The following is a 461,373-nucleotide window of genomic DNA, read 5'->3' on the forward strand; positions in this document are numbered from 1 at the left end:
ACCCTTGCCTTTGGCTAATGATAGGTAGCTATAAACCCCCATAACGGACTTGCACCGTCAAGTGATATGCCATGCACGGCACACCATAAAAAAAAGCGGCCCTAAAGCCGCTTTTTTTGTATTTAACAGGAAACTTAATTACTACTTAAGTTTCTTTTTCACTTCTACTTCACGGAAAGACTCTATAACATCCCCTTCTTTAATATCGTTGTAATTCTTTACCTGGATACCACAATCGTAACCTTTGGCAACTTCTTTCACATCGTCTTTAAAACGTTTCAGTGAAGCAAGTTCGCCGGTATAAACCACAACGCCTTCGCGGATTAAACGTATTCCAGAACTTCTATAGATCTTACCAGAAGTAACCATACAACCTGCAATGGTTCCAACTTTAGAAATCTTAAAGGTTTCTCTTATCTCTGCAGTACCAGTGATTTCTTCTTTAAGCTCCGGTGAAAGCATTCCTTCCATCGCATCTTTAAGATCGTTGATCGCATCATAGATAATAGAATAAGTTCTGATATCAATTTCTTCTTTATCGGCTACCTGTCTTGCATTTCCTGCAGGACGAACGTTAAATCCAATAATTACCGCATCTGAAGCCGAAGCTAGTAACACATCACTTTCTGTAATGGCTCCCACTCCTTTGTGAATTATATTCACCTGAATTTCTTCAGTAGATAATTTAAGGAAACTATCGGTTAATGCTTCTACCGAACCATCAACATCACCTTTAAGAATAATATTAAGTTCTTTAAAGTCACCTAAAGCAATTCTACGTCCAATTTCATCCAGGGTAATGTGGCGTTGAGTTCTAACACTCTGCTCACGTTGTAACTGAGTTCGTTTAGCCGCAATATCCTTGGCTTCACGCTCATCTGTCATTACCTTAAATTTATCACCCGCTTGTGGCGCACCGTCAAGACCAAGAATTGAAACCGGAGTTGCCGGTCCTGCTTCTTTAACCTCGTGCCCTCTTTCGTCGTGCATTGCCTTTACCTTACCACTATGGCGTCCCGCTAATACGTAATCTCCAATTTTAAGAGTTCCGGTTTGCACAAGGATAGTCGCGATATAACCTCTACCTTTATCAAGGAAGGCTTCCACAACTGTTCCCGTAGCTACTTTAGAAGGATTGGCTTTTAATTCAAGAATTTCAGATTCCAGTAAAACTTTCTCCAGAAGTTCTTCAACTCCTAATCCTGTTTTAGCTGAAATATCGTGCGACTGAACTTTACCACCCCAGTCTTCTACCAACAGGTTCATTCCTGCAAGTTTCTCTTTAATCTTTTCTGGATTTGCGGTTGGCAAATCAGATTTATTAATCGCAAATACAATTGGTACACCGGCAGCCTGGGCGTGAGAAATAGCCTCTTTGGTTTGTGGCATCACATCATCATCTGCAGCGATTACAATAATCGCGATATCTGTTACCTGAGCTCCACGAGCACGCATCGCCGTAAAGGCTTCGTGACCAGGAGTATCAAGGAAGGTCATTTTTTCACCATTCTTAAGCTTTACGCTATAAGCTCCAATATGCTGGGTAATACCACCACTCTCACCGGCAATTACATTCTCTTTACGAATATAATCCAGTAAAGATGTTTTACCGTGGTCTACGTGACCCATTACCGTTACAATTGGCGCTCTGTCTTCAAGATCTTCAGGATTTTCAGGAACTTCTTCTACTGTTTCTTCAATGTCTGCAGTTACAAAATCTACTTCGTAACCAAATTCATCTGCAACAATAGAAAGTGTTTCAGCATCTAAACGCTGATTCATCGTCACCATCATTCCCAGAGACATACAGGCAGAAATTACTTTCGTTACCGGCACATCCATCATTGTAGCAACCTCACTTACAGTTACAAATTCTGTAACCTTAAGGATTTTACTATCAGTTTCCTGCTGCGCAAGATCATCTTCTGATCGTTGACGGTGTTGATCTCTCTTATCTCTTCTATATTTAGCTCCTTTACCTTTACCAGATTTACCCTGAAGTTTTTCAAGGGTCTCTCTAACCTGCTTTTGAACTTCTTCTTCGCTAGGCTCTTCTTTAGTAATAGGTTTAGCTCTTTTTCTCGCAGCTCCTCCTTTTTTAGGACCCTGATTTGAAGCACCCGGCTTCACATCTTTACTAATTCTACGACGACGCTTCTTACGTTTCTCTTTCTCCTTCTTCTCGTCGGCAGCTTTCTTCTCGTCTTTCTTCTTTTCCGGCTTTTTAAATTGAGAAAGGTCAATTTTCTTTCCAGTAAAGTTAGGGCCGTTAAGCTTGGTATAATTAGTTTTATGAGTCATTGACTCAGGATCTTTGGGCTCCTCTTCTTTTTCTGAAGGAGTTTCCTCTTTCTTAGAAACTTCTTCAGGCTCTTTCTCTTCTTTAGAAGGTGCTTCTTCTGCAGGTTTTTGAGATTCAGGCTTTTCTTTTTCGGCTTCAGGCTTTTTAGCTTCTTCTGGCTGCTTAGATTCGGCTGGCGCTGGTTGCTCCTCTTCTTTTTCGGCTTTTTTCTCTGGCTTTTTATCCAGATCTATTTTACCTACTTTTTTAGGACCGGCTAATTTAGCTCTGGCAGTAACTGCCTCTTCCTTGCGCTTCTCATCCTCTTTCTTCTCCTCGACTTTGCGCTTTTCTTCAAGCTCTCTTTCCCTTGCTAAACGCAATTCTTCCTTCTCCTTTCTTTTTTCTTCACCAACCTCTTTAGACTCGACTTTTTTAGACTTGTCGGTCTCAAATTCATCAGAAAGCACCTGATAAACTTCGGATGAGATTTTGGTAGTAGGACGCGCCTCAATATCGTGACCCTTAGAATTTAAAAATTCTACAGCCCGATCTAACGAAATATTGAATTCACGTAATACTTTGTTTAGTCGCATTGTTTTTGCTTCAGCCATAAATTGCCCTCTAAATTAACCTCTTTTAATTATTATATATTCAATGAGTCTTTTACTACTCTTCAAATTCTTCTCTTAAAACCTTCACTACTTCGCGAATGGTTTCTTCTTCTAAATCGGTAAGCCTAATAAGGTCTTCCAATTCCTGTTCCAAAACACTTTTTGCAGTGTCCAGTCCAACTCTTGAAAATTCCTTAATCACCCAATCTTCAATTTCATCAGAGAATTCTTTTAATTCTACATCTTCTTCAACACCTTCTCTGAAAACATCAATTTCGTAACCGGTTAATTGCCCGGCAAGCCTAATATTATGACCTCCACGGCCAATTGCTTTAGAAACTTCTTCCGGCTTCAGCATAACCTCGGCCGTTTTATTTTCTTCATCTAATTTAATAGATGTAATTTTTGCAGGACTCAACGCCCTGGTAATATATAACTGGTCGTTATTGGTGAAATTAATCACATCTATATTCTCATTCCCCAATTCACGAACAATACTATGAATTCTTGAACCTTTCATACCTACACAGGCACCAACAGGATCAATTCTATCATCATAAGTATCTACCGCTACTTTAGCTTTCTCACCAGGAACACGAACCACTTTTTGAATAGTAATTAAACCATCAAAAACTTCAGGAATCTCCTGTTCAAACAGTTTTTCAAGAAAAACCGGAGCGGTACGTGAAAGAATAATCGTAGGCTTATTTCCTTTAAGCTCTACACTCTCAATTATTCCTTTTACGTTATCTCCTTTTCTGAAAAAATCTGAAGGAATCTGGCGGTCCTTTGGTAAAACGATCTCGTTGCCTTCGTCGTCTAACAAAATAATTGCCCTGTGCCTAATATGATGAACTTCTGCGGTATAAATTTCGCCTTCAAGCTCCTTAAAGTGCTTGAAAATATTGGTGTTATCATGTTCGTGAATTTTTGATATAAGATTTTGTCTTAAAGCCAAAATAGCACGACGCCCCAAATCTACAAGTTTTACTTCTTCTGATACATCTTCACCAACTTCAAAATCAGGTTCAATTTTTCTGGCTTCAGTAAGAGAAATTTCCTGGTTAGGATCTTCTACCTCACCATCGGCCACAACAACCCGGTTTCTCCAAATTTCTAAATCTCCCTTATCTGGGTTTACAATAATATCAAAATTATCGTCTTCACCATATTTCTTCTTTAACGCACTTCTAAACACATCCTCAAGGATGGCCATAAGCGTTACACGATCTATCAATTTGTCATCTTTAAACTCTGAAAATGACTCAATCAAGGCGATATTTTCCATATCAATTTGAGGTTAAAATGTTATCATAACTTTAGCGTCTGTAATCTCAGAATATGGCAATACCGCTTCTTTTTCTACAGTATGCTTTCCTTTTCCTACCGGTTTTGGCTCCCTGGCTTTCCAGTTTAGCTTAATCCCGTCCTGATCTACTTCGGTTAAAGTTGCTTCAATTTTTTCGTTATTAGTAGTCACCTGTAGTTTTCTACCCAGGTTTTTCCTGTATTGCCGCTCCAGGCGTAAAGGCTCAGAAACTCCAGCCGAACTAACCTCCAAAGAAAAATCTTCTTCTTCCCTGTCTAGATTGTGTTCAATTTTGCGACTTACCGCAATACAATCGTTAACAGAAACCCCGCTATCACCATCTATCACAACAGAAATCTTGTTGTCGTTGGTAATGTTTAGGTCTATTAAAAATAGTGAATTATTTTCCTGGAAAGCTTCCTTCAACAAATTTTCTACTTTATCCTGCAACATAGCTTATAAAAAGAGGGGACTTTATGTCCCCTCGCTGTACTTTTTTAGTTTCAACGCTGCAAATATAATAATAATTTCAGAGAAAGAAAACCAGACTTTAAATGAAATTTTATTCTTAACTTTAATAAAGCAATCATTTTTAATCTTTTAGAGGAATTAATGAAAAAGATACTCGTTCCAACCGACTTTTCTGATACCGCTGAATACGCACTCAAAATTGCTGCGCAATTAGCTAAAAAACATAATAGTGAGATCTATCTTCTACATATGCTGGAGCTACCTTTGCAGCTTATAGATCCTGTAGCCGGGGGCAATAGCCAAAATTTACCTGAATCTATTTTCTTTATGAAACTGGCTCACCAGCGGTTTGCCAAACTTATGGAAAGACCTTTTTTAAAAGATATTAAAGTTCATGAAACTGTAATGTTCCACCAGGCCTTTGACGGAATTATGGAAGTAAGCGAAGAATATAATTGCGATATAATTATCATGGGCTCTCACGGCGCCAGTGGTTTTAAAGAAATGTTTATTGGCAGTAATACCGAAAAAGTGGTGCGTTCATCCCATATTCCCGTCCTTGTAATTAAAAATGAACATGAGAATTTTGAAGTGGAGAATTTTATTTTCGCCACAGATGCCGATGCCAGCAATAAACACACCCTGGAGAAAGCTTACAATTTTGCGAAATTATTAGATGCAAAATTTCACATACTTTTTATAAACACCCCTAATAACTTTATTACCAGCACCGAAGTACGAGAGCGTATAGAGAATTTTGTTTCAGGTTTTAATATACACGATTACAAAATGCATATTTATAATGATGTTAGTGTAGAAAAGGGAATTTTAAATTTCGCTATGAAACAGAAAAAAGCTTTGATTGGTATTAGCACCCATGGACGCAAAGGTCTGGCTCATTTTTTTAACGGTAGTATTAGTGAAGATTTAGTAAATCACGCCAACATGCCGGTTGTGACTTTCAAAATTTAAAGAAAGGATTTTAGAGCGCCATTTCTTACATTTTTCCAAAGGTAATTCCAGAAAGATTTATTTTGAGTGCGTTCGGTTTGTATATCTTTCTGTTCTTTTTCTGCAGAAGTAGCATCGTTATTTATAAAAAGGTTTGCTATGGCAGAAAACAACTTATTCTCCTCTTCTCCGTCACTCTGAAGCACTTCTACTTTAAAATCTTTATAAACCAGTTTCATATCACCGGAAGAATTCTGATTGTTTCCTGTAAAATTAAATCGCATATCTCTAATTCCACCTTCAGCTTTCACGTTTAAAGCCGGCTCCATAAACTGGTTAATTCCTTCGCTGGAAATCTTATCCATTTGCCCGGAAATTGAGAATACATCAGCTTTATTTGAAATATCAAAATTCCAGTTTACATTAAGACTTGCTTCCCCCATAAACTGGGTTTGCACATCAATATCTGTTCTGGGGAAATCTTCAGCGTCCATGTTCACATTACTAATATTATAAATACTGGCGTTAAGATTCTTAAAAGTTACTTTCCCAGGGCCTCTTTTTGGCTTAACCAGCTCTTCATATTGTATTGCAAGATTATCAACCTTGAGCGTATCCACTTTTAGCTTAAAAGGCAATTCCCTTATCATTTTACTGTACATAGGTTTTTGCCGCGGATCGTCCTTCACTTGTTTATCGCGATATATTTTAATATCGCCATTGGTAATTTCCGTATTTTCACTTTCAATGCTAAGCGAATCGTTTTTGAAACTCCAGTTAAAAGATTGGAGAGTCAATTCTCCCAGACTTAAATCAAACCTGTCTTTTTCATAAGGAATATGTTTTTGAAATTCCTGCTTATCGTAAAGTGGTTTCATTTTAATGTTGCTGAAGACAAGAGAGCTCCCTTTCATTTCCATCTTTTCAACATACATATCATGCAAATCGTTGAGATTGAAAAACAAACTGTCTGAAGTCATCTGTAAATCCTTATAATTAAACGGAAGTCCGTTTTTTAAAGATTTCTGGTCTACACTAACGTCTTTTAAATTAAGGGATGGAATGTTGACTAAAAGCTGCTCTTTAACCGAATCGCTTTTAGCCATTTTAAAATCCCCATCAACTACCTCAACCGATTTAATCAAAAGGTCTATTTCAGTAGAATTTTCTCCTTCTGAAGTATCTTTTTCTTTTTCAGCTTCAGTATAAATTGCCACTTCAGGTTTAGTGAGTTTTAAGGTGCGAATCTCAATATTATTATTACTTAAATATTCAAAAATATCAATCCCGTCGAGTTTAATTTCTTCCGCATTAATTTGCATTCCGTTCTTTTTATAAACGGGATTACTAATTGATACACTTCTGCCCAACAGGCTCGCATTAAGGTCTTCATATTTAAATTCGGCCTTTTTAAGATTTTCTTCCAGCGCGGTTTCCATTTTGCTTTCAATAAACATATTGCCGCCAATAATAGCGATAGCTAAAACAATAAGAATAACAATAAAACTCAGGAATAATTTGGATTTTTTCTTCAAATTCGCATTTTTTATGACCGAAATTTACAATTTCAAAACACTTAGCCTCACTGTTTAAGAGTTTTTAACTTAAAAAATTAACCCCAAAGTTTTCTTTGCGTTAAATTTTAGCAAAAGCCTATAAGTATCAAATTTTCAATGGTTTTTGATTGTATATTTGCCTCATAATCTAATAGAAATTATGATTCTTAAGCTTAGTATAAAAATAGTATTTATTACCGTAGAAATTTTTCTTGCGGTATACAGTTTTGCGCTAAGTGACAGTCTTCTTATTAAATTTCTATTTTTTGCAGTTACTGCCGTAATTGTTGCATTTTCTGTAACTAAAATAACCAATAAATTACTACCAATAGATAAGGACTTTATTTCTTCGGAGGAAGAAGAAGCTGAAGAAAAATAAAGGTCAAAGTTTTGAAAGCGTAAAATCCGAAGAATTCGTTCTTTCGGATTTTTTTATATTTTGCCGTTACATATGAAGCTAATTTGCATTTCAGACACTCACAATAAGCACCAACAAATTCCTATTCCCGGGGGAGATGTTTTAATTCACGCGGGAGATATTACCGAAGGGGGCACTAAAAGGGAAGTGGTAGATTTTCTAAACTGGTTTGCCGCGCAACCCCATGAGTACAAAATTTTTATCGCCGGAAATCACGATTTCTATTTTGAGAAATTTAGCGAAGAAGAAATTCAGGAAATTATTCCAGAGAATATTCATTATTTAAAGGAAAGCGAAATTACGATTAACGGAATTAAATTTTGGGGGTCACCGGTAACTCCAGGCGATGGCACCTGGGCTTTTAACCAGAAACCGCCCCAGGAAATAGATGCGCACTGGGAAAAAATTCCCGAAGATACTAAAGTGCTTATCTCACACACACCTCCCTACAAGATTAAGGATGTTTTGAATAATGGAAGGCATATTGGCTGCGCTTCGCTTTTTAAAACCATAGAAAATCGTGAAATCGAATTCCATATTTTTGGTCACGTCCACGATTCTTATGGAATTACTAGAGTAGGCGGAACAAAATTTATAAATGCTTCCTGTTTAGATAATAAATACCGATACCTTCATCCCCCCCTGGAATTAGAGATTAATTAGATACGGAAATCTTGTTTTCATCGGTATAAGGGAATACCCTCAAACTAGCTGTAGTAATTTTCTCTCGTGAAAATGTCTTATAAGTTTAAAAAAAATACAAAAAGATTATTTAGTCGTTAAATATTTGCTAATCATAGGATTATTAGAACTTTTTTAACAAAGAAAAGGAAATCATAGTGTAATTTAGCGAGCGCTAACACCTATAAATACCAACACCTATGAATAATAATACTAACCCAAACACTACATTAGATGAGGTAAAGAACCTGATTTCTTACAGTATTTATAATTTTGATTCTGAAGAGAATTCAAATTATAACCTTATGCATCGAGCTATTATCAAGAAATATTTTGATGCAAAAAATGTAAAAATAAATTATAAGGAACAAACGGTAGATTTAAAAATACCGGTTGGTAAACGTAAATACACAGGAATTACCTTTGAATGCCAGGACTTAGAACGTTTTCTAAAATCCTGTCTAAAAAAAGACGAAAAAAGCATGGATTTCTACCAGGAAATCCTGAACCACTACAACATCTACCACGCTGCTTAAAATTTTAAGCCGTTAAAGATTAAAGCCATACGCCCTACCGTATGGCTTTTTTATTATTTTATTTTTAATTATTTCCATACTACTGTTTCGACTTAAATTAGTTAATTTTGAACCTTTAACCTGGAAATTAAAATACACGCTTTACACTTTATCGCTTACTATGAGTAAAAAACAGCAACCCACAGATCATAAAAAATACTTCATTTTTGAAAAGAAGAATTACCAGTTTATGTTTATTGGGCTGGCGGTAATAGCTTTAGGTTTTATTCTAATGGCCGGTGGTGGCAGTGACGATCCCAATACTTTTAATCCAGATATTTATAATTTTCAGCGTATTCGCCTGGCTCCAACTTTAGTACTTCTTGGTTTCGCAATAGAAGTTTATGCCATTTTATTAAATCCCAAAAAGTAACCTACATTGAACGAATTAGATGCTGCCATTCTGGGGATAATCCAGGGGCTAACCGAATTTCTACCTGTTTCTTCCAGTGGCCACCTGGAACTTGGTAAAGCCCTGCTGGGAGATAATAGCATTCCCAGTGAATCCCTACTTTTTACAGTTATTCTCCACGCTGCAACGGCCTTGAGTACCATTGTGGTTTTTAGAAAAGATGTAGCAGAAATTTTTAATGGCTTATTTCAATTTAAATGGAACGATGAATTTAAATTTTCATTGAAAATTATTCTTTCCATGATTCCCGCTGCTATTATTGGGGTTTTCTTCGAAGAACAATTGGAAGGTCTCTTTGGCGGAAATATTATTTTTGTAGGTTTTATGCTTATCGTCACAGCCCTACTATTATGGCTGGCTGATAAAGCCAAAAATACCGATAAACCTGTAAGTTACAGCAATGCTTTTGTTATTGGAGTAGCCCAGGCTATCGCAATTTTACCCGGAATTTCCCGTAGCGGAGCTACAATTTCTACTTCAGTATTATTAGGAAACGATAAAACCAAAGCGGCAAGATTTTCATTTTTAATGGTTGTTCCTTTAATTTTAGGAAAAATAGCCAAAGATCTTTTAGATGGCAATTTAATGGAAAGCACAACTTCTTTCTCTATCTTAGCCATTGGTTTTATTGCCTCTTTCCTTGCCGGACTTGCTGCCTGTACCTGGATGATTAGTATTGTAAAAAAGAGTAAGCTCTCTTATTTTGCTATTTACTGCTTTATCGCTGGAATAGTTTCCATAGCGGTTGCTTATTATAATTAAATTTTCCTTGAAATTACTTTTCTAGGGAGAAACCAAATAAACTTTTATGACCACAGAAATTAAAAAATTCACTCCTGAAGATTTTAAAACCGGCCAGATCCTGGTTTTTGATAAGCCATTGGAGTGGACATCCTTTCAGTTGGTTAACAAGGTGCGTTGGTTAATTAGAAAAAGCTGCGGAATAAAAAAAATAAAAGTAGGACACGCCGGTACTTTAGACCCATTGGCGACCGGAGTTTTGGTAATATGCACGGGGAAATTCACTAAAAAGATTGCCGAGCTGCAAGGAACCGAAAAAGAATATACAGGGACTTTCACCCTGGGCGCCACTACCCCATCTTACGATATGGAAACTGAAGTAGATAAAACCTACGACACAGCGCATATTGCTGATGAAGATTTAGATGGCGCCGCGCTTCAGCTTACTGGAGAAATTGAACAAACCCCGCCGGTATTTTCTGCATTAAAAAAAGATGGAAAACGGCTATATGAATACGCCAGGAAAGGAGAAGACGTAAAATTAGAGAGCAGACCTGTTACCATCCACGAATTCGAAGTTGAAGCTCCCAGGTTTCCTGAAGTAGATTTTAGAATAGTTTGCAGCAAAGGCACCTATATAAGAAGTGTGGCCAACGATTTTGGAATCGCACTGGGTTCCGGTGCCTACCTTTCTTCTCTTAAAAGAACGCGCGTTGGCGAATTTACTATAGACGAAGCTTTAGACCTCCAATCTTTTGAAAAATTGCTACCTTCAGCATAAAATAGAACATTATACGTTTTATTTTAAAGCATGGATTTTTTCGATAAACATAAAGCCCTCATAATTACCGTACTTTTTTGTTCGGTTTTAATTCTTGGTCTTTATAATTTTAGCCTTTCCCAGAAACAAAAGTACCAGCAGGAAATGTTGGTAGATTTAGAGGAATATACCCAAACGGAGGAGGAGGAAGAAGAAATTTCGGAAGAACCTGAAACGCAAACCAACGAAAATTCTCCCGAAACGCATAGGGCATTTAATGAAAATCAGGAAGCGCGGGAAGAAAATTTTAATAGGGAGTTAGATGAAATTTTAGAACAGAATAGTGCACAACAGGAAGAAAGTTCAGAAAGTGAAAGTGCTACACAAGGCACTGTTCCTACCGCTAATAAATCTGAAACCAAAAAGCAATCTGATGGCGATAATTCTTCTGAAAATATCTCCACTCAATCGGGAAGTTTAAGAAACAGTTCTATTTCATTTTCACTGCGCGGAAGAAATGCCATCTCCATTCCGAATCCTATTTATACCTGCGACAGGGCCGGAAAAATTGTAGTGAATATCACTGTAAACGCTGAAGGCCGTGTAATTGAAACCGGAATTAATAAAGCAAGTTCAACTTCAGATAACGAATGTCTAATTGAAAATGCATTAGAATATTCCTCTGATGCCGTATTTTCACAGCTGGCAGGCCGAAACGAACAACCCGGCACCATTACTTACAATTTTAAACCTTAAAATAATGGCAAAATTACAACGTTGCGGCTGGTGTGAAGGCGATGCACTTTACGAAGCATATCACGATAACGAATGGGGCGTTCCTGTTTATGATGAGGAAACTATCTTTGAATTTCTAATCCTGGAAACGTTTCAGGCGGGGCTAAGCTGGATTACGGTGTTGCGAAAACGAGAAAATTTCAAAAAAGCTTTTGATGATTTTGACTACAAAAAAATCGCTAAATATTCCGAAGAAAAAATTCAGGAATTACTTGAAAACCCGGGAATAATTCGTAATAAATTAAAAGTAAGAGCTACAGTAACCAACGCTCAAAATTTTATAAAAATTCAGGAAGAATATGGGACTTTTAGCAAGTATATCTGGAGTTTTGTAGACGGTGAGCCAATTCAAAACGAGGTAAAAAACTACAAAAAATCTCCTGCGACAACTGCTATTAGTGATAAACTAAGCAAAGATTTAAAGAAAAAGGGATTTAAGTTTGTAGGTTCTACCGTAATGTATGCTCATATGCAGGCAACAGGAATGGTAAATGATCACGAAGTAACTTGTTTCAGGTATAAAGAAGTTAAAAAACTCTCTTAATTTTAATCTTCAAAAGGAACTTCTAAATACTTTAGAAATCTGGCTCTCGAAATTTCTTCAGCCCCGAGGCTTTCTAAATGTTTGGTATACACCTGGCAATCTATAAGCTTGACACCTTCATCTTTTAACTGATCAACAAGGGTAATAAAGCCGTATTTAGATGCATTGCTAACCGTGGTAAACATACTTTCCCCGCAAAACACCTGTTGTTCTTTCAGATAAATTCCGTAAAGTCCGCCCACCAATTTATCCTCCTGCCAAACCTCTACAGACCGAGCAATATTAAATTCGTGTAATTCTCTGTAACTTTTAATTATCTCTGGAGTTATCCAGGTTCCATGTTGGCCTTCCCTACGAATTTCTGCGCAAGCTTCTATAACTCCTTCAAAATCTTCATCAAAAGTTACTGTAAAAGCTTCTTTTTTAAATAATTGCTTCATACTCTTGGAAACTTTTAATTTCTCAGGAAAGAGCACCATCCTGGGATCCGGACTCCACCAAAGTACGGGCTGAGAATCGTCATACCAGGGAAAAATACCGTGGTTATAAGCATAAATTAAACGTGGAATACTCAAATCTCCCCCAATAGCCAATAGTCCCTGATCATCGGCTTCAGAAATGGGTGGGAATTTTTCGTTATGTTGTAAATAATGCAATTGTAGGGATTTTGGATAAATAAGAAAAGTACAAAAAGAAAAAGCTTAGCCCTCTTAATAGGATGCTAAGCTTTTTATAATATGAAACGAAATTATTTCTAAATCCGGTAAGGATTCTCTAGAATGGAAGATCGTCGTAATCTTCTTCGTTTAAGTTGTTTGCAGGCTCAAAATTATCTGGCGGCGGTACATTTTCCCCACCTGCCGACGGGTCTGCTTGTAAATTTTCTATTCTCCAACCCTGGATAGAGTTAAAATATTTAGTTTCACCTTGCGGACTTACCCACTCTCTACCTCTAAGATTAATTCCAACTTTTACCGGCTGTCCTACCTGAAAGTTATTAAGCAAATCTGTTTTATCCTGAACAAATTCTATCATAATATGTTGCGGATATTGCTCCTCTGTAGTTACCACTACTTCTCTCTTTCTAAAACCATTATTTCCAAAGGTCTTGGTTTCTCCTATTAACTTAATCTTACCTTGTACTTCCATCTTAATCTGTTTTTGCTAATAATAATTTCCAGGCAGCATCGGTATTATTTTTCTCCAAAAACAATTGTGCCCGGGTATGAATATCTCTTTTGTTATTTAATTTTACTAATTCGCTTAAATCTTTATTTTCATCAATAAAGCTTGCAACTTCCTCATCTTTTGGCAGCGCTTCAACATTCCCCAATTTACCAAGATCATTTCCGGTTAAGGTTTTACTTTCCCTAATTTCCGCAGGAATGGCATCTATACCGATCCCTAAATTGGAAAGCGGCTTTGGCACCTCGAACATTCCCATATTCGCCCGCGTATACCAGTTACCGCCCATTCTGGCCACCTGATCTATTTTATGCTGATCTATAAATCCGTCTTCATCTAAAATGCTTTCATTAATATGCATTTTAAGAACTTCACAAATTACAAGGTTTCCGGCTCCACCTTCCTGGCCCGTTTCAATTACTTGTTTCACTTTACATTCAAACTGTACCGGCGATTCAGCCACCCGAAATGGTTTTATTAGATCAGATTTTAGCATTGTAAAACCTGCTTTTTCAAACTCATTTACACCTTCGGCATATTCGGTACTGGAAAGTGACATTTGCTGAACAATATCGTAATTTACAATATTGATCACTACCTCATCAACATTTTTAACATTGGTGTAGGTATGCTTAACCGTATTATCCCGACCTCTTCTCGACGGGGAGAAAATTAAGGTAGGCGGATTAGATCCAAAAACATTAAAAAAGCTGAAAGGCGATAAATTTGGACGGCCTTCAGTATCTACTGTACTAGCAAAAGCGATAGGCCTGGGCCCAATGGCACCAAGCAAATAACGATGAAGCTTGCCGGTGCTCACCTCTTTAGGATCTATTGTAAGCATACTTAATTTTTAGCAAAGGTAACGAAACCAATAGGGAATGAAAAGCCGGGGCACGCAATAAAATTAGTTTAAAAACGCTTATCTTTAAATCCTTTAAAGCTCAAAGGCCTGTATGAACTTCACAGACGAACGCACTTTTAATCGCTGGTTTATTATTATTTCGTGTTTTATAGTAGTAGGCCTTGTTTTATGGAATACCAGCATCTTTTTTCAGCGTTTAAAACAAGATGAACGGGCTAAGATGAACATTTGGGCCAAGGCACAGGAAGCTTTAGACCGCGATCCGCCACCTGCAGATGCCGATCTTGATCTTATTCTTGAAATTTTAAATAATAATACCACCATCCCAATAATCCATACCGATACCGATGGAGATATTGCCTACACCACTAATATTGATCCCGATAAATTAGAAAACGAAAAGCAAGCTGAACAACTTCTTGAAAGTTTAAAAGAAGAAAATGCTCCCATAATTATAAATCTGGGAAATGGAGAGCAACAATATATTTATTACGGAAATTCGCCGGTTTTAAATAGTCTTAAGTATTATCCCGTTGGGCTGGTACTTATAGGTTTTCTGTTTATTGGGGTTGTTTATTTCTTCTACACCACCACCAAAAACAGCGAACAAAATAAACTCTGGGCCGGAATGGCGAAAGAAACAGCGCACCAAATTGGCACGCCCTTATCGTCACTTATAGGCTGGACTGAGATTTTAAAACAGGAGAATGTAAAGGAGTCTTATCTCGTGGAAATGGAAAAAGACATTAACCGTCTTGAAACCATCACCGAGCGTTTTTCTAAAATAGGTTCGTCTCCAATTCTGGAAAAAACAAATATTATTGAAGCAACTCAAAACAGTTTCGATTATTTAAAAACTAGAAGCTCACGACTTATTGAATTTTCTATTGATGTTCCTAAAGGGTATATCCCGGTAATGTTAAATTCACAACTTTACAGCTGGACCATAGAAAACCTGGTGAAAAATGCCATAGATGCAATGCGCGGAAAGGGAAAATTACATATTCAAATAAAAGAGGAACAAAAATGGGCACATATCTTTATAAAAGACACGGGAAAAGGGCTTGATAAAAGTAAATTTAAGCTCGTTTTTGAGCCTGGGCATACCACCAAAAGACGAGGCTGGGGCCTGGGCTTGTCCTTAGCAAAACGAATTATTGAAGGTTACCACCACGGAAGAATAAAAGTAGCCGAAAGCGAAATAAAAAAGGGAACAACTTTTAAAATTTCCCTACGGAAAGTTTAGAACTTAGAAAGCTGCTCCCTTAAATCTTCAGGTATTCTGAAGGTTTTATCTTTTTCAAAATCATAACAAACCACTACATCTTTACCTTCAGCGCAAACCTCATTCGCCTCATTTAAAATAAGATGTTTTAATCCGAAACTGGAATTTTTAATAAAATCTATTTTGGTTTTTACTATTGCCTTCCCGGGATAATACAACGACTTTTTAAAATCGCAATGTGTAGAAACCAACATTGTTCCCATATTGGTATTTTCATACATCTTGTAAATACCTGAAGCTTCCCAGAAATTCACACGACCCGACTGCATATAGCGCATAAACGAAATATTGTTTACATGCTTATACATATCTAAATCGCTCCAGTCTATTCTAAGCTTGAGCTGCAGTTTATAAGCTTCGGTTCCCATTAAAGGTTAACGTGAATAGATTCTGCCAGTTTCTTCAATTCTTCATCTTTCATTTTTACACTTTTAGAGAAATCCATATCACTCATAGAATTCAGCGGAATAAGATGTACGTGAACGTGCGGAACTTCAAGACCTACTACGGCCATTCCCACCCTCTTACAGTCAACCGTCTTTTCTAAAGCGATTGCTACTTTTCGGGAAAAACGCATTAGTTCCTGGTACATTTCTTCCTCCAAATCGAAGATTTTATCCACTTCTTTCTTCGGAATACATAAGGTATGTCCTTTCGAATTTGGGTTAACATCTAAAAAAGCTAAAAACTGGCTATCTTCTGCGATTTTGTAAGCAGGCACTTCTCCCTGAACTATTTTAGTAAATAAACTGGCCATAATATTTTTGAATTGGTTAGTATATAAATATAAAATCCTTTTCACAGAACCTTAGTTAAAGGTATTGGAAAAGGATTTTACAAACTGTTAAATACCGGAAACTTACTCTCTCCAGATCTCTAAAATTTCAAATTTCATCTTACCGCTGGGCACATCAATTTCTGCGGTATCTCCCACTTCTTTTCCCAGTAATCCTTTACCTATAGGAGAATCTACCGAGATTTTACCCGTTTTTAAATCGGCTTCACTTTGGGCTACCAGCTTATATTTTACTTCGGCACCACTAGTTTGGTTTTTTATCCTCACGTGGGAATGTACAAGAACTTTAGAAGTATCTAATTGAGATTCGTCTATAACTCTGGCATTCGCAACTACTTCTTCTAATTTTGAGATCTTCATTTCGAGGAGACCCTGAGCTTCCTTGGCAGCATCATATTCTGCATTTTCACTTAAATCTCCTTTATCACGGGCTTCGGCAATAGCTTCTGAAGCCTTTGGCCGTTCTACATCACGTAGCTGATTAAGTTCATCCCTCAACTTTTTTAATCCCTCTTCAGTATAATAAGATACTTTGCTCATAACTTCATCGTTTATATAAATAGAAAAAATCCCATAGCACGACGGGATTTGTTTAACAAATATAATAAATTTACGCCTTGAAAACAATAATAATATTTAGCGAAAAAATTGCCGATATCATGAAAAAAACTCTTTTTTTGCTTCTATTTTCAGTAATTATTAGCGCTTGCTCCACCAATGATGACAATGACCTTAATAACCCGAATCTAATAGATTTGAATTTTAGACTTCAACTAAACCTGGATTTCCCTGAATATAATGATCTTCAATTTCCCGGAAATAGTTTTGTTACTTACAATGAAGGTATAAGAGGAGTTGTTGTTTACAACATTAATAACTCGCAATACACGGCCTTTGAACTAAGTGATCCCAATCACCCGCCGAGTAATTGTTCTGCGATGACGGTAGAAGGTGTTACCGCTACCTGTAACTGCGAAGATGCAAATTCTTATAATATTATTACCGGCGAATTGCTTGAAGGGGAGGGCGAATATGCAATGAAACCTTACCGAATTGAACGCCGCGGCAATATGATAGAAGTTTATAATTAAAAAAACCTCCCCCTTCCTATTAAAAAGGAAGAGAGAGGCGACAAACAAATTAAAACTTCAAGGTAATTCCGGCTAAAAAGTTTGTGGTGGCTTGCGGATAATATCCTGCGCCATCCAGGGTTTGTAAACCTGTAGTGTTATCAGGGTTTTCTACATTAAAAGTATAGTAATATCCGTTGGACACATATTCTTCTCCCAGGATATTATTTACCAAACCTGTGAAAACAACTTCTTTAAATAAAGGTGCATTTCTCCAGGTATACTGAATATTAAAATCGTTCACAAAATAGGCGTCCAGCTTAGAGTTTTCAGTTTCAATATTGCTCATATACTGTTCTCCTACATATTTTGAAAGCAAACTTAATTCTAATCCTTCTACAGGAAGGTAGGTAATTCGGTTTCCTCCTACTATAGATGGTGAAAAAGAGATATCGGTATCCCCAAAATCGACCAGTTCGCCATCCCAGGTAGAGACAAAATCTACATTTTTATTTCGGCTTAAAGCCAGGTTTGGTCTCACAAATACTTTTTCTGAAAGTCTAATTACCGCATCTATTTCCAGACCTAAACGATAGCTATTTCCACTATTTTCACGAATAAACGCACCTACATCATCTATTCCACCGGTTAGCACCAACTGGTTTTGATAACCCATATAATAAAGGTTGGTGTTTAATTGAACTGATGGTGTATTATGGCGCCATCCTAATTCAAAATCGTTTAATTCTTCGTGTTCCGGCTCTCCGTTTTCGTAATCGCTACGTCGTGGTTCCCTATTAGCACGGGCGTAGGAAAAATAGAATTGATTTTGATCATTTAAAGCATAGGTTAATCCGGCTTTAGGATTAAAGAAAGTAAATGAATCATCTACCAGAAATTCAGTTCCTTCAGATAACATTCCTACGGTTTCATAATCTATGGTTCTTACCTGAAGGTCTAAATAAGCCGCCAGTTTTTCTGAAACTGCATAAGTTGCTTTTCCGTAGAAATTAAAATCGGTTTTAGCACCTGTATTCTCGTAATAAGGCTCATAGGGATCGTTATTCCTGGCAAATCGTGTGTAAATCACATCTCCAAAATGATCTCCAATATATCGGTTCCAGCCACCTCCAACAATCACATCCCAATCCTGATCCTGATAATTCAAGCTGAAAACGCTTCCGTAGAAATGATTATCCAGCCATTTGGTTCCAACAAGATCTGAAGTGGTTACTTCTTCACCTTCGGCCTGAAAATTCTCCAGCCCAAATTCATTTAAAGTAGCATCCTCTTCATATTCTTCGTAATAACCGCGTCCGTAAGTATAATGAAATGCAATGTTTGAAGACCAGTTCTTGTTATACTCCTGGTTCCACAATAATTGATAATGGTCCTGTTTGTAATTATCGGTTTGATTATCGTAGAATTTAGTATTCCCTTCTTCATCGGTATAAACTCCGGCGGGATTATAAGTCCTGTCATTGGCTAGGGTTGTAGAATCAATTCCATACCATGCCTGGTAAGTTCTTTCACTTCCGCCAAACGTAATGGCTTTCACTAAAGTGTTTTCGTCTACATAAGTTCCTTGTAGAAAATAAGACTTTAAATCACTACTGGCCCGATCTATATACCCGTCGCTTTTTATCTGGGAAGCACGGCCGGCAAATTCCCAATGATCGTCTATAAGGCCTGTACTAAATTTAACCGTATGCTTATGGGTATTAAAAGAACCATAACTATTGGCTACTTCGGCATTGGCTTCTTCGCTGTAACCATCGGTTAAAATGTTTAAACTGGCACCAAAAGCTCCTCCCCCATTTGTTGAAGTTCCTACACCACGTTGCAATTGCAGGTTTTCTACCGAAGAGGCAAAATCTCCAAGATTAACCCAAAAAGTTCCAAGACTTTCTGCATCGTTATAAGGAATTCCGTTTATAGTAACATTTGTACTGGTGGGGCCGCTACCTCTTACCCTAATCCCGGTATAACCAACTCCTGCTCCCGCATCACTAGTAGTAACCACGTTTGGCATATAATTCATTAACACCGGAATATCCTGACCTAGGTTTCTATCTTCAATTTCTTCGTTAGTAAGATTACTGTAGGTAATTGGCGATTTTGCACTTACCCTTACCGAAGAAAGAAAAACCTCGTCCAGAACTTCCTGTACATCACTAAGATCTACATCCAGGGTTTTATCCTGATCAAGGTTTACTTGTATGGTTTTTTGATTCCCGTAAGAAAACACCAGGTTATAATCGCCTTCTTCAAGTTGAAGACTGTACCTACCATTCTCGTCGGTAGTAGTGCCATCGGCAGGTTCTACGGCGTAAACGGCAACTCCTTCTACCGGGGTTTCACCACGGGTTACTGTGCCCTGTAAAGTGTGGGTTTGTGCAACGGCTTGCAAAGAAATTAGGCAGAGGCCGGTAAAAAATAATAAAGATTTCATTCGTAATAAATTATTTACGAATAAAAGGGGCTATTATTCTTTGGTTAAAATTAGATAAAAAAAATCCTGAAATTGCCCACCGATGTCTTGGCATTTTCAGGAGTAACATACGTTTGCGCTATTTGCGCGTGTCCCTTGGCAGCATTACCTGCCCAGGTTCTTTGGGTATGATCTCAGCCACACTTAAGTGGCACCCCTTTGAGATTTGCGGCAAATGTATAACGCTTTTATGGAAATCCCATAATTTTATTTCATTTCGTTTAAATGGTGTAATTTTGGTTGCAACAATTTTATGCAAAATACAAAGCAGTCAATAACTTATAAAGTGATTGGCGGATATCTCCTGATAGCCGCTCTGGCTGCTATTGCCGTGTGGTTTGTATGGAAACAGGTGGTTGCTTTTAGTGAAGTTTCAGAAAATAACAGCAGTAATAACGAGCAGTTATTTCTGCTAAGTGATATTACCACCAGCCTTTATGAAACCGAAAATTTAAGCAGGCAGCTTATACAAACCGGAAATGAAGCCGATTTGGATAAATATCAACTTCAGATTGATAGTATTCAACTTGATATACAAAATTTAAAAAGTAGTTATGCTGATAATTCTATGAAAAATGAATTAGACAGTATTGCTGAATTACTTTCTGATAAAACTACTAACCTCCAGGAACTTTATGAATTAAGGGAACAACAACGTAACCAAAATTATTATTCACAGGTTTTAAATGAACTTAGAAAAATAGACCCTTCTTTTAACGATTATAATTACCAGCAACGTTTCTCTAACCTGGAACCGCACCAGCGCAGATTATTAATTAGTTTGCTGGAATATTCCCGTGAAGATAATGCCGAACAACTCACCAACCGCACCGCCGATTCTATAATTGGTTCGGTAAGAAATGTTTTAAGCCAGTTGGAAGTTGCTAATAGAAGATTTCAAAATACAGTAGACGAAAAGGAACAGAAATTTCTTGAAAACGATATGATTATTAACCAGCAACTAAGGCGTTTGTTGGGAAAAATTGAGCATGAAGAACGCGAAGCATCTATACAGCGCGCTAAAGTCTCTCAAAATATGATTGAAGAAAGTTCGCAAATCTTTCTTATAGCGGGAATTGTGAGTTTCTTAATTATCTTACTTTCCCTTATTTTTATAATTCAGGATATTACTAAAAGTCAGCAATACAGAAGAGAATTAGAAGAAGCCAAGGATTTTGCTGAAAGCTTACTGAAGAAACGAGAGCAATTTATGGCTGCAATTACTCACGATTTACGGTCTCCTCTAAACACGCTTATTGGCTATACAGATCTTATTGAAAAATCTTCACTAAATACCAAGCAGTCGCATTATATGGATCAGGTGAAGAAATCCTCTAATTTTATACTTCATTTAGTGAACGATTTACTGGATCTTTCTAAGTTGGAAGCAGGTAAAATGACTATTGAAAAACTACCATTTAACCCCGCGAAACTTATAAAAGACACAGTTTACAACTCTTTACCGGCTACAAAGAATGAAAATGTTGAGGTGATTTTTGAAGCTTCAGAAGAAACCGACACCCAGGTACTTAGTGACCCCTTCAGGATAAAACAAATTATCACCAACCTCATCACCAATGCCTGTAAATTTACTCACCAAGGACAAATAAGAGTGGGAATTCATCTTAAAAAAGAAATTGAAGATAGTTGTTGCCTAATTATTTCGGTTAAAGATACCGGGATTGGAATTTCAAAAGAAAAACAAGAGGAGATTTTTGAAGAATTCTCCCAGGAAAATACAAAAATTGAAAAGGCATATGGCGGCACCGGATTGGGACTTACTATTACAAAAAGCCTCACCGAATTGCTAAAAGGTGATTTGAAACTGGAAAGTGAACCGGGAGAAGGTAGCGAGTTTACAGTTTTTCTTCCGGTTAGAAAACTGCCTGTTGAAGCAGCAAAAGCCCCCGAAGTATCCGGGATCGCAGAATTGCCAGATCTCACGGGAAAGACAGCACTTATTGTAGACGATGAACCATCGCAACTTTCTTTAACCCGGGAATTGCTTAAGTCTATAGGAATGCAATGTGACACTGCATTAAATGGAATGGAAGCGCTTAAAAAATTGGGGAACACCAATTATTCATTGGTTTTAACCGATATTCAAATGCCAGAAATGGATGGTTTTGACCTTATAAAAAATATCAGAAAAAAGTATAAAGTAAGTCAATTACCGGTTATAGCTTTATCAGGCAGAACTGATATTGATGCTGAAACTTATAAACTCGCGGGATTTAATAAAAGCCTTTTAAAACCGTATAAACCCGGAAAATTACAACAAAGTATTGCCGAAATATTTAAACTTAACCTGAAGCAAAAAGTAAATAATAACCTCCAGAATTCTACCAACAATACTTATGATTTGCAGGATATTTATGATTTTTCTGCAGGAGATCAAAAAGCAGTGCAAACTATTTTAGAAGCTTTTATAGAAAGTTCAAGATCACAAATTGAACTTATTGCCATTGCCAGAGAAGATAATGATGCTAAAGAGGTAGCTCGCCTGGCTCACAAAATGGTACCTATGTTGAAGCAAATAAATGCACTGCACCAGGCAAAACAATTTGAAAGACTGGAACAGCACGAAGTTTTTTCTAAAGAAGAATTTAAGCAGCTTAAAGCAGATATTTTAAACTTAATGGAAGAACTGGAGCAGGAAATTAAAGTTTAATATCGTATTGTTTGAGCTTATTGTAAAGCGTTTTACGATCTATAGAAAGCAATCTTGCCGCCTTACTTTTATTTCCGCCGGCTTTCTCCAGAGCGTCTAAAATAAGCTGTTCTTCGTTCTTATTTTTAAACAAACCGTATTCGGTTTCCGTATTAGATTGTGTAGCGGTCGCTATTTCGTGAGGCAGTACTTTTAGAGGAATCATATCCTCTTGCGTAAGCAATACCGCACGTTTAACCATATTCTTCAACTCCCGAAGATTCCCCGGCCAGTTATAGTTTTTAAAAGCTTCAATGGCACTTTCAGTAAAACCAATCACATTTTTTTCCAATTCGGCATTGGCTTCTTCCAGAAAATACTCTGCAAAAAGCATCAAATCTTCTTTTCGCTCTTTTAAAGCAGGAACTTTTATGGAAAATTCATTCAATCTGTGATAAAGATCCTCTCTGAATTCCCCATCTTTTACCGCTTGCGCAAGATCTTCGTTAGTAGCTGTAATTACCCGAATATCCACGTGAATTTCATTATTACTTCCTACGGGTTTTATTTTTCTCTCCTGCAAAGCACGTAATAATTGTACTTGAAGTTCATAACTTAGGTTCCCAATTTCATCAAGAAAAAGAGTACCACCATTTGCAGCTTCAAAATGCCCTGTTTTATCATTTATAGCACCGGTGAAAGATCCTTTTAAATGACCAAAAAATTCACTGGAGGCCAGTTCTCTTGGGATAGCACCGCAATCTACCGCGATAAATGGAGCATCAGTACGTTTACTTTGTTTATGAATACTTTTGGCAACCTGTTCTTTTCCGGTTCCACTTTCGCCCATAATTAAAACCGACATGTTGGTGGGCGCAACTAACTCTATATAATCACTTAATTTTAGCGCAGCTTCACTAACACCTTTCACAAAACTCGCACCTTGTGAGGAAACAGATTTTTGTGTTTTTTCAGGTCTTTTTTCAGCAACGGGCTGAACCTGTGTATGGGTTAAAGCATTTTTAATTGTTTGTAAAATAGATTCCGGTCTAAAAGGTTTCGAAACATAATCGAAAGCACCATTTTTCATAGCCTCTACCGCCATACTAATTTCAGCATAACTGGTCATAATAATAACCTGCGTACCGGCATTTTCTAATTTTACTTGTTTTAGAATATCCAGACCACTGGTATCTGGTAATCTTACATCAGAAAGAATAAGGTTAAAGAAATTAGCTTTAAGTTTCTTAAAAGCTTCTAAGCCAGAAAAAACCAATTCAACCTCATAGTCGCGCTTGATTAAAAATGTTTTCAACATAGTCCCAAACGGGACATCATCTTCAACTATAAGAATTTTTGTCATTGATCTTAATTTAAATCGTCTTGCAAATTTAACAATCTTAAATTCATTGGGTTTAAAATAAGCATAAAAAAAGAGACCTCGTTAAAGGTCTCTATCAATGACAATCTAAATTTTTATTAAAAAGTGTCATTGGGTGGTATCCATTTTCCAGATTGCTTAAAGTAAAATCATCATAAATCTTTCGACTTAACTCAAACGGTTAAAAGTGTTAGTTAGCAGACCCATTGGTCTTAAACCGTTCAAGTTTCGCATCCTATCCTAAATATACAGAATTTTCTGCTTACTTTTTGCTATTTTCTGGTGCCGAAGGAGTTGGTTTCTCTTAAATTCCGGCTTAAATTTCTTAAAAAAAATTTCCGTTGGAAGTTTGTAGGGTAAATTTATCCAACGGAAATCTAAGGTTAGTTAGTAGTTAGTCAATCTATTTGTCTTCTTTCTCGATCCAGTTTCCTTCAGCATCGATGTAAGCTTTCTTCTTTTCACCATCTACATTAAGTGATAGTTTATATACTTTCTTACCCTCTTTTTCTTTTACCCAGGCTTCTTCAGCAACAGCTCCGTTCATATCGGTCATTACTGCATCTTTAATTGCTTGCGGAAGTGCAAGGACATCTACTTCTTTATAATCGTCTTTAGTTTCCTGAGCTTCTTCTACACCTTCAATTTGCTCCATTTCTTCCGGCTCTTCAACCTGAGCTTGTGCATTTTGACTGAATAAAAACATTCCGGCCACAGCCATTAAGGTTAATCCTAACTTTTTCATAATTATAAGGTTTTAAGTTTGTGGTTTAAATATGATAGGTACAAAGGAATAATTATACCAAAGTCTCACAAAATAAACTAACCAATTGATTATAAGGTGTTTGATAAATTCATAAGGATTAAATTGGGAATTTGTTATGTAGAAAAATGTGGTTTTTAAGAGAACATTATGTAGAAATGTAGAATTACTGCTTTTTTGAAACAAAAAAAAGAGACCCTAAGGTCTCTTTTTCTCCGAAAATCTAAATTATACAACAGTATCTTAAGCTGCTATATTTAATATTAATTTAGCAATAGGTGTATATAAAAAATTATACCAGTTAAACTCCGAGTTTTTAATCTATTGGAAATTAACATTTTAATTATTAAGCATTTTAGATATTCCCCAAAAGCAGGTAAATTAATGTAGAATTTTTCTACACTTCTGTAGAAAAACATCCCGCTTATTTTAAAGGATCATTTCTTCTGGCTTTCTTTTCGGCATTGATCTTTTTCGCTTTTAGGCGTTTTAGTTTTGCCGCTTTACTAGGTTTTGTTTTCTTTCTTGGTTTTGGTTTCTTAATATTTTCGCGAAGTAAGTCAAAGAATTTAGAAATCACCAGTTCTTTATTTTTATGCTGACTTCTACTTTCTTCACTATGCAGAATTAATAGGTTCTCTTTAGTTAAACGGGAATCCAGTTTTTTAATTAACCGCTGTTTTTCTTCTTCTGAAACTCCTTCTGAAGCTTCTAAATCAAAATAAAGTTCAACTTTAGAGGAAGTTTTATTCACGTGTTGGCCGCCGGCACCGGAGCTACGCACGGCTTTAAAACTAAGTTCCCGTGTTATTTGTTGCTCGTCCAAAACTAAATTATTTGGTCTGGTGAGAAGGTTTTAGAAGATCTGCAACGGTTTTTACCGGGTTAAAGGTTTCTACCGGAACTTCTACAAAAACCGTATTCCAGTAAGCCATCCCACCATTCCATAAGCCCGGCCGTTCCAGGGCTTTTAAAGGTTTTCCGTCTTTGGTTTTATCAGCGATAAAACTCATATTTTTATCTACGTAATTATGAAGATCAAAACTTTCTCCTTTGTGGTTCTTGAGACTGCACACAATATCTACCGGATTAAAATGTGTGGAATTATTCAAAATCTCTAATTGTTCTGAATTATTTTTATCTATTTGTGCACCTTCAATAATTTGAAGCGAGATTTCGCCATCTTCATTTTTAATCAGGAACGGTCCACCACCGGGCTCACCTTCGTTCATCACCATTCCGCAAACCCTTAAGGGGCGGTCTAATTTTTTACACAAATATTGGGTTTTTTCTTCCCCGGTGAATTTGTTGAAAGAAGAAGTTACTTTTACAAAAAGTTCATTCTCCAAAAATTCAGCAATTTCATCTAATTTAGCTTCCGAATTATTCCCGCCATCCAGGTTTTGCATATATTCAAATACCTGGTTTTGTAATGCTATTAATTTGCCGCCCAGCATTTTTTTCATCTCTACCACTTTAGGCAAATTGGTATTGACCACTACGTTGTCTATATTCTTCACAAATATAAGATCGGATTCCTGCTTATTCAGGTTTTCTATTAATGCACCATGCCCGCCGGGTCTAAAGAAAATCCTGTTATCTTCATCTCTAAAGGGATCATTTTCTTTATCTACCGCAATCGTATCGGTTTTTGGATCCTGGTAAGAATAAGAAATATCAAATTTAGTGTCATGAGCCTCTTCTACCCTTTCCTTAATATTTTCAAATTCTTTTTCAAATTTTTCTTTATCACCTTCAGCAACGGTAAAATGTAGTTTTGTTACACCGTTTACCGAAAGATATTTTGCCGCACTATGTAAATGCTCTTCAAATGCGGTAGCAGTATAATCGCTATATCGGTGGAAAGGAACCAAACCTTTTGGCAAATCGCTTAATCCAAGTCCGTTTTCATATAACATGGTTTTAACCAAAATTAGTTGTCTCTCGTCGTTAGATTTTTCTGAAAAATCAGGATGGTTCTCGTTCGCTTTTTTAAATGCTGTTTCGTAAAATGGAAGTTTATCCATTTTTTCAAAAAACAACTGCAGGCTCTTATCTTCTTTCCTGTCTAAATAATCACGTAAGCCTTCATTTCCAGGATCAAATTCATTGGCGAAGTTGTGAAACGCCTTAAACATTCGTGTTGCCGCACCGGAAGCGGGTACGAATTTTAGAAGGTCTAAATGTTCTTTTTGATCTTCAAATGTTTGAATATACTTTTTTTGATCTTCAACAGAATAGGCGAAAATTCCATTACCCACGGTTGCCGCCTTTTGAATATCTACTTTTATATTTCCTCTTTCAAATATTTGGATTTGTCTTTCAACCTCCTGGGTTGATAATCCTTTTTCCTCAATTTGCAAAATGTCTATTTCGCTAAACTCCACGTCTATTTGTTTTTTAAAAGTTCGTCTATTTTCTTTACCGCAGTTTTAAAACGATCATCTAAATCTCCTTTTAGAATTACGTAAGGTTTTTTACTGTTTTTAAGTGCAGTTTCAAACCTTTTAAACATCCCAATACGGTCTTCTGGTTTATCCCGAAGGTCATCGGGCGTCCACGGTACGTCAATATACGTTAAAAAGTACAAATCGTAAAGGTTGTTTAACGCATGTTTAAGAAGTTGAGGATCGCAAAAACCATCGTAATACGCTTCAGAATAGACCTTTAACTCTAAAAGATCGGTATCACTAATTAGTAGTTTATTAGCTTTTTGGATGAGTTCATTTTCACGTTTCATTTGGCCTTCAGCAATGGGAATCATATCTTTTGGTTCGCAAACCTTTTGCTCTTTATCCCATTTTTCCTGAAGATAATCACGCATAAATTCTGCTACCCAAAGTGTATTATAATGCTTTGCCAGCATTTCTGTCAGGGTTGTTTTTCCGGTAGATTCTGGTCCAAAAAGAACCACTTTTAAGACGGACGAAGGTCGTTGCGCAAGTTTTTCTGCCATGCTTTATAGCCGTAAATAGCGATTATAGTAAAAACAAAATATTGAATAGCCGTTAAAGTAAAACCTTTATAAAAATAGAGCGGCACCGAAATAACATCACCAATAATCCAGAAAATCCAGTTTTCAATTTTTCTATTGGCCATTTGCCACATTCCCACGAAAAAAATGGCGGTGGTAAACGTGTCTACATAAGCGGTCCAGGTGTTCCATTTGTCAAAAAATTCATACACCGCGAATACAAAAATGAGGGTGGCAATAAAAATAAATAAACTTTGCCAGTTCTCCTTTCGGGTAGTGTTGGTAATGGGCGTGTAATGTTCCTCATCTACTTTTCGCGTCCAAATATACCAACCATAAATACTCATTGAAAAATAATAGATATTAATCATCATATCGCCCAGCAATTCCCATTGCCAGAGCAAATAAACAAAGATGGTGGTGCTTATAATGCCGGTAGGGTAAACCAGAATGTTGTTTTGCTTGGAATAAATAACCGAAAGAAAACCGAAAATCACCGCAATGACTTCCAGGATAATAAATAAAGTAGAATACCCGTAATACTGATCAAAGAAAAAATCAAAAATCGGCTGCATAGTCGCTAAGATCAGATTTTACAATTTTCATATAGACAAGTCCGCGGTCTATAGCTTCAAATACCTCTTTTATTTCTGAATTCAGTATGCTCATAACCTCATCATAATCTCCATAAACCTGTGTGCTTAGTGGATTTTCCTTGACGATTAATCCGGAAGCCCTTAACTTTTTAATGAAATCAATGATTTTAGGTTCAAAATCGTCCTGCAACGGACTCAATGTAAGTTCTACTGAAATTTTCATTTTAATTTGATTTAGGACACGAATGCACGAATAATAATTCAACCCACCGGGAAGCCAAATTTAAAGTTTTGAATTTACTATTATGGAACTTGACATTACAATTTAGCCTTTGTGTTTTATTTTTCTCACTAAACCATACCCGATTTAAAACAAATTAGATTCTGAAATAAATTCAGAATGACGCTTAATTAGTTTCAAAATGAGTTCCCATCACTATCATATCGGCGCCGGCTTTGTAGGCTTTATTTTGTTGCTCCAAACTACGAATTCCGCCACCTACAATTAAAGGAATTGTGAGCGCTTTTTTAGCCTCGGCAATAATTTCTTCTGAAACCGGGAAATCGGCTCCACTTCCTGCTTCTAAATAAATAAGCTTTTTTCCCGAAAACTCTCCCGCCAAAGCTGTATTCACAATGGTTTCAACCTGGGATTGCGGAATTGGTTTTGTACCACTTACCCGTTGCACCGCACATTCTTTCCCGCCATCTATTAATATATAGGCTGTGGGAATAATTTCTAATTTACTATTCTTTAATTTTTCTACAGATTTCACCTGCTGCTCGATTAAATATTCAGGGTTTCTTCCGGAAATAAGGCTTAGAAAAAGCAAAGCGTCTGCTATTTCTGTAATTTGGGAATAATCTCCCGGGAACAGGATTACCGGTAAATCGGTTTCAACTTTAATCGCATGTACAGTTTTTTCGGTTTTAGATTTATCAACGGTGCTACCTCCAACGAAAATATGTGTAGTTTCTTTTGGTAATTTTTTTAGATAAAATCCTGTTTCAGCTTCAATAAATTTATCGGGGTCAACTAGGATGGCCAGTTGCTTTTTTCCATTGGTGGCAGCCAGGGAAATTTCAGTATAAAATTTCCGCATTAATTTTCGGATTTTCGAGATTCTTCCCAGCCATAAACGCAGGTAAAACCTTCAAATTCCAGGAATTTCATTTCATAAAAAGATTCTTTCCCCTTAAAGTTAACTTTAGCCGTAGTTTCAGCATCGTCAAAATCAAAATCCGTTACATTAATATGCTGCAAAAAACCAAGTCCGGGTTCAGCATACATTTTATAAATAGATTCTTTGGCGCCCCACACAATGGTGAGTTTTCTTATTAAAGCTTCTTCATTTGCCACGGTATGATATTCGCTAAGCGGCGTAAATTTATTGGCAATTTTGAGGATTTTATCACGGCGCTTCTCAATATCTATCCCCACTTTTTCATCGCTTAAAACAATAGCGGTAAAATTGAAAGAATGAGTGATTGAAATGTTTTTTCCGTTTTTTAAATGCGGTTTTCCTAAATCGTCATAAAACAAATCCTGGTCTACATAACCGGCTTCGGCCATTAAATGGCGAATACTCATAAATCCGCGACGGTGAATTTCAGATTTCATTCCGTTTACGCGGTTTTTACAATGTTCGGTTAATTCTATCCCTTCGCTTAGTTTTTTAAACGGCTCTTCTACCTTCCAAATGAAGACTTTAGTATGCGGGTTTACTGTTATTGTTTTGTAAAGTGGCATGTAGGTTTGTTATAGATTCCTTATTTTTGTGAGACAAAAAATTGCTAATATTCAAATATAATAATATGTCGACTAAAACAGTGCCGTATACCGCTTATAAAGTTAAGGATATTTCCCTGGCCGATTGGGGAAGAAAAGAGATTGAACTCGCCGAAGCTGAAATGCCGGGATTAATGTCCCTGCGTGAAGAATATAAAAATGAACAACCATTAAAAGGAGCCAGAATTGCCGGATGTCTTCACATGACCGTGCAAACTGCAGTACTTATTGAAACGCTTATTTCTTTAGGGGCCGATGTAACCTGGAGCTCTTGTAATATTTTTTCTACACAAGATCACGCTGCAGCTGCAATTGCTGCCGCTGGAATTCCCGTTTACGCCTGGAAAGGAATGACCGAGGAAGAATTTAACTGGTGTATAGAACAAACCCTGTTTTTTGGTGAAGAGCGCGAGCCGTTGAATATGATCCTTGACGATGGTGGCGATCTTACCAATATGGTTTTTGATAAGTACCCGGAGCTTGCCGAGGGAATCCGCGGACTTTCAGAAGAAACCACTACCGGAGTTCACAGACTTTACGAAAGAATGAAAAACGGAACTTTGGTAATGCCGGCTATTAACGTGAACGATTCCGTTACCAAGTCTAAGTTTGACAATAAATATGGATGTCGTGAAAGTGCAGTTGATGCTATTCGTCGCGCTACTGATGTTATGCTTGCTGGAAAACGTGTTGTGGTTTGTGGTTATGGAGATGTTGGAAAAGGAACTGCCGCTTCATTCAAAGGCGCCGGATCTATTGTGACCGTTACAGAAATCGATCCAATTTGTGCTTTACAAGCTGCAATGGACGGGTTCGAAGTGAAAAAACTTGAAACTGTACTTCCAAAAGCTGATATTGTAATTACTACTACAGGAAATAAAGACATAGTTCGAGGAGAGCATTTTGAAGCGATGAAAGACAAAACCATTGTTTGTAATATTGGGCATTTTGATAATGAAATTGATGTTGCCTGGTTGAATAACAATCACGGTAATTCTAAAGATGAAATCAAACCCCAGGTTGATAAATATACTATTGACGGAAAAGATATTATTCTATTAGCTGAAGGTCGTTTGGTGAATCTTGGTTGTGCAACAGGCCACCCAAGCTTTGTAATGAGTAATTCTTTTACCAACCAAACTTTGGCACAAATTGAACTTTGGAAGTATTCTGAGAAATACGAAAATGAAGTTTATATGCTCCCTAAGCATTTAGATGAAAAGGTTGCTAAACTTCACCTGGAAAAAATCGGGGTAGAATTAACCGAACTTAAAGATTACCAGGCTAAATATATTGGAGTTGAAGTACAAGGCCCATATAAGCCTGAATATTACAGATATTAATAAGGTTATTTCCGTGAAGGCGGAAATCTCTTTTTAAAAATTTAGACCTCATAGGTTTCCAAAACCTGTGAGGTCTTTTTATTTAGTAAACTACCTCGGAGCAAACTCACGAGGCATTCCTTAGGAACATTGAATAATTTTGGAGGCAAGCGCCCGGAGCATTTAAATCTCGATTATCGAGTAAACGTCATCCTTGTTTCAGAATCTAAGCAAGTTTTAACCAATATCTTCTCTAATTCCCGCTCATAAACCAGACAAAGAAAATAATAGCAATAAGTACTACCAGCGCGGCGAGCAAGACAAATACCCATTTACCTACTTGAGGTTTTGTTCTTTTGGGATTTGATATATTATGACTTTGGCCCAGAAAACCACTTCTTCTAATAATTTCAGTTGCTTTTTCCCTGTCGCTTTCCGCTACTTCAATTCTAAGTCCGTCGTTACCGAGGGCTCCAATATTGGTGGCATTATCTGTAGCCTCACCGTAAGACCTGTAATCTAATTTTTCATCATCAAAAAGATTTTTAATGATAGAATGTTCATTGCGGTCTGAGGTGCGAAAAACGTCTATATATTTCATAACATAAAACTTAGAGTCTACATTAAAGATACAAAAAAACCCCTTCCGAATTTCGGAAGGGGTTTTAGTATAATTCTAAGAATAATTCTTTGTCTCAATAAAGAGTTTAAGAATTATGCTTCAAACGGTTCTATAGAAACGTAAGATTTATTATTCTTTGTCTTAGAAAATTTCACAAGACCGTCAACTTTAGCGTGTAAAGTATGATCTTTCCCGGCATACACATTATCACCTGGATTATGTGCAGTACCTCTTTGTCTAACAATGATGTTTCCGGCTACGGCTGCCTGACCGCCAAAAATTTTCACGCCTAAGCGTTTGGATTCTGACTCTCTACCGTTCTTGGAACTACCGACTCCTTTTTTGTGTGCCATTTTACTTTAGTTTTAAGTAGATTAATATTTAACTTAAAGCTTCAATTAATTCAGCTTTCTTCATAGAAGAGTAGCCTTCAAGACCTTTCTCCTTAGCCATCTCTTTTAATTCAGCTACGGTGTATTGATTTAAATCTTCCGATTTACTATCAGTTTTGGCTTCTTTCTTAGGTGCTTCTTCTTTTTTAGTTGAAGCAGCTTTCTTTCCACCTTTTACATCGATGCTTTCAATTACGATTTCGGTTAAAGATTGACGGTGACCGTTTTTCTTTTTGTAACCTTTACGTCTTTTCTTTTTGAAAACAATTACTTTGTCTCCTTTAAGGTGACGGGTGATTTTTGCTCCTACAAGAGCACCATCTATAGCCGGGGCGCCAAGGTTTATGCTGTCACCATCTCCGGTAAGAAGAACTTTGTCAAAAGAAACGCTGTCTCCTTCTTCTCCGCTTAGACGGTTAACAAACACCTTCTGGTCTTTTGCAACTTTAAATTGCTGCCCTGCTATCTCTACAATTGCATACATAGTGTTGTGATTAATTAATTTATGCTAAAAATTTACGCTTACTTTTTTCGCAAGCGGGTGCAAATATACTTCTAATTAATTAATTCACAAAGCCTAAAAAACTTTAATAGGTATGTTCCTGTCCTTCTTTGGTATTCCAGGATTTTTTAAACAATTGCATGTAAGCTAAAGTAAGCACCAGGCTGGTAGCAAATCCCATAATCGCCACAACAAAAAGTACGATTCCAATATCGGTTCCGTAATCCGTACGCCACATATTTATAAGATTATTTAAAAAATCTGGGTTTAACTCTGTAGCATATAAAGCAAAAAAAATGGTAAATAAAATAGTGGCATTAAAGCCGGTAAGCAAGCTCGCCATAAAGCCCTTCTGATATTTAAATTTTGCACCTTTGGAACTTCTATATGCTTTTAAAGCCAGCCACATTCCTATAGCCATAATCACCCCGTTAAATAAACTGAACAACGGATAAATATGTAAATTAAAGAGTGATAGAATTAAAAAATACACAATAAGCCCTACTGCGATTATAAGACTGTATTTAATTGGAACACTAAAATTCTTCATAGCTTTTGGTTGGTGTTTATTTATTAAACGATTTGTAGGTTAAAGAACTTTCCTCACATTTACCAGTTATAAAATTGATAAATGCCAGTCCCGGTCCCTCAAACCGTATTACTTCAAAAGTAAATTTCTAAAAAAAGTGCCGGTTTTTAGCTTAATAGCTTGTTAATTTTGACACTATTCGCACAAATACTGTAATTTCTTTATTATTATCAATTTATCCGTAACAAAATACGATATTCAAATACTAATACAATGCATTAATGAAAAATCTATTAAAAAATGATTAAAAACTTAAAGATGGCTGCCTTTGCATTAGTTTGTAGCGCAGCAGGAATTGCCCAGGAGGTAGAATTTACCGAATACGACCTGGACAACGGATTACACGTAATTTTACATCAGGATAACACGGCGCCTGTAGCTACTGTGGGAGTGATGTATCACGTAGGAGCTAAAGACGAAGAAGATGGTCGTTCTGGCTTTGCTCACTTTTTTGAACACCTTTTATTTGAAGGTACCGAGAACATTGAGCGTGGAAAATGGTTTGATATTGTGGCCGCAAATGGTGGCAGCAATAATGCCAACACCACTCAAGACCGTACTTATTACTACGAAACCTTCCCTTCTAACAACCTAGAATTGGGTTTATGGATGGAATCGGAAAGGATGTTACACCCAGTTATTAATGATATCGGGGTAGAAACTCAAAACGAAGTAGTAAAAGAAGAGAAACGTTCTCGTATAGATAACGCTCCTTACGGAAAGATTATTTATTCTACAGGCATCAATAAATACGTTTTTGATAAACATCCTTACAAAAATTCAGTTATTGGTACAATGGAAGACCTTGATGCTGCCGAGTTGGACGAATTTAAAGCTTTCTTTGATAAATATTACGGCCCAAACAACGCTACTTTAGTTGTGGCTGGTGATATTGAAATTGATGAAACCAAAGAAATGATTGAAAAGTATTTTGCTGAAATTCCTGAAGGAAACGAGGTGGAAAGAGTTTCAGTCGAAGAGGATCCAATTACCGAAACCATTACCGCAACTGAATATGATAGCAATATTCAAATTCCGGCAAAATTATTTGTTTACCGTACTCCTTCTATGAAAGAAAAAGATGCTTATATTCTTGATATGATCTCTTCTATTCTTACAGATGGAAGAAGTTCCAGAATGTACAAAAAGATGGTAGATGAAGAAAAAACAGCGCTTCAGGTATTGGCATTCCCAAGATCCCAGGAAGATTACGGAACTTATGTAATGGGTGCGCTTGCTTTAGGCGAAACTCCTTTAGATACTCTTGCAGTTTCAATGGATGAAGAAATCGACAAACTTCAAAACGAATTAATTTCTGAAAAAGAATATCAAAAACTTCAAAACAAATTTGAAAACCGTTTTGTAAATTCTAACAGTAGTATTCAGGGAATCGCTGCTTCACTTGCTACATACAATGTACTTTACGGGGATACAGATCTTATTAACGAAGAGATTGAAATCTACCGAGACATTACAAGAGAAGATATTAAAAGGGTAGCCAATGAATATCTTAACGAAAACCAACGTTTAGAGTTAGATTACCTTCCAGAAAGCGAAAAGGAATAATATAAAAAACATATAGAATGAAATTTAATATACTCACATTATTTATAGCCTGCTTTTTGACCACAGCGGCACTTGCGCAGGTAGACCGTTCTAAACAACCGGAAGCGGGACCGGCGCCAAAGATTAACCTGGGGCAGCCAGATGAATTTACGCTAGATAACGGCTTAAAAGTTTTGGTAGTAGAAAACCATAAATTACCAAGAGTTTCTGCTTCTTTAATTATAGACAACAAACCTCACGCTGAAGAAAAACCGGCTACCGCAGACCTGGTTTCTTCCCTAATGGGAACGGGTTCAGAGAATATGTCTAAAGATGATTTTAACGAGGAAATAGACTTCTTAGGAGCCAATATTAATTTTGGAGCCGAAAGAGTGTATGCAAGTTCGCTTTCAAAGTTTTTTCCAAGAGTTATGGAGCTTATGGCCGAAGGTGCTCTAAGACCAAAATTCACGCAGGAAGAATTTGACGCAGAAAAGAATAAACAAATTGAAAGTTTAAAATCTATCAATAAAGATGTAGGCTCTATCGCAAACCGCGTAAGTTCGGCTTTAGCTTACGGAGCTAATCATCCGTATGGTGAGTTTGCCACTGTAGAAAATACTGAAAAAGTTGGCCTTGAAGATATTGAGAAATTCTACAACAGTTACTTTAAGCCCGCTAATGCTTACCTTGTTGTTGTGGGAGATGTTGAAACTTCTGAAGTAAAAGACTTAGTTGAAAAAAACTTTGGAAGTTGGGAAGCCGGTTCACCGAATGAACAGGATTTGCCAGAAGTTACCAATGTTGATGAAACTCAAATCAACCTGGTAGATATGCCAAATGCGGTACAGAGCGAATTAATACTTCAAAACACGATAGATCTGGAAATGTCAGATGAAGATTATTTCCCTGTTTTAGTAGCAAACCAAATTCTTGGAGGTAGCTTTGGAAGTTACCTTAATATGAACCTACGTGAGGACAAAGGTTATACCTATGGAGCAAGAACAAGCACAGGAGCAGATAAATACGCTTCGAGATTTGTGGCTCAGGCAAGTGTAAGAAATGCAGTAACTGACAGTGCCATTGTAGAATCTTTAAAAGAGATAAAAAGAATTAAAACAGAGCCTGTAGATGCTGAAATGCTTGAAAATGCAAAAAGTAAATTTGCTGGAGATTTCGTATTAAGATTAGAACAACCATCTACTATCGCAAACTATGCACTTAACATAAAGACGAACGATTTAGATGATAATTTTTATGAAACTTTCCTTGAAAAAATAAACGCAGTAGCTGCAGAAGATATTCAACGTGTAGCCAACAAATATTATCGAACCGATAATATGAGAATTGTTGTTGCAGGAAAAGCTTCTGAAATTGCTGAAAACCTGGAAAAAATAGAATTTGACGGGAAAACAATTCCGGTTAAATATTATAATAAACTAGGCGAAGAAGTTGAAAAACATCAAGCAAAAGAAGTTGACGCTTCTGTAACTGTAGAAAAAGTTTATTCAGACTATATTGAAGCTATTGGAGGCCGCGATGCAGTTGAAAAGGTAGAAAGTGTGGTTATGAAAGCTAAAGCCAGCGTACAGGGAATGGCTTTAAACCTTACTTTAAAAAGAACGACGGACAGCAAGTTAAACCAAGAAGTATCTGTAGGCGGAAATGTAATGAGCAAGCAGGTATTTGATGGTGAATCAGGATTTGTAATGGCACAGGGGCAAAAAATCCCTTATACCGAAGATCAAATTAAAACTGCAAGAATAGACGCCAATCCATTTCCGGAATTAGAAGTTGGTGATGCCACTTTAGAAGGAATTGAAAGCGTTGAAGGCACTGATGCTTATGTTGTTGCTCTTAGTAATAATTACAAAGCTTACTACAATGTAGACAGCGGTCTAAAAATGCAAACTGTTCAAACTATATCCCAGGCTGGACAAACAATGTCTATCCCAACAGGATATAGCGACTACCAGGAAGTAGAAGGAGTAAAATTTCCTTTTAAAATGACCCAGGCCGCGGGCCCACAAACGTTTGAATTTGATATTACTGAAATCCTTGTTAACGAAGGTGTTTCAGCTGAAGATTTTCAAGAGTAGATTTTTTATTAATGTTAGAAAGAACCGGCCAGCGACGGTCGGTTCTTTTATTTTATAAAAGTTCTTACTTAATTTAAGTAGCCTGTTTTCTGAACTTAGAAAACACTTTTTTAGAACGATTTACAATAAACACGCCTATTAAAATAACAAAGGCTGAGAGCAACTGCCAGGCACTAAATACTTCCCCATCCAAAATTCCCCAACCTAAAGCTACAACCGGAATGGTATAAGTCACCGAAGTAGTAAAAACCGGATCTGAAATCTGCACCAGTTTATTAAAAATTATCATTGCCACTCCTGTTCCAATCACTCCCAAAATAGCAACATAGCCTATAGAATGATGAAGCACGATATTGGAAAGATCTTTTTCAAAAAATCCTGAAAATAATAAAATCATCAACGTTGGAATTAGAAGGACGGTAAAACTACCCGCCGCAATACCCAGCGGACTAATACCACTCATATGGGTTTTGAGTATATTCACATTCATTGCATAACAGGAAGCCGCTATGATCACTAAAAGCGAATAAAGGTAATTCTGGTCTGGGTTTATACTGGCACCGCTTAAAATAAGTCCGGCAGTTCCCAATAAACCAACAGCCACCCCAATTATTTTATTCTGATTAAACACTGCCTTAAAGAACATTGCTCCAAAAATAAGTGTCATTAAAGGAGTCGTTGCATTCAGGATGGAAGCTACTGCGCTGTCAATTTCGGTTTCAGCGAAAGAAAAGAGATAAACCGGAAAGAAATTCCCCAAAAAACCTACTAACAACATCCACTTCCACTGGGATTTCTTAATCTTCATTATAGATTTAAAACCAATAAGTATTAGAAAAACAGCGGCAAATATTATTCTAAAAGAACCTACTTCTATGGCAGACAAACCTACCAGGCCCTTTTTTATAAGAATAAAGGAACTTCCCCAAACAATGGATAGCAAAATGAGGTAGACCCATTTTAATTTCTCTAATGGCATATTCTATCGATTTTAAGCTGCAAAAATCGTTATTCCTTTAGAGTAGAAAAGAAAAGTAGAGATTAATTTTAATTGATTTTTTTAACCACCCGGTTTCGCATAGATTAATTTTCCCAGCGGAAGCTTTCAATCATATGTTTCATATCCTTTTTAAGATAATCGGCAGCAGGAATAATAGAATCGTAATTGGGTTTCGTCCTGAAGTAAGCTGAAGCCGTTACAAAGTGATTTACGCTATCGGTAAGATAAAATTGCGCCTGGGAAGCCGCATCACCCGAAACTTGATAAAACATCCCGTAGACGTTCTGAATTTCATTGGTATAGACATCCCCTTCAATCGCATCAGCTTTTATGGTATGTTGTAGCGGTAATTTCTGTGCATCAGCCAGCAACGAATCCAGGTTATTATTAACCTCCTGATACGTGATAAAAATGGTCCCGTTTAAATCTTTATACTCTAAATCTATCCAACACGGAATATTATTTCGTGAAGCTTTAACTTCGGCCAGGCTATTAATTTCAAAATTATAAGGGCAATTAAAATTGGTAGCTTCATATTTAGCTTCTGGATAATTAAGCGAAAGAAAGGCACGGGGCTTGGGAGTGGAATCTTCCTCACCGCAACTTACGAGCATTAAAACCAATATAATTACCAGAAATCCCTTCATATCACATTTTACTTCAACTAACCGGAGAAATATTCATTTTAATCTGTTTAAGACGTTTATTGTCTAAAACTTCTACCGTAAAACTATAATTCAAAAAGTAAATCACATCATTTTTCTTTGGAAAACCGCCTGAAATTTCCAATAAAAATCCTGCAAGGGTATCGGCTTCGCCTTTTCGCTCTTCAAAAGCAAGAGGATCTTCAATTTTAACAATTCTATAGAAATCTTTTAACGGAGTTTTTCCTTCAAAAACATAGGTGTTTTCATCAAGTTTGGAGTAGACCAAATCTTCATCATCAAATTCATCGCTAATGTCACCCACTATTTCTTCAATAATATCTTCCAAAGAGATAAGTCCGCTGGTACCTCCATATTCGTCTACTACGATCGCCAAATGATTCTTTTTGGTTTTAAAATCGTTCAGCAAATCGTCCAGCTTTTTATTTTCGGGAACAAAATAAGGCTCGCGTAACAAACTGATCCATTCAAAAGAATTTTCATCTATATAGGGCAACAAATCTTTTACGTATAAAATGCCAATTACATTATCTATATTTTCACGATAAACCGGAATCCTAGAATATCCCCGGTCTATAATTTCGGGAATAATTTCTTTATAAGTCTGGTTTTCATTTAAAGCAAAAATATCCATCCTTGGGCGCATCACCTGTTTGGTATCGGTATTTCCAAAAGACACAATTCCCTGCAGGATTTTTTGCTCTTCCTGCGTGGTATCTTCTTCACTGGTAAGCTCCAGAGCCTGCGATAATTGATCTATACTTATAAAAGATCTTTGCTTACCAAGACGGCTATGCATAAAAATGGTAACCGCTCGCATTGGCCCGCTTAATGGCGTAAAAATAGTATCCAGAAAGTTCAATGGCCGCGCCATAAAGTTTGAAAAAAGCACGTTATTTCTGCTGGCATAAACTTTAGGAAGAATTTCACCAAATAGGAGAATAATAAAAGTGATTACCCCAACTTCAATTAAAAATTTGAAGTTAATGCCATAAAGTACGGTATTCATCTCACCAAAAAGCCTGTCGGCCAGACTGTCAAACAACAATACAATGGCTATGTTTATAAAATTATTTGCAACCAGGATAGTAGCCAGCAACTTTTTTGGTTTATCTAAAAGATTAACCACAATTTGTTGAGATTTGCTACGCTTCCCGTCTTCGGTGATTACATCGGCGGGAGTTAATGAAAAGAAAGCAACTTCGGCGCCAGAAATTAAGGCAGAACAAAGCAAAAGCAGCAATAAAACTAAATAGCTAATTAGCTGCGTAAAATCAAAAGTGGCCCAAAACAAAAGTAAACTGGGAGGTTCTGAATCCAAATGACAGGGTTTTAATTAAACTTAAAAAGGCAAATCGTCTTCCTCTTCTTCTTTTGCCATAGACTGATCGGCAAAATTATTATTTTTAGACGTGTTTTGTTGATTTTGAACAGGGGAATTTTGCTGTTGCATATTTCCACCGCCTTCGCTCTCTCCTTTTGGAGTTAAAAATGTAAACTCCGTACACTGGATTTCTGTGGTGTAACGGTCATTTCCCTGGTCATCCTGCCATTTACGGGTTTTAATTCTACCTTCTATAAAAACCTTGTCGCCTTTTTTAAGGTATTTCTCGCAAATTTCGGCTGCTTTATTACGCACCACAATATTGTGCCATTCGGTATTGGTAACGCGCTCGTTGGTTGTGCGGTTTGTATAAGTCTCGTTGGTAGCCAGTGGAAATCGCCCAATAGCGCCACCGCCTTCAAAATAATGCATTTTCACGTCGTCTCCCGTATGCCCAATTAGCATTACTTTGTTTAATGTACCTGTCATCTCTATTAATTATTTTTGAGCCCAAAATGGCTATTAATTTACACCCTAAAATACTGAAAAATTTATTGCTAAATAAAGCTAAACTCTATAAAACTTTAAACAATTTATAAGGAATAGGTTTCCAGCGCCGTTTCTTCAAGGAAATTAGCAATTAAAACCGGCACCGGATAATCTTTTACATTTTTTACAGGAATTCCCTCTTTCCCAACTTTTTCAGCCTTAACCCACCAAAAATGAGTATAAATATGTTGATGGGAAAGTTTATGAACCACCGGTTTTTTGTTGTGAAGTTCTAATGACAATTCCTGCTCACCAAGAATTTCATTAATTTTTTCTACGGAAGGAAAAGCGCCTTCGCTTACCGGTTCTTCAGTTTCTATTAAAGGAAATTCATATAAACCATTCCAAATTCCCTTTCCTGTTCTTTGCTGAAGTAGCGTTTTATTTTCTTCAGAAAAAACTACTAAATAATTAAAGTAGCGCTTCTTTACTTTGGCTTTTTTCAGTTTAACCGGTAATTCCTGAATTTTATTTTTCTGCAACGCCAAACAACCCAAACTTAAAGGGCATGTTTCACAAAGCGGGTTTCTGGGTTTACATTGAAGCGCCCCGAATTCCATTGAAGCCTGGTTAAAACTGGATGGATCTTTTTCATCCAACAATTCAGAAGCCAGGGCTTTAAATTCCTTAATTCCTGCAGAGGAATTTATAGGGGTTTCAATATCAAAAAAACGAGCTAAAACCCTGTAAACATTGCCATCTACCACCGCAACAGGTTCATTATAGCAAATTGAAGCAATGGCCGCCGCGGTATAATCGCCAATACCTTTTAGTTTTTTGAGCTCTTTGTATGAGTCTGGGAAAATGCCATTTAAATCTTCCGCAACATATTTAGCGGTTTCGTGAAGATTACGGGCGCGGGAATAATATCCCAGACCCTGCCATAGTTTTAGCACCTTTTCCTGCGAAGCTTCAGCTAAATCGAAAACGCTGGGAAACGCGCTTGTAAAATGCATATAATAAGGCAAACCCTGTTCTATTCTAGTTTGCTGTAACATAATTTCACTCAGCCAAATATGATAAGGATCGCTGGTTTTGCGCCATGGTAATTCGCGCTTATTTTTTAAATACCAATCAATCAACACTTTAGAGAATACCATATATAAAATAGACTTGGTGCAATATTAAAAGTTTATTCCGTTATTATTTAATGAATTAGGCTTGAAATATTGTAGATTTAATTCTTATATTTGCGCCCTTGAAAAAACAGAAATCCCAATTTATAATATTAAATAGCACGAAAATGACGAAAGCAGATATTGTAGCGAACATCTCAGAAAAATTAGGAATGGAAAAAGGTGATGTTCAAGCTACTATTGAAACCTTCATGGATGAGGTTAAAACTTCATTAGAAAGTGGAGACAACGTATATTTAAGAGGCTTCGGAAGCTTTGTTGTAAAAACAAGAGCCGAAAAAACCGGAAGAAATATCTCTAAAAACACTACCATTAAGATTCCAGCCCACAACATCCCGGCTTTTAAACCTGCCAAGATTTTTGTTGAAGGAGTTAAAACTAACGTTGAAGTTAAGTAATTTGAAACTGAAGCCCAGTTTCTTCATAAAATAAATTATTAATTAAAAAGTAACACTATGCCAAGTGGTAAAAAAAGAAAAAGACATAAGGTAGCTACGCACAAGCGTAAAAAAAGAAACAGAGCTAACCGCCACAAGAAAAAGTAGTTTCATACTACTTTTTTTATTTAAAACGTTCATTGAAATTGAAACCCTGCTTATTACCTAACAAGTTTTAGGGTTTCTTCAGGATTAAAAAACCTGTGATAAAATAATGTTTAATCCATCCCGACTTATTCGGGACAAAAATCTAATAGAGTGGACAAAGAATTAATTATACGGTCCGGAACCTCTGCTGTAGATTTTGCCTTACAAAAAGATGGAAAACTTATTGAACTCAACAAGGAAGAAGACAGCAACAAATTTAATGTTGGCGATATTTTTATTGCTAAAATTAGAAAAGCTGTACCAGGGTTAAATGCAGCATTTGTAAATGTTGGTTACGAGAAAGATGGTTTTTTACACTATCACGATCTTGGCCCCCAGGTATCTTCTATGCTTAAGTTCATAAAACGTGTAAGCACAGGTAAATTAAAAGATTATTCCTTAAAGAATTTTACATTCGAAAAGGATATTGACAAGGACGGCGTTATAACAGATGTCTTAAAGTCAAATCAGTCGCTATTGGTTCAGGTTGTAAAAGAACCTATTTCTACCAAAGGCCCCAGGATAAGCTCAGAGCTTTCTATTGCGGGTCGTTATATTGTACTGGTGCCTTTTTCTAATAGAATTTCAGTTTCACAAAAAATTGAAAGCAAAGAAGAAAAAGACCGGTTAAAAAGATTGGTAAAAAGCATTAAACCCAAAGGTTTTGGGATTATTGTAAGAACCGTAGCCGAAGGCAAAAAAGTAGCAGAACTAGACAGAGATCTTCAAAATTTGATGGATCGCTGGACAGGAATGTGCAAAAAGATGTATAAGCCACATCATCCCTCTAAAGTTCTGGGAGAATTAAACAGGGCATCTTCCCTGTTGAGAGACATTTTTAATGACTCTTTTACTTCTATTACTGTAGACGACGAAACGCTTTATACACAAATTAAAGACTATGTGGGCGAAATCGCCCCGAGTAAAGAATCGATTGTTAAGTTATATCAATCTAATGTTCCAATTTTTGAAAAATACGGTATCGAAAGACAAATAAAAACTTCATTTGGGCGCACCGTCTCTATGAGCAAAGGCGCCTACCTGGTAATAGAACACACAGAGGCTATGCACGTTATAGACGTAAATAGTGGTAACCGTTCTAACAAATCCAGAAACCAGGAAGATACTGCATTAGAGGTGAACATGATTAGCGCCACAGAAATAGCCCGGCAATTAAGATTGCGTGATATGGGCGGCATAATCGTGGTAGACTTCATAGACATGGGTAAAGCCGAAAACCGCAAAACCCTGTTTGATCACCTTAGAAACGAAATGAGTGACGACCGTGCAAAACATAAAATTTTGCCACCGAGTAAATTCGGGTTGATACAAATTACAAGACAACGCGTAAGGCCGGAAATGAATATTAAAACCCGGGAGGACAATCCTAACGGAACTGGTGAAATTGAAGCACCAATACTTTTAATAAACAAAATAAAAACCGACCTCGAAAAACTCATAAAGAAAGATCATAAAAAGATCACTTTGAGTGCGCACCCATTTATTGCAGCCTTTTTAACTAAAGGCTTTCCATCTCCCCGCTCCCAATGGTTTTTAGACCATAAGCGCTGGGTTAAAATTTTACCAAGAGACGCTTACACGTACATGGAATATCATTTTCACGATAAAGAAGGAAATGAAATCCTTTAAAATAAACGCCTTTCGTTAATTCGGAAGGCGTTTTTTTATGCCCTATTCTGAAATTTTACTCCTTACTCTTCTAGCAAAATTCCTGATTTTTAAGTTATTTTTGAACCTCAAACTGTGAACTATAGATCTTGAAAGAATCTCAACAATCTTATACCGTAAAAGAAGCAACCATAAAACTGATGCAGTTTTGCGCGTACCGTGATCGTTGCCATAAAGAAGTAGAAGAAAAACTGAGAGAAATGAATATGATCCCCGCTGCCCAGGAGCAAATTATTATGGAATTGATGCAGGAAAATTTTTTAAATGAAGAACGGTTCGCGCGTAGTTTTGTTCGGGGGAAATTCAGGATAAAAAAATGGGGAAAGATCAAGATCAAACAGGAACTGAAATTTAAAGAAATTTCCGCCCCCATTATCAAAATCGCGCTTACCGAAATAGATCAGCAAAAATACACCGCAACTTTATACGAACAGGCTGAAAAGAAACTCAGGCTCATCACAGAAACCGAAAAATTCAAAAAGAAACGCAAATTAGCCGATTTCCTGCTTCGAAAAGGCTATGAAAGTAATTTGGTGTATGAAACAACAAACGAGTTATTAGAGTAGCTCAGGTAGATTATTCGAATACATACCTATAGAAACGTAAGCGCGCGTGAAGGAACGAAGCGCTGCGATCTATTGTTTTAAATAAATTGATTGCATTACTAAAAAAGATTGCCCCGTGGGTTGCCATCTTCTCGCAACGAAGAAAAATCAAGAAATTTTTTTAATCAAACCTTATTCCTTTTATGCGTTCGTTTAACAGCCTCTTCATTTTTATAATCTATCCACTTCTGCCCTTTTAATTTCCGCATATAATTATCAAAATTACGCATTACCACCAAGTTATAAACCGCTTTAGAGAAATTGGTAATTGTGCGTGGAGTAGCCCTTAAACTCATAGAAAAACCGGGCGTCAGGTAAGTCATTTGGTGCCAGTAACCTTCGGGCATGTATAAAGCTTCGCCGTGGTTTAATTCGGTTACATAACCTTTTGCTTTTTTAAGCACGGGAAATTTATCAAAATCGGGTTTATTAAAATCTATATCTTCCCGGGAAATTAAAGCATGCGGAACTTTATAAAGATATTTGGTCTGGGTAGGCGGATAAATTATACAGCGCTTTTTTCCGTGGAAATGAAAATGAAGAATATTGGCAAAATCAATATCGTAGTGCATAAACACTTTAGAATTCTCTCCACCAAAAAATAAGGTTGGCAGCTGCTTGAGAAAGCGAATTCCAAGATCTGGAAACTTAAAATCTTTTTGTAAAGAGGGCACTTCTTTCAACAAATGATAGAGAAAAATACGGTAATTGGTAGGCCGGGATTTGAGCAGATCTATATAATCTGCCATCTTCATTTCGGTATGGGGCTCGTTAAATTTCTGTTTTGAATTTATTGGGCGATCGTCATAAAGCGGCACCACTTTTTCCCCCGCCACTTCTTTAATATAATCTAAATTCCATCTTTGTTTAGCCGGCCAGTCGTCTGTCAAATTCTCTATTACCACAGGTTTTTGTGGCCTAACATAATTTTCTAAAAATTCTTTCTTAGAAATATTCTTGAGCCTTGGTATAGGTTCTAAATGTAAGCTTTCTTCGTTCTTCATCATTCAATTCCGGCACTTCTGTGCGTGTTTTCAATCGCTTTTCTATTTTTATAATCTATCCAATCCTGACCTTTAATCTTACGCATTAAATTGTCATAATTTCGGGTAATAATTAAATTTTTAAGCACTTGGGCAATACGGCCAGGCTTTTGAGGTAAAGACCTTAAGGTCATTGATAAACTGGCAGTTTCATATTTTATATAATGCCACCATTTACTGGGAATATAAAGTGCTTCCCCGTGTTTTAACTGGGCTTCCAAGCCTTTTGCCCCGGCGAGTGCAGGATACTTTTCAAAATCTGGATTGTCCATATTAATTATTTCCATACTAACTATGGAATGCGGTACATGATACAAAAATTTCGATTCAGACGGTGGGTATAAAATCACTCTTTTTTCACCTATAAAATTAAAATGAAAATTATTAGCGAGATCCATATCATAATGCATCACCACGCTACTGCCTTCACCACCTACAAATAACACTGGCAGTTTTTTAAAGAATTTCACACCAAGGTCAGGATATTGGAAATCTTCGATAAACTCGGGACAATTTTGCAGCAGATTAAAGAAGAACATCCTAAGATCTGTAGGACCATTTTCAAGAATATCTATGTATTCCCGCATAGGAATCTTCTTTGCAGGACCGTGAGAACTTTGCCTGCCTTTTGCAGGTGTTCCATCATAAAGCGGCACTACAACATCCCCGGCTTTTTCACGAAAATAATCAAAATCCCATTTCTTGGTTGCCGGCCAGTCGGCTGAAAGTTCTTCAAAAACAACCGGTTTTTCGGGAATAAAATAATCTTTCAAAAAATCTTCTTTTGAAAGTGCTTTAACCCGCGGTATGTCTTGCAGATTCAGTTTCAATATTATGAATTTTTACGCCTTGGCTTTTCGCTTTTGCTGTGCCTCTAAATTACGCTCAATTTTATGTCCCGGTCTTGACCATTTTGGTTTTTCGCCTAAATTCTGATACTGAGATTCTTCAGCTGAAACACTTTTTGGCTGTTCTTTTTTCTCAAATGCTTTTTGCGGATTCAAACCTAAAGATTTAAACAATTCCATATCCTCACTTACATCAGGATTTGGAGTGGTAAGCAATTTATCGCCGGCAAAGATCGAATTTGCCCCGGCAAAGAAACACATAGCCTGTCCTTCCCTGCTCATTTGCGTTCTTCCGGCAGAAAGTCTTACCTGCGTTTCAGGCATTACAATTCTGGCGGTTGCTACCATTCTTACCATTTCCCAGATAGAAACCGGCTCCTGCTCTTCCATTGGAGTTCCTTCAACAGGAACTAAAGCATTAATCGGCACAGATTCCGGCTGCGGACTTAAAGTAGATAAAGCAACCAACATTCCGGCGCGATCGTCTGCACTTTCGCCCATTCCTATAATTCCGCCGCTACAAACTGTTACGTTGGTTTTTCTAACGTTTCCGATGGTATCTAATCTATCCTGGTATCCGCGTGTAGAAATCACTTCTTTATAATATTCTTCTGAAGAATCCAAATTATGATTGTAAGCATACAAACCTGCTTCTGCAAGTCGCTGCGCCTGGTTTTCAGTAATCATTCCCAAGGTGCAACATACTTCCATATCAAGTTTATTAATGGTTCTCACCATTTCTAAAACCGAATCAAATTCTTCCCCATCTTTTACATTTCTCCAGGCCGCGCCCATACAAACACGTGAACTTCCAGAGGCTTTTGCGCGCAAAGCCTGGGCTTTCACCTGGTTTACGCTCATAAGGTCGTTACCTTCTACATTGGTATGGTATCTCGCTGCCTGTGGGCAATAGCCACAATCTTCGGGGCAACCCCCGGTTTTTATAGAAAGTAAAGTTGAAACCTGTACCGTGTTAGGGTCGTGATGTTCACGGTGAATTGTAGCCGCTTCGTAAAGCAGCTCCATTAAAGGTTTGTTATATATTTCGAGGATTTCTTCTTTTGTCCAGTTATGTCTTGTAGCCATAAAATAAGATTTGAATTCAAAAATAAATAAAACTGCGCTTTAATAGGCCTTCAGCGCAGAAAGTTTTCAAAGCTTTGTAAAAAGCTTTATTTCCTGCTTACCAGTATAGAAACAGCGTTGCCGCCGAAACCTACCGCATTCACCAAAATATTCTCAAGTTTTGAAGGTAATTTACTAATTTCTGAAAAAGGAACTTCAATAAATTCCTGATACTGAAACATTAATATTGCCAGCTCCAAATTAAGTATTCCCGAAGCGGCAAACGTATGGCCAAGTTTCCATTTATTGCTTGTCATTGCCGGTGTGTGTTCACCAAAAACAGCTTTTATCGCATTAACTTCTGAAAGATCTCCTTTTAGAGTTCCTGGGGCGTGCATCACCACTGTATCAATTTCCGAAAGCTCTTTTTCACCAATAGCCATTTTCATTGCTTTTTGCAAGGATTCTCCTTTTTCTGAAATTGAAACGCTGTGTTTTAAAGTTTCGGTCGCGTAACCAATTCCGGTAATTTTAGCGATTGTTTTTTCTGAATCTTTATTCTGAAGTGCCAATATTCCTGAAGCTTCTCCCAAAATCATAGAATTTCGCTTTTTAACCATATCTAAAGCACGACATGGAAAGTCAAGTTCTTCTGAAGCATAGATTTTCATAGCTTTCATTTGGGCGATAGTAAAAGGTGTAAGTGCTGCTTCGCTCCCCCCGGCAAGGAATTTATCGGTAAAACCGGCCTGCATCCAGGCAATCGCGTTCACAACGGCGTGCAATCCCGTAGAACAGGTGACACTATGCGAAAATTCAGGGCCTTCAGTTTGAAGATCTTGTGAAACCCAGGAAGAGATATTTCCCAAAGTAGTTGAAGGCGAAGCTTGTGTAACAGCCTTCCCGGTTTCTATAAATTCTTTATGATACTTTTCAAATAAGCCCGTGGCGCCACGTGAACTTCCGATATTGATCCCGATATTATTTTCATTTTCCCAACCTGCATCTTTAATAGCCTTTCTTGCGGAAAAGATGGCGAACAAAACCGAATCGTCTAATTTTCTGTAATTGGTATTTTCATTTCTAAGAGATTCAATTTCAGCTTTCAGATTATCGGGTAAAAAAGCGGCAAAAGCTTCGGCTTTACCGAATATTTTTTTGGTAATAAAATGTTTCTGATTTTTATAATTGCTCCATATTTCTGCCGGGGATTGCCCCAGGGCAGATATAGAACCAAGTGAAGAAATAAATATCGGTGATTTCAAAAGCGATTATTTTTCAGCAAAAATACGGTCTGTTGAATCAACCGCTAAATATTCAGCTTAAAAATATTCATTGAAATTAGATAAGATTACGGGAAACTTAACGCTGATAATAAAGATTCAAAATAGAATCCATCTCTTTTTCCCCTAAAAGGATCTTTTGCAGCTCTAACTGAATTCCTTCAGGAACAAGATCTATAAGGGGCTGATAAACTTTTTCTACTTTTTGAATAGATTTTTGCAAAATCCCATCCCACTCCTGGTGATAATTAACCAGATCGTCTGGATAAACCTTTGTTCTGGAACTGTTCTCTGCGTGAGCTTCAAAAGCTTCATCAAGATTGAGATATCCATAATCGTCGGTTAGCTCTTCCCCAACGGCAATATCTCTAACCGCAATTTCAAATCCGTAGGCAGTTGAAAAGCAGTTTGAATTAAAACTATGGTTTACGTATTTCGCCAAATCCCAGCAGAGCACCAAATCGCCAAATCGATTGCGAAAAGCATATTTTTCCAGCATTTGTAAACTTTTAGGATGAAGTCTTTCTATCTGGGCACTATAAAAAACGTGATCTAGATCGTCTTGAACCCAGGTAATAGTACCTTCAGGAATAATTTTGGTAGCCACCACGCCATATCCCACTTTTTCATTTATAAAACGCAGCTCTGTATCCGGATGCATCATAATCGCAAAATTTTAATTCTAATGTAACTAATTAAAGCTTTGCTTTTAAGCCACTTATAAATTTTATTACTAAAATTTTTCCAGCAGATCTTCGATAACCGAATAGATTATATTCAATTGAGTTTGCGAAATGGTGAATGGTGCCAAAATATATATAGTATTGCCCAGCGGTCTTAGAAACACGCCGTTATCCATAAAGTGCTTAAAAAGTTGATTCCTAAGATTGCCGTAACGCTCCATTTTCACATTGAGATCAAAAGCATAGATAACACCCAGCTGCCTGCAATTGGTAACTTTTGGATGATCCCTGATTTTTTTATCAAAAATCTGGTGCGATTTTATTATTGCTTTTATTTTCTGCTGAATTTCTTTGGAAACCAGCAATTCTATCCCTGCAATCGCTGCAACACAAGCAGGCGGGTTCGCAGAATAGGTATGACCGTGAAACAATCCTTTTGAAATATCTTCATCATAAAAGGCATCGTAGATTTTTTGCGAGCAGGTGGTCAAACCCATTGGTAACAATCCGGCTGTTAGTGCTTTAGAAAGGCACATTACATCGGGTTTGGTTTCCATATAATCTGAAGCGAAATAACTTCCGGTTTTACCAAATCCGGTCATCACTTCATCGGCTATACAAACTATGTCATTTTCCTTGCAAACTTTCAGAATTTCATTTAATCCTTCCACGTCGTGCATTTTCATTGCCGCCGCACCTTGCACTAAAGGTTCGTAGATAAATCCGGCGATATTATTTTCTAAAATAAGCTTTTTTAACTGCGATATAACTTCTGAATTATTCTCTCCCAGCGGAACCGGAATTCGCAATACCTCAATAAAATGTTCTTCAAAAGCACCGTTATAAACCGAAAGTCCGGAAACCGACATCGCGCCAAATGTATCTCCGTGAAAACCCTCTTCGAACGCCAGCATCACATTTCGATTGTTCCCCCTGTTATGGTGGTACTGCAAAGCCATTTTTATTCCGATCTCGGTAGCCGTGGAACCATTATCATTGAAAAACAATTTTTGTTGATTCCCCGGTAAAATCTTTATCAATTCTTCTGAAAGTTTTACCGCAGGTTCGTGGGTAAACCCGCTAAAAACTACCTGATCTAGGTTTTGCATTTGTGCTGCGACTTTCCCGGTAATAAATTCGTTACAATGCCCGTACATCGCGGTGTACCAGGAAGCGATACCATCTATATATTCCCTGCCGTCTTCGGCGTAAAGAATGCTGCCTTTTGCTTTTACAATGGGTAAAGCTTCAGGAGAAATTTTATGTTGGGTTAGCGGGTGCCAAAGGTGTTTTTGGTCGCGGATGGTTAGGTTCATTATTTTTATTATGAGGTGTTAAGCATCATTGCGATTCCGATTATGATGGAGAGAAGCAATCTGCCAAATGGTGAAATTCGACTTAGAGATTACTCACTCCGTTCGTAATGACGAGCTATTTTTACTTCAATTTCTCTCTAAAAATTTCAGCGTATTCTTTGACTACATTTTGGTCAAAATAAGGTTCTTGTTCTATTCTTCCAAGAATGGGAAGGCCGCTCATTTTTTCGATAATCGATTCAGTAGATTTATTTTCTTCGCCGGAAAAAATTATTCCGAAGCAATTCAATCCGCGGGATTTTAGCGCTTCTACCGTGAGCAAAGTATGATTTATACTGCCCAGATAATGTCGGGACACTAGGATAATTCGATCTTCTTTCAGCATTAAATCGGCTATGGTTTCTTTATCACTGATGGGCACCAGTAAACCTCCGGCGCCTTCAATCACCAAATTATTTTTTGTTTTAGGACGTTTTACTTTTTTTGAAGTGATCTTAACTTCATCAATTTCAGCCGCTGCGTGCGGACTCATTGGCATATTCAGTGCAAAACTATTCTTATGAAAAACGGTATTTTTATTCGATACCAATTTTTGCACTTTATGCCTATCGGAATTATCAAGATCTCCAGCTTGTATAGGCTTCCAGTAATCGGCTTCGATGGCTTCGGTTACGATTGCTGAAACGATGGTTTTTCCTACTTCGGTGCCTATTCCGGTAATAAAATAGTTATGCTTCATATTTTATAAATTCTTTTATTGGGCTCATTTTAAAGTAAATTTCTCTTCACAATTTTCGCAGTGATAATCGTACTTGTAGTGAATTGGAAGAGCGAAGGTGAGAAATGAAAATAAAAAAGCAAAGAAAGAACGCACATCTTTAATATGCGTGTAAACTTCTACGTGCGTGCTGTCACAGTTAGGACAAACCACCCGGTTTCCATCATCGTCCAGAGAATAATTATGAATTTCGTTTAAAATTGCACGGGCCCGTTCCTCATCATCTGCACGAACATTAAGTTTTATGCCTCCAATTGCCTGACTCACCATAGGATCGGTATCAATAAGCACCTGATCTACCAGAAATACCTCGATACCTTCAGATTGTAATTTTCCTTTTACAATTTGCGCTTCCGATGAATATTGAAACCTGGCAATGTTTACAAACGTGTTCATTTGATTGTTTTTTTTATTCCAAAACCGGAAATAGGCATTGCCTTATATCTGATCCTGTTACTGCTAATTTTCAACTCTAGCATCATGCAGATTGATTGGCAGTAATTTAGCGAGATTTTTTAAAACCTCGCTGATATCATTTTCAGAATTAAAAGAATGCAGGCAAAACCTGAGTCGTTCACTGCCTTTTGGAACGGTTGGCGAAAGAATTGGTTTTACTTCAAAACCTTCTTTTCTCAAACTTTCTGCAATATTCTTCACTTGCTGATTTCCGGGAATTATACAGCTTTGAATTGCTGAATTACTTTCCAGAAAACTTTTTTGTAGATCATTTTTTATAATCTCTTCTTTAAAAAATCGGATATTACTTTTTAACTGCTGAGTTTCCGGAATTTCGGTTTTAAATTGTTGGTAAACCGCTAAAATTGTGGCTACCGAATGTGGCGGTAAAGCCGTGGTATAAATAAGACTTCGGGAAAAATTTACCAGGTAATTTTTTAAATCCTTGTTCCCTAAAATTACCGCGCCATGGCATCCAGGAGCTTTTCCGAAGGTATTTAAACGGGCAAAAACTTTCTCCTGAATTCCCAATTCCTGAACCAGACCTTCTCCTTTTTCTCCAAAAATTCCGGTAGCGTGAGCTTCATCTATAATTAAAAAAGCGCCGAATTCCTCTAAAATTTTCGCTAATTCTTTTAGCGCCGCCATATCACCATCCATTGAAAAGACAGATTCGGTTACGAGATAAATTTCTGAATTTTCAGCTTTTGGAAGTCTATTCAGCCTGGATTTAAGATCTTCAATATTATTATGACTGAATTTATAAGCCTTGGCGTTGCTCATTGAAATTCCATCTCTTATGGAAGCGTGAACGAGTTCATCATAGAAAATAAAATCTCCACGTTTCGGCACTGAACTGAAAAATCCAATATTAGCATCGTAGCCGGAATTAAAAATAAGTGCAGCTTCAGTTTGATGAAATTCGGCAAGGAAATTTTCTGCTAAATCATAAAGTTTATGGTTTCCGGAAAGTAACCTGGACCCGGTGGCACCATTTTTAAAAAGATTATTCTCCTTTACTATTTGATGTGCTCCCTGGTAAATTTCTTCAGATGAAGCCAAGCCTAAATAATCGTTTGACGAAAAATCTATTAATTGAGCATTCTGCTTTAAACTACGTAGAGCATTCTCCTCTTTTCTCTTCTCTAAACTTTTCGCTAATTTTAAAGGTAATTGCATACCTCAAAATTACAACTTTAAGCAAGCAAAATATATGGAACTGGCAGAATTTAGTCTTAGCATAGGTTTAGCGGCCATGGCCGGACTTTTTATTGGGATAGAAAGGGAATTCACCGGCAAAAGTGCGGGTTTAAAAACTAATGCTCTCGTTGCCCTGGGAGCTTGTGTTTTTATACTACTTTCAATGCAATTTCGGGGAGAAGAATTTGTAGATATTACCAGGGTTTTAGGGCAGGTTGTTACCGGGATTGGCTTTATTGGCGCGGGAACAATTCTTCAACACGGAAAAAATGTAAAAGGTTTAACTACGGCTGCGACCATTTGGTGTAGTGCCGGGGCCGGCTGCCTTGCTGCATTGCAGATGTATGCCGAGCTCCTTATAATTTGTGTAATAATCGTTGTTATAAATATCTTTTTCGGGATGCTGGAAAAGAAACTGATAAGAGGAAATAGAAAAAAGGATGATAAAAAAGAATGAAAATTACTTTACAATATCGTCCTCACTTCTTGAATGGTCTACATTATTACGCGGAGTATCATCTATTTCACTTTTTAGTACGTGGGAATTTTTTTGATACTTCCCTCTAAGATCGTCCATAACAGAACCTTTCCAGAGTTTAACTCCCATAAAATAAGATGCTCTTCCTATTAAATGCGCACTTACCGGGGCGGTTAGAAAAACAAAAAGAATAATTACGAGCGCGCGTGAAGTTGTAGAAAGATCGTTAAAGAAAACTGCAGTTCCCACTAGGATAAGACCAACCCCCAGCGTTGCCGCCTTGGTGTTTACCGAAATCCTCATATAAGTATCTGGCATTCTTACAAGACCGATGGCTGAAAGCAGCACGAATAAGGTTCCTAAAGTGACTAATATTACTATAATTACTGAACTCATTTCTTTCTGTTTCTTTTTTCAAGGTAATATGAGAAAGCTACGGTACTTAAAAATGCAATTAAAGCCAGGATCATTGCGGTATCTAAAAATGTAGACCTTCCGTGGATAATACTGTAAACTCCAATAATTCCAATACCGGTTGTGATAAGCACATCTAGTGCAATAATTTTATCGGCAATACTGGGTCCCTTTATAAATCGGTAAACTATTAGAAGTACCGAAAAGGCCAGGATTGGCAGAATAATATAATATAAATAATCTGTTAGCGTCATCTCAATATTTCCAAAATACGTTTTTCAAATCCGTTTTTAATACTATTGATAAATTCTTCTTTATCGGTTACATACATCGCATGAACATATAGCACTTTCTTATCATTAGAGACATCCAGGCTAAGGGTTCCCGGGGTAAGGGAGATCATATTGGCCAAAAATGTAATCCCAAGGTTGCTTTTTATGGTAAGCGGTACTTTTACTATTCCCGGTTTCATTCCAAAGTTTGGGGTAACAACCTCGTAGGCTACCTGCAGGTTCGCTTTAAAAAGTTCCCAGAGAAAGAAGAAGAAAAAAGCGATTAATTTAGGAATAATAGTAAAATAGCGGGCATCACTATTTCCTCTTGTTATCACCCACAGAATAAAGAAATTAACGATGAATCCAAAGATATAGTTCTGGAAACTAAAATCTCCGGTAAGGGCTACCCATACAAAGGTGAGTAATAAGTTGGATACAAACCTGCTCTTCATTATTCGGGTGTTTGTGTATTAAGTACTGCGTCTATATATTGTTGGTTATCCATTAATTCTGATGCAATTCTGGCTGAAAGCGTTTGAATATGTTCTGCGCCAAAACCTATATATAAGGATACCAGACTTAAAAAAACTATAGGTACTATTATCTGAACTCTCTTTATATTTTTGATTGCATGAAAATACCTGAATTTTGGTCTTACAGGAATTTCAGTAGCATCTTTCCAGAAAACTTCGGCCCAAAGCTTTGCGATTACTACCAAGGTAATAAAACTTGCAAAGATAATTGCGGCCAGGCTCCAATAACTTCCGGATTCAAAACTGGCGGTAATTAAAGATATTTTAGGCCAGAATCCAGATAAAGGCGGGATTCCAACCAATGAAAATAACGGGATAAACATCAACAAACTCAACTTAGGATAATTGGCATAAAATCCACCTAAAGCCCGCATGCTATTAGAACCCTTTATTCTGTAAATAAGTCCGCTAATCATAAATAGATTCGTCTTCACAATAATATCGTGTACCAGGTAGAAAATTGTCCCAGCAATAGCTACTTCAGTAAACATTCCCAAACCAATAATCATATAACCAATGTGACAAATGATTAAATAGGAAAATACTTTTTTAATATTATTCTGAACCAGAGCACCTAATGCCCCGCTAAACAGGGTGAAAATAGCCAGCACCAACAGAATTTGATCCAAGAAAACATCATCTACAAAAATTAAAGTAAAGACCCTAACTAAGGCATAGACCCCAACTTTAGTAAGCAAGCCTCCAAAAATAGCCGATACTGCTGAAGGCGGTGTATGATATGAAGCCGGTAACCAAAAATATAAAGGAAAAATAGCCGATTTAATCCCGAAACCAATTAGAAATAAAATGGCGGTAATTTCTACCAGAGCCCGGTTCTCTACCGCCGCTACTTTATTCGCAAGATCGGCCATATTTAGACTTCCGGTTAAACCGTAAAGCACTGCAATTGCCGTTAAAAAGATCATGGACGCGAGAAAATTCAGCGTAAAATATTTTACCGCACCTTCTAACTGCGCTTTTTCGCCACCAATAGTAATTAAAACAAAAGAACTTATAATAATAATTTCAAACCAAACATAGAGATTAAAGATATCCCCGGTTAAAAAGGCTCCTGTAAGTCCTAAAAGTAGGAAATGAAAAATGGGAAAATACCCAAATCTCAGCCTATCACCAATCACTGAGCCCGACGAAAATATGGAAACAGCTAAACCGGCAATAGAAGTTAGCAGAACCATAGTTGCAGAAAAAGTATCGGCAATAAAGGTGATCCCAAAAGGAGCTTCCCAACTCCCGGCCTGTACCGTTTGAGTTCCATTATTCCAGATAAAAGCAAAAACAGTAATACTAACTGCGAGATGCGCAAGGCTTCCAAACATACTTATTATGCGTTGTGCATTTATCTTCCTCCAAAAAAACATTAGGATGATAGCCAAAAGCATTTGCAGCAATAAAGGATATAATATTAATTGTTGTGTCATGAATCTTCGTCTGTTGCGTTCATTTCGTCCAGATCATCGGTTTTCACTACTTTGTGGGCTCTTTTTACAAGAATAATTGCAAAAGATTGTAAACCGAAACTAATTACGATAGCGGTTAATATTAATGCCTGCGGAACAGGATCTGCATAGGCTTCTAAAAAAACCTCGGAATCTTCAGGAATAATTGGTGGTGCACCTTCTGTAATTCTACCAAGTAGAAAAATAAGCAGGTTGGCCCCGTTACCTAAAAGAATAATTCCAATAATGAGTTTCACCAAACTCCTGCGCAGAATCATATAAATACCTGCGGCATACAGAACCCCAATAATTATCGCTAAAAGAATTTCCATAAATTAAGCTGATTCTGAAATTGTAAATATTATTGTAAGTGTGACCCCAATTACCACCAGGTAAACCCCAATATCAAAAAATAAGGCCGAGCCCACATTTCCAATAACCGGAAAGGGTTCCGGAAACCAAAGACCCGTCATAAAAGGATCGTCTAAACCAATTACCGGCGCTAAACCGCTAACAAAAGCAAGTCCCAAACCAACAGGCATTAAAAAGCCAGGGTGGAATCTTAGAAGACCTTTGGTGTTATCCAGTCCATTGGCAAAAGCATGCAAAACAAAAGCAATTGCAGCTATTAGTCCTCCAACAAACCCACCACCGGGCAAATAATGCCCGCGCAATAAGATAAAAACAGAAAACACCAGTAATAACGGCAAAAGGTAATTAGAAGCTGTTTTTAATATTAAGGTTTTCATTTATATAAATTTTTCAGAAGCCGGGAAACACCGACTTGTTTATTCTTTTATTGCGACCTGTCTGTACTTTTTAATCTCAATTTTAGCAATCCAAAAACTCCAATGGCTGAGATAGACAATACTGCAATTTCCATAAGCGTATCAGTACCCCTGAAATCTACCAGGATTACATTTACAACATTCTTTCCGTGCGCCAGGATATAGGCATTTTTGGCGTAAAAATCACCAATTTCACTATTTGTAGGTTCCGCAAGCACCTGTAAGGCCAACAAACATATTACCGTTCCAAGAGCCACGGATAAAACTCCGTCCCTAATTCGCATTTTATAATCTGAAAGGGTAAGATATTTTGGCAATCTATAAAGTACCAATACAAACAGAATAACTGTCAAAGTATCAATTGAAAATTGCGTCATCGCTAAATCGGGTGCACTGTAGAAAACAAAGATCAAACAGATAGCCAAGCCAACAACTCCCATTGCGGCAACTGCAGCAAGCCTGGATTTTGTGAATACAGTGTAGAAAACTCCGGCAATTAATATAATTACTACCGCCAGTTCATAAGCTGTAACTTCAGAAAGTTGACGATAGTCTATTAACACGGTTGGATTTCCAAACATAACATATCCCACTAATACCACGAGGAACAAAACGATTGTGGTGACATAGTTTCGTAAATATCCATTCTGAAAAACGTTAGTCCAGAATGCTGAGAAAACGCTGAAATAATGTGTTCCCTTTTCCGTTAGGCTTTTTGGAGAAATAAATTCCAGCTTTCCTATCCTGTTTTCCAGTTTTACTGAAGGCTTCAGGAAGAAATATAACAGAATTCCAACTGCGATTGTAATTCCACTTAATAGCAAAACAGTATTGAAACCGTGCCATAAAGCCAGGTGATATTCTGAAGCATCTGCGCCTAAAGAAGAAACCACCGGTTTGACCAGGGCCGATTCAATAAGCATTGGGAATATCCCGAAAACAATTCCCAAAACAGCAAGGATAATTGCCGGTCCCCACATTAAAAAGTCGGGCGCCTTTACCTCTTTATGCGCTTCGGGAAGTTTACCTACAAAAGGTTTAATTCCGGCTACAAAACCGGCCCAAAGCAATAATATTTTTGTCAAAACAATCGCAATTACAATTATAATCGTAAAGGTTTCAGCGTGTGAACTGGCTTCATACGTAAGTTCTTTTCCGAGGAAACCTACCGATGGCGGAATACCTGCACTGGAAATTGCTGCCAGAATACCGGCAATCGCTACCGGCATCATGATTTTTCGTAATCCGCTTAATTTTGTAACATCCCGTGTACCGGTTTGGTGATCTATAATTCCCGTTACAAGGAATAAGGTGGCTTTATAAAGCGCGTGAACTATGATAAACACAGCTGCCGCAAGAAAAGCCGATTTTGTTCCTAAACCGATTAAAAAAACCAGTATTCCAAGTGCTGAAATAGTAGAATACGCCAGAACACCTTTAAGATCGGTTCTAAAAAGAGCGTGAATTGCGGAGTAAACCATTGTGATTCCCCCCACAATTATCAATGTCGTATTCCAGAATTGCGAATCTCCCAAAACCGGAGTAAAACGCATAAGCAGGTAAATTCCCGCTTTTACCATCGTGGCCGAGTGCAAATAAGTCGAAACCGGAGTTGGCGCTTTCATCGCCCCTGGCAACCAGAAATGAAATGGAAATTGTGCAGATTTTGTAAATGCAGCCACAAAAATAAAGATAACCGCCAGGATGTAATATTCACTTCCGGCAATAGTGTCTTTAATACTTAGCATTTCAGAAATGCTGTAAGTACCGGTGATACTACCTAGCAATAAAGCCCCTGCCAACAGGAAAAACCCTCCAAAACCGGTAATTCCCAAAGCTGTTAGAGCCGATTTTCTTGAAGCCGGATTCGTATTATTAAAACCAATTAAGAAAAACGAACTTATACTGGTCAATTCCCAAAAAACAAAAAGTGAAATAAGATTGTCTGAAAGCACCAAACCAAGCATCGCAGCCATGAATAGACTGAGATATCCGTAGAAACGGTCAAGGTATTTGTGGCCTTTTAAATAAGATGCGGTATATGCGAAAACCAGGAAACCAATTCCTGTGATCATTAAGGTGAAAAGTAAGGAGAGCCCGTCTAATTTAAAACTTAGATCTACTCCAAATGCCGGGACCCATTGATAGGTTTTATGGATTATATCCCCGGAACTTATCTGCGGAATAAAACTTGCAAAATATGCAAAAAGGCCACCCGGAACAAGTGCGGAAAGAACGGCTAATTTCCCCCTGAAGAACTTTCCTGCAAAAACCAGGAATATTGCGAATAAAAAACCTAAAAGTATTGCTGCTAGCATATATTTTCTCTCAAAAAGTCCGTTCCCCGCAAATATAAGAGATATTATTTAAGTTTTACAGCTAAAGCAAGGTTTAACCCCCTAAAGCAATCCGATTTAATAGCTTCTTATTTTTAATCATTTTAAAAACCTTGTTTCTTAGCAAACTTCTTAAAATGCTGAAAATAATTTATCAATTTAATCTTATAAATTTATTGTTTATCGATAATTTATTATAAGTTTGTTATCGTAAAACGATAATTAAATAGGAATGAAATCCTCAGAATGGCTAAAGAACATTTTCAGTATTGCTTATTATTTAATGATTATAGGTTGGATAATTTTATTTGGTTTTTTACTCTATGCAATCTTTATTAGTCCAGGCGATATCCTGGAAATATTACGAGATGCGGAAGAATTTAAAATCAAATCTAAAAATGCCCTATACACCTCTTTAGCGTATGAATTATCATCAAGTGGAGTTTGGATCTATATCCTGTATTTATTCAAGAATTTAATGAAAGATCTAATTTTTAGACCATTATTTACGAGCCTTCAGATTGCAAGTTTCAAATTAATTGGTCAGTTAATCATCTTAATAACTATTGTTGATGCCCTTTCCATATTTGTTTTCAAAACTATATTTCAGGGTCGTTTGGAGTTAAGTTTTGAACTTTTTGATTTTTGGTTTGTAATAGCTATAGGCTTATTTCTAATATTCCTTTCCCAAATTTTTGATCAAGCCAGAATTATAAAAGAAGAAAACGAATTAACCGTTTAGTTATGCCCATCATTATAAATCTGGATAAAATACTGGCAGAACGCGGAATGAAGAGCAATGAACTGGCGGATAAAATTGGTATTACTGCCGCCAATCTTTCTATTTTAAAAACCGGGAAGGCAAAAGCAATACGGTTTTCTACTTTAGAGGCTATTTGCGAAGTTTTAGACTGTCAACCGGGAGATATTCTGGAATACACGCAAAACTAAATAGCCGGACAATTGCCCGGCTATTTCTATATTAAATATCCTGAATGTTAATCGGCCAGAATAATGGCTTTGTTGTCTTTCATTTCTAACACCCCACCTTTAATGGTATAATAAAGAATATTGCTGTTTGCAGAATCCTTTCTGAATTCTTCAGAAAGTTCATCGTCTAATTCTTTATTAGAGGCAGCAAGTTGGATTTTAACTTCACCTTCAACCAATGTAGAAACTATAGGCGCGTGATTGTTCAGCATTTGAAATTCCCCATCGTGACCGGGAACTTTTACTGCATCAACATCAGCTTTAAAAACTACCGCTTCAGGAGTTACTATTTCTAAGTACATATTTTTTAGTTTGTGTTTACAGTTTTCAGCAACAACACAGAAATTTGTGTATAATGATTACTTAGAACTGTATACTAAATAAATTAGTCTTCTTCAGCCAACATTTTCTCACCGGCCTCGATCGCTTCTTCAATGGTTCCTTTAAGGTTAAAGGCAGATTCCGGAAGGTGATCTAATTCCCCGTCCATAATCATATTAAATCCTTTAATGGTTTCTTTAATATCAACCAAAACTCCTTTTAAACCGGTAAACTGCTCGGCTACGTGGAAAGGTTGAGAAAGGAAGCGTTGTACACGTCTTGCACGAGATACCGCAAGCTTATCTTCTTCAGAAAGCTCTTCCATGCCGAGAATAGCAATAATATCCTGCAATTCTTTATAACGCTGTAAAAGCTCTTTTACACGTTGTGCACATTTATAATGATCGTCACCTAAAATATCGGCAGTAAGAATTCTTGAAGTAGATTCCAAAGGATCTACCGCAGGATAAATACCAAGTTCGGCAATTTTACGTGAAAGTACTGTTGTAGCATCCAGGTGGGCAAAAGTTGTTGCCGGCGCGGGATCTGTCAAATCATCTGCAGGTACGTAAACCGCCTGTACAGAAGTAATAGATCCGTTTTTAGTTGAAGTAATACGCTCCTGCATCGCACCCATCTCTGTGGCCAAAGTTGGTTGGTAACCTACCGCTGAAGGCATACGCCCTAGAAGTGCAGACACCTCTGAACCGGCCTGTGTAAAACGGAAAATATTATCTACGAAGAAAAGTACGTCTTTCCCCTGGCCTTCCCCGGCCCCATCACGGAAATACTCAGCAATGGTTAATCCAGAAAGTGCTACCCGAGCACGTGCTCCAGGTGGCTCGTTCATTTGTCCAAATACGAAAGTTGCTTTAGAATCAAGCATAGCAGTTTTATCTACCTTCTTAAGATCCCATCCGCCTTCTTCCATAGATTCAGAAAAAGCATCACCGTATTTTATAATACCAGATTCAAGCATTTCTCTAAGAAGGTCGTTCCCTTCACGAGTACGCTCTCCTACTCCGGCAAATACCGAAAGACCACCGTGACCTTTGGCAATATTATTAATTAACTCCTGTATAAGTACTGTTTTACCAACACCGGCACCACCAAAAAGACCAATTTTACCACCTTTTGCATAAGGCTCAATAAGGTCAATTACTTTAATCCCGGTAAATAAAACTTCTGTAGAAACAGATAAGTCTTCAAATTTTGGCGCTTCCCTGTGAATAGACATACCAGCTTTTCCGGCTTTAGGCAAATTCCCGAGTCCGTCAATAGCATCACCTACCACGTTAAACAAACGGCCATAAACTTCTTTACCAACCGGCATTTGAATAGGCGCTCCTGTTGCTACTACTTCAACCCCGCGGCTTAAACCATCGGTAGAATCCATAGATACTGTTCTCACTGTTTCTTCACCAATGTGAGATTGCACTTCTAAAATTAGAAGGGAACCATCTTTTCTGGTGATTTCCAAAGAATCGTAGATTTTTGGCAATTCAGCATTCTCTGAGTCGAACACAACATCAACTACAGGGCCAATAATTTGGGCAACTTTACCTGTTACTTTAGACATTATTTAATTCTTTAATGTTTTCGTATTTAAAATATCTGAAATACTCAATGTAATAATTCACAATGTGTTAAAATAGTACAAGGGTATTTTCAGGCTGCAAAGATAGTTTTTTCTTAATAAAATCATACCTCTCTTAAAATAACTTTTTTGCTCATTCTCAAAGCCGGTAAAAATAAGTTTTAAAGCATCATTCTGAAGCAAAAAATCCCTTCTGAAAAAATTCAAAAGGGATCTTTTTATTTATTTAATCGGAAAAATTATTCCACCGTAACCGATTTTGCCAAATTCCTTGGCTGGTCTACATTCTTCCCAAGCATAACCGCAATATGATACGACAATAACTGAAGCGGAATTGTTGTAAGAAGTGGCGTTAATGGTTCTAAAGTTTCAGGTACTTCAATTACGTGATCGGCAAGGTCGCGTACTTCAGTATCACCTTCAGTAACGATTGCGATAATTTTACCGCTTCTTGATTTTATTTCCTGAATATTACTTACCACTTTTTCGTAATGTCCTTTTTTGGTTGCAATAACCACCACCGGCATTTCTTCATCTATAAGTGCAATTGGGCCGTGTTTCATTTCGGCGGCAGGATAACCTTCAGCGTGTATATAAGAAATCTCTTTCAATTTAAGCGCGCCTTCTAAAGCAACCGGGAAGTTAAATCCTCTCCCCAGGTACAAACAGTTTCTGGCGTCTTTATAAATATCGGCAATCATTCTTATATGCTCATCACCTTCCAATGCTTTTTGAATTTTGGAGGGAATACGCTCCATTTCCTGCAAATAGGTCATGAAATCCGTATTAGAGATCGTACCATTATGTTTTGCAAGTTTTAGAGCCATTAAAGTAAGGACAGTAATTTGCGTAGTAAAAGCCTTTGTTGAAGCCACCCCTATTTCAGGCCCAGCATGAGTGTAAGCACCCGCGTGGGTTTCCCTGGAAATAGAAGAACCTACCACGTTACAAACTCCAAAAGCAAAAGCACCTTTTTCTTTGGCGAGTTTTATAGCCGCCATAGTATCGGCAGTTTCCCCACTTTGAGAGATTGCTATAATTACATCTTTTTCTGAAATAATAGGATTACGGTACCTGAATTCTGAAGCATATTCTACTTCTACAGGAATTCTCGCAAGTTCTTCAAAAATATATTCGGCTACCAAACCGGCGTGCCAGCTGGTTCCGCAGGCTACGATAAGAATTCGTTTTGCATTGGCAATACGTTCAAGGTTATCATCTACCCCGGCCATTCTTATTAAGCCTTCATCGGGTAACATTCTACCACGATAAGTATCTTTAATCGCTGTGGGTTGTTCGTGAATTTCCTTGAGCATAAAGTGTTCGTAACCACCTTTTTCAATCTGTTCAAGATTAAGTTGAAGTTCCTGAACATATGGATCTACCAGAGTATCATCCTTAATCTTTCTAACCTTAACTTCTTTTCCTCTTCTTACCACAGCCATTTCCCCGTCTTCCAGGTAAATTGCATTATTGGTATATTCAATAAATGGAGACGCATCTGAAGCGATAAAGAACTCATCTTCTCCAACTCCAATCGCTAGCGGGCTCCCTAAACGGGCTACCACGATCTCATCGGGCTTGGTTTTGTTATAGACGGCAATTGCATACGCACCAACAGTTTGATTTAATGCAATTTGAACTGCCTTCCCAAGTTTAACGTCTTCATTAATAATTACGTCTTCTATAAGATTAACCAAAACTTCGGTATCGGTATCACTTTTAAAAGTATAACCCCGAGTTTTTAATTCCTTCTTAAGCGCATCGTAATTTTCTATAATTCCGTTGTGGATAATTACAATATCTCCTGAATTTGAGTAATGCGGGTGAGAATTTACATCGTTTGGAACCCCGTGGGTTGCCCAACGTGTATGCCCAATAGCCACATTTCCATTTGTAGTAATGGTATTTTCAAGTTTTTCCTTTAGATCGGCAACTTTCCCTTTGGTTTTACAAAGTTTAAGTTCCTTTCCATCATAAAGCGCAATCCCTGCACTGTCGTATCCACGATATTCCAATCTCTGGAGTCCTTTTAAGACAACGGGATAAGCATCCCTATGCCCAATATATCCTACAATTCCGCACATAGTATATTGGTATTATTTAATTATTGATTTCGGTATAGTAAATTCTGAGTTTTAATCTTTTTTCTTCGTCACTGGAAAGGTTACCGTGTAAAACAGTCCCCTTAGGACTTATAATGCCCATCGCAGGATAGAACTTTACATTTTCAGTATTTCTAACCGCTGAGTTATTAGTGATATTGATATTTTGGGTGATAGCTATTCCTAATCTTACATTGTCTGCATCGTCTTCAATAATATTAGTTACATGCTGAGTAAGATTGAGTTTATAACGTACTCCGTTTTCATCTTCATCAATTTCCAAAGGTGTAGAGAAAGAAGTAAGCGAAGTAGATGGATTATTTTCATTACCGTCTTGCACAAAGTTCATGGCAAAACTGTAATCGGCTATAATTCTATTATTATCTAAATCGTATACATACAAACGAGCTGGTTCATCAATACCGGCAACATAATCCCGGTCTACGTAAAACGTAAGATTTGCTTCGTTAATTAACCAGTCATTTTCTCTAAAAGCTGCTATTTGCTCTTCATTTTCAAATAGCTCGATAACAGCCATACTTCCTTCTCCTCCATTAAGAAAAAGTTTTTCGGCTCCTGAATCTTCATCACTTTCTTCTATAGCCTGCAACACATCTGTGGGGTATTCGCCTAAAAATGTATTTACAATAGTGCTTCCAAAATTAAGGTCGTAGCTTCTGGGCTCCCTTACCGTTTCAGTATCACCATCGTCATTGGTAGTTTCAACTTCAGTAGTATAAAAAAGTTCAATCCCGGCCTCACCGCCCTGCAGATTAAATAATATCATAGTGCCATCTTCAGCAGTTGCTTCGGCTTTAATAAACATTCCGCGTAAATAGTTCTTGAAATTGTTATTATTACTAAGCACACTGGAACCTTCCTTATCGATAATTTTCTTTTTAAAATACTCTACCGGTAGTTTTATTCTTAAACCTGGACCAGAAGCGATAGTATCCTGTTCACCTTCATCATTTTCTTCATAAGAAACGATGGCTTGGGGAGAGGGTATAAAATTTTCATTTTCATAGATAATATCTCCAATAAGGTTCTCCTCAAATAATTCCTGCTGATCTGAATAATACTTTTGGCTATCCTGGAAATCGGCTTCAGGATCTAAAGTATTCAGAAAATAATTAGATTCCTGAAGTGAAATTTTTATTGGCGTATTCCCGTAAACGGAATCTAAGGCATATTCAACATTACCTTCCTCGTCTGAATCTCCTTCTGTACTAAAATAGGGGATAGTTAGAACCACACTATCAAGCTCCGGTTCTACTCCAAAAGTTGGATTATTGGTAGGCAAGGAAATCTGGCTAAGGATACTGGCCGTGGTTTGACCATAGATCGGGTGATTATAAACGCCAAGTAAATGATTTCCCAGGTTGTTGGTTTGCACTGAATTTAGTTTCTTACTGTAAGCGGTTACTTCAACTTCTTCCCGCTCAAGGTTACTTGGGTTTTCTATAATTTCACCGCCAACGGTGCTATATTCATCATCACAGGCCACAAAAGCAAAAACAACAACAAATATAGTTGCTGTTTTGTACATCATTCTCATTAAATTCATTCGATAAAAATTTCTATTCAGATAAAACTTCGTTAGTGTAAAAATCCTGATAAGCCTGGCTAAATTCTTCCCTGTTTTTATAGGGAAGTATCGGCTTATTAAGCTTGCCAAGATATATTGATAGATCTTCAGGGAGGTCTTCTCCTGCAGTAATAATAGCATCTGAATGATCTGCCGCAAGCTTCATTAAATTAACGTAGTTTGGGGTTTTTAAATGTTTTATGTCTTCTTTTTCCATCCCGTCATACAAAACTTTCTCCTGCATATTCTCATCTAACGTTCCTTCGAAGTCTTGATTGTATATGGAGGTAACTATTTTTGCACCACTAAATAATGGCTCATTTCCATAATAACGTCTAAGGTATAGCGGAAGCAAAGATGCCAGCCAGCCGTGAACATGAATAATATCGGGAGACCAGTTTAATTTCTTAACGGTTTCTATTACTCCTTTAGCAAAAAAGATGGCTCGTTCGTCGTTATCGTCAAACATATTACCTTCTTCATCGGTAAGAGTAGCTTTTCTTTTAAAATAATCTTCGTTGTCTATAAAATAGACCTGCATTCTCTCCTTTGGGATTGAAGCCACTTTAATTATCAACGGCATATCCAGGTCATTAATCACCAAATTCATCCCCGACAGCCTAATCACTTCGTGTAGCTGGTGGCGACGTTCGTTGATGTTACCAAACCGGGGCATAAAAATTCTAATTTGCCCTCCAATATTATTTACCATTTTTGCGGCTTCAAAAGACGTGGATGATATTTCGGTTTCAGGCAGGTAAGGAATAACTTCAGATGATACGTACAATATCCTCTTATCTTTCATAAATAGATTGCTTTAATTGCGATTGCGAACAAAAAACACGCAAAATTACAAAAATTTATGCAGATTGCTGGTAATATATTAAGTTTGCACGCTGTTAATTTTATAATAAAATGCAGGTTTTCAAAGAAAAAACCCCTTTAAAAGTGGCCATAAAAGCCGAAAAATCTAAAGCTAAAACCATTGGCTTAGTTCCTACAATGGGTGCTTTACACCACGGCCATTTATCTTTGGTAAAACAGGCTTTACAAACTTGTGACCGGGTGATTATCAGCATCTTTGTTAATCCAACACAATTTGACAATCCTGCAGATCTAGAGAAATATCCACGTACTTTAGAACAAGACATTAAGCTCCTGGAAGAAGCCAGTGACAACCTCTGGGTTTTTACGCCCACAGCTAACGAATTATACGGTGAAAATATAAGTTCTGAGCAGTTTAATTTTGACGGTTTGGATCAGGTAATGGAAGGAAAATACCGAAACGGACATTTTGACGGGGTAGGAACTATTGTAAAAAGATTTTTTACAATAGTAGAGCCACATAAAGCTTTTTTTGGCGAAAAAGACTTTCAGCAATTACAGATTGTAAGAAAATTAACCGAAAAAGCCGGGCTTCCAGTAGAAATCATAGGCTGTCCCATTTTACGAGAAGACAACGGTTTGGCTAGGAGTTCACGTAATGAAAGATTAAATTTAGAACAACGAGAAAAAGCTTCGTTTATTTACCAGACCCTCCTAAAAACAAGGGAACTATTTGGCACAAAAAGTGCAGATTATATAGAAAATTGGGTAAAAGAACAATTTAAAAATCATCCAGTTTTAAAATTGGAATATTTTGAGATTGCAAATACCCAGACTTTAAAAAAAATTAACCGAAAAAGAAAAGGCCATAATTACCGCGCTTTTATAGCGGCCTATGCCGGCGATATTAGGCTTATAGATAATATTGCCTTAAACAACGAAGAATAATCTATGCAAGTTCACGTAGTAAAATCAAAAATTCATAGAGTAAAAGTTACTGGCGCCGATCTAAATTATATTGGAAGCATTACCATAGATGAAGATCTTATGGAAGCTGCGAATATTATTGAAGGCGAAAAAATTCAAATTGTAAACAACAACAATGGTGAGCGTTTAGAAACTTACGTAATTCCGGGACCAAGAAATTCTGGTGAGATTACCTTAAATGGTGCTGCAGCAAGAAAAGTTGCTAAAGGCGATATTTTAATTCTTATCGCATACGCAATTATGGATTTTGAAGAAGCAAAAGCTTTTAAACCTTCCCTGGTTTTCCCTAACGAACAAACCAATCTCTTGAGTTAATCAGTTGAAAAAAAAGATAATTAAAATACTTAAAATCGTACTCCCATTATTATTGGGAGTTTTTTTAATCTGGTATTCTCTTAAAAGTGCTACTCCCCAGGAACGAAAGGAATTATGGCAAAATATTTCAACGGCTAATCCGTGGTTTTTGCTACTTTCTATGTTTTTCGGAGGTCTTTCTCACCTTTCCCGTGCATACCGCTGGAAATTTATGCTGGAGCCCCTGGGTTACAAACCCAAATTGGCCAATAGTTTCATGGCGGTGATGGCTGGCTACCTAGCTAACTTCGGAATTCCACGATCTGGCGAGGTACTTAGAGCTGCCAGTCTTTCTACTTATGAGGAAATCCCTTTTGAAAAAGCTTTCGGAACCATTATTTCTGAAAGAATAGCCGATGTTATTGTGATGCTTAGTATAACAGCCATTACTTTATTTCTTCAAACCGAACACCTTCTCGCTTATTTTAAAGCCAATGAAATTAATCCATTATTTAGCGTGGGAATTCTTTTAGTGCTGATATTATTAGGGGTTTTAGGACTTCAGATTATCAAGAGATCTCAACTTTCTTTCCTGGTACGTATAAAAAAAATGGCCCAGGGCCTTTTAGAAGGAATGCGCAGTATTCTAAAAATGAAACAAAAATGGGCTTTCATCTTTCATACCCTTTTCATTTGGTTGATGTATATTTTAATGTTTTATGTTATTGTATTTTCAATACCAGGATTAGAAAATACTGAGTTTTCAATAATCATGGCTGCTTTTGTAGTAGGTTCTTTTGCCATTTCTGCCACAAATGGCGGAATTGGAGTTTATCCTGTAGCAATTGGCGCAATTTTGATGCTTTTTGGGATTTCAAAACAAAGCGGTGAAGCATTTGGATGGCTCACATGGGGAACTCAAACTGTAATGGTGCTCATTTTAGGCGGATTATCTTTTATATTTCTTCCCATTTTCAACCGTCAGAAATAATATATATATTGTGTAGGTTAAACAAAGCCTAACACCTATGGTAAAAAAATTACTAATTTTTGTGCTGCTAGTGGCACCGCTACTGAGCTCAGCACAAACTCTTTACGAAACGATTTCTTCCGAAAAGCTCGGTGAAAAAAGAGAAATCAAGATTCAACTCCCACGAAACTACGAGGAAAATACCGAAAAAACATATCCTGTAATTCTTGTGTTAGATGGTGACTACCTGTTTGAGCCTATGGCGGGTAACGTAGATTATGCTTCCTATTGGGAAGATGCACCCGAAATGATTGTAGTTGGTGTCAACCAAAGCAAAACCCGTATGGACGATGCTTATTACGACGAGAGAAATTTTCTTCCGGCAGATAAAGGCGCAGCCTTTTTTGAATTCCTGGGAATGGAACTTATGCAGCATTTAGATACTAAATATCGAACTGCTGATTTTAGGGTAATTGCGGGCCACGATTATACCGCGAATTTTATTAATTATTATTTATTAAAACCCGATCCTATTTTTGACGGCTATATTAATCTTAGCCCAGATCTAGCACCACCAATGGCAGATCGCATCAGCAGTAATTTAGCCAAATCTGAAACTAAAAAATGGATTTATCTGGCTACGGGAACTTCTGATATTCCACAGTTAAAAAAGGGAATTGAAGATCTAAACTCACAACTTGCAGCTATAGAAAACGATTTGGTGACTTATAAGTTTGATAATTTTGAAAATGCCACGCATTATTCCCTTGTTGGAAAAGCAATACCTTCTGCATTAGAAAGTATGTTTAGCGTTTACCGGCCTATTAGTCAAAAAGATTATAACGAACTTCTATTGCAAACATCGGTATCTTCAGTTGAATTTCTAACCGATAAATATGCCAGTATCAATGAGCTTTTCAATATTCAGAAGAAAATAAGATTAGAAGATTTTATGGCTGTTCATAACGCGATAGAAAAAACCCGAAGATGGGATGATTATAAGGAATTAAGCAAATTGGCTTACGATAATTATCCGGGTACTATGCTGGGAACTTTTTTTGAAGCCCGCTACGAGGAAGAAACCGGAAATCCCAAGAAAGCGATGCGCACCTATCAAAACGCTTACGGACAGGAAAAAATAGCATTTCTAGATACCGATTTTATGCTTGCAAAAGCTGATGCAATTAAAAAAGATTTCGGTTATTAGCGGGAAAAATTAAAGCTAAATGGCCAAAGTTAAATCAACTTTTTACTGCCAGAACTGTGGTAGCCAATATGCCAAATGGCAGGGCAAGTGCAGCTCTTGTGGCGAATGGAATACTATTGCTGAAGAAATTGTAGAAAAACCCGATGCAAAAGACTGGAAATCGCCGAGTGAACGGGAAGCAAAACGCACTGCCAAACCATTAAAAATAGCTGAAATTGAAAACAGCCCTCAAAACCGATGGAAAACCGGCAATAATGAGCTGGATCGGGTTTTAGGTGGCGGACTTGTTCCGGGATCGCTCACCCTGCTGGGCGGTGAACCGGGCATAGGAAAAAGCACGCTTCTTCTTCAAATTTCGCTTCAGTTAAATTATAAGGTTTTATATGTTTCCGGGGAAGAAAGTCAGCAGCAAATTAAAATGCGTGCAGAGCGTATCAATCCCGTTGCTGCAAATTGTTATATTCTTACCGAAACAAAAACCCAAAATATCTTCAGGCAAATTGAAGCCATCGAGCCTGAAGTAATTATTATAGATTCCATTCAAACCCTGCACAGTGACTATATTGAAAGTGCTCCTGGAAGTATTTCCCAAATCAGGGAGTGCACCGCAGAACTTATAAAATTCGCCAAAGAAACTAACACACCTGTTATTTTAATCGGTCATATTACCAAAGAAGGCAGCATTGCAGGACCAAAAGTACTGGAGCATATGGTAGATACCGTTTTGCAATTTGAAGGCGATAGAAATCACGTATATCGAATTTTACGCGCCCATAAAAATCGTTTCGGTTCAACCCACGAACTCGGCATTTATGAAATGCAGGGCAGCGGACTTCGGGAAGTAAGTAATCCATCTGAAATCCTCATTTCCAAAAATGATGAAGACCTCAGCGGAACTGCAATTTCCGCCACGCTGGAAGGAATGCGGCCGCTTATGATAGAAATTCAGGCATTGGTTAGCACTGCTGTTTATGGAACTCCGCAACGTTCAGCTACCGGTTATAATGTAAAAAGATTGAATATGTTACTGGCCGTTTTAGAAAAACGGGCCGGTTTCAGACTTGGCGCAAAGGATGTTTTCCTCAATATTACCGGCGGAATTACCGTAGATGATCCCGCAATAGACCTTGCCGTGATTGCTGCTATTTTATCTTCGAATGAAGATATTTCTATTCCAAAAGATATTTGTTTTGCAGCTGAAGTTGGGCTTGCAGGAGAAATCAGGCCCGTCACCCGGGTAGAACAGCGCATTATTGAAGCCGAAAAACTCGGTTTCGCCTCCATCCTAGTTTCTAAACAAAGCAAAATCCCAAAATCAAACTTCAGCATTACTATTATAAAAGTTGCAAAAATTGAAGATGTGGTAAGCCATTTGTTTGGGTAGATTCTGCAGTATTTCTAAAATTGCAAAGCTAAAAGAGTGAGGAAAATATCCTATCAATCTGGCACAATTACTGCTTAACAATACCCGGAAACGATAGATTATGAAGCAGATAAAAATTTTAGGTATATTCTTAATTTTAATTGTTGCGGGATGTTCGCAAATCAATAAAGCATCCGATTTTATTACTAATCCAACCGCAAAAGAACAGTATAAACGTGATTTTAATGTTTCAGATGAATTATTCCAGATTTGGGAAAATTCAGCAGAAACGGCATTTCAGGATAGTGTGGAAGTCAGTTTGCCGTATGCTGAATCCGGTAAATTCTATCCGAAAAGTTTTTCAGTCTATTCTTATGAAATCGAGCTCCAACCCGGCGAAGTTTTGAATTTAGAGGTAGAAACCGATTCTACAAAGCAATTGGTTTTTATTGAACTTTTTGAAAAAACCGCTGATTCCATCACTAAATTTGAAAAAGTAGAATCAAACGATTTTCAGAAGAAAAAATTAAATTTTGAAGCTGAAAAAACCGCGACTTACAAAGTGGTAATCCAGCCGGAAATTGAAGCACATACTCCTTTCAAATTTAAAATGGAGAAAAATCCTGCGTATTTATTTCCCGTAAGCGCCGGGCTTAATGCCAATGTCCAAAGCTATTGGGGAGATAATCGCGATGGTGGATCCAGGAGCCACGAAGGCATTGATATTTTCGACAAAAGAGGTACGCCAGTAGTCGCCGCAACTGACGGGAGTATAGGTTATACCGGTGAAAAAGGATTGGGTGGTAAACAGGTTTGGTTAAGGGATCGCAAACGCAACCAATCTCTTTATTATGCCCATTTAGATAGTATTGCAAATGTTTCAGGAAATGTAAAAAGGGGAGACACCTTAGGTTTTGTTGGCAATACCGGGAATGCCAGGACCACGCCGCCACACCTTCATTTTGGAATTTACAAAGGTTATCGAGGCGCTATAAATCCATTGCCTTTTGTATATCAAATCAATCCCTTGCAAGCTGATCCAGAGATACTGGACAGTATTCCGAAAAAATTAATTATTAAAAGCAGAACGGCTAATCTTAGGAATAAACCCACAACTTCAAATTCCAAGATTTTAAGCACCTTAAAAGCCCAGGACACGCTCCAGTTTTTAGGAAAAACAAATGAATGGTTTCATATTAGAACCTCAGCAAATAGAGCTTCCTTTATTCACCAAAGTTTAGTGAGTCCTATTTAATTGACGTCATCCTGATTTTATATCAGGATCTAATTTTATTAAATTAAGGCGCTGGATTGGGATAGGTTTCGTGAATTTTATTGATCTCTTCCAAAACTTCTTGAGAAAGTTCTAAATCTATACTTCCAATATTTTCTTTTAACTGTTTTATAGACGTTGCACCAATAATATTACTGGTTACAAATGGCCTGGTATTTATAAAAGCCAGCGACATTTGCGCAAAATTCAAATGATGCTTTTTAGCAATTTCAGCATAAGCTTTGGTGGCCTTTACCGCCTGATCATTAGAATATCTCTTATACTGCGGAAATAAACCTAATCTGGAATTTCCCTGAATTCCATCTAAATGTTTCCCGCTTAAAGTTCCCATTCCTAATGGGGAATATGGAAATAAACCTACATTTTCACGATGAAGAATTTCAGTTAGTCCTATTTCATCTTTTCGGTTAAGTAAATTATACGGGTTTTGTACCGTAATCATTTTGGGTAAATTATGCTTTCTGCTTTCTTCAAGAAAACGCGAAAGTCCGTAAGGCGTTTCATTAGATAAACCAACCTCCCTTATTTTTCCTTCCTTTACAAAGCCATCTAAGGTTTCCAGTACTTCTTTAAAATTATCTTCCCATTGATCATTTTCATCATGCTCATAGCCTAATTTTCCGAAAAAATTAGTGTAGCGTTCCGGCCAGTGCAGCTGATAAAGATCTATATAATCGGTTTGTAATCTTTTCAGGCTTTTATGCAGAGCATCGGTTATCGCTGCTTTTGAAAACCCAAGATTATCCCGAATATGTTCCATAGAATTCCCGGGACCAACCACTTTAGAAGTAAGTACCACATCTTCCCTTTTTCCCGATTTTTTAAACCAGGAACCAATAATTTTTTCGGTACTTCCCTGAGTTTCGGCTTTTCCGGGTATGGAATACATTTCGGCAGTATCCAGAAAATTCACTCCATTTTCAAGTGCGAATTCAATTTGTTCGTGACCTTCAGCTTCAGTGTTCTGTTCGCCCCAGGTCATGGTGCCCAGGCAAATTTTACTAACTTTTATATCCGTGTTCGGGAGTGTGGTATATTTCATCAATTGTTCTTCAGAAATTCAATTTATTCTTCATTCAGCAATTTAGTAACCTCATCTAATTTTGGTGTTAAAATCACTTCAATTCTTCGATTTTTTGCTTTCCCTTCAGCGGTTTCGTTAGTAGCTATAGGCGCATATTCCCCTCGGCCCGCTGCGGTTAAATTCTGCGGATCTATATTATTGTTTTCCTTTAAAATCTGAACTATAGAAGTCGCTCGCTTGGTAGAAAGATCCCAGTTATCGTTTAACGGGCCGCTTCCACCGTAAGGCACATTATCGGTATGGCCTTCAATTAAAACCGCGATATCGGGATTCTCTGCCAGTACCTGACCTAATTGCTGCACGGCTTGTCTTCCTTCATTATTAACAGCCCAGCTTCCTGAGCTAAATAGCAACTTGTTTTCCATTGAAACGTATACTTTCCCATCACGTTGCTCTACGGTTAACCCTTTGCCTTCAAAATTGGTTAAAGCCTTTGAAATGGCGTCTTTTAAAGCGTTCATTTTGGCATCTTTGGCAGCGATTAATTCTTCCAGCTCATTTACCCTTCTGGAACGAGCATCTAGATCACGTTGCAATTTATCGAGACGCGTTTGCTCTGCAACCAGTGCTTGCTCTTTCTCCTCAAGTTCAGCCAGAAGCTGACGGTTTTGCCGGGAATTTTCTGCAATCGCAGCCGAACTATTTTCCTCTAAAGCATCGTAAGAATTTTTAAGGGTCGCATAATTTTTTCGTGCACTTTCAAGCTCATCTTTTAAACGATCCCTTTCAGCCGTAGCTTCAGCATAATCTTTTTTTAATGCTGAAAATTCTTCATCTAAATTTTGATATTTTTCGAGTTCAGATTGTGTATTTCGGTTTTCACGTTTTAAATCGGCGTGCCTGCCTACGAGTTCCTGATATTTTTTAGAGGATACACAGGAAGTCAGCATAAAAACCGCTGTGAATGCTAAAACAAGTATTTTTTTCATTTTTATAATTTTTAATATCTTCTAATTTACCGTCATCCGAGCCCAATAAATTATCGGTAGAAGCAATCTGCAAATTGGTTAGAGATTACTTCACTCCGTTCGTAATGACATTCTTTCTAAAAATCTGATTCCAATTCCACCAGAACAGGACAGTGATCGCTGTGCTTGGCTTCGGGTAATATAACGGCTCTTTTTAGTTTTTCTTGTAAAGGCTCGGCCACCAAATTATAATCTATACGCCAACCCTTGTTGTTGGCGCGGGCATTGGCGCGATAACTCCACCACGAATAATTATCACCTTCCTCATTAAAATGCCTGAAGGAATCTATAAAACCGCTTTTCATAAAATTATCAATCCACTCTCGCTCTACCGGCAAAAATCCGGAAACATTTTTTAGTCTAACAGGATCGTGAATATCTATGGCTTCGTGGCAAATATTATAATCTCCACAAATTATTAAATTCGGAAAATCCTTTTTTACTTCATCTACATATTTCTGAAAATCGTCCATAAACTGTAGTTTGTGTTCCAGCCGGGCAATATTAGTCCCGGAAGGCAAATACAAACTTACAATGGAAAAATCTTCAAAATCGGCACGGATAGTTCGGCCTTCAAAGTCCATATAATCTATTCCAGTGCCATATTCTATATGCAAAGGTTTGTGTTTACTTAAAATAGCAACCCCGCTGTAACCTTTCTTTTGCGCGGGATACCAGTAATGATAAGGATAACCGGCTTCTTTAAAATCATCGAGATTTAATTGATCAGGAGTCGCTTTTATTTCCTGAAGACAAACCACATCTGGATTTGCCTGTTGCACCCAATCTAAAAAGCCTTTTCTAACGGCAGCTCTAATTCCGTTTACATTATAGGAAATAATCTTCATTTAAGTCAATTTTCCTCAAAAATAAGGCTAAATGCAAGATTTACAAGTTGGATTGTTGAATTTCCAATAGCTTTTTAGCCTGCAGAAAATGTCGTTCTTCGTGAGCAAGAATAATTTTAATGCCAGCATCAAGTTTATACACAATTTTAGGGTTTGCAGGCGAAGAAATAACCGCATTTTATTTCAGTAAATCTTCAGACTCTAAAATTTTCTTTTTTAATTTTTCCTGATGTTCAATAAATTTTTCCAGAATATCTTCTGAGGCATTATCTTCAGAAGGTTTCCAGATCGAGAAAGTTTTAGTTTTTTTAGAGGTTTCAGGTTGTACCGATTTTAAGATTACTTTTCCGAAGAAATTTACCAAAAAACCAAGATTCGCCGTAAATGGTTTTCTATGATCTTTATTCCTCAACCTATCAATCATCGGGAAATACGACTCATTAATTAAAATCAGATGCTTTAAATTTTGAGCAACACTCCAGGTTTCGACATCGGGTTTCCAGTGAATTTCACGTTCACTGAGCTCGCCAAATGTCTTTCTAAACTTTTTTGTAAGTTCATCAAGCCTGTGTGTAAATTCTTGAGTATACACCTTTAAAATTTTGAATTAAGAAAGCCTATTCTACTATAAAACGTTTTACTTTTCCTACTTCCCGCGTTCCCATTCTTACCAAATAAACCCCTCGAGCGGCGTAAGACATATCAAGCTCATAAACATAGCCTGTACCGTTATTTTCTACCTGATTTTCTAACATTTTTTGACCTAGAATATTATGGACCGTAATTCTTAAAGTTTCTTCATAATCTGTTTCCATAATTACTCTAAACTGCTTATTTTCTTCTGAAACCACCACCAATTCGGCTTCGTTCAAAATAAAATCTTCAATATCTAAAGCAGAATCGGTAATATTTACCGAGTAATCATGCGTAGTACCATAAGCCATAACCTCACAGGGATTATTTAGATCCCCGTCAAAATCTACATCTCCTGCTCTAATTCTTAATAAATGCTGACCCAAAGGCGCATCTTCGGAAATACTAAAATTGTAGGAGTGCCATTCGCCAGAGGTAGGTATAACTTCTGAAGTTATGAGACGTTCCTCGTCACCAAATACAGCATCATCATTAAAATCTATCCAAAGGGAAAACTGCTCCGCATTTGCATCAGTTAAGTCTCCAAACAAGGATTGCACCGAAACGGTAAATTCCCCCTGGGAACGATCTAAAGTAGCCGAAAGCCCAATAAAATCGGCATATCCATTTCCGCAGGGAATACGCTCGTTAAGAACATCTTCTAATTCAAAAAACGAAATCCCGTCTCCAAAACTACAATCAGAGCCTTCGGGAATACAATCTAAATTAGCTACAGATCTAACGCTGGTATCATTACTGGCATCAAAATCATTTTCCAACCGAGTACCTGCGGTAATTCTATAACTTCCGGAAGGTGAAATATCTGCAGTTTGATTAAATGTATAAACTTCAAGACCTCCAACTTCCAGCGTACCGTTAAAAACTTCCCTTACCGGGGTGTTATTCCCAACCTGGTAAAAAACCGGTATATCTTCTTGAGGTTCGCCCCCAAAGTTTTCTATACTAACGGTTATTTCTTCTGAATTCCCTAAACTCTCACCGGTTTGCGGAGCATCAATTGAAGTTACCCCAACATCGTTTGGTGGTAAATGTCTAACTGAAGCAATCAATGTATCATTTTCTATATTTTCATCTCCTTCCAAATTTGTACTGAAAAGAAAATCGTAGGTTTCTCCAACTTCAGAAAGATCGGCGGTTTCAGAAAAAGTGAATTCTGCAGAACTTGTTGCAGCAAGACTTTCTTCAAAAGTTTCAGTCACTTCGGGACCACCATTTATGCTATAACTAACATCAAAATTAGCATGTCCGTTTCGGCCATAATTCCTGATTTTCACGGTTATTTCTTCATTTGTACCTAAACTGGCATCTTGTGGACTAACCAAAGAAACTACACCAAGATCGTTATCAAAATCTGGTGCGATTTTAAAAACACCCACGTGATTTTTCCTTTCCTGGCCTACAAAATACTCGCCATTATGCCAAAAGGTGAGCCCGTCTGCCGCGTCTACACTTAAATGCGCATAATCCCCGTATCGGGAATTGGGATTTGGACTTTCGCCTTCAATAATATTTTGCTCTTCAATAGTCATAATCCCCGGTTCATCATTAAGGTATCTCCCCGTATATCGCAGCGAGGGAAAAACCGGATTTTGCGGATTATCATTTAAAACCGTGTAACCCAGAGCAATATTCCCTTCCGCATCAAGGCCTATACTTCCGCTAAATCGGTCGCTATTATCAGGGGCGTAAGTTCCTTCCTGGTAAACACTCCAGGGACCGCCATCGGTTTGCTGGCGTAATTCATACCAACGTATTCCGGCGTGCTCGGCCGCACTGGGATCTACATCTACCACAAAATTCATAACCACAGCATTATAATTTTGAAACCGTCTATAAGTTGTCATATACATCATTGTAGCCTGTAATACGTCCATTTCGGGAGTATCTTCGCCGGGTTGTGAAAGATTCGAAAAAGAGCCTCCGTCAAATGTGGCTATAAAAGGCGAAACTCCCTCTGCAGCTCCTAATTCTTGTGATTCTGAAATAGTTGAAGCCAAAGGATTATTCCAGTCTACATTAATAAGCCAGAGCTTTAGATGATCTTCATTCACCCCTGCCCACGAATCGTCTTGTAGAAAGACTATAGGCGAATTTCCCCGAGGAGGTATTTCGTTTCCAATTCCCGAAAAACCGGCCGGACTGTAAAACCCGTTAGTTCTAATGCCGGGCAAGGGAAAAGACATAATTTGGGCAGTTTCCCCGGCCAGCATTTGGTCTCTTTCCAGGGCATACACCACCTGGCTTGTGGCGGCGGTTCTGGTGTTTTTATTAGTGGTGATATAATAACCGTCTCCCCAAACTGAAATCTTCGGGTAATCTGGCAAAACCCCGTTTGTAGTAAAGCGATAAGTGTACCAACCGTCATTCATTGGGTCCGGACCTTGTGAGACTGCGATTAAAAAACTTTCGGGGGTATCGCTAAACTGTGAAATTATAAACCTGTCAGCAAATTCATCGTATAAAATAATGGGGTCTCCCAGGGTTTCGTTGGTAAATTCTCCTCCAATACTGGCGAGAGATGCAGGTTCCATAATTCTGTTCCCCGATTTATCGAAAATTGAAAAAGCCGAATTCCATCCGTTAACATAATGGTTTGGCCCCGCAGCCCCGGTAGGATCTGTAGGAGTGGCTTGTGTAGAAGCAGCTTCAAAAGTAAAATTGGGAGCCTTTACAGGGATTTCACCCATTTTTTGCTGAAGCGCTTCATCTCTGGTTTTTGGTAAACCTTTTCCCGGAACAATTTTGTTGATTCCCCGATTCCGGGGATTGTAAATCTTGAATTCTTTTGCCGGCGGAATTAGTTTCCTTTTAGACATTGCAGAAGAAGTTACTGCTTTGGCAGAGTCTATATAAACCGGGCCTGCAGTTTCTCTATCCTGACCCAGAAATATGGAATGAAAACCAAAAATTAAAATTAAAAGGAATAAAATTTTCTTCATTGTGACGAGACTTCTTCTTTTACTTTCTAAAAATAATGATTCTATACGTATCTAAAACAAAAGGAGCGATTAAGTTGATTAACCGCTCCTTTTAATAGTTTAAATAAACACTTCAAAGTTATTTCTTCATCCAGGTCTTAAAATCTATCTCCTGTTCAATAAGTGTCTTAAGCTCTGTAATATCTACGCGTTTTTGGTCCATAGTATCACGGTAACGCACTGTAACTTTTTTATCTTCCAGCGAATCGTGGTCTACGGTAATACAAAGAGGTGTTCCCGCTGCATCCTGGCGACGATATCTACGACCAATCGCATCTTTTTCGTCATACTGAACGCGAAAATCCCATTTTAATTCTTCTATAATTTCGTGAGCAAGTTCCGGTAAGCCGTCTTTTTTAACTAATGGAAGTACTGCAGCTTTGGTGGGCGCCAGTACTGCCGGTAATTTCAAAACCGTCCTTGTTGTTCCGCCTTCCAGTTCTTCTTCTTTTAATGAAGCTGAAAAAACTGCTAAAAACATTCGGTCTAAACCAATAGAAGTTTCAATCACGTAAGGCACGTAATTTTCTTTCATTTCAGGATCGTAAAAACGAAGTTTTTTCCCTGAATGTTCTTCGTGTGCTTTAAGATCAAAATCTGTTCTGGAGTGAATCCCTTCCAATTCTTTAAATCCGAAAGGGAAATTAAATTCTATATCGGTAGCGGCATTGGCATAATGCGCCATTTTTTCGTGATCGTGGAAACGGTAATTTTCTTCACCTAAACCTAAAGAAGCGTGCCATTTCTGGCGGGTTTCTTTCCAGCGCTCAAACCATTTTAATTCTTCGCCGGGGCGCACAAAAAATTGCATCTCCATCTGCTCAAATTCCCTTTGGCGGAAGATAAACTGTCTCGCTACAATTTCGTTTCTAAAAGCTTTTCCTATTTGTGCAATTCCAAAAGGAATTTTCATTCTACCGGTCTTTTGCACGTTAGAGAAGTTTACAAAAATCCCCTGGGCAGTTTCAGGACGCAAATATAAATCTGTAGCAGAATCCGCTGAAGCTCCCAGCTTGGTTCCAAACATTAAATTAAACTGTTTTACATCAGTCCAGTTCCTGGATCCGGTTTCAGGGCAGGCAATTTCCAACTCTTCAATTAGCGCTTTTACATCGGCTAAATTTTCATCGGTAAGTGATTTCGCAAGGCGTTCAAGAATCTCTTTTTCTTCCTTTTTATAACGAATTACCCGCGGATTGGTGCTTACAAATTCTTCCTCATCAAACTTATCCCCAAAGCGTTTCTTTGCTTTGGCAATTTCCTTTTGTGCTTTTTGATTGATTTTCTCGGCATAATCTTCCACCAAAACATCGGCTCGATAACGCTTTTTAGAATCTTTATTATCAATTAAAGGATCGTTAAACGCATCTACGTGGCCCGAAGCTTTCCATGTGGTTGGGTGCATTAAAATCGCGGCATCTAAACCTACGATGTTCTGGTGTAGCTGCACCATACTTTTCCACCAGTATTCTTTAATATTTTTTTTTAATTCTGCCCCGTTTTGTCCGTAATCGTAAACAGCACTAAGTCCGTCGTATATTTCACTCGACGCAAAAATATACCCATACTCTTTAGCATGGGATATTACATTTTTAAAAAAGTCTTCTTGTTTTGCCATAGCACAAAAATAAAAAAACCGCCCTGATAAACAGCAGGGCGGCCTTTGAATTTTAAGTTTTAATTATCTTAGGTTAAAAGATGCTGTTCCCAGTAAAGTTGCATCGGCATAAACGTAAACTTTATACGTACCCTCCTGCAATCTATTTTCGCTGGTATTGGCTAACAAACATACATCTAACTCGTTGTTTTCGTAATAAACTTTTGAAGCTGCGCTATAAACCATAGGCCCGCCCTCGTGCTCTACCACAATTTCATCTCCTACCAGTTCGTTTTCCGGGTTGTACACCTGCACATACATATTTCTTTCTCCGGGGCCGGCAAGATCATTGGCAGTTATGGTGAAACAAGTTCTAATTTGATCTATTCTTCGGGTTCTATCATTTTCTACCAGTTTACCACTGTTTCTTACAATAACTCCTTCCCCACGTAAATTGGTGACTTTAAGCTGCGCTGCCCGATCTACTTTATTAGAAAGATCCTGGTTTGTAGTTTGCAAAGAATCAGAAACTCTCGTTCTTTGCTCCAGGATTACATTAGTGCTGTCTAAAGTTTGAGACATCATTTGGTTTTGGCGATTTAAACTATCTACCACCCTAAATAAACGATCTTTTTCAGATTTTAAATTGCTAATTTCTCTACGATAGCGAGAAATTAAAACCAGGTTGGCTTCATTATCTTCTACTGAATCCAGCAAACGCTCAATTCTGTTCCTGGCATCTACCAGGTTTTGGTCCATCACCTGATTTTCATCTATGGCTTCATCATATTTTATAATTAAATCATTAAGCTCATCTTCTATTACCTCCTTTTCTTTGGTAAGAATTGCCTTATTTTCCTTCTCTTCGTTATAGAATTTAATTGTATAGATCCCTAAGGCCAGTAAGGCCACAGCTAACACTCCGGTTAAAATTTTAAGCGCGGTGTTGTTTTTCTTTTCGGTCATCATATTAATAAATTTTGTTTGTAAATTTAGGAGTTTATTAAGGTAAACCGCAAGCACTTAACAAATGTTTCACGATTTAACAAACCTGTTCTACCCTGCAATATGTAACTGTTGTGACAGCCCTTTATTAAGGCAGAAAAAGTAATTTGCACTTCCTGTTTGCATAAACTTCCAACCACCAGTTACCACCTTGATAACGAAAACCTTAGCAAAAAAGTATTTGATGCACGTTTACCTCTTAAAAATGCTACTTCCCTACTTTACTTTAAAAAGAAAGGAATGGTGCAAAACCTTATCCACAATCTTATGTATAAAAAGCAGGAAGATGTAGGGACTTTTTTGGGAACCTGGCTTGGGGAAGAGCTGAAATCCTATCCCGGGTTCAAAGAAATTGAATGTGTGGTTCCTGTTCTACTTTATCGTAGAAAATTAAACCAAAGAGGATTTGGACAGGAGCTCGCCAAAAAATTAGGCGCCAAATTCATTGAAAAGTTACTGATAAAAAAATCGAGTTCCCGCACCCAAACATTTAAAAACGGCGTGGACGGTGGGACACTATTGATGCCAATTTTATGATAGAAAACCCTAAATATTAGAAAACAAACATATCCTGTTGGTAGACGATTTAGTAACCAAAGAAGCAACGGTGGAAGCCTGCGGCAATAAGTTACTGAAAATTAAAAACACTAAATAAAGTATCGCAACTATGGCAATTACCGATTGATACACGCGTTAAAACCTAAAATAATTGTTTCTTTGCTTTTAGATTTCATTTTTAAATTATGCTGAAACGAATTCCAGGAATTTTACTTGTTGCTGCCCTACTTTTGCTTTGTGTGCAATGCGCAAAAAAAGGAATGCCTGAAGGTGGCCCTGAAGATGAAGAACCACCACAATTTATAAGGGCTAATCCTGAAAATTACAACACTAATTTCTCTGCAGAAGAAATCAGGATTATCTTCAACGAATATGTAAAATTAGAAGATGCACGTCAGCAAATTGTAATTTCACCCCCAATAGAACCACGCCCAACAATTATACCTATGGGTACGGCGCGCAAAGATGTACGCGTCCAAAACATGGATTCCCTTCAGGAAAATACTACTTACACCATAAATTTCGGAAAAAGTATTGTAGACAACAACGAAGGCAACCCTTTACCGTATTTTAAATATGTTTTCTCTACCGGCGATTATCTGGATTCTTTGAAAATTTCTGGAACTATAAAAGACGCTAATTTGAAAGCCCCAAACGAATTCATTTCCATTTTTTTATATGAAGTAGATTCAACTTTTTCAGATTCTTTGGTTTATAAAGAAACTCCCCGTTATATCACATACACTTTAGACAGCAGCGTAAATTTTGAACTCGAAAATCTTAAGGAAGGCACTTACCAGATACTTGCTGTTGAAGACAATAACGATAATTATAATTTTAATCCTAAAAACGAAAAAATAGGTTTTGTTGAAAATTATATCACACTACCTACAGATTCTACTTACCAAATCACCATCTTTAAAGAAGAACTGGAATTTGAACCAGAAAGACCTAAACTCCTAAAAGGAAATCAAATTCTGTTCGGTTATGAAGGAAATAAGGGAGTAGATAGTGTAGAAATTAATCTCTTAACCCCGGAACCAGAAGGTTTTCAATCCAGAATTGTAAAAGATAGAAAAACCGATACGCTTTATTACTGGTATAATATTCGGCCTGAATATGACAGTCTTTCTTTTGAAGTGGTTAGCCCTACCCGCCGTGATACTTTATTTACAAAAATTGCAGAAGCCGACCGTGATTCGCTAAATATCACAACAGAACCTTCTGGTGGTATTGAATTTGAACAGGATTTCAGGCTGAAAGCCAATACGCCAATTACAGGTTTCAATCAGGATCTAATTAGCATTCGAGATGGGGATTCTGTTATAGTCCCTTTTAATGCTGAAATGCGCAGGCTGGAAAATGAAATTGTTATTTCTTTTGAAAAAGAAGAAAGCACCGATTATCGCGTAACTGCTTTACCGGGAGCCATTACCGATCTTTTTGAAGAAACCAACGATACCATTCAGCAAAGTTTAAATACCAAATCTTATGCAGATTATGGCAGTATTATTCTAACGCTTCAGAATGTTAATAGGTTTCCGTTACTGGTTCAACTCACTGACGAAAAAGGAGAAATACAGGCAGAAAAATATTCTGATGGGAACACCAATTTACATTTTCGGTATTTAAAACCCGGAAAATACCTTATTCGGGTAATTTTCGACGATAATGAAAACCAAAAATGGGACACCGGAAATTACCTGAAAAGAGTTCAGCCGGAAGAAATTCAATATTATCGCGATACCATAGATGTTCGGTCTAACTGGGATATGCCGGAGACTTTTACTTTAGAGTAAATTCATCTCTATCCTGAAGAAATTTTAACTTTCCACGGGTTTCTTCAAGATGTTTTTTATCCAAGGTAATTTCCTCTACAAATGGTTCTTCGCGATCCAATTCTGTAAGATTTTTTCCCAAACAATCGTAAGCCGCCGTATGGCCATTATATTCGTAACCATCGCCGTCATTACCCGTTCGGTTAACACCAATGCAATAACTCATATTTTCTATTGCGCGGGCTTTTAAAAGTGTATCCCAGGCAAAAACGCGCTTGCTTGGCCAATTGGCTACATAAATCAACAGGTCATAATCTTCAGTATTTCTTGCAAAAACAGGAAATCGAAGATCATAACAAACCAACGGACAAATTTTCCAGCCTTTATAATCAACAATTAATCTTTCTTTTCCGGCGGTATAAGTTTGATCTTCCTTGGCAAGTGTAAAAGTGTGACGTTTATCGTAGATTTTATAACTTCCGTCAGGAAAAACAAAGAATAGTCGGTTAAAATAATTATCATTTTCAGTTATAATCACGCTGCCTGTAACCGCAGCGTTTTTCAATTTAGCCATTTCGCGTATCCAGTTCAGCGTCAAACCATCGGTTTTTTCAGCTAATTTACTTGCATTCATACTGAATCCGGTTGTAAACATTTCCGGAAGAATTATAAGATCAATTTCTTCTGAAAGCGCCTTAATTTCTTTTGAAAAAAAACTGCGATTAGCCTGGGGATTTTCCCATTTTAAATTTGCCTGAATTAGTGCGGTGTTTAGTTTCTGTGCCATATTCAAAATTACCAAAATTTAAATATCTGCTGCTAAATCCTTGTTAAACAATTGTAGATAAATCTTATAATAGATAGTTTTAATCTGTAAAATAGTTTATTATGAAAGTACAAGCTTTACTCAATAAAGATTCATATTCTAAAGCCACGGGCCGCGGACTTCTTGCCGGTGTAATTGGCGGACTCGCCGGCACGGCTGTAAAAAGCCTGGTTGAGCATTTTCTCCCGGTTAGAAAAATAGAACAACGTTCTGCCCAAATTAAAATCGTAGACGATCTTTCTACCAAAATCACCGGTTCGCCAATAAGTGTTCAAAATGAAGAATTGGCAGAGCAATTAGTGAATTTCCCTATTGGCGCAAGCGTAGGCGCAGCTTACGGGTTTGGAAAAAAGGATAACGACGAATTAAATATTAAAGACGGAATTATTCTTGGAAGTTCTACCTGGATCACTACTCACGAAACTTCCCTGCCATTAATGGGCCTTGAACCAAAACCTACCGATGTACCAATTAGAATGCAAATGAACGAACTTTTTGCACACGTTCTGTTTGGGATCACTACTGAAGTGGTTCGCAGTACCGTTCTTCAAAGACTGAACGAAAGAAATTAATTTTCAAGGCTCTTCAGCATTTTTCTAATTCTGTCTTCCAGTTTTTCTGAAGACAATTTTTCCCGTAGCCTGTCGGTAATAATCGGGAAAGAAAACGGTGTGGGTTTTTCACAGTTTTTCCAGACGATATTTTGAAGATGAATGCGCTCTAAAGCCAATCTTAATCGGCCTTCTTCCAGTTGGTGCTCAAAAGTTTCTTTGAAGGATTGTAAATACAATAAATTATCATCTTCATAATCTTTAAAAACACCAAACAGCAGTTGTGAACTGCTTTGTAAATGTTTGCTTTTAATCAATTTATTTGGGTAGCCGGTAAAAACCATTCCGGCAATCACCGCAATATCACGGAATTTCCGCCGGGCCATTTCCGTAGCATTTAAACTTTTATAAAGATCGTCCATTAGAAATTCTGCGGAAAACAAATCGTTATCCAAAACCTGTTGCATATCTATTTCCTGGTCTGAAAGCAACTCAAAACCATAATCATTAAAAGCTATGCTGAAGGAAATAGGTGAAAGTAAACTGATGCGATAAGCCAGCAAACTTCCCAAAGCTTCGTGTACAAACCGACCTTCAAACGGATAAAAAATTGCGTGATAACCTTCGCGAGTTTTAAAAGTTTCAATTAAAAATTCATTTTTATTCGGAATAATAGATTCTTTTTGTTGCCTTTCCAGAATTGGCCGTAAAGCTTTTAATTCTGGCGATTTTTCAGCTGCACCGGAAGAAACAGATGCTGAAGCAGCGTACATTTCTTCCCGGAGCAATTCACTCATTTGGGCTGAGAAAGACATCCTACCACCCTGCCAACTGGGGACTTTAGAGGATTTTTTCTTCGATTTTCGCACTAAAACCTGCATACTTTTAATCCTAACCAGTTCTAGGTTTCTACCTGCAAAAGTAAACACATCCCCCGGCGTAAGTTTAGAAATAAACCATTCTTCAATTGTGCCAATATAACCGCCTTTCAGGTATTTTACACTCAGCATAGCATCACTTACAATCGTTCCAATTTGCAGTCGGTGGCGCATGGCAATTCCACGGTTGTTCACCTTAAATCGGCCGTCTTCTTCAATTTCAATTTTCTTGTATTCATCGTAAGCCTGCAAACTCTGGCTCCCTTTGGTCACAAAGTTTAAGATCCAAATCCACTCGTCTTCGGTCATCGTACTAAAACAAAAAGTGGAATTAATTTCTGGCCAGATTTCCTTGGGGAAAAATCCGTTGGAAACCGCCAACGTGGTTAGATATTGCACCAAAACATCAAAACTCAGCAAATACGGAATTCTATCTTCCACGGCGGTTTTCTTAACCGCTTTTTGCAAAGCCGAAGCTTCAATAAGCTCTATAGCGTGCGTAGGCAGAAAATGAATTACACTTTCTTTTCCCGGCTGGTGACCACTTCTTCCTGCCCGCTGTAAAAACCGTGCCACCCCCTTTGGTCCACCAATTTGAATAATGGTTTCTACCGGCGCAAAATCTACTCCCAAATCCAGGCTGGAAGTGCAAACCACCGCTTTTAAAGATTCATTTCTAATGGCCTGTTCTACCCACAGTCGGGTATCTTTATTAATGCTGCCGTGGTGCATCGCTACCTCCCCGGCAAATTCCGGATATTTATTAATTAATTTCTGAAACCAAATTTCGCATTGCGATCGGGTATTTGTAAAAAGTAGGGTGGTTCTGGAATTGTTGATAATGGGTACCACCTCATCAATAAGATGCAAACCTAAATGCCCGCGCCAGGGAAACTTCTCCATTCTCTCCGGAATAACGGATTTCACAGTTATTTTTTTCTTCAAATTCGCCCTTATCAAAATTGAATTTTGAAAAGCTTCGGAACCTGGACCCAATAGAACTTCCCGGGCCTGTTCTAAATTTCCAATAGTTGCCGAAATTCCCCAAATACGTAAATCTTTTGAAACGGTTTTTAAACGAGACAAACCTAGTTCCATTTGCACGCCACGTTTGGTCCCTAGCAATTCGTGCCATTCATCAACCACCACAGCGCTCAGGTTTTTAAAAGTTTTTTCGTAATTTTTTGAAGAAAGCAGTAATTGCAAACTTTCAGGCGTAGTAATCAACAAATCTGGCATCGATTTTTTTTGCGCAGCACGCACTTTCTGCGGCGTATCTCCAGTACGAATTCCTACTGTTAATCCAGTTTCAATTTCATCGGCAAAACGTTGTGCGGCTTGTTCGATTTCTACCGAAAGAGCCCGTAAAGGTGTAATCCATATCGCTTTTAAACCTTTTTTTTGTGTCGTTTTATAATCAGGATTTTTCTTTAAATAATCCAAAACAATCGGCACCCAAAGCGCGTAGGTTTTTCCACTTCCTGTGGGCGCATTTAAAAGTCCGTTTTTACCCTGGAAAAAAGCCGTCCAGGTTTGTCTCTGAAAAGCAAAAGGTTTCCAATCCTGATTGGAGAACCAGGTTTCGGCGATTTGGGTGAGTTTTTTTTTGTTCATTTTCAAAGAGACCTCACAGGTTTTGAAAACCTGTGAGGTCTGGTTTTTATTAGTTAATCAGGAATCAAATCCCGCAATTCCCCCAGCGTATTTGCTTCATGGATATTTTTATCGGTTCGCCAGCGTACCATCCTGGGAAATCTGGTTGCCACCCCGCTTTTATGACGTTTTGATTCTGCAATTCCTTCAAAAGCGATTTCAAAAACGTGGTGGGGCGTTACGCTTCGCACAGGGCCGAAACGCTCTAGAGTGTTTTTCTTGATCCAGTTGTCCAGTTTTCTAAATTCAGCATCGGTTAGGCCCGAATATGCTTTGGCGAAAGTCACTAATTCTTTTTTCTCATCATCCCACAAACCGAAAGTATAATCGGTAAACAAATTACTTCGTCTTCCGTGACCGCGCATCGCATAAGTAAGTACTGCATCTACCGTAAGCGGATCTACTTTCCATTTCCACCAGTCACCTTTTTTTCGTCCGACTAAATAAGGCGAATCCAATCTCTTCAACATTAATCCTTCTGATTTCTCTTCTCGGGCACCTTCACGTTCTTCGGCAACTTCAGTCCAGCTTTTAAAGGAAATCCGTTCCGATAAATGTAAGTGGATTTCTTCCGAAGAAACTTCAGCATAAAGCTTTTCGAGGATTTTTCTACGTTCTTCAAATGGATGGATGCGAATATCTTCTCCTTTCCATTCTAATACATCATAAGCCTTTAAAATTACCGGCGTTTTTTCAAGCAATTTTTTACTGATGTTTTTTCTTCCAATCCGGGTTTGCAGGTCTTTAAAAGTTCCAATTTTTCCTTCCGGAAATGGTAATATTTCTCCGTCGATTACCGTTCCATTGGGAATATTACCTATAAATTTTTCGAATTCAGGATATTTATCGGTTACCAGTTCTTCCCCACGGCTCCACACAAAAAGTTCATCGTTCCTTACAATTACCTGCGAGCGGATACCATCCCATTTATGCTCGGCGCTCCACTCTTCTACATCGCCCAGTTCTTCCACTTTGCCATCTAGCGCGTAAGCCAGGTAAAACGGGTATGGTTTCGACAAATAATCTTCTTCATTTTCCTCTAAAATCAGTTTTTTAAAAGTGGTTTTTTCGGGTTTCCAGTTACCCATCATTTTATAGGCAAGAATATCTTCATCGATATCAGTGGCTTTTGCTAGGGCACGGGTCATTAATTTTTGACTAACCCCAATTCGAAAACTTCCGGTAATGAGTTTGGTAAAAACAAAGCGTTCGTAATAATTCAGTGAAAGCCAGTTTTGGTGCAGATATTCTTTTTTTTCAGCTTCGGTCTTAGCTTTTAAATCAATAATTTCCTGAAGGAACTGATTTAAACTTTTTTCCGAAGGTTCCTCGGCTGGCGGGATTACCAAAGCAATGGTTTCCGCTAAATCACCTACAATATGATAAGATTCTTCAAATAACCACAGCGGAATATTTGCAAGCTCTGAAGCCCATTCTCTCATTAGCGTAGTATTTACCGGACGCGGCGGACGGCGATGCGATAAAATAGCAATGGTCCAAACCTTGTCTTTCTCTTCGGCGTTTTTAAAATAATGGGTTAAAGCCGCTACTTTTAGGGTGGTTTTATTGGTGCTATCCAAAGTTTTTATAAGTTCTGCAAAGTCTTTCATTAGGGTTTTCTAAAGTTACTTCTCGACTGCGCTTGAAGTGACAAAACGTTCATTTTTCTACTTCTTTTTTTGATTCTTCCTCCCCCATTTCGCCTTCGTATTGGGTTTCCTCGGTTCGGGCATCGTAGCCGATTTCCCTTAAATAGCGGGAGAAAATATCGGTATAACCGTGGGTACAAATTACTTTTTCTGCTCCCGTGGCTTTTATCGATTTTAACAATCCCTGCCAGTCGCAATGATCGGAAAGTACGAAACCGCGGTCTATGGCCCTTCTTCGGCGTGCACCGCGAAAGGTCATCCAGCCGCTGGCCGAAGCCGTAACATACGGTACCATTTTCTTGATCCACGGACTACCATGGGCGCTTGGTGGCGCTACCACTATATTTCCTTTAATTTCATCTTTTTTGGTCTCTCGGGTTATCAAAGTGCTTTCAGGCATTTCAGATAAAGGCCGGATTACTTCTGTCATATTTTCTATGGCGCCGTGAGTGTAAATTTTCCCGATGGAAGTGTCGAGATGCTTTAGCAGGCGTTGTGCTTTGCCCAGGGAATAACCAAAAATCACAGAAGTCTGCCCATTTTCTTTATTCTGTTGCCACCAGTTATTGATTTCAGCAAAAACTTCCGCTTGCGGTTGCCATTTAAAAGCGGGTAATCCAAATGTACATTCGGTAATAAAAGTGTGACATTTTACCGGTTCATAAGGCACCGCCACACCATCATTTTCATCTTTATAATCGCCGGTAAAAACCCAAACTTCACCTTTATACTCTACGCGAATTTGGGAAGATCCAATAATATGCCCGGCCGGGTGTAATGAAAATTTCACCCCGTTTATAGTAAAAGTTTCGTTCCATTCCTTGCCTGCAACTTCAATATCACCTAACCGATGTTTTATAATAGGAACATTGCTGTGATGGGTGATATATTTTTTGTTTCCCCACCGAGAATGATCGGCGTGGCCATGGGAAATAATAGCTTTGTCTACCGGTTTCCACGGGTCCAGATACACATCTGCAGCTTCGCAGTAAATTCCTTTTTTATTAAAAGCGAGTAATGGTGGTTTCATTTTTTGACTACTTAAAATGAAATTACCGAAAATGAAAGGCTTAAAAAAGGGATTAAGAAAAGATTAGCGATTGATGAAATCCTAAACTTTTAGAAGCTTTTTGATGAATTTTATTTTTAGCTTTAAGTATATTTGCACTACCAAAATATTAAAAATGTCATTTTCAGATTTATTTGATTCGGGGGAGCATCTTCGCAACATTAACCATTTTGCATCTATTGTAAATCTTGCAAGTTCAGATGGTGCGATTAACGATAAGGAGCGTGTTCTTTTAGAGCGTTTTGCCCGTAAACTTGATATTAGCGAACAGGAATACAAAATGGTTATTAAACGCCCAGCTGACTTTCCTATCAACTCCTATAATAGCGCAGAAAAACGTTTAGAACGTTTACACGACCTTTTTAAAATTATTTTTGCCGATAACGAAATAGATGAGAATGAGGAAAACCTTATTAAGCGTTATGCTATTGGACTAGGGTTTTCTAGCGAAAATGCAGAAAAGATTATAAAAAGATCTATCCAGATTTTTAGCGGACAACTAAATTTTGAAGATTACCAGTATTTATTGGATAAATAAATTTTAAGTAATAGTTTCAAGAGTTGGAAAGTCCTGTTCTCTCCAACTCTTCCAAAAATTTTTTCAGAATTTATCTCAAGTTTATTTCAGTATTCTTGCATCTTAAATCGTGAAACAATCCCGAAGCTTCGGGACAGGATGATGAGATACTATTCTTATCATCCATATTTCTGCATAAATTCTTCAGCTTTTTCTACCATATTTTTACTCCCGCAAAAAAATGGTGCTCGTTGGTGTAATTCTGTAGGCTGAATATCCATAATTCGGTTAAAGCCATCGGTAGCCTTACCACCCGCCTGTTCCACGATAAATGCCATTGGATTACACTCGTATAACAATCTCAGTTTTCCGTTGCTGGCTTTAGAACTTTTAGGATAAATAAAAATTCCGCCTTTAATCATATTCCGGTGAATATCTGAAACCATAGAACCAATATACCTTGAAGTATAGGGACGGTCTTCTTTTTCTTCCTGGCAGTACTTTATGTATTTCTTTACACCATCGGGAAAATGCACATAATTACCCTCGTTCATAGAATAAATCTTCCCGTCTTCCGGAAATTTCATCTCGGGATGTGATAAATACCAGGATCCCAGCGCAGGATTTAGGGTGAAACCATTCACTCCGCAGCCCGTTGTGTAAACCAGCATTGTAGAAGTCCCATAAATAATATAACCGGCCGCCACCTGTTTATTACCGGGTTGCAAAAAATCTTCTTTTGTAACCGGGGTTCCAATTGGAGTCACACGACGATAAATAGAAAAAATAGTCCCGACAGAAACATTTACATCAATATTAGAGCTTCCGTCAAGCGGATCCATAAGCACCACATATTTATTTCTATTGTCGTTATTTTTTCCGGAAATAGTTATAAAATCGTCGTTCTCTTCTGAAGCAATTCCGCAGACAATTTCACGGTTTATCAGGGTTTGAATAAAAGTCTCATTGGCATAAACATCCAGTTTTTGCTGATCTTCTCCCTGAATATTGGTATCTCCATGTAATCCTAAAATATCTACTAATCCTGCTTTATTTACCTCGTGATTTACCACTTTGGCCGCCAATCTTAGGGACCTGATTAATCGGGAAAGTTCTCCCGAGGAATAAGGAAATGCTTCCTGATTTTCAATTATAAACTCTCCTAAAGTCTGATTTTTCTTAACCATTATGTACTAATATCGTTAGTTGCGTCAAAATTATTCATTTTATTCAGTTACTAAAACGTTTTCGTAAATATTATTTTGAATTTCACGAAATTTTAATACAACTCCCTTTTTCAGTTTCAATATGCATTTTTCAGCTGCTATTCTAAGAAATCCCTATTTTGAAAATTCATTCTTTACTTTTGTATTGAGCAAATCAAAAAAATGGAATTTACAATTAGAAAAGCAAGTCAGGAGGATATGACTGCGGTTTTAGAACTTATACAAGAACTGGCCGAATTCGAAAAAGAGCCTGATGCGGTAATTATTTCCGCTGAAGACCTAAAAAGGGATGGTTTTGGGGAAAATCCTTCGTTCACATGTTTTGTTGCTGAAGCAGCAGGAAAAATTGAAGGAATGGCGCTATGTTATTTTAGATATTCTACCTGGAAAGGAAAAACCGTGCACCTGGAAGACCTTGTAGTTAGGGAAAATATGCGCGGTAAAGGTTTGGGAAATGCGCTTTATAAGCGGGTTATTCAATTTGCAAAAGAAGAAGGCGTAAAACGCACCGAATGGGTAGTTTTAGAATGGAATACGCACGCACGGGATTTTTACAACCGCAGTGGTGCGACCGTTTTTACAGATTGGTGTACCGTACAAATGGAAGAGGAAGCAATGGACAAATTTCTCGCGAAATCACGTTAATAATACGCTAAGCCTTTATAAATAGCCCTTTTTATTAAAATCTATTCCTACTTTTGTAGAAACACCAAACTTATGGAATACGTTATACGCGAAGCTAAGCGGAAAGATATGCCCGCGGTTTTGGAACTTATTAAAGAACTTGCTTCTTACGAGGGTGCAACAGATGAGGTTGAAATTCACGTGAGTGATCTTGAACACGAGGGTTTTGATGAAGCCAACTTTAAATGTTTTGTCGCAGATGTTAAAGGTAAGATTGAAGGAATGGCGCTGGTTTACTTTAGGTTTTCTACCTGGAAAGGCCGTACCGTTCACCTGGAAGATCTTATTGTTAGAGAAAGTATGCGCGGAACCGGGCTTGGCGGCGCATTATATAAGAGAGTGGTAAAATATGGCCACGAAAACAGCGTTAGAAGGGTAGAATGGGTAGTTTCTGAAGGTAATAAAAACGCCCAGGAATTCTATGAAAACACCGGAGCCGATATCAAGAAAAACTGGTACACCGTGCATATGGATGAAACCGGAATTCAGAAAAACATCGATTAAAATTTATGAAGGTTTTTAAGTTTGGAGGTGCATCGGTAAAAGATGCAGCAGGGGTAAAGAATGTTCGAAATGTTTTAGAAAAAACCGGAAACGGGCCAAAGGTGATCGTTATTTCGGCTATGGGGAAAACTACCAATGCGCTGGAAATTGTTATTAAAGATTATCTTTTTGGAAAGCAAATTCCCGAAAGCCTGCAAGCTGTAGAAGACGCACATTTTACAATAATAAATGAACTTTTTCCGGAAACCCAGTCTCCTGTTTTCATTAAAATAAATACTCTTTTTACCGAACTTAGAAATTTTCTTCAGCATAATAAATCTGAGCAATACGACTTTGTATACGACCAGGTAATTTGCTACGGTGAACTGGTTTCTACTACCATAGTGAGCGAATATCTTAATTCCCAAGATATTAAAAATAACTGGCTTGATGCCCGGCAATTTGTAAAAACCGATAGCGTATACCGGGATGCCGGCGTCAACTGGGAAGACACCCAGGAAGCCATTCAGCAGAATTTAAACACAAACGAGGTAAATATTACCCAAGGATTTATTGGCTCAGATCCTAATAATTTCACCACTTCCCTGGGAAGGGAAGGAAGTGATTACACCGCGGCGATTTTTGCTTATTGTTTAAATGCTGAAAATGTAACTATTTGGAAAGATGTTCCCGGCGTTTTAAATGCCGATCCGCGAGAATTTCAAAACCCGGAATTACTTCAGCAAATTTCTTATGAAGAAGCTATTGAATTGGCTTTTTACGGTGCTTCGGTAATTCACCCAAAAACATTGCAGCCCCTTCAGCAAAAGGAAATTCCACTCTTTGTAAAACCGTTTCTAAAGCCCGAAAGTGAGGGGACCAAAGTTGGGAAAGGGCAGCTTATTTTTCCTGAAATTCCCTGTTTTATCGTTAAAAAAGACCTTGTTTTAATTTCGCTTTCCACGTTGGATTTTTCGTTTATGGTAGAAGAAAATATCAGCGAGGTTTTCAGGCTTTTTCATCAGTATCAAATGAAGGTAGATTTAATTCAGAATTCTGCGATTAGTTTTTCGGTTTGTGTAGATAATAAATTTAACCAGTTAGAGAAATTAATTCAGCATTTAAAAGCCCGATTTAAAGTTAGTTTTGTGCCCGGCGTTTCGCTTTTTACCATTCGGCATTTTAATGATGAAGCGATTAAAAGTTTAGAAAAAGATAAAGAAATTCTGCTAAAACAACTTACCCACAACACCCTCCAAATTGTAACCCGAAACTAATTTATAAAAAATGGGAATTGTAAGCTCAAGGGAAGTAGCCAAAGTGATGAACCTACAAAAAATTGGTCTTTTGGGAACATCATTAGGATGGTTGATTCTGCGAACTACCAAACTTTCCAGGCTAAACAAAGAATACCAGAAAAGAAAAAACTTAAACGGAATTGATTTTATAGATTCAATTTTAGATGGTTTTGAGATCGATTTTGAGATTCCAGAAAAAGATTTAAAACGTATTCCAAAATCTGGTCCATTTATCACAATTTCCAATCATCCTCTGGGCGGAATTGACGGAATGATTTTGATGAAAGTATTACTACATCAGCGTCCCGATTATAAAGTAATTGCTAATTTTCTCTTACATCGTTTAGATCCGTTAATACCGTATATTATGCCGGTAAACCCGTTTGAAGATCATAAAGATGCGAAATCGAGTTTAGGGGGAATTAAAGAAGCGATTTATCATTTAAAGGATGGCCACGCTTTGGGAATGTTCCCCGCGGGAGAAGTTTCCACCTATAAAGACGAAAAACTTATTGTAGATAAACCCTGGGAACCGGCGGCAATGAAGCTTATTCAAAAGGCAAAAGTTCCTGTAGTACCTATTTATTTTCACGCTAAAAATTCTACTTTTTTCTATAGGCTGGCTTCAATGAGCGATATTTTGCGTACCGCCAAACTGCCTAGCGAGATGCTTACGCAGAAAAGAAGAAAAATTAAGGTAAGGATTGGAAATCCCATTTCGGTTGAAGATCAGATAGCACATCCAAATTTAGAAGCTTTTACCGCATTTTTACGCCGAAAAACATATATGCTGGCCAATGTTTTTGAAAAGAAAAAGCTTTTTGATATCCCGAAGCACCTCAAACTTCCAAAATCTCCAAAAAAAATTGCTGCAGAAACGGCTGAAGCGTTAATGGAAATTGAAGTCGAAAATTGCCGAAAAATGGACAAACGGTTACTGTCCAGCAAAAATTACGAAGTTTTCTTAGCAAAAAAGGAAGTGATTCCGCATATCGTTGCCGAACTGGGAAGGCTACGGGAAATCACTTTTAGGGCCATTGGAGAAGGCACCAACAATGCCACCGATCTTGATAAATTTGACGAGTATTATTATCACTTGTTCTTATGGGATAATGAAGCCAAAAAAATAGCGGGAGCATACCGTATGGGAATGGGAAATGAAATTTATGCCAAGTACGGAATTGATGGATTTTACCTTCAGGAATTATTTAGATTTGAACCCGAATTGCACAAAATGATGAGCCAGTCTATAGAAATGGGACGGGCGTTTATCATTAAAGACTATCAGCAAAAACCTATGCCGCTGTTTTTACTCTGGAAAGGAATTGTGCATTGTACCCTGCGTTTTCCCGAGCATAAATATTTAATTGGCGGAGTGAGTATTAGCAATAAATTTTCAAATTTTTCAAAATCGCTGATGATTGAGTTTATGAAATCGCATTATTACGATCCAGACGTCGCGCGATTTATTAAGCCGAAAAAAGAGTTTAAAGTAAAACTAAAAGACGCCGATAAAGATTTTGTTTTTGACGCCAGTAAAGCCGATCTCAATAAATTCGATAAGATTATTGATGAAATTGAGCCAGAAAATATGCGCTTACCGGTTTTAATTAAAAAATACATTAAGCAAAATGCAAAAGTGGTAGCTTTTAATGTAGACCCCCTTTTTAATAATGCGGTAGATGGTTTAATGTATATAAAAATTGAAGATCTACCTGAAAGCACCGTACAACCGGTGATGGAAGAATTTCAGAAAGAACTGGAAGAAAAGTTTAATTCAGCACATTAAGCTGTTAATTTCATGTTATTCTGAAGCATTCATTATGAAGGTTTTTAATTCATCCTTATCTTCAAACTGATTAAAATTTAAAGCAAAAATGGAAAAGATATTAATAGCCGGTTCAACCGGACAAACTGGAAAAAGGGTAATTGAAATTTTAAACAATACCGAACATTTCAAGCCAATCGCGATGATTCGTAAAGAGGAGCAGAAGCAAATCTTTGACGATATGGAGGTAGAGAGCGTGATGGCAGATCTTGAAGGCGATATAGAACACGCTTTTAAAGGAATTGACCGTGTGATTTTTGCAGCAGGTTCTGGTGGTAGCACCGGCCCCGATAAAACTACGGCGGTAGACCAGGAAGGAGCTAAAAAAATGGTTGACGCTGCTAAGAAATTCAATGTAAAGAAATTTATTATGCTTAGCGCAATGGGAACCGATAAACCGGAAGAAGGCGGAGATCTTGAACATTACCTGAGAGCGAAAAAAGAAGCCGATGATTATTTAGTAGACAGCGGAATTGTTTATACTATCGTTCGGCCGGGTGCATTGACGGACGATATGGGTCTTGCCAAGGTAAAATTAGACCTTAAACTAAATGAACGCGGAGAAATTTCTCGCGATGATGTAGCCTTTTTACTGGTTATGTGCCTTGCCGATCCTTTAGGAAAAAACATGGCGTTCGAGGCGTTGGAAGGAGAAGAATCTATTAAATCCGCGCTTATTGAACTGAGCCAGAATAATTAGGAGAAAGTTCCCCAATAACCTTTTATTTAAATGCTGTTTGATAATGTTCACATTATCAAACAGCATTTTTTAATTTATAAATTATCATTTACAAACTTTTCACACCAGGCTTTAATTTCATTTCTGGTGGTTTTAAATGCTTTCTTAATTTCTTCTTCAGAACCTTCAACTTTTGACGGATCTTTGAAATTCTGATGTAGCCTCACCGCATTTTTCGATGGAATAAAAGGACAATTCTCGTTCGCGTGATCACAAACCGTAATTATAAAATCGAATTCTACCTCCTTATATTCATCAACATGATTACTGGTGTGATGAGAAATATCCAACCTATCTTCTTTCATTATAGCAACCGCTTTTTTATTTAGGCCGTGAGTTTCTATCCCTGCACTGTAAATATTAGCCCTTTCTTTGGCAAAATGCTCTAAATATCCCTGCGCCATCTGGCTCCTGCAGGAATTTCCGGTACAAAGTACAAGTACGTTTTTCATAAAAGATTTTTTTAACAACATCCGCCACCGGGTGCGCACTCGCTAGAACTCGCCATAGAAGGTTCTGCTACGCCACAGGTTTCTTTAGCTTTACAGTCGGTTGGGTTTACGTCTAATTGTATCAGTAAATTTCCATTTTTAATGCTAAAGCCGGTTACGAATAAGTGAGCGGTATGGAAGTTTGCATTACTGTATTCAAACTTAACCTCAGCTTCCAAATCGTAAGCTTTCATATGCCCGACTTTATCTAAAATAGATAAAGCTTTGGAAACTTGCATAAATTCAGTTTTTCCAATTTCTTCCGGACTTTCCCAAAGTTGAATAATGGTTTCGCTCCAGGCATCGGTTCCCGCCCCACAGTCTACGGAGTCGATTTTCAGATGCTTTACTTCGGTTATATGATAATTTGCCCCAATTAGTAAGTTAGGCGCGTATTCAAACAACAGTGGTTTTTCCTGATGTTGTTTCAGCAAATCGAATAATTCTGATGTTTTCATAATTTAAATATTTATATATCGCAATATTACGATTAATAAGAATTAGATAAAAGAAGAATTAAATATTTTTTCTGTTTATACTACAAAAAGAATGTTTTAGCTTAGAGAAATGCCTTATCGTTCGGTTCCCAAAGTTCTATTTTATTTCCTTCCAAATCCATTATCCAACCAAATTTTCCTTCTTCAACCTTTTGAATTTCGTCCATTACCTCAACACCTTCACCTTTTAAGGTTTCCAGTAATTCATTTAGATTTTCCACCCGGTAATTCATCATAAAGTCCTTTCTGAAGGCTTAAAATGATCGGTATCTTCCTTGAACGGACTCCCTTGAGTAGAGCATTTATTACTTTGCTATGCATTCTTTTACCGCTTTTAGATCCTTAGACTTAAAGAAAACCCCACCACTTCCCGTGACTCTTTTATTCATCTTCTTTGAATATGTTTTTCTGAAAATACGATAAATCAGTGAAAATTTTAAACTATAAAAGTCAATCCTGCTAATTATCAGGACCGAAATGACTCAGCTTATTATTTTAAAGGAAAATTTTTAAGGATGTTAAATTCTGAAATAAATTCTGAATGAAGAAAAAACCCTCACAGGTTTTGGATACCTGTGAGGGTTACATATTTAAATTATGCAAAATTACTTCTCTTCCCCTCTTCCAAATTTATCAATGATCTTGCCGGCGATAACACTAGCAAGGCGTTCGTGAGATTCTTTGGTCCACCCGGCTACGTGCGGACTCAAAATCACATTATTCAAAAACATAAGTTCCCGCATAGCATCTGGAATCTGGTTTTCTATACTTAGGGAAACGTTCTTTTTATTGGAAAAAAGACTTTCAAAAGAAGCTTTTTCATATTCCAGAACATCTAGGCCGGCGCCAAGTACACGACCGTCTTTTAGCGCATCTACAAGATCTGCAGTAACTACATTTTTTCCGCGGGCGGTATTTATAAACCAAAAGGGGTTTTTATAAGCATCTATAAACTCTTTATTAACCATTTGATCGGTTTGAGGCGTCCAGGGTGTGTGCAAGCTCACCACATCACATTTCTCCCGGAATTCTTCTAGTGAGACCTGCCGTGCATTTTCATCGCCTACACCCTCTTTAATATCGTAACAGATCACATCAACCTCAAATCCGCGAAGTTTTTTAGCAAAGGCTTTTCCCATATTTCCGTAGCCGACTATTCCCACGGTTTTCCCGTCTAATTCCAAACCACGATTTTCTTCCCGATGCCAAAGTCCGTCGCGAACTTCCCTATCGGCCTTATTCAACCTGTTAAAAAGGGAAAGCAGCATTCCTAAAGTGTGTTCGCCTACCGCATTTCGGTTTCCTTCAGGAGCAGAAAATAAAGTGATTCCGTGTGCTTCGGCATATTCAACATCAATATTTTCAAGTCCTGCGCCTACTCTGGCAATAAATTTCAAATTTGGTGCAGCGTCAATAAATTCTTTGTCTATAGTATATCGACTTCTAATAACGATCCCATCGTATAAATGCTGATTTTCCAGCGTTTCTTCCCGGGATTGGGTAAAGCCTTCAATATTTTGATGCCCGGCATCTTGTAATTGCTTGATTAAAGTTGGATGATTGGTATCTGAATGTAAGATAATCATTGCTCTAAATTGAGTTTTTAATTTTTATATATAACGCCCGCCGGGATTAAGCTCAAAACTGGCTTATCCGCATTATAAATAAAATTAAGTTAGAAAAAATGGATTTAGAAATGAAGGCGGTTTCATTTGTTTACTCACTGAGTGAGGTTTTATGAGGCTGTTTGAAAAATATTTACGTCACGCTGTCCCGACATTTCGGGATATTTCAGCTTCTAACCTGTGTAACGACTAGATCCTGAAACAAGTTTAGGATGACGATTTGAACAACCTAATTTAGTTTTCAATTTAATTCCCCGATTTATTCGGAAGAATTTCAATTTCGAAAACCAAAGTTAAAGAATGATTTTTAAAACATAAAGCCTGAAGCCTTTTTGTTAAAAACCAAGTACTAATTTAGAAATATAGAAAAAGAGAAAAATTCCGAAGATATCGTTACTGGTGGTTATAAAAGGACCGGTAGCAATCGCAGGGTCAATACCTTGTTTATTTAAGATGATTGGAACGAAAGTACCCACCAATGCCGCTACAATAATTACTGAAAGTAAAGATGCGGCAATGGTAATGCTCACCAATTGATCCTGACCAACAATATAGCCGAATAAAATAACCAGAATTCCCAGAGCCAGTCCGTTGATTAAACTCAGGCTCACTTCTTTTATTAAACGCTGTAAAAGACTACCCCGCAGATTATCGTTTGCAAGTCCCTGTACAATAATCGCACTGGATTGTACACCAACATTGCCAGCCATCGCCGCGATTAAAGGGGTGAAAAAGAATAGAATTGGAAATTGTTCCAGGGCTTCTTCAAAACCTTTCATAATGTAAACACTGCCCAAACCTCCAAAAAGTCCAAGAACCAACCAGGGTAATCGTGCCCTGGTAAGGCGCCATAAACTATCATCGGCCTCTACAGATTCTGAAATACCGGAAGCCATCTGGTAATCTTTTTCAGCTTCTTCTTTTATAAAATCTACGATATCATCAATAGTAATCCTACCCACCAAACGACCCATTTCATCTACCACTGGGATTGCTTCCAGGTCATACTTCTGCATTACCCGGGCAACTTCTTCCCCCTCGGTATGCACATTTACATAATCTACCTGCGGAATATAAACATCCTGGATATTTGCGTGGCTGGGCGCAGTAAGTAAATCTTTAAGGGAAAGCCGGCCTTTAAGCTTATTTTTATCGTCTACTACATAAATAGAATGAACACGAGTTACATTTTCGGCCTGTTCGCGCATCTCTGTCATACAACCGGTCACACTCCAGTTCTCGTTAACTTTCACGAGCTCCTTTGCCATAAGTCCACCGGCAGAATCTTCGTCGTAACGAAGGAGTTCTACAATATTATCAGCGTGTTCCTCGTCTACGAGTTCGGCAATCACATTTTGCTGGCGCTCGGGAGAAAGTTCAGAAATGATATCGGCGGCATCATCGGTATCCATTTCTTCCAGCTCTTCGGCAATTTCTTTTGCCGAAAGGGTATCCAAAATACGTTCCCGAACGCCTTCTTCCAATTCCATTAGAGCCTCGGCCGTTTTCTGGCTATCCAGAAGCTTTACGATATAAGTGGCTTCTTCTAAGGAAAGTTCAGTTAGAATTTCAGCAATATCAGCGTGGTGCACGTCTTCAAGGTGCAATAGCAACTCCTCATTATTTTCCTGCTCAACGAGGAATTGTAATTTTTCTATTAATTCACTACTGATTTGAAACTGCATACGGCTGAATTTTAAGGGTCAAATCTATAAATTCCTGATAACCGAGTTGCTCAGGACGTTTGTCAAATATAGGATCTTCCCTTAAATTATCGGGTAAATCGAAAGTTTTTAAACTGTTGCGCAGGGTCTTTCTACGCTGTTGAAATGCGGTTTTAACTACCCTGAAAAATAATTTTTCGTCGCAAGGCAGGCTGAAATCCTCTTTTCGGATTAATCGCAACACACCGCTCTCCACTTTTGGCGGCGGGTTAAATACTGAAGGCGGCACCGTAAACAAATATTCAGCTTCGAAAAAAGCCTGTACTAAAACCGAGAGAATTCCATAGGTTTTGTTGCCTTCTTTTCCACAAATTCGCTCCGCCACTTCCTTTTGAAACATTCCCGAAAACTCCGGAATTTGGTGCTTTAACTCTAAAACTTTAAAAACAATTTGTGTGGAAATATTGTATGGAAAATTACCAATAATCGCAAAAGCTTCATCACGAAAAGTAGTCCCCACATCGTATTTCAAAAAATCGAATTGATGAATTCTGTCTTCTAGTTGCGGATAATGCTCCTGCAGGTAAGCAACACTTTCGGTATCAATTTCTATTACGTGAACCTCTGCATCCTGCTTCAGTAAATATTTGGTTAATACGCCCATCCCGGGACCAATTTCCAAAACCTTGTTATACCCTTTATAGCTTAGCGTATCTGCTATTTGTTCGGCTACACTTTCATCTGTTAAAAAATGCTGCCCAAGATGTTTTTTTGCTCTTACTTCGCCATCTTCTGACTGAGAAGGCTTTCCTCTTTTCTTATATTTTCCCATAAACTACTGCTCGCTAATTACCTGCATTTCGGTTCTGAAAGCCACGAATTTTCCTTCAAAAACTTTACTTTTTCCTCTCAACCTTTCAGCATCTTCTTCGTAATATTTTTCAAGTTCAGCTTTATTTTCGGCAGTGTATTGAACCGAATACGTAATGCCACCCATTGCTTCGGTTACCATCACGCGGGTCATTAAAGCTTTCTTGAATTTTCCGGTATCCAGCATTTCAGGGATATGTTCTTCTTTCATCCACTTCACCCATTGGTCGTGAATAGCTTCTTCAATATTTATGGTAACGTTGTATATGTACATTTGACTTTTTATGGGTTTTCTTCGTAATCTCCTCTTAGTGCGCGGTATTTTTTGCGGGCTTCCACAAAATAAATACTATCGGCAAAATTAAAAATTATTTGTTCGTAATATTCTTTAGCTTTTTCAGGTTTCTGCAGCTCATTTGCATATAATTCGGCTAAATAATAATGGGCGTTATCGGCAAGAATATCAGCATTAAAATTTTCAATTATTGCGAGATAATTATTTTCGGCTTTTTCAGGCTGATCGGTTTCTTCGAATAGCCGCGCTTGTTTTAATAGCGCTTCATCTTCAATTTTTTCTCCTTTGTGAAGGTTTAAAAGCTCACCTAAAAGCTCAATTGATTCGGAATTTTTCTCCTGGAAATCGAGCAAATCGGCTCGGGCATATTTTTTAAGTGCGGTTTGGGTTGAATCTTCTATAGAATTGTCTTCAATCAACAAACTCAATTCCATTGCATCGTTGGCGATAAGCTGGGAAGTTGAAGATTTTAAAACATCCAACTGCTGTTTTGCCCATTTAAAGTCTCCTTTAAAATAACTGGTTTTCGCAACTTTAAATCGGGCGTTTTGCGAAATTTGATCGTTCTTTACCAAATTTTGAACTTGCGAATAATAGATAAGCGCTTCATTAAATTTCTCCTGGAGTACCAAAATATCGGCCAGCGCAAGTTTTATCATCGCTTTGTCAAAATCCCGATTTGCCTTCTCTGAGAGCTTTTTCAGTAAAGCAATCGCTTCCTCTTTTTTCTCCTGTTTGAATGCTAGGAAATTTGCCAAATCAAGCTGTAAATTCAGCGTGTTAAGACCGGTTCCAAACTCTTCCAGTAATTCAGAATACCTTTTTTCTATATCTGAATATTTTTTTTCATCTTCATTTTCCAGTTGCATTTTCAGCAAAAACTGGTTTCCCTGCAGCACAATATTTTCTGAAGGAGCTTCTTCTATCACGTAATTTACAATTTCAATAGCTGCATCAAAATCTTCGGCTTCCCGGGCCATTACGGCAAGGTTTAAAATGCTTTGTAAACTTTTATCGCTTCGCCTGTAAATAGCTTTCTCCTGCGAAAACGCTTTTAAATATTCCTGCTCCTGGATAAAAAGCCAGCTAAGCATCTCGTTATAGAGCAAACTGGGATTTTGCTGAAGTTTAGTAAGCAGCAATCTTCTAAATGCCGTATTGGCTTCGGTTGAAGGGTCTGCTGAAATATACTTGCCAAATTCCCGATTTGCAATAGAGAAAAAATCGGGGTTTGCTTCAATTAACTCCAGGTAATTCTTGAACATTTTTTCAGTCTCTCCCTGTTCGCCGTAAATTCTTGCGAGTTGTAAATTGTAATTCAGCTCATTATTAAGCTCCATCGCCTTTTCATAAGTTTTGGCTGCATTTTCCAGCAAACTATATTTATGAAAAGTTCTTGCAATGGAATAAGCGTAATTAGGGCGGGCATCTACGGCGCTTAAAGCCTCGGCGTAAAACTGATCTGCCTTCTCGTCATTTTGCTGAAGCTCATAATTATGACCCAATTCAATTAAAAGCGTTGGGTTATTAGCCGAATTGTTCAATTTCTCCCGAAGCAATTCTTCAGCTTTCGTGAAATTTTCCAATTGCTGATGACTTTCCACCAAACCGAAAAAATAAGAAGTATTCTGCGGATTTTCTTCAACTAATTTTTCGTAGGTTTTTAAGGCTTTTTCAAATTCCCCCTGATCGAAAAAATTACGTGCCAAAACCTCAGACTGCCCCCGGACACCTGAAATGGAGCAAAATAAAATTAAGAATATGAAGGTCACGCGCATCCCGTAAAGATAAGGATTTGCCCTGTGAATCAATATTTTTAGGCGTTTAATCTATAAGGTTGAAACCGGTATATGGCACCAAAACATCTGGAACTTTAATTCCTTCTTCAGTTTGGTAATTTTCTAGGATTCCGGCTAATACACGCGGTAGGGCTAAAGCACTTCCGTTTAGGGTATGTACCAATTCCTTTTTCCCTGCTTTATTTTTGTAACGAAGTTTAAGCCTGTTAGCCTGGAAAGTCTCAAAATTTGAAACTGAGCTAATTTCCAACCAGCGATCTTGAGCGGTAGAAAAAACCTCAAAATCGTAAGTAAGCGCAGCAGTAAAACCAAGGTCACCACCGCAAAGCCTTAAGATTCGATAAGGTAATTTAAGATCGGCCAGGATATCTTTAATATGATCAACCATATTATCTAAAGCCGCATAGGAATCTTCAGGCTTTTCTATCCTTACCAGTTCTACTTTATCAAATTGATGCAAACGGTTAAGTCCGCGTACGTGGGCACCATAAGAGCCAGCTTCGCGTCTAAAACAAGGTGTATAACCGGTACAGGCAATTGGAAAATCCTTATCGGTTAACAACCTGTCGCGGTACATATTCGTCATTGGCACCTCGGCCGTTGGAATCATATAAAGATCGTCTGCCGTGATATGATACATCTGGCCTTCTTTGTCTGGTAGCTGTCCTGTTCCTAATCCAGAAGCTTCGTTGATCATTAAAGGCAACTGGTATTCGGTATAACCGGCATCAATTGCTTTATCAAGAAAGTAAGTGATTAAAGCGCGTTGCAACCTGGCTCCTTTTCCTTTATAAACAGGAAATCCGGCGCCGGTTACTTTATTTCCCAGCTCAAAATCTATGATATCGTATTTCTTGGCTAATTCCCAATGGGGAAGAGAACCTTCGGCAAGGACCGGAACATCGCCCTCTTTGAAAATTTCTTCGTTATCTTCTTCTGAAGTTCCCGCCGGCACAGAATCGTGAGGAAGGTTAGGAATGGTATAAAGCAAGGTTTCCAGCTTCAAAACTATTTCTGAAAGTTCTTCAGAAAGCGCTTTAGAATCTTCTTTTAGTTTCCCGGTTTTTTCTTTAATCAGGTTAGCTTTTTGATGCTCGCCATTTTTAAACATCATTCCAATTTCTTTGGAAAGCCGGTTAGATTCAGCTAAAATATCATCGAGTTTCACCTGGGTTGCACGACGATTTTCGTCTAACTGCAACACCTCTTCAAGAATATTTTCAGCCTCAAAATTTCGTTTTTTGAGTCCCTTGATGAAATCTTCTTTATTTTCCCTGATATGGTTAACCTGTAACATAGCTTTATTTTACTCGATAATCGAGAGTTAAATGCTTCGAGGCAGGCCTCGAAATTATAAATTATTTTCTCTTAATTCTTCGTGAACTTGCCCCGAAGTAACTTACCTAATTTGAAGCAGCAAATGTAACAAAAGCACTCTAAAAATCTAGTCTAATTTTGAAGGTAAAATCCAATCGTGATGTTTAAAATGCTGCCATTTTTCTGCAGCAAGATCTACTTTTGGATCAATAAACGGTTCATAGGGACGGCCGTTGATGCTTATTTTAGATTTTACAAAAACCTGAACCTCTTTATTTTTTTCAGCATATTCTTTTTCCAGGCGTTGGGCAAACTGCCACATCATATCGGGTTTAGCACTTACCGATCGCATTTGTTTTCGGCTTAAATAGCGTGCTTTATTTATGTAAATAGTATCTCTTTTCCCTTTTTCAACAACTTTAAATGTGGTTTTTCCAGACCGGGAGCGTAGCATCATTCGCCAGCTTAAGCGATGGCCTTCTTCTGTCCACAACACATTATCCTGAAAAAACCAGTGCCGCAGCGGCAAGGCAATTTGAATCACAAACCAAATTGAAAGCACTGTAATTAGTGGTTTTTTGTAAGATGGAATTATTATTTCTCCTTTATCGTAATACGGCTTTTTATTCCGAAGAATGTACTTATTGATCTTCTCTGAAGGAAAAAAGAACAGGCAAAAAGCCAGGGATAAATATGGAAAAATCCCAATATGAAAAATAAAACTATTAAAAAGATGAAAGAAAATAGCGAGGATAAAAGCCGGTAAGCGGGTTCGTTTCCATAAAAGCGCGGGAATTATTAATAAATCGAATAAAATTCCAAAGTAAGCGATTGCATATCTCACCCAATCTTGCTGAAGAAATTCGCCTACCAGCCAGTAATCGGCTTTTCCGCGCATAAGCATCGCCGGGAGCGTTCCATCTAACCAACCTGGATATAATTTTGCGATTGATGCGTAGGTGTAAACTATCCATAATTGCAGCACAATAAAAAGCCAAACCCAATTGGGCATGGAGATTTTTTTTAATGAGGGCTTTTTCCAAGTATCTATAGAGAAATAACGATGTGCGGGAAGAAAAAACATAATTCCGCAAAGCAGCATCAGTAAATAATAATGATTATTGTAAGAAGATTTCTGCATCAGGTAGACTCCCGCCCACATAAGGGTATAGCAAAAAATGCTGAAACGGTATTTAAAGCCCAGCATAACAAAAATGCCAAACAGACCCAGTATTCCGTAGTAATACAACATCCCGTTACCCGGAAGTGGTTGCAGGAATTCAAAACCGATAAAATTAAAAGTAAAATCGGGCTCAATGAGGGTTCTGCGAATCCATCCCGTGAAAATAGCACCAACGGCTTCAATGGTTATAAGCAAGCCAAAAATAATTCGGAAAGCAATAAGCGCCGAATTATCCACTTGCTTAAAAAGCCATTTATTGAGCATAATTATCTCTAATATATTGTCTTGAGAAAGCTTCGTCCTGTTTCATTGCGATTTTTAAAGCATTTACAGAATCGAATTTTTTCTCATCGCGAATCCTTACTAGCATTTCAATTTTTAATTCGGTGCCATAAAGGTCCCGGTCCAGATTAAAGAAATAAGTTTCTATGGTTTGGTCTTTTCCTCCAACAGTGGGATTGGTGCCAATATTCATCATCCCAAAGTAGTGTTCTCCATCAATTTTAGAACTAACTACATAAACCCCGCTTTTCGGAATTAATTTATAGTCTTCCTCAATACTTAAATTGGCAGTAGGATAATTGAATTCCTTTCCCAAGCCGCGGCCTTTTACCACGTTTCCGGTTAAGCAAAAAGGAGATTGCATATAACTATTGGCCTTTCCTACCCGGCCTTCTAAAAGTGCATTTCTAATTTTCGTAGAACTCACTGCTACTTGATCTACCTCCTGTTTTGTGATTTCTTCTACATCAAAACCATATTCCTCACCAAACTGTTTCAGCGTATGGATATCTGCGGTGCGATTTCTTCCAAAACGATGATCGTAACCAATAATTACTTTTTTTGCTTTTAAGCGATTTACAAGAATATCACGAACAAATTCCTGGGCGGTAAGTCTTGAAAATTGTTGGGTAAAAGGATGAACTACCAAATGATCTATCCCGGTTTTTTCCAGGATTTCGGTACGTTCTTCTATAGTATTTATAAGTTTTAACCCGCTTTCTTTTTGCAGCACCATTCTTGGATGCGGAAAAAAAGTGAAGATTACAGATTCGAGATTCTCGATCTTAGCGGCATCTACAAGCCGTTTTATAATTTTTTGGTGCCCGGCGTGAACCCCATCAAAAGTACCGATGGTGACTACGGTTTGTTTTTCACCTTTAAAAGCATTTGCTCCCTTATGTATTTTCAAGGCCAACTTATTTTCCGTTAAATGAATTCATAGTATTTGAAACTCCTGCCGTCCCGAAAGATTTTACCAACTCGGCTGATTTTTGAAAGCGTTCCGGCAATTCTTTTTTCTCCTCTTCTCCCCATTCTCCTAAAACATAATCTACCTGTTGACCTTTCGAAAACTCGTCACTAATCCCAAATCTAAACCTATTGTATCTGGTAGTGTTTAAGGTATTCTGAATATCTTTTAACCCGTTGTGCCCACCATCACTGCCTTTGGTTTTTAATCTAATAGTTCCAAAAGCTAAATTAAGATCGTCTGTAATTACCAGAAGGTTTTCTAAGGCAATTTTTTCTTTTTGAAGCCAGTAATTAATCGCTTTTCCGCTTAAATTCATATAAGTTGAAGGCTTCAGCAGTATAAAGGTTCTCCCTTTAAATTTAAACTGAGCAACATCTCCTAATTTTTCTGTAGAAAAACTTACCTCTTCTTTTTCGGCTATATAATCAAGAATTTTAAATCCAACATTATGGCGGGTATTTTCATATTTAGGCCCGGGATTTCCCAACCCGGCGATCAAAAATTTCTTCATGGGATCTTGTTCTTCTTCCTGGGGCTTTTTCTTACTGAGTATTCTTCCGAAGAAAGACAGCATAGCATTTGTTTTGGTAAAGATAAAATTATTAAAATATCTAACTAAAAGTTTTTACTCGATAATCGAGATTTAAAGGGTTTACCCCAAAAGTTATAATTTATTCTCTATAAAATTACGTTCAAAAAGTTTGATAAGGATTAATTTAAAAACCTCTGGAAACAAAAAAAGCACCCCGTTTGGGATGCTTTTAAGTTTTTGTTCAAAAAAGAAAAGATTAATTATCTTCTCCCTCTTTAACTGCAGCAACATCATCTGTTTCAGTAGATGGTACTTCATCTGCTGGTACTTCGTCTTCATCTTCGTCGTCCTCAAGGGCAACAATATTACGTGAAGTTCTAACCTGGCAAATTACAGTGTTATCTGGATGCTGAATCTCGTAAGACTCGTCTGCAACTGCAGTAACATAAAGTTTTTGACCAATTTTAAGTTTGGTTACATCTGCAGTAATATAATCTGGCAATTCATTAGCCAAACCTCTTACTTTTAATCGACGTAGGTTGTAACGTAAAACACCACCATTTTTAACACCTCTCGCAACACCTTCGGTATGGATAGGAATTTCCATAGTGATTGGTTTATCATCACTAATCTGGTAGAAATCTACGTGCAAAATAGCATCGGTAACCGGGTGGAATTGAATGTCCTGAAGAATAGCGTTAAACTTCTCGCCATCTCCAAACTTAATTTCCACTGTATGCACATCTGGGGTGTACACAAGGTCGTTAAACGAAATTTCTTCTGTTGCAAAGTGCAACGGCTTGGCATCTCCCCCGTATAATACGCAAGGAACCTGTCCAGCATTACGTAGGGCCTTCGTGGCTTTCTTTCCTACGCTTTCTCTTTTAGATCCGTTGATCGTAATTGATTTCATTGTTGAAAAATTTTAGGCTGCAAAAGTAGCGCTTTTTTCCTTTCTATAAAACCCTGACTTAAAATTCTTTAAAAAGAAGATTCTAATTGAAATATCCGGCTAAAAAACTGAAAATAAATTAACTATGAATGGCCGGTTTGCCTACATAACGAATTTAGAACTGATAGATTTATTATTATGTACCCTATTCATAACATCGGCAAAAAGGTTTGCACAACTCACTACCTTAATTTTTTTACTTTCTTGTTTTAACGGAATAGAATCAGTCACAATCAACTCCATGAGTTTAGATTTTTCAATCTTATCATAAGCTCCACCAGAAAGTACCGGGTGGGTACAAATAGCGCGTACACTTTTTGCGCCGCGCTCCATCATTAAATCGGCAGCTTTAGTAAGTGTCCCCGCAGTGTCTACCATATCGTCTACCAAAACCACATTTTTACCCTCTACATTTCCGATAAGCTCCATATGCGAAATTATATTGGCTTTTGCCCGTTGCTTGTAGCAAATTACAACGTCACTTTCTAATGCCTTTGAGTAAGCATAAGCACGTTTGGAACCTCCCATATCAGGGGATGCAACTGTTAAGTTATCTAATCCCAATTCTTTTAAATGCGGAAGAAAAACTGTGGAAGCGTAAAGATGATCTACAGGTTTTTCGAAAAATCCCTGAATTTGATCGGCGTGCAAATCCATAGTAATGATCCTGGTGGCACCTGCGGTTTCCAGGATACTTGCTATCATTTTGGCCGCAATTGGCACCCTGGGTTTATCTTTTCTATCCTGGCGTGCCCAACCAAAATACGGAAGCACCGCTGTAATGTGTCTTGCAGAAGCTCTTTTTGCAGCATCAAGCATTAAAAGCATCTCCATTAAATGATCTGCACCCGGGTGGGTAGAACCGATAATAAAAACTCGTGAACCGCGAACCGATTCTTCAAAAGAAGGTTGAAATTCGCCATCACTGTAAGTTGAGGTAATTACGTTTCCTAATTTAGTGCCGTAAGCGGCCGCTATTTTTTCGGCTAAAGCTTTACTTTGGGTACAGGAAAAAATCTTGGCCTCGGGAATTACGTTGGGCATGTTGTGTTGTTTTTGTATGAATGTTGTTTGTTGTGCTGCAAATTTAGAAATTAATTCCTTTCACACCTCACGAATAAGTTTTGAGTCACACTTTTAAAATTGGAAAAAAACATTTGGGGATGGGAAAAATTTTTTACTTTTGCCGTCCACTTGCTCGAGTGGCGGAACTGGTAGACGCGCTGGATTCAAAATCCAGTAACTTCGGTTGTGCGGGTTCGATTCCCGCCTCGAGTACTAAAAAACCCTTGTAAACCCTGTGTTTATAAGGGTTTTCTCTTTTTTGGATAACAAAATAGTAACAGGGAATTGAAAATATAGGAATATAATCTTCTCTTCCAAATTATACTCTAGCGAACAAGAAGGTTATTAATTGATAAAATTTGGTCACAATTAGAGCTTTCAATTTTCGCAATTCTAGGATTATTTTTTCCACGGCGCTGCTTCCTTCCAGTTATCAGGAAATCCCATGAAATAGGTATTTACTACTGGAAAATCTTCTACTAGTTCTTCGATTTTGGCCGTGAATCTATTTGTGCTATTGGTATTATGGAGCAGTCGGTCGATTAAACTAATAACACCATATATTGATCTATTAAAATTTTCAGGTACTTCACCTTTAAACTGATGCTTTTTTCTGCTAGGTATTGTTGGCCGATCAGCTGTTAAACCCCTATTCCATAACCTCCCATGGTGAGCACATATATTTCTAACATTGTTCAGAAAAATAAACCAACTGGACAAAATAGTGCTAGGTAAACCAAAATCTTTAGCAATCTGTAATTTCTCTTCATCGTTTTTCAAACCTTTATAAAGACGTGAAAGACGGCCTAAAGAAAGTATTTCCATTGCCATGTTAGAAGGAGGTATTTCATTATCATAATTAGCTTTAAATGCCTTCAAGAATCTTTCTTGAGGATCACGAAAGCTATCTACTATTTCTTCATTAATTTTAGTAAATATTGCATAATCTTCAAAGAGGTCTTTTTCAGTATACCAGAAGAAACCATGATTTAGACTCATATAGTCCGTTAGTCTGGCACGTAATGAAACTTCTATTCTTTCAAGATATTCTAAAATTAATGATCTAAGCTTTTTGTCAAAGTGATAATGTTGGATGATATCATTAAAAGTGGTAGGTTCTTTAAATCTGTGGGAGCCATCCGATTCTTGTAGATGATACATGTAACCAGTAATCCTGAAATAGCCAATATTAGTTAAATATTTTATTGCTCTCTCAGGATTTTCAATACTCAACCCTCTATCTTCTAAGAGTTCAAGATGCTCTTTTATTGTTCTGGGGGGTTTAGAGTATTTCATGAATTTTAAACAAAAAAAAGCCTCGCAAATTGCGCTTGAATCAGAGGCGTGCGAGGGATTGATGCTGCAAATATACAAAAGAGAAATCGGTGAAATGCATTGAACATCTAACTATTCGATGAAATACACTTTTTTTTAACAATTTGTAAACAATGGTAAATGTTAAAATAACTCCTGCTTTCCAGTTTAATGAGCCGCGAATTAAAACTTTTCCTCCTACCCTGGTAGGCAAAGTATCGTAATTTGTCATTACAAATACACAACTTGCAGACCAAAACGCGAAAATTAACGTTTGAAAATTTCGGAAAGCTGCAAGCCGTTTAACATTTATATTATTTTTGAGAATGGAATTCTACAACTCACCACTTAGAAAAAGAAACTGTCAGGATTTATTTTCTTCAGAAAAAGTATATAACGATCTAGCTGAATTTACATTTGATTATCGGTTTTCAGGAACTCGCCGGGGTGAAGTGATAGAATTATTTGCATTCACCTGGATCATAGATGCCGATGGAAACATATTTATTCGTTAATGCAGTTATATGGGAAACCCAGAAAACTGGAAAGAGGTTATTCGGGATCAGATCAAAACACTCATGGTAGATATAAGTATAGGATCTACTTTTATTAAAAGTTCCTTGCGATTTTTTAAGGTAGAAAATGACCATCACAGGGAAACTGCAGCTTTTGAAAAAGAATTTTTGGAGTTGAAAGCGAAAGCCTAAGAAAAAATCTTTTCGAATTTAAAATTATTTACAAATAAATATGGAGAGTGACTGCAAATGATATTGATAAAAATAATCATTTTGGGCGTTAATGACATTCTATTTTACAGTCCAGGACTGTATAACTATGCAAAATATTTTTCTGTTTTTTATTAAAAATATTTTTATATGTCATATATTTGTTACAGATAAAAAATTAAGGGGCTTAAGTCTGCCAACCTAAACCCCTGATTAAACAATTAATTCAGTGTTTATCTATCTTAGTTTTCGATGATAAACTTGATAATATCCCAGACCAAGTAAATGACGGGTATTATCTGACGATTATGAAACCCTTTCCTCCTAGAGGACTTGGGTTTCTTTTTTGGAAAAATCTCCATAAAAGTTTACTCCCATATCTCATATTTTTTAATGTTGAATGTAAATATAGTAAGGCTTTTCGGTTAAATAAATTCTTGTTAAGAAAAGTTATCAAACCAAATATGTTAATATATTGATAATCAATTAAATGCATTTTTTTGAACCTTGAAAAGTTGAACTTAATATAATAATCTTATACAAAGATATGGCTACTTCCCTGTTTCGTCAAAAATGTAAAATATCAGTCTACCTCACTATAACACTACAAAGGTCGATAATACTTATCAATATCTAAAATTTCTTAACTCTCCCTTGATTTTGCTCATATTTTATAAATCTTAATTTCGTAATTTGGAGGGACAATTGTTCATCCAGTGCTCTGCGAAACTAGCATTACTAACAAATTATGAATGAAGAAATTTTAAGAAAAGAATCTTGGAATAAAGCTTTACAGTCCTTCGGGAAGGCATATATCTTTAGTCAGCGAGCTGAATTTTATAAAAAATGGATTCGGAGTTTAACATGGTTGGGTATAATAATACCCTTAATGATTGGGGGAATTGCGATGGGTTACGGATACAATTCCAGCATTCTTGATATTGCTTTATCTATTACCATCCCAGTGATCACCCTTCAACTAGGTATATCGGCTTTTGCTTTAGTTAACAACTGGAGTGACTATTTATCTTATTCTCTTGAAGCTACTAATGATTATAATTCGTTGTCTGAAAGTTTTAAAAAAATAGCAATAAACCCTCCGAAAGATTCATATGAGCATCAAAAGCTTTATGACATCCTTGAAACTAAATATTCCTTAAGGATGCAGCAAGATAGTAAATATGGACTTAAAGATAGAGAGTTAAGAAGAGGTATGAGAAGTGGGTTGAGGGAATTTCAAAGAGAATGTGTTGCTTGTAGAGAAACTCCCTTATCAATGCAGTCTACGAGTTGTCAGATATGTGGTAATTTTACAAGAAATTTAATACAAAGAATATTTTATCATGGATGACCAATTAGCTAATGTTTTTAGAGGATATATAGAACTAGGAATACAAGAGAGAAAAGAATTTAGAGAAATGATATCAGAATTTGAAGGTGCGGATTATTCTAAAAAAAAGGAAGCCAGAGAAATTTTCAACAAAAGTCTAGGTCCCCTTATGAACGATGTTTGTAAATGCTGCGGTAAATAAGTATTAATAACACTTACTTTATACTTTTAACTTCTACTCTAAAAATCTAAGATACCACTCCTAAAACCTTTGAGCCATCTTTAGAAAGCACAAAGGTTTCAGTTCGTTCCTGCCTGGTATTTAATTTGGGATTACAAAAAGAAAATGTAGTCACTACCTTTTTAACCAGAACGACATTGTCATCCTGATTTTCATATTTTCCTAATGCTACTGCTTTTTGATCTTGGGTTTTTTCCAGTGATAGTAGAGCTTTTTCTAAGCCATTTTTATAAAGTTTTATTACCGAATTATTAGCTGATATTTTTGCCAGGTTGTCAATATTTGAAAGATCCAATGATTTATTTTCCGCTTTAGCCGATTGTATGTTTGGTATAGCTTTTTTCTCCTTTTCTTCTCTTCCATCTTTTAAAATAATTACGAGTTGTGAGTAAATTTTCTCCGGCCTTGCCGGCAAGTCTGCAATCGATCGTAAAATTTTTCAAAATTTGTACGGACGAATACACATCTTGCAGAGTAAAATCCGTAAATTAACATTTGAATTCTAAGGAAATAGAAAACAATTTTAACTGAAATTTAATTTAGTTAAAAAGTGAAAAGTAAACTCGTAGGATCTATTTGTTTTTAAAATCTTCAACCTCTTTTATAAAAAATATATTTTAAATTATATATTCTAGTTAATCAAAAATATAATTCTGTTTTCTCCAAAATATAGAATTTATCTGTACAAATGCCAAAGAGGGAAATCATACTTGGCCAATGAAAATAAAAAGCTTTGCGGAGTTAAATTGCGTGAAGAATAATTCGGATAGATGTACACTAAATATGATCAGCCACCTGAAGAAGAAATTCAGAACCCGCACCACGGAGTAACTTTCGATTATTACTTTATGGGTAGAAGGCAAGGGAATCAACCAGGATCTACCTATGTAGACCTTATTCTGTGCTCCGCTGTATATGATTCCCAGAATAATAAATACACCAGGAAAGAACATATGGGTATGGATCGTTCACAAGTCAAATCTCATATTGAAAACAGGATCCGGCAGCACCTGGCAGATTTAGGAGTTGACCCGGTTATGGTAAAAGGATTAATGCGAGATTTTGAAGTTGATCTAAGCAAGTGCCGGGAATATGATTCGGACGAATTCCGACCGCCACTTTAAAAATAATGAGTTTAGAATTACACAATTTCGACTACCACTGTATTAGGTTCAAATGATGTGTATTTAAACTAAGTTATCTCCTTGAAATAATAATCTCGAAGTATTTCTTTGAATTTTTCAGAATTCAATTTATTGGCTTTCTCTTTTATATCGTTTTGGTCTAAGTAATCAAAATCAAACTTTCGAACCTTTTTTTTAGTTGCTTCTAATAGAACTATTGCCTCTTTTGTAAATCCGCCGGTGCTCCATATCTCAAACCGATGCCTTTGCTCAGGATGAGCAATAGCTAACCAACCTCTAATCTCCTTTATTTTCTCTGACAAATAAATTTCTACAAAGCCTATATCTACTGGGTAATTATACCCCTTACACTCAATTATACAAATTTCGTTTTCACTCTTTGCTAATACATCTATTTCTCTTGTTCTATTGGAGTCTGTTACAGGAATTCTTTTGCCTATATCAAGAGATTGGGAGTATTTACTAAAGTAAAAACCTACAGCTAATTCAAATAAATCACCCCTTAGGTTATTAGTCTTACCGTCAATAAGTTTTGTTAGTTTCTTCATCAACTGCAAATACTTTTCTGGCTCTGTTTTTAGAATTGCTCCAGCATTAGTCACAGTATTGATCAAATTTTTCAATAAATCGCTATAATCTTTACCAAATAATTCTTTTATGGAAGCAACTAAGACTCCTCTGCTCTTTAAGCTATTTAGACCCTCTGCTGTTATACCGTCAACCAATAAAACGGGTAATAGTTTTAAAGTGGGATTAGAAGCCTTTATAGAGGCTATTTTTTTTAAAAAAAAACTTACAGTATCTTCATTTGTAATATTACCTATAAGAATGTCAGCTACAAGAAATCCAGGTTTTTTTGTTTTACCAATGTAACCAACTAATCCATCAATATAAGTGGGCGCTGTAAATGCAAATTGGAAATTTCCCACCACATTATTGTTCTTACTCTTTTTAAATGAAACTAGTCCTATATTTTTACTCCATGTTTCAAATTGCTGTATTACTAAACTTTTAGATAACTGTACACCTTTTATGTATCTAATGTTTGGACTTAGATGTTCCGCTATTGAAATATTTAGGCCAAATTCTCCGTTTCTTGTTTCATGAATTAAGTTATGCTTTTTCATCAATTCAATAACTGATGAAAATTTCATATGCCCCTTTACTAAGTTCACTGGGCTCATAGAATAATTCGCCAATTCATCAACGGGAACTAATCCGTGATGATATTTTAGTCCGTTTATAATTGAGTAGCAGCGTTTTCCATCTGTTTTAAACGCTTTAACTAAATCGTCGAAATAGTCTCGAGTTTGGTAATTATCTGAGTGATAAATAAAAACTTTATTATCTGAAAACAACCCACTTATTTTATGAATAGGACTCTTAAGCCTTTGCACACGTTTACGAGCAGCATCGTTGGATATTCCTTGTTTCTTCTCTATATATCGAGCTAGCTCTCCTGATAGAATACCGCCTCTTTCCTTAACGTATTTCTCTAAATATGTCACACCACACTATTTATATAATCTAACTTATTGCTTCCTCTGTTTTTTAATTTGAATGACATCCCAGTCATTTTCATTTATTTCTTTTAAGAATAGTTCAGCCCGGGAATTATCAATAGCAAAACATAGAAGGTGAGTAGGTCTTGAAAAACCCACGTAAGCCATTCTTGCAGATTGAATTATTTTCTCAACGCTTCCTCCTTTATAATTATTTAGATACTCTCTTATAGGTGTTCCTAATATTTGATTTCGTAAACGTTCTGATTCATAGCTTCCAGCTCCTCTGCTAAAAAAGGTTTCTAAATATAACGTTGCAGTATGGGTTTGACCTTTTACAGAATGAATAGAACTTACATTAACACGAAAACCATTTTTTTCAAAGAACTGTGTATCTTCATCAGGAATTTCAACGTCAATATTTGTTGATGATTCATTAATAAATTCTTCCGAGAACTTAAGTTGCCTATCGAAGCTGTTAAGAAATTCTGGTACATATGCCCTTATTTCTTTTAGTACTAGACTTATTTCGCCCGTTTTAAGTCCAAGACACCAATTATATAATTTAAGTTTTAGAGAGTCATACTCTTCATTATCTAAATCTTTAAAATACTTAATTAATTTAGAAATTGTAAAAACTCTGGAGTACTCGTCTCTTATACCTTCTAAGTATAATATCTTATTGAGTGCATTAAGTATAGACTTACGGTACGGACCTAGTGTATAACTCCTATTTTCAATAAACTTTAAATAATCTTCTAAAGTGTCGTAGTCAATTTTTTTTGACTTACCGTTTGTTTTGAAATTTTCCCAGTAATCAGATATACAAATCTTATTGACATCATTGTGATGTTTTCTCCACCCTATTGCCTCATATTTATTATCCTCGTTGGCTATGATTAGACCATCATCTATTAATTCTTTAATTAGATCAGAAAATACTGGAATCACATCGGTTTTTCTTTCAATATCGTAACAGATTAATTTAGGCTTTATGGTTAATTGGTTACCATTAGTATCTGTCATTCTACCTTCAACTTGAGTTGAAGTCAGTGAAAACTTTTCAACGATTTTAGCAATAGGAGCACTTAGTCTATGACTTCCATTGATAAATACTTTTTCTGAGCGCTGATTCCATATTTCATTTACATCTAAAGATTTTGAGTATATAGATTGGTTTACATCACCTAACCTCTGATAAAAAGAAATACTATTTTCGCTAGCAAAGATTCTTTCTAACAAATCAAACTGATGCTTCTCCATATCTTGCATTTCGTCTACAAAAACATACTTAAACCTATTTTGGATAAGATTTTTGTATGAAGGTATTTCAGTTAAGATTAGATCAGCAAGTAAGTAGGCATCATCATAGCATAAAACCCCTGCTTCTAAAACTTTTAATTTTGTTTTATATAACCAATCGGCTATTCTATCAAGTTCATTTTTATTGAATTTTTCTTTTCTTGGTGTAGGTGTTTTTATTACTAGAGGATCCCCAGATATGGACTTAGCAAGTCGAAATAAACCATCTTCAAGTACAAATCTTATAGAGAAAAGTACATTGAAATTTGTATTATAATAAATAGCATTTTTCTTTTCTTGAGTGTCAAAACCTGTTTTATTATAATAAAAAATTCGACCTATTGTCTCGTTATATATTTCATCATCTATTCGTACTGGCCTTTGTTTATACTTGGTTACATATGCAGGTATTGCTAAAAAAACATCGGTAAAACTTTGTATTGTTCCAACAAAATTAGGGTGAGAAAATAGCATAGGGCAATGATGTCCTATTTTATTTTTAATTTCATCAATGGCAGCATTTGTATGAGACAAGATTAGAATTCCTCTATTTTTTTCAAGAGGTAAATGTCTTTCTAAAATCAACAATTTTGCTAGTAAAGCAGTTGTTTTTCCGCTGCCTGGAACTGCTTGTAAATCTAAAGTTTTAAAATTTTTTATAAAATTTAAACGCTCTTGATCAAAAGTCTGCCCTGATTTTAACAATAAGGATTCTGTATATGCTATGTCATCTGGAGTTACTTCAATCATTGCAGACATACTTTATAGCATCTACTAAATATTTTATACCAGCATCGTCTTCTGCAATCGCACATACCGTTTGTTTCTCAATTTTTGATGCCACTTTATATGCTAACTCAGTTTTGTATAGTGTTTTATTTATTAGTTTTTTCCCTAATTCTGCTTCAATATTATTAGGCTCTATTTTTTGGTGTACTTCCATAAGTGCTTCTATAAATATAGTTTTGAGCGATGGTGATTTTAATAAGGCATATTCTAATGTCCAATGTCTAGCTATAAAAGATTTCACATTGTCTTTATCAAACTTAGCTTTCAACTTAGTAATTTCTGCAATTGATTCTGTTTCTACACTGCTCATATCCTTTTTTGTATATACCTTATGAGGCTTACCATCTTCACCAGTCATTATTGTTTCCTGGAAAGCTCTAATGTCAACATCTGTAATAACAGCGACAGGAATTTCAATTTTATTTCGGAGGTTTTTCTTCCTTAAATAAACTTTAGCATAACGCTGAAATGCAGTACTCGCCACATTTACTATAGAGACTCCCGCCTCTGTTAAATTCTTTTGAATTATATTTTGCTCTTTTAATCTTTGCGCTATTGCTGGTAATAATATTTCTTCAGACCATCCTTCGACCATAATTACACCTTTAGCAAAAAATAGATTAGCTTTGGTAGCATCTAGAAATCGTTCCAAGAATTCATAATCTCCATTATCTAATTGGGTATACTCTTTACCCATAGGAAAGGCATAATTATTACTACATAAAATAAGGTTTTCTAACTTTATCTTAGAACCAAGATTAGGACTGTGCGTTGTTAGTACCAGTTGAATCTCTGTGTCTTCCTGTAGCGCTTCAATAATTTGCATTTGCGCCTGTGGATGGAGGTGAGCCTCTAATTCTTCTATCAAACCAAGTCTTATGCCTGTCCAGTTTTTCTTACGTAAGTGTAATAATTCTGAGGCCATAAATAACCGATTTAGAGTTCCAAGACCTGGATTAATCTCGTCCTTTATAGACAGTTCTAGTTTCTCCAAAATATTTTTAAGATTATTACCTTTAACCCCAAATAACGACTCCTTTTTTTCATCGTAAAAAGATCTAATATAGCCGTCTATCTCTTTCTTCAATTCCTTTCCCTTTTGCTCGACAGACGGCAATGGCACACCGTTGTTTGCAAAACCTAAAAAATATTTTTCGACCGAGATGTTGAAATCATTAAAGAGGCCTACTAACAGGTGATCATTGTTTCTTCCTCTAAACGCTTCGTGTTCTTGAAGAATTTGAGTAAGTCTTGAGTTTATTCGAGGTACAAGTTCTGATTGGGCATTTCTAAGAGGTTTTAAATATGTTGTTTTTATAAACTCTCTTGCTTCCGCAGTTAGTTGATAACCAACTGGATCAACTCCTGCTTTTACGTCGGATGGGAATATTCTGTTATCCGCTATATTTCTTCTTACATCATAAATCAAACGTAAAAAGCACTTTGCTTCTTCACCTACCTTTTTGTCCCAGCCCAGCCATTCAGTAAAATGTTTAGCTTCCTCTGGATCTAAATCTACAAGAATAAGCTCTATCCTTAGCCTATCAGATTCCATATAAAAATCGTCATTTGCAATTTTTAACCAATCGTAGCTATGAGTTTTAAGAACCAATTTGATAGCATCTATAATTGCTGTTTTTCCAGAATCATTTTGACCAATGAGCACATTTACTCCCTTAGAAAAATCTAAATCAAGGTTTGGTTCTGCCAAATTAAATGGAGCTAAATTTCCATATTTTCTAAAATTCCAAAGTTTTAAGTTTTTTAAATACATATCTTAGATTACCTATGATGCTTCAACAATTTTAATTTCCTCTTCCGTCAACCCATACAAACCATAAACCATCTGGTCAATCTCATGTTCAGTGTTGTAAATGTGAGCTTGCAGGTCTTGCGCTTTTTTCTTATTCTCTTCAAAGAGTTCCATCCATTCAAACTCATCTTTTTTAGTAAGTGTAGTTATAGGATCAAGGTTTTCCTTGGTTCTAATTTTATTGGCCGATTTTATTGCTTTGTTCAGTTCTTTAATGAATGTTGAAAAATCTAAATCATTCCAATTTTCAAGTTTTCTCTGAAGCCTGTTGAGATGCAATACACTTTTAAAATAGTTTTGAAACCTATTTTTTAATATTTGAAGGTCATTGACATTACTCATAATCTTATCAGTAGCTTCAGTAAAATATTCTTCATTTTTAAATTCAGGAATTGGAATTTGCTCAAAATATTGAGGTTTCACTTCAATATACCCACCGCTTCTTACGACACATATAGATTTCAGAAACTCCCACACTACTTTGGAGTTAAGAACACATAAAAGCGTGCGGTTATCAGAAGGGAGGAATACAGCAGGTGCATTTACATAAGTGCCTTTTGTATCTAAACAGAACTTATTAGAATTTTGAAGATTTGGAAAGATAATTTTAGGCATTTCAAACAAATCATAATAAGCACAATTTCTCAATTCCCACCAGTAATCCCCTTTGTCATACCTTTTTTTTGCAGGTTCAATAAAAGGTGTTAAGTTTTTGAAGATTTTGGGATAATCATTTTTTAAAGACTTTAATTTATCATCTTCAGTTTCCAAATTTGGATATACTTCATTAGTCCATTTACTCTCGAACAGTATAAGATTTTGGGTTGCCTCTTGAGTACTCCATTTTTTTATTTCTTTACCTTCAAATATTGGTTTTATATGATTTTTATTACAAATATCTTCTTGAATTATAAATGCCTCATTAAGGCCGGTTATAAGGCCTCTATAAGACTTCCCAAATATTTCTTTTACGGTTTTAAGAGAAGCTAATTTTCTAAATAATTTACCCTTCTCAGCAGATAGAAAAGACCATGAGCTTACATTAAGGCTCTCCTGTAATACATCGATACTTTGGTGAACTTCAATATTTACTACGCTGTTTTGAGATGATTTTGGGATTTTAATATATTTAAACTTGTTGCTTTTTGAATCTTTTTTATCGAGTATTATAATTACGGGATAGGTAGTTGCTCCATCAAATATTTGCACTTCTGTAAAATCAATATATTCCTGGAATCGTGTTTCTGTATTCAAATAATTTCTTAGAACATTACCAGCTGTAGTTTTATCAAATGTATTTGATATGTAACCCATTAAACCATTTTCATTAATAAGGTTTGAACCTAACTCGTAGAAGTAAGCGAATAAATCACTAGCTGGATGAAATACCTTATAATTCTTTTCAAAATAGGGGATAAAATCAGACAACAGCTCTGCTCTTACATATGGAGGGTTACCAATCACGACATCAAAACCACCCTTTTCAAATATATCAGTAAACTCTTGATCCCACGTAAACGCTTTATTACCGGCCAAGGCCTTATTTTCTATAAGGCTATTACCGCATTTGATATTGCTGCTTAAATCGTTAAGTTTTCTACGTGGTTGAGCAGTTCGCAGCCACAAGGATAGCTTTGCAATTTCAACACTTTCCTCGTTCAGATCTACTCCGTAAATGTTGTTTTCCAATATAGTATTCTCAATGTCCGGAAACTGTAAACCCCCTCCCAGAACTTTTGCTTTTAGTTCATCAATGTATTTATGTTCCTTTATTAAAAAGTCAAGTGCTTGGTTTAAGAATGCTCCAGAACCACAGGCAGGATCACAAATAGTTATTTGTAATAACCAATCACGATAGTTGTCAAGAATTTGAACCAGCTTTTCGATGGTTGATTTGTTACGGTTTTTACGTCCTTTGAAATATTGCTCTTCATCAAACCCTAACTCCTTTTTCTTCTCGTTACAGAGCTTACCTATTGTATTTTCTACAATGTATTTAGTTATATATTTGGGAGTATAGAATACACCGTCTTTTTTACGTTTGGTGGATTGCTTATCAAAATCGCCACCTTCAATCTCTGCATTTATACTTTCTATCTCATTCAGCGAATTCTCGAATATGTGACCTAATATGTTGACATCCACCTGACTTTCAAAATCATAATTTGATAGATTGAGAGTGTGTTTATAGAGCAAATCATTATCTATCTCTAAAGCATCAAGAATATAGTCTGTCTTGAATAAACCACCATTGTAGGCATAGATTTCTGCACGTTTCTCCGTCCCCTTGCGCCCTCCATCCAAAAAATTGAAATACTGCTTAAAAAGGTCATATAAAGGTCGCTCATCACCAAAATCCCAGTCGTCCTTCCATTTATTTAAAATTTGGCGAGTAGAATTTGAAGGTAATAGCATTCTGTCTTCAGCGAAAAAGATGAATAAGAATCGATCAATTAATTTCTGAGATTTTTTAAATAAAGTTTTCCTTACATTTTTTTCAAGTCGGAGGACATCTTCGTGGTCTTCTATATTCTCAATTTGGGAAAGTTTATTCTTTACAGTTTTTGAGTTGTTTTTGATAAGATCTCGATATAACTCACGCTTGAATAGTGAATAATCTTTATAGAATTTTTTAGTGATTTCCTCTTCTTCAGCAATAGAAGCTTCTTTGACTTTTAAAGGAATATTATTTAGAACCTTATCCTTTTGTAAACATAGATATAGGAGATTGAATTTTTCTTTGGTAAGAGAAAATAGATCGAACTCTTCAAATTCAGTAGCATCCTTAATGTAAAAGCGAAGCTTTTCAAAATTTGAGGTGACCACATACACACATTCGTTATTGTTAGCTTTATAATCAAAAGCCTGCTTTCTTATACTTTCGAGATCTTTAGTATTAGTTCCCTTCAACTCAATTACACCAATTGCTGAATCTTCTTTTAGGATTGCACCATCTGCCTTACGAGCATTTTTTTCATTTTTAAATTCAGTCGTAAGATTCGAATCTGGATTAGGGAATAGGGTATAACCTAAAATATTGACAAACAATTCATTTAAGAAAGTTGCCTGGTATTGTTCTTCTTTTGCCTTTTTAATATTTTCCTGAATAGAAGTATTCCAGAAGTATTTTTGATACTTTTTAAATGCTTTTTCTACAGCTGAATCATCAAGTTGTGCGAGGTATGATTTAAGTACCGAAGTTTGAAATAATGCCATTAATTATGTAGTAGTATATTTATAATTTGAATTTCTTAGCTGTTGGTTAGTGTGTAAAAAGTAGCTCTTCCCTTACCTTTACGTTCAATTAGTTCCTTATCCAGTAAGTCTTTAAATACCTCTTTAATTTTTGTTTCTCCCAATTTTAATAAGTGAACAGCTTCTTTCCTGACTATTTGCTGATGGTCCAGTAGGTATAGTAGTAATTGTTTTTCTTCTTCCGATAATCGGTCGTAATCGGTCGCAATCGGTCGTAATCGGTCGTAATCGGTCGCAATCGGTTGAACTTCGGCTTTTATCGTTTGCAAATTATCCTGCGAACGAATGATTTCAATATCCATAAAATCATTCTTTTCATTTATTTTAGGAGCAGGTAAACCATACTCTTTGCAGGAATTAATAATACGGTTAATGCCGCTTCCCCATTGTTCGATAAGCCCCAGCTCTTTAAAAATGTTGGCTATAACCCGGTTTCGGCTTTCACTACGCCCATTGAAGATATCCTCAATGGTAATATTACTAGGTAAACTTCCTGGAGAAACAATATTAACCACATCATCATATACACCAACTTTAATATCGCGCCCACGATTTATATAATCGCGGTGGATTATTGCATTAACCAAAGCTTCACGAATAGCAACTTCTGGAATTTCATAAGCTTCTTTACGATAAAGTCCGTTTATTTCTGCTCCGAGATTGATATGGTTCAGAATAAAATGCTGCGTGTTTTCCAGGATAGAAAAAATATCTCCGGTGTATTCTTTTTTATCAATGAATACATCCATTGTTTTTCCTTTAAACCGGGCACATTTTACCATACAATGAGGAAATTTGCCCAGTAAAATCATTAGGGAATTAGTGGGGTAAAGGATGTTATTTTCAGACTTAACTAGTTTAAGATTTTGTAGCTTTTCCGGGTTTAGAGGCCTACCGATTTTATCAAATTGATCAAACAAAGGGGAAGTATCTAAATCTTCAAAAGTAGTTTCATAACAAATTTCTTCATCAAAACTGATATGCCGTTTCTGACGTTCCAATTCATTTATATTCTCCAGGTCTGCCAACCTGTTAGTAGCACCAATCCTTATATATGTTCCATTGGCTTTTCCCTGGTTTTTCAGGAAATATGGTTTTAGATTTCCCCGAACCACTTCAATAACCAGAACAAGTTTATTTTCAATGTTTACGCTGTAAATTTCCGGTATAATATTGGGGGAACATTGATCTGAGATTATGGAAGCAATTTTATCCTGTATTTCAAAAAGAGCAATATCTTCTATACCCACAATTTCACGTTTATCATTTACCCCAATAATCAGTTTACCACCTGCTGTATTGGAGAACGCAAGTACTGTTTTAGCAATGTTGGTATTTTTAGGAAGCTTTTCTTTAAGCTCCAGTGTTTTACTCTCTCCTTTTTGTATCTGTTTCGCTAAATTCATTAATTCTCCAGGGGACTTGTTTTTGTACTGACTATTAATTCTTTAATATCAACATCCAGGATTTTTGATATATCAGCAAGAACTTCCAACCTGGGTTGTTGCCGGTTTTGGGCATAGCTATTTACCATATTATAACTTTTACCCAATTTTTCGGCTAGCAAGGTTTGTGTAATTCCTTTCTCTTCCAGGACTTCTTTTATACGGTTCATTGTAGGGATATAAAACTAAAGTAGTTAAAAAATGTTAATATCTCATTTTTTGATATAAAAAAAACCCATCAATGATTTGAGGGTTTAATTTGAATCTAGGGGCATTCCGGTAAATCATTCCTTAAAATGCTGACTTCCTGAGGGAAAGTCATAGGTGAAAACATCGCAGGGGCTCTCCTGCGAGTGTCTGGATTTTAAATTAGAATAATATTGTGGTTACATATATTGTTCATCTGCAAAATATAACCAATCAAAATAATGAGTTTTAATGATATCATTATTGATGGAAATTTCTTTTGTGTCAATTAACTCTCCATTTTTATATATTTTAAAAGTAACATCAAGGGAAAGTTCTTCTTCCAGGTCAAAAGGAATAGCTTGATATATAACGCGGATATTAGTGGTAGGGTCTTCAGTGCTATATGAAAATGAGCTGGAAAAATGTTGACCTTCTGAATTTGATAGTTCTGGATCAACTTCGGCACCGGTTTCAGTATTTTCCCACCCTACAGGAGATCCGGCAAAAGAAATTTCTTGTTCGAATTTATCTGTATCGCCTGATTGTAGAAATTCAACGGTAAATTTACTGGTTTTAGCTTCTTCTTCTCCTGGAAGATCATCTGAAGAATCACTGCTACATGAAAAGAAGAATAGCAAGGCAGGTAAAAAATAAATAATTTTTTTCATAATAAAATTAGTTAAGGTTAAAATTGAGAAACAGCATCTTTTTTCAAAAGTGCGCTGATATAATTAATCTCGAAAAGGTTAAGATTTGAACAGGGTAGTTTTTCAAGAATAGAATTCGTGTCTATTCCGGATCTTATATTTTCAGGAATTGGGTTAGGATAGTTGAGAATATAATCGTGAAAATCAATTTTAAAATCGGAATGCATCTTTCCCTCTTCAGTTTCCTCAAAATCCCATATCCCGTCTTTGATGAATTGAATAAGAATATTCTGGATTCTGGGAATTTCATATTCATTGAGTCCGGCCAATATCAGCTCATAAGCCTTTTGGGCATCCTCTGGGAATTTTGCAAGGATTTTTAAAATTTCTAATTTCTCATAACTGTAATTGAATGTTTGTAAGTGATTCATAGGCTTAATTTTAAAGGTTAAATTCAGCCTTTGATCTTGAAGTCCAAGCATAAAAAAGCGTGGAACTGCCACAAGTCGGTCTTAAAGGTATCGCCAAACACCCGCACACCAAACAAGAGCAGCCCACGCAGAACGTGGGCGCCTTGCCTTGATATTGGTGTGCATAAAAACTTGGCGATTTTTTAAGACCAAAATCAAAAGCTAAACGCTTAAGAATATTTTATTTTAAATATTTTTTATTCTATAGTTTTTATTTTAAAGAATTATATTATTTAGTTTTTATTTTTACTTCTTAGTTTACAGAGAAACCAAGAATATTTCCTTGGGTTATTGACCAAAGATAAGAATTGTTTTTAATTTTGTTTTTGAGATCAGAATAATGCGTATTATAAAGCACCGTAAAGTTCTTCCCCTTGTGTTGGTCATAAGTGTTTCCCAAAGTGATTAGTAGTCCAATTAAAATTTTTGAGTCTCGCATTGATTGATATTTATAAAACCAAGATGAACTTATCCTTTTAACTCAAAATAAGTTTTATGTAATCTGTTTGTTTTATTTCTTTTATATTGGCTAATTAAAATTGCTGTTCTCATGTCTTTAATTTTTGGTGGTTCGTTTTAAGAGTGCAGGTTCGACTCCCAACCTAGAAAAAGGGGGTTGGATTCCTACACTGAGAATGTACTACCTCTGTTTTCACTGGCTTCTTATGGATAATAGTAACATGTCGGTCACGCTCTCCTATTTTTCTTATTTATTTTGCAGTTAAACATTCCCTCTTCATTCTCTATTTTCTCCAGCAAAGCTGGCAAGGCCGTATTTGACAATTGGCAAATTGTCATTACAAATACACATCTTGCAGACCATTTTCCGTAAATTAACATTTAGCCATTTTACCCGCGCGAACAGATAGTGGAATATTCCTTTCATGTACGCGCGTAGTGACTTGCGGAAAGTCTTACATTTCGTTACCATCTTGAAAATATTCTTTAAGGTTTATGATCCTATACTTGTGCCGGTATTTGACCAAAATTTCTATTTCAAATCCCAGCTGGGTTAATAGGTTAAAGTACCGGTGAACGCTTTTCCTATGGATATCAACATGATTTGCACACTCTGCAATAGTCCTATAATCATTCAGGAACTTAATAAGCTTCAGAGTTCCTTCCACTCTTCCTTTATTGCGGATCTTCTCTTTTGATTTTTCCATGATCCGGGTCTCTGTTTGTGGTGTTATACCGAAATTTGATTTCATTTCTTGCTGTTTTTAGCGCTCTTTAGCCTCATTTTGCAAGTCTTGAACCCTTATCCTAGTCTTATCCTTGTTGTTGAAATTTCATTCTCTCGATTGACCGTTACAAAACCTTAAAAGAACCGGCTGTTATGTTCCTGCAGGAAGTCCTTCGCTTCTTTTTTCCATTGGCTTTTTTTCTTTTTGCCCTGGATATTATTTTCCTTTTTAGGATTGTAACCTGAAAGTTTTGTTCTTTTCCATTTTCCCATAATCAATTCATCAGGTGTTTAGCGGTTATACTTCTCCGGTAAACATGATCCAATATTATTTCCCATTCTCCCAGGTTCTTAGGATCATAGTAATAGAACCAGTACGATTCAAGCTCCTGGAAGGATTCAAAGGATAGCAGGTAATTAATTAACCTCAGCGCGGCTTCATCTGGCACCTCTTCAGCATTTGCCCTTCTCAGAAACTTATCCGAAATCTTAGCCAGGGAAAGAACAGCATCGCCTAAAACTTGCAATCTTTCTTCGCAGTTCACTCGGTTTGATATGTACTGAATGCTTCTCATAGTAGGTCCTGCATTTCTTTTTCCTGGGCAATAAGCTTTCTGAAAAAGGTTTCAACGGTCATATAAATACACAAGTAGCTGTCTAACTTTTCTCCTATCTGGATACCTTTAAGCTTGTAAATTCTTCTTCGCTTTGCAAAAACACCCATTTCTTCAGCTGCTTTGTACATTCTTTTTACCACTTTTCTTCTATACTTTTCCTTGAAAAGTTCGGTATGAGAGGGAAGAAATCCTCTTGAGTACATGTACCAATAAGCTTCATAAATCTGTGATTTTGTCCAGCTCCTGAAAAGTTTTCCTGTTTCTCGATATTCTTTAAAGCACTTATTAACAAGAACCTTCTTTGCCTGGTGCTTATCTTCAAAGCGAGTAGGAGGACAACTTCTGAGGGTTGTACGCTTCCATTTTTCGTATTTTATCAGAACCGTAGTAACAAATTCAGCATTGAACAGCTGATAATGCTTTGTAGGCTCTCCATGGTAACCGTATCGATCAATCCTGAAGGCATAATCAATTTCTTCAAGAGATAGCGTTTTATAAAGCGTGACAATCATTTGAGCAATATCCCTTTTGTTAATCGGGTGGATTGGATCCTTAAGTCCCGTGAGATTTGCCACTTTAGTTAAAATTACTGCTAATCCATCTTGAAATTTTTTCTTTTCATGCGCATCAGATAAATTCATATCTCTGATTTTAAGAAGGTTTCTGGACCTTCTTAAAAATTCGATTTCAGTTAAAGTCGTATCCTGAGCTATCGAGATTTTCTCCGACAACTGCTGGTGTCTGACGGTTAATTCTTGAGGTGTTTCCATTTTGTTGTGATTTTTGTGGTGAGTTATTAAAATTCTGCATTCTGGTAAGCCATCCGCTTGCTGCAGCTTCCCATTTTTTCATCTTTGATTTTCCTACTTTCCAGCCTTTGGATTCATAGTGGTTAATAAACTTTTCTGATTCTTTGTCAGCTTGTTGATCTTTTAAACCTTTTTCAGACATATAATTATAAACCTCATCAACTGACGGGGGCGAGAAACCTCTAGTTGTTTTTTGGTCTTTTTGTTTATCTGTCTGTTGTATTATTATACTATCAGTGATCTGTTCAGTGCTACTACAGTGTTCTGTACTGTGATTCATCAGTGATTTATCAAGTGATTCGTTTAGTGATCTGTCAAATTTTGATAGACCAATAATGTTTGCCTGATACTGATTTTCACTTTTTTTATAAAGGATAAAGAATTTCCACTGTAGAATTTCCCTGAAAGCTTTGATGTAGGTATTGTAAGATTTAATACCGGCCCCTTCCATCGCTAAAGAAGATGGAAAGCCAAACTTATCTTTCCAGCCTAATCTATTATTATGCTCTAAGGCGAAATAATAAATAGCATGGTGAACAGGTTTTACCTTATCTGGATTATCAAACGCATGATTGAACCATGCTCTGTTGTAGTCGAAAATTGAATGGCTCATACGGGCGAGATTTGAAGATTATTCTCAGCCGTTAAGTCAAATTTAGGTATATTTGTCATGCCGTTATTGTTTTGTGGTGAGACAATATTTTAAAACCCGTCATAGGTCTGAGGAACCTTATTGACGGGTTTTTTTTATGCCAATGAGTGAATAGCGGCTTTGCTTTTTATCTCCGCATTGGAAGAAACCTTATTGCGCAATAGCCAGTTTTCAATCTCTGTAGTTTTAAAATAGATCTTTTTCCCGTCTGGTTTATAGTGCGGGATATCTCCTCTGTGAGTGAGTTTATACATCCAAGATTTTGAAAGTCCTGTGTACTCACAAGCTTCTTCAAAACTTAGAACAGGTTTTAAAAAGTAGAGATCCTTAGCGAGTTTTTTAGATTCTTTATTCATGTCGAACTGTTTACAAATAGTCAATGACTTTGCGAAAAGCCGCTATTAATGATTAATAACAGTTCGAAATTAGGCAGGGAAAAGAAAAGAAAAACAACGTGGGTAACCCGTGGGTAGTTACCGTATTTTGAGGAAAGGTGAAATAATTGATTAATACAGTTCTTGCTGCATTACTTGAAGCTCTTGCTCAGCTTCCTGAAGCGATCTTTGGTAATTGGGAAAGTGGGCTTTTAGGTAAGAAATGACCTTTTTTATCTTTGCGATTCTGGACGGCTTAAGTCTATTAACTGGCTTAAGATTCTCACTGTAGTATTTACGTATATTGGTTGAGCTTGCGCCGCTGGTAATGTTCGAGAAATGCTCCCAGTCTCCTTTTCCAGGAGTACCATTTATAAATTTATATTCCTTTGATTCTACGAAATAATGAGCAAGATAAGCAGTCTCCAATGCTGAGAGGTTTATATTATTCGACTTCCGGCTGTTAACGTTTTCATCTTGGATGGATTCATCATCTGTTTTTGGTCGCTTAGGTAGGAAGTTCCAGAAAGCGGTCTCTTTTAACTCGTCTGCAGTGTCGGGTAAAAGATAAATTTCATAATATTTTTCCCCAAGCTCTAAGCTGCCTCCTAAGTCCTTAAGTACTTTTGAAAATAAAAATTCCCTCGTTAGTTCACTGGACAAACGAAAGTTGTATTTATAAGGTTTTCTGTATAAATCATTAAAGAAATTATAATATTCTTCGTGAAAACCTATTCTTTTGATGATCGTCAGTTCCTTTCTAATAAAATCAAACTCATCAGCATAAGGGTAGTTTTCCTCGAATGTTTTCAATCGAGAATTATAGAGACCCTTATAAGTTTTTAGCGCGCATCCGGCAAAATATTCTTTATTCTTTAAGTAGTAAGAATATTCATCTTGGAAAGAAAGATTTATGAAATCGGTAACATCGATTATGTTATATCTTAATCTAAAATACTCTTCCCCTCTCTCAAGTATTTCCTTCTTGAACATTGATGTCTTGGGAAAATATGTGTCATTGTATTTCATATCTCAATTTCTGGAAGGTTATTAATAGCCTCATCTTTAAGCCGCTCCACATGATTTAAATACTTTAAAGTGGTCTTTGTTGAAGCATGGCCCATCGCATCCGCTACGCTCTTTAAATTAGCTCCATTCATCAGCAACAAACAAGCGAAGCTGTGCCGGGCACAATAGAAAGTAATTTTCTTATCGATATCAGCCCGCTTCAGCCAGTGTTTCAGATTTTTATTAACAGCATTATGACTGATCTTGTTAATATCGAAAACATTCTCCTCCTTTTCCCCTGGCTCCCCTAAAAGACGAAGGGTTGCGGGGCTCAACTGATTGTTTATTGTGGATCCTGTTTTCTTCCTTTTTGTTACCAGTCGATCCTTTTTAATTTCACCCCACTTTAAATCATTGACCTCTGCTAATCCTAATCCAGTATAGCAACAAAACAAGAATGCTTTCTTTACTTCCGGGTTCCCGCAATGGGTTTTGGATAGTATGCGCAATTCATCAATTTCAAGAATCTCTTTTCTCAGGTTGTCTTCCTTATTTGGATTCTTGAAAATAATGTCAATCGTCGGCATTTCAGAAAGCAAACCTTTAATCTTAGCGCTTCTCAGTAGCTTTTTAAATCGAGTGAAGTAATTGTGCGGTGTTTCTCCTGATAGATCCTCAGAAGCAAGAAGAAAGTCTCTGTAACGCTCCATGAGTTCCGGTGTGATATCAGAAACGTATAAGCTTCTAGCATCAATCATTTTCTTAAACATCTTGACGGCCGCCTGTACTATCCTATGGTCGCGTTTGGTGTATTTATCTAGAAAATCATTTGAGAAATCCTCAAAACTGACCTCTCTCAAATATTCCGGGGTATAACTGGTACCCTTGCTGATCAGTTTTATTTGTTCCTGGGCAGCTCTCTCTTCAGCAATGCGGGTTTTTTCCCTTCGATTTAATGGGGTATCTTTCTTCGGACCTTTGGTAATAACTTTAATCCCAAGAAATTTATAGGTTCGTTTCCCGTTCTGGTAAATATCCAGATAGAAACTTTTACCATTCTTTATTTTCTTCTCTCTGAGTTGGACTGACATTGCTTATAGTAACAAACGAGTAACAAAGATAATACAAAAAAAGGAAAGTAAGAGAAAACAACCTAATCTAATTAAGCCCTAAACCGTTGATATACTTACTCTTTAATTACATTTTGTTTTCCTTTGTTTTCTTGGTTCAGTTCCCGCCTCGAGTACTTTTTAAGTACTTCAAATAACACCAAAACTCCGTAAAACTCACTGTTTACGGGGTTTTTCTTTCTACAATATCAAATAATATCATTTAATTACATCTAAAAGGTGTCTAATTCGGTAACACTTAAAGAATGAAAATAAGTGCGCCCGAATTACATACAAAGGCCTATTAAATAAGTGTTTACGGCTTTGGTAATATATTTATTTCAGCTAAATTTATTTCAATTTAAAAGCTAAAAAGGATGCAAGATTTAATGTCAGTATTGTTTTATGTAAGAAAGAGTAAGGATAAAAATGCTACTCACACCACAGTTACCTTAGAATCACTTACGAAGGAAAACGAGCTGAAGCCCGTACAATGCGAAAAGTTTTTCTTTCAAAATGGAATGCGAAAGCTAACAAAATAAATGGTTCTTCAGCTGAGGCTAAGCAAGTAAATAGAAATCTTGATATTATAAAGAATAAGGTGTATGAGGTTTATCAGAGATTAAGAGAAAATGATAACGAGATAACAGCAGTAAAAATTAAAGACGAGTTTTTTGGGAAAAACATAGATGACCATAAAATTCTAAAAATTTTGAAGATCATAATTCAAGAATGCAAAAACTGGCTGGAAAAGATTATTCCTTTAGAACACTGCAGCGCTACAATACAACCAAAAAGCACCTAAATGATATTATTTCATCGAATTATAAATCAGATGATTTTCGGGTAAAAGATATTGACTCTAAGTTCATTAATAGTTTTATTTACTATCTCAAAACTGAACTCAACCTCGCTCACAATTCAGCTTTAAAATATTTAGCCTATTAAAAAAAATTGATAGGATTGCTGTAGCCAATGGTTGGCTGGAGAAGGATCCATTTTATAATTTAAAACTAAAACGCAAGGTAATTGACCGGGAATTTTTGTCTAAAGAAGAAATCATTAGAATAATGGGAAAAAGCTTCACTATCCCCAGAATGGAACAAGTGAGAGATGCTTTTCTATTCTCGTATTATACTGGATGTGCTTATTCTGATATTGCCAAGCTCACTTCTCAGAATATTATTAAAGGAATTGAGGGCTCACAATGGTTAAAGTATAAGAGAACAAAAACCTAATCACTTAGTAGCATTCCTGTTGACAATTCTGGAAGAGCTTATTAAAAAGTATAAAAACTTCGAAAACCCTAAAAGCACCTTGTTACCGGTGTTATCAAATCAAAAAACCATAGTTATTTTAAAGAAATTGCCGATGTATGCGAGATTAGAAAGAAACTAACATTGCATGTTGCCAGACATACATTTGCCACCACTGTTACCCTTTTAAATGGTGTTCCTATTGAAAGTGTTAGTAAAATGCTTGGGCATAGATCAATAAAAATCACTCAACATTACTCAAAAATTTTAGATGAAAATTGAGCGAGGATATGAATAATTTGAGAAGCAGTATGGCTGCTGACGGCAACAAATAAAACTTATTGAAAATCGAGAAATGCGGGAAAAAATTTATTTCTGAGATTCTATGCGACTGCAGAATAAGGTCGTATTTAAAATCATTTACTTTTTTCATCTGGAGCATTTTTCTTTTATTTTTCAGTATTAAGACGACTGTAGCTCAGGATAAATAAGAAGTCATGTCATTTTCATTTACTTCTTCCAGCGCCATTACCTTTTGATGATCTTAATCTTCAGGCTTTGAAATTAAAGAGGAGTTATAAATAGCGCAGCGGTTTATGCACTCCGGTTAATTTAAAAGCTTGTTCCTTGGCAGCAAAAGGTAAGATGTGGTAAGAAGCATTTAAAGAAGTTCTGAAATCCTGATCGGTGAGTTTAGTGACTATCAAGCGGACTTGAGGCAAAAAGCTTATCCTATCATTTTATCTACCACTTGTACTTCATAGCTTTTGGGCTCGTGTCCAAGACAATTGTAATGAACCTCTTTTTCTGCAATGGAACTTTTGTGAAGTGGAAGGAAGTGGTGAAAGGTTTGCAGAATTATTCTCCAATACAGAAACATTATTAATATGTAGACTCAAAATTATCTAATTGTCACCGCTCTATTATGAGAGTTAATGCAAGTATTCAAGTTTTCATTCGGTTTGTCGTGAAACTCTTTAAACTTTCTTTAAGGCGAAATGAAAAGGATTCTGTTCAGCAATCCGGGAAATGAAAAATCTTTCAGTATTTGCCCTTTAAAATTTCCTTTTCCGGAGCTACGCCATATCATTTTATGACGCAATAACATCCGTACATATAAGATAATTCAAAATTGATTAATCAACTTAATTGACCTTTTAAACAAAGAAGATTAGGTCTTTTAAACAAAGTTATGCGATTAGATGCGGATTAGATTTGTATTAAACAAAAAATCAGTAAAATGAAAAAAGACAATTATCGAGGCGCAATACAAAAACCAGTTGGATCTGGTTTTAATAAATCATCAAGAGCAAGTGATGTCATTAAGGATATCGACCTTACAGGAAAAATTGCTATCGTAACTGGCGGTAACACCGGTATCGGATTGGAAACTACAAAAATACTGGCATCTGCAGGGACAAAGGTGATTGTTCCTGCCAGAGACGTTGACAAAGCAAAGAAAAACCTGGCAGGAGTTTTAAATGTGGAAATAGAAAAAATGGATTTGATGGAACCTGACTCTATCGACGCATTTGCTGAAAAGTTTCTCGCAACTGGCAGATCTCTTCATTTGCTCGTTAATAATGCCGGCATTATGTGGGTGCCTTTACGCAGAGACAACCGGGGATTTGAGTCTCAATTGGCTACAAACTATCTAGCACAGTTCCATCTCACCGCGAAATTATGGCCTGCACTCAAAAAAGCCCATGGAGCAAGAGTTATCAATTTATCTTCTCAGGGACATCAATTTGCTCCCTTCTGTTTCGAGGATCCTAATTTTACGCAACGCGAATATGAAACATTACAGGCATATGGACAGTCAAAAACTGCCACTAACCTGTTTTCAGTTGAATTGGACAAGCGAGGAAAAAAAACTAATGTTAGGAGTTTTTCGGTACATCCTGGATCTATTGCGGGAACCGAACTAGGCCGGGAAGCTTCTTTAGAATTATTTCAGAAAATGGGTTTTTGTGATGATCAGGGCAATATCCTGCCAGAAGTTGCGGCAAATTTAAAAACCATAGCTCAGGGCGCCGCCACTACTGTTTGGTGTGCCACTAGTCCAATGCTTGAGTTTTTGGGTGGAGTTTATTGTGAAGACGTGGACATAGCTAACCTGGCTGTTGATTCCTCCCCTTCAGGTGGTGTAAAGCCGTATTCATTAGACAAAGCTAATGCAAGACAATTATGGACCTTAAGTGAGAAAATGACCGGAATTTCTTTTGATGCGAATTGAATGTTTAAGGGTCAATAACCAGTTGAGGACATTATTCGCTTATTCGCATAGAGATGTTTTTGCGGTGCTATTTTTTTCGATGGTGTGCCGGGGATTATAATTACATTCCCTGGTATTAATAAATCCTCTCCTCCTACCACTATTATAGAAGGAGAGGGATACTTTAAAAGTATAGCAGGAATGTTATTATGAAATTTGTTTGCAGGTTATCCCTTTTGAAATAACTATATTTAGAATGGTCAAAGCATAAGTTCTTAAAAATATCTCGTCAATTTTATATTTCTTCAATCGTATTGAAAAATGGAACACACATCAAAATATCTGACGCCTGAGATAAAGCTTTCGTGCTATGAGGATAGTTTTTTTAAATCTGATATAGTCTTTGATCAGCATATGCTCATATGGTTTATTTCGGGAGAGACAAAAATCATTCAGGCCGATGCAACCCATCATTTCAAAACCGGAGATATTTTTCTGATTCCAAGAAATATTCCGGCCACCATAATTAACTACCCCAAAGATGGTTTACCTCATAAAACAGTGGTTATGCTTCTTACCACTAAGATATTGAGAAGTTTTTATGCCGGCACAACATCTAAGCACCACGCGATATCTGATCCAAAAATCCGAAGCTTCTCCAATCATCCTTTACTGGAAAGCTGCCTTGCTTCCTTAATACCCTACTTTGAAATGAAAGAGCCGTTTCCTGTGAATTTGGCATCTCTCAAAATTGTGGAAGCTATTAGCATTCTTCGTGCTATTGATAATAAAATTGACCGTGTATTAGATAATTTTGATGATCCCCATAAAGTAGAGTTAATCAGTTTTATGGAAAAAAATTACATGTTTAATATGCCTATACATAAATATGCGTATTTAACCGGAAGAAGTTTAACCACCTTCAAAAGGGACTTTAAGAAAACATTTGATACTACACCGCGACGCTGGCTTACCCGAAAGCGATTGGAATTAGCACATTACCAGCTTACACAAAAAAAGAGAAAACCGGTAGAGGTATGTTATGAAAGTGGTTTTGAGAACCTTTCACACTTTTCCTTCGCCTTTAAAAAACATTTTGGATATTCTCCTAAAAATCTGATGCAGGAAAACCTTTTACCATCTAATGCTCCTGCAAATAGTTTGATGACCGGGAATAAAAATGCACCGTAAAGTTACCGTCCATATCATCAGGATTGACAAGATATTTTTCCGAAAAATGCCAAAATTCGAATATACCACATTAGCCCAGCGCTACACCGCAAGATTTCCACTATTAACTTATGTGGGTACTCAGGTTAATTTTTGGATCATGGCTAATGTACTTTTGGTCATAATCTTGAACTTACAGCAGCGAATTATTGACCAGTCGCTCAATACATCTATTGCTGTAAAATTCGAATCGATCCTGCTTATAGCTATAATCTCTGGAATTTTTTATGGGATAAGTCTGGGGTTGAGTGGTTATTATCTAGATAGAAGCTCTTTCGGGAAGTTACCGCTGGGTGAAATAATAGTATTTAAAGCAGGTGGATCATTGATACTACTTACAATACTTTTATGGCTCTTACAAATTCTACTTTTCAATTCATCTACGGCTTCCTTATTTTACATACCGGGCCTTATATTCAATGAAGGATCATGGAGATACTTAATATATCTACTGCTTATCTATTATTTTTTTATGACTCTAATTATCAGTTTCATTAATCAGGTAAACAGGAAATATGGCCCGGGGGTACTTGTTCCATTGCTCTTAGGAAGGTATAGAAATCCAAGGGAGGAAGAGCGGATTTTTATGTTTATGGATTTAAAATCATCAACCACCACGGCGGAAAGATTAGGTCATCTAAGATATAGCGCATTCATCAGAGATTGTTATGGAGATATTAATGAAATTTTATTCCCCTTTCGTGCACAGGTTTACCAGTACGTCGGTGATGAAATTGTAGTGATGTGGCCAGCCAGTGAAGGTTTAAAAAACCACTTCTGTATCAGGTTTTACTTTGCCTGTCAAGATAAGTTTCGGGATAGGAGAACATATTACACGAAAACCTATGGATTTATTCCCGAGTTTAAAGCTGGCTTGCATATGGGAAAAGTAACAGCAGTGGAAATAGGAGAAATAAAAAAGGACATTGCTTACCATGGAGACACCTTAAATACCGCTGCCCGAATACAGGGTGTATGTAATGAATACAACAAAGATTTCATTGTTTCCGATTGCCTAATAGAAAGAGTTGGAGAAAATAGGAGAATGACGACTGAGGATCTTGGAATGATTTTACTCAGAGGTAAGACAGAAAAGGTGAGAATTCTAAGTGTTGGTTGGTGTGTTTCCTAGTGAAGAAATTTAAATGGTTTCTTTACGTAGGGGAGTGTTAGCTCAACTCTGTCTAGACTTGAGATTACACTCTCTTACGTAGTGCGCTAAGGGACTCTATGGGTTTATTATTCTGATTTTGGTTATTTCGAGGGTTCCTTCTCAGACTTTAATTTATTACTATATACCCATTTACAGTATTCAAACGCATAGAATTTTGAGCGTTTTCATTTTTTAATGATATCTCCTGCCCTATAAACTTCTCTTTACGAACAACTGCTAATTCTGGTGTAGTTTGAATTTTACCAACTACAGTTTTAGCAACCATAGAAGAGTCATTTCCTGGCAATTCAATCCTGCCATTCACAGTGTCTAAATTTAAATTACCATCAAACTCTTCAATTTGAATATTTCCGCTTACTAAATCTACACTGATTTCCCCGTTTACATAATCAGAACTAATATCACCGGTAATACTGGATATGTTAAGTTTTACATCTTTTGGAACCATTAATTGATAATTGAATTGGTGATCTAAACCCTGGGAGTAGATAACTCCTATATCCGGTAAATCATGATCATCCTGGTATGCTTTAAAAACATCTTTAGAATTAGAAGTTATGAATAACGTATGATTATCATCTTTAAATTTAATATCAAAGAGCTCGGTGTATTTGGGATCCTGGGTTTTAATAACAGCTTTAACCTGAATTGTAGGTTGATCCCATGTTGTAATTTCAATAGAAGATGCGAAATCTAAATCAACATCTATAATCTGATTACTAAATGGCGCTTCTTTTTCAATATTTTTCTGTGCCTGCATATTAAAAGAAGTAAAAGCGATGAGGATAATAAATAGTACCTTTTTCATTGTTGTAAATTTTGATTGACTTTATTGCAGGTGTTTTACCTGTTTACTTAAAGGACGACAACGAAATTTTAAAGTTGCAAAAAACATATTTTAAATAGCCCATATAAGTATTACAACGCAAAAGGGAAAAGAAATTTCCGTGAAAAAAACACCGGTATTACTGGGCTGAAAAAATTTTTCCGTAAAAAAAAATTAAAAAAATTCTCAAAGGTTTTATAATTATCACTCATTTAAACGCAATTAGCTTTAAAGTTTATGAGAATGACTAACCAACACAGCGCAGGGTGTCATCCTATCGCTTTCCATACTCCTTTATAATTTAATAGTAATTTCCTTTTTCTTGGATCCAAGCTCTATCTGGTATGCACCTCTAATCTTTTTGAATTCCAGTTCCAGTTCTTTATTTGATCGCAAATATGCTATAGGTGTGAATTTATCTTTTTCCCTAAGTTGTAATTTAACTTCTTTATTCTTTTCGTTATAAGTAACCTTCTCAATTTTTCCTGCATCCAATGTTAACCATAGATTTTCTGAAGCTATAAAAACTTTATTTTTAGCGGCCGTAGTTAACTCAACTTCAACTTCATTATTTTTATTTCGCAAATTACCTCCAAAAGCTAACCATCCATAATTCTCCTCCTTTGTAATATAAGTAGCAGAATTTATAGCATAGCCGAAAAACCCTGAGCCATAATCCCCTGAATGGTAGTCTATCCTTAACGTAGAGGGGTAGGAATGAAAAGCAGCCGGGCCAAATCCATCCTGGGTTATATTGGCAATTGCACCCAAGGTCCCCGCATAACCCACTTTTAGTAAATAGAAATCAGGATTATCGCGGTAAGCCTTTAAAACTGGAATAGCATTTAGTCCGGAACCATAATGATGAATTTGCCTTTCTACACGGGATAATTTACCCCCATAAAGAAAATCCCAGTAGCGCCTTGCATTTCCATTATAGGCCCAGTGAGGCATAGTGGGCATGTAAGCCAGGATTGCATTCAAAGTAATATCGGCTTTTTGATCGTATCCAAAATAATCACTCCACATATACACTTCTTCCTGACCTGTAGAATCCCAGGGCATTTCAGAGCCAAAAGGATAATTTAATGATTTCCATACATCAGCTCTTTTTTTCATTTCGGCTTCAAGATCTCTGGCTAAGTCTGTTAATCCTTCTTCTTGAAGATCTTTAAGAATCATTAGAAACACAGTGCCTTCCATTTGGCCATATTGGGCATAGTGGGGCGCCAGTCGGTTCATTGCTACTGCTGTATGATAAGCGTTTTCCAGGTACCATTTCCAATTATGATTATCTACCAGGTTTTTTTGATATCTAGCCAACCTGTACATTACCCAATGTGCCGCTGCCACATGAGGATAATTATAAGATCTTCCGGGATCATCGGCTCCCTTTTTATTCCAGGCCGCCCAGGTATTATAATTTATGGTATCGCTATAAGTACCTTCCGGCATTTTCTCGGGTTCATAATAGAAAATACTTTTCTTAACACCATATTTTAGTTCCCCTTCTGAATATTGGATACCACCCCACATGGTTTCATCGATAAACTTCTGAAGCTTCTTGATTTCTTCTTTTTCTGGCTGAATCAATTGCTTCATAATTGCGCCAAGCCAACTCCCAGCTCCTCCTTCATCACTTAAACCAGCTACCCATGCACGACTATCCTGGGTTAATTGCTTTTTTGTTTCATAATCATAAGAAATTACGGAGTTGGTCCTCCCAAAAAGAGTATCAGGTTGATCAAACCATTGTTGTGTCATTAAAAAATTGCCAAAATCATCTACAACTTCGCTTTCAGGTTTTATAACTTTATAATTGATACTCTGCTTTAGACCATCTTTATAAGTAATAATTGCGCGGGCGCTTCCCCACTTTTTTCCCTGCACATTATATGCTGTAAACCCACCGGGTTTCCTTTCGGCTTCTACTATTTCTATAGCACCTTCCGGTTCAATTTTTATATCTTCAACTGCTTCTGGGTAATTGAGAAATAACTTTGCTTCTACATCCATTGGCAACACATAGCCTGGGATACCCACAGCGACCGGACGCCCCTCTTCGATAAGCTTATCCTGAATTTGTTCAATTCCTGGTGCCAAAACAAACTTCAAAGAGAAATCCTGGGTTTCCCCCGCTTTTAAAGTCAAGGAAGTTGGCTGGTTCCATTGCTCCACGCCCTTCCATTCATTTTCCGCATAGGCTTTGGATAATGCCATCCATTCGTGTACCCCTTCAAATACAATACTCCTGTTACTTGGATCATCCAAAAGCGGGCGATAAGCTTCAAATGGCATATTCTCTCCTGGCAATACCAATAGGGCCTCGTCTTCCCCGGTAAGGTGCTTTACTTCCAGGTACCCCGCATCCATTCCGATATAAGGATCAAAAAACACATTATCTGCATGGGTTTCATCAAGGTTTTTTCCTTCTAAAATATTATTAAATGCCATAGGTACTCCCAGGGCCCCTATTTCTATTGGAGTACTGGCAGGATTTGTTATTTCAAACCTCATTAATAAGCTACCATCTTTTTCTTCGTAATACCTTTTAATTTCCAAAGGATTATCCTCAGGCAGGGTATTGCTTAGGTCTGAAGCTGCAAGGACGGTTCCTGAGGCCGGCAATGCCTTCACCTTCTTACGATTATATGCCGTAGAAAAAGATGTATATTTTCCATCTTTATCTTTTATTCTGAAGTTTAAATCCCCTATATAATAAATACTGTCTTTGTCCCTGGTTTCAATTCGCTCCCCCGGGGTGAAATCGAAATCAGGATCGGAATTTGGAGAAAGCTTTGCTATGGTTTGGGATGCTTTTACCAACTTTAGTGTAAATTCCTCGGTTTTCAATTCAATGAAACCATCTTCCAAGCCTAAAGTTGATTCCCTATCTTTAATATTATCCCAATAGGTTGATTTTTCCTGTGCTATACCCGTTGCCCCTATAAATAATAGGAATAATAAAATCTTTGCTTTCTTAATTTTCATAACTGTTTTCAATTAGGCTAAATTTATAAATGCCTGCACTTTCACGGGGAATGTCAAGCTTATTCTCTGAAATTTGAATTTCAGCTTCAGTAATTTTAATTCTTTCTGGATTATCATCATCATTGTACACCATATCATTTTCTCCTGAAATAATATAGGATGTTCCTGTGTTACGTAGGGTATTAGCAGCTTCCTCTATTTCCAGGACCTGATCTTTGTGGGTTGCATTGACAACTGAAATTGTTAGGAATTCACCATTTTCAGTGATTGTTGCAGCAACGTCCAGCGGTTGAGGATTTCCGGATAACTCAACAGGCTGTGTACCGAATTCCTTTCGGTATAATTTTAAGACCAGTCCTGTTCCTTCAAGCCAGGCTTCGGTCTTGGTGGTTTTAATAGCCCCAATAACATTGACGGTTTGAGCATAATTTGCCATATAATAAATATCTGATTGCCTGGAAAACTCGTTCAATCCGGCGGCAATCCCCAGGGCATCGCGAAGAAAATAACGGGTACCTAAAAGTCCATAAACGTGGGGGCCATACCAGTAATTCCACTCATCCATAGCAATTTTAATATTCTTTTCTTTAATACTTGGAATTTCCCTTCTTGCCCTGCGATGTTCCTCGGCAACCTCTTTAATTATTTCCGGCATTTGGTTTACATGGGTTAACAAACCTCCAGCATGCCAATCTTGTTTGTAAAAATGTTCACTGATGTAGGTCATGTTCTCGCTACAATTCTCATACATCATATCATTCCACATCCCGGGATATCCTACGGCTATTAATTCAATGTCAGGATCAATATCCCACATTGCCTTAACTACTTTATTGTGTTTTTCAACGTATTCTTCAATAGGCATATGTCCCAACTGCCAATCCCCGAACATTTCATTTCCAACTGCCCAAAGTTTCACATTGTAGGGATCTGGACGCCCATTCCTTGCTCTCCATTTTCCCATTTCGGTATGCCTGGCACCATTAATGTATTCAACCTCGTTTGCTGCAAGTTGGGCAGTACCTAAGCCGGTATTCACTGCAATATTGGCTTCAGCTTCAAGAATTTCGCATAACTGCATAAATTCATGAATCCCCACATCATTATATTCCAGGCCATTCCAGGCACGTTCAAATCTGGTTGGGCGTTTATCAGGATCGCCTATACCGTCCTTCCAGTCATAACCTGAAACGAAATTTCCTCCGGGCCATCGGTAAATTGATGAATTCAATTCTTTCATCAAATTGATTACCTCAGGACGGTATCCCTTAATATTAGTTGCAGGCATTAATGAAACAGCAGCTAATGTAAGTTCACCAGTGCCTATAAAATTAAATTCCAATGATCCGGTTTTGGTATCAGATTCCGCAGAAAATTCAAAAGGAATTTTCTGAAACCCTATTTCTTGGTCAATTACAAATGATTTCTTATTTCCATTGAGGGAAATGATAACTTCATTAATTCCCTCACCTTTAAAAACTACTCGCCCCACATAATTTTCACCTGATTCCAGGCTTAAATTATCCTGGTTTAAGTTTATCTTCTTTTCAACTTGAATAACCGGTAGTTTTCCCTGCGAGTAGGAATAGGAACTATCAATACCCACTTCGCTTGGATCCAGGGAGGCATACCAGGGGGACTTTGGGGTACCCGGGATGTAATAAAACTTACGATCCTCTAACATTTCCGCCCACATTCCGCCATAAATGGACTTACCCATATGTTCTATAAACTGCCCGTAGATATAGGGGGACATTGGCTCTAATTTCTTCTCCGGTTCAATTTTCACGGTGGGATTTAAATCATCTGCAGATAATTCTTCTAACCTCAGGTTATCAAAATAAACTTTACCTTTAGCTTTACCACCTTTGCCCAGGATAAGCTCCAAAATAAAACTATCATCCATTTCGGTTGAAAATTCCATCTCTACCTTGGTCCAATTGGTAGAACCTTTAAAAATAGTGTCACCTTTAAAATCAAATTTTCCCAGGCGAAAACCCGCACCAGCTTCCTTACTTTCTCCGGCAACATTTACCGTTTTTATATATCCTGAAACTTTATATTCTGCAAAGGGCTTTACCCCTATTGTTTTGAACCAACGCTCCGTAATGAGACTATCTGAATGTAAAATCAAGATCTGGGTGTTATAGTTTTCCGAAAGCGTATCAGAAAATAATTCCGTAGGACTCCATTCTTCGTACTGCCAGTCTTTCTCTTTTATATTTTCCCCTTCACGTGGAGAAAGAAGGCTATTGTTTTCTTTCTCACTACAGGCCGAAAAAAAGCAAGCAAGGACAATAAGAAGCTTGAAGGTAATTTTCATTTTGGATGAATCTACTAATTATTTAAAGTCAGTTGAGAATTTCCAGCTCGCTTTATAATCTTCAGGTATTTCTTTATTTTCCAAAAGGAACCGAAGCACTGAAACCGGCATCATATTCTCCTGCATAACCCGATCATGGAATTGCTTTTCAGTCCAACCTTTTTCGAGTAATTCATTGCGTAGGGCATAAAATTGAAGTCCCCCAACCATATATGCCAGCTGGTATAATGGTGGTGTATAAGAAGTTGCAAAAGACCTGCGTACCTCGGCTTTGGCATTGGCATTCTCGTGTCCTACTTCATCGACTAACATATCTATACATTCTTGCGGGGTCCATTCTCCCAATTGATATTTAAGGGAAAATATAATTCTTGCACACCTGTGAATTCTCCAAAACAACATTCCCATTTTTTCTTCTGGTGTTCTTGGAAAATCCTTATTCCAAAGGTTAATTTCCCAATAAAGTGCCCAACCCTCCATCCAGAACGGGGTACCAAAAACACTCCTGTAAGGTTTATGACGGGCATTCATATAAAACTGGAGGTTATGACCAGGCAGAAGTTCATGTTGCACGGTTGGAAATGAAAAGTTAGGATTGTTTCCCTTCATGCTCATTAGCTTATCTTCGTGGGACATCCCTTGTGTAGGGTAAGAAATACTAATTTCCCAACCACCTGTAAAGAAAGGGTTCACTTTTTGGCGTTCAGGGGTCATCATGATCATTCCCCATGTCTCTTTCGCCATCTCGGGAAAAGTTATAAGGTCGCGCTTTTCTATAAAATCTACCGAATGATCATACAAATCTTTAATTGCTTCCGGTTGCTTACCAGGTTGAACATATGTGTTTTTCACATGTTCCAAAGCTGCCTTCCAGTCATTGCCGTAACCCATTTCCTGGGAAGCCTTGATCATTTCCTGTTTACACCACTCAAACTGTTTTTCAGCAGTTTCAATGAGTTCTTCCGGGGTATATGGAATAAATTCATATTCCAGGTTTCGAATAAGAGTTTTTCTACCCACCGGTTTCCCAATTATACCACTGCCGTCATCCTTTATACTTTCTTTAGAATAATTTTCTTTTAAAAAATCTGAATACTTGGTGAGGTCTTCATCTAGAGATTTGTAAGGGGATTCCATCCACCACGTAAAATCAGGGTCATATGCATAATAAAAATTATAAGCTTCTTTTAAACCTTGCTGAAATGAAGTAACAATCCCAGCTGCTTTTTCGGCCTTAAGCCAATCCTGGAATTTATCGTTTTCAAGTTGTTTTATTTTCGTTTGAATAATTTCTTCAGCCTTTTTAAACTGCTGGGCCAACACATTGGCATCTGGCTGTTTTCCCCGCCTCCGCTCCTGGATAAACGGAAATAAAATTTCAGTAAAATCCGCTACGGAAGCTACCTCTTCAAAAGCTTTATAATCCTGGTTCAATAAATAGCCTTCTTTTTCAATCAGGTTTTTCAGCAAAACATAATCTACCTTTTCAGTTGGTGTAAGGTCCTTAAATTTAATTTCTTTAATCCTGTTTTCCCAATTATCATAAAACCGGAAAAAGCGTTGATAATATTCTTCAGATTCCTTAATGGTATAAGTTCCTCTTAGGGCATTTTTATCTGCTTTAAAAGTGTTAATAATATCTACCATTTCATTAGCAGAGCTAACACTACATACTGTGAGAAAAATTATAAATGTGCAAATGAGTCTTTTCATGATATGATCATATAATTTTGACCTATTCCAAGCTTTTTAACTGTCAAGGCGCTATACTGGCTTTATTATTTATTTCAATTCAACATCCAGGTAAACGGAATGACGCCCATAGGTTTCATAGAAAGGTTTGAAAACAACTCCGTCAATAGTGAAATGCAATTTGCCCGGGTCGCCCTCAATGGAACTGCTTAAATCCTTAGCATTTAAAACTACTTTTCGCCATTCTTCCCTTGGTTCACTTTCCTGGGCAGCCAACAATACAGGACCATAAAATAAGCTGGCAATATTTGGCTGATCCATAACAGGATCTAAATGAAATGCGAATGGCATTTGTAATTCTACCGTATCACCATCCTTCCACTCACGACTAAGTTTTAGGTAGCTTCCTGGGACGGCAGCAATATTTTCCTTCTTACCATTAATCTTTACAAAAAATCCTTTAGTGGCCCATTGGGGCACTCTTATATTAAGACCAAACTTCCCATGTCCCCTTATTCTTAGTTGGGTATGATCTTCTTTTGGAAATGCTGTAGTTTGTTCCACCTGTATATCCCGTTCTGTCCAATTTAAAGTGGAAGGAACGAAAAGGTTCACATAGAGGGCCTGGTTATCCTTATTCTTAAAATAAATGGAGTTTTGTAATTTGGTGCTGCTTTCAATAGCTGTCCCGTTACAACATGTAAAACCCTTCATATCCGGATTTCCAAAATGTTTAATGGAGCCGGGGCGGAGTGGGACATGGTATGTATTAGCCGGGCTATCCTCTGCTACAGAGGCAAGGATATGATTATACAGTCCTCGCTCATAATAATCCATTAACTCTGTGCGCTGATCATATAGGAATAGGTCCCTACTTAATTTAAGCATATTATAGGTAGCACATGTTTCATTTTGCCCTCCCTCGGAAAAACCATTTTCATAGAGTGTAGCCGGCTGGCTAACAAAACACTCAGCATTTACCGGGTTTCTAGCACCAGCAACCCCTCCAATGCTGTACATGTAATCATTTTTCGCCTTGAACCAAAAATTATCGGCTACTTGAAAATATTCAGGTGAACCAGAACCGCGGTAAGTTTCAAGGGCTCCTACGATTTGTGGTATATGCTGGTTGGCATGCAGTCCTCGGAAGGAATCAACATTTTCAGCCAACCCGTGTGAATGCTGCGCATCACCAAAGAATACTTTAATATTATCGAATAATTGGGCCCCTTCAAGGTAACTCGATTCATTGGTGATCCTATACAAACGGGCCATTGCCTCGTTCATTCCACCGTATTCCCCGGCAATATAGGTGTTCCACATATTGATAAGAGTCTCGATAGGGAGCTCACTTAATCGAACGTTTACCCAATCACTCATCCCCCTGGCTATCGCAAGGGCTTTCTCATTTCCACTTACTTCATAAATATCCATCAAACCTGCTAAAATTTTATGCAGGGTGTAGTAAGGAGCCCAAACCTGATCCTCCTGCCCCCCATAAGAGGCTCCGTTCTCCAACATAATAAACTGGTCTGGTGGATAAGCACTAATATAACCTTTTCCCCAGTTCCAGTAATCAGTACGAATTCCATCTTCACTAAGATCGGAGTTGTATTCTGATTTACCCGGACCGGTTGGTACAGCGGTTGGGTCAGAAACAAATTCTTCACTCGTTTTCGTTTTACGTCCAGAAAGCTGAGATAATTCATACAAGGTATTGACCATATACTCCATCTTCTCCGCAAAATTATCCTTAAGTGATTCATCGTAACCAGTGCTCGCATAGGCCTGGGCAATAGCTGTTAAATAATGGCCCGTAGCATGCCCTCGCAACTTAGTTTCCTGGCTATCCCATACTCCCAATGGCTCTGCACCTTCCGGCTGTTCCTGGCCAAAAGCATTACGGAACATATATAAGAAAGAATCAGGATTGGTTTCCGCTAAGGTTAATACAAATTTGTCACGGTTCTCAATAAACTTGGAATCATCTCCATTAACATCAGGGTCCAAAGAAACCTGGTTTAACCCGAATGCCTCCAGCCTGCGGTTTGGTGCAGCCGCAGCCTCTACTTTAGCTGCATTAACAGTAACCGTGGCTTTTGGTCGTAGATTTGTACCAGGGATTCGACCTTCCACTACATACTTCCCCGGTTTCAGAACTGAACTATTGTCTTTTGGTGCCGGCCAAAGTACCCGTACCGCAGGTCCCTCTATACCATCCTGATAAACCCCATCCACATAACGGGGTAACCTTGGTAGCTGGCCAACCTCTGTCTCAACCTTTAGGTCGGGTACACTTTTGAGGTACTTATTATAAAGTTGTGGAGCGGTTTGGGAAAACCTTGGGAGGTTATCTTCCTTTTCTTCTCCTTCATTGACAAGACTACTGCCTTCTCCTGTTGAATTATTATATATTCTCGAAACCTGTCCATCTCTCAAAGGAATTCGGTATAACCTGATATCATGCAAACTCGCATTAAGATACGGATGCCCGGGCACCAGGGATTTACCGATCAAGAGTGAATTTTTTATTGATTTACTATCGAATAATTCCTGGAGATCTATTGTTGTATTTTCTTTCTTGCCTATGGGTTTACCATCTAAATAAGCTGTAAGGGTTTGTGAGGGAAAATCAACCACCACCGCCAAATGAACCCATTTATTAGTATTCACTACAGGGGCAGCCGTACTCTGTTTCTTTTTATCTCCTATAATTACATGAGCCTGGAATCCTTCCTGCTTTTTCGACCCGGTAGGTGAGGCAGAAAAATGGTTCTTCCTACTTTTACCAAAATCAAAGAATTGCTGATTAGGTTCTGAAGACCGTAAAAACACCCATCCGGTTATACTGAAGGATTCCTCTCCAGTTAAAGCCTCCCCGGGAATAGCCATATAAGCTTTTCCTTCACCAGACAGGGAAAGAACTTTACCAAACTTTTCATCATTGACAAACTCATACTGGCCATTTAATTCAGCGTGAAGGTTGTTCCGGGACCAATCCCTGACATCTCCGTCCAGCACGTAACGTGCTATTAATCCCGTTTCGCCTATTCCATCCAGGATTTGATCACCAGATTGGGCCTGGGTAGGAAATATAATTCCAGAACAGGCAACTAAAATTAGGCTTAAATAAATTGGTATTCTATTGGCTACTTTCATTATCAAATAAATTTTCAACTATATTATTCCTGGTTAAGCGAAGTTAATCCTCGTAAATTTTGTCCCACGAAGGTGGCTTAACGTTTAATAAGTGTTCAACAAAAAAATCTCTCCGTTTACGTTCACCAAACTCTCCCCCGGAGGTATGGGATTCTCCCGGCAGAACAACCAGTTCAAAGTCCTTTTTAGCTTTGATTAATGCATCTGCAAACTGCATAGTGGATGTCGGGTCTACATTATCATCAACTTCCCCTACAATTAACATCAAATTCCCTTTTAATTTTTCAGCATGTTCAATATTTGAAGAGGCTGCATAATGAGGACCAATTGGATATCCCATCCATTGTTCATTCCACCAAATCTTATCCATACGGTTGTCGTGACATCCACAAGAGGCAACCGCAACATCATAAAAATCTGAATTAAATACCAGAGCTGCACCCGCACTTTGCCCCCCGGCAGAAGTACCCCTAATCCCGACTCTTTCGTCATCCATATAAGGATATTTTTCAGCAGCTGCTTTTATCCATAGTTTACGATCAGGGAAACCAGAGTCCTTTAAATTTTGCCAGCAAACGTCGTGAAAAGCTTTAGACCGGTTCGATGTCCCCATCCCATCAATTTGCACCACTATGAAACCTAACTCGGCTAATGGTTGTAATGTGCTGTATTGGGAGTGAAATTCCTTCGGAACAAAGGAACTATGAGGCCCTGCATAAATATATTCAATAATGGGGTAGGTTTTATTAGGATCAAAATTTGTGGGTCTGACAATCACGCCCCAAATATCTGTCTTGCCATCCCGACCTTTGGCTGTAAAAACCTCGGGCATTTTCCAGTTGTTCTTTTCTAAAGCAGAAATATCCGCCATTTGAAGTTCCATTATCGGCTTCTTCTTTCCGGTTTGCTTAAGTACACTAACCGGGGGTAAATCTACCCGGGAATACTGATCTACATAATATTTATAATCTGGTGAAAAAGTAACTTTATGATTTCCGTTCTCGGAGGTAAACCGGGTGAGGTTACGGCCATCAAAATCAATTCGAAAATAATGGATTAAGTATGGATCCTGGTCCTTGTCCAAACCGCTGGCAGTAAAATAAATTTGCCGTTTTTCATCATCAACTTCAAGCACATCCCTTACGGGCCAATCCCCTGAAGTTATCTGGTTTTTTAATTTCCCGGTGTCATCATCATACAGATATAAATGGTTATAACCGTCCCGTTCTGATGCCCAAATAATTTCATCTTTCCCCTCCACATCGTAGCGATATCTTTTCCCGCTATAATCGAAAAATGTCGGGCTGGTTTCGTCAATAATTACCTGAACCTTCCCGGTTTCAGCATTTACTTTTAAAATTCGGTATACCTGGTGACCTCGTTGATTATATTCAAAAGTAAAAGCTGAACTATCATCAAACCATTTATAATTAAAGAGGTTATATTGAGAAGCAAAAAGATCACTAGGAACCGGGATATGTTTCTTTTCACTAACATGGAAGAGCTGGGGACTATTAAAATCCAACTCATCCCCCGGTTTTAAATAATCCCTGGACTGTAATTTCGGTTGAAGTTGGTCTTCAGGACTCGATTCTACAAAATAGATTTTATGTTCCTGTCCAGGTTTTACTTTATAAGCCAAGATTTTTTTACTGTCGGGTGACCAAATAATATTAGGAGAATAGTAAAACCCTTTGGATCCATCAAAACTTAATTGTGCTTCCTCACCACTGTTTTTATCGACTAAAAACAGGTTAAAATTTTTAATAAATGCTTTATATCGTCCATTTGGCGAAGGAACTGGCTCCTTTTTCTCCTCTTTACGACGATCTCCCCAATATCTTTTTTCCTGCTCTTTCTTACTTACAGAACCGGTAACGGCAAGATGGTAATCGGATAAATTTAAACGAAATTTCAGAGAATCATTTTGAAACTCAAGGTACTGATCATCCTCTATAAAATTCAATTCTGAAATTTTTATAGAGGTAGGTTTCACCTCCTTTTCTAACACCTCGCTTAGAGCTCCGGCAAGCCGGGTATGATCGAAAGCCTGTCTTTGAGATTTCAATTTCGCATCTACGAGGAAATATTTATCGCCATTTGTAGCATTGTTTTTATACCAGAATTCATTCTCATTCACCCAGTGAAATGAGTCAGGGGTATTACGCACTTTATCTTTGAATAAAGTATCCACTGCATTTGCTCTTTTATAATCTTCAACCTCACCCTGGGCTAGCAAAGGTTTAAATGAAAAAAGACTATAAAAAACTAATAATAAAACATAAAACTTCTTGATTATTCGCATAGACTAAAAATAAGCTTGCAAAAGTGAACTAACACACCAAATGTTATCAACATATAATACAATATTAACTTACCCGATACACACCTTAAGGTATTAAGCCACTTATAATACAGATCATTAAAAAATCAACGAAGTGCATATAGCACTCCGTTGACCTGACATTAACTCAAACTATAAAAACACACTTAACTAACTAACGAACTAATATCCAGGATTTTGTTGAAGGTTAGTATTTGTATTCAATTCCTCCAAGCCAATTGGAAACAGGGTGGTATGATCCCCCTGGGGAACATGGTTAAACCAGTTTTTCGTCTGGTAGACTCCAAACCTTATTAGGTCCGTCCTCCTCCTGGATTCTGCAGCAAATTCCCATCCAAGCTCATCTAAAAACCTACCATACTCTACCGGGCTTTGATCTCCAGGATCTTCGATATTACCATTCTCATCCAAGGTGCCATATTCCCAAGTTGTATCACCTTCGAGTTCTTCCCCAGTAACCGTAGCTTCCTCTGGATTATCAAATGATCTTCCACGAACTTCAGAAACTATTTCCGCGGCTTCCGCACTGTTACCCGTCCTTAGTAAGGCTTCCGCTTTCATCATTAAGACATCGGTGTACCTGAAATATGGAAAATCATTGCTTAGACTACCTGTTGCTCCTGCCTCTATATTATACTTTTTACATCTAAAACCATCAGTAGCATCACTCTCATAAATACTAGGGATTTCATTGATTAGTGTGAACAATACTTCACCAGTGTCTGCATCTAATTGATCTCCCATTAGCCAGGTGTTCTCCAGCCTAAGGTCGCCTTCTTCATAACTGTCAATAAACTGCGGATTAGCACTGGAACCACCCCAGGGTTGTGCCTGCATATTAAAAACATCTCTATGACTAGGTAATAACATCTTCATATGTTGGCTCCATTCTGTAGCATAGATATAATCATAAGGCACAGCGAATACAATTTCCGGGGAATTCTGATTCTCGGTTGTAAAAATATTACTGTAATTAGGGTCCAGAGAATATTTGCCAGAATTAATGATTTGGTTACTGGCTTCTAAACTTTTCTCCCACTGCGCTGTACCTGTATACACCTCTGCATTTAGGTAAACTCTCGCCAGCAATTGATAAGCCCCCCATTTGGTAAGTCTACCATAAGTACTCTGATCAACGGTTTCAGTTAATTCGGGTATAACTGAATTTAGCTCCGATACTACGAAATCATAAACTTCCTGCCTTGACCTTTGCTGCGGTATTTCATCACTAAAGTCCTCTAGAATTGGCACATTGCCGTGTGTATCTAAAAGGATAGAATAATATAATGCCCTTACTCCGCGCATTTCAGCAATCACAGCATTTGCCTGTTCGGCACTCACCGGTAAGTCACCGGATTCCAATTGTGAAATGACCCGGTTGATATTATTTATTCCATTAAAACAAGTGATCCAGGTATTACGCGGCTGCCATTGTGTTTCATTCCACGTATGAAAATGCATACGCTTATATACACCTCCATCATCCCAGCCATTAGGCCTAGTTGGTGTGACGAAAATATCTGCTGATTCTTCTTGCAGGTCAAATAATCCTTGCCACCCCATAATATATCTTAAAGGGGTATATGCCGAGGCAGATAGCGCTACAATGTCCTCTTCTGCCGGTACAAAAGAATCCTCTGTAATTTCGGAAAACACTTCTTCATCAAGATTGGTACATCCAGTGATAGTAAAACCAAACAGGAGAAATAGTACGATTTTAAAATTTATATTGTTCAACATTTTCATAATTGTAATTTTTAAAAAGTTAAGTTTACACCAAGGGTGAACGACCTATTAGTAGGATATTTATCACGACTATCAATTCCCGGTGCAAGCCCTGAGCGGTTAACCTCCGGATCAATTCCTTCATAACCTGTAATGGTTATCAGGTTAAGACCGGTTGCGTATAGTCTCAAATTCTGTAAAAAATCAATATTTTCTGTATTGAAGGTATAGCCCAGCGTAATGTTATCTATCTTCCAGAAATCCCCATCTTCCAGATAATGACTAACATATCGCTGCACATCGGCCAAAACAGCTTTTCCATAGATTTCATCAAATGCGGTATCCAGAACATTATAACCTACTGTTGGATTCTCATAAAACATCCGTTGTGAATTAAGAATCTGATAGCCAAATGCACCTCGCATATTAACGTTCAGATCCCAATTTTTATAATTAAAGGTATTATTCCAACTCACATAGTGCTCGGGTAAGCCGTTTCCTAAAATTTGTCTATCAGAGGCATCAGATTCAGTTGCCGGGATTATTTCCCCATCGGGAGTTTCAATCATAAAGACACCGTCCTCGTTAATATCCACACTCTTTAAACCGTAAAAATTACCAATGCTCTCTCCAACCTGAACAATATGACTTGAAATTTGAATAGGTTCTCCCACATAACCGGTATAGAAGAAATCGTTAGTAGTTTCAAATTGATCATTTGAAATGGAGAGTAATTCATTTCTATTGGTTGAATATGTCATATTTCCACTCCATTGGAAATCTTCCGTCTGAACAGGAACGAAATTTATAAGGGCTTCAAACCCTTCGTTTTTAAGTTGTGCTACGTTTGCAGTGATACTTCCATATAGATAAGGAGGAACAGGAACATCATAATCGTAAAGAGCATCTTTCGTAGTTCTGTTATAATAATCAAGAGCACCTCCTAACCGGCCTCCAAAAAAACTGAAATCCACCCCTGCGTTAAATTCTTCTTTCTTTTCCCAACGTAGATCTGGGTTAGGATTTCGCGCAGGAATTAGTTCTCTTATCCAACGGTTGTTGTAAAGAAAATAGCTATCGTAATTCAAACTACTTAAAGATTGATAAGAGCTTCCGGCATTAATTCCTGTAACCCCAAAACCAGCCCTTAATTTAATGTTATCTATCCAGGATATATCTTTAAGAAATTCTTCTTCGTTCATGCGCCATCCTGCCGATATACCTGGGAAACTACCCCATTTATTTTCCGCTCCAAATCTTGAAGAACCTTCGTGACGAATACTAGCCATTAGTAAGTACTTATCTGCATAATTATAGGTAAGACGGGAAAAGAAGGCGATCAATTTATCTGAACTTTTAGAGCTTCCCATTCCGGCTTCACCCAATGGCAAGCCTTGTCCTATACCTATATTATTATAGGTATAGGCATCAGTCGGAAAATTTCTGTTGGTAGCGTAAAAACCTTCATAGGTATTATCCTCATAGTTATATCCTCCCAGAGCGGTAAATTTATGATCTCCCCAATTCTTCTTGTAATCTATAGTTATTTGACCATAATTACCGATATAATCATCGGTCCCACGGGAGGCATATCCCTCTAATCCATTCTTCGTGGTAGAGACGTGATTTTTTGTTTGGTAAAATCCTCGTATATTATAATTACCTTTCCTGGTATATAAACCCTGAATTACCAGGTCTTCAATGGGTTCATAACTTAGACTTCCCGTTACTCTTAAATTCCGATAACGATTTTTTCCATCAGTTTCCTCTAAATAAGCAACAGGGTTATCATAAAAGTAAACATCCCTTTCATACCAAGTACCATCTTCATTTTTTACCGGTTCTGTGGGATTTCGAATTAATGCCTGCCTGTATACATACGGGTTGAAACTAGCACCATCCCCGCCTGCAAAAAATTCCTGTTCACTTGTTATTATATTAAAATTGGATTTTAACTTATTCTCGAACATGTTATGATTCACATCAATTCTGGCAGAATATCGCTTGTTATTCGTTTTTATAAAAATTCCTTCATTATCCCTATAATTGAGTGAAGCTGTGAGATTCGTTGTTTTGTTCCCACCTCGAAAAATTAGGTTATGTACCTGGCTAAGTGCATCTCTTGTTATTTCATCCAGCCAGTCGGTATTCGCTCCAAAATCTTCAACATTGGATCCGTTAAAGGTATATCCTTCATCAAACTTCTGTCTTAATTCTGATGCATCTAAAAAGTCCATTTTATTATTGATTTGGGATAATGTCATATACCCATTATAATCAATGGTTGGAGCAATTTCCATCCCGGCATCCTTGGTTGTTATTATAACCACTCCATTGGTTCCCCGCGTTCCATAAATAGCTGTTGCTGAACCGTCCTTTAATACGTCTATAGAAGCAATATCTTCCGGCGCAACAGTTTGAAGGTTTCCTGGCACCCCATCAATAAGAATCAGGGGTTGTGAACTTCCACTTATAGAAGAAATACCCCTAAGCATAATTTGTGCTCCCTGGGTGGGATCGCCCGAAGGAGTAGAAACAGACAAACCCGCGACCTTACCTTGTATAAGTTGTGCGGCATCGTTAACATTTCCCTGGATAAATTCTTCTGATTTCACCGTAGCAACTGCACTGGTAACGTCTGCCCTTTTTTGCGTACCATACCCAATAACCACCACTTCATTTAAAGCCGATAAATCCTCTTTGAGTATTATATTTAAATTGGTTTGTTCTGAGACATTTACCTCCTGAGTTTCATACCCGACAAAGGAAAAAGTTAAGACAGGATTTTCAGAGATGGTATTTAGTTGAAAATTACCATCAAAATCGGTTACTGTTCCATTTCCAGTATTTTTTTCTATAACTGAAACTCCTGGAATAGGCATTCCATTTTCGTCCTTAACAGAACCTGTTAAGGAAATCTGTGAATGCGCAAAGTAACTCACTAAAAAGAATAGAAAAAAACAAAGAAAAGATTTTCTTCTGATGAATTTGATTAAAAAAAGTTGGTTTATCATAATCGTAAGTTTATAAAGTTAGCAGTAGAGAATATCAAACGCTTAGTTTTCTATTCCTTATTTGTAAACTTACAATTAGTCTTATACAAGACTTAACATAAAGTTAGCGACAATTAATACTATCTTAACACATCAAGAGTCATTAAGTTTTTAAAAGCGTTCTAATTTAAATGGATCTATAGATACAGAGGTTTTGCGGTTACCCACAATTTCTGAAATTAATTTTCCGGTTACGGGGCCCAAACTCCACCCCATCATAGCATGACCGGCAGCGACACTAAGGTTACTATATTTCGAGGACTTTCCAATAAAGGGTAAGCCATCCGGAGATACTGGTCTTAAGCCGCTTGTAGCTAATTTTTTTTCTTCTTCAGTTATTGTTAAATCTTTGTAAAAATGAGATGCTGCATTTGCTATGGTTTCCACCCTGTTAGCCTGGATATTGGAATTATTTCCCGAAAACTCCATAGTTCCTGCAAATCGTGTAAAGTTTTGCATGGGTGTCACGGCTACTTTGGCCTCAGTTAATATAGCTGGTAATTTAATATTAGTTTTTCTTAAAACATCCATACTGTAGCCCTTCCCAGGCTGAATAGGGATATGCAAACCCAACTGTTTTGTCATTTCAGAAGTCCAACTACCGGTAGCAATCAAAAATTCATCTGCCTCAATACTTTCAGCTTCAGTTACTATAGCTTCTACTCTATTCCCTTCTGTTTTAAAACCGGTGACATTCTTTTCCAATATAAAATTGGCCCCATTATCTGCTAACCATTTCTTTAGATTTTTCATAAATATATAAGGCGTGCTATGGGTATCGCATAAATAGTGTACCCCCCCTATAATATCCTCTTTCAAGCCTGGTTCGATTACTTTAATAGCTTCTTTATCCAATACAGAGACCTCTAATCCCAATTCTTTCCCTCTCTCTGCCAATTTTAGTTCGTGATCCTGGTTCTTCGCAGTTTTATAAACCATTAGCAAACCCTTCTTTTCCATATGAAAGTCAAAATCGAGGGTCTCCAACATTTCCGTATAGAGATCCCGGCTTTTCAGGTTTAATTCAACTAACACTGGAATTGCCTTCTCTACGTTTTTTCTTGTTGAAGACTTTTTAAAATACCAGGCCCATTTAAAAAATTCCATATCCCATCGGGGTTTAATATAGAAAGGACTGGAACTATTAAACATCCATTTAATGCCCTGGGTAATCATCCCGGGTTCTGCAATAGGTATAAAATGGCTTGGTGTAACATAACCAGCATTAATAAAAGAAGCGCCCCCCGTAATATCTCCTTTATCAATAATAGTCACATTATAACCTTCTTTTATTAAGTAGTATGCTGAACATAAACCTGTAATGCCGCCGCCAATAATTGCAACTTTTTTCATGTTCTAAATATTAAAGTACCTGAAACCCATGGGCATAGGGATCATCATCATCGATCACTATATTATTATAGCCTGTTACCATTGCCCATCCTTCTATACTGGGGATAATTGATTTAATTCCAGCCAATTCTGTTTCCTCTTCTATCCTACCAATAAACCTGCTTCCAATTATACTTTCATGGATAAATTCATCACCCATTTTTAATTTACCTTTTGCATACCACTGGGCCATTCTCGCTGATGTACCTGTTCCACAAGGAGAACGGTCAATTGCTTTATCGCCATAAAAAACTGCATTTCTAGCGGTGGAATTTACATTAATTACAGAACCTGTCCACTGGATATGACTTAGTCCATTAATCGTTGGATCTTCAGGGTGCACGAAGCTATGTTCGGCATTCAAATTATTACGAAGTTCCCGGCTCCAGGTTATCAATTCACTTGCCTGGTAATGTTCAAGTCCTTTAAAGTTATCCTGTACTTCTACAATAGCATAAAAATTTCCACCATAGGAAACATCCACGATTAAATCGCCCAGATCACAGGAGTTTACGGTGATATTCTCTTTAGCCAGGTAAGATTTAATATTGACAATTTTAACCGATTTTACTTTTTTTCCTTCCTGCTTATAAGTTACCTTTACGAGGCCAGCCGGTGTTTCCAGGCGTAGGATACCTGGTTTTTTCGGTGTCACCAGGCCTTCTTCAATTGCAACGGTTACAGTACCAATGGTACCGTGTCCACACATGGGCAAACAGCCACTAGTTTCAATAAAAAGAATGCCACAATCGTTTTGGGGATCTGATGGGGGGAACAAAATGCTCCCACTCATCATATCATGGCCCCTGGGTTCAAACATCAAACCCCTCCTGATCCAATCATATTCTCGCATAAAGGTTTGCCTCTTTTCACTCATAGTTTTTCCTTCAATAAAAGGACCACCACCAGCTACTACCCTCACAGGGTTCCCACAGGTATGGGCATCCACACAAAAAAAAGTTTTTCTTGCCATTAATTTCTATAAGCTATCTGTTGTATATTTTCCATTAATATTTCTCAAAATCCCAAGTGGATTTTTATCCTTTAGAGCGTCAGGCAGTAATTCATCCGGCCAATCCTGGTACGAAATCGGACGCACCCAGCGTTGTACAGCGGTCAATCCAACTGAGGTGAATTTGGCGTTTGAAGTAGCCGGAAATGGTCCACCATGAGTCATCGCCGCGCACACTTCAACTCCTGTAGGTACACTGTTGTAAATAATCCGACCTACAGTAGCTGTAAGGGAATCAATAACACCCTTATAATCCTGAAGTTCTTTTTGATCGGAATTTAATACTGTTCCTGTGAGCTGGCCTTCCAATTGCTGGAGCACCTCGTTTAATTGTTCTTTATTCTTACATTTTACTATTACTGAAAAAGGACCAAAGACCTCTTTATGAAAATTGGTATTCTCAAGAAAGGTTTCCCCTGTAACAGAAATTACTTCCTGCCTTCCAAAGTTAGGCTGGATCTCACCAACGTATTTCCCTACCGGGTTATACCCTTCCTGAGATAATACACCAGATTTTGAGGTTTCATATTGCCCCTGGATTCCAGGGCTTAACATAACATCTGGAGCAATATTTGCTAGATTCTCTCCTAAGTTTTCAATAAAATGGTCCAAGCTAGGACTCTCTATGCCAAGGATTAACCCTGGATTAGTACAAAATTGACCACATCCAGCTGTAATAGATCCTGCATACTGCTCAGCCCACTCCTCACCTTTCTCTTCTAGAGAGGACGGCAAAGCGACTACAGGGTTAACGCTTCCCATTTCCGCAAAAACCGGGATGGGTTCTGGGCGTGCTGCAGCTAATTTTGAAAGCGCGGTACCTGCTTTGTAACTACCGGTAAAACCTACCGCTTTAATTTTGGGGTGTTTTACCAGCCACTCTCCTACTTCAATTCCTTTACTGTTAAGGTTGGAAAAGACACCATCAGGCATCCCCGTTTTCTTAGCAGCTTGAATTATCGCCTGAGAAACCAATTCTCCGGTACCCGCATGTAAAGGATGGGATTTTACTACTACGGGAGAGCCAGATGCTAATGCACTGGCAGTATCCCCACCGGCAGTTGAAAAAGCAAAGGGAAAGTTACTAGCTCCAAACACAGCTACCGGCCCATAAGGAACCTGCATTCTTCGAATATCTGGTTTTCCTTCTGGATTACTGATAATTGCTTCAACCCAACTACCTTCCTTTAGCATTTCTGCAAAGGCTCTTAACTGCCCAGTGGTCCTGGCGAACTCTCCATTCGACCTTCCTTCTGGAAGGCCAGATTCTTCCCTGTATATCGCTTTGAGTGCTTCACCATTTGCTTCTAATGCTGATGCTATTGCTTCAAGAAATTTAGCAACCTCACTATTAGTTTTATTCTTATATAACTCAAATGCCTGGCTAGCCTTCTCCACTGCAAGATTCACTTCCTCTTTAGAAGCTTCAAAAAAAGTTGGACTGGTTTCCTTATTTTCTCTTGGATTAAAAGTTCTAAACTTTATATCTCCGTTATCGGAAAGCTCTTCTCCTATATAATTTTTTCCTGTAATCATGCTTTCTTTTTTTTGGTTTATAATGATTTATAATCTACTAGGGTAGGTCTTTTTGCCATAGCATCGTCGATAATGGTCAAAACACGTTTGCGCTCTGCACCTTCAAGTTGTAATCTTGGAGCTCTTACATTTTCAGTTCCCAGTCCCGTGGCTACTTCGGCCAGCTTTATATTTTGTACCAACTGGGGAGAAATATCAAGTTCCAAAAGCGGCATGAACCAACTGTAAATCTTCAAAGCTTCCTTTAATTCCCCTGCCTTAACCAACTTGTAAATGGCTACTGTTTCTTCGGGGTATGCCGCCACTAAGCCTGCAACCCATCCATCAGCCCCTGAGACCATACTTTCTAATGCCAGGGTGTCAACTCCACATAAAACTTTTAGGCGGTCACCAAACTTGTTTTTAAGGCGTATAACATTACTTATATCACGTGTTGATTCCTTTACCGCCTCTATATTATCACATTCAGCCAGTAGTTCTTCAAACATTTCAAGACTAACTTCAATCTTATAATCCACCGGGTTATTGTAAATCATAATTGGCAAGGAAGTGCTTTTCGCTATTTCTTTTAAATACACTACCGTTTCACGGTCGGTAGCTTTATATCGCATTGGAGGTAAAAGCATGAGTCCTTGTGCCCCCCAGGCAAATGCATCTTGTGCAACCTGGATAGCGTCTTTTGTGGATTGTTCAGCTATGTTTATAATCACAGGAACTTTTCCATTAACAACTTCTAATGTTTTTTTCACCAAGTTCTCTTTTTCTTTAGGAGTTAGCGTACTGGCTTCTCCAAGTGTTCCACCTAAGATGATTCCGCTTACACCGGCTTCCAGTTGTGCGTTAATATTTTTTTCAAACGTATTTAAATCTAACTCATCATTCTCGTCAAATTTAGTCGTTACTGCGGGCATTACCCCTTCCCATTTAATTGCCATAATAATATATTTTAAAAACAAAAATAAATCGATTAATCATCTTAACATTTGTAGTCATTAACCAAACCTGATACTATATTAACATATAAATTGACTTATTGAATTTTTTTTAATAATATTTACAAAAAAATAAGTGTGAAAGTATTACCCTTCAAAATTCCGAAGCCTGAAAAAGAAGCGCTGGTATATCAGGAAGACCATGAAATAGTCTTCTACAATAAGCTTCATCAACATGAGGAAATACAGATTAGCTATATCATGGAAGGGAGTGGTTCATTAATAGTTGGAGACAGTATTAATGAATACCAACCCCACGATATATTGGTTATTGGGGAGAACATACCACACGTATTCCGTAGTGATGCAAAAGCCCATCCCAAATCAGTGATGTATACTTTATTTTTCACTAAGAAATCTTTTGGAAAAGATTTTTTTAATATCACAGATTTAACAGGAGTTCAAAAATTTTTTGATGAATCTGAATATGGAATGAAAATAAAAGCAAATGAAGATAATTACATTCTTTTTAACCAGCTTAAACATCAAAATAAAATTGAACGGATTGCCTCTCTTCTTTACCTATTGAACGGATTGATTTCCTCAGAGAAAAATCCTCTTTCCTCTTTTGTTTACAGGAAAAAGTATACCGAAGATGAAGGCAAAAGAATGAATGATGTTTTTCAATATGCGATGGATAATTTCCAGGAATGCATATCCCTGGATGATATTGCAGATATTGCTTTTATGAGTAAAAATGCATTTTGTCGTTATTTTAAAAAAAGAACGAATAAAACATTCTTCCAGTTTCTAATCGAAATTCGAATAGAGCATGCCTGTAAATTGCTTTATAAAGATCACGACCTATCTATTTCAGTAATTTCCGAATTATGTGGTTTTCAGAATATCGCTAATTTTAACCGGAAGTTTAAAGAATTAAAAGGAATAACCCCTTCGCAATACCGACACCAGACCGAATAAATCTAAACAATTAGACTGGTAACTCCCCTTCATTTACCTAACATGGTAATTTAATCTTAGAATAAGAATATATAGTAGGAGCTTAAGTCTCTAACTATTTTTAATATTGATTAGTTATTTAACTAAATTTATATTAAATCTTATGCGTTTAACCAAAAATACTCTATTATTTTTCTTTTTATATACTTTTGTCTCAGGTTGTTCCTCTGATGATTCATTTGTTGAAAATGATGATGACAAGGAAAATTCCGAAGAAGAAAATAACGAAATTGATCCTGAAGGTGACCTTAAAATCTACATCCCAAATGAATTTAGGGATATGGATTTTGATGATAATGCCAGTACGTGGAGTTATAACAGGAGTCAGGAATCTGAACATTTTATTGTTTTTTGGGGTGCGGAATATGGCGACGAAAACCCTGGGTCTGAAAATATTCCTGAACAATTCCGCGTAGATATTGATGACCTTTTAGAAAAGTCAGAATTATTCTACGATTTAAATATCGTAGAGTTAAAGTTTGCTGAAGTTGGAACCGGAAATTCCAAGCTTGACGAATATAAAATGATGATTTTCCTATTTCATCAGGAGGAATGGCTGGCAACCGGAGCTGGATACGATGATACCATCGGCGCACTATGGGTAAGCCCCAACACTTGTCAACCTGTTGGCCATACTATTGCACACGAGATTGGACATAGTTTTCAATACCAGGTTTATTCTGACTTACAGAATGGCCACGGATTTCGTTACGGTTTTGGGGGAAACGGCGGAAATTCATTTTGGGAACAAACAGCTCAGTGGCAGGCATTTCAAGCCTATCCAGATCAGGTGTTTACTGCGCATGATTTTGATGTATATATTCAGAATTATAACACGCATATTCATCACGAAAATTATCGCTATGCCAGTTATTTTATTCATTATTACTGGACGTCCCTGCATGGTAAAGATTTCATAGGCCGTTTATGGAAAGAAGCCGAAGAACCGGAAGACCCTATAGAAGTTTATATGAGGCTTACCGGAATTCGTGCGGAACAACTTAACGATGAAATTTATGATGCAGCTACCAAGCTTACAACATGGGATATAGATGAGTTGCGAGAATTGGGGGAAGAATATATAGGGAATCATAAATATGGATATACCAGTCTCGAAGACGGCAGCCATATGGTAAGTCCAGAGTTCGCTCCGCAAACAACTGGGTATAACGTTATCCCCTTAAATGTTCCTAAGGCAGGTACTGAAATTACAGTCGATTTTACCGGTTTACCAAATCAAACGGGTTTTAATACAGTAGATGCGTCGATTGCAGGATGGAGATATGGATTTGTAGCATTACGGGAAGATGGAACCAGAGTATACGGTGAAATGAATCAGGGAACAACTGCAGAAGTTAACTTTCTCATTCCAGAGGATTGTACTAATTTATGGTTTGTGGTAACTGGTGCACCAACAGAATATTCGGCTCACGCCTGGGATGATGACAATAGCAATGATGATGAATGGCCTTATAGCGTTGCATTTTCCGAAACTAATATTCTTGGCGTAGTAGATTTTCCTGAAGACGCAGAACGGGAAGATTTAACCCTTACTTACGATATTTCTTTCCCTGTAAATACAGAAGCCTATACTGGAGGCACCGTTAACATTGACGCTAATGCTATTGCTAATTCTTTCTTGTTACAGCCCAATGAAATTACCCAGCAAATAGGAAATGATATTCAGTTTTATGCTGTAGAGAGTTCTGGAAACCTGAACAATAATAAAACAGCTAATGGCTACGGATATTGGTTTGATGCTTCAGGAGATGTAATTAACTGGGGAGACCAAGCCGTTATTTTTTCAGAATTTGATGAATCAAATTTTAGCTTTAATGTAGGACAGTATCCCGGCCACTCCATTACAGGAGATTCTTATACCATAAAGCAGGCACTGGTATATGAATATGAACCCGGCAACTCTGTACAGGCCACTATAATTTTAAATATAACATTGGAATAGGACTACATGTTCTTTTATTATTAAAAACTTTCCTGGAGAAATTCAAAATTTCTCTAAGAAACAAATCTATAGTGGTAGTAGTTAAATGAGTATTTTACCCCTATGCATTTTGATATTTCTTTCAATTTTCCCCATACCAAAAGGGTAAAACCAAAAAATTCCATGTATTCCCTATGAGGTCTGGCGTAATAACGAGGTTATTCCTCAGAATTTCCATGTTAGGAAAAACCATATTTATATGCAGGTGTTTCATTATCATAATTAACGGGTACTTTCCCGGCTTATTCCTGAATCCATTTCTTTCGGCGAATTCAGTTTCAACACCTTTATCGCGTTTTAAGCAGATAAAAATTCCAAAAAACAAACACGTAAGAATAATTTTAAAATGCTTATTTAAGTCCGTTATGTTTTAAAAAGTAGTTGGTTATTAAAGTATACAAATGCAACGAAGTATTTTCACCTTCATAAATCCCATGTGAACGATTTGGATAAGCCATCATATCAAATTGCTTATTATTCCTTATCAATTCATTCACCAGGTATTCCATATTCTGATAATGAACATTATCGTCCCCGGTTCCGTGGATTAGCAGTAAATTTCCCTCCAAATTTTTCGCGTAGCTAGCTGGAGAACCTTCAATAAATTTCTCTTTATCCTCACTAGGTAGCCCCATATAACGTTCCTGGTAAATATTATCATAAAATAATTGGTTGGCAACACCGGCTACCGCAACTCCTGTTTGATAAACTTCAGGATAACGAAATAATAAATTCTGGGTCATAGATCCTCCTCCACTCCATCCCCATACGTTAACGCGAGTTTTATCTAAAAAAGCATAAGTCTCCAATACTTTTTGTGCAGCCAATGCCTGGTCATTGGTATTTATTATTCCCACCTTTTGATAAATACTTTTTCTCCATTGGCTTCCTTTTAAAGTTGGGGTGCCGCGGTTATCCATACTAATTACTACGAAGCCTTGTTGCGCCATAAAAATCTCGTACAAACCAACCCATTGGTCTGTTGCCACCACGCCCCAGGGTTCCCCATAGACATGGAATAGAACCGGGTATTTTTTTGAAGCATCAAAGTTCATAGGCTTGGTCATCCTTCCATCCATTTCAATACCTTCTTCGGTAGTCATCTTAAAGAAAGTAGTTTCAGGTAAAACCAGAGTCTTAAGTTTAACTTTTAAATGCTTATTAGCCACTAACTCCTTAATCGTTTTATGCTTTGGAAGATTCACTAGACTTACGCTATTTGGCGTATTAACATTGGTGAATTTATGAATGGCAAATTTGCCGTTTGGAGAAACATCATAAGTATTTACCCCTTCAAATTCTGGCGGAGAAATCCTTGTTAGCTTCCCGCCACCATTTAGTGGAACACTATATAAATAGCGCTGGGTAGCATTATCAGGAGAAGCTACTATGTATAGATTTTTACCATCGGTATGGTAATATGCAGCCACATCATATTCTCCCGGGGTTAAGAGTGTTTTCTTTCCTGTTTCCAGATTAATTTTATATATATGCCGCCATCCATCATTTTCTGTCATTCGTAAAAAACTTTTTCCATTCTCGACGATTAACTGGTTATTTTTACCCCATTGGTTCGAAGAAATGTCAGGATACCTTAGATCTACCCAGGTATCCTCAGTTTCGGTGTAAACTTTATTTAAATCAGAAGAAGAGGGTTTATAAGTATATATAGTTAGTTCGTTCTGTTTCCTATTCATCTGCTGGATAAGCAATAGGTCGTCATTTACCCATTGCATAGCCGGTAAATAATGCTGAACCGGATCTCCAGGGACGGGGATCCATTTCACCTCGGAAGTCTTCGGGTTGATCAAGCCTACTTTTGCCGAAGATGGGTCAAATCCGGCTTTGGGATATTGTACGGGAATTGGTTCGGAATAAACTGAATCCGTATTATTGATCATATAAAAAGTACCGATCTCGGAAGCATCGAGTTGCCAAAATGCAATTCTTGAGCCATCAGGGCTCCACTTAAAACCATCCCGCATTCCAAATTCCTCCTCGTAAACCCAATCAAAAGTACCGTTAATGATATCTCCAGTCCCATCTTTGGTTAGTTGTGTCACCTCCCCGGTCTGAAAATTCTCCTTATAAATATTGAAGTCCTGGACATAAGCCACAAACTTATTGTCTTCAGAAAATTTAGCAAACATTAAAGTGGAAGAAGGGAATCCCTTCCCTAATTGCTTTAGTTTTTGGGTATCAAAATCATACACCCAAAAGTCCCCTTTGGTATTAGAACGCCATACACGGCTGGAATTCGTGAAAATCATTACTTTACTCCCATCGGGGGACAATGAAAAATCTTCAATACTTAGATTTTCCCCGTTTACGATCAATTCATCTTCGGAAAGATAGAGGCTGATTTTATAATTCTTACTATCATATTTCATAAGTTCATCCATGCCAGCTTCACTTTTTTCGATAGTTACGAAGGCATCTCCCTTTTCAATCCAGGAGATAGGACGTTGATAATCACTTTTGAATTCACCAGAAGCGTAAATACGTTCCAGGCTTAGTAGAGAATCATTTTGCTGGGCAACCAGTGAAAATGGAATAAATAATAAAAATATAATTAGTTGGGGAGTTAACTTATTTTTCATTTATACAAATTTATAAGTGATGGCTTATTTTATATGCTGACGAATCATAGTTTTTTTAAGAAGAAACTATGTCAATACCAGTCTATTTTTATTTCTTCTTAAAAGTGTCATCAACTACTTAACAACAGGTTTTATATAATAACTGTAACTGTAATCTTGTGGTTTTAGCTGGTACTTCTCATAGGTTTCTGCCCCCCAACTGTTATCACCACCAACACCCATTTGCTTGTAATCGATATTTAGGTGAATTTGATCTCGAGGTATAATATCTGTAGTGTGTCGCTGTGCTTTTTTTACCCCGGGATCAAATTCTGAAGTCGGATTACGAAGGGCACTGAAAGAAACTTCCGGGATACCTATAAACTCGATTCCACTTCCTGAAGCATCGATTAATTTTATCCAGCGATTATCTGTGCGGTAAGCATTTTCCTGTGGACGTATGTAGGGTACATACAAGTCATCCACATCAGACTCATAAACTCCTAAAAAAGCCGAAACTTTACGGTCCCAGTAATTTTCATGTGGACCACGACCATACCACTTCACATTCTTAAAGTCTAAAGGAAGTATCATCGAATTCCCAAACTTTGGCAGGGAGGTTAATTTCCCTGTATCACCATCAAATTCGAATTGATTATTAACCTTTATTGTTCCGTCAGCATAAATATTATAGTCGATATTCATTGTTGAAGAAACCGAATCTAATTGATAACTCGTTTTTACTTCAACCCCATCTTCAGTTTGATCCACTTTAAACTTCAATAATTTTGGATTTTGAGTATCTGATTTCCAGGCATTTGACCTTTTTGGAAAATTATTCCCAAAATCATTATCTGTAGGTGCACGCCAGAAATCAGGTTGTGGTCCTTTTTTAATTAAGGTTTTTCCTTTAAAAGTATAAGCTGAAAGAACTCCCGTTTCATTATCGAATTTCACTTCCAGACTATCATTACTAATCACAAATTGAGATTTTTCTTTTTTTGTTTTCAATTCTCCTGAATCAACATCTAAAGCTACCTCTTTCCGCTCCTGAAGCACTATTTGCTTTCTGGCAACCGCATGTCCTTCCGGAACCATGTTTTTTGCTTCTTTGGTTTTAAAATAGAAATTGATGAAATATTCGGAATCTTCATTCTCCAGGTCTAATTCATATTGGTTAGTTGTTTCTTGTTGGGGACCTAAATTAAAATTTTCATTTCCCGACTTAATCAACTGCCCATCTTCAAAAAGCTCATAACTCATTTCGTAATTCTCCAGATTGGTAAAAAAGAAACGATTTTTAACCACAAACGTGAATTTTATTCCTTGAGACTCTTTTAAGGAAACGTCAATATCCTGATAAATATCTTTCACCTCGTAAAGGGCTGGATGGGGTGTTCTGTCAGGATTTACTAAACCGTTGATTACAAAATTTCCATCGTTCCGGTAATGATCTGGTCCAAAATCGCCACCGTAAGCCCAGTATTCATTCCCATTCTCATCTTCTTTTAACAAACCTTGATCTACCCAGTCCCAAATAAATCCACCCTGAACTTGGGGATGCTCATATACAAAATTCCAAAGATCTACCAGGTTTCCGGTACTATTGCCCATACCGTGCGCATATTCACACCAAATAAAGGGTCGTTCTGGATATTTATCCAGATAACTGTTTTTGATAAAATCCAGGCTTGCGTACATCCAAGGAATAATATCGGTATGCGGTTCTTTAAAATTTTCACCGCGTTCAGCACGCTCATATTGTACAGGTCTGCTGGGATCATTCTTTTTTAACCACTTATAATTTTTAATAAAAGCCGGCCCGTCTCCTGCTTCATTCCCCATAGACCAAATGATTACCGAAGGGTGGTTTTTATTGGTCTGCATCATACGGTTAATACGATCGTGGTGCATCGGTTCAAATTCTGGCTTATTGGCAGGGGTTTTATCTTCATCATAACCAAACCCATGACTTTCCAGGTTCGCCTCATCAACCATATAAATCCCGTATTCATCACAGAGTTCATACCAGTATGGATCGGCCGGATAATGCGAATTTCGAACCGCATTAATATTATATTGTTTAAAAAGTTTGATATCCTCACGCATTGATTCCTTAGAAATTACGTGTCCGGTATGTTGATCGTGCTCATGTCGGTTTACGCCTTTGAGTAAAATTGGTTTACCATTTACCAAAAGCTGGCCTCCCTTTATTTCTGAAGTTCTAAAACCAATTTTAGTGGAAGTAGCCATTACCGTTTCACCTTTTTCCTTGATTGATAGACTTATATGGTAAAGGTTTGGCGTTTCAGCGGTCCAGTGTTTAATATTTAATTCTGAAGCCTCGAATCTAAGGGTATCATCTTCCGCATTTTTAACCTCTTTTTTTATTTCTGAAATTAGTTCATTACCATCCCAGAGTTTTATATCCAACTGGAGTTTACTTTTACGTTTTTCAGCATCGATTACCACGTAACCTTCTAAGATTCCTTTGTCATAAACTTTATCCAAAGTAGGTGTTACAAAAAAGTCCTGAATTCGATTTTCAGGAGTAGTAAAAAGATATACATCGCGCTCTATTCCACTCAATCTCCAAAAATCCTGATCTTCCAAATAACTTGCAGAAGACCAACGATATACTTCTACGGAAATACTGTTTTCTCCTTCCTGCAAATAATCCGTGATGTTAAATTCTGCCGGGGTTTTTGTACCTTCTTTGTAACCAACTTTTTCCCCATTAATCCAAACATAGAATGCACTATTAACTGCTCCAAAATGAATAAAAACGTCCTTCTTTCTCCAATCTGAAGGCAGAATAAAAGTTCTTTTATAGGATCCCACAGGATTATAGGTGTTATCCACAAAAGGCGGATCAATATCAAAAGTAAAACCTGCACTTACATACAGCGGAAAATCATAACCTTGCAATTGCCAGTCTCCGGGAACCTGGATATCGTCCCAATCGGAAATATTATAATCAGTTTTGTGAAAATCCTGGGGTCTATTTTCTGGTACTTCAGCAAAATTAAACTTCCAGGTTCCATTCAAACTTTTGTAATTCCCAGATTTTTTATAATCCCCACCTAGTGCTTCTTTTTCTGAATTGTAATAATGGAAACTTGCCCTTGGTTCTTCAGTGTTTACAGATAATATGTCCAGGCGCTGCCATTCTGGGAGTTCCTGTGTAATTCCTGAAAAGGAAAATGCCAGGATTAAAAGGCTAAAATGGAAATATCTAAAAGAGGAAAAGTGGGTCATATTATTTTCGATATTTTAAGCATTTTTAAGCTCTTCTATTTCTTCTATTGTTTTGGCTAAGGGATCCCCTAATAATTCTTTTCCTCCACTGGTTATTAAAAAATCTTCTTCCACCCTCATTCCCCCAAACGTTTTAAACTTTTCTACCTCATCGTAATTCACGAAAGCCGTATATTTCCCTTTCGCTTTCCATGAGTCTATAAGGAAGGGGTTAAAGTAGATTCCTGGCTCTACCGTAAGTACATTGCCAGCCTCCAGTTCCTTGCCCAATCGAAGTGATTTTAAACCAAATTCTTCGCTTTTTTTCAAGTCTTCATTATAACCCACTAATTGTTCCCCGAAATTCTCCATATCATGCACATCCAGTCCCATAAAATGTCCTAACCCGCATTGAAAGAATAATGTATGTGCCCCCGCATTTACCGCTTCTTCTGTATCACCTTTCATCAACCCCAGTCCTTTCAACCCTTCTACTATTCGAGTGCAAGCCAGTAAGTGGGCATCTTTAAATCGATATCCCGGTTTTAATGCGGCAGCAGCTGATTCGTGTGCCTCCAGAACAATGGAATAAATTTCTCGTTGGATATCGGTAAACCTTTCTGCCACGGGAAACGTCCTGGTCATATCTCCGGCATATCCCATCTCAGTCTCAGCACCACAATCGCATAAAACAATATCGCCATTTTCTACACGGGCCTGGGTGGCGTGGTTGTGAAGGTATTGCCCGTTCTTTGTTAAAATAATAGGAAAAGAAATATTCCCGCCCCCGGCAATAGCAATTGCCTGTAGCTCCCCTGCAATCTGCTTTTCAGTAACACCATGTTTGGTATTTTTAATCGCATGACGATGCATTGATGCTGTTATATTTACTGCTTTATGTAGCTCTTTTATTTCTTCGGAAGATTTAATAGAACGTTGGGCAATCACTGCTTTTACAAATTCAATAGAATAATTTCTTCCTATTGTAGATACTGGAAAGCCTAAGAGTTCACTTAGTTCGATTGTCACCCTACTTCTGTAAGGCGGCAAATAATGTAAGGTTTGTCCATTTTGTTTTGCTTTCTGAATAACATCCTTCACTTTGGAGGTTGGTTGCACCTCCTTAATACCACATTTTTCAGCTTGGTTAGCCAGGGGTTCACTGGCTCCTACCCATACCATATCTTCAGGAGTCAAATCATCCCCGAAAAGTATTTCTTTTCCTTCATCGAGATCAATTATGACGTATAAATCAGGAAGGTTTATTCCAAAATAATAAAGGAAGCTACTGTCCTGTCGAAATGGATACCAATTATCCTTATAATTCATACCTGTTTCCTTATTTCCGGGAAAAATCAGGATTCCAGATTTCATTTTTTTCTTTAAGGCTTCTCGTCTCGTAGTATATGTTGTTGTTGAAAACATCTATTCTTCCATTTGTTTAACTAATTCTACATCTATATAATACTTGTGTTCTATTCTCCATGGGGTAAAAAGATATTGGCTCCTGTTTTGAACATCCACACTTTGCCACTCTGTAGATGGAATAATTTTAATTCGTTCCTGCGTACCTTTTAGAACTAATGGTAGATTGAAACCCTCTAAACAGTTCGTATACCTGTAAAACATTTTATTATTGGGAGCATCTACATAGAGTTGTAAGACGGGGATATCAGTGGTCGTTAAATATTGGTCAAAAACTTTAGAATAATCGTAGCCCGATTTTTCAGAAATGTAGCGTTGAATTTCTATTCCATCTACGGTTTTATTATGAAAAGTCATATTCAAACCTGTGAGGATATTTTTGAAGAGTTTGTCATCATCCATACTATGTCTTATGCTATGAAGCATATTCCCACCTTTTGGATACATATCACCACTCCCTTTTGCATTTACACCATACGAAGGAATAATCGGTTCCTTATTTTGGATACCGCTCCTGGTTCCATAATTATAATCATTAGCGGCTTCCTCTCCGTAAACGTAATCCATAAATAACGTTTCACTATAATTGGTAAAACTTTCATGGATGTACATATCGGCCAGATCGTTTGTGGTAATATTATTCCCAAACCATTCGTGTCCACTTTCATGTATAATAATAAAGTCCCAGGTTAATCCAAGTCCTGTACCGGAGCCGTCATTTCCTCTGTATCCTCCTGAATAATAATTCCCGTAAGAGATATTGGATTGATGTTCCATGCCTGTGTTTGAGGTTTCCACAAGCTTAAAACCATCTTCATAAAAGGGATAGGGCCCAAACCAATATTCGAAGGCATCAAGCATATTATGCACCTCCCTAGGCATATAACTTTTGGCTTTCTCCAAATTGTAATCCAGGACCCAGTAATTTAAATCTAAATCTCCCTGTATACCTTTATATACTTCAGCGAAATTCTCATAATGTCCTATATACGGTATTATGGTATAATTACTAATGGGGTTCTCTACTCCCCACTTATAGGAAATTGTACCATCATTATGTTCAGTTTTATCTAACATGCGACCATTGGCAATGGCCATTAATTCTCCAGGCACACGCATAGTCAGCGATGCACCTCTATCCGGCTCATCACTTTGGTGGTCTTTATTTGGATACCATATAGATGCCCCAAGCCCCTGGCAGGTCACCGTCATCCAAGGTCTTCCTTTTTCATCTTCTGTAAATGTCCAGCCACCGTCCCATGGGGGACGTATGGCTTCATGGGGTTTACCGCTGAAATATATTTTCACCTCATGTTCAGATCCCATCCTTTGAGAAGGGGTTTTAACCTGGTAGACATTTCCTTGCCGGGTAAAAGCCAATGCTTGTTTTTTATCGTGAATAATACTATCAATTACCAAAGGTTTTTGCAGATCAATCTGCATTAGGTTGGGATGGTTTTCCTGGACTACCTGATAGGTTATTTTATTAAAGCCAGAAGTATATTTATTCTCAAAAGAGGGTGTAACCTCGATATCGTATCTCAGCACGTCCCACCAGGCTCTTTCGGGGGTGATACTACCTCGCAGTGTATCGGCACGGGTAAATTGTTTATCCTGTCCTAGCATTTGAAATGAAAAAAAGACAATAAGAATAAAAACGATAGAATTATGCTTCATTAAATTGATTTAAGAGAGGTATATGATCAAAGCAATAAATTTGTAAATTCTTGCTCACTTCAACAACTTTACATCCATTCTTGAGTAATATAGTATCAAAGATGGATAATGTTATATAGGTTCGGGGTAAAAAAAATCATAAACATCGGGTTTCCTTAAATGTATACCCTTGAATCACGAACCAAAGTTTATTCTTATACCTTGATATTCTAAAAAACTTGGTTTCCAAAAACATAGAAAGTATATGCTCTCTATTCAATATTTCCAGATGAAGGACAAAAAATAATTATATAATTTTTTGATCATATAAGAATTTGATGGGAGTAACCAAATATTAAATTATCACAAATTCAAGCCTGTTTATGCGGCTACCAGGCCATTTGACGCAAATTCCTACAAAACCCAAACTGAAAAAAATTTTAAAGCACTAAAAATAATGCTTTAAAAAATGTAACTCCGCTTTACCCGGCATCCTCTTGCTACTCATTTTTGCTCGTCCTACATCGCAAAATGCAAGTATTAAGAAATAATAATTTCACAATACCAAAGAGGGGATCTGTGTTGATTAGGCCTGTAGGTCGAAAAATCCTGAGATAATTAAAACAAATATTATGTAACAAAAAGTAAGCGTTTATTACTTATATCCTCAAAATGTATTTTTAGCGATGTATAAGATTAATGGAACCCCGCTCCTTGTTATAGGGATGATGCTTACAGCACTTGGATCCACTATTCTATCTGACCATACATTTTTACAATACATAGCCCTATTCCTGGGATTAATATTTTCCATTTTTAGTGTTTTTCTATCCGATAAGGTGAAAAAAGCAGAAATGGAAAAAGCGAAGATTCATTTAACTACCGGGAAAAATTAAATCAATGTTTCGTTCCATTTTTATAAATCAACTCATAATTCTCACCACCCGATTTTTCACAACTAAATTCCAGTCCAATGCATAAAAATATTTCTCTGTCTTTACTTCTTGTGGTTACCGTTTTATTGTCTTCCTGTCAAAAAGATGACACTATTCCTCAAACCGATTATTCTATAGAATCCGATACTTCTTTTGAGGTAATAAGCCAGCATTCCAATGGATGGATCAAAGAAGCCCAGTATAATAATATTCATTTAGAGGAAACTGTGCCTCAAAATGAATTTGAATATTATGAAAACGGTTATATAAAATCGGCGAAAGTATATTCCAGCTATCCGCAACAACATTTATATATGGAAGTAAACCGCAGCGAAGACAATAAGCCCCTCGGGTCTAAATACTACACTCCTGAAGGAGATGTTTGGTTTGAAACTGTATATCAAAGTGGGCTGCCTTCAACAAAGAAGGTTTATAGCCAAAAAGGAACTGCTGTGCATTCCTACACCGATGGTGAATTGGCTACTGTGGAATTTACTTCGGCCGATAATAGCGCAACCAGTACTACTGTTTATAACAGGACCGCAGGAACCAAGAAGGTTACTATCGTCCAGGATGGAGAAACCGTACTGGAAGAGGAATATAGTAACCTGGAAAATTTTGGTAACGGAATCTTGACGGGTAACCGGGCGCCAATGGCAAACCCATTTGTTGATACCGAAGGATATTATCGTCAAATACGTTCATCTTTTTTTACCAGCACTATTTGGGAAAACAATGCAGATCCTATTGAATACCTGAAACCTTACCGAAACTATTACGGATACCACATTCCTGGTGGGGCTGAATTCGTGCCAAAATTTGCAACGGAATTTGCTGTAAGCTCAGAAGTATACCAGTCGATTATTGAGCAATATCCCGTTACCGAAGATGAAGCTTTAGTTTTAAGCTACCAGAACACTGAAGGTAGTGGCAGCTTTCTACCTCCTTTTGAAGAAAGACAGGCACTGGATAAGGAAATGGAAGAAAACCCCTCCCTTTTTGAATTGAAGTACGGAAATGAATACATCGAAGAAATACATTACGGGAAAAACATTTTTGTAATTGGGGCCTTACGTAACATGCCTACTAATGACAAAGCAGCTACAGAAATAAAAGATATTGCCCGAAAGCATATGAATGGATTGATAGACGGGGAGAACCAACTGAGCAACGAAGAAGCGGAAATATTGGATAAAGTATGGTTTGAAGTTAAGTTTTTCTCTACCCTTAAAATGCATCGTAATGGAGTGGTAATAAATTCTAATGCAGATTACAACAAAGCTGTGCAAGAAGTTATGGATGCAGAATCATCTATAATTCAGTTGGAATACATCCCGTTTGATCATATGATTTCCGATTAATTTTAAATTTGATTAGCTTAAGATGAAAGTCACTCTACAAAGGGGTGGCTTTTTTATTAGATTATAACTTAGGGTTTTATAAGCATTTAACTGTATAGAATAGATTCTATTGACTATGTAGATAGTATCTAAAACTATCGTCTTTATTGTGAAAACCATAAGTATGAAAGCATCTATAATATTTATTCTTATTTCATTTCAGGCAACATTCCTATTGGCACAGGACAGGAACTATTCAGAATGGTATTTACAACGAGAAGACGTTGAAATTTATGTAAAAGAAATCGGATCAGGAAAAAATAAATTAATTGTAATCCACGGTGGAGATGGTGCCAATCAAGATTATATGATGGACGCCATAAAAGGTTTAGATAACAAATTTCATTTTGTTTTATATGACTAAAGAGGGTCCTTATTATCCCAGACCAATAAAGAAAACCTTAGCTTTCAAAAAATATGAATGACTTGTTTTGAGTTAACCAAAGCATTGAAATTGGAAAAGGTCAAACTTTCTTGCCATTCCATGGGAACCTTGATTGGGATGGAGTTCACAAAACAACATCCTGATTTAGTAACCAACTTAGTCCTGGCAGGAGCACTTAGTCCAAAATCTAATAGTTTATAGAGCGTTTTTTCCGATCGGTACAATAGCCAAATTAATTTTCTCTCCAACAGAGAGGAAGTACTGAATAACATCCAATACTATAAAGACGAGGGAGTAGATAGTCTAAAATCTATTCATGATATTGAAAAATCAAGGTTGTCTCACAAAGAGCTAACGGAGTATTGGAGGTTAAAATTTGCAGCTGTTAATATCTATGACATAAAGAAATACAACCTGGTAAAAGGCGGCAGAGCCTATTATAATCCAGATGCTTCAATAATATCAGAGAATACTTCCATCATCAGGAAAAACCTTGGATTTCAAACATTTTTTGCCATCCGATAGGCGTCTCTCCTTTTTTGCAAAGGTCAAGACATCCTGAAATTAATTAGCCCTAATCTTTTATATAGCCTTATTAGAACAAATGAGTGCCCACACCGTTGTACAGTGAACGAAATGCATCTTACGAGTGTATACGCACCCTCGTAAAATACTTCTAGTTCTAGAATTTATGAATTTTGAATTTATCCCAGTTAAAATTCTTGTAAAAAAGTATTTTAGCTTTTAAATCAGTCATTAACTGTAATTTCTAAACTGAACTTAGCAATCCATGAATATTGAGCAAATACTCGCCAAAGTATATCCACTTTCGGAGCCCTCCCGACTTACACTCACAAAGAAAATTGTTAAAGTAAGTTTTCCCAAATATCACAGAATTTTACTAGCGGACAGGATTGAAAAACAAATCTATTTTATCAAAAAAGGAATTGCAAGAACTTTCTTTCTTATTGATGGCAATGAAATTACATTTTCATTTGGAAAAGAAGGGGATACAATTATTTCAATGGAAAGTTATATAGCTAACCAAAAAGGTTACGAAAATATCGAACTGCTAGAAGACTGTGAACTCTACAAATTAAATATAGAAAACTTGCAACAGCTATTTAATGAGAATATAGAAATTGCAAACTGGGGCAGAAAGTTCGCCGAATTACACCTTCTAAAAGCAGAAGAAAGACTTATGTCAAGACAGTTCGGGACGGCAACAGAAAGGTATAAAGAACTTTTAAAAAACTATCCACACTTAATTCAAAGGGTTCAGCTAAAGCACATCGCTTCGTATTTAGGTGTAACGCAGGTCAGTTTAAGTCGCATAAGAGCAACTATATAATACACCTCATTTTTTATCATTTGTAAAATTTTTTCTTGAAGTTGATTCAGACCTTTGTCTAAAATCCAGAAAAAATGAACACGATAATCAGAAAAGCTGTGAAAAAAGACAGTGAAAAAATTTGGGAGCTAATGAAGGAGTTAGCCATTTTCGAAAAATATTTCGACACATTTGCTATTACATGCGACATAGTAAGGAAAAATGGGTTTGAAAAAAATCCTCCAGATTTTTATTGCTTCGTAGCCGAAGAAGGACATAATATCGCCGGGATTTTAGTTTATTATTATTTACCGTTTACAGCACAAAACAGACCTGCAATTTATATGAAAGAATTGTACGTGGACGAAAATTATCGAGGTCAAAAAATTGGTGAAAGATTAATGTTTGCACTAAAAGAAGAAGCGATAAAAAATGATTGTGCTCAAATTAAATGGACGGTTGCGTCCTGGAACAAAAGTGGTCAAAAATTTTATGAAAGACTTGGAGCTCAAAAAAAATAACGATTGGCTAAATTATGAATGGAACACAGAGAATAATAAAATGCAATCTATAAAAATTAGAAAAGTAACAACCAACGATATAAATGAATTACAAGATATCGGAAGATTGACTTTTTCTGAAACTTTCGCTTCAGAAAATAGCGCAGAAAATATGGAGAGATATTTAGAGGACGGATTTTCACCAAAAAAACTAAAAGAAGAACTGACGGATAAAAATGCTGAATTTTATTTTGCTGAACTTAATCAAAATGTAATTGGATATTTAAAAGTCAATACCGGGCAATCCCAAACAGAAATTAAAGACAAGAATGCACTTGAAATTGAACGGATATACGTGTTAAAAGAATTTCACGGTAAAAAAGTTGGACAATTTCTTTACGACAAAGCAATTGAATTGGCTAAAGAAAAAAATGTAGACTATGTTTGGTTGGGTGTTTGGGAAAAAAACCAAAGAGCAATTCGATTTTATGAAAAAAACGGATTTGTAATATTTGACAAGCATATCTTTAAACTTGGAAATGATGCTCAAACCGATATTCTGATGAAACTAACCCTGAGCTAAAGCAGCTGACACTGTAAATAGACCCTTCTAAATCGATTTTAACTTATATGAAATTTTAAAACTATAATAAATACTACTTCCCAGATATCAATTTTTTATAATTCAGCTCTGGATAATCGGTAATAATTCCATCCACATTTAATTCGATCATTTTCTGAATAGCTTCTACTTCATTAACCTTCAATGGATTAGATTCATATCCGTATTTTTAATGGATTCCAAAATATACTAAACTATAATGAGGGCTATAAATTTTAGGGTGGAAATTCAGTAAATTAAGATTCTTATTTTGAACCACTCCCATCACCAGTTCTATAACTCTTCTGGTTCTATCTGATAGGCTCCGTATTTGTCTTCTGAACTTTTTAATTCAATAAATAAAATGTTTCGGACTCAAATTTTTCGGAACAATCAGGCTGGGTAAATTAAGTTTTCAGCAACAAATGATGAACTGATGACCACATAATGACTGGAATCGTCAGGGTCCCCGGGGTTTCGAGGGGGTGGTCATCGTTTCATAAAAATGGACCTGCTATTGAAAAAAAGGTTTAAATTCCTTATATTCTTTGATCATTAATGACAAATTAAGGCTGCTACAGTAATAAGAAGGGTAAAAAACCAAAACTATAACAGAACTAAAATTCACTAAAATGAATGCTGATGAAAACAGAAAAATTGAGTTGTGAAAAAGCTCGCGACATCTGCATCGTCAAATACCTCGCAAAGTTAGGACACTTTCCCAGCAGGACTTCGGAAGGAGAAGCATGGTTCTTAAGTCCCCTGCGGTCAGAAACCAAGGCCTCTTTCAAAGTTTCTAAAACACTTAACAGATGGTATGATTTCGGAATAGGAAAAGGAGGAAGCTTAATTGATCTGATATGTCATATCCAAAATTGTGAAGTTAAAGAAGCCTTACTGTTTTTAGAGCAAGATATCATCTACCCCATTTATAGTCCACCAAGGAAACAACAGTCTAAAAAAGCAAAAATTCAAATTACAAGGGTAGAACCCATAGATCATCCTGCTCTGCTCTACTATTTAAAATCACGTAAAATTCCAATAAATATAGCCAGGCTCTATTGTTACCAGGTTTGGTATGAGTGGAAAAACAAACCATATTATGCCATTGGACTCAAAAACAATTCTGGAGGCTGGGAGTTTAGAAACAAGTACTTTAAAAATTCCAGTAGCCCAAAAACCTATACAGTTATCCGAAATGATTCCGAGCAATTGGTAATTACAGAAGGTATGTTTGACTTTCTTTCCCTGGCTACTATGGATGAAGAATTAGTCCGCAATTCTGACAATATCATTTTAAATTCCCTGGCTTTTGTGGATCGTATTGAGCCTTTAATACCGAAATATGATAGTGTATTGCTTTACCTGGATAACGACTCCGCAGGTAAGAAAGCTGCTGCTAAGTTTTTAAGCCTTTATGATCATATCACCGATTGTAGTTATACTTATAAGGATCATGTAGATCTAAATGAAAATTTAATGAAAATTGAATAGCAGCAATATTTAGAAGGTCCCATTTCTAAAAGGAACAATATATCCATTTACTTCTTTCATTTGGAGTATTTCTTTGTATTGGTATATAAAAGGCTGTAGATCAGTAGGAATGAGGAAAGGCACGACTTTCAATTACTTCTAGAAGGTCATTAGCCTTTTGCTTAAATAAATCATTTGGTAAATGATTTCATTTTTTTGTAGCCAGAAAAACTAAAAATAAAACAGAAAAAAGATTTTTACACATAATCTATCCTGGCGTTCTAAAAAAATGAAAGTACAGCACTCTACTATTTAAGAGGTTAGACCCGTGTTATTAAATGTTTATTTCCGTACAAAATTAAAATATTACATGGCCTATATTTCTCTATTCTTGTTCATTATTAATGAAGAGATAATTTACGAAATATACGAGCATTTTTAAATTACTTTATACCACTCTCATACTTATATTTCGCAAATTCAAGCCTGTTTATGCACCTTCCAGCCCATTTAACGCAAATTCTTACAAAACCCAAGTCGTGAAAAATTATAACTCACTAAAAATATTTAAATATCAGAACGAAATGCTGTTTCACAATTTTAAAAATCTGTTTTAAGTCATTTACCATAATTTCAAATTCACGAGGTTCCACAATAGGCTTATTATTTTTCTTTGCATAAGCTAGATTTTCACCATTAATGTGAAAACCGTTTTTATTTCTCAACCTCGAGTATTCTTAAGCTTTTAAATAACACCAAAACCCCATAAACCTCACTGTTTATAAAGTTTTCTTTTATGATAGCAAAGAATATCATTTAAACGGGTATTAAAAATTTCCCCTTCGGTGACCTTTCTATTTATAATTAGCTGTCAAAATTGAGTATAAACGTAATCGGCTAATATTTGAGAAAGAAATTTCAATATCCCAAGTTAAGGTTAGCTATAAAATTTTAAACATAAACAAGAGTTTGAAAAATTTTTCTATCTAAAACCCTTGCTGAGACTGACTTCATTTCAGAAGTAAGGATTTTCCTTACTTTTAGTAAGGATTAATTTTCCGCTTTTTGATTCTCAAAGTTTAATTTTCAGGTCTATTAACTTTTTAATCAAACATTTTATGAAGACCCAAAAACTATTATTAGGTATCCTGGCAACAGGTGCTTTATTAACTTCCTGCCAAAAGGAAGAAACTTCAACTCCGGAGGAAACTCAAATGGAGAAAACCACACAGCAAACTAAAATTTCTAAAGAAGAACTGAAACAAATTGATAATTTGCACTTTAACACAGAGGATGCCGAGGCTATAGATTTCTTACTTCCTAACGGTGAGACTAAAAAATCGTTCCTTATTGAAGGGGACATTGTACTAGAACAAGAGCAATTAGAAAGTATGAGTTCCGCTAATGTAACCGATAAACAGTACCGAACTTACAATTTGGTTTCATCACCAAGAAACGTAAATGTTATTGGTTTTACAGGCGGTTCAGAGCAGGGATTAACCTCTAAACAACGTACTGCATTGCAGCGTGCAATTACCAATTATAATTCGCTGAATATTGGTCTTAATTTCACGCTTACTTTTGGTACAAATTATGGCTCTTATGATATTGTGGTATATCAAAATTCCAATGGCCAGGCTGGCGGGGTAGCCGGTTTCCCTAGTGGAGGAGATCCTTATAAATATGTACAAATTTTCTCTGGAATGGAAAACTACAGTACAGCAACTAACGAACACGTGATTACTCATGAGATAGGCCACTCGGTTGGTTTACGTCATACCGATTGGTATAGCCGCCAAAGCTGTGGACAAAGTGGTGAATCAGCCGGTTCTGATGGAGCTGTTCATATTCCCGGCACCCCAACCGAATTTGACTCTAACTCCATTATGCTTGCCTGTTTTAGCTCAAGCGAAAGCGGCAATTTTGGTTACTATGACGAAGTAGCCCTGGAATATCTTTATTAATGTTAGACAATTTGAAATAGTCTTAATTTGTTAGCAGAAAATGGATGTCTGCAAAGGCATCCATTTTATTATTAAACCCCGAACACACGAACGGGAAATTCTATAATTTAAAAACATAAACGATTATGAAACTTAGAGCAACTTTATTAGGAACACTTTTTTTAGCCACTTTTTTTATGTCTTGTGAGCCAGAAGCGCTACCCGAAGATCAGCCTCAAATGGAACACGAAATAATTAATATCGAAAAAACTGCTTCAGGGGATGAAAGCAACCCCATTGATGACCGGAGAAATGAAGATTAAAACAGGGAAGCTGAATCATATGCTTTTTTTGTAGTTTTGAAGGTCTTCAAATTTTATTTTTATTGTATTTTAGAATCTGCTTATTACTTTTTTTTCTTGTTACATCATGTAATATAGATAAAACATCCAATTCTTCTCAAGAATATAATACCGCCAAGCATTTTCTTTTAGATGAAAAAGAACCTAATATCCGTAACCGGTTTTTAAATAAAATTCCAGATGATTCTCTCAAAAACAAACTTTTATTAGATTTAGCTTACGAATATTACTTAAAAGAAGATTCTGCCCGTTTCCGATATTGGAATTCCCAGGCTCAAAAGATGGCTATAAACTTAGATTTAGAAGCCAATATTGCCTTAACAAATTGGGACTTGGCGAATTTTTTTTACCGGGAACACGTTATAGATAGTTCTTATTACCATTATAATCTTGCGTTTGAGCAATATGTTGAAGCTGAGGAAGAGCTTAAAGCCGGGAGGATGCTACTAAATATGGCTATTCTTCAAGAGAAGGTGAAAGATTATATAGGTAGTGAAAACACGACTTTTCAGGCGCTGGATTTAATAGAGGAATCGACTGATAGTCAGAATTATGTTTATCCGGCCAATAATAATCTTGGTATAATCTATAATGGTTTAGGGGATTATTCACAGGCCCTTGAATATCACCGGAAAGCACTTAAAAATGCAGAATCGTTAGAAGATCCGGTAAAATCGGCGCGATCTTTAAATAATCTGGGCGTGGTTTATCAAAAACTGGAAGACCACAGTAATTCAATTCTTAACTATACCAAAGCTTTACAGATAGACAGTATTCTTCAGAAGGATACCAATCTGTATGCAATGCTTACCGATAACTTGGGTTATTCAGAATTTAAACTTGGTAACTATCAGGTAGCATCATTTCTTTTTCATAAGGCTCTTAAAATTAGGGATAGCATTCAGCACGAATCGGGAATTGTAATTAATAAACTTCATTTAGGAGAGTATTATCTTGAAAATCGGGATACCACCCAGGCCTTGCAATATACTAAAAAGGCTAATTCTCTAGCGCATGCGACCAGGAATAACCGCGATTTGCTGGCGTCTTATCGTCTTTTAGCCAAAATTGAACCACGAAGTGCACCGGCCTACCTGGATAGCTATATTAAACTTAACGATAGTTTATTGCAGGAAGAGCGGGCTATTCGAAATAAATTTGCCAGAATTAGATTTGAAACCGATCAATATATTCGAAAGACACAACAGCTTAGTAATGAAAAATTGTGGCTTAGTTTAATCGCCGTAATTTTAGCTTCCGTACTATTTCTTTTATACCTTCTCAGTTCACAAAGGGCGAAAAATAAAGAACTGAAATTTCAAAAAGAACAACAGGAGTATAACGAAGAAATCTATAAACTTCTTCTTAAACAACAAACCAAGCTGGAAGAAGGCCGGCAAGAAGAAAGGGCAAGAATTTCAGGTGAATTACACGACGGCATCCTGGGGAAACTTTTTGGCATTAGAATGAATTTTGGATTGTTAGAATTAAAAGCTCCCAACCAGGTTTCGGCTAAGTACAACCAGCTTTTAGACAAATTACAACTTACCGAGGAAGAGATTAGACAAATTTCGCATAACCTTATTAGAGAAGTGTCAGGATCTCATCTTAATTTCGCAAAACTCTTAAAACAGCTTGTAGCCGATTACCAAAACCTGACTTCAGCAAAAATTGAATTTTATTTTGATGAAAATATTGATGGAGAATTAATTGATGAAAATATTCAAATTAATTATTATCGTATTTTACAGGAAGCTTTACAGAATGTCGTGAAACATGCTGAAGCAACTATTGTGAACATAAAAATAACCCGTGAACAGGATGTGCTAATAATGGAAATTACGGATGACGGGAAAGGGTTTGATAAGCGAAAAAAAGTAAAAGGCATTGGTTTAAAAAATATGCGGGACAGAATGGAAAAAATTGATGGTATGTTTACCTTCGAAACTTCAGCTATGGGTACACATCTATTATTTAGGGTAAATTTATAGAAATGGATAAATCGGTTTCCGTATTAATTATAGATGATCATCCTATTATTGCTAATGCCTACGAATCTGCTTTAGAAAGTTTTGTAAATCATAATGCTACTTACAATTTTAAAATCACCAGCGTTTATAGCCTGGATGAAGCTCAGTTACTGCTGGATAATACTAGTTTTATAGAAAACCTTGATCTGGTTTTTTTAGATATGCGTTTGCCCGTGAGTACCGATGGAAAACTTGTCTCTGGAGAAGACCTGGGAAAGTTAATTAGAGCAAAGAAACCCGACATTCGAATTATTGTTTCCACTACTTTTAATGACAACTACCGTTTACATAATATACTCCAATCATTAAATCCCGAAGGGTTTTTAGTCAAAAATGATATAAATCCAAAAGAATTATTAAGTGCAATAGAAAATGTCCTGGCGGGGTCTCCGTATTATAGTAAGACGGTGCTTAACCTACTTAGAAAACAAGTTGGAAGCGATATTTATTTAGACGAAGTAGATCGTAAAATGCTGTACGAACTTTCTATTGGCGCTAAACTAAAAGACCTGAGTGACTTGCTCCCATTATCTATCGCAGGGATAGAAAAACGCAGAAGAAATTTAAAGAAGATGTTCGGTATTTCCGGGGCCGAAGACCGGGAACTTGTTAAAATAGCCAGAGAGAAAGGGTTTTTATAGATTCTACCTGCAATTTTTAACGAAACACTTTAAAGCAAAAAAACCAGCCTTTTTCAAGACTGGTTTCTTCTATTTTGCTCCCCCTCTTGGGCTCGAACCAAGGACCCTCTGATTAACAGTCAGATGCTCTAACCAACTGAGCTAAGGAGGAGTGTTTCGCTCTTTTGCGGTTGCAAATATAAACCAAATTTTAAATCACCGCAAAACAAAAATTGAATTTTTTTCAGGTTTTTTTCGAGAAAAAATTCATTCTAATTCTATCATTCAAATAACCAACGGTATACATCATTTCCATTAGCGTAAAGCACTAATGCTATTAGGATAAAAAAGCCAACCATTTGGGCAACTTCCATAAATTTATCGTTAGGTTTTCTGCCGGTTACCATTTCATATAAGAGGAACATTACGTGCCCGCCATCTAAAGCCGGGATTGGTAAGATGTTCATAAATGCAAGAATTATAGAAATCAAGGCTGTAGTATGCCAAAATCCTTTCCAGTTCCAGGTATCGGGAAATAAACCGCCAATAGCTCCAAAACCACCTAACTGCGTGGCTCCTTTTTGTGTAAAGACATATTTAAACTGCGCCACATAATCGTGTAAGGTCCAGTAACCATAGTCAAAACCTTCCTTTATACTTTCAGTGAAACCGTATTCTTGTTGCTTAACTTCAAAATTGCGTTTAACCGTAAAACCAAGAATGCCTTCTTCATCTGGTGCTACCATCACACTCTTAATATCATCGCCTCGCTTAAACACGAGCTCCATTTCCTTTTCCTTATTTTCTAAACTTATTGTTTTAATTTCGTGCCAGTAACCAATCTCCTGATCATTTAAAGCAATTAAGCTATCTCCTTTTTGGAGTCCGGCAATTCCCGCTGCCTGCTCAGGTATAACACTATCTAAGACTGCATTCTGAATAGGAATAAATGGTATCATAATTCCTTGTTCCCACATTTGTTCCCCTATATCTTCAGGAACCTCAATAACTTCTTCTTCTCCATTTTGATGTAACACCGTAATACTGTTTACATCCCGCATAAATAAGTAACGATTTACATCATCACTATTTTGAAGCTCCTCCCCGTTGATCTGCAAAACACGGTCTCCATCTTCAAACCCGTATTGTTTAAATTCTTCAGCAATTGCAAAACCTTCAGGCATTTCATCTGGGCCAACATAATTTTTACCCCAAACAAACATAATCATCATATAAATAAGAAAACCAAGCACCAGATTGACAGTAACTCCTCCTAGCATAATTATAAGACGCTGCCAGGCCGGTTTACTTCTAAATTCCCAAGGCTCAGGCGGTTTTGCCATTTGCTCTTTATCCATACTTTCGTCTATCATCCCGGAAATTTTCACATAACCTCCTAAAGGCAACCAGCCAATACCGTAAACGGTACCGCCAATTTTCTTCTTGAATAGCGCGAATTTCACGTCAAAAAAGAGAAAGAATTTTTCTACTCTGGTTTTAAATATTTTGGCGGGAATAAAATGCCCAAGTTCATGTAAGACTATAAGTAAAGATAAGCTTAACAGTAACTGTATGGCTTTAACTATAAATGGATCCATGCGTAATGCTTCAAATTTTAAATCGCACAAAAGTAAACTTTTATAATCTCCTAAAAAAGTTTAAAAGCCTTCCTGTTTTAGTCATCTGAAATTTTAAGTTTTAAACTACGACAAATTGATTGTTAGCACTTAATTTTGCAATAAATTTTCCAAGTATGCGTGATCTTTTTGCCTGGCTCAAGAAATTTGCCATTGTCCTGTTTATACTTTCGGTAATTATAATTTATAGTATATATACGCTTTTAACCCCGGAAGAACGGCTACCCGTTTTTCAGCCCGATATGGTTAATGCCGAACTGGTAGATTCCACAGTGCAACACATTCGCAAATACCATACAGTAAAAGATTTTAAACTCATTAATCAAAACGGCGATACCATTACCGAAGATTTTTATGAAGATAAAATTTACGTAGCTGATTTCTTCTTTACCACCTGCCTCACTATTTGCCCCGTGATGACAGACCATATGCTGGAAATTCAGGAGAAAATTAAAGATGATCCTGAAGTTTTATTACTCTCTCATACCGTTTTTCCAAAAACCGATTCTGTACCAGTTTTAAAAAAATATGCATTAGAAAAAGGGGTTATTGACGAAAAATGGAACCTGGTCACAGGCGATAAAAAACATATTTATGAGCTGGCCCGCAAATCTTATCTTGCTTCAAAAAGTAATGGTGATGGTGGACCTTACGATATGATCCATACCGAAAATTTTGTGCTTGTAGATAAAGAAAAACGTATTCGCGGATTTTACGATGGAACCGATGCTGAAGCTATAGAAGACCTTCTTCACGATATAAAAGTGTTAAAAGCAGAATATAAATAATTCTACTAGCTAAACCGCAACTATCAGCGATTTAAGTCGCATAAAAAGCGCCTACCGACTTTTTTATCAGAAATTTTTTCCTACTCAAATTTTACATTACTTTTGTCTTGTTTAAATTCAATCTAAATAAAAAGTGAAACGAACCCTGGCCGATTTGAAACGTGGTGAACGCGGAATTATTAAAGATTTTTCTGCTGAAAATATTCCGTTAAAATTACTTGAAATGGGTTGTTTGCCGGGCAATGAAGTTCAAATGTTACAAATGGCTCCTTTTAGAGACCCTATGTATCTTAACATAAACGGCAGCCACCTGGCTATTAGAAAAGAAATCGCTTTACTTATAGAAATTGACCTGATAAGCTAACATGGCTAAACAAATAAATATCGCCTTAATTGGGAACCCAAATACTGGTAAAACTTCTGTTTTTAATCAGCTCACAGGGCTTAACCAAAAAGTGGGGAATTATCCCGGGATTACAGTTGAAAAAAAAGAGGGAATCTGCAAACTTCCGCGGGGCCTTAAAGCTCATATTTTAGACCTTCCGGGAACATACAGCCTTAACGCATCGTCTTTAGATGAAAACGTGGTGATAGAATTATTGCTGAATAAAAGCGATAAAGATTATCCCGATGTAGCCGTTGTGGTTAGTGATGTAGAAAATTTAAAACGAAATCTACTGCTATTCACCCAAATTAAAGACCTTGGAATTCCAACAATTTTAGTAATAAATATGGCAGACAGGATGGAACGCAAAGGCATTTCCCTGGATGTAGAATTACTGGAAGAGCGTTTAAAAACAAAAGTTGTCTTAGTCAGCGCCCGAAAAAACACCGGGATTGATGAACTTAAAGAAGCGATAATCAATTATCGGCATATTTCAGATGAACCTTGTGTGAATGCTTCTATTATCGCTCCTGAATATTTTGACAGGCTGCGGAAGGCATTCCCCAACCAGTCACTTTACAAACTTTGGCTGGTAATTACTCAAGATGTCAACTTCGGAAATATTAATAGAAACGAGGTTAGTAGTTCTGAACTTTTTGAAACCAAATCTCATACCGAATTAAAGAAACTTCAGCATAAAGAAACCATTTTAAGATACCAGTTTATAAATGGGGTTTTAAAAGAAACAATGAAGGTAGACGCAAGTTCTGCTAAAGATCTGCGTTCACGTTTAGATCGCGTTTTAACTCATAAAATTTGGGGTTACGCAATATTCTTCGGAATCCTATTATTGATTTTCCAGGCAATTTATAGCTGGTCCAGCTACCCAATGGACCTTATTGACGAAACTTTTGCTTTTTTAAGCGAATGGACCAAAACAAGTCTTCCGGCAGGAGCTTTTACAAATCTTATTGCTGAAGGAATCATCCCCGGGCTCGGGGGAATTGTAATTTTTATTCCTCAAATCGCTTTCCTCTTTTTCTTTATTTCCATTCTGGAAGAAACCGGGTATATGAGTCGGGTGGTCTTTTTAATGGACCGCATTATGCGGAAATTCGGCCTTAGCGGTAAAAGTGTTGTACCATTGGTTTCAGGTACTGCCTGTGCAATTCCCGCCGTGATGGCCACCCGTAATATTGAAAATTGGAAAGAACGTTTAATCACCATTTTAGTGGTGCCATTTACCACCTGTTCTGCGCGTTTGCCGGTTTATTTAATAATAATTGCCCTGGTAATTCCAGATCGCGCTGTTTGGGGTTTTAACCTGCAAGGTTTAACCTTAATGTTGCTTTACCTGTTAGGCTTTGGAGTGGCCATTGGTTCTGCCTGGATCCTGAATTTAATTCTGAATATTAAAACGCGAAGTCATTTTGTGATTGAAATGCCCAATTACAAACTTCCAATGGGGAAAAATATAGCCATTAATGTGGTGGAAAAAACCAAATCTTTTGTTTTTGGCGCCGGAAAAATAATCCTAGCTATTTCTATTATTCTATGGGTTTTGGCAAGTTATGGCCCCGGAGAAAATTTCAACCAGGCTGAAGAAATTGTTACTTCAGAATACTCACAGAATACCGAGATTTCAGAAAACGAATTAGAAGAAGAAATCGCCTCATTTAAACTTAGAAATTCCTATATCGGGATTATGGGTAGAGGTATTGAACCAGTGGTAGCACCATTGGGATATGATTGGAAGATTGGGATCGCCATAATAAGTTCTTTTGCTGCCAGGGAAGTTTTCGTAGGAACTTTAGCCACAATCTACAGTGTGGGTAGTGATGAAGAAGAAACTATTAAAAACAGGATGGCGGCAGAGATAAATCCTATATTAGGCGGACCTTTATTTACATTTGCAAGCGGAGTGAGCCTTTTATTATTTTATGCTTTTGCCATGCAATGTATGAGTACGTTGGCCATTGTAAAAAGGGAAACCAACACCTGGAAATGGCCGGTTTTACAATTAGTGGTGATGACGCTGTTTGCCTATTTTGTAGCTTTAGCAGCATTTCAATTATTAAAATAAATGTAAGTTAAAACTTAAAAAATGACTTAAGAATTATGGTACTATTACAGGAAATTCTCGTTTTTATCACTTTCGCCATCGCGTTAGGATATTTAACCACAAAATTCATCTGGAAACCTGCTTTTCTAAAGAAGAAATCTGAAAAAACCAAAGCCTGCGGCGTTTCAGGTTGTGGTTGTGATTAACGCGTTTCAATTATTTTAAACTGAAGTTGGTAATCTGAAGCTTTTATCTTTCGGGAAGTCTTAGGATATGGTGAAAGTGCAATCGCATGCAGTGAAAAATCCTCCTGAAAAAATTTCGAAAGCGAAAAGTTTTGCGATCTTGTACTAAAAATTTCTTCTCCTATAAACTTCCCATTTTTAAATATTTCAATCAAAATTTTTGCCTCGCCTGCCCAAACACAGGTTACATCCCTCGGGCATCTTGAATCTGAAACTACTTCTTTAAACCGAATTGTTTTTCCTTCAAAATTAAAAGCTTCACCTAAATAGGCTTTAACATAATGCTCTATCTCTTCAATTTCTTCCTGAGCTGATGCAGGCATTGCGAAAAGAAAAATCGTTGCGATAATTAAAGCTGATTTTAATAAAAAATATCTTTTAATTCGGTAGCCCTTTGTAATACATAGTACTTCTTGCATAAGCCTTTACCATTAAAGACTATGCCACAAACCAGATGTTGCAAGAATTTATCCTAAACCTACATCAAGAGTCATCATTACCATAAATCCGAGGATAAAACCTAGTGTAGCAATATCTGTGAAATTTCCTTTTTGGGATTCGGGAACTACTTCTTCAACTACCACAAATATCATTGCGCCGGCAGCAAACGAAAGAGCATAAGGTAAAATTGGTTCAAAGGTCATCACTGCCCAGGCGCCAAGTACTGCGGCAAAAGGCTCTACAATAGCCGAAAGCTGACCATAATTAAAACTTTTCCATCGGCTCATTCCAAGTCCGCGAAGCGGCATGGCAACGGCAAAACCTTCGGGGAAATTCTGTAATCCAATCCCGATAGCAAGGGCTACCGCTCCACCAATACTGGCACCTTCCAGTCCTGCGCTCGCCGCACCAAAAAGCACACCTACGGCTAAACCTTCGGGAATATTATGCAAAGTAATAGCAAGAGTAAGTAAAACCGATTTATGCCAGGGAGTTTTTATCCCTTCCTTTTCACTCATTTTAAAATTTACGTGCAGGTGAGGCAGTATTTTATCGAGTCCAAAAAGAAAAAGTGCTCCTAAACCGAACCCTATTAGTGGCGGTACCGTTTTTTCAAAACCTTCTCCCGGGCTCATTTCTATTCCAGGCGCCAATAAGCTCCAGAAACTGGCTGCCACCATTACCCCACCGGTAAAGCCCAACATTCCGTCAAATAATTTCCGGTTCATATTTTTGAAAAGAAAAACAAGGGAAGCACCGGCTGCGGTAAGTAACCAGGTGAAAATCGTAGCGAGTAAAGCCGCCAACACCGGGTCTAACTCCTCAAAATAAGCGATTAAATCGTCCATTCTAATGTTTTTTTATGTAAAGGTTATTCGATATTAATTGTGAAATCCGTAATTGTCGTTCTTCAATTAAAATAAGCATAGAACCGTCAAAAGCTTCCTTTTCCAGGACCTTGATTTCTTTCCCAAGTGAGATATTATTCTTATCTAAAAACCTTAAAAAATCTGATGAAGAATCTCTTACGCCCACGCAAATCCCTTTTTCCTCTTTCCCTAATTCTGAAAGCAATACTTTATTGGCCACGCTAAAATTCCCTTCGGCATCAGGGATGGGATCGCCGTGAGGGTCACGCTTTGGAAAACCAAGGAAAGCATCTAATTCGCGGGTGAGTTTTTCAGATTTTATATGTTCTAATTGTTCAGCGACATCGTGAACTTCGTCCCAGTTAAAATTGAGTTTTTCTACGAGAAAATATTCCCATAACCTATGTTTTCTAATTACCTCAATCGCGGTTTTCTTTCCTAATTCACTCAGTTTTACGCCCTGGTATTTTTTATAAATCACCAGGTCTTTTTCCGATAATTTCTTGATCATATCGGTAACCGAGGAAGCTTTGGTTTCCATCTCTTCCGCCAGGGCATTGGTGCTAACACCGGCCTGGTATTTTCGCTCTAAATGAAAAATCGCTTTTAGATAATTTTCTTCTGAAAAACTAAACATACTTCAAATTTCTATTCCCCAAAAATACATTTTTAAAATTAAAAACCTATTTTTAGACTTATCTAAATTTATTTTATAGCTTTGACAAAATTAAGAAAATGAAAAGTTTAGGAACTATAATTCTTTTAATAATTACTTTCCAGGGAATGGCTCAAACAGGGCAGCTTGCAGGAAAAATTATAGCTGAGGGCAATTCGGTACCTTTTGCAAATATTTATATAGAGAATTTAAACCTGGGAACCACTGCTGATGAAGATGGAAATTTTTTACTGAAAAATTTACCGGCAGGAAATCATACAATCCAGGTTAGCGCAATTGGGTATAGAAAACTCACTCGGGAGATTATTATTGTTGAAGAACAAACTAAAACCCAGCTTGTTGAACTCGAAGAATCCTCTTCAGAACTAGATGAAGTAATTATTGTAGACACACAAACCGGACTTACACGGCGTACGCCATATAATGTTTCCAGCATTAGTATGCAGGGAATTGAAAACAAAGGAAACCCCAATGGGATGATGGGGAATTTAAGGGAAGTTCCTGGTGTTTACGGCGCAGAGTTTGGCCAGGGCATTGTAAAACCATTTATTCGCGGGCTTGGATTTTCGAGGGTGGTAACTATTTATCAGGGCAATAAACTGGAAAATCATCAATGGGGCGCAGATCACGGTCTTGGAATTAACGATCTCGGAATCAAAAGAGTACAGGTAATTAAAGGCCCTGCGTCAGTTTTATACGGTTCGGGCGCTTTGGGTGGGGTTCTATTGACCCAGGCTCACGAATATTATAAGAATTCAACCAAAATATCGGGGAATATAGGAACAACTTTTAATAGTGTTTCCAATGGAATTCGCACCTATGCTTCAGCAGGAAAATCATTTGAAAATGGCATTTTTATAGCCACAGACCTCGCTTTTGAAAATCACGCCGACTACAATAACGGAGATGACAGGATTATTGGAAATAGTCGGTTTAATACCAAAACGCTTAGACTACACACCGGAATCGAAAAAGAGAATTTTCAGAATAAATTATCGTTTTCTTTTAACGACCAAAACCTGGGAATTATCCTTGATGAAGAAATGCAGGATTCTCAAAGTATCGTTACAACAAGAAATGATAGGGAGATGCAATTGCCATTTCAGGAAGTGAAAGATTATTTGCTTTCTTATAACCAAACTACTCAGCACGAGAATTATGAGACTTCAATCCACCTTTCATATCACTCTAATAATCGAAAAGAAATTGAGCTAGATTTTAACCTGGTAGACCTTGGCTTACAACAAAATCATACTTTTTTCAATGCCAGAATAAGTTTACCTAACGGAAAAATAAAACATAGTTTAGGCGCACAGGGAAGTTTTGTAAAAACCAAAAACATTAAAAATTCACAGGAATTTCTAATTCCCGATGCGGATGTTTTTGAAAGCGGAATATATTACCTGGCCAATTTGGATATAGATTCCTGGTTTTTTCAAGGGGCGCTGCGGTATGATTATAGAGAAGTTACCGCTGATGCCAGTTCACCCGAACTCATTACCGATGAATTTATCCTTCCCGGAAATCCTGAAAACCGAAAACTCAGCCGAAATTTCAACGGTTTTACCGGTTCCATGGGCGCGACTAAAAAATTTAACGAACGCAATCAATTAAAGCTGAATTTTTCTACCGGTTTCAGGGCGCCAGATCTGGCAGAATTGTTTTCTAACGGCCCACATCCCGGTACCAGTAGGTTTGAAAAAGGGAATGACCAGTTTGGGCGGGAACAAAGTATACAATTCGACGCTAGTTACACCTACCGGAAACATAGGTTCAAAGGGACTTTCTCAGCCTTTAGCAGCCGGGTGAATAATTATATTTTCTTCACTGCTACAGATGAAGCTCTTCCCGAAGAGAACCTGGAGGTCTGGTCTTATCTACAAACCGATGCCAATTTATACGGGTTTGAATTCGAGTTGGAACACAGTTGGCTGAATCAGCAGAGACTAGAAACAAAATTTTCAGGAACAATTGTAAGGGCGGAAGATCTAAAAAACAATAGAAATTTAAGTTTTATTCCACCAGATAATTTTAACATGGAAGTTGGTTATTTCGGCTTAAATGATAGATCACTATATGTTTTTTCGAAATTAAGAATTATAAACGATCAGGATCGAGCAGGACTTAATGAGGAAACTACACCGGGTTATTCATTGCTGAATTTGGGAATCACTAAGAAGTTCAATTTAGCAGGTAACCAGCTGGAAACAGGAATGACGGTTTATAACTCCTTAAATAAAACCTACGTAGATCATATGTCTATTCTTCGGGCTTTTAATGTGAGTAGCCCCGGCAGAAATGTAATGCTAAATGTGAAATACAATTTCTAAAGTCCGCGTTCTTTTTGAATTTGGTCGTAAGCTTCCTGCACTTTATTGAATTTTTCACGAGCCCCTTTTCGGTATGCTTCGTCCATATGCCCTAATTTATCAGGATGGTATTTTTTCACCATATTTCTGTAGGCCTTTTTCACTTCAGCATCTGTAGCGCTTTTTTCAATTTCAAGGATTTTATAAGCATTATCGGCCGATTTGAAGAACATCGCTTTCAGGCTTTCAAAATCCATTCGGCCAATTCTAAGATAACCGGCAATTTCCTGGATTACCCGGGCTTCGGCTTCACTTACACGGCCATCGGCTTGCGCAATTCCGAAGAGAAAATGAATAATTTGTAAACGTGCGGGATACTTGGTCTTTGCCGCCAGATATTGTGAAATTCGGGACGCAGAAATCTCCCTGTTTTTAATTAATTCATTAAAAGTTCTAAATGTAGCATTGGCGCGTTCTTTCCCGTAAGCCTGCACAAAATAAGAGCGAACATAATCCATTTCAGACTGTGAAACCTGGCCATCGGCCTTTATTACCAGTGAACATAGCGAGAGTAGATTCAGTTCGAAATCTCCTGGTGATACCTTTTGCTCTTCCTGCCCAAACATTTGCTTAAAAGCTCCACCACTTCCCTTGGTCCAGTTATCTATCAACGTTCCTATTATAAAACCTAAAATGGCTCCCGGAAACCGGAAATACATATAGCCAATCACGGCTGCAATCCATTTAAACATGAAGAAAATTTTAAATAAGCGGCAAAGATACCATTTTACTCATTAAATGAGATTTATTTACCAAAAGCCTTCTTCAGAAATACAAATCAATTCTAACCTCGAACTATCTTAGTTTCATCAAATTAACTTATTCGCACATAATTAATTGAAATATGGGCAGCTGAAGTTAATTTGGTATCTTTGTGACTTACTCAAGTTTAATACAAAAAACAAAATATATGTATCCAGCAGATTTAGTAAAACCTATGCGCGAAGACCTTACCAGCATTGGTTTTGAGGAATTACACAGTGTAGAAGATGTAGAGAACGCAATGAAGAAAGATGGGACTACCCTGGTAGTTGTAAATTCGGTTTGTGGATGTGCTGCCGCTAATGCAAGACCAGGCGCCCGTATTTCTTTACAAAATGCAAAAAAACCTGATAACCTGGTAACAGTTTTTGCAGGTGTAGATAAAGAAGCTACCGAAAAGGCTCGTAGTTTAATGGTTCCTTTTCCGCCATCTTCACCTTCCATGGCACTTTTTAAAGATGGTGAGTTAGTACACATGTTAGAGCGTCACCACATTGAAGGCCGCCCGGCAGAAATGATTGCTGAAAACCTTATTGGAGCTTATAACGAGTTTTGCTAAGCAGCGATTGTTAGTATAAATTATTAAATGGCTGGTAGAAAAGTCTTATTTCGTCAAGCTGTCCCGATGTTTTGGGATTATTTTCAGCTTCTAAGTTAATTTGAAACTAGATCCTGAAACAAGTTCAGGATGACGATTAAAAAAATTTTTTTACCAGCCTTTTTTATTTCCAATTCCCAAATTAGTATTTGTAGGTTTAGGGCTTAAATACTTAATTTAACCGCATAATCTAAGTGATGAAAAAAATACTTTCATACCCCTTATCGGTTCTATTTTATTTTTTCTTTTTTTTAAACCTACTGGTTTTTCATCCCATCCAATGGTTGTGCTTAAAACTTGGTGGCTACCACCCTCATAAAAAAAGTGTAGATATCTTTAATTTCTTTTTAATGCGTTGCCTCAATATTCTGGGCACCCGTTTTACTATAGAAAACCCACAAGATATTCCAATAGAAAAACCCTGTATTTTTGTCGCTAACCACCAGGGAATGTATGATATTCCCCCGATAATATGGTATTTGAGAAAACACCACCCTAAATTTGTAAGCAAAAAAGAATTGGGAAAAGGAATTCCAAGCATCTCTTTTAATTTACGGCACGGAGGTTCGGTATTGATAGACAGAAAAAATCCCAGGGAATCGCTTATTAAAATGGCGAAATTTGCCAAATATCTCAACAATACAAACCGTTCGGCCGTAATTTTTCCCGAAGGAACCCGCAGCCGAACCGGGGCGCCGAAAAAGTTTGCCAAAAGCGGAATGCAAATGCTTTTTAAGCAAATGCCGGAGGCTTTAATTGTTCCCATCACCATCAACAATTCCTGGAAACTCTTTAAATACGGTAATTTCCCAATGGAACCCGGCGTGCATATTAAACTGAAAGTTCACGAACCCATTGCCGTAGCATCAGACGACCCCGAAGGGCTGGTTGCAAAAGTAGAACGAACTATTATTGCTGATATTAAATAATAACACGACACCTCACAAGTTTTGGAAACCTGTGAGGTTTAATTTTCCTCAATGAATAGAACCCAAATCATAGAAAACACTGAATCTTTTGTAAAAAGAACCCTTAAAAATGCTGAAGGCGGTCACGACTGGTTTCATATTCAGCGGGTATGGAATAAAGCAAAACTTATTGCTAAAAACGAAGCGGCCGATCTTTTTATAGTTGAACTCGGTGCGCTGCTTCACGATATTGCCGATTCAAAATTTCATAATGGAGACGAAAGTGTGGGGCCAAAAGTGGCTTCAGAATTTCTTCAGGAACAAAAACTTTCAACTGAAGTTATTAATCACGTGGTGAAAATCATAGAAAACGTATCTTTTAAAGGCGGAAATATTAAGCAGGAATTTAATTCTATAGAGCTGGAAATTGTTCAAGATGCCGATCGTTTAGATGCCCTGGGTGCTATAGGAATTGCCCGTACTTTTAATTATGGAGGCTTCAAAGGCCGGGCGCTTTATGACCCCACAATTGAACCCAATCTTAGTATGAGTAAAGAAGAATACAAGACTTCTAACGCGCCAACAATTAACCATTTTTACGAGAAACTTTTACTACTTAAGGATAAGATGAATACCGAAACCGGTCGTGAAATCGCACAAAAACGCCACGAGTTTATGGAACTTTACCTGGAACAATTTTATTCCGAGTGGAAAGGAAAAGTTTAAGATTTTTCTTCCTGGCAATTTGGACAAAAATAAGTAGTTCTCCCGGAAACTTTAATTTGTTCTATTTTACCTTCGTTTCTGGGACAATTTGCACCTTTTTTACGCACGGTAGTAATATAGCTTTCGGGTAGTTTCTGCCCCTCTTCCCTTACTTTTTTAACTACCTCCAGAACTTCTTCAATTTTGTCGTAAATATTTAACTTATCTTTTTCAGAAAGTTCGTTAACCTTAGTGGCCGGATGAATTTTAACCTGAAAAAGTATTTCATCAGCATATAAATTCCCAATTCCGGCAATCTGCTTCTGATTCATCAACAAAGCTTTTATCGTACCTGTTTTACTCTTTAAAATTTCGAGAAATTCAACTTTCTGTAAGGCCAGCGCATCAATTCCCAGCCCATTTCTTTTTTGAAATTCAATTAAACTTTCGGCCAGATAAAGTTTACCAAACTTACGCGGACAGGTAAATGAAACTCGAGAATGATCTTCAAAAGTCAGTGTAAGTTGCGCATATTTGGGTAATTCTTCGTGCTGATAATACTCCAGTCTGCCGGTCATCCCAAAGTGCACTACTAAAACCCCGTGCTTTTCTAAATTCAGGAATAGGTATTTCCCCAAACGTTCACTACCAGTAAACTGATTGTTTTTTAGTGTTTCTTCAAATTCACTTTTAGACGATTGGAACAATTTTTTATCACCGGTCTCTACATTTACGATTTTCTTATGCAGAATAGTAGCATCCGCATATTTTTTCTGATAGGCAACTTCGGGTAATTCAGGCATAATTCTCAGTTATCGGTTAAGCGTTCTCAGTTGTCACTAAAATATTAATGATTTCAACTTTAGGCTTATAAATTCATCTTAAAATTTCACTATAGTCTTTCAAAAAAGCTTCATTTGTCCGTCTTTGTATTGTTCGTGTAGATCGCAGTTTAAAACCGGTCTTTCTCTTCCCTTAAGATATTTTGCTTTAGCTATTTTAAACTGCTGTGCTACCTGACTGGCGAATTCGCCTTCACCTTTCATTCTTGTTCCAAACCTGCTATCGTTCAAACTTCCACCGTGAACACTTTCTATTTGATGCAAAACTTTATCGGCCCTGTCTGGCATCGCTTTCCTAATCCAGTCGGTGAAAATACCACCAATAGCGCCGTTCAACCTTACAATTGTATAACCAACGCCCAAGGCGCCCCTTTCAGAAATTTCTTTCACTAGCGGCATAATCTCGTGAGAATTTATAGAGGGGATTATTGGCGCCATCATTACACTCACCGGAATACCAGCTACCGAAAGCTTTTCTATAGTTTCCAGACGTTTTTTAATACTGGCCGTTCTAGGTTCTAAGATTCTACGGGTTTCCTCTTCCAGGGAAGTGACCGATAAGTTAACTTGAATCAAATTATCTGCCGCAAGATCTTTTAAAATATCTATATCGCGCTGTACAAGGGCATTTTTGGTGATAATCCCAACAGGATGTTTATACTTTAAAAAAGTTTGTAGCAACTGTCGAGTAATTTTTAGTTTTTTCTCGATAGGCTGGTAACAATCGGTATTTCCGGAAAGAACTATAGGCGAAGCTTCCCATTTCTTACTGCTGATTTTCTTTTCCAGCAGTTCTACCGCGTTTCTTTTTACCAGGATCTTTTGTTCAAAATCGAGTCCCGCACTATACCCCCAATATTCATGCGAGTTCCGGGCATAACAATAAATACAACCATGTTCACAACCCTGGTATGGATTTAGCGAAAATCCCATCCCAACATCAGGGCTGTTCACCTTATTTACAATGGTTTTAGGAAAAGTATCTATTAAAACCGTTTTGGAATTTTGCACCACATCACCTTCAGTCGCGCAATGGTTAAGAAAATCATCCCGAAATTCGTGATCGTGCGCGTCGAAGCGGTTATGCACATTTAGTTGTGCACCTCTTCCGTAGATAAAATCTTTATTATTGGACATATTACAAATTTATGGAATATATCCTATTTAGTAGGTTGAAAAATAAGCTTTAACATTCAAGAGAGAAATCCTAAACGCCAAAGCTTTTATTTTAGTTGCCGGGGAAATCGGCTTTACGTTTATTCAAAAATGCAGAAGTGCCCTCCTCAAAATCTTCCGTACCAAAAGAGTTTCCAAATTCACTGATTTCCACTTCAAAACCATTTACTCCATCTTCGTAGTTGGAATTGATAGCTCGAATTGCAGCACTAATTGCTACTAAAGAATTTTTCATAATTTTTGCGGCAACCTTTTCAGTAAATTCTATCAATTCTTCGGGCTCGCAAACGTGATTCACTAGATTATACTGCAGTGCCTGGTTGGCATCTATCATTCCCGCAGTCATAATCATTTCCATCGCACGTCCTTTTCCTACTAACTGCGGAAGTCTTTGCGTACCACCATAGCCGGGAATAACACCAAGCGAAGTTTCGGGAAGTCCCATTTTTGCGGTATCGCTGGCAATTCTAAAATGAGCTGCCATTGCCAATTCGAGTCCCCCGCCAAGGGCAAAACCGTTTACTGCTGCAATAACCGGCTTTGGAAAATTCGCTACAAAATCGAATAATTTGGCCTGACCTTCAGCTGCAAGTTCACGTCCTTCTTCTGGGGAGAAATCGGCAAATTCACTAATATCGGCACCAGCTACAAAAGCCTTTTCCCCGCTTCCTGTTAAGATAATTACTTTTACTTCGTTATCTTCTTTCGCTTCAGTAAAAGCCTGGTGCAATTCTTCAATGGTATCGCGATTTAAGGCATTTAATTTTTTAGGACGGTTAATCGTAATCTGTGAAATTCCGTCGTTATTTTCAGTTAAAATATTTTCGAATTCCATATTTAAAAATTTTTGGTTCGTTCTTTATTATTTAGGAAAACGCAGCTTAAAAGTAGTGCCTTTTCCAAGCTTAGAAGTAAAGGTAATACTTCCGTTATAAGTTTCCACAATATTCTTTACCATTGCGAGGCCCAGACCCATTCCGCTTGATTTCGTAGTAAATTTAGGTTCAAAAACCTTCTCTATATTTTCTTCGGAAATCCCCGCACCATTATCTGAAATAATCACAAAAACATCTGATGCTTCTTCGTGGATACTTACCATAATACGCGGATTTTTCTGGCCGTCCATTGCTTGAATGGCGTTCTTCACCAGGTTGGTAATTACCCGAATAAGTTGTGTTCTATCAAATTTGGCCAGGATTTCATCTTTTTCACTGGAAAACTGAATATAATCTTCATTAAAAATATCAAGTGCCAGTTTCACAATTTTTGGAACATTAAGCATTTCGTTTTGCTGAGCGGGCATTTTTGCGAAGTTCGAAAAAGCTTCAGCAATAGAACTCATCGTGTCTATTTGATTGATAAGTGTGGTAGAATATTCGGCTACTTTTGCTTCAATTTCGGGATCGTTTCTATCAAAATTCCGTTCAAAACTTTGTACGCTTAAGCGCATTGGGGTTAACGGATTTTTAATCTCGTGAGCCACCTGTTTGGCCATTTCCCGCCAGGCCTGTTCCCTTTCACCGGCAGCCAATTTTACCGCACTTTCTTCCAACTCGTCTATCATACTATTATATGCAGCCACGAGGGTATAAATCTCTTCAGAAGCATTACTGATATCTATCTTCTGATTTCGCTTATCCAAGCGGGTTTCGGTAATTTTATCTGAAATAATTTTAAGGGATTTCGTGATATATTTTGAAAGAAAATAAGACATAATAATCGCCAAGGCAAGCATAAACAAATACACCTCCAGCATCCTTAAAAGGAAATTATTCAAATCTCGATTTAAAACCGTATCATCCTGAACATAGGGAAGATAAAGTATGGCCAGGGGTTTAAATTTTTTATCTAAAATATAAGTATATGAAGATTGAAATTTTTGACCGTTAACTTCGGTTTTCTCAATATACCGTTTGCTTTCTGAGCGTTCCAGTTTTCTAAGAATGTCCTTGTCCAGCTGATTATCTGTGGTATCCCTGAAAAAAGACTGATCGGATTTTATTAAAAGCCGACCCTGAAAATCATAAATATTAATTTGCATCTCGTGCACCTGGGCCATTTCGTGAATCTTATTCCGCTCCCCAAAAATCATATCAATATTCTCGGTATTGATCAGATATGTGGTACTGGCAAGAATAAACTTTATATTTTCCCTAATAGCCTGTTCCTTTCTATCCAGGCGTTCGCGGTGATAGTTTTCGGCTTCCAGTTTGTACTGATAAATCGTGATACCCACAATTAAAATCGAAGCTCCCAACACCAAAAGAATCATGGAGATAAAAATGCGGGTACTTAATGAAAGTTTTGAAAGCTTCATAAATGATTATTAGTGCAAATTAATCAATTATCACACCAATCAGGCATCGGGGTTTTTAGTTCTAATTCGCTTATACATTTTAATTCCCAGCATAAGCATTCCTGCCAATAGAAATATTCCTAAAACTCCGTAAATCCAGTTTATGGCATCCTTTACAATCACTAAAAAAATAACCGCGAAGAGGATTAATGTAGAACCTTCGTTCCATAACCTCATTTGATTGGATGTCCATTTTACCACATCATTTTGAAGCTCTTTAAAAATGAGATGACATTTAATATGATAGGCATATAGCAAAACAACAAAGCCCAATTTTACCAGCATCCAGTCTTGCGAAAGCCAGCCCGGAGCTAAATGAAGCAAAAGAAAAGCAAATAAACTCGCTAAAATAGCCGAGGGCCAGGTAATTATAAACCACAACCTTTTAGTCATCAACTTAAACTGGCTGGCCAGTATGCTTTTATCGGGTTCAGGTTTTTGAGTAGCTTCTATATGATATATAAATAAACGCGGAATATAAAATAGCCCGGCAAACCAGGTGATTACAAAAATAAGATGTAAAGCTTTTATGTACTGGTAATATTCTATCACAGATTATGGTTTTTTTGGTTGGATTTTGATGGGTGTTGAAGACGGCCAGAATTATAATTTCCTGATCCTCTATTTCAAAAATCACTATATACGGAAAAATATCAAGGAGAGTATTTTTATAATTACCTTCCAATCGAAACATATAAGGATTAGATTGAATTCGGATCAATGTGGTTTCAAAATCATCTAAAAAACGCTTTCCTAACCCTATTTGTTGGGCTTTATACCAATCAATCGCAATTTTCAAATCCACTTGGGCTGAAGAGTCTATTTTCAGTCTAAAACCCTTATTTCTTTTCAATTTCCCTCTTCGCCTCCTCCCACGGAATTGCTTCTGACGTACCATTTTTATACGCCTCCAAACGACGGTCCAGTTCTTCAAGCTGCTCTTTAGATAGCAAGTTTTTAAGGCTTTCTACCTCATAATCTTCTCCCGGTTCTTTAACATTTACTTCCAGCAAGAATTCTTCAATCTGCTTCAGCAAAGCGATTTCTTTGCACGCAATAATTTTTTGAATTAGTTCTATTTTTAAAGCATTTATATCCATGTATTTTCAGCTTTCCAACAAAGATAGCGATTTATGAATTTTTCTTCGGAAGAATTATCAGGAGGTTTTTGGTTTTAATTTTAACCTCATTTCCCGGTTTAAAAAATATGCGGTAAGCAGCGTAGAAAGCAAATCAGCTATAGGAAATGAAATCCAAACACCGATTTCCCCGAAATAATAGGGAAGAATTAAAATTAGCGGGATAAAAAAGAACCCCTGTCTTGATAAAGTAAGTAATAAGGCCGGCACTGCTTTGCCAACGGCTTGAAAATAAGCAGCACCAATAAGCTGAATCGCTACAATAGGTGTTGCGGCAAAAACCCAGCGCATCGCAGCGGGAGTTTCGGTAATAATCGTTGGATTTTTAGTAAAAATGCGTACAATTTCATCAGAAAAGAACATAATTCCGCTAAAAACCAATAAACCCAATCCGCAGGCATATAAGATAGCGGTATTAATACTTTTGCGAACCCTTTGATATTTTTCTGCGCCATAATTAAATCCGGCAATTGGCAAAAATCCCTGGGTAACCCCCAATACCGGGAACAAAGCAAACATGAGCATTCGGGCGATAATTGCATAAATTGCTACAGCATCTTCCCCGCCAAGATCGAATAAAATATTATTCATAAGCAGGTAAATTACACTTACTACGGCCTGTCTGGATAAAGTAACAAAGCCAAGGGAACTAATTTCTTGCAGAATTGTTTTATTAAGACCAAAATCTGGTAAACTAATTCTAAGTTCAGAATTTTTTGAAAGAAAAAACCAGAATATGTACGCAAAGCAAAAAAGATAAGAAGCCGTGGTGGCCCAGGCCGCGCCCCACATCCCAAGTCCCATTTGGTTGATAAAAATATAATCTAAAACTAAGTTTGCTACCGAGGGAATTATCATCGCGATCATTGCGAATTTTGGTTTGCCCTCGGCACGAATCACCGTATTCCCCATCATACACAGCGCCAGGAAAGGTACGCCATACAGAACAATGGTATAGTAAACTTTTGCCGGTTCAAAAATATCGCCTTTTCCGCCAAATGCGGGAATAAGTGAATCCACAAATAGAAGTCCGATAATTACTAAACCTACGGTAAGAATTAGCGTAAGGCTTATCTGGTTTCCGAAGGTTTTAAGCGCTTTTTTTCGATCATCGGCGCCCAGTGCTCTCGATATTATTGAAGAACCTCCAATACCTATGGCCATCCCAAGGGCAGCTATAAAAAACGAAACCGGAAGCACCACATTTATCGCTGCGATTGCCGTAGAGCCAATCCAGTTTCCTACGAAAATGGTATCGATTAAAATATTGAGCGACATTACCAGGATTCCTACCGAAGCCGGAGCCGCTTGCTGTACAAGTAATTTACCTATTGGTTTTTCTCCGAGATTTCGAGAATTCACCGAGGCCATTATGCTTTAACGGGCTTTTGGTACGCCCATTCGTCTACCCAACGGGAAAGTACATTCACCCAATCGTCACGATCGTTTAGGCAGGGAACTACAGTGAATTCTTTACCGCCAACTTCGTGAAAGATTTCTTCACCTTCCATTGCAATTTCCTCTAAAGTTTCCAGGCAATCTGAAACAAAAGCTGGAGTTACAATGGCCAGTTTTTTCATTCCCTGTTTTCCAAAACGTTCTATGGTTCTATCGGTATAAGGTTGCAACCACGGGTCGAATCCCAAACGGGATTGAAAGGAAACGCTATATGAATTTTCCTTCAATTCTAAATATTCGGCAACAAGCCTGGTAGTTTCAAAACATTGGTGACGATAGCAAAACTGATGTGCTGCTGAAGCCGTTTGGCAACAACTTCCATCAATTTTACAATGGGATTTTGTAACATCGCTTTTTCTAATATGTCGCTCGGGAACACCGTGATAGGAAAACAATAAATGCTGAAAATCCACTCCTTTTAATTTTTCTGAAATACTTTCAGCTAATACCCGAATATAATCGGAGTGATTATAGAAAGGCGGCATTGTGGTGAATTGCATTTTGGGAAAATGTTTCTTCCTAAGCTCTTCGGCTAAAACTAAAATAGTTTCTGTAGTGGCCATTGCGAACTGAGGATACAATGGAAAAAGTAAAACTTCATCTACCCCTTTATCGTGTAATTCCTGCAGGCCAGATTTAATGTTTGGTTCTCCATAGCGCATAGCCAAAGCGATTGGCACAGAGGTATTTTTATCCATTTTATCCTGAAGACGTTCTGATAAAACAATTAGCGGCGAACCCTCGTCCCACCATATTTTCTGGTAAGCTTCAGCCGACTTTTTCGGTCTTGTATTTAACACAATTCCTCTTACCAAAAGAACCCTGGCCCAATATGGAACGTCAATTACACGTTCGTCCATTAAAAATTCATCAAGGTATTCTTTTACATCTTTAGGATCGGTGCTTTTTGGAGAGCCCAAATTAACCAATAATACGCCTTTACTCATATTTTTTCTTTTTCTTCTGTTGAAAACCCCACTTTGTTTCAGGAATTCTAAACAGGCTAATTATTTTCCCGGTATAAAGCTATTTCTGCCATTAAATAGGTTTCAGTTCAAAAATAAGACTATTTGTCCCGGTGAATTTCAATTACTCATTACTGTTTTTTATACCTCAATAGAGCATCTATTTTTCTTCTCCTAAAGCAAATAAAATCGATTTCAAAATATGCTCCTGAAACGATGGCTCAATATAAGACTGAATGGTATGTCCCAAACCGGTATAAATTGAAACGCCACCGTGGCCAGTTTCCCTAAACCAGGCAATGGGGTGTTCCTCACCGTTAGTGCCACCTTCGTACGAATTCTCATCAAGATACAAAAGCACTTCCATTTCAGGATTTAGGTTGATGTAATTATACCATTCATCGGTTCTGGTCCAAACTTTGGGTAAATGAGAAACCGCGGGATGATCAGGCATATTCAATTTTATCTCAGCTTGTTGAACTTCCGGGTGCCCGTCAAAATAACCCCCAACTAATTCTACGAACCACGGCCAATCCTCTTCGGTATCTGCTGCAGCGTGAATTCCGAAGAAATTACCGCCGTTTTCTATATAATTCTTAAAACCTTCCTGTTCTTTTTCATCAAAAACATTTCCCGTAGTGTTTAGAAAAACTACTAAATCATAACCTTTCAGGTCATCCCTGTGAAAATCGTCGGAATCTTTAGTAGAGGTGACTTTAAAATCGTGATCTTCGCCAAGATCTTCGATAAAAGTTCTTCCTGTGGGAATAGATTCGTGCCAGAAGCCATCGGTTTTATAAAAAACAAGAATCTCTTTTTTATCTTTCTCGTCTTCATTTTCAGTTTCCTGGGTATATCCAGAATTTAAACCGAAGAAGATGAGAATATAAATTGCAACAAATTTTTTAAACATAATTCTAAGAATTTGAAGTTAAAGACATAATATACTTCTTGGGAGTGGTGCCGAATTTTTTCTTAAAAGCAGCAATAAAATGACTTGCGGTGCTGTAACCCACTTTTAAACCAACTTCGTTTACATTATAATCACCACTATCTAAAAGCTTCCTGGCATATTCCATTTTATAGTCGAAAAGGAAACTGTACACCGAATCGCCATAAATTTGTTTAAACCCTTCTTTAAGCTTTTTAAGACTTAACCCAATTTCATCTGATAATTCCTGAAGCGAAGGCGGCTCGGCCATCCTGGAAATTACAATATCCTTAGCTTTTCTTATTTTAATAATATTTTCTTCGTCACTAAGAAAAGGACATTGTTCTACATTTGGGTCTTCGGTCCTGTTAAAATATAAACTTAACAATTCGTAAGCCTTCCCTTTAAAATAGAGATTTTTAATACTTGGAGTAAGGTTAAAATTCATCACCTGGTTGAGCACAATGGCCATAGATGGTGAAATTGGTGCATCTTTATAATATTTTTTATCCTTATTATCAGCACTTAAAAAAGTAATATAACCGGCTTCCTGCGAAAAAAGGGAATGGAATTTTTTAATAGAAATTACCAATGAAATTAACCAGGAATTTGGCTCCAACACCAAATTTAAGGGCAAATCCTGCTGCGGATTGTACAGCAGCAAAGAACTTTCTCCATTAAGCGGAAGTTCATATTTGTTATTATTGAACAAAAACTTGCTTCCGCCTTTTAAATTGAAATGAAACTGGATAAAGCTGCTATCTATATTCCTAATAATTTTCTGATCCTCAGTAGTTTCATTTTGAAACTTTAAAAGATAAAAACCATCTTCAATTTTCAGCTCCTCAGTAAATCCTACAGCGTTATTTTTATCTTCTAAGATCATTTTTTTGATTTTAAGTCTATTTAGAATAATTCTAAACTAATTACTCCAAACCGACTATCACTACTGCAAAAGTAAGTATTTACTATTTTTTAAAGTTATAAAAAACCTAAAATAACTGAAAGCGATACAAAAAGTACTTTGAGCGTTACTTTTTGGTTTAGGATTAGTTTAATTTTGTCCCGAATACCCTAAATAGGTTCATGGAAGATTATCATATTGCAAGCGGAAAACATTTTTACACCATAGGTCTTAGCTACAAAAAGGCTGATGCAGAGATAAGAGGACATTTTAGTTTAAACGAAGAAGCTAAAAATGGCTTGCTTAAGCAAGCTAAAGATGAAGGTATTGATGCCATCCTGGTAACCTCCACCTGTAACCGCACCGAAATTTACGGATTTGCACAACACCCTTTTCAACTTATTAAATTACTGTGTGAACATACCCATGGCACCGTAGAAGAGTTTGAAAAAGTGGCTTACGTACATAAAAATAAGCAGGCAATCTCGCACATGTTTAGAGTGGGCACCGGCTTAGACAGTCAGATTCTAGGCGATTTTGAAATTATTAGTCAGTTAAAAGTTGCTTTTACCCGGTCCAAAAAATATGGATTGGTAAATGCTTTTTTAGAAAGACTGGTGAATGCCGTAATACAAGCCAGTAAACGTATTAAAAATGAAACCGAAATTTCTACTGGCGCCACATCGGTGTCTTTTGCTTCGGTTCAATATATTTTAGATAACGTTCCCAACGTTACAGATAAAAATATTTTGCTTTTTGGAACAGGTAAAATTGGAAGAAATACCTGTGAAAATCTTATAAAACATACCCAAAACGAACATATTACCCTTATTAACCGTACCAAAGACAAAGCGGAAAAAATTGCGGGTAAATTCAACCTTATCGTAAAAGATTACGCCGATTTACAGGCAGAAATTAGAAATACCGATATTCTAATTGTGGCTACTGGGGCACAAAACCCTACTATTTCAAAAGAATTGATTTATTCTAACAAAGATTTGCTGGTTTTAGACCTTTCTATACCAAAGAATGTTTCAGAAGACGTGGCGCATTTGCTTAATGTAAAACTAGTTCACCTGGATCAGCTTTCAAAAATTACCGATCAGAATTTAGAACGTAGAAAACAGTTTATTCCAGACGCAGAAGCTATTATTAAAGAGGTAGAAACCGATTTTAATAAATGGCTGGAAACCCGAAAATTTGCACCTACCATAAAAGCTTTAAAGAAAAAGCTTAGGAGTATGAAAGATGCTGAACTTGATTTTCAGCGCAGAAAAATTTCAGATTTCAACGATGAGCAGGCCGAAATTGTGAGCGACAGGATTATTCAAAAAATAATGAAACACTTTGCTAATCATTTAAAAGGAGATTCAACCACTACCGATGAAAGCCTGGAATTGATTCAGAAAGTATTTCAGCTTGAAGAACAGGTAAAATGAGCAAAGTAATTCGCATTGGCACCAGAGATAGCGAACTCGCACTTTGGCAGGCAAAAACAGTGCAAAACGCGCTTGAAAAGGCCGGGCATAAAACCGAATTAATTCCCGTTAAATCTACGGGAGACCTAAATTTAGATCAGCCGCTTTACGAGATGGGCATTACCGGGATTTTCACCAAAACCCTAGATGTAGCGATGATTAAAGGTAATATTGATATTGCCGTACATTCTATGAAAGACGTGCCAACGGCACTTCCCAAAGGAATAGTAGAAGCTGCCGTTTTAAAACGTGCCAATACCAAAGATATTCTTATTCATAAAGGCCTGAATTTTCTGGAAAGCGATGGTACTGTTGCTACCGGAAGTTTGCGCCGTAAAGCCCAATGGCTTAATAAATATCCTACCCATAAAGTGGTGGATTTACGCGGAAACGTAAACACCCGAATGAAAAAGTTAGACGATAACAACTGGAATGGGGCTATTTTCGCCGCTGCCGGACTGGAACGTATTGCATTAAAGCCAGAAAATTTTTTAGATCTCAACTGGATGATTCCCGCACCGGCCCAGGGCGCAATGCTCGTGGTAGCGATGGAAGAAGATGAATTTACACAGAAAGCTCTGGCACTTTTAAATCATAAAGAATCTGAAATCACCGTACATATTGAACGGGAGTTTTTAAAGGTTTTAGAAGGTGGTTGCACCGCGCCAATTGGAGCTTTGGCGACGGTAGATAAAGATCTTATTTACTTTAAAGGCGCACTTTTTAGTTTAGACGGAAAAGAAAAAATTGTCGTTGAAAAAACAGTTTTTATAAATGAAATTGAGAATTTTGGCAGACGATGCGCTGAAGAAATCCTCCAGAATGGCGGTGCAAAATTGATGCAGGAAATTAAAGCCAAAATCAATACCGAAGGCTGATTTTCATCTAAAAATTTTATGAATGAAAAGCATTCTTTCAACTAAAAAACTCAGTAAACCCCAGAAACAATTGTTTCTGAATTCTGGTTTGAGTTTGGTGGAACATAATGCGATCACAATTGAAGTCACCTATTTTAAGCTTCCTTCAGAAAAGATAAAAAACGCCATTTTTACCAGTAAAAACTCTGTAAATGCGGTTTCAGGAAAAGTTCAGATTGAAAATTGTTTTTGTGTAGGAGAAAAAACCGCAGACTTAGCCAACGAAAACGGATTTCATATTCAGGAAATCGCCGACTACGGAAAAGATTTAGCCGGAATAATTGTTCAGAATTATTCTGAAGAAAGCTTTATTTTTTTCTGTGGAAATAAAAGAAGAGATGATATTCCCGAAATCTTGAAAAAGAATAAAATTGAATTTACTGAAATTGAAGTTTATAAAACCTTATTAAATCCCAGGTCATTTTCCCAGGAATTTGACGGAATTTTATTTTTTAGCCCCAGTGCGGTACAAAGTTTTACTGATAAAAATCGACTAAAAGATTCTACCGCTTTTTGCATAGGAAAAACAACTGCTGCAGAAGCCAAAAAATATACAAACAATATAATAACCGCCACCCAACCTTCAATTGAAAATGTGATCGTACAGGTGGTGAAATATTTTAAAAAATGATAAAAAACGATTTATTTCTAAAAGCTTTAAAAGGAGAAACAGTAGAACGCCCGCCGGTTTGGATGATGCGTCAGGCAGGCCGATATCTCCCCGATTTTATGAAGCTTAAAGAAAAATACGACTTTTTCACCCGCTGCAGAACTCCAGAACTCGCTACAGAAATCACAGTGATGCCAATCCACCAGGTAGGCACCGATGCGGCCATTCTTTTTAGCGATATTTTGGTGATTCCACAGGCTATGAATATTGAAGTGGAAATGAAACCGGGAGTTGGCCCGTGGTTGCCTAATCCAATCCGTACAGCCAAAGACGTGGACAACGTGATTGTTCCCGATATAGACGAGACTCTTGGCTACGTAATGGATGCCATTAAACTGACCAAACAGGAATTGAATAACGAAGTTCCGCTAATTGGTTTTGCAGGCTCCCCGTGGACTATCTTATGTTATGCGGTACAGGGTCAGGGATCCAAAAATTTTGATATCGCTAAAAAGTTTTGTTTTACCAATCCCGTAGCAGCCCACCAATTATTGCAAAAAATAACCGATACCACGATCGCTTACCTGAAAGCTAAAGTTGCAGCCGGGGTAGATGCTGTACAAATTTTCGATTCCTGGGGCGGAATGCTGAGCCCTGTAGATTATCAGGAGTTTTCCTGGAAATACATTCAGCAAATAATTGACGCTTTAAAAGATGAAATTCCGGTAATCGCCTTTGGAAAAGGCTGCTGGTTTGCCCTTCACGAAATGGCAAATTCAGGTGCTTCAGCTTTGGGAGTAGACTGGACTTTAAGTGCCAGAAATGCCCGATATTTAAGTGGCGGAAGAATTACACTGCAAGGTAATTTCGATCCCGCAAGGTTATATTCCCCACCGGCTGAGATCAAGAAAATGGTAACCCAAATGATCAATGAATTTGGAAAAGACCAATATATCGTAAATCTTGGTCACGGCATTTTACCTGATATTCCGGTAGAAAACGCCAAAGCTTTTGTAGATGCAGTAAAGGAATATAAAACCTAGTAATGGCAGTTTGGGCGCGGATTAAAAATATGAATTTTAAGGAACTGTTTTCGGTTTCTAAAGTTTTTATGAAAAACCCGCGTTATATTTTTCCAACGTACAATGCTACAATTCAAACCATAAAAATTTGCGATGAATTCTATGCAGAAGAACATCACAACAACGGAAAAGAAAACGCCTTTAGACACGCGCTGTGGAACTACTTGATTTGCAAAAAGTGTTATACCATTTCAGGTTCTGCGGAAGTCGTTAGAAACTGGGGCGATCACATCACCGGTTTACACGAAAAGCTTTCGCCCAACCAAAAGCTGGCAAAAGCAATGGATTTACATAACAACCGAATCGGGCAGCAGATTTTCACGGGGGAAGAAAATTCAACCCAAGAAATTATAAGTCTTCTTCAGCAAAAAATGCAGCAGGCAATAAAGATTACTGAAGAGAAAATGCCAGAAAGTATTCAGAACGAACTCGTTTATATTGAAGATTAAAAATGAGAGATCAATTTTATAAATACATTGAAAATTTACAGGACACCATCTGTTCAAAACTGGAAGAAATAGACGGCAGCGCACAATTTCAGCAAGATCTATGGGAACGTGAAGAAGGTGGTGGTGGCAGAACCCGGGTTATAGAAAATGGAGCTGTTTTTGAAAAAGGCGGGGTAAATATTTCGGCGGTACACGGCCCTCTCGCACCGGCAATGCAAAAATATTTTAAAGTCGGTGATGTAGATTTTTTTGCTTGCGGACTCAGTTTGGTGATCCACCCTAAAAATCCAATGGTGCCCACGGTACACGCCAACTGGCGCTATTTTGAAATGTATGATAAAACCGGTACTGTTTTAGACCAGTGGTTTGGCGGCGGGCAGGACCTTACGCCATATTATTTATTTGAAGAAGATGCGATTCATTTTCACCAGGTTTCTAAAAATGCCTGCGGTAAGCATTCTCCGGAATTTTACCCGGAATACAAGCAAAAATGCGATGAATATTTCTGGAATTCTCACCGCAACGAAGCCCGGGGAATCGGCGGATTATTCTTTGATTATTTAAAAGACTCGGAAGAAAAAAGTATAGAAAATTGGTATGATTTCGTAATCGAAGTTGGCGACAGTTTCCTGGAAGCTTATGCACCAATTGTTGAAAAACGTAAAAATCTTGAATATTCTCAAGAAAACCGAACCTGGCAGGAAATACGGCGTGGCAGATATGTTGAATTCAATTTAGTGCACGATAAAGGCACGCTTTTCGGTTTAAAAACCAATGGCAGGATTGAGAGTATTTTAATGAGCCTTCCGCCCCATGTGCAATGGGTTTACGACCACCATCCCGAACCTGGCAGTGAAGAAGAAAAACTATTAAAAGTGTTGGAAAAACCAAGAAATTGGGTTTAACCAAAAACTGATTTAATGAGAACCGAAAACTGAAAATTATGTATCCACTAAGAAGAAATAGAAGATTAAGAACCAGCGAAGCAATGCGTAGCCTGGTGCGGGAAACCGCAATTACTCCTAACGATTTTATTGCACCGCTTTTTGTGGTTGAAGGAAAAAATAAAAAGGAAGAAATTACTTCTATGCCGGATTATTTTCGGTTTAGCCTGGATCTATTGGAAAAGGAAGTTAAAGAGCTTTGGAGTCTTGGTATAAAATCGATTTTGTTATTTGTAAAAGTTCCCGATAACCTGAAAGATAATGCCGGAACGGAAGCTTTAAATAACGACGGACTAATGCAGCGAGCTATTAGAGCCGTTAAAAATGTGGTTCCGGAAATGTTGGTGATGACTGATGTTGCGCTGGATCCATATTCGGCTTACGGGCACGATGGAATTGTTTCAGGAGGGAAAATAATCAATGATGATACAACGGCAATTTTAGCTGAAATGGGGCTTTCTCACGCCAAAGCCGGTGCCGATATTCTCGCTCCCAGTGATATGATGGACGGCCGTATTTTTGAAATGCGCAGCCTGCTGGAAGACGAAGGATTTCACGAAACCGGGATTATGAGTTACAGCGCCAAATATGCTTCTGCATTCTACGGTCCATTTCGGGATGCATTGGATTCTGCTCCTGTAGATGCCGAAAATATTCCGAAGGATAAAAAAACTTACCAAATGGATCCCGCCAACCGGGAAGAAGCGGTTAAAGAAACCTTGATGGATATTGAAGAAGGAGCCGATATCGTAATGGTCAAACCGGGATTGTGTTACCTCGATATTGTTCGCGACCTAAGAAATGAAATAAATATTCCAATTGCGGTTTACCAGGTAAGCGGCGAGTATTCAATGATTAAAGCTGCGGCTGAAAAAGGCTGGTTAGATCACGATGCAGTGGTTATAGAACAATTAACCGCTATAAAACGCGCCGGGGCCTCAATGATAGCCAGTTATTTCGCAAAAGACGCTGTGAAATTGATTTCGTAAAAAACCGGAATAGTTAAATCTCAATTACTGAGTAAAATTTATCATTTTTGAATCTGATTTTTAGCTAATTTTGCCTGTTAGATAAAACTGAAATTTTCAGATTGATAAGTGAAACTTTTTTTTATCAAATTACTGCCCAGTAATATAATTGTGGGTGGTTGCTTTATGAAAAACCGGAATTTCTATATTATAACTTTATTACTCGGGCTGATTTTAAACAGCACCGGTAATAAAGTTTTTGCTTTTTCCGCACCGGTTGTAGATCTCGACTCCCGAAACTATGATTATTTGCAGGCTGATCAAAATCAGCAGGCAGTGATATTTTTTGAAATTATTTCTTCAGAACATATCGCTTCAGAAGAAAATTTCAGCGGTTTTTCGGATTATGTAGTTTCTGCATATTCTTCAACAAAAGAATTCCTGATCCCGACTGAAAAAACTTCAATTTTCAGCTTTTTAGATCAGCGGCAATTAATACTTCAGCATATTTATCCTTTCCATTTTTTCTGGTGAGATAGTGTTCCTATTGAAGAACCATAAGTTTTTTCATACTTACAAAGCTTTTAGAAAAAGCCAACAACTATAATTTCATCTAAATAATTAAAAAAATGGATACTGCATCTACGCTAATAGGCCTTGGGCTTTTAGCTGTGTTTGTTCTGCCAATTTTATTCCTAATCTGGCAACAAAACACAAAAGAAAAAAACAGGCTTAAAAACCTTAAAGAATTAAGTTTAAAAAACAATTTAAATACCGATACGGTAGAAATTTCGGCCACTTTACTTTTGGGATTAGACAGTAAGGCTAGAAAGTTATTGGTAATAGAGCCTACCAACAATATGCAACACAAGGTGCTGGACCTCTGTTATATAAAAAATGCTAAAGTGAGTTCACACCCTTTTCCCGATAAACCAGAGCTTATAAAAAGGATAAGCCTGGATCTATCTGAAAACAAAAACAATAAAAAACTTACCGAAATTATTTTCTACGATGAAGATGATAACGCTAACAATAATGCTTCAGAAAGGCTGATTGTGGCCCAGAAATGGAACCGGATAATTAGCGGAAAAATTTCTGCTTAAACCTCTTAAATTCTGTTTTACTGCCCCATCCCTAATCGGGTGGGGTTATTTTTTTAGGTTTTACCATTTCTTTGCGACGGATTGTTAGAATTATCTTTAAATTAGTATTTCAAACAACTAAAAACCAATATGGGATTACTCATTTTATACGCTACTCTTTCCATTTTCTTTTCTTTTATGTGTTCTATTTTGGAAGCAGCTTTATTGAGTGTAACTCCTTCCTACATCAAAATAAAAAACAAGGAGGGGAAAGCATACGCCACAACACTTGCAAACTTTAAACAGGATATAGACAAACCGCTAATAGCCATTTTAACCGTAAATACCATTGCGCATACAGTTGGAGCTATTTTAGTAGGTGTACAAGCCGAAAAAATTTACGGAGATGGCGGGAATGCTGTGGGAATTGTTTCGGCGATTATGACGCTGGCTATTTTGGTTCTTTCCGAAATTATTCCAAAGACCATAGGCGCCACGTACTGGCAGGCCCTGGGGAATTTTACTGCAAAAACCCTTAAAATAATGATTTTCCCACTGAAGTATACCGGTATACTTTGGCTTATGATGCTTACTACCAAATTAATAGGAAAATCTGCCCACGTTTCTTCTATGAACAGGGAAGAATTCGCTGCAATTACAGATGCTGCCGAAGAAGAAGGCGTTTTTGATGAAAGTGAAACCACGGTTATAAAGAACCTTCTCGTATTTAGATCAGTTAAAGCAAAAGATGTAATGACGCCTTATTCTGTAGCCATTATTGAAGATGAAGATACCAGTATTGAAGAATTTCACCGAACCCATAAAAACCTTAAATTCTCCCGAATTCCCGTTTATAAGAATAAAACAAATAATGTTACCGGTTTTATTTTGAAAGATGATGTTTTGGAGGAAATGATAGACGACAAAGGCCCCGAACCGCTAAGCAAGCTAAAAAGGGAAATTTTTATGAGTTCTGAAGACACACCAATTCCAGAGCTTTTTGAGAATTTTGTTAAAAAAAGAGGGCATATTTCCATGATTGTAGACGAATACGGAAATACCGTAGGTTTAGTAACTATGGAAGACATAATAGAAACCTTGCTGGGACTTGAAATTATGGACGAGAGCGACAGTATCGAAGATATGCAGATGCTGGCCCGTCAAAACTGGGAAAAACGCGCAAAACGCCTTGGGTTAATTCAAAGAAAAGATAATGAGGACAACGAGGAGTCACCAAAACCAGATATTTCTGAAAACACCCCTCGGGACAGCCAAAATTAGTGGCGACGAAGCCGGGATTTCGGCTATTCAGATTTTGGATGAAGAAATACCTTCTTCTAAAGAAATCCCCGATTTTCTTCAGTCGGCTGCAGAACAATTAGACGATTATTTTAAAGGAAATTTAGAGGAATTCAATTTAAAGCTAAACCCTAAGGGCACTCATTTTCAGCAGAAAATCTGGAAAGCCTTAAGTGAAATTCCGTTTGGAAAAACCTGTAGTTACCTGGAACTTTCCAGGAAATTAGGGGATGAAAAAGCGATTCGGGCAGTTGCTTCAGCAAACGGGAAAAATCCGCTTTGGGTGGTAATTCCCTGTCATCGTGTAATTGGCAGTAACGGATCTTTAACTGGTTACGCCGGTGGCTTACATAGAAAACAATGGCTTTTAAATCACGAAAATAATACTTCGCAACTCTCAATGTTCTAAACTTTCAGCTGTATGATTAGATTTTTAAAAATTTCCGGAACCGTAATTTTTGTACTTCTAATCGCTGTTATTATTCTTATTATTTTCGATTTCGGATATATTTTCCGTGGAATGCAGGCCACTTATTTTCAGGGCGAGAAAACAGCCTTTATAGACGATTATCCTCACTTTGAAAACCGACTTATTGAAGCAGGAACTGAAGCTGATATGTGGCCAGAACATTCAAATTACAACACTGTAACTCCGACTGATGATCTTGCTGAATTAAACGAAGAACTGGAAACTGCAGCCTTTTTAATCATTAAAAACGATAGTATTTGGTTTGAAGAATATTACCAGGAATATGGCCCGGATTCTAAGACCAATTCGTTCTCTATGGCTAAAAGTATTGTTTCAGCACTTTTAGGGAAGGCTATTCAGGATGGTTATATTACAAGTTTAGATCAACCGGTTTCAGACTTTTTTCCTCAGTTTAAAGAAGAATTAAAAGTTGGGGATTTGGTCTCTATGGCTTCAGGTTTAAACTGGAACGAGAACTATTATAATCCGTTTGGGATGACTGCGAGAGCTTATTTCGACGAGAATATAAGAGAATTGATTCTTCGACTCCAGGTTACCGATACCCCCGGAGAAAGCTTTAAATACCTTAGCGGAAACACTATTCTTTTAGGTATGGTCATAGAAGAAGCCACGGGGGAAAATCTTTCAGAATATTTAAGCAAAAGTTTCTGGAAACCACTGGGAATGCAAGAAGATGCTTTTTGGCAATTAGACAGCGAAGAAAGCGGAATGGAGAAAGCTTACTGTTGTATTGCGTCCAACGCTCGTGATTTTGCAAGGTTCGGGAAACTATACAAAGATAAAGGAAAATGGAATGGCCAACAGCTTCTGGATTCAGAGTTTGTAGCCAGATCTACCGAACCCCGTTTTCATGATAGTCCGCAATATGGTTACGGATTCTGGTTGAGTGATTATAAAGAAAAAGATATTTTTTATATGCGGGGCATTCGCGGGCAGTATGTAATTGTGATCCCGGAAGATGACTTGGTTATTGTAAGATTGGGGGAAAACCTTATTAAAAAAGACGAAGACGAAGAACACGCTCCAGATTTCTATAAGTATATTGATGAGACTTATAAAATGTTAAACGATGCTGCAAACAATTAAGCTCGAGAATATTCCTTTCTCGATATGAAACGGTGCCCGAATTTGAAAATTATCAACAGCTTTCTGAAGATAAAAAATTGCACCGGGAAGAGAAAACACAATATCAGCGAAAAGATGAATTTACTGCAGAAGAATTCTATGACCGGACCGGGATTTGGCAGAATTTGCTGAAATTGTATGTATTTCAGTTGGCTTTTTCAGTTTTAAAAATGGGGAAAGAACTTTTAGATTAACCATGTTTAAGGATGAAGAAAAAATCCTGTTACAAGAATTTGCCAATTTATTACAAGAACATTTCTCAAAACCTCTTCACCTACTCTGTGCACATAACGGTAAGGAATTCGATTTCCTGTTTATAGCCCGTAGGATGCTAATTCACGATCTGGCGCTACCTTTTAAACTCAATTTATTCGGAAAAAAGCCCTGGGAAATTCCTCACTTAGACACGCTGGAATTATGGAAATTTGGCGATTATAAACATTTTACTTCGCTTAAAATACTTAACAATGTTTTAAAAATCCCATCGCCAAAAAATGATATTTCGGGAAGCGATGTGAGAAATGTATTTTACAAAGATAGGGACCTAGGTAGAATTGTAAGTTACTGTGAAAAAGATGTACTGGCTATTGCGCAGGTTATTTTAAAACTTCGCCAGGAAAAATTATTAGAATCTTCTGAAGTTGTTAGCGTTTAAAGAACATTTTAAAAATATGGGTTTTATCAGCAATAAGGTATTTTAACCTTCCCTAAAGATTTAACTATCATTTTATTACTAACTTTAAAATATAACCAATAAAAACAATAGTTATGTATTTGTATATTGAAATGTGGAATGTAACCGGGAAATGGATAGACCTCTCTAAAGAAGAGAGGCGCGAGCTAATGACCAATATGCAGGATAGAATTACCGGTTTAAAGGAAAACGGGGTAGAAAACCTTGGTTGGGCTTTAAATGATGAACATACCAATTACCGAAGCCAGTATCGCTATTTTACGGTTTGGAAAATGCCCTCTTTAGATAATGTTGAAACATTAGAAGCAAACTTAAAGAAAGTAGGTTGGTATGATTATTTTTCCCAGGCCAATACCCGCGGAAAAATAATTTCTCAGAAAGAAGCTATTGATTTCTTAGTAAATCTTGAAGCTGAATCTACTTCCTTGACGTAGAAAAGATAAAGACATAAAAAATCCGGCAGTAATTTTAAAAATACTGCCAGATTTTTTTTATAATTTCATCTCAGGAATATTACCTTCTACGAGCAATTTCCCTTCTGTAGCTTTTTTAATTTCTTCTACGCTTACGCCGGGAGCTCTTTCTAAAAGTTTAAAACCATCTTTAGTAACTTCTATAACTGCAAGATTGGTAACTATTTTAGTTACACAAGCTACACCGGTTAAAGGCAGAGAGCATTTTTTAAGCAGTTTAGAATCTCCGGCTTTATTAGTATGCATCATCGCTACAATAATATTTTCGGCACTCGCAACCAAATCCATTGCGCCACCCATACCCTTTACCATTTTCCCCGGAATTTTCCAGTTGGCGATATCGCCGTTTTCGGCAACTTCCATCGCACCCAGAATGGTAAGGTCTACGTGTTGTCCCCGAATCATCCCAAAACTCATTGCTGAATCAAAGAAACTCGCCCCGGGAAGTGCGGTTATGGTTTGTTTTCCCGCATTAATAAGATCGGCGTCTTCTTCGCCCTCAAAAGGAAACGGTCCCATTCCCAGGATTCCATTTTCACTCTGAAATTCTACTTCTATATCGTTTCGCACAAAATTGGCTACAAGGGTAGGAATGCCAATTCCCAGATTCACATAATACCCGTCTTTTACCTCTTCTGCGATGCGTTTTGCTATTCCATCTTTGTCTAACATAAACTTGTCTTTTGTCATATCCGCGAAGGCGGAAATCTATATCTTCAAATTACTTCTTTCTAACCGTTCTTTTTTCTATACGCTTCTCGTAATTCTTTCCTTCAAAAATTCGTTGCACAAAAATCCCGGGAATATGAATTTGATTAGGGTCTAATTCTCCCGGTTCTACCAGTTCTTCAACCTCAACAACAGTAACTTTCGCTGCACCACACATTAACGGATTAAAATTACGGGCAGTTCCTTTAAAAATAAGATTTCCGGCTTTATCGCCTTTCCAGGCTTTCACAAAAGCGAAATCGGCTTTAAAAGCTTTTTCTAAAACATACATTTTTCCGTCAAATTCGCGGGTTTCTTTGAATTGAGAAACCTCCGTTCCGTAACCGGCAGGAGTATATATTGCAGGGAAACCCTGTTGGGCCGCTTGGCAACGCGCTGCTAAAGTTCCCTGCGGAATAAGTTCTACGTCCAACTCTTCGCTAAGCATTTGGCGTTCAAACTCGTCGTTCTCACCTACGTAAGAGGAAACCATTTTATCTATTTGTTTCTTTTGAAGTAAAAGCCCAAGGCCAAAGTCGTCTACCCCTGCGTTATTCGAAATACAAGTAAGGTTCTTTACATTAAGACGCACCAGTTCTGAAATGGCATTTTCGGGAATCCCGCTAAGGCCAAAACCACCTAGCATAAACGTCATACCATTTTCTACGCCCTGCAAAGCATCCTCAACATTTGCTACAGTTTTTCTAATCATCGGTATTTAATTTTACCGAAAAATACGAAAATAAAAATGCTGCTACAACGCTTTTTGCGTTGTATATTATATTTTTCTGAAAAATAAGGAAGAATTTTTGCTAAATCTTAAAAATCAAGTTCATCTGGAACACTATTGTTTTCAGAATCACTTTCCTGATTATACTCGTCGCAATTTATTTCAATAGAGAGATTATCAGGTTTAGGAAAAGCATCCTGGGAAATATCCAATGCTTCATCGGCATAAAGATCTTTCATATACATTCCCCAAATAGGTAAGGCCATAGTGGCACCCTGCCCATAAGTTAAATTTGGAAAATGAACCGCGCGATCTTCAGCACCCACCCAAACACCGGTTACGAGATTAGGCACCATACCCATAAACCAACCATCACTTTGATTTTGTGTGGTTCCGGTTTTACCGGCAATAGGATTTTTAAAATCGTAAGGATACCCGGTTACCCCGCGTTTGTAATGATCAAATTCTTTAGCGTAAGTTCCGCGTAAGCGAACCCCGGAACCATACTGGGTTACACCTTCTAAAATATTTACCGTTACGTAAGCCGCTTCTTTATTCAGAACATCTCGTGTTTGTGGCACGTGTTGATAAAGAACGGTTCCATTCTTATCTTCTATTCTGTTTACAATTACCGGTTTGACATATACCCCTTCATTTACAAAAGTGCTGTAAGCCGAAACCATTTCAAAAAGGCTCATATCTTCGGTTCCCAAAGCAATTGCAGGACCATCAGAAAAATTTTCAGTATCTACCCCTAATTTCTTAACTAAGTCTAAAACCGGTCCCGGTCCTGTTTTATCAATTAATCTCGCAGTTACGGTATTTATAGATTGGGCAAGGGCGTTTTTCAAACTTATCATCCCCTCATATTCCCCGTTTGCATTCGAAGGAGTCCAATCTTTAATATTTCCATATTTGCCGGCTTCAATAGTGAACCTGTTTTTAGGCATTACATCGCAAGGAGAAAGCTTTAACTGATCTATTGCTGTAGCATAAACAAAGGGCTTAAAAGTGGAACCCACCTGGCGTTTTCCCTGTTTTACGTGATCGTATTTAAAATGTTTAAAATTGGTTCCTCCCACCCAGGCTCTTACTTCCCCGGTTTGAGGCGTCATAGACATAAGACCTGCCTGTAAGAATCCTTTATAATAAAAAATCGAATCCTTTGGAGACATAATGGTGTCCTTTATTCCCTCCCAGGAAAAAACACGCATATTGGTTTCTTCATCAAAAGAAGCTAAAATTTCTTCTTCAGATTTCCCCTGTTTTTCCATCCCTTTCCACCTGTCTGTACGTTTCATAGCACTTCTAACAATACCATTTACCTGGCTCTCGTCAATATCCCGAAAAGGAGCAGTTTTGTTATTTTTATTTTGCCTGTCAAATTCCTTTTGAAGGTGTGAAATATGTTTTTCTACCGCAGTTTCGGCATACTGTTGCATTTTAGAATCTATGCTGGTATAAATTTTTAATCCGTCGCGGTATAGACTGTATTCACTTCCATCAGGCTTTGGATTCTTTTCAATCCAATCTTTCATAAATCCTTGCAGGTAAACACGGAAATAGGTTGCCATTCCTTCGTCGTGACCTTCTGGAGAGAAATCAAGGTTTAGCGGTAATTTTTGAAGGGAATCTTTTTCCTGTTCAGAGAGATACCCGTTTTTATTCATTTGAACAAAAACCTGGTTACGGCGTTGTTTAACCAAATCGGGTCTACGCACCGGGTTATATAAAGCGGCATTTTTCAGCATCGCCACCAACACTGCAGATTCTTCTATATTAAGGTTTTTGGCTTCCTTTCCAAAATAAATTTTTGAAGCCGAACGAATTCCCACAGCCTGATACACAAAATCGTATTTATTAAAATACATGGTAATAATTTCTTCTTTTGTGTATTGTCTTTCAAGCTGGGTAGCAATATTCCATTCCTTCACTTTTTGTAAAATCCGGGCAAAAGGATTGTTTGAGACCTGCTCGGTAAACAAAAGTTTAGAAAGTTGTTGAGTTATAGTACTGGCTCCCCCACGGGTTCCAAGGTAAAAAGCAGCTCTTAGGGTCCCTTTGGGATCTATGCCAGCGTGTTTATAAAAACGCTCGTCTTCAGTAGCTACAAGGGCTTCAATGAGATGGTCTGGAAGATCTTCATATTTTATGGGAGTACGGTTTTCACTGTAATATTTCCCCAAAGTCTCCCCGTCGGATGAGAAAATTTCTGTAGCGAGATTGGTTTCAGGATTTTCCAGTTCCTCAAAATCGGGCATCTTACCAAACGCGCCCCAGCCTGCCAGTAAGAAAATTAAAACTACAGCTAATAAACCAATACCAAAAATTGTCCAAAAACCAACTATATACGATCTTTTGCCGGTTTTGGGTTTTTGATGCTTCTTTTTTGTTGCGGCCATTTATTCAAAAATTATTGCAGGTTTTCTTCTATTCTAAAACCTATATGGGTAATTCCTTCTAAATTTTCTATTCCTTCCACCTCGTCGTTTTTACGCATTGCCTGTATTATGGCAATTTTATATTCACCGGGTTCAGTAAAACTCACATTTTCTTTATACCAGAGTTTACTTTCTTTTACATCACCAAAACCCGTACCAAGCCAGCTTCCATCTGGCGCTGCCATTTCATATTCAAGGGTATCGGTTACCACTTTTCCCTGCGGAAACCGCATTTCGGTAATTAAAAACAGGTTTCTGTAATTATAATCTTTATTATTCCTAACGTTTATAAACAGGTTATAATTTTGCAAAGAATCAAGTTCTCCCAAATTAAAAACTAAAGTAGAATCTTTTTCCCAACCCCCGTGTATGGGTTTATATTCATCATAAACCCGCTTTTTATCACAGGAAGCCAATAAGGCAAAAACACCAATAAAAGTTAAAAATACTGCAGCTTTACGCATTATTCGAAGGTTTACCTTTACGTTTTCTCCGTTTTTTTGACTTGTTTTTTTTCTGCTGACCTTTGGGTTTATCAAAACGCGTTAAGCTATCCTGCCCCACCACATTATTGAAATCACTTTTTTCTTCTAACTGAAGTTGTACTTCAAAATCCTCAAGGCTGCCAACATCTTCTTTCTTACGATTAGACGCAATAATTTTATTCGCCTGTTCTGCAGTTAATTGATGCCAGTTCATCCATTCGCCTTCATAGGCATACCAAAGCACACCTTTAAAAATGTCTATTTTTTGACAAACGGCCGTTCCTTTTTTGGTAAAAAGTTTGGTATCGGTTCTTGGAAAGGTCTTTAAAGCTTCAAGATAAGAATCAAGTTCGTAATTAAGGCAACATTTCAACTTCCCACATTGTCCTGCTAATTTCTGCGGATTTAAGGATAATTGCTGATATCTCGCCGCCGAAGTACTTACCGATCTAAAATCTGTAAGCCAGGTAGAACAACAAAGTTCACGACCACAAGAGCCAATTCCGCCAAGGCGGGCTGCTTCCTGGCGCAAACCAATTTGCCGCATTTCAATTCGAGTATTAAATTCCCTCGCAAATTCTTTAATTAACTGTCGGAAATCTACGCGATCATCTGCCGTATAGTAAAACGTAGCTTTTGAAGCATCCCCCTGAAATTCAATATCACTGATCTTCATACTAAGATTAAGTCGAATTGCGATCTCCCGGGCTCTTTTCTTTATCGCTTCTTCCCTACTGCGCACTTCTTCCCAAACATCAAGATCTTTTTGGGTGGCTTTTCTGTAAATTTTAAGTACTTCCTCGCTATCGGGTTTAACTTTTTTCTTTTTCATTTGTACCCTAACCAGCTCGCCGGTTAAGCTTACCATACCAACATCGTGGCCGGGAGAAGCTTCTACAGCCACTGCATCGCCCATACTAAGGCTTAGGTTTTCTACATTTTTAAAAAAGTGTTTTCTTCCGTTTTTAAAACGAACTTCTACGTAATTGAAAGGTTCTATGCCATTAGGCATAGACATATTTGCAAGCCAATCGAATACAGAAAGTTTATTACAGGAATCTGTTCCACAGGTCCCGTTGTTTTTGCATCCTTTTGGCTGACCGTCTTTGGTTGAGCAACTGCTACAAGCCATAAATATTTATATGTTGTAAGTCTTGCAAATTGCTTTGCAGACTTTTGGGTTTATATTGAGTTTCTAATCAAGAACCTCGGCGTAATACCGAGCGTTATGATACAAAAATTTATTAATTAGAACAGAGGCAAGCCTCAGAACAATTAAATCTCGATTATCGAGTAAATATACCAATATTAATTGGCACTCCCTTTTTAGAACGCTTTGTTAACTTTTATATTTCAAAACCTCCGAACGTCCTTTTTTGAATATCCTATTGCTGTTGCCCTTTCCTTTTCGCAAGGCCTTTTGATCTTCGTAAGGTAAAGCGGCAATTTCCTGGCAGGCAGTAGAACAACAATTATCCATTTTTTCAGCACACCCTTCACACTGAATAAAAAGCAAATGGCAGGCTTCATTCGCACAATTCACGTGCTTATCGCAAGGTTTTCCACATTGGTGGCAATGCGCAATCACTTCTTCTGAAATCTGTTCGGCACGACGATGATCAAAAACAAAATTCTTTCCTATAAATTTATTTTCCAGTTTTTGTTTTTCAACCTGACGGGCATATTCAATAATACCACCTTCCAGCTGATACACATTTTTAAAACCTTTATGTTTATAATATGCGCTGGCCTTTTCACAACGAATACCGCCGGTACAATACATTACAAGGTTTTTATCTTCCTTATAATCTTTAAGATTTTCTTCAATAATTGGTAAAGAATCCCTAAAAGTATCTACATCTGGAGTAATCGCACCCTGAAAATGACCAATTTCACTTTCGTAGTGGTTACGCATATCTACCAACACCGTTTTAGGATCGTTAATAAGTTCATTGAACTTTACCGCATCAACGTGAACCCCTTTATTGGTAACATCAAAAGTACTGTCGTTAAGTCCGTCGGCAACAATTTTTTTTCGCACTTTCACCTTCAGCTTTAAAAAGGCTTTAGCATCGTGTTCTATGGCGATATTCAGCCTAACGCCTTCAAGGAAATAAATATTATCTATAAACTTTTTAAATTCATCGAAGCGCTTTGCCGGCACCGAGAGTTGGGCATTAATCCCTTCGTGAGCAACATAAATGCGGCCAAGCACATCCATTTGGTCCCAGGCGATAAAAAGATGATTTCTAAATAAGTGTGGATTGCCAATTTTGGCGTAGGCATAAAAAGAGAGCGTTAAACGGTCTTCTCCCGCTTCGTCTATAAGTGCTTCCCTCTCTTTAGCACTTAATTTATTGTACAGTTGCATGCTATACTAACGTTAAGGTTAAAGAAATTTTTTTGCAAAGATACGGTTAAATTTCAAGGAAGAAAAAATGCCCTGAAAAGTGAATTCCCAGGGCATTTTTTGTGTGGCTAATTCGGTTTGTAATCTTTTTTACTTTGTTTCATAAAATTAGATTTTTAAATTCTAGCCACCATCAACCCGGCAACTTACATTCAGCAAAATAACTGCTGAAGTACTAAAACCACCGGGCATAATCAGACTTTTTTTCAAAAATCTCATAGGCAGGGTTAATTTTAAATTCTTACTCGATAATCGAGATTTAGAACATTTAATCCTAAACTCAAATATGCTTTAAACCTCAGGTTAGAAAGTAAATATACAAAAGCTACACATATAAAATTGTGATGCAGGAAAACTTATAGTAATTTAGCAACTCTCTAAATAGATTATTCAAATTATGAGCAACGACAAAGAAAAAGAAGCAAAATTAAAGGCCTTAAAGCTTACCCTGGATAAAATGGATAAAACCTACGGAAAGGGTACCGTAATGAAGATGAGTGACCAGGCCGTAGCCGATGTAGATGCAATATCTACGGGTTCTTTAGGCTTAGACCTGGCTATGGGTGTAGGCGGATATCCAAGAGGACGGGTTATAGAGATTTATGGACCGGAATCTTCAGGAAAAACAACTTTAACTTTACATGCGATAGCTGAAGCGCAACAAAAAGGAGGAATTGCCGCATTTATAGATGCTGAACACGCTTTTGACCGTACTTATGCTCAAAACTTAGGCGTAGATATAGAAAACCTTATAATTTCACAACCCGATAACGGGGAGCAGGCTTTGGAGATTACCGATAATTTAATTCGCTCTGGTGCTATAGATATTATCGTGATAGATTCGGTGGCAGCGCTTACTCCTAAAAGTGAGATTGAAGGAGAAATGGGAGATTCTAAAATGGGGTTACACGCCCGTTTAATGTCTCAGGCTCTTAGAAAGCTTACTTCTTCTATTAGCAAAACCAATTGTACTGTAATCTTTATTAACCAGCTTAGGGAAAAGATTGGAGTAATGTTTGGAAATCCAGAAACTACTACCGGTGGTAACGCCCTTAAATTTTATGCCTCGGTTCGTTTAGACATTAGACGTTCTACGCAAATAAAAGACAGCAACAGCAATGTTATGGGTAATAAAACCCGGGTGAAAGTTGTGAAAAACAAAGTAGCTCCACCATTTAAAATGGCTGAATTTGACATTATGTATGGCGAAGGAATCTCTAAAATTGGTGAGATTATAGATATTGGGGTAGATTATGAGATCGTAAAAAAAAGCGGTTCATGGTTTAGTTACGAAGACACAAAATTAGGTCAGGGTCGTGATGCGGTAAAAATCTTACTCAAAGACAATCCTGATTTAATGGAAGAGCTTGAAGAAAAAATTAAAAATGCTATAAAAGTCGCTAAAGAAGCTTAGTATCAGCTATGAAGGTCACTTAAGCCTATTGGTGTTTTAAAAGCAAATCATAACCAAATCTTAAAAATCCCTTAAAAAGAGGGATTTTTTTGATTCCGGACGCAACCTTTTCATTCATGCTGCATCTATGAAATAGATAACCCTAAAATAAATACTTTAAAATGAAAAGAATTGCCTTATTAATGATTTTAGCCGTAAGTATCTATAGTTGTGATACGGATGATGACGGCCCGAATGTAAATTATGATTTTGCAGAAATTACCGAAGCAGATTTACCCGAATTTTTTGAAATTGGCGAAAGCTATGATTTTGAAGTAACTTACGAGCTATCCAATGCGTGTAACCAATTCGTTACGTTTGATTTTGATCAATATGAAGATGAAGAAAATGACTCTACCTTCGTTATTGAAGTTGCCGCGCTAACATCTTATGATGCAAACCTAACCGAATGTACTGAAGAAGGAGAGTTAAGCGAAACTAGAACCATTCGGGATTTAAACATTAGTAGTGAAGATTATAATAACTACCAGTTTAAATTCCTTACAGGAGTTGACGAAAACGAAGATGGGGAATTTTTAATTATTGATGTTCCGGTAGGAGAACCTGAGCCAGAAACCCCAGAAGAGAATACTAACGAATAACAATCTAAGTGAGTGAGTTTAGAAAAACTCATACTTCAGTGTAAAAAACAGGATATTAGGGCACAGGAAAAGCTTTACCGTATGTACTCCGGTAAACTTTTTGGCCTGTGCCTTAAATATTCTAATAACTACCAGCAGGCCGAAGACAACCTGCAGGATGGTTTCATGACCATATTCAATAAAATAGATCAATATGAAGATAAAGGATCTTTTGAAGGTTGGATGAAACGAATTGTGATCAATACCACCCTACAAAAGCACCGAAAAGAAAAATATTTTGAAATCATTAATGAAAACCAACTGGAAGATCCGGTTGTGGAAATTGATGACGATGAAATTACTACCGATTTTCTATTAGAAAGCATTCAGGAATTACCTGAACGTTACCGACAAATTTTTAACCTCTATGCGTTAGACGGTTTTTCTCACAAAGAAATTGCTGATATGCTAAACATAAGTGTTGGAAGTTCAAAATCTAATCTGGCCCGCGCCAGGAATATTTTGAAAGAAAAAATAGAAAACCACCTCAACGATAATAAGGTGCAATCACTATGAAAGAAAGAAAGAACATAGACCGGCTCTACCAGGAAAAGTTCAGGGATTTTGCCCCCGAACCGCGACCTGAGTTATGGGATAATATTGCCGGCAAACTGCAGGAGAAAGATAAGAAAAAGCCTTTTATAATTCCGTTATGGTTTAAAGTTGGCGGTGTGGCAGCGGTTTTTGCTTTAATGCTTGGCGGTTATTTTTTTAGTCAAAATAATTTTACCAATACCGAATTAGTTTTTGAAGTAGAAGAAACTGCAAAACCCCAAATAAATTTACCCGAAATCAATAAAAACGAACAGTTTGTAAATGCTTCAGAAATCCTGAGAAATATAAATGAAGCAACTTATTCAACTTCTGAAGGTGCCAACACCTCATCAGCAAATAACAATTCGGCTATAGCTTCAGAAAACTCGAATAGAGAATACACAAAAACTTCTGATAATTCAGCTGAAAAACAAAATTCAGAAAGTACTGAAGCAAAATTAAATGAGCAAAATTCAGCTATGACAGGAGAAGATCATCAAGATTCCGAAGAAGATAAAAATCAAAACCAGGATTTCATCAATCCAAATTCAAAAAACGAACAGCTGCCTGAAGCAATCGCCGAAAACAGTAAAGAAAATAATGAAAAAGAAGAAGGGATTTCCCTTAAAGACAGTCTGGAAGTAGCAGAACAATTAGCCCAAATTGAAAAAGAAAAAAATCTTGATAAGGAAGAAGAACTTATTGCTGAGGCTTCCAAAAAGAAACTTAGGTTAAGCACTTTTGCGGCTCCTGTTTTTTATGACAATATAGGCAGCGGAAATGCTATAGACCGGCAATTTTCCAGTAATAAAACTAGCTCACAGGTAAGTATAGCCTACGGGATGAATTTAGCCTATGCAATTTCAGAAAAAATAAAGATACGAAGTGGAATTTCTAAAGTTGCGATGAGCTATAATGTAGAAGATATCGTGTTTTCTGCCTCCTTAAATCCAAGTACCATTAGTTCTATAAATTATGAATCTGGTGGTAATAATGTGCAACTAGATAATGCTGCACCAAGCGGTCTACCGGGCCATAGTGATAGTGGCAATAACACTAATTTTTCTTCTGTCAATAATATGGCATTACCGGGTGAGATCAATCAGCAGTTTGGTTTTATTGAAATTCCATTAGAAATAGAATACAGCTTGCTGGATAGCAAAATTGGCCTTAACCTAATTGCGGGGGGAAGCAGCTTGTTTTTAGACGAAAACAGCATACAGGTAAATACCAATAACCAAAATACCAGGATTGGTGAGGCTAATAACATTAATAAAGTAAGTTTTAGCACCAACGTGGGCGTGGGATTAGATTACAAATTAACCGATAGTTTTAAGTTGAATTTAGAGCCCATCTTTAAATATCAGCTTGATACTTTTGACGATGCTCCCGGCGTGCGTCCTTTTTATTTTGGCATCTATTCCGGAATAAGTTTTAGTTTTTAACACCTATGTACCGAGTGGAATCCTTCAGAAGTTTTATTTTGAAGGATTTTCATTCTCTAAATCTTTAGTCAGCTCTTTATAAATCACCTGCCAACTTTCATTTCGTAAATCTCTTCTATCTGCGGGTTGCATTCCTTTGGTATTAATAAATTCGTGGATTTTTACCCTGAGTTTTCCTGGTGATCCCGATATGAATTTATAAGAAAACCGCTTTTTATTATCGTAAAAAGTAATCGGCACAATAGGAATATGATGCGCAATCGCCAATCTAAATGCTCCATCTTTAAAAGTGTCTAATACCAGCGATCTATCCTCGGGCACTCCGCCTTCAGGAAAAATGCAAATACTCATTCCCATCTCTAGTCTTCTTTGGGCTTCGGTCACTACATCCTGTTTGCTTTTAGCGCAATTTCTATCTACGGTGATATTTGTTTTTCGGTAAAAAAATCCAAAAATCGGAATTTTTGCCAGCTCCCTTTTCCCTACAAAAATAAATGGCTGCTTAATAATAACCAGCATCATCATAATATCTATCATAGAAGTGTGGTTGGCCACCAGCATATAATTTTTCTTTGGGTCAAGCTCTTCCAACCTGGTAATTTCAGGATAAAAACCCATTCCGTATAAAATACATTTTGCCCAAATACGGGCGCAAACATAATATTTTGGGTAAAGCCTTTCAGAAGAAGAGAATACTACAAGCACGGGGAACATTACTAAAATTGGTAATACCAGAAGAATATAAAACCAGATTCTCCATAAAAAAGTAAGTATTGTGCGTAGAATGCTCATAGGAACCAAAAGTACTAAATTGAACCGAGGGAATTCCGTAAAAAAAGTACCTTTGCAGAAAACAGAAAAAGCAGATGTCCAGAATTCTTACAGGAGTACAAAGCACAGGAACTCCCCACCTGGGGAATTTATTGGGAGCAATTTTACCGGCTATAGAAATGGCCAATAAACCCGATAACGATTCTTTTATTTTTATTGCCGATATGCATTCACTAACCCAAATAAAAGATGCCGAAACTTTAAGAAATAATACTTACTCTGTGGCCGCAACCTGGCTGGCTTGTGGAATTGATATTGAAAAAACGGTTTTTTACCGCCAGAGTGATATTCCGCAAACTGCAGAACTTTCCTGGTATTTAAGTTGCTTTTTTCCTTTTCAGCGCTTAACCCTGGCACATTCTTTTAAAGATAAATCTGATAGATTAGAAGATGTAAACGCTGGACTTTTTACCTACCCAATGCTAATGGCCGCAGATATTCTACTTTATGATGCCGAAATTGTACCGGTAGGAAAAGACCAGCTTCAGCATTTGGAAATTACGCGAGATGTGGCTTCTCGTTTTCATTCAAAAATGGGCGAAACTTTTGTAATTCCTGAAGCGAAAGTTCAGGAAAACACGATGTACGTTCCGGGCACTGATGGAGCTAAAATGAGTAAATCAAAAGGCAACACGATAAATCTTTTTGTAAGCGATAAAAAACTTCGGAAACAAATTATGGCAATCGCCACCGACAGCACACCTTTAGAAGAACCTAAAAATCCTGATACCTGCAATGTTTTTGCATTATACAAATTAGTAGCTTCTGAAGCACAAATTACCGAAATGCGGAAGAATTATGAAGCTGGTGGATTTGGCTACGGGCACGCAAAACAGGCTTTATATGAAGTGCTGTTAGAACAGTTTGAAGAGCCAAGAAAGAAGTATGAATATTATATGAATAACCTGGCTGAATTAGATAAAGCCCTGGAGGTTGGTGCCGAGAAAGCACGAAATGTAGCTAATGATGTTATAAATAGAGTAAGAACAAAAGTAGGTTACTGAATAAGTTAAAATAACTTACCGGGTAATGGGCGTACCACGCCTTTTAATTCCATAATAATTAAAATACCCGCAGTTTTATAAGAGGGAAAGCTACAGTTTAGCGCAATACAGTCTAACTGGGTTTTCCCTTCTTTTTGCAAATATGTGAATACATTATTTTTCTTCCTCATCAAGGTCTATAAATAGTTTTTTTGTACGGGTTTTGCCTCTTCCTCCGGTTGCTAGTTTAAAAGATAGACTAAATCTGCCGAATAATTCAGTAAATGTGCTTTTTGAGATTTTATTAAATTACTACAGCCTTTAATTTATCTGAAGGTCTTCCAGGTACGGCAAAAACTTCCCTGTTGTAAGAATTCGCAAAATAGCTGTGACTAAAGAATCGCCTTTTTCGGCACTTTCAATTACTACAGTTGCTTCGCTTACACCTGCGATTATTCGGTTTCGCTTTAAAAAATTATTCCTGTCAAAAGTATCACTACTCCAGAAATCTGTAAAGAAGCCTCCCTTTTCTTCAATTGAAGTTACATATTTATGATGCACTTTAGGATAAAAATTGATCAAAGGCATGAGCCAAGCAACCAATTGTTTGCCAATTATTAGCAATAGCAGCTTTTTGAGCTGTAATATCCACTCCATACGCAATACGCACTACCCGAATCGATCACCGGGTTTAACGGACTCAATTCCTCCCTGAATTTTTCGCAAAATATGATTCCGTCTTGCGTTAATTTTCGGGAATTCCGTCAATTTTAAGTAAAGTTTGCTTCTTTTGCTGTAATACATTTTTTGCCGGTCCAATATGCCTTATCAATTTTTTAGCAAATGTATCTCCCAGGTTTGGAATGTGTTGCAAGGTCAGAACATACTGTAACTCTTCCGCAGACATATTTCGATTTTTATTAAAATTACAGAAAAAAAGGTTTGTTAATAAAATTTCTTTGGGTAACTTTAGGAGGATTAAAATAACACCTTATTTTTGCGGCAATGAAGATAGCTAACTACATCCAGGATTTACTTTATCGTTACGAATGCGTAATACTACCCGGCTTTGGGGCTTTCCTTTCCCAAAAGGAGCCGGCTTATATTGACAAAGAAAGTGAGGTTTTACATCCGCCTAAAAAGGTAGTTTCCTTTAATTCGCAGTTAAAGAAGAACGATGGACTTTTAGCCAACTATATTGCTGCCACGCAAAATGTGTCTTATTCCACAGCGGTTAATAAAATTACTGAATTTGTGGGTAAACTGGAAAATTCTTTTAAGGAAGAGGGTAAGGTGGAACTGGAAAATATTGGCCGTTTTTATTATGCCGAAGAAAAACTTCAATTTGAACCTGTTGAAAAGGTAAATTACTTAACCGATTCTTTTGGGCTGGAAAATGTGAAAGCTTCTGCGATAAGTCGGGAAGTTTACAAAAAGCAGGTTGAAGAACTGGAAGAAAAAGCTCCAATACATTTCACTCCGGAAAGAAGAAAATCTCCTTCTTATCTTAAATATGCCGCTCTTGGGCTTATTGCTTTGGGAATTTCGGGCTTCGCAGGATTAAATATTTACAGCAGTCAGGTTTCTCAGCATAATATTGCCGAACAACAACAAGCGCAGGAACAACTCCAGGAGCAAATTCAGCAGGCCACTTTTATAATTGATAATCCATTACCGGCGGTTACTTTCAACGTAGCCAAACAAACCGGAAATTATCATATTGTAGCAGGTGCATTTCGTGTAGAAGACAATGCCAAAACAAAGGTCGCAGAACTTAGAAAAGAAGGCTTTAAAGCACATCTTCTAGGCGAAAACAAATATGGGCTTCACCAGGTTGTTTATGCCAGCCACGAAAAAAGACGGGATGCTATAAATATGCTACGTAAAGTAAAATCTTCTAACGAAGGTGCGTGGTTATTAGTACAGGAACTTTAATAGTTCTTTAAGCGGTAAATTGCGCAAAGCACCTTATTTTTGCCCAAAATTGGCAAAATGCAGGCAAAACACCCAGAAGAATCCAGAACTACATTAACCGATCTGGTTTTACCCAGTGAAACCAATCCACTCAATAATTTATTTGGGGGAGAATTGCTCGCGCGAATGGACCGCGCTGCCAGCATAGCCGCCAGAAGACACAGTCGCAGGATTGTAGTTACTGCCTCCGTAAATCACGTGGCTTTTAATAAAGCAATTCCTCTAGGAAGTGTAGTTACTGTAGAAGCCGCAGTTTCCCGTGCTTTTAAATCGTCTATGGAAATCTTTATCGACGTTTGGGTTGAAGATCGTGAAAGTGGGAACAGATCTAAAGCAAACGAAGCTATTTATACTTTTGTAGCTGTAGATGAAACCGGTGCTCCTGTTGGCGTCCCACCTTTAGAACCCGAAACAGAACTCGAAAAACAACGTTATGACGCCGCCTTAAGAAGAAAGCAGCTTAGCCTTGTACTAGCTGGCAAAATGAAGCCAAACGAAGCCACAGAACTTAAAGCTTTGTTTCAGGATTAGCCGTTCGGATTCTGTAAATGAAGCCTTACTCCAAAACCAACCAGTAATAAGCTGTGTTTGTTAAAATAATCATCCAGAACACGCGGAGTATCTACATCCATTCTGTCCCAGCGCAATGTGGCTTTAATGAAAATCGCGGCGGTTTTATCAAACCGATATCCTAATTCGCTTCGCAACATTAAACTGTTTCCATCTTCGGTAAAACGAGAATCCGGAGCTCTACTTCCATTTTGTACCCTTCCAAAACCTGCAAGGCTGTGTAAATTCCATTCTTTATTAAAAGCGTGATAATAACCCAAATGAAGGCCAAAATAATGGGAGTTAATTCTATTTATACTCCCGGTATTGTTTATATTTTCTTCTTTAAGATTTCCGCCCATAAAATTATATTGACCTCCAATTGTCAAAAATGGAAACACAAACCAGTTAAAATCCAAACCAAAACCTGATTGGGAATAGTTTTCCCAACTTGAATTATTTACATTATAGCCTCTAAAAAATTCTCCGACAAAAAATACGGTTTCAGGATCTGTTGCTACATATTGATGTCTGTGAGGTTCCGAAAGAGTATCTTGCGCAGTAAGTAACAGCGGAAAAAAGATTGCGATTAGGAAGACCTTAATAGCTGAACTCATACACAGGATTTTCGGGAGTTATTTCAACATTTATTGTATCGTAATCCGTTTCAGCACTAAATTTATAATAAAATAGAAGATCGCTGTTTTCTATAGTTTTAGCTGAAATTGTCATTTCATCTTCTCCCGGCAATATTCTATTCCAATATTCACTCTCCCCCTGAAACCGGAGGGGATTATCAAACGAATCTTCGTGAAGTTTTCTATATATCTCAGTAGAAGAATAAGAAAATTCAAAAAACAAAGTATCGTTTCTGGCCGAAGTATTATTAAGCTTAACCTGAAATTGCTGAACTTTTGGCAATTGTATATTTGTCAATTCAAAAGAATTCCCTCTCGAGCCAATAGAATCTAAAAAATGAATAGTGCTAAATTCCTCCCTGTAGTCCTGGTGATTTGAATGGTTTACACTTACCCCATAAAAACTATTATGGGTGTCTAAGCTTACAAAAGAAAATTTCCCTGAAGCATTTGTAGAAGTTTCTCCTAGCATTTGGGCCGGCCTTGCCCATAGTCTGTCGTATTCTGAGCCAGATGCGATTAAACTAATATTTTCTATAGGGGTATTTTCAGCATTTAGAATATTTCCAGATATAAGCATTCTCTTACTGCCAACCACTCCCACGTTATGCTTAACGCAACCAATAAAAACAATAAAACTTAAAAGGAGTAAAATTTTTCTCATAATTTTTAAGAATCAGCTTCTCCTATTAAGATGCAGGAATTACCAAAAGGTTGCGTAAGAAAACTACATTTCCAGGATCCAATCTGCCGGATCCATCTTTTGCATGTTTTTGTAAATCAGGAAGTGTAAAGTAGTTTTTCCGGAAGTCCGGCTGGTAGCCACAGCACCAAGTTCCTGCCCGGTATTTACCACATCACCTCTTTTTACATAAACTTTTTCAAGGTTATCGTAAATGGTAATATAATCTCCATGCCTCACCATAACCGCTTTATTAGCTCCTTTCAACACCTGAACTTCACTAACGGTACCATTAAAAACAGCGCGGGCTTTTCCTCCGGGATCGGTATCAATATTTACCCCGTTATTATTGATACTAATGGTTTTTACAACCGGGTGAGGTTGTCTTCCAAAGCGCGAAGTAACAACCCCAGACCGTACCGGCCAGGGTAAACGGCCTTTGTTTTTTACAAAATCGGCTGCGAGGGCTTTTGCTGCCGGAGTTAATTCGTAAACATCCCTTTCCGCCGAGCCGCTTTCTTCGTTGGATTTCGCAATAGACTCCCGAATCATTTTCTCAATTTGCGCGTCTATTTTATTAATTTCCTGTTGTTTTTGCCTAATCTGCGCAGCGAATTCCCCTTCTTTGCTCCTAATATTCTGCATCAAATCCTGCTGTGCCTTTTTATTCTTTTCTAATTGGGCACGGGTTTGCCTGTTTTCGGCAATAAGGGCATCCTTGGTTTCCTTTTGATCGGCTAAATCGGCATTGAGCTGTTGTAATTCTTCTGTCCGCGCCTGTATTTCGTCTCCCTGTTGTTTTCTGTAGTTTGTGTACTGCTTCATATATTGCAGGCGTTTATAGGCTTGCAAAAAGTTTTCTGAAGAAAGCAAAAACATAATCCTACTTTGGGTAGATTTACTTTTGTAAGATTTCTCAATCATACGGGCATAATCTTCCTTAAGCTGCTCCAATTCATCCCTAAGCCGGGAAATTTTATTGGTATTTGCACTAATTTGATTGGTGAGAAGATTCGCTTGCTGGTTGGTTACTTTTATTAAATTTTCTGTGCTCCTTATCTGCTGGTCCAGGTCTTCTACCTGACTTAAAACCGAACGTTCTTTTTGCTTATTACTGCTTCTTAACTCGTTAATACGTGTTATTTCGTTCCTAAGCTCTATCCGTTTTTTTTCAAGTGCTTCCCGGGTAGTTTGAGCTGACAGATTTCCTGCAGAAAGCAGAAGAACTACGAGGCAAAATAAGATTTCAGAAAATTTTTTAAATTTCATTATAAACTGATTTCTTCATATCCTGCCGGAATATCAAACGGAAAACTCAATTCTCCCCCATCAAATTCCAGCGAGCGGTAGGTGAGTTCTATCCTGGTGCTGCTTCCGGCTTCATTGGCAATAATATTAATTTCTTCTGGAAAAATCTTTCCTTCTACTTGCTGGTAATCTGAATAAGTTACCGTTACACTTTTATTTTCCTGGGTTTGTGCCAGTTGCTGGGCAGAGGTTTTGAAGTTTTTAGGATCTAAAAGAAACATTTTTTTTATCAACCCTTCTTCAGAAGGCATAAATTGAAAACCTTTTGCGGTTTGAGAAAATTCAAATTCTTCTTCTCTAAGATCGTAAATTGCCTGGCCTATCAATAAATTCTGAAGTTTCTGAAAGTCTAAAGGTGTACCCAATAAATTACTTAATAACCGGAAATCGCCATCAAAATAGGTTTGGCTCACTTTCTCGTAATAGCTTACCCGGGAAGGTGTGATATATGCTTTTGCTACCGGAAATCCTAAAACCGAAGCACTCATCCAAATTGCTTTATCTTTTTCCATTCTAAAGCTTAAATTTACAGATTGGGTGCGATCTTCGCTTTGATAAACCGTTCGTAATTTCCCGGAAAGTGTTTTAAAATCGGTTTCAGAATTATAATGACTTTCAATAATATTTGCAGCTTCGGCATTTTTAGTAGCGATTCCCTTTACTCCTTTCCGGCTTCCGCAGGATACAACAAAAAGGCTTAACAATACTAATCCTAAAATCTTTCTATACATCTATTCAGTTTCTTTAATTAATGCTTCGGCTTTACTTGAAAATTCAGCCGATTTTTCTTTTTCACCCAGTTCCCCATGTGCCCTGCTCAATTGGGTATAAAAGTCTACTTCCATCTTTGGGTTATCTATTAAATAATCCAGGCCAAAAGTAAGTATTTCTATTGCTTCACGATATTCTTCTAGCTGATTTAAAGCAATTCCCTGTAATAAAAATAAAACAGGCTGCGCGGGAAAAACCTCCATCATCTCTTTACTCAAATCCCGGGCCTCTTTATACTTTTCTAACTCTATTTGCAATAAAATAGTATTCTTAACTAACTGAAAGTCTTCGGTACTTTCTGCTAAACCCGCTTCAAAAAAATTAAGCGCTTCTTCTATTTGCCCTCGATTCAAATAATATTGACCTAATTGACCATAGAGTTTTGGGGCGTTTTCACGTTCGCTAAGCATTTTGCTCACCTGCATGAGATCTTCTTCATATTCCGGATTATTATCCACAAAAAGCAGAAAATCGTTTAACACTTTAAATTTAGATTCGGGATCTATTTCTTCGCTTTCAAAAACAATTTTCATTGAATTTACAGCATCTTCAGGTTCTTCCCGTTCCAGGTGAAATTTATAAAGAGCCAAATGAACCAAAGTAGAACCGGGGTTTGCAGCCAGTAATTCTTGAGCAGTATTATAAGCTTCTTCATTCTCCCCCTGATCGCTATAGATATAAATAAGGTTTAGATAATTTTGCTCATTTTCGGGGTTATTGCTAATCCCTTCCTTAAGGTTTTCAATTTGTGCGGCGGTATCACCGGTACGGGCAAAAATTTGCCTGCGTAATTTATTTCGGTAAGTGCTGGGGCCTTCTTTTTGATCTAGCTCATCTATTGTTTGCAGCGCCTCATCATACTGTTGATTGAGCAGATAAATATTAGCTAGCTTTTCTTTATAATCCTCGTCGAATTCCTGCAGTTTCACCAGGGATTTTATTGCTGAATCATATTGCTTGGCCCGGGTATAACTTTTATAAAGTTCATTAAGAACATCTTCTCGCTCAGGTGCCAGTTCCCGGGCTTTTTCCAGGTTGGCAATTGCTTCTTCATAATTCTCCAATTCATTATAATTCCGTGCCATTTCAAAATACACCACGGGATTTTCAGGTTCCAGTTTTTGGCATGCTTCTAAAGCCGTTAAGGCTTTTTCGTAATTTTCTATGCCCTTTTGTTTCAGGGCTTCGAAAAATTGCTCCTGGAATTCATCGGTGACGTTACCAAGGTCGTCCTGATTTACTTCTTCAAGCACAACTTCCTCTTCCTGGGCAAAACTCCCTTGAAAAGTCAATAGAGCTCCTGAAAGCATAGCAGTAATGAAGAAGATCTTTTTCATAAATATTTGTTCAGGACAAAATTGAAATTAAAAGGCTGATTGCAAAACCAATCAGCCTTTAATAAGCTTATTCTAAAGTGGAATAATCGCCAATACTAATCTGGGTAAATTCGCCGTTAAATTTGGCGAAATTCCCGATCATAGCGTTATCCAGTTTTGCGTTTTTTACTTCTGCAAAAGTCTGAATCAAACTATTTTTGATTTCAGAATCTGTAATTTTGGTTCCATCGCCAATTGAAACATTAGGTCCAATTTTAGCGTTCATTAATTCAACATTTTCCCCAATATAACAAGGCTCAGTAATTTCAGAATTAGTGATCTTCACAGAATCTGAAATCAGCTTTTCACCATCCTGATGAAGGAAATTTAGCATTCTGCCGTTGGTTTCCACGGTTACGTCTTTGTTTCCGCAATCCATCCATTCATCTACAGTTCCGGTTTTAAAAACTCTATCTTCAGCCATCATTTTCTTAATACCATCATTAATCTGGTATTCGCCACCGTGCATTAAGTTTTCATCCAATACTTCTTCCAGTTTACCTTTAAGTACCGCGATATCTTTGAAATAGTAGATTCCAATAACGGCCTGGTCGCTTACAAACTCTTTAGGCTTTTCAACCAGTTCTATAATTTCGTCCTTTTCGTTGAGATTTACTACTCCAAAAGCTTCTGGGTTTTCCACTTTTTTAGTCCAGATAACCCCATCGGCTTCTTTATCCAATTTAAAATCTGCTTTTATTAAGGTATCGGCGTACGCAACTACTGCCGGGCCGGAAAGCGATTCCTTGGCGCTCATAATAGCGTGACCGGTTCCCAAAGGTTGATCCTGACGGTAAATTGAAGCTTTTGCATTTAAGCTTTTTGCCAGGTCTTTTAAACTAGCTACCACATCTTCTCCAAAAAACGCCGGATCACCAAGAATAAAGGCAATCTCTTCTATGGGCTGATTAAGAACTTTTGCAATATCTTCCACCAATCGATGTACGATTGGTTTTCCCGCTACGGGAATTAAAGGTTTTGGAATGGTTAAGGTATGAGGACGAAGTCGTGAACCACGACCCGCCATAGGCACTATAATCTTCATTTATTTAGTTTTTGTGATCTTCAAATCCTGAAAATCGCTATTCATATTAATTTTCCGCACAACCGGTAATAACCGGTTAAATTATATTCTTATTTATTTCCTGTACTTCCAAAGCCACCGGCACCACGGGTAGTTTCCCCCAGTACTTCAACTTCTTCCCAGGAAATATGTTCGTGTTTAGAAATAACCATTTGCGCTACACGCTCGCCGTTTTCTATGGTAAACTCGTCGTTAGATAAATTCACCAAAATCACTCCAATTTCTCCACGGTAATCGGCATCAATGGTACCGGGCGAGTTAAGCACAGTAATTCCTTTTTTGGCTGCAAGCCCGCTTCTTGGCCTTACCTGTGCTTCATAACCTACCGGAAGCTCGATAAAAAGTCCGGTTTTTACAATAGCGCGCTCCAATGGTTTTAACGTAAAAGCTTCAGATATATTGGCGCGAAGGTCCATTCCTGCTGAAGCTTCAGTTTCGTAATGCGGCACTTTGTGCGCCGATTTATTGATGATCTTTACTTGCATAGTTAAGATTGTAAAATTTTAATAAGTTGTTTTCTCTCAGAAACATACACTGTTCCCAGAAAGATGATTAATAAGCTAATTCCCACGAAATAATTTCCTCGAAAAACATAAAATGAAAATACCGAAAATAAGACGGACAACACTAAATAGCCGCCTATTTTTTTAAGGTTATACGGAATGGGATAGTATTTTCTTCCGTAGAAATAAGAAAGCACCATCATTACCCCATAAGCTACTAAAGTTGCGATCGCAGAACCGGTATAGCTAATAATTGGAATAAGTAGAATATTTAGCGCGAGGGTAGATAAAGCACCAACTACTGAAATATATCCCCCAAAGCGGGTACGATCTGTGATTTTATACCAAACCGAAAGGTTATGGTAAATCCCTAGGAACAGTTGTGCCAGCAAAATAAGCGGCACAATATGCATCGCTTCCCAGTAGGTGCTATCCTGAATTAAAAGTTCCTTTAAAATATCTATAAAAACGATCACCGCAACGAGGATAAAACTTCCGAAAACAACAAAATATTTGGTAATTATCGCATATGTTTCCTGGGCATTTTTGGCATCGGCGTGGCTAAAGAAAAAGGGTTCTATCCCTAACCTAAATGCCGTAGCAAAAAGCGTCATAAACAGAGCTAATTTATAGCACGCGGAGTAGGCACCAATTTCGGCACGCGCTATATCCTGAGGAAGCAAATAATCAAGCATTAGCCTGTCGACAACTTCGTTTACTGAATAGGCAAGTCCGGCAATCAAGACCGGAAACGCATAAGACATCATAGATTTCCAAAGCTTGCTGTTAAAGCTGAAATCTATTTTAAAATAGAAAGGCAGCATTATTAACAGCGTGGCACCGCTGGCTATCAGGTTGGAAATAAAGATATAACTGATCTCGAAATCGGGCACATAAATGCTTTGGAATAGCGAACTTTCTTCAGCCAAATCTCCTAAAAACAGTAAAAAGAAAATGTTTAGTCCCAGGGTTATACAAACGTTTATAAGTTTAATTACTGCAAAACGCATAGGTTTTTCGGCAGCCCTGAGCCAGGTGAACGGGATAATCACCAGCGCGTCCAGAAAAAGTATCCAAATAACGAGTTGAATATATTTAACCGGAATATTCGTAATTGCCGCAATAAAATCCTGCACTAAAAATGCCGCAGCGAAAAACACTAAAGAAGTAGCAACAATAGACCAGCCGGAAGTGCTTAAAACTTCTTTGCTGTTTTTCATTTTATTATAAAACCTAAAAAACGCGGTTTCCATCCCATACGCTAGGATGACATTAAAAAAAACAAAATAGGCGAAGATAATTGAAACTTCGCCGTATTCTTCTTTGGGTAAAACGTGGGTGTAAAGTGGTATTAATAAAACATTCAGCATACGCGGCAACACCGTAGCGAGGCCGTAGACAAATGTGTGCTGAAAGAGTTTTTTAAAAGTACTCAACAGGAGTGAAAATTAGGTATTTTTAATTCTGTTCTTGGATTCCTGTTAATTTGTAATATTTGGTTTTGTCGTTTTGAGTAAACACCAGGATAGCTTCATCGTCTTCGATTTCAAACGGAACTTCCTCCGGTTTTTGCGGAATCCTGTTTTTATTTTCTTCTGCAGGATCAGAGCTCATTATATCCATTCCATTTGTTCTGAAATTAGCGATAAAAAGATTACTTTGTTCGCTGTCCCGGACCAAGGGAGATTTCATTCCTCTAAAATAAACACTTTCCAGGTTCACCCGATTATCCTGAATAACCGCCACAGGAATGTGGAGATCTAACCCATTTTCACCCTGCGTATAATATACATCCTGGAACTGCGCGGGAGCTCGTTCTTGTAATTCTTTATTGCTGCCACAGCCGGTAACAAAGCTTAAAGCAAATATACTGCTGAATAAAAAAAGTAGTTTCTTCATAATAGAAAGTTTGTTGTTTAAAAGTACAAAAACAAAACGCATACCAAATAAAAAACCCGTAGTTAACTTACGGGTTTTTAGAACGGAATTGCTTCCGGAATATTATTGAATGTTTTTATCCATTTAATGCTTCGGCACCACCAACAATCTCAAGGATCTCGTTGGTAATGGAAGCCTGTCTTGCTTTGTTGTAAGACAGTTTAAGATCGTCTCTAAGCTCCTTGGCGTTATCAGTTGCCTTGTGCATCGCCGTCATACGTGCGCCGTGCTCTGAAGCAAACGAATCCCGAAGGGCTTTAAACAATTGCATCTTTAAGGACTTTGGTATAAGCTCTTTTACGATTTCGATTTTGGATGGTTCGAAAATATAATCCAGTTGCTTTTCTTCTTCGGTATCAAATTGTTCGATTGGTAAAAATTGCTCGTGTTGTACAATTTGAGTAGCTGCATTCTTAAACTGGTTATACACCAATACGATTTTGTCGTATTTCTCGTCTAAGAACAACTGCATTAATTCTTCAGCGATCTCAGATACGTTTTCAAACGTTAGTCCGTCGTAAATTTCATTGTTATTCTTATATACTTCAAAGTCCTTTTTAAGAACATCGTTGGCTTTTTTACCGAGAGTATATAATGACAAATTTTTAGACTCGTAATCGTTTTTGGCTTTATACCTAACGCCTTTTACAATATTAGTATTAAAAGCACCTGCAAGACCTTTATTAGATGAAATAGCAACTACCAATACGTTTTTCACCTCACGGTCTTCGGCGTATTTACTGCTGGTATCATCATCCAGGGTTGCACTTAAATCCTGTAACAGCTGAGTTAGTTTTTCAGAATAAGGTCTCATTTGCATAATCGCATCCTGAGCCCTGCTCAACTTTGCAGCCGACACCATTTTCATGGCGCTAGTAATCTGCATCGTTGAAGATACTGAAGTAATCCTGCTACGTAATTCTTTTAAGTTTGCCATAAGTTTCTTTATGTCATTCCCTCGAAGGAGGGAATCTTTAAATTTCTATGAGATTCCCGCCTACGCGGGAATGACAACATACTACTTCTTATACTTAGCTGAAAGCTCCTTTGCTACTGATACTAAAGTATCTGTAACTTCATCGGTTAATTTACCAGCTTTTAGCGTATCTAAAACATCTCTGTGTTTAGTATCTAAAAACTCTAAATAATCTCTTTCAAATTCTTTTACCTTTTCTACCGGAACATCTTTTAGCAAGTTTTTAGAACCTGCATAGATAATTGCGATTTGGTCTTCTACCGGATAAGGATCGTTTTCTGCCTGCTTAAGGATTTCAACGTTACGTTTACCTTTTTGAATAACTCTTAAAGTTGTTGGATCAAGATCTGAACCGAACTTAGCAAAAGCTTCCAGTTCACGATATTGTGCCTGGTCTAATTTTAAGGTACCGGCAACTTTCTTCATCGACTTAATTTGTGCCGAACCACCTACACGAGATACTGAAATACCTACATCAATCGCAGGACGAACCCCCGAGTTAAATAAATCTGAAGTAAGAAAGATCTGACCATCGGTAATCGAAATTACGTTGGTAGGAATATAAGCTGAAACGTCACCAGCCTGGGTTTCAATAATTGGAAGCGCGGTTAAAGAACCTCCTCCTTTAATTTTATCTTTAAGAACATCAGGAAGATCGTTCATTCCTTTTGCAATAGTATCATCGTCAATAACTTTAGAAGCACGCTCTAAAAGTCTGGAGTGCAAAAAGAAAACATCCCCAGGATATGCTTCACGTCCCGGTGGGCGACGTAAAAGCAAAGACACCTCACGGTAAGCAACGGCTTGTTTAGAAAGATCATCGTAAATAATCAAAGCCGGGCGGCCGGTATCTCTAAAATACTCTCCAATAGCTGCACCGGCAAACGGAGCATACACCTGCATTGGAGCAGGATCTGAAGCATTTGCAGCCACAATAGTAGTGTATTCCATTGCACCTTTATCTTCGAGTACTTTGGCAATACCTGCAACGGTTGAGGCTTTTTGCCCAATCGCCACATATATACAATAAACAGGTTCCCCTGCATCAAAAAATTCTTTCTGATTAAGAATAGTATCTATACAAACAGTAGTTTTACCAGTTTGACGGTCCCCAATTACAAGTTCACGCTGCCCTCTTCCAACAGGTACCATTGCATCAATAGATTTAATACCGGTTTGTAAAGGTTCGGTAACCGGTTGGCGAAAAATTACACCAGGCGCTTTACGCTCCAAAGGCATTTCAAAAGTTTCACCTTCAATAGCTCCTTTTCCGTCTATAGGACTTCCAAGCGTATCAACCACACGACCTACTATACCTTCACCAACTTTGATAGAAGCAATTCTTTCGGTTCTCTTTACTACAGATCCTTCTCTAACATCTTTAGAAGGTCCTAATAAAACAACACCTACGTTATCTTCCTCAAGGTTTAGTACCATTCCTTCAAGGCCGCTGTCAAACTGAACCAATTCTCCGTATTGCGCGTTGGCTAAACCATATACATTGGCGATACCATCACCAACTGTAAGTACAGTTCCCACCTCGTCTAAAGAGGCTCCGCTTTCAAAACCTGATAATTGTTTCTTTAATATTGCTGATACTTCAGCAGGATTTACTTCTGCCATAATTATTTAAGATAAAATGCCACTGTAATCTCGTGACTGTTTTTATTAAATTTTTCAAAGCCCATTATGGGCATTTTTATAAATAAGACCAAAAAGCCTTCAGAAAACAAGGCGGATGGTCGGTAATTTTATATAGACGAAATATAGGAGTTATTCGTTAGCTCCCTTTTTAATCTATTAAGGTTTCTAGAAACACTGGCGTCATACTGCAAATCGCCAACTCTTAAAATAAAACCTCCTATAATATCTTTATTAATAACATTTTTAATATTAGCTCCGGTCCCGGTTAATTCTTTCACCTTGGCCAAAATCTTCTCTTCCAGTTCCGCAGTTAACGGAACAGCGGTAGTTACAATAGCTTCTTGAGATTTATTCAAGGTATTGTAACGCACTATATAATTTCTTGCAACAAGATCAAGAATATTAATTCTTCCGTTTTCAATAAGCACATCAAAACTGCCTTGTGTAATTTCACCGGCATCTTTAAAGATTTCCTTTAAACTGGCTTTTTTAACCGTTGTATTCACAACCGGACTTTTAAGCATATCCGCAAGATCTGGACTCTTAGCGATAGTTTGAGAAATTTGCTGCATATCTGTAAAAACAGTTTCTGCTGCATTTTTCTCTTTTGCCAAATCCAAAATTGCTTTGGCGTAACGTTGTGCTGCCCTGTTTCCCTTCATTATATTTTAGTTTAAGGTAGCATCGTTCAACATCTTGTCTATCATTTGATGTTGTTTCTCCTCGGTAGATAATTCTTTTCCAATTACTTTTTCAGCAATCTCAATAGAAAGCGTAGCTACCTGGTTTTTGATATCGGCCATTGCTGCACGTTTCTCCATCTCGATACTTTCCTTAGCTTTGGCCACGATCTTATTTGCCTTTTCCTGGGCATCACCTTCAGCTTCAGCGATCATTTTCTCCTTCAACTGACGTGCTTCTTTAAGCATCTCATCTCTTTCGGCACGAGCTTCCTGCAATAACTTTTCGTTATCTGCCTTAAGATTTTGCATTTCTTTACGTGCATCTTCAGCAGAAACAAGGGCTTCGTTAATAGATTCTTCACGGGTTCTTACCGCACCAAGAATTGGCTTCCAGGCGAATTTGGCAAGAATTAGCATCAATATTAAAAATACGATGGTTTGCCAAAAAATTAGACCAACTTCCGGAGTAATTAAATCCATAATTCTTTATTTATATAATACCGTTAACATCATTTTTTAAAAAGCCCATTCGCAACCAACCGTTACGAATGGGTTTTTGAAATCTTCTTAGGTGGTCAATACACCTAAAAGCGCAGCTACAACTCCAAAAAGAGCAACACCCTCTACAAGTGCAGCAGCAATAATCATTGCAGTCTGGATTTTCCCAGAAGCTTCCGGTTGACGGGCAATAGCGTCCATTGCGGCAGCGCCAATTTTACCAACGCCAATAGCGGCTCCAACAACTGCTAATCCAGCTCCTAAAGCTGCAAGACCTACGTGTAATAATTCCATAGTATAAAAATTAAAAATTAAAATTAATGATGTTCATGTTCCGCAACCGCCATCCCGATAAACAGGGCCGACAGCATTGTGAAAATAAACGCTTGAAGGAATGCTACTAACAATTCCAGTATTGTGATGAAAAGGGCAAAAGGCACCGAAATTCCGGCAACTCCAGCACTTTCTAGTATAAATATCAATCCGATTAAACTCAATATAATAATGTGACCCGCAGTAATGTTCGCAAACAAACGAATCATAAGTGCTACCGGCTTAATAATTAGACCAAGCACCTCAACTACTGCTAAAATAGGCTTAACAAAAGTAGGTATTCCCGGCATCCATAAGGTATGTTGCCAGAAATCTCTGTTACCATTAATTAATATTAAAGCAAGAGTGAAAAGACCTAAAGAAACGGTTACCGCAATATTTCCTGTAACGTTGGCTGCACCCGGCAACAAACCTAAAAGGTTGGTTATCCAGATAAAGAAGAATACAGTTAATAAAAAAGGCATAAACTTCATATACTTCTTTTCACCAATTTGAGGTCTTGCGATCTCATCACGTACAAAAAGAACTAAAGTCTCTAAAATATTATTGAAGCCCGCAGGCGCTTTTTTATTCTTTTTATGATGCCCGGCTAAACCAAAGAAGAAGATCAACATTAAAACAACCGTTAGAAGCATAGCTGCTACGTTCTTGGTTATAGAAAAATCCCAGGGTTTGCTGGCATTAAGTACATTGTGCTCTTCATCAAATTCTACACTCTCAGCACCCGCATCTAATTTGTAAATATCTTCGTGATAATTCACAAAACGCATTCCGTCTTTTTCTACCACGTATTGCCCTTCGGTATCATGATGAAATTCACTAGACATAAATGTTACCATCCCATTGTCAGTAAAAAGAATTACCGGCAACGGCAAAGTAAAAGAACTATCTCCTTCGCCAAAAAAGTGCCAGCCGTGAGAATCACCAATGTGGTGCATAATCATATCGGTAGGATTGAATTCTTTAGATTCTTCTGCCTGCGGATCTGCCTTGGCAAAAGCGTTAAAAGGAAGTAAGGCTAAGGCTAGTGTAAACGTCACTATAATCTTTAAAGATTTATGTGCTATCATAGTACCTGGTCTGCTTAAAATTATGGGCTCTAAATTCGGCTGCAAAGGTATACTTTTAATTTTTATTTGAAAGCACCCCAACTAAAATTTTAGCAAAAGCGTTATTTTTATCATTATTACTGATAAACAGGAATTTAAGCCTTGTTTATTAGTTTTACTGCGTACAGGGTCTCAAAGACTAAAAACAAAAAGTAGGGAATAAAAAAAGCAAGAATATTTACAAAGACTGCATTTACTTCACTTAATACTAAGGGAAGCAAAAAAATTACCGCTGCCACCATCTTAAATAAGCTTAGTCCTATAAACGCAAATCCGGTTTTATCGGTAAAATTTTTATAAACAACAACCAGGCTTAAATAAATTAAAAATGTGGCCAGGAAATGAAAAAGATAGATACTAAAACTGCTATAGTAGAATTCTATTTCAAACACATACTGCTGCAATAGAAATTGAATAAGCCATAATAAAATACTAAAAGGAAGCAATCTTTTTAAGAAAGCCAGTAATTCATTTTTCATTTTTTTCGTCTTCTTCGCTCATTTTACTTACACTTCGATACACCTGGTATAGCGCTATAAAAACTCCTAATAAAGAAAGAGAAATGGTGAATACCGAATATTTATTCGGAAATTTCCCATCTAGCCAAATCCCTAGGAAAACACCGCCAGCAATGATAATTCCCATTTGGAAAGCGATATTTACAAAACCCAGGTATTTATTTAGCTCTTTATTTTTCATATTTTTTATCTGAAAGAACTTATTCAACCGGACGTGGAAAATCGTCTAAATTCTTCTGAATTTGGACAATCCTATAATTTTCTGTGGAAATGGGCATTGATTCTTTTTCAACTAAATAATCTTCATTAATCTTAAGAAGTTCGGCAAAACCTTTAGCTCGATTAATATCCTGTAAACCGTGTACCACTATAAAAACCTCATCTGGATCGTAAACATCTACGGAAACCGATAAATGCTTGTAATTTATTTCTGCAATCGCAGTTTCTATCTTTTCTTTTAATGCTGAAGCCGCTTGCTGTTCTGAAACATCAAACCTGTAAAGCAATTTATAATTTTCCTGAAGGCTATCGGTATTAAATTTCAGCCCCCTTAATTGCGGAATTGTTTTATTTAAAATTTCCTGGGCTTTTTTTCCTTCCTGCGTTTGCGGATAGGTTAAAGCCACATGATTTAATGCATTTTTATATGCTTCCAAACCTAAAAGTCTTCCGCTGGTTTGGGCTTTTAAAAGTTCTAGCTTAGGAACAATGGGATCACCGGCAAATTCTGAAATGTAGCGGTTTGTTTCAGCAATAACCTCGTTAAAATTCTGTGCTTCAAAATCCCGGTAAAGTTCTGCATAAATTGTTTCAGGAGAATTTTCATCTTCTCTAATACTTTCGGGATTCAAAATATAGGCGGCATAGCGGGAATCTGGATAATTCTCCAAAATTTCCTGCTTCATATCATTAGCCTTAAACCCTTGATCTGTGGTTTGGTAAATCTGGTACAAATTATACATTGAAGGCAAAATAAGACGTTCATCTGAAGATATTTCCAACACCGCCTCCAACCGAGCCTGAGCCATTTTATATTCCTTAAAGTTCTCTTTATAAATAATTCCCAGCTGGTAATAGGCAAAATCCCGGTCACGCGTTAAAGTGTCCAACGCCGCCAAATCTGTAGGAATTTGATCTATATATGTATAAGGATCAAGCCGCGGATCGTTATCTAAAACCTGTTGGGAAAGCCCGGTTTCTTGGGCTACAGCATCTTCTCTCTCGAAACTAACCTCAGCCCATCGCCAGTTATCGGCTAGCGGGCGATCTCCCCACTGATTCAAAAATTCCTGCCTTCCCTGTTGTACCCGCGCTTCACTATAAAAATAAAATGTACGGGCAGAAGTTGGTGGCTGCCTGCTTTCTATGGCCGGTAAATTTACAGGAATTGCAACTGCGTCATTATCGGCTTCTAATTTGGCGCGTAAATCTGTGGTATAATTCTTAAAATAATCCAGCTGTTCAGCTGGCATCATTTGGCTTAACTGCAGGATGCTATCGTTCTTATAAGCTATGTCTTCATACCTTATAACATCTTCCAGGTTATCCCTTTTCTTTTTTATAGTCCTGAATTCCCTTAGTTGCGGATCCATTTCTGCCAGCGTACTATCAAAATATTTACTGGCGGCCAGGTAATCAGTTCTATCAAAATTAATATTGGCCAGGATTTCATAATTAATGGAACGTAAATAAATATCACTCGCAGGTTCACGCAGAGATTTTTTATAATAATCTTCTGCAATATTTATAGAATCCAGGCGATTATAATATTCGCCAATCTGAAAATAAATCTTATCTAAAAACGGTCGGTTTTCGCGGTCTTCTTCCAGTACCCGAAGCATTTCCCGTAATTTATAATTATTGCCCTCCCCCATTTCAAAATTTCGTGCTTTTTGAACATAGGCATTAATCATATAAATTCGGGGTGATCTCCTGTTCAAATCTATCACTTTATCAAAAGCAGCATTTGCTTCAGAAATTTCTCCTAATCGGTTATGAAGTTGACCAAGAATATAAAAATAGCGTCCTTTTTCTTCGTTATTTCCGGTGAATTCTGCTGCATTCCTTAAGGGAACTACCGCGCTATCTAAATGTCGAAGATTAATATAAGCCTGGGCCATAGTGGCACTGGCATCAGCTATATCCTGTTCTTCAAGATGCTCTAAATCCAGTACTTTTTTAAGATTATTTACGGCAAGACGGTTATTTTCCAGGCGCATATGGGTTTTTTCCCGCCAAACCCTGGCGTGAATAATATTGTTGCTGGCAGGATAACGCCTTAAAATATAATTGAAAGCTTCCAGGGCAGGGATAAAACGCTGATCGAAATACCGGGCTTTTCCCAGCAGTAAATAAGCTTCATCTATTTGCGGATTTCTTTCTTTTCCCTCAATTAACATCGAGTGACGCTGAATTGCTTTTACGGCTTTTTCTTCGGCGTAGCCAAAATTCTGATTTCTGATGCTATCGGGCAAAACGATGTTTTCATCAATTTGCATGCGCTCAATGGGCAGAATATCCCAGTAATTATCGGCGTAGTTTTGGTTGAGTTCCTCTTTTCCCTGTTCCAGGCCTAAATTGCCATTATACAGTGTGTTATATTCTGTAGTAACGGCGTGCCAGTTTCGGTTTACAAAGGTGTTATTTTTTCGCGAACAGCCAGCGATACTCCCAACCAGGAGCAACAATAAAATAAGTTTGGTAATTGTATTCAAAATTAACCGGTTCTCGATGGCTTTATAACTAAAAATCAGTTTGTTTAGTGTGTAAAAATACGCTTCTTTTTACAAACGCAAACCAATTTGCTACAGTTCTTCAGCCTGAGCCGTGCCTACTTCGCCAGAAAAATAGCTTTCTAATTCGCTTAAAGTAGCCTCAGAAGTTTTAATGTCTTTTACCGGTATACCTTTGTCCAAAACTACGATTCGCTCACAAACTTCGGTCACGTGAATAAGGTCGTGGCTGGAAATAAGCACAGTGGTTTCACGATTCTCTGTAAGTTCCTTAATAATCTTTTTTAATCGAATTTGAGTTGTTGGGTCTAAATTGGCAAAAGGTTCATCTAAAATCACAACTTTGGGATTTCCAATAAGCGCAGCAACAATTCCCACTTTTTTCTGATTTCCTTTAGAAAGGTCTCGTAAATACTTTCTTCGGCCAATAATTTCTCCGTGGAAGAAATCTTCAAAATTGGCTAAAAACGCATCGATATCAGCTTTATTAGCGCCACGTAAATCTCCTACAAAATAAAAATATTCTTCCGGAGTTAAATAGCCAATAAGGAAACTTTCATCTATAAAAGAAGCGGTAAAAGGTTTCCAATCTTCACTCTGGCTTACCGTAATCTCGTTATTAAAAATATTTCCCGTGGTTGGCTGAATTAAATCTAGCAATAAGCTGAAAAAAGTGGTTTTCCCCGCACCGTTATTCCCAACCAGGCCAAAACTTTCTCCTGTTGGAATATCAAGATGATCTATATTTAGAACTTTTGTTCCGCCGTATACTTTACTAAGGTTTGTAGCAGTTATCATATTTTATAAATTTTATTCGCCGGTTTGTTTAAAACCATTAATCATCGCATATTTTCTTTTCCGGTAAACGCCGGCAATGAATTTCATTAAACTAGAGCGCAAAAGCAGACCAAGAATTCCCAAGCCGGAAAGCCCAATTAAACCTGCTTCAAATCCTATAAAATAATCCAGAAGCCAGAAGATTAAAATTGGTAAAAACATTAAAGGGAGTCCAACTATCCATTGGGCTGCACCCGTGCCCTGGTAATTCATAAACGGACTTTTATCCAGATCTATCCTCTTTTTATTAAAAGAGCCGGAATACAATAAAATAGGGACATTCACGCCAATATTATATAAAGCGGCCACCATATTTATCAATAAAATATTCCAGCCAAAATAAATATAAGGTGTGCTTAAAATAGCCAGTATTATCACGCTAAAGCTAATTAGCATTGCTTTGGAAGACAGGTAATCTTTCAATGTGATATTTTGGGACATAATCATTGGATAATAGGAAGCATCCCAAGAAGGCACAAATTGCCCGAAATTGATCATAAAAATTCCGGTCATAAAAATACCTACAAAAACGTAAATAGCCATATGCTCGTACATATCACTGGGATACACAAACAAACCGTAGCACAACAAAAGCAAAGACATATAAATTGTTGTTTTGGGCCTTTTATTTCTCCAAATAAGTTTTAAATCTAATTGAAGGAAAGGCGCAAGGGCTCCAAATTTTTTAGTCCAAACAAAATCCTTTGTATCGGCATCTTTTTGTTTCTCCTTTAAACCGGCATCGAGATAAAACTTGCCTTCCAGGTTAAGTTGGTTCCATTTATAAAAAGCAATTACCAAAATTATAGGTACAATAGCGAGATAAGGATTCAAAACCAGGAAATCCATCATTTTACCAAACCAGAAACTTATTTCAAAAACTTCAAAATATTCCAGTGCGCCCAACACCACTACTAAAAGAATGGCGGGAATTAATGCTTTTAGGTTATCAGTAAATTTCTTTTTAATAATAAAATTCAGAAAGTTCACGCATTGAGTAGTGGCAATCATCGCTACCATCCAACCCAGAATATTCCAGGTTCCATAATCGCCTTTATAAATGCAAAAAATTCCGAAGGGAATAATTATAAATAATGGCAAGAAATTAAAAAAGGAGTACATAGACTTAAGAAGCACAAAATTCACTGCTTTCCGTCTTGGAATTGGTAAATTTAAAAGTGGTTTTATATCTAAAACCGGCAGTGTTTGCAACATAAACCTAAAACCGAGTTCAAAAACCAGCCACAGTAAAACAAAACGGTTTACCATTTGTAAGGGGTCCTGATCTGGAAAAGTTTCCTGCAGCCAGGGATAAAGAATAATACCCAAAGAGAGAAATGCTACAGAAAAATATAAAGCCAGGAAAATAAGCAAAACTTTTAACCCAATACTCTTCCCCACACTTGCAGAGCGGAAAAAAGATTTCCATTCTAACCATAAAAACCGTTTAAACATAATTTAATGATTTAACCCATTACCGGGATTAAAAATGCTAACCCAAAATGATTGACTACCCGTAATAAACACCTTATTAATGATATTCCGGGCATATTTACAATACATGTATAGAAATTTAGGTATTTGTTACACTCTTTAATTTCACATACTTTGTATTTTTGCCAAAAATAAATTTTTGATGAGTCAGTTTTTTCCGTTAGAAATAAAAGAAGTTATTAGGGAAACCCCGCAGGCAGTGAGCTTGTCTTTTAATATTCCAGAAAACTTAAAAGAGGAGTTTAAGTTTGACGCAGGCCAGTATATTACGATAAAAATAAAATTAGGCGACGAAGAATTAAGACGTGCTTATTCGCTTTGTTCGGCACCAAATTCGGGAGAATTCAAAGTTACCGTAAAGGAAGTTGAAGGCGGTAAATTTTCGGTAATTGCTAATAACAAACTCAATGCCGGCGATGTTTTGGATGTGCACCCACCTGAAGGGAAATTCATTTTAAAACCTACTGGTGAAGGCAGAAATTATGCAGCTTTTGCAGCAGGAAGCGGGATTACCCCGGTGCTTTCTATTATAAAAACTGTTTTAGCCGAAGAACCTAAAAGCCGGTTCGTGCTTACTTACGGAAATAAATCACCAGAAGAAACTATATTTTTTAAGGAGTTGCTGGAATTACAAGCCAAATTTCCAGACAGGCTTTTTATTGAATTTGTATACAGCCGAACCCGGGAAGACAATTCACATTTTGGAAGGATTGAAACCAGCACCGTAAATTTCGTGCTAAAAAACAAGTTTAAAGATCACGCCTTTGATGCGTTCTATCTCTGCGGACCTGAAGAAATGATCAACCAGGTTAGTGATGTTTTAAAACAAAACGGTATTACTGAAGACAAAATTCTTTACGAATTATTTACATCTGAAGAAACCGGCGCCATAGAAACCAATATAGAAGGCCAAACCGAACTTACCATTATGGTAGACGATGAGGAAACTACCTTTTCTATGGATACCAAAGGAACGGTTTTAGATGCTGCGCTTGAGCACGATTTGGACGTACCCTATTCCTGCCAGGGCGGAATTTGCAGTAGTTGTATTGCCAGGATTGTAGAAGGAAAGGCTGAAATGCGCAAAAACCAAATCCTTACCGACGAGGAGATTGAAGAAGGTTTAATTCTTACCTGCCAGGCGCAACCGCTTACCCCAAAACTAAAGGTAGATTACGACGATGTCTAGTTTCTTAACGGAAAAGTCTGAAAAGCTTAGCTTGTAGGAACAAAAAATAGTTATGCTGAAACTCAAAAATGTCTCTTTTGCCTATGCTGAAGAACCGGTTTTAAAGAATATTGGTTTTACACTGGAAAAAGGAGAAAACCTGTCTGTAATTGGGGAAAGCGGCTGTGGAAAAAGTACATTACTAAAACTTATTTACGGACTGCTCCATACTGATGGGAAAATTTTTTGGGAAGAAAAAGAACTTTTAGGGCCTAATTTTAACCTGGTGCCGGGAGAGCCTTTTATTAAATATTTAGCCCAGGATTTCGATTTAATGCTTCCTTTAAGTGTGGCCGATAATATTGGAAAATACCTTAGCAACCAATATCCACAGAAAAAAAGAAACCGCATTAAAGCATTACTGGAAGTTGTTGAAATGACCGAGCTAGCCGATAAAAAGGCGAAACTTTTGAGCGGCGGACAGCAACAGCGAGTGGCTTTAGCACGAGCTTTAGCTAACCAACCGGAACTACTTCTTTTGGACGAACCTTTTAGCCATATAGATCATTTTAGGAAAAATAATTTACGCCGCAGGCTTTTCGCTTATTTAAAGCAAAATAATATTGCCTGCATTGTCGCCACCCACGATAGTACCGATGCACTTTCTTTTGCCGATAAAACCATCGTGCTGAAAAATGCAAAAATCTATGCTGAAAATTCTCCTTCAGAATTATATGAAAATCCACCGAATAAATATGTGGCATCGCTCTTTGGCGATGTAAATGAAATAATGCTGAAAAATTTGGTTGAAGCTGAAAGCAGCAGAAAAAAAGTAATTCTTTATCCTGAAGAAATTAAACTTACAAACAAATCAGGTATAAAAGCTACGGTAATAAAATCCTGGTTTAAAGGCGGAACCTGGCTTATTGAAGCTGAATTAAGCGGAAAAACTTTTTATTTTAATCATTCCCAGGCTTTAAAAGGAGAAAAAAAGATAAACCTAAAAGTTTCTGAAAAATTAATTGAATCGAGGATCAAATAATTTGAGCCACGAATACACTAATAAAATATTGTTGAATTAGTGGCTAATAATATTTAAAGATTAAAATACTTCCTGAATTGTAGCAGATTTTCCGTTAAAAGTTATTTCCTCACCGGCTTTTTTATGCAGTAATAATTGCGCGATTGGGGAATTAGCTCCAATGGCAAAATATTCGTCTCCGTCAACAATAATTCTATTTGCCGGAATGGCAATAAAATAATTGGCTATATTGGTTTTTACCGCAGTTCCTAATTGCGCCGAACTTGTATTCATCCTGTTTTTAGCCACAATAAGCGTATTTTTCAGGTTTTTGAATTGCTGCAATTGTTCGGTCAGTTTATTTATTTCCAGGTTTATCATTTCCCGCCCGGTTTCGTATTTATCCCCCGCGCTGCTTTTCGTTTCATTCTCCAAATCGCTCTCGAGTCCTGCCAAAGCGGTTTCAATTCGCTTAATGCGTTCTTCCACATAAACTTCACAGGCTTTATATAATTTTTCTTTTATTTGATTCATATGTTCTTTCTTCTTAAGTAGAGAACCTGAACAGTTTCTTGGGTTCGTCATCCTTAATTTATTTCAGGATCTAAGATGTTAATAATCGTTATATACTAGAATCTGAAACGATCCCGAAGCCTTGGGACAAATTGACGAATATTATTGTTGTTAAACCTACTCCAAACTAAACTTTCCATAATTCTGCATTTGCCTTACAATCCAGTTTTTTCGCTGATTGATATAATTACTGGCAGGATTTGCCCGATATTCCCTTGGATTTGGTAAAATAGCCGCAATAGCAGCCGCTTCGTTAACCGTAAGATTGGCAGACGATTTACTAAACCAGCGCTTCGCGGCGGCCTCAGCACCGTAAATTCCGGTTCCCATTTCAATACTATTCAGGTAAACTTCTAAAATTCGTTCTTTACTCCAAAAGGTTTCAATTAAAAAAGTGAAATACACCTCGAGACCTTTACGCAGCCAGTTTCTACCCGGCCATAAAAATACATTCTTAGCTGTTTGCTGTGAAATAGTGCTTGCACCACGCATTCGTTTTCCTTTTTGATTATTTTCAATCGCTTTTTCTATAGCTTCAAAATCAAAACCATTGTGCTTTACAAAATTCTGGTCTTCACTCGCAATTACACCGAGTTGCAAATGCAAGGAAATCTCTTCTCTTGGCACCCAAGTATGTTGAATTTTTTCCTCAGGATTTTCAAAATAACGAATAGCCATTAATGGCGTAAACGGCACCGGGACCCACTTATAAAGCAGCACCATAAACAGGGAAAACAGAATTAGAAATCCCGCTATTTTTAATAGGAATTTGAATATTTTCTTTATCATTTTATCAATTCTGAAAGTTCTTTTCCTACCAAACTGCCAATAGCAACGCCCATTCCACCTAATCGAACACCACAAAAAACATTTTCTGAAATTTGTTTAACTACAGGGTTTTTCTGTTTTCCAACGCCCATAATCCCGCTCCAGCGTTGATCTATTTCAAAATTAGTTTCAGGCAAAATCGTGGTTTTAAGCAATTCTTCCAGTTTCTGCAGAATAATTTCGGTTTGATCAATTTTGCTGGTTTCTTCGGTTTTAAAATCAAGGTTTCTTCCACCGCCAAAAAGGATACGGTCGTTGATATTCCTGAAATAGTAATAACCTTTATCCAGATGAAAAGTTCCTTTTATTTCCAGGTTTTTAATCGGTTTAGTGATCACCACCTGGGCTCGGGCGGGTTTAACTTCAGTAATTCCCAGTTGCTGTGAAAATCCGTTGGTAGCGATTAGTAATTTGTTAGCTGAAAATTCTAATTTATCGGTTTTTATTATTACGGAATGTTTCGTTTCAGAAAATTCTTCAACTGTTATATTATTCAGGATTTTTATACCGGCTTTCTGAACTTTATGCAGTAAAGTCTCCATCATTCTTCCGGTATGTATTTGCCCTTCAAATTGGTTAAAAATGAGCTTTTTCTGAATATTTTTAAATCCGAAACTATCTTTTTGGATGCTAAAAACATCATCTCCAAATATGGGTTTCAGCATTTTATTAAGTTGTGGTAAAGCCGACTTACATTCTTCAAAAAGAGTGGCATCCTCATTGGTAAACAGTTCGTACCCGCCGTATTCTTTGTAACCAATATTTTGATCTCCAAGATTCTTCCGAAGCAATTTCAATCCTTTTAAGCGCTTTTGTATAAGCTGTATAACTTCTATCTCACTGTGAGAGTTTAAATCCTCAAGAATTTCTGAAATACTTCCAAAACAGGCAAATCCGGCGTTTTTTGTACTCGCACCATTAGGTAAAATACCACGTTCTAAAATCAGGATTTTCGATTTCTGGAATCGTGTTTTTAAATCAAGCGCACAATTTAGCCCGGTAATTCCGCTACCTACAATACAAAAATCGATATCTGAAAACCAGGTTTTGGTTTCCCAGTAAGAAAGGTTCATTGAATGGGTTAATTTTCAATGAAAATACGAAATTAAAAAAGGAGGCTGTCTGAAAATTCTAATCAAACTGGTTTAAGTTCCGAACATATTTGTATTTGTAACTTCTTAGATTCTGAAACCAGTTCAGAATGACATAATCCCGTAACCAAAAAAGACCTTACAGGTTTGGAAACCTGTGAGGTCTGATATGTACTTTATTCTGAAAACTTAATTCTCTTACGTCAGTTAAACCTGACTTCATCTTCTAACATAACCGGATTCCCCACATGTTAGATTCTGAAACAAGTAATGAGGTAAAAATTAATCCTCTTTTTCGAGTGGTTTCATTTTAAAATCTTCCATAAACTTAGTGGTATAGTTCCCTTCAATATAATCGGGGTGATCCATAAGCTGTCTATGGAAAGGAATCGTTGTTTTTATCCCTTCTATTACAAATTCATCTAAAGCGCGTTTCATTTTATTGATCGCCTCTTCCCTGGTTTGGGCGGTAGTGATCAATTTCGCGATCATAGAATCGTAGTTTGGCGGGATAATATATCCGCTATAAACGTGGGTATCTATTCTCACACCGTGACCTCCCGGAGCGTGTAAATTTGTGATTCTTCCCGGAGAAGGCCTGAAGCCATTATAAGGATCTTCAGCATTAATTCGGCATTCTATAGAGTGTAATTGCGGGAAATAATTCTTTCCTGATATTGGCACTCCTGCAGCTACCAGAATTTGTTCCCTGATAAGATCGTAATCTATAACCTGTTCGGTAATTGGATGCTCCACCTGAATACGGGTGTTCATCTCCATAAAATAGAAATTTCGGTGTTTATCTACCAAAAATTCCACGGTACCGGCACCTTCATATTTAATATATTCAGCAGCTTTTACTGCGGCCTCTCCCATTTTCTTTCGCAGGCTATCTGTCATAAATGGAGAAGGAGTTTCTTCGGTTAATTTTTGATGACGGCGTTGTACCGAACAATCCCTTTCTGAAAGGTGACAGGCTTTACCTGTGCTGTCTCCAACAATCTGGATTTCGATATGGCGTGGCTCTTCAATAAGCTTTTCCATATACATCCCGTCATTTCCAAAAGCAGCGCCTGCTTCCTGGCGAGCAGAATCCCAGGCATCTTCAAGATCTTCTTCTTTCCAAACAGCACGCATTCCTTTTCCACCACCACCGGCAGTAGCTTTAAGCATTACCGGGTAACCAATTTCTTTTGCAAGTTTCTGGCACTCCTTAAAATCTTTCATCACACCTTCTGATCCTGGAACACAAGGAACTCCGGCAGCCCTCATAGTGGCTTTTGCGGTAGCTTTATCTCCCATTTTTGCGATCATATCTGGAGAGGCGCCGATAAATTTTATATCGTGCTCTTCACAAATCTTTGAAAATTTGGCATTCTCTGAAAGAAAACCATAACCGGGATGAATAGCATCTGCATTGGTTATTTCTGCAGCAGCAATAATATTTGAGATTTTTAAATAAGATAAATTACTGGGAGGAGGTCCAATACATACGGCCTCGTCTGCAAACCTTACGTGAAGACTTTCAGCATCTGCGGTAGAATAAACCGCCACGGTGCTAATTCCCATTTCTTTACAGGTGCGAAGTATGCGCAATGCGATCTCGCCCCTGTTTGCAATCAATATTTTTTTAAACATACCTATTGTTTTTTTGGCCCGGGAAAAATTTCCCTTAAGCTAAATGGGCAGTAATTTATGATGGATCTACTAAAAATAAAGGCTGATCGAACTCAACAGGAGAAGAATCGTCTACCAGTACTTTTACTATTTTTCCAGAAACTTCACTTTCAATTTCATTGAAAAGTTTCATAGCCTCAATTACACAAAGCACATCACCTTCTTTAATTGAATCTCCTACTTCTACAAAAGTTGGCTTATCTGGCGAAGGTTTACGGTAGAAAGTCCCGATTATAGGAGATTTAACTGTGATATAGTTTGAATCTTCTCCTGCAGGTGCTTTTTGCTCTTCTTTGCTCTGGGAATCACTCTCCTGAGAAGGAGCGGGAGCCTGCTGTTGTTGATGTTGCTGCTGAGGCTGTGCAGGCATTTGCTGCATTTGGCCGCCCATTGGCACATGTTGAACAATAGTTTCTTTTTCGTCTGAGCCTGTTTTAATGGTGATCTTTACATCGCCCGTCTCCAGTTTTACCTCGCTGGCACCAGATTTGGCCACAAACTTGATTAAATTCTGAATTTCTTTTAAATCCATAATAATAGGGTGTTGGTTTTTTTAAGAATTATATGCCCATTTTAAGTAGGTCGCCCCCCAGGTGAAGCCGCCTCCAAATGAAGCAAAAACTAAATTATCTCCTTTTTTAAATTGCTTCTCGAAATCGCTAAGCAATAAAGGCAAAGTAGCCGATGTAGTATTTCCGTAGCGCTCTATATTCATAAGCACTTTTTTATCTTCCAGTCCCATGCGGCTAGCCGTTGCTCCCACAATTCGTTTATTTGCCTGGTGCGCAACAAGCCAGTCTACATCTTCGTTGGTTAATTTATTACGTTCCATAATATTGGCACTAACTTCTGCCATATTGGAAACTGCAAATTTAAAAACCGTTTTACCGTCCTGTCTCACATAATGTAATTTATTGGCTACAGTCTCTGCAGTAGGTGGCATTAAAGAGCCCCCCGCTTCTATTCTAAGGGAATCCCTTCCAATAGAATCGCTTCTAAGAAGTTCGTCCTGTAAGCCAAAACCTTCATCATTTGGTTCCATAAGTACGGCACCTGCTCCATCTCCAAATATAATGCAAGTTGTCCTATCTGTATAATCAATAATAGAAGACATTTTATCGGCTCCAATTACCAGTACTTTTTTGTATCGACCAGATTCTATATACGCTGAAGCGGTAGACATAGCATATAAAAATCCTGAACATGCTGCCTGAAGATCGTAGGCAAAAGCATTTATAGCACCTATTTGGGTAGCAACGTGAACTGCGGTTGCAGCTACAGGTAAATCTGGAGTGACAGATGCAAGAATAACAAGGTCTATCTCTTTTGGATCGAGATTAGATTTTTCTAATAAATCTTTAGCTGCTTCTATTCCTAAGTATGAAGTTCCTTTATCAGGGTCTTTAAGTATTCGGCGTTCTCGTATTCCGGTTCGGCTGAAGATCCATTCATCATTGGTCTCAACCATTTCTTCCAACATTTTGTTGGTTAACACATCTTCGGGCACATAGGCACCCACAGCGGTAATTGCTGCTGTGATTTTATTCATAGATTTGACTTTTAACCCCTTTTACGCTTCAAAAAAAACGTAAAAACTTAAAAAGAAAAGTACTAATTTTTCTTTGAACGGGGGTGCAAATTAAGGTCTTTTTAGCACTTATTCAACTTCAAACAAAAAACTCCCACGTGGGTGAGAGTTTTTATAAAAAGCTAAAGCTCTATGTTGAATTAGGCTTCTATTTCTTCGGTATTGTCAATTAATACCTGGCCTCGGTAATATAGTTTACCTTCATGCCAGTGTGCTCTGTGGTACAAATGCGCCTCTCCTGTTGTAGGATCTGTAGCTATTTTAGGTACCGAAGCTTTATAATGTGTCCTTCTTTTATCTCTTCTGGTTTTAGAGATTTTTCTCTTTGGATGTGCCATGGCTTGCTGTTATTTATCGTTTAATAAGTTTTTTAATTTATCCCAGCGAGGATCTATTTCATCCTCATCATTTTTATTCTCGTTGTTATTAATACTTAATTCTTCAAGTTTATCAAGTACATCAGATTCTAAAGTACCGTCTTCTACCCCAGGATGAACCCTTTTTAATGGTATAGACAAAACTATAAGTTCGTAAATATATTGTTGAACGTTTACTTCAAACTCGCCGTGTGGCAGAATAAGCAAATCTTCATTTTCATCATTAAATTCATCACCAAACTTAATTACCAAAAACAAACTGCCGTCTATAGGCTGGTCGTATGGCTCGTTTGTGATATCACAATTTACGTTTATTGCACCCGAAGCTTTAAAAGTAAGCTCCATCATTGTTGTTTTCTTTTCTAACAACAAATCAACTTTAACATTGGCACTATTTAAATCGTCGTACTCAAAATGCTCAAAGAACTCATTATCAATCTCGTATTCAAACTGGTGTTTTCCCAGCTTTAATCCCACAAAAGGAATTGTATACGCTGCTAATTTCCTCATCTCATCGTCAATTTCTTGCCCGGGCCGCTTCGGCTTAGGCGGGTGCAAATATATAAAAATTAATAAATTAGAGCGCTGTTATAAACAAATTTTTGTTTATAACTTTCTGCCCTGTTTCTTTAATGGGTTTTTGGTGAGTTCTTTATATTCTTCACGGCATTTATGAATTTCAATTGCACGAAAAACCGCTTCTTTAAAAGAATTAATGTTAGCAGAATTTGTTCCCGCAATTTCAAAAGCGGTACCGTGATCTGGAGAAGTTCTTACTTTACTTAAACCGGCGGTAAAATTCACTCCATTCCCAAAAGAAAGTGTTTTAAATGGAATTAACCCCTGGTCGTGATAAGAAGCCACCACCGCATCAAAATTAACGTAATTTTTTGAGCCGAAAAAGCTGTCGGCCGAAAACGGTCCGAAAACAAGATCCCCTTTATCGCGTAATTTCTGAAGCGTAGGCTTTAAAATCTCTTCATCTTCTTTTCCAATGACACCATTATCACCACTATGCGGATTAATTCCCAAAACGGCAATTTTAGGTTTCTGTATCCTAAAATCCTGTTTTAAAGTTTCCTGAATTATGTTTAATTTCCTTTCAATTAACTCTGGAGTAATGGTGTTTGCAATATCTTTTAAGGCTACGTGATCTGTAAGCAACCCAATTTTTAAGGTGTCGGTGATCATAAACATAAGGCTTTCACCTTCCAGTTCTTTGGCTAAATAATCGGTATGACCAGGGAAATTAAATTCAGCCGACTGGATACTGTGTTTATTGATAGGTGCAGTAACTAAAACGTCAATTTCATCTTCTTTTAGCGCTTTAGTGGCAGCTTGTAAAGATTTAAAAGCATATTCACCAATTTTGGGATCTTCCTCACCAAAATTGATATTTACCCCTTCTTTCCAAACATTTACCACATTAATTTTTCCGTCAATAGCTTTTGAAGCCTCATCTATTCCCTGGTAGTTGAGGGAAAGGTTAAAATGTTTCTTTAAAAAAGTCAGGACTTTGGTAGAAGCAAAGATCACCGGGGTACAGAAGTCTAACATCCGGGAATCATCAAAGGTTTTAAGCATTATTTCACTTCCAATTCCATTTAAATCTCCTATGCTTATTCCTAATTTCACCTTTTCTGCTTGCTTCATCTGCTTATAATTATCGGGAATATTTCTTGCTAATAAATTACCATTTCCAATCCAAAATTAAATCTGGATTTGTTCTGGGCTATTTCATTAAACTTCCCTTGTTTATTTATATTTTTACATCACAAATGTAAGAATAATCCAAAGATATGTTTACCGGAATTATTGAAGAAGTAGGAGAAGTAAGCCGCATTGAAACCGAAGGTGGAAATATGCATTTTAGTATAAACGCTGCAATGACGCCCAAATTAAAAATAGACCAGAGTGTAGCTCATAACGGGGTTTGCTTAACCGTGGTTTCTATTAGCGATAATGAATACACTGTAACTGCAGTGGCTGAAACTTTGCAGAAAACTAATTTGAAGCACCTGCAAAAAGGAGCACCGGTAAACCTGGAGCGCGGAATGAAGTTAGGAGACCGCTTAGACGGCCATATAGTACAGGGACACGTAGATCAAACCGCGATTTGCAAAAAAGTAGAAGAAAAAGACGGTAGCTGGGAATTCACTTTTAAATACGACCCAACTTTGCAAAATATTACCATTGAAAAAGGATCTATAACTGTAAATGGAGTTAGTTTAACTGTTGTAAATTCTAAGAAAAATGAATTTAGCGTCGCAATAATTCCTTATACCTACCGACATACTACTTTTAAAAACCTAACGGAAGGGGCTACAGTTAACCTGGAATTTGATGTTATTGGGAAATACGTTAAACGATTGCAGGATTTAAAGTAATTATTTCCTGTTTTTAATATGATGAATTCCAAGTGCTAACCCGGCAGCGATTAATGCAGATATTCCAAAATCTATGGGAAGACCTGGAGGTGGAGCAATTGGACCACCGCCATCATCCTGCATCAGAGGTTCCGGCATACTATGGGTCATTTGAGCCGATATTTCTCCCGACCCAAACATCAAAAAAAATATAATAACAATTAAATATTTCTCCTTCATAATCGTGCGTAATGTACTACATTAATAATATTCGCCAAAAATCTTTATGGTGGAGTAGATATGTAAAATTCTGTAAGTTGGTTTTGTATGGGGTATACATCATATAAAAATAATACAAATTTGCCATTCTTTAACTATTCCTAAAAATTAATCTGATTTATCCTATTCGTTTTTTAATCCAGGGCAAGTTATTTAACGTAGATTTTAATCCTTTTATCCCTATATCCACTTTTCAACCTTTTCAAACAATTGTTTTTTCTGAAAAGGTTTGGCCAGATAATCATCCATACCAACTTCAGTGCATTTTTGTCTTTCGGTAGCCATAAAATTGGCAGTTAGTGCAACAATGGGGGTTTTTAATCCCATTTCTTTCCGAAGAAATTTAGTAGTGTCATATCCATTTTTAACCGGCATTTGTACATCCATAAAAATCAGGTCGTAGGTGCTTTCTCTTAAAAAGGAAAGGGCTATTTCTCCATTTGAAGCAATATCAACTTCAAGACCTTTTCCTTTTAAAAGAGCCTTTACCAATCGCTGGTTTAGTTCACTGTCTTCACAGATTAAGATTCTCCCTGAATACCTTTTCTCAAAATTATCTTTCTCATCTTCAACAAGCTGTCTCTCCTGACTGGCTTTTTCAAAAGGAATTTCAAAAATAAAATCGGTTCCTTTTCCGGGTTCACTCTTTACTTCAATTGTTCCTCCCTGTTTTTCTATCAACTGTCTGGAAATATTTAGTCCTAAACCTGTGCCACCATACTTTTGAGAGGTATTTTTATCTGCTTGTAAGAAACGTTGAAAAACAGTCTCCAATTTATTCTTCGGAATACCAATTCCGGAATCTGAAACTTTAAAATTCAATGTAGTTTTGCCGGAAGTTTCTTCGGTTACACTTAAAAATAATTTCACGCCTCCTTCTGAAGTAAATTTTATAGCATTCCCCAAAAGATTAATAAGTACCTGCGAAAGCCTGTTTTTATCTCCCACTAATAAAGTTGGAACATTGGTTTCAATAATTGGTTCAAATCCAATTTTCTTTTGATGAGCTTTTAAATGCAAAATTGAAAATACCCTGTTTACAACATCCCGTATATCAAAAACATCTTTATCTATTTGTAATAACCCGGCATCCATTTTTGAAAGATCCAGAATATCATTAACTATAAAGAGTAAAGAATCACCGGCGATTTTTACAGCCTTTAAATAACTGGTTTTATGAGCGTCTTCTTCATTTTCCAGTAAAAGATCTGTAAATCCTAAAACTGCGTGAATTGGCGTACGAATCTCATGACTAACGTTGGCGATAAAATTATCTTTCTGTTCATTAAGACTTTCGGCCATTTCTTTAGCCTTTTCTAAAGAAATTTCAGCTTCAATTTCTTTAGTAATATCCTGTGAAATCTTCACCACTTTCACTACATTCCCCTCTAAGTCCTGGATTGGATTATACGAGGCCTGTAAATAAAACTCAGATCCATCTTTATGTATTCTGCGTACGCGACCCGTTTTATATTCACATCTTCTTAAAGATTCCCAAAGTGTTGTATTTGCCTCGTAATCGGCCGGGGTAATGAACATTTTATGATGACTTCCCAATAGTTCCTTTTCGGTATAACCTGAAATTTCTTCAAAATTCCGATTTATAGAAATTATAGTTCCATCGGGTTTAAATTCTACAACACCGCTAGAGTTTTTCACCGCTTGCATTAAGGATCTATTCTCACTCTCCTTGAGTTCCAGTTTCCTTTCTGTGCGTGCGATTCGTTTTTCGAGAATACTATTTAATTCTTTTCCCAGGCTTTTATTTTTTTTCCTGGCTTCTATGAGGTGCATTGCCTGACTGGTAAGTAATTTTAATGCTTGTTTTTGACGGTCACTGAGCTTACCGGGTTTACCATCTACTACGCAAACCGTGCCAATATTATAACCGTTTTCGGCTTTTAGTGGCATACCGGCATAGAACCGAATTCCATTCTCTGCAGTAACATGTGGGTTGTCCTTTACCCTTTCATCTAAAAGAGCATCAGAAATTTCAATAAGTTCGTCCTGCAGTACAGTATATTGGCAGAATGTTTCCTCTAATGGTGTCTCCTTTCCATCAAGGCCTACTTTAGCTTTATACCATTGTCTTTTATCGTCTATCATTGCAATAAAAGCAACGGGGACATCGCAAATTAGGGCAATAAGCTGCGCTAGCTCATTAAAATCTTTCTCGTAGGGTGTATCAAGAATATTATAGGAAAGTAAGGTTTGAAGCCTTTTTATCTCCTTATTCTCATCAATTTTAGTATTATTCATAAGGGGCGTTATGAGCGGCTAAGGTATTAAAAAAGAACTCTCTGCACTTATGATTTTGATAAGGTTTTACTAAAATAGTTTATAGAAAAATTAACCCAGAGGTTAAATTTCAGGTTTCCACCCGGGGGCGTATTCACGGCCCCAAAGCTTCATCGCATCCCTGTCAAAAATTCTTCCTGTTTTATTGTCTATATCAAAGCCTCTACCTAATTGGTCAGCAATATTTGTATAATGAACCATCGTCATACTAATGTTCGCATCATCTATAGGGGCGTTTAGCTTTGCTGTGCCGCGTATTCCATCAAAAAAGTTCACCATATGCGCTGTAGACATATCACCTCCGCCACCTAATGCGGTCCCGGCTTCATCAGATTCTGAATTATATTCTTTTATTATTTCTCCATTTCTATTGGTAAGTACATATTTCTCACGGTCTACAAACACGCCGCCATCGGTACCATAAATTATGGTACCGCGGCCGCCACCGTAGGTATCGTAGGCATTTCGGCTTTTACTATCCCATTGAATAACCTTATCGTTTGCAAACTTAAAAGTGGCGTCCATAGTATCGTACATTTCCCAGCCGTCATCTTTAAAATGTCGTTTTGCCGATTGCACATCGGTGCGTAGCGGAATACCAACCTGTAAAGCCCACCGGGCGACATCCATCTCGTGGGTTCCGTTATTTCCTGATTCAGCAGTGCCGTAAGCCCAACCATACCAGTGCCAGTTATAATCCCAGGTTTCTTCGGTATATTCCCTTCTTGGTGCCGGTCCCTGCCATAAATCCCAATCTAACCCCTGGGGAACAGGTGCTCTTTTCTGATTTGGAACTTCTCCACGTCCATTTGTATAAAATGCCACTGCTTTATAAACTTCCCCAATCGCCCCGTCGTGGATATCTTTTATAATTTCAATTGTATGATTTGAGGAGCGTTGCTGATTCCCCATTTGCACCACTTTTCCATATTTCTTAGTGGCTTCTACCAGCAGTTCATTTTCAAACATATTGTGGCTGGAAGGTTTTTCAACATACACATGTTTTCCGGCTTTCATCGCCATAATAGAACCTGGAGTGTGCCAATGATCTGGAGTAGCATTAATAATTGCATCTACCTTTTTATCGTCAAAAACCTTACGAATATCGTTTTCCAGTTTTGGTTTGTAATTTATATGTTCTGAAAATCGTTCCAGGGCGTTTACCCGCTGACTTTCCATTACATCGCATAAATACAAGAGTTCTACATTAGAATCCTTGTTGGCAATAGGATCAAAATAAGCCCCAAGCCTTCTTCCCAAACCGGCTATCGCTACGTGAATCCTGTCGTTGGAACCTATAATTTTACGGTAGCTTTTAGCACTCATTGCCATTGCTGAACTTCCCACGGCGATGGCCGTTCCGCCCAAAGCTGTTTTCTTTATAAAATCTCTTCTTGAATTCATATTTATTCCGATTTGATCTTGATATTTTTAAAACTCACTTCGTTGCCGTGATCCTGAAGTAAAATGTGGCCTTCCTCAGCTTCCCCGAAGTTTGGCCAGTCTACATACTTACTTTCCGAAACCAGTTTGCGGTATTCTTCACTTTTACGTTCATATTCCAGCACTTTTTCGCCATTTAACCAGTGCTCTACTTTATTGCCTTGGGAAACAATACGGGCGGTGTTCCATTTTCCTATTGGATTAACCGGTTTATCTGGATCGGCCTGGATTAAATCATATAAAGAAGCCATTGTCCTGCTTCCCTCATGATTACCAAGTTTCGCATCCGGATGGCGTTCATCATGAAGGATTTGATATTCCAAACCTATTGAAGAACCGGGGCCTTTATTAAGATCGGTATCCACAAAATATTTAATACCGGAATTGGCGCCTTCGGTAATTTTGAAATCTACTTTTAATTCAAAATCGCCATAAAGTTCTTTGGTTACAATATCACCACCGGCTTCAGATTCTCCGCCACCACTGGCTAAAACTGTAAGTACTCCATCTTCTATTTTCCATCCCTCTTCCGGAAATTCATCTAAACGTGCACCACGCCAACCATCGGTGGTTTCACCGTCCCATAACATTTCCCAGCCGTTATCTTTTTCAGCTGAAGTTAAAGTGTTTTTGGTTTTTACAGGTTCCAGGGGAGTTTCTGTACTGTATTTATCTAAATCTTCGGTAAGAATTTTAATGTTTTTCCACATCACTTCGGTGCCTGCTTCGGCATCTTCACCAATGCTATGTACTTGAAGTGCGATAAAACCTTCTGAAGTTTTATCATCTATTAAGTGCGCTGCGGGAACCCCATTTATCCAGGTTTTAATGGTATCTCCAATGGCTTCTACGCGGAAACTATTCCATTCATCTTGCTTAAAAGCGTCCTGAGCTTCCAGATTTGCGCCTAAATCTACCAACCAGCCACGCCGAGCTTCATCATAAATTCCTCCGGTCCAGGCACGTTCTGAAGGATCTATCTCAACCTGATAACCGTGTACCCGGCCATCCATATAATCATCTAAACTATTGCTTCTAATTTGAACGCCGGAATTCATACTTGGGTGCACTTTAAAATCCAGTTCCAGAATAAAATCTTCATAATCTTTATTAGTGGTTAGAAAGGTATTCGGCGTATTATGTGCCGTAGTACCGATTATTGTTGAATTTTCTACACGGTATTCGGCATCTCCACCTTTTTTAGTCCATCCATCCAGACTTTCTTCGCTAAATAATTTTGTCCAGGGGGTCTCTTCTTTTTCTGAGTCGGCGCAGCCTGTAAATATTAATGCTGATATCAATAAAATAAATAGGTTTCTCATAAGGTAGGCTTTGAAATATCTGTAAAATATACATAAATTATTAATCTCCAGCCAATTCATTAAAAATAAAAAGCCAGCATACGCTACTGGTATGCCGGCCTTACTATAAAATGGGGCAAAATTTTTATTTATAAACCTTTACATAATCTATTAAAAACTGCTTCGGAAAAATAGAATCATCTACCTCGGGCCCACCAAAATTGCCGCCCACAGCAAGGTTCAATAAGAAATAGAACGGATGCCTGTAGGGGTAAGTTTCTTCGTTTTTCTCTGAAGGTGAAAACGTATAGGTCTTTTTACCGTCAATATAAAATGTGATCGCATCTTCAGTCCAGTTCATTTTAAAAATATGAAACTTTGAAGTCGCGTTTTTTACCGGCGTGGTTTTAATATTTTCGGTATCGCCGTGACTTGCGGGCGTGTGCAGGGCATTATGTATTGTATCGGGCTGTCTCCCTACAAATTCCATAATATCAATTTCTCCCGAGGCCGGCCAGCCTACCTCATCAATATTATCTCCAAGCATCCAGATTGCCGGCCAAAGTCCGTGGCCATCGGGTAATTTAGCCCGAACCTCAACAGTACCGTACTGAAACTCAAATTTATCTCTGGTATTTACTTTCCCACTGTAATACTTATCCCCAACTTTATCGGCGGTAAGCACCAAATTGCCATCTTTTACTTTTACGTAATCTTGGCTATAAATCTGGCGCTCGTTATTTCCCCATCCGCAAAGATCGGGACAACCGTCACCGGTTTCGTAGCTCCAGTTTTCCATATTTAGCGAATCCCCTTCAAAATCTTCTTCCCAAATCAATTCCTGAGAGGAAACTTGCAAGCCCATACAAAGTATTAGGCTTAATAATATATTGTTTTTTTTCATCATCATTTTTTTAAACTGAATGTTGCTTTTTGAAGATCCCGCGAATTTCCGCCGATAAGAACTTCAAATTCTCCTTCCTCTGATTCCCATTTTCTATTAGCACTATAAAACTGAAGCATTTTTTCATCAATCTCGAAAGTGACAGTTTTAGATTCTCCGGGAGCCAAACTTACCGTTTCAAATCCTTTTAATTCTTTTACAGCCCTGGTCGTGCTCGCCACAAGATCCCTCAAGTAAAGCTGAACGATCTCTTTTCCTTCCACATCGCCAGTGTTTTTTAATGTTATGCTTGCCTGGATACTTCCATCTGTATCCATTTCTTCTGAAGAAAGTTGCAATCCTTCATATTCAAAATCGGTATAACTAAGTCCGAAGCCAAAAGGATAAAGCGCATCTTTCTTTTCATCGGTATACCCGGAATACGTCACATGTATTGGATTGGATGGTCTTCCCGTACTTTTCTGATTGTAATAAAGCGGTTCCTGGCCTACGGCTCGCGGAAAAGAAACCGGCAATTTTCCAGAAGGATTATAATCTCCCACTAAAACATCGGCAATAGCATTTCCGCTCTCAGAACCTAATTGCCAGGCTTCCACTATAGCGGGAATATTTTCTGACGCCCAGGTAATTTCAAGGGGTCTTCCGTTTATTAAAACCAAAACAATGTTCTGATTTACTTTATAAATTTCTTCCAGCAATTCCTGCTGAACTCCGGCCAAACCAATATTTACCTGGCTTCTGCCTTCTCCGGTTTGAAAAGCATCTTCTCCCAGTGCCATAATCACCAAATCGGCTTCTGAAGCGGTATTAATCGCTTCTTCAAACCCCGATTTATCGGTTTCATTAATCTCAAGAGGCATTAAAAAGCTTCGTTCCCCAACGCCCAGGTCGGCGCCTTTAGCATAAGAGATTTCAACATTTTCACTGATATTATTTTGCAAACCTTCCAGCAAAGAAACAGCTGAATTAGCTTCTCCCTGTGCTCTCCAGTTTCCAATTGGCGTATCTTTATCATCGGCCAACGGCCCAATAACCGCAATTTTTTGAGCCGATTCTTTTATTGGAAGTAAGTCTTTTTCATTCTTCAGCAGCACAATAGATTTTTTCGCCACGTCACGAGCAACATTTTTATGCTCCTCAAAAGAGATTTCTTCTAAAAGTTCTGCATTAGAATATAAATACGGATCATCAAAAAGTCCGAGTTTAAATTTCACTCTTAGCACTCGTTTCACCGCATCATTGATATAATCTTCGCTTACTTCTCCTTCTTTAACCAGACCTACCAGACTCGATTCATAGGCGCCACCTTCCATATCCATATCGCTCCCGGCATTCAGGGCGATTTTAGCAGCTTCTTTTTTATCTTTTGCAACTCCATGAGCAATCATTTCGGGAATAGAACCCCAATCTGAAACTACAAATCCGTTCCAGTCCCAATCCCTTTTAAGAATATCCCTTTGTAGGGTTTTATGCCCGGTTGCGGGGATTCCGTCTAAATCGTTAAAAGCATTCATAAAAGTGGCAACACCTGCTTCGGCGGCAGCTTCAAAGGGAGGGAGAATAGTATTGTGAAGTTCGTTTTCCCCAATATGAACCGTGTTGTAATCCCTTCCAGCTTCGCCAAAACCATAACCGGCAAAATGTTTTGCCGATGCAGCAATACTTTTTGGGTTTGAAAGATCGTCACTTTGATAACCTTTTACTTTGGCCACCGCTACTTTGGAAGTTAGATATGGATCTTCACCGGAACCTTCCATAATTCTCCCCCAACGGGCATCACGTGAAACATCTATCATCGGTGAAAAGGTCCAGTTAACCCCATTTGCAGCCGATTCCAGCGCAGCGATTTGTGCCGTTTTTTCCATTGCTTCAAGGTCCCAACTAGCTGTTTCTGCAAGAGGAACAGGAAAAATTGTGGTGTACCCGTGAATTACATCATAACCAAACATTAAAGGTATTTTTAACCGTGAATTCTCCATAACCAGTTTTTGCGCTTCGCGTGTGGCTTCTACCGAAAGTACATTAAGCATAGCGCCTACTTTTCCGGCTTTTAGGTTATCTTCCTTTTGTTTGTTGTTCATCTCAGAAGCAGGTCCTGTAAGATCCCAGCTGCCATTGTATTGCACCAGCTGTCCTACTTTTTCTTCGAGGGTCATTAATGCCAAAACCGAATCTACTTTGGTTTCCACATTTCTAACCGAACTTTTTATGGTTGAATCCTGTGCGTTGACCATAAAACAGCCCAACAGGAAAAATCCTAATAAATTTAGTTTTTTCATAATTTAAAGTAAGCTACCCCGGGATAAACCCAAGAGGTAATATTGGAAAATATAATTTGATTTCGAGGCAAGCCTCAACCCCTCCCGGCATCGGGATAATCTATTATCGAATAAAAAACTGCCTGAACTGCGTTTAAGAAGTCAAGTTTGTGGCCTACAAACAAATAATCTCCAAGCGTAAATTCAGAAAACAATAACAACAATCAGGCAGTCCTATTTTTAGTTCTATTCCTCTTGATAAACCCTGATGTAGTCAATTTCCATGGAACTTTCCTCAAATGCCGGGTCAATTTCACCGCCAAAGGTTCCACCCATCGCTACATTTAGAATAATAAAGAAGTCTTTATTAAATGGAGAATCAGGGTTGTTCTCATAAGTATGATAAACTTCACCATCCACCAGGAATAGTATCCTTTCGGGAGACCATTCTACCGTATAGGTATGAAATTCGTCACTAACACCGGGTACTTCTATAGAACCCCCATCAGCATTTCCACCGGAACGTCCCGGGTAATGAAGGGTGCCGTGAATTTCATCCTGCTGATTTCCTACATGCTCCATAATATCGATCTCACCGGTTTCAGGCCAGCCGACTTCATCAAAATCAGATCCCAGCAGCCAAATTGCAGGCCAGGTGCCGGCTCCTTCAGGCAATTTAGCCCGGGCTTCAATTCTTCCATACTGGAATTCAAAATTATCTTTTGTAGTAATTCGTGAAGATGAATAATCAAATCCGCTGGTTTCTTCTGCTTTAGCAGTGATCACTAAATTTCCATCTTCAATAACCGCATTCTCTTCAGTATAATACTGAGATTCCTGGTTTCCCCAACCATTATTATTGCCTATTTCAAAATTCCAAATACTGGTATCTACAGGTCCATCGTTATCAAAATCCTGTTCCCAAACGAGGTTCTCATAATCGGTTTGAAATTCCTCTGGCTCCTCTTCTTCTTCATCTTGAGAGGTGGTAAACTTTAGGTACCATGCCAATTCGGGGTTACTACCGGGAATTACCCTTACGTGCATTGTGGTAGGAGTGATTTCAAGTATTTCGTAAGAACTTGAACCTACATAGTAGCTCATAGTTCCACCACCTGAAATATTAATTACCGTACCGGTAGTTGCATCTTCCGGCAATCCAGAAGTGGAAGGTGAAAGCGAAGCGTTGAATTCTCCTGTACGGTCAAATTCCAGACACTGATCCTCAGAACCATCACCGCCAAAATCACCGGTAAAATCTACATTTATAAAGGTTAGCCCATTATTATTATAGTTGTAAACTATATTGTCATTTTCATTTAAGCTAAAATTAAGCTCATCCGTATAAAAACAGGAACTTACCTCAGCTGCCGCTTTTTCAAAAGGAGCCGCAGCATAATAAATAGGTGAAGTAAACCCTTCTCCTGCACTAGGTCCAACTCCAAGGTGTGCCGGTTGTGAGGCGGCTACATACCAGGTTTTTGAACTTCCACCGGTAAGCAATTCTTTAGTTTCAGGATCGTTAAAGTCACTGAAAACTGTAACCGTTGTGGTCATATTTGAAGACGCACCTCCGGTCCCGGAAGCAATAACAGTAACGGTATAATCGTTTACACCATTTTCGTTAAAACTATGGCTGGTCTCTCCAGAAGCTGAAACCTCTTCAAAACCATCGCCATAAATAAATTTATAGGTCATAGCATTATCTGCGCTGGCGCTAAAATTTACCGTTCCGCTGCCATCACCGTGGGGCATTTCCTCACTCTGGCCTACTATTTCGGCAGTTACATTAAGATTAGAAGGCGTGGTGATATCACCTATATCATAATCGTCGTTGGAACAGGCGCTAAAGAACACCAGCGAAAGTGCCGTAAGACTTGTTTTTATTATATTTTTCATTTGTGTGCTTTTTAATTCGTAAGTTGAATGTCGTCGTAATAATACGTGCTGCCGTCACCTGGAACACCTTCTATAATTTCAAAGAATAAAATCACTTTAGAATATTCTTGGGCAATTTGCTCATCTGAAAATTCAAAAACCAATTCTTCCCACTGGTTTGCAACGGTAGTATTAGCATCCACTTCGGCAAAAATTCCAGAGTCATCATTGTTTTCTAATTTTACTCTAACCGGAATATCTGCTTTTGGTGAATAAACTTTTACGCTAATTTTATTGTTCCCGTTAAATTCTATGGGACCGTCTAACTGAAGGGTTGTACCGGCGTAAAATAGGGCGCCTTCGGTTTTGGTGCTTCTCACTACTGTACTACTGGTATTAATCCCTTCCTGAAAAGGATTTTCTTCAACTGTTGAATCTGCTCCTTCAAAAGGAGTTAATTCATAATTAAGTCCTGAATTTTCAAATCCAACCGGTAACATTACTGAAGTAGGTTCATCTTCTGAAGTCATTCTAACATCATCAAAGTAGAAGTTTGTACCCTCACCCGGACTGTTAAAATCGTAGAAAACAATTAATCTATCATAATCTATATTTTCGTCAAAAGCTTCAAAAGTGCTTAAATCAAAAGAAAGTTCTTCCCATTCCTCAGCTACCGTAGTATTTTGAGTCACTTCAACAAAAACCGAAGGATTTCCATTTCCATCCGGCTCAGAATCTGAATCTTCAAATTTCAATAAAATCGGCACCCCTGCTTCCGGAGACCAGGTTTTCATTTTTACAATGGTCCCGTTTTCATAACTCAGCGGTTCATCCAGATTTAAAGAAACTCCGGCCCAGCCTTCGGCTCCTTCACCTTTGCCAAGTTCAGTAACCTTTGTACTGCTGTTGATTCCGGACATATCAGGGTTATCAATAACTCCGGCTCCGGCTCCACCAAATCCGCCCCACTCGTAAGTAAGGTTTTCCGATTCAAAATCTATAGGAAGTTTTATCAATTCCAGGCGGGTAGTTTCGATATTATCGAAATAATAAGTTTCTCCGCTCCCGGGAACATCAAAATTGAAGAATAATACAATTCTTCCATATTCAATAGAAGGATCAAATTCATTCATATCGAAAGTTAGTGTCTCCCAGCCTTCGTCGACTTTGGTTGTTGCTGTAGCTTCTACAAAAAGATCAGCATTTTCAAGGTTTTCAACTTTGAATACAACATCGGTTCCCGCTTCTGGAGACCAAACATCCATACTAATGTAACGTTCGCTTGAGAAATTTATAGGTTCATCTAAAGCGATGGTTGTTCCTGCCCAGGTTTCAGAACCTTCGGGCTTGGTATAAGAAGCTACTTTATCGCTGGTATTTACGCCAGATGGATCTGGATTGTCTATTATCGGGGCGCCGGCTCCTTCACCACCACCAAAATTATTGAATGTATAATTAAGGGTTTCCGATTCGAAATCTATAGGAAGGAAAAGCGGATCGGTAATACTGATTTCCTCGGTAACTTCTGTAGTCGCAGCGCCACCACTGAGGGCAACCACACGAATATTGTATGCACCTATACTACTGTAAGTATAAGAAACAGTTTCTCCCGGCATAAGAAGAGCTGCCTCTTCATCTTCGTTTTCACCAAAATAAACTTCGAACATCGCTGCATTAGTAGCGCTCGCTGAAACCGTTACCGTGTAATTATCATCGGCATCTTTTATAATTTCGGTCTCCAGGTCTTCGGGAGCAAGGAAAGAAACGGTTAAAGGCTGGGTTCCGGTAGCGGTTTTTCCGTTTATGTTTGTTCCGGTAACCTCAATTTCATATTCACCTTCTTCATAAATATGTTCTACAGATTCTCCTACTTTAATTTCTTCGGAAGGTGTAGAGCCATCCCCGAAATCTACGCTGTATAAAGCAGCTCCTTCGCCGGTTGGCGTAATTTCTACCAAACCTGAATTATCCTGGGTAATTTGAAAAGTAGCACCCAAATTTGCCGGTGCCTCCACCTGCTCAAGATCTACCAATTCCCTGTCATCACTCTCACAACCTGCGAAAGGGAGGGCGAGAAGGAATGCAAAAATTATTTTATAGTATTTTTTCATTTTTTTAAAAATTTAAGGGCCAAGGGTTTAGTGTGAATAGTTTTGGCCTTTATTATTAAATGCCCATTATGGGCTTAGTATCCCGGGTTTTGCTCCCAGTTACCCTGAGAAAATTCTATTTCTTCTAACGGAATAGGGAAAAGTTCGTTTTTTCCTGCAGTAAATCCTTCAATGTTATCTGCGGCTCTGCCGGTTCTTACCAAATCAAAGAAACGGTGACCTTCGCCTACTAATTCTTTTCTTCTTTCATCGTAAATAGCTTCGGTAAGGTTGCTTCCTGAAACTTCAGCCTCATCTAAACCTGCTCTTTCTCGAACTTCGTTAAGATAATTTCTAGCCTGGCTATCGTCAATTCCGCCACGGTTAAGAGCTTCAGCAGCCATTAATAAAACATCGGCATAACGAATGGAGCGATAGTTATTAGGTTGAGTTAGGTTTGCGTCACCTACGTTGTCATTATCCCTAGGAAGGTATTTTCGGTTAAAGTAACCGGTGTGTTTGTATCCTTCAGCATACGTTGCTCCGGTTTCTGCCGACCAGGCTTCGATATCTAAAACAGATAAATCTCTACGAATATCATCTTCAGAAAACATATCGTATGCTTCCTGAGTAGGAACATTAAAGCTGAAACCAGGTTCAAAAACAGGTCCCGAATAATTTCTTATTCCCTGGAAACCTACAGCTACGTTACCTTCACTACACTGCAAACAGTCAAATCCTGCGCCTTCTTCCCCGGTATATTGTACTTCAAAAACCGATTCTTCATTATTTTCGCCTTCTTGTTCAAAAAGTGTATCAAAATCGGCTAAAGCGTAGGGTCCGTTATCTATCAATTCGGTTAATACCTCAGCTGCATCATCGAATTCTTCCTGGTATAAATGTGCTTTCCCAAGTAATGCCATTGCTGCTCCCTTAGTTGCACGGCCTGTTTGCGGCGCTGTATAATCCAGGTTATCTATCGCAAATTGTAGATCACTTTCAATTTGTGCATAAACATCTTCTGTAGAAGCTCTGGGAATAGATGTTTCATCTCCCAATTCAAAACGTGAATCTTTTAAAGGAATTGGTCCAAACCATTTTAAAAGTTCAAATGTGAAATAGGCCCGTAAAAAGCGAACTTCAGCAATAATGGTTTCACGACCTTCAAAATCGGTTTTGTCTTCAAATTCCAACACATAGTTTGCGCGTTGAACCCCGGCAAAATTCCAGTCCCAAACATCGTCAAGGTTATCGTTTACCGGCGTATGCGACATTTCATCTACCTGCTGAAAACCGATTACATCGTTAGCGCTTTCACCACCACTTAGCGTATTATCTGATGCAATCTCGCCCAGTAATACATTTACGTAAGTAGATTGCAGAATATCATAAACACCAATTAATGCGTTGTAATAATCCTCTTCAGAATTAAAATAATTCTCAGAATCTATATTGTATTCTTCGGTTTTTTCCAAATAATCTTCGCTGCAACCAAAACTGAAAGCCAGCAGGAGCAGAAGAAGCATTTTTTTGAATATATTATTATATCTCTTCATTGTGCGATTTTTTAAAAGTTAAGGTTTAAACCTGCAAGGAAAATTCTTGGTACCGGGTAGAACCCGTAGTCAATTCCGCCACCAATAGCTTCACCGGTAGAGGCTGAGGGATCAAAACCCTTATAGTTTGTAAAAGTGTACAGGTTTTGCACCGAAGCATAAACTCTTAATCGGTTTATACCTACTTGCTCTAAAAATGTTTCAGGCAGGCTATAACCCAGCTGAACATTCTGAATCCTTGCATAAGAAGCGTCTTCAACATAAAAATCTGAAAAAGCCACATTAGAAGTTGCACCTGTTGTTACACGAGGCACTTCGTTGCTTGTTCCCGGCCCGGTCCATCTTTCTAAATAATAAGCATGGCGATTTACATTTGGCTGATTACGCTCGTAATTTCTTACCATATCGTTCCCTAAAGAAGCGTATGTATAAGCGGTAAAATCGAAATTCTTATAATTGAAATTAAGATTTAAGCCCATTGTAGCGGTAGGAATAGGATCGCCAATATTGGTACGATCATCTACATTTATAACTCCGTCACCATTGGTATCTACATAACGAATATCGCCTGGCGAGGCTTCAGCACCTAACGATTCCTGTGAAGGATGCGCATCTACTTCTTCCTGCGTTTGGAAAATCCCGTCGGTTTTATATCCGTAGAAATAACCAATTGGGAAACCTTCCTGGAAACGTGCCGGTTGTGGTTGGCCCACGCCAAACTGTCCGCCCGGAAGGAATTCTGTTCCGTTTACTTCGGTTACTTCGTTTCTTAGAAACGTGGCATTGTAACCAATTCCAACGCGAATATCGTCCCCAAAATTTTCTTTGTAATTAATGGCAAATTCAAAACCTTCATTTCGGGTAGTTCCGGCATTTATAGTTGGAGCGCCAGAACCCGGTGCACCGCCACCAAAAATCCCTGAAACAGGAATCCCGGCAACCAAAAGATCTTTACGATCTTCTCTAAAGATATCGGCTGCAATATCAACTCTATTGTTAAAAAGCCTAAGATCTATACCAATGTTTGTTTTTTCAGCTTCTTCCCAACCTGCGCCAGGATTGGCGATTCGGCCTAAAGCGGTACCGTTTACCAAATTTCCGTCTAAAACATAGGTAGCTTCACCATCTAATAATGAACGGTAGAATTCTGCTCCACCTGCCTCATCATTACCAAGGATACCAAAACTTCCTCTTAATTTTAAGAAAGAAATTACATTAGAATCCTCTAAGAAATCTTCTTCAGAAAGAATCCAACCGGCAGTTGCGGACGGAAAATAACCTACGCGGTTTTCAGGGCCAAATCTTGTAGAAGCATCTCTACGAAGCATCCCAGAGACCAAATATTTCCCTTGAAAATCATATTGTAATCTTCCGAAGAAAGATAATTTTCTAATGTCGTATTTATAAGCGCTATTATTTAAACCATCATTGGTACCAGTAGTTAAACTTATATCGGCAAAGTCCCAGGAATTGTTAGGAACATCATAACCGGTGGCATAAAGACCATCTCCCCAGTCTCTAATTACCGTCATCCCCGCCGTTCCCGTTAGGTGGTGTGTTTCATTAAACGTATTCTCATAAGTTCCAAAAAGGTCGTAGGTGTAAGAATTATCGTTGATTCGGTTTTGGTTTACCGTGCTACGAACATTATTAAAAACTTTTCCCGGGCCATAATCTATAATGGGAGCGAAATCTTTTTCTTTTGAGTTAGAAAGACTATAACCAATTCTGGAGGTGAAAGTCAATTCTTCTATCGGCGTATAATCAAGACTGAAAGAACCGTTGAATTTATTAAGGTTATAATCATTAAACGTATTTTCGATTTGTGAAAGCGGGTTAATAATCTCGTTACCCAATCTTCCATCAAGATCTTCCTGATCGCGACCAAAAGTTGGCGGAATGTTCAAGGCGTTAAATAGAACAGAACCCAATCCATTTTCATTTATCGATCTTCGGTTTAGACTTGTATAAATTGAATTGGCGGTAAATGTAAATTCATCTGAAATATCTACCCCAATATTAAACCTGGCCGTGCTTCTCTGAAAATCCGATTTTTCAGCGCCAATAATTCCTTCCTGATCAAGGTGCGAAACCCCGAACGAATAGGTTACTTTTTCTGAACCGCCGTTAAGCGTAAGATTATGACTCATAATTGGCGAAGTCTCAAAAACCTCATCCTGAAAATCGGTTCCCCTACCTACTTCACTAACATTAGGATAAGGCAAATCCTGGCCATTGTTGGCGTAACTTTCATTTAAAAGCAAACCATACTCGGTTGCATTTAATAATGGCAATTGTCTTGAAGTTTCCTGCATTCCCACATAAGCATCATATTGTATTGTAGGCGCAGTATTCTTTTTACCCGATTTTGTAGTTACCAAAACCACCCCGTTAGCACCGGCAATACCATAAATTGCAGCTTGCGCATCTTTTAGGATAGAAATAGATTCAATATCGTTAGGGTTTATAGTGTTTAAATCGCCCTGGTAACCGTCTATAAGAATTAGCGGGCCATTTTCACTGTTGGAAGCGATTCCTCGAATATTTACATTAATTCCTGCTCCCGGTGCTCCGGAAGATGGAGTAACATTCACCCCGGCCGCAGTACCCTGCAGGGCCTGCTCAATTTTAATAGGATTAAGTTCTTCAATAGTTTCACTGGAAACAACGGAAACGGCACCGGTAATATCTTTACGTTGCTGGGTTCCATAACCAATTACTACAACTTCTTCTAAAGCTTCAGAATCGGTTTTTAATGTGGCGTTAATCTCTGTCTGGTTTTCATCTACGGTAATTTCCTGTGGTAAAAAACCAACATAGGAAAAGACCAAAACGTCTCCGGCTGAAACTTCATTAATGGTGTAATTTCCATCAAAATCTGTTACCACTCCATTAGAAGTATTTTTTACAATAATGTTTACTCCCGGTAGTGGAAGTCCGGTATCAGCTTCATCTACCGTTCCCGAAACAGAAAAGGTTTGTGCCTGCAAGGAAAAGGTTCCTATACAAAACAAAATTAGTACGAGTATTTTATTCATTTGTTGATGATTTAAATTCGGAAATCAATGTATTAAGAAAGCGTTAACAGCAATAATAAATCACCCTTACAAATAGTATACAGGAAAAATTAGAAGGCAAATTTTGAGAAAAATACATCTATAACCCTCTGAAATCGAAGAATAAGCAGACTATATTTATTTTAAGCTAAATACTGATTTTCTGTGGTTTAGAGAAAATGTTGTGGTAATGTTGAGGAAAAATATAGTAATGTAAAGGCGTTAAAACTTGAGGATGTACTCTACCAACCCCTGATTATGTTTTAAATTCATTTTTTTACGCAAACGATATCGTTTTATCTCTACACTTCTAACCGAAATATTAAGTAGTGGAGCGATCTCTTTTGAAGATAAATTAAGCCTTAAATAAGCACAAAGTTTAAGATCGTTCGAAGTTAGGTTAGGATGTTCCTTTTTTACCGATTGCAGGAAATCCTTGTCGGCATTGTCAAAAGCTTCTTTAAAAAGTTTCCAGTTATCCTTTTCGGCAATATTCTTATTAATAATAGAAATCACCTCCTGAATATCTTCCTTCTTATTAGCTTCAGCGAGTTTATTTTTAAGCTGGGTAAGAAATTCATTCTTTTTAATAATATTCATTGTAGAGGCCGCTAATTCGCGATTTTTAGAAGCCACATCAGATTCCAGTTTCTGGTTCTGAAGAGTAATAATTTCCTGTTGAGATTCTAATTGTTTTATTTCCAGCTTCTTTTTATTCTGCTCCAATAATCTTTGGCGCTGTTTCCTGTAATACCCGGTATAAATTTTATGCAGAATAAAAATGAGCAGTAAGAAAAGTAAAACGTAAACTATTATGGCAACAGTAGTTGCATACCAGGGTAAAGCAATGCTAAAAGCATAAGTAGCTATTTCACTTATATAGTTATCATATTTCCCACGTACTTCAAAAACATAATCTCCCGCCGGAAGGTTTTCAAAAGTTGCATTACCGTTGCGTTGCCAGGTGCTCCAACCCGTACTAAAGCCTTTAATTCTATAACTATAAACCGGTTTTGCAAGTTTGGAATAGGCAGGTATACTAAATTCAAAATTGATATTATTAACCGAATTTGGTAATTCTAATTGATTAAGGTTTAATTCGTGACTTTTAAACTCCTCTTCCAGGGCAGCCGTAGAAACCTTGTTAATATTTAGATCTTCCATAGAAGGCAAATCTAAGGGCGTAGAAAAAATAGTATAGCCCACGTTAGATCCCACTAAATATTTGCTTTCGCCAATTAGCGATATATTTTCAAAACCCTTGGCAATACTTCTATATTCTAAAGGAATGGCTGCCGATTTTGCGCTTAGCCTATCCTGAAAAGCATCGCGAGTAACATATAAGAGATTGTCCTGGCCAAATCCCCACCATGTATTATCTTGCAAAACCTGGGAAATTCCGCTAATTCTTTGTTCTTTAATTAAATTGTTTAATTCATTTTCAGGGCTGAAAGTATCAGTTTCAGGTTCATATTTATAGATTTCATCTTCTGTAGAATAATAGATAGAATCGTTAAACTGAAATACTTTAAGCCCCATCCCACCATCGTAAGAAACGCTGTAATTTTCCAGGTTTGAAACTTCAGTAACTTCGGCATTAATTTTCAATTTAAAAACACCTTTATGGTCGTGGCCCACCCAAATAGTAGAATCGTTCTCTACCACTAAATTCCGGGAAGAAAGATCAAAATTTGACAAATAAACAGGATCGTTTTCAACATTTTCTTCTTCCCAAAAACTAATTCCGTCGTAATGTCCCTGAAGCAATCCGTTTTTAAATTCCCTTATTTCCCAAACTCCGGGTCCATCAGAAATATGGGTAGCACTATTCCCTTCTATGGCAAAAATTCCGCGATCATGCCCTGCGTAAAGTTTTCCTTTAATTTCATTAATACTCCAAACCTGCCCGCTAGTGCCGGGAATAAGTTCATAATTACTAGAAATTCCGGTTTTAAAATATAAACCCTGATTAGTGCCTAAATACAAATTATCACCAAACTGATGACTGCAATAAACCGTCCCTACTTTTCCAGAAATATCTGTGAACAATCTAAAAGGACTTTTACGATTAATAAGCACAAGACCATTATCAAGCCCACCCCAAATATTGCCTGCTTTATCTTCTAAAATTGATAAAACCGTATTGTTATTAATTACCGGTTGAAGCAACTGATAATTTTGTGAGGTTTCCAGGTTATAAACGTGCAAACCGTTTCCAATACTTCCTAAAACAAGGGTTTGGTCTTCGAGTAATTTTGCGGTAAAAATACTTTCATCTAAAGGATAATCTTTAAACTGAAAAGGCTGCCAGTTTGTTCCTTCAATGGTAAAAAGTCCGTCATCACGAGTAACGGCAAGCATTTTATTTTCTTCAAAAGAAAACAGGCCAGCAATGGGTTTGTCTTTAATTTTAGTATTAGAAATAACCTGTTCAATCCTTCCATTTTCTATGGTGTAAAGTCCGTCTTCTGCAACCTGGTAATAGAGTTTACTATTGACCTTAAATAAATTAGATATAATATTACCCGCATTAATTGTATTAATTTCTTCTGTATCCCGGTTATAACTATAAAGCCGACGTAAACTTTGAAAAATAATATATTCTTCCAGCGCTTCAATATGCCAGAATTGTTCTCCATCAAGGATTTTTTCGTCAGAAATATTTTTTAAGCTGGTGTAATCGAGTTCTCCTTTTTCATCTGCTTCCCAAAAACCAAAATCCATATAAGATCCGGTATAAATTCTTTTATGCTTAGCTAAAACAGAGCGAACCGCACTGGCATTTGGTACCTTATGCAAATCCCAGTGTTCACCGTTAAAAGAGAGTAAGCCGAGATTATTCGCTATATAAATATGATTATTTTCGGCCTGCGTCATCATCCAGTTTTGATTGCCGGCGTTGTAGATTCCGGGGTCAAAATTGGTAATTGGCGGCAGCTCCTGAGCAAACAGGCTAAAGCTGAAAAAGAAAAAGAGAGCAAGTAAACGCATAGTTTAGCAAAAAACGGAAATTACTAAATAATATGGGGTCTAACTAAATTTAAAATATAGAGGAATTTAGTAATTTTCAAGTATGAATCAATTTCACCTTTTCAATAGGGCATTCTGCTTATTGGTTTTCCTAAGCCTACAACAGCACTTATGTTCCCAGGAGTTGCGATTTAAGAAAGATACTGAGGGAGTGCTGTTGCTTGAAGATAGTAAGCCACGATATTTTTACCAGGTAAAAACCAAAAGTCTGGACGGCAAATATGGAAGAGCTAATTATGTACATCCTTTATATAGCAATAATGGAAAAGTTATTACAGAAGATTTTCCTGAAGATCATTTACATCATCACGGCATTTTTTGGTCCTGGCACCAGTTATATGCTGAAGGAAAACGCGTAGGCGATCCTTGGTTAAGTAAAGAGATTTATTGGGAAGCTGAAGTTATAGAAACCTTTGTAAACGAGAAAACCGCCACATTAAAATCTGAAATTAAATGGTTTGGCGCAACTGATAAAAAAGCTGTATTAAAAGAGCATCTTGAGCTGACTTACGAGCGATTTAATCAGGAAACCTATGCTCTGACTTTTAAAATAGAACTTTCGGCTTTAAAAGATGGAGTTTGTATTGGAGGGTCTGAAGATGCAAAAGGCTACGGTGGGTTTTCACCCAGGATAAAACTACCAGGAGATGTGGTTTTTGAATCTACAAACGGGATTATCACCCCGCAAAACCTCCCGGTACAGGCCGGCACCTGGATTAACCTAAAAGGCAGCTTTAATAATTCAGGTAAAATTAGCGGAATTGTGATTATGGGTGAACCCGAAAAATTACCAAATTACCAGGGCTGGATTTTAAGAAGTGCCAACAGCATGCAAAATATGGCTTTCCCTGGGCGCGAACCAATAGCCATTAAAAACGGGGAAAAACTTGAATTTCGAAATCAAATCCTGGTGCATAAGAATATAAATATTTCTGAAATTGAAGATTACTATAAAAAATTCAAGGGAGGTAAATAAGATTCAAATTTTACCGTATTCCAATTAAGAAAAGAATTATGGCGACACTTAGAAAATCGATCGCTTTTACTTTTAAAATTGTCTTAAGCGGTTTATATTACCGACTTATCTAAAAGTGAAGTTATGAAAGAGCAGGAAGTGCTAAACTATATTGAAGATGTAATAGAAAACGTACCCAATGACTGGTTACAACTAACCACACACAGATTGGATATTTATAATGAAAAATTGGCGAAAACTGAATTTCTTGAAAGGTTTGAAACCTTATTTGCCGAAAAAAATGCTAAAACTTCTACCCTTAAGGAATTACCTACAGCTTTCGATTACATTCGTTTAGGCCACCCTTTATCTTCTGTTCTGGAATGGGGAATTGCTAAATTAAACAATCTCAAGCCCGACAATATTATCAGTTTTTCTTCCAGGACAATGCCTGTTTTAGCCGTTTTAAGAAAAAATCTGTTTGCTAATAAAACTACACAGATTATTTATACCGGTTCGTTACCGGAATATTTTGACGCTGAGACTTTGAAAAAAGTGTACGGATATAATTTCGAATTAAAACAGGTGGAGAATGCTGAAGAAGTTCCTGAGTTTAACGGCAGCACTGTATTTATTTCACAAAAAGATGAAATTGGTAAAGTTGACCTAAACCCAAACATTGACTTTTGGCTTAGCGTTTACCCTAATCTTGGAAGTATTCTACTGGTAAATGGCGAAAAAAATGAGTCTTATATTTCAGAAATTCAGCACGTACGAAGAAGAGAAAGTATTGCTATGACCCCTGCAGATTCATTTTCTGCTTTAAAACAATTAGTAGGTAAACCTTCTTCTAACCGCAACAATATTGAAAACAATAAAGCTAGTGTAATTGCATCAATCCAAAATATTACCGGCACAAATTCCCATGCCTTACTTGCCTCTTGCGGACTTTCGATGCAATATGCAATTATGATGGGACTTATTGACGAGGCGCTGGAAAAACATCCTGGAAAGGTTATTAAAATTGTTGTTCCTCCTAATTGTTATGGTGGTACAAACGACCAGGCGAGACGGGTTGCTGCCAGCCTGGAAAATGTTGAAATTGTAGACTTACCGGTAGACGGAGATAATGATATGGTGCAAAGTACGGCTCTGGTTTTAGACCAGGTAGCGAAAGAAGATGCCGTTCCTTATATTATAGCTGAAATCCCTACCAATCCCAGGGTTGAAGTACCTGATCTCCAAAAATTAAGGGACGCTTTAAGCAAGGAGCGTAAAACTGCCCGTGGAAAAACTGCTATAGATCCTGTATTTATTTTAGATCAAACCTTCTGTCCCAACGTACAATTCTTAGCTAAAGACGGAATATTATCCTCCATACGAACAATTTCATACGTTAGCGGATCTAAATTCCCAAGTGGTGGTAAATGCACGGCCGGTTACTGTGTAGCGAATGAAAAAGCAGAAAATTTATTGAGCAAGATAGAAAAGCATCTTGTATTTTGTGATAATGAAGCTACAGCCCTTCAGGTTGAAATATTGGCGGAACAATTACCTTCAATGAATCAAAGAATTGCCGATGCCTACAAGAATACCCGGGAATTTGTGAATTTTATCAGGAAGACCTTACCAGAGGCGAAAATCAATTTTGTGTCAGAAGAATTAGCTGATCAAGGCTTTACTCCATCTGTATTTTCATTAGATCTTCCAACAAAAGGAAATACCGCCGAAGAGCGAGAAGCTTATAAACGGGGATTAAATCAAAAACTAATTAATATGATGATTAGTGAAATCCCCAACGAAAGTAAATATTGTGTGAGCTATGGGCAGTTAAAAGGTTGTTACTGGACAATTCCTGCAACGTCTACCCAGGGAACAACTAAAGAAGCCGACAAAGATTATATTGCCCGGGTATCTGTATCTCCAAATTTAAACCTTGAGCTTCATAAAAAAGTTTTTTTAGATTTCGTTGAGCAAATTTAGAATTAAGGGAGGTATAAAATCCTCCCTTTTTCTATTGTGATTTATCTAATAACTGTATACTTTCAATGGCTAAACAGCAGGTTATAGTAAAACCGCTACTATGAAAAGAAGTACAATTTTACTAATTGTAGGCTTTGTTTTATTATGGAACTCCGGCTTTATAGGAGCTGAATACGGCCTTCCCTATACCGGGCCCTTCACTTTAATCTTCCTAAGATATCTCGTAATAACTGTATTATTGGTGATATACCTGATTATAAGAAAAAGATTGAAATGGGTAGGTTTTAAAGCGGCATCCCTCAATATGCTGATAGGTTTCTTGGCGCATGGGGTATGGCTAACCTGCGTTTTACTGGCCCTTGTTGAGGAAGTTCCGGCAGGGATTGTAGCCCTCATAGTGGCATTGCAGCCGCTAGCTACCGGCGCTCTTTCCGGTTATGTTACCAATGAAAAAACCAATAAATATCAATGGTGGGGATTAATAATGGGCTTTTTAGGTGTGGTATTAACCGTAGCTTTTCGGATAGATTTTAGCAATTCAAGTTCAATTTTTGGTTATCTTATTCCATTAGCATCGGTTATAGGAATCACCATTGCGACTTTAATTCAGCGCAAAATGGAAATAAATGATAAGAACGAAAAACTGCCATTAGACCAAACCCTTTTTTATCAGAGTTTCGCCACTATGCTGGCTTTAGCTATTCCAGCAATTTTTGTTGAAAATTTAGCTGCAAAATGGGTTTCTGAATTTACTTTTGCCATGATATGGCTCATTCTGGCCGTCTCACTCGGGGCGTATATCTTCATGTGGCGGTTAATTGAACGGCTTGATGCCACCCGGGTGGCAAGTTTATTTTACCTGGGCCCACCAGTAACTATGCTAATGGCCTGGTTAGCTTTTGGTGATACAATTAAGATTATGGATATTGTTGGCCTTAGCGTTGTTTTTATTGGAGTAATATTAACTTCCCGGGTAAAATCAAACTGAAGTTTTACCAACCCATTTTAGCTTATTCCTTTTTTATAATGGCTGAAGTACTAAACTCCGTCCCTTATAATGCAATTCGTCTTCCTAAGTTTCTTCAATTGATAAGCTATCATACTTCATTGATAAAAACATTCAAAATAATCAATCTCTTTCCATTCTTTCTCTGAAAAATAATAAAGTGTGTATTTAACAATTATTTTATACTTTTATAAAAACTAAACACTTATGCATCAAAAATCCTCAGTTCAGAATTGGGTACTTATCGTTTTTTGCACCCTATGTACTGGCCAAATATTTGCTCAACTTGAGCTTAACGAAAAAGAATATTTTGAAACGCATGGGCTCAACGTCCTAGTTTTTAGCAACGAGTATAACGGATTCTTTTTTGATGAAAAAAACGCAGGGATTGAACTAATCCATCACGGGATGAGAAGCAGCACCGGTGGTGCGGTAAGGTTACAGAACACGCCGGAACAATGGGATCTTGTACCTTCACTTGTAGAACGTATGGTAGATCCTTCTTCCAATACAATAGAAGTAATTACGAGGTATGAGCAACTGGATTTCACTTCAAAAATTATAGTTAAACCCGAAGGAGAAGGAATGAATATTTCTGTATATCTCGATGAACCTCTTCCTGATGATCTGGAAGGTAAAGCCGGATTTAATTTAGAATTTTTACCGGCTGCTTATTTTGAAAAAACCTACCTGGTAAATGGTAATCCCGGTATTTTTCCCCTTTATCCGTCTGGTAATACCCGAATAAAACCAATTAGCGAAAAAGTAACGCAGTTTGCCGGGCATTCTACCCTGGATACCCGTGGAGAAGAAGAATTTATTGAGCCGCAACCGCTTGCCAGTGGCAATACAATTATCCTGGCGCCAGAAGACCCTTACCATCACGTAGAATTAACTTCAGAAACGGAAATCTCTTTATTTGATGGGAGAAGTCTAGCTCAAAACGGCTGGTTCGTTACCCGAAGTATACTACCGGCAAATAAGACCGGAAAGGTTTTAGAGTGGCATTTAAAAGCCAACACGGTCTCTAACTGGACACGAGATCCCAATATTGGTTTCTCGCAGGTAGGTTATCACCCGGAGCAGGAAAAGGTTGCTATTATTGAATTGGATAAAAATGATAATCAACTCCAGACTGCTTCTTTATACCAGGTAACTCCTGAAGGAAACACCGTTGAAAAATTAAGCAATAAGGTTACAGAATGGGGTAAGCATTTTAGGTATAATTATGCTGAATTTGATTTTTCCGATGTTGCTGAAACAGGGATTTATTATATTAAATATGGAGATCAAACTACAAATACTTTCCCCATTAGTGAGCAAGTTTATGAAACGGCCTGGCATCCAACACTAGATATATTTTTTCCCGTGCAGATGGATCATATGAAGGTAAATGAAGCCTACCGAACCTGGCACGGAAGACCTTTTATGGATGATGCCTTACAAGCACCACTTGATCAGGAACATTTTGATGGCTACAGTATGGGATCTTCTACAGATACAAAATTTGAACCCTATGAGCATATTCCCGGACTTGATGTAGGAGGTTGGTTTGACGCAGGAGACTACGATATTCAAACCGGCACACATTGTCTCACAATTACAGATCTTGTAGCATCCTGGGAAGAGTTCGGGCTAGAGCGCGATCAAACCCATATTAATCAAGAAAATCGTTATGTAGATATTCATCGACCTGATGGAAAAATAGATATCCTGCAACAAATTGAACACGGAACCCTAAATCTTGTGGCACAGATTAATAATATTGGGCACCCGGTGCGGGGCATAGTGGTTCCTAACCTGCACCAGTACCACCATCTTGGAGATGCATCTACAGAAACTGATAACCTGCCTTATAATCCGGAGTTGGAGCCTTTTGAGAGCGATGGTTTGTCTAGCGGTACTTTAGATGACAGATGGGTCTTTACAGAGCGGTCTCCTTACCTGGATTACCGAACCGCTGGTGCATTGGCAGCAGCGAGTCGAGCTTTAAAAGATTACAATTCTTCTTTATCTGAAGAATGCAATGCATTAGCAAAAAAATTATGGGCGGAAAATGAAAATATGCCGCCACAGGAAGCCTCTTCCGGTTATTTTGCACGTTTTTTGAAACTCAGTGAAATGAATGCTTCCATGCAGCTTTATGTAACCACTAAAGATGAAAAATATGCAAAAGCCTTTGAAGCTAAAATCTGGAAGGCAATGGATGAAAGTCTTGAAAGAACCATCGATATCGCTTTACACGCTGCGCCTCATATGGACGGAAACTTTAATAATAAGCTAAAAGATTATGTTCAAAAATATGTAAGCGAGATAGATCAGTTGGAAAAAGACAATCCTTACGGTGTGCCTATGTTCCGCCGACCGGGTTGGGGTGGAAATCACGGAATTATAGATTTTGCCATCGCAAATTACAGAGCGCATAAACTGTATCCCGATTTAGTAGATAAAGAGCATGTATTTAAAGGATTGCACTATATCTTCGGAAGGCATCCGCACTCCAACTTATCTTTCGTATCAGGAGTGGGCACTAAAACCAAGAAAGTTGCCTACGGTAGTAACCGCGCAGATTTCAGCTTTATAGCTGGAGGGGTTGTACCGGGTATTTTATTAATGAATCCAGATTTCCCTGAGAATAAGGAGAATTGGCCTTTTTTCTGGGGAGAAAATGAATATATAGTAGATATTGGAGCCAGCTATATTTTTCTTGTTAATGCAACAAATGAACTCCTGAACGAATAATAAGTTACCGATTAAAAGGAATACGAAGCTGACGGTTAAAGTTATACAGCCTCATCTTTTTACTGTATTATAGTGAAATGAATATTTTTAGCTATTTATAATCCCTTTATAGTCAGAAATAAAGCGCTTTTCTGGCCATTCATTTGTTTTTTCTTTATTTTCAACAGATTTAATAATTTTCGATTAAAAATAAAGAACCATCAACTAACTTTTATAAACCTATCTGCATAGTTTATAGTCAAATCTCACTAATATGAAGCCACTATTACTCCCTTTTCTAATTTGTTTTTCAATAACAACAATTTTTGCCCAAAACCAGGGTGATAGCTTAAGAATTAACGATCAGGAATATTTAGAAATGCGCGGACTCAATGTTATGCTAGCGCATGATTTTTACCCGGAAAGTCATCAAGGCGGCGTTGGAATTATCCAAAACGGAATCAGGGTAGCAACCAATGGCGATTTACGCCTGGAGCCCACCCCAGGGCAATGGCAACCGGTTCCAAAAGTTGGGGAACGCGTTGTAGACAGGGAAAAGAATACAATTAGCGTAAAAATGGCTTATCCTGATGAAGCCAAAAACCGAAAAGGATTTAATCCTATTGAATATCCAAATCTGGAATTTTCTTATAATCTAAAAATAATTCCGCAGGGAAAATCCTTTAAAATCGTGGTAGATCTAGATGAAGCCTTGCCCGAAGAATGGATTGGAAAAGTTGGGATGAACATCGAATTCTTCCCCGGTTACCTTTTCGGAAAATCCTATTATATGGATAATGAATTCGGACTTTTTAACCGCCAGGCAAACGGTCCCGGAGCTTATGATGATAAAGATGAATATCAGATAGAGCCTATGGCCATGGGAAAAGAACTGGTTATTGCTCCCGGAACGCCAAAACAAACCTTAAAAATTGAAAATTTAAAAGGAAATCAATTAGAATTAATAGACGGCCGTGCCCAACATAGTAACGGCTGGTTTGTGGTAAGGTCTTTAGTACCATCTGGAGCTACAAGTAATGCCATAGAATGGCTTATTACTCCAAATACAATGGAAGGTTATACTTACGATCCGGTAGTTCAAATTTCACAGGTAGGTTATCATCCGGCGCAGGAAAAAATTGCTGTGATAGAAACCGAACAAAATGACACCAACCTGAAAGAAGCTAAATTATTACGGGTAAATAACAAAGGCGGTTTTACCGAGATAATTTCACAAAATCCTTCGGAATGGGGCGAATTTCTGAGATATAAGTACTATCAATTGGATTTCACAAATATTAAAGAACCGGGAATGTATGTTGTAAAATACGGCGATTATACTACTGAAGCATTTAAGGTTAGCAAAGATGTTTATAAACGTGAGGTTTGGCAGCCCACTTTAGAATATTTTTTACCGGTGCAAATGTGCCATATGCTGGTAAATGATAGGTATAAAATCTGGCACGGCCGCTGCCATTTAGACGATGCAAGAATGGCGCCGGTAGACACCAACCATTTTGACGGTTACCTACAAGGCTCCGAAACCTTAACTAATTTTGAACCCGGAGAGCACGTTCCCGGACTTGATGCCGGTGGCTGGCACGATGCCGGTGATTACGACCTTAGAATAGAATCCCAGGCTTCCACCATACAGGGGCTTTCGCATATTTACGAGATTTTTCAGGAAGATTATGACAATACCACGATAAACCAGGAAACCAAAACGGTAAATATTTTACAACCCGATGGAAAGCCAGATTTTCTTCAGCAAATTGAACACGGGACCATTCACATCGTGAATGGTTATAAATCTTTGGGCAGATTTTATCGCGGGGTGATCGTTCCAACTTTAGACCAGTATGTTTTGCTGGGTGACCCGGTAAATCATTCTGATGGTGAAATTTATAAAGAAACAGAAACTTCTGCAGATATTCCTCTTGGCCAGGAAGGTGCACCCGATGATCGCTGGGTATTTACCGAAGACAATCCACGTAGGGAATTACAAAGTGCAGCAGCGTTGGCTGCAACTTACAGAACGCTAGAAGATTTTAATACAGAACTTGCCGAAGACGCCCTGGAAATAGCTAAAAAAACCTGGGAAAATACAGGTACAGATAATCCGGTAGATAAACTCAGTTTGAGTGTAGAACTTTTAAAAAGTACTTCTGAAGATAAATATGAAGATTTTATTACTGAAAACACTGATATTTTCTCCGAAAATATTGCGCAAACCGGCTGGGTAATCGCCCCGGTTTTTGATGAAATCCAGGATGAAAATTTCAGGAATAAAATAAAAGCTTCAGTAGAAAATTATTATCAGCAAGTAGAGAAACTGGGGGCGCAAACTCCTTACGGAATGCCTTACGAACCCGATATTTGGGGTGCCGGTTGGGGAATTCAGAATTTTGGGATGAAACAATATTTTTTACATACCGCTTTTCCTGAAATCTTTCCGAAGAAATATATGCTGAATGCACTTAACTTCGTTCTAGGAACGCATCCCGGCGTAAATACTTCTTCTTTTGCCTCGGGAGTTGGTTCGCGCTCTTTAACCCAGGCTTACGGAATGAACAGAGGTGATTTTTCTTTTACTCCTGGTGGAATTGGCTCCGGAACGGCATTAATTCGCCCAGATTTCCCTGAATTGCTGGAATGGCCATTCCTTTGGCAGCAAACTGAATACGTTTTAGGTGGCGGTACTACAGATTACCTATTTTTAGTACTGGCAGCCGATAAATTGTTAAATGAATAATAGTGACCGTTAACCAAGAAATAACTACGTAATATCCAAATTTCAATTATCGAGTAAAATTACCTCTAAAGTGGTATTTTATAAATGATTTCCTGTTTCTATCTTAGCCTTATCAAAATACTAATTTTATTGGTAGGTTAGATTCACAAAGAAGTTCGGGTAGGGCTAACTTCTTAAATGTTTGATTTGGGGATTAACGTTTATGAGTATCTAAATTTTAAACCCATAAAAAAGTATTTGACGCAAAAACCTTCAGGATTTTACTGGAGGTTTTTTCATTTATATAATTTTTCTTCCAGGAGGTTGAAAAGACTGAGGCAAATCTTTTAAATTCCTATATTTATTGCGTCAAACCCATGTACTCTATGCAAAAGGATTTCGAAAAAATCTCAGAATACTGGAAGGAGATGTATTCCCGCCAAGTAAAAGAGTATCGGCCTTTTGAAATTTCTGAAGAATTTAAAAGATTTGCCTCCATTTTCGCCCCGGGAGACTCCTATCTGTATATTGTAAACCTTCATCATTTTGGTCTGGAATATGTTTCCGATTCGGTAGAACGTTTTTTGGGGAAGAAAGCCAGGGATATTAATCTACAGGATCTATTGCAAACCGTAATTGCCTAAGAAATGGAAACCCTAAGCCTTAAAAGTAAGGTTATCAATAATTTTTATACCTCGTTTTTAGATAAAGAAAATGTATTGAACTATAAAAATATATTTTCTTATCGGATGGAAGATGCAAGCGGACAAGTACGAACCATGTTGTACCAGGCTTTCCCCTTAAGTGTTTTAGAAAACGGCACTCCAGAAAATGTGTTATGCATTCAAACCGATGTCTCTCACCTTAAAGTTACCAGCACAAACGCTGTTTCTTTTATTCATATGAATGGTGGAAAATCTTATTTTAATGTCGATATTTCTAAAGGTGAATTTGACGCCGGGGAAAATGCAGCGACCGATTTTTCTGAATTATTGACAGAAAAGGAAAAATTGATAGTAATTAGATTGTCCCGAGGCTTAAATGCCGAACAAATTGCGAAAGAACTAAACCTATCCCCTCACACTATTAAAACCCATAGAAGAAACGTCTTGCAAAAAAGTGGTTGTAGAAATACTACTGAATTAGTTGCAAAATGCCTTACCACCGGAATAATTTCTCCCGGGTTGAATTAGAGAAGATTCAAAAAATATTTTTGTTCTAAAATATTATAGATTTATTTTCACCCTCCTCGAGCAATACCTCGATTTCCTCATCCTGATATCTTACTTTAAGCCGTTGCTTCTTTATCGATTTAAGTACTAATTTAGTAAGTTTAGCGTCCTGCCAGGATATATCTACTTCTACATTTCCGCGGGCTTTTAATCCTTTAATTTCGCCATTAGCCCATTCCTTAGGAAGCGCCGGAAGTATCCTTAAAAAGCCTTCGTGGGATTGAAGCAACATTTCAGCAATTCCCGCGGTAAAACCAAAATTACCGTCAATTTGGAAAGGTGGATGTATATCCAATAAATTAGGATAAATTGAGCGTTGCATAAAGATTTCAATATGTTTGTAGGCCTCCCGGGCATCTAACAAACGTGCATAGTAATTTATAATCCAGGCCCTACTCCATCCCGGTCCTGCCCCACCGTGTTCTAAACGATAATCTATGGTTTTACGGGCAGCCTCAAATAATTCAGGTTGGCCGCTTGTAATATCGTCACCCGGGTGCAAAGCGTACAATTGTGAAATATGTCGGTGCCCTTTTTCGGGTTCTTCAAAGGCTTCGTTCCATTCCAGTAATCTACCGTCCTCACCTATCTCTATTCCAGAGGTAAGTTTTTCGCGTTTACTTTTTATTTCTTCTATAAATTTATCATTTTCAACTCCTATAATTTCAGAAGCTGCTATAGTATTGTCAAAGACTTCAGCCATAATTTGATAGCCCATAGTGGTGCCATAGGAAATTGCTACGGTATCTCCCTGTTTATTGATATAGTTGTTTTCCGGGGAAGTCTCGGGAAAGGAAACCAATTTATTAGTCTGTGGATCTTTAGAAAGCCAATCGGCATAGAATTCAGCAAAAGACTTTAGGGCGGGATAGGCACGTTCCTTTAGAAAAAGCGTGTCCTGGGTAAATTGAAAGTGCTCCCAGTAATGCTGGGCTATCCATCCGCCACCATGAATCCAGGCGCCCCAATTTGCTCTTTCTGCACGCATCCATGGCGTTGCCCAAAGATCAGTTGTTTGATGCGCGACTGTGCCCTTCATTCCATATTGTTCTTTGGCGAGTATTTTTCCTCTTTCAATAAGTCGATCTGTTAAATCAAAGAGCGGTTCCTGCAGTTCGCTCAAATTTGCCGGGCCGGAAGGCCAGTAATTCATCTGGAGATTAATATTTAAATGATAATCGGCATTCCAGGGCGCTTCTATATGTTCGTTCCAAATTCCTTGTAAGTTCGCCGGATTAGTACCGGGCCTGGAACTCGAAATAAGCAGGTATCTCCCATACTGAAATAATTTCTCTATAAGTCCTAAATCTTCCTTTCCATCTTTAACATACTCCAGTCGCCGGTCTGTTGGAATGCTATCAATGTCTTTCTGAGCTATTTTAAAAGAAGTCCTGTGGTAGAATTTCTGGTAGTCCTTAATATGACTTTTTCTTATTTCATTTACATCCTTATTTTTTAAACTTTTAAGGGTTTCTGTGTTTTTAGAAGGATAATTTTCATCGTAAAAACTAGTATTGCAAACCAGATAAAGAGTGACCTCATCTACATTTTCAAACTTAAGCGCACCCTCGTGAGCAGAAATTTTTCCTTTATTACTATTTGCTTTCAGCAGGGTTTCAAACTTAACACCATAATCCAAAGCCGCTTTTTCAGAATTTTTAGCACCTCCAAATTGGGTGATCATTCCTTCCATTCTCAGAATATCGTTATTAGGAGAAGAAACAGAAACAGTTTTATGCCCTTTATCATCAGGACGGTCTAAAAAAACTTCAAAATCCATCCCCTCGGGATTGGAAGTTTTTATATGAATTACCATTACATCATCTTCAGCTGAACTAAATACTTCCTGGGAAAACTGATATCCATCGGCTTTAAAAGAAGATTCTGCAATTGCCGTTGCTAAATTCAACTGACGTCTGTAATCGGAAATATTTTTATGATTATAATCTATAAAAAGATCTCCCATAGTCTGGTGAGAACGGGTAACACCTTTATACGAAAATCGTTCTACCATCAAACTATCGGCTAACTTTAGTTTGCCTTCTTTAACCAATTTTCTAATTTTGGCTAAATCTTCAGGGTTGCCTTTACTATTGCCCCAATCAGGACCACCCGGCCATAAGGAATCCTCATTTAACTGAATCCTTTCTTTTTTTGGATCCCCAAAAACCATAGCTCCCAACCTGCCATTCCCAACGGGCAAAGCATTATCCCAGTTTTCTGCAGGAGAATTATACCATATTAATTCCTCTTCTTCCTGGCTAAAAACTGAAAAACTCAACAAGCCAAGAAACGTAGATATTAGTAGTGAAAAGTTGGTAGCTAGTTTCATAATTTTACTATTCTACTATGGCTTTAAGAATTTCGGGGAATTCAACGGCGCCACTATCCCTATCGAATAATGCAAAGCCATGGTCACCGACAAAGCCGTTATCCCAGTAAAACGGTACGAGCCCATATTCAAGAGCTGCATCGGTTACATATTCCACATAGGCTTTACGATAAGCTGCATGGTCTTCTACATTCAACCTGGCCATAGCGCCATATTCTCCCAGAATCACGCCTATCCCTTTATCAATAAAGTTTGTTTTCATTCGGTTAAACTGCTCATCTACAAAAGATTCATTAGCCCATTCCTGAGAATTTTCAGCATTTTCCCCCCATTCATAGACATCGCTATTTTCGTTTAAAGTAAAATCGTAAGGATCATAATAATGCACTTCCACCATAAGGCGCTCTTCCAATACATCTTCAGGAATTTCGGCGAAATTCACGGTATGATCTATATTGGTATTAAAGCCCTGAACAACCAGATGGCGGTAGTGATTTCGTCCGCCGGTTTCCCGCACGGCATCTACAAATGTTTGGTTAAAACTATTCTGTACCGTATAATATTCTTCGGTAGGAGTGCCATAATCTCCTTCTACCATAACTTCATTGGTACCGGCAAAGAGTAAACGGTCATCATAATCCCTGAAATTAATGGCTATTTGTTTCCACATAATTTCCAGCCTATCATTTACGTATTCCTGATCTTCGTAAGTAGGTTGCATCCAGCCATTATCCCAATGGATATTTACAATTGCATACATATCATTATCCAGCACATAATTCACCACCTCTTTTACGCGTTGCATCCAGCTTTCACGAATTTCGAAGTTTGCTTCATCTGAAAATTTACTCCAGGCCACCGGAATCCTCACGGCATCAAAACCGGCATTTTTAACTGAATCTATTAACCTCTTACTCACTATTGGATTTCCCCAGGCAGTTTCACCGCCGATAGCTTCAAGGGAATTTCCAAGATTCCATCCTACGCCCATTTCAGCTGTAAGTTCAACACTGGTTAGATTACGCATATTAGAATCATCCGGTGGAATGTTACTTTCCACATCTTCTTCAGCTTCTTCTGTTGCTTCCTGCGAAACTGAGACTTCCCGGGATATATCACCCGAAGTAATTATTATACTGCCAGATCTTGCTTCGGTATTTTCATTGGAAGCCACCGTTAAATTTACTGTTGCATCTTCTTCACCTGAAAGCGGGGTCACCGTTATCCACTCTAAACTTGAGGTCGTGATTTCCCAGTTTGAATTACTGGAAATTTCCACAGTTCGTGTTTGTTCTGAAGCCTCAAAACTGAGAGAAGCAGGTGATGCTTCTAATGTCGGCTCCTGAATTGGTGTTTCTTCAGTAACATCATCATCTTCGGAACAGGCCAAACATCCCAGGCTGATAAAAAAGACAAGGAATAAGGCCTTTAATTTTGAATTAGTTTCTTTCATAATATTTTAATTCTGAATGTATTAATAACTTAGCATTCTGGGAAAGCACTATAACTTCTTAAACCTTATAGCGGCACCTCCACTTTCACCCAATTCCAGGTTTAAGCTATCTTTGGAAGTAACTTCTTTTTTACTTATCGCTATTTTTGCAGGATTGTTCTGGTAACCGGTACCTTCAGCATCAGCATAGATTTGTGCTTCGTAAGTAGCATTTTCATCTAAAAAGGATAAAGGAATTTCCAGCTCGCGACTTTCTTCATTGGTGATACTTCCTAAGTACCAATCATCGCTATCAATATCCTTTCTTACGGTGGTGATAAATTCGCCAATTGCCCCGTTTAAAACCTTTGTGTTTTCCCAATCTACCGGGACATCTTTTAAAAATTGAAATTCAGGTTTATCTACATAATTCTCTGGAAGATCAGCCAACATTTGAATTGGAGAGTAAACGGTTACCAAAAGTGCCATTTGCTTGGCGGAAGTTGAATGCACTCTTCTCCCATCATAACCCTGGCTTACCTCAACATCTAAAATTCCCGCGGTATAATCCATGGGACCAGATAGCAATCGGGTAAATGGTAAAATCGTGGTATAATTTGCCGGGTTTCCATCACTCCAGGCATTGTATTCATTCCCACGAGCACCTTCCCTGGCCATTATATTTGGAAGCGTTCGGCGTTCACCGGTATCTTTTATAGGTTCGTGAAAAAGTACGGTTAGCTTATACTCGGCAGCTTTTTCTAACACATACCTAAAATAATTCACCCCAAACTGTCCGTGGTGCCATTCTTTCATATTTAATTTTGATCCTACATGGCCAATTTTTACATCGTGGATTCCCATTTTATTGTACAAAGCAAATGCACTATCTATCTGCTCTAAATAGTTATCCAGGTTTGAACCGGTTTCATGATATCCAATGATGCGAACATCATTTTCTGAAGCATAATCGGTTACTTCTTTAAGATCAAAATTATCGGCTTCTTTAGTAAAGCTAAACTGGTGCATGGCGTTTTCATACCAAGAGGGAGTCCAGCCTTTGTTCCAGCCCTCAATTAGAAGGTGGTCTATACCCAGTTCATTGGCATAATCTATATGTTCCTTTGCATTTTTTGTGGTAGCACCCTGAGTTTCACTTTCCCAGAAAGTGTATTTTCCGATATGCATTCCCCACCAAATTCCAAGGTATTTATAGGTGTTTATCCAACTGGTATCAGCAATTTGGTTTGGTTCGTTTAAATTTAAAATAAGGTAGGAGGTTATTAAATCGGTAGGTTTTTCAGCAATTTGCAGAGTTCTCCAAGAAGATTTAAAAGTTCCTTTGGTCCTTACTTTCACACCATCGGCCCAGGGCACCAGGTTAGCTTTTAACTGGGTGCCGGAAGTATGCTCCAGTGTCATACTTGCAAAATCTATAAGATTAGCTTCGTGGAAACTCAACGCTAGTCCGCTTTCACTTTCTATTGTAAGCGGTGTATGCACAGTATCTAAAGCACTTACTTTTGAATTTTCAAAAAGGTATTCATAGCGCTGCTCGGCGTAGGCGGGAATCCACCAGGCTTTTCCATCTTCCTTTAAATTGAAGGTGGTTAGCTCGTCCATGATAAAAATACTATCCTCTATTTCCTGTTCCGGAAAAATATACCGAAAAGCTATCCCATCATCATAAGATCTAAACTGGATTTCAAGCTTTCTTTTAGAATCGTTTTTTTCCTGAAGCTCTACCACGAGTTCATTGTAATAATTCCTTATCTCGTGCTTTTCTCCCCAAACCTGTTCCCAGGTTTCATCGAATGAAGATTCTTTAGTATTTACGATCTCAAAATTATTCAGGGAATCATTGTCTCTAAGCACAAAACCCATTGCTGAAGGCGAAAGCACTTCAATATCTCCGTGACTTACTGCATACTCAGGTTTATTATTATCCAGTTTAAAACTTATCTTGTTCTCTCCGTTAGGTGAGGCCAGTTTAAAACTATCTGCAGGTTCCTGTTGTTTATCACAAGCTAAGAATGATAATATCAGGCAGGGAAATAGTATTTTCTTAATCATATATTTAATATTTATATGGCAATTTTTATAAAATTGGGGTTAATTTTAAATTTGATTATTTAACCCATTCAGTTTTAAACGTGGTTTGCCCGCTCAATGGGTTTTCATCAACCTCAAATTCGTCTCCTTTTTTTGAGACAGAAATAGTTTGCAATTCTTCTCCATCAGGCAGAAATAATTTTCCTGATGCTGAATTTGTATCTTCAGAAGCAAAAACTTTTAAATTGATTTCATTCCAATCCATATCCTGGGTTGACTGGGCTAATTTTATATGCGGAATAATAGCACCGTCTTTTACTAAAGCGATAATTGGTATTTCCCCGGCTTCAATAGTATGCCATCCTGCTTTATAAACTTTTTTGGTTTGATAATCTATCCAGGTTCCTTCAGGAAGGTATACGTCTCTTTCGGTTTGTTCTTCAAACAATGGAGCAACCAGCATATCTGAGCCGAACAAATATTGATTGTCTATTAACCAGGAACCGGCATCATTAGGGAATTCAACAAAAAGTGCACGCATCATAGGCAGTCCATTTTCTGAACTTTCTTTAGCCTGGGCGTAGATATAGGGCATTAACTCGTACCGCATGTTATCGGCTTTTCTAAATGCCTGTAAGAAACTTTCATTATAAAGCCAGGGCTCTGTTGGTGGCTCTCCGTGACTTCTTACATGAGAAGATAACATTCCAAACGGCGTCCATCTTCGGTATAGATCTTCAGGAGCTTTTGTTACAAAACCGCCCACATCGTGACTCCAAAAGCTGAATCCGCTTAATCCTAATGAGAGTCCGCCCCGGAGGGTGGCTGCCATCGCAGTATTAGTGGTTGCTGCATCACCGCCCCAATGCAGAGGATATCGCTGGCTTCCTGCCCAGGTACTTCTGGCCCAAATTAACGAATAGCCTTTTACCTCTTTAGTAAGTTCGGCTACCGCTTTATTATATCGCAGTGGATAAAGATTATGCTCATAAAAACCGGTGCGTCCCGAATGATAAATGCCGTTGCCTGGAGCAGCCTCACCAAAATCTACTTTAAATACATCAACTCCCTGATCAAACAATTTTTTAAGCTTATTCTGATACCAGGAAACAGTCTCAGGATTGGAGAAGTCGAGTACCGCGTCTTCGTAGGGTAGGTTTCCTTTTGCATCTTTAACCGCCAAATCGTTTTCTACAATTTCGTTGAATAAAGTATTTTTAGGAGTAAAATATGGAAGTTGCCATAGGGATACGTGAAAACCGTCTTCTTTCAAATCTTCCATCATATCTACAGGATCTTCGAAACGATTTTCAGCAAATTCATAATTATTTCTCCAGTCTACATCAAACCAGCCAGTATCAAAATGAATGACATCGCTGGGAATTTTATGTTTCCGAAGATTGGCGGCAATTTCCCGTCCTTCATCTTCAGAAAAATAAGTAATCCTACTCATCCAGAAACCAAAAGACCAAAGCGGTGGCATTTCAGTTTTTCCGGTAAGGTTGGTGTATTCATCTAAAATATCTTTAGGATCACCAAGGAATACGAACAAATCGGCTTCATCGTCACCAATCATCATATTATTGGCGGCATTAAAATATTTACCTACATCTACCGTAATTGGGGAAGAAGTATGCATAAAAACCCCGTAACCACGGCTACTCATATAAAATGGAATAGGCTTGTACATAGTTTCATTCTGTACGCCATTGGCATCGTCTACCCATAAAACCACTTTTTGTCCTCGTTTATTGAATTGGGTAAAAGACTCTCCCATTCCAAATATTTTTTCGTTGGGTTCCAAACTAAAAACTGCTGCCATACTTCGCGAATAGTCACTGTTTCTTCTTACATAAGAAAAAGGTAAAACGGGAGTATAAGTATTGGCAACATCGCTAGTATGAATTGTACTGGTAAGTAACTTACCTTCTGCATCGTAAATTTTTACGTGCCAGGGTTTGGTAATAATCTCCACCTTACCATGATCACTGGTATATTCGTGACCCGCTTCTATTTTTGAATAATTCCAGGCTTCAGGATGGTTTGGTGCTGTGCCATCTATTAACATTAAAGATTCTTTCTGATTATGAAATTGCGGACCGGTAGCCATTTTTATCCGAATGGCACGATCTGAAGCAAATTGTATTTCAAAAGGAAGCTCGGGCGAAGCTTCATATTCGGTAGCAGGAAACTCGTTGGCAGGAACAGGGTTAGGCTTCATCAACATATTATTAAATGCCTGACTAGTTTGAAAGTTATACCGTCTGTATTTTACCGTTCCTTTTCCGGTTTCGGGGTCAAAAGATGCTAACTCATCGGCAAAATAGAAGGTGTTGGCATAGTCCTCAAAATCTTTACTAACATCAATTGGAGCGTTAAGTACATCGGCGTTTTGTATTTGAGCTTCAAGTTCGCCCATAACAGCCAAAGAACAAATACTTAGAAAAATAGTACTAAGCGTTTTTCCGCTTTTATTCCTTTTTGTATTAAATATTGTTTTCATCTTTTTAATTATTCTAATGTTATCGTAATTGAAGCCTCTTCAAGCCCCTCAGATTTCGCGCTTAGGCTTACCGTACCGGCCTCTTTTCCTGCCTTTACAATGACCAGGCATTTTCCATTTAAAGCTTTATGTTTTTTTCCTTTAAAAGATTCGTGATTAGTGGGATCTCCGCTGGCTACCCCAACGATTTCAGCCTTATCACTTACTTCAAAATTCACCAAGTTACCAGCCCGGGGAGCTAGGTTTCCACCTTCATCATTGATATAAACCGAAATAAAAACCAGGTCGTTCCCATCTGCCTTGATCGTTTTTCTATCTGCTTCAAGATTTAGCTTAGCAGGTTCCCCCGCTGTATTAATTTCTTTTTCCAGAACTGTTTTTCCATCTTTTCTGGAAACTGCTTTTAGAGTACCTGCTGTATAAGGTAGACGCCACATTACGTGTAAATCGTCATCTTCTTTCGATTTTGTTCCAAGGGATTCATTATTTAAGAAAAGCTCTACCTCATCAGCATTATTATAATACGCCCAAACATCTACCATTTGCCCTTCTTCCCAGTTCCAGTGTGGAAAAATGTGCAGAACATCTTCATCGGTCCATTCACTTTTGTACATATAATAGACGTCTTTTGGAAAGCCTGCGAGATCTACAATCCCGAAATAGGAACTTCTCGAAGGCCAGCCATAAGGAGTAGGTTCACCTAAATAATCGAAACCTGTCCAAATAAAAAATCCAGAAAGGTAGTCGTGTTTTTTTATAATTTTCCAGGTGGTTTCGTGAAGCGATCCCCAGGGAGTTCTTACCTGATCAAATGCGGAAATTGTATTATCAGGATTTCCGCCATCAAAAGGAATATCCCATCTTACCGGCCATATCTTAGTAGTATCAGACGGGAATTCATAATATCCACGGGTCGCCAAACCTGACGTGGTCTCTGTGGCGATAAATGGAGTATTTGGAAAATTTGTCTGATGTTGCGTATAAGTTTGGTGGGCATAGTTATAACCAATAAGATCTAAAGCGCCCGACCCTGCCAATGAATTAGGTTCTGCAGCTTCTTCAAATTGAAGGGTAACATTCTCATCGTTGGTATGTATTGGAGGGTTCATCCCGGCGGTCACAGGTCTGGTGGTATCCAGTTCCTTAACAATTGCAGAAAGTTCCCTACCAATTTCGGCTCCTTTTTCATTCCACTGTTCCTGGATTTCGTTTCCAATACTCCACATAAAAACACTGGGATGATTACGGTCCCTCAGTACCATGCTTTTGAGGTCTTCTTCGTGCCATTCTTTCCAATCCCCGGCATAGTCGTTTTCCGTTTTATGCTGTGACCAGATATCAAAAACTTCATCCATCACTATAAAACCCATTTTATCACATAGGTCCAGGAGTTCGGGTGCGGGCATATTGTGAGCAGTCCTGATTCCATTAACCCCCATTTCTTTTAAAATTTCCAGTTGGCGTTCAATGGCTCGTGTATTCACAGCAGCACCTAAAGGACCAAGGTCGTGATGCATACACACACCTTTTATCTTAATGGGTTTCCCATTTAGAATGAAACCTTGATCAAGGTCAAATTCAAAATCCCTTATTCCAAAAATTGTCGTGTACTCATCAATTATTTCATCTTCAAGCTTTATCTGCGTAACTGCCTTATATAATTGCGGATTCTCTACAGACCATAACTGGGGATTCTCGACCTGAAAGCTTTGTTTAATTTCTTTTTTTTTCTCTGAAGAGATTTGAATTTCATCATTCCTGGATGTGATTTCCTTATCATCAAAATAGATAGTAGTAGTAACCTCAGCTTCTTTTGGGCTGGCAAATCTATTTTCAATTTCTATTTGTAATTCAGCTTCTGCACTATCTTTAGTTACTTGTGGTGTTGTTATAAAGGTGCCCCAATGGGCTATATGAAGTTTATTTGTGGTAGTAAGCCAAACATTCCTATAAATTCCGGAGCCGGAATACCACCTGGAATTAGGTTGATCTGCATTATTTACCTTAACCAAAATTTCATTTTTTTCTTCGCCATAATTAAGATATGGTGTTAAATCATATTGAAAACTTACATAGCCATTAGGTCTGTTTCCAAGGTAAGTTCCGTTAATCCACACCTCACTATCACGGTAAACCCCATCAAAAATAATTTTAGTTATACTGCTGGTATCCTCTAATTTTTTCTGAAACTTTTTCTTATACCAACCTGTTCCACCGGGTAAAGCTCCACCGCCAGCACCAGCCGGATGATCTTTACTAAATTCACCTTCTATGCTCCATTCATGCGGGAGGTTTAAATTTTTCCATTCTGAATTATTAGATATAGAATCATTTTCATTCTTATTAAGGGAAAAACTCCAGTTTTCATTGAAAGATATTCGTCTGTCTTCTGGCTCAAACTCCATTTCACTTTCCTGGTCTGAACAGGAAATTAAAAGGCTTACAGCTATAATTGCAAAAAGGGATATATTTTTTCTAAAAATCATTAATTATAGATTTAAAAATGGGACTGGCCTGCACCTCTACCTAACCTGAATTTATTTAGTAAAAATCAGTTAAATATTTAACTTCAAGGCTTATAGTAGGAATTTAGGCAGTCCCATTTCACTCAAATGAATAATAAACTGAGGGCTAATTTTTAATCTAAAAGTTCATAATGAAAAGCAAGCCATTCATCTGAATCTGGATTATAGCTAGTTCCAAACCATAGTCCATCGTTTTCATAATCTTCAGTTGCTTTAATAACTGTTATTACATTTGTGGCAGGGCTCATCCAGTGACCATCAACCTGTATTAAAGAATTTTCTTCAAGTGTTATTTCATTAGTTTCTTCATTAATACTAAATGTCCCGGAAGTTTCTTCCCCATTTTGATACCTGGTATAATTCATTCCATTCCATTGGTCAAAACGAATCCAGGAATCTTCAGCAACTGCATCCCAGTCCGCATTCCAGCCCCAGTCTCTGGAACTATCTGCATTTTCTGTCCATCCCATTCCACCTATAATCCAATCTATTGGATTACCATCTGCATCCAGCTCCCAAACTCTACCTGAAGACTGCCCTCCGGTTAAAATTTGTAGTAATTCGCCTTGTTCAAAAGTAGGTTCAAAACCTTCATCTATACTTGGTTCTTCCTCTTCGGGTACATAATTATCGGCATATTCTTGTGAAATAAAATTATAAACCAATAAAGCAGCTCCATCACAATCATCCCTTCTAATCACCCCTAATTGCATAGTATCTTCTGTAAGAGATAAAACTCTTGTTTCTGTCCAATTATCTACACAAGCATCATTATTTGTACTATGCAGTAATTCTACATCATTTAAACTAAGAGTGTGATTATCTTTATCCAAAAAGAAAGTTCCTGACTGCTCTCCAAGTTCAGGAAGCATAAGATGATTGGCTGTTACATTGGGCCCACCTTGAAGGTTAAAGGTTATAGACCCATAATCGCCGGCTGGCATTAACCAGGTGTTAGATTCATATTCTGGTTGCCAGGTCCAGCAGTCTTCGCCATAACAACCGGTGTCTCCACCGTCCCAGGCCTCTCCGCCCTCAAGCCAGGCATTGTCTGTTCCAAAGAAGTATAGAGGTCCCGCAAAATAAATAGATTCTCCTTCTTCGTTTAGATCCAGCAGCCAGGTTTTTGACTCTCCAACTCCTCCAGTTAAGGAAGTCCATAATGGATCGTTTACATAATTAAGATTTTCTTCGGTAACACTTACCGTTACCGGTTCCAGATCTACAACACCTCCCGGAGTGATAACACTTAAATTGATTGTATAATCTCCCTGAAAAGCATAACGTACCGTATCAACAACTTTTGTAGAACGGCCTGTTCCATAATTCCAAACAGGAGTTGCTTTAGGAGTATTAAATCTTAGGATTACCGTATTTCCTCCGGGATCGGTTTCAAGGTCCTGGACTACTTCAAAATCAATTTCTGAAGGGCTCATAGTTTCGCCGAGTTCCATATCATCATTCTCACAAGAAGAAAATAATACCAAAAATGCTCCCAGCAATACAATGGAAAAAAGTTTTATATTTTTCATAATCTTATATTTTAATTACCAGCCGGGATTTTGAATTAAAGTCCCATCAGATAATGTAATTTGGTTATTCGGAATTTGTTGTAAACCTTCGGTTGCCAATACATTAGACGCAGATATGGTTTTATTAACCTCGTTACCTCCACTAAGCAGTGTCCTATCTTCAGAAATTACTTCGGCTGCTTCATCTACCCCTCTTCTAAGAAGATCCCAGTATCTTATACCTTCTAAAGCAAATTCAAGTCTTCTTTCCTCCTGAATTCTTTCCAGATTTACTGTTATAGAACTAAAATCATCCTGATAAGCCCGTTCTCTTACCTGGTCAAAATAATCCTGGGCATTCTGGCTGCCTAACTCGGCTGCCATAAGTAATACATCGGCATATCTTATTACGTAGAAATCCTGAAACTGGCCTATTTGAAAATCTTCTCCTCCAAGATCTATTACCACGCTACCACCATCTTCATTAGCCATAGGAGTGTACTTTTTAGTATAGTAACCGGTATACTCACGCTGACTATCAACTTTATCAAACGGAATCTCTTCTTCTTCAATTGCAATAATGGAAGCTTCCTGCCTTGTATCGTTCTCATCAAAAGCATCATAAATTTTATCACTTACCGTTATACCCCAACCATTGGCATAAGGATAATGAGTAAATTCACGCATTCCCAACATAACCATCCAGTGGTTTCCATCTGTATTTCCATTATAATCACTGGTATAGGTATGTTTTACCGAGAAAACAATTTCTTCGTTATTCTCTCCTGCAAAATTTTCCAGGGAAGCAGCTGGCCATAAATTGGCATAATCTGGTAGAAGTCCGTGACCACTTGAAGATATCACATCTTCTAAATGCTGTAGAGCATCTTGTTGTGAAACAAGTCCTACCAGGTCAGATTGGCCGTAGTACCCCGTATAATACAAATAAACCCTGGCTAACATAGACTTAGCAGCCCATTTTGTAATTCTTCCTGCTTCTACAGCAGTATAAGATTGATTTGGTAAATTCTCTGAGGCAAATGCAAGATCTTCAGCAATTACAGTATATACTTCCTCGGGATCTGCCTGGGGCAGATTTTCTGTGGTAGCTTCGGTTAATAGTGGAACATTACCCCATAATTTAACCATTTGAAAATAAAGATAGGCCCTAATGGTCCTGGCTTCAGATTCATAAGTAGCTCGAAGTTCTGGATCTTCACTCCAATCTATTTGGTCCATTTTATTGATCAGGACATTGCAACGATAAATTGCCTGATAGTAGGATACCCATAAAGTTTCATACAAATTCGCATCAACTGGAGAACGGCTTATATCAAATTCATCTACAGCCTGAAATCCATAACCATCGGCATTACCAGTTCCTCCATAGAAATTATCAGATAACACCATACTGGCCACAGGATAACTTAATCCGGCTACTCCTCCTGATGCGCGCTGCAAACCATCATAACATCCTACAAGAGCCGAATAGGCGTCACTGGGAGTACTATAAAAATTTTCATCATTAACTTCCGTCAATTGTTCTGCTTCCAGAAACTCATCTGTACAAGCTCCTGCTGAAAGTATTAGTAATGAAATAATTGAGTAAAAATATATTCTTTTCATAATGTCTTTTTTTTAAAATGTTACATTAAGGCCTAACATAAGCGTCCTGGGACGAGGATAATATCCTAAATCTACTCCTGAAGAAAATGAATAGTTATTCTCAGAAATTCCATATCCAACTTCAGGATCCATTCCATCATAATTGGTAAACGTGTACAGGTTTAAAGCAGAAGCGTAAATTCTCATTTTTGTAAGTCCAATATTCTCTGCTACCTGAGCAATGTCATAACCTATAGTTAGGTTGCTTAACCTTAAGAAATCGCCGTCCTGAACATATATATCTGAAAATCTTGTGAAATTTCTATTATCAAGTGTTAGTCTGGGCATTGTATTAGAAGAGCCCTCACCGGTCCATCTATCAAAAATAGCGGTGGTATGATTGGCGAACTGACTTGATTGATTTCTATACGACTGTACAATTTGATTCCCGGCTACGCCATTGGCACGTAGGGAAAAATCCAGAGCCTTGTAAGTAAAGGATAAATTAATACCATAAGTAAGGTCTGGATTAGGGTCTCCAATATTGATTTTATCCATATCATTTATAACTCCGTCGTTATTCTGATCTATGTATCTAAGGTCGCCGGGGCTTGCAGAAGGTTGAATTAACTCACCGTTAGCGGTGTGATTACTAACCTCGGCTTCGTTTTGAAAAACCCCACCGGTTTCCAATCCCCAAAAATATCCAAGAGGAAAGCCACTTTCTGCGCGATAAAATTCAGGCGCATTATCAAACAACTGGTTTGTTGCCCCGTGAATAATCCCGTCTTCTGTGGGGATATTACCGACTTCATTTTCATTATAAGCACCGTTTACACTAACATTATAACTAAAATCACCGTGACTTTTTCCGTAACCAATTGCGAGCTCTATACCTCTGTTAGTTACATCTCCTCCATTGATAAAAGGTGCATCTGCACCGGCGGTAGCCAGAATTGGAGCTCTAATTAACCAATCTCTTGTAGTCTTATTATAAAGATCCAGGTTTATATTCAGGCTATTGTTAAAAAGCCTTGCATCCAGACCAATATTAGCTTGCTCAGAAGTTTCCCATTGCAGATCAGGATTTGCAAGTCTGCTTGGATACGCACCAGGTGTTAGCACGCCTTCTTCATCTCCGAAATTATAGTTAGTATTGGCAAAGGTAATTGGTGCCAGGTATTGGAATGCTCCTGCGTTTTGATTACCTACCTGTCCCCAACTTGCTCGAAATTTAAGAAAGCTGATCGTTTCGGAATCTATTAGAAAATCTTCTTCGGAAGCAATCCAACCGGCAGATATAGATGGGAAATAACCCCATCGATTGCCCTGCCCAAAGTTTGAGGATCCATCTGCCCTAAAGGTGGCATTTATTAAATATTTATCCAGGTAGCTATAATTTAACCTGCCAAAGTAAGACATGCGTTTATTTTCGGCATTTGGCCCACCGCCAATTTGAATTTGTGAAGCATCTGAATTATTTAGGGCATTATCTAACCAACTATGTTTTAAATCGTTAAAAATTAGATCTACATTACTCCCATCCATATAAGTTCCCTTGTAAGAATAGGCTTCACTACCTAACAAAACTTCAAATTCGTGATCTTCAAATAGATTAAAATCATAGGTTAATAAGTTATTCCACAATAAGGAATGTCCTTTACTTTGAGACTGATATACTCTATCCCTGTTTCTAAATGAATAAACCGATAGTTGATAAATAGGCTGGTAAGAATGGCCTTCTGACGCAAAATAGTCTAACCCAAGGCTGGTTCTGAATTTTAAGTTGTCCAGAATTTGAATTTCAGCATAAACATTTCCCAGTAATTTTTGATTGTTGCTCTCGTTCTGATTGTTATAAACCATAGAAGCATAAGGGTTAGCCCACTGGGTTAACCAGGGATCAGAATCATTGGAAGTATCATAATAATCACCTTCTTCATTATACATTGGAACTAATGAAGGCACCCCAAAAGCATTACGAAGGGTATTGCTATATTGATTTCCCACGCTTACGCCATTACTATTTATATAAGCGAAAGTCAGGTTTTCTCCAAAAGTTATAAGTCCATCATATAATTTATGTTCTGAATTTAACCGAAAGTTGATTCTCTCATAATTGGAAAGGTCTTTCCCCCCCACAACACCTTCATCTCCAGTATAGGCAAGAGAAGATGAGAAAGTAGAAGTCTCACTTCCGCCAGAGAAGCTTAATGTATAATTTTCGGTTATTGCATTGTCTACAAACATCTCATCCATCCAATTGGTTCCTTCTCCCAATTCTGCAATTTCCTCATTACTGAAAAATCGCTGACTTCCGGAATTCAAAGCGGCTTCATTTATAATTGTTGCGTATTCACGGGAGTCTAATAAATCTATTTTATCTGGTACGCTTTGAAATCCATAGTAAGTATCTAAGGTTATTCTTGAAGTTCCACTCTTCCCACTTTTAGTAGTCACTAAAACTACCCCGTTTGAAGCCTGGGAACCATATATAGCGGCCGAAGCTGCATCTTTAAGTACCGAAATAGATTCAATATCGGCATTATTCAAATAAGATATATCTCCTGTAAGAACCCCATCTACTACATACAGAGGAGAATTATCACCGGTAGATCCCATACCTCTAATTACAACATCCATTCCTGAACCCGGCTGGCCCGACGTTGAGGTTATTTGCACACCGGGGGTTTGACCCTGCAAAGCCTGTAAAGCATTTGTAGTACTTTGGTTTTGTATATCATCTCCGTCTACCTGAACGTTTGCCCCGGTAACTAAAGTTCTTCTTTGCGTTCCATATCCTACTACTATCACCTCATCTAATTCAGATGAATCAACCTCCATGGAAATATTTAGTTCAGATTGCCCGTTTACCGGAACTTCCTTGGTAGTAAAACCCATGTAGCTAAAAACAAGTACACTATTAGGTGCAGCTGTAATTTCATAATTTCCGTCGAAATCTGTAGAAGTTCCCTGGTTTGTACCTTGTATTAAAATTGTAACCCCGGGAATAGGTAAACCATCATCGGCTGAAGTTACGGTTCCTGTTATTATAAGTTCATCTTCCTGTGCCTTCACCGTACCGGTAAAAACTAAAAAAGATAAAATCATTAAAAACAGAAACCTGGAATGTTTTTGTAATTTCCTTATCATAATTTAATGAATTAAAGTTTAATTATTTCCAACTACCTGAAGTGTCTTCTCTCAAACGTTGTAGTGGTTATTTTCAATTTTGAAATGTACCAAAAAGATAAAGTTAGGTAGGGGTATAAAATCGTTATGATAAGGGATAAAATGTTTACACCCATTGAAAAACAATGAGTTATAAATGAAGTTTTGCTAAAATTGACTTAATATATTGCAATATAAAAATTTATCGGGGTGTATTTCTTCGAACTTTAGATCTATACTGAGAAGGTAAAATATGGAATTGTTTCTTGAAATTCTTAGTGAAATATTTAGGATTATTAAATCCTACTTCAAATGCAATTTCTGAAATAGTAAGATTACTTTTTATCAATAATTCTTTTCCCCGGCTTAAACGAATATCACGAATTAATTCCTGCGGAGATTTCTCCATTTTAGTTACTAATTTGTTATATAAAAAAGTTCTACTCACTCCTAACTGGCAGGAAAGACTTTCTACAGAAAATTCGGGATTTCCAATATTTTCTTCTATAACATTTAAAACCCTTCTAATAAATTTTTCTTCCTGAGATTCTATAGTAATCTCTTTCTCTTCTATATTGATCTTTTTGGAGTAGGCAGATTGAAAAGCCTTTCGTTGTGCAATAAGATTTTTTACCCGTGATAAGAGCGATTCAAAATTAAATGGCTTGGTTATATAATCACTAACACCGGTTTTTAGAGCAAAAAGCTTCTTCTCTTCCTGTTTATTTGCCGTAAGAAGTATAAAAGGAATATGTTTTGTCCTGTTGTCCCGGCGTATTTTTCTACATAAATCTACCCCATTCATTTCGCGCATAGCCCAATCTGAAATTATTAAATCTGGCTGTACAGAAAGCGTCTTTTTCCATCCTTTTTCCCCATTGGTTGCCACAAATACATCATAGAATTGTTCGAATTCCCTGGTTAAATAATTGAGAAAATCAATATCATCCTCAATGATAAGAATTGAAGATACATTTTCCTCAATATCAGATTCTTTTAGGCCAGTGACTTCTTCTTTCCAGTCATTCTTAATTTCCTGCGCCACTTTTTGCTCCTCTTTAATTATTGGCAAAGGAAGTTGAAGTAAAAATGTTGTTCCAAAACCTTGCTTACTTTCTACTTTAATCTCGCCTTTATAAAGGGCTACATACTCTTTTACCAGAGAAAGACCAATGCCACTCCCCGAGGTAGATTTAAAGTTAGGATCATCTACTTTATAAAATCTTTCAAAAATATTTTCCTGGTCTTCTTTAGAAATACCTATACCCGAATCTTTTACCAGAATGTTTAAATCTTTATATTCTGTGCGAGCGCTGTTTTTTACTAAACATTTTATAGTAATTTCCCCTCCTTTGGGTGTAAATTTAAAGGCGTTAGAAAGTAGGTTAAAAATTATTTTATCTAATTTATCCCTGTCAAAAGAGGTGAAAAAATCTTTTTCTTCTAGCTGTATTTTATAATTTATATCCTTTTTTTCTGCCAGGCTCTCAAAGGATTTAGCGCTTTCTTCTATACTTTTTATTATGTTAGCTTTAGAAGTAGCGAGTAAAGATTCATTTTTAATATTGCCCAAATCCAATACCTGATTAATTAAATTTAAAAGGCGATCTGCATTCTTATTTACTAATTCTAATTGTTCTTTGGTAGCTTGCTGAAGAGACCTTGTTTTTAATTTTTCAACTATTGCTAAAATTAAAGATAGTGGGGTTTTAAATTCATGACTAATATTGGTGAAGAACCTTATCTTCATAAGGTCCATTTTATGTAAATAATCGGCCTCTCTTTTTTCCTGTTCAATTTGAAACTGACGCCTGTGCTTTTCAATAATTCTCTTACGGGCCAAGTAGAGTATCATTACAAGCACAAGAAAATAAACCAGGTAAGCATAATAGGTTTGGTACCATGGTGGCAACACTTCAATATTAAGACTGGCAGGATTGTTATTCCAAATTTTGTCATTATTAGAAGCTTTTACTAAAAAAGTATAAGTTCCGGGGTCAAGGTTGGTATAGGTCACTTTCCGATTATTACTACCTGTTTCCTGCCAATTCAAATCAAACCCATCTAGTTTGTATTTGTAGCTATTTTTAGAAGGCTGGAAAAAATCCAAGGCCGCAAATTCTATTGAGAATAAATTCTCATTATGTTTTAAAGTTATATTAGAAGTTTCATCTATTGATTTATTAAGGATTACCCTGCCATTCACTTCCTGCCTGGGTTTTAAAGACTGATTAAATAAATCAAAAGAGGTAAAGACAATTTCAGGTTTATTCTGATTAAAGTTAAAACTATCTGGCAGGAACAAATTGTAACCATTTAAACCACCGGCCAGTATTTCCCCTTTACTTGTTTTAAATAGTGCATTTGCATTAAAAAGTTTTCCTTGCAAACCGTCTTTATTGTCATAAACCCTAAAATCTGGAAATAATCTACCCGATCCTTCAACCAAAGAATCTTTATGGAATTGAATAAGGCCATAAGAGGAACTCAACCAAAGGTCTTCGTTATTGTCTTCAATAATTGCCAGAACATTGGTGCCGGGCAAACCATCATTTTCGTTGTAATTATAAAAACACGTAGTTGTGGGGTTAAAAAGATCTAAACCATCTTCTGTACCTATCCAAATTAAATCTTTACTATCCCTGTAAATGGAGATAATATAGTTACTCCCAATACTATTTTTTTCAGTATCAGAAGATATCCTGGTATGCTTTTGAGTATCGGGATTAAAAACATCTATTCCATTTACTCCACCAACCCAAATATTTCCGTCTTTATCTTCAGTAATGGCAGAGATATAACCATCGTTTTGAAGTTGAGTACCTTTATAAACATCGTTTATATGTTGAAATTCATTTTCATCTTGCCTCAACAAATAAAGCCCGCCTTGTAAAGTCCCGGCCCATAGAATCCCCCTTGAATCTCTGTATAATTCCCAAACACTTTTAACTTCTACTGAAGATGAATCTGTATTTTTAAACTTAAGTTTTTCAAACTCATTTCCATTATATCTACAAAGGCCACCAAGATAAGTTCCTATCCAGAGATGATTGTTTTCCTGAAGCAGACTAACAACAATGTCACTACTAATACTCTTAGAGTTTTCGGGTAGGTTTTTATACTGTGTATAAGATTTTTTCTCTCGGTTATATTCAATTAAACCGCCACCATTGGTCCCAATCCAAAGATCACCTTCATTATCTTCTGAAAATACATTCACATCGTTAAAAGGAAGACTCTTATCGTCTGAAATCAAGTTTTCGTAGTTTGGAAACCTTAGAATATTCTCATGATAATAATCTACCCCGTTTTTAAATGTGCCAATCCAAATAATTCCGTCGTAATCTTTATAGAGCGAAGTAAGACTGTTGTGAGAAAGGCTATTTTCTATTTCTACCTGGTTAAGAATATAAGTAGTTTCGGCTTTCTCTTTATCAATAACCGTAATCCCACCGTGATCTGTTGCCACCCAAATTCTGCCATTGGGAGCCACCACAATATCACTTATTAAATTGCTGTTTAATTTGAGTTGAGAAGATTCTTTATCAAAATGTTTAAATTCACTTTTTCCCTGATTATAATAAAACATCCCGTGTTCTCCGTATAGGTGAATCCACAAGTCATCATCCTTATCTACAACAAGTTTATATTCCTGCAAATCATTATTAAAACGATTATTGAGGAAATCTTCTTTGGCTTTTACCTTTAGAGTATTGCCATCTAATTTTTCCAGGATACCATTGGCGTACAGCACCCAAAAATCTCCTTCACTATTTTCTTCGAAATCAGAAATTCTAGAAATTGCCAGGCTATTCTCGTTTTTAGAAACATCTATTTGCTCGACTTCTTCATTATTCGGGTTATACCGTGTTAGTCCCCCATTCGAGTGAATAAACAAAAAATTACCTTTTGAATCCTGTTTGATATTTTCTACTTCTTTTAAAGGGATTCCAAACTTTTGGAGGATTTTGAATTGATCACTTGAAAAATTACTGGTGGTGGGGTCAAAAATATAAGTGCCCCAGGAGGTTACGGCCCAAATATTTCCAACAGGATCTTCAAAAATATTACTGTAATTCTTAGAATGAATAGTGAGCGTATCGGCAGGGCGCGGATTAAAAACCTTTACCTCATAGCCATCATACCTGTTTAAACCAGATGATGTGCCAATCCACAGAAAACCTTTACTGTCTTTAAAAAAACTATTGATAGATCCGGGAGAAAGCCCGTCTGAAACACTAATATGGGAAAATCTATAGGCTTCTTTTTCTTCCGGTGATTGTGCGAGCACTACCGGACTAAAAACGTAAGTAAATAATATAATTAGGGCTCGAATCAAGTCGATTATCAGGTTTAAATTGAATGCATATTACAATTTAAACTTTAAAAAGATAATTCCTAAATCACGAGGCCTGTTTTTTAATATATCTTGAAAAACTACAATTAATTTTTGTTTTTATAAATTTCGTTGTACAATTATTAGTTAATTTTTGTTTGGTATGTGGCCAATATTAAACAAGCCATCTCCTTTTTTAATTGGTGGATTAAAAACTTTTATAAAGTATAAAGCCATCAACAGGTGCATATATAGTTTCAAGTTTGTTTCCGAAGAGATCGGTAACATAACCCAGTTCCATACCTTTCTTTATATAAACCCCACTACTTATATTACTATAGAAAAATCCCTCATGGTTACTTTCCACGGTAGTACGCTCAGAAATTAACACCATTTATTTCTTCCCCATTAAAAGAAAAACTGGTTTGCTGTGCCTGAATTTTAGTAGCTAAACTTAGCGCTATAAGGACTATTATTAATTTAAAATTTTGCATAAGAGATTTGGAGTGCTGATTATTAAAGGTCAAACACCCCTATTTTTAGAGTTATATAAATATGGGCTACAAATTTTGTAGCCCATATTTAATTAATTGTGATCATTAATGGTCGTGGTCATGATCTTCGTCTTCGTGATCGTCGTGGTCCTCTTCTCCTTCAATATGAAGTTCTAGAAAAGCCTGGGATTCATTCCCAGCCGTATCGGTAACAAACACACCAAAATGATAATGTCCCTCACTAATTGGTTGTCCATTAATTTCTGCAGGAACCGGGATATGCATATGAGCTTCATGAATCGTATTTCCTGCTTCAATTTCAAAAACTTCATTATAACTCCACGGATTATTTTCACTCTCGCTTTGTTTTACAGAGGCGTGGGTATGATCATCAAAAGAATTATGTACTTCCAACTTAAATGAAGCAAGCTCAACATTATCTGTGAAAATAGCGTCAAAGTGTATTTCTCCTCCAGGAGCAATCTCTTCTTCTTCAACTGGATCGGCTATGCTAATTTCGGGTGCCTGGGTATCCATATTCGCGTCATCATCTTCACTACAAGAAGTAATTAACAAAGTGGCTGTAATACTGAATAAATAAATTAACCTGGTTTTCATTTTTATAATTTTATGTGTTCTAAGTGTACTTATATTTTAATTTAATAGTGCGGTAAGTACTGTCACGGGAGGACCCCTTAAAAGGAAATTATAATCGGGTTGATGTACATAGTTTTCAAGACAGCAAAATTTTATTTTTACTCCCTGCAAATTTGTTTTAATAAACTTTTCACTCCCCGAATTACCAAGAATTGATGGTGAAACCCCGTTTAAGTGATAGGTACAGGAATGGTATTCAAAATTATTAGATACCTTGATAGTAATTTTTTTGCCGGACTTGTAATTATTATGTGGCACTACCCAATAATGCAACGCACTCGTAACTTGAGGGATTAGAAACCCCACCAGTAAAAAGATTGTAATATGTATTTTAAACCTGGACATTATTTGATGGGTATTTTAACCAGGAGTTGAATATTCCGGCCCATTTCCGGAATTTCCAATGCACGGTAAAAACTGGTATGATTAAAATATTTAGTATTAAATATATTGGTTGCCTGAAGGTTAACACTGGCTCTAAAATTCCCTATTTTGAGATTGGTACGAAAACCTCCACCAAAAATGCTGTATCCGGGAGTTATTTCTTCATTCTGCGCTATTCTATCCTGTTCAAATGCAAAAACCGTATTGCCAAAAATTTCGGTATCCTCAAATGTTTTTGAACCTTCAAGGAAATCATAGCCTATTTCCGCAAATCCGTTAACTGGTGGCGTAAATGGAAGCGGGAAATTCCGCGAAGTATCCGATGTTAATTGTTGGTTATATAAATATTCAAAGGTAAGCTGGGTATGCCAATTCCTAAAAAAGTTGGTGCTAACATCAAATTCAATACCTGCAAGCACGGCTTCACTTTGGGTAAACTTATAAATCTGCCCTGCGTGGGGGAGGATGGAAAACTGGCCGCTTGGGTTTAAAAAAATATAATTATCGAAATAATAAGCATAAGGGCTTAGAGATACCTGAAAAGATTTTTTCTTATAGTTGAGTTTTGCATCAAACACATATCCTTTTTCGGCCTCCAGGTTTGGATCCCCTTGTTCGTGCCTAAAAGAGCCGTGATGTATTCCGTTTGCTCCTAACTCTATTGCGGTGGGCAACCTGAAACTGGTTCCAGTATTGATGGAGAAATCCCAGTGCTTTTTAAAATTATAAAGTAGTCCACCCATCAAATTCATATTGTTGAAATTTCTTTGTGTTGGGGAACTTCGGGTTGCATTTTCATTTGCACTTGCCTCTGTACTACCGTTTTCGATTAAATATTGGTATAGATTTTCGTCATAAAACCCTTCAATGTCAATCTTACTAATATCCAATCTCCCACCGAAATTAAGCTTGAGTTTTTCGGTTAGCTGGTAGGAATGGGTTCCATATATACCCTGATTTATTCGGACATATTCGGGTAGTAAAAAATTGAATCCGCTTATATTGTTATCCTGAAGCTGGGTTTGTAAGCCCAGGCTTGTAGTATGATTTTCACCCAGGTCTTTGGAGAATTTTGCCTGCAGGTCGTAGGTATTCAAATTAAAATTCAATTCAAGGTCGGGATTAACTGATGGAGCAACCTGCCCGGTATAGTGTGTATGGAAACGACTCCATTCCTGCCTGTGGTTATTTTGAAAACCTAACACAACTTCAAGGCTGGAATCGTGAAAAAACCATTCGTTTTTATTAATGAATTTCATATGGTTCACTCGCTGAAATGGATACTCTATATTTCGGTAGTCGCCATCATGCTGAACCCTACTTGTAGATGGAATACCATGAGAACCTGGGAAAAACCCTGATTTCATATAAACATTACTAACGCTAAATGTTCCTTTATAATGCGTACCCTGAAATCCTATTTGGCCATATAAATCATTTTCTTTTCCAGCGGTATTTTTTAGTTTCTGATTGTATATAGGAATATTCCGGCTTAAGTAAACAATGTTGTTGGTAGGCACTGAGTAATCTCCAAATTCACTAGCTGTAGCCTTAATTTTGTAAAAAAACTTGTCCTCTTTTAATGCCAGGTTAGTTGAAATTGCAAGGGTATTGTTTACGCTCTTGGTAAGACCTATCACTTCTCCCGAAATCCCATCATCCTTGGGCACTCCATCGTTTATTATTTTGATTACCCCACCAATGGCATCGCTCCCGTGCTCTATAGCTCCAACACCTTTTATAATTTCAATATTCTCCACGGAAAAAGCATCAATTTCGAGTCCGTGATCTGCGCCCCATTGCTGGCCTTCCTGTTTAATACCGTTTTCGCTTACCGCTACACGGTTGAACCCAAGCCCACGAATTATAGGTTTGGAAGATCCCGACCCAATTTCTGCCGCATTTACCCCGGGAAGTCTTTCCAAGGTATTGGCCAATGATCCCGAAAATTGCTCCTGTAGGAATTCTTTGTTTACCTTTTCTGTATTTTCTGAGGAAGAACGCCTGGCACTACCATTTAATAAAATGGCTTCAAGGGCAGCTGCGTCTTCCTGTAGTTTAAAATTAACCACAGTATTTTCTCTTAATGAGATTATCGTATCTGAGGTTCTAAAACCAATAAAAGAAACCCTAATACGGTACTCACCTCTTTTTAAATTACCTATGCGGTAAAGACCATCTTCATTGGCTAAGACAAACCTATTATTAATATGAACATGGGCGCTTTCTAGTGGCCGCTCCTCCCTGTCTACAACTTTACCCTGTAGATTTAAATGTTGGGAATAGGTGAAAAATGGTAAAATGGTAAAAAGCAATAAAACAAATTGAGTTTGCTTCATGGTAAAAACACTGTGATTAATTAAAAAAGACTGGTTTTAAAACAGCAGCAAAATGCTGACAGTTTAAAACATTATTATTTTAACCAATCATAGCCGGGGGTGCCCGAAGTTGAAACAGTCGAAAAGGATAAGGATTTACTTTATCTTCAAGAGAAACTATGTAAATCTCTTCCTTGAGTGGAGCGTATAAAGTGTAAGAATAGAATTCAGGAACATCTGAAGTAGTAAGATGAAACGAACAGACATCACAACCCAGTTCAGCATCCAGATGAGAAATATGAACAGATGAAATATCATCCTCCGCTAAAGAGGTCTCGTGGGAAAGTGAATGTAAGGCAGGTAATAGGCTAGCAATAAGTATAGCAATACCTAAAAAAGCGCTGATATTTATTTTGATTCTTTCCACTTCGGCAAATTTAGAAATCCTTCTTTTATAAACTACTATTATTTGGATATTTTATAAAGTAAACCCTGTAGCAAATTTTTAGGATTTTTTATTCAGCAATAATGAAGCTTTTTTTATTCTTTGCTTAGGTACCCGCCGCTTATTTTTTAGATTGTGATCTAATACAAATTTTGTCTTCCAGAATATGGCATTGAAACCCGTGATTATTTACAAGCGAAATTAGTTTTTCAGAATCAATTATGGAACCTTCAACCCGTATAATACTATGATCGCAAGGATAATTTATAATTGGCACTTCGAGGTCAAAATCAGTTTCTAATTCCGGGAAAATCGCCTTGATATTCTTCATTATTTGATCACCTACAGTTTGAGTAGGAATATCTGTGGTGAATACTTCTATCATAGTTATATTTTTAAAACTGTTCCTGGGTAAGATTGTGATTAACCATTGCACCGGTAAGGTTTCCACTGGCAACTGCACTGGCCACCGACCGCATCATAGCTGAATTGTCTCCACAAGAATAAACTCCCTCAATTGTAGTTTGCTGTAATTCGTTTATTTTAATATAACCGTGCTCAGTTAATTCACAGCCTAGTGAAACGGGGATACTGCTATGTTGTTCGAAGGGGAAACCTGCATAAATTGCATCAAAGGAAATTTCTTTTCCATCAGTAAAAATTAAACTTTTAATAGCTCCATCCTTATGCTCTAATTCAGAAATTTTATTCTCAATAATATCTACATTATTGGCTTTTAATTTAGCGATTTGTTCCTGCGTGAAATCGGGGTTTCCATTGGTAAGAATACTTACTTTATCAGTTAAATTCTTTACCAAAGAAGCTAAGTGAAAGGCCCGGTCTCCATTGGTCAGAATGCCTGTTCTTTTATTTCGAAATTCGTAGCCGTGGCAGTATGGACAGTGTATCATAGAAATGCCCCAACATTCTTTAAATCCTTTTATTTCTGGAATCATGTCTTTTATCCCTGTAGCAAAAATGAGCTTCTTTCCTATAAAATCACCATTTGATTTAGTAGTAATGTGGAAATTATTCTTTTTCTTCTTAGCACCCACTGCGAGATCCTTTAAGGATTCTACGGTCTTGTATTCTAGTACCTGTTTTCTGGCTATAGCTGATATCTCACCAGGTGCTACGCCGTCCTGGGTGATAAAATTATGGGATTTTGGGGTTTGTTGGTTGCAAGGTTTTTCACTGTCAATTATTAAAACTTTTCGCATAGATCGCCCCAGGGCCATTGCTGCGGACAGGCCGGCATAACTGCCTCCAATAATGATTACATCATAATTACTAGTTTTCATACACTATTTATTTAAAAGTTAGTTTAATACATTCTTCTCCGTTATATGTCTCAAAAATGAGACATATAGTAGTAAATTTTTTTAAGGTGCAATAGCTTTTATATAGGAAGTCCAGGCTAAAGTTTTGATCTCCTGAAAATCCTTTGTGGGATGATGCCTGGCATTCACTGTGCTTTCAATAATTCCAGAATGCAATACCTGGATCCACTGCGCAGACATGTCAGAATTAACTTTTCCGTTTTTCTGAAGCTGTAGAATGATTTGATGGAAGTGCTGATAGATATAATCATAATCAGCGCAATTCTTATTCTCGGTGTTATGCTTATGATCCTTACTTTGATGCAACTTATAGAAAAAAGAATATTTGGCCCCGCAATCAATTCCTGCGTAAAGCATATTTTCTAACTGGGTAAGTGGATCATTACTACTTTGAATGGCCGCTATCATGGCTTTCCTGCAACTGGTTTCAATGGCTTTTTCACAAACTGCCACAAGTTCATTCCGGTCACTAAAATACCTATGCAAGGTCCTTCTGGTTACCGATGCCTTATCTGCTACCCTTTGTAAAGGGGCAGAAAGGTCTTCATTAAAGACCTGAATGGCGGATTCTATAATTCTTTTTTTAGTTGCTGTTATCATAATATCGAACAAATATACAAGAATGTCTCAAATTAGTGACATTTAGATGCGATTAATTTTTTATGACTCTATTAAGTGTAAGAGATTGGGTTCAAAAGAGGTTTACCACACTAAATACTCAGTTAATGTTAAGCTAAAGTCATCAGAAGAATATTTTATGTTAATAAAAATGAAGATGAAAAGGTTTTCGTATTAGTTGTAGAATTAAAATTTCGTTATTAAAAAATTGTTTGGGTGTTACCAAAAATAATATTCTATCAAAACTTTTTAACTGAAGGATAATCTCGTACTAAACTTTAATAGAGACATTTTATATTAATTCGCAGTGGTAACTTAAGTGTTAAAATACACTTAATAAAATAGTAATTTCTAACCACTTAAAATAATACGCATGGAATAAAATTAAGCATAAAAATACCGCAGTTGCTACCAACAACTGCGGTCAAAAATTAAGCAATGTCAAATCAATCACTTAAAAAATGTATTTTAAATTTAAACAAAAAAAACCGAACAGGCTAATTATCGGTCTTTCTGTTTTACTGATCACACAGGCAGGAAATTCAGCTCCTATTTTTGACGAATCTTTTCTAATTAAAAAGAACAACGAGGAGAGTATCCAGCAAACAATTAATGGAACAGTCCTGGATGAAAATGGAATTCCTTTACCCGGAGCTACTGTGCAGGTAAAAGAAACCAACCGTGGGGTAACCACTAACTTTGACGGAGAATTTTCTATTGAAGCCCAGGAAGGAGATACTCTTCAGATTTCCTTCGTAGGATTTGAAACCCATGAAATTCTAATCTCTGATAAGTCTTATTTTGAAATCCAGTTGGAAACGGATAGTGCTTCTTTGGATGAAGTTGTGATTGTTGGATATGGAACACAAAAAAAGTCTGATCTAACAGGAGCTGTAAGTTCCGTGGACAGTGAGGAATTTAATAAAGGTATAGTTTCAAATCCCGGAGACCTTTTGCAAGGGAAAGTTTCGGGTTTAAATGTAACCAATAGCAGTGGTGAACCCGGTGCTGGTCAGGATATTGTGATTAGAGGTGTAAGTACCTTACGTTCCGGAACTTCTCCACTCTATGTGATAGATGGTTTTGTTTTAGATAATTCCTCTATAGGTGTTCCCACAAACCCTTTAAACTTCATCAATACCCAGGATATTGAATCGATTAACGTACTTAAAGATGCTTCGGCAGCTGCCATCTATGGTTCCAGGGCTGCTAACGGTGTAGTTGTAATCACTACCAAACAGGGGAAAAAGGGTAGGGCGCAAATGAATCTAACCGCTTCGACAGGTATTTCCAATATAGCCAATAAAATAGATGTTTTCTCGGCTGAAGAATTTAGAAACGTTGTCCAGGAGATAGGAGGGAGCCTAAGCGATAACGGCGGAAATACTGACTGGCAGGAAGAACTCACCAGGACCGCAGTCTCAAATAACATAAACTTTTCTATGAGTGGCGGTTCCGAACAAACCTCTTACTTCGCTTCCCTGGGTGCCCAGGACCAGGAAGGAATTCTTAACAATAGCGAACTTCAACGGTATTCGGCACGAGTAAACGTTTCTCAAACAGGTTTAAAAGATAGATTAAAGGTTGATTTAAATCTTACGGCTTCCCGAGTTGAGAATGAGCGGCCTAATGCCAACAGTATTATTCCCGGCATGCTCCAGCTAAATCCCACCACACCTGCATATACAAATGGTGAACCTACAGTTTTCGGGACAGGCATCAACCCTTTAATTATTGAAAACATCTTCGGAGACTATAGTAACAATAACAGGATGATTGCCAATATTTCTCCTTCCCTCGAGATTCTCGAAGGTTTAACATACAAACTTAACTTTGGGGTAGATTACTCTAAAACAGACAGGGACATCCAGTTTATTCCATATTCTCAGGATCCTGATTTTGCCCTTGGATCACTTGAAACAAGTTTTACTACTAATAGAAATACTTTAATAGAAAACACTCTTAATTACGAAGTTGAAAGGGGAGACCATTCTCTGAATTTACTGGCCGGGCACTCTTTTCAGCAATTTTTTATTGAAGCAAAGGGGTTTTATTTTTCAGACTTCCCCGATAATGGTGTTGAACCCAGGTACCAGCTTGGAGAAGCCCGGGGAGAAGATGCTACCCACTGGTCGAATGCAACAAAAAATGAATTGCAATCAGTCTTTGGCCGGGTCAATTATACATTTAAAGACAGGTATTTAATCACAGGTACCTTACGTTCGGACGGCTCCACAAAATTTGGAGAAAACAATAAGTATGCTACTTTCCCTTCCCTGGCATTAGGATGGAATATACACAGGGAAAGTTTTATGGAAAATTCCATTTTCTCTAATTTAAAATTAAGAGCAAGTTGGGGAAAATCAGGAAACCAGGAAATTCCATCCAAGCAAACGCAACCTAGTTATGGTGAAAGTTTTGAGGACAATGATATTTACCCATTAGATGAGAATATTCTTACCAGGGAGAATTATCCTTATGGGTTGGTTTTCGCCCGAACTGCTAATCCTGACCTACAATGGGAAGAAACAACACAGAGCAATATCGGGATAGATTTTGGAATATTAAATTCCAGGTTCACCGGTACCTTCGATTACTTTATCAAGGAAACCAACGATGTATTATTATATTTTTCGACCCAGGACCCTATAGACGAAGTAGGTTTCAGATGGCAAAATATCCCGGGGATGAAAATTAAGAACAACGGACTTGAAGTTGCTTTAGATTACCAAAGTGACCAAAGTCGTAATTTTTCTTATAACCTAGGAGGAAACTTCTCCTATATAACCAATGAAATTACCGATTCCCCTTTTACTATTGTTACAACTGGTTCTGCCAGCGGGGCAGGGCAAACCGGGGCTACTATTAATGGTTACATGAATAACAGGCCAATCGGGAATTTTTTCCTTCGGGAATTTAATGGTATTGGAGAAGATGGATTTAACAGCTTTACCGATGTAAATGGGGATGGACAGATTGATAATAGTGACCGAATATCTGCCGGTAGTGCTATTCCTGATATTATTTACGCTTTTTACACCAATTTCAGGTATAAAAACTTTGACCTTGGTCTAAATTTCAACGGGGTAAGTGGAAATAAAATATATAACCACACGAGGATGAGTTTGTTCAATAAAACACAAATTTCAAACTCTCTTAATACCACTGAACAGGCTATTGAATTTCCCAATGAAGACCCAAGTAATTCCAATACTGTATCAACCCGTTATTTGGAAGATGGTAGTTTTCTTCGCTTAAACAACGCTACCCTGGCTTATAACCTTGATCCTAATTTAATAGGCCTGAATAATATGTTCACCAATATAGGTTTTTCCCTTACCGGCCAGAATTTGTTTGTAATCACAGATTACAGTGGTTTTGACCCGGAATTAAATACCGGAAACTCCGGCGATTCTAAGTCTTATGGAATCGATTATTACACCTATCCTACGCCAAGAACATTCACTTTTGGTTTAAACATAGCATTCTAATTTCAAAAAAATTTAAAATGAAAAATAAAATTCTAACTGTAATTTTTGGCCTGGGTGCCTTAGTATTTACCAGTTGCACTGATTTGGAAGAAGAAATCCTTGATGAATCTTTGACTGGAACCGATGGACTAGCCGAACCTGTCTCCGGGACTTTGGCAGCGGCTTATGGAATATTACCACAAACTTTCCGCCATACCAGGTATTTCGGTTTACAGGAGATAGCTTCGGATGAAGCCATTTTACCACCCAGAACCGGATTAGGTGGTACGCAGTGGGCAGATAACGATGTGTACACTACCGCTCACAGGCATACTATGTCTGCCAATAATAGTTTAGTTACCGGAACCTGGAGTTATTTAACAACCGCACTTTTTAGAACCGTTGCAGCTATTGAAGTACTTACGCCTCTAGCTGACAAGGGAAATATGGAAGCACAGCAGGCACTCGCTGAGATGAAAGCCTTAAGAGCCTATGAAAACATGCTGTTCCTGGATAGTTGGGGACTTGCTTTTAAAAAGGAAAGTACTTCCGGCACTTCTGAAATACTTAGAGGAGAAGATGCGGTTAACTATATCGAGGACGAATTCCTATCAATAGTAGATGTAATCAATACTGATAAGGGCCCTGGAAGAATGACCCAATCGGCTGTATATGGTTTCCTGGCAAAATTATATTTAAATGCAGGTGTATATAGAGCTCCGTACGGGACTCCCAATTTCACGAATTCAGATATGGACAATGTAATCACCTATACCAGTCTTGTTATAAATGAAGGTGGTTTCTCATTATCCCCGGAATATTTTGATCTTTTTAACGACGAAAATCACAATAATTCGGAAATTATCTTCTCTCTTGACCAAAGAGGAGTTCTTAATAACGATCATAACCGCTGGGCCTACTGGTCGATGTCCGGATCACTATTCCCAAGACCGGGAGAGGACTATTTAAGTATGGATGGAACAGATGGTCCTGCAGCTACCCCCGATTTCTACCAGACATGGGTTGATGCATATGGCGATGTGGATCCTGCAGACGCAGACGCGAGGTTTTACCAAAAAAATGCTATGGTACCTGAAGAACTGGAAGATATAGAAGGTCTTACTCCATACAAAAATGACACCTTAGGTTTACGAAGTGATAAAGATCATTACTTTCTAGCTGATGCTGACTTTGAAATTGACCGGGGCATCATAAGGGGTACAATGTGGGCACCGCGAAAGGAAAATTTTAGATCTGGTGATTTTATGACTGGTTCCGGCGGGCAATACAGAATTTATCCACTGGCTGAAGCAAGGGAAAACGGCTCTGACATTGAAGATATTTGGTACTATGTGGATCATACTTTAGATATAAGTATTCAAAACCAGAATAGCTATGCTGGCGGATATAGATTTGCAAAATGGCAATTCAGTAAAACTTCTCCAAATGGAAATAACTACAGTAACGTAGACTTGATTCTTTTAAGACTTGCAGATATATACCTGATGCGGGCAGAAGCTAACCTTAGAAAAGGGGATAATGCGAGCGCACTAGCCGATGTTAATACCGTTAGAACCTCCAGGAACGCTCGCCCTGAGCAAACTCCAGCTGAATTATCCTCCATCAATCTGGAAACTTTATACCGCGAACGTGGCTTTGAATTCTACTGGGAAATGTCCCGTAGGACAGACCAAATTCGTTTTGGAACCTATGAAGATTCCTGGACTTCCAAAACAGATAGTGATGTAAACCATAGGTTGTTCCCAATTCCTCAGGAGGCTATAGATGGGGCATCTAATGTAGATGGCTATTTGGAACAAAATTCTGGATATTAAACTTAATGTGTGTGTTAGTTTTTTACTGAGTGGTAGAAGGCCCAGGCTTTCTGCCACTCTTTTTATTAGAAAGAAATGAAAAAAATAAAGATAAATTTTAGTTTATTAGTTCTTGCTACAACATTATGGAGTTGTGGGAATATTTCTGAAGAAAAAGATTCAGAGAATAAAGAAAAAGGAAATCATCAAGCCTTAAATATAATTCTAATGGTAGGTGATGGTATGGGGATTCCACAGGTTTCCAGTGCATTCTATTTTGGGGAGAACACCCCGAATTTTAAACAGTTCAAAACCATTGGTCTTAGTAACACTACCAGTCTTAGTCATTTAATTACAGATTCGGCGTCAGGGGGTACTGCAATTGCTACTGGAGAAAAGACCTATAAAAGGGCTATAGGTGTTTCAAAAGACAGCCTTCCTCTCCCCAGCATTCTGGAGAATTTACAGGAAAGAAATTATAAAACGGGGCTGGTAAGTTTAACCTCGATAACTCACGCCACCCCTGCTTCTTTTTATGCCCATGTTAAAGACAGGGATATGCATGTGGAAATTGCAGAGCAGTTGGTTGAAGCAAATATTGATTTTTTCACCGGCGGAGGAAGAAAATATTTTGGCACATCGAAAGATGGTGTTAGTCTTTTTGACAAACTCATCGATAAAAATTACCACCTTGATACTTTAGAGTTAGGAAGTGTGGATCTATCTCGGAAAAACGCATTTATCCTCGCCGAAGATGGATTGCCTTCAAAAACACAAGGACGAAAAGATTACCTGCAAACCGCAACACAAAAAGGCCTTGATTATTTTAGCAAGCATGAACAACCCTTCTTTTTTATGATTGAAGGTTCCTATATTGATTGGGGTGGACATGCCAAAGATGATGAAATGATGATCCAGGAGGTCCTTGATTTTGATAAGACATTAGGTGTTGTATTAGATTTTATAGCCTCCCATCCCAATACTTTATTGGTAGTTACAGCTGATCATGAAACGGGGGGAGTTAGTATTGGAAAATCCTATGATGAGCAGCAGCAGGAAGTTCCTAAAAAAGTTCAGGTATATTTTAACGACGACCAACATAGCGCAGAATTGGTGCCTGTTTTTGCTAAAGGTAGTCAAGAACAACTTTTTTCGGGTATTTACGAAAATAATGAAATCTATCACAAGCTAATCCAAGCCATAAACAACCATTCCTATGAAAAATAAAATTATAATGTGGGCGTCCCTGTTTTTCTATTTATGCAATTTTTTCCTGCCAGTTGAGGCCCAAGAGTCTTATCAGTTTCATTCTCATAACGATTATAAACAGGAATTCCCTTTCTGGAAAGCCTATACTAATAAGGCAGCTTCTATTGAAGTTGATGTTTTTTTGAAAGACAATCGCCTATATGTGGCACATACTGAAGATGAAATCCAGGATGAAAACCGCCTTGAGAACTTGTATTTAGATCCCCTGAAGAGCCTGGCTAAATCAACGCAACTGAGAGAAATTCAGCTTTTAATTGATATAAAAACCGAAGCAGAAAATACGCTAACTAAACTAATGGAAGTCCTGGAGGGGTATCCGCAATTGACCCAAGCTAAACAGCTTTCCATCGTTATTTCCGGGAACAGGCCTAAAGTCGTAAATTATAGCGACTATCCGGATTTTGTAAAATTTGACCATCAGGATTTAAACAACCTTGAACAGATTAATTTAGCTAAAATTGCTTTGATCAGCACCAATTTCAGAACCTATTCCCAATGGAACGGACTGGGGCGACTGACTGCCGAAGATCTCGAAAAGGTAAAAAATGTGATTGCCAAAGTCAAAAAAGTTGATAAGCCTTTTCGGTTTTGGGGAGCACCTGATACCAAAACAGCCTGGAGCAGGTTTGCAAAAATGGGGGTAGATTTAATTAATACTGATAATCCTGCTGGAGCTTCTGCTTATTTACAAAGTTTAGATAAGCATACTTTTAGGTTAAAGGATGCAGTTCCTGTCTATAAACCAGAATTTAAAATACCTACAGCAGCCAGGCCAGAAAATATTATTCTAATGATCGGTGATGGCAACGGATTGAATCAAATTTCTTCAGGAATGATCGCTAACCAGGGGGAACTTACGCTGACACAATTAAAGGATATTGGCCTGGTAAAGACTTCCTCTTATGATGACCTAGTAACTGATTCTGCCGCCGGTGGAACAGCCATAGCTACTGGAAATAAAACTAACAACCGCGCTATTGGTACCGGACCGATGGGGGAATCTTTAAAGGGGCTCCCGGAAATTCTTGCCCCTCGGGGTTTTATTAACGGGATAATTACCAATGATAAAATTACAGGAGCTACTCCTTCCTCCTTTTATGCCCATGTTAAAGAACGCGACAATAGTGCACAAATTCTGGAAGACTTAAAACAAAGTCACATTAATTTCTTTATCGCTAACGGGAAAGATACTTTCAATACTGTAGCGGATGTCTTTAATAAAAAAGAGCTTTCTGATTTTGTTGCTGTAAAAGGAAGGACGGCTATCTTTCTTTCTAACGATGAAAGACTTTACAAAGGAAACCAATTTGCATTCCATGTCAAAAAGGCACTTCAAAACCTGGAAAGCCAGGATAAACCCTACTTTTTAATGATTGAGGGAGCTAAGATAGATAGCAATGGACATACCAATAATTTTGCGGGCATTGTTCAGGAGGTAATTGACTTTGACCTTGCAGTGGCAGAAGCATTAAAAGTTGCAGATAATAACAAAAAGACCTTAGTAGTGGTCACTGCAGATCATGAGACTTCGGGTTTAGGCATTATGCAAGGTGATCTTGAAACAAGGAAATTGGAAGCCGGTTTTTTAACCAATGACCATACTGCTACTATGGTCCCTATCTTTTCCTATGGTCCAAAATCAGGTATCTTTAGGGGAGTTTACGAAAACACTGCCATTTTTAGCAAGATTTTAGAAGCTTTGGAAATACCAGAATAAGTTATTTAACTTCCTTAATCTCTCCGGTCTTTAAATCAATAGATAAATTATTGGCTGGCAAACCATTTATAAACTTATTAAAAATGCTCAAAAACTCGTATAGCTTTTGAGCATTTCCATTTTTACTACTAGCTAAATTAGGATTGTTTAAAGCATAAGAAATTATGGTGCTATACTGGTCTATACGTTCTGTGTTAATATCATTGAAGGCCAACTTATCGGCATTTCGGATTTTATAAAAATCCAAAATCATGGTGTCCCCTTTCCAATGCTCATAATCTTGAAGATTGATGGTGGTAGAAAGTTTCTTTGCTTGCTTAGCTATCGCCTTTTTATTATTCAGGAATTCGCTAGAAGTTTTTTTGCCCGTATAGGTTGAGAGTAACAGGATTTCTTTTCCACTTAATCCGGATAAGAATTCACGGAATTCAGCTGGCCAGTCATTTGGTAAAAACCGAAGTTTTACAAGGTTTTTCAGGTGATGAACAGTAAAATCGTGGTAGTTCCTACTGTCCAGAATATCATCATTCCAAACTTCTTTTCCTGATTCCTTCAAATACTTGTGTTCAAGACGGTAAAGCGGAAACAATTCCTTAAAACCACTAACCTCCTTAATATTTACAGTTTCAATTTCTGCAAAGGTTTTATTCAGGCGTAAAATTTTATACCCGGGAATATAGGCGGCCAGTGATGGCGTTTGAATATTTATTAAAAATTCACCTTCTTTAAAATCCCTTTTACCCGTATCGTTGATATGCATATGTCCCGAAAAGTGGATTTTTATACCTGCTTCTGCCAAAGTTTTTGCAATCCCTTCTTCAGGCACACGGTTTAATTGCCATTTATTTTCCCCTAAAAACTCCCTAAGATCGACCGAGGCATCATCGTTAAAATCTACAGCGGGATAATGACTGAAAGCCACCAGGATTTTACCTGATTTTTTGGCCCTGTCTGCCACATCTTTTATCCATTTAAACAAATGTTTTTTATGGTTTATGGCATTATTATAACCCTCTCTGGCACCACTTAAATTTACATTTTTAGTCGGGACATAGGTATTTCCATCAATGGCCAATAGCCATAAATCCTTAACAGGTTCAACCAGGTACGAAGCATCTGGTATCTGAAGGGAATCGGTTTGTTGGTACATCCGGTTGGTTATTAGGGATGCCTTTTGTGCATTCTCAAAAGAATAGGTTTTTGCGGTATAGTCTGAAAAAGGGGTTTCCCAATAAATGTAATTACGCTGGGGAAAAAATCCATGTTCTCCTAATGTTTTTAGAATTTCTTTATACCCTGCCATACTAAGTTTGGGTTCTATAATTACCTCATTTTCACCTGGCTTTGCATTATAAAGTCCCGGTTCACTATATATGGGTTGGTTTCTTCCATCGCTTCCCAGGAAGTCATGTTTACCCCCAGGTACAGAGGTAGGTCTTACCGGGTCGTGGTTCCCCGTGGTTATAAAAAAATTGATTTCGTGGGTTTCGTTGTATTCCTTTAAAATTTTATCAAGCCCATTAAGGTTTACTGGCTGTCCATCATCGGTATAATCTCCTGGAAAGGCGACTAACTTAATCCCACGACTCGCAATGTTATCAAGTACCGCCTTAAGAACAAAATAGTTTTCATTAAATAACCGGGTAGAATGTAATTGAGCATGCATTGTTCTAATCTTTGCTTTTCTATCTCTACCAGGAACACGCAAGCCTTCGAAATTCTCATATACACCATAAATATCCTGAAAATGAATATCTGCAACGAAGGCAATTTCCTGGGATAATCTTTCCTGGGAGTTCACTTCATATATAGGAGAAAGGAAAAGAAGAAGAATAAATAATCTCATAACTTGTATTCAATTTTAAACAGAAAAGGGAAGCTCCATAATGACTCTTCCCTTTCAATGGCTAATAAAAACTTTTATACAAAGCTATCATAGAATAATAGTTTTCATTTTAATTAACTGTGAACTTAACGAAGCTAAATTGTCAATTTTTATTCTTCCTTTTATTCAGCGAAATCCTTCAAATATTACTAATCTGGCTCACCATATATCAAATGATAACTTTTAGCGTTAGATTTAAAAATTATATATGCTAATTATTATTACCTTATATAGTTCACAAAATGTGATGGCTTTAAGGAATTGACTGCATTGCAGTACCTCAAAAAAATGATTAGTAATTTAAAAAAACGGTTTTAAAAATGAGGGTTTCTCATTTCCAAAGCCGTTTCTTAAAATATCATTTCTGATTTTTTGGTGATCTATAAAATACGCCCAAGATATTTTTCAGTTTATCCTGGTAATTGCGGTTGTGAAACTCTGTTTTGAGTTCTTTCATACAGCTTGCGCAAAGGCAATTTTCATATAAATCACGAATGTACTCAAGTTCCTCATTGTCTAACTTTATATCAGCGCATTGACAGAGCTGTATGGAACCAACTTTACATTCAAATGCTGTTTTACACCTTGGGCAGTATTTTTCTTCGTGCTTCATAATGTTTATCTAAAATGATGCCCATTATTTAATTTGTTACCACTGTAACTCGGGCCATTTTTGCAGCATTCACCATCGCTTTCAAAGCTTTTTCGGTTTCTTCCCACTTCCTGGTTTTTAAGCCGCAATCTGGATTTACCCAAAGTTGTTCTGCAGGAATCACTTTTTGAGCTTTGTCAAGCAAAGAAAGAATCTCTTCGGTTGAGGGCACCCTGGGGGAATGGATATCATACACTCCCGGACCGATTTCATTAGGATAATTATAGGTGGAGAAGGCATTTAGCAACTCCATTTGTGAACGGGAGCATTCAATAGTGATCACATCGGCATCCATATAGGCTATATTTTCAATAATATCATTGAATTCAGAATAACACATATGGGTATGGATTTGTGTGGAATCTCCTACCGCGCTAGATGCAATTTTAAAACAATCTATGGCCCATTTTAAATAGTCCTGCCATTCTGCTTTACGTAAGGGAAGTCCTTCTCTAATTGCCGGTTCGTCTATTTGAATTATTCGTATTCCGGCTTTTTCCAAATCCCTTACTTCATCTCTAATTGCTAAAGCAATTTGTTTACAAGTTTGGGATCGGGGCTGATCGTCCCTTACAAATGACCACTGCAAAATAGTTACAGGACCGGTCAACATTCCCTTAACCCATTTTTTGGTTAAAGATTGTGCATACTGCGACCAATAAACTGTCATTGATTCTGGACGAGAAACATCACCATATATAATAGGAGGCTTCACACATCGACTCCCGTAACTTTGCACCCAGCCCCTTTTTGAAAAGAGAACTCCTTCCAGCTGTTCTCCAAAATATTCCACCATATCATTTCGTTCGTATTCGCCGTGAACGAGTACATCCAGTCCTATTTCTTCCTGCCTGCGAATGGCCTTTTCTGTTTCTCCTTTAATCAAAGTATCATATTGCTGCGCATTTAATTCCCCTTTCTTAAATTTTGCCCGCCAACTTCTAACTTCTTTGGTTTGGGGAAAGGAGCCAATGGTAGTTGTAGGAAACTGGGGAAGGCCTAAAGCTTCCTGCTGCTGAGTTTTTCTTAGGCTAAAAGGATTTTTCCTTAGCGTATCATCTTCTGAAATTTCTTCCAGCCGCGATTTAACCGAGAGGTTATGAATCAGGGAAGAAGTTCTCCTACTTTTATGAGCGTTCTGATTATCTTTAAATTCTCCGATTCGCTTCTCGGCATTCCCATCGGCCAAATCCTGAAGTACTTTTAACTCCTGCAGCTTTTGTTTGGCAAAAGCCATCCAATTTTTGATTTCAGGAATTAATCCCGTTTCCAGCTCCAGATCGTAGGGCACATGTAACAAAGAACACGAAGGAGCAAGAAAGATCCGGTTTGAATCCAACTTCTCCTTTGTTTTCTGAATCAGTTCCAGAGATTTTGCAAAATCATTTTTCCAGATATTACGCCCATCTACAATTCCCAGGGACAAACTTAAATCTTTTGGTAATTCCCTAATTATAGCATCTAACTCAGAGGGACCGCGAACCAGGTCAATGTGCAAAACATCTACGGGAAGGTTCAAGCAAAAAGACCGATTGTCCTTTAAACCTTCAAAATACGTAGCGAGGATAAATTTCAGATCAGGGAATTGCTTTCTAATCTCCTCGTATACAAAAGTGAAAGCTGCCCTGCTCTTTTCATCTAGATCTAAAGCTAAAAAAGGTTCATCGAATTGAATATATTCTGCTCCTTCTTTTTGTAGAGCAGCTAAAAGATCAATGTAAACCGGTATTAGCCTATCCACCAAATCTAATTTATCAAAGCCTTCCTCTTTTTCTTTACCTAACAGAAGATAAGAAACCAAACCTATAATAACAGGTTTTGGTTTAATTCCGGCTTTCTTTGCTTCTATAAATTCATCAAGAATTTTGTCGTCACTAAGTTGGAATTGCTGATTTTTAGTAAACTCAGGAACGATATAGTGGTAATTAGTGTCAAACCATTTGGTCATTTCCATCGCAGTAATATCAAAACCATCTTTTTGAAAACCTCTGGCCATTGCAAAATATAAATCCAACTGTGCTATAGAAGATTTTTCTGCTATTACCTTATAACGTTCAGGAATAGCTCCCACGCTAAGGGTCATATCCAATACCTGGTCGTAATATGAAAAATCATTGCAGGGAATCAAATCGATTCCAGCCTCCTGTTGAAGTTTCCAGTTTTCCCTGCGACTTTCTCTTCCTGCCTGGAGAAGATCCTGTAGTTCGTTTTTGCCTGACCAATATTGCTCGCAGGCTTTTTTGAGTTCTCTGTTGCTACCAATTCGCGGATAGCCAAGAATGTGCGTTTGCATTTCTAACTTTTAATAATTAAACAATTGTTTTTTAAAAGCCTTTAAAATGCTTCGTAATGCTAAGCGAAATGAAAAATGAAGGAAATAGGAGCATGCACCGAAAGGATATACCTTTTCTATAAAACGAAAAGTATTTTTGGTAGCACATCTCTAAGACCTGGGCTTCAAACCGCGGAAGCATTGTCCAATCAAAATAGGCAGGTCTCCTGACTTGTAACGGTTTCTGTCATCCTTCCCGCATTTCGCAGTGGATATTATAAGGACAGTACCTTTAAATTGTTACTTACAGTTGCGCGACAGTTCGTGATTTTCACACGATTCCCTATTAATCTACCTTAAGTAAAACCTATTCTGTTTGATGAAGTATGTAAAGAACTTATGAGTGATAAACTTAGGGATTATTTATTAAATTTCTAGCTATTCATTAAGTTTAAATGAAATTGCAAGTGTTTTAAATTTAGAAAAAGTTGCTCTTCATAGCTTTTTGACTAGTGTCCAAATCAATTTATAATGAACCTTTTTTGCTAAAAGGAAGCCTTTGTGAAATGAAAGGAAAATTGGTGAATGGCCAGGTTAAATTCATTTTTCCGTAAAATATTTCCCGAATTTACTGGGCTACCAGCAATTTCTAGTGAATAACTTTTCGTTCATTTTTTGAAATATTAATTTTCTCTGCTTTTAACCAATAAAAATTATCTGCCGGTATCAATTTTTTACATTTTTAAGTCCACCTTCCAGATTGTAAATCTTCTTATCACTAAATTTATTTTTGAGTTCAGAGATAGCCCTGGAACTCCTTAGACCGGAGGCGCAATAAACCACCAAATTATCTTCTGAAGCTAATTCTTCACTCCTGTTTCTTAATTCTGAAAGGGGAATATGTAGCCCACCGAGGTTAAATGAGTTTCGTTCTTCAGGATTTCTAACATCAAGTAAGGTAAAAGATGAACTGGACTCTAAATACTCTTGATAAGAGATTGAATCGCCAGGTATAGTTTCACAGGAAAAAGTAATTTCCTTTAATCTTGTTATCCTCAAACCAGAATTTTTTGAGAATGGCAAGATTCGGATTTGCATTTCAAGCGAATCGAAAATGAGCAATTTTCCCGACAATACGTTTCCTATTCCCAGGACCATCTTCAGCACTTCGTTTGCCTGCAGATTCCCCACTATACCTGGGAGGATCCCCAAAACTCCAACTTCACTGCAGGAAGGCATTTCTTCTACAGACCCTGGTTCAGGAAATAGGCAGCGATAGGTGGGTCCATTCCGGTAATTGAAAACCGACACCTGCCCCTCAAACTTAAAAATTGAGCCAAATACCAGGGGCTTTCCTGCTAAAACTGCGGCATCATTTGCTAGGTATTTGGTGGTAAAATTATCACTCCCTTCCACTATGATGTCATATAGGAAAAATAAATCAACCGCATTTTTTGCCGTAAGTCGCTCATTATAAGCCTCTATTTCTATCGAAGAATTCATCTCCTGAAGCCTGTTTTTTGCAGTTATTACCTTCGGCTCCCCAATATTTTTTTCTGAAAAAAGGATCTGCCGATGTAAATTGGAACTGTCAACCACATCATCATCTATTACCCCTATTTTTCCAACTCCGGCTGCGGTAAGGTATTGTAATACAGGACATCCAAGTCCGCCCGCGCCTATAACCAGTACCCTCGCCTTCTTGAGTTTTAGTTGCCCTACTTCCCCAATTTCCTTCAGTAGGATATGCCTTAGATAGCGCTGTTTTTCTTTTTTTGTTAACATCTTTACCAGCTTTTTTCCCAATCTTTCCAAACAGGCTCAATTCCGCTTTTCGAAAGCATTTTTGCAATAATTTCTGTACTCCTTTCGTCGGAAATTTCAAACTGCTCCAGAGATTGCGGCTCAACCACATAACCCCCGGGATTTGTTTTGGATTCGGCGCTCATCGAAGTGATTCCCAGGTGAACCACATTATTTCTAAAGATTTCACTTTCCCGGGTAGAAATAGACAATTCTACTTCTTCATCCAGCAACCTGTAGGCACAAATAACCTGAAGCAAATCGGGATCTGTCATTTCTATTTTAGGTTCGAGTCCGCCGCTGAAAGGCCGCAAACGTGGAAATGAAATGGAATATCTGGTTTTCCAATAGGTCTTTTGCAAATATTTTAGATGCAAAGCAGTGAAAAAGCTATCTGCCCTCCAGTCTTCGAGTCCGAAAAGCGCTCCTATCCCAATTTTATGGATTCCTGCTCTTCCCAAACGATCTGCGGTTTCCAGACGGTAATCAAAATTCGATTTTTTACCCTTGGGGTGATGGATCTTATATGTTTCCCGGTGATAAGTTTCCTGATAAACCAGCGTAGCGTAAAGTCCGTTTTCTATCAACTTCTCATATTCATCCTGATCTAAAGGCTGGATTTCAATAGAAATATTAGAAAAATATGGCCTAAGCAGCTTAACCGCATTACACATATAATCAACCCCCACAGTTTTGTTCGCTTCTCCAGTCACTAATAGAATATGGTCGTAGCCTTTTGATTTTAAAAATTCGGCTTCCTTGATTATTTCGGCATCGCTTAAAGTTTTTCTCGGAATTTTATTCGTCATACTAAAGCCGCAATAGGTACAAATATTCTGGCATTCATTGCTCAGGTACATGGGAGCGTACATTTGGATTGTATTTCCGAAGCGTTTTTTTGAAATCGTCTTGCTCTGCTGGGCCATTTGTTCCAGAAAAGGTTTTGCGGAAGGAGAAATATGGGCTTTAAAATCCTCAAGATTCCTTTTCCTGCTCTGCAGGGCCGAACGTACATCGGCTTCTGTTTTGGAGAAAATGCTTTGCAGCACCTCGTTCCAGGAATATTTGCTTAAAGTATCTTTGAAACTACTCATAAAGAAACTGTGTTAAAGGGCTACTTGCTTGGGCTTGTTGTCTTTGTTGAGCGAGTTTCGCGGTGTAGGCGAGCCTTCCTGCTTCCACAGCGAGTTTAAAGGCTTTTGCTATTTCTACCGGATTTGGGGAAACGGCAATTGCAGTATTCACCAGCACGGCATCGGCGCCTATCTCCATCGCCTGAGCGGCGTGAGACGGGCTTCCAATTCCCGCATCTACAATCACCGGCACGTTGCTTTGTTCAATTATAATCTCAAGGAAATCCTGTGTTTTCAAACCTTTATTACTACCTATAGGAGCTCCCAAAGGCATTACACACTGCGCCCCCACTTCTTCCAGGCGTTTGCACAAAACCGGATCGGCGTGGATGTAGGGCATTACCACAAATCCCAGTTTCACCAATTCTTCACAGGCTTTTAAAGTCTCTATAGGGTCCGGTAATAAATATTTAGGATCGGGATGTATTTCCACTTTCACCCAATTTGTTTCAAGGGCTTCCCTGGCCATTAGAGCAGCAAATACAGCTTCTTTGGCATCCCGCACACCCGAGGTATTAGGGAGAAGGCTTAGACGTGTGTTCTTTAAAGCTGCGATCATCTGGTCATCGTCATTGCCAGGTTCCACCCTTTTCAAAGCGACGGTAACAAGTTCACTTTCTGAACCTAAAACTGCTTGCTGCATTACTTCTGAAGAGCTGAATTTTCCTGTACCCGTAAATAAGCGGGAAGAAAAAGTTTTGTCTGCTATTTTTAATTGATCTGTGTTGCTCATAATTGTTTTTCTGAAAATTGTTGTTGGATTTTCCGCAAGATTAATTCAGGTTTTGGATGCGTAGTAAGCCATCCGGAAATGGCCACACCATGAACTCCGCATTCTGCTAAAACCGGAAGATCTTCCGGTACGATTCCACCAATAGCAATCACCGGCATTGATCTTCCTCTCGCATTTAGGTTGCTTAGCAGCTTCCGGTAACCTGCTGCTCCCAATATTGGACTGAGTTTCTTCTTGGTGGTAGTAAAGTGGAAGGGCCCAAGGCCAATATAATCTACCTCTTTTTCGCAAAGTTTTTCACAGTCCTCTAGCGTATTTGCCGTTCCGCCAATGATTTTGTCTGGTCCCAGTAGCTTTCTGGCCTGCAAAGGGCAGCTGTCCTCTTTACCTAGATGAACGCCATTCGCATTTATTTTTTGTGTTATTTCCGTAAAGTCATTTATGATTAATTTTACCTTAAATTCATCACAAATGACTTTAGCTGCTTTTGCTGTTTCGAGCACCACTTCATAAGCTTCATTTTTAAGACGCAATTGAACCCAGTCTGCCCCGGCGATACATATCCGGCGGATGTTTTTAAGATGTTCTTCGGGAGTTTCTCCCTGTGATATATAATGTAAGTTGGAGATCATAAGTTATGGTATGCTAATAATGTTTTATTTGATGCTAATATTTTTTCGATATAATCTTTTGTTTTCTGGGCAGCTGTGGGAAGTGAATCACCCAAAGCCAATTGTGCTGCAAGTGCGGATGATAAAACGCATCCACTACCGTGCTTTTCCGAACAATCTGTTCGGCCCGGCTTAAAACTCAGATATTCCCCATCCTTGGTAAAAAGTTCATCAAGGCCAACAGCTTCCTGTCTATGCCCTCCTTTAAAATATAAATTGGTTTGGCTGCTTATTTTCCGAATCGTTTCTTCCATATTTAATTCAGGATAAAACAGTTGCAACTCATTAAAATTCGGAGTGAAAAGAAAAACTCTTACCAGAACCGATTCCATATTATTCTGAAATTCAATTAGTTCCTGAAATGAGAATCCGCTACTGGATTTTATAACCGGATCCCAGATGATCCTCATACTTTTGTTTTTCAACAGCAGTTTATCGATCACTTTGTTCAAAACCTGAAGGTTCTCTACAATTCCAATTTTTACCACCCCTACCGGAAATCTTTCCAGTAAAAGTTCCAGTTGCTGAAGAATAATAGCGTCAGAAGTCCAGTGACAGGTATCGAATTTTTTATCATTCTGAATCGTATTTGCAGTATTTACCGCCAGTCCGTAACAGCCCAGCATTTCAAAAGTTTTGGTATCTGCTAACAATCCAGCTCCTCCTGAAGGGTCGAATCCTGCGATACTTAAAACAAATGGTCTTTTAGTGGTAGACATTTCTGTATTCATTATAAATTCCAATAAAAGCCTCCTCCTTATTTTTAGCGAGCCAAACGGCTCCCAGTACTGCTACTCCGGCATATCTCAATTCTTTTGTTCTTCTAATTTTATCTGCTTCAATTCCACCTAAGGCGAGAGCTTTACAGGAAATATTCTCCACATTAAAAGTCTGACCTTCATATCCTTTTTTGGAAACAGAAGTAAACACCGGACTCAAAAAAACATAATCAAATGAGGAAGCATTATTTTTCAACTGTTCTAAGTCGTGAAATGAGGAACTGACCGTAAAGCCCTTTGATTTGTACCCCTCAACATATCCAGCTAAATCTTTTTGATTGCTGCGAAAGCTTTCCTTCAAATGAATTCCTTTTACCGGAAAAATTTCTGCCAGGTGATGATGGTGATGAAGTACCATTTTTTGAAGGTATTTTTCTTCAAATTTTGATAACCAACACTTCATTTCTTCTTCGACCATTCCCGGTTTTCGAACGTGCAAAAGGGGCAGCCCATTCTCAAAAAAATGAAGGAGCTGTTCCTTTTCCACACTGTTGCTTTTTTCCGAAGTAATAAGGATGAGCATCTCATTTTAATTTACAAGTAGACTTCGCTTCCTTTTGCTTTAAATTCTTCCGATTTTTTCTTCATTCCTTCCTCGATGGCTTCCTGCGTATCCATTCCGTTTTCTTCAGCGAATTTTCGAACGTCCTGCGTAATTTTCATAGAGCAGAAATTTGGTCCGCACATAGAACAGAAATGAGCTACTTTGGCATTTTCAGAAGGCAAAGTCTCGTCGTGATAAGATCTTGCGGTATCAGGATCAAGCGCCAGATTAAACTGATCTTCCCATCTGAATTCGAATCGGGCTTTACTCAGGGCATCGTCCCTGTGCTGTGCTCCGGGATGCCCTTTTGCCAAATCTGCAGCGTGGGCAGCGATCTTATAGGTGATTACTCCTTCTTTAACGTCGTCCCTGTTCGGAAGTCCCAAATGCTCTTTTGGCGTCACATAACATAGCATCGCGCATCCAAACCAACCGATCATTGCGGCACCAATTCCACTGGTGATGTGGTCGTAACCGGGCGCGATATCTGTGGTCAATGGGCCTAAAGTGTAGAAAGGGGCTTCCCCACATACCTCCAGTTGCTTATCCATATTTTCCTTGATCATGTGCATTGGGATATGACCGGGACCTTCGATGATACACTGTACATCGTGTTTCCAGGCGATTTTTGTAAGCTCACCCAAGGTTTCAAGCTCGGCAAACTGTGCATAATCATTGGCATCGGCAATACTCCCGGGACGAAGGCCGTCTCCAAGGGAGAAAGAGACATCATAGGCTTTCATGATCTTACAGATTTCTTCAAAATGAGTGTACAGAAAACTTTCTTTGTGATGTGCCAGGCACCATTTTGCCATAATTGAACCACCGCGGGAAACCAATCCTGTTACCCTCTTTGCAGTGTGTGGAACATACGCTAAACGGACTCCGGCATGAATAGTTAAATAATCCACTCCCTGCTCGGCCTGCTCGATTAGCGTATCTCTGAAAATATCCCAGGTAAGATCTTCGGCTTTTCCGTTTACTTTTTCCAATGCCTGGTAAATAGGTACAGTCCCAATTGGTACCGGTGAGTTTCTAAGAATCCATTCTCGGGTTTCGTGGATGTTTTTTCCGGTGGAAAGATCCATAATCGTATCTGCTCCCCAACGGCAGGCCCAGACTGCTTTTTCGACTTCTTCTTCAATCGATGAAGAAACAGCAGAATTCCCGATGTTGGCGTTGATCTTTACTAAGAAGTTTCGACCAATAATCATCGGCTCATTTTCGGGGTGGTTAATATTGGAAGGAATAATGGCTCTTCCGCGAGCGACCTCATCGCGCACAAATTCCGGAGTAATTACTTTTGGAATACTGGCCCCAAAACTATTTCCGGGATGTTGTTCAGAGATCAAGTTAATCTCCTCCAGTTTTTGATTTTCACGAATGGCAATATATTCCATTTCAGGAGTAATTATCCCTTTTCGGGCATAATGCATTTGGGTCACATTCTGGCCGGGTTTTGCTTTGAGAGGTTTACGGTTTCTTTTGAAACGAAATTCGTCTAGCTTTTCGTTGTTTTCCCTCTCACGCCCATAGCCGGAAGAAAGACCTCGTAGTTGCTCTACATCCTCCCGGCCGGCAATCCAGCTGTTGCGAACGGGATGCAACCCCTTCCGCACATCTATTTCTATCGATGGATCTGTATACGCACCGCTGGTATCGTACACCAACACCCCCTCGTTTTTTTCTACTTTTCCGTTGAATTTATCTACCGTGTCACTGAGCGAGATCTTCCGCATGGGAACTTTTATATTGGGATGGATTTTTCCGTTTACATAGATCTTTTCAGAATTGGGGAAAGGTGCACGGCTAATGGTTTGCAGCTTTGGAGACTGGTCCTTTTTCATAATTACTTCTATTTAATATTGGTATTTCTGGCGTTCGGAAATTCTTCCGAAGCACATTTATCCTCCCTGAGTGGCCCTGATAATGAGTATGTTTTCACCATCGCCTAATTCACGCCGGTTCCAGTCGCTTTTGGAAATAATCTGATTGTTGACAGCTACAGCAATTCCTGTTTCCGAAATATCAAGCTGCGTCAAAAGGTCCTGAAGATTGGATAGTGAATTAAAAGTGTGGGCAGTGTTGTTTACGTTTACAGTTATCATTTGTTGATATTTAATAGCTGTAAACTGCAGGGGATTCCCTAAAGAAAAAAGTAAATACAAACCAGAATTCCTTCAAAAGCGGAATTATGAAAAAAATATGTAGATAACACTTTTCCCTTCGCGGGTATTAACCGGATCAGGTTCAAAGGGTTTTATCTCAGCCGATTGCTACCAATCAGCACCCCTAAAGTTTACGTTTTCAAATGTAACGGAATTTTACTGGGAAATAAAAATTTTAGGCTGATAGTGTAATAAGAAAATTGTAAATTTTAAATACGTGTATCAAAGTCCATGTGTCGCTACTTACCGTTACCACGGGTTGCCTCGTACAACGTGTTGCCGTCATACATGGCGGAAAATCTTGGTTGAAGAAATCGGTAAAAGAGAAAAAAGCAACCTAATCAATCAAATTTCAGAAACCCATAGATCTCTATAACAGGAAGAAAGAAACGCTGCAAAACCTTAAAATCCAATCCTTGGCACACTCTTCTTGATTTTTCGCATAGGGGAGCAAGTGAATTATTGCTGAAGTAGTCTGGATATATGGAGAATTTTCCGCTAAAGGGTGGGATGGTGATTTATTTTAAAATAAACCTTGTCTACCAAGAATATAAATAAATAATATTCGATAAGACTGGATGTAGATTTATTTATCTCAAACTATTTGTCTGTTGTAAAATTTACCCATTTGATTTCAACGAATCTAAATCATTTCCTATCAAAAGACTTACCTAGCACCAATTTAAAATTAAGTTAATAGTATCTTAAACTAGAAACAATCTTTCGGGAGAAAGAAGTTTATAGTTTTGAGCAAACCTATTCAGAACCCATAGAATCTAACTCTAAATAATATTTATAAGAAAAAACACTCCTTTGAATTAGCTAAAAAAAACAGCCCATTCTGCTGCAACAGAATGGGCCTTATTAAGACTACAAATAATTAATTTATAGCCACTTGTAATGGATACAAAAATACATTTTTTTTTAAAGAAAGCATATATCATATGCTTTCTATTGATTTTCACAGAAGCTTTTCCTTCCAATTTTAATCCTAAGGCAATACCTGGATTCGGTGATTTTCAACAAACTGTTCAAGGAAAAGTTTTAGATGAGCAAGGTTTACCCCTTCCAGGAGCAACTGTAAGAGAAAAGGGAAGTTCCAACGGCACCAATACCGACTTTGATGGGAACTTTAGTATTGAAACCACTTCCAATTCTTCCGTTCTAGAAATTTCTTTTATGGGATATATTACCCAGGAGTTAATCCCTCAGGGCACTGAGGAAATTACAGTGAAACTGATGCCTGATAAGAATGCCCTTGAAGAAGTTGTTGTAGTTGGTTATGGCGAGACCAGTAGAGAAAATTTATCAACTGCTGTTAGTACTGTAAATACCACAAATATCGCAGAACGCCCTGTCGCCGATATTAGTTCAAGTTTGCAAGGGCTTAGTCCTGGTTTAAACGTGACCCAATCTACCGGAAAGGTGGGAGCAGATCCTCGTATCAATATTCGCGGATTTACCTCTATAAATGGAGGAACACCTTTAATTCTTATAGATGGAGTAGAAGGAGACTTGAGTAATCTTAATCCTAATGACGTAGAATCGATAAGTGTTTTAAAAGATGCTGGTTCTGCCGCTATTTACGGCGCTAGAGCGGCGTTTGGAGTTGTATTAGTAACTACAAAGAATGCTAAGAAAGGTAATATTGTTGTCAATATGGGTGCTACTATGGCTGTTAGTTACCCTACAATGAATACAGATTTTGTTACCGATCCCTATCAAGCGGTAAGCATCGTCGATGAAGCGTTTAGAAATAACAGCGGCGCTTCATATACTGGTTATACCGAGGACGATATGGAAGCCCTTCTGGAGGTATCTCAAGACCCATCACTAGCAAGAGTAATTGTAGATCAACGCAATGGCCGAGAGCAATATGTCCACTATGGTAGCACCGATTGGTGGAATACCTTTTTTAGAAAAACTTATCCTTCACAAATTTATACCGGTTCCATTTCAGGAGGGTCGGAAAAAATCAATGCTTATTTCTCTTATCGTAACTTTCAATCTACAGGAATATTGAAAGTACAGGATGATAAGTATCAAAAGTACAACCTAAGGGGCAAACTAGATATTGAAGCTACAGATTGGCTTACCTTTTCCACTAATATGCAATACAATAGCTCTTCAGATTTGGAACATGGGGGAACGCAATATGGTTACAGAGATGTGTGGGGAAGTATGATTTGGGTTCATGCCTTGCCATCTTATATGCCTACCAATCCAGATGGTAGTGCTTTATGGAGAACGGAACTTAACAATTATACTATTGGAGACGGGATCTATGCTTCTTTACTCCAAGGAAGTTCACAACAAGAGACAAATGATAATGGCTTCTCGAATATAGCAACGGCTGAGATAAAACCTTTTGACTTTTTAACATTCAATGCTAGTTACGCCATCAGAAGAAATAATTATTCTCAGTATGAGCGCTCTACCAGGATTCCCTATTCCATATATCCCGGTCAAATAGATTTAATGGGTTATGATTATTTAAATGAATACAGAACAGAAAGTAAATATGACGCACTGAACGTTTATGGAGAATACAGAACATTTCTTGGCAACCATAGTTTAAAAGCGGTGTTGGGGTACAATCACGAAACATTTCTTAGAAAAAGTATTTCAGCCGGTAAACAGAATCTTATTTCCAATGATCTCAATTCCCTTGGATTGGCTACAATTAGTCCTTCTGCAGACGGTAGTGCTTCCGAATGGGCTTTACAGGGATTGTTTTACAGGTTATCTTATGATTATAATGATAAGTATTTACTGGAACTTAACGGCCGGTATGATGCTACCTCACGATTTCCATCTGATTATCGATGGGGGTTTTTTCCATCCGCATCAGCGGGTTGGTTGTTAAATAAAGAAAAATTCTTTAGTGAATTCACTAACGACTCCTTTGACATTTTCAAATTACGAGGTTCCTACGGTTCTCTGGGTAACCAAAACATAAATGATTATGCCTATTTCGCAACCCTTCCAAATGGACTGTATGACTACCCTATGAATGGCAGTAGATTGAATTATATTGAATCACCGGCTTTAAACCCAACAGAAATTACCTGGGAAGAAGTCAGCACTTTTAACCTTGGAACTGACATTGCTTTATTCAACAATCGATTATCAATGGTTTTTGACTGGTTCCAACGGGATACTGAAGGAATGTTGGCACCGGGGGCTACGCTGCCAAGTGTTTTAGGAGCAGAATCTCCCCTGGAGAATGCAGCCGACTTAAGAACCAGAGGTTTTGAAATTTCTTTGACCTATGGTGATTCTTTTAATGTAGCCAAGAATCCGTTATCGTTTTCAATAACCGGAAATTTATCAAATTCAGTAACTAAAATTACAAGATTTGAAAATCCAAATTTAAGCCTTTTTGATTTTTATGAAGGGATGACTATTGGCGAACTTTGGGGATACCGCCTAGACGGCTTGTTTATATCTGAAGAAGAAATAGCCAATCATGCCGATCAGAGTTTCGTATCTAACCGTATTACTTCTGGTGGGGGTTTAAAGCCTGGGGATCTGAAATATTTTGATTTAAATGGAGATGGGGTGATAAATGAGGGTGAGAATACTGTGAATAACCCCGGAGATAAAGAAATCATTGGTAATTCAGCACCTCAGTACCTGTACAGTTTCAATCTTAATACCCACTGGAAAGGATTTGATCTTTCAGCCTTTTTTCAAGGAGTAGGCAAACAAGACTGGTATCCTAACTCCGACTCCCGGCTATTTTGGGGACCTTTCAACAGGCCCTACAATTCTTTTATAAGAAAAGACCTTGCAAATAATATATGGTCTCCTGAAAATCCTGATGCTTATTTTCCAAGAAATTATGGGTATATAGCTCTGGGGGGGTCTTTAGAAAAGGTTAATGACAGATACTTGCAGAGTGTAGCTTACCTGCGATTGAAGAACCTTACTCTCGGTTACACCTTGCCAAAAGGAGTTATATCCAATTCAGATTCAACAAAGCTTCGTATTTATTTTAGCGGTGAAAATATTCTCACGTTTTCCCCTTTAACAGATTATATAGATCCCGAGGCGGCCAGTAATTCAGTTAATTTAAACCAGCCTACTACTTCTTCCAACAGAAGTACGGCCCAAACTGTACCTTTTTCCAAAACATATTCATTAGGAGTGTCATTTCAATTTTAAAAAATAATGTTATGAATTATAAACGCTTATTATTTATCGCCGCTATTTGCTTTAGCTTGTTTGCTTGTAGCAAAGAATTTCTGGATAAAGAGCCTTTGTCTGAGGTAACTCCCGAAAATTTCTTCTCAACAGCAAGTGATCTCCAACTGTACACAAATGGATTCTACAGAATGTTTCCTCATACTTCCATTTACAATGGTGATTCCAGAACAGATAATATTATACAGAACCAACTCAGCGATGAGATGAGAGGAACCAGACTAATTCCAACATCTGGAGGAGGCTGGAGCTGGGAATATTTACGAGATATCAATTTCTTCCTTGAAAACTATGAAAGAAGCAATGATGAAGCAGCTAAAAATCACTATGGAGGTGTAGCACGTTTTTTTAGAGCATACTTTTACTTCGAGAAATTACAGCGTTTCGGAAAAGTTCCATGGTATGATTCCACCATTGATCCTACAGATAAAGAATCACTGACAAAACCAAGGGATAACCGTCAATTTGTAGTGGATAAAATTTTAGAAGATTTAGATTGGGCCATTGAAAATATGAAGGCAGATCAACAAGTGTATGAAATTACAAAATATACAGCTTTAGCGCTAAAGTCAAGAGTTGGGCTTTATGAAGGTACTTATGAAAAGTACCGTGATATTGATGGTTATCAGAAATACTTAGAGGCTTCTATAAAAGCTTCGGAAGAACTTATCAATAACTCGCCTTATGCTGTCTATAACACGGGAAATGCGCAGGCTGATTATTCAAGTCTGTTCAATTCTCATGCTGCCATAGACACTGAAATAATCCTGGCCAAAGCATATTCCGAAGCATTGAATATTGGACATAATGTAAATTATTACACCACGACATCCTCTTATGGGAGACCGGGAATGCCAAAGGATCTTGTGAACAGCTATTTAAATACTGATGGCTCGCGTTTCACAGATCAGGAAAATTATAATCAGATATTTTTCACTGATGAAGTGGATAACCGTGATCTGCGTCTATCACAAACCATAAGGACACCCGGCTATTCCAGGAAAGGCCAATCTATGGAACTAGCACCCAACCTGGGAGCTACAGTTACAGGCTACCAGATTACAAAATATGTAACAGAACCTGTTTATGATACCAATGGACAGTCTATTACTGATTTGCCATTATTCAGGTTTGGAGAAGTAGTATTAAATTATGCCGAAGCAAAAGCAGAACTAAATACGCTAAGCCAGGAGGATTTAGATCATTCCCTAAACTTACTAAGGTCCAGGGTGGATATGCCTAGCTTATCACTTGAAATGGCCAATAACAATCCTGATCCCTTTATAGGCTACCAATATCCTAATGTAGACGGAAGTAACAAAGGGGCAATTCTGGAAATCAGAAGAGAAAGGCGTATCGAGCTTTATATGGAAAACTTTAGATGGGATGATATTGTGCGGTGGAAAGCAGGAGAAGCTTTGACTCAACCTATACGTGGAATGTATCTTCCGGGTCCCGGAGAATATGACCTAACCGAAGACGGTGAAATAAACGTGGTACTGTATGAAGGAGAACGTCCTGATAATTTAATTACAGGAATTCAATATTATGAAGTAGGTTCAGATCTATCTCTGGATGAGAACAATTTAATAGAACCGCATCCCGATTTTGATAACCGCACATTTAACGAGAATAAAGATTATCTCTATCCCATTCCGCGTATAGAATTACAATTAAATCCTAATATAGAACAAAATCCAGGATGGTAATGAAAAAATTAATAATTATAGCTTTTCTATTATTTGGTATCGTGATTAATGCTCAAAATGATGAAAGTGATTTAACGGTTGCATCCTATAATATAAGATGGAACAGTCCTGATGACGGAATTAATATATGGGAAAACAGAAAAGAATGGCTGACTCAGAGCATCAAGTTTTTTGAGGTTGATATTTTTGGTGCACAGGAAGTTACCTTTACCCAGTTAAAAGATATGGCTGGATTTCTTCCTGCATATCAATATATTGGAGAAGGTAGGGAAGGTGGGGCTAAAGGAGAGTACAGTCCCATTTTCTATGCTAAGGATCGTCTGGAGGTATTGGATAGTAGTACATTTTGGCTTTCTGAAACTCCACAAACAACAGCTTCAAAAGGATGGGATGCCGCATTACCCCGAATAGTTACATGGGCAAAATTTAGAGATAAAAAAGACGGGGATATTTTTTACTTTTTTAATACTCATTTTGATCATAGAGGGGTAATTGCAAGAAAGAAGAGCGCTGAATTAATCGCATATAAAATCAACGAAATTGCAGGAGACGGGCCTGTAATCCTTTCAGGTGATTTTAATACAGCACCAGATTCTAAGCCCCATAAGATTTTATTGAAAAATAAGCTTGAAGATACTTTCTTAAGCCTGTCTCAGGAACAAAGATATACTCCCGGATACACCTTTAACAGTTGGGATGTAGAAGCAAGTGGTGACCGTTACAGGATTGATTATATATTTTATAGAGGAGAAGAATTATCCCCGTTAAAATACCATGTTCTGGATGGACAACGGGGAAAGCGGTTTATTTCCGACCATTTTCCTGTAATTGTAAAGTTTGAGTGGACAAATACCGCCGAAAAATAATTCTTTTTAAAAATGAAAAGTCTAACGCTAATACAGGTGGTTCTCTATATGATTCCCACCTTTCTTTCTACACCGGAGAATAAAGATATTTTCTATTCCCATTCTGAAAAGGGAATTTTGGACCTGAATGAAAATCAGGTTAATCTAAAAGTGATGGCTTATAACATACACCATGCAAATCCACCTTCTAAACCTGATACTATCGATATTGATGCCATTATTAAAACGATACAAGGACAGGATCCTGACATAGTTGCCCTTCAGGAAATCGATGCGAATACAACAAGATCGGGCGAAGGAAATCAGGCTGAGATATTAGAAGAAAGACTGGGAATGAACGTTTTCTTTAGTAAAGCCATAAATTATGACGGATGAGAATATGGAGTTGCTGTTTTATCAAAACACCCTATTTCAGAGCAAAAAGTACATTACCTTCCAACAGTCCAGGGAACTAATAGTGAATCCAGAGTTTTGGCGACCGTTAAAATTACTCTACCTAATATGGATTATTCATCCGATTTGGTAGCACTCATCTGGATTCACAACGAACCAATACCAATCGTTTACTTCAGATGAAAGAATTAGCGACCATTACTTCGGAAGAAAAATTGCCAATGATAGTGGCAGGAGATTTTAATGCCCCTCCAAACTCCAAAGTAATAAATATTTTAGAGAAAAATTTTACTAGAACCTGCACTAGTTGTGAACCTACAATTCCAGTTCAGAACCCGGTTAAAGCAATTGATTTTATTGCTTTAAAATCGAAGGAAATTTTTAGCATAAAATGTCATAAAGTAATCAATGAAATCTATGCTTCAGATCACCTTCCCATTTTGGCTGTTTTAAAGGTTAAACAATTGCAAACTTTATCAAAATGAAAATACTTTTCACTAAGTGCGTTTTATGCTTTTCACTAAATCTTTTGGCACAAACCACTGCCATGGGTTATGTTTTTGAAGATACTAATGAAAATGGCAAAAAAGACCGTCGCGAGCAAGGAATCGCTGAGGTAGCTGTAACTAATGGCATCAAGGTCGTTCTTACCAATCAAGAAGGAAAATACGAATTGCCCGTGGGTGAAGATAATATTATTTCGGTGATAAAGCCTTCAGGATATAAAGTTGGTATAAACGAAGGTAACCTGCCGCAGTTCTTTTATATCCATAAACCAAATGGTTCACCAGATTTAAAATTTAAGGGAGTGGAACCAACCGGGATACTACCAAATTCAGTTGACTTTGCTTTAATTTCTTCCGAAGAAAAAGAAGATTTTACCGCGCTTATTTTTGGAGACCCACAACCATATACCCAGCAGCAAGTAAATTATTTTGCTGAAGGAATTGTAGCAGAATTAGAAGGTATAGAAAAAGTTCCGTTTGGATTAAGTCTGGGAGATCTGGTAGGAGATGATCTCGATCTATTTAATCCGTATATAAAAGCGGTTAAAAACGTGAGTATTCCTTGGTATAATTTACTGGGCAACCACGATATCAACTTCGATTTGGAAAATGATACGCTTTCCGATGAGACTTACGAGGCACATTTTGGCCCTGCCAACTATGCTTTTAATTATGGGAAGGTGCATTTCCTAGTTTTGGACGATGTTTTATATCCAGATCCTCGAGATGGAAAAGGTTACTGGGGCGGTTTTAGAGAAGACCAGTTCCAGTTTATCGAAAATGATTTAAAACATGTTACTAAAGATCATTTGATAGTAGTTGCATTGCATATTCCGCTTAGTGAGCCAGATGGCAGGGATACCTTTCGCGATGAAGACAGGGAAAGACTTTTTAAACTTTTAAAATACTTCCCAAATACTCTTTCGCTTTCGGCTCATACGCATATACAGCGTCAGGACTTTTTCCAAAAAGAAGAGGGATGGCAACAGGATAAACCGCACCACCACTATAATGTTGGGACAACTTTTGGAGATTGGTATTCTGGAAAATTAGACGAAAAAAATGTTCCAATTTCCACTATGCGTGACGGAACCCCGAAAGGTTATGCATTTATAAATTTCGATGGAAATGAGTATAGTATTGATTATAAAGTAGCGGGGAAACCAGCCGATTATCAAATGGAAGTTTTTGCTTCAAAGGTAGTCGCCAAAGGTAGAGGAACCAAGGCAGGAATTTATGTGAATTTCTTTATGGGGACCGAAGGCGATGAGGTTTTATACAGAATAGATGATGGGGAATGGAAAGAAATGCAGTATATGGAAGATTATGATCCATCTTATATAGAAATGGTCTACGAATGGGATTCTACCGAAGAATTAATGCCCGGCAGGAGATCTTCCAACCCTATTATAAGTGAGCATTTGTGGCGTGGTAATATTCCCACTAAACTTGAAGCCGGTGAGCATAGCATTGAAATAAAAGCTGCCGATATATTCGAAAAAACACATACAGCCAAAAGTAGTTACCGATTAGCTGAACCCGTTGAATAGTTGATAGTTAGCTTTTGTGTTTAGTTGAAAAGGCCTGCCCAGAGTTCTCTATTTTTACGGCAGGCCTTTATTTTAAAATTTAAGAAAATAAAATTTATAAAAACCGTATTGCTATTATTTTTAGTTGTTGCTATTGGTTGTAAAAACAATAAGGAGCAGACAAAGAAATCAGTTCCTTACGATCTATGAAAAAAGGGTCAGACATTAAAAAAAGTCCATCCCCTGTTATTTTAACTTTACGCACTTTGCGGGATAGTGTCATCTTAAGAAATAGATTGCTTTAACTTAATTATTTTTATTTAAAGTAGGGCTAAACCAATACTTCTGTATTTTTGAAGTTCCGGTGCGTTGGGATCTAGTTCAGTAATTAAGGTGTCTACTGCCATGGTATCGCAAACTTTAAAGCGATTATAGGTGTTGAGCTTTTTAGAAATGGTAAGTGAAACCAATTTTTTGGAAGATTTAACCATGGCTTTTTTCATTTGCGCAACCTCCCAATCCAGTTCAGTAACACCTTTTGCAATATCCATATAACCGGTACCTAAAAAGCAGATATCGGCGGTGATTTCAGATAAAAGATTAATAGCGCTTCCACCTGCGGCAAGTTGTGATCCTCTTGATAATTTTCCTCCTATAAGATGTACTTCATCATTTTTAGAAGCGTTGTTTAACAGTTCTACCGCCATAGGTAGGCTGGGAGTAAAGAAGGTTAAATTCATTTTCTTGGGTAGTAATTTTGCAAGTTCCAAATTAGTAGAACCCCCGCTAATAAGCAATACATCACCGTGGTTTAGAAGTTCTACTCCTTTCTTTGCAATAATAGACTTGTTTTCGTATTCGTATACTTCCCGTGTATTATCGGAATGAAGATTAAACCCGTTGGAAACCGCTCCTCCGTGAACTTTCTTTAAGTGTTTTGATTTATCCAATTCCATGAGATCTCTTCTTACAGTATCCATGGATACGTTAAGAGTTCTGGTTAGGTCACTTAGTAACACCCTGTTATGTAGATGTACTTCGTCAAGAATAATTTGATGGCGCTCAGTTTTTTTCATATTAAATCTTAAGAATTGGTTCTTGGGTTTAAAAGCAGTATATAACAAAATTAGCTCGAATCGTATTAATATGTTAAAATTTTTGAATTACTTTTTTAAAAGGAGGATAACTTTATTTCTATCAAAATTAGGTATATGCAACTAAAAATTGCATATTTTATATTCAAATAATAAGTAATCCCGCAAAAATATAGATAATTGCAACTTTTAATTGTAATTAGTTAATTAATATGATATGTTTGTTTCATAATCAATTGTTAATTTAATAATATGGGAAAAAAATTTCGTACATCGATCTTAATTTTGTTTTGCTTGTTTTCCATTCAAGTGTGGGCACAAGAGCGGGAAGTTTCAGGGACTGTAGTAGATGAAAAAGGTTTACCTCTACCTGGAGTAAATGTTATTGAAAAAAATACCAGTAATGGAACGGTAACTGATTTTGACGGAAACTTCAGTCTAACAATACCCGATAAAGATGAAACTATTTTAGTTTTTTCTTCTTTAGGTTTTGTAGAAGAAGAAATTATTATTGGAGATAGAACTAACATAGAAGTTTCTATGGGTACAGATACGGAAAGCTTGAATGAAGTGGTAGTGACAGCTTTTGGTATTGAGAGACAGGAAAAAGCTTTAGGTTATGCTGTACAAGAGGTGCAATCTGATGAAATTCTTGAAGGTAATCAAACGAATGTAGTAAGTGGACTTCAGGGAAAGGTATCCGGGGTTACAATCTCCAATTCGGGAGGTGCTCCAGGTTCTTCTACAGCCATACTAATTAGAGGAGGTACTTCTATTACCGGGAATAATCAGCCATTATTTGTGGTAGATGGTATTCCGATTGATAACTCTACAAGTTCAAGTCTTACTGTAGCCAGTATAAACAGGGCAGCAGATTTAAACCCGGAGGATATTGAAAGCATTTCGGTATTAAAGGGACCTGCGGCTGCAGCATTATATGGAATACAAGCGGCTGAAGGAGCTATCATTATCACAACAAAAAAAGGAAAAGCTGGTGTTAGTACAATTTCGTATTCCGGAACTTTCTCTGTAGATGAAGTTTTGGGAACTCCTAATGTGCAACAAGAATTTGGGCAGGGTACTCAGATTTTGAGTACTGATGGATTTAGTTATGAAAATGAATCAAATTTCAGCTGGGGTCCTTCTGTAGGAAGCGAGGAAACTTATAATCATATTGATAATTTCTACGAAACAGCCATAACACAAAATCACAATGTTAGTTATTCGGGAGGAACAGAGAAGAGTACCTTGTACCTTTCTATTGGAGATCTTTCTCAAAATGGAGTTATAGAAGGGACTAATTATGATAAAACTTCATTTAAAATAAATACTTCTTCTCAATTGGGAGATAATCTTACAGTAGGAGCTTCAGCAAACTATATTGTAACTGAGGTGGGTAGTACTAAACAAGGTAATGCTTCTGGTAGTAGCTATAGTAGTTTACTATCTTATCCCATAAATGTAGACATTCAGGATTTTTATGCAGAAGATGGGTCGCAGAGAATGTTTTATTCAGATCAAACTTTTGATAATCCTTATTGGAGTTTAGAAAATAGTCCTAATGATAACAAGGTTAATAGGTTAATAGGAATTGTAAGTATTAATTACAACTTTCTAAACGATTTTAATCTATCTTATAAACTGGGAACAGATTATTTCTCAGAAACCAGTAAACGTGTAATTGGCACAGGATCTCTTATTGAAAATCGGTCAGAAGGTTATATAAGTCAATTTCAGCGTGAGAACCGAAAAACAACCTCAAACCTTATTTTAAGCTATAACAAAGAGATAAGCGAAGATTTTGAAATAGATGCTTTGGTAGGTAATATGGTTGAAGATTACAGAGTACATAGTGTCTATACTTACGGAGATGGATTTCAGGCTCCTGGAATTTATAGTATTGGAAACGTTTCACAAGAGAACCAGTCAATTACCGAATTAATTACAAGAAGAAGAGCAGTAGGGGTTTTTGGAGAGTTAAAGTTTGGTTGGAGAGATGCAGTTTTCCTCAATCTTACAGGAAGAAACGACTGGTCCTCAACATTGCCAGAAGATAAAAGATCTTTCTTTTATCCGTCTATAGGATCATCGGTTGTAATAACTGATTTATTCGAGCAGGCTGGAAATGATATTACAAGCGACAATGGTTTGTCCTTTATGAAATTTAGGGCTACCTGGGCTCAGGCAGGAAAAGATGCGCCAATAGGAGCTTTAAATAGTTTCCTGGGTACAAATATAAATCCGCTTGCAAGTTCAGCTTATACTTATAACGGTGTAGATATTGGTAATCCTGCTTTAGAGCCGGAATTTACCGATAGTTACGAGGGTGGAATTGATGCTCGATTCTTTAAAAACAGATTAGGTTTAGATCTAAGTGTGTATTATAGTAAATCAAAGAATCAAATTCTTGAAGATATTAGGGTTCCACCTTCGGCAGGTACATTTTATGCTACCTTAAATGGTGGATCTATTATAAACAAAGGAATTGAGGCCTTGATAACTGCGAAGTTATTTGACAGGAATAATGTTTTTCAATGGAATATGACTTATAATTTCGGACTTAATAAAAGTGATGTTGTGGAATTACCCGGGCAGCTTGATGAGGTTTACCTGTCAGATTCCTGGACTTTTAGTAATACAGCTGCCGGTGCAGCTATTTTAGACGGATCTTTATTTGGACTTAGAGGTTACAAAGCTGTAAGAAACGAGCAGAATGAACTTATTATAGGAGCTGATGGTTTACCCGAACTTGAAACTGTAATCTTCGAAGATGTTAACCGTCTTCCAGATTGGACATTGGGTATTACTAATAATTTATCCTACAAAAACTTTAATTTTTCATTTTTACTTGATCTAGTTCAAGGTCAGGAAGCATACAATGCTACAAATTCGGCATTTATTTATTATGGGCTTGGAGAGGAAACCTTAAATAGATCTCAAGATGGAGTTAGAGTTGTGGAAGGAGTTTTAGCGAATGGAGAACCTAATACTACGCAAGTTACAGATCAGCAATATTATCAACAGTATTATTCACAAAATGCAGAAAATTTTATTGAAGATGCTTCCTTTGCGAGACTGCGTTATGCTACATTAAGCTATAACTTACCTACTACATTGTTAGATAGATTAAATATTGTATCAGGACAAATTTCTGTGACCGGTAGAAATTTATTTACAATTACCGACTACTCTGGAGTAGATCCTGAAGTTAATACTTATGGTGCCGGAATTCAGGGAGCGGGATCAATGGGTATAGATAACTTAGGAACTCCGAATACCACAGGTTTTGATTTAGGTTTAAGATTTAAATTTTAAGATGATGAAAAAATATTATAAATACTTTCTACTACTTAGTACAGTAATTATTGCTGGTTCTTGTAGTGACGATTATTTCGACGTAAACGATTCGGTAACCCAGCCAACAACTACAGAGCTTCCTCCACAATACCGCATTGAGGGAGCTATAGAAAATGCGGTGGCTACTGCTCAATATAGAGGAGTGAGAGAAGTCTTAGGGGTAGTACAATATGGCTCTCAAAATACACCGGCGTATTATTCTGAATCATGGAATACTTTTCTAACCACAGGTAGTTATTTTTTATGGCAAAATGTATATGTTTATGCGCTTCCAAATACTGCAGATCTTATTTATTTAGGAGAAAAATTTAACTCTCCGCATTATACCGCAATAGGAAAAATTTTAAGGGCATATCTATTGGGAATGACTACTGACCAATATGGATCTATAGTTTTAGACGATAGTTATAATCCTGAAGAATCCATTAAACTAGAGCCAGAATTCGTGTCTCAAGAAGTTGTCTATGAAAAAATTTTTAAGATTCTTGATGAGGCTGTGGTGGAATTAGACCAGGAAAGTGAATTGGGCCTTAATGATGAAGGAGGAGATATTTTATATAATGGCGATGTGGAACAGTGGAAAAAATTTGCATATTCAATTAAAGCTCGCTATTTAAATCACCTCACTAAGAAGACTTCTGGAGAACATGCTTATAGCCCTCAAATGGTTTTAGAGGCAGTGCAAAAAGGTTTTAGCTCTAATGCAGATAATGCTTACATAACTTATGGAGGAGGAGAAGCTTCTAATGATAATCAACCATTTAGTACAAGCGGTTATGGTTCTACAAGGTTCGATTATTTCTCCGAGTTTTTTGTGGATTTATTACAAGATCCTTTAAATGAATACGCAGATGTTCAGGACCCAAGACTTCCAGTGATTGTAACAGAAGCTGTAAACGGAGGTTACCAGGGTGTTAAAACCGGTGCTGGTGTACCAGGTGGAGAGGGAGATAACTATTCTATTGGTTATGGCGGTTTCTATACTTCTCCAGATTCTCCAACTTTTATGATGACATATAGCGAAGTAAAGTTTATTGAAGCAGAGGCTAAATTTAGGAGTAATGACGAATCTGGTGCGTATCAGGCGTATTTAGAAGGTGTTGAAGCCGATTTAAATAAACTAGATATATCCCAGGAAAAGACTTCAGCATATTTAGAAACTATAGATGAAGAAATTTCTATGGACGAATTTGGTCTATCACAAATTTTTGTTCAAAAATACATAGCGAACATGCTAAATCCAGAAACCTGGGTAGATTTTAGAAGAATGGACTATAGTTCAGATATTTACCCTGGATTGAAGAGACCTGAAAATGTTAATGTAACTCTTTTCCCTGGAGAAAACGATTGGATAAGAGCTATGATGTATGAATACAATGAAGAAGATCGTAACTATGAAAACATGCCAGATAACGACCCATATGTTAGATTAACGACACCTTTGTGGTGGGATACCGAAGAATAATTAGGGTTAATATTATATCATAAGTCCTTCAGAATTTTTCTGAGGGACTTTTTTGTTACTGTCAAACCGCTCAGGAAGCGGCATCAACTTAACCTCCGAACTTGAAAAAGTAGTTAAAGAAATCGTATAGAAATTGCTATTCCTGATAAAATTTCAAAAGAAGAAGTAGTATAAGATCCAATCCCCAAAGAATATTTAAGAATTCCGTACAGCTTGGACCACTACCGGAGATTATTTACACATAAGGGGGTGATGAATAGAAGATGAACGTTACAAGGAATTTGTAGTAAAAGCTGATTCTATTATTCAGAATTTTGGTAAAACAACTTTAGGCCAGGAAGAAGTAACTCAGGCAGTAGATAGTACTTTTATGAGTCAGCCTTGGAATAGCGACCCTAAAAAAGGGATTTTTTCAGATTTTATACCTAAATCTAAATTTTAAATTATTTTAGATATTTTATTGAAAACATTTCTCCTCGAGTTATTGAGGGAGATATATTATAATTAAACTTACAAATGGATAATAATAATCCTGATACCGAAAAAACTTCGAAGTATAATGATTTGGAGAAAATGAGCACTTCAACTCTGCTTCACAATATACACAAAGAAGATAAAACCGTTCCAGAAAGTGTCGAAAAAGAACTTCCTGTAATTGAAAAATTAGTGGATGCCATAGTACCTAAAATGGAAGCCGATGGGAGATTATTTTATATTGGAGCTGGAACAAGTGGAAGACTGGGGGTTTTAGATGCTTCTGAGTGTCCTCCTACTTTTGGGGTATCAGATGAATTAGTTATAGGCTTAATTGCCGGAGGCGATATTGCGTTAAGAAATGCAATTGAAAATGCAGAAGATGATACCAACCAGGCCTGGAAAGATCTTCAAAAATTTGAAGTTTCAGAAAAAGATGTGATGGTAGGGATTGCTGCATCAGGAACTACTCCATACGTTATTGGCGGAATTAAGGATGCCAGAGCTAAAGGAATAATTACCGGTTGCGTAACCTGCAGTTCAGGCAGTCCTTTGGCTAAAGCAAGCGAGTTCCTAATAGAAGTGCTTACCGGCCCCGAGTTTGTAACCGGGAGTACAAGAATGAAAGCCGGTACTGCGCAAAAGCTGGTATTGAATATGATTTCAACCAGTGTAATGATAAAACTAGGCAGGGTAAAAGGCAATAAAATGGTAGATATGCAGCTTTCCAATAAGAAATTGGTAGGCCGCGGTATCAGGATGATTATGGAAGAACTAAATGTAGATGAAGCTGAAGCTTCTAGATTGCTTCAAACTTACAAAAGTGTTAGAAACGTTTTATCCAAGATATCGTTGAACAAGACGTTTCTAACCTAGCTTTAAAATATTTTGGTTCTAATGGCGAGATATAAGATTGACTATTACTTTGATCATCATTTCTTTATCACCCGGATGGCTTTCAGCAATTAATAAGGTCAATGCTACCAGCGCGTTGTCCGGGATTACTTTATTCCCGGTTTGGGTATAGAGTATCTGGTTCCGGTCTAGAAACCAGACAAATAAAAATGCAGCAATCCGCTTATTTCCATCGGAAAACGAATGGTTCTTAACCACAAAATACAGCAAATGAGCTGCTTTTTCTTCGGTTGTGGGATAGAGGTCCTCTCCTCCAAAGGTTTGATATATATTTTCTAGCGAACCCTTAAAGGAATCGTCCTTCTCCCGGCCAAAAAGTCCTTCGAATTTTGTTTGTCTTCCTAATTCATCTATAGCTTTTCGAGCTTCAATGTAGGTAATTTGAAAAACTTCTCGACTTCCTTCCTCCGGTACCTCCAGCCGCTGGTGGTCATAATCATCTAATAAATCCAGGGCACGAGAATACTGTGCAATAATTTTTATTAAACCTGCAGATTCATCAGTATTAAGGTCGTGTTCAGAAATAACTTTTTCCTGTAAGCGAACTACGTTTTTTAGTTCTTCGAGCTGGCGGGTTTTTTCTCGAAGTATTTTTTCATTGATGGAATATCCTTGTAGTAAGAATTCCTTTAGAACTTTATTAGCCCATTGTCTAAATAGAATACCGCGTTTAGAGTTAACCCGATAACCCACAGATATTACTACATCTAAATTATAGTGCATTCTATCTCTGGATACTTCTCTCTTTCCTTCCCGTTGAACCGTTCGGAATTTCCGAACAGTTGAATTATCATCTAACTCACCAGATGTGAATATGTGCTTAATATGTTCACTAATATTAGCCTTACTGGATTCAAATAATGAGATTATTTGAGCTTGTGTAAGCCAAACCGTTTCTTCTCCAAGCCTAACATCAATTTGAGTTTGCCCGGTCTCTGTTTTATAAATCAGTATTTGATCCTGCTGCGATTCCATAATCCTTTCAGAATATAAATTATTTTTATCTTTTTGATTTTAAAATGAATATAAACATTTTAATTATAGGTTTATTTAAGAGTGAGTAACAACTTAAGGCAAAGTTTTCTCCATATAAATATTGCCCATCTTCTATGCAGGAATGTTTAATTTCCTTTTTAGGTTTTCCCATAAGTAGACCATTTTTATAATAACATTGAATTCAGTTTAACGATTACTTTCAGGCAATTGCTGAAATAAGAAATCTGGACTACTATCAAAAAATAAGAGCCCACGCCGTTGTATATGCCAAGCGCATTCAGTGAGTGTATTTTTTTAACCTCACCTTATGGGTGTACAAGCACCCTCGAAATTCCATTTTCAGTCTGTTATCAGTTCAATGCCTGCCTTCTCAGCCTTGTATTTTATTTTGGCCATCAGTTCATAATAGCTCCAGTTCCTAAGCACAAATTCCTCCTCTTTGGCAATTCCTATCTTATCATCCTAAAATAAGAGTGCCCTCCTGGTGTTTGATGCAAAAGTTGATTAATTTCCGACTGTAGAGGTGCAGCCTATTAGTCACGTAATTCTTTTCCAGCTGGTGGAACCTTTGCACTGCTTTGGTTTTTCGTTTTCGTCCTTTACATGATCTTGCATAGGTAACCCCTTCCTCTGCCCTTTTCCGGCCAGCTTGTATCGCAAGCCTACGATAACCAATACCTATTTAACCAAAAAAAATTCTAAGGAATTCTCATTGATAAATATAATATTTGGAGAATAAGATCCCCAAAAAACGTAATATTTGGGGATTATAATCCCTGAATATTACTGGACGAGCTTTGAAAGGGAAAAAATACATCCATTTTTGCACTATATAACTCCTAATTCAGCCTACTGCCATATTTCGAAGCAATAAACTGGGAGATGCACATTTTAAATTTCAGAAGGAAATTTTATAAAAACCCCATTATTTAAGTCAGAATCCTTATAATTGATTCTAAATGATTGTTTTTGACGCTAAAATAAAGTTAAAGAAATTGTATGTGCAAATGAAAAAAGGCTTCACAAGTAAAACCTCATGAAGCCTTTATCTATCTGTGGTCCCACCTGGGCTCGAACCAGGGACCCCTTGATTATGAGTCAAGTGCTCTAACCAGCTGAGCTATAGGACCAATTCAAGTATTTCAAACAATTCCCGAATTTTAGGAGTGCAATATTAGTATATATTTTCAATCTCTGCAAGACTAAACGCATTTTTCCTTAATCGTTCAGCAATGATTCTTTCTGATTGGCAGTAGAGGCTTCCTGGCATAATTCTATCAACACACCATTCGCACTTTTTGGGTGCATAAATGCCACCAGCTTGTTATCGGCACCGGTTTTAGGCTCGGTATTTATCAGTTTAAAACCTTCTTTTTCCAGGCGGGCAATTTCAGCTTTAATATTGTCTACCGCAAAGGCTAGGTGATGAATCCCTTCGCCGCGTTTTTCAATAAACTTAGCAATCGGACTTTCAGAATTTGTGGCCGAAAGTAATTCAATTTTACTGTCGCCAATTCTAAAAAAGGAAGTATTTACACCTTCGCTTTCAACCGTTTCTGTTTTATAATGTTCACTGCCTAGAACCGCTTTGTATGTAGCATTTGCAGCTTCAAGATCCCTTACTGCAATTCCAATATGTTCAATTTTCTTCATCTTACATCTTGTTTTGAGCAAAGTAAACGCCTATTTTTATATTAACAAAATAATCAGGCCACGTGCATCGTGATTCCACATCTTAGGTGCATACCAATTTATTGTAGTATTTTTGCCGTATGGAAGAGACAAACAGACAAAAGAAAATAGGAGGGGTTTTGCAGCGCGATCTAGCCGATATCCTGCAAAAAAACCTTAAAGATGCCGGGAGAACAGGAGTGATTATTTCGGTCTCTAAAGTAAAAGTGACTACAGATCTTTCTATTGCGAAGGCTTATATCAGCATTTTTCCGCAGAAACACGCGCAAGAAGTTATAGAGGAAATAAACCTTGGCAAGTCTAAGATCAAGCATGAAATGGCGCAACGAACTAAAAATCAGTTGCGAAAAATGCCTGAAATCAATTATTATCTGGACGATTCGCTGGAGTATATAGAAAACATCGAAAAATCGATTAAAGGCGAGGAAAACCCAATCAGCGATCCTAATCTCCTGGAACGCCGGAAAAAATCTTAATTTGAAGTTTCCCTTCTACATCGCCAGGCGCTATCTTTTTAGCAAAAGCAGCAATAATGCCATTAATATTATCACCATTATTGCCGCCATAGGCGTTTTTGCAGGGGCTTTTTCATTGTTTATCGTACTCTCGGGTTTCGCCGGACTCAAAGATTTTAGTCTGTCGTTTTCGAATAAATTTGATCCTGATTTAAAAATTCTCCCGTCAAGCGGAAAAACTTTTCAGTTTCCTGAAGACAAAGCCGTAAAACTTGCTGAAATTTCAGGAATTGCTGGATTCAGTAAAATCATTGAGGAACGAATTTTTCTGGATTACCGGAATAAAAATCATACTGCGTTTATAAAAGGGGTAGATGATAATTACCGGCAGGTAACCCAAATAGACAGCGCGGTTTCGGGCTCATGGTTAACCAATAGTGAAGCCCAGGTTGTAGTGGGAAACAGGATTTCCCGAAAACTGGGCCTTAGCATTTTCAATTATCAAGATCTCCTGAATGTGATGGTGCCGCGACCCGGAAAAGGGCAGATTACCGGCTTAGATCCCGGGCAGGCGTTTAATCAGGAAAAAGTAATTGTGAGCGGAATTTACAGCGTAAACGAAGAGCTTGACGATAAATATGTTTTTTCTAATCTGAATTTCGCCAGGAATCTTTTGGAATTAGATGAAAATACATTTTCTGCCGTAGAAATTAAAACAACTCCAAATGCCGATGCCGATGCCGTCACCGCTGAAATAAACGAACTTTTTGACAATGAAATTATTATAAAAAACCGGGCGCAACTCAACGAAACGCTTTATAAAATGCTCAATACCGAAAACCTTGCGGTATATCTCATTTTCACCCTGGTTTTAATAATTGCGCTATTTAATGTTGCCGGTTCTATCATTATGGTGATCCTTGATAAACGGGAGAATATCAAAACCTTATTTAGCCTGGGCGCTTCCGAAAGGCAAATCAAAAAAATATTCTTTACCCAGGGAATACTTATGACGATTATTGGCGGCGCGGTTGGCTTATCGGCTGCAGTTTTGATTGTTTACCTTCAACTGCAATTCAATCTCGTAATGATCACTCCAAGCTTACCATATCCGGTAGCCATAACTTTAGAAAATATCTTTATCGTAATATTCACAATAGGGATTCTAGGACTTATCGCTTCTTTTATCGCGTCTGGGAGTAGTAGAAAAGCTTTAAAAGCAGTTTAGTCTCTACATGTCGCGAATTCACGAATTCCTTCTTTCTCAGGATGACGAAAGTTGTGATTAAGCAAACTGAAAATCAGCGAAATCCCTTTCCACCTCATCAAAAGCAGCAAAAACATCAGCGGCATCGTCGCTGGTTACCATTTTCATTCGGTATTCTTTAAAATGCGGAATTCCTTTAAAATAATTGGTATAATGGCGTCGGGTTTCAAACACCCCCAGCTTCTCCCCTTTCCAGTCAATCGCCATTTGTAGGTGACGCCGAGCAGCGTCTAAACGTTCCAACATATTTGGGGGCGCTAAATGTATACCGGTTTCAAAATAATGCTTTACTTCTCTGAAGAACCACGGATAACCAATACTTGCCCGGCCAATCATCGCGCCATCAAGTCCGAACTTATCACGCATTTCCATAGCTCTTTCAGGTGTATCTACATCGCCGTTACCAAAAACCGGAATATGCATCCGTGGGTTGTTCTTTACCTCGGCAATTGGTGCCCAGTTGGCTTCGCCTTTATACATTTGTACACGAGTTCTTCCGTGAATAGAAATAGCCTTGCAACCAACATCCTGAAGTCTTTCAGCAACCTCAAGAATTTTTATAGAATCGTTGTCCCAGCCCAAACGAGTTTTGACGGTAATGGGAAGATTGGTATGTTTTACCATAGCTTCCGTAAGGGAAACCATTAGATCGATATTCTTTAAAATACCGGCACCGGCACCTTTGGAGACCACTTTTTTAACGGGACAACCAAAATTAATATCGATAATATCAGGATTGGATTTTTCTACAATCTCTACCGATTTCAACATAGAATCCAGCTCGGCTCCAAAAATTTGAATACCAACGGGACGTTCTTTTTCGTAAATATCCAATTTCATAGTGCTTTTCGCTGCATCGCGAATAAGCCCTTCTGAAGAGATAAATTCAGTGTAAACCACATCGGCACCCTGCTCTTTGCAAAGCGCGCGGAATGGCGGGTCGCTCACATCTTCCATCGGTGCCAACAGCAACGGGAAGTCTCCTACATCTATATTTCCTATTTTAGCCACTTCGGTTTATTTTGAAGTGCAAAAGTACGAAAACCACCTATCTCCCAAAAATGGAATTTTAGCAAGTTTTCTTAAACCCGTCATTCGGAATTTATCTTAGGATCTAACTAGATATAATTTAGTAGAGACTTAAGCTAAAGTAAGTTCAGCTTGACGGAACAAAGAATTTCATGCTACAACCTATCTCTTTCGGCGGCGTCTATGCTGCGTTGGTTGTCTTCTAGCCTAAAGTTCCCGAAGTTATATTTAAATCCAACCCGCACATAACGCGTTTCTTCACGAGCAAAAAATGAATTATCCTGATTTAAATATTGCGATGTCAAACGGGTATTGGTGTTATTAAAAATATCGTTGATATTCAGGCTTAATTCCGCGCGGTTGTTCCAAAGGGTTTTTCTAAACCCAAGACTTAAAGTTGAAAAAGGATCAAAATTATAGGATCCCGAAATATAATCTGAAACATAAGTAAAGGTAAGAGCCCCTGAAAAAGTTCCATCTTTAGAAAGCGTAAAGGAATTATATAATTGACCGAAAACAGCATCAATCTCGTTCGTAACCTCAACATTACCGCTTTCTACGGCTAAAAAGTTATTCTCTTCGTGAAACAGTGAAGCGTATAACTGTGCATACCACCAGCTGGTAATCGAACGACCGTGTAAAATGTCAAGTCCGTAGCTTTTACTTTCCAGTAAATTGGCCTGCAACCTTCTAATGGTTAAGTTTTGATTGTCCTGAAAAGCCAAACTTGCCGGTGACCTTCCATTATCACGATAGTAAAAATCCAAAAAATACTGTCCTAAAAGTGTATAATTTAAATTGATATTATTACTAATAGCCGCCCGTAGATTGGGGTTTCCGGCATTAAAATCGTTTTCATTTAAGAAATATCTAAACGGATTTAGACTTTCATACCTGGGTCGTTCAATTCTTCGGCTGTAATCCAGCGTAAAACTGTGATTATCTGACGCTCTGTATTGCAAGTAAGCGGTAGGAAATAATTCAAAATATTCCTGACGGTTTCGCTGATCTGTTGAAAAAGACATTCCTAAAAGATCGGTGTATTCTCCTCTCAAACCACCTTGTACGCTCCATTTTTCCCAATCTCTGGAAGCACTGGCATAAACTGCAGAAACCGTTTCATTATAATGAAATTGATCAGAAAGGTTTTCATAAAGATCTTCAAGGCTTTCTGCATCAAAAAAATCGATCCCACTTTCCGAATCTATATGGGAGAATTTTATTCCACTTTCAAATGCGGTTTCCCCAAGGCTGGTGCTAAGATCTATTTGCGCGGTAAAAATGTCGATATTCTGAATTGCTTCCGTATTAAATGCGATGTTATCAACAAGCTCCCCATTTTCCGAAAAATATTCGGTAGCAACCCTTTGGTCACGTTCCTGATCAAATTTTGTGTAGTGCGCTCCGGCAGATACATTTCCTCCATTACCGAATGTATGGGTGTAAGTAAGGTCCAAAGCTATATTACTATCATCAGTATTTACATCGCTATCGGTTATAAAATTTGAAAATGCAGTATTTCCCATAGCGGAAACATCGGTTTGCACCGAATTATCAAAAGTTTTATCTGGCGAATACATGAAATTAGAGGAAAAACTCAGTTTATTTTTTTCATCAAAATCATAATCCAAGATCACATTGGCGTTGTGTGCCTGCGAGAGGGTAATTCTTTCAAAATCACTTTCCCACCTTTGACCGCCTTCCTGGTTTGGGCTAAAATTAATATAACTATCGTCCCGTTTTATCTCCTTTCGCGGGCTAAAGGTATAATTGGCAAAAACGTTGAGTTTATCGCCTTTCCAGTAATGACTGGTTCCAAACTGGTATTTCGGAACTATACCCTGCGTATAAGCCCCTTCTAAACTTCCCTTATAACCTGGAGAAATGGCCGAGGTGGTATTGATATTTAAAATCGCTCCACCTTCAGCTTCATAACGTGCCGGCGGATTGGTGATCACTTCAACCGACTTAATATTTTCTGCTGAATAACTTTGTAAAAGAGTTTGTAATTCATCTGCTGTAAGCTGCACTTTGCGATCGTTAATATAGACCGTTACGCTCGAATTTCTTACCTGTAACTGTCCCTGGCTCATAATTACTCCGGGTGTTTGGCGTAAAACATCCCAACTGTTTCCGCTGGAAAGCATAGAATTTTCAACATCAAAAGTAATGCGGTCTATGCTTCTGGTAATTTTTGGTTTCCTGGTATTAATGGTAACTTCATCTAAATTTGAAGCGCCTTCTTTTATAGTGATTTCACCTAATTTCTTATCGGATTTGATTGATATCTGCTTAAGAAACTTCTCGTATCCTACGAAACTTACCTTTAGCAAATAATCGTTTGTTGTAATTTCTTCAAGTACAAATGCTCCATTATCTTCTGAAATAGTTCCTTTATAAACCGATGTAGAATCTTCTGCATTTAATAAAACAACATTGGCAAAAGCAATAGGTTCGTTGGTTTCGGTAACCAGTTTACCCTGTAAAGTGTGCTGGGCGATTAAAGAATTTGTAAATAAAAAAAGTAGGGCAACTAGAATTGGGAGGAAAGTTCTGGTCATATATATTGAATGGTTTTTAAGGAAAAATCAAACAAAGATATACTTTCTTAGATAAAATGTAAAAGTTTTAGCGATTCTATTCGCTAATTCAGAATTATTCTCAATGGTATCATGGAGTTTTTAAGTTTTATTCTATCGCATCATACACAACCTGCTGAATGTTTGTCCTGGTATTTAATTGGTAAAGCCTGGTATTACTTCTACTTGGTAACACCCTGTTTGAAAGAAAAAGATAAAGTAAATCTTCTTCAGGATCTACCCACGCGTAAATTCCGGTAAATCCGGTGTGCCCAAAACTGGCTTTACTGGCATCTTTTGCCGTATTGCTGCTTTCACCTTTGTATTCTAAATATGGCTTATCAAAACCTATCCCGCGGTGATTATCGTTTTCAGGAAATTGTGTCGTACTCCATTCATTTAAAGTTTCTTCTTCAATATAACGTTCGCCGGCATATTCTCCCATGTTCAGATACATTTGCATCAGTTTTGCTAAATCGTTCGCGGTAGAAAAAAGCCCTGCATTGGCCGAAACTCCGCCCATCATAATCGCACCTTCATCGTGCACCATTCCGTGAATTGGTTTTTTTCGGAATAAATAATCGTGTTCTGTAGGTACAATTCGGCTTTTTTCAAAGCGCTCTAATGGATTATAACCTAAAGTTGTTGCTCCTAATTTATCGTAAAAATTTTCGTTGATATATTTCCTAAAATCTTCCCCGCTAATTTCTTCAACTATAGAAGGCAATAAATAAAATGTTAGGCCCGAATATTTATATTTTGCTTCCTCTTCTAACTCAGATTTTTTGATGGCTCTAAACATCTTTTTCTGATAATTCCTATGCAGCCAAAGGTTTTCACTGACTTTTACAGGAAATCTTGCCGAAGAATCTTTCTTAAAAGTGTACCATTTAAAGCTTCCGTTTTTACGTAGAGTGTTTTTCCAGTAAGGGATCCAGGGTTTAAACCTCGCCTGGTGGGTTAATATTTGCCTAAACGGAACACCCGCTTTATTGGAGTTTTTGAAATACGGCAAATAATCGTCTATCCCAGCTTCGAGGTCAAATTTTCCCTCGTCCTGCAATTTCATTAAAGCGGGTAAAGCCGAAGAAATTTTTGTTACCGAAGCCAAATCGTACAAATCGGTTTTCTTAACTTTTACCGTATCGCTGTATTCGTGGTATCCGTAGGCCTTATGTAACACGATTTTGCCATCTTTAGCGACTAAAATTTGCCCTCCCGGCGTCGCTTTTTTTTTAATAGCTTCCTGCATTAAAGAATCCACACCGTCATAAAGCTTTTCAGAATTCATTCCCACATCTTCGGGCATGGTGTATTTTAATCTAATTTTTCCTTTTACATCTAAACCATCACCAGATTTGAATTTTTCTCCCACACTCACAGGAAGTCTTCCGTTTGCTCCTACTCCTCCAAAAATAAGTTGCGCAGCAAGGTCTTGTGTAGTTTTAGTATCCTGATAAGTTAAAATCAACCCGGCAGCATTTTCAATCTTATCCAATTTATTTATGGAATAGGGATTTTTGAAATAGCTGAAAACCGTATTTCTTTCTTCAGAAAGTTCTGCTATAAAATCCTGTACCGGCTTCGAGAATTTCATAGTGTTCCGCGGGAAACGGCTATCGTCATGAATTCCCCCAATTACAAGATTATATTCTGAAAGTTTTTCCTTGATTTTTTCTATTTCTGAAGCATTGGCATCAGCTTTTAACTGGAAGTTTTTTACTTCGGTATATAAATTCAGGGTTTTCTGAAATTCGGTTTGCTTTGCAGCTCCAAAAGAAATAGCAGCAATTTTCAATGTATCAAGCTTTCTTAAAGGCAGTATACTTTTTTCATTTTTTATTACCGTTAAGGAAGCTTCTACCAGTTTTCGGTTAAGAAATTTGGCTTCGCCGGTATTTATTTCTTTCAGAATATTTTTAGGACTTTGTTCCTTGTATTTATTTAAGCCAACCCATTGTTTAACCGCCAGGATTTTTCTAACCCGCTCGTCCAGCTGTTTTTGAGAAATTAAGCCCTGTTTGATTGCTTTACTAATCTCATCTATGGCTTTTGGTACATCTTCGGTAAATTCCAGTAAATCGTTTCCGGCCAGAATCGCGTCTTTATCTACAATCCCCGGCTCGTTTCCTTTGGTTACACCTTTCATATTCATTGCATCGGTGACGATTAGACCTTCAAACCCTAAACTGTCTTTTAGAATTCCGGTAATTATAGATTTTGATAAAGTAGAAGGAACCCCGGTAGAATCAAGTGCCGGAATATTTAAATGCGCCACCATTACGCCGCCAATTCCGGCGTCTATTAATTCTTTAAAAGGGTACATTTCCAAGGAATCCAATCTTTCAAAAGGATGATTTATCTGCGGAAGCGCATAATGTGAATCTGTATCTGTATCTCCGTGTCCAGGAAAATGTTTGGCGGTAGTTAGCAAATTGGCATCCTGCATCCCACGCATATAAGCAATACCCTTTGCTGAAACATTTTCTTTATTTTCCCCAAAAGAACGGTAATTGATTACCGGATTATTCGGATTATTATTTACATCTACAACCGGCGCAAAATTAAGATGAAGACCGGTGCGTTTTATTTGCCGTGCAACTTCTTTTCCAAGGCCATAAACCAAACTATCCTCACGAATTGCACCCAACGCCATTTGGTAAGGATAGCTTATGGTATTGTCCAGGCGCATTCCTAACCCCCATTCGGCATCAATAGCACCCAGTAAAGGAACTTCAGAAGCTAACTGGTAATCATTCATCATTTTTAATTGCGATTCAGGGTCTCCCTGGAAAAAAATCAAGCCACCAATTTTTTGGTCGTTGATAAGTTTCAGAATTTCTTCTTTATGTGCATTATCCCTGTTGGAATATGCCGCTACCATAATTAGCTGCGCAATTCGCTCCTTTGGTGTAAGCTCCTGCATAATGGAATCTACCCATTTGCTATTGGTGTATTGGAGAAATTCAGGAGATTTTTTAGCTTTTTCCTGAGCCTGAAGTGACAGCCCGAAAAATGCCATCGCAATTATGAATAAGAGAGAAGTTTTATTCTTCATTTTATAAAAATTGATTTTATACTTTAATATAAATACGTTTTTTGTGCAACCAGTAACCAAGCAGCCACATTAGTAGCATATAAGAAATGGCGAACAGCAACGAGGCGTTATAATTGTTTAGCCAGCTAAGATATAAGTTTTGGTAAAGCCAGGGTTTTAAGGCCTGTCCGTTAACATAAATAATATTCATGAGCATCACTACCAAACCAGACATTACAAAAACAAACAAAGGATTTTTTCCAAAAGCTTCAAAAAAGCTCGTCCATTTCTTAAAGCCGAAAATTTCTATAATCAAAATTAAGACCGAAAGCACGAAAAGCGTCCACCCTGTACTGTAAATTACATACGAACTACTCCAAATAGGCTTATTAATTGGAAACCAAATACCCCAGATTTGCGCTACCACCAATAATACGACTCCAACAATACTCAACTTGATTACCGTTCTTATATTATTTCCCGATTTTTGAATAAAAACACCCGCAACATAACCTGCAATTACATTTACAACTGCCGGGAGCGTACTTAGTAAACCTTCGGGATCAAAAGGAAGGCCGTAGCCTTTATAAAGATTGGCGTCATTAAAAATTAATCGGTCAAATTTCAATGCTGCATTGTTTTCTAAAGAAAGTGGATTAGGCTGATCTCCAAAAAACCACATAATTACCCAATAAGCAAGCAAGATTAAAATTCCAACAATAATAGATTTTTTCAGTTTTAGATAATGCAGAATTAATGATGCAAAAAGATAGCAGAGTGCAATGCGTTGTAAGACACCCATAATTCGCATATTGGCCAGATTTTTAAAAACCAGCTCGCCTTCCTGTCGAAAAACAAACGGAAATGCGCTTAAAAACAACCCAATAAGGAAAATAAGTCCGGTTCGTTTAAATACTTTTCTTAAAAATGCGCTTTCCGAAATACTTTCGTATTTGCGAAGGCTAAAACTCATCGCGTTGCCAATTACGAATAGAAATGAAGGGAAAACCCAATCGGTTGGAGTAAAACCATTCCAGGCTGCATGTTTAAATGGTGCATAAATATGCGACCAGCTTCCCGGCGTATTCACCAGTATCATTAGGGCTACGGTAAGTCCGCGCAAAACATCTAAAGCTAAATAACGCTGATTTTTGCCGATTTTTGCTTGCTTAAATAATTTATTGGCTTCAGTCATTCTCCTTTTCGGTACTCTTAAAGTTGAGGCTTAGATTTGAAAATTCGAGTTTATATTATTCCATAAAAGTATAAATTTCGATTAAATAATCAATCTTTTATAAAAAAATAGAAAAAGTATTTTTAAAAATATTTTTTTTATATACTTTTAAATTCAAAATAAATTCATTTTTTTAAAAGCTTAAAACAAACCATTAATGCTTTTATTTTAAAATATGACAACTCAAACTATGCCAACAGATCTACATGACTTTTTTATAGATGAAAAGAAACTTTCTACTATCAATAATGTAGAGCGGAAGAAATTTCTCCAGAAATTAAAGATCATCAAACATTTATTTTTGAATGGTGAAACCTCTAACGCCGAAGTTTGCCAGCGCTTTAATGTAAGCCTGCCAACTTCCATGTCTCTCCTCAATCAACTTATTGAAGAAGGCATAGTGATAAAAAAAGGACGGGGAAAATCTGAAGGTGGCCGTAAACCCGATCTATACGGACTTGTAGAGAATTCATTTTTTGTAGTGAGTATTCATATAGAACGGTTTAGAATTAAGTTGGCAGTAATTGATAATAACCATACCATTCTTCACGAAAAATCCTGGCCCGCCGAGATTTCTTCAGATTCTAATATCGTAGATCTCTTATTTGGGTGGACCCAAGAATTATTAAAAGAAGCTAAAGTGAAACTGGACCAGGTAATGGGTGTTGGTATAAGCATGCCTGGACTGGTTTCTGCTGAAGCCGGTAAAAACTTCACTTATTATTTAAGCGAACAGGAACCCGAATCTCTTAAAAATAAATTTGAAAAAAAGTTTAAAAAGCCGGTTGCTATTTTAAATGATGCAAAAAGCGCCTGTTTAGCTGAATTTCGCTTTGGCACGGCCAAAAATAAAAGCAATGTTTTAGTAATTTCTATGGACTGGGGTATTGGTCTGGGAATTATTATGGGCGGAAGAATGCACTCCGGTGAGTCTGGTTTCGCGGGAGAATTCGGCCATATTCCAATGACAGAAGACGGCTTACTTTGCCACTGCGGGAAACGTGGCTGTCTGGAAACAGAAGCTTCGGGACTTGCCCTTGTTAGGAAGACCAAAGAGGGTTTAAAAGCAGGACAAACCTCGGTTTTAAACAATTTAAAAAAAGAAGAATTGGAGAAACTGGAGCCGGAAACGATTATAGATGCTGCTAATCGTGGCGACCAGTTTGCAATTAATGTACTTTCTGAAATAGGAATAAACCTTGGAAAAGGAATTGCAATTTTAATCCAGATCTTTAATCCAGAATTAGTGATTTTAGAAGGCAAAATAGCTGAAGCAAAACAATTTATTACCACCCCAATTCAACAATCAATGAACACTTACTGTATGATGCAGCTTAAGGAACGTACCAAAATTGAGCTTTCTACCCTTGGGGCGAATTCCAGCTTGTATGGTGGCACCATAGCAGTAATGGACGATATATTTAAAGACCAGGTTAGCCTGGTAAAATCCCAAATTAGTTAAAAAATTATGGCCAGATTAAATCTTTTAGAAGAAACACGTTTTGAGAAACTACCGGTAAAAGTTTATGAAGATGAACATATTGCCTCAAAAAAAGTAGCCAAACGAATTGCAGATCTTATTAGACGTAAGCAAGACAAGCATGAAAATGCCGTGTTGGGTCTGGCAACAGGTGCCACCCCGGTAGAAGTTTACGACGAACTAATTAGAATGCATAAAGAAGAAGGGCTTAGTTTTAAAAACGTGATAACCTTTAACCTGGATGAATATTACCCCATGCAGCCTGATGCCAAACAGAGCTACGTAAAATTTATGGATGAAAATCTTTTTAATCATATAGATATAAAAAGAGAGAATATTCATATTCCAGATGGGACCCTGGCCAAAGAAGATATTACCGATTATTGCCTCTCTTACGAAAATCAAATTGGGGCTGTGGGCGGTTTAGACCTGCAATTACTGGGAATTGGTAGAACCGGTCACATAGGTTTTAATGAACCGGGTTCTGCCCCAAATTCTGGAACGCGGTTGGTAACCTTAGACGATTTAACCCGAAGGGATGCTTCACGTGATTTTGGTGGTAAAGAAAATGTACCTACCAAAGCCATCACAATGGGAATTGGCACCATTTTTAAAGCCAAAGAAATTATTTTAATGGCCTGGAGCAAGAAAAAAGCTCCCATCATTAAAAAAGCTGTTGAAGGGGAAATGTCTGGAAATGTACCCGCCACATATCTTCAGCTTTCAGATAATGTAGAATTTATTCTAGATGAAGATGCTGCTTCAGAATTAACAAGATTTAATACGCCGTGGTTAGTAAAAGACTGTTCCTGGGATAAGGCATTAATTAAAAAAGCGGTAATCTGGCTTTCTTCCGAAGTAAAAAAACCTATTCTAAAACTTACCGACGAAGATTACAACAATAACGGAATGGCCCAACTTGCCACAGAGCAAGGCCCAGCTTATGATATTAATATTGATGTTTTCAATCAACTTCAGCATAGTATTACCGGATGGCCGGGAGGAAAACCAAATGCCGATGATTCCCAGCGTCCAGAGCGTAAAAGTCCGGCGAAAAAACGCTCTCTCATATTTTCACCTCATCCCGATGATGATGTGATTTCTATGGGCGGTACATTTATAAGATTGGTAGACCAGGGACACGATGTGCACGTTGCGTATCAAACTTCAGGGAATACCGCTGTTTGGGATACTGATGTGTTACGTTATGTGGAATTTGCCATAGATTTTAAGAAGAGTACCGGTGAAGATACCGAAAAGCTGGAAGCTACTTATGAGAAAATGCGCGCCTTTATTGATAAAAAAGAGCCTAATGAAATTGATTTAGATGAAATAAGGGACGTAAAAGCCTTTATTAGAAAATCTGAAGCAATTGCCGGAGCTCGTTATGCCGGATTAAAAGATAAAAACATTCATTTTATGGCCCTGCCATTTTATGAAACCGGGAAAAAAGTAAAAAATCCGGTGACCGATAAAGACGTGGAACTTACCATGGATTTATTGAAAGAGATAAAGCCTCATCAAATATTTGCCGCCGGCGATTTTGCCGATCCTCACGGAACACATATAGTTTGTTTCAGAATCATCCTGGAAGCAATGAAAAGGCTCAGAAAAACCGAAGCCTGGACCAAAGATTGCTGGTTGTGGATGTACCGTGGCGCTTGGCAGGAATTTGAAGTACACGAGATTGAAATGGCCGTGCCACTTTCTCCAAAAGAAGTACAACGCAAACGAAATGCTATTTTCCAACATCAATCTCAAAAAGACAGACCGGTATTTCCGGGAGACGACGAACGTGAGTTTTGGGTAAGAGCAGAAGAAAGAAACCGCGAAACCGCCGAAAGTTACGATAAACTGGGATTAGCGAATTATGAAGCCATGGAAGCATTCGTAAAATGGAAATTCGAATAATTTCAATAACGAAGTTAGATTAGATCAATGAAAAAATTAATTCCTGTTTTTTATCTTATAATGGCCGTTGCTATTATTTCCTGCGGAAATAATCCTTACGCAAAAACCAATCGTTTACATAAGAAACAGGCAAAGGCTTACAGCAAACAATTACAGCAGTTCCCCACCCCGGAAAACCAGAAAGAATCCGCACTCAATTATGGTGACTACTGGGTGGGAACTACTAATTTTAACCTGAGAAAGCCTAATTACGTGGTAATTCACCACACCGCTCAGGATTCAATTGGTCAAACTTTAGCTACGTTTACCTTGCCAAGAACGCAAGTAAGTTCGCATTATGTAATTGCTAAAAACGGGGAAATTTTTCATATGTTAAATGATTATTATCGTGCCTGGCACGGTGGAATTGGGAAATGGGGCAACAATACCGATTTAAATTCATCTTCACTGGGAATTGAAATTGATAATAACGGCGAAGAAGTATTTACCGATCTGCAAATAAATAGTTTAATTGAATTGCTCAAGCAAATTAAAGAAAAATACAGCATCCCCGCTGAAAATTTTATTGGCCATTCTGATATTGCGCCTTCCCGAAAAGTAGATCCAAATGCTAATTTTCCATGGAAACGTTTAGCTGAAGAAGGTTTTGGATTATGGTATGATGAAGCTGACGTGGAAAACCTTAAACTTGAAGCTGAATTTTTTAAACCAAATCCTTTAGCTATAAGACTTAATTCAAGGCTTACTACCAGAATTCCGTTTCTGGATAAACTGGTTTTCCCCGAAGTAATTCCGGCCGATTTTAATACAGAAAATGCATTAAAGATCATAGGTTTTGACACTACAGACTTAGAAGCTGCAAAAAGTGCTTTTAAATTGCACTTTATCCAGGAAAATCTTGACCAGCCTTTTAACCATTATGATTTAAAAGTACTGTATCAATTGCATAAGAAGTATTTGTAATAATAAAGAAACCTCACAGGTTTGGAAACTGTGAGGTTTAACTTACATTTTCACTTTCTCACCTTCAGAATTAGTAAATAAGTCTGAATCTTTTAAATAGATCAAACCTTTATCTTCTTTGTTTAAAATTCGTTTGGTGCGCAGGTAGCGATTGTAATTATATTCATCAAAATCTTCAGCTTCGGTATCAAAATTACTGATGTGAACTTCACCCATTGAGTGAATGAATTTATTATCACCAATCCACATGCCTACGTGAATTACACGTTCTGAGGTAGAATCGGTTGCAGGTTTTCCGAAGAAAAGTAAGTCGCCTTTTTCAAGGTTTTCAAAATTCTTATCGGTATCTACAACATCCCCGGTATGAATTTGCTGCGAAGCATCACGCGGAATTACCATCCCGTTCAGAAAAAATATGGTTTTGGTGTACCCGCTGCAATCAACTCCTTTTGGCGAAGTACCACCCCATAAATAAGGCAATCCCATTAGTTTTTTGGAAGTTGCCACTAAATCCTCTTCGGTTTGATCTAAAGAAGTCAGCCAATCCTCGTATGGTTGCGCGTAAGCTTCCTCTATGAAGGCTTTCTTTCCATTTGGGTATTCTACCTCGTAAAAATTATTTTGTTTGTTTAAGAGCTCTAAAATATTCCCGGCCACGAGATCTGAAACCGTTTGTGAATTGGGATTTGGTTCAAAATAAGAATTGCCGGTGGGTTCGGTAAAAATTAGTTTTTCCTTAGATTTCCAGTCAGAAAATTCTTCTTCGGTCATATTTTTAATTCCGCCGTAATCTACCCAGGCCAGGTAACCTTCGGGAGTTTGAATGTAATACCAACTTCCCTCCTTTTTATAAACTTTAACCGGCATTCCGAGCGTAGCTTGAGTGACGAGTTGCGCCGAATGTTTCGGTGCATCCCTAAGATTGGCTACTGAAATCTTTACCACCCCGTGAGTTTTATTTTCCAAACCTTCAGTATCGGGAAGCATCCTAATGCTATCGGTAAATTTGATATTTTCTGATTGTAATTTTTCCTTTAGAAAAGCTACTGCTTCAGGATCGTTAGATTCTCCTTTTAGAATGTAGGATTCTCCGTCTTTTTCGGCTCGCACATCAAAAAGAGCTACCCGTCCATCCGGGGCGTATTCTTCTTCCACTTGAGCAATTTGATTTTCAAGTGGGTTTTCTTCTTCTTTTTCTACTTTTTCTTCACAGGAAGCGAATAGGAAAAGCGTTAAGAATAAAATTAAATAAGGTTTTTTAAGTATGTTCATTGGTGATTATTTTTTCTATTTGAAAAACTTTGATCTCCGAATAAATTTCGGAGCAGGCTCTTAAACAAGTTCAGGATGACGTATCCATAAAAAGTAGATTCGAAATTAGTGAATTTTTGACTGAAATTTATTTCTCATACAATTCCACTCCTGTGCCGTTTCTTTTAGGAAAATGCACCTTTTCGTCGTAAACTTTTACTCCGTCGGCGATATCGTTTTTAATTAAAAGTCCGCCGTCCATATCTACATAATCCAGTAGTGGCAATAATTGTGCAATTGCTGAAATTCCCACCGTAGATTCTGTCATACAACCCACCATTACTTTTAAGCCGAGCGATTTTCCTTTTAAAATCATTCGCTTTCCCGGGGTGAGGCCGCCGCATTTGGTGAGTTTGATGTTTATTCCGTGAAAATATCCGGAGCATTTTTCAACATCGCTTTCTTCAATACAACTTTCATCGGCAATAAGTGGCAAAACCGATTCTTTGTATAGTTTTTTCATTCCATCCCAATCATCAGCCTTTAAAGGTTGCTCTAGGAATTCAACATTCAATTCTTTCAAAGCTTTGGCATTTTCAATAGCCTGATCTGCGGTCCAGGCGGCATTAGCATCTACCCTAAAAATGGCATAGGTATGTTTTCGCAGTTCTTTTACAATCGCGACATCATCTTCGGTTCCCAGTTTGATTTTGTATAATGGCCATGGGAATTCCTCAATTTTCTGCACCATTTTTTCAACGGAATCTATTCCAATAGTATAATTTGTAAGTGGAATATTTTCCAAATTTAATCCCCATAATTGGTAAAGCGGCATTTCATTTCGCTTTCCGTGGAGATCGTGCAGGGCGATGTCCAGGGCACATTGGGCAAATGGATTATGCTTTAATCTTGGCCAGGTAAGCTCCCAGATCTCCTCAGGCGTTTTATCGATATTTTCAGCAAGCAGCGGCTCTAAAGATTGAATATCCTCCTGCATTCTTTCAATACTGACCCCATAATAAGAAGTAGCAGTAGCTTCGCCATACCCGGTAAAACCGCCATCGGTTACCGCTACAATTAATGTAGGTTGAAAGTCGCGAGACCCGTGGCTAATTGTAAATGTATTCTTTAACTCAAGATTATATGGATAAAACTTTAGCTGCATAAATTTTGAATTATTCGGATAGGCGTTTTTCAGCTTTCGATCTATAAATAGCTAAAAGTCCTACCATGGTAATAGCGGCATTTACCAACAAGATCTCGAAACCAAATTGATAACCTCTAAACCAGGTTTCAGAATTAAAATCTAAAATTACAGAAATTACCGGGGATAATATACATACCAACGGCACCCATTTGTCGCGTACCGGATTTTTGCTTAACAATCCATAAGCGAATAAACCCAGTAAAGGACCATAAGTAAAACCGGCAACTTTAAACACTGCGCTTACTACACTGCTATCGTTTACCGCATTAAATGCAATAATTACCAGAAACATTAAAATGGTAAAACCAATATGAACTAAAAGTCTTGTTTTTTTTTGATTTTTTTCTTTTTTCTGAATATCAAGAATATCTACACAAAATGAAGTAGTAAGCGCCGTTAAGGCCGAATCTGCACTGGAAAAAGCAGCGGCGATGATTCCTAATAGGAATACGACTCCGGCTAAAATTCCGAAGTGATTTAGCGCAAGTAGAGGATAAAGATCGTCGGTTCTTTGCGGGATTGCAATTCCCTGATCCATTGCGAATTTATAAAGTAAAACCCCAAGGGCTAAAAAGAGTACCGTTGAAAAGAAAAAAACAATGGAAAACCAAAAAATATTCTTTTGAGCTTCTCCCTTGTTCTTGCAAGTCAGGTTTTTTTGCATCACATTCTGATCAAGCCCATTCATCGCAATCGTAATAAAGATTCCGGCAAGGAAACTTTTGAAAAACGCAGTGTTAGATCGCCAATTCCAATCAAAAATAGTAGACATTTCACTATTTGCAACTATGCTGAAAACATCGGTAAACTTGAGTTCCATCTGGTCTACGATCATAAAAATACTAATGACAACCGCCAATAGTAAGAAAGTGGTTTGCAGGGTATCTGTCCATACAATTGTTTTAATTCCACCGCGAAAGGTGTAAATCCAAATCAGTGCAATAGTAATCAATACAGTAACCCAAAATGGAATTCCGAAGGCATCGAAAAATGCAATTTGCAAGACCAGCGCAGCCAAAAACAACCTAAAAGATGCCCCTATAGTTTGAGATATAAGAAAAAATGTGGCTCCGGTGTAATAAGAATTTTGCCCGAACCTGTCTTTTAAATATTCATAAATGGAAATCAATTTGAGTTTATAAAATAATGGAATTAACACAAGCGCAATTACCGTGTATCCCACCATATTCCCCATAACAAATTGCAAATAAGTCCAATTGGAATTTCCAACCTCCCCGGGAACTGAAATGAAAGTCACACCGGATAGCGTGGCACCAACCATTCCATAAGCTACTAAAAACCAGGGTGATTGCCGGTTGGCTGTGAAAAAGGTATTATTATCAGCTTGTTTCGAGGTATAATGGCTAATTACTAACAGTAGCGCAAAATAACCGGCGATAACACCAAAAACGAGGATAGGGCTCATAACTTGTTAGTTGATCTCAATTTCTATAAATTCACTTTGGTTACCGGTACGATCTACTGCAGTAACCCCAATCTTTTGAAGTTTTCGCTTCTTCTCTCCTACTTCCTTTTGTAAATCCTGACTTCTTTTATCAGCATTTAGAATTTTATAATCCCAGTTTCCTGTTTCATATTTAAAATAAACCACCCATTGTTTTATATCGGAATCGTTTTCCACACCCCAGGTAATTTCAATTTTATCGCGGTTTTCGTTTGCAGTAACACTAGGAATTGCTGGAGGCGTATTATCCAACCACGGGCTTGGAGGAACCAGCATTTTCTTTTTATACGGACCTTCTTTTATAGCTTCTGCAAGTTTATTATATTTTAAAAGCGGGGCAATACTCCAGTGTACGGCGCCTTTATTTTCCGGAAGCATGCCGCGGGTAATCATTATCTGATTGATCACTTCGGTTATATGCATCTCATCTCCCTCTCCACCAACATTCATTCCCGGCCATAAATGGCGATTTTTGGTATTTTCACTTTTCCACCAACCTAATAATTCGGGGAAACTCTGACCAAGCTGACTAATTTTCCAATACAATTGCGGCGTATAATAATCTATCCAGCCTTCATTTAACCACAACTTTGCATCGGCATATAATTTATCATATTGATCGTAACCCTGAATCGATTCAGGGTAACCCGGGCGCCAGATTCCAAATGGGCTTAACCCGAATTTTACATGGGGTTTTTCAGCTTTTATTTCTTCATAAATCCTTTTGATAAAAACATTCACACTTTCACGTCGCCAATCTCCACGAGATAGCTTGCCACCAGCTGTCTGGTAGGCCCTCCAGCTGAGATCATCCGGAAAATCTTTACCATTGTTATAAGAATCGTAAGGATAAAAATAATCATCAAAGTGAACGCCATCTATATCGTATCGTTTCACGATATCCATCACTACTTCTGAAGAACGATCCTGGGTTCCCTTTTGAGCTGGATCCATCCACCACATTCCGTTTTCCAGTTCTACTACAAGATCCGGATTGGTTTTAATTACAGATTTTTCACTGATTTCCTTTCCAGCGGTATGATGCGCACGATATGGATTTAACCAAACGTGTAATTCAAGGCCACGCTCGTGAGCTGCATTTACCCAGAATTTAAGCGGATCGTAATAAGGTTCAGGTGCTTCGCCCTGTTCGCCGGTCAGGTAATAAGACCAAGGTTCTATTTCACTGTCATAAAGAGCATCAGCCTGCGGACGTACCTGGAAAACTACCGCGTTAAAATTGTGTTCTTCTAAAAAATCTAAAAGTTCCAGGGCTTCTTTTTGCTGCTCTGAAGTAGAAAGTCCCGGTTTGCTGGGCCAGTTAATATTAGCAACGGTAGCCACCCAGGCAGCACGGAATTCTTCAATATTTTTAGGAGTTTTTGGATCCCATTTCACCTCATCTTTTGGAGTTTCAGGAGCCTCTATTTCTTCCGGAATTTCTTCAACCACCTCTTCAGGTTCCGGTGTCACCGGCGGTTGGGGTTGAGGTGCATCTTTGGCTGTTTTACAGGAAAAGAAAAACATAAAAAGCACAAGTAGGGAAAGAATTGTTTTTTTCATCGTGTAGATTTTGAATAAGTAACGGAAGATGCAACCTTATATTGGCAATACAAAATTAAGCTTTTCGGTAAGCCAAAACAGCCTTCCGAACGTTCCCGTATTCCTGAAGTAAGCCAGCAGCTTCTTTTTCTCCAATACCTAATTCCTCCATGATCATACGGGTGCCACGGCTGACTAATTTTTTATTAGAAAGTTGCATATCAACCATTTTATTGCCCTTTACCCGGCCTAATTTTATCATTACCGAAGTAGAAATCATATTTAAAACCAACTTTTGAGCAGTCCCCGCTTTCATTCTTGTGCTTCCTGTAACGAATTCGGGTCCGGTAACAACTTCAACAGGAAATTCACTGGCTTCTGCTAACGGACTTCCAGAGCTACATGTAACACAGCCGGTAATAATTCCATTTTTACGAGCTTCTTTAATTCCGCCTATCACATAAGGGGTTGTTCCTGAAGCGGCAATCCCAACCAAAACATCTTTTTCAGAAACATTATATGACTGAAGGTCTTTCCATGCTTGTGCTGTATCATCTTCAGCATTTTCTACGGCATTTCTAAGGGCAGTATCGCCACCGGCTATTAAACCGATTACCATTTGATCTGAAACTCCAAAAGTAGGCGGACATTCTGAAGCATCTAAAACTCCTAACCTGCCACTGGTTCCGGCGCCTATATAAAAAAGTCGGCCACCCACTTCCATTTTGGTAACTATTTTATCTACCAGCGTTTCAATTGCTGGAATTTGCTTCTCAACACTTTCAGGTACCGTCTTATCTTCCTTATTTATATTCCTAAGAAGATCTGCAGTACTCATTTTCTCCAAATCATTGTAATTTGAAGTCCTTTCTGTATCAGGGTTTTTATTTTCCATTTAAAGTTCAGTTAAAAGTTACCATCTGGATTCCGGCATATATTCCGAAAAAACACCTTTATTTCTATCACTGTTCCATTCTACATCTGGCGTTCTAAAGTAGTGCACATCCATAAGGTCCAATCTCAATCCATGTTCACCTAATCGTTTTAGAAACTTTATATAATCTTTATTTTCATCTTCACTCCAACCTACTTCTGCCAGGGCTATAGTTCGGGGCCAGAACCTATCGTCTGCAGCTTCATTAGAAAGAACTTTTTCGGTCCAAACCGGTGCTTCTACTCCTATAGTATTCGGATTTTTAGCTTTAAAAGTATAGGCATCCTTCAAAGAAACTCCTCTTTCCTGGCACCAATTATTTGTAAATTCCTGACCGGGAATATTTGCATGATCAAAATAAAAGCTAGAACAAATTGACTCTATAACACGAGTGTTAACCACACTTTCAGTTTTCCCGGTCCAACGCTGACTAATAAAAGTGCTATCTACTTCTGCCTGGGTAACTTCTTCCCAGCCAATTGTTGTTTTACCTAAACCGCGGACAATAGAATCAGCTTTTACCACAAATTCTTTATAGCGTTCATCTTCAATTTCATCTCCTCCAATATGTAAATATTCGCCAGTGGTAATTTCAGCCATTTCGCCTAGAATTGTTGCAACAAAATCATAGATTTCCGGTTTCTCCAGGCATAATTTGCTCCAGCCAACTGTATAATCGTGATATAGTTCTGGCGGCGTGGCCAAGCTCGGTTCTATATTGGCAAATTCATCGCAATTTAATTCGGGATAAGTCATTAAGGCTGAATAAATATGACCGGGCATATCAATTTCAGGGACGATCACTATATTTCTGGCTGTAGCATATTCCTGAATTTCTTTATACTCTTCCTGCGTTAAATAGCCAGAACGACCACCTTTAACGGCGCCTTTACTTCCAAGTTCGGTTAGTTTTGGTTTTTGTTTTATTTCTATACGCCAACCCTGGTCATCGGTTAAATGTAAATGAAGTCGGTTTAATTTGTAAAAAGCCATCCTGTCCAGGTGCTTTTTAATATAATCGGGGCCAAAAAAACTACGGGCAATATCCAGCATAGAACCCCGCCACTCGTATTTTGGTCTATCGGAAATTGTTCCCTGCGGAAGTTTAATTTCTTCTGAAACTTTTTTATTTTCAATTTCAGCCGGAAACATTTGGCGTATGGTTTGGATTCCATAGAACAGTCCTGCTTCTGAAGCCGCTTCTAAACTAACCACACTAGAAGAAATATCTAAATTATAACCTTCCTGACCTAAGGTTTCTTCCAGGTTTGGATCAAGATTAAGGTTAAATCCGTTACAATTTTCGCCTCTCATAGTATAACTTTGCGTATAAGTATTTTTCAACAATCGCTGCAGCCAGGCAGCCGATGCTTCTGCACCAGAATTAAAACAAACCACTGTTCTTTCCTGGAGTGTGAAGAAATCTTCCTTCCACTCAATTTCTGCCGGCTGCGGAATGATTGCCGGTTTTTCAGTTTGGGGTTCTTGTGCGGAAGAACCCCACTGAAATAACATTAAAAAAACTAAACTAACACTTAACTTTAAACTTTTCATAATAACAATATTTTACTCAAAAATCGAGATTGAAATACTCCAAGATTCACCTCGAAATCAAAGACTATTTCCATTAATTCCTTCGTAGGTTTACTCCGAGGCCGTTACTTTATTTTATGCCCTTTTGCAGCAAAAAACCAGATATACAGGTAACTCGGTATTACTATCCAGTAAGCCGATTGTGGATCAAAAGTATCTGCCAGGTAACCATAAATAAGTGGTAAAATAGCTCCACCGGCAAGTGCCATTATTAAAAATGAAGATCCCATTTTGGTAAACCTACCCAGTCCGTGAAGGGCTAAAGGCCAGATAGCGGGAAATACCAAAGCATTTGCTAAACCTAAGAGGGAAATACAAAGCACTGAGACATATCCGTCGGTGAAAATTGCGGCTAAACCGAGAATAATACCAAGTATACCCGAAATTTGCAATGCTTTCTGCTGACTTATATATTTTGGAATAGTTACCGTCCCTATTAAATAACCCACAATCATCGCAATTAAGGTATACGTAGTAAAATATTTAGCGACATCAGTTGCAATATCATGCCCATCACGTGCGTAACTTATTACAGTATCTCCTGCAATTACTTCTACCCCAACATACAGGAACATCGCAAGAGTCCCTAGTAATAAATTTGGAAACTGGAGTACACTAGTTTTACTTTTATTCGCAGCAGCAAGGGTATCATCTTCTCCATCGGTTTCAATTTCAGGTAAAGCTGAATAATAAATAAGAACTGAAAGCCCAACCAGAATTACCGCCATAACTATATATGGTGTAATCACGAGTGAAGCAAGTTCATCTAATTCAGCAGCTTTTGCGGATGCACCCATACCTTCCAACCTGGCTTCTACCGCGTCCATATTTTTCAGCAAAATCGCACCAAAAATAATTGGAGCCAAGGCACCGGCAACTTTGTTACAAATTCCCATGATACTAATTCGTTTCGCAGCACTTTCAATAGGTCCAAGGATGGTGATATAAGGATTAGCTGCCGATTGAAGTAAAGCCAGCCCTGTTCCCTGAACGAACAATCCAAAAAGGAACATCGCGTAGGTCCTGGACATTGCGGCCGGGATAAATATTAAAGCCCCAATAGCCATAACTACAAGTCCAAGGGACATCCCATTTTTAAAACCTGTTTTCTTTAAAACCCAGGCTGATGGGATTGCCATTACGAAATATGAGATATAAGATGCAAAGGCCACTAAATAAGATTCAAAGTTATTTAACTGGCTGGCTGTTTTTAAAAAGGGAATAAGCACAGAGTTTAGCCAGGTGACAAAGCCAAAGATGAAAAATAACACCCCAATTATAACTATAGATCTACTGGTGTTGTTCTGGTTGGTTGCGGTTTCAACTGCCATAGGTATTTATCTTATGTAATGTGAGAATTTAGTTTTGGGTTAAACTTAACGCCTTTTTAATAAAACTCTAACATAATTGTTTCTTACAAAAAAAAGAAACTTTTTTACAACCGCTACACACTTAAGTAAGTTTTTTTATAATTAACTAAAAGATTAACCATTTTTTTATTTAAATGAATTATTGCAAAAGGGATAATTTCAAAAATCGGTTTTCCGTATTCTTATTTTCTATCTTTCTTTTTAGGACTATGAAATAAACTATATTTGTAAACTTAAATTTGTTGATTACCTTTTAAGGAATTCAATTACTAAAAATACCCGATGAAGCATATTAGAAACTTCTGTATAATCGCACATATTGACCACGGAAAAAGTACCCTGGCAGACCGTTTACTGGACTTTACCGGTTCTGTAACCGATCGTGAAAAACAGGAACAACTCCTGGACAGTATGGATTTAGAACGTGAGCGTGGTATTACTATTAAAAGTCACGCAATACAGATGGACTATGAATATGAGGGCGAACAGTATGTTTTAAACCTTATTGATACTCCGGGACACGTAGATTTCTCTTACGAAGTTTCCCGATCTATCGCGGCCTGTGAAGGTGCTTTGCTGGTAGTAGATGCGGCTCAAAGTATACAGGCGCAAACCATTTCTAACCTTTACCTGGCCCTAGAAAATGATCTTGAAATTATCCCGGTGCTTAATAAAGTAGATTTACCAAGTGCTAATCCAGAAGTTGTAAGCGATGATATTGTAGATCTTTTAGGATGTGAACACTCAGATATTATTCCTGCCAGTGCAAAAACCGGATTGGGAATTGAAGAAATTCTGGCCGCGATTATTACAAGGGTTCCCCCGCCAAGCGGAAAAGTAGATGCTCCTTTAAGAGCTTTGATATTTGATTCGGTTTATAATCCATTTCGCGGTGTTGAAACTTATTTCAGGGTAATTAACGGATCTATCAAAAAAGGCCAGAACATTAAATTTGTGGCCACAAATAAAAACTATTTCGCCGATGAAGTGGGAACACTTCGTTTAAAGCAATTTCCGCGTCAGGAAATTAAGACCGGTGATGTTGGTTACCTAATTACCGGAATTAAAGATGCCCGCGAAGTAAAAGTTGGTGATACGATTACCGATGCCAAAAATCCAACGACCGAAGCCGTAGCTGGGTTTGAGGATGTAAAACCTATGGTTTTTGCAGGAATTTATCCAGTAGATACCGAGGATTATGAAGAACTGCGCAGTTCTATGGAAAAGCTTCAGTTAAATGATGCTTCCCTGGTATTTTTACCTGAAAGTTCTGCAGCTTTAGGCTTCGGATTTAGATGTGGATTCTTAGGAATGCTTCACCTGGAAATTATTCAGGAACGCCTGGAAAGGGAATTTGATATGACGGTGATTACCACCGTTCCCAACGTGTCTTATCACGCCTACACTAATAAAAATCCGGATGAACGTATTTTAGTTAATAATCCTTCAGATTTACCAGAACCTTCTTCACTTAACCGTGTGGAAGAACCTTATATTAAAGCTACAATAATCACCAAAGCTGATTATGTAGGGAATGTAATGTCCCTTTGTATTGAAAAAAGAGGCGAAATTACTAACCAAACATATCTTACTACAGAAAGGGTTGAACTTTCTTTTGATATGCCTCTAGCTGAAATTGTTTTTGACTTTTACGATCGTCTAAAAACAGTTTCCCGTGGTTATGCGTCTTTTGATTATTCGCCAATAGGAATGCGCCAGTCAAAACTGGTTAAAGTAGACGTTTTATTAAACGGAAATATTGTAGATGCACTATCAGCCTTGCTTCACGTGGACAACGCTTACGATATTGGTAAGAAAATGTGTGAAAAACTGAAGGAGTTGATACCGAGACAGCAGTTTGATATTCCAATTCAGGCGGCAATTGGTGCAAAAATTATTGCCCGGGAAACGGTAAAAGCACTTAGAAAAGATGTTACCGCTAAATGTTATGGTGGTGATATTTCCCGTAAGCGAAAACTTCTTGAAAAGCAGAAAAAAGGTAAAAAACGTATGCGCCAGGTAGGAAATGTGGAGATCCCACAGGAAGCTTTTATGGCCGTACTAAAGTTGAATGACTAAGATTTAAACTTTTTATATACTTACAAAAACCTCACAGCTATTTGTGAGGTTTTTTGATTTTCTACATTTTCTTATTTTTGTTAGTCTACCAACTACAGACTAAAATTGGATCCAATGGCGGGACATAGCAAATGGGCGAATATAAAGCACCGAAAAGGAGCGCAGGATAAAAGGAGAGCAAAACAATTTACTCGGGCAATCAAAGAGATTAGTGTTGCAGTGAAAGAAGGCGCCGGACCCGATCCAGAAGCCAATCCGGCGTTGCGTAATGCTATTTCTAATGCCAAGGGTGTGAATATGCCCAAGGACACCATAGAACGCGCTATAAAGAAAGCCAGCGGCGCCGATGCAGATAATTATGAACTGGTAACTTTTGAAGGTTATGGCCCAAACGGAATTGCTTTTTTTATTGAATGTACTACCGACAATACCAATCGTACCGTAGCTTCAGTTCGATCCATTTTTTCAAAAAATGGAGGAAATTTGGGGACCAATGGTTCGCTTGAGTTTCTTTTTGATAAAAAAGGGGTTTTTACTATTGAAAGAGAAATGATCGAGATGAACCTCGAGGAATTTGAGCTCGAACTTATTGAAGGCGGCGCTTCAAAAATTGAAAAGGAAGATGATTATATAACAATTTACACCAATTTTAATGATTTCGGACTAATGTCTGCAAAACTCGAAGAATTGGAGATAGAAGTGAAATCTTCTGAAATTCAAAGAATTCCTATGAATACCGTAGAATTACCGGTTGAAGATGCCAAAAATATTCTGAACCTTGTTGAAAAATTTGAAGATGACGACGATGTTCAAAACGTTTATCACAACATGGAAATTACCGATGAACTGGTAGAAGAAATGGAAAAAGAAGCTTAATTATTTTTCCCTGGGATAGACAATAATCTTAGTATTTTCTTTAAAATACATTCCCATTTTCTGTGGAATTTGTTCTAAAATTCCACGATGAGCTATACTTCCCGTACGCGCTGAAATAAACATAATAATATCTTCGGCACTAAGATTTTTTGATATTATTAGGAAATCTTCCCAATTTTTGAACTCTTTAAATTCAAATGGCGCCCTTAATTTTAATTTTTCTACCAGTTTTTCTACCGCGGTTTGGGTTTCCTTATCACAGTAAAGCAAGATAGGAATACTAAGCTCTTCAGAGAATTTGATCACTTTTTTCACCCATAATTCAAATCCGGCCATTTCAGCAGATTTTTGAGGAGCGGCTACAATTAAACGTTCGTGTGTAGCCCAGGGCGTGTGAGTTTCACAAATAAAAATAGTGTTTCGCGTTCCACGAATAATGCCGGCCATTTTATCTCCAATAATATCATTTTCATTAGTAGAACTGGCGGGCCATCCTAAAACGGTGAGATCAGCAATAATTTCGCGTGATTTTCTGGAAATTCCGCTAGCTACATCCTGGTCTATAGTTGCGGTTACATCTACATCTGTTTCTGAGGCAGATGCTTGTCTTACAAAATCCTCAAGTTTATTTTGAGCCTGTGCGATATTAACTTCGGCTTCTTCATCATTAGGAACTACAGAAAGAATAGATACAGGATTATCTGAAACTTTATCTTTTATAAGAATAGCGAATTCAAGCAGCTTCTCAAAATTCACAATATTGGCCAGCGGTAATAATATGCTTTCCTTTTTATAATTTTCTGAATTCTTAATAACTTCAGGATCGGATTCCTGGTTTTCCAATAGAAGTTTTTCTGCAGCTTTTTCAGTAGCAAAAGTTGCTATAATTGAGGTAATAAGAATTAATATAATAGTTCCGTTAAGAATGTTTTTATCAATTATTCCGGCATTAAAACCTACAATAATAACTGCCAAAGTAGCCGCCGCGTGACCACTGCTTAAACCAAAAATAACCTTTCGTTGTGCTGCGCAATATTTAAATACCAGTTGGGTAAAAAATGCAGCTGCCCATTTTCCGAAAAGCGCAACTGCCGATAAGGTTAAGGCTACTACAATTGCCATATATCCGCTTAAAATAACGCTTATATCTACCAACATTCCCACGCTTATTAAAAAGAAAGGAATAAACAGGGAATTTCCCATAAATTCAATACGATTCATAAGTGCAGAAGAATGCGGAATCAATCTGTTTAAGGCTAATCCGGCCAGGAATGCGCCAATAATATCTTCAACCCCGGCTAACTCAGCTAAAAATGCGGCAAGAAATACCACGGTAAGTACAAAGATATAATGCGAGTGTTTTTCTTTTTCAAGACGGGTAAAGAACCATTTTGCAATTTTTGGCACCAAATAAAACATAATACCACAAAAAATTGTGAGAGAAACTACGAGTCTAATCCAGAAATCCATGGTCAATCCCCCGTCCTGGGCATTTCCCATAATAACAGCCAGGATTATCAAAACAGCAGTATCGGTTAAAATGGTTCCACCAACGGTAATTGCTATAGCTTCGTTTTTTGAAACCCCCATTTTACTAACAATAGGATAGGCAATCAAGGTATGCGTGGCAAACATACTGGCGGTTAAAAAACTGGCATTAAAATCGTAACCCAGTAAATAATAACATACGGGATAACCTACTATAAGCGGAATAGCAAAGGTAAAGAGACCAAAAAGCAAACTTTTATTCCGGTTTACTTTAAACTGGTTCATATCCAATTCTAAACCGGCGATAAACATAATATAGAGTAATCCGATTTTGGAGAATAAGTCTATGGCCGTATTTTGTTCTAATAGGCCTGTCCCATATGGACCTATGATAATTCCCGAAATAATAAGAACAATAATTCCGGGGATCTTAATTCTTCTTAATAATACCGGAGAAACAAGTATTATAAGCAAAATAAGGGCAAAAACCAGTACAGGATTACTTAATGGAAGTTCAAATTCGTGTTTAAGAATTTCCAGAAATTCATTCATTCCTTGTACCAATTTTAAGTTGAAATCTTTTTAAAAATTCCAAAGATAGAAGAAAATAGAGTATTTCTTTTTAACGCCCAGAATTATAACTAAAATTTATAAGATTTGAGTTTTAAGAATTTGCATCTTCATTAGCATCTACAGTTTCTTCGTAATCTTCTTCATCTTTTTCTTCACGCTGAATTTGTTTTCCTAAGTAAACCAACTGAAATCCTTCTTCAATTTCAACATCTGAACTGTGTGAAGGAATAATGGTTAGGCCGCCATTTTTATTTTTTACAAATAACGGGATAATATCAGGATCGGTTTTAGAAATTTCAATCAAGCCCTCATAATGCTCCTTACTGTTAAGCACTAATTCATGAATTTTGGGATAACTCCTGGAAACCTCGGTAAGCTTTATATAATCATCGGTATGAGAAAATAAACCTTCAGTCGGATTTTTCTCGGGATTATTCATTTCATCCGCAGTAATAACCCTAAAGGACCCGTTTTCTCCAAACTGCTTTTTAAACTTGGTTATAGCGGTTTTATTAATATCACTATTGCCGGTCATTGCCATTAAATAACCAATATCATTCAGTTCAATATTGTTCATAAGATCATCTGAATAAACACTGCCTTCAATAGCATCAATGCCCAAATCCCGGGCTTTATTTACATTATCTGAATTATTATCAAGAAGGACTACGTGTCGCTCATTATCGTGTAGATATTTTCCTATTAATCTAGCTATTGATGAAGCTCCAATAATTAAAATTCCTTGTGAATCTTTAATAAAAACGCCCACCAAACGCGCAAAAAGCCTGGCCGTGGCCGCGTTTAATAAAACCGAACAAAGCACGATCATAAACACTAAAGGGGTAATATATTCGGCGCCGGCAATACCTTCCCGGGCCAATCGCAATCCGAATAAAGAGGCGATACCAGCAGCTACAATACCGCGAGGTCCTACCCAACTTACAAATGCAATTTCATTAATTTTTAAACCTGAGCCCAGGGAACTTAGAATAACCCCGAGTGGCCTGATTAATAAAACTACTACTCCAAAAAGAATAAGTGAATTCCAGTTAAAAACCAGCAAAAGCTCTTCAATTTCAATATTTGCCGCTAATAAAATAAAAAGTATAGAAATCAATAAAACACTTAGCGATTCTTTAAAATACAGTAGTTCTTTAATATTGGGTAATTTTTGATTCCCCATGACCATACCCATAATTACTACTGCCAGAAGTCCACTCTCGTGGGCAAATGTATCGGCTAAAACAAAAACTCCGAGTACGGTTGCCAGGATAAAAACATTGAGTAAATAATGCGGAATTATCTGTCTTTTAATTAAAAATGCCAGCAAATAGGCAAATGTAAATCCGAAGGTAAACCCGAAAAGTAAAATCTTCCCAAATTCAATTAGCGCGGTTTGGGTAAAATCCTGCCCTCCTTCAACCCTTATAAATTCAAACATTAAAACCGAAATAAGCGCACCAATGGGATCTATAAGAATTCCTTCCCATTTTAGAATCGAGGACACGTGGGTTTTTAAAGGAATATTCCGAAGAATTGGGGATATAACAGTAGGACCGGTAACGATAATTAATGCTGAAAATAAAAAGGAAATTTGCCAGGACAGATCAAATATAAAATGCGCGGCTAAACCTGCCCCTAAAAACGTAACCATTGATCCAATGCTAATAAGCTTTAAAATAACCGGACCAATATTACCTACTTCACTTCTTTTTAGGGTTAATCCTCCTTCAAAAAGAATAACCGAAATAGCGAGTGAAACAAAATAAAACAAACTCTCACCGGGGAATAATCCTTCAGAGCCATTCCAGATAGGTTCTACCCATTTGGTGCCGTCTTCGCTAATTAAAGTGGAGATGGGACCAACTAAAAGACCAATTAAAATAAGTGGTAAAATTGCGGGGGTTTTAATCTTCCAGGCCAACCACTGCGCCAGGATTCCCAATATTACCAAACTTGCAAGTTCTAACATGCTGAATTATTTGAGCTATAAATTGCTATTTACAAAAATAGGTTGATTTAATGGCAACTCTCTAAGGATTTCAGGCTTTTTACCCGATAATTAGGATTTATATGGTTCAATTCCTGCCCAAATCAATTAGACAATTCTTCCATTAAATCAGATTATAATTCTTTAAATATCTCTTAGACGTGCCATAGTTAGTTTAATTTCAGAATACCTCATATTTATGATTAATAGTCATTTAACATTATTAATTATCTGTAATTCACGAAAATATTGATATTTTGTAGGTCCAACCACCAAAATATTCTTTATGGAAGAATTAAATATCCTTAGTCTCCTAATTATCTTATTCAGTGCATGGTTAGGTGGCTCAGCCGCAAAAAAATTAGGATATCCCGCAATTCTGGGAGAACTTATAATAGGAATTTTACTTGGTCCTGCCCTTCTGGGAATAATGGAAACTTCTGAAATGATTAACGTCCTGGCCGAAGTTGGTATTATCCTGCTTATGGTTTATATAGGGATGGAAATTAATTTTAGAGATCTTGGTAAAGCTTCCTGGCCCGGGCTTTTAGCAGCTATAGGAGGTTTTATTGTTCCATTTGTCCTTGGGTATTATTCCATAATTTATTTTGGAGGAACACAAATGGCAGCGATTTTTGTCGCTATTGCGGTAGCGGTCACTTCGCTTGCAACCAAAAGCAGGATTCTTGTAGATTTAAAACTGCTCAATACCCGAATTGCCTATGTTCTTATGGCCGGTGCCCTTATTTCTGATACACTCGCACTGGTAATTTTTGCAGGAATTGTAAGTTATGTAGACGCGGGAAGTATTGATACACTTGGCCTGGTTTGGGTTGCAGGTAAGGCTATTTTATTCTTCGTCTTTACGGCACTTGCAGGGATTTATCTCTTACCATTACTGGGTAAATTTTTAATGAAATCTAACTTAACAAGTAGAACGCTCCATTTTACGTTAATTCTCATTATTGTACTTGCTTTTTCTGAACTGGCTGAAATTGCCGGTTTACATAGTATTTTAGGAGCTTTTATGGCCGGTTTATTTATTCGTGACGGCGTTTTTAACCGTCAAATTTCCAAAGATATAAATCATATTTTCCACGATATTTCCATAGGTTTTCTGGCGCCAATTTTCTTTGTTTCCGCAGGATTCAATGTAACCTTAGAGGTATTTCAAACCGATTTGCTTATGCTCATAGTTGTGACGTTGGTTGCTATGGTAGGTAAAATTCTTGGTACCGCTATTTTCTATCTTCCCAGCGGCTATGGATGGCGTGAAGGAATTGCAGTTGGAACCGGAATGAACGGTCGTGGAGCTGTAGAAATTATTATCGCAGGAATTGGATTACAAATGGGGATTATAACAAACGAGATTTTCTCTATTCTTGTTTTTATGGCCATTTTCACCACACTTACAGTGCCGCTATTCTTAACCTGGACTACAACCTGGCTAAGAAACAGGAACGAACTTGTTCACCAGGAATCTAGGGGAGGTTACATAATCTTAGGCGCAAATCCACTTGGTTTGTATATGGCAAAACAACTTCAGCAAAAAGATGATGATGTGATTATAATCGATGCCAACCGCGAAATGGTTGCTGAAGCTAAAAAACAGGGCTTCAATAGTATGTATGGTAACATTTTAAAAGAAGAAACCATGGAAGATGCAAAAGCCATAGAAAAAGGCACTTTTATTGGTCTTACGGGCAATAGCGAAATAAACTTCCTGGCTGCACAACTGGCCGACGATGCTTTTTATATTCCGAATAAAATCGTTCTGGTTTCTCCTAGCGAAAGTGGGACCGATGTTGATATGCTCGATAAAATTAATGCTACTTCTCTTTTTGCCAATAAAACCGAATTAAAACCCTGGGCAGCAAAAATTAGCAACGGTAATTTTGAAGAAAAGACACAAACTGTAGAAGAAGAAATTACTACTCGAGAATGGGTAAAACAACATAAAGACGATAAAAACTCAATTCTCCCATTTTTTATTATTAATAGTGAAGGAATTAAAAGGCCGTTCCATTATAACGATACTATAGATGAAGGAGAAAAAGTAGTTTACCTGGAATAGTATAAATTTTTAAACCTTGAAACTTTTAAACACATGCCTGCTAATAGAATTTTAGCTGTGCATGTTTTTTGCTTTTAGTAATTTGCAGAACCTAAATTGAATATTATGAAATTATACCCAATAGAATCTGGTAATTTTAAATTAGATGGCGGTGCTATGTTTGGTGTGGTTCCAAAAAGTCTTTGGAGCAGAACAAATCCTGCTGATTCTAATAATATGATAGATATGGCAGCCCGATGTCTTCTTATAGAAGACGGGGATAAGCTGAGTCTTATAGATACCGGGATGGGCGATAAACAAAGCGATAAATTTTTTAGTTATTATTATCCCTGGGGCGAACATTCTTTAGATAAATCGCTTAAAAAGCACGGTTTTCACAGCGACGATATTACCGATGTTTTTCTAACTCATTTACATTTCGATCATGTTGGAGGGGCTATACAATGGAATAAAGACAAAACAGGTTACGAGTCGGCTTTTAAAAATGCGAAATTTTGGAGCAATAAAGATCATTGGAAATGGGCTACAGAACCCAATGCCAGAGAAAAAGCTTCATTTTTAAAGGAAAATATTCTGCCGATGGAGGAAAGCGGTCAACTTCATTTTTTAGATCGTATTGAAAACAAAAACTTCATACATTCTCAGGAATTTGATTTTGGCGTGCTGTTTGTAGATGGACATACCGATAAGCAAATGATACCGCATATTCAGTATAAAGATAAAACCCTTGTTTTTATGGCAGATTTATTGCCAACTGCCGGCCATATTCCCTTGCCATACGTTATGGGATTTGATACCCGGCCGCTGCTAACTTTAACCGAAAAAGAGAAGTTTTTAAAAGAAGCGGCAGATAAAGGTTATTATTTGTTCCTAGAGCACGATGCTCACAATGAAATTATCACTTTAAAAAACACCGAAAAAGGAGTTAGGTTAGACAAAACCTTTACTTTTAATGAACTTTTTAATTAAGTAGAATTCTGTATAAAATCAATTAATTTCTCAGATAAAATTAAATTCAATAGAATAAATGAAAATACCCTTTTTAAAACCTGCGTTAATAATGGGAAGCGCCCTTATTTTAGCTTCCTGCGGAAGTGGCTCCCCAAAAATAGTTTCCACTCCAATTGCGAATATAGATTCTATTCCGCTTAAAATTACAGATCTTTCTGATACTCAACTCCAGGGCTGGGGTGGTGCCGATCTTGTAAACGATACTATCCCGGGAATGAGCGTTGATAAAGCTTATTCAGAAATTATTAAAAACAACAAAGGTCAAAAAACCATCGTAGCCGTTATAGATAGTGGTGTAGATATTGAACACGAAGATCTTGATGGTGTAATCTGGACTAATACCGATGAAATTCCAGGCAACGGAAAAGACGACGATAATAATGGTTATATAGACGATATGCACGGCTGGAACTTTCTTGGTCATGCCGTGGAAGAAAATATGGAATACACCCGTATTTATAAGCGTTTAAAGCCTAAATACGAAGGAAAATCGGCTAGTTCTATAAGTACTGCAGATCGTGCTGAATTTATTTACTACCAGGAAGCTAAAGAAGAGTACGAGAAAGAATATGAAGAAACTGTTCAAAACAAAAACCAGTACGAGCAAATTAAAAAGCAATTGGTAGCAGCACATCAGGCCGTTTCTTCTCAACTTGGTAAAGAAGATTATACCAAAAAAGAGCTGAATGAAATGGAGGCTACCGGGCAATTGGCGCAGTATAAAGCCATGTTGCAGCAAATTCAGAATAATGTAAACGAAAATATTCCCGAAGCACTGGATGAGCTTGATGAAGGTATTGAATATTATGCGGGACGTTTAGATACTCATTTTAACTTAGAATTAAATGGTCGTGCACCTGTAGGTGATGATCCTTATGATATTACCGATACCGATTATGGTAATGGCAATGTTATGGGACCTTCCCAGGATAAAGAAGACCTTAAACACGGTACCCACGTAGCGGGAATTATTGCTGCAGAAAGAAATAATAATACTGGTATTAATGGTGTAGCCAATAATGCTGAAATTATGGTTTTACGAGCCGTACCAGATGGTGATGAATATGATAAAGATATTGCCCTGGCAATTCGCTATGCGGTAGATAATGGCGCAAAAATTATTAATACCAGTTTTGGAAAGTATTTCTCTCCAAATCCTGAGTGGGTTACAGAAGCCATTCAATATGCTGCAGAAAACGATGTTTTAATCGTAAATGCAGGAGGAAATGAAGGACTTAATTTAGACGAAAACACCGTTTATCCCAATGATCAAACCCCTGAAGCACCGGAAGAAATTTCAGATAATTTCTTAACCGTAGGTGCTCTTAATTTTGACTATGGTTCTCAATTGGTAGCCGATTTTTCTAACTACGGAAAAACAAATGTTGATGTTTTTGCCCCGGGAACCAAGATCTGGTCTACAACACCAAATAATGAATACGAATATTTACAGGGTACATCTATGGCCGCTCCTGCAGTTGCCGGGGTAGCCGCAATTATTCGTTCATTTTATCCAAAATTGAGCGCTGCACAGGTTAAACAAATAATTATGGACAGCGGTTTAACCACCAATGCCGATGTAATCTTAGGTGGCGACAGAAGCAACACTAAAGATTTTAAAGAAATATCTACTTCGGGTAAAATGGTGAATCTCTATAACGCTCTTATTTTAGCTTCCCAAACAAAATAAATTCAATTAATATTTGACCATAAAAACCACAATTAAATGAAGAAATTAATATTAAGTATCGCCCTTGTAGCAAGCTCCCTTGCCGGTGCTCAAAACAATACAGGCTACTGGCAGCAGCACGTAGATTATGAGATGGAAGTAGACATGAATGTTGAAAACTTTCAATATACTGGTACCCAGGAATTGGTGTATACCAACAACTCTCCTGATACCTTAAACCGCGTTTTTTATCATTTGTATTTCAACGCTTTTCAACCGGGAAGTGAAATGGACGTGCGTTCATTAACCATACAGGATGCAGATAGAAGGGTAGCAGACCGTATTTCAAAATTAACCGAAGATCAACAGGGATATTTAAGAGTTTCCAGCCTTGATCAAAACGGAAATGATCTTTCTTATGAAGAAGTTGGTACCGTACTCGAAGTAGAGCTGGACGAACCTATTTTACCGGGAGAAAAAGCCACTTTTAATATGGAATTTAAAGGCCAGGTACCTGAGCAAGTTCGTCGTGCAGGAAGGAACAGTTCAGAAGGTGTTGCACTTTCTATGAGCCAGTGGTTTCCAAAAATGGCCGAATACGATTTTGAAGGCTGGCACGCCGCGCCTTATATTGGACGTGAATTTCACGGGGTTTGGGGAGATTATGACGTAAAACTTACAATTGATAAAGATTATACCGTTGCAGCCTCAGGATATCTTCAAAATCCTGATGAAATTGGCCATGGTTATTCAGATGAGGAAGTAGAAGCTGAAGGTGACACTCATACCTGGCATTTTGTAGCACCAAAAGTGCACGACTTTACCTGGGCCGCAGATCCTGAATATATTCACGATAAAAGAACTGCAGCAGACGGAACCGTACTTCACTTTTTCTATAAAGACAATGATGAAATAAAGGAAAACTGGAAGAATCTTCAGCAGAAAACCGAAGATTTACTAATATTTTTCAATGAAAATATTGGTCCTTATCCGTGGGATCAATATACCGTAGCACAAGGTGGTGATGGCGGAATGGAATATGCCATGCTAACTTTAATTACAGGAGAACGTAACTTTGGAAGCCTTGTAGGTGTTACAGCCCACGAACTTGCACACGCCTGGTTCCAGCATTTAATGGCTACAAACGAAAGCAAACACGAATGGATGGACGAAGGTTTTACCAGTTATATTTCCAGCCGTGCAATGAACCAGGTTATGGAAACTTATGCGGAAAATCCGCATACCGGTTCTTACCGTAGCTATATGGGATTAGCAAATTCCGGGATGGAGCAACCACAAACCACCCAGGCAGATCGTTATGCACTAAACGCCGCTTATGGAGCATCAGCTTATTCTAAAGGTGCGGTATTTTTAGCGCAATTAGGCTACGTTATTGGAGAGGATAATCTTGATAAAACTCTAAAACGCTACTACGACGAGTGGAAATTTAAACACCCCACACCAAACGATTTTATAAGAATTGCCGAGAAAGTTTCCGGAGCAGAATTAGACTGGTATTTAAACGACTGGACGCGAACCACTGCTACTATAGACTACGGAATTAAAGAAGTTACCGAAGCTGATGAAAATTCAACTAAAGTAATTCTAGAACGTAACAAATTAATGCCAATGCCTATAGATCTTACCGTTCGTTATACTAATGGCGAAGAAGAAATGATCTATATCCCGTTGCAAATAATGCGTTGGGAAAAATCTGCAGAACACGAAAACTGGACCGTTGCAGACGATTGGGCCTGGGCACGTCCAACCTATGAATTAAACATAGATAAACCACTAAGTGAGATAGAAAGTATAGAAATTGACGAATCTCAACTAATGGCCGATGTAAACAGGGATAACAACCTTTATACTCCCGAAACTCCCGAAGAAACTTCAGAAGAAGAAGGGCAGGAGTAATAGCTTTTAATATTAGAATTCAGACCTCACAGGTTTTTAAAACCTGTGAGGTTTTTTTGATGAATTTTTTTACCAGTTTTTATTTCGTGATTCTGTCCCGAAGTTTCGGGATTATTTCAGAATCTAAATCTCTTAGAACCTGAAACAAGTTCAAGTTGACTTATTTGTAATTCTAAATATTCAGCTTCAGTCTACCTTTAATTCCTCTTAAATTATTCATAGAGAAATTAAAACTATCCTTACTTTTGAACCATGGATGAAAGTTTTGGAAAAGACGAAAAACTAAAGAGTAAAAAACTGATAGATATTCTGTTTCAGGAAGGGAAATCGGTTAAAAAATATCCTCTAAAACTCATCTATCTTCCCATTACCAATCCTGAAATTACCAATTTTAAAACAGGGGTTTCAGTACCTAAAAAGCTGGTAAAAACCGCGGTCGGCCGCAACCGTATTAAACGTTTGATGCGGGAAGCTTTCAGAAAAAATAAGTATCTTGTAACCAGCAACTTTCCAAAACCTTATGCCTTGATGTTTATCTATATTTCCCGGGACGAAATTAGCCTGGAAGAGCTTAAAAAGGTAATGATAAAAGTGATGGAGAAGTTTAATGAAGCAGAAAACAAGCAGCGCTGATTTTCCTATAAATCCGCTTAAAAATATTGAAAAATGAAAAAGAAACTCGCCAAAAAAATTGCGTTAGTTACGCTGGGTGCTACATTAATTTTTAGCAGTTTTGGTTTTAAATCTGATTTCTTTGAGATCGCCAAACAAATTGAAATTTTCACCACGCTTTTTAAGGAAATCAACATGAATTATGTTGAAGAAACCAATCCCGCAGCTTTGATGGATACAGCAATTAAAGCAATGCTGGCCGATTTAGATCCATATACCAATTACTGGAACGAACAGGATGTGGAAGCAGCGAGAATTAATAATTCCGGTGAATACAGTGGAATAGGTGCAACAGTTCAGGTAATTGAAGATGCATTGCTAATTATGGAACCTTACAAAGGTTATCCCGCCGATGAAGCCGGTTTGAAGGCCGGAGACGAAATTATTGAAATTGAAGGAATAAAAGTAGCCGATTATACCGATGATGTTGGAGAATTACTCAATGGGTCTCCAGATTCTCAAATTAATATTAAATATCGTAGACAGGGCGAAATAAAATCTACCGAGCTTACCCGAAGCGCCATTAAGCTAAAAGCAGTGCCTTTTTATGAACTTTTAGACCAAAAAACAGGCTATATTGTCCTTTCCCGTTTTAACACCAAAGCTTCTTCAGAAACCATTAGAGCGCTTAAGGATTTGAAAAACCAGGGAGCAGAAGAAATTATACTTGACCTTAGGGGAAATCCCGGTGGCTTATTAACAGAAGCAATAAATGTTAGCAATATTTTCCTTCCCAAAGGGGAGTTGATCACCACCACCAAATCGGTTATTGAGAAATATAACCGGGCTTACCAAACCCAAAAAGAACCTGTAGATACGCAAATTCCATTGGTTGTTTTAGTAAACGGAAGAAGTGCTTCCGCCAGCGAGATCGTAGCGGGCGCTATCCAGGATTTAGACAGGGGCGTGGTAGTTGGCGCTAGAAGTTTTGGAAAAGGTCTTGTACAACGCCCAAAAGAGCTTGCTTATGGTACTCAGCTTAAAATTACCATTTCCCGTTATTACACGCCAAGCGGAAGGTGTATACAGTCCTTAAATTATGCCGAAAGGGATGAAGAAGGAAATGCAATTAAAACAAATAAAGAAGATTACAATGAATTTAAAACCCGCAACGGAAGAAGCGTTTTTGATGGTGGCGGAATTTCTCCCGATGTAAAACTTGAAACTTCTGAATACAGCAATATTACCAACGCCTTACTGTCCGAAAATGCGATTTTTGATTTTGCTACCGAATATTATTATAAAAATGAATTAAGCGATCCCGAAGCTTTTGAATTTACTGATGCAGATTTCAACAATTTTAAATCTTATTTGAAAACTTCAGATTTTGATTATAAAACCGCAACAGAAAAGGAGCTGGGAGAACTTTTAGCCACCGCTTCTCAGGAAGGTTATGAACAGGATATTTTAGATCACTATAAAAGTATTTCTACTGAAATTGATGCTCAGAAAAAGAAGGAATTAGACGAAAAGAAGCACGAAATAGTAAGCATTTTAACCGATGAGATTATAAAACGATATTTCTACAAAGAGGGTTTACATGAATATTACGTAGATCACAATCCTGAGATCCTGGAAGCGAAATCTATTTTAAACAATACCCAGCGGTATTCAGAAATTTTGAAATAATTGCTCATAAAAATTCGATAATCGAGCAATTATTTTATCATCGCAATATGGGGAATTCCGTCTTCGAGGTAACCTTCACCAACTTGCATAAATCCGTGATTTTCGTAGAAATCGGTTAAGTATTGTTGGGCAGAAAGTTTGATATTGTTCGTTTCAAAACGTTCCTCAATAGCCAAAATTGAAGCTTTTAAAATGAGATGTCCATAAGCATTCTTCCTTTCAAATTCTTTTACTACAACACGGCCAATGGCGGCTTCATCAAAATAAAATCCTTTATCAAAACAGCGGGTGTATGCAACTACTTTTCCTGCTTTAGTTCCCAAAATATGCAATGCCTTTTGATCTTTACCATCTATATCCTGGTAAACACAATTCTGTTCTACTACAAAAACTTCAGAGCGAAGTTGTAATACCTGGTAAAGTTCTTCAAGACTAAGTTCATTGAAGGTTTTTATAAGGATTTCCATATTTTTTAAATGAAGATTTGTTCGGAATTAAAAAAGGGAAGACCTGCCTAAAAGGCTTTTTAAATCGTCATTCTTAACCTGCCCATCCGTTCAGGGGGGGTTATCTCAGAATATAAACATGTTAGAAGCTGAAACAAGTTCAGCTTGACGAAATTAGACTTTTTAGAAGGCCTCTTTTATAATTGAATAATTTCTAATTTTCAACCGGAATTTTATCAACTCGTTTTTGATGTCTTCCACCTTCAAAAGGAGTTTCTAAAAATATTTTTACCATATCTACCGCCTGGTGTTCAGAAACAAACCGGGCAGGAATGCTTAATATATTAGCATCATTATGCTCACGCGCCAATTTGGTAATCTCACCCATCCAACATAAAGCAGAACGCACACCCTGGTGTTTATTCGCCGTCATATTGGCGCCGTTTCCGCTTCCGCAGATAATAATTCCAAAATCTACTTTTTTGTTTTCAACATCATCGGCTACCGGATGAACAAAATCGGGATAATCTACACTATCGCCACTGTTAGTACCATAGTTAATAACTTCTATTCCCTTGTTTTTTAGATAATCAACAACGCTTTTCTTGTATCCGGTACCGGCGTGATCGTTTCCTATTGCAATTTTCATAATTAAATTTTTAGCTATCACAAAGGTAAAAAAACCACTTAGTAACAAGGGTATTTTCAATTGTTAATTACTTTTTTAATAAGCTTAAAAATCAGGGCTTTAGTATTGACATAGTATTGTGAATAAGCATTGATGAGAATCTGAGAAACTTATTTGCGGTATTCAAATTAAAATTCAATAGCAAAATATTACTGAGTAAATCAAATTATAAGTCGGCTATTTTTAGCAAAGTTATCAGCACATAAAAACAGGTTGTGAACAGTAAATTATTTTTAAATTATCCCAATTAGATATTAATATTTGATTATTAACTTTTGTTAAGTAAATATTAAAATACAAAGATTTCCAGCCTTTTATAACTTTAGAAGTATGTTAATAAGTTGTTATCAAATCAAGCTAACTTAAAAACCAAATAAAGCTCGAAAAAATTATGTTACAAGTTAACAGCCTATAATAATCATTAGTTTTAATTTTTATAAAAAGAAGAAAAAAGATAATAATATATAATGTTGATAACATTGAATGCTATCTGCTAAAATTAAAATTTAAGGTTTAAATTTTAAAAGTTTGAGCTTAGAAAGTATAAAGAACTGGAAATGAATCAAATTGAAAATTAAAACTCTTGAAGATTTTAAAATTTTACCATATTTATCTGAAATTCAGATATTTAAAAATATTATGAAAGAAATGTGGTTTTTATTAGAATCGCTTATGTTTCGGTCCATATAAAGCTGAGCCGATTTAATATTTACCTGGCTTTTTTTATTTAAAGAGAGATTAATAGAAGCTATAAAACCTATTAATCCAAACAGGAAAATTAGAAGGAAGAGGAGCGATATTTTATGTGCTTTTTTCATAGCAACTTGATTACCAGATGTTGCAAAGATGACGAAAAAGTAATCCAGCTATCTTAAATTAAAATTAAGAAAAAATTAAGATTTAGAATCTTTCTTTGGGCTTTCATGCAAAAAACGGGGGTTTTTACCCAGTTGGAAAATTATGTTAATAAAATGTAAAAAATATCTTGTAAAAGATTAATTTTCAGTTCGCTTAACAAAACTTTAATTGCAAATGGATGTCATGTAATGCAGAAGCCGTAATTTTATACTTTAAATATTGAAATGAGTAAAAAGAATAAAAATAAATCCCAACACCAGGGTGACCTTGCCAAAAGTATTATAGATATCCTTAGAAAGGAACCTGGAAAAACCTTTAATCATAAGCAAATTGCCGCTAAACTTGGAGTTAATGATGCTACAAGCAGAAATAGTATTATTAAAAAATTAGCCCAGTTAATTGCAAAAAAACAGATTGAAGAAGAAGAACGCGGAAAGTTTAAAATAAGTAGAAAAAGCAACGATTATTATAACGCGGTGATAGATATGACCACAAAAGGTTATGCCTATGCGCTGGTAGATGAGTTAGAAGATGATGTTTTTATCTCTCCTAAAGATCTTAATACAGCTTTTAATGGTGACGAAGTAGAAATCTATATTTATAACCGAAAGCGAAATAAAAAATCTGAAGGAGAAGTAACCCAAATTTTAAAGCGTAAGAGAACCGAATTTGTTGGTGTTCTTGATATGCAAAAAGACTTTGGTTTTGTTGTTATTGGAGATCCAAAAATGTATACCGATGTTTTTGTGCAGAAGAACAAAATGGGCGATGCTAAAAACGGGGATAAAGTAGTTGTTGAAATTGAAGAATGGCCAGAGAAAGCCGATTCTCCTTTTGGAAAAATCATCCAGGTTTTAGGAACTCCGGGAGAGCACCATACCGAAATTCATTCTATCCTGGCGCAATATGGTTTGCCGCACGAATTTCCCAAAGAAATAGAAGATTTTGCCGATGAAATAGATACTTCTATTCAGCCCGATGAAATTAAAAAGCGTCGTGATATGCGCGATGTTTTGACCTTTACCATAGATCCAGCAGATGCAAAAGATTTTGATGATGCCTTGAGTTTTCGCAAACTTGAAAATGGAAATGTGGAAATAGGAATTCATATTGCCGATGTATCGCATTATGTACAGCCGGGAACAATTTTAGACGATGAAGCTTACGAACGCGCAACTTCAGTTTATTTAGTAGATCGCGTGGTACCTATGTTGCCGGAAGTACTTTCAAACAACGCCTGTTCTCTAAGGCCAAACGAAGAAAAATATACTTTTTCAGCAGTTTTTGAAATTGATAAGACTACAAAAGTTGTGAACGAATGGTTCGGCAGAACCGTTACTTATTCTGATGCCAGGTTTGCTTACGAGGAAGCCCAGCAGATTATAGAAACTGAAAAAGGAGAAGTTCCAGAAGGAATTTCTATTCAGGATAAAGCCTATACGGTGAAAGATGAAATTGTTGAGGCTGTATTGACAATGAATAAAATGGCAAAAAAGATGCGTTCTGCAAGAATGCGTCAGGGTGCGATTTCTTTTGATAAAGTTGAAGTTAAATTTCAATTGGACGAAGAAAATGAACCGGTTGGTGTTTACTTCAAAACCGCTAAAGATGCCAATAAACTTATCGAAGAATTTATGCTTTTAGCCAACCGAAAAGTAGCTGAATTCATAGGAAAAAGAGAAGAAAAGAAAACCTTTATCTATCGTTGTCACGACGAACCCGATGAAGAAAAACTGGTTTCTTTAAACAGTTTGGTTTCCAGGTTTGGTCACGGCTTAAATCTTAAAAACAGGAAAACCGTTTCTTCTTCTTTAAATCAATTACTTCAGGATGTTCAGGGTAAAAAAGAGCAAAATTTGATTGATACGCTTGCCATTAGAACAATGAGCAAGGCCTATTACGGCACCGAAAATATTGGGCATTATGGATTGGCTTTCGATTACTATTCACATTTTACTTCGCCAATTAGAAGATATCCAGATGTGATGGTGCATCGTCTATTGCAGCGTTATCTTGATGGACAACCTTCCGCAAAAGAAGAAGAATACGAAGAAAAATGTCACCATTCCAGCGAAATGGAAAACCTTTCTACAAATGCTGAAAGGGATTCTATTAAATATATGCAGGTGAAATTTATGATAGATCACCAGGATAAAGAATTTGTAGGTGTGATTTCAGGAGTTACAGATTTCGGTATTTTTGTTGAAATTATAGAGAATAAATGTGAAGGAATGATTCGCTTGCGTGATATTAAAGGCGATCATTATGATTTTGATGCTGAAAATTATGCAATTGTAGGCAGAAAAACCAAAAAGGCTTATCAGCTTGGAGATGAAGTGATCGTAAAAGTGAAAAATGCCGATTTAGTTAAAAGACACCTCGATTTTACCCTAATCGGTAAAAATGAAGAATAAGTATGCTTAATGGCTTGACAGTTAATTAATTTATGAAAAAATTAAACGTCATCCTGTCCCGAAGTTTCGGGATATTTTAGAGATTGCTCCGGAAATTTATTTGGAGATAAAGTTTATGGATATACAATATTTGAAGATATAATATGTTCAGCTAGGCGTAATTATAAAATATATAGAGATGAAAAAATATCTTTTTGTACTTTTTTTACTGGGAGTTGGACTGCTAAGCGCTCAGGAACTTACCCAGGATTTAGAAGATTTTAATGAAATTAAGGTCTATAACGGTCTGGATGTTATTTTAAAAGAAGCAAACCAGAATAAAGCAACCATAACCGGTGAAAACCGAACTGATGTAAAATTCAAAATTGATAACGGGATTTTAAAAGTGCGAATGAGTATTGATGAAATTCTGGATAATGATAATACCCAAATCACTATTCAGTTCAAAAAACTGGATAAAATTGATGCGCGCCAGAATGCTTCCATAAAAATAGATTCTAAACTGGAGCAGGATTTACTTCATTTAAATGCTTCAGAAGGTGCTGATATTTTTGCTGATGTAAATCTTAGCAAACTCTATGTAGACTCAAACACCGGGGGCGAAATTGAAGTTCAAGGTAAAACCGAAGACCAGGAAATAGACATTAATACAGGTGGGAAATTCTTCGCTAAAAATTTAAAATCTATAAATACCCAAATTAGCATAAAAGCCGGCGGCGTAGCAGATATTACTGCCAGCGGAAATGTAGAAGCAAAGGTGAGGGCTGGAGGTACCGTAAATGTATACGGCAATCCAAAAACCTTAGATCAAAATACCCTCTTTGGCGGAAAAATAATTAGAAAAAACTAAAAAGTCTACATTTGTAATATAATACAATTGTATGTTTCAGGATGTATTAGCAGCCCTACCCTTAGGTCTTTTTTTAGCTTTTTTACTCGGCCCAGTCTTCTTCGTATTGCTGGAAACCGCTGCTATTAAAGGATTTAGAGCAGCTTTTGCATTTGATTTAGGCGTTATCGTAGCCGATATTGTTTTTCTTTTTGTCGCTTACTTAAGTACCACCAAATTACTCGCCAGCATTAAAGACGATCCCGCACTATTTATCTTTGGGGGTATGATTCTCGCTACCTACGGGGTTATGAGCTTTGTACAGACCAAAAAGGTGCTTAGGCAGGAAGATGATACCCCTGAGATTAGAAAACTCAGTAAAAGCGATTATTTTGGTTTAGCAGTTAAAGGATTTTTATTGAATTTCATCAATATTGGCGTTTTGGGGTTCTGGCTGGGATTAATTATCATATTTGGTCCAAAGTTAGAAATGGAGCAAAACAGAATAATTGTTTTCTTCGGAAGTGTATTAGGTACTTATCTTGTACTTGATATTTTTAAAATCTTACTTGCCAAAAAACTAAACAGAAAATTGACACCTAATCGAATTTACCTGATGAAAAAAGGTATTAGTATTTTACTCATAGTTTTTGGTGCAATGCTTATTTTCCAGGGACTCTTTCCTAACCAGGTTAATGGTATTCAAAACCAAATTGAAACCATTTCTCCCAACGATACACTTCGCGAAAATCCCAACTGAAATTCAAAAAAGATTTGATAATTATTTATAAGCCGGCGTCCCGTAACTTCGGGAGAACCGCTGTAAATTTCAATTTTATAAATTTTAAGCTGAATATTATGAATAAAAAAAGCCCCCAGAAATTGGGAGCTTTTTGAGGCATCGAGCGGATTCGAACCGCTGTACAAGGTTTTGCAGACCTCTGCCTAGCCACTCGGCCACGATGCCCTGTTTTATTTAAGGGTTGGCAAATGTAATAAAAATTTATAGTTTAAAAAATAAAACTAATTCAGGGCACTTCAGGAAGATTTGAGCAACTAAAAAATAATAAAAATATGTATCTCAAATATTCATTTCTGCAGATTAAAAACTAAAAATTTAGCGCGATTTACTTCTAATTACGCTAACCATAGCCACATTCCCTCCAATCGGCGGATTGATTTTTGAAACTTCAACTTTAGCTTTTTGTACTAAAATTATTTCATCTAAAACCCTTTTTAAAATCCGTTCGGCTACGTTTTCCAGAAGTTTAGACCTAATTGCCATTTCTTCTTTTACAATTTTGTTTAAATGTACGTAGTCTATGGTATCTCCCAAAGAATCCGTTTTGGCAGAATGTGATAAATCGCCTTTCACTTTAAGATCTACACGATAATCACTTCCTATTTTTCCTTCTTCATCAAGGCAGCCGTGATAGGCAAAAACCCTAATATTTTTTAGTTTAATACTTCCCAAAAGAATGTTTTTTGCTCGATAATCGAGATTTATCTGATTAAAAAATGCCCAAATTATTCAGGCTTCCTAGCTTACTCGTTAGTGGTTTACAAAGATAAGCGGGTAGAGGCTTTAATTCAATATTTACAGCCCTGGATTTTATTATTTTCCTCAGAGATTTAAATTTGAGTTCTACTTAATCAAAATATATTATTTCTTGTAGCGTAAAGCTTGGGTGCGGCGATCTATTTTTTGGTAACTTTGCGTCTTATACCCATTTAGGGTTTAATAATTTGAGCCATGCTCGAATTCAAAAATAAATGTCTGATTTTAACCTCTTTTACGAGGTTTTTGATTTTAATAAATTATGGCTGAAGAAAGAAAATCGCTCAATTTTATTGAGCAAATTATAGAAGAAGATCTTCAAACTACCCACAAAAAAGAAGAGCTAAAATTCAGGTTTCCACCTGAACCTAATGGTTATCTTCATATCGGTCACGCATCTTCTATTTGCCTCAATTTTGGTTTAGGCGAAAAATACAATTCACCTGTAAACCTTCGTTTTGATGATACCAATCCTATAAAAGAAGAGCAGGAGTTTGTAGATGCCATAAAAGAAGACGTTTTGTGGCTTGGCTTTAAATGGGAAAAGGAATGCTATGCGTCAGATTATTTTCAACAGTTGTACGACTGGGCCGTGGAAATGATCAAAAATGGAGAGGCTTATGTAGATAGCCAGACTTCAGAAGACATTGCGCTTCAAAAAGGAACTCCAACAGAACCCGGTAAGGAAAGTCCGTTTAGAAATCGTTCTGTAGAAGAAAATCTGGAACTTTTTGCAAAGATGAAAAATGGAGAAACCCCGGAACGTGGCCACGTTTTACGGGCAAAAATAGATATGGCTTCAACAAATATGTTAATGCGCGATCCTGTGATGTATCGTTGTTTGCATAAAAGTCATCACCGTACCAAAGACATCTGGAAAATTTACCCTATGTACGATTGGGCGCACGGGGAAAGTGATTTTATAGAGAGTATTTCGCATTCTTTCTGTACCCTTGAATTTTTACCACACCGCGAATTATACAACTGGTTTGTGGAAAAAGTGAGTAAGGAAGGCGAATTGAAGCCAAAACAAAGGGAATTTGCCCGTAGAAACCTAAGTCATACTGTTGTTAGTAAACGTAAACTGATGCAATTGGTAGAAAAGGGCGTGGTTAAATCCTGGGACGATCCAAGAATGCCAACAATTTCCGGATTAAGAAGAAGGGGTTATACGCCAAATGCCATCAGGAAATTTGCTGATTCTATTGGCGTTGGAAAACGTGAAAATATGATTGATGTTGCACATTTAGAATTTTGTGCAAGGGAAGATCTTAATAAAACCGCTCCAAGGGTTATGGGGGTTTTAGACCCGATAAAATTGGTAATTACCAATTACGAAGAAGGAAAAGAGGAGTGGCTGGAAGCTGAAAATAATCCGGAAGATGAATCGGCAGGAAGCAGAGAAATTCCGTTTTCAAGGGAACTTTATATTGAAAAAGAAGATTTTAAGGAAAGCGCGAACAGAAAATTTTTCAGGCTAACCCTTGGGAAAGAAGTGAGATTAAAGAACGCTTATATTATAAAAGGCGAAGAAGTAGTAAAAGATTCCGAAGGAAATATTACCGAAATTCATTGTACCTACGATCCTAAAAGTAAAAGTGGAAGCGGTACCGAAGAATCAATGCGAAAAGTAAAAGGAACCCTGCATTGGGTTTCGTCTAAACACGCTTTAGAAACCGAGATCAGGCTTTACGACCGTTTATTCAGCGTAGAAAATCCCGATGGCGATAAGGAAAAGGATTATATGGAGTTTGTAAATCCAGATTCATTAGAAGTAATCAAAGGCTATGTGGAACCCAGTTTGAAATCAGCAGGAATTCAAGATAAATTTCAATTTCAACGTATAGGATATTTCTGTGTAGATAAAGATTCAAAGGAAGGTCAGCCTATATTTAATCGTACGGTAACGCTGAGGGATTCCTGGGCGAAAATTAAATAAGCTGTAATCCATTTGGTTAAGTGGCTTTTTAAGAATATTTTAGTAAAGCATTTTAACATATTAACCGGTTATTAACAGCATAGCCTTAACCCATCTTGTATCTTTGGGTTTAGTATTAACTTAACTAAAAACTATTATGGCAAATACAGGAAGTACACTATTAGCATTAATTACCGGAGCTGCAATTGGAGCAGGAGTAGGTTTATTATATGCTCCAGATAGCGGTGAAAAAACACGAAAAAAATTAAAAGACGAATCTAAAAAAGCTCAGGATAGATTGAATAAAAAGTACACAGAGACTTCTTCTAATCTAACCGAAAAAGCCAAGCAGGCTCGTGTAGACTTTGAAGCACGTTTGGAGGAAACTCTTTCTTCAGCAAGTCATAAAGCAGATGATATTCTTACTGCAATGGAAACTAAATTAGAAGAGCTTAGAAAACAAAACGCCAAATTACAGAAAGAAGGTAAGGGGGGCGATTCTAAAGATAAACCTAACAAAGCAGTAGTATAGTAGCAATTTTATGGCATTTGAAAAACTATCCAGAAGTATTGACGAGCTAAATTATAATTTGAAGGCATTTGCCCACAGCAATGCCGAATATTATAAACTTGAATTCTTTAAACAAGCCATGAAAGGGGCCATTGGTCTCGTTCAGGGTCTATTGTTGGGTATATTTTTCATTTTTGCCTTAATATTACTTTCGGTAGCTGTTGCTATACTTATCAGCGAGGCTATTGGTACACCAAGTTCCGGTTACTTTATTGTAGGCGGATTCTATTTTCTATTATTCCTTGGAATATTATTCTTCGGAAGAAAACCAATTGAGAAGATTTTGCTTTTAAAAGTTTCAAGAAAATTTTTTAACGATTAAGCGCTATGAAGGAATATAGTTCATTCAAAGAAATAGATCGGGATTTAAAAATTCTGAAACTTCAAACCAAGATAGACCAGGAAGAGATTAAACTGAATATAGAGCGGACTAAAAGTGCCCTGTCTCCTTTATCTCTTATGGGAAGTATGGCAGGATCTATCTTGCAAAAAGCATTTATTCTTAAAGCTGTAACGAAGCTTACCGGTTTAAAAAAGGTAACCGCTTCAGTAAAGAAATAAAGATTTCTTAGGCATATTATATTATAAAGGTTTGAGAGTTTATTTTTTATCTCCGTCAACCTGGACTTGTTTCAGGTTCTAGAATGTTAGATTCTGAAATAAGTTCAGAATGACATTTGATATTAAAATTAAACCTTCAAACCTTTTTTTATTCAATAATTTTGGCCCGTATAGTATAAACTGAGATTACAATTATCTGCGTTTTGTATCCGGTTTATTCTTTTTTTCCTGTTCAATTTCTTCATTTTTCTTGCGCATCGCTTCTCCAATTTGATTGGAAGCAGTAAACGAAGCCACCATATTATTCAGCATATCACTTCCTGCCTGGGGAGAGTTGGGTAATAATATAAGATTACTGTTGGTTTCTTCACCAATGGCCTGCAGCGTATCATAATGCTGTGTTACCACAATTAGAGCAGAAGCTTCCTGCGAATTTATTCCCACATTATTAAGTACATCCACACTTTCTTCTAGTCCGCGGGCAATTTCCCTTCTTTGATCGGCAATTCCCTGTCCTTGTAAGCGTTTACTCTCGGCTTCGGCGCGTGCCTTGGCAACAATTCGTATTCTTTCGGCTTCCCCTTCGTACTCTGCAGCCACTTTCTCGCGTTCTGCCGAGTTTATTCGGTTCATAGCGTGTTTCACCTGCTCATCGGGATCAATGTCTGTTACAAGCGTTTTAATGATGTCATAACCGTAATCCTGCATAGATTGGTTAAGTTCACGGTTTACAGCAATTGCGATATCATCTTTTCTTTCAAAAACGTCATCAAGAATCATTTTAGGAACTTCAGCCCTTACCACATCAAAAACATAGGAAGTAATTTGGTCTGACGGACTTTCAAGTTTATAAAAAGCATCGTAAATATTGGTTCTAATAACCTGGAATTGTACTGAAATTTTCAGTTTTACAAATACGTTATCCTTGGTTTTGGTTTCAACCAGAACGTCTAATTGCTGAACTTTTAAATTAATCCTGCCGGCAATTTGGTCTATAATAGGAATCTTTAAATGTAACCCGGAATTCTTGATACTTTTAAACTTTCCAAAGCGCTCAAGAATAGCCGCTTTTTGCTGCCGAACGGTGAAAATTCCGCTAAAAAGGATAACAAGAAATAAAACAAGAAAAATGGGGATAAATACGTAGCTAATCATAATTCTAAAGAGATATAAGTTGATTCTCCCAAGATAGTGAAACTTTGCTTAGCTGTATTGATTTTGATATAAACAAAAAATAGGCTGCTTGAAAAGATTTTAAAGCGTCATCCTGAACTTGTTTAAGGATCTATTATGATGATATTTCCAACATGTTAGAAGCTGAAAACAAATTCAGCTGGACGAAAAATAACTCTTCAAACAGCCTACTTTTAGAATTATAATATATTACCCCAAAGTCTTTATCGCATTTTCAAGACGGGAAATGGTTTCTTGCTTTCCAATCATTTCTGCGATTTCGTAAAGATCGGGGCCTTGCATAGCACCAACTAGGGCTAACCTAAAAGGCTGCATTACTTTTCCAAAACCGACTTCCTTGTCTTGGATCCAGGCTTTTACTTTTGCCTGTAAACCTTCTGCTTTAAAATTTTCCTGTTCCTTTAAAACCTTAATCAATTCCTGCATAAGATTTGAAGTATCTTCCTTCCAGGCTTTTTTTACGTTTTTAGGATCATATGAGGTAGGGGCAACGAAGAAGAAATAACCCTGTTCCCAAATATCATTTACAAAAACAGCACGCTCTTTCATTAATTTTACCACTTCCAAAACATAGTCTGAAGAAGCTTCAATTTCCTTCAGCTGAAGTATTTTTTCAAGTTTTTCAGCAATTATCTTATCATCGGCTTCGTGCATATAATGCTGCTGGAACCACTTGGTTTTTTCAGGATCAAATTTTGCTCCGCCTTTGTGAACACGGCTTATTTCAAAAGCTTCAACCAGTTTGTTCAGCTTAAAAAATTCCTGTTCTGTTCCGGGATTCCAACCCAAAAAGGCCAGCATATTGGTAACTGCTTCAGGAAAATAACCATCTTCCCTGTAACCCGCAGAAATATCCCCTGAATTTGGATCTTTCCATTCCAGCGGAAAAACAGGGAATCCTAGTTTATCACCGTCTCGTTTGCTTAATTTTCCTTTGCCCTGTGGCTTTAAAATAAGTGGTAAATGTGCAAATTTAGGGGCATCCCAGCCAAAAGCACGATATAACATAAAATGTAACGCCAGGGAAGGCAACCATTCTTCGCCACGAATCACGTGGGAAATTTCCATTAAATGATCGTCTACAATATTAGCCAGGTGATAGGTGGGCATTCCATCACTTTTAAACAAAACTTTATCGTCTAAAGTACTGGTGTCAATGTCCATATTACCGCGAATTTCATCTTTAATATGCAGGTTTTCATCTGCTGGCGATTTAAACCTGATCACGTAATCCTCGTCGGCATCTAATTTATCCCTGATTTCATCTTCAGAAAGTGCCAGGGAATTTTTTAATTTCTGGCGGTTGTGCCAGTTATAAATAAAGGTTTTTCCTTTTTCTTCGTGGTCTTTTCTGTGTGCGTCTAATTCTTCAGCCGTATCAAATGCATAATAGGCATTATCGGTTTTAATAAGTTCTTCGGCATATTTTCGGTACATTTCCTTACGCTCGCTCTGGCGGTAAGGACCATAATCACCTTCTTTTCCGGGACCTTCATCAAATGGAATTCCGCACCAGTTAAGGGATTCAATAATATAATCTTCGGCACCTTCCACATAGCGGTTTTGATCGGTATCTTCAATACGCAATACAAAATCGCCCTTGTGTTTTTTGGCAAATAAATAATTATATAAAGCTGTTCTAACCCCGCCAATATGCAAAGGGCCGGTTGGACTTGGTGCAAAACGCACGCGAACTTTAGCTGACATATCTAAATTTGTTTTTGAACACAAAGATACAACCTTATTAAACGAAACCTAATGGAGGATTACCAATCCCGTGGTAAATTACTCCGCTAAAATTGTTGTATTTTTAAGCCTCAATTATGGAAAGTTACAAACAGGTTAGAAGAAAACTGGAGGCGTTTATCAGGAAATTTTACCTGAATAAATTGCTGAAAGGACTAATATTATTTTTTGCAATTGGGCTGCTTTATTTTCTTGTGGTTTTAGCGATTGAACATTTTTTATGGTTAGAACCTGCCAGCCGTACTTTTTTATTCTGGATTTTTGTTGGGGTAGAGGTGATACTTTTGGGATATTTTATATTGATTCCGCTAACCAAACTTTTTAAATTTTCTAACGGAATAAATGATGAAGAGGCCTCAAAGATTATAGGCGCTCATTTTCCTGAAGTAGACGATAAATTACTGAATGTACTTCAGCTTAAAAAAGATGCACATCAATCTGAATTATTACTGGCTGGAATCGAGCAGAAATCGGCTGAATTAAATAAAGTGCCTTTTACCCGTGCGGTCGATTATAAAGAGAATAGTAAATATTTAAAATATGCATTATTTCCGCTAATCCTGATTTTAGGACTTTTAGTTACCGGAAATATTAACCTTGTTGCTGCGCCATTAGGTCGATTAGCAAAACACAATACGGCTTTTGAAGCGCCCGCGCCGTTTAGATTTTTGATTTTGAATGATTCGTTGATGGCGCGAGAGAATACAGAGTATAAAATCCTCGTAAAAACTGAAGGAAATATTACTCCTGAAAAACCGGAGATTTCCTATAACGGACAAACCTATTTCCTAAAACAAATCGCTCCCGGAAGCTTTGAATATACTTTTAAACGTCTTCAAAATGATGTGGATTTCAGGTTGAGTGCCAACGGAATTTCCTCGGAAGAATATAATCTTGAAACCCTAAAAGTACCGAAACTTTTAGATTTTAATATGAAGTTTGATTATCCCGATTATATTGGAAAGGTAGATGATAGTTTGAGCGGAACCGGAAATGTAAATGTCCCTGAAGGAACAAAGATCACTTGGGATTTTAATACTAGAAATACGGATATTCTTAATTTTTCAACTAAAGATTCCCTGGTAAAAATTTCGGCGGAAAATACAGATTTTCAATATTCACAAGCTGTTTATTCCCGGTTGGATTACCGCGTTAGCACTAGTAATAATGCGATTAAAAACTTTGAAGCTTTAGATTATTCCGTTCGTGTTATTAAGGATGAATATCCGGAAATGGAAATTCAGCAAAAACTGGATAGCATAGATAAGAGCACTCAATATTTCTACGGAAAACTATCTGATGATTACGGATTAAACCGGTTAAATCTGGTTTATTATATTGAAAATAAAGAAGATAGCCTTAAAAAGCAGGAAATTACCATTTCCAAAACTGCTTTTGACGAATTTCATTACACTTTTCCTGGTGATTTGGATCTCGAACCCGGAGAGACCTATAATTTTTATTTCCAGCTTTGGGATAACGATGGGGTTAACGGATCAAAAAGTACCAAGAGTTCAACATTTAGTTTTCGAAGAAAAACGGCAGATGAAATCGAAGCGGAGAAGCTAAAACAACAACGTGAATCTATAGATAATTTGGGTGAAAGTTTAAGGGATATTAAATCTTCAGAAGAGGAATTGAATGAGCTAAACCGCTTGCAGAAGGAGAATGAAAACCTTGATTATAATCAGCGTAAAAAATTTGAGAATTTTATTCAACGGCAAAAGCAGCAATCTGAAATGATGCGGAATTATTCTGAAAAATTTAAAAAGAGTTTTGAAGAAGAGCAGGACGAACTTAATTCAGATTCTGCGGAAAAAGAAGAATTAAAGAAGCGTTTAGATAGAAACGAAGAACGCTTAAAGGAAAATGAAGCTTTGCTTAAGGAATTGCAGGAAATAGCCGATAAGATTAATCGGGAAGAATTGGGGGAGAAGTTAGAGGAATTATCTAAACGAAATCAAAGTGAAGAGCGAAACCTGGAACAACTTTTAGAATTAACCAAGCGATATTATGTAGAAGAAAAACTTCAAAAACTCGCCAGGGATTTGGATAAACTTTCGGAGAAGCAAGAGGGATTGGCAGAAAATTCCGATGATAATTCTCTAGATGAACAAGAGGAGATTTCAGAGAAATTCGAAGAATTTCAGGAGGAAATGAATCAATTGGAAAAGGATAATAACGAACTTCGAAAACCAACCGGCTTACCCCGTGACGAAGTTGATGAGGAAAGTATTAAAAACGAACTAAATGAAGCTAAGGAAAATTTAGAAAATAAGGAAGAAGAAAAGGCTAAAGAAAAACAGAAGAATGCCGCACAGCAAATGAAGAAAATGAGCCAAAGAATGCAGCAAATTTCTATGCAGCAAAGTGGGGAAGAATTAAAAGCTGATATTAAAACTTTACGCCAAATTTTAGATAATTTAATTGCATTTTCTTTTCAGCAGGAAGATCTTCTGGATGATTTTAATAGTATAGAAATTAATAATCCTGGGTATGCTGCCAAGCTTAGAAGGCAAAGTGATTTAAGGGAGAATTTCAGGCATATAGATGATAGTTTATATTCCCTTGCACTTAGCAATCCTATGATTACAGAAGAGATTACAAAAGGTCTGACCGATATTGAATTTGACATAAACAAATCGCTTGAACGTCTTGCCGAAAATGAGTTGCCGCAGGGAACCGCAAGCCAGCAGTATGTTGTAACCGGTGCGAACGACCTTGCTTATATGCTAAGTGAAATTCTTTCCATGATGCAACAACAAGCCAATCCGCAAATGGGTAAAGGCGATGGTAAAGATTCTGAATTTCAACTTCGGGATATTATAAAGAAACAACAAGGAATCAATAAGGAGTTCCAGGAAAAAGGCGAGCAACAAAAACAGCAACAGAAAGGTAAGAAACCCGGAGAAGGAATGGGAGAAGGAGAGATGGAAGAATTGTTCGAAATTTATAAAGATCAGCAAGAACTTAGACAGCGTTTACAGGAACTGAATAAGAAGGAGGGTTCTCAGCAGGGAAAACAAATTGAAGAACAAATGAAGGAGGCGGAGGAACAGCTTCTTGATAAAGGATTTGATCCTCAAAACCTTCGGCAGCTGCAACAATTGGAACACGAATTGATGGAACTTGAAGATGCAAAATTACAGCAGGGAGAAAATAATAAGCGGGAGTCCAAAACCAATTTGCGAGAGTTCGATAACACAACTAAAGATCAAAGTATTAAGGCTAAAGAATATTTCAATTCTATAGAAATTTTAAACAGACAAACCTTACCTTTGCGCGAAATTTATAAACAAAAAGTAAAGACTTATTTTGAACGAACAAACAATTAATTTTCATTCAGAAAATGATTTTCAATTAGAGGATGAAAAGTCTTTTGATAATTGGATCAGAGAAATAATTGAATCGGAGAAGAAAGAGCTTGGAGAGATTAATTATATTTTTTGTGACGATCATTATTTGTATAAGATCAATTTAAAGTTTTTAGATCACGATACGTATACCGATATTATTTCCTTCGATAATTCTGAAGGAAATGAATTGAACGGTGATATTTTTATTAGTACAGATCGTGTTACAGAAAATGCTAAGGAATATAATGTTGATTTTTCTGAAGAGCTAAAACGGGTGATGAGTCACGGTATTTTGCATTTATGTGGATATGGAGATAAATCTGAAAGTGAAGCCAAGGAAATGCGACAGAAGGAAGACGAAAAGATTGCATTGTTCCACGTGGAACAATAAATTTAGAAAGAAGAAATTTTATGTTCGAAGATGAATATGATGTTATAGTAGTTGGTGCCGGGCACGCAGGAAGCGAAGCCGCGGCCGCAGCTGCAAATTTGGGTTCAAAAACCTTATTGGTGACGATGAACCTCCAAAATATTGCTCAAATGAGTTGTAATCCCGCGATGGGCGGAATTGCAAAAGGACAGATTTTGCGCGAAATTGATGCTATGGGTGGTTATAGCGGGTTGGTTAGTGATACCAGCGCCATTCAATTTAAAATGCTCAACAAATCTAAGGGACCCGCAATGTGGAGTCCAAGGGTCCAGAGTGACAGGATGATGTTTGCCGAGCATTGGAGACTTAGACTGGAACAGACTCCTAATCTCGATTTTTACCAGGAAATGGTGGCCGGTATTATTATGGAAGGAAACCAACTTAAAGGGGTGAAAACTTCTTTAGGATTGGAAATTCGCGCCAAGTCTGTAGTGTTAACCAATGGAACTTTCTTAAACGGTTTAATACATATTGGGGATAAGAATTTTGGCGGTGGTAGAGCTGGGGAAAGAGCCGCAACCGGAATCACGAAAGATCTCGTTGATGTAGGTTTTGAATCTGGAAGAATGAAAACCGGAACTCCGCCAAGAGTTGATGGAAGATCTTTAGATTATTCTAAAATGATTGAGCAACCAGGGGATAAAGAACCATCTAAATTTTCGTTTTTAGATGAAACCCAGCCATTAAAAAAGCAGCGTTCTTGTTATATGACTTATACCTCTCCCGAGGTGCACGAAATCCTGAAAGATGGTTTTGAAAGATCGCCAATGTTTAATGGCAGAATTAAAAGTATTGGACCAAGATATTGCCCGAGTATTGAAGATAAAATTAACCGTTTTGCTGACAAGGATCGTCACCAACTTTTCGTAGAACCAGAAGGCTGGAATACCGTTGAAGTTTATGTAAATGGTTTTTCAACTTCCCTTCCGGAAGATGTTCAGTTTAAAGCTTTACGTTCGGTTGCTGGTTTTGAGAATGTAAAATTCTTTAGACCCGGTTATGCTATAGAGTATGATTATTTTCCACCAACACAACTGAAACATACCTTAGAAACAAAACTTGTTGACCGTTTATATTTTGCGGGTCAAATCAACGGAACTACCGGTTATGAGGAGGCCGCCTGCCAAGGATTAATGGCCGGTATAAATGCCGCGTTAAAAGTTCAGGAAAAGGAAGAGTTCATCATTAAAAGGAACGAAGCTTATATCGGCGTTCTTATAGATGACCTTATTACCAAGGGTACAGAAGAGCCTTATAGAATGTTTACTTCCCGTGCTGAATATAGAACTTTATTACGTCAGGATAATGCCGATTTTAGATTAACCGAACGTTCTTATAAAATAGGTTTAGCTACCGAAGAGCGAATGCGAAAAATGGAAGAGAAGAAAGAGAAGTCTTCAAACTTTGTGGAATTCCTTCGGAATAAAAGTGTTTCTCACGAAGATTCAAATCCGGTTTTGGAGGCCAATAATTCTGCTTTAATGACACAAAGCGATAAAATATTTAAGATATTTTCGCGCCCTAATATCACGATGAAAGATGTTAGAAAGTTCCCAGGGGTAGAAGAATATATCGAGGAGAATAATTTGAATAATGAGATCATGGAGCAAACCGAAATCCAGGTAAAATATTCAGGTTATATAGAAAAGGAAAAGAACAATGCCGATAAATTGAATAGGTTGGAGGATGTAAAAATTCCGAATGATTTTGATTATTCAAAGATTAAATCTATGTCTTATGAAGCTCGTGAAAAATTGAATAAGGTTCAGCCAATTTCAATCTCCCAGGCATCAAGAATTAGCGGTGTGAGTCCGAATGATATTTCGGTTTTGCTGGTTTATATGGGGAGATAATTTTAATAGTTCCACGTGGAACAAATTATTTTTGAGTAAAATATCTAATAATAATTTCTGCATCAAATTGAATTCGCATAAAGGAAAGAGAAACAAGTCAGCATTTTTTGTGTTCGGATTAAGCAGTAAAATGTTTCTTCTCTTTTCGATGTTTTGGTTGTTTGATTCTTGTGTAATTACCACGCATTCGGTAAAGGAAATTGATACTTCAGAAATGGCTCAGCCCGATGCTCTTTCAGAGTATACTTCTTTTAAATTTAGCAGTGCTGTAAAACCGCAAAAAACAAAAGATTGGTTTCGAAATTATTTTGGCCTGGATCGGAAGGATGATTTAGTGAATTTTAAATCAAGTTTTTTAGAAGATTCCAATCACGAATTTATAATTACAATTTCTGATTATTCAGATAAGGAGGAATATATGGATCTCACCGGACTTTTTTTTGGGGGAGGTGTAAAAAACCGGGTTGGAGATCTTAAGTTTTTTATAGAGATTACCATCACTGATAAATCTGGAGTTGATCATTTAGCTGAAGATTCTATTTTTCAGAAACCAATTCTAGAAAAATTATCTGAAATGAGAAATGAATTTCAATCTTTTACCGGAAGTAATCCTGATCAAAAATTCTTTTAATGCCAGATAAAAATTTGCCTTTAAAATGTAAAGATCATTTGGTTTCCGGAGAAGAATTTCGATTGGAAATGCGAAACGATTTCGAGATTTTGGAGACCCTTCCCAAACCGAAAAATCTTTCAGCATATTATGAAAGTGAAGATTATATTTCCCATACAGATTCAAAAAAATCTATTACCGATAAAGTTTATCGCGCTGTAAAAAAATACATGCTTTCAGAAAAACTAAAGTGGATTTTACAAGTTTCAAACGGAAATAAAATCTTGGATATCGGGGCAGGAACCGGGGATTTTTTAGAGGCTGCAAAAGAGAAGAAGTTTGAAGTTTCGGGAATTGAGCCAAACGATCACGCTCGAAAGTTAGCCTTTCAAAAAGGTATAGAATTACAGAAGGAACTAGCATACTTTGATGATATTTCTTTTAATGTAATTACGATGTGGCACGTGTTAGAACATGTTCCAGATTTGGAATTTCAGCTTAAAGAATTGCATCGGCTATTAACACCAAATGGAGTGGTGGTAATTGCAGTTCCAAATTTTAAAAGTTTTGATGCAAACTATTACAAAGAGTTTTGGGCGGCTTATGATGTTCCCAGGCACCTTTGGCATTTTTCCCAAAATGGAATTTCAGAATTATTTAAAAATTATAATTTCCAAAAGCTACAAACCAAACCACTGGTCTTTGATTCTTTTTATGTAAGCTTACTTTCAGAAAAACATAAAACCGGAAAAGGAAATTTTATAAAAGCTTTCAATATTGGTTTGAACTCTAATTTAAAAGCGAAAACCACTTCAGAGTATTCCTCGCTCGTATATTTCTTTCAAAAAAGCTGAAATTTACATTTTAAGCTGATTTAAGAGCTTTCCTGAGTATAAAGCAAGCATTTACCTTTTTAATTTTTAAAAGCGCAGTATCGGGCCTTTATTTGCTTCATTTTTAATCAAATATTCTTATAAAGTATTCAGCTTCTATAAGGATTTACTATATCTCTTTATTATTCAATTTTGCTTTATATCAAAAATTTAACTTTCATACATTTGCGGGAAACAAATTATAATCATCATGATGAAAAAACTTTTAATGATTTTGGTAGTTGCTGTTTTACTTACTTCCTGTGACCAGGAAAAAACAGCTTATGTAGATACCACAAAACTAATTCAGGAGTACAAAGAGATGAAAGATGTGGAAGCTGAATTTTCTACACAATCAGATTCTGTAAAGAGACAATTAGATTCTATTGCGAGAACATTCCAGCAGGAAGTTCAGGCTTACCAGGAGGAAATGAATTCTTTATCACAGGCACAACGCCAGGAAAAAGAGCAGGAGTTAATGCAAAAACAACAAAGAATTCAACAGCAACAACAAATGCAGGGTAACCGACTTAGAGAGCAAAGCGATGCTGTTATAGATTCTATTGTAGATAAAGTAAAGGATTATGTAGCAGATTACGGTGAAGAGAATGGTTACACCTATATTTTTGGGTCTAACGAGTCTGCCAATATTATGTACGCGAAAGACGGTAAAGATCTTACCGAGGAAATTCTTGAGAATTTAAATGAAACTTATAATCAGAACTAATTAGGTTATAGTTTCTTTAAGAGGTCTGAGAAGTTTTCCAATTTCGTCAAGCTGAACTTGTTTCAGGATCTAGGTTCAAATTCACTTAGAAGCTGAAACAAGTTCAGCTTGACGAAAAGAATGACTTCTCAGGCCTTTCTTATTTTAAGACATTAAATAAACCCCAAAGATTACCACAATAAAATATCCGGTTAAGGTAAAGGCACCGGCGTAATCTTTCGCAATTCTTTGTCCGAATAAAAGCATTAGCAGCGTGATGGCCGCGAGGATGCATGTGTAGAGCGCCATAGTTGGATCGTTATATCCAATAAGCCAGATTAGACCTAAAATTGCTATAATTCCAGTTATAATTTCAAGAATCATAATAATACCCACCATTAAAGAAACCTGACCGGCGAGAAAAGTTCCTGAAAAATGTTCTTTTAACCAGCCTGTATTTCCTTTCCAATCGGCAGCTTTATCAATTCCAGACTGCAGAAAAGTGATAAGGATAAAAATCAGGATAAGAATTTCGGTAACATTTGCGTAAAGGTTTTCCATAATTTAAGCTGCTTTTTTGTGTAAATATCGGGTAAGTCTTATAGAAAGATCGGTTAGTATAATTTTGGCATTTCCATTTCTTTCAATATGATAAATCGCTTCTTCAAGGGCGGAAATAATATCTTTTATATTATTTCCGTGCACAAAAGGTGCAAATTTGTCCAGTTTAAATCCCGGGGTGGCCGGTTCGAGGTAAACCAATTTGTCAGCTTTATAATTCAGCATTAAAGCCTGGCGGAAAAAATCTATGCAATACAGCAAAAAACTCTTTTGAGATTCCCTTCCCATTCCGGCAATTTCTTCGCTCCAGGAAATAAGTTCCAGAACCGTCGCGCGATTTCCTTTTGCTTTAAATGCGGTACGCACCCAATTGATAAACCAGGTTTCAAATTGTTGATCTCCGCTATCTTTCTGTAACAAATGAAGGGCTCGAGTATAACTTCCGTTCGCCTGGTGAGCAATTTTTAAAGCATCAGGCTTAGTGCAATTTTCATTCTTATTTAAAAAAGCTGCAATTTCATCTTCCGGCAAAGGAGGAAAATGAAGTTTCTGGCAACGCGAGCGGATGGTTTGAATTATTTGTTCTTCATCTTCAGTAATAAGAAGGAAGAGGGTGTTTTTCGGTGGTTCTTCAATTAATTTCAGCAATTTGTTGGCAGCTGCGGTGTTTATTTTTTCTGCCATCCATATAATCATAATTTTAAATCCGCCTTCATAAGCTTTTAGCGAAAGTGATTTAACCACTTCCTGGGCTTCGTTTACCCCAATCTGGCCTTGTTTATTTTCAATTCCAAGTTTCTGGTACCATTCAAATAAGCTTCCGTAGGGATTGGTTTTTACAAATTCACGCCATTCTTCTAAAAAATGCGAGGAAACTGGATGTTTTTTAACCTTCTGGTTGGCCGCAACCGGAAAAGCAAAATGAAGATCTGGATGAGCCAGTTTTCTAAACCTTTCGTTACACTTTTCATTTCCGGCAAGATTTTCTCCGTCTTTATTCTTACAAAGTAAATACTGTGCGTATGCGATAGCAAGTGGCAATGTACCGCTACCACTTTTCCCAACAAATAACTGCGCGTGGGGAACCCGGCCATTATCGGCCGTAGTGGTTAGATGTTTTTTTAAATGCTGTAAACCTATTATTTCTTCAAAAAGCATAAGCAAATATAAAATTTATATACACTTTAATGTCTTCGGAAAAATTTATATTTGTAAATAGCGTATGCTGAATAAAAGCCGATTGGGCTTAATCTTAACCAACCAAACCAGATTTTTGGTTTTAAAAAATGAAATGAAAAATGAAGACTTTAAACGATTTTAATTTTAAAAACAAACAGGCATTAATAAGAGTAGATTTCAATGTTCCATTAAATAAAGATCAGGAAGTAACTGATGCTAATAGAATTGAAGCAGCAAAACCTACAATTCTTAAAATTTTAGAGGATGGCGGGAGCGTTGTTTTAATGTCGCATCTTGGCAGGCCGGAAGGCAAAGAAGATAAATATTCTTTAAAGCATATTGTAAAAAAAGTAGCAGAAGTTATTGGGGTAGAACCTAAGTTTGTGAACGACTGTGTGGGAGATGAAGTTAAAACTGCGGCGGATAATTTACATCCCGGGGAGATCTTATTGCTGGAAAACCTTAGGTTCCATAAAGAAGAAAAAGGCGGAGACGAAGATTTTGCAAAACAATTGTCTCAACTTGGAGATATTTACGTAAACGATGCTTTTGGTACGGCTCACCGTGCTCACGCATCTACCACTGTTGTGGCTAAATATTTTGACGATAAATGCTTCGGATATTTATTAGAAAAAGAAATTAAAAACCTTGATAAGGTACTTCACAGTAAAGAAAAGCCGGTAACCGCAGTTTTAGGTGGCGCTAAAGTTTCATCTAAAATTACCGTAATTGAAAATATTCTTGATAAAGTAGACCATTTGATTATTGGTGGTGGAATGGCCTATACTTTTATTCTCGCCAAAGGTGGAAAAATAGGAAATTCTCTCGTAGAAGAAGATAAGCAGGAATTAGCCTTGGAAATTCTTAAAAAAGCTGAAGCTAAAAATGTCCAGGTTCATCTTCCGGTAGATTCTATTATAGCGGATAGCTTTTCTGAACAGGCTTCTACCGATACTGCTAAAATCCAGGAAATTCCAGATGGCTGGATGGGGCTTGACGCGGGACCGGAGAGTATCAAAAATTTTGATGCCGTAATTCAGGAATCCAGGATTATTCTTTGGAATGGACCACTTGGCGTATTTGAAATGGATAAATTTTCAAAAGGAACTATCGCTTTAGGAAATTCTATTGCTGAAGCTACTAAAAAAGGAGCCTTTTCTTTAGTTGGAGGTGGAGATTCTGTAGCCGCGGTTAAGAAATTCGGTTTTGAAGAAAAAGTAAGCTATGTTTCTACAGGTGGCGGTGCCATGCTAGAAATGTTAGAAGGAAAATCGTTGCCCGGTATTGAGGCAATTGGGAAATAAAACGTACTAAAATCTAAGATTTTACGTTCTTTTTTAAATCTTGAATAATTATGGGCAGGTATATAATTTTATCTCTTGTATTCCTTTTTGGAATTAGCCTTCAGGCGCAGGAAGGGGAGAAGGGGAAGCAGGTAGAGAAAGCTAATTTTAGGGTGCAAATCTTCCAGAAGGTAGATAGCAGTGAAATTATTCTTGCTCATCCAGATCCTGAATTTAAGGATAAATTACCAATTTCGGCTGTGATTAGGGATTCTTCTGCGGTTTCGTTAGAAGATCTTCCCCGCGCAGCCGAAATTGATTCTGTTTGGAAAGCACAGCTTACCAATTCAGATCTTTTTGATGAGATGTATAAAAGCATCAGAGAACAGGATTATGAAGATGAAGTAAACCGCGAACTTCCTACAGATACCTTAAAAGCCAGGCTGGCCAAATTAAATGCACGCACGCCATTTAACGTAGAATATCATCCTATACTTGAAAGTGTTATCAATTCCTATTTAAAACGCAATAAGAAGGCCATGGAGCGTCTTATGGCGTTAAGTGAATATTACTTCCCCATGTTTGAGCAGCAGCTTGACCGGTACGATATTCCGCTGGAGATAAAATACCTTGCCATTGTAGAATCGGCATTAAATCCCAGAGCAAAATCCTGGGTTGGTGCTACCGGGCTTTGGCAATTTATGTACAGAACGGGAAAAGCCCACGGACTTGATGTAAGCAGTTATGTAGATGAGCGTATGGATCCGCAAATGTCTACTGAAGCTGCTGCGCAATATCTGGCGAATCTATATCGTTCTTTTGAAGATTGGGATTTGGTATTAGCTTCTTATAATTCCGGGCCCGGGAATGTTTCTAAAGCAATTCGGCGCAGTGGTGGGTCTAACAACTACTGGGAATTAAGAAGATTTTTACCACGAGAAACTGCAGGTTATGTTCCGGCTTTCCTCGCAACACTTTATCTTTTTGAGTATGCCGATGCACACAACTTCCAGCCGCAGGGACCAGACATTGCTTTTTTTGAAACCGATACTATAAAAGTAAAAAAATTGATCACCTTCGATCAAATTTCTAAGGTTACCGGGGTAGAAAAAGAAATGCTTCAGTTTTTAAATCCAAGTTACAAACTAGACGTTATTCCGTTTGTAGAAGATGAAAATTATATGATAAGGCTTCCCGCCACTGTTAGCGGTGCTTTTGTGAGTAACGAAGCCGCCATTTATAATTTTGCCGAAGAGGATATAAAAAATAAAGCAGAAGCTTTTCCTGAATTTGTAAAAGCTGAGGAACAAATAAGGTATCGTGTAAAAAGCGGTGACTATCTAGGAAGAATTGCCGAACGTTACGGGGTAGGTGTAAGCAGTATAAAACGTTGGAATAATCTTAGAGGCAATAATTTAAGAATAGGGCAGTATCTTACTATTTATCCGCGAAAACCCGGTGCAGAAACTCAAAATGCATCTACTGGAAATAGCCAGAAAAACAACGAAAAAACCTATACAGTGAAGAAAGGGGATTCACTTTGGAGTATTTCTCGTAAGTTTCCGGGAGTTACGGTACAGAATTTGAGGGCTTGGAATGATATGGGTAATAGTAGCCTGAAACCCGGTATGGAACTTAAACTTTCCAAGGGTTAATCATTTCAAACCAAACTAATTAAAATGAAAAAAACATTATTCCTTCTATTCGGTTTAATTTTTCTCGTTTCCTGTAACGAAAACGGCGATAAAGAAGAAGAACGTATCCTTTCAGACTCTTCTGGAAATATTAATCAAATCACCCTGATAATTAAGAACGATTTATGGGAAGGCCCGGTAGGTGAAGCCATAAGAGATAATTTTGCCGCTACGGTAGAAGGCTTGCCCCAGGAAGAACCAATGTTTTCTCTAAGCCAGGTACCGCCGGAAACTTTTAGCGGATTTGTTAGAAAAAACCGTTCTTTTATTTCTGTTCAGGAAGGGAAAGAAACTGAAGCCAGAATTATTAAAGATCTCTATGCCCGGCCGCAAACCGGTGTAATTATTTCTGGAGAAAACGAAGAAGAACTCATTCATATTATCAATGAAAGTTCAGAAAAATTAGTTTCAGCTTTCAAAGAGACCGAAATGAAGGAGAAACAACGCCGAATGAAAAAATCGCTTAAAAAAGATGGGAAACTTGAAGAAAAATTCGGTTTATCTTTAGATTTTCCTTCTGCTTATAGATACGCTTTAGAAGAGGAAGATTTTGTGTGGATAAGAAAGGAAATACCCAAAGGGAATATGGAAATTCTTATCTATGAAGTGCCTATCAATCAAATTGAATCTGATACAAATACCATTGGAAATATAATTAAAATGCGCGATTCTATTGGAAAAGCTCATATCCCGGGCCCCACTGAAGGAACGCATATGATTACCGAAGAAGCCTACGCTCCTTATCTTTTTGAATCTGAAATTGATGGAAAATTCGCTTACGAAACCCGTGGAACCTGGGAAGTGAAAGGTGCTTTTATGGCGGGACCGTTCTTAAATTACGCAATTAAAGATGAAGCAAATAACCGTTTTTTAGTAGTAGAAGGTTTTGTTTTTTCTCCCTCAAGAAGCAAGCGTGATAATATATTTGAAATAGATGCTATCCTGCAATCTGCAGATATTGAATAGCACAAATCAAGACAAATAAAAAAGCCCAAACTTAAAAGTTCGGGCTTTTTTGTATAAGGTAGTTGTAATTATTTGTCTATTTCTTTTCTTCAGAAAAATTCTTATCATCAGAAGTAACTGTCTTGTCGCCATTTTCATCCTTGGAAGCGTCTTTAAATTCTTTAATTCCACTACCTAAACCTCTCATCAATTCAGGAATTTTTCGACCTCCAAATAATAGCAATATTACCACAACAATTAAAATAATTTGCGGGGCACCAATGGCTAATGGTAAAATAAGTGCGTTCATAACATATAATTTTGATATTACAAACTTAACAAGAATTAAATTATTACAACGTTAATATGGCTTAAATTTAAGTTTTAACTGTGTTGTATTTTAAACCGGGATGGCATTTTTATTGAAAACCTTATTTTTCTATAAAAGAATTCAATTTGGACTTAAGTTTGAGAACTTCATTTATCAAGCTCAAATTTTAATTTAACTTTGTAAGCGGAATATGGCTGAAAACAAAAAAGAAAGGAAAAAATTCACCAAGAAGTTACTTCATAAATACCGGATGGTAGTTTTGAATGAAGATACTTTTGAGGAAAAGCTTTCTTTTAAATTAACCCGGCTCAATGTTTTTGTAACCATTACGCTAAGCGCGATAATTCTAATTGCAGCCACTACTTTTATAATTGCTTTCACTCCGCTTAAAGAATACATTCCCGGTTATTCATCGGCTCAATTAAAAAGGCAGGCTTCTGAGCTGGCTTATAAGTCAGATTCGCTTCAGCAGGTTTTAAAGATGAATAATCAATATTTAAGTTCTATTAAAAATGTACTTACCGGTAAAGCAGATACCTCCAGTTTAAGCAGGGATTCTATGGTTGAAAATCCTATAATGGGCCAGGAAATTGAAGCTATAGAACCTTCTCGCGCAGATTCCTTATTAAGAGAAGAAGTAGCGCAGGAAGATAAATACAATGTTTTGCCATCGGCTACAGATAATATAGATTTTTCTTTATTTCCACCGGTTAAAGGATCAATTTCTGAAGAATACGATGCTAAGGAGAAACATTATGCAGTAGATATCGTGGTGGCTAAAAACACCCCGGTAAAATCGGTTGCCGATGGTCGTGTAATTCTTTCAGAATGGACTACAGAAACCGGTTATATTATAATTATTAAGCACGAATATGGCTTATTATCGGTTTACAAACACAATGCTTCCATAGCCAAAGAACAGGGTGAAAATGTAAGAAGGGGAGAAGTTATTGCCACTGCAGGATCTACTGGAGAATACACTACCGGCCCACATCTGCATTTTGAACTCTGGAACGAAGCCGTGCCTGTAGACCCTACAGATTATATTGATTTTGATTAATAAATCACGACCTTTGTAATACAAAAGGTATTTCTGAAATTTAGAATACTAATTAATTCAAAAGAACCTATGTCTTTAAAGTCGTTTGGAGCAAAGATTTTTGCTAGTTATATACGGAAGAAAATAGATAAATGGGCTTCTCAACCTGAAGCTACCCAGCAAAAGGTATTCAGGGAGCTTATTGAAAAAGGTAAAAACACAAAGTTTGGGCAGGATCACGACTTTAAAAACATAAAAACCTATAAAGATTTTACCCAAAAAGTGCCAATTCGGGATTATGAAGAATTGCGATTTTATGTAGATAAAATGGTGGCCGGTGAGGTAGATGTTTTATGGCCGGGTAAACCTTTATATTATGCAAAAACATCGGGAACTACCAGCGGTGCCAAATATATTCCGTTAACGAAAGATTCTATGCCGGCGCATATTAATGCCGCCAGGAACGCAATTTTATGTTATATAGACGAAACCGGAAATGCTAAATTTGTAGACGGAAAAATGATTTTCCTCCAGGGAAGCCCCGAAATGGATGAAAAAAACGGGGTAAAATTAGGTCGGTTATCAGGAATTGTTGCGCATTATGTTCCTGCTTATCTTCAGAAAAATAGAATGCCCAGCTGGAAAACCAATTGTATTGAAGACTGGGAAACCAAAGTAGACGCTATAGTTGAAGAAACCATCCACGAAGATATGAGCGTGATTAGCGGTATTCCTTCCTGGGTACAAATGTACTTTGAAAGGCTTCAGCAAAAAACCGGTAAAAAAGTCGGTGAACTTTTTCCTAATTTTAACCTGTTTATCTACGGCGGAGTACATTATGAACCCTATCGCGCTAAATTTGAAAACCTTATTGGGAGAAGAGTAGCCAGCATAGAACTTTATCCCGCATCTGAAGGCTTTTTCGCTTTTCAGGATAAGCAGAACGAAAAAGGAATGTTACTTCAGCTGGATTCGGGAATGTTCTATGAATTTATTAGAAGCGACGAATTTTTTGAGGAAAATCCGAAGCGTTTAACGATAGGAGATGTAGAAAAAGGTGTTAATTATGTAATAATAGTTTCTACCAATGCCGGTCTTTGGGGCTACAATATGGGAGATACTATACAGTTTACTTCTTTAAAACCTTACCGCGTAATTGTTTCAGGACGCATCAAACACTATATTTCGGCCTTTGGAGAACACGTTATTGGTAAGGAAGTAGAGGAAGCTATGCAAGAAGCTATGAGGAGTACCAAAGCCAGGATAAGCGAATTTACGGTTGCTCCCCAAATCACTCCTGAGAATGATGAATTACCCTATCACGAGTGGTTTATAGAGTTTGAGGAAGAGCCTGAAAATATGGATGAATTCCATCGTATTTTAGAAAAGACACTTCAGGAGCAAAATTCATATTATTTCGATTTAATTGAAGGCAAAATACTTCAGCCTTTAAAAATCACTACAATTCCTAGAGGAGGCTTTAATCATTATATGAAGTCTATTGGTAAATTAGGCGGACAGTTTAAACTCGCCCGCCTCTCCAACGACAGAAAAATAGCCGAAGTGCTTGAAGAAAATTTAAGAAAATATAATAAATGACGAATTTAAAATTACTCGGTCGTACCCGGGCACAAGAAAGTACCCACGCCATAGAGCGCATGTATATTACAATGCGCCATCTTTTCAACCGTGGATTTTATAAACCTATGGGTGTTTCTGGTGAGACTTTACGGGAAGCTTTACTTATACTTCGCCCCGAAATTTACGGTTCTATTGCCGATGATAAAGCAGAACTAAGCGGTTTGCTGTATGTGGTAGATCGTTTGCCAAAAGGAATTGAAGAATGCCGTTTTATTAATCTAACTAGCGATGAAGGTTATGGTAATTCGCATTTTAAGCCCATTGTTCCGCCTAAACGTCGTCGAAACTGTTACCGTATAGACGAGGAGCAAATGAATATTGAAATCACTCGCGGTAGATCTGAGATTTATGATATTCTTACCCACCTTACTTTTCTCTTTGTAGAATCGCATAAAATAATGCGACGTGTCATTATAGACGAAGAAGGAAGCGTAACCCGCGATTGGCAAAAACTGGAAAAATCAGTTTTACAGGAAGGACCATTAGATCAGGCACAACGTGAAATTGCCTTAACCCATACCGCCAATATTTTAGGCAGAACATTCTTTGAAGTTCAGGATATTTATCCAAAATTTTCGCTTCCGGGTAATCCAGAGCGTTTTCTGAATATAATTTACTGGTTGGGGAAACTCGCTATTGCAGAAACCATACATAACGATAAAAGGATTATTACTTTTAGTCCCGTTTTACGCGAACGATTAGGACACCATATTCACGGAGAAATTTGGGCCGATAATATTAAACAGCATCTTATAAAACAGAATTTAATGCATCGACCATTACACATTATTAGCGCGAATATGCACAGTGTTATGAATACGCTTTATACGCCTTCAGCCTTAAAAACCGAACTTAAAAAGAAAAAGCCACTGGAGATTTATGAATTGCTTAGTAACAGTGCCAACGGCGATTTACGAAGTAAGGTGATGAAATCGGCTTTAGATAATGGGATGACGTTTTTAGATGATAAAAGCGGAACCAATATTGATGTGCAAATCTTTGATACGGCTAAATTAAACGGCAAATATGGAAGCTGTGATATTAAAACCGAAGAAGATGCACCGGTAATTATCGTGATGGATTATGCATTTGGAGAGCAGGCTTATGAAACTATGGATGAGCTGCTGAAGCCTTACAATTTTGAAGGAAATGAGATTAAAATGAACGTAGAATCAATTTCCATTATGGGGAAAGCCGGTATCCTTGAAGGTGGAAAAGGCGATATTATGATCCCTTCTGCTCATTTATTTGAGGGAACTGCAGATAATTATCCGTTTAAAAACGAACTTAGTCCGGCCGATCTTGAAGGCAGCGGAATAGATATTGTAGACGGCGCGATGATCACAGTTTTAGGAACTTCGCTTCAAAATCGGGATATCCTTAAATTTTTCCACGATTCTACCTGGAATGTTAGCGGACTCGAAATGGAGGGCGCACACTACCAAAAGGCCATTCAGGCGGCTTCTAAATTACGGGGAAGTATAGATAGTGAAGTTAAAGTGAGATATGCCTATTACGCTTCCGATAATCCGCTGGAAACCGGTAGCACGTTAGCTTCCGGGGGTCTTGGAACTACCGGGGTAAAACCCACTTATTTAATTACTGAAAAAATCCTGGAACAAATCTTTAAATCTTAGTTTATGCACGTTGAAGAATCGCCTTTAAAAGACTGTTTTATCATTAAACCCGATATTTTTCGGGATAAACGGGGCCTTTTCCTGGAGAGCTATCACAAGAAGAAATTTATAGAGTTAACCGGGATAGAAAAGGAATTTGTTCAGGATAACCAGTCAATTTCAAAAAAAGGTGTTTTACGCGGGTTGCATTATCAAACCGGGGAGTTAGCACAAACTAAACTGGTACGTGCTATTTATGGAAAAGTGCTGGATGTGGTGGTAGATTTAAGACCAGAATCATCCACTTTTAAACAAAGTTTCAAAATAATTCTTGACGACGAGAATTTATACCAACTCTATATTCCCAAAGGTTTTGGCCACGGCTTTGTAACTCTTTCAGAAACTTCAGTTTTTGCTTATAAATGCGATGAATATTATTATCCAGGCTACGAAGCCGGCATTATTTATAACGATCCAGATTTAGCGATAGACTGGGGTTTCCCCGAAGAAGATATGATAATTTCAGATAAAGATTTAAAGCAACCGCGATTAAAAGAAGTTTTTAAATGAAGAATATTCTCGTTACTGGGGCCAACGGACAGTTAGGAGCCTGTTTTAAAAAGATTGAGGGGAATTATCCTGATTTCAATTTTGAATTTAAGTCTTCTGCCGAAGCTGATATTACCGATAAATCAAAATTACAGCAACTTTTTTCTGAAATGAATTTTGATTGGATTATTAACTGTGCGGCTTACACCAACGTTGAAAAGGCCGAATCTGAAGAAGAAAAAGCTTTTAAAATTAATGCTGAAGCTGGCAAAAAACTCGCGGAGGTTTGTGAAGAAAATCAAGCAATTTTAGTGCATTTTTCCACCGATTATGTTTTTGATGGAAAGGCAGAAAAACCTTATAAGGAAACCGATAAAACCAATCCTATAAACGTGTATGGCGCTTCCAAATTAAAAGGTGAATTAGCAATTGCTGAGGTTTTAAAAGAGCATTTTATTTTCAGGACTTCCTGGTTGTATTCAGAATTTGGACATAATTTTTATAAAACTATCCTGAGGAAAATAGAAGAAAAAGCCGAATTAAACATTACTACTTCCCAAACCGGGACTCCAACCAATGCCAACGATCTGGCTGAATTTGTTATGGAAATAATCGCTACAGAAAATAAGAATTTTGGTCTTTATCATTTCAGCAACTCAGGCAAAGCGACTTGGTATGATTTTGCGAAAGCAATTTTAGAATTTACAGGAAATTCAAAAAAAATTCGGTTAAACGAAAGCAACAAGTTTAAGACCATTGCTGCCAGACCGGATTACAGCGTATTGGACAAAACTAAAATTCAGCAGAAATTTCAGAAGCAAATTCCTGAATGGAAAGTGAGCCTTAAAACACTCATCCTTTCGTAAATCTCATAAAATTTGAGTAATTTTCGCACAAACTTCAGGAATGGCAAAAAGAATACTCATTACCGGTGCTGCCGGCTTTTTAGGCTCTCATTTATGTGATAGGTTTATTAAAGAAGGTTATGAAGTTATTGCAATGGATAACCTTATTACCGGAGATCTAAAGAATATTGAGCATCTTTTTAAACTGGATAAATTTGAGTTTTTTCATCACGATATCACCAAATTTATTCACGTTCCCGGGCAGTTAGATTACATCCTTCATTTTGCTTCTCCAGCAAGCCCCATAGATTATTTAAAGATTCCCATTCAAACTCTAAAAGTTGGCTCCGTTGGAACACTCCATTGCCTCGGTTTGGCAAAAGAAAAGAATGCAAGGATTTTGATTGCTTCAACTTCTGAAGTTTATGGCGATCCTCAGGTTCATCCGCAAAATGAAGAATATTATGGAAATGTAAATACTATTGGGCCACGAGGAGTTTATGATGAAGCAAAGCGATTTCAGGAATCTATTACCATGGCTTATCACAGATTTCACGGCCTGGAAACAAGGATTGCACGTATATTTAATACTTACGGACCCAGGATGCGATTAAACGATGGTCGTGTAGTCCCTGCGTTTATTGGTCAGGCGTTGCGGGGTGAAGATCTCACCATTTTTGGTGATGGTTTGCAAACGCGCTCGTTTTGTTATGTAGACGATCAAATTGAAGGAATTTATCGTTTATTATTAAGTGATTATGCCGATCCTGTAAATATTGGAAATCCCGAAGAAATCACTATTAAAGATTTTGCCGAAGAAATCCTGAAACTTACCGGGACTGACCAAAAAATAGTTTACAAAGAACTCCCGGAAGACGATCCTTTAAAAAGGCAACCCGATATTAGTAAGGCAAAAGAAGTTTTGGGTTGGGAACCTACTGTTTCCCGGAGCGAAGGCATGAAAATCACTTACAATTACTTCAAAAGTCTAAGCCCTGAAGAATTGGAGAAAAGCGAGCACAAAGATTTTTCCAATCATATAAGGCGATAAATTTAGTTATGGGGAGTCCCTTGGTTTCAGTAATTATGCCCGCCTTTAATGCGGAAAATTTTATTGAAGCAGCGGTGAATTCTGTTATTGCTCAAACCTATTCCAACTGGGAATTGTTTATTATCGATGATGCTTCTACTGATGCGACGCTTTCTAAAGTTGAAAAATTCGCAAAGCAAGATTCCCGGATTAAAATTATTCAAAATAAAAAGAACCAGGGCACAGGAGTAAGTCGCAATAAAGGCATTAAAGCCGCTCAGGGCGATTTTATAGCTTTTTTGGATGCAGATGACCAGTGGAAACCGAGAAAGCTGGAAATCCAGCTTGAAGTGATGCAGCAGCAGGATGCGGCAGTTTGTTTTTCCAGTTATCAGCCCATAGAGGAAAATGGAAATTCCCGAAGCGAAATTATTGAAGCTCTGCCAATTTTAACCCATCAAAAACTTCTAAAATCAAATTACCTCGGCAACCTCACCGGAATTTACAGCGCTAAAAAATTAGGAAAAATTTACGCTCCTGAAATCAGAAAACGACAGGATTGGGCACTTTGGCTTGAAGCTGTTGAAGGAGGCGGTCCGGCAATAGGTGTTCAAAGATGTTTAGCGAAATACCGGGTGAGAAAAGGTTCAATTTCAGGGAATAAATTGGAGATGCTTAAATATAATTTCAACGTCTATCACAAGGTTTTAGGCTTTAGTTTCTTTAAAAGCGTTGGTTATATGCTGGTTTTTCTCAAGGAACATTTCTTTATAAAACCAAAACAGGTAAAACGAATTTAGAAATTACACGTCATCCTCTCCCGAAATTTCGGGATATTTCAGGACCTATGTTTTGCATTAACCACCCCTTATCTTCAACAAAACTGAATTCATTCCCCTCCTTGAAAAGGAGAGGAGCCTTTTGGTCCTTTAAAAATTTTAATTCTGTACTTCTCTTATTCTTTTTTTCTTTTTAAAAACGCATAAAAGCTCCTCCCCTTATTTTCAATTGGATTCCGCCTGAATGACAAAGTCGGGCAGGGTGGCCGATAGGCCGGGGGTTTACAAATCTGAAGTAAATTGCTTCAATTTCCCGCTTTTACTTCTTGTAAGCTTCTCCTTTCGTTCAAAAGCAACTTTTAAATTTTTACCAACATAGGTCTCAATGGCCTGTAATATTTTTTGCTTCTGGTTTTCAGAAAAATCAGTCTTACTTACATATTCAATTTTAAAAGCATCTGCTGCATTTTGATTGATTACAAACTCTTTAATACTACCGGTGTCCCCAATAATACTTTTGGTTACGTAATAAAATGTAAGTCCGGGCACCACTTTTCCATCGGAAAGAGTGGCAATATCGTTAGTGCGGCCAATTAATTTTTCCAGGATTGGTTTTTTCAACGTACTTTTTTCTGAAAGAATTCCGGTATCGCCAATATCGTAGCGAATCATTGGATGAGCCTGGTTATAGAGTGAAGTGATTACGATACGGCCTTCAGTTCCATTTGGCACTGGATTATTATTTTTATCAAGAATTTCAACAAAAAGATCTTCTGAATTCACCACCCATTCATTTTCCTTATTTTCAAAAGCGATAAGTCCCACTTCACTGGCGCCATATTCATTCACCACAGGAACTCCGAAAACCGTTTCCATCAGTTTTTTATCTTCTTTGAATAATCTTTCAGAAGTAACAATACAGAGTTTTAGGCTGGGACAAACCTCTTTTAAAATCAGGTTTCTGTTTTTAAGGAATTTGGCGAAAAGTAAGACTGCGCTGGTGTAACCGTTGATATAACTAAAATTTGAATGGTGAAAACGCTTCAGAAATTTCTCCATTTTCTGCTCGCTCAGGTCAAAAATGGGAAACCTTCGGCGGAGGCTAATTCGGTCCTTGATTCGCTCCTGGGCATTTCCGTAGAAATCCAGCGGAATTCCATAAAACCTGGCCTGTAAAGATTTGTTGAGGTCAATATTGTGCCATTGGTAGCGATCCTGAAAACCTGCCCAGCTAAGCGCGTGAGCAAATTTATCTTTGGCAAAAATAAAAGGGGTCCCGCTGCTGCCCGAAGTCTTACCAATATATACAGTCGATTTTGAAAAACCTTTACTCAGCCGATTTTGGAGCTTTTGCTGTAAATTGGTTTTCGCCATTACCGGCACCTCATTCCAGTTAGAAAATGAACTTTTTCCGAAGAAATTTTTATAAAACCGATTATTATTTAAGTGATATTCAACAATTTCCTTGCGTTTTTCACTAAGGTAATTTTCATAATTTTCTGCGGGAATTTTCTGTATTTCCTGTAGTGTTTTTTGCGCCCGGTTTATGGGAAATTTATTCAGCTGCAACGAAAGTTTAAACCAGTCCAAGGGCGAAAAAGCTTTTTTATAAGAAATAATTGGTGCTTCAATTTACAAACAATTATTTTTGGTGCATAACTAAAATGACTTCAGGATGAAAATTTTAATTCTCGGCGCCGGCGGACGCGAACATACATTTGCTTATAAACTCGCTCAAAGCCCAAAATGTTCTCAACTTTTTGTAGCGCCCGGGAACGCGGGAACCGCCCAAATTGCTAAAAATATCGACTTAAAAGTGACCAATTTTAAAGCGATTAAAGAATTTGTGTTGAAGGAAGAAATAGAGATGCTGGTAGTAGGTCCTGAAGATCCTTTGGTTGAAGGTATCACCGATTTCTTTACTGAAGACGAGGCGCTAAAAAATGTAAAAGTAATTGGGCCATCTAAGCGCGGGGCACTTTTGGAAGGAAGTAAAGAACGCGCCAAAGAGTTTATGGCAATACACAAAATTCCAACTGCCGCCTACGAGAGTTTTACTGAAAAAAGCCTTGAAGCCGGAAAAGAATTCTTGGAAACTTTAAATCCGCCGTATGTTTTAAAGGCCGATGGATTGGCAGCCGGAAAAGGCGTTTTAATTATAAACGATCTTGAAGAGGCCAAAGAGGAACTTCAAAATATGCTGGCCGAAAAGAAATTTGGTGCTGCCAGTGCGAAAGTGGTGATCGAAGAATTTTTAGACGGAATTGAACTAAGCGTTTTTGTACTTACCGATGGGAAAAATTATAAAATCCTGCCAACCGCAAAAGATTACAAAAGAATTGGGGAAGGGGATACCGGTCTAAATACTGGCGGAATGGGTGCTATTTCTCCCGTTCCCTTTGTATATGATGAATTGATGCAGAAGATTGAAGAACGCATCGTAAAGCCAACAGTGAATGGTTTGCAGGAAGAAGAGATAGACTATAAAGGTTTTATATTTATCGGGCTCATTATGGTAAGAAACGAACCCTATGTGATAGAATATAATGTGCGAATGGGGGATCCGGAGACTGAGGTTGTGCTTCCACGGATCAAATCAGATTTAGTAGAGATTTTAGAAAAAGTTTCCGAAGAAAAATTAAACGAAGTTGCTTTAGAAATAGATGAACGCGCTGCAACTACGGTTATGTTAGTATCTGGCGGTTATCCTGAGGCTTACGAAAAATCTAAAGAAATTACGGGATTTGATAAGGTTGAAGATTCCCTAGTGTTTCACGCGGGAACCAAACTTGAAGGCGATAAAGTGGTGACCAGCGGTGGCCGGGTGCTGGCGGTGACTTCTTTTGGGAAAGATTACAAAGAAGCACTAAAAAAATCTTATCAAAATGCAGAAAAAATACATTTTGATAAGATGTATTATAGAAAAGATCTCGGTTTCGATTTATCCTAAAAACGAGTGTGCAGTAGGATCGCGATCTTCATCGTTAACTTCGTTGTAGTGCTTAAGTTGCTTCATCCAGAAAGCAAAAGCAGCCAAACCAACTAAAATAAAGATGAAGTTTAAGGCATTTGCAGCCCACCAGGAATCAAGTTCCAGCGATCTTAATGCATCTAAAGGAACAAATAAAATTTCCTCGAACAAGTAGGCGATACCTTCAAATATATCTCTTAACATTTTTAGAGTGTTTTAAGTTCAAATTATTTCAAAGCGATATTAAAATACCTTTGGTGGCGTTCAATAACTAACTTTGTTATATTTAAGATTACAAAAATATAAAAAACCACAATGCTAACAAGCTTTTTTGGCAAATCAAAACCGGTAAACGGGGTTGCGATAACAATTTTTCTTATCATATTTTTTATTATCGCCAATTTCAAGGAGTGGTTTTTAGATTTTAACCTATTGGTTTTTCTGGAAAAACTGGCGGTTTTATTGTCGCTTATTGTAAGTGTTTTCACCCTTAATTTTATTGCCAAAAAAAACGAACTTACCCAGCGTAGCGCCTATAAAATCTTATTTTTCGCAATTTTTACTGCTTCATTTTTTGCGCTATTAAAGAATCACCAGGTTATCTTTGCCAATTTACTGGTTCTCCTGGCTTTAAGAAGAATTATTAGCTTAAAATCTAAAAAAGTAATGCAGAAAAAGGTTTTTGATGCTACCTTTTGGATTTGTATCGCTTCCCTATTTTATTTTTGGTCTATTTTGTTCCTGGTGGTGGTTTATGCGGGAATCTTATATTACCTGCCAAAACCTAAAAACTGGTTAATTCCGCCAATTGCAGCTTTAGCGGTGGCAGTGTTAACGCTTAGTTTTCATATTATCGCTTATGATCAATTTTATACTTTTTCTCAGTGGTTTGAGTGGAGTAATTTTGATTATTCAAATTATCAAAATCTTGAGATTCTTATTCCAGTAAGTATTATTTTGACTTTGACCCTTTGGACACTGGTCCAGTTTTTTGCGGTGGTAAACAAGGCCAGCGTATCTATGAAACCTTCCTTAAACCTGGTTTTACTAAGTTTGCTCACGGCTGTTGCGGTGGCTATTTTTGCACCTACCAAAGACGGCAGCGAGCTTATATTCTTTTTTGTGCCGCTTAGTATTATCACTTCTATTTATTTTGATCAAAGAGAGGACAAAGTCTTTCGGGAAGTTTTGCTGGTTTTGCTTATCTTAATGCCTTTGTGTATTCCTTTTATTTTTTAAATGAATTTACTGGCAATTGAGACCGAATTAAAAAAGCGCTGCAAATACGAATATCGCTGGTTTCGTAAGCAAAATAATTCCTGGGACAGGCTTTCTTCCTTCGTATATTCCACTTCAAGCTGGAATAAATTAAACGAAAAAATTGCCTTAATTATCGCTACTGAAAAGTTAGATGAAAAGGAATTATTTCAATATTGCTGCAACCGCTGGTACAACTTCTGGAGTGCGATGGCAGTGTAAAATATTTTTGCTGAAATGATTTCGATTTAAAAACAAGTGTTTTCCCAAAACGTTTAATCCTTGAATTTGCTCAAAATAGTCCAGACAACCTTATTACCTGGTTGTATAAAAATCAAAGTAAACAAAGCCGGTTTCATCTGGAAAACCGATTGTTTTTAATAGTTTATGCTGAAGATGGACAGCATTGGAAACTAAAAGCCGAAATTTCTTTTTTGAAGCAGGTGATTGAAAATATGTTGCTATTTTTGAAAATTCATAAGTAAAAGAATTCCAATTTCAGCAGGGAAAAACCACTTTAGCTGATGTGATCTGGGCGGTAAAATGAATTATATAGGTTCTAAACATAAGCTTGGCGATTTTATAAAATCTACGGTAAAAGAAGTGGTTGGCGAAGATCTATCTCAATTGGTTTTTTGCGATCTTTTTGCCGGGACGGGTAGTGTTGGCAGAAAATTCAAAACCTCGGTGAAGTCAGTCATCGCTAATGATGTGGAATATTACAGTTATGTTTTACTCAAAAACTATATTGAAAATCATCAAAAATTAGAGGCCGAAAATCTCCTGGCTGAATTAAATAATCTGGAGGAAAAACAGGGGTTTATCTTTGAAGAATACAGCGAAAATGGAAAATCTAACCGACTCTATTTTTCGGAAACCAACGGCATGAAAATTGACGCAGTTAGGCAGCAAATAGAAAATTGGAAATTAAATAAAGAAATAGGGGCAAACCAGTATTTTTTCCTTTTAGCTTCATTATTGGAAAGTGCCGATAAAGTGGCTAATACAGCTTCAGTTTATGGTGCATTTTTAAAAAAAGTAAAACTTTCAGCACAAAAAGAACTAGTAATCAGGCCTGCAAACTTCCAAATAACCAAACATTCTCACCGGGTTTTTCAAAAAGATGCCAATCAATTAATTAAAGAAATAGAAGGTGATATTTTATATTTAGATCCGCCCTATAATGCACGTCAGTACGGCGCGAACTACCATATTTTAAATACCATCGCAAAATATGATACCTTTGCACCACAAGGTAAAACCGGTTTGCGCGATTATTATCGTTCAAATTATTGCAGCAGGACAAAGGTGAAAAATTCGTTTCAGGATTTGCTGGAAAATGTAAATTTCAGGTATATATTTTTCAGCTATAATAATGAGGGTTTAATGCCTTCAGCAGAAATAAAAAAAATAATGAGCCGTTTTGGAAATTACGATCTGGTAACCAGAAATTACCAACGTTTTAAGGCGGATAAAACCGAAAACCGAAACCATACGGCCAGGAATACAACAGAATATTTACACATTTTAGAAAAAAAATAGTTTATGTTTTCAGATAAAGCGAATAAGATTTTTCAGGAAGTAATTGAGAAATATCACGAAAAGGATTCGGTTGAGCAGCCGTTTACAAATCCCTACGATAGCGAAAGTGAATTGATTGAACATTTGTTGTACCGAAAATGTTGGATAGATACGGTGCAGTGGCATTATGAAGATATTATTCGTGACAAGCACATTGACCCTGTTGATGCGTTGGCGCTAAAACGCCAGATAGATGCCTCAAACCAGGATCGTACCGACACGGTTGAGTATATTGACAGTTATTTTTTGGAGAAATTTAAAAATGTTAAGCCAAAAGAAGACGCTACAATAAATTCAGAAAGTCCTGCCTGGGCAATTGACAGGCTTTCAATTTTAGCCTTGAAAGTTTATCATATGAACGAGGAAGCTAACCGGAAAGACGCATCGCAGGATCACCAAATGAAATGTAAAGCTAAACTTGATGTTTTGCTGGAGCAGCGCGTAGATCTTTCTACCGCGATAAATCAATTACTGGAAGACATTGCTGCAGGAAATAAGTATATGAAGGTATACAGGCAAATGAAGATGTACAACGACGATGAGCTGAACCCCGTTTTAAGGAAAAAATAAAGCATTTAAAATGAGCCAAACCACTCAAAATATGAATGATTCTTCTTTTATAAAAGATGAACAATTGCATATTTTGGTGATCAGGTTGTCGGCAATGGGCGATGTTGCGATGACGGTACCGGTTTTACGTGTACTTACCGCTACTTATCCGCATTTAAAAGTAACTGTTTTAACCCGTGGGTTTTTTGAACCAATGTTTAAAGGAATTCCGCGGGTTTCTGTGTATGAAGCCGATGTTAACGGAGTACATAGTGGCGTTTTTGGTCTTTGCCGGCTTGCAAAAGATTTAAGGGATCTGGAAGTTGATAAAGTTGCCGATCTTCACGATGTTTTACGAAGCAATATTTTAAAATCGGTTTTTTATATGTTTGGGATTCCGGTGAAACAAATTGATAAAGGCCGAAACGAAAAGAAAGCTTTAACCCGTGAAAACAATAAAATTTTTAAGCAATTAAAACCCACCGTACAGCGATATGCCGATGTTTTTAATGCTTTAGGTTATCCGATTGACCTTAATATCCACCAATTTCCGGAAAAAGAAAAAATTTCAGAAAAAATAAGAAGTCTGGTAGGCACCGAACCTAAAAAGTGGCTGGGAATTGCGCCTTTTGCCCAGCATAGTTCCAAGGCATATCCTGCAGATTTAATGGAAGAGGTTTTAGGAAAGTTAAGTGAAAATTCAAGGATTAAAATTTTACTTTTTGGTGGTAGAAATAAAGAAAAACAACAGCTGGAAATCTGGGCTGCCAGGTTTAATGACACCATAAGTATCGCCGGAAAACTCACTTTAGCCGAAGAACTTGCACTTATCTCAAACCTGGATGCTATGCTTTCTATGGACAGCGGGAATGGGCATATGGCAGCAATGTATGGCATACCGGTAATTAGTATTTGGGGCGTCACGCATCCTTATGCCGGGTTTAGACCGTTTAATCAGCCACCGAAAAATAGTTTACTTCCCGATCTTACCCAATATCCAAAAATACCGACTTCCGTTTACGGTAGTAAATTTCCTGAAGGCTATGAGAATGCCATTAAAACTGTTACTCCCCAAACTGTATTAGAAAAAATTCAGGAAGTACTTTTTTAACGAATGTCTTTTAGCTATCTGGTTAATTTCTTGTTTAGAAAATGATAAAATTTATGGGTGAAAGATGATTCTTAGTATCTTTCTTTAGAAGTCTAACATTAAAAAGATGCAGGAAATAATAGTTTACGATCTTAATCAAACCTTGTATAAAAAATCTTCCAAGGATGAATTTTTTAAATTCATTTGTTATAAAAAAGGCTATAAGTTGCTGCACCTCTTTCAAATTGGCTGGCTTCATGTGCTGGGAAAACTTCATATAACGAGTAAGACCTATTTTAAAGAAAATTTCTATGATTATTTGAATAAACTCCCGCCCGAAAAGGTGAAAAAGTACGCGAAACAATTCTGGGATATTGAATTTCCTGAACATTTTGAAGATGATATGATTGCCGATATTCGGGAGAAAGATAAAGCAGGAATAAAAGTTTATATAGTTACCGGCGGATTCGAAGTTTACACAAAATACCTGGAAGAACTTTTACCTTTAAAAGTGATTGGCACTATCACAAAATATGAAAATAAAGATTATAAAATTATAGGAAAAACCTGCAATGATGCTGAAAAGGTAAAACGCCTCAACTCCGAAATGAATGGAGAATACAGGCTTCTGGAAGCTTATTCAGATGATGATGAGGAGATTCTTTATAAGGCCGAAAAAGGCTATTTACTTGAAGACGGGGAATTGAAATTGGTGCAAAATAAAAACGTATAATTTACAGTATATATTTAAGTATGTTTAAGTTGGTATAAATACCATTTTAAAATATAAGAGGCAGTCGGAAAAGTTTTTAATACGTCATTCTGCACTTGTTTCAGAAAGATGTTGCTACTTAAATCATGTTAGAATCCTGAAATAAATTCGGGAAAAAGGCCTGATACAAGTTCCTTTTAAACAACCACAGTCTTAAATAAAAACCTCACAGTCCCAATGTCATCGTGGGCTGTGAGGTTTAAACTCAGAATTAAAATATCTTATCCTTTTACTTCCTCTTCAGTTTTATTTGGTAAAACATCAAAGCCCATATTGTAAAGGGTAAAGCCAAAAATATCGGCATATTCTTCAATAATCATTTTTGTAGGTTTCCCTGCACCGTGACCGGCTTTGGTTTCAATTCTAATCAAAGCAGGATTGTCACCGGTTTGCTTATCCTGTAATTCGGCTGCGAATTTAAAAGAATGCGCAGGTACTACGCGATCGTCGTGATCACCAGTAGTCACCAAAGTTGCAGGATATTCGGTTCCTTCTTCCAGGTTATGAACCGGTGAATATTCCAGAAGATAGTTAAACATTTTCTCGCTATCCTCTGCAGTCCCATAATCGTAAGCCCAACCTGCTCCGGCTGTGAAAGTATGGTAACGTAACATATCCATAACGCCAACGGCCGGTAAAGCCACTTTCATAAGATCTGGACGCTGCGTCATTGTAGCTCCAACTAAAAGTCCGCCGTTAGAACCTCCACGAATGGCCAGGTAATCGCTGGACGTATAATTCTCTTCGATAAGGTATTCCGCGGCTGCAATAAAATCGTCAAAAACATTTTGTTTTTTCAGTTTGATACCTGCGTCGTGCCATTCTTTACCATATTCACCACCACCTCTAAGGTTTGGAACAGCATATATACCGCCTTGCTCCATCCAGATCGCGTTTGCAGTACTAAAAGAAGGCGTTAAACTAATATTGAATCCTCCATAGCCATAAAGCATCGTTGGGTTCTTACCGTTAAGCTCAAGCCCTTTTTTATGGGTGATTATCATAGGGACTTTTGTACCATCTTTTGAAGTATAAAACACCTGTTTGCTTTCGTAATCGTCCGGATTAAATTTTATGTTTGGTTTGTTATAAACCTCAGAAGTTCCTTCTTCAATATTGTATTTATATATAGTACCTGGAGTCACATAATTGGTAAAAGAATAATACAATTCTTCGTTTTCCTTTTTAGTTCCGAATCCGCCGGCAGAACCAATTCCCGGAAGTTCAACTTCCCGAACCAATTCGCCATTATAATCGTATTGTTTTACTTCAGAAACCGCGTCTACCATATATTCGGCAAAGAAATAACCTCCACCGGTAGAAGGGCTCAATACGTTTTCGGTTTCAGGAATAAAATCTTCCCAGTTTTCCGGAGAAGGATTTGCTGCATCTACAGTTACTATCTTACGATTAGGCGCGTCCATATTAGTAACTATAAACAGCTTGCTGCCATCGTTTTCTATCACTCCCGTATCAGTATCTTCGTGGTCTAAAATAGTAACCAGTTCAGGATTGTTTTTGGAAAGATCCATCATAAAAAGTTTTCCTCCTGAAGTTGAATTCCTGGCAGAAATAAATAAAAACCTATCATCTTCTGAAACACTACCACCAACATAACGGTGTTTTTGCTCTTCAGAATCTCCAAAAATCACTTTGTCTTCACTTTGCGGAGTTCCCAGTTTGTGGTAAAATAATCTATGCTGGTCTGTTTTTGCTGAAAGTTCGCTCCCTTCAGGCTTTTCGTAGCTGGAATAATAAAAACCCTCGTCACCTTGCCACGAAATTCCACTGAATTTTACATTCTGAAGCGTATCTTCTACGCGCTCTTTATTTTGAGCATCGATAATGATGATTTTTCTCCAGTCGCTCCCGCTCTCAGAAATCGCATAAGCGGCTTTGCTCCCGTCTTTAGAAAAGCTCAAACCGGCAAGAGAAGTGGTGCCGTCTTCGCTAAAATTATTAGGATCAAGGAAAACTTCAGTTTCGGCATCATCGCCCTTTTTTCTATAAACCACGTATTGGTTTTGTAAACCATCGTTTTTGTAGAAATAGGTATAGTCACCTTCAACAAAAGGAGCGCCTATTTTTTCATAATTCCATATTTCTGAAAGTCTTTCTTCAAGTTCTTTTTTATATGGAATGCTGTTTAAATAATCAAAAGTCACCTCGTTTTGGGCTTTTACCCAATCTTCGGTTTCTTCGCTGCGGTCGTCTTCCAGCCAGCGGTAAGGGTCTTTAACTTCGGTTCCAAAATAATCGGTAACCGTGTCTACTTTTTTAGTTTCAGGATAATTCAAACTGATTTCTTTTTCGGTTTTGGAATCGTTACAGGAAGCCAGGACGGCAAGAGCAAAAATTCCGGAGAATGTTTTTTTCATATAATGTGATTTATTGCATAAAGTTAGTATTAAAAAATGCCTGTAAGTTACATTTTTACAGGCATTAGTTAATAAAATATGCTTTTTCCGCCTTAGACCAATTTATTCTTAATCAGGTATTCAGCAATTTGTACCGTATTTGTGGCAGCTCCTTTTCTGAGGTTATCTGCAACCACCCACATATTTAAAGTTTTAGGTTGGGAATAATCCCTGCGGATTCTTCCAACAAAAACATCATCTTTCCCTTCGGCGTAAATCGGCATTGGGTAAGTATTGGTTTCCGGATTGTCCTGTACAGTTACGCCGGGAAACTGACTCAGGATTTTTCTTACTTCAGCTTCATCAAACTCTTTTTCAAACTCAACGTTTACAGATTCTGAATGTCCGCCCACCACGGGAATTCTAATCGCAGTAGCGCTTACTAAAACCGAATCGTCCCCCAAAATCTTTTTGGTTTCTTTGGTAAGTTTCATTTCTTCTTTAGTGTAGCCGTTATCCTGAAAAACATCACAATGCGGAAGCGCATTTTTATGAATAGGATAAGGATAGGCCATTTCGCCTTTTTCACCTTTGTACTCATTTTCCAGTTGTTCCACAGCTTTTACGCCGGTTCCCGTAATTGACTGGTAGGTAGAAACAATTACCCGTTTAATTTTGAAAGCATCGTGCAGGGGTTTTAGCGCCATTAGTAACTGAATAGTGGAACAGTTGGGATTGGCGATAATTTTATCCTCTTTGGTTAATTCTGAAGCATTTATTTCCGGAATTACCAGTTTTTTTGTTTCATCCATTCTCCAGGCCGAAGAATTATCTACTACGGTCGTGCCGTTTTCGGCAAATTTTGGCGCCCATTCTAAAGAAGTATCTCCACCGGCAGAAAATAGCGCTATATCCGGTTTAATATCTACCGCTGCCTGAAGCCCAATAACTTCATAATCTTTTCCCTGATAATTAATCTTTTTTCCAACCGACCTTTCTGAAGCCACCGGATATAATTCGGTTACCGGGAAATTTCTTTCTGCTAAAACCTGTAACATTACCTGGCCTACCATTCCGGTAGCACCTACCACTGCTATTCTCATAATATTAAACTTTTGTCATTTCCGCACTTCGACAATGCTCAACATGAACTCCGGCGGAAAACTTATTTGGGTAATTTTTATTGTTTAAACGTTCTTAAAAACAAGCCGCAAATTTATTGACCATAACTTAACTAACCCACTTTCAGAAGCTAAAATTGGAAAGAATTATTGTTTTTAAACTAATTAATGATTTTCGTTAAAAAAAGACCCCACAGTTTCCTGTGGGGTTTGGTTAAATTACGATTTATATAAAAATGAGCAGTATAGCGGTGCTCGTATCTTGAATATTTCTAAGGTGTATTACCTTGTTTTTTTAGTTCATCCCTAATTTGGGTAAGCAAATCTTCCTGGGTTGGGCCTTTTGGCTCCACCAACTTTGGAGCTTCTTTTTCCTTTTTCGTCTTTTCGTAAGCCCGTAACACCAAAAATATAAAAAAGGCGACGATTATAAAATGAATAATAGTATCTATTAAATTTCCGTAGGTGATTACAGCTGCTTCAGCTTCTTTTGCAGCTTCAAGAGTCTCGTAGGAAACCCCATCTAATGAGATAAATTGTTGGGTGAAATCTGTTCCCCCAGTCAGTAAACCAAGAATGGGCATAATCACATCGGCTACAACAGAGGCAACAATCTTGTTAAAAGCCGCCCCGATTACTACCGCGGTTGCGAGGGCTATAATATCCCCTTTCAGCATAAAAGCTCTGAAATCTTTAATAAAACTCATGATAATTGGATAGATTGGTTATTAACCAACCAATGTAAGCAAAATTGAGATAGAATTTTAGCTAAAAAATCACTGAATAATCACGCGTTTTACCCGTTGGGAAATGCCGGTAATGAGTTCGTAAGAAATTGTTCCGCCGGCACCGGCAAGTTTGGTTACGTGTTGGGGGCCGCCAAAAATTATTACTTCATCGCCCTCTTGGCAGTCAATGTGGGTTACATCTATCATAATAATATCCATACATACATTTCCAACAATTGGGGCGTATTCGCCATTTACAAAAACACCTGCTTTTCCGTGGCCATAAATGCGTTTAATTCCGTCGGCGTGACCAATGGGAATTGTAGCGGTCTTGGTTATTTTTTCAGCTTTAAAAGCACGACTATAACCAACCGTATCTCCTTCTTTTAAGTTCTGAATTTGGGAAATTACCGTTTTAAGCGTACCAACCGGTTTTAATTTTTCATCCAGATTAGGATCATTTGCAAAACCATAAAGACCCAGTCCGCTTCTTACCATTGAAAATGTAGCTGAAGGATAATTAAAAATAGCTGAAGTATTACAGAGATGTAAAAGCGGTTCGTACCTAATATCATCTATAAGTTTCCCTGCTAAATCTTTGAATTTATAAATTTGTGAGAGCGTAAACTCTCGTTCTTTCCAGTCTTCACTGGCCGCTAAATGCGAAAATGCCGAAACTACTTTTACAGATTCAGTTTTCCCTATTTTCTCCGGAATATGATGATAATTGGTTTCAGTAAATCCCAGCCGGTTCATCCCCGTATTGAATTTTAAATGAACAGGGTAGTTTTTTTGTTTCTGCTTTTCAGCAATATCTATAAAAAGCTGAAGTGTTCTTGCGCTGTATAAATTAGGTTCCAGGCAGTTTTCAATGATTTCAGGATAATTTACCGGCTGCGGATGTAAGATTAAAATAGGTTTGCTAACTCCCGCTTCCCGAAGCTTGATGCCTTCTTCGGTATAAGCAACCGCAAAATAATCGGTGTCCAGTTCTTCCAGTTTTTTAGCCATCGCTACAGAATCATTTCCGTAGGCATAGGCTTTGATAACCGACATAAATTTTACACCGGGCGATAACTGCGATTTTATAGTTTTGAAATTATGGGCTAGGGCGTTGAGGTCAATTTCCAGAACACTTTCTTCGGCTTTAGGCATTCTTTTTCTTTAAGTTAGGGTGGAGTTCTTCAGCATCATTCACATCTAATTTCTTAACCCTTTCCTGCAACATTGCTTTGTAATAAGCACCGCGACTTAGGGGTTCGTATTCTTCATTTTCACCAAGAAAAACCAAATCGTCATTAATTGCTTTGCGGTAACTAAATTGCGCCAGGTTCCCGGTTCTGGTGCAAACCGCGTGAACTTTGGTTACATATTCGGCCGTTGCCATTAGGTAAGGCATAGGGCCAAAAGGGTTCCCTTTAAAATCCATATCAAGACCGGCAACAATTACCCTTATCCCCCGGTTGGCCAGATCGTTACAAACGGTAACAATTTCATCGTCAAAAAACTGGGCTTCGTCAATTCCTACCACATCACAACCATCGGCCAGAATCCTGATATTGGAGGCAGATGGCACCGGAGTAGACCTGATCTCGTTGGAATCATGAGAAACCACCATTTCCTCGTCATAACGCGTGTCTATGGCGGGTTTAAAGATTTCTACGGTTTGTTTGGCGAACTGAGCACGTTTTAAACGGCGGATTAGCTCTTCCGTCTTACCAGAGAACATACTGCCGCAAATAACTTCAATCCAGCCAAATTGCTCTTCGTGATTTACTGTATTTTCGAGAAACATTTTGTAATTTTCAAATCGAAATGGGAACTTGCCCTTTTTGATAAAGGTGGAACAAATTTATTAAAAATACAAGCTATAGCCGGTTGCTAACCGCTAAAGTTATTAAGGCAAAAAAAGGCACTTTTTTTGCAGAAGTTTAACTGAAAAGAAAACAGGGCTTTTAAAATAATTAGCGGGTTCATAAATATTGCTTAAAAATGAAAAACAGACTTAAAAAAGAATTAGTAAAACTTGCCGAAGAGATAATTTCTGAAAAAGAAAATCTGGATACCAAAGCGCTTAAATTAAAAGCGGCTACTTTGTATGAGCAACTTTCTATATTGAATTTTACCGAGCAAAACTTAAAGGCTTTCGAGGCTCCTGAAGCAACTCCAACTCCTAAAATTGAGAAAAAGGAAGCACTCAAAGTAGCGGTAGAACAAGAAACCAGTCATCATGTTCCTGATGGTACCGAATACCGGGAAGATGCCGATGCAATTACCGAACCCAATACCGAAAAAATCAAAGATATTGTAGCGCAAATGCCGGCAGAATCTGAGCGTGTTGACGAACTTATAGAACAGGCAAATCCAAAACCGCAGGCGCCACCTATGCAGCAACAGGCTTCAAAAGTCAAAGAAGAACCGCAACAACCAAAACCTGAAGCACCTAAAAACGATTTTAGAAATATTGGTGTAGATTATGATAATCTTCCAGATTTTGAACCTTTAAACAATAGGCAAAAGGATCAAAAGCCAAGATCTGTAAACGACAGGTTGAAGAAGGGAATAAACATTGGACTTAACGAAAGACTTTCATTCATAAAAAATCTTTTTGATGGAAATTCTTCAGATTATAATCGTGTGCTTTCCCAGTTAAATACATTTAGTTCTTTAGATGAAGCTCAAAAATTCATCCAGCTGGTAGTGAAACCAGATTACAATCACTGGCAGGGAAAAGAAGACTATGAAGAGCGCTTTATGGCCAAAATTGAAAATAAATTTCAATAAACTAAGTCGGAGTATTAAAATCCCGATTATCGAGTAATTAAAGATTTTTTAATGGGAAAATTATTCCTGGTCCCCACGCCGATTGGTAATTTAGAAGATATGACTTTTAGGGCGGTAAGAGTGCTAAAAGAAGTAAATACTATTCTTGCTGAAGATACCCGAAACAGTGGCAAACTGCTAAAACATTTTGAAATTGGCACCAATATGCAAAGTCACCATATGCATAACGAGCATAGAACGGTAGATAGAATAGTTGAGCGTATTAAAAACGGAGAAAATATAGCCTTAATTAGCGACGCAGGAACACCGGCCATTTCAGATCCCGGATTTTTATTGACACGCGCCTGCGTTGAAGCAGGAATTGAAGTAGACTGCCTCCCCGGAGCTACAGCTTTTGTTCCTGCGTTAGTAAACAGCGGATTTCCAAATGACAAGTTTATTTTTGAAGGTTTTCTCCCGGTAAAAAAAGGCCGACAAACCCGTTTGAATATACTTGCTGAAGAAAGCCGAACCATTATTTTTTACGAATCGCCTCATAAATTGCTAAAAACACTTCAGCATTTTGTGAAATATTTTGGGGAAGATCGTCCGGTATCGGTTTCCCGGGAAATCACTAAACTTCACGAAGAAACTATTCGTGGTACAGCCGCTGAGGTCCTTGAGCATTATACACAAAAGCCACCTAAGGGTGAAATTGTAATCGTAGTAAAAGGAAAATCTTAATGCAGCAGCTGCTAAAAGAAGCCAGAAACTGTACGTTTTGTGAAAAGTATTTGCCGCTTGTACCAAAACCTATAGTTAAAGCGACTAAAAATTCTAAAATTGTTTTAATAAGTCAGGCGCCGGGAAGAATAGTACATCAAACCGGGATTGCCTGGAACGACCAAAGCGGAAAGAAACTTCGGGAATGGTTAGGAGTAGATGAAACTACTTTTTACAATACCAATAATTTTGCAATTCTACCAATGGGATTTTGCTATCCCGGAAAAGCCAAAACCGGTGATGCGCCGCCGCGAAAAGAATGTGCGCCCTTGTGGCATAATCCTATCCTTTCAGAATTGAAAAATATTCAGCTCAAAATTCTAATTGGAGCTTATGCTGCTAATTATTACCTACCCGGAAATCTAAATCTTACCCAGAAAGTAAGTAACTATGAAGATTTTCTTCCGGAATATTGGTGTTTACCACATCCTTCGCCGGTTAACCGTTTTTGGAGGAGTAAAAACCCCTGGTTTGAAAAAGATGTAGTACCAACTTTGCAAAAAAAGATTGCTGAAATTCTGGATTAAAATTCAATTTTCAAGATAAATTTCAGATTATTCCTGCTTACTTACCAGGTCAATAAAATCGAACTTTTTCCCACTAAATAAGCCTTTATCTGAAAGTTTTAGGTCTGGAATTACCAATAGGGCCATAAAAGAAAGTGTCATAAACGGGGCTTTTAAGGTGCTACCTAAATCTTTCGCCATTTTATCGATTTCCTGATATAATTTTCCGGTTTCCCAACCGTCTTTATCGCTGATAATTCCTGCAATTGGAAGTGGTAACACTTTTTCATCATTTTTATCTACACTGCAAATTCCTCCCTTATGTTTTATAATGAGATTTACTGCATTGCAAATTTCTTCGTCTGAAGTTCCCACGGCGATTATATTATGAGAATCGTGAGCTACCGAACTTGCTATCGCACCTTTTTTTAAGCCGAAATTTTTTATAAAAGCAACTGCCGGAGGGTTGTTTTCATACCGATTCACTACCGTAATTTTTAAAACATCGTTTTCAACATCTGAAATGAGATTGCCATCTTTTTCTAAAGCTGGTGATTGAAGCTCGTTGGTAATAAGTTCGCCATCCATAGCTTCGATAACCTTTACAGTCTTGCCGGTTGCTTTTACTTTAAAGTTTTCCGGATTTTTTAAAGATGTATTAAAGTTATTTGGCTTTTCGAATGAAGAAGATTGGATATAAGATTCACCGTTTTCAGCGACCAATTTTCCATTTATATAAGTTTGCAGAACTTCAAAATTGGTTAAGTCTTTTATTGCAATAAAATCGGCGGGATCGCCTACTTTTAATTGACCGACTTCCAAATTGTAATGCTCCTTGGGATTTATACAAGCGACTTCCAGAACTTTAAAAACATCAATTCCTTTAGCAACCGTACGGGCACAAACCTGATTGATATGACCCAAAACCAGATCGTCCGGATGTTTATCGTCAGAGCAAAACATCATATTCTTATAATGCTCCGGTAGCAAATCTATAAGGGCTTCAAAATTTTTCGCGGCACTGCCTTCACGGATAATCACCTTCATTCCCAAGCCAAGTTTTTCTTCGGCTTCTTCAGCAGTATAACATTCGTGATCTGTAGAAATGCCGGCTTCAGCATATTTCTTCGCGTCTTCGCCCCGTAAACCGGGGGCGTGGCCATCGGTAGGTTTATTAAAATGTTTGGCCCAGGAAATTTTTTTCAGCACTTCTTCATCTTTATAAATGACCCCGGGATAATTCATCATTTCGGCAAGGTATTTTATTTCGGGAAGCGCAAGCAATTCTTTTATGTCTTCAGCATTAATAACCGCACCCGAAGTTTCAAAACTGGTAGCAGGGACACAGGAAGGCGCACCAAAATTAAATTTCAAGGGACTTTTATTTCCGTTTTCAATCATAAATTTCACTCCATCTTTTCCTAAAACATTGGCGATTTCGTGCGGATCTGAAACCGTCGCTACCGTTCCGTGCATTACTGCTAACCTTGCGAATTCAGTAGGAACTAGCATAGAGCTTTCTATATGAATATGGGCATCGATAAAGCCTGGAAGCAAAAAGTTTTTTACTCCGTGTTCTTTTTCTTCAATTTTGGTAATTTTTCCATTTTCGATACTGATTTCCGCAGGAAAGATCTTCCTGTTCTCAATATCCACGAGCTGTCCCTGTATAATTTTAGTCATCCTGGTTTATCTATAAATCTTAAAATGTGAAATTAGGTAATATAATTAAACGAAGAAATTTTTCGGAAGTTGGTTTTAGTGAATCCCTCTTATTGGGATTGAATTACAATGCGTATTTTTGAAAAAAACTTACGATGCGCTGGACTTTAAAACCAAAACCCAATTCTTTAGTTGTAAATAAACTTGCCGGAGAATTAGGGGTTTCGCCAGCTATTGCCAAGCTTTTAGTCCAGCGTGGAATCGATACTTTTGAAGCTGCAAAAAAGTTTTTCAGGCCCAGCCTGGAAGATCTTCACGATCCGTTTTTAATGAAAGATATGGATGTTGCTGTAAACCGAATTCAGCAGGCAATCGCTTCTGAAGAAAATATTATGGTTTACGGCGATTATGATGTAGACGGTGCCACGAGTGTGGCGCTAATGTCTTCCTACCTAAAAACCCTTACGCCAAATGTGGCGACTTATATTCCCGATAGATATGCTGAAGGTTACGGGGTTTCGTTCCAGGGAATTGATTTTGCTTCAGATAATGAGATTTCCTTAATTATTGCTTTGGATTGTGGAATTAAAGCGATTGACAAAGTGGGCTACGCTGCAAAAAAAGGAATTGATTTTATTATTTGCGATCACCACTGGCCCGGCGAAGCGATTCCTGAAGCCGTTGCGGTTCTGGATCCTAAACGTGAAGATTGCGAATATCCTTATAAAGAATTGTGCGGTTGTGGGGTTGGGTTTAAACTGATCCAGGCGTTAAACTTTAAAAGAGGTGGAACTCCTGAAGTTTTACTGCCCTATCTGGATCTGGTGGCGACTGCCATTGGCGCCGATATTGTGCCGATTACCGGGGAGAACAGGATTCTTGCTTATCACGGACTAAACGTGATGAATGTCGCACCAAGAACAGGTTTTAAGGCGATCTTAGCTCAGGTAAAAAAAGAAAAACTTACCATGAGCGATGTGGTTTTTATAATCGCACCAAGAATTAATGCAGCGGGTAGGATGAAACACGGTTTGCATGCTGTGAATTTACTTACGGAAGAAGACGAAGCTACCGCTTTGGAATTTGCAGCGGAAATCGAAAATTTTAATTCCGAAAGGAAAACTACCGATAAAGAAATTACAGTAGAAGCACTCGCTCAAATTGAAGATTTAAAGGAGCAGGGAAGAAATACTACCGTTGTTTATCAGGATAATTGGCACAAAGGCGTGATTGGCATTGTGGCGTCCAGATTAACTGAAACCTATTATCGTCCCACCCTGGTTTTTACAAAAAGCGGCGAGAAATTGGCGGCCTCAGCGCGCTCGGTAAAAGGTTTTGATGTGTATAATGCTTTGGAAGCTTGCAAGGAACATATTGAGCAGTTTGGCGGACATAAATATGCAGCCGGATTAACTTTAGAAGCTTCAGAATATGAAAATTTCAAAGCCAGGTTTGAATCGGTGGTTTCTGAAACTATAGATAAACGCCTGCTTATCCCAGAAATCTCAGTTGATGCTGAAATAGACCTCGATGAAATTACTCCAAAATTTTTCCGGATTTTAAAACAATTTGCTCCTTTTGGGCCGGGGAATATGACTCCGGTTTTTATGACTCAAAACCTTACCGATACCGGTTTTGGGAAATGCGTGGGTGCCGATGAAGCCCACCTAAAATGCCAGGTAAAACAGCAAGGAAAACTGGGGGTTTTTGATATGATTGGCTTTGGACTTGGAGAGAAATTTGAAACTATATCCCTTAAGAAGACTTTTAAAGCCGTTTATTCATTAGATGAAAATGAATGGAATGGGAATGTTTCTATTCAGTTAAGATTAAGGGATATGAGTGAATAATTCCCTACTGCTACAAAATGAACCAATGTTAACTTATAATAAAAGTACTTAAATAGGTACTTATGTTTATTTTTGTAGAATGGAAACAGTAAATTATAGTAATTTTCGTTCAAACCTAAAGTATTGGTTTGATAAGGTAATTAATGATGTAAGTGATGTCATTATTAAGCGAAAAGGAGGGAAGGATCTTGTTTTGATTTCCCTAGATGAATACAATTCACTTAAAGAAACAACTTATTTGTTAAGTGGAAATAACAGGGATATTTTATTAAAATCTATCCAGGAATTGGAAAGCGGATCTGTTGTACAGAAAGATATTATTGAATAATGAGACTGGTTTGGTCCTTAACTTCGTGGGAAGACTATTTATATTGGCAAAAAGTAGATAAAAAGGTGCTTAAACGAATTAATACGCTGATAAAAAGTTGTCTTATAACTCCGCAAGAAGGAATTGGTAAACTGGAAGCCTTAAAGGGAGATTTGCAGGGCTATTGGTCAAGACGTATTACTTCTGAGCATCGCCTGGTGTACAAATTTGAAAAGGATCAATTAATGATAGCAGCTTGTCGATATCACTACCGAAAATAGCCTATTTTTCAATTTTCTTCAATACAATCTTTTCCCCGTCAAAAACCGCATACGTATAAAAATTGAGCCAGTCACCGGTATTGATGTAAGTCGATTTACCGTTGAGATCTATTTCCAGGGGTAAATGCCGATGGCCAAATAGAAAATAATCGTAGTGTTTTTCCTCTAATTTTCGGCGGCAATATTGAATAAGCCACTCTTTTTCCTCGCCTAAGAATTCCTGTTCTTGATCCCCCGAAATCGCTTTGTTTTTTACTGAAAAATATTGCGCTAACGGAATTCCCAAATCCGGGTGTAACCAGCGATAAAGCCATTTTGATAACGGATTGGTAAATACTTTTTTCATCCGTTTATAGCCGTGATCTCCAGGTCCCAGGCCGTCGCCGTGGCCTACAAGAAAAGTTTTATTATTGAATTCAAACTCCTTTGGTTGATGATAAACCGGAATATTCAGTTCTTCTTTAAAATAATCACGCATCCACAAATCGTGGTTTCCAACGAAAAAATAAACAGGAGTACCGTTATCCTTTATTTCGGCCAATTTTCCTAAAACCCGCACAAAACCTTTAGGTATAGCGTGTTTATATTCAAACCAAAAATCGAATAAATCTCCAAGTAGAAAAATAGCAGCGGCATCCTCCTTAATTTCATCCAGCCACTTTACAAAACGAACTTCCCGGGGACGACTTTCTTCCCGAGTAGGAGCGCCCAAGTGGTTATCGCTGGAAAAATAGACTTTTTTGCCTTCTGGGATTGTCATAGATTATTTATTCTAAGCAGTAAATATAAATATTTAATAAAAGCCCTCACTGGTTTTGAAAACCTGTGAGGGTTGTGCTCTTTAACCCTTTCGTCTTAATCTTCGGCCGAAAATTAATTCACCTTCCCTTTAAATAGGAAGTAGCTTTTGGTTTACTCCCACTTTGGGCTTGAGGGCTTATTGATCGCTAGCATACCACTCGGCAAAGCTGGATTCGGTTTCCTGAAGTTTTAAGGAATGAAGTTTTATGTGATCTGGAAGATGTTTCTGAATTTTTTTAGCAAAATCAACCACCATATTCTCACTGGTAGGTTGATAACCCACCAAAATTACGTGATGACCGCGATTTTTTAATTCTTCGGCAAGTTCTACGTGCGGGGTATTTTTATTAAAAACCGTTGCATGGTCAAACTGGTCTACAATTTCAGCTTTTACAATCTTTTTCAGGTCTCCAAAATCTATGACCATTCCAAACTTTACGTTATCTTTATCGGTAATTGGTTCGCCAATTACACAAACACTCAGTTTATAGCTGTGGCCGTGTACATTTCGACATTTTCCGTCGTAGCCGTAGAGGGCGTGGCCGGTTTCAAAAGAAAACTTCTTGGTAATCCTAATCTTGCTCATCGCAGGTTATTTTTTGCAAAGTTAAGGGTTTTTTAGCGTTATAATTTTTGCCAACATAATTAACTTTCTGAAGTATATTTGCAGACTTTTTTATTTTTAAAATGGAATCACAAAATAGCACCGAACTTTTCGAACAACTGGATTTTAAAGAGAATCCTTTTTATGAAAATATTATTACTGATCTGGTAGAAAATCAGTACAGTATTGTAGACGATTTTTTTGATGCTGAAGAAGTTGAAATGCTTCGAAATTCTTTAAAATCGAAATTTGAAGAAGAACAATTTAAAAAAGCGGCAATAGGTAATAAAACAAATGAAATTGTTGCGAAATCTATTCGGGGGGATTTTATTTTATGGCTTAACGAAGCTGAAGCCGGAAAAGCCGAAAACCTGTTTTTCAGTAAAATTCATTCACTCGTAGAATATCTGAATAAAACCTGTTTCCTCGGAATTTTAACCAAAGAATTTCACTATGCACTTTATCCTGAAGGTACTTTTTATCAAAGGCATTTAGATACATTTCAGAACGATGGAAGGAGAAAACTTTCTATGGTTTGTTATTTAAACGAAGAGGACTGGAAGCCCGAAAATGGCGGTGAATTGGTAATTTATTCTGAAGAAAACGGGGCAGAGGTTTCCAAAGCTATTTATCCCCTGCCCGGCCGTGTAGTGATTTTTGAAAGCCAGGTTTTGGAGCACGAAGTAAAACCGGTAAAAACTGCCAGGTTAAGTATTACAGGTTGGTTAAAAACCAGATAATTACTGGATATTCGAAATTTAAATTAATAAAGTAAAGTTTTCTATCTAATACCTCGTGGACTTGTCCCGAGATATTTTATTTGTTGAATTTTTTATAAAGCACCACTACAATTAAAACCAAGGCTAAAATAAGCCAGAATCCCATTCCGCTAAGGAAGCTTAAGAATTCCCAAGTGTCTTCTCCCATTAATTCATTCGGTTTTTCTCCTGTCTTCTTCTCCAGTTGTAACGCGCATAAAAGAAAATAGCAAGAATTATTAGAATACCCACCAGGTAAAGCCAGTTATCGGCTATAAATTCCCAAATGGTAAAACCCCATTCCTCTTCCCGGGTGGCATCGCGGTCTTTTGGTAAATGTTGCTGTGGTAAGCTCATAAATTAGTTTCTAAGGTTAAAATTAAGCTTTTTAAAATAAGAAATCTGTTATAGGGATGCTAATTTCCCCAATTGAAACCACTGTAAGTTTTAAGGTGAAAACCCAAACTAATTTTTAATCTGGCGTTTATTGTTTTTAATTATTTTGTAAAGAAAAAACACAAAAAGACCAGCAATTATTAAAAGACCAAGCAGTATAAAAAGAAGGTTGTCACCAATAAAATAACCTATAGAATATCCAAGACTATGTGCCTTGTCACCAGTCTGGTCAAAGTAAAGTAGAAGCATATCTTTATTTTTTATATTTGTTTAAAGCGTTTTTCGTAAAATCTGAAAGCACCAATTCTCCCGAAATAGCTGCTCGTTCAGCCAGTAATTCGTCCCAGTGAGAAGTATTTTTCCAAAGCATCTGCTTCATTTCGTAGAGCGCTTCGGGATTATAAGAAGCCAGTTTTCCAGTAAAAATATCTATTTCTTTATCCAGATCTTTTAAACTTTCAAAAACACGAGCGTAAAGTCCTTTATCTTTAGCCCAATATGCGTTTTTCCATTCGTGGGCGGCCAGGCTTAATTCGCCAAGTGCACCAACGCCAATTTTGCGTTCTACGGCCGGGGCAATTACAAACGGACCAATGCCAATGCTAATTTCTGAAAGTTTCACCGCTGCGGCATCAGTAGCCATGGCATAATCGCAGGCGGCAACCAGTCCAACACCACCTCCAACGGTTTTTCCCTGAACACGGCCAACAATGAGTTTTTTACACCTCCGCATTGCGTTTAAAACCTTTGCAAATCCTGAGAAAAATAATTTTCCCGCCTGCATAGTTTCAATCGCCACCAGCTCGTCAAAGGAAGCTCCCGCACAAAAGGCTTTTTCCCCTTCAGATTTTAATAAAACAACTTTAACGCTCTCGTCTTCAGATAATTTTTGAAACTCTTTTTCAAGCCGATCTAATAATTCTGAAGGAAAAGAATTACTGGCGGGATGGCCAAATTCCAGGTGGGCGATTCCATTTTGGATATTGGTATATAAACTTCCGTTTTCTCGTGTGGTAGACATAAAATTGATTTTCAGGTTAGCTGAATAACCAAATTTAGAAAGATTAAAGTTGAAATATATGATTCTCCCTTAAAAAATTGGTCAAAGTCAACCCTAATCTGCCACTTAGATTGCCAACTGGAAACTACCGATTGAATTCAGACTTCTTTCTGTAAATATTTTCTTCGGAATTTAATCACCAAACCGGCGCTTCGAATAAGCATCCATACGAAAAACGCGATCCAGATTCCGTAGAGTTTTAAACCGAAATAATCTGAAATCAACAGGGCAGGAGTAAAGCCCAGGAAAGTGGCTACGAGGAGTAAATTCCGAAGGTATTTTGCTTCGCCCAAACCTTTGAATATTCCATCGAACATAAAAGCAATGGCATTTACCGGTTGCATTAGCAGCACAATCCAAAACACCGAAGAAAATATAGCGAGCACAGCCACATCTTTATTAAAAACCAAACCAATTTGGCTATAGAAAATCCCGCAAATAGCCATTAGCATAAAAGCGATCAACACGGCGTATTTGCTTATTTTTTTACTGAGTTCCCATAAATTTCTATAATCATTTGCACCGAGTAATTTCCCGCCAATTGCATTGCCAGCGTTCGCATAGCCATCAATGAAAAAGCTAAAAAACAGCCATATATTCATCAAAATACTTTGCGCGGCGATATAGTTTTTT

Annotated in this window: 401 protein-coding genes, 4 tRNA genes, 3 pseudogenes and 2 riboswitches (1 of these 410 only partly in view); of the genes and pseudogenes, 164 read left to right on the forward strand and 244 right to left on the reverse strand. The window is 37.5% G+C overall.

What is annotated here, in order from left to right; genetic code table 11:
- Positions 1-141: 141 nt before the first annotated feature.
- From infB to rimP, 3 genes are read right to left on the reverse strand one after another with little or no spacing between them, the layout of a single operon-like run.
- Positions 142-2,895: a translation initiation factor IF-2 gene (gene infB / locus B5X53_RS00005; RefSeq protein WP_079711180.1), complete on the reverse strand. Its 2,754-nt coding sequence runs from the start codon at positions 2,893-2,895 to the stop codon at positions 142-144.
- A 55-nt stretch (positions 2,896-2,950) separates the two neighbouring features.
- The gene (nusA, locus tag B5X53_RS00010) at positions 2,951-4,183 is read right to left on the reverse strand and encodes a transcription termination factor NusA (protein ID WP_079711181.1); all 1,233 of its coding nucleotides are present in this window, start codon (positions 4,181-4,183) and stop codon (positions 2,951-2,953) included.
- Between the two features lie 12 nt (positions 4,184-4,195).
- Positions 4,196-4,657 (reverse strand): ribosome assembly cofactor RimP, encoded by a 462-nt coding sequence (gene rimP, locus B5X53_RS00015; RefSeq protein ID WP_079711182.1) that lies wholly within the window; start codon positions 4,655-4,657, stop codon positions 4,196-4,198.
- Positions 4,658-4,816: 159 nt separating this feature from the next.
- Between rimP and B5X53_RS00020 the strand changes: the two genes are divergently transcribed.
- The gene (locus B5X53_RS00020; RefSeq protein ID WP_079711183.1) at positions 4,817-5,647 is read left to right on the forward strand and encodes a universal stress protein; all 831 of its coding nucleotides are present in this window, start codon (positions 4,817-4,819) and stop codon (positions 5,645-5,647) included.
- Here the strand turns inward: B5X53_RS00020 and B5X53_RS00025 are convergent.
- Positions 5,644-7,161 (reverse strand): hypothetical protein, encoded by a 1,518-nt coding sequence (locus B5X53_RS00025; RefSeq protein WP_079711184.1) that lies wholly within the window; start codon positions 7,159-7,161, stop codon positions 5,644-5,646. The genes B5X53_RS00020 and B5X53_RS00025 overlap by 4 nt on opposite strands.
- A gap of 181 nt (positions 7,162-7,342) precedes the next feature.
- Between B5X53_RS00025 and B5X53_RS00030 the strand changes: the two genes are divergently transcribed.
- The 8 genes from B5X53_RS00030 (at position 7,343) to B5X53_RS00065 (ending at position 12,108) form a co-directional block, all read left to right on the forward strand.
- Positions 7,343-7,561: a hypothetical protein gene (locus B5X53_RS00030; protein ID WP_079711185.1), complete on the forward strand. Its 219-nt coding sequence runs from the start codon at positions 7,343-7,345 to the stop codon at positions 7,559-7,561.
- A 72-nt stretch (positions 7,562-7,633) separates the two neighbouring features.
- Positions 7,634-8,263: a metallophosphatase domain-containing protein gene (locus tag B5X53_RS00035; protein WP_079711186.1), complete on the forward strand. Its 630-nt coding sequence runs from the start codon at positions 7,634-7,636 to the stop codon at positions 8,261-8,263.
- 218 nt (positions 8,264-8,481) lie between these two features.
- Positions 8,482-8,817 carry a hypothetical protein gene (locus B5X53_RS00040; protein ID WP_075325632.1) on the forward strand — a complete coding sequence of 112 codons (336 nt, stop codon included), beginning with the start codon at positions 8,482-8,484 and terminating at the stop codon, positions 8,815-8,817.
- 160 nt (positions 8,818-8,977) lie between these two features.
- Positions 8,978-9,229: a DUF3098 domain-containing protein gene (locus B5X53_RS00045; RefSeq protein WP_079711187.1), complete on the forward strand. Its 252-nt coding sequence runs from the start codon at positions 8,978-8,980 to the stop codon at positions 9,227-9,229.
- A 6-nt stretch (positions 9,230-9,235) separates the two neighbouring features.
- Positions 9,236-10,030, forward strand: coding sequence for an undecaprenyl-diphosphate phosphatase (locus tag B5X53_RS00050; RefSeq protein WP_079711188.1), 795 nt, complete (start codon positions 9,236-9,238; stop codon positions 10,028-10,030).
- A gap of 46 nt (positions 10,031-10,076) precedes the next feature.
- Positions 10,077-10,790, forward strand: coding sequence for a tRNA pseudouridine(55) synthase TruB (gene truB, locus B5X53_RS00055; RefSeq protein WP_079711189.1), 714 nt, complete (start codon positions 10,077-10,079; stop codon positions 10,788-10,790).
- Positions 10,791-10,820: 30 nt separating this feature from the next.
- Positions 10,821-11,525 (forward strand): hypothetical protein, encoded by a 705-nt coding sequence (locus B5X53_RS00060; RefSeq protein WP_079711190.1) that lies wholly within the window; start codon positions 10,821-10,823, stop codon positions 11,523-11,525.
- Positions 11,526-11,529: 4 nt separating this feature from the next.
- Positions 11,530-12,108, forward strand: coding sequence for a DNA-3-methyladenine glycosylase I (locus tag B5X53_RS00065; protein WP_079711191.1), 579 nt, complete (start codon positions 11,530-11,532; stop codon positions 12,106-12,108).
- A gap of 2 nt (positions 12,109-12,110) precedes the next feature.
- On the opposite strand, the gene aat is transcribed toward B5X53_RS00065, so the two are convergent.
- The 3 genes from aat to B5X53_RS00080 all read right to left on the reverse strand — a co-directional run bounded on the left by aat (position 12,111) and on the right by B5X53_RS00080 (position 14,137).
- Complete coding sequence (gene aat, locus B5X53_RS00070; protein ID WP_079711192.1) at positions 12,111-12,764, reverse strand: leucyl/phenylalanyl-tRNA--protein transferase; 654 nt, start codon at positions 12,762-12,764, stop codon at positions 12,111-12,113.
- Between the two features lie 118 nt (positions 12,765-12,882).
- Positions 12,883-13,257 carry a DUF3127 domain-containing protein gene (locus B5X53_RS00075; protein ID WP_079711193.1) on the reverse strand — a complete coding sequence of 125 codons (375 nt, stop codon included), beginning with the start codon at positions 13,255-13,257 and terminating at the stop codon, positions 12,883-12,885.
- Position 13,258: 1 nt separating this feature from the next.
- Positions 13,259-14,137 (reverse strand): flavin reductase family protein, encoded by an 879-nt coding sequence (locus B5X53_RS00080; protein WP_079711194.1) that lies wholly within the window; start codon positions 14,135-14,137, stop codon positions 13,259-13,261.
- 112 nt (positions 14,138-14,249) lie between these two features.
- Between B5X53_RS00080 and B5X53_RS00085 the strand changes: the two genes are divergently transcribed.
- The gene (locus B5X53_RS00085; protein WP_079711195.1) at positions 14,250-15,404 is read left to right on the forward strand and encodes a sensor histidine kinase; all 1,155 of its coding nucleotides are present in this window, start codon (positions 14,250-14,252) and stop codon (positions 15,402-15,404) included.
- Here B5X53_RS00085 and B5X53_RS00090 read toward each other — a convergent pair.
- From B5X53_RS00090 to greA, 3 genes are all read right to left on the reverse strand, one after another.
- Positions 15,401-15,811 carry an acyl-CoA thioesterase gene (locus B5X53_RS00090; protein WP_079711196.1) on the reverse strand — a complete coding sequence of 137 codons (411 nt, stop codon included), beginning with the start codon at positions 15,809-15,811 and terminating at the stop codon, positions 15,401-15,403. The genes B5X53_RS00085 and B5X53_RS00090 overlap by 4 nt on opposite strands.
- Complete coding sequence (locus B5X53_RS00095; protein WP_079711197.1) at positions 15,811-16,200, reverse strand: HIT family protein; 390 nt, start codon at positions 16,198-16,200, stop codon at positions 15,811-15,813. The genes B5X53_RS00090 and B5X53_RS00095 overlap by 1 nt, the downstream gene beginning before the upstream one ends.
- A gap of 102 nt (positions 16,201-16,302) precedes the next feature.
- On the reverse strand, positions 16,303-16,779 hold the full coding sequence (gene greA, locus B5X53_RS00100; protein ID WP_079711700.1) for a transcription elongation factor GreA: 477 nt from the start codon (positions 16,777-16,779) through the stop codon (positions 16,303-16,305).
- A gap of 119 nt (positions 16,780-16,898) precedes the next feature.
- Between greA and B5X53_RS00105 the strand changes: the two genes are divergently transcribed.
- Positions 16,899-17,330 (forward strand): Rieske (2Fe-2S) protein, encoded by a 432-nt coding sequence (locus B5X53_RS00105; protein WP_079711701.1) that lies wholly within the window; start codon positions 16,899-16,901, stop codon positions 17,328-17,330.
- A 49-nt stretch (positions 17,331-17,379) separates the two neighbouring features.
- On the opposite strand, the gene B5X53_RS00110 is transcribed toward B5X53_RS00105, so the two are convergent.
- On the reverse strand, positions 17,380-19,761 hold the full coding sequence (locus B5X53_RS00110) for a TonB-dependent receptor (RefSeq protein WP_079711198.1): 2,382 nt from the start codon (positions 19,759-19,761) through the stop codon (positions 17,380-17,382).
- Between the two features lie 292 nt (positions 19,762-20,053).
- Between B5X53_RS00110 and B5X53_RS00115 the strand changes: the two genes are divergently transcribed.
- Entirely contained in the window at positions 20,054-22,471 is a 2,418-nt protein-coding gene (locus tag B5X53_RS00115; RefSeq protein WP_232764008.1) for a hybrid sensor histidine kinase/response regulator, read from the forward strand.
- Here the strand turns inward: B5X53_RS00115 and B5X53_RS00120 are convergent.
- The 9 genes from B5X53_RS00120 to B5X53_RS00160 all read right to left on the reverse strand — a co-directional run bounded on the left by B5X53_RS00120 (position 22,461) and on the right by B5X53_RS00160 (position 29,914).
- Positions 22,461-23,813: a sigma-54-dependent transcriptional regulator gene (locus B5X53_RS00120; RefSeq protein WP_079711199.1), complete on the reverse strand. Its 1,353-nt coding sequence runs from the start codon at positions 23,811-23,813 to the stop codon at positions 22,461-22,463. The two genes, B5X53_RS00115 and B5X53_RS00120, sit on opposite strands and share 11 nt — an antisense overlap.
- A gap of 421 nt (positions 23,814-24,234) precedes the next feature.
- Complete coding sequence (locus tag B5X53_RS00125) at positions 24,235-24,576, reverse strand: hypothetical protein (protein WP_079711200.1); 342 nt, start codon at positions 24,574-24,576, stop codon at positions 24,235-24,237.
- Between the two features lie 442 nt (positions 24,577-25,018).
- Positions 25,019-25,420 carry an alternative ribosome rescue aminoacyl-tRNA hydrolase ArfB gene (gene arfB / locus B5X53_RS00130; protein WP_079711201.1) on the reverse strand — a complete coding sequence of 134 codons (402 nt, stop codon included), beginning with the start codon at positions 25,418-25,420 and terminating at the stop codon, positions 25,019-25,021.
- A gap of 7 nt (positions 25,421-25,427) precedes the next feature.
- On the reverse strand, positions 25,428-26,981 hold the full coding sequence (locus B5X53_RS00135) for a DUF4301 family protein (RefSeq protein ID WP_079711202.1): 1,554 nt from the start codon (positions 26,979-26,981) through the stop codon (positions 25,428-25,430).
- 2 nt (positions 26,982-26,983) lie between these two features.
- A complete protein-coding gene (locus B5X53_RS00140; protein ID WP_079711203.1) occupies positions 26,984-27,550 on the reverse strand; it encodes an AAA family ATPase in 567 nt (188 codons plus the stop codon).
- On the reverse strand, positions 27,511-28,143 hold the full coding sequence (pnuC, locus tag B5X53_RS00145; RefSeq protein WP_079711204.1) for a nicotinamide riboside transporter PnuC: 633 nt from the start codon (positions 28,141-28,143) through the stop codon (positions 27,511-27,513). The genes B5X53_RS00140 and pnuC overlap by 40 nt, the downstream gene beginning before the upstream one ends.
- Positions 28,127-28,387: a YkoF family thiamine/hydroxymethylpyrimidine-binding protein gene (locus tag B5X53_RS00150; RefSeq protein WP_079711205.1), complete on the reverse strand. Its 261-nt coding sequence runs from the start codon at positions 28,385-28,387 to the stop codon at positions 28,127-28,129. Before B5X53_RS00150 ends, pnuC begins: the two co-directional genes overlap by 17 nt.
- Positions 28,388-28,571: 184 nt before the next feature.
- Positions 28,572-29,267, reverse strand: a complete 696-nt coding sequence (locus B5X53_RS00155) for a phosphoglycerol geranylgeranyltransferase (protein ID WP_079711206.1) — start codon at positions 29,265-29,267, stop codon at positions 28,572-28,574.
- Positions 29,267-29,914 carry a 4'-phosphopantetheinyl transferase family protein gene (locus tag B5X53_RS00160; RefSeq protein ID WP_079711207.1) on the reverse strand — a complete coding sequence of 216 codons (648 nt, stop codon included), beginning with the start codon at positions 29,912-29,914 and terminating at the stop codon, positions 29,267-29,269. The genes B5X53_RS00155 and B5X53_RS00160 overlap by 1 nt, the downstream gene beginning before the upstream one ends.
- 65 nt (positions 29,915-29,979) lie before the next feature.
- Here B5X53_RS00160 and ahcY point away from each other — a divergent pair, with 65 nt between their 5' ends.
- A complete protein-coding gene (gene ahcY, locus B5X53_RS00165; RefSeq protein ID WP_079711208.1) occupies positions 29,980-31,296 on the forward strand; it encodes an adenosylhomocysteinase in 1,317 nt (438 codons plus the stop codon).
- 232 nt (positions 31,297-31,528) lie between these two features.
- Here ahcY and B5X53_RS00170 read toward each other — a convergent pair whose 3' ends face one another.
- From B5X53_RS00170 to B5X53_RS00185, 4 genes are all read right to left on the reverse strand, one after another.
- A complete protein-coding gene (locus B5X53_RS00170) occupies positions 31,529-31,876 on the reverse strand; it encodes a putative signal transducing protein (RefSeq protein WP_079711209.1) in 348 nt (115 codons plus the stop codon).
- 113 nt (positions 31,877-31,989) lie between these two features.
- A complete protein-coding gene (rpmA, locus tag B5X53_RS00175) occupies positions 31,990-32,250 on the reverse strand; it encodes a 50S ribosomal protein L27 (RefSeq protein ID WP_079711210.1) in 261 nt (86 codons plus the stop codon).
- Between the two features lie 28 nt (positions 32,251-32,278).
- Positions 32,279-32,773: a 50S ribosomal protein L21 gene (gene rplU, locus B5X53_RS00180; RefSeq protein WP_079711211.1), complete on the reverse strand. Its 495-nt coding sequence runs from the start codon at positions 32,771-32,773 to the stop codon at positions 32,279-32,281.
- 103 nt (positions 32,774-32,876) lie between these two features.
- Entirely contained in the window at positions 32,877-33,341 is a 465-nt protein-coding gene (locus tag B5X53_RS00185; protein ID WP_079711212.1) for a DUF4199 domain-containing protein, read from the reverse strand.
- A 297-nt stretch (positions 33,342-33,638) separates the two neighbouring features.
- Between B5X53_RS00185 and B5X53_RS00190 the strand changes: the two genes are divergently transcribed.
- Positions 33,639-34,946: a M16 family metallopeptidase gene (locus B5X53_RS00190; RefSeq protein WP_079711703.1), complete on the forward strand. Its 1,308-nt coding sequence runs from the start codon at positions 33,639-33,641 to the stop codon at positions 34,944-34,946.
- A 17-nt stretch (positions 34,947-34,963) separates the two neighbouring features.
- Positions 34,964-37,024, forward strand: a complete 2,061-nt coding sequence (locus B5X53_RS00195; RefSeq protein ID WP_079711213.1) for a M16 family metallopeptidase — start codon at positions 34,964-34,966, stop codon at positions 37,022-37,024.
- Between the two features lie 73 nt (positions 37,025-37,097).
- Here the strand turns inward: B5X53_RS00195 and B5X53_RS00200 are convergent, their stop codons facing one another.
- The 5 genes from B5X53_RS00200 to mutY form a co-directional block, all read right to left on the reverse strand.
- Positions 37,098-38,003, reverse strand: coding sequence for a DMT family transporter (locus B5X53_RS00200; RefSeq protein WP_079711214.1), 906 nt, complete (start codon positions 38,001-38,003; stop codon positions 37,098-37,100).
- A 104-nt stretch (positions 38,004-38,107) separates the two neighbouring features.
- Positions 38,108-38,671: a gliding motility lipoprotein GldD gene (gene gldD / locus B5X53_RS00205; protein ID WP_079711215.1), complete on the reverse strand. Its 564-nt coding sequence runs from the start codon at positions 38,669-38,671 to the stop codon at positions 38,108-38,110.
- A 13-nt stretch (positions 38,672-38,684) separates the two neighbouring features.
- Positions 38,685-40,010 carry a gliding motility-associated protein GldE gene (locus B5X53_RS00210; protein WP_079711216.1) on the reverse strand — a complete coding sequence of 442 codons (1,326 nt, stop codon included), beginning with the start codon at positions 40,008-40,010 and terminating at the stop codon, positions 38,685-38,687.
- A 21-nt stretch (positions 40,011-40,031) separates the two neighbouring features.
- Positions 40,032-40,502 (reverse strand): single-stranded DNA-binding protein, encoded by a 471-nt coding sequence (locus tag B5X53_RS00215; protein WP_079711217.1) that lies wholly within the window; start codon positions 40,500-40,502, stop codon positions 40,032-40,034.
- A 104-nt stretch (positions 40,503-40,606) separates the two neighbouring features.
- Complete coding sequence (mutY, locus tag B5X53_RS00220; RefSeq protein WP_079711218.1) at positions 40,607-41,662, reverse strand: A/G-specific adenine glycosylase; 1,056 nt, start codon at positions 41,660-41,662, stop codon at positions 40,607-40,609.
- 125 nt (positions 41,663-41,787) lie between these two features.
- Between mutY and B5X53_RS00225 the strand changes: the two genes are divergently transcribed.
- From B5X53_RS00225 to B5X53_RS00235, 3 genes are all read left to right on the forward strand, one after another.
- Positions 41,788-42,096 carry an HU family DNA-binding protein gene (locus B5X53_RS00225; protein ID WP_255351554.1) on the forward strand — a complete coding sequence of 103 codons (309 nt, stop codon included), beginning with the start codon at positions 41,788-41,790 and terminating at the stop codon, positions 42,094-42,096.
- Positions 42,097-42,393: 297 nt separating this feature from the next.
- A complete protein-coding gene (locus B5X53_RS00230; RefSeq protein ID WP_079711219.1) occupies positions 42,394-43,932 on the forward strand; it encodes an Rne/Rng family ribonuclease in 1,539 nt (512 codons plus the stop codon).
- Between the two features lie 125 nt (positions 43,933-44,057).
- The gene (locus B5X53_RS00235) at positions 44,058-44,537 is read left to right on the forward strand and encodes a regulatory protein RecX (RefSeq protein WP_079711220.1); all 480 of its coding nucleotides are present in this window, start codon (positions 44,058-44,060) and stop codon (positions 44,535-44,537) included.
- Positions 44,538-44,701: 164 nt separating this feature from the next.
- On the opposite strand, the gene B5X53_RS00240 is transcribed toward B5X53_RS00235, so the two are convergent.
- From B5X53_RS00240 to B5X53_RS00280, 9 genes are all read right to left on the reverse strand, one after another.
- Positions 44,702-45,583, reverse strand: coding sequence for a cupin-like domain-containing protein (locus B5X53_RS00240; protein ID WP_079711221.1), 882 nt, complete (start codon positions 45,581-45,583; stop codon positions 44,702-44,704).
- The gene (locus B5X53_RS00245) at positions 45,580-46,449 is read right to left on the reverse strand and encodes a cupin-like domain-containing protein (protein ID WP_079711222.1); all 870 of its coding nucleotides are present in this window, start codon (positions 46,447-46,449) and stop codon (positions 45,580-45,582) included. The genes B5X53_RS00240 and B5X53_RS00245 overlap by 4 nt, the downstream gene beginning before the upstream one ends.
- A gap of 12 nt (positions 46,450-46,461) precedes the next feature.
- Positions 46,462-47,553 (reverse strand): biotin synthase BioB, encoded by a 1,092-nt coding sequence (gene bioB / locus B5X53_RS00250; protein ID WP_079711223.1) that lies wholly within the window; start codon positions 47,551-47,553, stop codon positions 46,462-46,464.
- Positions 47,554-47,639: 86 nt separating this feature from the next.
- Positions 47,640-48,797 (reverse strand): beta-ketoacyl synthase N-terminal-like domain-containing protein, encoded by a 1,158-nt coding sequence (locus tag B5X53_RS00255; protein ID WP_079711224.1) that lies wholly within the window; start codon positions 48,795-48,797, stop codon positions 47,640-47,642.
- A 97-nt stretch (positions 48,798-48,894) separates the two neighbouring features.
- Positions 48,895-49,479, reverse strand: a complete 585-nt coding sequence (locus B5X53_RS00260) for an SET domain-containing protein (protein WP_079711225.1) — start codon at positions 49,477-49,479, stop codon at positions 48,895-48,897.
- Positions 49,480-49,548: 69 nt separating this feature from the next.
- Complete coding sequence (bioA, locus tag B5X53_RS00265) at positions 49,549-50,814, reverse strand: adenosylmethionine--8-amino-7-oxononanoate transaminase (protein ID WP_079711226.1); 1,266 nt, start codon at positions 50,812-50,814, stop codon at positions 49,549-49,551.
- A 121-nt stretch (positions 50,815-50,935) separates the two neighbouring features.
- Positions 50,936-51,553, reverse strand: a complete 618-nt coding sequence (gene bioD, locus B5X53_RS00270) for a dethiobiotin synthase (RefSeq protein ID WP_079711227.1) — start codon at positions 51,551-51,553, stop codon at positions 50,936-50,938.
- Between the two features lie 24 nt (positions 51,554-51,577).
- Complete coding sequence (locus B5X53_RS00275) at positions 51,578-51,988, reverse strand: putative signal transducing protein (RefSeq protein WP_079711228.1); 411 nt, start codon at positions 51,986-51,988, stop codon at positions 51,578-51,580.
- Positions 51,989-52,051: 63 nt separating this feature from the next.
- Positions 52,052-53,227, reverse strand: coding sequence for an aminotransferase class I/II-fold pyridoxal phosphate-dependent enzyme (locus tag B5X53_RS00280; RefSeq protein WP_079711229.1), 1,176 nt, complete (start codon positions 53,225-53,227; stop codon positions 52,052-52,054).
- Between the two features lie 34 nt (positions 53,228-53,261).
- Between B5X53_RS00280 and B5X53_RS00285 the strand changes: the two genes are divergently transcribed.
- Entirely contained in the window at positions 53,262-53,705 is a 444-nt protein-coding gene (locus tag B5X53_RS00285) for an MgtC/SapB family protein (RefSeq protein ID WP_079711230.1), read from the forward strand.
- 3 nt (positions 53,706-53,708) lie between these two features.
- Here B5X53_RS00285 and mnhG read toward each other — a convergent pair whose 3' ends face one another.
- Genes mnhG through B5X53_RS00320 form a run of 7 tightly spaced genes read right to left on the reverse strand, consistent with a single transcriptional unit; the run spans position 53,709 to position 59,511 of the window.
- Positions 53,709-54,122, reverse strand: a complete 414-nt coding sequence (gene mnhG / locus B5X53_RS00290) for a monovalent cation/H(+) antiporter subunit G (protein WP_079711231.1) — start codon at positions 54,120-54,122, stop codon at positions 53,709-53,711.
- Positions 54,119-54,394: a cation:proton antiporter gene (locus B5X53_RS00295; RefSeq protein WP_075325587.1), complete on the reverse strand. Its 276-nt coding sequence runs from the start codon at positions 54,392-54,394 to the stop codon at positions 54,119-54,121. Before B5X53_RS00295 ends, mnhG begins: the two co-directional genes overlap by 4 nt.
- Positions 54,391-54,867 carry a Na+/H+ antiporter subunit E gene (locus B5X53_RS00300; protein WP_079711232.1) on the reverse strand — a complete coding sequence of 159 codons (477 nt, stop codon included), beginning with the start codon at positions 54,865-54,867 and terminating at the stop codon, positions 54,391-54,393. Before B5X53_RS00300 ends, B5X53_RS00295 begins: the two co-directional genes overlap by 4 nt.
- Positions 54,867-56,387, reverse strand: coding sequence for a proton-conducting transporter transmembrane domain-containing protein (locus B5X53_RS00305; protein ID WP_079711233.1), 1,521 nt, complete (start codon positions 56,385-56,387; stop codon positions 54,867-54,869). Before B5X53_RS00305 ends, B5X53_RS00300 begins: the two co-directional genes overlap by 1 nt.
- Entirely contained in the window at positions 56,384-56,737 is a 354-nt protein-coding gene (locus B5X53_RS00310; RefSeq protein ID WP_079711234.1) for a Na+/H+ antiporter subunit C, read from the reverse strand. Before B5X53_RS00310 ends, B5X53_RS00305 begins: the two co-directional genes overlap by 4 nt.
- 3 nt (positions 56,738-56,740) lie before the next feature.
- Positions 56,741-57,154 carry a Na+/H+ antiporter subunit B gene (locus B5X53_RS00315; RefSeq protein WP_079711235.1) on the reverse strand — a complete coding sequence of 138 codons (414 nt, stop codon included), beginning with the start codon at positions 57,152-57,154 and terminating at the stop codon, positions 56,741-56,743.
- 47 nt (positions 57,155-57,201) lie between these two features.
- Positions 57,202-59,511 (reverse strand): putative monovalent cation/H+ antiporter subunit A, encoded by a 2,310-nt coding sequence (locus B5X53_RS00320; RefSeq protein ID WP_079711236.1) that lies wholly within the window; start codon positions 59,509-59,511, stop codon positions 57,202-57,204.
- Positions 59,512-59,761: 250 nt separating this feature from the next.
- Here B5X53_RS00320 and B5X53_RS00325 point away from each other — a divergent pair, with 250 nt between their 5' ends.
- Positions 59,762-60,271: a DUF2975 domain-containing protein gene (locus B5X53_RS00325; RefSeq protein ID WP_079711237.1), complete on the forward strand. Its 510-nt coding sequence runs from the start codon at positions 59,762-59,764 to the stop codon at positions 60,269-60,271.
- A 2-nt stretch (positions 60,272-60,273) separates the two neighbouring features.
- The gene (locus B5X53_RS00330) at positions 60,274-60,480 is read left to right on the forward strand and encodes a helix-turn-helix domain-containing protein (RefSeq protein ID WP_079711238.1); all 207 of its coding nucleotides are present in this window, start codon (positions 60,274-60,276) and stop codon (positions 60,478-60,480) included.
- Positions 60,481-60,527: 47 nt separating this feature from the next.
- On the opposite strand, the gene B5X53_RS00335 is transcribed toward B5X53_RS00330, so the two are convergent.
- From B5X53_RS00335 to B5X53_RS00355, 5 genes are all read right to left on the reverse strand, one after another.
- Positions 60,528-60,821, reverse strand: a complete 294-nt coding sequence (locus B5X53_RS00335; protein WP_079711239.1) for a F0F1 ATP synthase subunit delta/epsilon — start codon at positions 60,819-60,821, stop codon at positions 60,528-60,530.
- Between the two features lie 83 nt (positions 60,822-60,904).
- A complete protein-coding gene (gene atpD / locus B5X53_RS00340; RefSeq protein ID WP_079711240.1) occupies positions 60,905-62,419 on the reverse strand; it encodes a F0F1 ATP synthase subunit beta in 1,515 nt (504 codons plus the stop codon).
- 257 nt (positions 62,420-62,676) lie between these two features.
- Complete coding sequence (gene glmS, locus B5X53_RS00345; protein WP_079711241.1) at positions 62,677-64,524, reverse strand: glutamine--fructose-6-phosphate transaminase (isomerizing); 1,848 nt, start codon at positions 64,522-64,524, stop codon at positions 62,677-62,679.
- Between the two features lie 16 nt (positions 64,525-64,540).
- Entirely contained in the window at positions 64,541-66,094 is a 1,554-nt protein-coding gene (locus B5X53_RS00350; protein ID WP_232764005.1) for a BamH family beta-barrel-assembly machinery protein, read from the reverse strand.
- 28 nt (positions 66,095-66,122) lie between these two features.
- On the reverse strand, positions 66,123-66,935 hold the full coding sequence (locus B5X53_RS00355) for a glycogen/starch synthase (RefSeq protein ID WP_079711243.1): 813 nt from the start codon (positions 66,933-66,935) through the stop codon (positions 66,123-66,125).
- 110 nt (positions 66,936-67,045) lie between these two features.
- Between B5X53_RS00355 and panC the strand changes: the two genes are divergently transcribed.
- The 6 genes from panC to B5X53_RS00385 all read left to right on the forward strand — a co-directional run bounded on the left by panC (position 67,046) and on the right by B5X53_RS00385 (position 73,031).
- Positions 67,046-67,903, forward strand: a complete 858-nt coding sequence (gene panC, locus B5X53_RS00360) for a pantoate--beta-alanine ligase (RefSeq protein ID WP_079711244.1) — start codon at positions 67,046-67,048, stop codon at positions 67,901-67,903.
- A gap of 3 nt (positions 67,904-67,906) precedes the next feature.
- A complete protein-coding gene (panD, locus tag B5X53_RS00365; protein WP_079711245.1) occupies positions 67,907-68,257 on the forward strand; it encodes an aspartate 1-decarboxylase in 351 nt (116 codons plus the stop codon).
- A gap of 4 nt (positions 68,258-68,261) precedes the next feature.
- Positions 68,262-69,227 carry a lysylphosphatidylglycerol synthase transmembrane domain-containing protein gene (locus B5X53_RS00370; RefSeq protein WP_079711246.1) on the forward strand — a complete coding sequence of 322 codons (966 nt, stop codon included), beginning with the start codon at positions 68,262-68,264 and terminating at the stop codon, positions 69,225-69,227.
- A 37-nt stretch (positions 69,228-69,264) separates the two neighbouring features.
- On the forward strand, positions 69,265-70,413 hold the full coding sequence (locus tag B5X53_RS00375; RefSeq protein ID WP_079711247.1) for an alpha/beta hydrolase: 1,149 nt from the start codon (positions 69,265-69,267) through the stop codon (positions 70,411-70,413).
- A 19-nt stretch (positions 70,414-70,432) separates the two neighbouring features.
- The gene (gene radA / locus B5X53_RS00380) at positions 70,433-71,797 is read left to right on the forward strand and encodes a DNA repair protein RadA (RefSeq protein WP_079711248.1); all 1,365 of its coding nucleotides are present in this window, start codon (positions 70,433-70,435) and stop codon (positions 71,795-71,797) included.
- 100 nt (positions 71,798-71,897) lie between these two features.
- Positions 71,898-73,031, forward strand: a complete 1,134-nt coding sequence (locus tag B5X53_RS00385; RefSeq protein ID WP_079711249.1) for a M23 family metallopeptidase — start codon at positions 71,898-71,900, stop codon at positions 73,029-73,031.
- A 43-nt stretch (positions 73,032-73,074) separates the two neighbouring features.
- Here the strand turns inward: B5X53_RS00385 and B5X53_RS00390 are convergent, their stop codons facing one another.
- The 7 genes from B5X53_RS00390 to B5X53_RS00420 all read right to left on the reverse strand — a co-directional run bounded on the left by B5X53_RS00390 (position 73,075) and on the right by B5X53_RS00420 (position 82,168).
- On the reverse strand, positions 73,075-74,112 hold the full coding sequence (locus B5X53_RS00390; protein WP_079711250.1) for an NADP(H)-dependent aldo-keto reductase: 1,038 nt from the start codon (positions 74,110-74,112) through the stop codon (positions 73,075-73,077).
- A 23-nt stretch (positions 74,113-74,135) separates the two neighbouring features.
- Positions 74,136-75,083, reverse strand: coding sequence for an OmpA family protein (locus tag B5X53_RS00395; RefSeq protein WP_079711251.1), 948 nt, complete (start codon positions 75,081-75,083; stop codon positions 74,136-74,138).
- Between the two features lie 116 nt (positions 75,084-75,199).
- Entirely contained in the window at positions 75,200-75,970 is a 771-nt protein-coding gene (locus tag B5X53_RS00400; protein WP_079711252.1) for an exodeoxyribonuclease III, read from the reverse strand.
- 178 nt (positions 75,971-76,148) lie between these two features.
- Positions 76,149-76,562 carry a DinB family protein gene (locus tag B5X53_RS00405; protein WP_157822067.1) on the reverse strand — a complete coding sequence of 138 codons (414 nt, stop codon included), beginning with the start codon at positions 76,560-76,562 and terminating at the stop codon, positions 76,149-76,151.
- A 25-nt stretch (positions 76,563-76,587) separates the two neighbouring features.
- Positions 76,588-79,563 (reverse strand): GEVED domain-containing protein, encoded by a 2,976-nt coding sequence (locus B5X53_RS00410; RefSeq protein ID WP_079711253.1) that lies wholly within the window; start codon positions 79,561-79,563, stop codon positions 76,588-76,590.
- A gap of 118 nt (positions 79,564-79,681) precedes the next feature.
- Positions 79,682-81,220, reverse strand: coding sequence for a glycine--tRNA ligase (locus B5X53_RS00415; RefSeq protein ID WP_079711254.1), 1,539 nt, complete (start codon positions 81,218-81,220; stop codon positions 79,682-79,684).
- 63 nt (positions 81,221-81,283) lie between these two features.
- Complete coding sequence (locus B5X53_RS00420; RefSeq protein WP_079711255.1) at positions 81,284-82,168, reverse strand: hypothetical protein; 885 nt, start codon at positions 82,166-82,168, stop codon at positions 81,284-81,286.
- A 156-nt stretch (positions 82,169-82,324) separates the two neighbouring features.
- On the opposite strand from B5X53_RS00420, the gene B5X53_RS00425 reads away from it, so the two are divergent.
- On the forward strand, positions 82,325-82,741 hold the full coding sequence (locus tag B5X53_RS00425) for a ComF family protein (RefSeq protein WP_232764004.1): 417 nt from the start codon (positions 82,325-82,327) through the stop codon (positions 82,739-82,741).
- A 206-nt stretch (positions 82,742-82,947) separates the two neighbouring features.
- On the forward strand, positions 82,948-84,561 hold the full coding sequence (locus B5X53_RS00430) for an Ig-like domain-containing domain (RefSeq protein ID WP_079711256.1): 1,614 nt from the start codon (positions 82,948-82,950) through the stop codon (positions 84,559-84,561).
- Here the strand turns inward: B5X53_RS00430 and B5X53_RS00435 are convergent.
- Positions 84,548-85,327, reverse strand: a complete 780-nt coding sequence (locus tag B5X53_RS00435; protein ID WP_079711257.1) for an amidohydrolase — start codon at positions 85,325-85,327, stop codon at positions 84,548-84,550. The genes B5X53_RS00430 and B5X53_RS00435 overlap by 14 nt on opposite strands.
- 101 nt (positions 85,328-85,428) lie before the next feature.
- Here B5X53_RS00435 and B5X53_RS00440 point away from each other — a divergent pair, with 101 nt between their 5' ends.
- Complete coding sequence (locus B5X53_RS00440) at positions 85,429-85,938, forward strand: DUF1440 domain-containing protein (protein WP_079711258.1); 510 nt, start codon at positions 85,429-85,431, stop codon at positions 85,936-85,938.
- On the opposite strand, the gene B5X53_RS00445 is transcribed toward B5X53_RS00440, so the two are convergent.
- Genes B5X53_RS00445 through B5X53_RS00455 form a run of 3 tightly spaced genes read right to left on the reverse strand, consistent with a single transcriptional unit; the run spans position 85,935 to position 91,127 of the window.
- On the reverse strand, positions 85,935-88,409 hold the full coding sequence (locus B5X53_RS00445; RefSeq protein ID WP_079711259.1) for a ligase-associated DNA damage response DEXH box helicase: 2,475 nt from the start codon (positions 88,407-88,409) through the stop codon (positions 85,935-85,937). The two genes, B5X53_RS00440 and B5X53_RS00445, sit on opposite strands and share 4 nt — an antisense overlap.
- 53 nt (positions 88,410-88,462) lie before the next feature.
- Entirely contained in the window at positions 88,463-90,058 is a 1,596-nt protein-coding gene (locus B5X53_RS00450) for an ATP-dependent DNA ligase (RefSeq protein ID WP_079711260.1), read from the reverse strand.
- A 49-nt stretch (positions 90,059-90,107) separates the two neighbouring features.
- Complete coding sequence (locus tag B5X53_RS00455; RefSeq protein WP_079711261.1) at positions 90,108-91,127, reverse strand: ligase-associated DNA damage response exonuclease; 1,020 nt, start codon at positions 91,125-91,127, stop codon at positions 90,108-90,110.
- 154 nt (positions 91,128-91,281) lie between these two features.
- Here B5X53_RS00455 and B5X53_RS00460 point away from each other — a divergent pair, with 154 nt between their 5' ends.
- Complete coding sequence (locus B5X53_RS00460) at positions 91,282-91,704, forward strand: TerB family tellurite resistance protein (protein WP_079711262.1); 423 nt, start codon at positions 91,282-91,284, stop codon at positions 91,702-91,704.
- Positions 91,705-91,862: 158 nt separating this feature from the next.
- Here B5X53_RS00460 and fbp read toward each other — a convergent pair whose 3' ends face one another.
- The gene (gene fbp, locus B5X53_RS00465; protein WP_079711263.1) at positions 91,863-92,870 is read right to left on the reverse strand and encodes a class 1 fructose-bisphosphatase; all 1,008 of its coding nucleotides are present in this window, start codon (positions 92,868-92,870) and stop codon (positions 91,863-91,865) included.
- Positions 92,871-93,071: 201 nt separating this feature from the next.
- Between fbp and B5X53_RS00470 the strand changes: the two genes are divergently transcribed.
- From B5X53_RS00470 to B5X53_RS00490, 5 genes are all read left to right on the forward strand, one after another.
- Positions 93,072-93,554: a GNAT family N-acetyltransferase gene (locus tag B5X53_RS00470; protein ID WP_079711264.1), complete on the forward strand. Its 483-nt coding sequence runs from the start codon at positions 93,072-93,074 to the stop codon at positions 93,552-93,554.
- A gap of 72 nt (positions 93,555-93,626) precedes the next feature.
- The gene (locus B5X53_RS00475) at positions 93,627-94,097 is read left to right on the forward strand and encodes a GNAT family N-acetyltransferase (RefSeq protein WP_079711265.1); all 471 of its coding nucleotides are present in this window, start codon (positions 93,627-93,629) and stop codon (positions 94,095-94,097) included.
- A 5-nt stretch (positions 94,098-94,102) separates the two neighbouring features.
- Positions 94,103-95,353 (forward strand): aspartate kinase, encoded by a 1,251-nt coding sequence (locus B5X53_RS00480; protein WP_079711266.1) that lies wholly within the window; start codon positions 94,103-94,105, stop codon positions 95,351-95,353.
- Positions 95,354-95,363: 10 nt separating this feature from the next.
- Positions 95,364-97,163 carry a GNAT family N-acyltransferase gene (locus tag B5X53_RS00485; RefSeq protein ID WP_079711267.1) on the forward strand — a complete coding sequence of 600 codons (1,800 nt, stop codon included), beginning with the start codon at positions 95,364-95,366 and terminating at the stop codon, positions 97,161-97,163.
- Between the two features lie 88 nt (positions 97,164-97,251).
- A complete protein-coding gene (locus tag B5X53_RS00490) occupies positions 97,252-97,902 on the forward strand; it encodes an SDR family oxidoreductase (RefSeq protein WP_079711268.1) in 651 nt (216 codons plus the stop codon).
- Between the two features lie 74 nt (positions 97,903-97,976).
- On the opposite strand, the gene B5X53_RS00495 is transcribed toward B5X53_RS00490, so the two are convergent.
- The 14 genes and pseudogenes from B5X53_RS00495 to B5X53_RS00560 form a co-directional block, all read right to left on the reverse strand.
- Complete coding sequence (locus B5X53_RS00495) at positions 97,977-98,393, reverse strand: arsenate reductase ArsC (protein WP_079711704.1); 417 nt, start codon at positions 98,391-98,393, stop codon at positions 97,977-97,979.
- A gap of 11 nt (positions 98,394-98,404) precedes the next feature.
- Entirely contained in the window at positions 98,405-98,890 is a 486-nt protein-coding gene (locus B5X53_RS00500; protein WP_079711269.1) for a DUF6428 family protein, read from the reverse strand.
- 101 nt (positions 98,891-98,991) lie between these two features.
- Positions 98,992-99,318, reverse strand: a pseudogene (locus B5X53_RS00505) (VOC family protein).
- 216 nt (positions 99,319-99,534) lie between these two features.
- Positions 99,535-100,515: a 2-hydroxyacid dehydrogenase gene (locus tag B5X53_RS00510; protein WP_079711270.1), complete on the reverse strand. Its 981-nt coding sequence runs from the start codon at positions 100,513-100,515 to the stop codon at positions 99,535-99,537.
- A 374-nt stretch (positions 100,516-100,889) separates the two neighbouring features.
- Positions 100,890-102,239, reverse strand: a complete 1,350-nt coding sequence (gene mgtE / locus B5X53_RS00515) for a magnesium transporter (protein ID WP_079711271.1) — start codon at positions 102,237-102,239, stop codon at positions 100,890-100,892.
- Positions 102,220-103,050 (reverse strand): 16S rRNA (adenine(1518)-N(6)/adenine(1519)-N(6))-dimethyltransferase RsmA, encoded by an 831-nt coding sequence (rsmA, locus tag B5X53_RS00520; RefSeq protein ID WP_079711272.1) that lies wholly within the window; start codon positions 103,048-103,050, stop codon positions 102,220-102,222. The genes mgtE and rsmA overlap by 20 nt, the downstream gene beginning before the upstream one ends.
- Positions 103,051-103,053: 3 nt before the next feature.
- Complete coding sequence (locus tag B5X53_RS00525) at positions 103,054-103,362, reverse strand: DUF4286 family protein (RefSeq protein WP_079711273.1); 309 nt, start codon at positions 103,360-103,362, stop codon at positions 103,054-103,056.
- 8 nt (positions 103,363-103,370) lie between these two features.
- Positions 103,371-105,092, reverse strand: coding sequence for a tetratricopeptide repeat protein (locus B5X53_RS00530; protein ID WP_317042305.1), 1,722 nt, complete (start codon positions 105,090-105,092; stop codon positions 103,371-103,373).
- A gap of 115 nt (positions 105,093-105,207) precedes the next feature.
- Positions 105,208-106,479, reverse strand: coding sequence for a serine--tRNA ligase (gene serS / locus B5X53_RS00535; protein WP_079711275.1), 1,272 nt, complete (start codon positions 106,477-106,479; stop codon positions 105,208-105,210).
- A 147-nt stretch (positions 106,480-106,626) separates the two neighbouring features.
- Positions 106,627-107,946, reverse strand: coding sequence for an HTTM domain-containing protein (locus B5X53_RS00540; RefSeq protein ID WP_079711276.1), 1,320 nt, complete (start codon positions 107,944-107,946; stop codon positions 106,627-106,629).
- A complete protein-coding gene (locus B5X53_RS00545; protein WP_079711705.1) occupies positions 107,936-108,874 on the reverse strand; it encodes a bifunctional riboflavin kinase/FAD synthetase in 939 nt (312 codons plus the stop codon). The genes B5X53_RS00540 and B5X53_RS00545 overlap by 11 nt, the downstream gene beginning before the upstream one ends.
- Positions 108,875-108,881: 7 nt before the next feature.
- Complete coding sequence (gene pth / locus B5X53_RS00550; RefSeq protein WP_079711277.1) at positions 108,882-109,511, reverse strand: aminoacyl-tRNA hydrolase; 630 nt, start codon at positions 109,509-109,511, stop codon at positions 108,882-108,884.
- 214 nt (positions 109,512-109,725) lie between these two features.
- Complete coding sequence (locus tag B5X53_RS00555; RefSeq protein WP_079711278.1) at positions 109,726-110,382, reverse strand: 50S ribosomal protein L25/general stress protein Ctc; 657 nt, start codon at positions 110,380-110,382, stop codon at positions 109,726-109,728.
- Positions 110,383-110,523: 141 nt separating this feature from the next.
- Positions 110,524-111,465, reverse strand: a complete 942-nt coding sequence (locus B5X53_RS00560) for a ribose-phosphate pyrophosphokinase (RefSeq protein WP_079711279.1) — start codon at positions 111,463-111,465, stop codon at positions 110,524-110,526.
- 152 nt (positions 111,466-111,617) lie between these two features.
- Between B5X53_RS00560 and B5X53_RS00565 the strand changes: the two genes are divergently transcribed.
- Positions 111,618-111,699 (forward strand) — tRNA-Leu (locus tag B5X53_RS00565).
- Positions 111,700-111,885: 186 nt separating this feature from the next.
- Here B5X53_RS00565 and B5X53_RS00570 read toward each other — a convergent pair.
- The gene (locus tag B5X53_RS00570) at positions 111,886-112,782 is read right to left on the reverse strand and encodes an Abi family protein (RefSeq protein ID WP_079711280.1); all 897 of its coding nucleotides are present in this window, start codon (positions 112,780-112,782) and stop codon (positions 111,886-111,888) included.
- A 344-nt stretch (positions 112,783-113,126) separates the two neighbouring features.
- Here B5X53_RS00570 and B5X53_RS00575 point away from each other — a divergent pair, with 344 nt between their 5' ends.
- The 4 genes from B5X53_RS00575 (at position 113,127) to B5X53_RS00590 (ending at position 115,057) form a co-directional block, all read left to right on the forward strand.
- Positions 113,127-113,315, forward strand: coding sequence for a hypothetical protein (locus tag B5X53_RS00575; protein WP_079711281.1), 189 nt, complete (start codon positions 113,127-113,129; stop codon positions 113,313-113,315).
- A 9-nt stretch (positions 113,316-113,324) separates the two neighbouring features.
- On the forward strand, positions 113,325-113,507 hold the full coding sequence (locus B5X53_RS00580) for a hypothetical protein (protein ID WP_079711282.1): 183 nt from the start codon (positions 113,325-113,327) through the stop codon (positions 113,505-113,507).
- A gap of 766 nt (positions 113,508-114,273) precedes the next feature.
- A complete protein-coding gene (locus B5X53_RS00585) occupies positions 114,274-114,876 on the forward strand; it encodes a mobilome CxxCx(11)CxxC protein (RefSeq protein ID WP_079711283.1) in 603 nt (200 codons plus the stop codon).
- Positions 114,869-115,057, forward strand: coding sequence for a hypothetical protein (locus B5X53_RS00590; RefSeq protein WP_079711284.1), 189 nt, complete (start codon positions 114,869-114,871; stop codon positions 115,055-115,057). The genes B5X53_RS00585 and B5X53_RS00590 overlap by 8 nt, the downstream gene beginning before the upstream one ends.
- 46 nt (positions 115,058-115,103) lie before the next feature.
- Here B5X53_RS00590 and B5X53_RS00595 read toward each other — a convergent pair whose 3' ends face one another.
- Positions 115,104-115,511: a hypothetical protein gene (locus B5X53_RS00595; protein WP_079711285.1), complete on the reverse strand. Its 408-nt coding sequence runs from the start codon at positions 115,509-115,511 to the stop codon at positions 115,104-115,106.
- Between the two features lie 355 nt (positions 115,512-115,866).
- Here B5X53_RS00595 and B5X53_RS00600 point away from each other — a divergent pair, with 355 nt between their 5' ends.
- Positions 115,867-116,220: a hypothetical protein gene (locus B5X53_RS00600; RefSeq protein ID WP_079711286.1), complete on the forward strand. Its 354-nt coding sequence runs from the start codon at positions 115,867-115,869 to the stop codon at positions 116,218-116,220.
- Positions 116,221-116,288: 68 nt separating this feature from the next.
- On the opposite strand, the gene B5X53_RS00605 is transcribed toward B5X53_RS00600, so the two are convergent.
- The 16 genes from B5X53_RS00605 to B5X53_RS00675 form a co-directional block, all read right to left on the reverse strand.
- Positions 116,289-117,749 carry a hypothetical protein gene (locus B5X53_RS00605; protein ID WP_079711287.1) on the reverse strand — a complete coding sequence of 487 codons (1,461 nt, stop codon included), beginning with the start codon at positions 117,747-117,749 and terminating at the stop codon, positions 116,289-116,291.
- 24 nt (positions 117,750-117,773) lie between these two features.
- Positions 117,774-119,795 (reverse strand): UvrD-helicase domain-containing protein, encoded by a 2,022-nt coding sequence (locus tag B5X53_RS00610; RefSeq protein WP_157822066.1) that lies wholly within the window; start codon positions 119,793-119,795, stop codon positions 117,774-117,776.
- The gene (locus tag B5X53_RS00615) at positions 119,788-121,608 is read right to left on the reverse strand and encodes an ATP-dependent nuclease (protein ID WP_079711289.1); all 1,821 of its coding nucleotides are present in this window, start codon (positions 121,606-121,608) and stop codon (positions 119,788-119,790) included. The genes B5X53_RS00610 and B5X53_RS00615 overlap by 8 nt, the downstream gene beginning before the upstream one ends.
- A gap of 12 nt (positions 121,609-121,620) precedes the next feature.
- Entirely contained in the window at positions 121,621-124,863 is a 3,243-nt protein-coding gene (locus B5X53_RS00620) for an Eco57I restriction-modification methylase domain-containing protein (protein WP_079711290.1), read from the reverse strand.
- A gap of 35 nt (positions 124,864-124,898) precedes the next feature.
- Positions 124,899-126,308: an RNA-binding domain-containing protein gene (locus tag B5X53_RS00625; RefSeq protein ID WP_079711291.1), complete on the reverse strand. Its 1,410-nt coding sequence runs from the start codon at positions 126,306-126,308 to the stop codon at positions 124,899-124,901.
- Positions 126,308-126,517, reverse strand: a complete 210-nt coding sequence (locus B5X53_RS00630) for a helix-turn-helix domain-containing protein (RefSeq protein WP_079711292.1) — start codon at positions 126,515-126,517, stop codon at positions 126,308-126,310. Before B5X53_RS00630 ends, B5X53_RS00625 begins: the two co-directional genes overlap by 1 nt.
- A gap of 216 nt (positions 126,518-126,733) precedes the next feature.
- Complete coding sequence (locus B5X53_RS00635; RefSeq protein ID WP_079711293.1) at positions 126,734-127,204, reverse strand: beta-barrel fold lipoprotein; 471 nt, start codon at positions 127,202-127,204, stop codon at positions 126,734-126,736.
- A gap of 17 nt (positions 127,205-127,221) precedes the next feature.
- A complete protein-coding gene (locus B5X53_RS00640; protein WP_143533224.1) occupies positions 127,222-127,614 on the reverse strand; it encodes a hypothetical protein in 393 nt (130 codons plus the stop codon).
- A gap of 953 nt (positions 127,615-128,567) precedes the next feature.
- Positions 128,568-128,864: a helix-turn-helix domain-containing protein gene (locus B5X53_RS00645; protein WP_101023008.1), complete on the reverse strand. Its 297-nt coding sequence runs from the start codon at positions 128,862-128,864 to the stop codon at positions 128,568-128,570.
- 110 nt (positions 128,865-128,974) lie between these two features.
- Positions 128,975-129,112, reverse strand: coding sequence for a hypothetical protein (locus tag B5X53_RS18970; RefSeq protein WP_157822065.1), 138 nt, complete (start codon positions 129,110-129,112; stop codon positions 128,975-128,977).
- Between the two features lie 2 nt (positions 129,113-129,114).
- A complete protein-coding gene (locus B5X53_RS00650) occupies positions 129,115-129,414 on the reverse strand; it encodes a hypothetical protein (RefSeq protein ID WP_079711296.1) in 300 nt (99 codons plus the stop codon).
- Positions 129,411-130,226: a hypothetical protein gene (locus B5X53_RS00655; RefSeq protein ID WP_143533225.1), complete on the reverse strand. Its 816-nt coding sequence runs from the start codon at positions 130,224-130,226 to the stop codon at positions 129,411-129,413. Before B5X53_RS00655 ends, B5X53_RS00650 begins: the two co-directional genes overlap by 4 nt.
- Positions 130,144-130,878 (reverse strand): hypothetical protein, encoded by a 735-nt coding sequence (locus tag B5X53_RS00660; protein WP_079711298.1) that lies wholly within the window; start codon positions 130,876-130,878, stop codon positions 130,144-130,146. Before B5X53_RS00660 ends, B5X53_RS00655 begins: the two co-directional genes overlap by 83 nt.
- Before the next feature lie 134 nt (positions 130,879-131,012).
- Positions 131,013-131,273 carry a helix-turn-helix domain-containing protein gene (locus tag B5X53_RS00665; RefSeq protein WP_079711299.1) on the reverse strand — a complete coding sequence of 87 codons (261 nt, stop codon included), beginning with the start codon at positions 131,271-131,273 and terminating at the stop codon, positions 131,013-131,015.
- 150 nt (positions 131,274-131,423) lie between these two features.
- Entirely contained in the window at positions 131,424-132,320 is an 897-nt protein-coding gene (locus B5X53_RS00670) for a hypothetical protein (protein ID WP_101023007.1), read from the reverse strand.
- A complete protein-coding gene (locus B5X53_RS00675; protein ID WP_079711301.1) occupies positions 132,317-133,390 on the reverse strand; it encodes a site-specific integrase in 1,074 nt (357 codons plus the stop codon). Before B5X53_RS00675 ends, B5X53_RS00670 begins: the two co-directional genes overlap by 4 nt.
- Positions 133,391-133,901: 511 nt before the next feature.
- On the opposite strand from B5X53_RS00675, the gene B5X53_RS00680 reads away from it, so the two are divergent.
- From B5X53_RS00680 to B5X53_RS00700, 6 genes are all read left to right on the forward strand, one after another.
- Positions 133,902-134,213, forward strand: a complete 312-nt coding sequence (locus tag B5X53_RS00680; protein WP_079711302.1) for a hypothetical protein — start codon at positions 133,902-133,904, stop codon at positions 134,211-134,213.
- Positions 134,141-134,356 (forward strand): phage integrase SAM-like domain-containing protein, encoded by a 216-nt coding sequence (locus tag B5X53_RS18825; RefSeq protein ID WP_143533226.1) that lies wholly within the window; start codon positions 134,141-134,143, stop codon positions 134,354-134,356. The genes B5X53_RS00680 and B5X53_RS18825 overlap by 73 nt, the downstream gene beginning before the upstream one ends.
- 452 nt (positions 134,357-134,808) lie before the next feature.
- Complete coding sequence (locus B5X53_RS19250; protein ID WP_232764003.1) at positions 134,809-134,946, forward strand: tyrosine-type recombinase/integrase; 138 nt, start codon at positions 134,809-134,811, stop codon at positions 134,944-134,946.
- Positions 134,947-135,904: 958 nt separating this feature from the next.
- Positions 135,905-136,900: an SDR family NAD(P)-dependent oxidoreductase gene (locus tag B5X53_RS00690; RefSeq protein WP_079711303.1), complete on the forward strand. Its 996-nt coding sequence runs from the start codon at positions 135,905-135,907 to the stop codon at positions 136,898-136,900.
- Positions 136,901-137,200: 300 nt separating this feature from the next.
- Positions 137,201-138,070, forward strand: coding sequence for a helix-turn-helix domain-containing protein (locus tag B5X53_RS00695; protein ID WP_079711304.1), 870 nt, complete (start codon positions 137,201-137,203; stop codon positions 138,068-138,070).
- Positions 138,071-138,116: 46 nt separating this feature from the next.
- On the forward strand, positions 138,117-139,241 hold the full coding sequence (locus tag B5X53_RS00700; RefSeq protein WP_157822062.1) for an adenylate/guanylate cyclase domain-containing protein: 1,125 nt from the start codon (positions 138,117-138,119) through the stop codon (positions 139,239-139,241).
- 148 nt (positions 139,242-139,389) lie between these two features.
- On the opposite strand, the gene B5X53_RS00705 is transcribed toward B5X53_RS00700, so the two are convergent.
- The 12 genes from B5X53_RS00705 to B5X53_RS00760 all read right to left on the reverse strand — a co-directional run bounded on the left by B5X53_RS00705 (position 139,390) and on the right by B5X53_RS00760 (position 162,271).
- Entirely contained in the window at positions 139,390-140,091 is a 702-nt protein-coding gene (locus tag B5X53_RS00705; protein ID WP_079711306.1) for a DUF4097 family beta strand repeat-containing protein, read from the reverse strand.
- Between the two features lie 312 nt (positions 140,092-140,403).
- Positions 140,404-143,100 carry a DUF5695 domain-containing protein gene (locus B5X53_RS00710; protein WP_079711307.1) on the reverse strand — a complete coding sequence of 899 codons (2,697 nt, stop codon included), beginning with the start codon at positions 143,098-143,100 and terminating at the stop codon, positions 140,404-140,406.
- Entirely contained in the window at positions 143,090-145,423 is a 2,334-nt protein-coding gene (locus B5X53_RS00715; RefSeq protein WP_079711308.1) for an alpha-L-arabinofuranosidase C-terminal domain-containing protein, read from the reverse strand. Before B5X53_RS00715 ends, B5X53_RS00710 begins: the two co-directional genes overlap by 11 nt.
- An 18-nt stretch (positions 145,424-145,441) precedes the next feature.
- Complete coding sequence (locus B5X53_RS00720) at positions 145,442-147,136, reverse strand: DUF885 family protein (RefSeq protein WP_079711309.1); 1,695 nt, start codon at positions 147,134-147,136, stop codon at positions 145,442-145,444.
- A gap of 69 nt (positions 147,137-147,205) precedes the next feature.
- On the reverse strand, positions 147,206-150,274 hold the full coding sequence (locus B5X53_RS00725) for a beta-L-arabinofuranosidase domain-containing protein (RefSeq protein WP_079711310.1): 3,069 nt from the start codon (positions 150,272-150,274) through the stop codon (positions 147,206-147,208).
- 43 nt (positions 150,275-150,317) lie between these two features.
- Complete coding sequence (locus B5X53_RS00730; protein WP_079711311.1) at positions 150,318-152,579, reverse strand: S9 family peptidase; 2,262 nt, start codon at positions 152,577-152,579, stop codon at positions 150,318-150,320.
- A gap of 201 nt (positions 152,580-152,780) precedes the next feature.
- Positions 152,781-154,364, reverse strand: coding sequence for a RagB/SusD family nutrient uptake outer membrane protein (locus B5X53_RS00735; protein ID WP_198550709.1), 1,584 nt, complete (start codon positions 154,362-154,364; stop codon positions 152,781-152,783).
- Positions 154,365-154,375: 11 nt separating this feature from the next.
- Positions 154,376-157,357 (reverse strand): SusC/RagA family TonB-linked outer membrane protein, encoded by a 2,982-nt coding sequence (locus B5X53_RS00740; protein WP_079711312.1) that lies wholly within the window; start codon positions 157,355-157,357, stop codon positions 154,376-154,378.
- Between the two features lie 150 nt (positions 157,358-157,507).
- Positions 157,508-158,749 carry an NAD(P)/FAD-dependent oxidoreductase gene (locus B5X53_RS00745; RefSeq protein WP_079711313.1) on the reverse strand — a complete coding sequence of 414 codons (1,242 nt, stop codon included), beginning with the start codon at positions 158,747-158,749 and terminating at the stop codon, positions 157,508-157,510.
- 10 nt (positions 158,750-158,759) lie between these two features.
- Complete coding sequence (locus B5X53_RS00750) at positions 158,760-159,761, reverse strand: 4-hydroxyproline epimerase (RefSeq protein ID WP_079711314.1); 1,002 nt, start codon at positions 159,759-159,761, stop codon at positions 158,760-158,762.
- A gap of 6 nt (positions 159,762-159,767) precedes the next feature.
- Positions 159,768-161,336: an aldehyde dehydrogenase (NADP(+)) gene (locus B5X53_RS00755; RefSeq protein ID WP_079711315.1), complete on the reverse strand. Its 1,569-nt coding sequence runs from the start codon at positions 161,334-161,336 to the stop codon at positions 159,768-159,770.
- Between the two features lie 17 nt (positions 161,337-161,353).
- Entirely contained in the window at positions 161,354-162,271 is a 918-nt protein-coding gene (locus B5X53_RS00760) for a dihydrodipicolinate synthase family protein (protein WP_079711316.1), read from the reverse strand.
- A 135-nt stretch (positions 162,272-162,406) separates the two neighbouring features.
- Between B5X53_RS00760 and B5X53_RS00765 the strand changes: the two genes are divergently transcribed.
- Together B5X53_RS00765 and B5X53_RS00770 are read left to right on the forward strand one after the other, a co-directional pair.
- Entirely contained in the window at positions 162,407-163,249 is an 843-nt protein-coding gene (locus tag B5X53_RS00765) for an AraC family transcriptional regulator (RefSeq protein ID WP_079711317.1), read from the forward strand.
- Between the two features lie 142 nt (positions 163,250-163,391).
- A complete protein-coding gene (locus B5X53_RS00770; RefSeq protein ID WP_079711707.1) occupies positions 163,392-165,251 on the forward strand; it encodes a DUF4859 domain-containing protein in 1,860 nt (619 codons plus the stop codon).
- A gap of 389 nt (positions 165,252-165,640) precedes the next feature.
- Here the strand turns inward: B5X53_RS00770 and B5X53_RS00780 are convergent, their stop codons facing one another.
- From B5X53_RS00780 to B5X53_RS00795, 4 genes are all read right to left on the reverse strand, one after another.
- Positions 165,641-167,890, reverse strand: a complete 2,250-nt coding sequence (locus tag B5X53_RS00780) for a S9 family peptidase (protein ID WP_079711319.1) — start codon at positions 167,888-167,890, stop codon at positions 165,641-165,643.
- A gap of 114 nt (positions 167,891-168,004) precedes the next feature.
- On the reverse strand, positions 168,005-171,127 hold the full coding sequence (locus B5X53_RS00785) for a beta-galactosidase, LacZ type (RefSeq protein WP_079711320.1): 3,123 nt from the start codon (positions 171,125-171,127) through the stop codon (positions 168,005-168,007).
- 15 nt (positions 171,128-171,142) lie between these two features.
- A complete protein-coding gene (locus B5X53_RS00790) occupies positions 171,143-172,531 on the reverse strand; it encodes an aminopeptidase P family protein (protein WP_079711321.1) in 1,389 nt (462 codons plus the stop codon).
- Positions 172,532-174,208 carry a M1 family metallopeptidase gene (locus tag B5X53_RS00795; RefSeq protein WP_079711322.1) on the reverse strand — a complete coding sequence of 559 codons (1,677 nt, stop codon included), beginning with the start codon at positions 174,206-174,208 and terminating at the stop codon, positions 172,532-172,534.
- Between the two features lie 665 nt (positions 174,209-174,873).
- Between B5X53_RS00795 and B5X53_RS00800 the strand changes: the two genes are divergently transcribed.
- The 12 genes from B5X53_RS00800 (at position 174,874) to B5X53_RS00845 (ending at position 185,787) form a co-directional block, all read left to right on the forward strand.
- Positions 174,874-175,083 carry a hypothetical protein gene (locus B5X53_RS00800; RefSeq protein ID WP_079711323.1) on the forward strand — a complete coding sequence of 70 codons (210 nt, stop codon included), beginning with the start codon at positions 174,874-174,876 and terminating at the stop codon, positions 175,081-175,083.
- A gap of 77 nt (positions 175,084-175,160) precedes the next feature.
- Positions 175,161-176,483 (forward strand): hypothetical protein, encoded by a 1,323-nt coding sequence (locus B5X53_RS00805; protein WP_079711324.1) that lies wholly within the window; start codon positions 175,161-175,163, stop codon positions 176,481-176,483.
- 163 nt (positions 176,484-176,646) lie between these two features.
- Positions 176,647-176,886, forward strand: coding sequence for a hypothetical protein (locus tag B5X53_RS00810; RefSeq protein ID WP_079711325.1), 240 nt, complete (start codon positions 176,647-176,649; stop codon positions 176,884-176,886).
- A gap of 57 nt (positions 176,887-176,943) precedes the next feature.
- On the forward strand, positions 176,944-177,108 hold the full coding sequence (locus B5X53_RS19570; RefSeq protein WP_143533227.1) for an alpha/beta fold hydrolase: 165 nt from the start codon (positions 176,944-176,946) through the stop codon (positions 177,106-177,108).
- Between the two features lie 589 nt (positions 177,109-177,697).
- The gene (locus B5X53_RS00815) at positions 177,698-178,258 is read left to right on the forward strand and encodes a Crp/Fnr family transcriptional regulator (protein ID WP_079711326.1); all 561 of its coding nucleotides are present in this window, start codon (positions 177,698-177,700) and stop codon (positions 178,256-178,258) included.
- 74 nt (positions 178,259-178,332) lie between these two features.
- Positions 178,333-178,758, forward strand: a complete 426-nt coding sequence (locus B5X53_RS00820; RefSeq protein ID WP_079711327.1) for a GNAT family N-acetyltransferase — start codon at positions 178,333-178,335, stop codon at positions 178,756-178,758.
- 40 nt (positions 178,759-178,798) lie between these two features.
- The gene (locus B5X53_RS00825) at positions 178,799-179,320 is read left to right on the forward strand and encodes a GNAT family N-acetyltransferase (protein WP_079711708.1); all 522 of its coding nucleotides are present in this window, start codon (positions 178,799-178,801) and stop codon (positions 179,318-179,320) included.
- 660 nt (positions 179,321-179,980) lie between these two features.
- Complete coding sequence (locus B5X53_RS00830) at positions 179,981-180,832, forward strand: toprim domain-containing protein (RefSeq protein WP_079711709.1); 852 nt, start codon at positions 179,981-179,983, stop codon at positions 180,830-180,832.
- A gap of 1,097 nt (positions 180,833-181,929) precedes the next feature.
- Positions 181,930-182,775: a M57 family metalloprotease gene (locus tag B5X53_RS00835; RefSeq protein ID WP_079711328.1), complete on the forward strand. Its 846-nt coding sequence runs from the start codon at positions 181,930-181,932 to the stop codon at positions 182,773-182,775.
- A 125-nt stretch (positions 182,776-182,900) separates the two neighbouring features.
- Complete coding sequence (locus B5X53_RS18975; RefSeq protein WP_157822061.1) at positions 182,901-183,077, forward strand: hypothetical protein; 177 nt, start codon at positions 182,901-182,903, stop codon at positions 183,075-183,077.
- Positions 183,078-183,139: 62 nt separating this feature from the next.
- Positions 183,140-185,107 (forward strand): tetratricopeptide repeat-containing sensor histidine kinase, encoded by a 1,968-nt coding sequence (locus B5X53_RS00840; protein ID WP_079711329.1) that lies wholly within the window; start codon positions 183,140-183,142, stop codon positions 185,105-185,107.
- Between the two features lie 2 nt (positions 185,108-185,109).
- Complete coding sequence (locus B5X53_RS00845) at positions 185,110-185,787, forward strand: response regulator (protein ID WP_079711330.1); 678 nt, start codon at positions 185,110-185,112, stop codon at positions 185,785-185,787.
- 77 nt (positions 185,788-185,864) lie between these two features.
- Here the strand turns inward: B5X53_RS00845 and B5X53_RS00850 are convergent.
- Both B5X53_RS00850 and rseP read right to left on the reverse strand, forming a co-directional pair.
- Positions 185,865-185,938, reverse strand: a tRNA-Asn gene (locus B5X53_RS00850).
- A gap of 109 nt (positions 185,939-186,047) precedes the next feature.
- The gene (rseP, locus tag B5X53_RS00855) at positions 186,048-187,364 is read right to left on the reverse strand and encodes an RIP metalloprotease RseP (protein ID WP_079711331.1); all 1,317 of its coding nucleotides are present in this window, start codon (positions 187,362-187,364) and stop codon (positions 186,048-186,050) included.
- Positions 187,365-187,519: 155 nt separating this feature from the next.
- Here rseP and B5X53_RS00860 point away from each other — a divergent pair, with 155 nt between their 5' ends.
- The 4 genes from B5X53_RS00860 to B5X53_RS19105 all read left to right on the forward strand — a co-directional run bounded on the left by B5X53_RS00860 (position 187,520) and on the right by B5X53_RS19105 (position 190,844).
- A complete protein-coding gene (locus B5X53_RS00860; protein ID WP_079711332.1) occupies positions 187,520-188,191 on the forward strand; it encodes an SCO family protein in 672 nt (223 codons plus the stop codon).
- A 133-nt stretch (positions 188,192-188,324) separates the two neighbouring features.
- Positions 188,325-188,555 (forward strand): FeoA family protein, encoded by a 231-nt coding sequence (locus B5X53_RS00865; protein WP_079711333.1) that lies wholly within the window; start codon positions 188,325-188,327, stop codon positions 188,553-188,555.
- A gap of 1 nt (position 188,556) precedes the next feature.
- Positions 188,557-190,659 (forward strand): ferrous iron transport protein B, encoded by a 2,103-nt coding sequence (gene feoB, locus B5X53_RS00870; protein ID WP_079711334.1) that lies wholly within the window; start codon positions 188,557-188,559, stop codon positions 190,657-190,659.
- Positions 190,660-190,694: 35 nt separating this feature from the next.
- Positions 190,695-190,844, forward strand: a complete 150-nt coding sequence (locus B5X53_RS19105) for a hypothetical protein (protein WP_198550708.1) — start codon at positions 190,695-190,697, stop codon at positions 190,842-190,844.
- Here B5X53_RS19105 and B5X53_RS00875 read toward each other — a convergent pair.
- From B5X53_RS00875 to B5X53_RS00885, 3 genes are read right to left on the reverse strand one after another with little or no spacing between them, the layout of a single operon-like run.
- The gene (locus tag B5X53_RS00875) at positions 190,841-191,302 is read right to left on the reverse strand and encodes a hypothetical protein (RefSeq protein ID WP_079711335.1); all 462 of its coding nucleotides are present in this window, start codon (positions 191,300-191,302) and stop codon (positions 190,841-190,843) included. The two genes, B5X53_RS19105 and B5X53_RS00875, sit on opposite strands and share 4 nt — an antisense overlap.
- 48 nt (positions 191,303-191,350) lie before the next feature.
- Positions 191,351-192,172 carry a ZIP family metal transporter gene (locus B5X53_RS00880; RefSeq protein WP_079711336.1) on the reverse strand — a complete coding sequence of 274 codons (822 nt, stop codon included), beginning with the start codon at positions 192,170-192,172 and terminating at the stop codon, positions 191,351-191,353.
- Position 192,173: 1 nt separating this feature from the next.
- Positions 192,174-192,830, reverse strand: a complete 657-nt coding sequence (locus B5X53_RS00885; protein ID WP_079711337.1) for a metal-dependent transcriptional regulator — start codon at positions 192,828-192,830, stop codon at positions 192,174-192,176.
- Between the two features lie 98 nt (positions 192,831-192,928).
- Between B5X53_RS00885 and B5X53_RS00890 the strand changes: the two genes are divergently transcribed.
- Positions 192,929-195,199, forward strand: a complete 2,271-nt coding sequence (locus tag B5X53_RS00890; RefSeq protein WP_079711338.1) for a TonB-dependent receptor — start codon at positions 192,929-192,931, stop codon at positions 195,197-195,199.
- On the opposite strand, the gene B5X53_RS00895 is transcribed toward B5X53_RS00890, so the two are convergent.
- On the reverse strand, positions 195,196-195,930 hold the full coding sequence (locus B5X53_RS00895) for a TerB family tellurite resistance protein (RefSeq protein ID WP_079711339.1): 735 nt from the start codon (positions 195,928-195,930) through the stop codon (positions 195,196-195,198). The genes B5X53_RS00890 and B5X53_RS00895 overlap by 4 nt on opposite strands.
- A 218-nt stretch (positions 195,931-196,148) precedes the next feature.
- On the opposite strand from B5X53_RS00895, the gene B5X53_RS00900 reads away from it, so the two are divergent.
- From B5X53_RS00900 to B5X53_RS00910, 3 genes are all read left to right on the forward strand, one after another.
- Positions 196,149-196,559, forward strand: a complete 411-nt coding sequence (locus tag B5X53_RS00900; RefSeq protein ID WP_075325523.1) for a BrxA/BrxB family bacilliredoxin — start codon at positions 196,149-196,151, stop codon at positions 196,557-196,559.
- 236 nt (positions 196,560-196,795) lie between these two features.
- Positions 196,796-197,527 (forward strand): lysophospholipid acyltransferase family protein, encoded by a 732-nt coding sequence (locus tag B5X53_RS00905; protein WP_079711340.1) that lies wholly within the window; start codon positions 196,796-196,798, stop codon positions 197,525-197,527.
- A 51-nt stretch (positions 197,528-197,578) separates the two neighbouring features.
- A complete protein-coding gene (locus B5X53_RS00910) occupies positions 197,579-198,232 on the forward strand; it encodes an HD domain-containing protein (RefSeq protein ID WP_079711341.1) in 654 nt (217 codons plus the stop codon).
- Here the strand turns inward: B5X53_RS00910 and B5X53_RS00915 are convergent.
- The 11 genes from B5X53_RS00915 to B5X53_RS00965 all read right to left on the reverse strand — a co-directional run bounded on the left by B5X53_RS00915 (position 198,229) and on the right by B5X53_RS00965 (position 207,964).
- Positions 198,229-199,014 carry an Fpg/Nei family DNA glycosylase gene (locus tag B5X53_RS00915; RefSeq protein WP_079711342.1) on the reverse strand — a complete coding sequence of 262 codons (786 nt, stop codon included), beginning with the start codon at positions 199,012-199,014 and terminating at the stop codon, positions 198,229-198,231. The genes B5X53_RS00910 and B5X53_RS00915 overlap by 4 nt on opposite strands.
- 99 nt (positions 199,015-199,113) lie before the next feature.
- A complete protein-coding gene (locus tag B5X53_RS00920) occupies positions 199,114-200,190 on the reverse strand; it encodes a PA0069 family radical SAM protein (RefSeq protein WP_079711343.1) in 1,077 nt (358 codons plus the stop codon).
- 91 nt (positions 200,191-200,281) lie between these two features.
- Positions 200,282-201,064 (reverse strand): enoyl-CoA hydratase/isomerase family protein, encoded by a 783-nt coding sequence (locus tag B5X53_RS00925; RefSeq protein WP_079711344.1) that lies wholly within the window; start codon positions 201,062-201,064, stop codon positions 200,282-200,284.
- 27 nt (positions 201,065-201,091) lie between these two features.
- Positions 201,092-202,546 (reverse strand): sensor histidine kinase, encoded by a 1,455-nt coding sequence (locus tag B5X53_RS00930; protein WP_079711345.1) that lies wholly within the window; start codon positions 202,544-202,546, stop codon positions 201,092-201,094.
- A gap of 39 nt (positions 202,547-202,585) precedes the next feature.
- Positions 202,586-203,134, reverse strand: a complete 549-nt coding sequence (locus B5X53_RS00935; protein WP_079711710.1) for a CopD family protein — start codon at positions 203,132-203,134, stop codon at positions 202,586-202,588.
- Positions 203,016-203,483 carry a type II toxin-antitoxin system RelE/ParE family toxin gene (locus B5X53_RS19575; RefSeq protein ID WP_079711346.1) on the reverse strand — a complete coding sequence of 156 codons (468 nt, stop codon included), beginning with the start codon at positions 203,481-203,483 and terminating at the stop codon, positions 203,016-203,018. The genes B5X53_RS00935 and B5X53_RS19575 overlap by 119 nt, the downstream gene beginning before the upstream one ends.
- Positions 203,425-203,685 (reverse strand): addiction module protein, encoded by a 261-nt coding sequence (locus B5X53_RS00945; protein WP_079711347.1) that lies wholly within the window; start codon positions 203,683-203,685, stop codon positions 203,425-203,427. The genes B5X53_RS19575 and B5X53_RS00945 overlap by 59 nt, the downstream gene beginning before the upstream one ends.
- Before the next feature lie 57 nt (positions 203,686-203,742).
- On the reverse strand, positions 203,743-205,095 hold the full coding sequence (locus B5X53_RS00950) for an MATE family efflux transporter (RefSeq protein ID WP_079711348.1): 1,353 nt from the start codon (positions 205,093-205,095) through the stop codon (positions 203,743-203,745).
- Positions 205,095-206,129 (reverse strand): ferrochelatase, encoded by a 1,035-nt coding sequence (hemH, locus tag B5X53_RS00955; protein ID WP_079711349.1) that lies wholly within the window; start codon positions 206,127-206,129, stop codon positions 205,095-205,097. The genes B5X53_RS00950 and hemH overlap by 1 nt, the downstream gene beginning before the upstream one ends.
- A gap of 178 nt (positions 206,130-206,307) precedes the next feature.
- A complete protein-coding gene (locus B5X53_RS00960; protein WP_079711350.1) occupies positions 206,308-207,060 on the reverse strand; it encodes a ThuA domain-containing protein in 753 nt (250 codons plus the stop codon).
- A 4-nt stretch (positions 207,061-207,064) separates the two neighbouring features.
- Complete coding sequence (locus tag B5X53_RS00965) at positions 207,065-207,964, reverse strand: AraC family transcriptional regulator (protein WP_079711351.1); 900 nt, start codon at positions 207,962-207,964, stop codon at positions 207,065-207,067.
- Between the two features lie 200 nt (positions 207,965-208,164).
- Between B5X53_RS00965 and hemA the strand changes: the two genes are divergently transcribed.
- The 14 genes and pseudogenes from hemA to B5X53_RS01035 all read left to right on the forward strand — a co-directional run bounded on the left by hemA (position 208,165) and on the right by B5X53_RS01035 (position 219,554).
- Positions 208,165-209,421, forward strand: coding sequence for a glutamyl-tRNA reductase (gene hemA, locus B5X53_RS00970; RefSeq protein WP_079711352.1), 1,257 nt, complete (start codon positions 208,165-208,167; stop codon positions 209,419-209,421).
- Positions 209,418-210,338, forward strand: a complete 921-nt coding sequence (hemC, locus tag B5X53_RS00975; RefSeq protein ID WP_079711353.1) for a hydroxymethylbilane synthase — start codon at positions 209,418-209,420, stop codon at positions 210,336-210,338. The genes hemA and hemC overlap by 4 nt, the downstream gene beginning before the upstream one ends.
- 22 nt (positions 210,339-210,360) lie before the next feature.
- Complete coding sequence (locus B5X53_RS00980) at positions 210,361-211,008, forward strand: uroporphyrinogen-III synthase (protein ID WP_079711354.1); 648 nt, start codon at positions 210,361-210,363, stop codon at positions 211,006-211,008.
- Positions 211,005-212,030, forward strand: coding sequence for a uroporphyrinogen decarboxylase (hemE, locus tag B5X53_RS00985; protein WP_079711355.1), 1,026 nt, complete (start codon positions 211,005-211,007; stop codon positions 212,028-212,030). The genes B5X53_RS00980 and hemE overlap by 4 nt, the downstream gene beginning before the upstream one ends.
- Before the next feature lie 29 nt (positions 212,031-212,059).
- On the forward strand, positions 212,060-212,518 hold the full coding sequence (locus B5X53_RS00990; RefSeq protein ID WP_143533228.1) for a DUF6973 domain-containing protein: 459 nt from the start codon (positions 212,060-212,062) through the stop codon (positions 212,516-212,518).
- A gap of 2 nt (positions 212,519-212,520) precedes the next feature.
- Positions 212,521-213,423, forward strand: coding sequence for an oxygen-dependent coproporphyrinogen oxidase (gene hemF / locus B5X53_RS00995; RefSeq protein WP_079711357.1), 903 nt, complete (start codon positions 212,521-212,523; stop codon positions 213,421-213,423).
- Between the two features lie 38 nt (positions 213,424-213,461).
- The gene (gene hemB, locus B5X53_RS01000) at positions 213,462-214,451 is read left to right on the forward strand and encodes a porphobilinogen synthase (RefSeq protein ID WP_079711358.1); all 990 of its coding nucleotides are present in this window, start codon (positions 213,462-213,464) and stop codon (positions 214,449-214,451) included.
- 108 nt (positions 214,452-214,559) lie between these two features.
- Entirely contained in the window at positions 214,560-214,964 is a 405-nt protein-coding gene (locus tag B5X53_RS01005) for a hypothetical protein (protein ID WP_079711359.1), read from the forward strand.
- Between the two features lie 95 nt (positions 214,965-215,059).
- Positions 215,060-215,533, forward strand: a complete 474-nt coding sequence (locus B5X53_RS01010) for a hypothetical protein (RefSeq protein WP_079711361.1) — start codon at positions 215,060-215,062, stop codon at positions 215,531-215,533.
- A 129-nt stretch (positions 215,534-215,662) separates the two neighbouring features.
- The gene (locus B5X53_RS01015; protein ID WP_079711362.1) at positions 215,663-216,793 is read left to right on the forward strand and encodes a CNNM domain-containing protein; all 1,131 of its coding nucleotides are present in this window, start codon (positions 215,663-215,665) and stop codon (positions 216,791-216,793) included.
- Entirely contained in the window at positions 216,726-217,220 is a 495-nt protein-coding gene (locus B5X53_RS01020; protein WP_079711363.1) for a methylated-DNA--[protein]-cysteine S-methyltransferase, read from the forward strand. Before B5X53_RS01015 ends, B5X53_RS01020 begins: the two co-directional genes overlap by 68 nt.
- Before the next feature lie 12 nt (positions 217,221-217,232).
- Entirely contained in the window at positions 217,233-218,387 is a 1,155-nt protein-coding gene (locus tag B5X53_RS01025) for a serine hydrolase domain-containing protein (RefSeq protein ID WP_079711364.1), read from the forward strand.
- Positions 218,371-219,081, forward strand: a pseudogene (locus B5X53_RS01030) (ribonuclease H-like domain-containing protein). The gene B5X53_RS01025 and the pseudogene B5X53_RS01030 overlap by 17 nt, the downstream one beginning before the upstream one ends.
- Positions 219,082-219,194: 113 nt before the next feature.
- The gene (locus B5X53_RS01035; RefSeq protein ID WP_079711365.1) at positions 219,195-219,554 is read left to right on the forward strand and encodes a DUF6616 family protein; all 360 of its coding nucleotides are present in this window, start codon (positions 219,195-219,197) and stop codon (positions 219,552-219,554) included.
- A gap of 57 nt (positions 219,555-219,611) precedes the next feature.
- Here B5X53_RS01035 and B5X53_RS01040 read toward each other — a convergent pair whose 3' ends face one another.
- From B5X53_RS01040 to trhO, 6 genes are all read right to left on the reverse strand, one after another.
- A complete protein-coding gene (locus B5X53_RS01040; protein WP_079711711.1) occupies positions 219,612-220,265 on the reverse strand; it encodes a CoA transferase subunit B in 654 nt (217 codons plus the stop codon).
- A gap of 49 nt (positions 220,266-220,314) precedes the next feature.
- The gene (locus B5X53_RS01045) at positions 220,315-221,013 is read right to left on the reverse strand and encodes a CoA transferase subunit A (RefSeq protein WP_079711366.1); all 699 of its coding nucleotides are present in this window, start codon (positions 221,011-221,013) and stop codon (positions 220,315-220,317) included.
- 107 nt (positions 221,014-221,120) lie between these two features.
- Entirely contained in the window at positions 221,121-223,433 is a 2,313-nt protein-coding gene (locus B5X53_RS01050) for a penicillin-binding protein 1A (RefSeq protein WP_079711368.1), read from the reverse strand.
- Positions 223,434-223,444: 11 nt separating this feature from the next.
- Entirely contained in the window at positions 223,445-223,936 is a 492-nt protein-coding gene (locus B5X53_RS01055; protein WP_079711369.1) for a gliding motility lipoprotein GldH, read from the reverse strand.
- Positions 223,929-225,089 (reverse strand): PSP1 domain-containing protein, encoded by a 1,161-nt coding sequence (locus B5X53_RS01060; protein ID WP_079711370.1) that lies wholly within the window; start codon positions 225,087-225,089, stop codon positions 223,929-223,931. Before B5X53_RS01060 ends, B5X53_RS01055 begins: the two co-directional genes overlap by 8 nt.
- Positions 225,090-225,296: 207 nt before the next feature.
- Positions 225,297-226,328 carry an oxygen-dependent tRNA uridine(34) hydroxylase TrhO gene (gene trhO / locus B5X53_RS01065; protein ID WP_079711371.1) on the reverse strand — a complete coding sequence of 344 codons (1,032 nt, stop codon included), beginning with the start codon at positions 226,326-226,328 and terminating at the stop codon, positions 225,297-225,299.
- 436 nt (positions 226,329-226,764) lie between these two features.
- Here trhO and recA point away from each other — a divergent pair, with 436 nt between their 5' ends.
- The 4 genes from recA to B5X53_RS01085 all read left to right on the forward strand — a co-directional run bounded on the left by recA (position 226,765) and on the right by B5X53_RS01085 (position 230,440).
- Positions 226,765-227,781 carry a recombinase RecA gene (gene recA / locus B5X53_RS01070; protein ID WP_037318463.1) on the forward strand — a complete coding sequence of 339 codons (1,017 nt, stop codon included), beginning with the start codon at positions 226,765-226,767 and terminating at the stop codon, positions 227,779-227,781.
- Between the two features lie 161 nt (positions 227,782-227,942).
- Positions 227,943-228,422, forward strand: a complete 480-nt coding sequence (locus tag B5X53_RS01075) for a hypothetical protein (protein WP_079711373.1) — start codon at positions 227,943-227,945, stop codon at positions 228,420-228,422.
- Positions 228,423-228,434: 12 nt separating this feature from the next.
- On the forward strand, positions 228,435-228,977 hold the full coding sequence (locus B5X53_RS01080) for an RNA polymerase sigma factor (protein ID WP_079711374.1): 543 nt from the start codon (positions 228,435-228,437) through the stop codon (positions 228,975-228,977).
- Positions 228,974-230,440, forward strand: a complete 1,467-nt coding sequence (locus tag B5X53_RS01085) for a hypothetical protein (protein ID WP_079711375.1) — start codon at positions 228,974-228,976, stop codon at positions 230,438-230,440. Before B5X53_RS01080 ends, B5X53_RS01085 begins: the two co-directional genes overlap by 4 nt.
- 33 nt (positions 230,441-230,473) lie before the next feature.
- Here the strand turns inward: B5X53_RS01085 and B5X53_RS01090 are convergent, their stop codons facing one another.
- Entirely contained in the window at positions 230,474-231,232 is a 759-nt protein-coding gene (locus B5X53_RS01090; RefSeq protein ID WP_079711376.1) for a lysophospholipid acyltransferase family protein, read from the reverse strand.
- Between the two features lie 74 nt (positions 231,233-231,306).
- Between B5X53_RS01090 and trpS the strand changes: the two genes are divergently transcribed.
- Positions 231,307-232,275, forward strand: coding sequence for a tryptophan--tRNA ligase (gene trpS / locus B5X53_RS01095; protein ID WP_079711377.1), 969 nt, complete (start codon positions 231,307-231,309; stop codon positions 232,273-232,275).
- 300 nt (positions 232,276-232,575) lie between these two features.
- Here trpS and B5X53_RS19715 read toward each other — a convergent pair whose 3' ends face one another.
- On the reverse strand, positions 232,576-232,878 hold the full coding sequence (locus B5X53_RS19715) for a DNA-processing protein DprA (RefSeq protein ID WP_449415966.1): 303 nt from the start codon (positions 232,876-232,878) through the stop codon (positions 232,576-232,578).
- Between the two features lie 121 nt (positions 232,879-232,999).
- The gene (locus B5X53_RS19720; protein WP_449415965.1) at positions 233,000-233,161 is read right to left on the reverse strand and encodes a hypothetical protein; all 162 of its coding nucleotides are present in this window, start codon (positions 233,159-233,161) and stop codon (positions 233,000-233,002) included.
- A gap of 98 nt (positions 233,162-233,259) precedes the next feature.
- Between B5X53_RS19720 and B5X53_RS01105 the strand changes: the two genes are divergently transcribed.
- Together B5X53_RS01105 and B5X53_RS01110 are read left to right on the forward strand one after the other, a co-directional pair.
- On the forward strand, positions 233,260-234,189 hold the full coding sequence (locus B5X53_RS01105; RefSeq protein WP_079711378.1) for an HU domain-containing protein: 930 nt from the start codon (positions 233,260-233,262) through the stop codon (positions 234,187-234,189).
- A gap of 57 nt (positions 234,190-234,246) precedes the next feature.
- Positions 234,247-234,759, forward strand: a complete 513-nt coding sequence (locus B5X53_RS01110) for an acyl-CoA thioesterase (protein WP_079711379.1) — start codon at positions 234,247-234,249, stop codon at positions 234,757-234,759.
- Here the strand turns inward: B5X53_RS01110 and B5X53_RS01115 are convergent.
- The 20 genes from B5X53_RS01115 to B5X53_RS01210 form a co-directional block, all read right to left on the reverse strand.
- On the reverse strand, positions 234,756-235,394 hold the full coding sequence (locus B5X53_RS01115; protein ID WP_079711380.1) for an autotransporter domain-containing protein: 639 nt from the start codon (positions 235,392-235,394) through the stop codon (positions 234,756-234,758). The genes B5X53_RS01110 and B5X53_RS01115 overlap by 4 nt on opposite strands.
- Positions 235,378-236,079, reverse strand: coding sequence for a hypothetical protein (locus B5X53_RS01120; RefSeq protein WP_079711381.1), 702 nt, complete (start codon positions 236,077-236,079; stop codon positions 235,378-235,380). Before B5X53_RS01120 ends, B5X53_RS01115 begins: the two co-directional genes overlap by 17 nt.
- A gap of 63 nt (positions 236,080-236,142) precedes the next feature.
- Positions 236,143-237,366 carry a murein hydrolase activator EnvC family protein gene (locus tag B5X53_RS01125; protein WP_079711383.1) on the reverse strand — a complete coding sequence of 408 codons (1,224 nt, stop codon included), beginning with the start codon at positions 237,364-237,366 and terminating at the stop codon, positions 236,143-236,145.
- Complete coding sequence (locus tag B5X53_RS01130) at positions 237,366-238,136, reverse strand: lipoprotein insertase outer membrane protein LolB1 (RefSeq protein ID WP_079711384.1); 771 nt, start codon at positions 238,134-238,136, stop codon at positions 237,366-237,368. Before B5X53_RS01130 ends, B5X53_RS01125 begins: the two co-directional genes overlap by 1 nt.
- Complete coding sequence (locus tag B5X53_RS01135) at positions 238,137-239,513, reverse strand: tetratricopeptide repeat protein (RefSeq protein WP_079711385.1); 1,377 nt, start codon at positions 239,511-239,513, stop codon at positions 238,137-238,139.
- A gap of 67 nt (positions 239,514-239,580) precedes the next feature.
- Positions 239,581-240,597, reverse strand: a complete 1,017-nt coding sequence (locus B5X53_RS01140; RefSeq protein WP_079711386.1) for a sugar phosphate nucleotidyltransferase — start codon at positions 240,595-240,597, stop codon at positions 239,581-239,583.
- 89 nt (positions 240,598-240,686) lie between these two features.
- Positions 240,687-241,121 (reverse strand): dUTP diphosphatase, encoded by a 435-nt coding sequence (gene dut / locus B5X53_RS01145; protein ID WP_079711388.1) that lies wholly within the window; start codon positions 241,119-241,121, stop codon positions 240,687-240,689.
- Positions 241,122-241,123: 2 nt separating this feature from the next.
- On the reverse strand, positions 241,124-242,575 hold the full coding sequence (locus B5X53_RS01150; RefSeq protein ID WP_079711390.1) for an oligosaccharide flippase family protein: 1,452 nt from the start codon (positions 242,573-242,575) through the stop codon (positions 241,124-241,126).
- A 22-nt stretch (positions 242,576-242,597) separates the two neighbouring features.
- A complete protein-coding gene (locus B5X53_RS01155) occupies positions 242,598-243,038 on the reverse strand; it encodes a hypothetical protein (protein WP_079711712.1) in 441 nt (146 codons plus the stop codon).
- Positions 243,039-243,153: 115 nt separating this feature from the next.
- Entirely contained in the window at positions 243,154-244,014 is an 861-nt protein-coding gene (gene atpG, locus B5X53_RS01160) for an ATP synthase F1 subunit gamma (RefSeq protein WP_079711391.1), read from the reverse strand.
- Positions 244,015-244,095: 81 nt separating this feature from the next.
- A complete protein-coding gene (gene atpA, locus B5X53_RS01165) occupies positions 244,096-245,676 on the reverse strand; it encodes a F0F1 ATP synthase subunit alpha (protein WP_079711393.1) in 1,581 nt (526 codons plus the stop codon).
- 128 nt (positions 245,677-245,804) lie between these two features.
- Entirely contained in the window at positions 245,805-246,359 is a 555-nt protein-coding gene (gene atpH / locus B5X53_RS01170; RefSeq protein ID WP_079711394.1) for an ATP synthase F1 subunit delta, read from the reverse strand.
- Positions 246,360-246,365: 6 nt separating this feature from the next.
- The gene (locus tag B5X53_RS01175; protein WP_079711396.1) at positions 246,366-246,860 is read right to left on the reverse strand and encodes a F0F1 ATP synthase subunit B; all 495 of its coding nucleotides are present in this window, start codon (positions 246,858-246,860) and stop codon (positions 246,366-246,368) included.
- An 87-nt stretch (positions 246,861-246,947) separates the two neighbouring features.
- Entirely contained in the window at positions 246,948-247,172 is a 225-nt protein-coding gene (gene atpE / locus B5X53_RS01180) for an ATP synthase F0 subunit C (protein WP_079711397.1), read from the reverse strand.
- Positions 247,173-247,195: 23 nt separating this feature from the next.
- Positions 247,196-248,281: a F0F1 ATP synthase subunit A gene (atpB, locus tag B5X53_RS01185; protein WP_079711398.1), complete on the reverse strand. Its 1,086-nt coding sequence runs from the start codon at positions 248,279-248,281 to the stop codon at positions 247,196-247,198.
- Between the two features lie 134 nt (positions 248,282-248,415).
- Positions 248,416-248,799, reverse strand: coding sequence for a hypothetical protein (locus B5X53_RS01190; protein WP_079711399.1), 384 nt, complete (start codon positions 248,797-248,799; stop codon positions 248,416-248,418).
- Entirely contained in the window at positions 248,789-249,019 is a 231-nt protein-coding gene (locus B5X53_RS01195; RefSeq protein WP_079711713.1) for an AtpZ/AtpI family protein, read from the reverse strand. The genes B5X53_RS01190 and B5X53_RS01195 overlap by 11 nt, the downstream gene beginning before the upstream one ends.
- A 19-nt stretch (positions 249,020-249,038) precedes the next feature.
- On the reverse strand, positions 249,039-251,552 hold the full coding sequence (porW, locus tag B5X53_RS01200; protein ID WP_079711400.1) for a type IX secretion system periplasmic lipoprotein PorW/SprE: 2,514 nt from the start codon (positions 251,550-251,552) through the stop codon (positions 249,039-249,041).
- 90 nt (positions 251,553-251,642) lie between these two features.
- Positions 251,643-252,368 carry an ABC transporter ATP-binding protein gene (locus B5X53_RS01205; protein WP_079711401.1) on the reverse strand — a complete coding sequence of 242 codons (726 nt, stop codon included), beginning with the start codon at positions 252,366-252,368 and terminating at the stop codon, positions 251,643-251,645.
- Between the two features lie 12 nt (positions 252,369-252,380).
- On the reverse strand, positions 252,381-253,862 hold the full coding sequence (locus B5X53_RS01210) for a DUF5687 family protein (RefSeq protein ID WP_079711403.1): 1,482 nt from the start codon (positions 253,860-253,862) through the stop codon (positions 252,381-252,383).
- Between the two features lie 181 nt (positions 253,863-254,043).
- On the opposite strand from B5X53_RS01210, the gene B5X53_RS01215 reads away from it, so the two are divergent.
- Both B5X53_RS01215 and B5X53_RS01220 read left to right on the forward strand, forming a co-directional pair.
- Positions 254,044-255,090, forward strand: coding sequence for a ferredoxin--NADP reductase (locus tag B5X53_RS01215; RefSeq protein WP_079711404.1), 1,047 nt, complete (start codon positions 254,044-254,046; stop codon positions 255,088-255,090).
- Positions 255,091-255,142: 52 nt separating this feature from the next.
- The gene (locus B5X53_RS01220; protein ID WP_079711405.1) at positions 255,143-256,111 is read left to right on the forward strand and encodes an ABC transporter ATP-binding protein; all 969 of its coding nucleotides are present in this window, start codon (positions 255,143-255,145) and stop codon (positions 256,109-256,111) included.
- A gap of 60 nt (positions 256,112-256,171) precedes the next feature.
- Here the strand turns inward: B5X53_RS01220 and B5X53_RS01225 are convergent, their stop codons facing one another.
- From B5X53_RS01225 to pdxA, 9 genes are all read right to left on the reverse strand, one after another.
- Complete coding sequence (locus B5X53_RS01225; RefSeq protein WP_232764001.1) at positions 256,172-256,675, reverse strand: transcription elongation factor; 504 nt, start codon at positions 256,673-256,675, stop codon at positions 256,172-256,174.
- A 105-nt stretch (positions 256,676-256,780) separates the two neighbouring features.
- Positions 256,781-257,452, reverse strand: a complete 672-nt coding sequence (mtgA, locus tag B5X53_RS01230) for a monofunctional biosynthetic peptidoglycan transglycosylase (protein WP_079711408.1) — start codon at positions 257,450-257,452, stop codon at positions 256,781-256,783.
- Positions 257,449-258,564 carry an NAD(P)/FAD-dependent oxidoreductase gene (locus B5X53_RS01235; protein WP_079711409.1) on the reverse strand — a complete coding sequence of 372 codons (1,116 nt, stop codon included), beginning with the start codon at positions 258,562-258,564 and terminating at the stop codon, positions 257,449-257,451. The genes mtgA and B5X53_RS01235 overlap by 4 nt, the downstream gene beginning before the upstream one ends.
- A gap of 300 nt (positions 258,565-258,864) precedes the next feature.
- On the reverse strand, positions 258,865-260,220 hold the full coding sequence (gene accC, locus B5X53_RS01240; protein ID WP_079711410.1) for an acetyl-CoA carboxylase biotin carboxylase subunit: 1,356 nt from the start codon (positions 260,218-260,220) through the stop codon (positions 258,865-258,867).
- 55 nt (positions 260,221-260,275) lie between these two features.
- Complete coding sequence (accB, locus tag B5X53_RS01245) at positions 260,276-260,791, reverse strand: acetyl-CoA carboxylase biotin carboxyl carrier protein (protein ID WP_079711411.1); 516 nt, start codon at positions 260,789-260,791, stop codon at positions 260,276-260,278.
- Positions 260,792-260,812: 21 nt separating this feature from the next.
- Positions 260,813-261,808, reverse strand: coding sequence for a beta-ketoacyl-ACP synthase III (locus B5X53_RS01250; protein ID WP_079711413.1), 996 nt, complete (start codon positions 261,806-261,808; stop codon positions 260,813-260,815).
- A 179-nt stretch (positions 261,809-261,987) separates the two neighbouring features.
- Positions 261,988-262,185, reverse strand: coding sequence for a 50S ribosomal protein L32 (gene rpmF, locus B5X53_RS01255; RefSeq protein ID WP_037318365.1), 198 nt, complete (start codon positions 262,183-262,185; stop codon positions 261,988-261,990).
- Positions 262,186-262,194: 9 nt separating this feature from the next.
- A complete protein-coding gene (locus B5X53_RS01260) occupies positions 262,195-262,734 on the reverse strand; it encodes a YceD family protein (RefSeq protein WP_079711714.1) in 540 nt (179 codons plus the stop codon).
- A 96-nt stretch (positions 262,735-262,830) separates the two neighbouring features.
- Positions 262,831-263,877 carry a 4-hydroxythreonine-4-phosphate dehydrogenase PdxA gene (gene pdxA, locus B5X53_RS01265; RefSeq protein ID WP_079711415.1) on the reverse strand — a complete coding sequence of 349 codons (1,047 nt, stop codon included), beginning with the start codon at positions 263,875-263,877 and terminating at the stop codon, positions 262,831-262,833.
- Positions 263,878-264,023: 146 nt separating this feature from the next.
- Here pdxA and B5X53_RS01270 point away from each other — a divergent pair, with 146 nt between their 5' ends.
- Positions 264,024-264,611: a riboflavin synthase gene (locus B5X53_RS01270; protein WP_079711417.1), complete on the forward strand. Its 588-nt coding sequence runs from the start codon at positions 264,024-264,026 to the stop codon at positions 264,609-264,611.
- On the opposite strand, the gene B5X53_RS18980 is transcribed toward B5X53_RS01270, so the two are convergent.
- The 11 genes from B5X53_RS18980 to B5X53_RS01325 all read right to left on the reverse strand — a co-directional run bounded on the left by B5X53_RS18980 (position 264,612) and on the right by B5X53_RS01325 (position 284,644).
- Complete coding sequence (locus B5X53_RS18980; RefSeq protein ID WP_157822060.1) at positions 264,612-264,749, reverse strand: PID-CTERM protein-sorting domain-containing protein; 138 nt, start codon at positions 264,747-264,749, stop codon at positions 264,612-264,614. It abuts the gene before it with no gap.
- Between the two features lie 300 nt (positions 264,750-265,049).
- The gene (locus B5X53_RS01280) at positions 265,050-267,128 is read right to left on the reverse strand and encodes an ATP-binding protein (protein ID WP_079711420.1); all 2,079 of its coding nucleotides are present in this window, start codon (positions 267,126-267,128) and stop codon (positions 265,050-265,052) included.
- Between the two features lie 102 nt (positions 267,129-267,230).
- On the reverse strand, positions 267,231-268,571 hold the full coding sequence (locus tag B5X53_RS01285) for a Gfo/Idh/MocA family protein (RefSeq protein ID WP_079711422.1): 1,341 nt from the start codon (positions 268,569-268,571) through the stop codon (positions 267,231-267,233).
- A gap of 2 nt (positions 268,572-268,573) precedes the next feature.
- Positions 268,574-269,932 carry a 3-keto-disaccharide hydrolase gene (locus B5X53_RS01290; RefSeq protein ID WP_079711423.1) on the reverse strand — a complete coding sequence of 453 codons (1,359 nt, stop codon included), beginning with the start codon at positions 269,930-269,932 and terminating at the stop codon, positions 268,574-268,576.
- A gap of 124 nt (positions 269,933-270,056) precedes the next feature.
- Positions 270,057-270,815: a glycoside hydrolase family 16 protein gene (locus B5X53_RS01295; RefSeq protein WP_079711715.1), complete on the reverse strand. Its 759-nt coding sequence runs from the start codon at positions 270,813-270,815 to the stop codon at positions 270,057-270,059.
- Positions 270,816-270,817: 2 nt separating this feature from the next.
- Positions 270,818-273,094 carry a beta-glucosidase BglX gene (gene bglX, locus B5X53_RS01300; RefSeq protein ID WP_079711425.1) on the reverse strand — a complete coding sequence of 759 codons (2,277 nt, stop codon included), beginning with the start codon at positions 273,092-273,094 and terminating at the stop codon, positions 270,818-270,820.
- A gap of 225 nt (positions 273,095-273,319) precedes the next feature.
- A complete protein-coding gene (locus B5X53_RS01305; RefSeq protein ID WP_079711426.1) occupies positions 273,320-274,972 on the reverse strand; it encodes a family 16 glycosylhydrolase in 1,653 nt (550 codons plus the stop codon).
- An 11-nt stretch (positions 274,973-274,983) separates the two neighbouring features.
- A complete protein-coding gene (locus tag B5X53_RS01310; protein ID WP_079711427.1) occupies positions 274,984-277,062 on the reverse strand; it encodes a hypothetical protein in 2,079 nt (692 codons plus the stop codon).
- A 74-nt stretch (positions 277,063-277,136) separates the two neighbouring features.
- Positions 277,137-278,597, reverse strand: coding sequence for a RagB/SusD family nutrient uptake outer membrane protein (locus B5X53_RS01315; RefSeq protein WP_079711429.1), 1,461 nt, complete (start codon positions 278,595-278,597; stop codon positions 277,137-277,139).
- 11 nt (positions 278,598-278,608) lie between these two features.
- Positions 278,609-281,635, reverse strand: a complete 3,027-nt coding sequence (locus B5X53_RS01320; RefSeq protein ID WP_079711430.1) for a SusC/RagA family TonB-linked outer membrane protein — start codon at positions 281,633-281,635, stop codon at positions 278,609-278,611.
- Between the two features lie 240 nt (positions 281,636-281,875).
- A complete protein-coding gene (locus tag B5X53_RS01325; protein WP_079711431.1) occupies positions 281,876-284,644 on the reverse strand; it encodes a helix-turn-helix and ligand-binding sensor domain-containing protein in 2,769 nt (922 codons plus the stop codon).
- A gap of 82 nt (positions 284,645-284,726) precedes the next feature.
- On the opposite strand from B5X53_RS01325, the gene B5X53_RS01330 reads away from it, so the two are divergent.
- From B5X53_RS01330 to B5X53_RS01360, 7 genes are all read left to right on the forward strand, one after another.
- Complete coding sequence (locus tag B5X53_RS01330; protein WP_079711432.1) at positions 284,727-285,659, forward strand: DUF6807 family protein; 933 nt, start codon at positions 284,727-284,729, stop codon at positions 285,657-285,659.
- Positions 285,660-285,782: 123 nt separating this feature from the next.
- Positions 285,783-287,621, forward strand: a complete 1,839-nt coding sequence (locus B5X53_RS01335; RefSeq protein ID WP_079711433.1) for a PLP-dependent aminotransferase family protein — start codon at positions 285,783-285,785, stop codon at positions 287,619-287,621.
- 100 nt (positions 287,622-287,721) lie between these two features.
- On the forward strand, positions 287,722-288,609 hold the full coding sequence (locus B5X53_RS01340; RefSeq protein WP_079711434.1) for a DMT family transporter: 888 nt from the start codon (positions 287,722-287,724) through the stop codon (positions 288,607-288,609).
- A gap of 225 nt (positions 288,610-288,834) precedes the next feature.
- Positions 288,835-291,369 carry a glycoside hydrolase family 9 protein gene (locus B5X53_RS01345; protein WP_079711435.1) on the forward strand — a complete coding sequence of 845 codons (2,535 nt, stop codon included), beginning with the start codon at positions 288,835-288,837 and terminating at the stop codon, positions 291,367-291,369.
- 253 nt (positions 291,370-291,622) lie between these two features.
- Positions 291,623-294,100, forward strand: coding sequence for a glycoside hydrolase family 9 protein (locus B5X53_RS01350; protein WP_079711436.1), 2,478 nt, complete (start codon positions 291,623-291,625; stop codon positions 294,098-294,100).
- Between the two features lie 365 nt (positions 294,101-294,465).
- The gene (locus tag B5X53_RS01355) at positions 294,466-294,723 is read left to right on the forward strand and encodes a hypothetical protein (protein ID WP_079711437.1); all 258 of its coding nucleotides are present in this window, start codon (positions 294,466-294,468) and stop codon (positions 294,721-294,723) included.
- A 3-nt stretch (positions 294,724-294,726) separates the two neighbouring features.
- Complete coding sequence (locus B5X53_RS01360; protein ID WP_079711438.1) at positions 294,727-295,272, forward strand: response regulator transcription factor; 546 nt, start codon at positions 294,727-294,729, stop codon at positions 295,270-295,272.
- Positions 295,273-295,297: 25 nt separating this feature from the next.
- On the opposite strand, the gene B5X53_RS01365 is transcribed toward B5X53_RS01360, so the two are convergent.
- From B5X53_RS01365 to B5X53_RS01440, 16 genes are all read right to left on the reverse strand, one after another.
- Complete coding sequence (locus B5X53_RS01365) at positions 295,298-297,643, reverse strand: glycoside hydrolase family 95 protein (protein ID WP_079711439.1); 2,346 nt, start codon at positions 297,641-297,643, stop codon at positions 295,298-295,300.
- Between the two features lie 7 nt (positions 297,644-297,650).
- Positions 297,651-299,096 (reverse strand): cellulase family glycosylhydrolase, encoded by a 1,446-nt coding sequence (locus B5X53_RS01370; RefSeq protein ID WP_079711440.1) that lies wholly within the window; start codon positions 299,094-299,096, stop codon positions 297,651-297,653.
- Between the two features lie 48 nt (positions 299,097-299,144).
- Positions 299,145-301,148, reverse strand: a complete 2,004-nt coding sequence (locus tag B5X53_RS01375) for a glycoside hydrolase family 97 protein (RefSeq protein WP_079711441.1) — start codon at positions 301,146-301,148, stop codon at positions 299,145-299,147.
- A gap of 55 nt (positions 301,149-301,203) precedes the next feature.
- Positions 301,204-303,546: a glycoside hydrolase family 31 protein gene (locus tag B5X53_RS01380; RefSeq protein ID WP_198550712.1), complete on the reverse strand. Its 2,343-nt coding sequence runs from the start codon at positions 303,544-303,546 to the stop codon at positions 301,204-301,206.
- A gap of 92 nt (positions 303,547-303,638) precedes the next feature.
- On the reverse strand, positions 303,639-306,116 hold the full coding sequence (gene galB / locus B5X53_RS01385; protein ID WP_079711443.1) for a beta-galactosidase GalB: 2,478 nt from the start codon (positions 306,114-306,116) through the stop codon (positions 303,639-303,641).
- A 152-nt stretch (positions 306,117-306,268) separates the two neighbouring features.
- Entirely contained in the window at positions 306,269-307,687 is a 1,419-nt protein-coding gene (locus B5X53_RS01390; RefSeq protein ID WP_079711444.1) for a hypothetical protein, read from the reverse strand.
- A 15-nt stretch (positions 307,688-307,702) separates the two neighbouring features.
- The gene (locus B5X53_RS01395) at positions 307,703-309,292 is read right to left on the reverse strand and encodes a RagB/SusD family nutrient uptake outer membrane protein (protein ID WP_079711445.1); all 1,590 of its coding nucleotides are present in this window, start codon (positions 309,290-309,292) and stop codon (positions 307,703-307,705) included.
- A 12-nt stretch (positions 309,293-309,304) separates the two neighbouring features.
- The gene (locus tag B5X53_RS01400) at positions 309,305-312,424 is read right to left on the reverse strand and encodes a SusC/RagA family TonB-linked outer membrane protein (RefSeq protein ID WP_079711446.1); all 3,120 of its coding nucleotides are present in this window, start codon (positions 312,422-312,424) and stop codon (positions 309,305-309,307) included.
- A gap of 220 nt (positions 312,425-312,644) precedes the next feature.
- On the reverse strand, positions 312,645-316,781 hold the full coding sequence (locus B5X53_RS01405) for a hybrid sensor histidine kinase/response regulator transcription factor (protein WP_079711447.1): 4,137 nt from the start codon (positions 316,779-316,781) through the stop codon (positions 312,645-312,647).
- 205 nt (positions 316,782-316,986) lie between these two features.
- Positions 316,987-317,172: a hypothetical protein gene (locus B5X53_RS01410; RefSeq protein ID WP_079711448.1), complete on the reverse strand. Its 186-nt coding sequence runs from the start codon at positions 317,170-317,172 to the stop codon at positions 316,987-316,989.
- Positions 317,173-317,377: 205 nt separating this feature from the next.
- Positions 317,378-317,890 carry a DUF4625 domain-containing protein gene (locus B5X53_RS01415; protein ID WP_079711449.1) on the reverse strand — a complete coding sequence of 171 codons (513 nt, stop codon included), beginning with the start codon at positions 317,888-317,890 and terminating at the stop codon, positions 317,378-317,380.
- Positions 317,891-318,273: 383 nt separating this feature from the next.
- Positions 318,274-320,652 (reverse strand): TonB-dependent receptor, encoded by a 2,379-nt coding sequence (locus B5X53_RS01420; RefSeq protein WP_079711450.1) that lies wholly within the window; start codon positions 320,650-320,652, stop codon positions 318,274-318,276.
- A gap of 79 nt (positions 320,653-320,731) precedes the next feature.
- Complete coding sequence (locus B5X53_RS01425; RefSeq protein ID WP_079711451.1) at positions 320,732-321,058, reverse strand: hypothetical protein; 327 nt, start codon at positions 321,056-321,058, stop codon at positions 320,732-320,734.
- Positions 321,059-321,197: 139 nt separating this feature from the next.
- On the reverse strand, positions 321,198-321,461 hold the full coding sequence (locus B5X53_RS01430) for a hypothetical protein (RefSeq protein ID WP_079711452.1): 264 nt from the start codon (positions 321,459-321,461) through the stop codon (positions 321,198-321,200).
- Between the two features lie 10 nt (positions 321,462-321,471).
- Positions 321,472-322,377, reverse strand: a complete 906-nt coding sequence (locus B5X53_RS01435; protein WP_079711453.1) for an NAD(P)/FAD-dependent oxidoreductase — start codon at positions 322,375-322,377, stop codon at positions 321,472-321,474.
- Positions 322,378-322,458: 81 nt separating this feature from the next.
- The gene (locus B5X53_RS01440; RefSeq protein ID WP_079711454.1) at positions 322,459-323,016 is read right to left on the reverse strand and encodes a TetR/AcrR family transcriptional regulator; all 558 of its coding nucleotides are present in this window, start codon (positions 323,014-323,016) and stop codon (positions 322,459-322,461) included.
- A 479-nt stretch (positions 323,017-323,495) separates the two neighbouring features.
- Here B5X53_RS01440 and B5X53_RS01445 point away from each other — a divergent pair, with 479 nt between their 5' ends.
- From B5X53_RS01445 to B5X53_RS01460, 4 genes are all read left to right on the forward strand, one after another.
- On the forward strand, positions 323,496-326,525 hold the full coding sequence (locus B5X53_RS01445; RefSeq protein WP_079711455.1) for a SusC/RagA family TonB-linked outer membrane protein: 3,030 nt from the start codon (positions 323,496-323,498) through the stop codon (positions 326,523-326,525).
- Between the two features lie 17 nt (positions 326,526-326,542).
- A complete protein-coding gene (locus tag B5X53_RS01450) occupies positions 326,543-328,339 on the forward strand; it encodes a RagB/SusD family nutrient uptake outer membrane protein (RefSeq protein WP_079711456.1) in 1,797 nt (598 codons plus the stop codon).
- 75 nt (positions 328,340-328,414) lie between these two features.
- Positions 328,415-329,545, forward strand: a complete 1,131-nt coding sequence (locus tag B5X53_RS01455; protein WP_079711457.1) for an alkaline phosphatase — start codon at positions 328,415-328,417, stop codon at positions 329,543-329,545.
- Positions 329,535-331,304 carry an alkaline phosphatase gene (locus tag B5X53_RS01460; protein ID WP_079711458.1) on the forward strand — a complete coding sequence of 590 codons (1,770 nt, stop codon included), beginning with the start codon at positions 329,535-329,537 and terminating at the stop codon, positions 331,302-331,304. Before B5X53_RS01455 ends, B5X53_RS01460 begins: the two co-directional genes overlap by 11 nt.
- Position 331,305: 1 nt before the next feature.
- Here the strand turns inward: B5X53_RS01460 and B5X53_RS01465 are convergent, their stop codons facing one another.
- The 11 genes from B5X53_RS01465 to thiS all read right to left on the reverse strand — a co-directional run bounded on the left by B5X53_RS01465 (position 331,306) and on the right by thiS (position 343,884).
- A complete protein-coding gene (locus tag B5X53_RS01465; RefSeq protein WP_079711459.1) occupies positions 331,306-333,150 on the reverse strand; it encodes a metallophosphoesterase in 1,845 nt (614 codons plus the stop codon).
- A gap of 397 nt (positions 333,151-333,547) precedes the next feature.
- Positions 333,548-333,802 (reverse strand): cysteine-rich CWC family protein, encoded by a 255-nt coding sequence (locus tag B5X53_RS01470; protein WP_079711460.1) that lies wholly within the window; start codon positions 333,800-333,802, stop codon positions 333,548-333,550.
- A gap of 28 nt (positions 333,803-333,830) precedes the next feature.
- The gene (gene metE / locus B5X53_RS01475; protein ID WP_079711461.1) at positions 333,831-336,134 is read right to left on the reverse strand and encodes a 5-methyltetrahydropteroyltriglutamate--homocysteine S-methyltransferase; all 2,304 of its coding nucleotides are present in this window, start codon (positions 336,132-336,134) and stop codon (positions 333,831-333,833) included.
- A 179-nt stretch (positions 336,135-336,313) separates the two neighbouring features.
- A riboswitch (cobalamin riboswitch) is annotated at positions 336,314-336,499 on the reverse strand.
- Between the two features lie 340 nt (positions 336,500-336,839).
- Positions 336,840-337,898, reverse strand: coding sequence for a HesA/MoeB/ThiF family protein (moeB, locus tag B5X53_RS01480; RefSeq protein WP_079711462.1), 1,059 nt, complete (start codon positions 337,896-337,898; stop codon positions 336,840-336,842).
- Positions 337,899-337,900: 2 nt separating this feature from the next.
- A complete protein-coding gene (thiH, locus tag B5X53_RS01485; protein ID WP_079711463.1) occupies positions 337,901-339,010 on the reverse strand; it encodes a 2-iminoacetate synthase ThiH in 1,110 nt (369 codons plus the stop codon).
- On the reverse strand, positions 339,003-339,782 hold the full coding sequence (locus tag B5X53_RS01490) for a thiazole synthase (protein WP_079711464.1): 780 nt from the start codon (positions 339,780-339,782) through the stop codon (positions 339,003-339,005). The genes thiH and B5X53_RS01490 overlap by 8 nt, the downstream gene beginning before the upstream one ends.
- Complete coding sequence (gene thiE / locus B5X53_RS01495) at positions 339,779-340,414, reverse strand: thiamine phosphate synthase (protein WP_079711465.1); 636 nt, start codon at positions 340,412-340,414, stop codon at positions 339,779-339,781. The genes B5X53_RS01490 and thiE overlap by 4 nt, the downstream gene beginning before the upstream one ends.
- On the reverse strand, positions 340,411-341,172 hold the full coding sequence (locus B5X53_RS01500) for a bifunctional hydroxymethylpyrimidine kinase/phosphomethylpyrimidine kinase (RefSeq protein ID WP_079711716.1): 762 nt from the start codon (positions 341,170-341,172) through the stop codon (positions 340,411-340,413). The genes thiE and B5X53_RS01500 overlap by 4 nt, the downstream gene beginning before the upstream one ends.
- Positions 341,159-341,755: a thiamine phosphate synthase gene (locus tag B5X53_RS01505; protein ID WP_079711466.1), complete on the reverse strand. Its 597-nt coding sequence runs from the start codon at positions 341,753-341,755 to the stop codon at positions 341,159-341,161. Before B5X53_RS01505 ends, B5X53_RS01500 begins: the two co-directional genes overlap by 14 nt.
- A gap of 11 nt (positions 341,756-341,766) precedes the next feature.
- A complete protein-coding gene (gene thiC, locus B5X53_RS01510; RefSeq protein ID WP_079711467.1) occupies positions 341,767-343,623 on the reverse strand; it encodes a phosphomethylpyrimidine synthase ThiC in 1,857 nt (618 codons plus the stop codon).
- Positions 343,624-343,680: 57 nt separating this feature from the next.
- Positions 343,681-343,884, reverse strand: a complete 204-nt coding sequence (gene thiS, locus B5X53_RS01515; protein WP_079711717.1) for a sulfur carrier protein ThiS — start codon at positions 343,882-343,884, stop codon at positions 343,681-343,683.
- A 96-nt stretch (positions 343,885-343,980) separates the two neighbouring features.
- Positions 343,981-344,080: riboswitch (TPP riboswitch) on the reverse strand.
- 818 nt (positions 344,081-344,898) lie between these two features.
- Here thiS and B5X53_RS01520 point away from each other — a divergent pair.
- The 6 genes from B5X53_RS01520 to B5X53_RS01545 all read left to right on the forward strand — a co-directional run bounded on the left by B5X53_RS01520 (position 344,899) and on the right by B5X53_RS01545 (position 353,174).
- Positions 344,899-348,111, forward strand: a complete 3,213-nt coding sequence (locus B5X53_RS01520) for a SusC/RagA family TonB-linked outer membrane protein (RefSeq protein WP_232763998.1) — start codon at positions 344,899-344,901, stop codon at positions 348,109-348,111.
- A gap of 11 nt (positions 348,112-348,122) precedes the next feature.
- On the forward strand, positions 348,123-349,859 hold the full coding sequence (locus B5X53_RS01525; RefSeq protein WP_079711469.1) for a RagB/SusD family nutrient uptake outer membrane protein: 1,737 nt from the start codon (positions 348,123-348,125) through the stop codon (positions 349,857-349,859).
- Positions 349,859-350,725, forward strand: a complete 867-nt coding sequence (locus B5X53_RS01530; protein WP_079711718.1) for an endonuclease/exonuclease/phosphatase family protein — start codon at positions 349,859-349,861, stop codon at positions 350,723-350,725. Before B5X53_RS01525 ends, B5X53_RS01530 begins: the two co-directional genes overlap by 1 nt.
- 12 nt (positions 350,726-350,737) lie before the next feature.
- Positions 350,738-351,100, forward strand: a complete 363-nt coding sequence (locus tag B5X53_RS01535; protein ID WP_079711470.1) for an endonuclease/exonuclease/phosphatase family protein — start codon at positions 350,738-350,740, stop codon at positions 351,098-351,100.
- 158 nt (positions 351,101-351,258) lie between these two features.
- Positions 351,259-351,603, forward strand: coding sequence for an endonuclease/exonuclease/phosphatase family protein (locus B5X53_RS01540; RefSeq protein ID WP_262507250.1), 345 nt, complete (start codon positions 351,259-351,261; stop codon positions 351,601-351,603).
- On the forward strand, positions 351,600-353,174 hold the full coding sequence (locus B5X53_RS01545; protein WP_079711472.1) for a calcineurin-like phosphoesterase C-terminal domain-containing protein: 1,575 nt from the start codon (positions 351,600-351,602) through the stop codon (positions 353,172-353,174). Before B5X53_RS01540 ends, B5X53_RS01545 begins: the two co-directional genes overlap by 4 nt.
- Positions 353,175-353,473: 299 nt before the next feature.
- Here the strand turns inward: B5X53_RS01545 and B5X53_RS01550 are convergent, their stop codons facing one another.
- Positions 353,474-354,229 carry a DeoR/GlpR family DNA-binding transcription regulator gene (locus B5X53_RS01550; protein WP_079711473.1) on the reverse strand — a complete coding sequence of 252 codons (756 nt, stop codon included), beginning with the start codon at positions 354,227-354,229 and terminating at the stop codon, positions 353,474-353,476.
- 312 nt (positions 354,230-354,541) lie between these two features.
- Between B5X53_RS01550 and B5X53_RS01555 the strand changes: the two genes are divergently transcribed.
- The 3 genes from B5X53_RS01555 (at position 354,542) to murQ (B5X53_RS01565) (ending at position 360,419) form a co-directional block, all read left to right on the forward strand.
- Entirely contained in the window at positions 354,542-357,562 is a 3,021-nt protein-coding gene (locus B5X53_RS01555; protein WP_232763996.1) for a SusC/RagA family TonB-linked outer membrane protein, read from the forward strand.
- Position 357,563: 1 nt separating this feature from the next.
- Positions 357,564-359,069, forward strand: a complete 1,506-nt coding sequence (locus tag B5X53_RS01560; protein WP_234999238.1) for a SusD/RagB family nutrient-binding outer membrane lipoprotein — start codon at positions 357,564-357,566, stop codon at positions 359,067-359,069.
- 516 nt (positions 359,070-359,585) lie between these two features.
- Positions 359,586-360,419: an N-acetylmuramic acid 6-phosphate etherase gene (gene murQ, locus B5X53_RS01565; protein ID WP_079711475.1), complete on the forward strand. Its 834-nt coding sequence runs from the start codon at positions 359,586-359,588 to the stop codon at positions 360,417-360,419.
- An 18-nt stretch (positions 360,420-360,437) separates the two neighbouring features.
- Here the strand turns inward: murQ (B5X53_RS01565) and rhuM are convergent, their stop codons facing one another.
- The 4 genes and pseudogenes from rhuM to mce all read right to left on the reverse strand — a co-directional run bounded on the left by rhuM (position 360,438) and on the right by mce (position 363,107).
- Positions 360,438-361,433 carry a virulence RhuM family protein/type II toxin-antitoxin system death-on-curing family toxin gene (rhuM, locus tag B5X53_RS01570; protein ID WP_198550706.1) on the reverse strand — a complete coding sequence of 332 codons (996 nt, stop codon included), beginning with the start codon at positions 361,431-361,433 and terminating at the stop codon, positions 360,438-360,440.
- A 360-nt stretch (positions 361,434-361,793) separates the two neighbouring features.
- Positions 361,794-362,124, reverse strand: a pseudogene (locus tag B5X53_RS19255) (hypothetical protein); the annotation flags it as partial.
- A 386-nt stretch (positions 362,125-362,510) separates the two neighbouring features.
- Positions 362,511-362,584: transfer RNA gene (locus B5X53_RS01580), tRNA-Ile, on the reverse strand.
- Between the two features lie 88 nt (positions 362,585-362,672).
- Entirely contained in the window at positions 362,673-363,107 is a 435-nt protein-coding gene (gene mce / locus B5X53_RS01585; protein WP_079711477.1) for a methylmalonyl-CoA epimerase, read from the reverse strand.
- Between the two features lie 119 nt (positions 363,108-363,226).
- Between mce and rbfA the strand changes: the two genes are divergently transcribed.
- Together rbfA and B5X53_RS01595 are read left to right on the forward strand one after the other, a co-directional pair.
- The gene (gene rbfA / locus B5X53_RS01590; protein WP_079711478.1) at positions 363,227-363,622 is read left to right on the forward strand and encodes a 30S ribosome-binding factor RbfA; all 396 of its coding nucleotides are present in this window, start codon (positions 363,227-363,229) and stop codon (positions 363,620-363,622) included.
- 1 nt (position 363,623) lies between these two features.
- A complete protein-coding gene (locus tag B5X53_RS01595; RefSeq protein ID WP_079711479.1) occupies positions 363,624-364,829 on the forward strand; it encodes an ABC transporter permease in 1,206 nt (401 codons plus the stop codon).
- 57 nt (positions 364,830-364,886) lie between these two features.
- Here the strand turns inward: B5X53_RS01595 and dusB are convergent, their stop codons facing one another.
- The 4 genes from dusB to B5X53_RS01615 form a co-directional block, all read right to left on the reverse strand.
- Complete coding sequence (gene dusB, locus B5X53_RS01600) at positions 364,887-365,879, reverse strand: tRNA dihydrouridine synthase DusB (RefSeq protein WP_079711480.1); 993 nt, start codon at positions 365,877-365,879, stop codon at positions 364,887-364,889.
- A 173-nt stretch (positions 365,880-366,052) separates the two neighbouring features.
- Positions 366,053-368,458, reverse strand: a complete 2,406-nt coding sequence (locus B5X53_RS01605) for an outer membrane beta-barrel family protein (protein WP_079711481.1) — start codon at positions 368,456-368,458, stop codon at positions 366,053-366,055.
- A 127-nt stretch (positions 368,459-368,585) separates the two neighbouring features.
- On the reverse strand, positions 368,586-371,534 hold the full coding sequence (locus B5X53_RS01610; protein WP_079711482.1) for a serine hydrolase domain-containing protein: 2,949 nt from the start codon (positions 371,532-371,534) through the stop codon (positions 368,586-368,588).
- 16 nt (positions 371,535-371,550) lie between these two features.
- On the reverse strand, positions 371,551-372,708 hold the full coding sequence (locus tag B5X53_RS01615) for an acyltransferase family protein (protein WP_079711483.1): 1,158 nt from the start codon (positions 372,706-372,708) through the stop codon (positions 371,551-371,553).
- A gap of 214 nt (positions 372,709-372,922) precedes the next feature.
- Here B5X53_RS01615 and B5X53_RS01620 point away from each other — a divergent pair, with 214 nt between their 5' ends.
- From B5X53_RS01620 to B5X53_RS01630, 3 genes are read left to right on the forward strand one after another with little or no spacing between them, the layout of a single operon-like run.
- Positions 372,923-374,209: an ROK family transcriptional regulator gene (locus tag B5X53_RS01620; protein WP_232763994.1), complete on the forward strand. Its 1,287-nt coding sequence runs from the start codon at positions 372,923-372,925 to the stop codon at positions 374,207-374,209.
- Between the two features lie 6 nt (positions 374,210-374,215).
- On the forward strand, positions 374,216-376,138 hold the full coding sequence (gene nagB, locus B5X53_RS01625) for a glucosamine-6-phosphate deaminase (RefSeq protein WP_079711485.1): 1,923 nt from the start codon (positions 374,216-374,218) through the stop codon (positions 376,136-376,138).
- A 27-nt stretch (positions 376,139-376,165) separates the two neighbouring features.
- Entirely contained in the window at positions 376,166-377,101 is a 936-nt protein-coding gene (locus tag B5X53_RS01630; protein WP_079711486.1) for an N-acetylmuramoyl-L-alanine amidase, read from the forward strand.
- Positions 377,102-377,143: 42 nt separating this feature from the next.
- On the opposite strand, the gene B5X53_RS01635 is transcribed toward B5X53_RS01630, so the two are convergent.
- The 7 genes from B5X53_RS01635 to B5X53_RS01665 all read right to left on the reverse strand — a co-directional run bounded on the left by B5X53_RS01635 (position 377,144) and on the right by B5X53_RS01665 (position 386,424).
- Positions 377,144-378,373 (reverse strand): C40 family peptidase, encoded by a 1,230-nt coding sequence (locus B5X53_RS01635; RefSeq protein ID WP_079711487.1) that lies wholly within the window; start codon positions 378,371-378,373, stop codon positions 377,144-377,146.
- 127 nt (positions 378,374-378,500) lie between these two features.
- The gene (locus tag B5X53_RS01640; RefSeq protein WP_079711488.1) at positions 378,501-379,517 is read right to left on the reverse strand and encodes a dipeptide epimerase; all 1,017 of its coding nucleotides are present in this window, start codon (positions 379,515-379,517) and stop codon (positions 378,501-378,503) included.
- Between the two features lie 10 nt (positions 379,518-379,527).
- Positions 379,528-380,985 (reverse strand): sodium:solute symporter, encoded by a 1,458-nt coding sequence (locus B5X53_RS01645; RefSeq protein WP_079711489.1) that lies wholly within the window; start codon positions 380,983-380,985, stop codon positions 379,528-379,530.
- A 6-nt stretch (positions 380,986-380,991) separates the two neighbouring features.
- Positions 380,992-382,587, reverse strand: a complete 1,596-nt coding sequence (locus tag B5X53_RS01650) for a glycoside hydrolase family 10-like protein (RefSeq protein WP_079711490.1) — start codon at positions 382,585-382,587, stop codon at positions 380,992-380,994.
- Between the two features lie 55 nt (positions 382,588-382,642).
- Positions 382,643-383,461, reverse strand: a complete 819-nt coding sequence (murQ, locus tag B5X53_RS01655) for an N-acetylmuramic acid 6-phosphate etherase (protein WP_079711491.1) — start codon at positions 383,459-383,461, stop codon at positions 382,643-382,645.
- A gap of 18 nt (positions 383,462-383,479) precedes the next feature.
- The gene (locus tag B5X53_RS01660) at positions 383,480-385,054 is read right to left on the reverse strand and encodes a beta-N-acetylhexosaminidase (RefSeq protein WP_079711492.1); all 1,575 of its coding nucleotides are present in this window, start codon (positions 385,052-385,054) and stop codon (positions 383,480-383,482) included.
- Positions 385,055-385,158: 104 nt separating this feature from the next.
- On the reverse strand, positions 385,159-386,424 hold the full coding sequence (locus B5X53_RS01665; protein ID WP_079711493.1) for a sugar MFS transporter: 1,266 nt from the start codon (positions 386,422-386,424) through the stop codon (positions 385,159-385,161).
- A gap of 321 nt (positions 386,425-386,745) precedes the next feature.
- Here B5X53_RS01665 and lepA point away from each other — a divergent pair, with 321 nt between their 5' ends.
- Together lepA and B5X53_RS01675 are read left to right on the forward strand one after the other, a co-directional pair.
- Complete coding sequence (gene lepA / locus B5X53_RS01670; RefSeq protein WP_079711494.1) at positions 386,746-388,542, forward strand: translation elongation factor 4; 1,797 nt, start codon at positions 386,746-386,748, stop codon at positions 388,540-388,542.
- 114 nt (positions 388,543-388,656) lie between these two features.
- The gene (locus tag B5X53_RS01675; protein ID WP_079711720.1) at positions 388,657-389,418 is read left to right on the forward strand and encodes a YebC/PmpR family DNA-binding transcriptional regulator; all 762 of its coding nucleotides are present in this window, start codon (positions 388,657-388,659) and stop codon (positions 389,416-389,418) included.
- Here the strand turns inward: B5X53_RS01675 and B5X53_RS01680 are convergent, their stop codons facing one another.
- Both B5X53_RS01680 and B5X53_RS01685 read right to left on the reverse strand, forming a co-directional pair.
- The gene (locus tag B5X53_RS01680; RefSeq protein WP_079711495.1) at positions 389,419-391,458 is read right to left on the reverse strand and encodes a cation:proton antiporter; all 2,040 of its coding nucleotides are present in this window, start codon (positions 391,456-391,458) and stop codon (positions 389,419-389,421) included.
- Between the two features lie 112 nt (positions 391,459-391,570).
- The gene (locus tag B5X53_RS01685; protein WP_079711496.1) at positions 391,571-393,451 is read right to left on the reverse strand and encodes a cation:proton antiporter; all 1,881 of its coding nucleotides are present in this window, start codon (positions 393,449-393,451) and stop codon (positions 391,571-391,573) included.
- Positions 393,452-393,755: 304 nt separating this feature from the next.
- Here B5X53_RS01685 and B5X53_RS01690 point away from each other — a divergent pair, with 304 nt between their 5' ends.
- The 6 genes from B5X53_RS01690 (at position 393,756) to B5X53_RS01715 (ending at position 402,441) form a co-directional block, all read left to right on the forward strand.
- Positions 393,756-395,543 (forward strand): cation:proton antiporter, encoded by a 1,788-nt coding sequence (locus tag B5X53_RS01690; RefSeq protein ID WP_079711497.1) that lies wholly within the window; start codon positions 393,756-393,758, stop codon positions 395,541-395,543.
- A 105-nt stretch (positions 395,544-395,648) separates the two neighbouring features.
- Entirely contained in the window at positions 395,649-396,512 is an 864-nt protein-coding gene (locus B5X53_RS01695; protein ID WP_079711498.1) for an MBL fold metallo-hydrolase, read from the forward strand.
- Positions 396,513-396,570: 58 nt separating this feature from the next.
- Positions 396,571-398,244, forward strand: a complete 1,674-nt coding sequence (locus B5X53_RS01700; protein ID WP_079711499.1) for a S8 family peptidase — start codon at positions 396,571-396,573, stop codon at positions 398,242-398,244.
- Positions 398,245-398,280: 36 nt separating this feature from the next.
- Positions 398,281-400,140 (forward strand): M1 family metallopeptidase, encoded by a 1,860-nt coding sequence (locus B5X53_RS01705; protein ID WP_079711500.1) that lies wholly within the window; start codon positions 398,281-398,283, stop codon positions 400,138-400,140.
- 252 nt (positions 400,141-400,392) lie between these two features.
- Positions 400,393-400,773, forward strand: a complete 381-nt coding sequence (gene rnpA / locus B5X53_RS01710; protein WP_079711501.1) for a ribonuclease P protein component — start codon at positions 400,393-400,395, stop codon at positions 400,771-400,773.
- Positions 400,774-400,806: 33 nt separating this feature from the next.
- Positions 400,807-402,441 carry a S41 family peptidase gene (locus B5X53_RS01715; RefSeq protein WP_079711502.1) on the forward strand — a complete coding sequence of 545 codons (1,635 nt, stop codon included), beginning with the start codon at positions 400,807-400,809 and terminating at the stop codon, positions 402,439-402,441.
- Positions 402,442-402,470: 29 nt separating this feature from the next.
- Here B5X53_RS01715 and B5X53_RS01720 read toward each other — a convergent pair whose 3' ends face one another.
- Entirely contained in the window at positions 402,471-402,908 is a 438-nt protein-coding gene (locus tag B5X53_RS01720; RefSeq protein WP_079711503.1) for a GNAT family N-acetyltransferase, read from the reverse strand.
- A 193-nt stretch (positions 402,909-403,101) separates the two neighbouring features.
- Positions 403,102-403,536 (reverse strand): ribose 5-phosphate isomerase B, encoded by a 435-nt coding sequence (gene rpiB / locus B5X53_RS01725; RefSeq protein ID WP_079711721.1) that lies wholly within the window; start codon positions 403,534-403,536, stop codon positions 403,102-403,104.
- Positions 403,537-404,657: 1,121 nt separating this feature from the next.
- Between rpiB and rnr the strand changes: the two genes are divergently transcribed.
- The 3 genes from rnr (at position 404,658) to B5X53_RS01745 (ending at position 408,436) form a co-directional block, all read left to right on the forward strand.
- Positions 404,658-406,847 carry a ribonuclease R gene (gene rnr, locus B5X53_RS01735; RefSeq protein WP_079711505.1) on the forward strand — a complete coding sequence of 730 codons (2,190 nt, stop codon included), beginning with the start codon at positions 404,658-404,660 and terminating at the stop codon, positions 406,845-406,847.
- A gap of 178 nt (positions 406,848-407,025) precedes the next feature.
- Complete coding sequence (locus B5X53_RS01740; RefSeq protein ID WP_079711506.1) at positions 407,026-407,697, forward strand: head GIN domain-containing protein; 672 nt, start codon at positions 407,026-407,028, stop codon at positions 407,695-407,697.
- A 31-nt stretch (positions 407,698-407,728) separates the two neighbouring features.
- The gene (locus B5X53_RS01745) at positions 407,729-408,436 is read left to right on the forward strand and encodes a LysE family translocator (RefSeq protein WP_079711507.1); all 708 of its coding nucleotides are present in this window, start codon (positions 407,729-407,731) and stop codon (positions 408,434-408,436) included.
- A 136-nt stretch (positions 408,437-408,572) separates the two neighbouring features.
- Here B5X53_RS01745 and B5X53_RS01750 read toward each other — a convergent pair.
- Positions 408,573-408,643 (reverse strand) — tRNA-Cys (locus B5X53_RS01750).
- A 150-nt stretch (positions 408,644-408,793) separates the two neighbouring features.
- Complete coding sequence (gene folB / locus B5X53_RS01755) at positions 408,794-409,150, reverse strand: dihydroneopterin aldolase (RefSeq protein WP_075325371.1); 357 nt, start codon at positions 409,148-409,150, stop codon at positions 408,794-408,796.
- A gap of 346 nt (positions 409,151-409,496) precedes the next feature.
- Between folB and B5X53_RS01760 the strand changes: the two genes are divergently transcribed.
- From B5X53_RS01760 to B5X53_RS01775, 4 genes are all read left to right on the forward strand, one after another.
- On the forward strand, positions 409,497-411,173 hold the full coding sequence (locus B5X53_RS01760; protein ID WP_079711508.1) for a glutamine--tRNA ligase/YqeY domain fusion protein: 1,677 nt from the start codon (positions 409,497-409,499) through the stop codon (positions 411,171-411,173).
- 136 nt (positions 411,174-411,309) lie between these two features.
- Positions 411,310-411,684 carry a YtxH domain-containing protein gene (locus tag B5X53_RS01765; RefSeq protein ID WP_079711509.1) on the forward strand — a complete coding sequence of 125 codons (375 nt, stop codon included), beginning with the start codon at positions 411,310-411,312 and terminating at the stop codon, positions 411,682-411,684.
- 10 nt (positions 411,685-411,694) lie between these two features.
- Positions 411,695-412,045: a phage holin family protein gene (locus B5X53_RS01770; protein WP_079711510.1), complete on the forward strand. Its 351-nt coding sequence runs from the start codon at positions 411,695-411,697 to the stop codon at positions 412,043-412,045.
- Positions 412,046-412,050: 5 nt separating this feature from the next.
- Positions 412,051-412,284 carry a DUF6327 family protein gene (locus B5X53_RS01775; RefSeq protein ID WP_079711511.1) on the forward strand — a complete coding sequence of 78 codons (234 nt, stop codon included), beginning with the start codon at positions 412,051-412,053 and terminating at the stop codon, positions 412,282-412,284.
- Between the two features lie 192 nt (positions 412,285-412,476).
- Here B5X53_RS01775 and B5X53_RS01780 read toward each other — a convergent pair whose 3' ends face one another.
- On the reverse strand, positions 412,477-413,439 hold the full coding sequence (locus B5X53_RS01780; RefSeq protein WP_079711512.1) for an SPFH domain-containing protein: 963 nt from the start codon (positions 413,437-413,439) through the stop codon (positions 412,477-412,479).
- A 228-nt stretch (positions 413,440-413,667) separates the two neighbouring features.
- Entirely contained in the window at positions 413,668-415,185 is a 1,518-nt protein-coding gene (gene gltX / locus B5X53_RS01785; protein WP_079711513.1) for a glutamate--tRNA ligase, read from the reverse strand.
- Positions 415,186-415,301: 116 nt separating this feature from the next.
- Here gltX and B5X53_RS01790 point away from each other — a divergent pair, with 116 nt between their 5' ends.
- From B5X53_RS01790 to B5X53_RS01815, 6 genes are all read left to right on the forward strand, one after another.
- Positions 415,302-418,559 (forward strand): coiled-coil domain-containing protein, encoded by a 3,258-nt coding sequence (locus B5X53_RS01790; RefSeq protein ID WP_079711514.1) that lies wholly within the window; start codon positions 415,302-415,304, stop codon positions 418,557-418,559.
- Positions 418,540-418,971, forward strand: a complete 432-nt coding sequence (gene ybeY, locus B5X53_RS01795) for an rRNA maturation RNase YbeY (protein ID WP_079711515.1) — start codon at positions 418,540-418,542, stop codon at positions 418,969-418,971. Before B5X53_RS01790 ends, ybeY begins: the two co-directional genes overlap by 20 nt.
- 20 nt (positions 418,972-418,991) lie before the next feature.
- Positions 418,992-420,863 (forward strand): tRNA uridine-5-carboxymethylaminomethyl(34) synthesis enzyme MnmG, encoded by a 1,872-nt coding sequence (mnmG, locus tag B5X53_RS01800; RefSeq protein WP_079711516.1) that lies wholly within the window; start codon positions 418,992-418,994, stop codon positions 420,861-420,863.
- Between the two features lie 130 nt (positions 420,864-420,993).
- Positions 420,994-421,494, forward strand: a complete 501-nt coding sequence (locus B5X53_RS01805; protein ID WP_143533229.1) for a hypothetical protein — start codon at positions 420,994-420,996, stop codon at positions 421,492-421,494.
- A complete protein-coding gene (locus B5X53_RS01810) occupies positions 421,494-422,327 on the forward strand; it encodes a class I SAM-dependent methyltransferase (RefSeq protein WP_079711518.1) in 834 nt (277 codons plus the stop codon). The genes B5X53_RS01805 and B5X53_RS01810 overlap by 1 nt, the downstream gene beginning before the upstream one ends.
- A gap of 229 nt (positions 422,328-422,556) precedes the next feature.
- The gene (locus B5X53_RS01815; RefSeq protein WP_317042307.1) at positions 422,557-423,072 is read left to right on the forward strand and encodes an OmpH/Skp family outer membrane protein; all 516 of its coding nucleotides are present in this window, start codon (positions 422,557-422,559) and stop codon (positions 423,070-423,072) included.
- Between the two features lie 144 nt (positions 423,073-423,216).
- On the opposite strand, the gene B5X53_RS01820 is transcribed toward B5X53_RS01815, so the two are convergent.
- Both B5X53_RS01820 and B5X53_RS01825 read right to left on the reverse strand, forming a co-directional pair.
- Complete coding sequence (locus B5X53_RS01820) at positions 423,217-423,612, reverse strand: DoxX family protein (protein WP_079711519.1); 396 nt, start codon at positions 423,610-423,612, stop codon at positions 423,217-423,219.
- Positions 423,613-423,615: 3 nt separating this feature from the next.
- Positions 423,616-424,770, reverse strand: a complete 1,155-nt coding sequence (locus B5X53_RS01825; RefSeq protein WP_079711520.1) for a DNA polymerase III subunit — start codon at positions 424,768-424,770, stop codon at positions 423,616-423,618.
- Positions 424,771-424,910: 140 nt separating this feature from the next.
- Between B5X53_RS01825 and B5X53_RS01830 the strand changes: the two genes are divergently transcribed.
- The 3 genes from B5X53_RS01830 to B5X53_RS01840 are packed head-to-tail and all read left to right on the forward strand — an operon-like array spanning position 424,911 to position 428,734.
- Positions 424,911-426,095 carry a phosphoglycerate kinase gene (locus B5X53_RS01830; RefSeq protein ID WP_079711521.1) on the forward strand — a complete coding sequence of 395 codons (1,185 nt, stop codon included), beginning with the start codon at positions 424,911-424,913 and terminating at the stop codon, positions 426,093-426,095.
- Positions 426,096-426,145: 50 nt separating this feature from the next.
- Entirely contained in the window at positions 426,146-427,729 is a 1,584-nt protein-coding gene (locus tag B5X53_RS01835) for a lytic transglycosylase domain-containing protein (RefSeq protein WP_079711522.1), read from the forward strand.
- Between the two features lie 24 nt (positions 427,730-427,753).
- On the forward strand, positions 427,754-428,734 hold the full coding sequence (locus B5X53_RS01840) for a DUF4837 family protein (protein ID WP_079711523.1): 981 nt from the start codon (positions 427,754-427,756) through the stop codon (positions 428,732-428,734).
- 76 nt (positions 428,735-428,810) lie between these two features.
- Here the strand turns inward: B5X53_RS01840 and tatA are convergent, their stop codons facing one another.
- The gene (gene tatA / locus B5X53_RS01845) at positions 428,811-429,023 is read right to left on the reverse strand and encodes a twin-arginine translocase TatA/TatE family subunit (protein WP_079711524.1); all 213 of its coding nucleotides are present in this window, start codon (positions 429,021-429,023) and stop codon (positions 428,811-428,813) included.
- A 211-nt stretch (positions 429,024-429,234) separates the two neighbouring features.
- Here tatA and B5X53_RS01850 point away from each other — a divergent pair, with 211 nt between their 5' ends.
- The 7 genes from B5X53_RS01850 to B5X53_RS01880 all read left to right on the forward strand — a co-directional run bounded on the left by B5X53_RS01850 (position 429,235) and on the right by B5X53_RS01880 (position 436,564).
- Positions 429,235-430,104, forward strand: a complete 870-nt coding sequence (locus B5X53_RS01850; protein ID WP_079711525.1) for a M23 family metallopeptidase — start codon at positions 429,235-429,237, stop codon at positions 430,102-430,104.
- A 69-nt stretch (positions 430,105-430,173) separates the two neighbouring features.
- On the forward strand, positions 430,174-431,682 hold the full coding sequence (locus B5X53_RS01855; RefSeq protein ID WP_079711526.1) for a GH3 auxin-responsive promoter family protein: 1,509 nt from the start codon (positions 430,174-430,176) through the stop codon (positions 431,680-431,682).
- Positions 431,679-433,361, forward strand: a complete 1,683-nt coding sequence (locus B5X53_RS01860) for a DUF6909 family protein (protein ID WP_079711527.1) — start codon at positions 431,679-431,681, stop codon at positions 433,359-433,361. Before B5X53_RS01855 ends, B5X53_RS01860 begins: the two co-directional genes overlap by 4 nt.
- A gap of 3 nt (positions 433,362-433,364) precedes the next feature.
- Complete coding sequence (gene rfbC, locus B5X53_RS01865) at positions 433,365-433,910, forward strand: dTDP-4-dehydrorhamnose 3,5-epimerase (protein WP_079711528.1); 546 nt, start codon at positions 433,365-433,367, stop codon at positions 433,908-433,910.
- Complete coding sequence (rfbD, locus tag B5X53_RS01870; RefSeq protein WP_079711529.1) at positions 433,907-434,755, forward strand: dTDP-4-dehydrorhamnose reductase; 849 nt, start codon at positions 433,907-433,909, stop codon at positions 434,753-434,755. The genes rfbC and rfbD overlap by 4 nt, the downstream gene beginning before the upstream one ends.
- A gap of 40 nt (positions 434,756-434,795) precedes the next feature.
- On the forward strand, positions 434,796-435,785 hold the full coding sequence (locus B5X53_RS01875) for a UDP-glucuronic acid decarboxylase family protein (protein ID WP_079711530.1): 990 nt from the start codon (positions 434,796-434,798) through the stop codon (positions 435,783-435,785).
- Positions 435,786-435,793: 8 nt separating this feature from the next.
- Positions 435,794-436,564, forward strand: coding sequence for a glycosyltransferase family 2 protein (locus B5X53_RS01880; protein WP_079711531.1), 771 nt, complete (start codon positions 435,794-435,796; stop codon positions 436,562-436,564).
- Positions 436,565-436,825: 261 nt separating this feature from the next.
- Here B5X53_RS01880 and B5X53_RS01885 read toward each other — a convergent pair whose 3' ends face one another.
- The gene (locus B5X53_RS01885; protein WP_079711532.1) at positions 436,826-438,133 is read right to left on the reverse strand and encodes a phenylacetate--CoA ligase family protein; all 1,308 of its coding nucleotides are present in this window, start codon (positions 438,131-438,133) and stop codon (positions 436,826-436,828) included.
- Between the two features lie 85 nt (positions 438,134-438,218).
- Between B5X53_RS01885 and purD the strand changes: the two genes are divergently transcribed.
- On the forward strand, positions 438,219-439,493 hold the full coding sequence (gene purD / locus B5X53_RS01890) for a phosphoribosylamine--glycine ligase (protein ID WP_079711533.1): 1,275 nt from the start codon (positions 438,219-438,221) through the stop codon (positions 439,491-439,493).
- Here purD and B5X53_RS01895 read toward each other — a convergent pair.
- Positions 439,485-439,718, reverse strand: coding sequence for a DUF6341 family protein (locus B5X53_RS01895; protein ID WP_079711534.1), 234 nt, complete (start codon positions 439,716-439,718; stop codon positions 439,485-439,487). The genes purD and B5X53_RS01895 overlap by 9 nt on opposite strands.
- A 111-nt stretch (positions 439,719-439,829) precedes the next feature.
- Between B5X53_RS01895 and B5X53_RS01900 the strand changes: the two genes are divergently transcribed.
- From B5X53_RS01900 to B5X53_RS01925, 6 genes are all read left to right on the forward strand, one after another.
- Positions 439,830-440,753: a DUF6427 family protein gene (locus tag B5X53_RS01900; protein WP_079711535.1), complete on the forward strand. Its 924-nt coding sequence runs from the start codon at positions 439,830-439,832 to the stop codon at positions 440,751-440,753.
- On the forward strand, positions 440,754-440,993 hold the full coding sequence (locus tag B5X53_RS01905) for a hypothetical protein (protein ID WP_079711536.1): 240 nt from the start codon (positions 440,754-440,756) through the stop codon (positions 440,991-440,993).
- Between the two features lie 321 nt (positions 440,994-441,314).
- Positions 441,315-442,313: a DNA adenine methylase gene (locus tag B5X53_RS01910; protein WP_079711537.1), complete on the forward strand. Its 999-nt coding sequence runs from the start codon at positions 441,315-441,317 to the stop codon at positions 442,311-442,313.
- A gap of 3 nt (positions 442,314-442,316) precedes the next feature.
- Positions 442,317-442,922 (forward strand): DUF4254 domain-containing protein, encoded by a 606-nt coding sequence (locus B5X53_RS01915; RefSeq protein WP_079711538.1) that lies wholly within the window; start codon positions 442,317-442,319, stop codon positions 442,920-442,922.
- Positions 442,923-442,932: 10 nt separating this feature from the next.
- The gene (locus B5X53_RS01920) at positions 442,933-444,012 is read left to right on the forward strand and encodes a glycosyltransferase family 9 protein (RefSeq protein WP_079711539.1); all 1,080 of its coding nucleotides are present in this window, start codon (positions 442,933-442,935) and stop codon (positions 444,010-444,012) included.
- A gap of 106 nt (positions 444,013-444,118) precedes the next feature.
- The gene (locus B5X53_RS01925) at positions 444,119-444,724 is read left to right on the forward strand and encodes an HAD family hydrolase (RefSeq protein ID WP_079711540.1); all 606 of its coding nucleotides are present in this window, start codon (positions 444,119-444,121) and stop codon (positions 444,722-444,724) included.
- A gap of 260 nt (positions 444,725-444,984) precedes the next feature.
- On the opposite strand, the gene B5X53_RS01930 is transcribed toward B5X53_RS01925, so the two are convergent.
- The 5 genes from B5X53_RS01930 to B5X53_RS01950 all read right to left on the reverse strand — a co-directional run bounded on the left by B5X53_RS01930 (position 444,985) and on the right by B5X53_RS01950 (position 450,764).
- Entirely contained in the window at positions 444,985-447,141 is a 2,157-nt protein-coding gene (locus B5X53_RS01930; RefSeq protein WP_079711541.1) for a prolyl oligopeptidase family serine peptidase, read from the reverse strand.
- A 92-nt stretch (positions 447,142-447,233) separates the two neighbouring features.
- Positions 447,234-448,223, reverse strand: a complete 990-nt coding sequence (locus B5X53_RS01935) for an aspartate-semialdehyde dehydrogenase (protein WP_079711542.1) — start codon at positions 448,221-448,223, stop codon at positions 447,234-447,236.
- Between the two features lie 290 nt (positions 448,224-448,513).
- The gene (mscL, locus tag B5X53_RS01940; RefSeq protein WP_079711543.1) at positions 448,514-448,948 is read right to left on the reverse strand and encodes a large-conductance mechanosensitive channel protein MscL; all 435 of its coding nucleotides are present in this window, start codon (positions 448,946-448,948) and stop codon (positions 448,514-448,516) included.
- 69 nt (positions 448,949-449,017) lie between these two features.
- Positions 449,018-450,124, reverse strand: a complete 1,107-nt coding sequence (gene alr / locus B5X53_RS01945; RefSeq protein ID WP_079711544.1) for an alanine racemase — start codon at positions 450,122-450,124, stop codon at positions 449,018-449,020.
- Positions 450,117-450,764: a thymidine kinase gene (locus tag B5X53_RS01950; protein WP_079711545.1), complete on the reverse strand. Its 648-nt coding sequence runs from the start codon at positions 450,762-450,764 to the stop codon at positions 450,117-450,119. Before B5X53_RS01950 ends, alr begins: the two co-directional genes overlap by 8 nt.
- A 197-nt stretch (positions 450,765-450,961) precedes the next feature.
- On the opposite strand from B5X53_RS01950, the gene B5X53_RS01955 reads away from it, so the two are divergent.
- The 3 genes from B5X53_RS01955 to B5X53_RS01965 are packed head-to-tail and all read left to right on the forward strand — an operon-like array spanning position 450,962 to position 453,042.
- A complete protein-coding gene (locus B5X53_RS01955) occupies positions 450,962-451,753 on the forward strand; it encodes a hypothetical protein (RefSeq protein ID WP_079711546.1) in 792 nt (263 codons plus the stop codon).
- A gap of 51 nt (positions 451,754-451,804) precedes the next feature.
- Complete coding sequence (rsmI, locus tag B5X53_RS01960; protein WP_079711547.1) at positions 451,805-452,476, forward strand: 16S rRNA (cytidine(1402)-2'-O)-methyltransferase; 672 nt, start codon at positions 451,805-451,807, stop codon at positions 452,474-452,476.
- Entirely contained in the window at positions 452,476-453,042 is a 567-nt protein-coding gene (locus B5X53_RS01965; RefSeq protein ID WP_079711548.1) for a uracil-DNA glycosylase family protein, read from the forward strand. The genes rsmI and B5X53_RS01965 overlap by 1 nt, the downstream gene beginning before the upstream one ends.
- Before the next feature lie 27 nt (positions 453,043-453,069).
- Here B5X53_RS01965 and ade read toward each other — a convergent pair whose 3' ends face one another.
- Complete coding sequence (gene ade / locus B5X53_RS01970) at positions 453,070-454,704, reverse strand: adenine deaminase (RefSeq protein WP_079711549.1); 1,635 nt, start codon at positions 454,702-454,704, stop codon at positions 453,070-453,072.
- 134 nt (positions 454,705-454,838) lie between these two features.
- Here ade and recJ point away from each other — a divergent pair, with 134 nt between their 5' ends.
- From recJ to B5X53_RS01985, 3 genes are all read left to right on the forward strand, one after another.
- The gene (recJ, locus tag B5X53_RS01975) at positions 454,839-456,533 is read left to right on the forward strand and encodes a single-stranded-DNA-specific exonuclease RecJ (RefSeq protein WP_079711550.1); all 1,695 of its coding nucleotides are present in this window, start codon (positions 454,839-454,841) and stop codon (positions 456,531-456,533) included.
- A 79-nt stretch (positions 456,534-456,612) separates the two neighbouring features.
- Positions 456,613-456,861: a type II toxin-antitoxin system Phd/YefM family antitoxin gene (locus B5X53_RS01980; protein WP_079711551.1), complete on the forward strand. Its 249-nt coding sequence runs from the start codon at positions 456,613-456,615 to the stop codon at positions 456,859-456,861.
- A complete protein-coding gene (locus B5X53_RS01985) occupies positions 456,861-457,121 on the forward strand; it encodes a Txe/YoeB family addiction module toxin (RefSeq protein ID WP_079711552.1) in 261 nt (86 codons plus the stop codon). Before B5X53_RS01980 ends, B5X53_RS01985 begins: the two co-directional genes overlap by 1 nt.
- A 1-nt stretch (position 457,122) precedes the next feature.
- Here B5X53_RS01985 and B5X53_RS01990 read toward each other — a convergent pair whose 3' ends face one another.
- Positions 457,123-457,881 (reverse strand): UDP-2,3-diacylglucosamine diphosphatase, encoded by a 759-nt coding sequence (locus tag B5X53_RS01990; protein ID WP_079711553.1) that lies wholly within the window; start codon positions 457,879-457,881, stop codon positions 457,123-457,125.
- 177 nt (positions 457,882-458,058) lie between these two features.
- The gene (locus B5X53_RS01995; protein ID WP_079711554.1) at positions 458,059-458,508 is read right to left on the reverse strand and encodes a 6-pyruvoyl trahydropterin synthase family protein; all 450 of its coding nucleotides are present in this window, start codon (positions 458,506-458,508) and stop codon (positions 458,059-458,061) included.
- A gap of 101 nt (positions 458,509-458,609) precedes the next feature.
- On the opposite strand from B5X53_RS01995, the gene B5X53_RS02000 reads away from it, so the two are divergent.
- Positions 458,610-459,266 (forward strand): 2OG-Fe(II) oxygenase, encoded by a 657-nt coding sequence (locus tag B5X53_RS02000; RefSeq protein WP_079711555.1) that lies wholly within the window; start codon positions 458,610-458,612, stop codon positions 459,264-459,266.
- 186 nt (positions 459,267-459,452) lie between these two features.
- Here the strand turns inward: B5X53_RS02000 and B5X53_RS02005 are convergent, their stop codons facing one another.
- The 4 genes from B5X53_RS02005 to B5X53_RS02020 all read right to left on the reverse strand — a co-directional run.
- Positions 459,453-459,641 (reverse strand): hypothetical protein, encoded by a 189-nt coding sequence (locus B5X53_RS02005; protein ID WP_079711556.1) that lies wholly within the window; start codon positions 459,639-459,641, stop codon positions 459,453-459,455.
- A gap of 108 nt (positions 459,642-459,749) precedes the next feature.
- Positions 459,750-459,929 (reverse strand): hypothetical protein, encoded by a 180-nt coding sequence (locus B5X53_RS02010; RefSeq protein ID WP_079711557.1) that lies wholly within the window; start codon positions 459,927-459,929, stop codon positions 459,750-459,752.
- A gap of 4 nt (positions 459,930-459,933) precedes the next feature.
- On the reverse strand, positions 459,934-460,701 hold the full coding sequence (locus B5X53_RS02015; RefSeq protein ID WP_079711558.1) for an enoyl-CoA hydratase/isomerase family protein: 768 nt from the start codon (positions 460,699-460,701) through the stop codon (positions 459,934-459,936).
- Between the two features lie 137 nt (positions 460,702-460,838).
- On the reverse strand, positions 460,839-461,373 hold the 3' portion of the coding sequence (locus tag B5X53_RS02020) for an MATE family efflux transporter (protein ID WP_079711559.1). 794 nt of this gene lie beyond the right edge of the window; only the last 535 of its 1,329 coding nucleotides appear in the window; the start codon falls outside the window, past its right edge; the stop codon is at positions 460,839-460,841.

This window comes from Salegentibacter salinarum (assembly GCF_900168115.1).
Taxonomy (GTDB): Bacteria; Bacteroidota; Bacteroidia; order Flavobacteriales; family Flavobacteriaceae; genus Salegentibacter; species Salegentibacter salinarum.

Excerpts from the sequence above, each read along its gene's own strand:
- infB (WP_079711180.1), bottom strand. The coding sequence starts at position 2,895 with ATGGCTGAAGCAAAAACAATGCGACTAAACAAAGTATTACGTGAATTC.
- nusA (WP_079711181.1), bottom strand. The coding sequence starts at position 4,183 with ATGGAAAATATCGCCTTGATTGAGTCATTTTCAGAGTTTAAAGATGAC.
- rimP (WP_079711182.1), bottom strand. The coding sequence starts at position 4,657 with ATGTTGCAGGATAAAGTAGAAAATTTGTTGAAGGAAGCTTTCCAGGAA.
- B5X53_RS00020 (WP_079711183.1), top strand. The coding sequence starts at position 4,817 with ATGAAAAAGATACTCGTTCCAACCGACTTTTCTGATACCGCTGAATAC.
- B5X53_RS00030 (WP_079711185.1), top strand. The coding sequence starts at position 7,343 with ATGATTCTTAAGCTTAGTATAAAAATAGTATTTATTACCGTAGAAATT.
- B5X53_RS00035 (WP_079711186.1), top strand. The coding sequence starts at position 7,634 with ATGAAGCTAATTTGCATTTCAGACACTCACAATAAGCACCAACAAATT.
- B5X53_RS00040 (WP_075325632.1), top strand. The coding sequence starts at position 8,482 with ATGAATAATAATACTAACCCAAACACTACATTAGATGAGGTAAAGAAC.
- B5X53_RS00045 (WP_079711187.1), top strand. The coding sequence starts at position 8,978 with ATGAGTAAAAAACAGCAACCCACAGATCATAAAAAATACTTCATTTTT.
- truB (WP_079711189.1), top strand. The coding sequence starts at position 10,077 with ATGACCACAGAAATTAAAAAATTCACTCCTGAAGATTTTAAAACCGGC.
- B5X53_RS00060 (WP_079711190.1), top strand. The coding sequence starts at position 10,821 with ATGGATTTTTTCGATAAACATAAAGCCCTCATAATTACCGTACTTTTT.
- B5X53_RS00065 (WP_079711191.1), top strand. The coding sequence starts at position 11,530 with ATGGCAAAATTACAACGTTGCGGCTGGTGTGAAGGCGATGCACTTTAC.
- B5X53_RS00075 (WP_079711193.1), bottom strand. The coding sequence starts at position 13,257 with ATGGAAGTACAAGGTAAGATTAAGTTAATAGGAGAAACCAAGACCTTT.
- B5X53_RS00080 (WP_079711194.1), bottom strand. The coding sequence starts at position 14,137 with ATGCTTACAATAGATCCTAAAGAGGTGAGCACCGGCAAGCTTCATCGT.
- B5X53_RS00085 (WP_079711195.1), top strand. The coding sequence starts at position 14,250 with ATGAACTTCACAGACGAACGCACTTTTAATCGCTGGTTTATTATTATT.
- B5X53_RS00090 (WP_079711196.1), bottom strand. The coding sequence starts at position 15,811 with ATGGGAACCGAAGCTTATAAACTGCAGCTCAAGCTTAGAATAGACTGG.
- B5X53_RS00095 (WP_079711197.1), bottom strand. The coding sequence starts at position 16,200 with ATGGCCAGTTTATTTACTAAAATAGTTCAGGGAGAAGTGCCTGCTTAC.
- greA (WP_079711700.1), bottom strand. The coding sequence starts at position 16,779 with ATGAGCAAAGTATCTTATTATACTGAAGAGGGATTAAAAAAGTTGAGG.
- B5X53_RS00105 (WP_079711701.1), top strand. The coding sequence starts at position 16,899 with ATGAAAAAAACTCTTTTTTTGCTTCTATTTTCAGTAATTATTAGCGCT.
- B5X53_RS00110 (WP_079711198.1), bottom strand. The coding sequence starts at position 19,761 with ATGAAATCTTTATTATTTTTTACCGGCCTCTGCCTAATTTCTTTGCAA.
- B5X53_RS00115 (WP_232764008.1), top strand. The coding sequence starts at position 20,054 with ATGCAAAATACAAAGCAGTCAATAACTTATAAAGTGATTGGCGGATAT.
- B5X53_RS00120 (WP_079711199.1), bottom strand. The coding sequence starts at position 23,813 with ATGACAAAAATTCTTATAGTTGAAGATGATGTCCCGTTTGGGACTATG.
- B5X53_RS00125 (WP_079711200.1), bottom strand. The coding sequence starts at position 24,576 with ATGAAAAAGTTAGGATTAACCTTAATGGCTGTGGCCGGAATGTTTTTA.
- B5X53_RS00140 (WP_079711203.1), bottom strand. The coding sequence starts at position 27,550 with ATGGCAGAAAAACTTGCGCAACGACCTTCGTCCGTCTTAAAAGTGGTT.
- pnuC (WP_079711204.1), bottom strand. The coding sequence starts at position 28,143 with ATGCAGCCGATTTTTGATTTTTTCTTTGATCAGTATTACGGGTATTCT.
- B5X53_RS00150 (WP_079711205.1), bottom strand. The coding sequence starts at position 28,387 with ATGAAAATTTCAGTAGAACTTACATTGAGTCCGTTGCAGGACGATTTT.
- B5X53_RS00155 (WP_079711206.1), bottom strand. The coding sequence starts at position 29,267 with ATGCGGAAATTTTATACTGAAATTTCCCTGGCTGCCACCAATGGAAAA.
- B5X53_RS00160 (WP_079711207.1), bottom strand. The coding sequence starts at position 29,914 with ATGCCACTTTACAAAACAATAACAGTAAACCCGCATACTAAAGTCTTC.
- ahcY (WP_079711208.1), top strand. The coding sequence starts at position 29,980 with ATGTCGACTAAAACAGTGCCGTATACCGCTTATAAAGTTAAGGATATT.
- B5X53_RS00170 (WP_079711209.1), bottom strand. The coding sequence starts at position 31,876 with ATGAAATATATAGACGTTTTTCGCACCTCAGACCGCAATGAACATTCT.
- rpmA (WP_079711210.1), bottom strand. The coding sequence starts at position 32,250 with ATGGCACACAAAAAAGGAGTCGGTAGTTCCAAGAACGGTAGAGAGTCA.
- rplU (WP_079711211.1), bottom strand. The coding sequence starts at position 32,773 with ATGTATGCAATTGTAGAGATAGCAGGGCAGCAATTTAAAGTTGCAAAA.
- B5X53_RS00185 (WP_079711212.1), bottom strand. The coding sequence starts at position 33,341 with ATGAAGAATTTTAGTGTTCCAATTAAATACAGTCTTATAATCGCAGTA.
- B5X53_RS00190 (WP_079711703.1), top strand. The coding sequence starts at position 33,639 with ATGGCTGCCTTTGCATTAGTTTGTAGCGCAGCAGGAATTGCCCAGGAG.
- B5X53_RS00195 (WP_079711213.1), top strand. The coding sequence starts at position 34,964 with ATGAAATTTAATATACTCACATTATTTATAGCCTGCTTTTTGACCACA.
- B5X53_RS00200 (WP_079711214.1), bottom strand. The coding sequence starts at position 38,003 with ATGCCATTAGAGAAATTAAAATGGGTCTACCTCATTTTGCTATCCATT.
- gldD (WP_079711215.1), bottom strand. The coding sequence starts at position 38,671 with ATGAAGGGATTTCTGGTAATTATATTGGTTTTAATGCTCGTAAGTTGC.
- B5X53_RS00215 (WP_079711217.1), bottom strand. The coding sequence starts at position 40,502 with ATGACAGGTACATTAAACAAAGTAATGCTAATTGGGCATACGGGAGAC.
- mutY (WP_079711218.1), bottom strand. The coding sequence starts at position 41,662 with ATGGTATTCTCTAAAGTGTTGATTGATTGGTATTTAAAAAATAAGCGC.
- B5X53_RS00240 (WP_079711221.1), bottom strand. The coding sequence starts at position 45,583 with ATGATGAAGAACGAAGAAAGCTTACATTTAGAACCTATACCAAGGCTC.
- bioB (WP_079711223.1), bottom strand. The coding sequence starts at position 47,553 with ATGGCTACAAGACATAACTGGACAAAAGAAGAAATCCTCGAAATATAT.
- B5X53_RS00260 (WP_079711225.1), bottom strand. The coding sequence starts at position 49,479 with ATGATGCATCCGGATACAGAGCTGCGTTTTATAAATGAAAAAGTGGGA.
- bioA (WP_079711226.1), bottom strand. The coding sequence starts at position 50,814 with ATGAACCTAACCATCCGCGACCAAAAACACCTTTGGCACCCGCTAACC.
- bioD (WP_079711227.1), bottom strand. The coding sequence starts at position 51,553 with ATGAAGCATAACTATTTTATTACCGGAATAGGCACCGAAGTAGGAAAA.
- B5X53_RS00275 (WP_079711228.1), bottom strand. The coding sequence starts at position 51,988 with ATGAACACGTTTGTAAACATTGCCAGGTTTCAATATTCATCGGAAGCG.
- B5X53_RS00280 (WP_079711229.1), bottom strand. The coding sequence starts at position 53,227 with ATGCAATTACCTTTAAAATTAGCGAAAAGTTTAGAGAAGAGAAAAGAG.
- B5X53_RS00285 (WP_079711230.1), top strand. The coding sequence starts at position 53,262 with ATGGAACTGGCAGAATTTAGTCTTAGCATAGGTTTAGCGGCCATGGCC.
- mnhG (WP_079711231.1), bottom strand. The coding sequence starts at position 54,122 with ATGAGTTCAGTAATTATAGTAATATTAGTCACTTTAGGAACCTTATTC.
- B5X53_RS00295 (WP_075325587.1), bottom strand. The coding sequence starts at position 54,394 with ATGACGCTAACAGATTATTTATATTATATTATTCTGCCAATCCTGGCC.
- B5X53_RS00300 (WP_079711232.1), bottom strand. The coding sequence starts at position 54,867 with ATGAAGAGCAGGTTTGTATCCAACTTATTACTCACCTTTGTATGGGTA.
- B5X53_RS00305 (WP_079711233.1), bottom strand. The coding sequence starts at position 56,387 with ATGACACAACAATTAATATTATATCCTTTATTGCTGCAAATGCTTTTG.
- B5X53_RS00310 (WP_079711234.1), bottom strand. The coding sequence starts at position 56,737 with ATGGAAATTCTTTTAGCGATAATTATTGGGGTTCTGTATGCCGCAGGT.
- B5X53_RS00315 (WP_079711235.1), bottom strand. The coding sequence starts at position 57,154 with ATGAAAACCTTAATATTAAAAACAGCTTCTAATTACCTTTTGCCGTTA.
- B5X53_RS00320 (WP_079711236.1), bottom strand. The coding sequence starts at position 59,511 with ATGCTAGCAGCAATACTTTTAGGTTTTTTATTCGCAATATTCCTGGTT.
- B5X53_RS00325 (WP_079711237.1), top strand. The coding sequence starts at position 59,762 with ATGAAATCCTCAGAATGGCTAAAGAACATTTTCAGTATTGCTTATTAT.
- B5X53_RS00330 (WP_079711238.1), top strand. The coding sequence starts at position 60,274 with ATGCCCATCATTATAAATCTGGATAAAATACTGGCAGAACGCGGAATG.
- B5X53_RS00335 (WP_079711239.1), bottom strand. The coding sequence starts at position 60,821 with ATGTACTTAGAAATAGTAACTCCTGAAGCGGTAGTTTTTAAAGCTGAT.
- atpD (WP_079711240.1), bottom strand. The coding sequence starts at position 62,419 with ATGTCTAAAGTAACAGGTAAAGTTGCCCAAATTATTGGCCCTGTAGTT.
- glmS (WP_079711241.1), bottom strand. The coding sequence starts at position 64,524 with ATGTGCGGAATTGTAGGATATATTGGGCATAGGGATGCTTATCCCGTT.
- B5X53_RS00350 (WP_232764005.1), bottom strand. The coding sequence starts at position 66,094 with ATGATGTACAAAACAGCAACTATATTTGTTGTTGTTTTTGCTTTTGTG.
- B5X53_RS00355 (WP_079711243.1), bottom strand. The coding sequence starts at position 66,935 with ATGAAAGATAAGAGGATATTGTACGTATCATCTGAAGTTATTCCTTAC.
- panC (WP_079711244.1), top strand. The coding sequence starts at position 67,046 with ATGCAGGTTTTCAAAGAAAAAACCCCTTTAAAAGTGGCCATAAAAGCC.
- panD (WP_079711245.1), top strand. The coding sequence starts at position 67,907 with ATGCAAGTTCACGTAGTAAAATCAAAAATTCATAGAGTAAAAGTTACT.
- B5X53_RS00375 (WP_079711247.1), top strand. The coding sequence starts at position 69,265 with ATGGTAAAAAAATTACTAATTTTTGTGCTGCTAGTGGCACCGCTACTG.
- radA (WP_079711248.1), top strand. The coding sequence starts at position 70,433 with ATGGCCAAAGTTAAATCAACTTTTTACTGCCAGAACTGTGGTAGCCAA.
- B5X53_RS00385 (WP_079711249.1), top strand. The coding sequence starts at position 71,898 with ATGAAGCAGATAAAAATTTTAGGTATATTCTTAATTTTAATTGTTGCG.
- B5X53_RS00390 (WP_079711250.1), bottom strand. The coding sequence starts at position 74,112 with ATGAAATATACCACACTCCCGAACACGGATATAAAAGTTAGTAAAATT.
- B5X53_RS00395 (WP_079711251.1), bottom strand. The coding sequence starts at position 75,083 with ATGAAAAAAATACTTGTTTTAGCATTCACAGCGGTTTTTATGCTGACT.
- B5X53_RS00400 (WP_079711252.1), bottom strand. The coding sequence starts at position 75,970 with ATGAAGATTATTTCCTATAATGTAAACGGAATTAGAGCTGCCGTTAGA.
- B5X53_RS00410 (WP_079711253.1), bottom strand. The coding sequence starts at position 79,563 with ATGAAGAAAATTTTATTCCTTTTAATTTTAATTTTTGGTTTTCATTCC.
- B5X53_RS00415 (WP_079711254.1), bottom strand. The coding sequence starts at position 81,220 with ATGGCAAAACAAGAAGACTTTTTTAAAAATGTAATATCCCATGCTAAA.
- B5X53_RS00420 (WP_079711255.1), bottom strand. The coding sequence starts at position 82,168 with ATGATGACCGAAAAGAAAAACAACACCGCGCTTAAAATTTTAACCGGA.
- B5X53_RS00430 (WP_079711256.1), top strand. The coding sequence starts at position 82,948 with ATGCTGAAACGAATTCCAGGAATTTTACTTGTTGCTGCCCTACTTTTG.
- B5X53_RS00435 (WP_079711257.1), bottom strand. The coding sequence starts at position 85,327 with ATGGCACAGAAACTAAACACCGCACTAATTCAGGCAAATTTAAAATGG.
- B5X53_RS00440 (WP_079711258.1), top strand. The coding sequence starts at position 85,429 with ATGAAAGTACAAGCTTTACTCAATAAAGATTCATATTCTAAAGCCACG.
- B5X53_RS00445 (WP_079711259.1), bottom strand. The coding sequence starts at position 88,409 with ATGAACAAAAAAAAACTCACCCAAATCGCCGAAACCTGGTTCTCCAAT.
- B5X53_RS00450 (WP_079711260.1), bottom strand. The coding sequence starts at position 90,058 with ATGAAAGACTTTGCAGAACTTATAAAAACTTTGGATAGCACCAATAAA.
- B5X53_RS00455 (WP_079711261.1), bottom strand. The coding sequence starts at position 91,127 with ATGAAACCACCATTACTCGCTTTTAATAAAAAAGGAATTTACTGCGAA.
- B5X53_RS00460 (WP_079711262.1), top strand. The coding sequence starts at position 91,282 with ATGTCATTTTCAGATTTATTTGATTCGGGGGAGCATCTTCGCAACATT.
- fbp (WP_079711263.1), bottom strand. The coding sequence starts at position 92,870 with ATGGTTAAGAAAAATCAGACTTTAGGAGAGTTTATAATTGAAAATCAG.
- B5X53_RS00470 (WP_079711264.1), top strand. The coding sequence starts at position 93,072 with ATGGAATTTACAATTAGAAAAGCAAGTCAGGAGGATATGACTGCGGTT.
- B5X53_RS00475 (WP_079711265.1), top strand. The coding sequence starts at position 93,627 with ATGGAATACGTTATACGCGAAGCTAAGCGGAAAGATATGCCCGCGGTT.
- B5X53_RS00480 (WP_079711266.1), top strand. The coding sequence starts at position 94,103 with ATGAAGGTTTTTAAGTTTGGAGGTGCATCGGTAAAAGATGCAGCAGGG.
- B5X53_RS00485 (WP_079711267.1), top strand. The coding sequence starts at position 95,364 with ATGGGAATTGTAAGCTCAAGGGAAGTAGCCAAAGTGATGAACCTACAA.
- B5X53_RS00490 (WP_079711268.1), top strand. The coding sequence starts at position 97,252 with ATGGAAAAGATATTAATAGCCGGTTCAACCGGACAAACTGGAAAAAGG.
- B5X53_RS00495 (WP_079711704.1), bottom strand. The coding sequence starts at position 98,393 with ATGAAAAACGTACTTGTACTTTGTACCGGAAATTCCTGCAGGAGCCAG.
- B5X53_RS00500 (WP_079711269.1), bottom strand. The coding sequence starts at position 98,890 with ATGAAAACATCAGAATTATTCGATTTGCTGAAACAACATCAGGAAAAA.
- B5X53_RS00510 (WP_079711270.1), bottom strand. The coding sequence starts at position 100,515 with ATGATTATCTTACATTCAGATACCAATCATCCAACTTTAATCAAGCAA.
- mgtE (WP_079711271.1), bottom strand. The coding sequence starts at position 102,239 with ATGCAGTTTCAAATCAGTAGTGAATTAATAGAAAAATTACAATTCCTC.
- rsmA (WP_079711272.1), bottom strand. The coding sequence starts at position 103,050 with ATGGGAAAATATAAGAAAAGAGGAAAGCCTTCTCAGTCAGAAGATGGC.
- B5X53_RS00525 (WP_079711273.1), bottom strand. The coding sequence starts at position 103,362 with ATGTACATATACAACGTTACCATAAATATTGAAGAAGCTATTCACGAC.
- serS (WP_079711275.1), bottom strand. The coding sequence starts at position 106,479 with ATGTTACAGGTTAACCATATCAGGGAAAATAAAGAAGATTTCATCAAG.
- B5X53_RS00540 (WP_079711276.1), bottom strand. The coding sequence starts at position 107,946 with ATGCTCAATAAATGGCTTTTTAAGCAAGTGGATAATTCGGCGCTTATT.
- pth (WP_079711277.1), bottom strand. The coding sequence starts at position 109,511 with ATGCTGTCTTTCTTCGGAAGAATACTCAGTAAGAAAAAGCCCCAGGAA.
- B5X53_RS00555 (WP_079711278.1), bottom strand. The coding sequence starts at position 110,382 with ATGAAATCAATTACGATCAACGGATCTAAAAGAGAAAGCGTAGGAAAG.
- B5X53_RS00560 (WP_079711279.1), bottom strand. The coding sequence starts at position 111,465 with ATGCCCAACGTAATTCCCGAGGCCAAGATTTTTTCCTGTACCCAAAGT.
- B5X53_RS00570 (WP_079711280.1), bottom strand. The coding sequence starts at position 112,782 with ATGAAATACTCTAAACCCCCCAGAACAATAAAAGAGCATCTTGAACTC.
- B5X53_RS00575 (WP_079711281.1), top strand. The coding sequence starts at position 113,127 with ATGGAATTCTACAACTCACCACTTAGAAAAAGAAACTGTCAGGATTTA.
- B5X53_RS00580 (WP_079711282.1), top strand. The coding sequence starts at position 113,325 with ATGGGAAACCCAGAAAACTGGAAAGAGGTTATTCGGGATCAGATCAAA.
- B5X53_RS00585 (WP_079711283.1), top strand. The coding sequence starts at position 114,274 with ATGAATGAAGAAATTTTAAGAAAAGAATCTTGGAATAAAGCTTTACAG.
- B5X53_RS00590 (WP_079711284.1), top strand. The coding sequence starts at position 114,869 with ATGGATGACCAATTAGCTAATGTTTTTAGAGGATATATAGAACTAGGA.
- B5X53_RS00600 (WP_079711286.1), top strand. The coding sequence starts at position 115,867 with ATGTACACTAAATATGATCAGCCACCTGAAGAAGAAATTCAGAACCCG.
- B5X53_RS00610 (WP_157822066.1), bottom strand. The coding sequence starts at position 119,795 with ATGATTGAAGTAACTCCAGATGACATAGCATATACAGAATCCTTATTG.
- B5X53_RS00615 (WP_079711289.1), bottom strand. The coding sequence starts at position 121,608 with ATGTATTTAAAAAACTTAAAACTTTGGAATTTTAGAAAATATGGAAAT.
- B5X53_RS00620 (WP_079711290.1), bottom strand. The coding sequence starts at position 124,863 with ATGGCATTATTTCAAACTTCGGTACTTAAATCATACCTCGCACAACTT.
- B5X53_RS00625 (WP_079711291.1), bottom strand. The coding sequence starts at position 126,308 with ATGAATTTAGCGAAACAGATACAAAAAGGAGAGAGTAAAACACTGGAG.
- B5X53_RS00630 (WP_079711292.1), bottom strand. The coding sequence starts at position 126,517 with ATGAACCGTATAAAAGAAGTCCTGGAAGAGAAAGGAATTACACAAACC.
- B5X53_RS00635 (WP_079711293.1), bottom strand. The coding sequence starts at position 127,204 with ATGAAAAAAATTATTTATTTTTTACCTGCCTTGCTATTCTTCTTTTCA.
- B5X53_RS00640 (WP_143533224.1), bottom strand. The coding sequence starts at position 127,614 with ATGAATCACTTACAAACATTCAATTACAGTTATGAGAAATTAGAAATT.
- B5X53_RS00645 (WP_101023008.1), bottom strand. The coding sequence starts at position 128,864 with ATGAAATCAAATTTCGGTATAACACCACAAACAGAGACCCGGATCATG.
- B5X53_RS18970 (WP_157822065.1), bottom strand. The coding sequence starts at position 129,112 with ATGGGAAAATGGAAAAGAACAAAACTTTCAGGTTACAATCCTAAAAAG.
- B5X53_RS00650 (WP_079711296.1), bottom strand. The coding sequence starts at position 129,414 with ATGAGAAGCATTCAGTACATATCAAACCGAGTGAACTGCGAAGAAAGA.
- B5X53_RS00655 (WP_143533225.1), bottom strand. The coding sequence starts at position 130,226 with ATGGAAACACCTCAAGAATTAACCGTCAGACACCAGCAGTTGTCGGAG.
- B5X53_RS00660 (WP_079711298.1), bottom strand. The coding sequence starts at position 130,878 with ATGAGCCATTCAATTTTCGACTACAACAGAGCATGGTTCAATCATGCG.
- B5X53_RS00665 (WP_079711299.1), bottom strand. The coding sequence starts at position 131,273 with ATGAATAAAGAATCTAAAAAACTCGCTAAGGATCTCTACTTTTTAAAA.
- B5X53_RS00670 (WP_101023007.1), bottom strand. The coding sequence starts at position 132,320 with ATGAAATACAATGACACATATTTTCCCAAGACATCAATGTTCAAGAAG.
- B5X53_RS00675 (WP_079711301.1), bottom strand. The coding sequence starts at position 133,390 with ATGTCAGTCCAACTCAGAGAGAAGAAAATAAAGAATGGTAAAAGTTTC.
- B5X53_RS00680 (WP_079711302.1), top strand. The coding sequence starts at position 133,902 with ATGCGAAAAGTTTTTCTTTCAAAATGGAATGCGAAAGCTAACAAAATA.
- B5X53_RS18825 (WP_143533226.1), top strand. The coding sequence starts at position 134,141 with ATGCAAAAACTGGCTGGAAAAGATTATTCCTTTAGAACACTGCAGCGC.
- B5X53_RS00690 (WP_079711303.1), top strand. The coding sequence starts at position 135,905 with ATGAAAAAAGACAATTATCGAGGCGCAATACAAAAACCAGTTGGATCT.
- B5X53_RS00695 (WP_079711304.1), top strand. The coding sequence starts at position 137,201 with ATGGAACACACATCAAAATATCTGACGCCTGAGATAAAGCTTTCGTGC.
- B5X53_RS00700 (WP_157822062.1), top strand. The coding sequence starts at position 138,117 with ATGCCAAAATTCGAATATACCACATTAGCCCAGCGCTACACCGCAAGA.
- B5X53_RS00705 (WP_079711306.1), bottom strand. The coding sequence starts at position 140,091 with ATGAAAAAGGTACTATTTATTATCCTCATCGCTTTTACTTCTTTTAAT.
- B5X53_RS00710 (WP_079711307.1), bottom strand. The coding sequence starts at position 143,100 with ATGAAAATTAAGAAAGCAAAGATTTTATTATTCCTATTATTTATAGGG.
- B5X53_RS00715 (WP_079711308.1), bottom strand. The coding sequence starts at position 145,423 with ATGAAAATTACCTTCAAGCTTCTTATTGTCCTTGCTTGCTTTTTTTCG.
- B5X53_RS00720 (WP_079711309.1), bottom strand. The coding sequence starts at position 147,136 with ATGAAAAGACTCATTTGCACATTTATAATTTTTCTCACAGTATGTAGT.
- B5X53_RS00725 (WP_079711310.1), bottom strand. The coding sequence starts at position 150,274 with ATGAAAGTAGCCAATAGAATACCAATTTATTTAAGCCTAATTTTAGTT.
- B5X53_RS00730 (WP_079711311.1), bottom strand. The coding sequence starts at position 152,579 with ATGCGAATAATCAAGAAGTTTTATGTTTTATTATTAGTTTTTTATAGT.
- B5X53_RS00735 (WP_198550709.1), bottom strand. The coding sequence starts at position 154,364 with ATGAAAATGTTGAACAATATAAATTTTAAAATCGTACTATTTCTCCTG.
- B5X53_RS00740 (WP_079711312.1), bottom strand. The coding sequence starts at position 157,357 with ATGATAAACCAACTTTTTTTAATCAAATTCATCAGAAGAAAATCTTTT.
- B5X53_RS00745 (WP_079711313.1), bottom strand. The coding sequence starts at position 158,749 with ATGAAAAAAGTTGCAATTATTGGCGGCGGCATTACAGGTTTATGTTCA.
- B5X53_RS00750 (WP_079711314.1), bottom strand. The coding sequence starts at position 159,761 with ATGGCAAGAAAAACTTTTTTTTGTGTGGATGCCCATACCTGTGGGAAC.
- B5X53_RS00755 (WP_079711315.1), bottom strand. The coding sequence starts at position 161,336 with ATGATTACAGGAAAAAATTATATAGGAGAAGAGCTTTCCGATAACGGA.
- B5X53_RS00760 (WP_079711316.1), bottom strand. The coding sequence starts at position 162,271 with ATGGCAATTAAATGGGAAGGGGTAATGCCCGCAGTAACGACTAAATTT.
- B5X53_RS00770 (WP_079711707.1), top strand. The coding sequence starts at position 163,392 with ATGCGTTTAACCAAAAATACTCTATTATTTTTCTTTTTATATACTTTT.
- B5X53_RS00780 (WP_079711319.1), bottom strand. The coding sequence starts at position 167,890 with ATGAAAAATAAGTTAACTCCCCAACTAATTATATTTTTATTATTTATT.
- B5X53_RS00785 (WP_079711320.1), bottom strand. The coding sequence starts at position 171,127 with ATGACCCACTTTTCCTCTTTTAGATATTTCCATTTTAGCCTTTTAATC.
- B5X53_RS00790 (WP_079711321.1), bottom strand. The coding sequence starts at position 172,531 with ATGTTTTCAACAACAACATATACTACGAGACGAGAAGCCTTAAAGAAA.
- B5X53_RS00795 (WP_079711322.1), bottom strand. The coding sequence starts at position 174,208 with ATGAAGCATAATTCTATCGTTTTTATTCTTATTGTCTTTTTTTCATTT.
- B5X53_RS00800 (WP_079711323.1), top strand. The coding sequence starts at position 174,874 with ATGTATAAGATTAATGGAACCCCGCTCCTTGTTATAGGGATGATGCTT.
- B5X53_RS00805 (WP_079711324.1), top strand. The coding sequence starts at position 175,161 with ATGCATAAAAATATTTCTCTGTCTTTACTTCTTGTGGTTACCGTTTTA.
- B5X53_RS00810 (WP_079711325.1), top strand. The coding sequence starts at position 176,647 with ATGAAAGCATCTATAATATTTATTCTTATTTCATTTCAGGCAACATTC.
- B5X53_RS19570 (WP_143533227.1), top strand. The coding sequence starts at position 176,944 with ATGACTTGTTTTGAGTTAACCAAAGCATTGAAATTGGAAAAGGTCAAA.
- B5X53_RS00815 (WP_079711326.1), top strand. The coding sequence starts at position 177,698 with ATGAATATTGAGCAAATACTCGCCAAAGTATATCCACTTTCGGAGCCC.
- B5X53_RS00820 (WP_079711327.1), top strand. The coding sequence starts at position 178,333 with ATGAACACGATAATCAGAAAAGCTGTGAAAAAAGACAGTGAAAAAATT.
- B5X53_RS00825 (WP_079711708.1), top strand. The coding sequence starts at position 178,799 with ATGCAATCTATAAAAATTAGAAAAGTAACAACCAACGATATAAATGAA.
- B5X53_RS00830 (WP_079711709.1), top strand. The coding sequence starts at position 179,981 with ATGAAAACAGAAAAATTGAGTTGTGAAAAAGCTCGCGACATCTGCATC.
- B5X53_RS00835 (WP_079711328.1), top strand. The coding sequence starts at position 181,930 with ATGAAGACCCAAAAACTATTATTAGGTATCCTGGCAACAGGTGCTTTA.
- B5X53_RS18975 (WP_157822061.1), top strand. The coding sequence starts at position 182,901 with ATGAAACTTAGAGCAACTTTATTAGGAACACTTTTTTTAGCCACTTTT.
- B5X53_RS00845 (WP_079711330.1), top strand. The coding sequence starts at position 185,110 with ATGGATAAATCGGTTTCCGTATTAATTATAGATGATCATCCTATTATT.
- rseP (WP_079711331.1), bottom strand. The coding sequence starts at position 187,364 with ATGGATCCATTTATAGTTAAAGCCATACAGTTACTGTTAAGCTTATCT.
- B5X53_RS00860 (WP_079711332.1), top strand. The coding sequence starts at position 187,520 with ATGCGTGATCTTTTTGCCTGGCTCAAGAAATTTGCCATTGTCCTGTTT.
- feoB (WP_079711334.1), top strand. The coding sequence starts at position 188,557 with ATGGCTAAACAAATAAATATCGCCTTAATTGGGAACCCAAATACTGGT.
- B5X53_RS19105 (WP_198550708.1), top strand. The coding sequence starts at position 190,695 with ATGGTACTATTACAGGAAATTCTCGTTTTTATCACTTTCGCCATCGCG.
- B5X53_RS00875 (WP_079711335.1), bottom strand. The coding sequence starts at position 191,302 with ATGCAAGAAGTACTATGTATTACAAAGGGCTACCGAATTAAAAGATAT.
- B5X53_RS00880 (WP_079711336.1), bottom strand. The coding sequence starts at position 192,172 with ATGGACGATTTAATCGCTTATTTTGAGGAGTTAGACCCGGTGTTGGCG.
- B5X53_RS00885 (WP_079711337.1), bottom strand. The coding sequence starts at position 192,830 with ATGTTTAGTTTTTCAGAAGAAAATTATCTAAAAGCGATTTTTCATTTA.
- B5X53_RS00890 (WP_079711338.1), top strand. The coding sequence starts at position 192,929 with ATGAAAAGTTTAGGAACTATAATTCTTTTAATAATTACTTTCCAGGGA.
- B5X53_RS00895 (WP_079711339.1), bottom strand. The coding sequence starts at position 195,930 with ATGTTTAAATGGATTGCAGCCGTGATTGGCTATATGTATTTCCGGTTT.
- B5X53_RS00900 (WP_075325523.1), top strand. The coding sequence starts at position 196,149 with ATGTATCCAGCAGATTTAGTAAAACCTATGCGCGAAGACCTTACCAGC.
- B5X53_RS00905 (WP_079711340.1), top strand. The coding sequence starts at position 196,796 with ATGAAAAAAATACTTTCATACCCCTTATCGGTTCTATTTTATTTTTTC.
- B5X53_RS00910 (WP_079711341.1), top strand. The coding sequence starts at position 197,579 with ATGAATAGAACCCAAATCATAGAAAACACTGAATCTTTTGTAAAAAGA.
- B5X53_RS00915 (WP_079711342.1), bottom strand. The coding sequence starts at position 199,014 with ATGCCTGAATTACCCGAAGTTGCCTATCAGAAAAAATATGCGGATGCT.
- B5X53_RS00920 (WP_079711343.1), bottom strand. The coding sequence starts at position 200,190 with ATGTCCAATAATAAAGATTTTATCTACGGAAGAGGTGCACAACTAAAT.
- B5X53_RS00925 (WP_079711344.1), bottom strand. The coding sequence starts at position 201,064 with ATGGAATTCGAAAATATTTTAACTGAAAATAACGACGGAATTTCACAG.
- B5X53_RS00930 (WP_079711345.1), bottom strand. The coding sequence starts at position 202,546 with ATGAAGCTTTCAAAACTTTCATTAAGTACCCGCATTTTTATCTCCATG.
- B5X53_RS19575 (WP_079711346.1), bottom strand. The coding sequence starts at position 203,483 with ATGGTACGTCAGAAGCAATTCCGTGGGAGGAGGCGAAGAGGGAAATTG.
- B5X53_RS00945 (WP_079711347.1), bottom strand. The coding sequence starts at position 203,685 with ATGGATATAAATGCTTTAAAAATAGAACTAATTCAAAAAATTATTGCG.
- B5X53_RS00950 (WP_079711348.1), bottom strand. The coding sequence starts at position 205,095 with ATGGCCTCGGTGAATTCTCGAAATCTCGGAGAAAAACCAATAGGTAAA.
- hemH (WP_079711349.1), bottom strand. The coding sequence starts at position 206,129 with ATGAGTAAAGGCGTATTATTGGTTAATTTGGGCTCTCCAAAAAGCACC.
- B5X53_RS00960 (WP_079711350.1), bottom strand. The coding sequence starts at position 207,060 with ATGTTTAAAAAATTTGTTGCAATTTATATTCTCATCTTCTTCGGTTTA.
- B5X53_RS00965 (WP_079711351.1), bottom strand. The coding sequence starts at position 207,964 with ATGATCTTAGAAGATAAAAATAACGCTGTAGGATTTACTGAGGAGCTG.
- hemA (WP_079711352.1), top strand. The coding sequence starts at position 208,165 with ATGGAAGATTATCATATTGCAAGCGGAAAACATTTTTACACCATAGGT.
- hemC (WP_079711353.1), top strand. The coding sequence starts at position 209,418 with ATGAGCAAAGTAATTCGCATTGGCACCAGAGATAGCGAACTCGCACTT.
- B5X53_RS00980 (WP_079711354.1), top strand. The coding sequence starts at position 210,361 with ATGAAAAGCATTCTTTCAACTAAAAAACTCAGTAAACCCCAGAAACAA.
- hemE (WP_079711355.1), top strand. The coding sequence starts at position 211,005 with ATGATAAAAAACGATTTATTTCTAAAAGCTTTAAAAGGAGAAACAGTA.
- B5X53_RS00990 (WP_143533228.1), top strand. The coding sequence starts at position 212,060 with ATGAATTTTAAGGAACTGTTTTCGGTTTCTAAAGTTTTTATGAAAAAC.
- hemF (WP_079711357.1), top strand. The coding sequence starts at position 212,521 with ATGAGAGATCAATTTTATAAATACATTGAAAATTTACAGGACACCATC.
- hemB (WP_079711358.1), top strand. The coding sequence starts at position 213,462 with ATGTATCCACTAAGAAGAAATAGAAGATTAAGAACCAGCGAAGCAATG.
- B5X53_RS01010 (WP_079711361.1), top strand. The coding sequence starts at position 215,060 with ATGGATACTGCATCTACGCTAATAGGCCTTGGGCTTTTAGCTGTGTTT.
- B5X53_RS01015 (WP_079711362.1), top strand. The coding sequence starts at position 215,663 with ATGGGATTACTCATTTTATACGCTACTCTTTCCATTTTCTTTTCTTTT.
- B5X53_RS01020 (WP_079711363.1), top strand. The coding sequence starts at position 216,726 with ATGAGGACAACGAGGAGTCACCAAAACCAGATATTTCTGAAAACACCC.
- B5X53_RS01025 (WP_079711364.1), top strand. The coding sequence starts at position 217,233 with ATGATTAGATTTTTAAAAATTTCCGGAACCGTAATTTTTGTACTTCTA.
- B5X53_RS01035 (WP_079711365.1), top strand. The coding sequence starts at position 219,195 with ATGTATTTGTATATTGAAATGTGGAATGTAACCGGGAAATGGATAGAC.
- B5X53_RS01040 (WP_079711711.1), bottom strand. The coding sequence starts at position 220,265 with ATGTTAGACAAAGATGGAATAGCAAAACGCATCGCAGAAGAGGTAAAA.
- B5X53_RS01045 (WP_079711366.1), bottom strand. The coding sequence starts at position 221,013 with ATGATTAGAAAAACTGTAGCAAATGTTGAGGATGCTTTGCAGGGCGTA.
- B5X53_RS01050 (WP_079711368.1), bottom strand. The coding sequence starts at position 223,433 with ATGGCCGCAACAAAAAAGAAGCATCAAAAACCCAAAACCGGCAAAAGA.
- B5X53_RS01055 (WP_079711369.1), bottom strand. The coding sequence starts at position 223,936 with ATGCGTAAAGCTGCAGTATTTTTAACTTTTATTGGTGTTTTTGCCTTA.
- B5X53_RS01060 (WP_079711370.1), bottom strand. The coding sequence starts at position 225,089 with ATGGCTTGTAGCAGTTGCTCAACCAAAGACGGTCAGCCAAAAGGATGC.
- trhO (WP_079711371.1), bottom strand. The coding sequence starts at position 226,328 with ATGCAACTGTACAATAAATTAAGTGCTAAAGAGAGGGAAGCACTTATA.
- recA (WP_037318463.1), top strand. The coding sequence starts at position 226,765 with ATGAGCAACGACAAAGAAAAAGAAGCAAAATTAAAGGCCTTAAAGCTT.
- B5X53_RS01075 (WP_079711373.1), top strand. The coding sequence starts at position 227,943 with ATGAAAAGAATTGCCTTATTAATGATTTTAGCCGTAAGTATCTATAGT.
- B5X53_RS01085 (WP_079711375.1), top strand. The coding sequence starts at position 228,974 with ATGAAAGAAAGAAAGAACATAGACCGGCTCTACCAGGAAAAGTTCAGG.
- B5X53_RS01090 (WP_079711376.1), bottom strand. The coding sequence starts at position 231,232 with ATGAGCATTCTACGCACAATACTTACTTTTTTATGGAGAATCTGGTTT.
- trpS (WP_079711377.1), top strand. The coding sequence starts at position 231,307 with ATGTCCAGAATTCTTACAGGAGTACAAAGCACAGGAACTCCCCACCTG.
- B5X53_RS19720 (WP_449415965.1), bottom strand. The coding sequence starts at position 233,161 with ATGTCTGCGGAAGAGTTACAGTATGTTCTGACCTTGCAACACATTCCA.
- B5X53_RS01105 (WP_079711378.1), top strand. The coding sequence starts at position 233,260 with ATGAAGATAGCTAACTACATCCAGGATTTACTTTATCGTTACGAATGC.
- B5X53_RS01110 (WP_079711379.1), top strand. The coding sequence starts at position 234,247 with ATGCAGGCAAAACACCCAGAAGAATCCAGAACTACATTAACCGATCTG.
- B5X53_RS01115 (WP_079711380.1), bottom strand. The coding sequence starts at position 235,394 with ATGAGTTCAGCTATTAAGGTCTTCCTAATCGCAATCTTTTTTCCGCTG.
- B5X53_RS01120 (WP_079711381.1), bottom strand. The coding sequence starts at position 236,079 with ATGAGAAAAATTTTACTCCTTTTAAGTTTTATTGTTTTTATTGGTTGC.
- B5X53_RS01125 (WP_079711383.1), bottom strand. The coding sequence starts at position 237,366 with ATGAAATTTAAAAAATTTTCTGAAATCTTATTTTGCCTCGTAGTTCTT.
- B5X53_RS01130 (WP_079711384.1), bottom strand. The coding sequence starts at position 238,136 with ATGTATAGAAAGATTTTAGGATTAGTATTGTTAAGCCTTTTTGTTGTA.
- B5X53_RS01135 (WP_079711385.1), bottom strand. The coding sequence starts at position 239,513 with ATGAAAAAGATCTTCTTCATTACTGCTATGCTTTCAGGAGCTCTATTG.
- B5X53_RS01140 (WP_079711386.1), bottom strand. The coding sequence starts at position 240,597 with ATGAAGATTATAGTGCCTATGGCGGGTCGTGGTTCACGACTTCGTCCT.
- dut (WP_079711388.1), bottom strand. The coding sequence starts at position 241,121 with ATGCAAGTAAAGATCATCAATAAATCGGCGCACAAAGTGCCGCATTAC.
- B5X53_RS01155 (WP_079711712.1), bottom strand. The coding sequence starts at position 243,038 with ATGAAGAAACTACTTTTTTTATTCAGCAGTATATTTGCTTTAAGCTTT.
- atpG (WP_079711391.1), bottom strand. The coding sequence starts at position 244,014 with ATGGCAAACTTAAAAGAATTACGTAGCAGGATTACTTCAGTATCTTCA.
- atpA (WP_079711393.1), bottom strand. The coding sequence starts at position 245,676 with ATGGCAGAAGTAAATCCTGCTGAAGTATCAGCAATATTAAAGAAACAA.
- atpH (WP_079711394.1), bottom strand. The coding sequence starts at position 246,359 with ATGAAGGGAAACAGGGCAGCACAACGTTACGCCAAAGCAATTTTGGAT.
- B5X53_RS01175 (WP_079711396.1), bottom strand. The coding sequence starts at position 246,860 with ATGGATTTAATTACTCCGGAAGTTGGTCTAATTTTTTGGCAAACCATC.
- atpE (WP_079711397.1), bottom strand. The coding sequence starts at position 247,172 with ATGGAATTATTACACGTAGGTCTTGCAGCTTTAGGAGCTGGATTAGCA.
- atpB (WP_079711398.1), bottom strand. The coding sequence starts at position 248,281 with ATGATAGCACATAAATCTTTAAAGATTATAGTGACGTTTACACTAGCC.
- B5X53_RS01190 (WP_079711399.1), bottom strand. The coding sequence starts at position 248,799 with ATGAAAAATGAATTACTGGCTTTCTTAAAAAGATTGCTTCCTTTTAGT.
- B5X53_RS01195 (WP_079711713.1), bottom strand. The coding sequence starts at position 249,019 with ATGAAAAATAAAGAGCTAAATAAATACCTGGGTTTTGTAAATATCGCT.
- B5X53_RS01205 (WP_079711401.1), bottom strand. The coding sequence starts at position 252,368 with ATGATAACTGCTACAAACCTTAGTAAAGTATACGGCGGAACAAAAGTT.
- B5X53_RS01210 (WP_079711403.1), bottom strand. The coding sequence starts at position 253,862 with ATGTTTAAACGGTTTTTATGGTTAGAATGGAAATCTTTTTTCCGCTCT.
- B5X53_RS01215 (WP_079711404.1), top strand. The coding sequence starts at position 254,044 with ATGAGTCAGTTTTTTCCGTTAGAAATAAAAGAAGTTATTAGGGAAACC.
- B5X53_RS01220 (WP_079711405.1), top strand. The coding sequence starts at position 255,143 with ATGCTGAAACTCAAAAATGTCTCTTTTGCCTATGCTGAAGAACCGGTT.
- B5X53_RS01225 (WP_232764001.1), bottom strand. The coding sequence starts at position 256,675 with ATGACGAACCCAAGAAACTGTTCAGGTTCTCTACTTAAGAAGAAAGAA.
- mtgA (WP_079711408.1), bottom strand. The coding sequence starts at position 257,452 with ATGATAAAGAAAATATTCAAATTCCTATTAAAAATAGCGGGATTTCTA.
- B5X53_RS01235 (WP_079711409.1), bottom strand. The coding sequence starts at position 258,564 with ATGAACCTTTCTTACTGGGAAACCAAAACCTGGTTTTCAGATATCGAT.
- accC (WP_079711410.1), bottom strand. The coding sequence starts at position 260,220 with ATGTTTAAAAAAATATTGATTGCAAACAGGGGCGAGATCGCATTGCGC.
- accB (WP_079711411.1), bottom strand. The coding sequence starts at position 260,791 with ATGGATTTAAAAGAAATTCAGAATTTAATCAAGTTTGTGGCCAAATCT.
- B5X53_RS01250 (WP_079711413.1), bottom strand. The coding sequence starts at position 261,808 with ATGAATAAAATCACAGCAGCAATTACCGCTGTGGGTGCCTATGTGCCC.
- rpmF (WP_037318365.1), bottom strand. The coding sequence starts at position 262,185 with ATGGCACATCCAAAGAGAAAAATCTCTAAAACCAGAAGAGATAAAAGA.
- B5X53_RS01260 (WP_079711714.1), bottom strand. The coding sequence starts at position 262,734 with ATGAGGAAATTAGCAGCGTATACAATTCCTTTTGTGGGATTAAAGCTG.
- pdxA (WP_079711415.1), bottom strand. The coding sequence starts at position 263,877 with ATGAAGCAAGCAGAAAAGGTGAAATTAGGAATAAGCATAGGAGATTTA.
- B5X53_RS01270 (WP_079711417.1), top strand. The coding sequence starts at position 264,024 with ATGTTTACCGGAATTATTGAAGAAGTAGGAGAAGTAAGCCGCATTGAA.
- B5X53_RS18980 (WP_157822060.1), bottom strand. The coding sequence starts at position 264,749 with ATGCCGGAACCTCTGATGCAGGATGATGGCGGTGGTCCAATTGCTCCA.
- B5X53_RS01280 (WP_079711420.1), bottom strand. The coding sequence starts at position 267,128 with ATGAATAATACTAAAATTGATGAGAATAAGGAGATAAAAAGGCTTCAA.
- B5X53_RS01285 (WP_079711422.1), bottom strand. The coding sequence starts at position 268,571 with ATGAATTCAAGAAGAGATTTTATAAAGAAAACAGCTTTGGGCGGAACG.
- B5X53_RS01290 (WP_079711423.1), bottom strand. The coding sequence starts at position 269,932 with ATGAGAAACCTATTTATTTTATTGATATCAGCATTAATATTTACAGGC.
- B5X53_RS01295 (WP_079711715.1), bottom strand. The coding sequence starts at position 270,815 with ATGAAAAAAAACAATATATTATTAAGCCTAATACTTTGTATGGGCTTG.
- bglX (WP_079711425.1), bottom strand. The coding sequence starts at position 273,094 with ATGAAAAAACTAAATTTATTAGGATTTTTCCTGTTGGGCTGTTTTATG.
- B5X53_RS01305 (WP_079711426.1), bottom strand. The coding sequence starts at position 274,972 with ATGAAAAATATAATAAAAACAAGTCTTACGGCACTTTCGCTGGTGTTC.
- B5X53_RS01310 (WP_079711427.1), bottom strand. The coding sequence starts at position 277,062 with ATGAAAAAATACTATAAAATAATTTTTGCATTCCTTCTCGCCCTCCCT.
- B5X53_RS01315 (WP_079711429.1), bottom strand. The coding sequence starts at position 278,597 with ATGAAGAGATATAATAATATATTCAAAAAAATGCTTCTTCTGCTCCTG.
- B5X53_RS01320 (WP_079711430.1), bottom strand. The coding sequence starts at position 281,635 with ATGAATAAAATACTCGTACTAATTTTGTTTTGTATAGGAACCTTTTCC.
- B5X53_RS01325 (WP_079711431.1), bottom strand. The coding sequence starts at position 284,644 with ATGCGTTTACTTGCTCTCTTTTTCTTTTTCAGCTTTAGCCTGTTTGCT.
- B5X53_RS01330 (WP_079711432.1), top strand. The coding sequence starts at position 284,727 with ATGAATCAATTTCACCTTTTCAATAGGGCATTCTGCTTATTGGTTTTC.
- B5X53_RS01335 (WP_079711433.1), top strand. The coding sequence starts at position 285,783 with ATGAAAGAGCAGGAAGTGCTAAACTATATTGAAGATGTAATAGAAAAC.
- B5X53_RS01340 (WP_079711434.1), top strand. The coding sequence starts at position 287,722 with ATGAAAAGAAGTACAATTTTACTAATTGTAGGCTTTGTTTTATTATGG.
- B5X53_RS01345 (WP_079711435.1), top strand. The coding sequence starts at position 288,835 with ATGCATCAAAAATCCTCAGTTCAGAATTGGGTACTTATCGTTTTTTGC.
- B5X53_RS01350 (WP_079711436.1), top strand. The coding sequence starts at position 291,623 with ATGAAGCCACTATTACTCCCTTTTCTAATTTGTTTTTCAATAACAACA.
- B5X53_RS01355 (WP_079711437.1), top strand. The coding sequence starts at position 294,466 with ATGCAAAAGGATTTCGAAAAAATCTCAGAATACTGGAAGGAGATGTAT.
- B5X53_RS01360 (WP_079711438.1), top strand. The coding sequence starts at position 294,727 with ATGGAAACCCTAAGCCTTAAAAGTAAGGTTATCAATAATTTTTATACC.
- B5X53_RS01365 (WP_079711439.1), bottom strand. The coding sequence starts at position 297,643 with ATGAAACTAGCTACCAACTTTTCACTACTAATATCTACGTTTCTTGGC.
- B5X53_RS01370 (WP_079711440.1), bottom strand. The coding sequence starts at position 299,096 with ATGAAAGAAACTAATTCAAAATTAAAGGCCTTATTCCTTGTCTTTTTT.
- B5X53_RS01375 (WP_079711441.1), bottom strand. The coding sequence starts at position 301,148 with ATGATTAAGAAAATACTATTTCCCTGCCTGATATTATCATTCTTAGCT.
- B5X53_RS01380 (WP_198550712.1), bottom strand. The coding sequence starts at position 303,546 with ATGGGCGAACTTGAAGCTCAAATACAAAACGCCGATGTACTTAACGCT.
- galB (WP_079711443.1), bottom strand. The coding sequence starts at position 306,116 with ATGATTTTTAGAAAAAATATATCCCTTTTTGCAATTATAGCTGTAAGC.
- B5X53_RS01390 (WP_079711444.1), bottom strand. The coding sequence starts at position 307,687 with ATGAAAAATATAAAACTTTTTTCCATTGTATTGCTGGGAGCATTTTTG.
- B5X53_RS01395 (WP_079711445.1), bottom strand. The coding sequence starts at position 309,292 with ATGAAAAGAATATATTTTTACTCAATTATTTCATTACTAATACTTTCA.
- B5X53_RS01400 (WP_079711446.1), bottom strand. The coding sequence starts at position 312,424 with ATGATAAGGAAATTACAAAAACATTCCAGGTTTCTGTTTTTAATGATT.
- B5X53_RS01410 (WP_079711448.1), bottom strand. The coding sequence starts at position 317,172 with ATGGTGTTAATTTCTGAGCGTACTACCGTGGAAAGTAACCATGAGGGA.
- B5X53_RS01415 (WP_079711449.1), bottom strand. The coding sequence starts at position 317,890 with ATGAAAACCAGGTTAATTTATTTATTCAGTATTACAGCCACTTTGTTA.
- B5X53_RS01420 (WP_079711450.1), bottom strand. The coding sequence starts at position 320,652 with ATGAAGCAAACTCAATTTGTTTTATTGCTTTTTACCATTTTACCATTT.
- B5X53_RS01430 (WP_079711452.1), bottom strand. The coding sequence starts at position 321,461 with ATGATAGAAGTATTCACCACAGATATTCCTACTCAAACTGTAGGTGAT.
- B5X53_RS01435 (WP_079711453.1), bottom strand. The coding sequence starts at position 322,377 with ATGAAAACTAGTAATTATGATGTAATCATTATTGGAGGCAGTTATGCC.
- B5X53_RS01440 (WP_079711454.1), bottom strand. The coding sequence starts at position 323,016 with ATGATAACAGCAACTAAAAAAAGAATTATAGAATCCGCCATTCAGGTC.
- B5X53_RS01445 (WP_079711455.1), top strand. The coding sequence starts at position 323,496 with ATGTATTTTAAATTTAAACAAAAAAAACCGAACAGGCTAATTATCGGT.
- B5X53_RS01450 (WP_079711456.1), top strand. The coding sequence starts at position 326,543 with ATGAAAAATAAAATTCTAACTGTAATTTTTGGCCTGGGTGCCTTAGTA.
- B5X53_RS01455 (WP_079711457.1), top strand. The coding sequence starts at position 328,415 with ATGAAAAAAATAAAGATAAATTTTAGTTTATTAGTTCTTGCTACAACA.
- B5X53_RS01460 (WP_079711458.1), top strand. The coding sequence starts at position 329,535 with ATGAAAAATAAAATTATAATGTGGGCGTCCCTGTTTTTCTATTTATGC.
- B5X53_RS01465 (WP_079711459.1), bottom strand. The coding sequence starts at position 333,150 with ATGAGATTATTTATTCTTCTTCTTTTCCTTTCTCCTATATATGAAGTG.
- B5X53_RS01470 (WP_079711460.1), bottom strand. The coding sequence starts at position 333,802 with ATGAAGCACGAAGAAAAATACTGCCCAAGGTGTAAAACAGCATTTGAA.
- metE (WP_079711461.1), bottom strand. The coding sequence starts at position 336,134 with ATGCAAACGCACATTCTTGGCTATCCGCGAATTGGTAGCAACAGAGAA.
- moeB (WP_079711462.1), bottom strand. The coding sequence starts at position 337,898 with ATGTTAACAAAAAAAGAAAAACAGCGCTATCTAAGGCATATCCTACTG.
- thiH (WP_079711463.1), bottom strand. The coding sequence starts at position 339,010 with ATGAGTAGTTTCAAAGATACTTTAAGCAAATATTCCTGGAACGAGGTG.
- B5X53_RS01490 (WP_079711464.1), bottom strand. The coding sequence starts at position 339,782 with ATGAGCAACACAGATCAATTAAAAATAGCAGACAAAACTTTTTCTTCC.
- thiE (WP_079711465.1), bottom strand. The coding sequence starts at position 340,414 with ATGATCTCCAACTTACATTATATATCACAGGGAGAAACTCCCGAAGAA.
- B5X53_RS01500 (WP_079711716.1), bottom strand. The coding sequence starts at position 341,172 with ATGTCTACCACTAAAAGACCATTTGTTTTAAGTATCGCAGGATTCGAC.
- B5X53_RS01505 (WP_079711466.1), bottom strand. The coding sequence starts at position 341,755 with ATGCTCATCCTTATTACTTCGGAAAAAAGCAACAGTGTGGAAAAGGAA.
- thiC (WP_079711467.1), bottom strand. The coding sequence starts at position 343,623 with ATGAAAAAGGACCAGTCTCCAAAGCTGCAAACCATTAGCCGTGCACCT.
- thiS (WP_079711717.1), bottom strand. The coding sequence starts at position 343,884 with ATGATAACTGTAAACGTAAACAACACTGCCCACACTTTTAATTCACTA.
- B5X53_RS01525 (WP_079711469.1), top strand. The coding sequence starts at position 348,123 with ATGAATTATAAACGCTTATTATTTATCGCCGCTATTTGCTTTAGCTTG.
- B5X53_RS01530 (WP_079711718.1), top strand. The coding sequence starts at position 349,859 with ATGAAAAAATTAATAATTATAGCTTTTCTATTATTTGGTATCGTGATT.
- B5X53_RS01535 (WP_079711470.1), top strand. The coding sequence starts at position 350,738 with ATGAAAAGTCTAACGCTAATACAGGTGGTTCTCTATATGATTCCCACC.
- B5X53_RS01545 (WP_079711472.1), top strand. The coding sequence starts at position 351,600 with ATGAAAATACTTTTCACTAAGTGCGTTTTATGCTTTTCACTAAATCTT.
- B5X53_RS01550 (WP_079711473.1), bottom strand. The coding sequence starts at position 354,229 with ATGAAAAAAACTGAGCGCCATCAAATTATTCTTGACGAAGTACATCTA.
- B5X53_RS01560 (WP_234999238.1), top strand. The coding sequence starts at position 357,564 with ATGATGAAAAAATATTATAAATACTTTCTACTACTTAGTACAGTAATT.
- murQ (WP_079711475.1), top strand. The coding sequence starts at position 359,586 with ATGGATAATAATAATCCTGATACCGAAAAAACTTCGAAGTATAATGAT.
- rhuM (WP_198550706.1), bottom strand. The coding sequence starts at position 361,433 with ATGGAATCGCAGCAGGATCAAATACTGATTTATAAAACAGAGACCGGG.
- mce (WP_079711477.1), bottom strand. The coding sequence starts at position 363,107 with ATGAAGAAAATTGAACATATTGGAATTGCAGTAAGGGATCTTGAAGCT.
- rbfA (WP_079711478.1), top strand. The coding sequence starts at position 363,227 with ATGGAAGAGACAAACAGACAAAAGAAAATAGGAGGGGTTTTGCAGCGC.
- B5X53_RS01605 (WP_079711481.1), bottom strand. The coding sequence starts at position 368,458 with ATGACCAGAACTTTCCTCCCAATTCTAGTTGCCCTACTTTTTTTATTT.
- B5X53_RS01610 (WP_079711482.1), bottom strand. The coding sequence starts at position 371,534 with ATGAAGAATAAAACTTCTCTCTTATTCATAATTGCGATGGCATTTTTC.
- B5X53_RS01615 (WP_079711483.1), bottom strand. The coding sequence starts at position 372,708 with ATGACTGAAGCCAATAAATTATTTAAGCAAGCAAAAATCGGCAAAAAT.
- B5X53_RS01620 (WP_232763994.1), top strand. The coding sequence starts at position 372,923 with ATGACAACTCAAACTATGCCAACAGATCTACATGACTTTTTTATAGAT.
- nagB (WP_079711485.1), top strand. The coding sequence starts at position 374,216 with ATGGCCAGATTAAATCTTTTAGAAGAAACACGTTTTGAGAAACTACCG.
- B5X53_RS01630 (WP_079711486.1), top strand. The coding sequence starts at position 376,166 with ATGAAAAAATTAATTCCTGTTTTTTATCTTATAATGGCCGTTGCTATT.
- B5X53_RS01635 (WP_079711487.1), bottom strand. The coding sequence starts at position 378,373 with ATGAACATACTTAAAAAACCTTATTTAATTTTATTCTTAACGCTTTTC.
- B5X53_RS01640 (WP_079711488.1), bottom strand. The coding sequence starts at position 379,517 with ATGCAGCTAAAGTTTTATCCATATAATCTTGAGTTAAAGAATACATTT.
- B5X53_RS01645 (WP_079711489.1), bottom strand. The coding sequence starts at position 380,985 with ATGAGCCCTATCCTCGTTTTTGGTGTTATCGCCGGTTATTTTGCGCTA.
- B5X53_RS01650 (WP_079711490.1), bottom strand. The coding sequence starts at position 382,587 with ATGAAAAAAACAATTCTTTCCCTACTTGTGCTTTTTATGTTTTTCTTT.
- murQ (WP_079711491.1), bottom strand. The coding sequence starts at position 383,461 with ATGGAAAATAAAAACCCTGATACAGAAAGGACTTCAAATTACAATGAT.
- B5X53_RS01660 (WP_079711492.1), bottom strand. The coding sequence starts at position 385,054 with ATGAAAAGTTTAAAGTTAAGTGTTAGTTTAGTTTTTTTAATGTTATTT.
- B5X53_RS01665 (WP_079711493.1), bottom strand. The coding sequence starts at position 386,424 with ATGGCAGTTGAAACCGCAACCAACCAGAACAACACCAGTAGATCTATA.
- lepA (WP_079711494.1), top strand. The coding sequence starts at position 386,746 with ATGAAGCATATTAGAAACTTCTGTATAATCGCACATATTGACCACGGA.
- B5X53_RS01675 (WP_079711720.1), top strand. The coding sequence starts at position 388,657 with ATGGCGGGACATAGCAAATGGGCGAATATAAAGCACCGAAAAGGAGCG.
- B5X53_RS01680 (WP_079711495.1), bottom strand. The coding sequence starts at position 391,458 with ATGAATGAATTTCTGGAAATTCTTAAACACGAATTTGAACTTCCATTA.
- B5X53_RS01685 (WP_079711496.1), bottom strand. The coding sequence starts at position 393,451 with ATGTTAGAACTTGCAAGTTTGGTAATATTGGGAATCCTGGCGCAGTGG.
- B5X53_RS01690 (WP_079711497.1), top strand. The coding sequence starts at position 393,756 with ATGGAAGAATTAAATATCCTTAGTCTCCTAATTATCTTATTCAGTGCA.
- B5X53_RS01695 (WP_079711498.1), top strand. The coding sequence starts at position 395,649 with ATGAAATTATACCCAATAGAATCTGGTAATTTTAAATTAGATGGCGGT.
- B5X53_RS01700 (WP_079711499.1), top strand. The coding sequence starts at position 396,571 with ATGAAAATACCCTTTTTAAAACCTGCGTTAATAATGGGAAGCGCCCTT.
- B5X53_RS01705 (WP_079711500.1), top strand. The coding sequence starts at position 398,281 with ATGAAGAAATTAATATTAAGTATCGCCCTTGTAGCAAGCTCCCTTGCC.
- rnpA (WP_079711501.1), top strand. The coding sequence starts at position 400,393 with ATGGATGAAAGTTTTGGAAAAGACGAAAAACTAAAGAGTAAAAAACTG.
- B5X53_RS01715 (WP_079711502.1), top strand. The coding sequence starts at position 400,807 with ATGAAAAAGAAACTCGCCAAAAAAATTGCGTTAGTTACGCTGGGTGCT.
- B5X53_RS01720 (WP_079711503.1), bottom strand. The coding sequence starts at position 402,908 with ATGGAAATCCTTATAAAAACCTTCAATGAACTTAGTCTTGAAGAACTT.
- rpiB (WP_079711721.1), bottom strand. The coding sequence starts at position 403,536 with ATGAAAATTGCAATAGGAAACGATCACGCCGGTACCGGATACAAGAAA.
- rnr (WP_079711505.1), top strand. The coding sequence starts at position 404,658 with ATGAGTAAAAAGAATAAAAATAAATCCCAACACCAGGGTGACCTTGCC.
- B5X53_RS01740 (WP_079711506.1), top strand. The coding sequence starts at position 407,026 with ATGAAAAAATATCTTTTTGTACTTTTTTTACTGGGAGTTGGACTGCTA.
- B5X53_RS01745 (WP_079711507.1), top strand. The coding sequence starts at position 407,729 with ATGTTTCAGGATGTATTAGCAGCCCTACCCTTAGGTCTTTTTTTAGCT.
- B5X53_RS01760 (WP_079711508.1), top strand. The coding sequence starts at position 409,497 with ATGGCTGAAGAAAGAAAATCGCTCAATTTTATTGAGCAAATTATAGAA.
- B5X53_RS01765 (WP_079711509.1), top strand. The coding sequence starts at position 411,310 with ATGGCAAATACAGGAAGTACACTATTAGCATTAATTACCGGAGCTGCA.
- B5X53_RS01770 (WP_079711510.1), top strand. The coding sequence starts at position 411,695 with ATGGCATTTGAAAAACTATCCAGAAGTATTGACGAGCTAAATTATAAT.
- B5X53_RS01775 (WP_079711511.1), top strand. The coding sequence starts at position 412,051 with ATGAAGGAATATAGTTCATTCAAAGAAATAGATCGGGATTTAAAAATT.
- B5X53_RS01780 (WP_079711512.1), bottom strand. The coding sequence starts at position 413,439 with ATGATTAGCTACGTATTTATCCCCATTTTTCTTGTTTTATTTCTTGTT.
- gltX (WP_079711513.1), bottom strand. The coding sequence starts at position 415,185 with ATGTCAGCTAAAGTTCGCGTGCGTTTTGCACCAAGTCCAACCGGCCCT.
- B5X53_RS01790 (WP_079711514.1), top strand. The coding sequence starts at position 415,302 with ATGGAAAGTTACAAACAGGTTAGAAGAAAACTGGAGGCGTTTATCAGG.
- mnmG (WP_079711516.1), top strand. The coding sequence starts at position 418,992 with ATGTTCGAAGATGAATATGATGTTATAGTAGTTGGTGCCGGGCACGCA.
- B5X53_RS01805 (WP_143533229.1), top strand. The coding sequence starts at position 420,994 with ATGTTTCTTCTCTTTTCGATGTTTTGGTTGTTTGATTCTTGTGTAATT.
- B5X53_RS01810 (WP_079711518.1), top strand. The coding sequence starts at position 421,494 with ATGCCAGATAAAAATTTGCCTTTAAAATGTAAAGATCATTTGGTTTCC.
- B5X53_RS01815 (WP_317042307.1), top strand. The coding sequence starts at position 422,557 with ATGATGAAAAAACTTTTAATGATTTTGGTAGTTGCTGTTTTACTTACT.
- B5X53_RS01820 (WP_079711519.1), bottom strand. The coding sequence starts at position 423,612 with ATGGAAAACCTTTACGCAAATGTTACCGAAATTCTTATCCTGATTTTT.
- B5X53_RS01825 (WP_079711520.1), bottom strand. The coding sequence starts at position 424,770 with ATGCTTTTTGAAGAAATAATAGGTTTACAGCATTTAAAAAAACATCTA.
- B5X53_RS01830 (WP_079711521.1), top strand. The coding sequence starts at position 424,911 with ATGAAGACTTTAAACGATTTTAATTTTAAAAACAAACAGGCATTAATA.
- B5X53_RS01835 (WP_079711522.1), top strand. The coding sequence starts at position 426,146 with ATGGGCAGGTATATAATTTTATCTCTTGTATTCCTTTTTGGAATTAGC.
- B5X53_RS01840 (WP_079711523.1), top strand. The coding sequence starts at position 427,754 with ATGAAAAAAACATTATTCCTTCTATTCGGTTTAATTTTTCTCGTTTCC.
- tatA (WP_079711524.1), bottom strand. The coding sequence starts at position 429,023 with ATGAACGCACTTATTTTACCATTAGCCATTGGTGCCCCGCAAATTATT.
- B5X53_RS01850 (WP_079711525.1), top strand. The coding sequence starts at position 429,235 with ATGGCTGAAAACAAAAAAGAAAGGAAAAAATTCACCAAGAAGTTACTT.
- B5X53_RS01855 (WP_079711526.1), top strand. The coding sequence starts at position 430,174 with ATGTCTTTAAAGTCGTTTGGAGCAAAGATTTTTGCTAGTTATATACGG.
- B5X53_RS01860 (WP_079711527.1), top strand. The coding sequence starts at position 431,679 with ATGACGAATTTAAAATTACTCGGTCGTACCCGGGCACAAGAAAGTACC.
- rfbC (WP_079711528.1), top strand. The coding sequence starts at position 433,365 with ATGCACGTTGAAGAATCGCCTTTAAAAGACTGTTTTATCATTAAACCC.
- rfbD (WP_079711529.1), top strand. The coding sequence starts at position 433,907 with ATGAAGAATATTCTCGTTACTGGGGCCAACGGACAGTTAGGAGCCTGT.
- B5X53_RS01875 (WP_079711530.1), top strand. The coding sequence starts at position 434,796 with ATGGCAAAAAGAATACTCATTACCGGTGCTGCCGGCTTTTTAGGCTCT.
- B5X53_RS01880 (WP_079711531.1), top strand. The coding sequence starts at position 435,794 with ATGGGGAGTCCCTTGGTTTCAGTAATTATGCCCGCCTTTAATGCGGAA.
- purD (WP_079711533.1), top strand. The coding sequence starts at position 438,219 with ATGAAAATTTTAATTCTCGGCGCCGGCGGACGCGAACATACATTTGCT.
- B5X53_RS01895 (WP_079711534.1), bottom strand. The coding sequence starts at position 439,718 with ATGTTAAGAGATATATTTGAAGGTATCGCCTACTTGTTCGAGGAAATT.
- B5X53_RS01900 (WP_079711535.1), top strand. The coding sequence starts at position 439,830 with ATGCTAACAAGCTTTTTTGGCAAATCAAAACCGGTAAACGGGGTTGCG.
- B5X53_RS01905 (WP_079711536.1), top strand. The coding sequence starts at position 440,754 with ATGAATTTACTGGCAATTGAGACCGAATTAAAAAAGCGCTGCAAATAC.
- B5X53_RS01910 (WP_079711537.1), top strand. The coding sequence starts at position 441,315 with ATGAATTATATAGGTTCTAAACATAAGCTTGGCGATTTTATAAAATCT.
- B5X53_RS01915 (WP_079711538.1), top strand. The coding sequence starts at position 442,317 with ATGTTTTCAGATAAAGCGAATAAGATTTTTCAGGAAGTAATTGAGAAA.
- B5X53_RS01920 (WP_079711539.1), top strand. The coding sequence starts at position 442,933 with ATGAGCCAAACCACTCAAAATATGAATGATTCTTCTTTTATAAAAGAT.
- B5X53_RS01925 (WP_079711540.1), top strand. The coding sequence starts at position 444,119 with ATGCAGGAAATAATAGTTTACGATCTTAATCAAACCTTGTATAAAAAA.
- B5X53_RS01930 (WP_079711541.1), bottom strand. The coding sequence starts at position 447,141 with ATGAAAAAAACATTCTCCGGAATTTTTGCTCTTGCCGTCCTGGCTTCC.
- B5X53_RS01935 (WP_079711542.1), bottom strand. The coding sequence starts at position 448,223 with ATGAGAATAGCAGTGGTAGGTGCTACCGGAATGGTAGGCCAGGTAATG.
- mscL (WP_079711543.1), bottom strand. The coding sequence starts at position 448,948 with ATGAGTTTTATTAAAGATTTCAGAGCTTTTATGCTGAAAGGGGATATT.
- alr (WP_079711544.1), bottom strand. The coding sequence starts at position 450,124 with ATGCCTAAAGCCGAAGAAAGTGTTCTGGAAATTGACCTCAACGCCCTA.
- B5X53_RS01950 (WP_079711545.1), bottom strand. The coding sequence starts at position 450,764 with ATGTTTCTCGAAAATACAGTAAATCACGAAGAGCAATTTGGCTGGATT.
- B5X53_RS01955 (WP_079711546.1), top strand. The coding sequence starts at position 450,962 with ATGAAAAACAGACTTAAAAAAGAATTAGTAAAACTTGCCGAAGAGATA.
- rsmI (WP_079711547.1), top strand. The coding sequence starts at position 451,805 with ATGGGAAAATTATTCCTGGTCCCCACGCCGATTGGTAATTTAGAAGAT.
- B5X53_RS01965 (WP_079711548.1), top strand. The coding sequence starts at position 452,476 with ATGCAGCAGCTGCTAAAAGAAGCCAGAAACTGTACGTTTTGTGAAAAG.
- ade (WP_079711549.1), bottom strand. The coding sequence starts at position 454,704 with ATGACTAAAATTATACAGGGACAGCTCGTGGATATTGAGAACAGGAAG.
- recJ (WP_079711550.1), top strand. The coding sequence starts at position 454,839 with ATGCGCTGGACTTTAAAACCAAAACCCAATTCTTTAGTTGTAAATAAA.
- B5X53_RS01980 (WP_079711551.1), top strand. The coding sequence starts at position 456,613 with ATGGAAACAGTAAATTATAGTAATTTTCGTTCAAACCTAAAGTATTGG.
- B5X53_RS01985 (WP_079711552.1), top strand. The coding sequence starts at position 456,861 with ATGAGACTGGTTTGGTCCTTAACTTCGTGGGAAGACTATTTATATTGG.
- B5X53_RS01990 (WP_079711553.1), bottom strand. The coding sequence starts at position 457,881 with ATGACAATCCCAGAAGGCAAAAAAGTCTATTTTTCCAGCGATAACCAC.
- B5X53_RS01995 (WP_079711554.1), bottom strand. The coding sequence starts at position 458,508 with ATGAGCAAGATTAGGATTACCAAGAAGTTTTCTTTTGAAACCGGCCAC.
- B5X53_RS02000 (WP_079711555.1), top strand. The coding sequence starts at position 458,610 with ATGGAATCACAAAATAGCACCGAACTTTTCGAACAACTGGATTTTAAA.
- B5X53_RS02005 (WP_079711556.1), bottom strand. The coding sequence starts at position 459,641 with ATGAGCTTACCACAGCAACATTTACCAAAAGACCGCGATGCCACCCGG.
- B5X53_RS02010 (WP_079711557.1), bottom strand. The coding sequence starts at position 459,929 with ATGCTTCTACTTTACTTTGACCAGACTGGTGACAAGGCACATAGTCTT.
- B5X53_RS02015 (WP_079711558.1), bottom strand. The coding sequence starts at position 460,701 with ATGTCTACCACACGAGAAAACGGAAGTTTATATACCAATATCCAAAAT.